Annotated in this window: 435 protein-coding genes, 17 tRNA genes, 1 other RNA gene and 7 pseudogenes (2 of these 460 running past the window's edge); 249 read left to right on the top strand and 211 right to left on the bottom strand. The window is 71.0% G+C overall.

The window, feature by feature from the left end; all coding sequences use genetic code 11:
• Positions 1-801, bottom strand: partial view of a ScbA/BarX family gamma-butyrolactone biosynthesis protein gene (locus A4E84_RS21260; RefSeq protein WP_159029602.1) — the 5' portion only. It extends 150 nt beyond the left edge of the window; only the first 801 of its 951 coding nucleotides appear in the window; it begins with the start codon at positions 799-801; its stop codon lies off the left edge, out of view.
• A 290-nt stretch (positions 802-1,091) separates the two neighbouring features.
• Here A4E84_RS21260 and A4E84_RS21255 point away from each other — a divergent pair, with 290 nt between their 5' ends.
• Entirely contained in the window at positions 1,092-1,745 is a 654-nt protein-coding gene (locus tag A4E84_RS21255) for a ScbR family autoregulator-binding transcription factor (protein WP_062928109.1), read from the top strand.
• 123 nt (positions 1,746-1,868) lie between these two features.
• Here the strand turns inward: A4E84_RS21255 and A4E84_RS21250 are convergent, their stop codons facing one another.
• On the bottom strand, positions 1,869-3,152 hold the full coding sequence (locus A4E84_RS21250) for an MFS transporter (RefSeq protein WP_062928108.1): 1,284 nt from the start codon (positions 3,150-3,152) through the stop codon (positions 1,869-1,871).
• A 97-nt stretch (positions 3,153-3,249) separates the two neighbouring features.
• Here A4E84_RS21250 and A4E84_RS21245 point away from each other — a divergent pair, with 97 nt between their 5' ends.
• The 4 genes from A4E84_RS21245 (at position 3,250) to A4E84_RS21230 (ending at position 6,867) form a co-directional block, all read left to right on the top strand.
• Complete coding sequence (locus A4E84_RS21245) at positions 3,250-3,633, top strand: ArsR/SmtB family transcription factor (protein WP_062928107.1); 384 nt, start codon at positions 3,250-3,252, stop codon at positions 3,631-3,633.
• 82 nt (positions 3,634-3,715) lie between these two features.
• Positions 3,716-4,885 (top strand): sensor histidine kinase, encoded by a 1,170-nt coding sequence (locus A4E84_RS21240; protein ID WP_062928106.1) that lies wholly within the window; start codon positions 3,716-3,718, stop codon positions 4,883-4,885.
• Entirely contained in the window at positions 4,882-5,595 is a 714-nt protein-coding gene (locus A4E84_RS21235) for a response regulator (RefSeq protein ID WP_062928105.1), read from the top strand. Before A4E84_RS21240 ends, A4E84_RS21235 begins: the two co-directional genes overlap by 4 nt.
• A 96-nt stretch (positions 5,596-5,691) precedes the next feature.
• Positions 5,692-6,867 carry a serine hydrolase domain-containing protein gene (locus A4E84_RS21230; RefSeq protein ID WP_062928104.1) on the top strand — a complete coding sequence of 392 codons (1,176 nt, stop codon included), beginning with the start codon at positions 5,692-5,694 and terminating at the stop codon, positions 6,865-6,867.
• Between the two features lie 9 nt (positions 6,868-6,876).
• On the opposite strand, the gene A4E84_RS21225 is transcribed toward A4E84_RS21230, so the two are convergent.
• From A4E84_RS21225 to A4E84_RS21215, 3 genes are all read right to left on the bottom strand, one after another.
• The gene (locus A4E84_RS21225) at positions 6,877-7,554 is read right to left on the bottom strand and encodes a response regulator transcription factor (RefSeq protein ID WP_062928103.1); all 678 of its coding nucleotides are present in this window, start codon (positions 7,552-7,554) and stop codon (positions 6,877-6,879) included.
• Positions 7,551-8,786 (bottom strand): sensor histidine kinase, encoded by a 1,236-nt coding sequence (locus tag A4E84_RS21220; protein WP_062928102.1) that lies wholly within the window; start codon positions 8,784-8,786, stop codon positions 7,551-7,553. The genes A4E84_RS21225 and A4E84_RS21220 overlap by 4 nt, the downstream gene beginning before the upstream one ends.
• Positions 8,787-8,892: 106 nt before the next feature.
• On the bottom strand, positions 8,893-11,100 hold the full coding sequence (locus A4E84_RS21215) for an MMPL family transporter (protein ID WP_062928101.1): 2,208 nt from the start codon (positions 11,098-11,100) through the stop codon (positions 8,893-8,895).
• Between the two features lie 348 nt (positions 11,101-11,448).
• Between A4E84_RS21215 and A4E84_RS21210 the strand changes: the two genes are divergently transcribed.
• Positions 11,449-11,652, top strand: coding sequence for a cold-shock protein (locus A4E84_RS21210; RefSeq protein ID WP_003991681.1), 204 nt, complete (start codon positions 11,449-11,451; stop codon positions 11,650-11,652).
• Positions 11,653-11,804: 152 nt separating this feature from the next.
• Positions 11,805-13,253: a DEAD/DEAH box helicase gene (locus A4E84_RS21205; protein WP_062928100.1), complete on the top strand. Its 1,449-nt coding sequence runs from the start codon at positions 11,805-11,807 to the stop codon at positions 13,251-13,253.
• 149 nt (positions 13,254-13,402) lie between these two features.
• On the opposite strand, the gene A4E84_RS21200 is transcribed toward A4E84_RS21205, so the two are convergent.
• The gene (locus A4E84_RS21200; protein WP_159029601.1) at positions 13,403-13,588 is read right to left on the bottom strand and encodes a hypothetical protein; all 186 of its coding nucleotides are present in this window, start codon (positions 13,586-13,588) and stop codon (positions 13,403-13,405) included.
• Between the two features lie 149 nt (positions 13,589-13,737).
• Positions 13,738-14,733, bottom strand: coding sequence for a LacI family DNA-binding transcriptional regulator (locus tag A4E84_RS21195; RefSeq protein WP_062931542.1), 996 nt, complete (start codon positions 14,731-14,733; stop codon positions 13,738-13,740).
• A 277-nt stretch (positions 14,734-15,010) separates the two neighbouring features.
• Between A4E84_RS21195 and A4E84_RS21190 the strand changes: the two genes are divergently transcribed.
• Positions 15,011-17,065 carry a glycoside hydrolase gene (locus A4E84_RS21190; RefSeq protein ID WP_062928098.1) on the top strand — a complete coding sequence of 685 codons (2,055 nt, stop codon included), beginning with the start codon at positions 15,011-15,013 and terminating at the stop codon, positions 17,063-17,065.
• A gap of 101 nt (positions 17,066-17,166) precedes the next feature.
• Here A4E84_RS21190 and A4E84_RS44640 read toward each other — a convergent pair whose 3' ends face one another.
• Positions 17,167-17,637, bottom strand: coding sequence for a YybH family protein (locus tag A4E84_RS44640; RefSeq protein WP_237304969.1), 471 nt, complete (start codon positions 17,635-17,637; stop codon positions 17,167-17,169).
• Between the two features lie 239 nt (positions 17,638-17,876).
• Between A4E84_RS44640 and A4E84_RS21180 the strand changes: the two genes are divergently transcribed.
• On the top strand, positions 17,877-18,764 hold the full coding sequence (locus A4E84_RS21180; protein ID WP_062928096.1) for a tyrosine-type recombinase/integrase: 888 nt from the start codon (positions 17,877-17,879) through the stop codon (positions 18,762-18,764).
• Positions 18,761-21,226: a site-specific integrase gene (locus A4E84_RS21175; RefSeq protein ID WP_062928095.1), complete on the top strand. Its 2,466-nt coding sequence runs from the start codon at positions 18,761-18,763 to the stop codon at positions 21,224-21,226. The genes A4E84_RS21180 and A4E84_RS21175 overlap by 4 nt, the downstream gene beginning before the upstream one ends.
• Positions 21,227-21,334: 108 nt before the next feature.
• Here A4E84_RS21175 and A4E84_RS21170 read toward each other — a convergent pair whose 3' ends face one another.
• The 3 genes from A4E84_RS21170 to A4E84_RS21160 all read right to left on the bottom strand — a co-directional run bounded on the left by A4E84_RS21170 (position 21,335) and on the right by A4E84_RS21160 (position 23,301).
• Positions 21,335-21,964, bottom strand: coding sequence for a class I SAM-dependent methyltransferase (locus A4E84_RS21170; RefSeq protein WP_062931541.1), 630 nt, complete (start codon positions 21,962-21,964; stop codon positions 21,335-21,337).
• Between the two features lie 450 nt (positions 21,965-22,414).
• A complete protein-coding gene (locus A4E84_RS21165) occupies positions 22,415-22,795 on the bottom strand; it encodes a hypothetical protein (protein WP_159029600.1) in 381 nt (126 codons plus the stop codon).
• A gap of 86 nt (positions 22,796-22,881) precedes the next feature.
• Entirely contained in the window at positions 22,882-23,301 is a 420-nt protein-coding gene (locus A4E84_RS21160; RefSeq protein ID WP_062928093.1) for a hypothetical protein, read from the bottom strand.
• A 223-nt stretch (positions 23,302-23,524) separates the two neighbouring features.
• On the opposite strand from A4E84_RS21160, the gene A4E84_RS21155 reads away from it, so the two are divergent.
• The gene (locus A4E84_RS21155; protein ID WP_062928092.1) at positions 23,525-23,812 is read left to right on the top strand and encodes a hypothetical protein; all 288 of its coding nucleotides are present in this window, start codon (positions 23,525-23,527) and stop codon (positions 23,810-23,812) included.
• A gap of 56 nt (positions 23,813-23,868) precedes the next feature.
• Here the strand turns inward: A4E84_RS21155 and A4E84_RS21150 are convergent, their stop codons facing one another.
• A complete protein-coding gene (locus A4E84_RS21150) occupies positions 23,869-24,837 on the bottom strand; it encodes an NAD(P)-dependent oxidoreductase (protein WP_079129044.1) in 969 nt (322 codons plus the stop codon).
• A gap of 64 nt (positions 24,838-24,901) precedes the next feature.
• Here A4E84_RS21150 and A4E84_RS21145 point away from each other — a divergent pair, with 64 nt between their 5' ends.
• Complete coding sequence (locus A4E84_RS21145) at positions 24,902-25,252, top strand: winged helix-turn-helix transcriptional regulator (protein WP_062928091.1); 351 nt, start codon at positions 24,902-24,904, stop codon at positions 25,250-25,252.
• Between the two features lie 175 nt (positions 25,253-25,427).
• Here A4E84_RS21145 and A4E84_RS21140 read toward each other — a convergent pair whose 3' ends face one another.
• The gene (locus A4E84_RS21140; protein WP_237304968.1) at positions 25,428-25,907 is read right to left on the bottom strand and encodes a MarR family winged helix-turn-helix transcriptional regulator; all 480 of its coding nucleotides are present in this window, start codon (positions 25,905-25,907) and stop codon (positions 25,428-25,430) included.
• A 95-nt stretch (positions 25,908-26,002) separates the two neighbouring features.
• On the opposite strand from A4E84_RS21140, the gene pip reads away from it, so the two are divergent.
• From pip to A4E84_RS21125, 3 genes are all read left to right on the top strand, one after another.
• Positions 26,003-26,962: a prolyl aminopeptidase gene (pip, locus tag A4E84_RS21135; protein WP_062928089.1), complete on the top strand. Its 960-nt coding sequence runs from the start codon at positions 26,003-26,005 to the stop codon at positions 26,960-26,962.
• Between the two features lie 96 nt (positions 26,963-27,058).
• On the top strand, positions 27,059-27,310 hold the full coding sequence (locus A4E84_RS39930) for a hypothetical protein (protein WP_063827508.1): 252 nt from the start codon (positions 27,059-27,061) through the stop codon (positions 27,308-27,310).
• A gap of 96 nt (positions 27,311-27,406) precedes the next feature.
• The gene (locus tag A4E84_RS21125; RefSeq protein ID WP_062928088.1) at positions 27,407-28,294 is read left to right on the top strand and encodes an amidohydrolase family protein; all 888 of its coding nucleotides are present in this window, start codon (positions 27,407-27,409) and stop codon (positions 28,292-28,294) included.
• A gap of 82 nt (positions 28,295-28,376) precedes the next feature.
• Here A4E84_RS21125 and A4E84_RS21120 read toward each other — a convergent pair whose 3' ends face one another.
• The 3 genes from A4E84_RS21120 to A4E84_RS21110 form a co-directional block, all read right to left on the bottom strand.
• Complete coding sequence (locus A4E84_RS21120) at positions 28,377-29,636, bottom strand: vWA domain-containing protein (RefSeq protein ID WP_062928087.1); 1,260 nt, start codon at positions 29,634-29,636, stop codon at positions 28,377-28,379.
• Positions 29,633-30,880 carry an AAA family ATPase gene (locus A4E84_RS21115; RefSeq protein WP_062928086.1) on the bottom strand — a complete coding sequence of 416 codons (1,248 nt, stop codon included), beginning with the start codon at positions 30,878-30,880 and terminating at the stop codon, positions 29,633-29,635. Before A4E84_RS21115 ends, A4E84_RS21120 begins: the two co-directional genes overlap by 4 nt.
• Positions 30,881-30,972: 92 nt before the next feature.
• Positions 30,973-32,307 carry a hypothetical protein gene (locus A4E84_RS21110; protein ID WP_062928085.1) on the bottom strand — a complete coding sequence of 445 codons (1,335 nt, stop codon included), beginning with the start codon at positions 32,305-32,307 and terminating at the stop codon, positions 30,973-30,975.
• A 222-nt stretch (positions 32,308-32,529) separates the two neighbouring features.
• Here A4E84_RS21110 and A4E84_RS21105 point away from each other — a divergent pair, with 222 nt between their 5' ends.
• From A4E84_RS21105 to A4E84_RS21090, 4 genes are read left to right on the top strand one after another with little or no spacing between them, the layout of a single operon-like run.
• Positions 32,530-32,907 carry a hypothetical protein gene (locus A4E84_RS21105; RefSeq protein ID WP_062928084.1) on the top strand — a complete coding sequence of 126 codons (378 nt, stop codon included), beginning with the start codon at positions 32,530-32,532 and terminating at the stop codon, positions 32,905-32,907.
• Positions 32,904-33,515 carry a class F sortase gene (locus A4E84_RS21100; protein WP_062928083.1) on the top strand — a complete coding sequence of 204 codons (612 nt, stop codon included), beginning with the start codon at positions 32,904-32,906 and terminating at the stop codon, positions 33,513-33,515. Before A4E84_RS21105 ends, A4E84_RS21100 begins: the two co-directional genes overlap by 4 nt.
• Positions 33,512-34,003, top strand: a complete 492-nt coding sequence (locus A4E84_RS21095) for an RNA polymerase sigma factor (RefSeq protein WP_031113208.1) — start codon at positions 33,512-33,514, stop codon at positions 34,001-34,003. Before A4E84_RS21100 ends, A4E84_RS21095 begins: the two co-directional genes overlap by 4 nt.
• Positions 33,987-34,514, top strand: coding sequence for a hypothetical protein (locus tag A4E84_RS21090; RefSeq protein WP_062928082.1), 528 nt, complete (start codon positions 33,987-33,989; stop codon positions 34,512-34,514). The genes A4E84_RS21095 and A4E84_RS21090 overlap by 17 nt, the downstream gene beginning before the upstream one ends.
• Positions 34,515-34,524: 10 nt before the next feature.
• Here the strand turns inward: A4E84_RS21090 and A4E84_RS21085 are convergent, their stop codons facing one another.
• A complete protein-coding gene (locus tag A4E84_RS21085) occupies positions 34,525-35,508 on the bottom strand; it encodes a cytochrome c oxidase assembly protein (RefSeq protein WP_107308358.1) in 984 nt (327 codons plus the stop codon).
• Between the two features lie 322 nt (positions 35,509-35,830).
• On the opposite strand from A4E84_RS21085, the gene A4E84_RS21080 reads away from it, so the two are divergent.
• On the top strand, positions 35,831-36,682 hold the full coding sequence (locus A4E84_RS21080) for a putative RNA methyltransferase (protein WP_062928081.1): 852 nt from the start codon (positions 35,831-35,833) through the stop codon (positions 36,680-36,682).
• Here the strand turns inward: A4E84_RS21080 and A4E84_RS21075 are convergent.
• The 7 genes from A4E84_RS21075 to A4E84_RS21045 all read right to left on the bottom strand — a co-directional run bounded on the left by A4E84_RS21075 (position 36,676) and on the right by A4E84_RS21045 (position 44,864).
• Entirely contained in the window at positions 36,676-37,350 is a 675-nt protein-coding gene (locus A4E84_RS21075; RefSeq protein ID WP_062928080.1) for a DUF4328 domain-containing protein, read from the bottom strand. The genes A4E84_RS21080 and A4E84_RS21075 overlap by 7 nt on opposite strands.
• Positions 37,351-37,354: 4 nt before the next feature.
• A complete protein-coding gene (locus tag A4E84_RS21070; protein ID WP_062928079.1) occupies positions 37,355-37,717 on the bottom strand; it encodes a DUF952 domain-containing protein in 363 nt (120 codons plus the stop codon).
• Positions 37,714-38,712, bottom strand: coding sequence for a class A beta-lactamase (bla, locus tag A4E84_RS21065; protein WP_062928078.1), 999 nt, complete (start codon positions 38,710-38,712; stop codon positions 37,714-37,716). Before bla ends, A4E84_RS21070 begins: the two co-directional genes overlap by 4 nt.
• A gap of 259 nt (positions 38,713-38,971) precedes the next feature.
• Positions 38,972-39,523 carry a tellurite resistance TerB family protein gene (locus A4E84_RS21060; RefSeq protein WP_062928077.1) on the bottom strand — a complete coding sequence of 184 codons (552 nt, stop codon included), beginning with the start codon at positions 39,521-39,523 and terminating at the stop codon, positions 38,972-38,974.
• A gap of 154 nt (positions 39,524-39,677) precedes the next feature.
• On the bottom strand, positions 39,678-41,603 hold the full coding sequence (locus A4E84_RS42965) for a glycine-rich domain-containing protein (RefSeq protein ID WP_062928076.1): 1,926 nt from the start codon (positions 41,601-41,603) through the stop codon (positions 39,678-39,680).
• Positions 41,604-41,676: 73 nt separating this feature from the next.
• The gene (locus A4E84_RS21050) at positions 41,677-42,933 is read right to left on the bottom strand and encodes a serine hydrolase domain-containing protein (RefSeq protein WP_079129042.1); all 1,257 of its coding nucleotides are present in this window, start codon (positions 42,931-42,933) and stop codon (positions 41,677-41,679) included.
• A gap of 146 nt (positions 42,934-43,079) precedes the next feature.
• Positions 43,080-44,864 (bottom strand): ABC transporter ATP-binding protein, encoded by a 1,785-nt coding sequence (locus tag A4E84_RS21045; RefSeq protein WP_237304967.1) that lies wholly within the window; start codon positions 44,862-44,864, stop codon positions 43,080-43,082.
• A gap of 75 nt (positions 44,865-44,939) precedes the next feature.
• On the opposite strand from A4E84_RS21045, the gene A4E84_RS21040 reads away from it, so the two are divergent.
• Positions 44,940-45,515 (top strand): TetR/AcrR family transcriptional regulator, encoded by a 576-nt coding sequence (locus tag A4E84_RS21040; RefSeq protein ID WP_062928075.1) that lies wholly within the window; start codon positions 44,940-44,942, stop codon positions 45,513-45,515.
• Between the two features lie 380 nt (positions 45,516-45,895).
• Positions 45,896-46,258, top strand: a complete 363-nt coding sequence (locus A4E84_RS21035; RefSeq protein WP_062928074.1) for a DUF1304 domain-containing protein — start codon at positions 45,896-45,898, stop codon at positions 46,256-46,258.
• Between the two features lies 1 nt (position 46,259).
• Here A4E84_RS21035 and A4E84_RS21030 read toward each other — a convergent pair whose 3' ends face one another.
• Positions 46,260-46,673 (bottom strand): DUF5994 family protein, encoded by a 414-nt coding sequence (locus A4E84_RS21030; RefSeq protein ID WP_062928073.1) that lies wholly within the window; start codon positions 46,671-46,673, stop codon positions 46,260-46,262.
• 166 nt (positions 46,674-46,839) lie between these two features.
• Positions 46,840-47,076 (bottom strand): hypothetical protein, encoded by a 237-nt coding sequence (locus A4E84_RS42960; RefSeq protein WP_159029599.1) that lies wholly within the window; start codon positions 47,074-47,076, stop codon positions 46,840-46,842.
• A 40-nt stretch (positions 47,077-47,116) separates the two neighbouring features.
• Here A4E84_RS42960 and A4E84_RS21025 point away from each other — a divergent pair, with 40 nt between their 5' ends.
• Both A4E84_RS21025 and A4E84_RS21020 read left to right on the top strand, forming a co-directional pair.
• Positions 47,117-47,491 carry a DUF6479 family protein gene (locus tag A4E84_RS21025; RefSeq protein ID WP_062928072.1) on the top strand — a complete coding sequence of 125 codons (375 nt, stop codon included), beginning with the start codon at positions 47,117-47,119 and terminating at the stop codon, positions 47,489-47,491.
• Between the two features lie 42 nt (positions 47,492-47,533).
• Positions 47,534-48,022, top strand: a complete 489-nt coding sequence (locus tag A4E84_RS21020) for a hypothetical protein (RefSeq protein WP_062928071.1) — start codon at positions 47,534-47,536, stop codon at positions 48,020-48,022.
• A 289-nt stretch (positions 48,023-48,311) separates the two neighbouring features.
• On the opposite strand, the gene A4E84_RS21015 is transcribed toward A4E84_RS21020, so the two are convergent.
• On the bottom strand, positions 48,312-49,994 hold the full coding sequence (locus tag A4E84_RS21015) for a glycoside hydrolase family 13 protein (RefSeq protein ID WP_162494373.1): 1,683 nt from the start codon (positions 49,992-49,994) through the stop codon (positions 48,312-48,314).
• Positions 49,995-50,288: 294 nt separating this feature from the next.
• Here A4E84_RS21015 and A4E84_RS21010 point away from each other — a divergent pair, with 294 nt between their 5' ends.
• Positions 50,289-51,236 carry an LAETG motif-containing sortase-dependent surface protein gene (locus A4E84_RS21010; protein WP_062928069.1) on the top strand — a complete coding sequence of 316 codons (948 nt, stop codon included), beginning with the start codon at positions 50,289-50,291 and terminating at the stop codon, positions 51,234-51,236.
• A 129-nt stretch (positions 51,237-51,365) separates the two neighbouring features.
• On the opposite strand, the gene A4E84_RS21005 is transcribed toward A4E84_RS21010, so the two are convergent.
• Positions 51,366-52,340: a nucleoside hydrolase gene (locus tag A4E84_RS21005; protein WP_062928068.1), complete on the bottom strand. Its 975-nt coding sequence runs from the start codon at positions 52,338-52,340 to the stop codon at positions 51,366-51,368.
• Positions 52,341-52,888: 548 nt separating this feature from the next.
• Here A4E84_RS21005 and A4E84_RS21000 point away from each other — a divergent pair.
• On the top strand, positions 52,889-53,434 hold the full coding sequence (locus tag A4E84_RS21000; RefSeq protein ID WP_062928067.1) for a pyridoxamine 5'-phosphate oxidase family protein: 546 nt from the start codon (positions 52,889-52,891) through the stop codon (positions 53,432-53,434).
• A 25-nt stretch (positions 53,435-53,459) separates the two neighbouring features.
• On the opposite strand, the gene thrS is transcribed toward A4E84_RS21000, so the two are convergent.
• Positions 53,460-54,680, bottom strand: a complete 1,221-nt coding sequence (gene thrS / locus A4E84_RS20995; protein WP_062928066.1) for a threonine--tRNA ligase — start codon at positions 54,678-54,680, stop codon at positions 53,460-53,462.
• 346 nt (positions 54,681-55,026) lie between these two features.
• Here thrS and A4E84_RS20990 point away from each other — a divergent pair, with 346 nt between their 5' ends.
• A complete protein-coding gene (locus tag A4E84_RS20990) occupies positions 55,027-55,812 on the top strand; it encodes a hypothetical protein (RefSeq protein ID WP_062928065.1) in 786 nt (261 codons plus the stop codon).
• Positions 55,813-55,830: 18 nt separating this feature from the next.
• Here A4E84_RS20990 and A4E84_RS20985 read toward each other — a convergent pair whose 3' ends face one another.
• The 4 genes from A4E84_RS20985 to A4E84_RS20970 all read right to left on the bottom strand — a co-directional run bounded on the left by A4E84_RS20985 (position 55,831) and on the right by A4E84_RS20970 (position 60,119).
• Positions 55,831-56,622, bottom strand: coding sequence for a GAF and ANTAR domain-containing protein (locus A4E84_RS20985; RefSeq protein ID WP_062928064.1), 792 nt, complete (start codon positions 56,620-56,622; stop codon positions 55,831-55,833).
• Positions 56,623-56,813: 191 nt separating this feature from the next.
• Positions 56,814-57,701 (bottom strand): TIGR03943 family putative permease subunit, encoded by an 888-nt coding sequence (locus tag A4E84_RS44635; RefSeq protein WP_062928063.1) that lies wholly within the window; start codon positions 57,699-57,701, stop codon positions 56,814-56,816.
• Positions 57,698-58,705, bottom strand: coding sequence for a permease (locus A4E84_RS20975; RefSeq protein WP_062931536.1), 1,008 nt, complete (start codon positions 58,703-58,705; stop codon positions 57,698-57,700). Before A4E84_RS20975 ends, A4E84_RS44635 begins: the two co-directional genes overlap by 4 nt.
• 70 nt (positions 58,706-58,775) lie before the next feature.
• Positions 58,776-60,119 (bottom strand): helix-turn-helix domain-containing protein, encoded by a 1,344-nt coding sequence (locus tag A4E84_RS20970; protein ID WP_062928062.1) that lies wholly within the window; start codon positions 60,117-60,119, stop codon positions 58,776-58,778.
• Positions 60,120-60,253: 134 nt separating this feature from the next.
• Here A4E84_RS20970 and A4E84_RS43240 point away from each other — a divergent pair, with 134 nt between their 5' ends.
• The gene (locus tag A4E84_RS43240) at positions 60,254-60,400 is read left to right on the top strand and encodes a hypothetical protein (protein ID WP_162494363.1); all 147 of its coding nucleotides are present in this window, start codon (positions 60,254-60,256) and stop codon (positions 60,398-60,400) included.
• A 97-nt stretch (positions 60,401-60,497) separates the two neighbouring features.
• Here A4E84_RS43240 and A4E84_RS20965 read toward each other — a convergent pair whose 3' ends face one another.
• The 5 genes from A4E84_RS20965 to A4E84_RS20945 all read right to left on the bottom strand — a co-directional run bounded on the left by A4E84_RS20965 (position 60,498) and on the right by A4E84_RS20945 (position 67,247).
• On the bottom strand, positions 60,498-61,901 hold the full coding sequence (locus A4E84_RS20965) for an extracellular solute-binding protein (RefSeq protein ID WP_062928061.1): 1,404 nt from the start codon (positions 61,899-61,901) through the stop codon (positions 60,498-60,500).
• Entirely contained in the window at positions 61,901-64,435 is a 2,535-nt protein-coding gene (locus A4E84_RS20960; RefSeq protein WP_062928060.1) for a substrate-binding domain-containing protein, read from the bottom strand. Before A4E84_RS20960 ends, A4E84_RS20965 begins: the two co-directional genes overlap by 1 nt.
• Before the next feature lie 4 nt (positions 64,436-64,439).
• Positions 64,440-64,775, bottom strand: a complete 336-nt coding sequence (locus tag A4E84_RS20955) for an effector-associated constant component EACC1 (protein ID WP_063827507.1) — start codon at positions 64,773-64,775, stop codon at positions 64,440-64,442.
• A 124-nt stretch (positions 64,776-64,899) separates the two neighbouring features.
• Entirely contained in the window at positions 64,900-65,961 is a 1,062-nt protein-coding gene (locus A4E84_RS20950; protein ID WP_062928058.1) for a hypothetical protein, read from the bottom strand.
• A 65-nt stretch (positions 65,962-66,026) separates the two neighbouring features.
• On the bottom strand, positions 66,027-67,247 hold the full coding sequence (locus tag A4E84_RS20945; RefSeq protein WP_062928057.1) for a PP2C family protein-serine/threonine phosphatase: 1,221 nt from the start codon (positions 67,245-67,247) through the stop codon (positions 66,027-66,029).
• A gap of 121 nt (positions 67,248-67,368) precedes the next feature.
• On the opposite strand from A4E84_RS20945, the gene A4E84_RS20940 reads away from it, so the two are divergent.
• Both A4E84_RS20940 and A4E84_RS20935 read left to right on the top strand, forming a co-directional pair.
• Positions 67,369-67,809: a hypothetical protein gene (locus A4E84_RS20940; RefSeq protein WP_062928056.1), complete on the top strand. Its 441-nt coding sequence runs from the start codon at positions 67,369-67,371 to the stop codon at positions 67,807-67,809.
• 149 nt (positions 67,810-67,958) lie between these two features.
• Positions 67,959-68,927 carry a hypothetical protein gene (locus A4E84_RS20935; RefSeq protein ID WP_062928055.1) on the top strand — a complete coding sequence of 323 codons (969 nt, stop codon included), beginning with the start codon at positions 67,959-67,961 and terminating at the stop codon, positions 68,925-68,927.
• Here A4E84_RS20935 and A4E84_RS20930 read toward each other — a convergent pair.
• Positions 68,824-70,170 (bottom strand): aminotransferase-like domain-containing protein, encoded by a 1,347-nt coding sequence (locus A4E84_RS20930; RefSeq protein ID WP_062928054.1) that lies wholly within the window; start codon positions 70,168-70,170, stop codon positions 68,824-68,826. The genes A4E84_RS20935 and A4E84_RS20930 overlap by 104 nt on opposite strands.
• Positions 70,171-70,249: 79 nt before the next feature.
• On the opposite strand from A4E84_RS20930, the gene A4E84_RS20925 reads away from it, so the two are divergent.
• Complete coding sequence (locus A4E84_RS20925) at positions 70,250-71,059, top strand: alpha/beta fold hydrolase (protein ID WP_062928053.1); 810 nt, start codon at positions 70,250-70,252, stop codon at positions 71,057-71,059.
• Positions 71,060-71,121: 62 nt separating this feature from the next.
• Entirely contained in the window at positions 71,122-72,123 is a 1,002-nt protein-coding gene (locus tag A4E84_RS20920) for an endonuclease/exonuclease/phosphatase family protein (protein WP_062928052.1), read from the top strand.
• 235 nt (positions 72,124-72,358) lie between these two features.
• Here A4E84_RS20920 and A4E84_RS20915 read toward each other — a convergent pair whose 3' ends face one another.
• Complete coding sequence (locus tag A4E84_RS20915) at positions 72,359-74,455, bottom strand: PhoX family protein (RefSeq protein ID WP_062928051.1); 2,097 nt, start codon at positions 74,453-74,455, stop codon at positions 72,359-72,361.
• 701 nt (positions 74,456-75,156) lie between these two features.
• On the opposite strand from A4E84_RS20915, the gene A4E84_RS20910 reads away from it, so the two are divergent.
• The 4 genes from A4E84_RS20910 to A4E84_RS20895 all read left to right on the top strand — a co-directional run bounded on the left by A4E84_RS20910 (position 75,157) and on the right by A4E84_RS20895 (position 79,712).
• Positions 75,157-76,890 carry a VWA domain-containing protein gene (locus tag A4E84_RS20910; RefSeq protein ID WP_470661537.1) on the top strand — a complete coding sequence of 578 codons (1,734 nt, stop codon included), beginning with the start codon at positions 75,157-75,159 and terminating at the stop codon, positions 76,888-76,890.
• Between the two features lie 146 nt (positions 76,891-77,036).
• Positions 77,037-78,755: a methionine--tRNA ligase gene (metG, locus tag A4E84_RS20905; protein ID WP_062928049.1), complete on the top strand. Its 1,719-nt coding sequence runs from the start codon at positions 77,037-77,039 to the stop codon at positions 78,753-78,755.
• Between the two features lie 126 nt (positions 78,756-78,881).
• The gene (locus A4E84_RS20900) at positions 78,882-79,247 is read left to right on the top strand and encodes a PH domain-containing protein (protein ID WP_030846758.1); all 366 of its coding nucleotides are present in this window, start codon (positions 78,882-78,884) and stop codon (positions 79,245-79,247) included.
• Between the two features lie 24 nt (positions 79,248-79,271).
• On the top strand, positions 79,272-79,712 hold the full coding sequence (locus tag A4E84_RS20895; protein WP_062928048.1) for a DUF6086 family protein: 441 nt from the start codon (positions 79,272-79,274) through the stop codon (positions 79,710-79,712).
• Positions 79,713-79,932: 220 nt separating this feature from the next.
• Here the strand turns inward: A4E84_RS20895 and A4E84_RS20890 are convergent, their stop codons facing one another.
• Positions 79,933-80,352, bottom strand: a complete 420-nt coding sequence (locus tag A4E84_RS20890; protein WP_174569446.1) for a hypothetical protein — start codon at positions 80,350-80,352, stop codon at positions 79,933-79,935.
• A gap of 131 nt (positions 80,353-80,483) precedes the next feature.
• Between A4E84_RS20890 and A4E84_RS20885 the strand changes: the two genes are divergently transcribed.
• A complete protein-coding gene (locus A4E84_RS20885) occupies positions 80,484-81,374 on the top strand; it encodes an RpnC/YadD family protein (protein ID WP_062928046.1) in 891 nt (296 codons plus the stop codon).
• 74 nt (positions 81,375-81,448) lie between these two features.
• Here A4E84_RS20885 and A4E84_RS20880 read toward each other — a convergent pair whose 3' ends face one another.
• Positions 81,449-82,795: an MFS transporter gene (locus tag A4E84_RS20880; protein WP_062928045.1), complete on the bottom strand. Its 1,347-nt coding sequence runs from the start codon at positions 82,793-82,795 to the stop codon at positions 81,449-81,451.
• Between the two features lie 558 nt (positions 82,796-83,353).
• On the bottom strand, positions 83,354-85,117 hold the full coding sequence (gene aspS, locus A4E84_RS20875) for an aspartate--tRNA ligase (protein WP_062928044.1): 1,764 nt from the start codon (positions 85,115-85,117) through the stop codon (positions 83,354-83,356).
• A gap of 202 nt (positions 85,118-85,319) precedes the next feature.
• Between aspS and A4E84_RS20870 the strand changes: the two genes are divergently transcribed.
• Positions 85,320-87,458: an ATP-binding SpoIIE family protein phosphatase gene (locus A4E84_RS20870; protein WP_062928043.1), complete on the top strand. Its 2,139-nt coding sequence runs from the start codon at positions 85,320-85,322 to the stop codon at positions 87,456-87,458.
• Positions 87,459-87,470: 12 nt separating this feature from the next.
• Here the strand turns inward: A4E84_RS20870 and A4E84_RS20865 are convergent, their stop codons facing one another.
• The 3 genes from A4E84_RS20865 to A4E84_RS20855 all read right to left on the bottom strand — a co-directional run bounded on the left by A4E84_RS20865 (position 87,471) and on the right by A4E84_RS20855 (position 90,467).
• Positions 87,471-87,731 (bottom strand): hypothetical protein, encoded by a 261-nt coding sequence (locus A4E84_RS20865; RefSeq protein WP_062928042.1) that lies wholly within the window; start codon positions 87,729-87,731, stop codon positions 87,471-87,473.
• Between the two features lie 78 nt (positions 87,732-87,809).
• Positions 87,810-88,787 (bottom strand): pirin family protein, encoded by a 978-nt coding sequence (locus tag A4E84_RS20860; protein WP_062928041.1) that lies wholly within the window; start codon positions 88,785-88,787, stop codon positions 87,810-87,812.
• Positions 88,788-88,967: 180 nt separating this feature from the next.
• Positions 88,968-90,467 carry an MFS transporter gene (locus A4E84_RS20855; protein WP_062928040.1) on the bottom strand — a complete coding sequence of 500 codons (1,500 nt, stop codon included), beginning with the start codon at positions 90,465-90,467 and terminating at the stop codon, positions 88,968-88,970.
• Positions 90,468-90,604: 137 nt separating this feature from the next.
• Here A4E84_RS20855 and A4E84_RS20850 point away from each other — a divergent pair, with 137 nt between their 5' ends.
• On the top strand, positions 90,605-91,336 hold the full coding sequence (locus A4E84_RS20850) for a TetR/AcrR family transcriptional regulator C-terminal domain-containing protein (RefSeq protein WP_062928039.1): 732 nt from the start codon (positions 90,605-90,607) through the stop codon (positions 91,334-91,336).
• A 13-nt stretch (positions 91,337-91,349) separates the two neighbouring features.
• On the opposite strand, the gene A4E84_RS20845 is transcribed toward A4E84_RS20850, so the two are convergent.
• Complete coding sequence (locus tag A4E84_RS20845; protein WP_053670262.1) at positions 91,350-91,817, bottom strand: SseB family protein; 468 nt, start codon at positions 91,815-91,817, stop codon at positions 91,350-91,352.
• A 132-nt stretch (positions 91,818-91,949) separates the two neighbouring features.
• Here A4E84_RS20845 and A4E84_RS20840 point away from each other — a divergent pair, with 132 nt between their 5' ends.
• The 4 genes from A4E84_RS20840 to A4E84_RS20825 all read left to right on the top strand — a co-directional run bounded on the left by A4E84_RS20840 (position 91,950) and on the right by A4E84_RS20825 (position 96,465).
• Positions 91,950-92,768, top strand: a complete 819-nt coding sequence (locus A4E84_RS20840) for an intradiol ring-cleavage dioxygenase (RefSeq protein WP_062928038.1) — start codon at positions 91,950-91,952, stop codon at positions 92,766-92,768.
• A gap of 134 nt (positions 92,769-92,902) precedes the next feature.
• The gene (locus tag A4E84_RS20835) at positions 92,903-94,729 is read left to right on the top strand and encodes an acyl-CoA dehydrogenase (protein ID WP_062928037.1); all 1,827 of its coding nucleotides are present in this window, start codon (positions 92,903-92,905) and stop codon (positions 94,727-94,729) included.
• A 76-nt stretch (positions 94,730-94,805) separates the two neighbouring features.
• Positions 94,806-96,122: a M18 family aminopeptidase gene (locus A4E84_RS20830; RefSeq protein ID WP_062928036.1), complete on the top strand. Its 1,317-nt coding sequence runs from the start codon at positions 94,806-94,808 to the stop codon at positions 96,120-96,122.
• An 88-nt stretch (positions 96,123-96,210) separates the two neighbouring features.
• Positions 96,211-96,465: a DUF6458 family protein gene (locus A4E84_RS20825; RefSeq protein ID WP_062928035.1), complete on the top strand. Its 255-nt coding sequence runs from the start codon at positions 96,211-96,213 to the stop codon at positions 96,463-96,465.
• On the opposite strand, the gene A4E84_RS20820 is transcribed toward A4E84_RS20825, so the two are convergent.
• Complete coding sequence (locus A4E84_RS20820) at positions 96,453-96,848, bottom strand: cupin domain-containing protein (RefSeq protein WP_062928034.1); 396 nt, start codon at positions 96,846-96,848, stop codon at positions 96,453-96,455. The two genes, A4E84_RS20825 and A4E84_RS20820, sit on opposite strands and share 13 nt — an antisense overlap.
• Positions 96,849-96,900: 52 nt before the next feature.
• Between A4E84_RS20820 and A4E84_RS20815 the strand changes: the two genes are divergently transcribed.
• Both A4E84_RS20815 and A4E84_RS20810 read left to right on the top strand, forming a co-directional pair.
• Positions 96,901-97,899 carry a GlxA family transcriptional regulator gene (locus A4E84_RS20815; RefSeq protein WP_062928033.1) on the top strand — a complete coding sequence of 333 codons (999 nt, stop codon included), beginning with the start codon at positions 96,901-96,903 and terminating at the stop codon, positions 97,897-97,899.
• Complete coding sequence (locus A4E84_RS20810; protein ID WP_062928032.1) at positions 97,896-98,387, top strand: LURP-one-related/scramblase family protein; 492 nt, start codon at positions 97,896-97,898, stop codon at positions 98,385-98,387. The genes A4E84_RS20815 and A4E84_RS20810 overlap by 4 nt, the downstream gene beginning before the upstream one ends.
• A gap of 23 nt (positions 98,388-98,410) precedes the next feature.
• Here the strand turns inward: A4E84_RS20810 and A4E84_RS20805 are convergent, their stop codons facing one another.
• Positions 98,411-99,208 carry a carbon-nitrogen family hydrolase gene (locus tag A4E84_RS20805; RefSeq protein WP_062928031.1) on the bottom strand — a complete coding sequence of 266 codons (798 nt, stop codon included), beginning with the start codon at positions 99,206-99,208 and terminating at the stop codon, positions 98,411-98,413.
• Positions 99,209-99,389: 181 nt separating this feature from the next.
• Between A4E84_RS20805 and A4E84_RS20800 the strand changes: the two genes are divergently transcribed.
• Complete coding sequence (locus A4E84_RS20800; protein WP_062928030.1) at positions 99,390-100,214, top strand: maleylpyruvate isomerase family mycothiol-dependent enzyme; 825 nt, start codon at positions 99,390-99,392, stop codon at positions 100,212-100,214.
• A 226-nt stretch (positions 100,215-100,440) separates the two neighbouring features.
• Complete coding sequence (locus A4E84_RS20795; RefSeq protein WP_062928029.1) at positions 100,441-101,175, top strand: class I SAM-dependent methyltransferase; 735 nt, start codon at positions 100,441-100,443, stop codon at positions 101,173-101,175.
• A gap of 6 nt (positions 101,176-101,181) precedes the next feature.
• Here A4E84_RS20795 and A4E84_RS20790 read toward each other — a convergent pair whose 3' ends face one another.
• Positions 101,182-102,477 carry an MFS transporter gene (locus A4E84_RS20790; protein WP_062928028.1) on the bottom strand — a complete coding sequence of 432 codons (1,296 nt, stop codon included), beginning with the start codon at positions 102,475-102,477 and terminating at the stop codon, positions 101,182-101,184.
• Positions 102,474-103,124, bottom strand: coding sequence for a GntR family transcriptional regulator (locus tag A4E84_RS20785; RefSeq protein ID WP_062928027.1), 651 nt, complete (start codon positions 103,122-103,124; stop codon positions 102,474-102,476). Before A4E84_RS20785 ends, A4E84_RS20790 begins: the two co-directional genes overlap by 4 nt.
• Positions 103,125-103,332: 208 nt before the next feature.
• Between A4E84_RS20785 and A4E84_RS20780 the strand changes: the two genes are divergently transcribed.
• A complete protein-coding gene (locus A4E84_RS20780) occupies positions 103,333-104,232 on the top strand; it encodes a D-alanyl-D-alanine carboxypeptidase family protein (protein ID WP_062928026.1) in 900 nt (299 codons plus the stop codon).
• Positions 104,233-104,311: 79 nt separating this feature from the next.
• On the opposite strand, the gene A4E84_RS20775 is transcribed toward A4E84_RS20780, so the two are convergent.
• The 6 genes from A4E84_RS20775 to A4E84_RS20750 all read right to left on the bottom strand — a co-directional run bounded on the left by A4E84_RS20775 (position 104,312) and on the right by A4E84_RS20750 (position 113,173).
• The gene (locus tag A4E84_RS20775) at positions 104,312-105,106 is read right to left on the bottom strand and encodes a twin-arginine translocation signal domain-containing protein (RefSeq protein WP_062931535.1); all 795 of its coding nucleotides are present in this window, start codon (positions 105,104-105,106) and stop codon (positions 104,312-104,314) included.
• 57 nt (positions 105,107-105,163) lie between these two features.
• Positions 105,164-107,398, bottom strand: coding sequence for a glycoside hydrolase domain-containing protein (locus A4E84_RS20770; protein WP_062928025.1), 2,235 nt, complete (start codon positions 107,396-107,398; stop codon positions 105,164-105,166).
• A gap of 153 nt (positions 107,399-107,551) precedes the next feature.
• Positions 107,552-109,012, bottom strand: coding sequence for a dihydrolipoamide acetyltransferase family protein (locus tag A4E84_RS20765; protein WP_062928024.1), 1,461 nt, complete (start codon positions 109,010-109,012; stop codon positions 107,552-107,554).
• Between the two features lie 10 nt (positions 109,013-109,022).
• Positions 109,023-110,000 carry an alpha-ketoacid dehydrogenase subunit beta gene (locus A4E84_RS20760; protein ID WP_062928023.1) on the bottom strand — a complete coding sequence of 326 codons (978 nt, stop codon included), beginning with the start codon at positions 109,998-110,000 and terminating at the stop codon, positions 109,023-109,025.
• A 1-nt stretch (position 110,001) separates the two neighbouring features.
• Positions 110,002-111,192 (bottom strand): pyruvate dehydrogenase (acetyl-transferring) E1 component subunit alpha, encoded by a 1,191-nt coding sequence (pdhA, locus tag A4E84_RS20755; protein WP_062928022.1) that lies wholly within the window; start codon positions 111,190-111,192, stop codon positions 110,002-110,004.
• Positions 111,193-111,577: 385 nt separating this feature from the next.
• A complete protein-coding gene (locus tag A4E84_RS20750) occupies positions 111,578-113,173 on the bottom strand; it encodes a protein kinase domain-containing protein (RefSeq protein ID WP_062928021.1) in 1,596 nt (531 codons plus the stop codon).
• Positions 113,174-113,531: 358 nt separating this feature from the next.
• On the opposite strand from A4E84_RS20750, the gene A4E84_RS20745 reads away from it, so the two are divergent.
• On the top strand, positions 113,532-115,175 hold the full coding sequence (locus A4E84_RS20745; protein ID WP_062928020.1) for a protein kinase domain-containing protein: 1,644 nt from the start codon (positions 113,532-113,534) through the stop codon (positions 115,173-115,175).
• A gap of 72 nt (positions 115,176-115,247) precedes the next feature.
• Here A4E84_RS20745 and A4E84_RS20740 read toward each other — a convergent pair whose 3' ends face one another.
• Positions 115,248-115,790 (bottom strand): bacterial proteasome activator family protein, encoded by a 543-nt coding sequence (locus A4E84_RS20740; RefSeq protein WP_062928019.1) that lies wholly within the window; start codon positions 115,788-115,790, stop codon positions 115,248-115,250.
• Between the two features lie 701 nt (positions 115,791-116,491).
• Here A4E84_RS20740 and A4E84_RS44625 point away from each other — a divergent pair.
• Positions 116,492-116,740: a hypothetical protein gene (locus A4E84_RS44625; protein ID WP_062928018.1), complete on the top strand. Its 249-nt coding sequence runs from the start codon at positions 116,492-116,494 to the stop codon at positions 116,738-116,740.
• A 29-nt stretch (positions 116,741-116,769) separates the two neighbouring features.
• Here A4E84_RS44625 and A4E84_RS20730 read toward each other — a convergent pair whose 3' ends face one another.
• Complete coding sequence (locus A4E84_RS20730) at positions 116,770-117,759, bottom strand: NAD(P)H-quinone oxidoreductase (RefSeq protein WP_062928017.1); 990 nt, start codon at positions 117,757-117,759, stop codon at positions 116,770-116,772.
• A 170-nt stretch (positions 117,760-117,929) separates the two neighbouring features.
• On the opposite strand from A4E84_RS20730, the gene A4E84_RS20725 reads away from it, so the two are divergent.
• Together A4E84_RS20725 and A4E84_RS20720 are read left to right on the top strand one after the other, a co-directional pair.
• On the top strand, positions 117,930-118,949 hold the full coding sequence (locus A4E84_RS20725; protein WP_062928016.1) for an ATP-binding cassette domain-containing protein: 1,020 nt from the start codon (positions 117,930-117,932) through the stop codon (positions 118,947-118,949).
• Positions 118,946-119,794, top strand: a complete 849-nt coding sequence (locus tag A4E84_RS20720) for an ABC transporter permease (RefSeq protein WP_062928015.1) — start codon at positions 118,946-118,948, stop codon at positions 119,792-119,794. Before A4E84_RS20725 ends, A4E84_RS20720 begins: the two co-directional genes overlap by 4 nt.
• A 71-nt stretch (positions 119,795-119,865) precedes the next feature.
• Here the strand turns inward: A4E84_RS20720 and A4E84_RS20715 are convergent, their stop codons facing one another.
• The 6 genes from A4E84_RS20715 to pdhA (A4E84_RS20690) form a co-directional block, all read right to left on the bottom strand.
• The gene (locus tag A4E84_RS20715) at positions 119,866-120,975 is read right to left on the bottom strand and encodes a potassium channel family protein (RefSeq protein ID WP_062928014.1); all 1,110 of its coding nucleotides are present in this window, start codon (positions 120,973-120,975) and stop codon (positions 119,866-119,868) included.
• Entirely contained in the window at positions 120,972-122,360 is a 1,389-nt protein-coding gene (locus A4E84_RS20710) for a molybdopterin molybdotransferase MoeA (protein ID WP_062928013.1), read from the bottom strand. The genes A4E84_RS20715 and A4E84_RS20710 overlap by 4 nt, the downstream gene beginning before the upstream one ends.
• The gene (locus A4E84_RS20705; RefSeq protein ID WP_062928012.1) at positions 122,357-123,340 is read right to left on the bottom strand and encodes an NTP transferase domain-containing protein; all 984 of its coding nucleotides are present in this window, start codon (positions 123,338-123,340) and stop codon (positions 122,357-122,359) included. Before A4E84_RS20705 ends, A4E84_RS20710 begins: the two co-directional genes overlap by 4 nt.
• A gap of 86 nt (positions 123,341-123,426) precedes the next feature.
• Complete coding sequence (locus A4E84_RS20700) at positions 123,427-124,863, bottom strand: dihydrolipoamide acetyltransferase family protein (RefSeq protein WP_062928011.1); 1,437 nt, start codon at positions 124,861-124,863, stop codon at positions 123,427-123,429.
• Positions 124,863-125,867 carry an alpha-ketoacid dehydrogenase subunit beta gene (locus A4E84_RS20695; protein WP_062928010.1) on the bottom strand — a complete coding sequence of 335 codons (1,005 nt, stop codon included), beginning with the start codon at positions 125,865-125,867 and terminating at the stop codon, positions 124,863-124,865. The genes A4E84_RS20700 and A4E84_RS20695 overlap by 1 nt, the downstream gene beginning before the upstream one ends.
• Complete coding sequence (gene pdhA, locus A4E84_RS20690; protein ID WP_062928009.1) at positions 125,864-127,015, bottom strand: pyruvate dehydrogenase (acetyl-transferring) E1 component subunit alpha; 1,152 nt, start codon at positions 127,013-127,015, stop codon at positions 125,864-125,866. Before pdhA (A4E84_RS20690) ends, A4E84_RS20695 begins: the two co-directional genes overlap by 4 nt.
• A gap of 190 nt (positions 127,016-127,205) precedes the next feature.
• Here pdhA (A4E84_RS20690) and A4E84_RS20685 point away from each other — a divergent pair, with 190 nt between their 5' ends.
• Positions 127,206-127,691 carry an Lrp/AsnC family transcriptional regulator gene (locus A4E84_RS20685; protein WP_062928008.1) on the top strand — a complete coding sequence of 162 codons (486 nt, stop codon included), beginning with the start codon at positions 127,206-127,208 and terminating at the stop codon, positions 127,689-127,691.
• Between the two features lie 40 nt (positions 127,692-127,731).
• Here the strand turns inward: A4E84_RS20685 and A4E84_RS20680 are convergent, their stop codons facing one another.
• Both A4E84_RS20680 and A4E84_RS20675 read right to left on the bottom strand, forming a co-directional pair.
• Positions 127,732-128,322, bottom strand: a complete 591-nt coding sequence (locus A4E84_RS20680) for a TetR/AcrR family transcriptional regulator (RefSeq protein WP_062928007.1) — start codon at positions 128,320-128,322, stop codon at positions 127,732-127,734.
• Positions 128,319-129,842 carry a 3-hydroxyacyl-CoA dehydrogenase gene (locus tag A4E84_RS20675; protein WP_062928006.1) on the bottom strand — a complete coding sequence of 508 codons (1,524 nt, stop codon included), beginning with the start codon at positions 129,840-129,842 and terminating at the stop codon, positions 128,319-128,321. Before A4E84_RS20675 ends, A4E84_RS20680 begins: the two co-directional genes overlap by 4 nt.
• A 160-nt stretch (positions 129,843-130,002) precedes the next feature.
• Between A4E84_RS20675 and paaN the strand changes: the two genes are divergently transcribed.
• Positions 130,003-131,694, top strand: a complete 1,692-nt coding sequence (paaN, locus tag A4E84_RS20670) for a phenylacetic acid degradation protein PaaN (protein WP_062928005.1) — start codon at positions 130,003-130,005, stop codon at positions 131,692-131,694.
• Between the two features lie 99 nt (positions 131,695-131,793).
• On the opposite strand, the gene A4E84_RS20665 is transcribed toward paaN, so the two are convergent.
• The 3 genes from A4E84_RS20665 to A4E84_RS20655 are packed head-to-tail and all read right to left on the bottom strand — an operon-like array spanning position 131,794 to position 134,566.
• Positions 131,794-132,561: a TrmH family RNA methyltransferase gene (locus tag A4E84_RS20665; RefSeq protein WP_062928004.1), complete on the bottom strand. Its 768-nt coding sequence runs from the start codon at positions 132,559-132,561 to the stop codon at positions 131,794-131,796.
• Complete coding sequence (locus A4E84_RS20660; RefSeq protein ID WP_062928003.1) at positions 132,558-133,769, bottom strand: HTTM domain-containing protein; 1,212 nt, start codon at positions 133,767-133,769, stop codon at positions 132,558-132,560. The genes A4E84_RS20665 and A4E84_RS20660 overlap by 4 nt, the downstream gene beginning before the upstream one ends.
• Entirely contained in the window at positions 133,766-134,566 is an 801-nt protein-coding gene (locus tag A4E84_RS20655; protein ID WP_062928002.1) for a DUF5819 family protein, read from the bottom strand. The genes A4E84_RS20660 and A4E84_RS20655 overlap by 4 nt, the downstream gene beginning before the upstream one ends.
• Positions 134,567-134,964: 398 nt before the next feature.
• Here A4E84_RS20655 and A4E84_RS20650 point away from each other — a divergent pair, with 398 nt between their 5' ends.
• Positions 134,965-136,098, top strand: a complete 1,134-nt coding sequence (locus A4E84_RS20650; RefSeq protein ID WP_062928001.1) for an acyl-CoA dehydrogenase family protein — start codon at positions 134,965-134,967, stop codon at positions 136,096-136,098.
• 148 nt (positions 136,099-136,246) lie between these two features.
• On the opposite strand, the gene A4E84_RS20645 is transcribed toward A4E84_RS20650, so the two are convergent.
• The 4 genes from A4E84_RS20645 to A4E84_RS20630 all read right to left on the bottom strand — a co-directional run bounded on the left by A4E84_RS20645 (position 136,247) and on the right by A4E84_RS20630 (position 140,093).
• Complete coding sequence (locus A4E84_RS20645) at positions 136,247-136,594, bottom strand: rhodanese-like domain-containing protein (protein ID WP_062928000.1); 348 nt, start codon at positions 136,592-136,594, stop codon at positions 136,247-136,249.
• 47 nt (positions 136,595-136,641) lie between these two features.
• Positions 136,642-137,487, bottom strand: coding sequence for a hypothetical protein (locus tag A4E84_RS20640; protein ID WP_062927999.1), 846 nt, complete (start codon positions 137,485-137,487; stop codon positions 136,642-136,644).
• A 315-nt stretch (positions 137,488-137,802) separates the two neighbouring features.
• On the bottom strand, positions 137,803-139,242 hold the full coding sequence (locus A4E84_RS20635; RefSeq protein ID WP_062927998.1) for a DUF2252 domain-containing protein: 1,440 nt from the start codon (positions 139,240-139,242) through the stop codon (positions 137,803-137,805).
• A 134-nt stretch (positions 139,243-139,376) separates the two neighbouring features.
• Entirely contained in the window at positions 139,377-140,093 is a 717-nt protein-coding gene (locus A4E84_RS20630; RefSeq protein ID WP_062927997.1) for a ScbR family autoregulator-binding transcription factor, read from the bottom strand.
• Between the two features lie 177 nt (positions 140,094-140,270).
• On the opposite strand from A4E84_RS20630, the gene A4E84_RS44620 reads away from it, so the two are divergent.
• Together A4E84_RS44620 and A4E84_RS20620 are read left to right on the top strand one after the other, a co-directional pair.
• Complete coding sequence (locus A4E84_RS44620; protein ID WP_237304966.1) at positions 140,271-141,548, top strand: ScbA/BarX family gamma-butyrolactone biosynthesis protein; 1,278 nt, start codon at positions 140,271-140,273, stop codon at positions 141,546-141,548.
• Complete coding sequence (locus tag A4E84_RS20620) at positions 141,545-142,468, top strand: NAD-dependent epimerase/dehydratase family protein (RefSeq protein ID WP_062927996.1); 924 nt, start codon at positions 141,545-141,547, stop codon at positions 142,466-142,468. The genes A4E84_RS44620 and A4E84_RS20620 overlap by 4 nt, the downstream gene beginning before the upstream one ends.
• Positions 142,469-142,526: 58 nt before the next feature.
• Here the strand turns inward: A4E84_RS20620 and A4E84_RS20615 are convergent, their stop codons facing one another.
• Both A4E84_RS20615 and A4E84_RS20610 read right to left on the bottom strand, forming a co-directional pair.
• On the bottom strand, positions 142,527-143,816 hold the full coding sequence (locus A4E84_RS20615; protein WP_062927995.1) for a cytochrome P450 family protein: 1,290 nt from the start codon (positions 143,814-143,816) through the stop codon (positions 142,527-142,529).
• 119 nt (positions 143,817-143,935) lie between these two features.
• Positions 143,936-144,709: a ScbR family autoregulator-binding transcription factor gene (locus A4E84_RS20610; RefSeq protein WP_079129037.1), complete on the bottom strand. Its 774-nt coding sequence runs from the start codon at positions 144,707-144,709 to the stop codon at positions 143,936-143,938.
• Between the two features lie 525 nt (positions 144,710-145,234).
• On the opposite strand from A4E84_RS20610, the gene A4E84_RS20605 reads away from it, so the two are divergent.
• A complete protein-coding gene (locus A4E84_RS20605) occupies positions 145,235-146,431 on the top strand; it encodes a spore photoproduct lyase family protein (RefSeq protein WP_062927994.1) in 1,197 nt (398 codons plus the stop codon).
• 179 nt (positions 146,432-146,610) lie between these two features.
• Here the strand turns inward: A4E84_RS20605 and A4E84_RS20600 are convergent.
• A tRNA-Leu gene (locus tag A4E84_RS20600) sits at positions 146,611-146,697 on the bottom strand.
• Positions 146,698-147,169: 472 nt separating this feature from the next.
• On the opposite strand from A4E84_RS20600, the gene A4E84_RS20595 reads away from it, so the two are divergent.
• The 7 genes from A4E84_RS20595 (at position 147,170) to A4E84_RS20565 (ending at position 156,631) form a co-directional block, all read left to right on the top strand.
• Positions 147,170-148,039, top strand: coding sequence for an FhaA domain-containing protein (locus tag A4E84_RS20595; protein WP_062927993.1), 870 nt, complete (start codon positions 147,170-147,172; stop codon positions 148,037-148,039).
• A gap of 10 nt (positions 148,040-148,049) precedes the next feature.
• Positions 148,050-148,565, top strand: coding sequence for an FHA domain-containing protein FhaB/FipA (locus A4E84_RS20590; protein WP_062927992.1), 516 nt, complete (start codon positions 148,050-148,052; stop codon positions 148,563-148,565).
• A gap of 140 nt (positions 148,566-148,705) precedes the next feature.
• Positions 148,706-150,262 (top strand): Stp1/IreP family PP2C-type Ser/Thr phosphatase, encoded by a 1,557-nt coding sequence (locus A4E84_RS20585; protein ID WP_174569445.1) that lies wholly within the window; start codon positions 148,706-148,708, stop codon positions 150,260-150,262.
• A gap of 22 nt (positions 150,263-150,284) precedes the next feature.
• Positions 150,285-151,742: an FtsW/RodA/SpoVE family cell cycle protein gene (locus A4E84_RS20580; RefSeq protein ID WP_062927990.1), complete on the top strand. Its 1,458-nt coding sequence runs from the start codon at positions 150,285-150,287 to the stop codon at positions 151,740-151,742.
• Complete coding sequence (locus A4E84_RS20575) at positions 151,739-153,211, top strand: peptidoglycan D,D-transpeptidase FtsI family protein (protein WP_062927989.1); 1,473 nt, start codon at positions 151,739-151,741, stop codon at positions 153,209-153,211. The genes A4E84_RS20580 and A4E84_RS20575 overlap by 4 nt, the downstream gene beginning before the upstream one ends.
• A gap of 169 nt (positions 153,212-153,380) precedes the next feature.
• Entirely contained in the window at positions 153,381-155,408 is a 2,028-nt protein-coding gene (pknB, locus tag A4E84_RS20570; protein WP_062927988.1) for a Stk1 family PASTA domain-containing Ser/Thr kinase, read from the top strand.
• 191 nt (positions 155,409-155,599) lie between these two features.
• A complete protein-coding gene (locus A4E84_RS20565; protein WP_062927987.1) occupies positions 155,600-156,631 on the top strand; it encodes a restriction endonuclease in 1,032 nt (343 codons plus the stop codon).
• A gap of 94 nt (positions 156,632-156,725) precedes the next feature.
• Here the strand turns inward: A4E84_RS20565 and A4E84_RS20560 are convergent, their stop codons facing one another.
• Genes A4E84_RS20560 through A4E84_RS20535 form a run of 6 tightly spaced genes read right to left on the bottom strand, consistent with a single transcriptional unit; the run spans position 156,726 to position 161,000 of the window.
• Complete coding sequence (locus A4E84_RS20560; RefSeq protein WP_062927986.1) at positions 156,726-157,475, bottom strand: class E sortase; 750 nt, start codon at positions 157,473-157,475, stop codon at positions 156,726-156,728.
• Positions 157,476-157,488: 13 nt separating this feature from the next.
• Positions 157,489-158,676 carry a class E sortase gene (locus A4E84_RS20555; protein WP_062927985.1) on the bottom strand — a complete coding sequence of 396 codons (1,188 nt, stop codon included), beginning with the start codon at positions 158,674-158,676 and terminating at the stop codon, positions 157,489-157,491.
• The gene (locus A4E84_RS20550; RefSeq protein ID WP_062927984.1) at positions 158,673-159,311 is read right to left on the bottom strand and encodes an aminodeoxychorismate/anthranilate synthase component II; all 639 of its coding nucleotides are present in this window, start codon (positions 159,309-159,311) and stop codon (positions 158,673-158,675) included. The genes A4E84_RS20555 and A4E84_RS20550 overlap by 4 nt, the downstream gene beginning before the upstream one ends.
• Entirely contained in the window at positions 159,308-159,505 is a 198-nt protein-coding gene (locus A4E84_RS20545) for a hypothetical protein (protein WP_037668147.1), read from the bottom strand. Before A4E84_RS20545 ends, A4E84_RS20550 begins: the two co-directional genes overlap by 4 nt.
• Before the next feature lie 17 nt (positions 159,506-159,522).
• Positions 159,523-160,197, bottom strand: a complete 675-nt coding sequence (locus A4E84_RS20540) for a class E sortase (protein ID WP_062927983.1) — start codon at positions 160,195-160,197, stop codon at positions 159,523-159,525.
• Positions 160,198-160,217: 20 nt separating this feature from the next.
• A complete protein-coding gene (locus A4E84_RS20535) occupies positions 160,218-161,000 on the bottom strand; it encodes a DUF881 domain-containing protein (protein WP_062927982.1) in 783 nt (260 codons plus the stop codon).
• A gap of 139 nt (positions 161,001-161,139) precedes the next feature.
• On the opposite strand from A4E84_RS20535, the gene crgA reads away from it, so the two are divergent.
• Positions 161,140-161,394 carry a cell division protein CrgA gene (gene crgA / locus A4E84_RS20530; RefSeq protein WP_030846986.1) on the top strand — a complete coding sequence of 85 codons (255 nt, stop codon included), beginning with the start codon at positions 161,140-161,142 and terminating at the stop codon, positions 161,392-161,394.
• A gap of 255 nt (positions 161,395-161,649) precedes the next feature.
• Here crgA and A4E84_RS20525 read toward each other — a convergent pair whose 3' ends face one another.
• Together A4E84_RS20525 and A4E84_RS20520 are read right to left on the bottom strand one after the other, a co-directional pair.
• Positions 161,650-162,540, bottom strand: coding sequence for a rhomboid family intramembrane serine protease (locus A4E84_RS20525; protein ID WP_062927981.1), 891 nt, complete (start codon positions 162,538-162,540; stop codon positions 161,650-161,652).
• An 88-nt stretch (positions 162,541-162,628) separates the two neighbouring features.
• A complete protein-coding gene (locus A4E84_RS20520; RefSeq protein WP_062927980.1) occupies positions 162,629-163,156 on the bottom strand; it encodes a peptidylprolyl isomerase in 528 nt (175 codons plus the stop codon).
• 337 nt (positions 163,157-163,493) lie between these two features.
• Here A4E84_RS20520 and A4E84_RS20515 point away from each other — a divergent pair, with 337 nt between their 5' ends.
• Complete coding sequence (locus A4E84_RS20515) at positions 163,494-164,195, top strand: DUF5324 family protein (protein ID WP_062927979.1); 702 nt, start codon at positions 163,494-163,496, stop codon at positions 164,193-164,195.
• A gap of 158 nt (positions 164,196-164,353) precedes the next feature.
• Here A4E84_RS20515 and A4E84_RS20510 read toward each other — a convergent pair.
• A tRNA-Ala gene (locus tag A4E84_RS20510) sits at positions 164,354-164,426 on the bottom strand.
• A gap of 181 nt (positions 164,427-164,607) precedes the next feature.
• Between A4E84_RS20510 and A4E84_RS20505 the strand changes: the two genes are divergently transcribed.
• A complete protein-coding gene (locus A4E84_RS20505; RefSeq protein WP_033309914.1) occupies positions 164,608-165,156 on the top strand; it encodes a helix-turn-helix domain-containing protein in 549 nt (182 codons plus the stop codon).
• A gap of 254 nt (positions 165,157-165,410) precedes the next feature.
• Complete coding sequence (locus A4E84_RS20500; RefSeq protein WP_062927978.1) at positions 165,411-166,889, top strand: serine/threonine-protein kinase; 1,479 nt, start codon at positions 165,411-165,413, stop codon at positions 166,887-166,889.
• A 27-nt stretch (positions 166,890-166,916) separates the two neighbouring features.
• Here A4E84_RS20500 and A4E84_RS20495 read toward each other — a convergent pair whose 3' ends face one another.
• Positions 166,917-168,200: a hypothetical protein gene (locus A4E84_RS20495; protein ID WP_062927977.1), complete on the bottom strand. Its 1,284-nt coding sequence runs from the start codon at positions 168,198-168,200 to the stop codon at positions 166,917-166,919.
• Positions 168,201-168,407: 207 nt separating this feature from the next.
• Positions 168,408-168,536: a DLW-39 family protein gene (locus A4E84_RS43930; protein ID WP_003999697.1), complete on the bottom strand. Its 129-nt coding sequence runs from the start codon at positions 168,534-168,536 to the stop codon at positions 168,408-168,410.
• A gap of 337 nt (positions 168,537-168,873) precedes the next feature.
• Between A4E84_RS43930 and A4E84_RS20490 the strand changes: the two genes are divergently transcribed.
• Positions 168,874-169,236 carry a DUF6344 domain-containing protein gene (locus tag A4E84_RS20490; protein WP_062927976.1) on the top strand — a complete coding sequence of 121 codons (363 nt, stop codon included), beginning with the start codon at positions 168,874-168,876 and terminating at the stop codon, positions 169,234-169,236.
• 63 nt (positions 169,237-169,299) lie between these two features.
• On the opposite strand, the gene A4E84_RS20485 is transcribed toward A4E84_RS20490, so the two are convergent.
• The 4 genes from A4E84_RS20485 to A4E84_RS20470 all read right to left on the bottom strand — a co-directional run bounded on the left by A4E84_RS20485 (position 169,300) and on the right by A4E84_RS20470 (position 172,194).
• Entirely contained in the window at positions 169,300-169,578 is a 279-nt protein-coding gene (locus A4E84_RS20485) for a hypothetical protein (RefSeq protein ID WP_159029598.1), read from the bottom strand.
• A gap of 248 nt (positions 169,579-169,826) precedes the next feature.
• The gene (locus A4E84_RS20480; protein WP_062927974.1) at positions 169,827-171,260 is read right to left on the bottom strand and encodes a tyrosine-type recombinase/integrase; all 1,434 of its coding nucleotides are present in this window, start codon (positions 171,258-171,260) and stop codon (positions 169,827-169,829) included.
• A gap of 15 nt (positions 171,261-171,275) precedes the next feature.
• Positions 171,276-171,509, bottom strand: a complete 234-nt coding sequence (locus tag A4E84_RS20475; protein ID WP_237304965.1) for a hypothetical protein — start codon at positions 171,507-171,509, stop codon at positions 171,276-171,278.
• 238 nt (positions 171,510-171,747) lie between these two features.
• Positions 171,748-172,194: a helix-turn-helix domain-containing protein gene (locus A4E84_RS20470; RefSeq protein WP_237304964.1), complete on the bottom strand. Its 447-nt coding sequence runs from the start codon at positions 172,192-172,194 to the stop codon at positions 171,748-171,750.
• A 229-nt stretch (positions 172,195-172,423) separates the two neighbouring features.
• Here A4E84_RS20470 and A4E84_RS43720 point away from each other — a divergent pair, with 229 nt between their 5' ends.
• The 68 genes from A4E84_RS43720 (at position 172,424) to A4E84_RS20140 (ending at position 219,101) form a co-directional block, all read left to right on the top strand.
• A complete protein-coding gene (locus A4E84_RS43720) occupies positions 172,424-172,927 on the top strand; it encodes a hypothetical protein (protein ID WP_174569444.1) in 504 nt (167 codons plus the stop codon).
• A gap of 78 nt (positions 172,928-173,005) precedes the next feature.
• Entirely contained in the window at positions 173,006-173,602 is a 597-nt protein-coding gene (locus A4E84_RS20460; RefSeq protein ID WP_062927971.1) for an RNA polymerase sigma factor, read from the top strand.
• The gene (locus A4E84_RS20455) at positions 173,599-173,931 is read left to right on the top strand and encodes a hypothetical protein (RefSeq protein WP_062927970.1); all 333 of its coding nucleotides are present in this window, start codon (positions 173,599-173,601) and stop codon (positions 173,929-173,931) included. The genes A4E84_RS20460 and A4E84_RS20455 overlap by 4 nt, the downstream gene beginning before the upstream one ends.
• Positions 173,928-174,674: a BN159_2729 family protein gene (locus A4E84_RS20450; RefSeq protein WP_062927969.1), complete on the top strand. Its 747-nt coding sequence runs from the start codon at positions 173,928-173,930 to the stop codon at positions 174,672-174,674. Before A4E84_RS20455 ends, A4E84_RS20450 begins: the two co-directional genes overlap by 4 nt.
• Positions 174,671-175,189 carry a hypothetical protein gene (locus tag A4E84_RS44615; RefSeq protein WP_237304963.1) on the top strand — a complete coding sequence of 173 codons (519 nt, stop codon included), beginning with the start codon at positions 174,671-174,673 and terminating at the stop codon, positions 175,187-175,189. The genes A4E84_RS20450 and A4E84_RS44615 overlap by 4 nt, the downstream gene beginning before the upstream one ends.
• Positions 175,186-175,569 (top strand): hypothetical protein, encoded by a 384-nt coding sequence (locus A4E84_RS20435; protein ID WP_062927968.1) that lies wholly within the window; start codon positions 175,186-175,188, stop codon positions 175,567-175,569. Before A4E84_RS44615 ends, A4E84_RS20435 begins: the two co-directional genes overlap by 4 nt.
• Positions 175,566-175,865, top strand: coding sequence for a hypothetical protein (locus A4E84_RS42955; protein WP_062927967.1), 300 nt, complete (start codon positions 175,566-175,568; stop codon positions 175,863-175,865). Before A4E84_RS20435 ends, A4E84_RS42955 begins: the two co-directional genes overlap by 4 nt.
• Positions 175,862-177,130, top strand: a complete 1,269-nt coding sequence (locus A4E84_RS20425) for an AAA family ATPase (protein WP_062927966.1) — start codon at positions 175,862-175,864, stop codon at positions 177,128-177,130. The genes A4E84_RS42955 and A4E84_RS20425 overlap by 4 nt, the downstream gene beginning before the upstream one ends.
• Positions 177,131-177,208: 78 nt before the next feature.
• The gene (locus A4E84_RS20420) at positions 177,209-178,684 is read left to right on the top strand and encodes a UvrD-helicase domain-containing protein (protein ID WP_062927965.1); all 1,476 of its coding nucleotides are present in this window, start codon (positions 177,209-177,211) and stop codon (positions 178,682-178,684) included.
• Positions 178,681-179,217 carry a hypothetical protein gene (locus A4E84_RS20415; RefSeq protein WP_062927964.1) on the top strand — a complete coding sequence of 179 codons (537 nt, stop codon included), beginning with the start codon at positions 178,681-178,683 and terminating at the stop codon, positions 179,215-179,217. Before A4E84_RS20420 ends, A4E84_RS20415 begins: the two co-directional genes overlap by 4 nt.
• A 68-nt stretch (positions 179,218-179,285) precedes the next feature.
• A complete protein-coding gene (locus tag A4E84_RS20410; protein ID WP_062927963.1) occupies positions 179,286-179,735 on the top strand; it encodes a WhiB family transcriptional regulator in 450 nt (149 codons plus the stop codon).
• A 69-nt stretch (positions 179,736-179,804) separates the two neighbouring features.
• On the top strand, positions 179,805-180,827 hold the full coding sequence (locus A4E84_RS20405; RefSeq protein ID WP_062927962.1) for a hypothetical protein: 1,023 nt from the start codon (positions 179,805-179,807) through the stop codon (positions 180,825-180,827).
• Positions 180,824-181,519 (top strand): zinc finger domain-containing protein, encoded by a 696-nt coding sequence (locus A4E84_RS20400; protein WP_062927961.1) that lies wholly within the window; start codon positions 180,824-180,826, stop codon positions 181,517-181,519. Before A4E84_RS20405 ends, A4E84_RS20400 begins: the two co-directional genes overlap by 4 nt.
• Positions 181,516-181,800 carry a zinc finger domain-containing protein gene (locus tag A4E84_RS20395; RefSeq protein WP_062927960.1) on the top strand — a complete coding sequence of 95 codons (285 nt, stop codon included), beginning with the start codon at positions 181,516-181,518 and terminating at the stop codon, positions 181,798-181,800. Before A4E84_RS20400 ends, A4E84_RS20395 begins: the two co-directional genes overlap by 4 nt.
• On the top strand, positions 181,797-182,093 hold the full coding sequence (locus A4E84_RS40925) for a hypothetical protein (protein WP_079129036.1): 297 nt from the start codon (positions 181,797-181,799) through the stop codon (positions 182,091-182,093). Before A4E84_RS20395 ends, A4E84_RS40925 begins: the two co-directional genes overlap by 4 nt.
• Complete coding sequence (locus A4E84_RS45790; RefSeq protein ID WP_031137601.1) at positions 182,090-182,299, top strand: DUF6011 domain-containing protein; 210 nt, start codon at positions 182,090-182,092, stop codon at positions 182,297-182,299. The genes A4E84_RS40925 and A4E84_RS45790 overlap by 4 nt, the downstream gene beginning before the upstream one ends.
• 2 nt (positions 182,300-182,301) lie before the next feature.
• The gene (locus A4E84_RS42950) at positions 182,302-182,457 is read left to right on the top strand and encodes a hypothetical protein (protein WP_159029597.1); all 156 of its coding nucleotides are present in this window, start codon (positions 182,302-182,304) and stop codon (positions 182,455-182,457) included.
• A gap of 2 nt (positions 182,458-182,459) precedes the next feature.
• Complete coding sequence (gene ssb, locus A4E84_RS20385) at positions 182,460-182,975, top strand: single-stranded DNA-binding protein (RefSeq protein ID WP_062927959.1); 516 nt, start codon at positions 182,460-182,462, stop codon at positions 182,973-182,975.
• A 122-nt stretch (positions 182,976-183,097) separates the two neighbouring features.
• Positions 183,098-183,283 carry a hypothetical protein gene (locus A4E84_RS20380; RefSeq protein ID WP_062927958.1) on the top strand — a complete coding sequence of 62 codons (186 nt, stop codon included), beginning with the start codon at positions 183,098-183,100 and terminating at the stop codon, positions 183,281-183,283.
• Complete coding sequence (locus A4E84_RS20375) at positions 183,280-183,834, top strand: 3'-5' exoribonuclease domain-containing protein (RefSeq protein WP_062927957.1); 555 nt, start codon at positions 183,280-183,282, stop codon at positions 183,832-183,834. The genes A4E84_RS20380 and A4E84_RS20375 overlap by 4 nt, the downstream gene beginning before the upstream one ends.
• Before the next feature lie 64 nt (positions 183,835-183,898).
• On the top strand, positions 183,899-184,501 hold the full coding sequence (locus A4E84_RS20370; RefSeq protein WP_062927956.1) for a hypothetical protein: 603 nt from the start codon (positions 183,899-183,901) through the stop codon (positions 184,499-184,501).
• Entirely contained in the window at positions 184,494-184,898 is a 405-nt protein-coding gene (locus A4E84_RS44610) for a hypothetical protein (protein ID WP_237304962.1), read from the top strand. The genes A4E84_RS20370 and A4E84_RS44610 overlap by 8 nt, the downstream gene beginning before the upstream one ends.
• 79 nt (positions 184,899-184,977) lie before the next feature.
• Positions 184,978-185,910: a 3'-5' exonuclease family protein gene (locus tag A4E84_RS20360; protein WP_062927955.1), complete on the top strand. Its 933-nt coding sequence runs from the start codon at positions 184,978-184,980 to the stop codon at positions 185,908-185,910.
• Positions 185,903-186,157, top strand: a complete 255-nt coding sequence (locus A4E84_RS20355; protein WP_062927954.1) for a hypothetical protein — start codon at positions 185,903-185,905, stop codon at positions 186,155-186,157. The genes A4E84_RS20360 and A4E84_RS20355 overlap by 8 nt, the downstream gene beginning before the upstream one ends.
• 74 nt (positions 186,158-186,231) lie before the next feature.
• On the top strand, positions 186,232-186,948 hold the full coding sequence (locus A4E84_RS20350) for a hypothetical protein (protein WP_062927953.1): 717 nt from the start codon (positions 186,232-186,234) through the stop codon (positions 186,946-186,948).
• Entirely contained in the window at positions 186,945-187,175 is a 231-nt protein-coding gene (locus A4E84_RS20345) for a hypothetical protein (protein ID WP_062927952.1), read from the top strand. Before A4E84_RS20350 ends, A4E84_RS20345 begins: the two co-directional genes overlap by 4 nt.
• A 112-nt stretch (positions 187,176-187,287) precedes the next feature.
• Positions 187,288-187,491, top strand: coding sequence for a hypothetical protein (locus A4E84_RS20340; protein WP_062927951.1), 204 nt, complete (start codon positions 187,288-187,290; stop codon positions 187,489-187,491).
• On the top strand, positions 187,488-187,763 hold the full coding sequence (locus A4E84_RS20335) for a hypothetical protein (RefSeq protein WP_062927950.1): 276 nt from the start codon (positions 187,488-187,490) through the stop codon (positions 187,761-187,763). The genes A4E84_RS20340 and A4E84_RS20335 overlap by 4 nt, the downstream gene beginning before the upstream one ends.
• 8 nt (positions 187,764-187,771) lie before the next feature.
• Positions 187,772-188,215, top strand: a complete 444-nt coding sequence (locus tag A4E84_RS20330; protein WP_062927949.1) for a DUF6085 family protein — start codon at positions 187,772-187,774, stop codon at positions 188,213-188,215.
• Complete coding sequence (locus A4E84_RS20325) at positions 188,212-188,676, top strand: hypothetical protein (protein WP_062927948.1); 465 nt, start codon at positions 188,212-188,214, stop codon at positions 188,674-188,676. Before A4E84_RS20330 ends, A4E84_RS20325 begins: the two co-directional genes overlap by 4 nt.
• Positions 188,677-188,865: 189 nt before the next feature.
• The gene (locus A4E84_RS20320) at positions 188,866-189,747 is read left to right on the top strand and encodes a hypothetical protein (protein WP_062927947.1); all 882 of its coding nucleotides are present in this window, start codon (positions 188,866-188,868) and stop codon (positions 189,745-189,747) included.
• 285 nt (positions 189,748-190,032) lie between these two features.
• Positions 190,033-190,899, top strand: a complete 867-nt coding sequence (locus tag A4E84_RS42305) for a hypothetical protein (RefSeq protein ID WP_062927946.1) — start codon at positions 190,033-190,035, stop codon at positions 190,897-190,899.
• 7 nt (positions 190,900-190,906) lie between these two features.
• Positions 190,907-191,062, top strand: a complete 156-nt coding sequence (locus A4E84_RS43470) for a hypothetical protein (protein WP_167455413.1) — start codon at positions 190,907-190,909, stop codon at positions 191,060-191,062.
• Positions 191,063-191,072: 10 nt separating this feature from the next.
• Complete coding sequence (locus A4E84_RS20310; RefSeq protein WP_062927945.1) at positions 191,073-191,579, top strand: hypothetical protein; 507 nt, start codon at positions 191,073-191,075, stop codon at positions 191,577-191,579.
• Positions 191,576-192,241 (top strand): hypothetical protein, encoded by a 666-nt coding sequence (locus tag A4E84_RS20305; protein ID WP_062927944.1) that lies wholly within the window; start codon positions 191,576-191,578, stop codon positions 192,239-192,241. Before A4E84_RS20310 ends, A4E84_RS20305 begins: the two co-directional genes overlap by 4 nt.
• 142 nt (positions 192,242-192,383) lie before the next feature.
• On the top strand, positions 192,384-192,599 hold the full coding sequence (locus tag A4E84_RS20300) for a hypothetical protein (RefSeq protein ID WP_062927943.1): 216 nt from the start codon (positions 192,384-192,386) through the stop codon (positions 192,597-192,599).
• Positions 192,600-192,751: 152 nt separating this feature from the next.
• A complete protein-coding gene (locus A4E84_RS20295) occupies positions 192,752-193,120 on the top strand; it encodes a hypothetical protein (protein ID WP_062927942.1) in 369 nt (122 codons plus the stop codon).
• Between the two features lie 151 nt (positions 193,121-193,271).
• Positions 193,272-193,676, top strand: coding sequence for a hypothetical protein (locus A4E84_RS20290; RefSeq protein ID WP_062927941.1), 405 nt, complete (start codon positions 193,272-193,274; stop codon positions 193,674-193,676).
• A 132-nt stretch (positions 193,677-193,808) separates the two neighbouring features.
• Entirely contained in the window at positions 193,809-194,420 is a 612-nt protein-coding gene (locus A4E84_RS20285) for a DUF433 domain-containing protein (protein WP_062927940.1), read from the top strand.
• Entirely contained in the window at positions 194,417-194,836 is a 420-nt protein-coding gene (locus tag A4E84_RS20280; RefSeq protein WP_062927939.1) for a PIN-like domain-containing protein, read from the top strand. Before A4E84_RS20285 ends, A4E84_RS20280 begins: the two co-directional genes overlap by 4 nt.
• 99 nt (positions 194,837-194,935) lie before the next feature.
• Positions 194,936-195,280: a hypothetical protein gene (locus A4E84_RS20275; protein ID WP_062927938.1), complete on the top strand. Its 345-nt coding sequence runs from the start codon at positions 194,936-194,938 to the stop codon at positions 195,278-195,280.
• Between the two features lie 155 nt (positions 195,281-195,435).
• Positions 195,436-195,933, top strand: a complete 498-nt coding sequence (locus A4E84_RS20270) for a helix-turn-helix domain-containing protein (protein ID WP_062931533.1) — start codon at positions 195,436-195,438, stop codon at positions 195,931-195,933.
• Positions 195,920-197,197: a PBSX family phage terminase large subunit gene (locus A4E84_RS20265; protein WP_062927937.1), complete on the top strand. Its 1,278-nt coding sequence runs from the start codon at positions 195,920-195,922 to the stop codon at positions 197,195-197,197. Before A4E84_RS20270 ends, A4E84_RS20265 begins: the two co-directional genes overlap by 14 nt.
• An 81-nt stretch (positions 197,198-197,278) precedes the next feature.
• A complete protein-coding gene (locus tag A4E84_RS20260; RefSeq protein WP_237304961.1) occupies positions 197,279-198,733 on the top strand; it encodes a phage portal protein in 1,455 nt (484 codons plus the stop codon).
• 13 nt (positions 198,734-198,746) lie between these two features.
• Positions 198,747-201,257: a phage minor capsid protein gene (locus tag A4E84_RS44605; RefSeq protein WP_079129033.1), complete on the top strand. Its 2,511-nt coding sequence runs from the start codon at positions 198,747-198,749 to the stop codon at positions 201,255-201,257.
• A 12-nt stretch (positions 201,258-201,269) separates the two neighbouring features.
• Positions 201,270-201,554 (top strand): hypothetical protein, encoded by a 285-nt coding sequence (locus A4E84_RS20250; RefSeq protein ID WP_062927935.1) that lies wholly within the window; start codon positions 201,270-201,272, stop codon positions 201,552-201,554.
• A 149-nt stretch (positions 201,555-201,703) separates the two neighbouring features.
• Positions 201,704-202,501: a hypothetical protein gene (locus A4E84_RS20245; RefSeq protein WP_062927934.1), complete on the top strand. Its 798-nt coding sequence runs from the start codon at positions 201,704-201,706 to the stop codon at positions 202,499-202,501.
• A gap of 13 nt (positions 202,502-202,514) precedes the next feature.
• Positions 202,515-203,465: a major capsid protein gene (locus A4E84_RS20240; RefSeq protein ID WP_062927933.1), complete on the top strand. Its 951-nt coding sequence runs from the start codon at positions 202,515-202,517 to the stop codon at positions 203,463-203,465.
• A gap of 57 nt (positions 203,466-203,522) precedes the next feature.
• Positions 203,523-203,909 carry a hypothetical protein gene (locus tag A4E84_RS20235; RefSeq protein ID WP_062927932.1) on the top strand — a complete coding sequence of 129 codons (387 nt, stop codon included), beginning with the start codon at positions 203,523-203,525 and terminating at the stop codon, positions 203,907-203,909.
• The gene (locus tag A4E84_RS20230; RefSeq protein ID WP_062927931.1) at positions 203,906-204,334 is read left to right on the top strand and encodes a hypothetical protein; all 429 of its coding nucleotides are present in this window, start codon (positions 203,906-203,908) and stop codon (positions 204,332-204,334) included. The genes A4E84_RS20235 and A4E84_RS20230 overlap by 4 nt, the downstream gene beginning before the upstream one ends.
• Positions 204,334-204,846 (top strand): hypothetical protein, encoded by a 513-nt coding sequence (locus A4E84_RS20225; RefSeq protein ID WP_062927930.1) that lies wholly within the window; start codon positions 204,334-204,336, stop codon positions 204,844-204,846. Before A4E84_RS20230 ends, A4E84_RS20225 begins: the two co-directional genes overlap by 1 nt.
• A gap of 72 nt (positions 204,847-204,918) precedes the next feature.
• Complete coding sequence (locus A4E84_RS20220) at positions 204,919-205,368, top strand: hypothetical protein (protein WP_062927929.1); 450 nt, start codon at positions 204,919-204,921, stop codon at positions 205,366-205,368.
• A 14-nt stretch (positions 205,369-205,382) separates the two neighbouring features.
• Positions 205,383-206,231 carry a hypothetical protein gene (locus tag A4E84_RS20215; RefSeq protein WP_062927928.1) on the top strand — a complete coding sequence of 283 codons (849 nt, stop codon included), beginning with the start codon at positions 205,383-205,385 and terminating at the stop codon, positions 206,229-206,231.
• A gap of 2 nt (positions 206,232-206,233) precedes the next feature.
• Positions 206,234-206,908 (top strand): hypothetical protein, encoded by a 675-nt coding sequence (locus tag A4E84_RS20210; protein ID WP_062927927.1) that lies wholly within the window; start codon positions 206,234-206,236, stop codon positions 206,906-206,908.
• Positions 206,902-207,222 carry a hypothetical protein gene (locus A4E84_RS20205; RefSeq protein WP_174569443.1) on the top strand — a complete coding sequence of 107 codons (321 nt, stop codon included), beginning with the start codon at positions 206,902-206,904 and terminating at the stop codon, positions 207,220-207,222. The genes A4E84_RS20210 and A4E84_RS20205 overlap by 7 nt, the downstream gene beginning before the upstream one ends.
• Before the next feature lie 48 nt (positions 207,223-207,270).
• The gene (locus A4E84_RS20200) at positions 207,271-207,582 is read left to right on the top strand and encodes a minor capsid protein (RefSeq protein ID WP_237304960.1); all 312 of its coding nucleotides are present in this window, start codon (positions 207,271-207,273) and stop codon (positions 207,580-207,582) included.
• On the top strand, positions 207,579-208,019 hold the full coding sequence (locus tag A4E84_RS20195; protein ID WP_062927925.1) for a minor capsid protein: 441 nt from the start codon (positions 207,579-207,581) through the stop codon (positions 208,017-208,019). Before A4E84_RS20200 ends, A4E84_RS20195 begins: the two co-directional genes overlap by 4 nt.
• Positions 208,020-208,029: 10 nt before the next feature.
• Entirely contained in the window at positions 208,030-208,503 is a 474-nt protein-coding gene (locus tag A4E84_RS20190) for a phage tail tube protein (RefSeq protein WP_062927924.1), read from the top strand.
• On the top strand, positions 208,503-209,027 hold the full coding sequence (locus tag A4E84_RS20185) for a DUF7426 family protein (RefSeq protein ID WP_062927923.1): 525 nt from the start codon (positions 208,503-208,505) through the stop codon (positions 209,025-209,027). The genes A4E84_RS20190 and A4E84_RS20185 overlap by 1 nt, the downstream gene beginning before the upstream one ends.
• A gap of 214 nt (positions 209,028-209,241) precedes the next feature.
• The gene (locus tag A4E84_RS20180) at positions 209,242-212,295 is read left to right on the top strand and encodes a phage tail tape measure protein (protein WP_062927922.1); all 3,054 of its coding nucleotides are present in this window, start codon (positions 209,242-209,244) and stop codon (positions 212,293-212,295) included.
• Positions 212,295-216,089 (top strand): hypothetical protein, encoded by a 3,795-nt coding sequence (locus A4E84_RS20175; protein ID WP_062927921.1) that lies wholly within the window; start codon positions 212,295-212,297, stop codon positions 216,087-216,089. The genes A4E84_RS20180 and A4E84_RS20175 overlap by 1 nt, the downstream gene beginning before the upstream one ends.
• A 12-nt stretch (positions 216,090-216,101) precedes the next feature.
• The gene (locus A4E84_RS20170) at positions 216,102-216,608 is read left to right on the top strand and encodes a hypothetical protein (protein ID WP_159029596.1); all 507 of its coding nucleotides are present in this window, start codon (positions 216,102-216,104) and stop codon (positions 216,606-216,608) included.
• A gap of 13 nt (positions 216,609-216,621) precedes the next feature.
• A complete protein-coding gene (locus A4E84_RS20165; RefSeq protein ID WP_062927919.1) occupies positions 216,622-216,837 on the top strand; it encodes a hypothetical protein in 216 nt (71 codons plus the stop codon).
• Between the two features lie 67 nt (positions 216,838-216,904).
• Positions 216,905-217,210, top strand: a complete 306-nt coding sequence (locus A4E84_RS20160; protein WP_062927918.1) for a hypothetical protein — start codon at positions 216,905-216,907, stop codon at positions 217,208-217,210.
• Entirely contained in the window at positions 217,210-218,070 is an 861-nt protein-coding gene (locus A4E84_RS20155; protein WP_062927917.1) for a peptidoglycan recognition protein family protein, read from the top strand. The genes A4E84_RS20160 and A4E84_RS20155 overlap by 1 nt, the downstream gene beginning before the upstream one ends.
• A gap of 58 nt (positions 218,071-218,128) precedes the next feature.
• A complete protein-coding gene (locus A4E84_RS20150; RefSeq protein ID WP_062927916.1) occupies positions 218,129-218,395 on the top strand; it encodes a hypothetical protein in 267 nt (88 codons plus the stop codon).
• Complete coding sequence (locus tag A4E84_RS20145; RefSeq protein WP_062927915.1) at positions 218,395-218,829, top strand: hypothetical protein; 435 nt, start codon at positions 218,395-218,397, stop codon at positions 218,827-218,829. Before A4E84_RS20150 ends, A4E84_RS20145 begins: the two co-directional genes overlap by 1 nt.
• Entirely contained in the window at positions 218,829-219,101 is a 273-nt protein-coding gene (locus A4E84_RS20140; protein WP_062927914.1) for a hypothetical protein, read from the top strand. Before A4E84_RS20145 ends, A4E84_RS20140 begins: the two co-directional genes overlap by 1 nt.
• A gap of 41 nt (positions 219,102-219,142) precedes the next feature.
• On the opposite strand, the gene A4E84_RS20135 is transcribed toward A4E84_RS20140, so the two are convergent.
• The gene (locus A4E84_RS20135) at positions 219,143-219,811 is read right to left on the bottom strand and encodes an HAD family hydrolase (protein ID WP_079129032.1); all 669 of its coding nucleotides are present in this window, start codon (positions 219,809-219,811) and stop codon (positions 219,143-219,145) included.
• Between the two features lie 81 nt (positions 219,812-219,892).
• Between A4E84_RS20135 and A4E84_RS20130 the strand changes: the two genes are divergently transcribed.
• From A4E84_RS20130 to tgmC, 5 genes are all read left to right on the top strand, one after another.
• Positions 219,893-221,095, top strand: coding sequence for a helix-turn-helix domain-containing protein (locus A4E84_RS20130; RefSeq protein ID WP_062927913.1), 1,203 nt, complete (start codon positions 219,893-219,895; stop codon positions 221,093-221,095).
• Between the two features lie 110 nt (positions 221,096-221,205).
• Positions 221,206-221,784 (top strand): hypothetical protein, encoded by a 579-nt coding sequence (locus A4E84_RS20125; protein WP_062927912.1) that lies wholly within the window; start codon positions 221,206-221,208, stop codon positions 221,782-221,784.
• 123 nt (positions 221,785-221,907) lie between these two features.
• Complete coding sequence (gene tgmA / locus A4E84_RS20120) at positions 221,908-222,198, top strand: putative ATP-grasp-modified RiPP (protein ID WP_062927911.1); 291 nt, start codon at positions 221,908-221,910, stop codon at positions 222,196-222,198.
• Positions 222,195-223,142 carry an ATP-grasp ribosomal peptide maturase gene (gene tgmB, locus A4E84_RS20115; RefSeq protein ID WP_062927910.1) on the top strand — a complete coding sequence of 316 codons (948 nt, stop codon included), beginning with the start codon at positions 222,195-222,197 and terminating at the stop codon, positions 223,140-223,142. The genes tgmA and tgmB overlap by 4 nt, the downstream gene beginning before the upstream one ends.
• The gene (tgmC, locus tag A4E84_RS20110; RefSeq protein WP_062927909.1) at positions 223,139-224,266 is read left to right on the top strand and encodes an ATP-grasp peptide maturase system methyltransferase; all 1,128 of its coding nucleotides are present in this window, start codon (positions 223,139-223,141) and stop codon (positions 224,264-224,266) included. Before tgmB ends, tgmC begins: the two co-directional genes overlap by 4 nt.
• Here the strand turns inward: tgmC and A4E84_RS20105 are convergent.
• From A4E84_RS20105 to dnaA, 10 genes are all read right to left on the bottom strand, one after another.
• Positions 224,247-224,510: a helix-turn-helix domain-containing protein gene (locus tag A4E84_RS20105; RefSeq protein WP_062927908.1), complete on the bottom strand. Its 264-nt coding sequence runs from the start codon at positions 224,508-224,510 to the stop codon at positions 224,247-224,249. The genes tgmC and A4E84_RS20105 overlap by 20 nt on opposite strands.
• Positions 224,511-225,403: 893 nt before the next feature.
• Positions 225,404-225,477, bottom strand: a tRNA-Ile gene (locus A4E84_RS20100).
• 110 nt (positions 225,478-225,587) lie between these two features.
• Positions 225,588-226,394: a DUF3566 domain-containing protein gene (locus A4E84_RS20095; RefSeq protein ID WP_062927907.1), complete on the bottom strand. Its 807-nt coding sequence runs from the start codon at positions 226,392-226,394 to the stop codon at positions 225,588-225,590.
• A 19-nt stretch (positions 226,395-226,413) separates the two neighbouring features.
• Entirely contained in the window at positions 226,414-229,005 is a 2,592-nt protein-coding gene (gene gyrA / locus A4E84_RS20090) for a DNA gyrase subunit A (protein ID WP_062927906.1), read from the bottom strand.
• 42 nt (positions 229,006-229,047) lie between these two features.
• Positions 229,048-231,108 (bottom strand): DNA topoisomerase (ATP-hydrolyzing) subunit B, encoded by a 2,061-nt coding sequence (gene gyrB, locus A4E84_RS20085; RefSeq protein WP_107308506.1) that lies wholly within the window; start codon positions 231,106-231,108, stop codon positions 229,048-229,050.
• A gap of 432 nt (positions 231,109-231,540) precedes the next feature.
• A complete protein-coding gene (locus A4E84_RS20080) occupies positions 231,541-232,086 on the bottom strand; it encodes a DciA family protein (protein WP_062927904.1) in 546 nt (181 codons plus the stop codon).
• A complete protein-coding gene (gene recF / locus A4E84_RS20075) occupies positions 232,083-233,204 on the bottom strand; it encodes a DNA replication/repair protein RecF (protein ID WP_062927903.1) in 1,122 nt (373 codons plus the stop codon). Before recF ends, A4E84_RS20080 begins: the two co-directional genes overlap by 4 nt.
• Positions 233,205-233,235: 31 nt before the next feature.
• Positions 233,236-234,111 (bottom strand): phosphogluconate dehydrogenase (NAD(+)-dependent, decarboxylating), encoded by an 876-nt coding sequence (gene gnd / locus A4E84_RS20070; RefSeq protein ID WP_062927902.1) that lies wholly within the window; start codon positions 234,109-234,111, stop codon positions 233,236-233,238.
• Positions 234,112-234,308: 197 nt separating this feature from the next.
• The gene (gene dnaN, locus A4E84_RS20065; RefSeq protein ID WP_062927901.1) at positions 234,309-235,439 is read right to left on the bottom strand and encodes a DNA polymerase III subunit beta; all 1,131 of its coding nucleotides are present in this window, start codon (positions 235,437-235,439) and stop codon (positions 234,309-234,311) included.
• Positions 235,440-236,466: 1,027 nt separating this feature from the next.
• Entirely contained in the window at positions 236,467-238,518 is a 2,052-nt protein-coding gene (gene dnaA, locus A4E84_RS20060) for a chromosomal replication initiator protein DnaA (RefSeq protein ID WP_079129030.1), read from the bottom strand.
• A gap of 374 nt (positions 238,519-238,892) precedes the next feature.
• On the opposite strand from dnaA, the gene rpmH reads away from it, so the two are divergent.
• The 9 genes from rpmH to A4E84_RS20030 all read left to right on the top strand — a co-directional run bounded on the left by rpmH (position 238,893) and on the right by A4E84_RS20030 (position 245,938).
• The gene (gene rpmH, locus A4E84_RS40895) at positions 238,893-239,030 is read left to right on the top strand and encodes a 50S ribosomal protein L34 (RefSeq protein ID WP_005482975.1); all 138 of its coding nucleotides are present in this window, start codon (positions 238,893-238,895) and stop codon (positions 239,028-239,030) included.
• Positions 239,031-239,051: 21 nt separating this feature from the next.
• The gene (rnpA, locus tag A4E84_RS40890) at positions 239,052-239,423 is read left to right on the top strand and encodes a ribonuclease P protein component (protein ID WP_079129029.1); all 372 of its coding nucleotides are present in this window, start codon (positions 239,052-239,054) and stop codon (positions 239,421-239,423) included.
• Positions 239,420-239,794 carry a membrane protein insertion efficiency factor YidD gene (yidD, locus tag A4E84_RS40885; RefSeq protein WP_078625382.1) on the top strand — a complete coding sequence of 125 codons (375 nt, stop codon included), beginning with the start codon at positions 239,420-239,422 and terminating at the stop codon, positions 239,792-239,794. Before rnpA ends, yidD begins: the two co-directional genes overlap by 4 nt.
• A gap of 3 nt (positions 239,795-239,797) precedes the next feature.
• Positions 239,798-241,087 carry a membrane protein insertase YidC gene (yidC, locus tag A4E84_RS20055; RefSeq protein ID WP_062927899.1) on the top strand — a complete coding sequence of 430 codons (1,290 nt, stop codon included), beginning with the start codon at positions 239,798-239,800 and terminating at the stop codon, positions 241,085-241,087.
• 15 nt (positions 241,088-241,102) lie between these two features.
• Complete coding sequence (locus A4E84_RS20050) at positions 241,103-241,615, top strand: Jag family protein (RefSeq protein ID WP_062927898.1); 513 nt, start codon at positions 241,103-241,105, stop codon at positions 241,613-241,615.
• A gap of 125 nt (positions 241,616-241,740) precedes the next feature.
• Positions 241,741-242,457: a 16S rRNA (guanine(527)-N(7))-methyltransferase RsmG gene (gene rsmG, locus A4E84_RS20045; RefSeq protein WP_033309899.1), complete on the top strand. Its 717-nt coding sequence runs from the start codon at positions 241,741-241,743 to the stop codon at positions 242,455-242,457.
• Between the two features lie 365 nt (positions 242,458-242,822).
• Positions 242,823-243,899: a ParA family protein gene (locus A4E84_RS20040; protein WP_079129383.1), complete on the top strand. Its 1,077-nt coding sequence runs from the start codon at positions 242,823-242,825 to the stop codon at positions 243,897-243,899.
• Positions 243,896-244,996 carry a ParB/RepB/Spo0J family partition protein gene (locus tag A4E84_RS20035; RefSeq protein WP_062927896.1) on the top strand — a complete coding sequence of 367 codons (1,101 nt, stop codon included), beginning with the start codon at positions 243,896-243,898 and terminating at the stop codon, positions 244,994-244,996. The genes A4E84_RS20040 and A4E84_RS20035 overlap by 4 nt, the downstream gene beginning before the upstream one ends.
• 324 nt (positions 244,997-245,320) lie before the next feature.
• Positions 245,321-245,938 (top strand): GNAT family N-acetyltransferase, encoded by a 618-nt coding sequence (locus A4E84_RS20030; RefSeq protein WP_062927895.1) that lies wholly within the window; start codon positions 245,321-245,323, stop codon positions 245,936-245,938.
• A gap of 89 nt (positions 245,939-246,027) precedes the next feature.
• Here A4E84_RS20030 and trxA read toward each other — a convergent pair whose 3' ends face one another.
• From trxA to A4E84_RS19995, 7 genes are all read right to left on the bottom strand, one after another.
• Positions 246,028-246,360 (bottom strand): thioredoxin, encoded by a 333-nt coding sequence (trxA, locus tag A4E84_RS20025; protein WP_030847066.1) that lies wholly within the window; start codon positions 246,358-246,360, stop codon positions 246,028-246,030.
• A gap of 44 nt (positions 246,361-246,404) precedes the next feature.
• Positions 246,405-247,373 (bottom strand): thioredoxin-disulfide reductase, encoded by a 969-nt coding sequence (trxB, locus tag A4E84_RS20020; protein ID WP_062927894.1) that lies wholly within the window; start codon positions 247,371-247,373, stop codon positions 246,405-246,407.
• Positions 247,374-247,538: 165 nt separating this feature from the next.
• Positions 247,539-248,489 (bottom strand): anti-sigma factor family protein, encoded by a 951-nt coding sequence (locus A4E84_RS20015; RefSeq protein ID WP_062927893.1) that lies wholly within the window; start codon positions 248,487-248,489, stop codon positions 247,539-247,541.
• A complete protein-coding gene (gene sigM / locus A4E84_RS20010) occupies positions 248,486-249,214 on the bottom strand; it encodes an RNA polymerase sigma factor SigM (RefSeq protein WP_062927892.1) in 729 nt (242 codons plus the stop codon). Before sigM ends, A4E84_RS20015 begins: the two co-directional genes overlap by 4 nt.
• 651 nt (positions 249,215-249,865) lie before the next feature.
• Positions 249,866-251,578, bottom strand: a complete 1,713-nt coding sequence (locus A4E84_RS20005; protein WP_062927891.1) for a protein kinase family protein — start codon at positions 251,576-251,578, stop codon at positions 249,866-249,868.
• Between the two features lie 140 nt (positions 251,579-251,718).
• On the bottom strand, positions 251,719-254,016 hold the full coding sequence (gene murJ, locus A4E84_RS20000) for a murein biosynthesis integral membrane protein MurJ (RefSeq protein WP_062927890.1): 2,298 nt from the start codon (positions 254,014-254,016) through the stop codon (positions 251,719-251,721).
• 43 nt (positions 254,017-254,059) lie between these two features.
• Positions 254,060-256,465: a DUF6049 family protein gene (locus A4E84_RS19995; protein ID WP_062927889.1), complete on the bottom strand. Its 2,406-nt coding sequence runs from the start codon at positions 256,463-256,465 to the stop codon at positions 254,060-254,062.
• A gap of 268 nt (positions 256,466-256,733) precedes the next feature.
• Between A4E84_RS19995 and A4E84_RS19990 the strand changes: the two genes are divergently transcribed.
• Positions 256,734-258,179: a CCA tRNA nucleotidyltransferase gene (locus A4E84_RS19990; protein ID WP_062927888.1), complete on the top strand. Its 1,446-nt coding sequence runs from the start codon at positions 256,734-256,736 to the stop codon at positions 258,177-258,179.
• Positions 258,180-258,265: 86 nt separating this feature from the next.
• On the opposite strand, the pseudogene A4E84_RS40880 reads toward A4E84_RS19990, so the two are convergent.
• The 4 genes and pseudogenes from A4E84_RS40880 to A4E84_RS19975 form a co-directional block, all read right to left on the bottom strand.
• Positions 258,266-258,589 (bottom strand): annotated as a pseudogene (locus A4E84_RS40880) (LppU/SCO3897 family protein).
• A 105-nt stretch (positions 258,590-258,694) separates the two neighbouring features.
• Complete coding sequence (locus A4E84_RS19985; protein WP_062927887.1) at positions 258,695-259,957, bottom strand: MFS transporter; 1,263 nt, start codon at positions 259,955-259,957, stop codon at positions 258,695-258,697.
• A gap of 89 nt (positions 259,958-260,046) precedes the next feature.
• Positions 260,047-261,129 carry an inositol-3-phosphate synthase gene (locus A4E84_RS19980; protein ID WP_062927886.1) on the bottom strand — a complete coding sequence of 361 codons (1,083 nt, stop codon included), beginning with the start codon at positions 261,127-261,129 and terminating at the stop codon, positions 260,047-260,049.
• A gap of 44 nt (positions 261,130-261,173) precedes the next feature.
• Entirely contained in the window at positions 261,174-261,857 is a 684-nt protein-coding gene (locus A4E84_RS19975) for a PadR family transcriptional regulator (protein ID WP_062927885.1), read from the bottom strand.
• Positions 261,858-262,643: 786 nt separating this feature from the next.
• Between A4E84_RS19975 and A4E84_RS19970 the strand changes: the two genes are divergently transcribed.
• Both A4E84_RS19970 and A4E84_RS19965 read left to right on the top strand, forming a co-directional pair.
• Positions 262,644-264,914: a transglycosylase domain-containing protein gene (locus tag A4E84_RS19970; RefSeq protein WP_062931530.1), complete on the top strand. Its 2,271-nt coding sequence runs from the start codon at positions 262,644-262,646 to the stop codon at positions 264,912-264,914.
• Positions 264,915-265,041: 127 nt separating this feature from the next.
• Positions 265,042-266,553: a glycosyltransferase family 87 protein gene (locus A4E84_RS19965; protein WP_062927884.1), complete on the top strand. Its 1,512-nt coding sequence runs from the start codon at positions 265,042-265,044 to the stop codon at positions 266,551-266,553.
• 103 nt (positions 266,554-266,656) lie between these two features.
• On the opposite strand, the gene A4E84_RS19960 is transcribed toward A4E84_RS19965, so the two are convergent.
• From A4E84_RS19960 to A4E84_RS19950, 3 genes are all read right to left on the bottom strand, one after another.
• Positions 266,657-267,688 carry an alanine racemase gene (locus A4E84_RS19960; protein WP_062927883.1) on the bottom strand — a complete coding sequence of 344 codons (1,032 nt, stop codon included), beginning with the start codon at positions 267,686-267,688 and terminating at the stop codon, positions 266,657-266,659.
• A gap of 81 nt (positions 267,689-267,769) precedes the next feature.
• Positions 267,770-268,891, bottom strand: coding sequence for a peptidoglycan bridge formation glycyltransferase FemX (gene femX / locus A4E84_RS19955; RefSeq protein WP_031137685.1), 1,122 nt, complete (start codon positions 268,889-268,891; stop codon positions 267,770-267,772).
• Between the two features lie 167 nt (positions 268,892-269,058).
• Positions 269,059-269,364 carry a hypothetical protein gene (locus A4E84_RS19950; protein WP_062927882.1) on the bottom strand — a complete coding sequence of 102 codons (306 nt, stop codon included), beginning with the start codon at positions 269,362-269,364 and terminating at the stop codon, positions 269,059-269,061.
• 265 nt (positions 269,365-269,629) lie between these two features.
• On the opposite strand from A4E84_RS19950, the gene rpsF reads away from it, so the two are divergent.
• From rpsF to rplI, 4 genes are all read left to right on the top strand, one after another.
• Positions 269,630-269,920 (top strand): 30S ribosomal protein S6, encoded by a 291-nt coding sequence (rpsF, locus tag A4E84_RS19945; protein ID WP_030847098.1) that lies wholly within the window; start codon positions 269,630-269,632, stop codon positions 269,918-269,920.
• A gap of 71 nt (positions 269,921-269,991) precedes the next feature.
• The gene (locus A4E84_RS19940; protein WP_062927881.1) at positions 269,992-270,582 is read left to right on the top strand and encodes a single-stranded DNA-binding protein; all 591 of its coding nucleotides are present in this window, start codon (positions 269,992-269,994) and stop codon (positions 270,580-270,582) included.
• Positions 270,583-270,627: 45 nt separating this feature from the next.
• Complete coding sequence (gene rpsR, locus A4E84_RS19935; protein ID WP_003949403.1) at positions 270,628-270,864, top strand: 30S ribosomal protein S18; 237 nt, start codon at positions 270,628-270,630, stop codon at positions 270,862-270,864.
• An 18-nt stretch (positions 270,865-270,882) separates the two neighbouring features.
• Entirely contained in the window at positions 270,883-271,329 is a 447-nt protein-coding gene (gene rplI, locus A4E84_RS19930) for a 50S ribosomal protein L9 (RefSeq protein WP_062927880.1), read from the top strand.
• Positions 271,330-271,496: 167 nt separating this feature from the next.
• Here the strand turns inward: rplI and A4E84_RS19925 are convergent, their stop codons facing one another.
• A complete protein-coding gene (locus A4E84_RS19925) occupies positions 271,497-272,834 on the bottom strand; it encodes an MATE family efflux transporter (protein ID WP_062927879.1) in 1,338 nt (445 codons plus the stop codon).
• Between the two features lie 460 nt (positions 272,835-273,294).
• Here A4E84_RS19925 and dnaB point away from each other — a divergent pair, with 460 nt between their 5' ends.
• On the top strand, positions 273,295-274,776 hold the full coding sequence (gene dnaB / locus A4E84_RS19920) for a replicative DNA helicase (RefSeq protein WP_033309879.1): 1,482 nt from the start codon (positions 273,295-273,297) through the stop codon (positions 274,774-274,776).
• Here the strand turns inward: dnaB and A4E84_RS19915 are convergent.
• Complete coding sequence (locus tag A4E84_RS19915; protein ID WP_174569442.1) at positions 274,747-275,790, bottom strand: RNA-binding protein; 1,044 nt, start codon at positions 275,788-275,790, stop codon at positions 274,747-274,749. The two genes, dnaB and A4E84_RS19915, sit on opposite strands and share 30 nt — an antisense overlap.
• A gap of 143 nt (positions 275,791-275,933) precedes the next feature.
• On the opposite strand from A4E84_RS19915, the gene A4E84_RS19910 reads away from it, so the two are divergent.
• Positions 275,934-277,319: a serine hydrolase domain-containing protein gene (locus tag A4E84_RS19910; protein ID WP_062927878.1), complete on the top strand. Its 1,386-nt coding sequence runs from the start codon at positions 275,934-275,936 to the stop codon at positions 277,317-277,319.
• A 57-nt stretch (positions 277,320-277,376) separates the two neighbouring features.
• Here the strand turns inward: A4E84_RS19910 and A4E84_RS19905 are convergent, their stop codons facing one another.
• Both A4E84_RS19905 and A4E84_RS19900 read right to left on the bottom strand, forming a co-directional pair.
• Positions 277,377-277,829, bottom strand: coding sequence for a GNAT family N-acetyltransferase (locus A4E84_RS19905; RefSeq protein ID WP_062927877.1), 453 nt, complete (start codon positions 277,827-277,829; stop codon positions 277,377-277,379).
• A 66-nt stretch (positions 277,830-277,895) separates the two neighbouring features.
• Complete coding sequence (locus A4E84_RS19900; protein WP_062927876.1) at positions 277,896-278,360, bottom strand: MarR family winged helix-turn-helix transcriptional regulator; 465 nt, start codon at positions 278,358-278,360, stop codon at positions 277,896-277,898.
• A gap of 142 nt (positions 278,361-278,502) precedes the next feature.
• Between A4E84_RS19900 and A4E84_RS19895 the strand changes: the two genes are divergently transcribed.
• Both A4E84_RS19895 and A4E84_RS19890 read left to right on the top strand, forming a co-directional pair.
• On the top strand, positions 278,503-279,711 hold the full coding sequence (locus A4E84_RS19895; protein ID WP_062927875.1) for an MFS transporter: 1,209 nt from the start codon (positions 278,503-278,505) through the stop codon (positions 279,709-279,711).
• Between the two features lie 68 nt (positions 279,712-279,779).
• Positions 279,780-280,202 (top strand): GlcG/HbpS family heme-binding protein, encoded by a 423-nt coding sequence (locus A4E84_RS19890; protein WP_062931529.1) that lies wholly within the window; start codon positions 279,780-279,782, stop codon positions 280,200-280,202.
• A gap of 71 nt (positions 280,203-280,273) precedes the next feature.
• Here A4E84_RS19890 and A4E84_RS19885 read toward each other — a convergent pair whose 3' ends face one another.
• A complete protein-coding gene (locus A4E84_RS19885) occupies positions 280,274-281,137 on the bottom strand; it encodes a GNAT family N-acetyltransferase (RefSeq protein WP_062927874.1) in 864 nt (287 codons plus the stop codon).
• A gap of 568 nt (positions 281,138-281,705) precedes the next feature.
• On the opposite strand from A4E84_RS19885, the gene A4E84_RS19880 reads away from it, so the two are divergent.
• Positions 281,706-283,358, top strand: a complete 1,653-nt coding sequence (locus tag A4E84_RS19880) for a globin domain-containing protein (RefSeq protein WP_079129028.1) — start codon at positions 281,706-281,708, stop codon at positions 283,356-283,358.
• A 9-nt stretch (positions 283,359-283,367) separates the two neighbouring features.
• Here A4E84_RS19880 and A4E84_RS19875 read toward each other — a convergent pair whose 3' ends face one another.
• From A4E84_RS19875 to A4E84_RS19855, 5 genes are all read right to left on the bottom strand, one after another.
• A complete protein-coding gene (locus tag A4E84_RS19875; RefSeq protein WP_062927872.1) occupies positions 283,368-283,850 on the bottom strand; it encodes an NUDIX domain-containing protein in 483 nt (160 codons plus the stop codon).
• Between the two features lie 179 nt (positions 283,851-284,029).
• Complete coding sequence (locus tag A4E84_RS19870) at positions 284,030-284,935, bottom strand: LysR family transcriptional regulator (RefSeq protein WP_062927871.1); 906 nt, start codon at positions 284,933-284,935, stop codon at positions 284,030-284,032.
• Between the two features lie 195 nt (positions 284,936-285,130).
• Complete coding sequence (locus A4E84_RS19865; protein ID WP_418082262.1) at positions 285,131-286,366, bottom strand: cystathionine gamma-lyase; 1,236 nt, start codon at positions 286,364-286,366, stop codon at positions 285,131-285,133.
• A gap of 158 nt (positions 286,367-286,524) precedes the next feature.
• Positions 286,525-287,016 (bottom strand): low molecular weight protein-tyrosine-phosphatase, encoded by a 492-nt coding sequence (locus A4E84_RS19860; RefSeq protein WP_062927870.1) that lies wholly within the window; start codon positions 287,014-287,016, stop codon positions 286,525-286,527.
• A 6-nt stretch (positions 287,017-287,022) separates the two neighbouring features.
• Positions 287,023-287,400, bottom strand: a complete 378-nt coding sequence (locus A4E84_RS19855; RefSeq protein ID WP_062927869.1) for a phage holin family protein — start codon at positions 287,398-287,400, stop codon at positions 287,023-287,025.
• A gap of 60 nt (positions 287,401-287,460) precedes the next feature.
• On the opposite strand from A4E84_RS19855, the gene A4E84_RS19850 reads away from it, so the two are divergent.
• The 4 genes from A4E84_RS19850 to A4E84_RS19835 all read left to right on the top strand — a co-directional run bounded on the left by A4E84_RS19850 (position 287,461) and on the right by A4E84_RS19835 (position 289,743).
• Positions 287,461-287,778, top strand: a complete 318-nt coding sequence (locus A4E84_RS19850; RefSeq protein ID WP_062927868.1) for a cupin domain-containing protein — start codon at positions 287,461-287,463, stop codon at positions 287,776-287,778.
• Positions 287,779-287,942: 164 nt separating this feature from the next.
• Positions 287,943-288,155, top strand: coding sequence for a DUF5326 family protein (locus A4E84_RS19845; protein WP_020271174.1), 213 nt, complete (start codon positions 287,943-287,945; stop codon positions 288,153-288,155).
• Between the two features lie 320 nt (positions 288,156-288,475).
• Positions 288,476-289,210 carry an IclR family transcriptional regulator gene (locus A4E84_RS19840; protein WP_257784369.1) on the top strand — a complete coding sequence of 245 codons (735 nt, stop codon included), beginning with the start codon at positions 288,476-288,478 and terminating at the stop codon, positions 289,208-289,210.
• Positions 289,211-289,308: 98 nt separating this feature from the next.
• Entirely contained in the window at positions 289,309-289,743 is a 435-nt protein-coding gene (locus A4E84_RS19835) for an SsgA family sporulation/cell division regulator (RefSeq protein ID WP_030849994.1), read from the top strand.
• A 357-nt stretch (positions 289,744-290,100) separates the two neighbouring features.
• On the opposite strand, the gene A4E84_RS19830 is transcribed toward A4E84_RS19835, so the two are convergent.
• Positions 290,101-291,888: a YibE/F family protein gene (locus A4E84_RS19830; protein WP_079129027.1), complete on the bottom strand. Its 1,788-nt coding sequence runs from the start codon at positions 291,886-291,888 to the stop codon at positions 290,101-290,103.
• A gap of 254 nt (positions 291,889-292,142) precedes the next feature.
• Here A4E84_RS19830 and thiC point away from each other — a divergent pair, with 254 nt between their 5' ends.
• Entirely contained in the window at positions 292,143-293,927 is a 1,785-nt protein-coding gene (gene thiC / locus A4E84_RS19820; RefSeq protein ID WP_062927865.1) for a phosphomethylpyrimidine synthase ThiC, read from the top strand.
• Between the two features lie 103 nt (positions 293,928-294,030).
• Here thiC and A4E84_RS19815 read toward each other — a convergent pair whose 3' ends face one another.
• The 3 genes from A4E84_RS19815 to A4E84_RS19805 all read right to left on the bottom strand — a co-directional run bounded on the left by A4E84_RS19815 (position 294,031) and on the right by A4E84_RS19805 (position 297,551).
• Positions 294,031-294,885 (bottom strand): hypothetical protein, encoded by an 855-nt coding sequence (locus tag A4E84_RS19815; RefSeq protein WP_062927864.1) that lies wholly within the window; start codon positions 294,883-294,885, stop codon positions 294,031-294,033.
• A gap of 183 nt (positions 294,886-295,068) precedes the next feature.
• Positions 295,069-296,160, bottom strand: coding sequence for a metallophosphoesterase (locus tag A4E84_RS19810; RefSeq protein ID WP_107308354.1), 1,092 nt, complete (start codon positions 296,158-296,160; stop codon positions 295,069-295,071).
• Positions 296,161-296,438: 278 nt separating this feature from the next.
• Complete coding sequence (locus A4E84_RS19805) at positions 296,439-297,551, bottom strand: LacI family DNA-binding transcriptional regulator (protein WP_079129026.1); 1,113 nt, start codon at positions 297,549-297,551, stop codon at positions 296,439-296,441.
• 430 nt (positions 297,552-297,981) lie between these two features.
• Between A4E84_RS19805 and hisC the strand changes: the two genes are divergently transcribed.
• Entirely contained in the window at positions 297,982-299,061 is a 1,080-nt protein-coding gene (gene hisC / locus A4E84_RS19800; RefSeq protein ID WP_062927861.1) for a histidinol-phosphate transaminase, read from the top strand.
• A 21-nt stretch (positions 299,062-299,082) separates the two neighbouring features.
• Here the strand turns inward: hisC and A4E84_RS19795 are convergent, their stop codons facing one another.
• On the bottom strand, positions 299,083-299,475 hold the full coding sequence (locus A4E84_RS19795) for a cyclophilin-like fold protein (protein ID WP_062927860.1): 393 nt from the start codon (positions 299,473-299,475) through the stop codon (positions 299,083-299,085).
• Between the two features lie 149 nt (positions 299,476-299,624).
• On the opposite strand from A4E84_RS19795, the gene A4E84_RS19790 reads away from it, so the two are divergent.
• The 4 genes from A4E84_RS19790 (at position 299,625) to A4E84_RS19775 (ending at position 306,855) form a co-directional block, all read left to right on the top strand.
• Complete coding sequence (locus A4E84_RS19790; RefSeq protein WP_062927859.1) at positions 299,625-301,133, top strand: cytochrome ubiquinol oxidase subunit I; 1,509 nt, start codon at positions 299,625-299,627, stop codon at positions 301,131-301,133.
• A 20-nt stretch (positions 301,134-301,153) separates the two neighbouring features.
• Positions 301,154-302,158 carry a cytochrome d ubiquinol oxidase subunit II gene (cydB, locus tag A4E84_RS19785; protein ID WP_062927858.1) on the top strand — a complete coding sequence of 335 codons (1,005 nt, stop codon included), beginning with the start codon at positions 301,154-301,156 and terminating at the stop codon, positions 302,156-302,158.
• A gap of 12 nt (positions 302,159-302,170) precedes the next feature.
• Complete coding sequence (cydD, locus tag A4E84_RS19780; protein ID WP_062927857.1) at positions 302,171-305,686, top strand: thiol reductant ABC exporter subunit CydD; 3,516 nt, start codon at positions 302,171-302,173, stop codon at positions 305,684-305,686.
• Between the two features lie 101 nt (positions 305,687-305,787).
• The gene (locus A4E84_RS19775) at positions 305,788-306,855 is read left to right on the top strand and encodes a M23 family metallopeptidase (RefSeq protein ID WP_062927856.1); all 1,068 of its coding nucleotides are present in this window, start codon (positions 305,788-305,790) and stop codon (positions 306,853-306,855) included.
• A 20-nt stretch (positions 306,856-306,875) separates the two neighbouring features.
• Here A4E84_RS19775 and A4E84_RS19770 read toward each other — a convergent pair whose 3' ends face one another.
• The 4 genes from A4E84_RS19770 to A4E84_RS19755 form a co-directional block, all read right to left on the bottom strand.
• The gene (locus A4E84_RS19770; protein WP_062927855.1) at positions 306,876-307,745 is read right to left on the bottom strand and encodes an HAD-IIB family hydrolase; all 870 of its coding nucleotides are present in this window, start codon (positions 307,743-307,745) and stop codon (positions 306,876-306,878) included.
• A gap of 111 nt (positions 307,746-307,856) precedes the next feature.
• Positions 307,857-308,759 (bottom strand): LLM class flavin-dependent oxidoreductase, encoded by a 903-nt coding sequence (locus tag A4E84_RS19765; protein ID WP_062927854.1) that lies wholly within the window; start codon positions 308,757-308,759, stop codon positions 307,857-307,859.
• A gap of 82 nt (positions 308,760-308,841) precedes the next feature.
• Positions 308,842-309,390: an RNA 2'-phosphotransferase gene (locus tag A4E84_RS19760; RefSeq protein ID WP_062927853.1), complete on the bottom strand. Its 549-nt coding sequence runs from the start codon at positions 309,388-309,390 to the stop codon at positions 308,842-308,844.
• A 143-nt stretch (positions 309,391-309,533) separates the two neighbouring features.
• Entirely contained in the window at positions 309,534-311,291 is a 1,758-nt protein-coding gene (locus A4E84_RS19755) for an SDR family oxidoreductase (RefSeq protein WP_062927852.1), read from the bottom strand.
• A 168-nt stretch (positions 311,292-311,459) separates the two neighbouring features.
• Between A4E84_RS19755 and A4E84_RS19750 the strand changes: the two genes are divergently transcribed.
• From A4E84_RS19750 to A4E84_RS19725, 6 genes are all read left to right on the top strand, one after another.
• Complete coding sequence (locus tag A4E84_RS19750; protein ID WP_062927851.1) at positions 311,460-312,428, top strand: ABC transporter ATP-binding protein; 969 nt, start codon at positions 311,460-311,462, stop codon at positions 312,426-312,428.
• A complete protein-coding gene (locus A4E84_RS19745) occupies positions 312,418-313,335 on the top strand; it encodes a hypothetical protein (RefSeq protein WP_062927850.1) in 918 nt (305 codons plus the stop codon). Before A4E84_RS19750 ends, A4E84_RS19745 begins: the two co-directional genes overlap by 11 nt.
• A complete protein-coding gene (locus A4E84_RS19740) occupies positions 313,332-314,243 on the top strand; it encodes an ABC transporter ATP-binding protein (protein WP_062927849.1) in 912 nt (303 codons plus the stop codon). Before A4E84_RS19745 ends, A4E84_RS19740 begins: the two co-directional genes overlap by 4 nt.
• Before the next feature lie 9 nt (positions 314,244-314,252).
• On the top strand, positions 314,253-314,972 hold the full coding sequence (locus A4E84_RS19735) for an ABC transporter permease subunit (protein WP_062927848.1): 720 nt from the start codon (positions 314,253-314,255) through the stop codon (positions 314,970-314,972).
• 101 nt (positions 314,973-315,073) lie between these two features.
• Positions 315,074-315,373, top strand: coding sequence for an SGM_3592 family protein (locus tag A4E84_RS40875; RefSeq protein ID WP_079129025.1), 300 nt, complete (start codon positions 315,074-315,076; stop codon positions 315,371-315,373).
• A 283-nt stretch (positions 315,374-315,656) separates the two neighbouring features.
• Positions 315,657-315,745, top strand: a tRNA-Ser gene (locus A4E84_RS19725).
• 60 nt (positions 315,746-315,805) lie between these two features.
• Here A4E84_RS19725 and A4E84_RS19720 read toward each other — a convergent pair.
• The 9 genes from A4E84_RS19720 to A4E84_RS19680 form a co-directional block, all read right to left on the bottom strand.
• Complete coding sequence (locus tag A4E84_RS19720; RefSeq protein WP_062927847.1) at positions 315,806-316,624, bottom strand: HAD family hydrolase; 819 nt, start codon at positions 316,622-316,624, stop codon at positions 315,806-315,808.
• Positions 316,621-317,898 (bottom strand): serine--tRNA ligase, encoded by a 1,278-nt coding sequence (serS, locus tag A4E84_RS19715; RefSeq protein ID WP_062927846.1) that lies wholly within the window; start codon positions 317,896-317,898, stop codon positions 316,621-316,623. The genes A4E84_RS19720 and serS overlap by 4 nt, the downstream gene beginning before the upstream one ends.
• Positions 317,899-318,417: 519 nt before the next feature.
• The gene (gene pheA, locus A4E84_RS19710; RefSeq protein WP_062927845.1) at positions 318,418-319,350 is read right to left on the bottom strand and encodes a prephenate dehydratase; all 933 of its coding nucleotides are present in this window, start codon (positions 319,348-319,350) and stop codon (positions 318,418-318,420) included.
• Between the two features lie 62 nt (positions 319,351-319,412).
• On the bottom strand, positions 319,413-320,702 hold the full coding sequence (efeB, locus tag A4E84_RS19705) for an iron uptake transporter deferrochelatase/peroxidase subunit (protein ID WP_062927844.1): 1,290 nt from the start codon (positions 320,700-320,702) through the stop codon (positions 319,413-319,415).
• 6 nt (positions 320,703-320,708) lie between these two features.
• The gene (locus A4E84_RS19700) at positions 320,709-322,706 is read right to left on the bottom strand and encodes a copper resistance CopC/CopD family protein (protein WP_062927843.1); all 1,998 of its coding nucleotides are present in this window, start codon (positions 322,704-322,706) and stop codon (positions 320,709-320,711) included.
• 13 nt (positions 322,707-322,719) lie between these two features.
• Positions 322,720-323,199, bottom strand: a complete 480-nt coding sequence (locus A4E84_RS19695; RefSeq protein WP_062927842.1) for a copper chaperone PCu(A)C — start codon at positions 323,197-323,199, stop codon at positions 322,720-322,722.
• Positions 323,196-323,849 carry an SCO family protein gene (locus tag A4E84_RS19690; RefSeq protein ID WP_062927841.1) on the bottom strand — a complete coding sequence of 218 codons (654 nt, stop codon included), beginning with the start codon at positions 323,847-323,849 and terminating at the stop codon, positions 323,196-323,198. Before A4E84_RS19690 ends, A4E84_RS19695 begins: the two co-directional genes overlap by 4 nt.
• A 92-nt stretch (positions 323,850-323,941) precedes the next feature.
• Complete coding sequence (locus A4E84_RS19685) at positions 323,942-324,685, bottom strand: YcnI family copper-binding membrane protein (RefSeq protein ID WP_062927840.1); 744 nt, start codon at positions 324,683-324,685, stop codon at positions 323,942-323,944.
• A 117-nt stretch (positions 324,686-324,802) separates the two neighbouring features.
• Positions 324,803-325,621 (bottom strand): hypothetical protein, encoded by an 819-nt coding sequence (locus A4E84_RS19680; protein ID WP_062927839.1) that lies wholly within the window; start codon positions 325,619-325,621, stop codon positions 324,803-324,805.
• A 244-nt stretch (positions 325,622-325,865) separates the two neighbouring features.
• Between A4E84_RS19680 and A4E84_RS19675 the strand changes: the two genes are divergently transcribed.
• Positions 325,866-326,330 carry an ATP-binding protein gene (locus A4E84_RS19675; RefSeq protein WP_062927838.1) on the top strand — a complete coding sequence of 155 codons (465 nt, stop codon included), beginning with the start codon at positions 325,866-325,868 and terminating at the stop codon, positions 326,328-326,330.
• Positions 326,331-326,465: 135 nt separating this feature from the next.
• On the opposite strand, the gene A4E84_RS19670 is transcribed toward A4E84_RS19675, so the two are convergent.
• A complete protein-coding gene (locus tag A4E84_RS19670; protein ID WP_062927837.1) occupies positions 326,466-329,459 on the bottom strand; it encodes a glycine--tRNA ligase in 2,994 nt (997 codons plus the stop codon).
• A gap of 307 nt (positions 329,460-329,766) precedes the next feature.
• Between A4E84_RS19670 and A4E84_RS40870 the strand changes: the two genes are divergently transcribed.
• The gene (locus tag A4E84_RS40870) at positions 329,767-330,087 is read left to right on the top strand and encodes a triphosphoribosyl-dephospho-CoA synthase (protein WP_107308351.1); all 321 of its coding nucleotides are present in this window, start codon (positions 329,767-329,769) and stop codon (positions 330,085-330,087) included.
• Here the strand turns inward: A4E84_RS40870 and A4E84_RS19665 are convergent.
• The gene (locus A4E84_RS19665) at positions 330,077-331,540 is read right to left on the bottom strand and encodes an aminopeptidase P family protein (protein ID WP_062927836.1); all 1,464 of its coding nucleotides are present in this window, start codon (positions 331,538-331,540) and stop codon (positions 330,077-330,079) included. The two genes, A4E84_RS40870 and A4E84_RS19665, sit on opposite strands and share 11 nt — an antisense overlap.
• Positions 331,541-331,616: 76 nt before the next feature.
• Positions 331,617-333,131 carry a PP2C family protein-serine/threonine phosphatase gene (locus A4E84_RS19660; RefSeq protein ID WP_079129024.1) on the bottom strand — a complete coding sequence of 505 codons (1,515 nt, stop codon included), beginning with the start codon at positions 333,129-333,131 and terminating at the stop codon, positions 331,617-331,619.
• A gap of 504 nt (positions 333,132-333,635) precedes the next feature.
• Between A4E84_RS19660 and A4E84_RS19655 the strand changes: the two genes are divergently transcribed.
• Both A4E84_RS19655 and A4E84_RS45785 read left to right on the top strand, forming a co-directional pair.
• Entirely contained in the window at positions 333,636-334,298 is a 663-nt protein-coding gene (locus tag A4E84_RS19655; protein WP_062927834.1) for a bifunctional DNA primase/polymerase, read from the top strand.
• 55 nt (positions 334,299-334,353) lie between these two features.
• Positions 334,354-335,043 (top strand): hypothetical protein, encoded by a 690-nt coding sequence (locus A4E84_RS45785; protein ID WP_062927833.1) that lies wholly within the window; start codon positions 334,354-334,356, stop codon positions 335,041-335,043.
• Between the two features lie 231 nt (positions 335,044-335,274).
• On the opposite strand, the gene A4E84_RS19645 is transcribed toward A4E84_RS45785, so the two are convergent.
• From A4E84_RS19645 to A4E84_RS19635, 3 genes are all read right to left on the bottom strand, one after another.
• On the bottom strand, positions 335,275-336,264 hold the full coding sequence (locus A4E84_RS19645) for a DUF5926 family protein (protein WP_062927832.1): 990 nt from the start codon (positions 336,262-336,264) through the stop codon (positions 335,275-335,277).
• Positions 336,265-336,372: 108 nt separating this feature from the next.
• On the bottom strand, positions 336,373-337,011 hold the full coding sequence (locus tag A4E84_RS19640; protein ID WP_062927831.1) for an ATP-binding protein: 639 nt from the start codon (positions 337,009-337,011) through the stop codon (positions 336,373-336,375).
• 219 nt (positions 337,012-337,230) lie between these two features.
• The gene (locus A4E84_RS19635) at positions 337,231-338,058 is read right to left on the bottom strand and encodes a glycerophosphodiester phosphodiesterase (protein ID WP_062927830.1); all 828 of its coding nucleotides are present in this window, start codon (positions 338,056-338,058) and stop codon (positions 337,231-337,233) included.
• A 288-nt stretch (positions 338,059-338,346) separates the two neighbouring features.
• Between A4E84_RS19635 and A4E84_RS19630 the strand changes: the two genes are divergently transcribed.
• The 3 genes from A4E84_RS19630 (at position 338,347) to A4E84_RS19620 (ending at position 340,649) form a co-directional block, all read left to right on the top strand.
• Positions 338,347-339,774: a S1C family serine protease gene (locus tag A4E84_RS19630; RefSeq protein ID WP_062927829.1), complete on the top strand. Its 1,428-nt coding sequence runs from the start codon at positions 338,347-338,349 to the stop codon at positions 339,772-339,774.
• A gap of 63 nt (positions 339,775-339,837) precedes the next feature.
• Positions 339,838-339,924: transfer RNA gene (locus tag A4E84_RS19625), tRNA-Ser, on the top strand.
• Positions 339,925-340,091: 167 nt separating this feature from the next.
• Positions 340,092-340,649: a GNAT family N-acetyltransferase gene (locus tag A4E84_RS19620; protein ID WP_062927828.1), complete on the top strand. Its 558-nt coding sequence runs from the start codon at positions 340,092-340,094 to the stop codon at positions 340,647-340,649.
• A 500-nt stretch (positions 340,650-341,149) separates the two neighbouring features.
• On the opposite strand, the pseudogene A4E84_RS19615 reads toward A4E84_RS19620, so the two are convergent.
• Positions 341,150-341,908: pseudogene (locus A4E84_RS19615) on the bottom strand (GntR family transcriptional regulator).
• An 11-nt stretch (positions 341,909-341,919) separates the two neighbouring features.
• Here A4E84_RS19615 and A4E84_RS19610 point away from each other — a divergent pair.
• Together A4E84_RS19610 and A4E84_RS19605 are read left to right on the top strand one after the other, a co-directional pair.
• Positions 341,920-342,594, top strand: a pseudogene (locus A4E84_RS19610) (tyrosine-type recombinase/integrase); the annotation flags it as partial.
• 220 nt (positions 342,595-342,814) lie between these two features.
• Positions 342,815-343,195: a hypothetical protein gene (locus A4E84_RS19605; protein ID WP_062927827.1), complete on the top strand. Its 381-nt coding sequence runs from the start codon at positions 342,815-342,817 to the stop codon at positions 343,193-343,195.
• A gap of 9 nt (positions 343,196-343,204) precedes the next feature.
• Here the strand turns inward: A4E84_RS19605 and A4E84_RS19600 are convergent, their stop codons facing one another.
• The 3 genes from A4E84_RS19600 to A4E84_RS19590 form a co-directional block, all read right to left on the bottom strand.
• A complete protein-coding gene (locus A4E84_RS19600) occupies positions 343,205-343,954 on the bottom strand; it encodes a PIG-L deacetylase family protein (protein WP_062927826.1) in 750 nt (249 codons plus the stop codon).
• A gap of 9 nt (positions 343,955-343,963) precedes the next feature.
• Positions 343,964-344,197 carry a ferredoxin gene (locus A4E84_RS19595; RefSeq protein ID WP_062927825.1) on the bottom strand — a complete coding sequence of 78 codons (234 nt, stop codon included), beginning with the start codon at positions 344,195-344,197 and terminating at the stop codon, positions 343,964-343,966.
• Positions 344,198-344,285: 88 nt separating this feature from the next.
• Positions 344,286-344,753 (bottom strand): hypothetical protein, encoded by a 468-nt coding sequence (locus tag A4E84_RS19590; RefSeq protein ID WP_237304958.1) that lies wholly within the window; start codon positions 344,751-344,753, stop codon positions 344,286-344,288.
• Between the two features lie 389 nt (positions 344,754-345,142).
• Here A4E84_RS19590 and A4E84_RS19585 point away from each other — a divergent pair, with 389 nt between their 5' ends.
• On the top strand, positions 345,143-349,486 hold the full coding sequence (locus A4E84_RS19585; RefSeq protein WP_062927823.1) for an nSTAND1 domain-containing NTPase: 4,344 nt from the start codon (positions 345,143-345,145) through the stop codon (positions 349,484-349,486).
• A gap of 165 nt (positions 349,487-349,651) precedes the next feature.
• Here the strand turns inward: A4E84_RS19585 and A4E84_RS19580 are convergent, their stop codons facing one another.
• The 4 genes from A4E84_RS19580 to A4E84_RS19565 all read right to left on the bottom strand — a co-directional run bounded on the left by A4E84_RS19580 (position 349,652) and on the right by A4E84_RS19565 (position 352,493).
• A complete protein-coding gene (locus A4E84_RS19580) occupies positions 349,652-350,224 on the bottom strand; it encodes a GNAT family N-acetyltransferase (RefSeq protein ID WP_062927822.1) in 573 nt (190 codons plus the stop codon).
• A 366-nt stretch (positions 350,225-350,590) separates the two neighbouring features.
• Positions 350,591-351,115, bottom strand: coding sequence for a DinB family protein (locus A4E84_RS19575; protein WP_062927821.1), 525 nt, complete (start codon positions 351,113-351,115; stop codon positions 350,591-350,593).
• A 9-nt stretch (positions 351,116-351,124) separates the two neighbouring features.
• Positions 351,125-351,589: a hypothetical protein gene (locus A4E84_RS19570; RefSeq protein WP_062927820.1), complete on the bottom strand. Its 465-nt coding sequence runs from the start codon at positions 351,587-351,589 to the stop codon at positions 351,125-351,127.
• A 37-nt stretch (positions 351,590-351,626) separates the two neighbouring features.
• Positions 351,627-352,493, bottom strand: coding sequence for a bifunctional DNA primase/polymerase (locus A4E84_RS19565; protein WP_062927819.1), 867 nt, complete (start codon positions 352,491-352,493; stop codon positions 351,627-351,629).
• Between the two features lie 370 nt (positions 352,494-352,863).
• On the opposite strand from A4E84_RS19565, the gene A4E84_RS19560 reads away from it, so the two are divergent.
• The 6 genes from A4E84_RS19560 (at position 352,864) to A4E84_RS19535 (ending at position 358,311) form a co-directional block, all read left to right on the top strand.
• Positions 352,864-353,190, top strand: a complete 327-nt coding sequence (locus A4E84_RS19560) for a hypothetical protein (RefSeq protein WP_062931525.1) — start codon at positions 352,864-352,866, stop codon at positions 353,188-353,190.
• Positions 353,191-353,349: 159 nt separating this feature from the next.
• Complete coding sequence (locus tag A4E84_RS19555) at positions 353,350-354,264, top strand: bifunctional MaoC family dehydratase N-terminal/OB-fold nucleic acid binding domain-containing protein (RefSeq protein ID WP_062927818.1); 915 nt, start codon at positions 353,350-353,352, stop codon at positions 354,262-354,264.
• Positions 354,261-354,644, top strand: a complete 384-nt coding sequence (locus A4E84_RS19550) for a MaoC family dehydratase (protein WP_062927817.1) — start codon at positions 354,261-354,263, stop codon at positions 354,642-354,644. The genes A4E84_RS19555 and A4E84_RS19550 overlap by 4 nt, the downstream gene beginning before the upstream one ends.
• Positions 354,641-355,813: a lipid-transfer protein gene (locus A4E84_RS19545; RefSeq protein ID WP_062927816.1), complete on the top strand. Its 1,173-nt coding sequence runs from the start codon at positions 354,641-354,643 to the stop codon at positions 355,811-355,813. Before A4E84_RS19550 ends, A4E84_RS19545 begins: the two co-directional genes overlap by 4 nt.
• Positions 355,814-355,946: 133 nt before the next feature.
• Positions 355,947-356,507, top strand: a complete 561-nt coding sequence (locus tag A4E84_RS19540) for a SigE family RNA polymerase sigma factor (RefSeq protein ID WP_062927815.1) — start codon at positions 355,947-355,949, stop codon at positions 356,505-356,507.
• A gap of 160 nt (positions 356,508-356,667) precedes the next feature.
• Positions 356,668-358,311 carry a long-chain fatty acid--CoA ligase gene (locus tag A4E84_RS19535; protein WP_062931524.1) on the top strand — a complete coding sequence of 548 codons (1,644 nt, stop codon included), beginning with the start codon at positions 356,668-356,670 and terminating at the stop codon, positions 358,309-358,311.
• A 30-nt stretch (positions 358,312-358,341) separates the two neighbouring features.
• Here A4E84_RS19535 and A4E84_RS19530 read toward each other — a convergent pair whose 3' ends face one another.
• Positions 358,342-359,544: an MFS transporter gene (locus A4E84_RS19530; RefSeq protein WP_062927814.1), complete on the bottom strand. Its 1,203-nt coding sequence runs from the start codon at positions 359,542-359,544 to the stop codon at positions 358,342-358,344.
• A 128-nt stretch (positions 359,545-359,672) separates the two neighbouring features.
• On the opposite strand from A4E84_RS19530, the gene A4E84_RS19525 reads away from it, so the two are divergent.
• Positions 359,673-360,251 (top strand): TetR/AcrR family transcriptional regulator, encoded by a 579-nt coding sequence (locus A4E84_RS19525; protein WP_062927813.1) that lies wholly within the window; start codon positions 359,673-359,675, stop codon positions 360,249-360,251.
• Between the two features lie 122 nt (positions 360,252-360,373).
• Here the strand turns inward: A4E84_RS19525 and A4E84_RS19520 are convergent, their stop codons facing one another.
• Both A4E84_RS19520 and A4E84_RS43835 read right to left on the bottom strand, forming a co-directional pair.
• The gene (locus tag A4E84_RS19520; protein ID WP_079129022.1) at positions 360,374-365,068 is read right to left on the bottom strand and encodes a hybrid sensor histidine kinase/response regulator; all 4,695 of its coding nucleotides are present in this window, start codon (positions 365,066-365,068) and stop codon (positions 360,374-360,376) included.
• A 480-nt stretch (positions 365,069-365,548) separates the two neighbouring features.
• Positions 365,549-366,067, bottom strand: coding sequence for an SSI family serine proteinase inhibitor (locus A4E84_RS43835; RefSeq protein WP_062927812.1), 519 nt, complete (start codon positions 366,065-366,067; stop codon positions 365,549-365,551).
• A gap of 185 nt (positions 366,068-366,252) precedes the next feature.
• On the opposite strand from A4E84_RS43835, the gene A4E84_RS19510 reads away from it, so the two are divergent.
• Both A4E84_RS19510 and A4E84_RS19505 read left to right on the top strand, forming a co-directional pair.
• Positions 366,253-366,343: transfer RNA gene (locus tag A4E84_RS19510), tRNA-Ser, on the top strand.
• Positions 366,344-366,552: 209 nt separating this feature from the next.
• Positions 366,553-366,625: transfer RNA gene (locus A4E84_RS19505), tRNA-Arg, on the top strand.
• Between the two features lie 81 nt (positions 366,626-366,706).
• Here A4E84_RS19505 and A4E84_RS19500 read toward each other — a convergent pair.
• Positions 366,707-367,120, bottom strand: coding sequence for a hypothetical protein (locus A4E84_RS19500; protein ID WP_062927811.1), 414 nt, complete (start codon positions 367,118-367,120; stop codon positions 366,707-366,709).
• 277 nt (positions 367,121-367,397) lie between these two features.
• On the opposite strand from A4E84_RS19500, the gene A4E84_RS19495 reads away from it, so the two are divergent.
• Together A4E84_RS19495 and A4E84_RS19490 are read left to right on the top strand one after the other, a co-directional pair.
• The gene (locus A4E84_RS19495) at positions 367,398-368,336 is read left to right on the top strand and encodes a MerR family transcriptional regulator (RefSeq protein WP_062927810.1); all 939 of its coding nucleotides are present in this window, start codon (positions 367,398-367,400) and stop codon (positions 368,334-368,336) included.
• 145 nt (positions 368,337-368,481) lie between these two features.
• Positions 368,482-368,976, top strand: a complete 495-nt coding sequence (locus A4E84_RS19490) for a GNAT family N-acetyltransferase (protein WP_062931522.1) — start codon at positions 368,482-368,484, stop codon at positions 368,974-368,976.
• A gap of 35 nt (positions 368,977-369,011) precedes the next feature.
• Here A4E84_RS19490 and A4E84_RS40860 read toward each other — a convergent pair.
• Positions 369,012-369,249: pseudogene (locus A4E84_RS40860) on the bottom strand (IS256 family transposase); the annotation flags it as partial.
• A gap of 196 nt (positions 369,250-369,445) precedes the next feature.
• Between A4E84_RS40860 and A4E84_RS19485 the strand changes: the two are divergent.
• A complete protein-coding gene (locus A4E84_RS19485; protein ID WP_159029595.1) occupies positions 369,446-370,690 on the top strand; it encodes a hypothetical protein in 1,245 nt (414 codons plus the stop codon).
• A gap of 295 nt (positions 370,691-370,985) precedes the next feature.
• Here the strand turns inward: A4E84_RS19485 and A4E84_RS19480 are convergent, their stop codons facing one another.
• A complete protein-coding gene (locus A4E84_RS19480; protein ID WP_062927808.1) occupies positions 370,986-371,462 on the bottom strand; it encodes a MarR family winged helix-turn-helix transcriptional regulator in 477 nt (158 codons plus the stop codon).
• Positions 371,463-371,559: 97 nt separating this feature from the next.
• Between A4E84_RS19480 and A4E84_RS19475 the strand changes: the two genes are divergently transcribed.
• The 8 genes from A4E84_RS19475 (at position 371,560) to A4E84_RS19440 (ending at position 381,681) form a co-directional block, all read left to right on the top strand.
• Positions 371,560-371,958, top strand: a complete 399-nt coding sequence (locus A4E84_RS19475; protein ID WP_062927807.1) for an HGxxPAAW family protein — start codon at positions 371,560-371,562, stop codon at positions 371,956-371,958.
• 245 nt (positions 371,959-372,203) lie between these two features.
• Complete coding sequence (locus A4E84_RS19470; RefSeq protein ID WP_079129020.1) at positions 372,204-373,076, top strand: DUF2797 domain-containing protein; 873 nt, start codon at positions 372,204-372,206, stop codon at positions 373,074-373,076.
• Positions 373,077-373,184: 108 nt separating this feature from the next.
• Positions 373,185-373,925 (top strand): response regulator transcription factor, encoded by a 741-nt coding sequence (locus A4E84_RS19465; protein ID WP_062927805.1) that lies wholly within the window; start codon positions 373,185-373,187, stop codon positions 373,923-373,925.
• Positions 373,922-375,529 (top strand): sensor histidine kinase, encoded by a 1,608-nt coding sequence (locus A4E84_RS19460; RefSeq protein ID WP_062927804.1) that lies wholly within the window; start codon positions 373,922-373,924, stop codon positions 375,527-375,529. Before A4E84_RS19465 ends, A4E84_RS19460 begins: the two co-directional genes overlap by 4 nt.
• Before the next feature lie 14 nt (positions 375,530-375,543).
• The gene (locus A4E84_RS19455; RefSeq protein WP_062927803.1) at positions 375,544-376,926 is read left to right on the top strand and encodes a bifunctional glycosyltransferase family 2/GtrA family protein; all 1,383 of its coding nucleotides are present in this window, start codon (positions 375,544-375,546) and stop codon (positions 376,924-376,926) included.
• Positions 376,923-379,154, top strand: coding sequence for a glycosyltransferase family 39 protein (locus tag A4E84_RS19450; protein WP_062927802.1), 2,232 nt, complete (start codon positions 376,923-376,925; stop codon positions 379,152-379,154). The genes A4E84_RS19455 and A4E84_RS19450 overlap by 4 nt, the downstream gene beginning before the upstream one ends.
• 106 nt (positions 379,155-379,260) lie before the next feature.
• Positions 379,261-380,757, top strand: a complete 1,497-nt coding sequence (locus A4E84_RS19445) for an MFS transporter (RefSeq protein WP_062931521.1) — start codon at positions 379,261-379,263, stop codon at positions 380,755-380,757.
• 144 nt (positions 380,758-380,901) lie between these two features.
• A complete protein-coding gene (locus A4E84_RS19440) occupies positions 380,902-381,681 on the top strand; it encodes a TetR/AcrR family transcriptional regulator (protein ID WP_062927801.1) in 780 nt (259 codons plus the stop codon).
• Between the two features lies 1 nt (position 381,682).
• Here A4E84_RS19440 and A4E84_RS19435 read toward each other — a convergent pair whose 3' ends face one another.
• Together A4E84_RS19435 and A4E84_RS19430 are read right to left on the bottom strand one after the other, a co-directional pair.
• Positions 381,683-382,153, bottom strand: a complete 471-nt coding sequence (locus A4E84_RS19435) for a PPOX class F420-dependent oxidoreductase (RefSeq protein ID WP_062927800.1) — start codon at positions 382,151-382,153, stop codon at positions 381,683-381,685.
• A 10-nt stretch (positions 382,154-382,163) separates the two neighbouring features.
• Positions 382,164-382,526, bottom strand: a complete 363-nt coding sequence (locus tag A4E84_RS19430; protein WP_257784343.1) for an STAS domain-containing protein — start codon at positions 382,524-382,526, stop codon at positions 382,164-382,166.
• A 207-nt stretch (positions 382,527-382,733) separates the two neighbouring features.
• Here A4E84_RS19430 and A4E84_RS19425 point away from each other — a divergent pair, with 207 nt between their 5' ends.
• Together A4E84_RS19425 and A4E84_RS19420 are read left to right on the top strand one after the other, a co-directional pair.
• The gene (locus A4E84_RS19425) at positions 382,734-383,456 is read left to right on the top strand and encodes a GAF and ANTAR domain-containing protein (protein WP_062927798.1); all 723 of its coding nucleotides are present in this window, start codon (positions 382,734-382,736) and stop codon (positions 383,454-383,456) included.
• Between the two features lie 57 nt (positions 383,457-383,513).
• Positions 383,514-384,215, top strand: coding sequence for a GAF and ANTAR domain-containing protein (locus tag A4E84_RS19420; protein WP_062927797.1), 702 nt, complete (start codon positions 383,514-383,516; stop codon positions 384,213-384,215).
• Here A4E84_RS19420 and A4E84_RS19415 read toward each other — a convergent pair.
• The 3 genes from A4E84_RS19415 to A4E84_RS19405 all read right to left on the bottom strand — a co-directional run bounded on the left by A4E84_RS19415 (position 384,198) and on the right by A4E84_RS19405 (position 388,142).
• Positions 384,198-385,019, bottom strand: a complete 822-nt coding sequence (locus A4E84_RS19415; protein WP_062927796.1) for a YceI family protein — start codon at positions 385,017-385,019, stop codon at positions 384,198-384,200. The two genes, A4E84_RS19420 and A4E84_RS19415, sit on opposite strands and share 18 nt — an antisense overlap.
• A gap of 89 nt (positions 385,020-385,108) precedes the next feature.
• A complete protein-coding gene (locus A4E84_RS19410; RefSeq protein ID WP_062927795.1) occupies positions 385,109-387,556 on the bottom strand; it encodes an MFS transporter in 2,448 nt (815 codons plus the stop codon).
• Between the two features lie 97 nt (positions 387,557-387,653).
• Entirely contained in the window at positions 387,654-388,142 is a 489-nt protein-coding gene (locus tag A4E84_RS19405; RefSeq protein WP_062927794.1) for a MarR family winged helix-turn-helix transcriptional regulator, read from the bottom strand.
• A 215-nt stretch (positions 388,143-388,357) separates the two neighbouring features.
• On the opposite strand from A4E84_RS19405, the gene A4E84_RS19400 reads away from it, so the two are divergent.
• Positions 388,358-388,555, top strand: coding sequence for a hypothetical protein (locus A4E84_RS19400; protein WP_062927793.1), 198 nt, complete (start codon positions 388,358-388,360; stop codon positions 388,553-388,555).
• 309 nt (positions 388,556-388,864) lie between these two features.
• Here A4E84_RS19400 and A4E84_RS19395 read toward each other — a convergent pair whose 3' ends face one another.
• The 8 genes from A4E84_RS19395 to A4E84_RS19365 form a co-directional block, all read right to left on the bottom strand.
• Positions 388,865-389,767: an RNA polymerase sigma factor SigF gene (locus A4E84_RS19395; RefSeq protein ID WP_062927792.1), complete on the bottom strand. Its 903-nt coding sequence runs from the start codon at positions 389,765-389,767 to the stop codon at positions 388,865-388,867.
• Between the two features lie 268 nt (positions 389,768-390,035).
• A complete protein-coding gene (locus tag A4E84_RS19390; RefSeq protein WP_062931520.1) occupies positions 390,036-390,899 on the bottom strand; it encodes an RNA polymerase sigma factor SigF in 864 nt (287 codons plus the stop codon).
• A 201-nt stretch (positions 390,900-391,100) separates the two neighbouring features.
• Positions 391,101-391,394, bottom strand: coding sequence for a Dabb family protein (locus tag A4E84_RS19385; RefSeq protein WP_062927791.1), 294 nt, complete (start codon positions 391,392-391,394; stop codon positions 391,101-391,103).
• A complete protein-coding gene (locus A4E84_RS43455; protein ID WP_107308349.1) occupies positions 391,394-391,570 on the bottom strand; it encodes a hypothetical protein in 177 nt (58 codons plus the stop codon). The genes A4E84_RS19385 and A4E84_RS43455 overlap by 1 nt, the downstream gene beginning before the upstream one ends.
• Before the next feature lie 116 nt (positions 391,571-391,686).
• Positions 391,687-391,771 (bottom strand) — tRNA-Ser (locus A4E84_RS19380).
• A 45-nt stretch (positions 391,772-391,816) separates the two neighbouring features.
• A complete protein-coding gene (tadA, locus tag A4E84_RS19375) occupies positions 391,817-392,248 on the bottom strand; it encodes a tRNA adenosine(34) deaminase TadA (protein WP_062927790.1) in 432 nt (143 codons plus the stop codon).
• Between the two features lie 56 nt (positions 392,249-392,304).
• Positions 392,305-392,847: a tRNA adenosine deaminase-associated protein gene (locus A4E84_RS19370; RefSeq protein ID WP_062927789.1), complete on the bottom strand. Its 543-nt coding sequence runs from the start codon at positions 392,845-392,847 to the stop codon at positions 392,305-392,307.
• Positions 392,848-393,123: 276 nt separating this feature from the next.
• Positions 393,124-393,357: a hypothetical protein gene (locus A4E84_RS19365; protein ID WP_062931519.1), complete on the bottom strand. Its 234-nt coding sequence runs from the start codon at positions 393,355-393,357 to the stop codon at positions 393,124-393,126.
• Between the two features lie 132 nt (positions 393,358-393,489).
• Between A4E84_RS19365 and upp the strand changes: the two genes are divergently transcribed.
• Entirely contained in the window at positions 393,490-394,125 is a 636-nt protein-coding gene (gene upp / locus A4E84_RS19360; protein ID WP_062927788.1) for a uracil phosphoribosyltransferase, read from the top strand.
• 13 nt (positions 394,126-394,138) lie between these two features.
• Here upp and A4E84_RS19355 read toward each other — a convergent pair whose 3' ends face one another.
• Both A4E84_RS19355 and A4E84_RS19350 read right to left on the bottom strand, forming a co-directional pair.
• Positions 394,139-394,756, bottom strand: a complete 618-nt coding sequence (locus A4E84_RS19355; RefSeq protein WP_062927787.1) for a LytR C-terminal domain-containing protein — start codon at positions 394,754-394,756, stop codon at positions 394,139-394,141.
• Between the two features lie 121 nt (positions 394,757-394,877).
• Positions 394,878-395,174, bottom strand: coding sequence for a type II toxin-antitoxin system VapB family antitoxin (locus A4E84_RS19350; protein WP_003999914.1), 297 nt, complete (start codon positions 395,172-395,174; stop codon positions 394,878-394,880).
• A gap of 107 nt (positions 395,175-395,281) precedes the next feature.
• On the opposite strand from A4E84_RS19350, the pseudogene A4E84_RS19345 reads away from it, so the two are divergent.
• Positions 395,282-395,774, top strand: a pseudogene (locus A4E84_RS19345) (helicase HerA-like domain-containing protein); the annotation flags it as partial.
• A gap of 249 nt (positions 395,775-396,023) precedes the next feature.
• On the opposite strand, the gene A4E84_RS42945 reads toward A4E84_RS19345, so the two are convergent.
• From A4E84_RS42945 to A4E84_RS19330, 4 genes are all read right to left on the bottom strand, one after another.
• Positions 396,024-396,191: a hypothetical protein gene (locus A4E84_RS42945; RefSeq protein WP_159029594.1), complete on the bottom strand. Its 168-nt coding sequence runs from the start codon at positions 396,189-396,191 to the stop codon at positions 396,024-396,026.
• Positions 396,192-396,268: 77 nt separating this feature from the next.
• Positions 396,269-396,601 (bottom strand): hypothetical protein, encoded by a 333-nt coding sequence (locus tag A4E84_RS19340; RefSeq protein ID WP_063827504.1) that lies wholly within the window; start codon positions 396,599-396,601, stop codon positions 396,269-396,271.
• A 799-nt stretch (positions 396,602-397,400) separates the two neighbouring features.
• On the bottom strand, positions 397,401-397,994 hold the full coding sequence (locus tag A4E84_RS19335; RefSeq protein ID WP_062927785.1) for an HhH-GPD-type base excision DNA repair protein: 594 nt from the start codon (positions 397,992-397,994) through the stop codon (positions 397,401-397,403).
• Between the two features lie 36 nt (positions 397,995-398,030).
• The gene (locus A4E84_RS19330) at positions 398,031-398,714 is read right to left on the bottom strand and encodes a siderophore-interacting protein (RefSeq protein WP_062927784.1); all 684 of its coding nucleotides are present in this window, start codon (positions 398,712-398,714) and stop codon (positions 398,031-398,033) included.
• A 152-nt stretch (positions 398,715-398,866) separates the two neighbouring features.
• Here A4E84_RS19330 and A4E84_RS19325 point away from each other — a divergent pair, with 152 nt between their 5' ends.
• From A4E84_RS19325 to A4E84_RS19310, 4 genes are all read left to right on the top strand, one after another.
• Positions 398,867-400,954 (top strand): penicillin acylase family protein, encoded by a 2,088-nt coding sequence (locus A4E84_RS19325; protein WP_062927783.1) that lies wholly within the window; start codon positions 398,867-398,869, stop codon positions 400,952-400,954.
• On the top strand, positions 400,947-401,555 hold the full coding sequence (locus A4E84_RS19320; protein ID WP_062927782.1) for a GNAT family N-acetyltransferase: 609 nt from the start codon (positions 400,947-400,949) through the stop codon (positions 401,553-401,555). The genes A4E84_RS19325 and A4E84_RS19320 overlap by 8 nt, the downstream gene beginning before the upstream one ends.
• Complete coding sequence (locus A4E84_RS19315) at positions 401,552-402,046, top strand: cupin domain-containing protein (RefSeq protein WP_062927781.1); 495 nt, start codon at positions 401,552-401,554, stop codon at positions 402,044-402,046. The genes A4E84_RS19320 and A4E84_RS19315 overlap by 4 nt, the downstream gene beginning before the upstream one ends.
• A 121-nt stretch (positions 402,047-402,167) precedes the next feature.
• A complete protein-coding gene (locus A4E84_RS19310) occupies positions 402,168-404,030 on the top strand; it encodes a copper resistance CopC/CopD family protein (protein ID WP_062927780.1) in 1,863 nt (620 codons plus the stop codon).
• Positions 404,031-404,151: 121 nt separating this feature from the next.
• Here the strand turns inward: A4E84_RS19310 and A4E84_RS19305 are convergent.
• Positions 404,152-405,009 (bottom strand): annotated as a pseudogene (locus A4E84_RS19305) (DUF72 domain-containing protein); the annotation flags it as partial.
• Between the two features lie 153 nt (positions 405,010-405,162).
• On the opposite strand from A4E84_RS19305, the gene A4E84_RS19300 reads away from it, so the two are divergent.
• Genes A4E84_RS19300 through A4E84_RS19290 form a run of 3 tightly spaced genes read left to right on the top strand, consistent with a single transcriptional unit; the run spans position 405,163 to position 408,597 of the window.
• On the top strand, positions 405,163-407,643 hold the full coding sequence (locus A4E84_RS19300; protein ID WP_062927778.1) for a SpoIIE family protein phosphatase: 2,481 nt from the start codon (positions 405,163-405,165) through the stop codon (positions 407,641-407,643).
• A gap of 13 nt (positions 407,644-407,656) precedes the next feature.
• On the top strand, positions 407,657-408,112 hold the full coding sequence (locus A4E84_RS19295; RefSeq protein ID WP_062927777.1) for a DUF4383 domain-containing protein: 456 nt from the start codon (positions 407,657-407,659) through the stop codon (positions 408,110-408,112).
• A gap of 17 nt (positions 408,113-408,129) precedes the next feature.
• Positions 408,130-408,597: an MSMEG_6728 family protein gene (locus tag A4E84_RS19290; RefSeq protein ID WP_062927776.1), complete on the top strand. Its 468-nt coding sequence runs from the start codon at positions 408,130-408,132 to the stop codon at positions 408,595-408,597.
• A gap of 273 nt (positions 408,598-408,870) precedes the next feature.
• Here A4E84_RS19290 and A4E84_RS19280 read toward each other — a convergent pair whose 3' ends face one another.
• On the bottom strand, positions 408,871-409,092 hold the full coding sequence (locus A4E84_RS19280) for a hypothetical protein (RefSeq protein ID WP_062927774.1): 222 nt from the start codon (positions 409,090-409,092) through the stop codon (positions 408,871-408,873).
• A 123-nt stretch (positions 409,093-409,215) separates the two neighbouring features.
• Here A4E84_RS19280 and A4E84_RS19275 point away from each other — a divergent pair, with 123 nt between their 5' ends.
• From A4E84_RS19275 to A4E84_RS19265, 3 genes are all read left to right on the top strand, one after another.
• Entirely contained in the window at positions 409,216-409,449 is a 234-nt protein-coding gene (locus A4E84_RS19275) for a hypothetical protein (protein WP_062927773.1), read from the top strand.
• Between the two features lie 44 nt (positions 409,450-409,493).
• A complete protein-coding gene (locus A4E84_RS19270) occupies positions 409,494-409,718 on the top strand; it encodes a hypothetical protein (protein WP_062927772.1) in 225 nt (74 codons plus the stop codon).
• 63 nt (positions 409,719-409,781) lie between these two features.
• Positions 409,782-410,126 (top strand): amphi-Trp domain-containing protein, encoded by a 345-nt coding sequence (locus tag A4E84_RS19265; RefSeq protein WP_062927771.1) that lies wholly within the window; start codon positions 409,782-409,784, stop codon positions 410,124-410,126.
• A gap of 102 nt (positions 410,127-410,228) precedes the next feature.
• Here the strand turns inward: A4E84_RS19265 and A4E84_RS19260 are convergent, their stop codons facing one another.
• Entirely contained in the window at positions 410,229-410,774 is a 546-nt protein-coding gene (locus A4E84_RS19260; RefSeq protein WP_079129381.1) for a hypothetical protein, read from the bottom strand.
• A gap of 132 nt (positions 410,775-410,906) precedes the next feature.
• Positions 410,907-410,994: transfer RNA gene (locus tag A4E84_RS19255), tRNA-Ser, on the bottom strand.
• Between the two features lie 73 nt (positions 410,995-411,067).
• On the opposite strand from A4E84_RS19255, the gene ffs reads away from it, so the two are divergent.
• The 6 genes from ffs to A4E84_RS19225 all read left to right on the top strand — a co-directional run bounded on the left by ffs (position 411,068) and on the right by A4E84_RS19225 (position 419,985).
• Positions 411,068-411,162: signal recognition particle sRNA small type (gene ffs, locus A4E84_RS19250), an RNA gene on the top strand.
• 113 nt (positions 411,163-411,275) lie between these two features.
• Positions 411,276-413,732 carry a DNA polymerase III subunit gamma and tau gene (locus tag A4E84_RS19245; protein ID WP_062927769.1) on the top strand — a complete coding sequence of 819 codons (2,457 nt, stop codon included), beginning with the start codon at positions 411,276-411,278 and terminating at the stop codon, positions 413,730-413,732.
• 94 nt (positions 413,733-413,826) lie between these two features.
• Positions 413,827-415,077 carry a phosphoribosylamine--glycine ligase gene (purD, locus tag A4E84_RS19240; RefSeq protein ID WP_062927768.1) on the top strand — a complete coding sequence of 417 codons (1,251 nt, stop codon included), beginning with the start codon at positions 413,827-413,829 and terminating at the stop codon, positions 415,075-415,077.
• 394 nt (positions 415,078-415,471) lie between these two features.
• Positions 415,472-417,292 carry a hypothetical protein gene (locus A4E84_RS19235; RefSeq protein WP_174569439.1) on the top strand — a complete coding sequence of 607 codons (1,821 nt, stop codon included), beginning with the start codon at positions 415,472-415,474 and terminating at the stop codon, positions 417,290-417,292.
• Between the two features lie 248 nt (positions 417,293-417,540).
• Entirely contained in the window at positions 417,541-419,016 is a 1,476-nt protein-coding gene (locus A4E84_RS19230) for a N,N-dimethylformamidase beta subunit family domain-containing protein (RefSeq protein WP_062927766.1), read from the top strand.
• A 69-nt stretch (positions 419,017-419,085) separates the two neighbouring features.
• Positions 419,086-419,985 carry a phosphoribosylaminoimidazolesuccinocarboxamide synthase gene (locus A4E84_RS19225; RefSeq protein WP_062927765.1) on the top strand — a complete coding sequence of 300 codons (900 nt, stop codon included), beginning with the start codon at positions 419,086-419,088 and terminating at the stop codon, positions 419,983-419,985.
• Positions 419,986-420,036: 51 nt separating this feature from the next.
• On the opposite strand, the gene A4E84_RS19220 is transcribed toward A4E84_RS19225, so the two are convergent.
• From A4E84_RS19220 to A4E84_RS19185, 8 genes are all read right to left on the bottom strand, one after another.
• Positions 420,037-420,112, bottom strand: a tRNA-Gly gene (locus A4E84_RS19220).
• A gap of 22 nt (positions 420,113-420,134) precedes the next feature.
• Positions 420,135-420,755, bottom strand: coding sequence for a response regulator transcription factor (locus tag A4E84_RS19215; protein ID WP_062927764.1), 621 nt, complete (start codon positions 420,753-420,755; stop codon positions 420,135-420,137).
• Complete coding sequence (locus tag A4E84_RS19210) at positions 420,752-422,035, bottom strand: sensor histidine kinase (RefSeq protein WP_062927763.1); 1,284 nt, start codon at positions 422,033-422,035, stop codon at positions 420,752-420,754. The genes A4E84_RS19215 and A4E84_RS19210 overlap by 4 nt, the downstream gene beginning before the upstream one ends.
• Before the next feature lie 22 nt (positions 422,036-422,057).
• Positions 422,058-422,861, bottom strand: a complete 804-nt coding sequence (locus A4E84_RS19205) for an ABC transporter permease (RefSeq protein WP_062927762.1) — start codon at positions 422,859-422,861, stop codon at positions 422,058-422,060.
• Positions 422,858-423,829, bottom strand: a complete 972-nt coding sequence (locus A4E84_RS19200; protein ID WP_062927761.1) for an ABC transporter ATP-binding protein — start codon at positions 423,827-423,829, stop codon at positions 422,858-422,860. Before A4E84_RS19200 ends, A4E84_RS19205 begins: the two co-directional genes overlap by 4 nt.
• A gap of 132 nt (positions 423,830-423,961) precedes the next feature.
• A tRNA-Gly gene (locus A4E84_RS19195) sits at positions 423,962-424,034 on the bottom strand.
• Positions 424,035-424,115: 81 nt separating this feature from the next.
• Positions 424,116-424,187: transfer RNA gene (locus A4E84_RS19190), tRNA-Gly, on the bottom strand.
• Between the two features lie 134 nt (positions 424,188-424,321).
• Positions 424,322-424,639 (bottom strand): histone-like nucleoid-structuring protein Lsr2, encoded by a 318-nt coding sequence (locus A4E84_RS19185; RefSeq protein ID WP_062931517.1) that lies wholly within the window; start codon positions 424,637-424,639, stop codon positions 424,322-424,324.
• A 267-nt stretch (positions 424,640-424,906) separates the two neighbouring features.
• Between A4E84_RS19185 and purS the strand changes: the two genes are divergently transcribed.
• The 9 genes from purS to purM all read left to right on the top strand — a co-directional run bounded on the left by purS (position 424,907) and on the right by purM (position 433,893).
• On the top strand, positions 424,907-425,170 hold the full coding sequence (gene purS, locus A4E84_RS19180) for a phosphoribosylformylglycinamidine synthase subunit PurS (protein WP_033314267.1): 264 nt from the start codon (positions 424,907-424,909) through the stop codon (positions 425,168-425,170).
• The gene (purQ, locus tag A4E84_RS19175) at positions 425,167-425,847 is read left to right on the top strand and encodes a phosphoribosylformylglycinamidine synthase subunit PurQ (RefSeq protein ID WP_062927760.1); all 681 of its coding nucleotides are present in this window, start codon (positions 425,167-425,169) and stop codon (positions 425,845-425,847) included. Before purS ends, purQ begins: the two co-directional genes overlap by 4 nt.
• On the top strand, positions 425,844-428,102 hold the full coding sequence (purL, locus tag A4E84_RS19170; RefSeq protein ID WP_062927759.1) for a phosphoribosylformylglycinamidine synthase subunit PurL: 2,259 nt from the start codon (positions 425,844-425,846) through the stop codon (positions 428,100-428,102). The genes purQ and purL overlap by 4 nt, the downstream gene beginning before the upstream one ends.
• A 112-nt stretch (positions 428,103-428,214) precedes the next feature.
• Positions 428,215-428,715, top strand: coding sequence for an ArsR/SmtB family transcription factor (locus tag A4E84_RS19165; protein WP_062927758.1), 501 nt, complete (start codon positions 428,215-428,217; stop codon positions 428,713-428,715).
• Between the two features lie 17 nt (positions 428,716-428,732).
• Positions 428,733-429,569: a M23 family metallopeptidase gene (locus A4E84_RS19160; RefSeq protein WP_062927757.1), complete on the top strand. Its 837-nt coding sequence runs from the start codon at positions 428,733-428,735 to the stop codon at positions 429,567-429,569.
• Between the two features lie 10 nt (positions 429,570-429,579).
• Positions 429,580-430,377, top strand: coding sequence for a maleylpyruvate isomerase family mycothiol-dependent enzyme (locus tag A4E84_RS19155; protein WP_062927756.1), 798 nt, complete (start codon positions 429,580-429,582; stop codon positions 430,375-430,377).
• Between the two features lie 37 nt (positions 430,378-430,414).
• Complete coding sequence (locus A4E84_RS19150) at positions 430,415-431,188, top strand: META domain-containing protein (RefSeq protein WP_062927755.1); 774 nt, start codon at positions 430,415-430,417, stop codon at positions 431,186-431,188.
• A gap of 63 nt (positions 431,189-431,251) precedes the next feature.
• Positions 431,252-432,781, top strand: a complete 1,530-nt coding sequence (gene purF, locus A4E84_RS19145; RefSeq protein WP_062927754.1) for an amidophosphoribosyltransferase — start codon at positions 431,252-431,254, stop codon at positions 432,779-432,781.
• Positions 432,782-432,825: 44 nt separating this feature from the next.
• The gene (gene purM, locus A4E84_RS19140; protein WP_033314275.1) at positions 432,826-433,893 is read left to right on the top strand and encodes a phosphoribosylformylglycinamidine cyclo-ligase; all 1,068 of its coding nucleotides are present in this window, start codon (positions 432,826-432,828) and stop codon (positions 433,891-433,893) included.
• An 82-nt stretch (positions 433,894-433,975) separates the two neighbouring features.
• On the opposite strand, the gene A4E84_RS19135 is transcribed toward purM, so the two are convergent.
• Positions 433,976-434,221 (bottom strand): DUF3073 domain-containing protein, encoded by a 246-nt coding sequence (locus tag A4E84_RS19135; RefSeq protein WP_030251636.1) that lies wholly within the window; start codon positions 434,219-434,221, stop codon positions 433,976-433,978.
• A 307-nt stretch (positions 434,222-434,528) separates the two neighbouring features.
• Complete coding sequence (locus tag A4E84_RS19130; protein ID WP_062927753.1) at positions 434,529-435,635, bottom strand: Leu/Phe/Val dehydrogenase; 1,107 nt, start codon at positions 435,633-435,635, stop codon at positions 434,529-434,531.
• A gap of 222 nt (positions 435,636-435,857) precedes the next feature.
• On the opposite strand from A4E84_RS19130, the gene A4E84_RS19125 reads away from it, so the two are divergent.
• Positions 435,858-436,703: a DUF8083 family protein gene (locus tag A4E84_RS19125; RefSeq protein WP_062927752.1), complete on the top strand. Its 846-nt coding sequence runs from the start codon at positions 435,858-435,860 to the stop codon at positions 436,701-436,703.
• 599 nt (positions 436,704-437,302) lie between these two features.
• On the top strand, positions 437,303-437,509 hold the full coding sequence (gene bldC / locus A4E84_RS19120) for a developmental transcriptional regulator BldC (protein ID WP_003949541.1): 207 nt from the start codon (positions 437,303-437,305) through the stop codon (positions 437,507-437,509).
• A gap of 463 nt (positions 437,510-437,972) precedes the next feature.
• Here bldC and A4E84_RS19115 read toward each other — a convergent pair whose 3' ends face one another.
• The 7 genes from A4E84_RS19115 to A4E84_RS19085 form a co-directional block, all read right to left on the bottom strand.
• Entirely contained in the window at positions 437,973-438,164 is a 192-nt protein-coding gene (locus A4E84_RS19115) for a DUF6274 family protein (RefSeq protein ID WP_062927751.1), read from the bottom strand.
• Positions 438,165-438,320: 156 nt separating this feature from the next.
• Positions 438,321-438,395, bottom strand: a tRNA-Asp gene (locus A4E84_RS19110).
• A gap of 93 nt (positions 438,396-438,488) precedes the next feature.
• Positions 438,489-442,433 carry an ATP-dependent RNA helicase HrpA gene (hrpA, locus tag A4E84_RS19105; RefSeq protein ID WP_062927750.1) on the bottom strand — a complete coding sequence of 1,315 codons (3,945 nt, stop codon included), beginning with the start codon at positions 442,431-442,433 and terminating at the stop codon, positions 438,489-438,491.
• A 196-nt stretch (positions 442,434-442,629) separates the two neighbouring features.
• Positions 442,630-442,703: transfer RNA gene (locus A4E84_RS19100), tRNA-Phe, on the bottom strand.
• Between the two features lie 24 nt (positions 442,704-442,727).
• Positions 442,728-442,802, bottom strand: a tRNA-Asp gene (locus A4E84_RS19095).
• Between the two features lie 35 nt (positions 442,803-442,837).
• Positions 442,838-442,910, bottom strand: a tRNA-Glu gene (locus A4E84_RS19090).
• Between the two features lie 80 nt (positions 442,911-442,990).
• Positions 442,991-444,565: a metallophosphoesterase family protein gene (locus tag A4E84_RS19085; RefSeq protein ID WP_062927749.1), complete on the bottom strand. Its 1,575-nt coding sequence runs from the start codon at positions 444,563-444,565 to the stop codon at positions 442,991-442,993.
• A gap of 83 nt (positions 444,566-444,648) precedes the next feature.
• Between A4E84_RS19085 and A4E84_RS19080 the strand changes: the two genes are divergently transcribed.
• From A4E84_RS19080 to A4E84_RS19065, 4 genes are all read left to right on the top strand, one after another.
• Positions 444,649-444,999 carry a metallopeptidase family protein gene (locus A4E84_RS19080; protein WP_031137833.1) on the top strand — a complete coding sequence of 117 codons (351 nt, stop codon included), beginning with the start codon at positions 444,649-444,651 and terminating at the stop codon, positions 444,997-444,999.
• An 87-nt stretch (positions 445,000-445,086) separates the two neighbouring features.
• Positions 445,087-445,617, top strand: a complete 531-nt coding sequence (locus tag A4E84_RS19075; protein ID WP_062927748.1) for a hypothetical protein — start codon at positions 445,087-445,089, stop codon at positions 445,615-445,617.
• A gap of 323 nt (positions 445,618-445,940) precedes the next feature.
• Entirely contained in the window at positions 445,941-448,031 is a 2,091-nt protein-coding gene (locus tag A4E84_RS19070) for a DEAD/DEAH box helicase (protein WP_062927747.1), read from the top strand.
• A gap of 214 nt (positions 448,032-448,245) precedes the next feature.
• Positions 448,246-448,318 (top strand) — tRNA-Lys (locus tag A4E84_RS19065).
• A gap of 218 nt (positions 448,319-448,536) precedes the next feature.
• Here the strand turns inward: A4E84_RS19065 and A4E84_RS45780 are convergent.
• The 4 genes and pseudogenes from A4E84_RS45780 to A4E84_RS19045 all read right to left on the bottom strand — a co-directional run.
• Positions 448,537-448,812, bottom strand: a pseudogene (locus tag A4E84_RS45780) (DUF6907 domain-containing protein); the annotation flags it as partial.
• A gap of 146 nt (positions 448,813-448,958) precedes the next feature.
• On the bottom strand, positions 448,959-449,672 hold the full coding sequence (locus tag A4E84_RS19055; RefSeq protein ID WP_237304957.1) for a hypothetical protein: 714 nt from the start codon (positions 449,670-449,672) through the stop codon (positions 448,959-448,961).
• 45 nt (positions 449,673-449,717) lie between these two features.
• Entirely contained in the window at positions 449,718-450,014 is a 297-nt protein-coding gene (locus A4E84_RS19050; protein ID WP_062931516.1) for a hypothetical protein, read from the bottom strand.
• Positions 450,015-450,158: 144 nt separating this feature from the next.
• Positions 450,159-450,500 carry a hypothetical protein gene (locus tag A4E84_RS19045; protein ID WP_062927744.1) on the bottom strand — a complete coding sequence of 114 codons (342 nt, stop codon included), beginning with the start codon at positions 450,498-450,500 and terminating at the stop codon, positions 450,159-450,161.
• Positions 450,501-450,593: 93 nt separating this feature from the next.
• On the opposite strand from A4E84_RS19045, the gene A4E84_RS44600 reads away from it, so the two are divergent.
• Positions 450,594-451,274 carry a hypothetical protein gene (locus A4E84_RS44600; RefSeq protein ID WP_237304956.1) on the top strand — a complete coding sequence of 227 codons (681 nt, stop codon included), beginning with the start codon at positions 450,594-450,596 and terminating at the stop codon, positions 451,272-451,274.
• The gene (locus tag A4E84_RS19035; RefSeq protein WP_062927742.1) at positions 451,271-453,118 is read left to right on the top strand and encodes a caspase, EACC1-associated type; all 1,848 of its coding nucleotides are present in this window, start codon (positions 451,271-451,273) and stop codon (positions 453,116-453,118) included. Before A4E84_RS44600 ends, A4E84_RS19035 begins: the two co-directional genes overlap by 4 nt.
• A 220-nt stretch (positions 453,119-453,338) precedes the next feature.
• On the opposite strand, the gene A4E84_RS19030 is transcribed toward A4E84_RS19035, so the two are convergent.
• Together A4E84_RS19030 and A4E84_RS19025 are read right to left on the bottom strand one after the other, a co-directional pair.
• Complete coding sequence (locus tag A4E84_RS19030) at positions 453,339-454,199, bottom strand: RNA polymerase sigma factor SigF (RefSeq protein ID WP_062927741.1); 861 nt, start codon at positions 454,197-454,199, stop codon at positions 453,339-453,341.
• A gap of 333 nt (positions 454,200-454,532) precedes the next feature.
• Entirely contained in the window at positions 454,533-455,027 is a 495-nt protein-coding gene (locus A4E84_RS19025; protein ID WP_079129018.1) for a MarR family winged helix-turn-helix transcriptional regulator, read from the bottom strand.
• A 134-nt stretch (positions 455,028-455,161) separates the two neighbouring features.
• Between A4E84_RS19025 and A4E84_RS19020 the strand changes: the two genes are divergently transcribed.
• Positions 455,162-455,557, top strand: the 5' portion of a protein-coding gene (locus A4E84_RS19020; RefSeq protein ID WP_237304955.1) for a PP2C family protein-serine/threonine phosphatase. Its footprint extends 777 nt past the window's final position; 396 of the gene's 1,173 nt are visible here — the first part of the coding sequence; its start codon is at positions 455,162-455,164; its stop codon lies off the right edge, out of view.

Raw genomic sequence — 455,557 nt, 5'->3', positions numbered from 1 at the left:
CTCCAGGGTGATGGCCACCGGCAGGTCCGGTTCGCCGAACGAGTCGTATGCCACGGTGAGTTCACCGATGTCCCGCACCCGGGCCGGGCCGACGGCGCCCTGGGTGGCCGCGACGCCGGCCGCTTGGCGGAAGGCCTCCACGAGAGCCATGCCCGGTATGTGGTCCGACGGGTGGTCGAAGAGGACGGGGTGGCCGGGGTCCAGCCGCAGCCACCACCGGCCGGAGCGCTCCGTGTCGGAGGCGAGGAGGACGTCGCGGTCGCGCCGCAGCCCGACCCTGGCCGGTGGCAGCGAGGCGGCCCCGGCGGCAGCGGCGTGGGCCGGCCCGGACACCACGGGTGGCTGGGCGGCGCCGCGCTTGCGGAGGACCGCGTATCGGCGTGGCTCCATGGCCTCCCAGAGGACTCGCGCCCGGCCGGCTGCCCGGCCCGCCGCCCACACCGTCGCGTCCAGTTCCAGGCAGGCGCGGCGGGGGTTCCCGGCCTTGCGCCGACAGTGCGCCTGAAGCGTCGCGTCGGCCGAGGGCGGCAGCGGCTCGTCGAGTTCGACGGCGACCTCGCCGAGGACGAAGGGGTGCCCGAGGGGGATGTCGTGGAAACGGTGGGACAGGTGGATCGCCGCCTGCCGAGCCGCCTCGGCCAGCAGTACGGGGTCCAGGGCCCCCTCGCCGGGGTGGTCGGCGGTGATGAACTGCTCCCGGGGTAACCGGGCGGCGACCGCGAACCGGTCCTCGCCCAGGTGCCGGGCGTCGGTCAGGAGCACTTCCGTGGAGGCGGACTTGTGCACGGATTCGCGGGCCACGGGGCGGTCGTAGCGGAGCGCGCCGCCGGGAGGTCCCGGGGTGTGGAGGTCCGGCGGCGCGGCGGGGGACGGTACGCAGTGCAAGGTTCTGTTCCCTTTCGGGTCGCGGAAGCAGGGGTGAGCCCGCTATGGTCCCGTCGTTCACGGGAAGCGACGCGAAAAAAGATACCTTCCAGAAGGTATCGAGCCGAGAATCGTTTTTGAGCCAGTACGGCCGGAACGATTCCATCTGCCCCGGCCGAACACGTCCGCCAGCTCCGGCCGAGGCCGCCGAGTCAGAGGAACCGAGCATGTCCGAGCCGCAGCCAGCCATCGCCGCGTTCGCGCCGAGGAAGTTCGTCACCAGGAGGGGGCCCGACCCCAAACAGGAACGGTCCGCGCGCACCAGGTTGCTGGTGCTCACCGCGGCGTCCGAGCTGTTCGCCGAGCAGGGATTCCGGCACACGTCGGTCAAGGACGTGGCCGACCGCATGAAGATGACGAAGGGCGCGGTCTACTTCCACTACCCCTCCAAGGAGGCGCTGGCCGTGGCGGTGGTGGAGGAGCACTACGCCCGGTGGCCGGCGCTCCTGGAAGAGGTCCTGACGGAGGGGTACGGGCCGCTGGAGACGGCGGAGCAGATGCTGGCGCGTGCGGCGGTGTCGTTCCGGGACGACATCGTCGTGCAGGCGGGGGCGCGCCTGCAGATAGAGCGCCCGCACATCGACGCCGAGCTGCCGACGCCGTACGTCGACTGGACCGAGCTCCTCGCCTCGCTGCTGGTCGCGGCGCGGGACGAGGGTCAGGTGCGGGAGGGCGTCTCGCCGGAGGCGGCGGCGAGGTCCCTGGTCTCGGCGTTCTTCGGCGCCCAGCACATCTCGGACGTGCTCAGGGGACGCGCGGACGTGGTGGAGCGCTGGACGGAGACGAGCGAACTGCTCTTCCACGCCATCCGGGCCCACTGACCCGGGGCCTCGGAAGCGGCTCCGGGCGCCGGGGCGCACACGTGCATGGCGGTGCTCCGCGGCCGAAGCCGTGGAGCACCGCCACGCGGGTACGCCCGGGGACCCGGCACCGGCGCCGTCCCGTCACGCCGGCTCGGACACCCGGCGGTGGCCGGAGAGCACGACGAGTCCGCCGACGACGGCGAGGCCCATCAGGACGGTGCCGAAGAGGGTCGCGCCGGTGGGCAGGCCCACCGCGTCCATGAGGTAGCCGGTGGACACCGGCAGGAGGCCGGCGGGGATGTAACCACCCACGTTCAGTGCGGCGTTGGCCTCGGCGAGGCGCTGCGCCGGGACGGTGGAGTTGAGCAGCGACAGACCGCCGAGCTGGCCCATGCCCTGGCCGGCTCCGGCGAGCAGGGCGGAGGCGACGAGCAGCGCGACCGACGAGGCGTGCACGGCGGCGATCAGCGCGGCCATGCTGAGGGTGGTGCTGATCGCACCGGCGGTCAGGATGGTGCGCCGGGGCAGCTTCTGCACGGCGAACTGGACGCCGGTGGCGGCGAGGAACATGACGAAGGCCATGGCTCCGGCGACGATCCGGCTGGTGGTGCCGAGCAGTTCGGTCAGCAGGGTGGGGCCGAGCGACAGCACGAAGGACGTGGCGGTGATGCCGGGGGCGAACACCGCGATGCCCAGAGCGAGATGGATGCCGTTGCCGTGCGGCACGCCGGGCACGCGCACCCAGGGGCCCTTGCCGCGGGCGGCGGGACGGCGTACCGGCATGCGCAGCACGGCGAGGACGGCCGTGAGCAGCAGGACCGCCTCGACGACGAAGACGGTGACGGTGGGAGCCGGGAGCGTCTCGGACAGCAGGCCGGCGAGCAGCGGGCCGAGGCCGGCCCCGAAGACCATCGCGCAGGAGGCCAGCAGCGCGGCCAGCCGCTTCCGCTCCGGGCCTGCCACGTCCGTCACCGCGGCCATACCGGCGGAGACGACCGCGCCGACGGCGATGCCGGTGAACAACCGGGCGACGATCAGTGCGACGACCGTCGTGGCGGTCGCGAAGATCGCGCATGCGGCCAGGGCGAGGGCGAGGGCGGGCAGCAGCACGGGCTTGCGTCCCAGCCGGTCGGAGACGACGCCCGACACGAGCAGCGAGCCGAGCAGTCCGACGATGTAGAACGCGAAGACGACGGTCAGCGTGCCCTTGGAGAACCCGATGTCGCGCTGCCACAGCACGTACAGCGGGGTCGCCGCGTTGGACAGCACGAAGACGGCGGTGACCGGCCAGGCCGCCAGCCACACCCACCAGGTGGGCGTGCGGGCCGCCGCGGCCCGCTCCGGCGGTGCGGGCGTGGCCGGCTCCGGCACTGCGGCCTGCTGTTCGTCCACCGTCTCGGCGGACAGGGTCCGACTCTCCGACATGGGTTGCTCCCTCCGGCAGCTAAGTACGAGTCCATTCGAACTTAGCATGCAGTACGATTGAACTCGTACATAGGATTTCGGTTATAGGGAGTTGCCTATGTCTGCGACGGTTCGACAGGCGCCGGTCATCAAGGTGGTGCCGGAGCCGGAGGACCTGCCGGAACCGCTGCCCGAGCCGGCGGTCGGGGAGCTGCGGCTGGAGACCGTGCTGGGCGCGCTGAGCGACCCGCTGCGGCTGCGGATCGTGCGCAAACTCCTGCTTGAGTCGGAGGCGTTCGACCACTCCTGCGGCTGGTTCGGCCTCGACCGCCCCAAGTCCTCCCTCACCCATCACTTCAAGGCCCTGCGCGAGGCCGGCGTCACCCGCCAGCGCCAGTACGGCCTGGAACGCCGCAGCCACGTCCGCGTGGACGACCTCAACGCCCGGTTCCCCGGGCTGGTGGACCTGGTGGCGGCCTGGACACCGCCCAACGCGCCCTGAACCAGGGCTTGTTCTCCCGGCGCGTGCGGCCACCACCCCGCTACGGTTCCGGGGTCGGGCCGCAACGGGACGGGGGGGCGCCATGGGCATGCGCGGGGAACTGCGCGGGTGGCGGGAGCGGGGCCGGGTGCTCGCGGCGGCCCATCCGCTGCTGGTCGACCTCGGCGTCGCGCTGCTCGTCCAGGGTGCGATGACCATGCCGTTCCTGGTGCCGCGCGCGCCCGGGCTGCCCGCGGCGACCTGGGCCGCGTACGGGCTGAGCACCCTCACCGTCGTGCCCCTGGTATGGCGCAGGCGGGCACCGGTCGCCGTGCTGTTCGCGGTGCTGGCCACCAGCCTGCTGTACCGGCTGGCCGTCGACGGGCCCGGGCAGCCCCTGCCGTACACCGGACTGGTGGTCGTGTACACGATTGCCGCGCTGTCGCCCGCGCGGAAACGGGCCGTCACCGGGCTCGTGCTGCTGATCGCCGTGCCGGTGGGAGTCTGGCTCAACACCCGGTCGGCGCGTGAACTGACTTTCTCCGTCTTCGTGTTCGCCGCCGCCTACGTCTTCGGGCGGCTGACCGACGCCCGGCAGCGGGCTCACCGCATCGAGGCCGAACAGGCCGCCGCTCGCGAACGGGCCCGGATCGCGCGGGAGATGCACGACATCCTCTCCCACGCCGTGAGCCTGATGATCGTGCAGGCCGAGGCCGGACCGGTCGCGGTACGGTCCGCGCCCGAGCGGGCCGAGGCCGCCTTCGACGCCATCTCCGCGACCGGGCGGGACGCCATGGCGCAACTGCGTCACATGCTGGGGGTGCTGCGGGACGGCGGCGACGACAGCGGTGGCTCCCCGCGACAGCCGCAGCCCGGGATCGCCGCGCTGCCCGGCCTTCTCGACCGGGTGCGCGGGAGCGGACTCGACGTCGTGTACCGGACCGCGGGGGACGCCGGGCCGGTCGCCGACGGAGTCGGGGTGACCGTCTACCGGGTGGTCCAGGAGGCCCTGACCAATGTCGTCAGGCACGCGGAGGCGCAGACCGCGACAGTGGAACTGATCCGTAGGGGGAACGAGTTGGAGGTCACGGTGACCGATGACGGGCGAGGGGCGCAGACCGTGTCCCGCCGGGGCGGGCACGGGCTCGCCGGCATCCGCGAGCGGGCTGCCGCCCACGGGGGCGACGCGGTCACCGGGCCGGGAGCGGACGGGCACGGCTTCGAGGTACGGGTGCGGATTCCCCTCTCCGCCGCGGCGGAGGTGAAGACGTGACGATCCGTGTCGTCGTCGCCGACGACCAGGAACTCGTGCGCAGCGGCTTCGCCATGATCCTGGACGCGCAGCCCGACATCGAGGTCGTCGCCGAGGCGGGTGACGGCGGCGGGGCCGTCGACGCGGTACGGCGGCACGCGCCCGACGTCGCGCTGCTCGACATCCGGATGCCCCGCATGGACGGCATCGAGGCCTGCCGGGCGATCAGCGCGGCGAGCGACTGCCGGACGGTGATGCTGACGACCTTCGATTCCGACGAGTACGTGTACGACGCGCTGCACGCGGGTGCGAGCGGCTTCCTGCTCAAGGACGTCCGCCGCGACGACCTCGTGCACGCCGTGCGGGTCGTCGCCCGGGGCGACTCACTGCTCGCCCCCTCCGTCGCCCGGCGGCTGGTCGAGCAGTACACCCGGCCCGCCACCGCCCGGGCCCGCCGGCCCGATCCCCGGCTCGACGTCCTGACCGCCCGGGAGCGCGAGACGCTGCTGCTGCTCGCGCGCGGTCTGTCGAACGCCGAGATCGCCGCCGAGCTGGTGGTCAGCGACCACACCGTCAAGACGCACGTCGGCAACGTCCTCGCGAAGCTGGGCCTCCGGGACCGCATCCAGGCCGTGATCTGCGCCTACGAGACCGGCCTCGTCGCGGCCGGTGATCCCCCGGCCGGGGGAGCGGCCGGGGCCGGGTCCTCCCCCGCGCCGGTGAGGAAGTGACGCCGCGGGACCACCGGCGGGGGCGATCCGCGGGACGGCGTGGCGGCGGAGGATGAAGCGGCCGCACAACACCGCCTCCTCACAAGGAAGTTCGCCATGAAGATGCGTACCGGCCTGCTGACCGCCGCCGTGCTCGTCGCGGGACTCGCCGTGGGGCCGTCCGCGCTCCCGGCCGCCGCCTCCGCCCCCGCCGCGTCGACGGCCGCGCCGACGGCCGCGCCGTCCCCGGGCCCAGCCCTCGAAGCCGCCATCGCGGGCCTTCCCCGCGCCGACGCCACCGCCGCGCTCGTGCGGGTCGGCGGCAAGGAGGGCACCTGGCGCGGCAGTTCGGGCGTGCACGATCTGGAGACCGGACGGCCCGCCGATCCGGCCGCCCGCTTCCGCGCCGGGTCCGTGACCAAGGTCTTCACCGCCGCGGTCGCCCTGCAACTGGCCCAGGAGGGACGGCTGGACCTCGACCGCAGCGCCCGCTCCTACCTGCCGGAACTGATCCCGGCGTCGTACGGGGGCGTCACGGTGCGGCAGCTCCTCGACCACACGCACGGCATCCCGGCCCCCGACTTCCCCGCCACCACCGTCGAGGAGGCGTACGCGAACCGTTTCCAGGTCCACGACCCCGAGGACATGGTCCGCTCGGCGACGTCGAAGAAGCCCGAGTTCGCGCCGGGCGAGCACCAGCACTACCTCAACATCGGCTACACCGTCACCGGTCTGCTCATCGAGCGCGTCACCCACGACTCCTACGAGCGTCAGGTCGCCCGGCGGGTGCTCGAACCGCTCGGGCTGCGGAACACCTGCTTCCCGGGGTCCGGCCCCCGCATCACCGGGCCGCACAACCACGGCTACCAGACCATGCGCCTCGACGACGGCACGACAGGGCTCCGGGACGTGTCCGTGTGGGGTGCGACGGACGCGTGGGCGGCCGGGGACATCATCTCGACCACCGCGGACCTGGAACGCTTCACCGTCGCCCTGTTCAAGGGGCGGATCGTGCGCGGGCCGCTGCTGGAGGAGATGTTCACGCTGCCGGAGGTGACCGGCTTCGGGACGGGGGAACCGGCCGCCTACTCCGTCGGTCTGTCCATGAAGGTGCTGGGCGGGCGCGAGGTCTGGGGCAAGACGGGCGGGCGCTGGGGGTACAACGCCGCCATCGCCTCCACCCGCGACGGCTCCCGCACTCTCGTCTACAGCGTCAACTCCACCGACGCCAAGGGCCAGGGCATGAACAGGACCGCCGAGAACATCATGGTGGCGGCCTACGGCAGGCCGTAGGGCCCCGCGTCACGCCGGCGGCGTCGCCCGTACGAGCCCGGTCTGGTACGCGATGACGACCAGCTGCGCGCGGTCCCGGGCGTGCAGCTTGGTCATGGCCCGGTGGATGTGCGTGCGCACGGTCAGCGGGCTGAGCGTGAGGTCCTCGGCGATCTCCGGGTTGGACCGGCCCTCCGCGGCCAGCGCCATCACCTCCCGTTCCCGGACCGTGAGGTCGGCGAGGCGCTCGGGGGACGCGAGGCCGGTGCCGGGGGCCGGCGCCATGAGGAAGCGGGTGATGAGGGAGCGGGTGGCGACGGGCGAGAGCAGGGCCTCGCCGGAGGCCACCGTGCGCAGGCCCGTCAGGAGGGTGTCGGCGGTGACGTCCTTGCCGAGGAATCCGCTGGCGCCGGCGCGCAGGGCCTGGGCGACGTAGTCCTCGGTCTCGAACGTGGTCAGGATCAGGACGCGGGTGGCGGACAGCTCCGGGTCGGCGCACAGCTCGGAGGTGGCGGTGAGGCCGTCGGTGCCGGGCATGCGGATGTCCATGAGGACGATGTCGGGGCGCAGCTCGCGGGTCAGCTCGACCGCCTCGGCGCCGTCGGAGGCCTCGGCGATCACCTCCAGGTCCGGGCAGGAGTCGATGAGCATGCGGAACGTGGCCCGCAGCAGTGCCTGGTCGTCGGCGAGCAGCACCCTGATGCTCATGCGGTGGTTCCTTCCGCGAGGTGGACGGAGGGCTGCAGGGGCAGCGCGGTGGTGACCTCGAAGCCGCCCTGGGGGCGGGGGCCCGCGCACAGTTCGCCGCCGATGGACAGGGCGCGTTCGCGCATACCCATCACGCCGAAGCCGCGGCCCCGGGCGGCCTCCGGTTTGCTGGGGCCGTCGTTGCTGACCGTGATCAGCAGGCGCGAGCCGGTGTAGGTGAGCAGGACGCGCGCGGCCTCGGCCGTGGCGTGCTTGGTGACGTTGGTGAGGGCCTCCTGCACGATCCGGTACGCGGTCAGGTCGACGCCGGGCGACAGCGGCTGCGCCTCCCCTTCCGTGTCGACGGTGACCTTCAGACCGGCCGACTCGCACGCCGAGACCAGCTCGGGCAGCCGGGACAGGCCCGGGGACGGCTCCAGCGGCCCCGAACCGGGGACCTCGCCGTCCTGGCGGAGCAGGCCGAGGGCGGCCTTCAGCTCCCGCAGCGCGGAGGACGTGGTGCCGGTCAGGTCGTTGAGGATCTTCTGGGTCTGCTCGGGGCGGGTGAGGGCGAGGTGCGCGGCCGTTCCGGCCTGGGCGTTGGCGAGGGCCATGTGGTGGGCCACGACGTCGTGGAGCTCCCGCGCGATACGCATCCGCTCCTCGGTGACGCGCAGCCGGGCCTCCTCCTCCCGGGTGCGCTCGGCGTGTTCGGCCCGGGCCTGCACGGCCTGGAGGTAGGCGCGCCGCAGCCGCGTCATGTTGCCGGCGGCGAGGGGCAGCATCAGCCAGAAGAACGGGCCGATCGTCCTCAGCAGCAGCGAGAGGTGGTCCATGGAGCGGGTGAACACGGCCGCGACGATCACCGCCACCATGGTGAGGATGCCGTAGGCGCGGGTGGTCCTGCGGTCGGTGAGGGTGGCGAGCCAGTACAGCCCCGCCATGATCGGTGCCAGCAGCAGGGGCGTGAGCAGATAGCCCATCACGACCGCCGTGACCGTGCAGCCCGTCGTGATCATGACGACGGTGCGCGGGTTCGCGCGGTGCCTGAGCAGGGCGAGGCAGGCCACGCCCATGAGGACGACGCCCGCCTTGTCCTGGGCCGGCGGCTCGGCGCCGGGCAGGGAGAGGGACGTGCCGAAGGTCGCGCAGCCCATCAGTCCCAGGACCATCGCCAGGTCGACGAGGAAGGGGTGCTGCTCGGCGAATGCCTCCAGGCGGTCCGCGTAGCGGCGCTCCGGGGGGATGCTCATGGGGCTCTCCGGTCGGTGGGGCTGGAACCATCGTGGTCGACGGCGGGCCGCAACACCCGAGGGGCCGCCCGTGTCCTTCGCCACGGGCGGCCCTGGGCGGGATTCCTCAGGTGCGCGCCGGCTCCAGTTCGGGTGCGGTGTCCGGGGCCGCTTCCCGCTCCGGCCGGCTGAGGGCCTCGCCCTCCACGTCGACGCGCGGCAGCGCCCGGTTCAGCCACTTCGGCAGCCACCAGGCCTTGTCGCCGAGCAGGGCGAGGACGGCCGGCACGATCGCCATCCGTACGACGAAGGCGTCGAACAGGACGGCCGAGGCGAGCCCGAAGCCGATCATCTTGATCATGGAGTCGCTCTCGCCGATGAACCCGGCGAACACCGCGATCATGATCAGGGCGGCGGCCACGACCACCCGGGCGCTGTGGTGGAAGCCGGAGGTGATCGCCTGGGAGGACGACTCGCCGTGGACGTACGCCTCGCGCATCCGGGAGACGAGGAACACCTCGTAGTCCATCGCGAGGCCGAAGACGATGCCCACCAGGAAGATCGGCATCAGGCTCATGATCGGGCCGGTCTGCTCCACGCCGAGCAGCTCCGCGCCGTGGCCCTGCTGGAAGACCACGACGACCGCGCCGAGCGAGGCCAGCACCGACAGCAGGAACCCGAGGGCCGCCTTGAGCGGGACGAGCAGCGACCGGAAGACCACCAGCAGCAGCACGATCGCCAGGCCGACCACGACGACCAGGTACGGGATCAGCGCGGCCTGGACCTTCTCGGCGATGTCGATGTTCATCGCGGTGCTGCCGGTGACCTCGTAGCTCGCGCCGGTGCCGGACTCGATGCCGGGGCGCTCGTCCCGGATGGTGGTCACCAGGTTCTTGGTCTTCTCGTCGGTCGGCGCGGTGGAGGGCACGGCCGAGAAGACGGCGGTGTCGCCGGCGTCGTTGAAGCGGGCCGGGGAGACGGACACGATGCCCGCGGTGCCGCCGATCTCCTTGGCAATGGTGCCGGCGGCCGCCTTCGGGTCGGCGGCGCCCTTGGCGTCCACGACGATGGTCAGCGGCCCGTTGAAGCCCGGCCCGAACCCCTCGGCGAGCGCGTCGTAGGCCCGGCGCTCGGTGGTGGAAGTCGGCTTGGCCTCGTCCCCGGGCATGCCCAGCTGGAGGTCGGCGGCGGGCAGGGCGAGGGCGCCGAGGCCGACGACGCCGAGGAGCAGGACGGGTATGGGGCGGCGCAGCACGAACCGCGCCCAGCGGGTGCCGGCGTTGGTCTCGGCGCTCTCCTCGATCCGGCCGCTCCTGCGGGCCCGCCGGGTGAGCACGGCGTTCGGCCAGAAGCCGAGGAGCGCCGGGACGAGGGTGAGGGCGATCAGCACGGCGACGACGACCGCGCCCGCCGCGGCCAGCCCCATCTTCGTGAGCATCGGGATGCCGACCACGGCGAGTCCGGCCAGGGCGATGACGACGGTGAGCCCGGCGAACACGACCGCGGACCCGGCCGTGCCGACGGCCAGCCCGGTGGCCTCCTGCGGCGTGCGGCCCTTGGCACGCTCCTCCCGGTAGCGGGAGACGACGAACAGGGCGTAGTCGATGCCGACGGCGAGGCCCAGCATCATCGCCAGGGTGCCGGTGGTCGTGGACAGGCCCAGGGCGCCGGCCAGGGCGAGGATCGTGGCCATGCTCACGCCGATGCCGATCACGGCCGTCAGCAGCGGCAGCCCGGCGGCGGCCAGCGAACCGAAGGTGATCAGGAGCACGACCGCGGCGATCGCGACGCCGATCACCTCGGCCGTGCCGCCCGGCCCGCCCTCGGCGGCCAGCGCGGTACCGCCCGCCTCGACGGTCAGCCCGGAGTCCCGGGCCTGGTCGATGGTCCGCTCCAGGTGGCTGCGGCTGGCGTCGGTGAGGTCGCCCGCACCGACCTTGTAGGTGACCGTCGCGAAGGCCGTCGTGCCGTCCTTGCTGACGGTCTTCGCCGCGAACGGGTCGACGGCGTTCGCGACCTGCGTGCCGTCGCCGAGCCCGGCCACGGCCTTCTCGACGGACTTCTTGTTCCCGGCGGCCGTGACCTTCTCGCCGCCCGGCGCGATGAAGACGACCCTGGCCGTCGCGCTGTCGGCCGTGGCGCCGGGGAAGCGCTGCTCCATCAGGTCGAACGCCTTCTGGGACTCGATGCCGGGCATCGAGAACTCCTCGTCGACGGCCCCCGGCGCCTTGAGGGCGCCCAGCCCCACGGCGGCCAGGACGGCCGCCCAGACCAGGGCGACGTACCAGCGCCGCCGGAAGGCCAGACGGCCCAGTCGATACAGGAAAGCAGCCACGGCAGGAGGTCTCCACATCTGGTGTCGGACGTGGGGCCAAGCCTGTCCGTGAGCGGGTCGTCCCGTCGTCGTGCGCCTGCCGACAATCTCCGGTACTCGAAACGCAGTACGAACGGGCGGGCCACTCCACCCCGGGTACGAGATTGCCGAGCCATCCGGCCGGGCCTGTGCTACCTTGGCTGGCGTTGCAGTTTTGGTTCCCAGAGACTTCGAGTGCTCTATCGACCTTTTGTCGACGAGCACTCTTTTTTGTTTCCGAGGATTCTCGGATCTCCTTAGGGTGATCAGATCGGCGACTACGGGTCCGCAAGGTGCGGGCCCTGAGTACTGCCCTCAAGGGAGATTCATATGGCTACCGGTACCGTGAAGTGGTTCAACTCGGAAAAGGGCTTCGGCTTCATCGAGCAGGAGGGTGGCGGCCCGGACGTCTTCGCCCACTACTCGAACATCGCCACCTCTGGCTTCCGTGAGCTCCAGGAAGGCCAGAAGGTCACCTTCGACGTCACGCAGGGCCAGAAGGGCCCGCAGGCCGAGAACATCGTTCCCGCCTGACGCGTACGCGAACGCCCTGAACCGGGGCCCGCACCCTCGCGGTGCGGGCCCCGGCTCGTTTTGCTCTTCTCCGGCTCAACTCTTGCGAATCCCGCGGCCCTCCGGTGCCGCCGCGCATTCCTCGACGCGTGCCGCATCGAGGAAGGTTCCGCATGGACCGCACCGCTCGCAAGAACAACGGCTCTCCCCACTCCCGCGGCAACGGGTACCGGCCCCGCAAGTCCGGCGGCGCGGGTAGCGCCGCCCGCCCCGCGGGCGGTGGACGCGGAGGCCGCCGCCCCGCCCCCAGCCAGGAGTTCGCTCCGCCCGCCACCGTCACCCCGGCGCTGCCCGCCGTCGAGGCGTTCGACGGCCTCGACCTGCCCGAGCGGCTGCAGGCCGCGCTGCGCGCCGAGGGCCTGACCGCGCCGTTCCCGATCCAGGCGGCGACCCTGCCCAACTCCCTGGCCGGCCGGGACGTGCTCGGCCGCGGGCGCACCGGCTCGGGCAAGACCCTCGCCTTCGGGCTCGCCCTGCTGGCCCGCGTCGACGGACGGCGGGCCGAGGCCCGCCAGCCCCTGGGCCTCGTCCTCGTCCCCACCCGCGAACTGGCCCAGCAGGTCACCGACGCCCTCACCCCGTTCGCCCGTGCGCTGCGGCTGCGGCTCGCCACGGTGGTCGGCGGCATGCCGATCGGCCGGCAGGCGAACGCGCTGCGCACCGGCGCCGAGGTCGTCGTCGCCACGCCCGGACGGCTCAAGGACCTCATAGACCGAGGCGACTGCCGCCTGGACCACGTCGACATCACCGTCCTCGACGAGGCCGACCAGATGACCGACATGGGCTTCATGCCGCAGGTCACCGCCCTGCTCGACCAGGTGCGGCCCGGCGGTCAGCGGATGCTGTTCTCGGCCACCCTGGACCGCAACGTCGACCGGCTGGTCCGCACCTACCTGCACGACCCGGTGGTCCACTCCGTCGACCCGTCCGCGGGCGCGGTCACCACGATGGAGCACCACCTGCTGCACGTGGAGGACGACGACAAGCACGCCACCACGACCCGGATCGCCGCCCGCGACGGGCGCGTGATCATGTTCCTGGACACCAAGCACGCCGCCGACCGGCTGGCCAAGAAGCTGCTGGCCGTAGGCGTGCGCGCCATGGCCCTGCACGGCGGCAAGTCCCAGTCGCAGCGGACCAGGACTCTGGCCCGTTTCAAGGACGGTCAGGTCACGGTCCTGGTGGCCACCAACGTCGCCGCCCGCGGCATCCACGTCGACAACCTCGACCTCGTCGTCAACGTGGACCCGCCCGGCGACCACAAGGACTACCTGCACCGCGGCGGCCGTACCGCCCGGGCCGGCGAGTCCGGCACCGTCGTCACGCTGGTCCTGCCCCACCAGCGGCGTGAGATGACCCGGCTGATGGCCGACGCCGGGATCACCCCGCAGGTCACCCGGGTCCGCTCGGGCGAAGGCGAACTGAGCCGCATCACCGGGGCGCAGGAGCCCTCGGGCGTGCCCGTCGTCATCACCCCGCCGCCCGCCGAGAAGCCCGCGGCGCGCACGGGTTCCGCCCCGAACGGGCGGCGGGGCAGGCCGCCCCGGGGCCGCCGCCGCTGAACCGGCCCCCCGGACCCTACGGATTCGGCGCCGGCCGCAGCACCGCGCCCTCCCCGTTCGACGACACAGGGCCGGGTCGGGGCTGCGCTCGACGCTCGGAGGGGGAGCCCGACCGCCAGGTCCTCGGCCGACGCAACGCTCGCCCGTGGTCAGCGGCACCGACCACAGCCTGCGGTGCTCGACCTCCCCGTGAACAGGGCCTCGCCGTGCACGGCGAGGCCCTGCCGGGCGCCCGGACCGTCCGACAGGACCACGGGCCCCTCGTCGTCGAGGCGGAGTACCGCGCCGAGCCGGTGGTCGCTGACGTGGCAGCGCCCGTCGGCGTCGAAAGCCACGTCCACGGGGTGGGCCAGGCCTCGGCGAGGACGGTGACCGTGTCGGCCGCGTCGAGGCCGACGACGCGGCCCGCAGCCCCGGCGCCACGCGGCCGTCGGGCCACGCGCCGGGACGGCGCCTGGCCCGCCGCCGAGAACGTGCCGCCGCCTCACCGCCCGGGCCGCGGCGCCGCCGTACTCGCCCGCCGCACCAGCCGCGTCGGCACCAGCGTCGTCGTCCCGTGCTCCACCCCGTCCTGCCGCATCTTGCTGAGCACCCCCTCCACACACAGCCGCCCCACCTCGGCGAAGTCCTGGTGGATGGTGGTGAGCGGCGGGAGGAAGGACGCGGACTCGGGGATGTCGTCGAAGCCGACGACGCTGATGTCGCCGGGGACGCGGCGGCCGCGTTCGTGCAGGGCGCGGAGCAGACCCAGGGCCATCTGGTCGTTGGCCGCGAAGACCGCCGTGCACTCCGGCTCGTCGGCGAGGAGCAGGCCCGCCCGGTAGCCGGATGCGGCCGACCAGTCGCCTCGGACCAGGGGCGGTGGGGTGCGGCCCGCCCCGGTGAGGGTGGTGCGCCAGGCGTTGGCGCGGCGCTGCGCGGCGAAGGAGCCCTCGGGACCGGCCAGGTGCCACACCGTGTCGTGACCGAGCTCCAGCAGGTGCCGTACGGCGTCCCGGGCGCCGCCCGCCTGATCGGTGTCGACGACGGTGTAGCGGTCACCGGCGTCGGAATCGGCCACCACGACCTGCACGCCGGGCGGGAGGGAGACGGTCGCCGCGTCGAGCAGGTGGATCTCCATGATGACGATGACGGCGTCCACGGCGAGCTCGCCCAGCCGGGAGAAGGCGCCGTTCACCTCGTCCTGGGTCGGGACGGCCACCGGCAGCAGGGTGACGGCGTACCCGTGCTCGGCGGCGGAGGTGGCGATGGCCTCCAGGGTGCGGATGTTGCCCATGGTGGAGAGGGAGAAGGTGATCACGCCGAGGGTACGGAACTCGCCCCGGCGCAGCGCCCGGGCCGCGCTGTTGGGGCGGTAGCCCAGCTCCCGCATGGCGGCCAGGACCTGCGCGCGGGTGTCCTCGGTGACGCCGGGGAAGCCGTTCGAGACGCGGGAGACGGTCTGGGAGGAGACCCCGGCGAGCTGGGCGACGTCCGCCATGGACGCGCCCTGGCGGGGCCGGGCCGCACGCCTTCTCGTACGGCTCGTGCCCCCCGGCTGGCTCTCGCCGTCCACGGTGCCCACCTGCCCCTCGTTCCCCTCGCCGCGCACCCGGCGCAATTTTCGGTCCGGAACGAGTCCTTGACCCCTGAGATTCGGACAGTGTAGACATCCGGCCAGTGGATGTTTACGTAAACATTGCCTAGTCGGAATCGTACGAGAAGGCGTCAAACCCCACCAGAAGTCCGCACCGGTCGTATGAGCTGGAGTACTCGAGATGGCACACCGCACCCGTAAGAGAAGGCTCCTCGGGGCCATCGGCGTCACCGCCGTGGCGACCGGAACCCTCCTGGCCACGACGACCCTGCCCGCCGCGCACGCCGAGCCGGCCCGGGCCGCCGCTGCCGGCGTCACCGTCCGGCCCGACCCCTCCTACGCCGGGGACAAGTTCGAGGGCTGGGGCACGAGCCTGGTCTGGTTCGCGAACGCCACCGGCGACTACCCGCCCGCGGTCCGCGAGAAGCTCTACAAGCTCCTCTTCGGCGACGACGGTCTCAACCTGAACATCGCCCGCTACAACATCGGCGGCGGCAACGCCCCCGACGTCAAGGACTACCTGCGGGCCGGCGGCGCCGTCGAGGGCTGGTGGAAGGCCCCGGCGGGCACCACCCGCGAGGACGTCGACTGGTGGGACGCGGACGACCCGGCCGACTGGAACAGGCACGCGGACAAGACGCAGCGCTGGTGGGTCGACCGCATCAAGAAGGACATCACCCACTGGGAGACCTTCAGCAACTCCCCGCCCTGGTTCATGACCGAGAGCGGCTACGTCTCCGGGAACTTCGACGCGGGCAAGGACCAGCTGAAGCCCGAGTCGGTCGAGGACTTCGCCAAGTACCTGGTGGGCGCGACCGAGCGGCTGGAGAAGGCGCACGGCATCAAGGTCGACACGCTCGACCCGTTCAACGAGCCGAACACCAACTACTGGGGCACGAAGCTCGGCCCGGACGGCGAACCGACCGGCGGCCGCCAGGAGGGCGCCCACATCGGCCCCGAGCTCCAGCAGAAGGTGATCCGCGCGCTGGCCCCGGTCCTGGAGAAGTCCCGTTCGGGCGCGGAGATATCCGCGATGGACGAGACCAACCCCGGCATCTTCGCGACGAACTGGAACTCCTACCCCCAGGAGGTCCGCGACCTCGTCGCCCAGATGAACGTCCACACCTACGGCACCGGCCAGCGCACCACCGTCCGCGACCTGGCCAAGGCCGCCGACAAGCCGCTGTGGATGAGCGAGGTCGAGGGCGACTGGGGCGACGGGCAGAGCTTCACGGACATGCGGCCCGGCCTGGGCCTGGCCCAGCGCATGGTGGACGACCTGCGTGAACTGGAGCCCAAGGCCTGGGTGTTCTGGCAGCCCGTCGAGGACTACGACAACATGAAGCCGGGCGGCGAGTCCGCCAAGGGCGGCAACTGGGGCGAGATCCAGCTCCCGTTCAGCTGCACCTCGAAGGACACCCTGAAGTCCTGCCCGATCTACACCAACACCAAGTTCGACACGGCCCGCAACTTCACGCACTTCATCAAGCCCGGAGACCGCCTGATCAAGACGAACGACACGGCCAGCACCGCGGCGGTCTCCCGCAAGGGCGACGCGGCGACCGTCGTCCACGTCAACAGCGCCACCGAGGCACACGACGTCACGCTCGACCTGTCGAAGTTCGGCCGGGTCTCCTCCCGTGCCACCGTCACCCCGGTGGTGACCAGCGCCGACGGCAAGCTGGAGAAGCACAAGCCCGTCCGCGTGACCGGCAAGCAGGCCACCCTCACGGTGCCCGCCCAGTCGGTGACGTCCTTCCTCGTCAAGGGCGTCTCTGGCGTCGCCAAGGACGCGGCCGAGCTGCGCAAGGGCCACACCTACCGCCTGACCGGCGTCCAGAGCGGCAAGGACCTCACCATCGCCGGCAACGGCACGGGCCTGGTCATCAAGACGCCGGACGCGTCCGACCCGAGCGGCCGGCAGTGGCGGGTCGAGCAGATCCGCGGCGAGGACAACCGCAAGCGCTACGTCCTCACCGAGACCGGCGCGGACAAGCGGCTGGCCGTCCGTGACGGCGCTCTGGTCGCCGAGCCCGACGCGGGTCGCCGCGACGCCGCCGCGCAGTGGATCGCGTCCACGACCGGTGACGGCACGTGGACGCTGGTGAACGCGGCGACGGGCCAACTGCCCGACGTCGGGGGGCAGTCCACGAACGACGGCGCCTCCGTGGGCGTCTGGCAGCCGAACTCGGGCTCCAACCAGCGCTGGAGGGTCACCGAGGTGACGGGCGGCTGACGCTTCGCGTCCCGCCCGGCCCTCTCCCCGCGCCCCCGCCCGTCATCGGATGCCGATGACGGGCGGGGGCGTCGTCGTGTCCTGCCCCTGCGGTCCTCGGGTCAACGGGCCGGCGGGGTGAACTCCGGCTGGTCCAGCACCCGCAGCCAGCTTCCGTCCGCCTGCCTGCGGACCACCTGCGCCCGGGCCCCCGCCCCGTCCTTCGGCGGGGTGGAGGTGAGGGCGATGTCGCCGTGGACCAGGGTCGGCAGGGGCTCTTCCGGTTCGAAGCGGGGGCGGTCGGCCAGGACCTTCTCCCAGAGAGTGCGGATCGCTTCGCGGCCCACCGTGCGCCGGCCGGGCGGGTGGGCCAGGACCGCGTCGATGGCCGCGGGCCGGGGCGACCGGGTCGTCGTCCGCGCCATCGACGACGTCGGGACATCGGCGCTGCTCGCCCTGGTCTGGCGGAGCGGGCGGGGCCCCGCGGTGCGGGAGCTCCTCGCGCGGTGCCGGCGGGCGTTCGGCATGCCCGGCAGCCCGGCGTAGCGGTCAGCGTCGTCCGTTATCTCGGGTCCAAATAAAGCGTCAGGCATGTTGACCGAACTAACTCATGAGTCCTCGCAGGTCAGTTGGGGTCTCTGCTAGCTTCCCGGCATGCCCGGTGAACAGCGTCCCGACAGGGATCTGAAGAACTTTGTGCTGCCTGAGTTGGGCAAGCTACTGGAGACGGGAGACCGCTGGGAGCCGCCACTGGCGCCACCGCAGCAAGGACCCCGCCGAGATACCCCAGTCCGCCTCGGCCGGCAGTCCAGCGCCGGGATCTCCGAACCCGGTGACGGGCAAGCCCACCGTCGGCAAGAAGTACGCGCCCACTACCCGGGCGCACTGCGAGACGGTGCTGCGGACCTTCTACGACTTCCACCTGGAGCGCAATACCGGATCGCTGCTAGTAAATCCCTTCCCTCTGGTCCGTAGCCGGCGCTCGGGACGAGCCAACGCCCACCACAACCCTGAGAAGGAACACGAGAAGCAGCGCACCGGCCTCTATCGGCCCAAGGTCCCCAAGCGGATCCCGCGCCGCATCCCCGATGAGAAGTACACCGAGGTCTTCGCAGGTCTCCGCTCGCACCGCGACCGAGCCTTACTGGCCTTCTGGGTCGCCACCGGCGCCCGCGCCGAGGAACTGCTCACCGCAAAGCAGAGCGATGCCGTCGTCGGCCAGCAAACCATCGGCGTGATTCGCAAGGGCACGCGCGCCTACCAGGAACTGCCCGCCACCCCCGACGCGTTCGTCTGGCTGCGGCTCTACCAGGAAGAAGCCTGGAAGAAGGGCGTCCCTCGCCGCCGTGCGCAGCCGCTGTGGTGGACTCTGCGCCGCCCCTGGCGGCCTTTGGAGTACGACGCGGCGCGCATGATGTTCAACCGCGCCAACGAGCTCCTGGGCGCCAACTGGACTCTTCACGACCTACGGCACACGGCGACATTCCTGATGCTCGACGACCCGAACATGCCGCCGGTCTACGTCCAGCACATCCTCGGTCATAAGCATCTGTCCACCTTGGACATCTACAACCGTCCTACCAGAGACGACGTGATCTCGGCAGGTCTCGCACACCATGCCCGCCAGGAGCACAAGCGCAACAACCCGCCTCCGGCCCCGCCCGCGCTGGCCTACAACCGGGACTCCCTTGACGTCCTCTTCGGCGGGAGCCCCGGGTGACAACTACCACCGTCCCGCTCGTCACCCCGCCGGCCCTGACCGCGAAGAGCCTGGCCGGCAGCGAGATCGATGCCCAGCTGCAGAGGTTTCCGCCACGTAGCCCGGGAACCGACTGGCCCACTACCCGGATCTCCCGCGAGGAGGTCCTCCACAGGTTGGAGCGGCCGCCGTTCAAGAACGGCAAGGACTCCACCCACCAGATGCGGATGGTCGGTGCGCGCCTGCTGCTGCGATGGCTGGAGACCTTCGAGGGGAAGACCTGGCAGCAGCGCTGGAACGCCAGCCCGGGCTCCGCCACCTCGGTCGGCTGGACCGAAGCCCCGCTTGCCTGGGGGATCGTTCACGGCAGGAGGCCGCAGAAGGCTGGGCTCGGGTCCGGGCTGCTGGCCCTGGTCTGCGCTGATGTCATCCGTCCCAGCATGCCGTGGCTCGCCAGCAGCCTGTCCCCTCACCTGCGCGAAGCCATCGAAGCCGCCCGCGATCCCAGGGGATTTGCCGAACTTCGTGACGCACGCATGCCCGGACAGCCGGACCCGCGGCGCACATCGAAGGCGCTCAAGGCCGTGGCCCGCATTCTCGCGGCGAAGGGCGGCGGCATCGACGACATCGTGGTCGGCGATGTCCTCGAACTTCTGTTGGCGGCCACGGGGACCTCCACGAGCCACACGCGACTCGCCTACGCCCTGCTTCAGAGCCGCGGCCAGTTTCCCCCTGACGCACCCAAGACCCTGCGGAGCATCGAGATACGTGCCGGACAGGTGAGCCCGGCCCAGCTCGTCGACCGGTTCGACGTGAAGTGCGAGCCGATCCGCGACCTGCTCGTCGGCTACTTGACCGAACGCCAGCCCTCAGTGGACTACGTCACGTTGGTGCAGCTGTCCAGGAATCTGGTCGGCTACTTCTGGGCCGACCTGCAACGGCACCATCCCGGGATCGAGAGCCTTCACCTGGCCCCGGAGGTGCGCGACGCGTGGAAGGCCCGGATCGCGGTCAAGACGGTCAAGTACCGCATGCCGAACGGCACGGTCGCCACGACAACAGAGCCGCGCATCGCAGCCTTGAGTATCAGGACGGCAGTGCGGGGCTTCTACCTGGACATCGCCGAGTGGGCTCTGGACGAGCCGGAGCGCTGGGGACCGTGGGCCGCTCCGGCCCCGGTGGCAGAAGCCGACTGCTCTGCCAAGAAGGTCGAGCAGGAGGTCCGCACCAGATCCGATGCCCGCACCCGAGAGAGGCTGCCGGTCCTGCCCGCGCTGGTACAGGCAGCTGCCCGCCGACTGAACGAGGCCAAGGAGCGGCTGGAGGCATTGGAGGCAGCTGACCTGGGATCTACCATCACGGTGCTCGGCGAGAGCTTCACCCTGCCCCGGTCTACGGAGCGAGCCGGCGGCAAACCTTCAACGGTCGTTGACGCCACAGGAGCGAGGCGCGACTTCCGGACGGAAGAGAAGCTGGCCTTCTACGGCTGGGCGACCGTGGAGATCCTCCGGCACACCGGGATGCGCATCGAAGAGCTCAGGGAACTCGGCCACCACAGCATCATCAGCTACAAGCTGCCGACCACCGGAGAGGTGATCCCGCTCCTGCAGATCGCGCCGTCCAAGACGGACCAAGAGCGCCTCCTGCTGGTCAGCCCTGAGCTCGCCGACGTTCTCAGCGCCGTGATCAGCCGTGTTCGCGGGCATGACGGCAGGGTGCCGAGTGTCCCGTCCTATGACCTGCACGAGAAAGTCTGGAACCCACCCATGCCGCTGCTCTACCAGTGGCCCGTAGGCGGGGAGAACAGGACGATCTCCATCACCACGATCCGCCAGTCACTCAACACGCTGCTGGCAGATACCGGCATCACCGACGCCCACGGACAGCCGTTGACCTTCCAGCCGCACGACTTCCGCAGGATCTTCATCACCGACGCCATCCTCAACGGCTTGCCGCCGCACATCGCCCAGGTTATTGCTGGTCACGGCCACATTGGAACCACGATGGGGTATGCCGCGATCTACCCGGAAGATGCCATCGAGGCTCACCGAGCCTTCATCGCCCGGCGCCGCGGTCTACGACCCGCCGGGGAATACCGGGCGGTGACCGACGAGGAGTGGCAGGAGTTCCTCGGGCACTTCGAGCGGCGCAAGCTGGCCCTGGGGCAGTGCGGCCGAGCATACGGAAGCAGCTGCGTCCACGAGCACGCCTGTGTCCGATGTCCGGTACTGATCGTGGGGCCGGACGAACGGCCCCGCCTGGAAGAGATCCGCGAGAACCTCCACGCCAGGATCGCCGAAGCCGAACGAGAAGGATGGCTGGGCGACGTCGAGCAACTGACCGTCAGCCTCACCGCAACCCACGACAAGATCAGCCAGATTGACGCCACCGAGAGGCGGAAGAGCTCGCCGGTATTCGTCGGCATGCCGACGATCAGTGAACTCGTAGTTCGGGAAGCCGAGAACCGGGATAAGGCGGACTGACTGCGACACAGATGGATAACAACCCAAACCGATCGGCCAGAACGCGGCGCTTCAGACGAGCTTCATCCACACAGATGACCTACCCCACCCCAGGCCACGGGCCACGTTCTACGGGCGGCGGGCCAAGAAGTGTGTGTCGAGGAAGCCGCGCTCGGACGCTGGGTCGTGGAGCAACCGAGCCACCGTGACGAGCCCGGCCTCGGCCAGCGACTCGGCAAACTGCTCCGCTGGCCAGCTATAGGCGGGCGCCACCTTGTGATCGAAGCGGACCGGATCCGGCCCCTCGGTCCCGAAGAAGGACACCAGGAGCAGACCCCCTGGTGCCAGAACACGCACCTGCTCAGCGAGTAGCGCGGGCAGTTCATCAGGTGGGGTATGGATCATCGAGTAGTGGGCCAGCACTCCACCGAGCGCGCCGTCCTCGACCGGCAGGGCCTCCATTCGCGCTTCGTCGAACCGCAGCATCGGCTGGGCCCGCCGAGCGTGGTCGACCATGGCCGGGGAGAGGTCGATCCCGAAGGCGTCTAGCCCCAAGTCGTGGAGCATGGCCGTCAGATGACCGGGTCCGCACCCGACGTCGGCTACCCGCAAGTTCCCTGTATCACGCACGAGCTCGGCGAAGGTGCCGATCATGTTCCGCGCGAACGGCCGCGTCTCCAACCGACTAGTGAACATTGACGCATAGAGCTCGACGACCCCGTTGTAGGCCGCCCTGGTCTCATCCTGGTGTTCTAACACGGGCAGGACGCTAACACCCTTGCCGTTCACCGCCGTTCAGCGCCATTCTCCGGCCCATACCGGCCCTTCCCCTCGGGACTGATCGTCCCGTCACCTGATCACGGGACGCCCCCGGTAGTTCGGAGAAGGCATGTGAGGCACGTGCCCTCTGGCGTACGTGCCTGACGGATATCTACAGGTTGTTCAGGCAAGTTGGTCACGTACGGAACTGCCTGGGCCGTCGACTTCTTGCGAAACCGAAAGAAGTCGAGGACCTCGGTTCGGCCGAACGGAGGTTGAGGCGCAGGCCGTGCGCGGCTGGCGGCCGGCGACGTGTCGTAGCACCCACTCAGCTCGTTCCGTTGCTGCTGGCTCGGTACGTCGCGCCCGAACGGGAGTCCAGGAAGCGTTTCGCCCGAAACACTTCCTGGACAGGCCATCCGTCAGCCATGGTCGAGATTGAGATCCGTATCAGTCCCAGCCTGGCCATCCGTACGGGCCGCCGTGCCGACGGACGTACCGGCGCAGGCTCAGCCGCTTCAGCGGCCCGAGGCGCCGTCTGCGGCCATCATCCGGATGCAGCGCTTCACGGCACGCGGCCGTGAAGCGCTGCACCTTCTCTTCCGCGTGGCCACTGAGCTCAGTGATGATCTTGCGCTGATGATGGGGGCGCCCCAGTTCGAGCCACCAGGCCAGTTCGTCCAGCCATGCACTGAGGCGCTCGGCGGCGCTCATCGCGGCGTCGGCCACCACCTCAGGCCCCTCAACGGCGACCGCGCCCACCGTCGTCCCAACGTCGTCGTGAAGCGCCTGAGCCTGCGCTACCCGCTTCTTCGCCCTGTCCACGTCCAAGTTCGGGTCACCCCGTGTGCCAGTCACCGCGAGAACCAGGGGTCGAGCGCCCCCGTGCGCGGTTGCGGTCTCGATGCCCCCGGGCGTCACCGCGCGCGGGCGGCCCGCGCCTCGCGCTCGTCGGCGATCCGGTCCAGCTCGCGCATGGCCTCGGCGTGGGCGCTCATCCGCCGACTGACGCTGCCGCTGGTGAACAGGACCGCTCCGGCCACGGACACCGGCACGGACAGTCCCAGTACAGCCACGGCCTCCGGCCAGTCGCGCTCGTTCTGGCAGTAGTCGCCTCGGCCCAGACCCTCGTTGGACGTGCCGCGCTCCGTCATCAGCCGCGACTCGCATTCCACGGGGTACCGGTCGTCGGGCTTGCGGTCCACCTCGTACGGGGTCAGGAGCAGCAGGGTGCACCAGCTCCACAGCAGCCCGGCCACGACCAGCAGACCGACGCCCCAGGCTCGGGTCCGGCTGGCCCGGTCACGGAAGTCGAGGTCGTACTCACTTGATCGCACGACGGGTGAATGTATCAACGGCTCCCGCTGCATGCGGCATAGCCCGAGGAAAGGCTGCCCAGCGGGCAGCGAGCAAGCAGCAGAGCAGAAGGCACGCGGGGGCCACCCGCGCCCGCGAGTGCAGGAGGTGTTTCGACCGAAACACCTAACAGGATCAGCGTCCGTTCGGCACTTGCGCGTTGTGATGAACTGGCCACTGATCACCAGTGAAGCAGGGGGAAAGATGACGGCAGACGCAGAGCAGCTCCGCCAGGATGGGCACCTGATCGAGAAGTGGGCGGTCGGGTGGATGCTGCTGTCCCTGGCCCTGTGGGCGTGGTTCGGCTACCGGTTCCTGCTGGACGACGACCGGGGACGCTTCGCACCCGCCGAAGGCGGCCGCGCGCTGGTAGGCATACTCGCGCTCGCCGTCATCCCGACGATCATCACGGCGGCGACCCTCGTGTACGCCCGGGTCCTGTTCCGCCTGGCTAGCCGGACTACGGGGCAGAAGGCGGGCGAGGGATCCTGAGGACGGCCTTGATGCTGCTCCGCGCGGGGTCATGCCTTACATGCCTGAACTACCGATCAGCCCTGCGACCTGGGCGAAGAGGCTCCATCCCCTAGATAATCCCAGATGACCTCCGCGATGCGGAGGAAGCCGTCCTGGCCGTGACCCAGCCCGATGGTGCGGCGGGCCATGCCCTCGGCCGCGCGCATGACACCGGCGTCGATGCCGTGCGACTCGGAGACGTGGACGATGTGGGACATGGACGACGCGGCCGAGGTGAGCGGGTTGCCGTCGCCGGAGTAGGTCCCGGCGTCGGCGTCCGCGGCGGTCTCCCCGAACAGCGGCGGGAGGATGGCGCCGATGCCCTGGGCGAAGGGGGCCAGTTGGGTCGCGGTGACGCCCTCGGCCCGGGCCACCGCCAGGGCGTGCGCGTAGCCCGACATCGCCGTCCAGAAGATGTCGAGCAGGGCGATGTCGTAGGCGGCGGCCCGGCCCGGATCCGTGCCGAGGTGGGTGTGGGCACCGCCCAGTGCCTGCCGTACTGCGGCGACTTCCTCGTAGAGGTCCTCCGGACCGCTGTACAGGAACACCGCGTCGGGTGTGCCGATGGTGGTCGTCGGGGTCATGATCGCGCCGTCGAGGTAGCGGACGCCGTGCTCTGCGGCCCAGTCGGCGGTGTCGCGGGCCCGGGCCGGGGTGTCGGCGGTCAGGTTCACGACCGTACGGCCCTTGAGGGCGGCCGCGACCTCGTCCCGGCGCAGCACGGCGTCGGCGGCGTCGTAGTTCACCACGCAGACGACGGTCACCTCGCTCGCCGCCACCGCCTCCGCCGCGGAGGCCGCGCCCGCCGCACCGCGGTCGAGGAGTTCCCGGTCCCGGCCCGGGGTGCGGTTCCAGACGGTGGTGCGCAGGCCCGCGTCGACGAGCGCGCCGGCCAGGGCACGGCCCATCGGGCCGAGACCGAGGACGGTGACCGTGGTGGCCGGGTGACCGGCGGGCCGCCGGGCGGAATGCGCCGGGGCGGGGGAAGCGCTGTACGAAGTCATCGTGAACTCCTCCGGTGTGCTGGACAGTTGACAGGTATGACAATCCATAAGAAAAGGGGCGGATATGACGCGTCGGCGGCAGGACCCGGACGTCTGCGGGGTGACCGCCGCGATCGCGGTGGTCGACGGCAAGTGGAAGACGGCCCTGCTCTGGCTGCTGGAGTCGGGCCCGCACCGCCCGGCGGAGCTGCGCCGGCAACTGCCGGGCCTTTCCGAGAAGGTGCTGACCGAGGCCTTGCGTGAGATGGCCGCGGACGGGCTGGTGCACCGGGAGGCGTACGACGTGCAGCCGCCGAAGACGGTCTACTCCCTGACCGCGTTCGGCCGTGAACTCTCCGAGGCGCTGGCGCCGTTGTCCGACTGGGGCCACCGGCGCCTGGAGAATCTGGCCGAGGCCGCCCGGTCGGCCTCCTGAGGCGGGTGCCACCTCCGTCCCTTCCGGATCCTGTGCCTCACCGGCCGCCCACCACCAGGTTCGCGCGGCACCGGCGCACTGCCAAGTCCCCACAAAAAGGTGGGTACTCCGGCGGTCGATCACCGTCTGGCCCCTGCCGGCCCCTACTGGTCGCAGCAGGCGGGCCGTGCCCCGGTCAGGCGGTCCGGCGAGCCGCCGCCACCCGCTCCCGGAACGGCCGCCGTCCCACCGCCTGCGCCACCTCGGCCAGCAACTCTCCCAGCGGCATCGACAGTTCCGCGTCCAGCTCCGCCATCGCCGCGGCCGTCGCCTCCCACTCCGCCTCGATCCGCGGCAGCAGCGACCGGGCCTCGGCCGTCAGGGCGACCAGCCGGCGGCGGGCGTCCAGCGGGTCGGGGGTGTGGGTGACCAGGCCCGCGCGGGCCATCTGGGCCGCGGTCTGGCTCGCTGCCGAGTGCGTGACACCGATGGCCTCGGCCAGGTCGCGCACGGAGAGCGGGCCTTGCGCCACGAGCGCGCGGACGACCGGGGAGAAGCGGGGCCGGTACTCGGCCATGCCCTGCTCCTCGTAGACCGCGGCCACGTCGCCGTCGAGCAGCTCCAGGACGTGGCGAAGCAGCGTCCCCACGGCGGCCGGATCCGGTTGATTCCTCACGCTGATAATCTAACAGCACTGTTACATCACGGATTCGTCCGAGGCAGGTCATCCGGGGCGAGCCGTCCGAGGCAGGCCAGGAGAGGACATCGCGCATGCCCGAGCCCTATCCGCCCCGCATCGAGCCGTACGCGCACGGCATGCTCGACGTCGGCGACGGCAACCGCGTGTACTGGGAGGCCTGCGGGAACCCCGCGGGCAAGCCCGCCCTCGTGCTGCACGGCGGGCCGGGGTCCGGGGCGGGGCCCGTATGGCGCCGGCTCTTCGACCCGGCGGCGTACCGCATCGTGCTCCTCGACCAGCGCGGGTGCGGGCGGAGCACGCCCGACGCGGCCGATCCGGGAACCTCGCTCGCCGCCAACACCACGCACCATCTCATCGCCGACATCGAGCGGTTGCGGCAGCACCTCGGCATCGGGGAGTGGCTGGTCCTCGGCGGCTCCTGGGGCGTGACCCTCGCCCTGGCCTACGCCGAGCAGCACCCCGGGTCCGTGTCCGAGCTGGTCCTCTTCAGCGTCACCGGCACCACGCGCCGCGAGGTGGAGTGGGTCACCCGGGACATGGGGCGGATCTTCCCCGAGGAGTGGGCCCGGTTCCGCGACGCCGTGCCGGAGGCCGAGCGCGAGGGGAGCCTGGTGGACGCCTACGCCCGGATGCTCGCCGACCCCGATCCCGCCGTACGGGAGCGGGCCGCGCGGGAGTGGTGCCGGTGGGAGGACGTGCACGTCTCCACCGTGCCGGGGCACCGGCCCGACCCGCGCTACGAGGACCCGCGCTTCCGGATGCGCTTCGCCCGGCTCGTCACGCACTACTGGCGGCACACCGCCTTCCTGGAGGACGGGACGCTGCTGCGCGACGCCGGGAAGCTGTCCGGCATCCCGGGCGTGCTGGTCCACGGCCGGATGGACATCAGCGGGCCTGCGGACATCGCGTGGCACCTGGCACAGGCGTGGCCGGACGCGGAACTCGTGCTGATCGGCGGCGAGGGGCACGGGCTGGGGACCTCCATGACCTCGGCCGTGGTGGCGGCGACGGACCGGTTCCGGGAGACGTGAGGGCTCCGCGGTTCGCTGTCCGGCGGGCGGCGGGTGGCAGGCGCCGTTCGCCGTCCGCCGGGCGGCGGGCGGCGGGCGGCGGGCGGCGGGTGGCGGGTGGCAGGCGCCGGCCGCCGGGCGCCGGGCGCCGGGCGGCGGGCGGCGGGCGCCGGGCGGCGGGCGGCGGGCGCCAGGCGGCGGGTGGCGGGTGACAGGCGCCGTTCGCCGGGCGGTGGGCGGCAGGCGCCGTTCGCCGGGCGGCGGGCGGCGGGCGGCCGCGGCTCCGCCCGGCGGTGGGCCGCGCCCGGGTACAAGTCCGTGCACCTCGTCCACGGGACCACGGAGGACCTGTGCGCCCGCATCGGCTGACGTGAGCGGGGGCCGCAGCAGGCGTGACACATCCCTCACCGATCCCTCGCGCACGGCACTGGCCCCGCCGCCCCGTCCCACCCGATCGTGGGCACCATGAACGATCACGGTGACGAGCCCGATGCCATCCGCCGCTTCTGGGGGCGGCTCGGGCTCCCCGGCCTCGTCGACGTGCACACGCACTTCATGCCCGAGCGGGTCCTGGACAAGGTCTGGGAGTACTTCGACGCGCTCGGGCCGCTCACCGGCGGGCTGGAGTGGCCCATCACCTACCGGGAAGCGGAGGCCGAACGGGCGGAGATACTCCGGGGGTTCGGCGTACGCGCCTTCACCGCGATGCTCTATCCGCACAAGCCCGGCATGGCCCGCTGGCTGAACGGCTGGGCGGCCGACTTCGCACGCCGCACCCCGGACTGTCTGCACACCGCGACCCTGTTCCCCGAGCCGGGCGTCGAGGCGTACGTCCGGGAAGCCGTCGCGGCGGGCGCACGGGTCTTCAAGGCGCATGTGCAGGTGGGGGCCTACGACCCGGCCGACGACCTGTTCCGCCCGGCATGGGGCGTGCTGGCCGAGGCCGGGGTCCCCGTGGTGATCCACTGCGGTTCCGGTCCCGCGCCCGGCAAGCACACCGGCCCCGGGCCGATCGCACGGGTGCTGGCGGAGCACCCGCGGCTCCGGCTGATCGTCGCCCACATGGGGATGCCCGAGTACGAGGAGTTCCTCGACCTCGCCGAGCGGTACAGGGAGGTGCGGCTGGACACGACGATGGCGTTCACCGACTTCGCCGAGCGGCTCGCGCCGTTCCCGCGCCGGGCCCTGCCCCGGCTGGCGGACGCCGGCGACCGCATTCTGCTCGGCTCCGACTTCCCCAACATCCCCTACCCGTACGCCGACCAGCTCCTCGCCCTGGAGCGGCTGGGCCTCGGGGACGCGTGGCTGAGGGCGGTGTGCCACGACAACGCGGCGGAACTCTTCGGCCTCTGACCGCGCCCGCCCCTCCTGAACGGCACCAGGCTGATCCCTCGGCCCGGGGTGGGTGGGGACATCCCGCGAACCCCCGTTCCGTTCAGGAGCCGATGTCCACCACGCGGGCCCACGCCGGGGGTGTGTCCGGGACGTACTCGGGGTCCGACTCGTCGTAGGCGTGACTCCGGTACGGGCGCGGGAACAGGCCGATCACCGTGCGGCAGGGGGGCCGGGTGCCCGGCCAGGGGGTCTGGCCGTCGGTGAGGGCGACGATGACGTCGGGGGCCGGGCGGGTGCGCAGGGCGCGGGTGAAGCCGGCCCGCAGGTCCGTGCCGCCGCCGCCCGTGAGGGGGATGCCCTCGGCGCGGCACAGGCGGCGGGCGAGACCGGCGGAGGCGTCGCAGGGCACGACGGTGACGAGGTCACGACGGCCGCCCACGGCCCGGGCGATGGCGGCCACTTCCAGCAGGGCGCTGCCCAGTTCGGCGTCGCTGACCGAGCCGGAGGTGTCGATGACGACGGAGACGCGGGGCGGGCGGCGGCGCAGGCTCGGCAGGACCGTGCCGGGCAGGGCGGTGGAGCGGCGGGCGGGGCGGCCGTAGGTGTAGTCCTCGCCCGCGCCGGGGGCGGACGCCGCCGAGCGGACCGCCGCGCCCAGCAGCTGCCGCCACGGCTGGGGTGGGTGGAAGGCCTCCTCGGCCCAGCGCCGCCAGCCCTGCGGGGCGCTGCCGGGGCGCCCGGCGATGCCCTGCGCGACCCGGAAGCGGACCGCGTCCCGTTCCTGCTCGCTCAGGCCGTGCGCGCCGTCCGGGCCCAGTTCCCACTCCCGCTCCAGGCCGTCGGCGCCGCTGCCGCAGTCGAGCCAGGCCAGCTCCTGGGAGCGCGGGCCCAGGGTGAACTGCCGCAGGTACTCCTCCATCAACTCGTTCTCGGCCAGGCCGAGACGGCCCGGTTCGACGACTCCCTCCGGGCGGGCCAGGCCGTCGCCGTAGACGTCGTCGTTGATCTCGAAGTCCGCGGCGATGTTCATCCGCAGCCGCTCCCCCGGGCCGTTCAGGCCCCGCTCGCGGGCGACCCGGTCGCTGCGGGCGTGGTGGTCGCGCAGCAGGTGCGACACCTCGTGCACCCACACACCGGCCAGTTCCTCGACGGGCGTGCGGTCCACGAACGCCGGCGACACGTAGCACCGCCAGTAGCGGTCGACACCCATGGTCGGCACCCGCCGCGACTCGACGACGTGCAGGGCGAAGAGGGCCGTGGCGAGGTAGGGGCGGACGCGGGCGGCGTGCAGGCGGGCCGTGAAGAGCTTGTCCCGGTCGAGGGCCCCGGGGGCGGCCCCGGGCGCGTCGGTCGCCGTCACCGGCCCGCCTTCCCGGCGGCAGCGGCGGCGACCGCGGCCGTGGTCCGGTCCGCCCGCCTGGACAGGGAAACCACTCCGGCCAGGCGCTCGATGGACGCCGGGACGTCCCAGTCGTCGCGGCGCAGGGCGGCGAGCGTGGTGGCGGGGACGACCACCACGTCCGGGGGGCCGGTCTCCAGGGCCTTCACCAGGAGCGCCCAGGCCGCGTCCCAGCGCAGCCGCTCCGGGCGGTTGCGTACGGCGGCCACGACGCCGTCCAGCGCGGCCTGCCGCAGATCCCCGCGCTCCGGCAGGACCGCACCGGCCGGGTCGGCCAGCAGCGTCTCGGGGTCCGGGAGGTCCATCCGGTCCAGGCTCGCCAGCAGTTCGAGCCCGGGCCCGTCCCCGACGGTGCCCCTCACCAGCAGGGAGAGCACGTCACGGGAGGAGCCGGCCGCGGTCGCGAAGGCGATCAGGTGCAGCGTCATCTCCCAGCTGCGCGGAGACGGCCACGGCCCGCCCCGGCGGGTCTCCCCGCTGGGCAGCCGGTGGGCGAGCGCGGGGCGGGCGGCGAGCAGCCCGCACACGGCCCGGCGGGCGAAGTCCACGGCCTCCGGGAGCCTTTCCGGGTCGAGCCGGGGCAGGGTCGCCCGGGGCCAGGTCCCGCCGAGGCCGCGGACGACGACATCGGTGTCGTGCGTCCACTGCAGGTGGACGAAGCGGTTGGCGAGGGGCGGGCTCAGTTCCCAGCCGTCCGCGGCCGAGGAACGCGGGTTGGCGGCGGCCACGATCCGCACGCCCGGCGGCAGCCGCAGGGCGCCGATCCGCCGCTCCAGCACGAGCCGGAGCAGGGCGGCCTGCACGGCGGGCGGCGCGGTGGAGAGTTCGTCGAGGAAGAGCAGCCCGCGCCCGGCCCGCACCAGGCGCACGGCCCAGTCCGGCGGTGCCATCGGCACGCCCTGCTCGGCGGGGTCGTCGCCGACGATCGGCAGCCCCGAGAAGTCGGACGGCTCGTGCACACTCGCGATCACCGTGGTCAGGGGCAGGTCCAGGGCGGTGGCGAGCTGGGTCAGGGCCGCGGTCTTGCCGATGCCCGGTTCGCCCCACAGCAGCACGGGCAGGTCGGCGGCGACGGCCAGGGTGAGGGCCTCCAGCTGGGTGTCGGGGCGGGGTTCGGTGGTGGTGTCCCGCAGCAGGGCCAGCAGGTCGCCGGCCACGTCGAGCTGGGTGGCGGTGTCGGACGGGAGCGAGGCGTGAGAGCGCATGAGTGATCACCTGTGTGCCGGTGGTGGGCCGTCTCGGTGGGATGAAGGGCGGGGCGGGGGCAGGGCGTTCGCCCCGGCCGGGTGGGGCCGGGTCACATGTGGCGTGGGTGCGGGCCGTCGTCGCGGGAGCGGCGGCGGTCCCAGGGGCGCAGGCTGCCGGGCGAGGGGCCTTCCAGGCCCGCGCGGTACAGCCCGTGGGCGATGCGGCGTCGGGCGGCCGTCTCCAGCGCGTCCCGCAGCGGGCCGTCGCGCAGCACCGCCTCGGGGCCGAGCAGGCTCTCGACCGCGGCGAGCGCACCGGCGATGTCGCCGTGGTGGAGGCGTTCGCGGACGCCGGGGAGGCAGTCGGGGCGGCGGTGTGCCTGGTCGACGGCCCGCAGACAGGGCAGCGGCGGACCTCCGAAGGCGGCGAGCAGTTCCTCCCGCCGGATCTCGTCCGGGTCGTGGTCGAGGGCGGTCAGTGCGCCGTCGACCAGGCCGATCCGGTGCCGGGCGCCCCGGCACTCCACGACCCGTGGGTCACCGGCCCGTTGCGGCACGCCGGGGCTGCCGGTCCGCTCGGCCCCCAGCGCCGCGGCGACCAGCGGATGCAACCGCCCGGCGTCGATCGCCCCGGCCCGCAGCAGCTCCAGGTCGGGCAGCACCCAGGTCGCCGCGTCGGGCAGGACGGGGAGCGAGGCGTCGGGGGCGCGTGCGTACGACATCGCCGTCCGCGTGCCGCCGTCGGACACCTCCAGGACGACCCGGTGGCGTGCCCCGAGGCGCACGGAGACCTTGCCGTCGGACCGTCGTTCGGCCCGCAGCAGGATCTCCGCCTCGGCCGCCCAGCGGTCGACGGCGCACCGCTGTCCGTGCGGCGGCCCGGCCGGATCCGGGTCCGCGCCGCCCTCGCCGGACCGCGCCCGCAGCTCACCGGCCCGGCGCGCGTCCCACAGGTGGCGGTGCAGGTCGAGCCGGAAGCGCCGGCTGGGGCGCGGGTGCGGATGATGCCGGTGGGCCTCCCGCGCCCGGGAGGCGTCCCACAGGGCGAGGCTGATCCGCTGACCGGCGTCGGCCCAGGCCGGCGGCGTCCGCACCACGAGGTGCAGTGCTCCCGGGCCGGTGGTGCCGTAGCGGGCCAGGGTGATGGTCAGACCCGGCCGCAGCAGCCCGTCGGGGGCGATCCTCGGCATGTGCCAGCGCAGCAGGTCGGGGGCGAGGTGCCGGAGGTCGGCGCGGAGCCGGGCGGCGAACTCCCGGCCGTGGCGCCGGGCCAGGAGACGCGGCTGGAGGTCGACGTCGATGTTCGCGGCGGCGCAGGCACCCGCCCAGTCACCGGCACGGCGGCGCGCGGTCGCGGTCTCGATCATGGAGGGCGGCACGGCGAACTCGCGCACGCGCGGCCAGAAGGAAAGCGGGAAGTCCCCGTTCGCGAGGTCGGTGAGCATCAGCACTCACCTTGCGCGGACGGGTCCCCCAATCTGTTGACAGAGTGAGTCGTCATCGCGACGGATGCTAGCGGCCCCGACTCCCGTGCGCGACAGGTTATTTCGGAGCCCCTGCGGCGGCTTTGCCATCTCTTTACAACCCGCCCCGGTGCCGCCTCGTCTCTCCGCACGATCTGTCATCCCGCCCGACCGTCGGGCGGACCGACGAAGGAGTGCGATTCCATGCGCCGAACTGTCCTCAGTGCCCTGGCCCTCGCGGGCACCGCCGTACTGATGGGCACCGGGCCCGCGTTCGCGGACGGGCCCACGACCCCGAGCCCGGTCCCGGCGTCCGCCGCGCCCACCACCCAGCCGGAGGAGAGCGCCGAACCGACCCGGGCGGCCGAACCGGCACCGGCCCCGGCCAGTGACGAACCGACCCGGGCGCCCGCCGAGGGGCAGGTCTCCCGCGTGCCGAGCGGCGCGCCCGACACCGGTGTGGCGGCGTCCCCGGCCTCCGGGAGCGACGGCACGGCTCTCGGCGCGGGCGCCGCCGCGGTGCTCGCCCTCGGCGGCGGCACGGTCTTCGTCGTACGCCGCCGCCGGGCGACCGGGGCATGAGCTCGTTCTCCAGGCGCGCGTTCACGGCCGGGGCCCTGGCGTCGCTGCTGACGGCGTGCGCGGGCCACGGCACCCCGCCGCGGCCGAAGGCCACCTCTTCGCCGGTCCCGGCCAGGAGGGCACGCCCGCTGGCCCGTTCGGTCCCGGTGCGGCTGCTGATCCCGGCGATCGGCGTCGACACCCCGGTCGTCCGGCTGGGCCTGGCGGCCGACGGCACGGTGCAGGTGCCGCCGGTCACGGCCCACGACCGGGCCGGCTGGTACCGGCACTCGCCGACACCCGGCGAGACCGGCCCGTCCGTGCTCCTCGGCCATGTCACGGTCGGCCCGTACGGCGACGGCGTCTTCCGGCACCTCGCCCGGCTGCGCCGGGGTGAGCGGATCACGGCGCGCCTGGAGAACGGCACGGCGGCGGAGTTCGCCGTCACGGCGGTGCGGACCGCCCCCAAAACCGACTTCCCGGCCGACGACGTCTACGGGAACGTGGACCGCCCGGAGCTGCGGCTGATCACGTGCGGCGGAGCGCGGACCGGCGACGGCTACGCGGACAACGTGATCGTGTTCGCGGCGCTGAGCGATGCGAAGTCCCCCACCCCTGGAGAGCGTTGAAACGGTCCCGCGAGAAGGCAGCGTCCGAGCTGTTCGCCGCCCTCTACCCGCGCCTCGCCGGCTGGTGCCGCCGGCTCGTCGACGACGACGGGACGGCCCACGAGATCGCCTCGGAGGCGTTCACCCGGCTCTGGGCCCGCTGGACGTCCGTGGAGGAGCCGCGCGGGTTCCTCTACGTCACCGCGGCCAACCTGGTCCGGGACCACTGGCGCAAGCTGGAGCGCGAGCGCCGGGCCATGCACCGCGTCACCTCGGAGGCCGCCGTACGCCCCCACCCCGAACAGGCGGACCCGTCGGTGCGGCTGCTCGTGCAGTCGCTGCCGGAACGACTCCGCGTCCCGATCCTCCTCCACTACTACGCTGACATGCCGATCCGGGAGGTGTCCGCACTGACCGGGCGCAAGGAAGGAACCGTCAAGGCCGACCTGCACGCGGCCCGGGAACTGCTCCGCGTCCATCTGAGGAGAAGCCTTGACCACACGCCTTGACGACGACGGCCCGGAGCCGGGCACCGACGACCCGCTCGCGGTGATCCTGCGCCCCTCCTCCTCCCCCGACTACCTGGGCGCGCCCCCGGGCCAGTTCGAGACGATCCGCCGCAGGGCGACCCGCCGCCGCCTGCTGCGCACCGCGGCCGGGGCGGGTCTGTGCTGCGTCGCGGCCGTCCTCATCAGCATTCCCCTGCGCCACACGGCGCCCGAACGCCCCACCGCCCCGACCATCCCGATGGCCCCGCCCGCCACGCGGACGGCGCCGCCCACCCCCTCGGCGTCACCCACCGCGGTACCGTCCCCGTCCGAGTCGTCGCGCCCGTCGTCCCCGGGCACGCGCCGCCCGGCCACCGACGACCCTCGTGCGGGGCGCCCCGGTACCCCGGAGAAGGAGGCGACCGGCCCGGCGGAAGCGTCCCGCGCCCCGTCGGCCACCCCCACCCCGGTACGCCCCGTCCCCTCGGCGGCCCGCCCGAGCCCGGACCGGCCGGCCGCCGGCAGCCGCTGACCGGCCCACGTCAGTCGCCCCGCCCCTGCCGCCGCACCCGCTCCGCCACCTCGCCCTCCTCGGTCTCCCACCAGGGCCGGACCAGTTCGGCGGGCCCCTGCGCGACGGCCGCGGGAGCGAGTTCGCCGTCGAGACGCCGGTCCAGTACGGCCGTCCGGGCCCGCTCGGCCCGCACCCACTGCGCGAGGACCGCCAGCAGGAAGGGGAGCGCGACCAGTTCGGAGATGCCCAGCATGGCGCCGCCGCCGAGCTGCTGGTCGTGGTGGACGTCGGAGGACCAGGGCGGCGCGTGGTGCAGATACCAGGCGCCCGCGATCAGGGTGCCGTGCGTCATGACCACCAGCCCGGGGAGCGCGTCGACGATCCCGTCCAGGAAGACCAGGGCCGCCCGGACCGGGTGGGTGCACCAGGCGGGCAGGGCCTGCTCGCGGGTGAGCACCGGCAGCACGAACAGGCAGCCGGCCGCCAGCAGATGCAGGTACATCAGCTCGTGCAGCCAGCCCACCCGCAGCGCGGTGGCGAAGTACGGCGTGCAATAGACGGCCAGTTCGGTCGCCAGCACCAGGACCGTGCTGACGAGGGGGAACGTCAGCAGCCGGACCGGACGGCCGGTCAGCGCCCGCCGCACCCGGCCCGCGCCGCCCTCCGGCAGCGCCTCCACCGCGAGCCGCAGCGGATCCCCCAGGGCGAGGCCCAGCGGAGCGAGCAGATCCAGCGCGACGTTCTGCACGGCGGCAGGCCAGAACAGCTCATGGTCGTAGACGGCCAGGCCGGACATCGTGGCCACGACGATGGTCCCCAGCCCGAGCAGCACGAAGGCGGCGAGCCGCGCCGGTGGCCAGGACCCGCCCCGCCGGCGCACCCGGACGACACCCCAGCCGTAGAGCCCGCCCAGCGCGGCGACGAGCAGGAGGGCGGGGACGTCCGGCTGCCACGACCCCAGCAGCCGTCCGACGGTCGGTTCCGGCAGGTACACAGCCGACAGTTCACTCACCAGCGGACGATAACCGCCGAAGTTCAGCAGGGCGGAGGCAGGGTGGGCCGGTCGCCGGCCCCGGGCGGACGGCTCGTCGTGACGTAGGAGGGGCGCCCGCTAGCCTGGCCGTATGGCTCTGGCATGCAACGCCCTGCCCCACTGCTTCCTCTGACGCCGCGGTGAGGACGGCGACGTGAATCGCTCACGTCGCCCTCCTCGGCGTTCCCGCCCCCGCTGCCGGTTCGACGGCAGCCGCCGGCGGGCGCCGACACCCCACCGTCCGCCGCCGCACGCGGCGCACCCCGCTGCCCGGCGGTGCGCCGCGTTCCGAGGAGCCCTCATGCCGTCCGACCGACTCCTGTCCGTCCTGACCTGCCCCCAGTGTCCCGCCGGTCTCGAACACACCCGCGGCGCCCTGCGCTGCGCCAACCGCCACACCTTCGACATCGCCCGCCACAGTTACGTCAGCCTGCTGACCGGCCACCGGCGCGCCCCGAGCGCCGACTCCCCCGGCATGGTCCGCTGCCGCGCCTCGTTCCTCGGCGCCGGGCACTACGACCCACTCGCCCGCACCCTCGCGCGACTCGCCGGGGAACTGGCCCCGCCCGACGCCACCGTCCTGGACGCCGGGGCGGGCACCGGCCACTACCTCGCGGCCGTCCTGGAGGCCCTGCCCCGGGCCCTGGGCCTGGGGCTGGACAGCTCCGTGCCCGCCCTGCGCGCGGCGGCCCGCGCGCATGCCCGTGCGGAGGCCGCCGGCTGGGACGTGTGGCAGCCGTGGCCGGTGCGCACCGGCTCCGCCGACCTCGTGCTCAACGTCTTCGCGCCCCGCAACGGGCCCGAGTTCGCCCGCGTCCTCGGCCCGGACGGCGCGCTGCTCGTCGTCACCCCCACCGCCCGGCACCTGCGTGAACTGCACGGTCCGGTCGGGCTGCTGGCGGTCGACCCGAGGAAGGAGGAGCGTCTGCGCCGGGCCTTGGACGCCCGTTTCCGGCTCGATCGCACCGAGCCGCTGGAGTACCCGATGAGGCTCACGGCCGACGACATCGCCGGCCTGGTGGGCATGAGTCCGACCGCTCATCACCTCGCCGGCGCGCAACTGGCCGGCCGTATCGACCGGTTGGGGGCACCGGTGCCGGTGACGGCCTCCTTCGCCGTGTCGGTGCACCGGCCGCGGCGACCCGGTCAGTAGCCCCGGCCGGCGACGTGCTCCTGCTGCGCTGTCGTGAGCGTGTGGACCATGAGGGCGGCGGCCCCGGCCGCGGCGACGATCACCAGGTCGGCGGCGAGCAGGGGCAGGACGCCGCTGTAGGCGCGGGCGATGACCTCGTCCGTGTCGTCCGAGTAGATGATCCCCACGCCGCCGGCCAGACCCGCCAGCCACAGGCCCCACCACCAGTTCACGACGGCCGGCAGCCGCCGCTCGGGGAAGACCGAGCGGTGGACGTCCGCGACGATGCCCCGGGGTATCCACAGGTTCACGACGGGCAGGACCCAGCCCACCCAGAGCCAGGGGTAGCCGTAGCGCGGGTCGGTGCCCGAGAGGGCCTTGGCGTTGTCCCTCATCCGGTCCAGCCAGAGCAGGAACACGATCACGCAGACGGCCGTGACGGCGCTGCCGACGGAGGCGACCAGGTGGTAGGAGTCCTCCAGGGTGTTCAAGGGACGGTGCACGCCGTCGCCCTGGCCGGACGGGCCGGACGCCGGCTGTCCCGCCGCGGCGAGCCGGATGTGCCAGACCGCCCGGGCCACCCAGACGGCCCCGGCGAGGGCGAGGGCCGCGACGGCGCAGCGGGCCGCTCCCCGGACGGGGCGCAGGACGGGGTCGGGGGCGGCCGGTCTGGACTTCTGTTCGATCACCCGGTCATCCTGCCGTACGCAACTCCGTGGCCCGGCCCTCCCCGTCGAACCGCACCTCCAGGACGTGGTCGACGGCGTCCCGGTCGAGAGGGCCGAACACGTGCGGGAACAGGACGTCCCCGGCGACCCCGGGCGGCGGGGCGGGGGCCGCCGCCTCCCACTCCACCCTGGCGGCGAGCCGCGCCTCGTCCAGGGCGAGCACCAGCAGGGGCCGGGGCGCGTCCCGGTAGAAGGCGTTGACGACGGCCAGCGTGGTCGCCTCGTCCGGGGAGCAGTGCACGAAGCCCTCCTCGGCGAGGGAGTCGGGCGCGTAGGACCGGCCGGTGGCGCCGGCCCAGACGGTGCTCGGTACGACGTGATAGATCATGGCCCCGTTATAGACGGCGACGGAATCCCCGGGAGCCGCAGGGCGGCGACGGCCCGCCGGGTGGCCTCGGCGATCAGGGCGTCCGAAGGTTCGGCGTCGCGGCCGGGCCGGTCGGTCATGACGGCCAGGACGAGCGGCTCGGTACGGGGCGGGTGGACGACGGCGATGTCGTTGGCCCTGCCGTAGTCGCCGGTGCCGGTCTTGTCGGCCACCTTCCAGTCCGCGGGGAGTCCGGCCCGGATGCGGCGGGCTCCGACGTCGGTGGCGTTGCGCGAGAGCCAGTCCATGAGGAGCCGGCGTTCCCGGGCGGGCAGGGCGGTCCCGAGGAGGAGCCTGCGGAAGTCGGTGGCGATCGCCTGCGGGGTGGTGGTGTCGGCGGGGTCGCCGGGCGGTACGTCGTGCAGTTCGGGCTCGTAGTGGTCCATGCGGCTGACCTCGTCGCCGAGCCGGCGCAGGTAGGCGGTGAGCTTCGGCGGGCCGCCGATGTCGCGCATCAGCAGGTTGCCCGCCGTGCCGTCGCTGAAGCGGACGGCGGCGTCGCAGAGTTCACGGAGGGTCATCCCGGTCGCGACGTGCCGGCCGGTGACCGGCGTGGTGGAGCGCAGGTCGGCCTCGGTGTAGGTGACGCGCCGGTCCAGGCCGCTCAGGGTGCGGTGGTGCAGGACCGCCGCCGCGGCCAGGGCCTTGAACGTCGAGCAGAACGCGAAGCGTTCGCCGGCCCGGTGGGCGACCGTGGCACCGGTGCCGGTCGCGAGGGCGTAGACGCCGACGCGGGCACCGTACGCACGCTCCAGATCCGTCAGCCGGAGGCGGTGGACCGGGGCTCGTCGCGACGGCGCGCCGGTGGGCGTGGGGGCGCGGTCCGTGCGGCCGGCGGGGCGGTCGTCCGTGCCGCACGCGGCGAGGGGGAGCAGGGCCCCGGCGGCCAGGAGGGCGCGGCGGGACGGGGCGCTGCGGGACGGGGCGCTGCGGTGGTGGGTCCGGTCGGCGGTCATACGGCGGGCTCCTTCACGGCGGACCTGGGCGCAGGTCTCGGGCCTGCCACGCGCGGTGCTGCGCGTGCTGCCTCGGGCGGAGCCGCCCGGGACGGCGGCGAGCAGACCGCGGACCACCGGACGGCGGACGACCGGACGGCGGAGCCGCCGCCCGTGGCGCCCTCCCGGGGACGGCGCGGTCATCGGCACGGTGCCCTCCCGGCCGTGGACGCCCTGCGCGCTCCCCGAGCGGCAGGGCGTCGGTCGCCCGGCTCACCGATCAGAGCTGGAATTCGGCCGGGGACACCCCCAGCGCCGCACAGGCCTCGCGCAGGACCGTCGCCTCGGCCTGGGAGAAGTGGCCGTCGGCACCGGCGATGACCATGCCTGTCTGGATCACGGCCCTGGCCTCGGTGGGCTTCTTGGCGGCCTTGGCGATCTCCTGCATCGCCTCGGTCTTGCCGTACTGGAAGTTGGACGTCAGCTGGTCCACATGCTTGTTGAAACGCGTGCGCAGCTGCTCCGGCGGGAAGTTCTGCAGCACGTCGTTGCTGAGGATCATCGACTCGACCTGCTGGCGCTCGGCCGGATCCACCTGCCCGTCGGCCGCCGCGACCAGGGCGCACATCGCCATGCTCGCGTCCCGGTAGGCACCGCTCTTCAGCTCGTTCTTCAGCGACCCGAGCTGCGTCTTCAGCAGACCGACGAGCTGGGACTTGCTGCCGCCGCCGGGCCTGGCCCCGCCGCTGTGCCCACCGGTCGTCGCACCCCGGCCGCCCTGATTCTGCTGGAGAGCCTTGGCCTGGTCCTTGAGCCGGTCCCACACTGCCATTGAGGTCACCTCGGTACTAGTCGGCATCACCTGGCGCACCCGCTCACGCGCGCACACCCTTCCAACGCCCGGCCCACGAGCAAAGGTTCCGCAAAACGAGACGGAGACTGCCCGCCCCCGCAAGCCGGGGCCGGGCAGTCTCCGTGGCCGGGCGTCAGCCGTCGTCGCGCGACCGGAGCTTCAGGCGCGGGGCGAGGCGGAACGCGGCGAAGCCCACCGCGGCCAGGCCCGCGGCCGCCGCGAGGAGCAGGCCGATGCCGCCCGCGCCGGTGGAGGCGAGGCTGCCGCCGTCGAGGTTCGTCGACGTGCCGCCCGTGGTCGAGGTGCCGTCGCCGCCGGTCGTGCCCGAAGTGCCGTCACTGGTCGACGGGCTCGGCTCGGCGGACGGGCTCGGGTCGGCCGTGGGGCTCGGGGACGGGGAACCGGACTCCTCGCCGGAGCCGGGCTCCTGCGAGCCGTCGCCGGGGACGACCTCGACCGCGAACTGGGTCATGGCGTCACCGACCGAGGCGGCCACGGTGTACGTGCCCGTGCCCTCACCGGCGGTCAGGGCCGGGGCCGTCGCCTCGCCCGACTCGTCGGTCTTCACGCGGACCACCCGGTCCTCGCCCTCGAAGCGGGGAGCGTCCTCGGCGGTGTCCTCGACGCGGAACTCCACCTCGGTGCCGGCCGGTGCGGTCGTGCCCGCCTTGATCACCCGGGCGACCAGCGCGTCGGCGAAGTCCTGCCCCTGCTCGGCCTTCTGCTTGTCGCCGCCGTAGGCGCTCACGACGTACGGGGACTCCTTGACCCGCACGGTGAAGGCCGTCGACGCGCCGAGGGTCTTCGCCCGGACGGTGAACGACCCCTCCTTGCGGCTGCCCAGGCCGATCCACGGGGACGGCGCACGGCCCTGCGCGTCGGTCGCCACGACCGTCTTGTCGTCGTCGGGGCCGCCGGTGAGGTAAAAGAGCGGCTTCAGGCCGTCCGGATCCTCGATGGTGTACGTCACGGACGCGTCCGCGACCGGCTTGCCGTCCTTGCCCTGCGCCACCACGGCCAGCGGTTTGACGTCGGTGCCCGGCTGGGTCGTCACGTCCGTGCCGGTGACCTGGTTCAGACGGTCGACGGGCAGCCCCTGCCACTGCAGGACGATCCGGCCGGGGCCGCCGGGCGCGTTGGCGCCGCCCTCGGCCACACCGGAGTCGACCGGGTTGTCGGAGGGGGCCCAGAACGGGTCGTTCTTCTCCGGTGCCTTGGTGCCGCTGCCGACGACGAGCCGGGCGTTGTCCACCCGGGCCGGTTCGGCGTAGCTGGAGCCGCCGCCACCGCTGCCGGTGGTGGGGTTGTTGCCGGTCGAGGAGCCGGTCTCGGCACCCGTGCCGCCGCCACCGCCCGCGTAGCCGGCCCCGCCGCCGCCACCGCCGTAGCGGCCCGCGCCGCCGGCCCCGCCGGCCCCGCCCTTGGCGTGGTCGGCGCCCGCGGCGCCGTTGCCGGTGCCCGCACCGCCCTGGGCGCCTATGGCACCCTTGCCGCCGCGGTCCTTCTCCGAGGCGTCCTGGCCGGACTCGCCACCGGCGGCGCCCGCCTGGCCGGTGGCGATGTCGCCGCCCCCGCCGCCACCGCCACCGGCGACGACCAGTGCGGAGCCGCCGCTGGTGCGGATGGCGCTGCTGTTGCCGCCGCGGTCGGCGCCGTTGCTGCCGCCCTTGCCGCCGGGGGCGTCACCGGCGTTCAGCCCCGCGACGGCGATGCTCAGCGCCTCTCCGGGGCTGACCTTCAGGGTGCCGGCGACGAAGCCGCCCGCACCGCCGCTCGCCATGGAGTTGCCGCCGCCGCCCTCTCCCCAGGCCCGTACGTCCAGGCCGGTCACGCCGGACGGCACCGTGAACTCCTGCTTCGCCGTCGTCGGATCGAAGAGCCGGCAGCCGGAGAAGCCCTCCGTCGGTGTGCACGCCTTCCCGGCGAGCGCCGCGCTGCCGGCGGCCGTCGCGGCCGGCGCACCCGTCAGGGCGGTGCCGGCGGTCAGCGCCACGAAGGTCAGGGCCGCGGCGCCGCGCCGGAATCCGGCGCGGCGCGGCACGGCGGAACCGTGATGCATCAAGGAAACTCCCCAACTCGTCACAAGCTCCCCCCCAGGGAGCCATGAAGTGCTCGATCAAAATCGAACATGACTAGTGGGACAGCTGATCAAACCTGAGGCTCTCGGTCAACCGAGAACGGTTGATTCCGGACGCGGGAACCTCGGGACAGAGCGCGCGGAGGACATGCGCGGCGATGGCCTCGTCGATCGGGTGCAGCTTCGGACGGCCGTTCTCGTCCAGCTCCTGGTACTTCATCAGGTTCTGGGCCAGGGCGACCTGGCGCTTGCCGTCACGGCTGGACAGCGCGATCGTGCCGGCGCCGAACACCGCGCCGTCGTGGCCCCAGAAGCGGCCGCAGCCGGGCAGTTCGAGGGAGTAGATGCCGAGGCCGTAGTCCAGGCCGGAGACGGGGACCGTGCGTGTCATCTCGTCGAGGGAGGCCTTGCCGACCAGCTTCCCGCCGAGCAGGGAGCGGTAGAAGCGGTTCAGGTCGTCGGTGGTGGAGACGACCGAGCCCGCGGTGGACACCCAGGACATGTCGTAGACGCTGAAGTCGCGGGGCGGGTCGAGCAGGCCGAACCACGACTCGTACATCCGCGGGTGCGGGCCCTTGATGTACGGGGAGCGCGGCAGGTACGTGTGGCGCAGCCCGGCCCGGTCGATGACGTGACGGGTGAGGTAGGCGCCGGCCTTCTGGCCGGTGACCTTCTCCAACAGCAGTCCGGCGATGACGTAGTTGGTGTTGGAGTACGAGCCGGGCACCGAACCGGGGCGTCCGGTCGCGGGGGCCGCGAGGCCCATCCTGACCAGTTCCGCGGGGCGTAGGGAGCGGAAGCGTTCCTCTTCGAGGCTCTCCGCCGAGCCCTGCAGGAGGGAGGGGAAGGCACTCAGGACGTGGTCGCCGATGCCGCTGGTGTGGTTCAGGAGCATGCGGACGGTGATCTCCCGGCCGCGCTCCCCGGGTATCAGCTCCGGGAGGTAGTCGCCGACGGGCGCGTCGAGCCGGATCCGGCCCCGCTCCACCTGCTGCATCACACCCACGGCGGTGAAGGTCTTGCTGATACTGCCCACCCGCTGGCGCATGCCCGGTGTGACGGGCCGTCCGGTGGCCACGTCGGCCACACCCGAGGCGCCGGTCCACCGCTCGCCGCCGTCCCGGACGGACGAGAAGACGCCGTACATGCCCGCCTCGTGGACGGCGTCCAGCGAGTCGCGCAGCGCGGGTCTGTCCAGGGTGGCGGTGTCCCGGACGGCGGCCGTGCCGGCGTGCGCGGGGGCCGTCAGCACGGCGGTGGCCGTCAGCAAGGTGGTGCCCAGAACGGTTCCGAGGAGCCGGGCTATGCGCAACTGCTTGTCCCTTCCGTGGTGTTCGAGTACGTCGCTTTTCGACGGCGTGTGTTCGAACAGGTCGGGATCATCGTCTTGGGCGGCGAACGGCCCTTACATCCTTCCGAGGGATGATCGAAAACCGGCCGTCGTCCGCTGACACACCGTCACGCCGCCTGCGGGTCCGCCGTGATGCGCAGTGCCTCCACCAGCTCTCGGTACAGCGCGTCCGTCGCGAGCAGTTCCGCATGGCCGCCGCGGGCACGGACCCGGCCGGCCTCCATCACCACGATGGTGTCGGCGTCGATCACGGTCGACAGCCGGTGGGCGATGGTGACGACCGCGCCGGCCGCCGCGCGGGCGCGCACGCAGGTCTGCACGGCGGCCTCGGTCAGCCCGTCGAGCTGGGCCGTCGCCTCATCCAGGAGCAGCACGTCCGGAGTGCGCAGCAGGGCCCGGGCCAGGGCGATGCGCTGCCGCTCACCGCCGGAGACCGCCGCGCCGGACAGGGGCGTGTCGAGCCCCTCGTCCAGGGCGTCGACCCTCTCGGCCAGCCGCACCTCGCGCAGAACGCGCCGCAGTTCCTCGTCGGTCGCGCCGGGGCGGGCCAGCAGCAGGTTGTCGCGGATCGTCCCGGGCACGACGGGGGTGTCCTGTTCGACGTACGCCAGGCGCGACCGGATCTCGTCGTGGGAGTGGTCGCGATACGGACGGCCGTCCAGGAGCAGTTCGCCGCCGGTCGGTTCCAGGAAGCGCAGAACCAGGGAGAACAGGGTCGTCTTGCCCGCGCCCGAGGGTCCGACGATCGCCGTGTGCCCGTGCCGGGGGATCACCAGGGAGACGCCGCGCACCGCGGGGTCGGCGCCGGGGCCGTAGGCCGCGCTGACGTCCCGCAGCTCCAGTACGGGGGTGTCCTCGGCGACCGCCGCACGCGTCGGCGCGGGTCCGCGAACGTGGGCCCCGGCCGGTCCCTCCGACTCCAGGGCGTCGGTCTCCCGGATCCGCTCCGCGGCGGCGATCCCCGACTGGAGCGCCGTGATGTTCTGGCTGAGTTCGCTGACCGGGTCCATCAGGCCGAAGGCGTAGAGCAGGAACGCGATGAGGCTGGAGACCTCCAGGGCTCCCTCGGAGACCCGCCAGGCGCCCACGCCCAGCACGAGGATGATCGCGAACTGGATGCCGGCGACCGCGATCGTCCAGGCCAGGGCCTCGCGGCGGACGGCACGGACGCCGTGCTCGGCGGAGATGCGGGCGTCGGCCACGATGCGCTCGGCCGTGCGGTCCTCGGCCCGGCCGGCCTTCACCGTCCGGATCGCGCGCAGCGCCCCCTCCAGGTTGCCGCCGAGCCGTCCGAGGTGGTCCTGGGCGCGCTGCTGCGCGGTCGCGATCCCGGGCATCAGGACGGCGAACAGGACGCCGACCACCGCAACGGCCGCCGCGACCGTCCCCAGCAGCACCAGGTCGAGGACGCCCATGAGGGTCAGCGTCCCGAAGAGCATGACCACGGCGTTGATCAGGCCGACCGGGGCGCCGGTGGCGGCCTGGTGCAGCAGGACCGTGTCGGAGGTGACACGGGTGACCAGCTCGCCGGGCGGGCGCCGGGTGACGGCGGGGACCGTGGCCCGCAGCAAGCGCCGCACCATCGACTCGCGGGCCCCGAGCACCACGCGCTCCCCCAGCGCGCCCAGCAGCGTCCACTGCCAGTACATGACGGCACTGCCGAGGACCAGCAGGACGAGCAGGGCCAGGATCGGCCCGCGCAGGGACCCGGACCCGCCGAGCGCGTCGAGCACGCCCTTGGTGACCATCGGCGTGGCCAGCCCCATTCCGGAGCCCACCAGGGCGAGGACGAGCGCCAGGACCAGCGCGCGCCGGTGTGGCCGGGCGAACGACCAGAGGATCCGCAGCCGCGGGACGGACAGCTTGGGGGACGCACTTTCCGGAACAGTCATGATGCCGATTGGAACATCGCTGTTCCATAAGGGTCAATCGATTTTCATCCTGGAAGGCGCGCTACCGTATGCGGCATGGGTGAGGAGCGGGCCGTGGCGGCCGAGAGCGGAACCCGGGCACGCACGCGTCGCGCCATCGTCGACGCCGCCGTCGCCCTGCTGGCCGGCGACCCGACCGCGTCGCTCGGCGACGTCGCGACGGCGGCGGGTGTGGGGCGTACGACGGTCCACCGCTACTTCCCCGAGCGGTCCGACCTGCTCGCCGCGATCAGCGCGGACGTCCTGGACAAGGTCGAGGCGGCGACCGAGCGCGCCCGGCTCGACGACGGCCCGGCTGCCGAGGCGCTGGAGCGGCTCTGCCAGGAGTACTTCGAACTCGGCGACGGCCTCACGCTGATGTTCGACACGCCGCAGTTGACGAACTGGTCCGACTGGGACGAGGAAACCCCCGCCGACCTGCACTTCCTGCACACGGTCCGACGCGGTCACGCGGAGGGCAGCATCGATGCCGAGCTCCACGAGGAGTGGGTCCGCAACCTGGTCTGGGCCCTGCTGTACACGGCCTGGGAGCACACCCGCACCACCGGCACCCCCAAGCACTCGGCCCTGACCCTGTGCCTGCACACCCTGCGCAAGGCCATCGCGCCCTAGGAGGGTGCTGAAGACCTTGGCCGGATCAGCGAGCGGCGCCCGGTGCGTGCGGCTGCAAGGCGCCGGAGCGTCCTCGTGGCGGAGCCACCAGGGCGTTTCGGCAACGCGTCAGACGTGCGCGTCAGGCGCCGGGAGCCCGGCCAAGACCTTCAGCACCCTCCCAGGCGGGCTACTGGGGGTGGGAAGACCGGGCCCGGCTCCCGAGCGGCACACGCGGGGACGCGACGGCCGGACCCGGCCTTCCTCTGGCCGCAATCTGCCACCCCTGCGACGGTGCCGCCTCCGGGGCGGGCCCGAACGGGGCCGGGCGGGCGGGAACACCCGGACAAGGAGCGGTCGAGTGGGGATGGAGGGGCGGCGGGGTCTGTGATGATGTGCGCATGTCGACGCTTGCCACCATCGCGGTACTGGCCCTCGCCGCGCTCCACGCCTACATCCTGGTGCTGGAGATGTTCCTGTGGACCTCGCCGCGGGCCCGGGCCGCCTTCGGTACCAGTGCCGAGTTCGCCGCCTCGACAAAGGCCCTGGCGGCCAACCAGGGGCTCTACAACGGGTTCCTCGCGGCCGGCCTGGCGTGGGGCGCGGTGGCGTCCGACCCGGTGGGCTTCCAGGTGTCCGTCTTCTTCCTGGTGTGCGTGGCGGTCGCGGGGCTCTACGGCGCCGCGACGGCGAGCAGGAAGATCCTCTTCGTCCAGACCGTCCCGGCGCTGGCCGCCCTGGCCCTGGTACTGCTCGCGCGCTGAGTCAGACGCCCTGCGTGACGGCCCGTTCCATGACCCGGCGGGCCTCCGCCTCGTCGGTGGCGGGCGGCACCACCAGCAGGTCCCAGCGCCCCCGGCCGGGTGCGAGCAGGCACACGGTGTGCGGGGCGGTCGGCGAGTCCGTGCGCCCCACGTGCACCGTCTGGCCCGCGACGACCATCCGCTCCGGGCACTCCGGCCAGGTGTCCCCGTTGACCAGGACACTGCTGATCCGGCCCCAGGCACCCGGCAGTCCGCCGAGCAGCCCGGGCAGTTCGGCGGCCAGGTCGTACGAGCGGGGCCACCACGCCCCGTCGATGCGGCGAGCCATGCGGCCTTGGCGCGCCTGGTCCGCGATCCGTAGCCGGACCTCGGACGGGGCGGGGACGGACGGCGGGGGCGAAGAGGCGGACGTCATCGAGGACTCCTGCTGCGGTGGGGCGGCGAGACCGGTTCGGCCACCGGTTGTGACATACCCGCGGCATATCCACCGTACGCCGTGGGGGCGGTACGGGGGCCGGGGCCGCCTGTCCCGCCCACCGCTCGGTCACCAACCGTAGCGGCTCTTCAGACGGCGCCAGAAGTCACGCAGCCTCCACGTGGCCGCCGCCGTCGAGGACGCCCGCGCAGATGCCGACGGAGTCGTCGGTCCACTGCGGGCCGGAGCGGCTCTTCACCGCCCAGCCGACGATGTCGACCGGGACGTTCGTGTACGGCCAGGCGTTGTGGCCCTTGCCGTTCACCACCATCGCGGACATCCGCGTGCCGAATGCTTCTGCCCCGGCGCGGCCGGGGCTGCCCGCCCATGACCGAGAGGGCATTCCGGGCGCTTTATCACATTCCGTCGGTGATACTTGGGGCATGAATACGGCAACGTATGCAGAACTGGCGGCCTCGTCAGATCACGCGGTCGCCGTGACCATCGCCTTCGTCGGCGGGCTGATCGTGGCCTGCGCGCTGATCTGGGCCGTGCGGGTCGGGATGCAGGTCATGGACAAGGACACCCATCACCCCGCCCCCGAGGAGCAGCCGCACCTGCCGGACACCGGGCCGGTCCGCGAGATGCGGGAGATGCGGGAACCCGACGACGTGCCGGTCGTGACGCGCGACGGTCAGCGGATCATGCCGCACGAGCTCCACCGCGCGAGCACCAGGACCGGAAAGGACCAGAAACCGCGCCGCTGGTCGCCCGGATCCAGTGGATCCTTCGGCGGCGGTGGGCTCGGCCGCACGTGAGGCCGTGGAGCCGGCAGGGCCGGCGGACTCCAGGGAGGCGACATGACTGCCCGCCACCGGACGCGCTGGGCGACGGGAGGGGCGGCCACCGCGCTGGCCCTGTCCGCGGTGCTCGCGGGCTGCAGCGGTGACGACAGCCCCGCGGACGTCGCGAGCAGGGCGGAGTCCGCGGTGGGGTCGATCGCCTCGGAGGCGGGCGAGGCGGTGGAGTCCGCCTCGGCCGAGGCCGGGAAGCGGCTCGACGACATCCAGGACGGCGCCGACGTCAAAGGCGACGTGACGACCGGGACGCCCGTCACCGGCGCCGACGGCCGGGTCCGCACGGACGTCACCGTCCGCAACACCGACGACTCGTCCCGGTCCTTCGCCGTCCAGGTCGACTTCCGGGACGCCGGGGGGCAGTTGGTCGACACGGTCATCGTCACGGTGGACCACGTGCAGGCCGGCCAGTCCGCCACGGCCACCGCCCGCAGCACGCACGACCTGTCCGGTGAGGTCCGGACCGAGGTGGCCCGGGCGGTCCGCTACTGAGCCCCGTCGTCCGGGGCGACCGAGATGTCGACCTGCCCGCTCACCCGCGCCCCGCGCCGCCCCCCTACGCGCCCCCGCCCCCCGTACCTGTTCATGGCGGGCGGGACTCACTGTCCGGACACGGCCGGGAGAACAATCCTCCCGGCCACCCCCACCCCCGGCACGCCCGGCTACGCCCCGCGGGGTCCCCGCGCCCCCAAGGGGCGCGGGGAACCGCGACCAGCCACGCCGGCGCCGCACACGCAGGACACCCCGCCCCCGAACGCCCCCCGGCGGCCCCGCGAAGCGCTCAGCGACCCAGCCACACCGTCGTGTCCGGGCCGACCCGGCCGTCCTCCAGCGGCGCGCTGCTCAGCAGAACCTCCCCGGCCGGCAGCTCGACCGACGCACCGGACAGGTTGGCGACGCAGCGCCACCCCTCACAGCGGTCGAACCGGAGCACACCGTCCGGGGCGTCCGCCGCCCACGTCAGCTCCTCGCCGTCGAGGAGTTTGCGGCGCAGCCGCAGGGCCGTGCGGTAGAGCTCCAGGGTGGATCCCTCCACCCCGTCCTGCGCCTCGACGGCGTACGCGGCGAAGCCGGGCGGCTGCGGGAGCCACGCCCCGCCGGGCCCGAAGCCGTACGACGGCCCGGACGTCGTCCACGGCAGCGGCACCCGGCAGCCGTCGCGGCCCTTGCGGACGTGACCGGTCTGCTCCCAGATCGGGTCCTGGAGCACCTCGGTGGGCAGGTCGGCGACCTCGGGCAGGCCGAGTTCCTCCCCCTGGTAGACGTACGCCGAGCCGGGCAGGGCCAGCATCAGCAGCGTGGCCGCCCGGGCCCGGCGCAGCCCGGCCGCCTCGTCGACGGCCGGGGCGTGGCCGCCGGACAGCAGCCAGGCGTTGAGGTCGGTGCCGGGCGGCAGCGTCAGCCGGGAGGCGTGCCGTACGACGTCGTGGTTGGACAGCACCCAGGTGGCCGACGCGCCCGCAGCCCGGGCGGTGGCGAGCGAGTCGGTGATGACCTGCCGCAGCTCCTCCGCGTCCCAGCCGGCCTCCAGGTACTCGAAGTTGAAGGCCTGGCCGAGCTCGTCCGGGCGGGCGTACAGCGCGCGCCGGGCGCCGGGCACCCACGCCTCGGCGACGGCCATGCGGGGCGGCCGGTAGGCGTCGAGGATCTTGCGCCAGTCGCGGTAGATCTCGTGCACGTCGTCACGGTCGTAGAAGGGGTGGGTGCCGGGCGGCAGCGCGGTGAGCGCCTCCTCGCGGCTCAGCTCGGGCCGGCCGAGGTCGCGCAGGGGTTCACTCAGGTCCTTGACGAGGGCGTGTGCGACGTCGATGCGGAAGCCGTCGACCCCGCGGTCGGACCAGAAGCGCAGGGTGGTGCGGTAGTCGGCGCGGACCTCCTGGTTCTCCCAGTTGAGGTCGGGCTGTTCGGGGGCGAACAGGTGCAGGTACCACTGGCCGTCGGGCACCCGCTTCCAGGCGCTGCCGCCGAAGACGGACTGCCAGTCGGTGGGTGGGAGTTCGCCGTGCTCGCCGCGGCCGTCGCGGAAGACGTAGCGGTCACGGGCCGCCGAGCCGGGGCCCGCGTACAGGGCCTCCTGGAACCACGCGTGCCGGTGCGAGGAGTGGTTGGGCACGATGTCGACGATGACCTTCAGGCCGAGGCGGTGGGCCTCGGCGACCAGGGCGTCGAAGTCGTCGAGGGTGCCCAGGCGCGGGTCGACGCCCCGGGGGTCGGCGACGTCGTAGCCGCCGTCGGCGAGCTCGGAGGGGTAGAAGGGGCTCAGCCACAGGGCGTCCACGCCCAGGGCGGCGAGGTGGGTGAGGCGGCGGGTGATGCCGCGCAGATCACCGAGTCCGTCGCCGTCGGCGTCGGCGAAGCTGCGGGGATAGATCTGGTAGACGACGGCCTGGCGCCACCAGTCGGGGTCCCGGGACGACAGGTCGAGGGTCGAGCGATCGGTCACGCGGTCTCCTTCACAGGGCATACGGGCGACAGCATTGAATCTGTCCAGAATGCCGGAAAAAGGAACCATCACGCTGATCGGAGTGATCCATTCCCGCTGTGATGAAAGCGTGACGGTGGAGCAACTTCCTTTGCATCACCGCAGGTTGACAGCGTGCTGCGACGCCGCCACGATGGGGCCACTGAGGCACATGTGACCAATGAGCCCAGTGTTTCTCCGACCACTCACTCCCCGGTGCGGCCCCGGCAGCCGCGTGCGTCGCGCTGCCCGCATGCCGTCACCCGGGTCCGGCACACGCCAAGAAATGGGATACGCATGTCCATAGCGAGACGTGTCACCGCGCGACGCCTGCTGGGGACGGGCGCCGCGGCCCTCGTCCTCTGCGCCGCCTCCGCCACGACCGCCTTCGCCACCGGAACGCCAGGCGGCGACGGCTGGTCGTCCGGCGGCAGCTACAAGCCGGGCACGGGCGCGGGCACGGAGACCGGGACCGACCGCTGCCAGTTCTCGCTCGACGGCACGAACTTCTACGACTCGGTCAAGGTCGACGACCAGAACCTGAAGCCGACCGAGGACGGCAAGGTCCACATCAAGGTCCGCACCGCCGGCGGCGCGGCCACCTGCACGGCCTCCCTCGCGTCCTACCTCGCGCACGGCGCGACGTTCGCGACCTCCGGCGAGCAGGTGTTCGTCGACTTCGACACGGTGACGGTCAAGCCGGGCGCCACCGAGTCGCTCGACATCGCCATCCCGGACAAGGGCTGCTTCGGGCAGATCGACCTCTACCGGGGCGCGGTGAAGTTCGACGGCGAACTCGACGCGACGGACGGCTTCGAGCACGGCGAGCTGCCCAAGGGCCCGGACCGCCCGGTCATCAAGGACAAGCTGATCGCGGCCTGGAACGGCGGCACGAAGGACTGCACGACCCCGCCGCCGGCGGAGGAGGAGCCGCCCGCCTCGACGCCGCCCGCGAGCCCGTCCGAGCCGGCCGAGGAGACGACGCCCCCCGCGACACCCCCGGCGTCCCCGTCCGAGCCGGCCGAGCCCTCGACGCCGCCGTCCTCCGACACGGACACGCCCACCCCGAGCGCCTCCGAGTCGACGCCCGTCGCCCCCAAGCCGAACGGCGGTGGCGGCGACCTCGCCGAGACGGGCGCCGACAGCAGCACCGGCCCGATCGCCCTCGGCGCGGCCGCCCTGCTGGCGGGCGGAGCGGCCCTCGTCGTCGTGACCCGCCGCCGTGCGGCCCGGCGCGGCGCGTAGGACACCCGAGCCTGACTGAGAACGCCCGGTGTGCTGTCGTCCGGCGGCGACAGCACACCGGGCGTTCTCGCGTCCCGCGGCCGGACCGCCGCGGCGTGACGGTCGCGGCGCGCCGCAGCGCCGCCGGCATCACACCTCGACGGTCGCCAGGTACAGCTTCACGTAGCGCTCCACGTCCACGTCCAGCCCCACGTCGACCAGGGGCTGTTCGCGCGTGCCCTCGTGGATTTCCGCCTCGCCGGGGCGGGGGCGGCGGTCGACGATCGTCATGCCGCGCGTGGGCCCCGGCGCGAGGGAGACGTCCACCGGGAGGCGGTGCGTCGTCAGGCCCTCCGGGTCGACGACCGCGCACACCGCGCCCGCGTCGCCCAGACCGCCGGACGTCTCGGAGGGATCGCCGGGACGGCTGTCCGGGTGGGCCGGGCGGTGGGCGAGCAACTGCCCGGCCAGCCGCGCCCCCGGCTCGCTGCTCTCGCGCAGCCTGCGCACATCCGCCGCGGGGACCACGACCCGTGTGAACACGTCCAGCCCGTACATCGTGATCGGCACCCCGGCCGTGAGCAGGATCGCGGCCGCCTCCGGGTCGTGCCAGACATTGAACTCCGCGACGGGCGTGGCGTTCCCGACGGCCGCCGCGCCGCCCATGAAGACGATCCGCTCGATGTTGCCGACCACCTCCGGGTGGGTGCGCAGCAGCAGCGCGATGTTGGTGAGCGGGGCCATGGGGACGAGGGTGACCGGGCGCGGGGAGGCGAGGATCTCGCGCCGCAGCAGCGTCACGGCGTCGACGTCGGCGGGCTCGCGGGCCGGCCGCGGCAGGCCCAGGTCGCCCATGCCGTCGTGCCCGTGCACGTGCTGGGCCGAGCGGGGCGCCTCGATCAGCGGCCGCTCGGCGCCCCGGGCGACGGGGATGTCGGGGGCGCCCGCCTGCTCCAGCACGGTCAGGGTGTTGCGGACGACGCCGTCCACGTCCGTGTTCCCGGCCACGCAGGTGATCGCCCGCACGTCGAGCGCCGGGTGCCGTACGGCGAACAGCAGGGCGAGGGCGTCGTCGACGCCGGTGTCACAGTCGATGATCACCGGGATGCGCCGGCCGTCCGTCACGGCGGGACTCCTTCCAGTGGTGCGGGAAGCTTCCTGGCAGCGACCCTACGGCCTGCCCGGCGGCCCGCGCCCCGCACACGGCGCCAGGACCGCCGTACCGCCGTGACATCGAGGTCGAGCGCCACCTTCCGGCGGGTGTGGGAGGACCAGGACATCGACGGCCTCACCGGCGTGCTGGCCCCCGGGGCGACCGCGACCGGCGACGGCGGCGGGCTCGTGCCGGCCGCCCTCCAGCCGGTCGAGGGCGCCGAGCGGGTCGCCCGCTTCTTCGCCGAGCGCGCCCGCGCGTACCCGGCATCTCCCTCCTGGAGTGCGCGGTCAACGGCCGGCCCGGCCTGGTGGCCCGCAAGGACGGCGTCACCGTGTCGGTGCCGGCGTCGACATCGCCGGCGACCGGGTCCAGCACGTCCGAGCCGTGCTCAACCCCGACAAGCTCCGGCCCTGGACGGCGGACCGACCGGCGCCGTACGGCGACACGAACGGACGCGGCGATGATTCCGGCCCCGGCGGACGGTCGTTACGGGGAGGAGACGACAAAGGAGTCCGCCATGCCCGCACAGACACCGACGACCGAACTCGACGCCCGCTACAGCTCCGCGCTCAACCCCCGCCCGGGCGCCTCGGAGGTGACGGCCACCGAATGGGCCGAGGCCCGGCGGCGGCTGGAGGCCGCCGAGATCTTCTGGGTGTCCACGGTGCGGCCCGGCGGCCGGCTGCACGTCACGCCCTGCATCGCCGCCTGGCACGACGGGGCGCTGTACTTCTCCACCGGCCGCGGGGAGCAGAAGGCGAAGAACCTCGCCCATGACGCGCACTGCGCCCTGACCACCGGGACGAACTCCCTCACCGGCGGGTTCGACCTCGTGGTCGAGGGCACGGCCGAGGCGGTCGCCGACCGTGCGCTGCTGGAGGAGGTGATCACGGCGTTCGAGACGAAGTACGGGCCGCACATCACCTCCCCCGAGGGCACCTTCCACGGCATCGGGGACGAGTTCCGCAGCGGCGACGCGGTGGTCTTCGCGGTGGCCCCGGACACGGCATACGGCTTCGGCCGGGACAACGGGGTCTACAGCCACACGCGGTGGACGTTCTGAACCGCCCGGTCCGTGGTGATCCGTCCTACGACGGGTCCCACAGTCCGGGACCGCGGGCCGCCACCCGGTCGCCGATCCGGCGCAGCAGCTCGGCGCCGGGCAGGGCGTCCGGCCGGCGGCCGTCGCGCAGGCGCGGTGCCACGAGTCCCGCGGCGGCCTCCCGTCCGCCGATCACCGCCCGGTACGGCACCAGCCGGGCCGCGCGGATCCGGGCGGCGAGGGTGCCCTGGACCGGGCCGGCGACCTCGGCGCGCAGACCGAGCTCCCGGGCGTGTCCGGCCAGGCCCTCCGCCGCCTCGGCCTGCTCCTCCCCGACCGGCAGGACCGCCAGCTGCACCGGCGCCAGCCACGGCGGGAAGGCGCCGCCATGCTCCTCGACGAGGTGCGCGACCGCGCGCTCCACGCTGCCGATGATGCTGCGGTGCACCATGACGGGGCGGTGTTTCGCCCCGTCGGGGCCGATGTAGTGCAGGTCGAAGCGTTCGGGCTGGTGGAAGTCGATCTGCACGGTGGACAGGGTGGCCTCCCGGCCCGCCGGGTCGGTGATCTGCACATCGATCTTGGGGCCGTAGAAGGCCGCCTCGCCCTCGGCCGCCTCGTACGGGAGGCCGGAGCCGTCCAGGACCTCCCGCAGCAGGGCGGTGGCGCGCCCCCACAGCTCCGGGTCGGCCACGTACTTGCCGCCCTCGCCGGGCAGCGACAGCCGGTACCGGGACGCACGGATGCCCAGGTCCGCGTAGGCGCGGCCGATCAGCTCCAGCGCGGCCCGGGCCTCCCGGACGGCCTGATCCAGGGTGCAGAAGATGTGCGCGTCGTTGAGGGTGATGGCCCGCACCCGGGTCAGGCCGCCGAGGACACCGGACAGCTCCGAGCGGTACATGCCGCCCAACTCGGCCATCCGCAGGGGCAGTTCGCGGTAGCTGTGGGAGCGGGAGCGGTAGATCAGGGCGTGGTGGGGGCAGAGGCTGGGGCGCAGCAGGACCTGTTCGGCGCCCACGTCCATCGGCGGGAACATGTCGTCGCCGTAGTGGTCCCAGTGGCCGGAGATCTCGTACAGCTCGCGTTTGCCGAGGACCGGTGAGTACACGTGCCGGTAGCCCGCCCGGCGTTCCGCGTCGCGGATGTACTCCTCCAGGGTGTGCCGCACGATCGCGCCGTCGGGAAGCCAGTACGGCAGCCCGGCGCCCATCAGCGGATCGGTGTCGAACAGGTCCAGTTCACGGCCGAGCCGGCGGTGGTCGTGCATGGTGACTCCTCGCGGTCAGGGGAGGCGAGCACCACGCGACGAAGCCCCGGGGCACTCGCCCCGGGGCTTCGGACATCAGCTGTCAGCGCGCCGGGACACTCTCCGGCGTCGTCGTGGCGGACGGGTACGACTGGGCGCGCTGCATGGGCGTGACCGTAACAACGGGGCCGGGGGCGGGGCGAGGGGTTTTCGGACGGCGGCCGCAGGTGCCCCGGCCGCTCACCCGGACGGCCCGTATCGCTGGTGGGCGGGCGGTCGCGGTGGTGCCGTAAGAGCATCCACCCGATCGTGGAGGGACCGCTCCGCCCGGAGGCGCCTCCACGAGCCCCTCGCAGGAGGCACCCCGATGACCCACCCTCCGGCCGCCCGCGCCCTCCTCGCCTCCGCGCTGTCCGTGACGGCCCTGCTGGCCACGGCCGGCTGTGCCGTCGACGACGAGCCGCGGCCCCGGTGGTTCTCCCCCTCCGCGTCCGCCTCCGGCGCGTCACCCGCCGTCGAGCAGCCCGCCGGTTCCGGCGCCGCCCTCACCGAGGCGCAGGCCAAGGCGGCGCTGGTCACCGAGGCCGACCTGGGCGAGCCGTGGGGGCCGACCCGGGGCGCGCGCACCTGGCGGGACGGGCTGCTCAAGGGCACCACGGAGGACGGGCACTGCCAGCGGCTGCTGGACGCCCTCTACCTGGAAGAGCCCTTCGGCACACCGAAGGGCCCGCAGGCGACGTCCGCGCTCGACGACGGCGACACCGACGCCCAGCTGCGCTACCGGGTCGCCGCGTATCCCCCGGCGGACGTGGACCGCACGCTGGACTGGATGAAGTCGCTGCCGGACCGGTGCGGCCAGTTCACGGTCACGACGACCCGCGGCGTCGTCCAGGGCGTGGAGGTCCGGGACCTGCCGCTGCCGCCGGTGGGGGACGCCCGGCAGGCCCTGCGGGTCACGCTGGCCGGCGAGACGGAGGAGGGGGAGCTGACGTACCTCACCATGGACCTCGCCGCCGTCCGCGTCGGCGAGGACGCGATCACCCTCACCAACGCCGGCCTCGACGAGGTGTACGCAGAGGTCACCCAGCAGGCCGTGCAGCTCGGGGCGCAGCGCCTGGCCGAGATCAGGAAGCAGGGCAGGGCGCAGATCTGACCTCCCGGGCCGCGGAAGTCAGGACCGGTCGAAGCGCGTGCGGTGGGCGATCACGTCCCGCGCCACGTCCAGGGCCGTACGCCCGTGCGCGAAGGCGTCCGCCCGCAGCCGCGCGAGGGCGTCGTCCGCGCCCATGCCGAGCTGCGCCATGATCATGCCGACGGCCCGGTAGACCTCGTCGTGGTCGGTGGCCAGGCCGCTCAGCCAGTCCTCCCCGTCCGGGGTCTCGGGCTCGTCCCCGCGCGGCAGGGCCATCAGGGCCACGGTCATCACCCCGGCCACGATCCGGGCCACGTGCAGCTGGCCCTCGGTGAGCCCGCCCGGGCGGTCGCGGTACAGGTCGAGCGTGCCGACGCACACCGTGCCGCTGCCCAGGGGCACCGCGTACACCGCCCGCACCCCGGCCTCCGTCGCCTGCTGGGCGAAGACCGGCCAGCGTCCCGCGTCCCGGCCCGAGGTCAGATCGCAGGCGAGCACCGGCGCGCCGTCCTCCAGCGCGCTCTGGCAGGGACCGTCGCCCAGGGTCGCCTGGATCTGCGCCAGGTGCGCGGCCTGCGGGCTGCTCGCGCTCAGCTGCACGGGCATGCCCTCGCTGCGCAGGGACACGCTGGCGCCGGTCACCGGCAGCAGTTCCACCGCCACCTCGCACAGCCGTCCCGGGACCTCTCCGGGCTCGGCGCCCCGCACGCCCCGGGCGATCACGTCGGCGGCCCGGGCTCCGTCCGGGTCCGGGTCACCGCCTCCGGTGCGGCCGGGCCCCGGGTCGCCGTCGGGGGCACCTCCGGGATCGTCCCTGGGCCGCACGACCACCGCCTCCTTCGCACCGCGGCTTGCGCCATGACCGTTTCCGGGGCGCCCCGCCGGCAAGTTCGGCCGGCCCTCGTGCGGCCGGCCTCCGCACCCGCCCGGACCGCACCCCCGGGCCCTCCCGGAGGTGGCCCGACTACCCGTGGAGGAAGGGCCGAAACCCCTGGGCGGGGCGCTCACCGGGGGGTGGGGCCTCAGCGTTTCTCGTACGGGCTGTCCGGCTGCGGCACCTGCCGGACGGAGCGGGCGTCGATGACCGGCGGCCAGGTGGCGTCCGAACCGAGCCCGCCCTCGGGATGCCACCTACCGGTGACCGTCACCCACGTGTCGACCGGCGGGGCCTGCGCGCCGCGCACCTCGGCCTTGGCGGCCGTGGCGTCAGCGGCGCAGCAGGAGACGAGGAGGCGGGTGACGTACCAGGCGCCGTCGCCGCCACGGGTGACGAAGCCGGTGAGCCGGACCGTACGGCCCTGGAGGGAGCGGCCGCTGTCGTAGACCGCCCGGGAGCCGAACTCCCCGAGGGTGAGGTCGACCGGGCTCCCGGACGGCAGGGCCGGGAAGGTGCCGACGCCCCGGGCGGCACGCTGCGCCGCCTCGCGCTCCGCGCTGTAGGAGCCGAGGGCGGGCGGCGGGAACAGGAGGAGGGCGAGAGCGGGGAGGGTGAGGAACCAGGCGACCCGGGGCCCGCCGGGGCCGTGCCCGTGCCCCGCGAAGCCGTCACCGCCCCCGTGCCCCGCGAAGCCGTCACCGCCCCCGTGCCCCGCGAAGCCGTCGCCGCCCCCGTGCCCCGCGAAGCCGTCACCGCCCCCGTGCCCCGCGAAGCCGTCACCGCCCCCGTGCCCCGCAGGGCCGTCGTCGTCCCCGTGCCCTGCGTCGCCGTCCCCCTGCCCGTGCTCCTCGTCCGCCCTGTTCGTCACCACCGCCACCGCAACGGCCAGCAGCACCAGCGCCGCCCCGGACACCACCAGGTACGGCCGCAGCCCCGCCTGGACGTAGCGCAGGTACAGCTCGCTGAAGAGCGACACCCGCAGGATCGCCGCGCCCACGAGCGCGAGCAGCACGGCCGGACCGTAGCGCCTCACAGCAACCACCACCCCACCAGGACGCTGCTCGTCACGGCGACCACCCAGGTCGCCGCCGAGAACCGCACCGCGAAGGCCCTGCCGAACATGCCCGTCTGCAGCGCGATCAGCTTCAGGTCGACCATCGGCCCGACCACCATGAACGCCAGCCGCGCGGTCGGGGAGAAGCCGCTCAGCGACGCCGCCACGAACGCGTCGGCCTCGCTGCACACGCACAGCACGACCGCCAGCAGCGCGAGCAACAGCACCGACAGCCAGGCGGAGCCGGTGAACACCTCCAGCAGCGACCGCGGCACGACGATGTCGAAGGTCGCCGCGGCCGCCGCCCCGACCACGAGGAAGCCGCCCGCGTGCAGGAAGTCGTGCTGGAGTCCTGAGACGAAGGCGCGCGGGCCGCCGCCCTGCGGCGGCCCGCCGCTCCGCTTCGGCAGCCGCAGCCACTCCTCCCGCCCGAACCGGGCCCACAGCCAGCCCATCACCACGGCCGTGCCGAGTGAGGCGAGCAGCCGGCCGAGGACCATCTCCGGCTGCCCCGGGAAGGCGATCGAGGTCGCCACCAGGACGACGGGGTTGATCGCGGGCGCCGACAGCAGGAAGGCGAGCGCTGCCGCCGGTGCGACACCCCGCCGCATCAGGCTTCCCGCCACCGGCACGGACGCGCACTCGCAGCCGGGCAGCACCACCCCGGCGGCCCCGGCGACCGGCACCGCGAGCGCCGTGCGGCGGGGCAGGACCCGCTGGAAGACCCGCTCGGGCACGAACGCCCCGATCGCCGCCGACACGAGCGTGCCCAGCAGCAGGAACGGCACGCCCTGGACGGTGATCGCGGTGAACACCGTCCACCACGCCGCGACCGGCGGGGTGGAGAGGTCGAGCGCCAGCAGGGGCCCGAGTACCGACGCCACCGTCGCGATGGCGACCAGCGCGGCACCGCCGAGGACGGCGTACACCAGGGCCCGCAGGCCCAGCCGTATGCCGTCGGCCACCGTCCGTTGGTTCTCCACGCGCCCGCCCCGGTCGTTCACATCCCGGGTGGGAGGCTAACCCGCATGGCTGTGCGAGGGCCCCGCTTTCTCAGAGAGGGGGCTGTGCGGGCGCGGGCCCGAGGGTGGTGGTGCCGGGGGCCGTGCGGTGCCCGAGGCCCGTCCGGTAGGCGTCCAGGGCCGCCTCCACCCGCCCGGCCCGCCGCAGCAGGTCGCCCAGCAGCCGGCACAGGTCGGCCAGGTCACCGGCGGCACCGGCCCGCTCCAGCAGGCTCAGGGCGCGGACGTAGTGCTCCTCGGCCTCCTCCGTGCGACGGGCGTCCTCGGCGATGATGCCGAGCAGCCGGTGCGCCGCGGCGGAGTGGACGGCGCCGCGCTCGGGGGACAGGTGCCCGAGGACGTCGTGCAGCAGGGCCGCCGCCTCGTCGGACCTGCCGCGCCGGTGCAGCACGTCGGCCAGTTCGACGGCGACCTGACTGCTGTAGAGGGCGGCGCGCTTGGCCGACAGCATGCCGAGGGCCTCCCGCAGCTCGGCCTCCGCCCGCTCCAACTGCCCGTCCTGGGCGTAGACGTAGCCGCGCATCCAGTGGCAGTTGGCGAGTTCGGTGCGGATCTGCAGGCCCCGGTACAGCTCGGCGGCCTTGGCCAGGGAGGCGTCGGCCTCGGCGAGACGGCCCTCGGCGACCAGGGTGCGGGCGACGGACCGGTGCATGCGCGCGACCAGGGCGGGGTCGCCGGACTGCGGGGCGAGGGCCAAGGCGAACTCGGCGGCCTGGGCGGCCCGGGCGTGCGCGCCCATGTCCATGTAGGGGCCGATGGCGCTGGCGTAGAGCAGCAGCAGGGCGTCGGGGTCGTGCAGGCCGCCGCGGTTCAGTTCGTCGAGGGCGGTCTCCAGCAGGTAGACGGCGTAGCGGAGTTCACCGGCGAGGTAGTGCGCGACGGCCCGGCCGCGCAGGGCCGGGACACGGGCGGGCAGCGGCGCGCCGGCCAGAGCTTCCTCGGCCCGCTCGAAGTACTGCCGGCCCGCCACGAGCTCGCCCGTCTCCAGGGCGCACTCGCCGAGGCCGAGCAGGGCGGCGGACCGCTCCGCGGCCAGACCGTGCCTCTCCGCCTCGGCGAGCAGCCCGGCGTACTGCCCGGCCGCCGCCTCGGTCTCACCGACGGCGAGGGTCCGCTGGGCCTCGGTCAACCGCAGCCGCAGCTCGGTCACGAGCCGCGCGGAGTGACCGCTGGCGAGCTCGTCGAACGCGACGCCGAGCCGGTCCGCGAGATGCCGCAGGGCGTCGTCGGAGGGGCGTACCCGGCCCGACTCCAGGGTGGAGATGTAGGCCGGTGTGTACACGGGTTCCGCCAACTGGCGCTGAGTCAGCCCGCGTTCCACACGCAACCGCTGCACCCGGCGCCCGATGGTCCCCGGATCGTCACGCTCCCCCACGCCAACTCCCCCTGTGCCTCTTGCCGTTCGACCTGAACTGCCCCTAGGTTAAACGGAGTGTTAAGCCGGATTGTCGGACTCGCTTAACACGCTGCCACCGTAGTCGCCGCCCCAGTTGCGAGGTCGCCGTGCTGATGCGCACACGCACCGCCGAGCGGTACGCCCGAGGCTTCACCGCCGCCCTCGTCGCGGTGGCGACCCTGCTGCTCGCGGCGAACGCGGGCCCGGCGAGGGCCGAGACCCCGGAGCCGGCCCCCCAGGCGGTCGCGGACTCGCGCTGAGCGCACGCCGGCGTCGGCCGGACACGGCGTCCGACGGGACGTCTCGACCGGCTCGACCGGTTCAGCCGGGTCAGCCGGGTCAGTCAGGTCAGTCGGGTCAGCCGGGCAGCACCTTGCTCAACGCCTCGTCGAGGTTCTGCGCCACCTGTGCGTCCCCCGGCGGCGGGCCGGAGCCGTACAGGGCGTCCAGTTCGGTGATGAGGGTCTGAGTGACGGCGCCGTAGAGCGGTGTGCGGGGGCGCTGCACCGCCTCGCTCAGGGCGGGCAGCAGGATGTCGCGGGAGTAGCTGACGCCGTCGGCGAGCTGGTCGGGGGCCTTGACCTCGGCGCTCTCGCCGGTGGGGGACGCCGAGGGGCCTTGGGAGTACGCGGAGGCGTGCCGGCACTCCGGGGTGCCGCCGGAATCGCGGTAGGCGGAGGTGCGGGTCGCGGCGAACCCGGCGCGCAGCAGGCAGCGTTCGCTGTCCGGGTCGGTCAGGAACGCGATCAGCTCGGCGGCCTTGGCGGCCCGCTGCTCGGACGTGTTCGAGGTGACGGCCAGGTTCTGCCCGCCGAGCACGGCCTTGCCGGGCAGCCGGGTCACACCGAGCTCCCCCTTGAACGTCTCGTACAGGGCCGGGTAGACGTACGGCCAGTGCCGCAGGAACGTCGTGCGGCCCTCCGCGAAGGCGCTGAGCGACTCCGCCTCACGGGAGCCGGAGGCCTCGTCGAGCATGTACGTCGGTGACTGTGTGCGCGCCCGCAGTTCGGTCACCCCGGCCGTCAACTGCGCCTCGTCGGCGGTGTACCGGCCGTCCCCGTCGGTGAGCGCGAAGTCCGGGACGGCCGAGGCGAACGCCTCGATCGCGTTGACCGTACGGCCCTCGTAGGCGGCGAGCTGCGTGGTCCACCCCGCCGTGTAGTTCTTGGGCTTCGTGGAGCCGAGGTTGACGGCGTCGATCAGTTCCCGCAGGTCGGCCCAGGTCACTTTGCGGCCCAGTTGGGTCTGGGAGGCTCCGGCGTCCCGCAGGTGGTCCTTGCGGTAGTACAGCAGGCCCACATCGCTGTTGAAGGGGACCGCGTACCGCTCGCCGTCCCAGAACGACGTCCGGTCGACGGCCTCGATGATGTCGTCGGGCGACTTCACCGCCGCGCCGGTCAGCGGGCGGATCAGGCCGGCGGCGGCGAACTCCGGGATCCAGGTCACGTCCAGGTTCACCACGTCGTACTCGGCGCCGCCCGACTGGAGCGCGCCGAGCAGCTGGCTGCGCTGCTGGTCGGCGGAGCCGGGGAGCTCCACCAGGCGGGCGCGATAGCCGTGTTCGCCCTCCCTGGCGTTCCAGGCGTCGATGAGCTGCTGGCGGATGCCGTTCTTGCCGGTGACGTCCTGGCCGCTGGCCACCACGATCCGGGGCGGGTCGGCGGCGCCCTGCGGCTGCTCCGGCGCGTCCTTGCCCGTGCAGGAGGCGAGCGCGAGCAGGGACAGCAGCGACAGTGCGGCGGCCGTCAGGCGGCGGGCCATCATTCCTCCCCCGATCCGATGCGGGCGACCTCGTCGTGCAGGGCGGGCACGAGGTCGTCACCCGCGTCGAGGCAGCGGCCCCGGCCGGCCTCGGCGATGGGCGTCGCGGGGCGGCCCCGGTCGCAGCCCGAGCTGCTCAGGGACACCATGGTCACCGGGACGCCCGCGCTACCGGCCCGGTCGACGACCTCCTTGAGGGCCTTCCGGGTCAGGCGGCCGTCGTCCTCGCCGTCGGTGAGGTACACGATCAGCTGCGGCCGGTCGTCACCGCTGCCCCGCTCCCGCATGAACGCCAGGGCGTCCAGCAGGGCGCCGTGCGGATCGGCCTCCGCGTCCCGCACCTCGGCGACGTCCAGGGCGTCTTCGGCCTCGCGTCGCCCGTGCGTGCCGAATTCCAGCAGCTCGGTGTGCGTACGGTCACCGGTGCCGTGCACCGCCCACACCCCGTACTCGTCCTCCCCGCCGAGTCCGGGCAGGGTCTGCTTGAGGATGCCCGGGCCGCCGCTGGGGCCGTCCCACCGGCCGGCCATGGAGCCGGAGCTGTCGAGGAGGTACAGCACCCGGCCGGGTCCGTGCGCGTCGCCGTAATCCTTCAGCGTCCGGTCCATCGTCGTGGGGTCGGCGGCCCTGGCCGGGCGGACGGACCCGGTGAGGCCTTCGGGCACCTCTGCCGCGTCGAGCAGGCCGCGCTCACCGGTCGGGGACCTGAAGCCGTGCTCGCCGAGCACCTTCCGGCCGTCGTCCCCCGTCAGCCAGGTGTGGAAGCGGTCCACCGCGTCGTCCCGCGCGGCGGCGTCCCGGTCGCCGTCCTCCCAGCGCACCCGCACGAACGCCGGTTCCAGACCGGGCACGTCGTCGGGGTAGGCGGCGATGCGCCGGGCGCGGGTGACCGGGTGGCAGCCGATGCCGCTCTTCAGCAGGAACTCGGGGACCAGCGCCGCGCCGCGGTCGTCCACGGCGTCGCCGCTGCCGGGCAGCGCGCACAGCAGCCGCACGGCCGAGGGCTCGGGCCGCTCGGTCCGGGCCAGGCCCTGCTCGGCACGGCGCGCGTCGGCCTCGTCGCCGTACAGGCCCGTCGTGGCCAGCAGCGCCGCGTCGGTGAACTCCGGGTCCGGACGGTGCACTTCGGCTCTGCTGTCGGCCCGTTCGAGTGCGGTGAGCAGCTGGGACAGCGACTGCCCGGTGGGTTCGAGGCCGGCGCGCAGTACCTCCGGTACGGCCAGCACGACCGGCGAGTACGCGATCGGCTCGGCCTCCGGTTCCAGCCGGGCGAAGATCCGGTCCTGCTTGGCCGCGGCCGCGGTGACCCGGTCGACGTCGGCGCCGGTGGCGGGGATCCACACGTCCGGCTGCGGGCCGATGTCCCGCTGCGGGTTGTCGTCCTCCCGGGGCTGCTGCCAGGCGTCGGTCCGCTCGCCCAGGGCGTTCACCACGGCCGCGGAGCCCGCGCTGTTGACCGTGACGCCGCTGCGCCGGCAGCCCTCGCCGGTGGTGTTGGCGTCCGAGGTGACGTAGTCGTCCGCGGCCGCCCGCACCGCCGGCTCCAGGTCGGGGTCGGCGAGGACGCGCAGTTCCAGGGCCGGTGCGCAGGGGCCGGAGTCGCCGGTCAGGGCCAGGATGCCGTAACCGCCGGCGCCGGTGGCGAGCACGGCGAGCAGAGCCGACAGCGCGGTACGGCCGGACCGGGCGAAGGTCTTCCGGGCGCGGGCGAGCAGGGGCCGGAGCCACGGGAACCAGCCGCCGGGCACCGGCTCGGGCCGCTCCACCACGATCCCCGGCCCCGCCGCGAGCAGTACGTCCGCGTCCTGCTTCCAGGGGGGAGCGAGCGCCTGCGGCCGCTGCGAGTCGTCATCCTCCGCCCGGTAGTTGGCCGCCGCCATCCGCTCCTTCACTCTGGTGTACAGCTCCGAGAGCCACACCTCGCCGCCCTCGTCGAGGACGTGCGCGACTTCGCGGGTGAACGGTGTCGCCTTGTCGGCGTCCCCGCCCAGGATGCAGCGGTTGGGCTGCACGCTCATCAGCAGCAGGATCTTGTGCTTCTTGCGCTTCGGATCGTCGAAGCGGTGCCAGATCCCCGCCGCGTTGCCGGCGTAGCAGCAGTCGAGGATCACCACCACCTGCTCGGCGTTGCTCTCCGCGAGCTCGCCGAGCACCTCGCTGAAGCGCACCGAGCCGGGCAGTCCGTTGCCCGTGAGCACCCGCGCGGTGCGCATCTGGAGGTGCAGTTCGCTGCCGGAGGTGGAGGTGACGGCGTGCCCGGCGAAGTAGAACAGCAGCAGCCCTCTGGCCTCGTGGCAGACGCGGCGCAACTCGCGCGTGAAGTCGTCCGGGGCCGGTGAGGCCAGAGCCCGCACCTCGCCCGCGCCGAACACCCCGCCCCGGCGCAGCGCGTCCTCCAGTCGTGTCCGGTTGTGCCGCACGGCCGGAAGCTGACCGCTCACGCCCTGGGGGTGGTCCGATGCCGTGTGGTCGTACTCGGACACACCGGCCAGCAGCGCCCGGTTCACCTTGCCGCGCGGGTCGAAGCGGCTCACCGGCCTACTCCCCGTCGGGGCCCAGCGAGCGGATCTGCGGCTCGGGATCGCCGCCCTGCAGCCTGCTCCGGTTGTTCCTCCAGGTCTTCACCGCGCGGGCGGTGTACTCGGTCAGGGCCGCGACCGTGACCACATCGCCGAGGATCGTCAGCACGAGTTCCAGATCGGGCCCGAGCCGCCCCGGGGTCCCGTCCGTGCCGGACTGTTCGTCGATGCGCAGCTGACGCCCGGTCAGCAGCGCCTCCAGCGGCTCTTCGCGCTCCAGCCACGTCTTCAGAGCTCTGACGTCATCCGCGGTCGCGTTGCCGCCCAGCCGGACGCGCACGCCTAAGACAGCCACTTGGTCCCCCTCTGTCATACCCGACATCATGACACCGGGTCAGGGCTCGGCGGCAGACCTGTGACGTGACCTGCGAAAGCGGTTGCACGCCCCCTTCACGCCACGCGCACACGGCGCACGCGGCTCAGGCCTGGGTCTGCAACTGCCTCAGCTGACGCTGCACATGGTCCAGCGCGCCTTCGCGCCGCCCGGGCACCCGTCCGCGCAACGCGGCGAGCGCGGCACCCAGTTCGCGGGCGGGGGCGGTGTCGCGGACCTGGCCCCACTGGTGGTGCGCCCGGTCCACGGCGGCCTCGACGGCGGGGGCGTCCGGGGCCTGCCCGGCGTTCAGGCGGGCGGTGGCGATCATCAGCCAGGTGCGGCAGCTGCGGGCGGCGTCCCCGGCGAACATCGCCAGGTCGGCCCGCACCTCGGCCCAGTGCAGGGCCTCTTCGGACGCGGGCCCGTGCGCGGTGACGGCGATCTGCTCGTGCCGGGCGGCGAGCGCGTCGGCTTCGGCGTGCCGGCCGGACTGGACTGCGGCGGTGATGACGGCGTGCGGATCCCCGCCCGCCGGGCCCGGCGTGCTCAGCACCAGGTCTCTGCCCGCGCTGTCCGCCGCGATCCGGGTCAGCGCCTGCTGGTGCAACTGCTCGGCCGGCGGCCGGAACCCGCTGCGCAGGATCGTCGCGACGGCCTTCATGTACGCCGGCTGCGCGACCGTGCGTCTGGACGGCGGTGGCGCGATACGGCCGTGCACGGCGTTGCCGCGCCCCGAGTCCAGCGGGGTGCTCCGCAGCAGCTCCCAGGTCTCGGTGTCGGCGTGCAGGTCGAGCAGGAGGGTCGTGGCGCCGGCGGGCCTGAGCCGCAGCTCCTCCCGGAACCAGTGCCAGGGGAAGGCGGTGTAGCGGGCCGTGGAGGCGGTGGTGCGGGCCAGCGCGAGGTGGGGCAGGCGCTGCCGGCGGTCCAGTTGGAGCTGGCCGGTGACGTACACGGTGAGGGGGCCGGGGGCCGCGGCGGCGGCACGCAGCCGGGTGAGGACGGCCTGCGGCTCCAGCGGGTCGGCGAGTTCGACGACGTTCGCGGTGTCGGTGCCGGACAGCACAGCGGGCGCCACGGCGGCGAGGACGGGGAGCACGGAGGCGGCGTCCACCAGGCGTCCCTTGCCCACCGGCGAGGCCGCCAGCAGCAGCACGGTTCCGGGCATCGCCCCACCCCCTGTGTCGATCACGTACGCCAGCACCGTAACCGCTGCGGCTGCAAAGGGGGGTCTCAGGACCGCAAACGTCCGCCTTCGGGGGCTTCGCCCCCCGGTCTGCGGTGGGCCGGACCTCTGCGGACGGCGAACACGGTCGTGTCGTCGGCGAGGTGCCCGCCGCCGTGCCGCAGTGTGCCGTCCCGTACGAACGCGGCGAGGCGGGCCGGTTCGGCGATGCCCGGGTCCTCGGCGACGGCCCGGGACACCTCGTCGGCGAGGAGGTAGAAGGACCCGGCGCCGTCCCGGGCCTCGGTCACACCGTCCGTCACCAGCAGCACCGTCTCGTCGCCGGAGACCCGCCACCGCCGGGCCCCGGGCGGCCCGGGCGCCAGCTCCCGGCAGCCGAGCGGCAGTCCGGCCCCGGCCGACAGGGTGCGCACCCCGCCGGGCCCGACGGCGAGCGGCGGCTCGTGCCCGAACAGCAGGACGTCGACCGCCTGCTGCTCGTCGTTGGGAAAGGCGAGCAGGACGGCCGTGGCGAACCTGTCTCCGTCCGAGCGGCCCAGGGCGACGGTGTGCCCGCGGTGCCGGATCATCCGCGTCTCCAGCCGCTCGGCGACGGTCGCCAGGTCCGCCTCGTGGTAGGCGGCCTCGCGGAACGTGCCGAGCAGCGCGGCCGCCGCCTCCACCGCCCCCAGGCCCTTGCCCTGCACGTCGCCGACGAGGACACGGGTGCCGTGCGGGCCGGGCTGGATGTCGTAGAAGTCGCCGCCGACGCGGGCGTGGGCGTCGGCGGTGAGGTAGACACCGGCGTGGTCGAGGCCGCCCCAGCCCGGCGGCAGCGGGCGCAGCACGGTACGGCGGATGGTGTCGGTGACGTCCCCCATGTGCAGCGCGCGGCGCTCGTCGCGCACCCGGATCGCGCAGGCGAGGACGGCGAGGATGCCGCCCAGGGCGACGAGGACGAAGTCGCCGCGGCCGGCCCGGTACTCGTGCGGCCAGGCGCTGTCGGCGATGACGTACGTCACCAGGGAGACGACCGCGAACAGGGTCGTGCCCCACACCCCGCAGAGCGCGGCCGCGATGCCCGGCACCAGCACGATCCAGGAGATCATGCGGAACTCGCCGATGGTGTGGTAGTCGGCCACCGCGATGGCGACGAGCAGCAGCAGCGGCGGCACCCAGGCCACGCTGCGGCCCCGCACCCGCAGCAGTTCCTGCCGCCGCACGACGTCCCGGCCCCCGGCCCGGGCGTGCCGGACGAGCGGGCCGTGCCCCGTGCGGTGGCGGCTCACGGCCCCAGCGAAGCACGGGGCCGCACCGGCCGCATCCGGTCCCGGCCGCTCCGCCGACTTGCCACCGGCTGCCCGCCGGTGTGCCCTGGTTCCGGGGGCAGGGACAGAGAGGAGAGCTGTCATGGCTCATGCGGCACCCGCCTCACGCAGGATGATCACGCAACGCCGTAGGCCCGATGTGTTCGGCCCGCGCGTCCACGCCGCCGTCAAGGTCGGCCTGCCCGTGGTGCTCGGACTGGTCTACGGCTTCTGGGCCGCGGCCAACCAGCGGCACGGCGGGCCCATCACCGGCTGGAACCTGCTGTTCGGCTTCGTCACGGCGCTCGTGTTCGCCGTGGTGTTCGCCGCCGTGTGCGCGCTGGCACCGCGGCTGCCCCGCGAGCTGCACGCGCTGTGCTGGTTCGCCTTCTCGGGCTGCGCGGTCGGCTTCCTCTACAGCCAGACCGGCGCCTCCGTGTTCAGCTCCAGCGGCCTCGGGCTGCTGGTGGGGGCGGCCGTCCTCGCGATGGTGTTCTACCGCTACTACACGCACGAGGACGCCGCGGGCCGGCAGATCGGCTGACGGGGATCAGGACACCCGTTCGGGTGAGTCCGCCGAAGGGGCCGTGACGGCCGCTTCTCGCAGGTGGAGTGCGCTGCGGCGCGACCGCTGTGCGACCGGACGGCGTCGCAGCGCTCGCGGGCCGGGCCCAGGGCGCCTTGCCTGGAAGGGTGTCCGAGCGCGACCGGGCGCCCGTGACCGAGCCGGCGCCCCCACGATCGCGGAACGTCCTGTCGGCCGTTCTGCTCACCCTGGCGTGCCTGCTCGTGCCGTTCGGGGCGCTGGCGTCCTGGGCGGCCCACGGACTCACCGACACCGGCCGCTGGGTCCGGACGATGGCACCGCTCGCCGCCGACCCGGACGTGCGGCGCTCGGTCGCGGAGGCCGTCGGGGACGGCGTCCTGCGGGAGGCCGCGCCCGCGGCCGGCTCCGGTCCGCTGCGCGGGGAGATCGGCCCGTTCGTGCACAACGCGGCGCGCTCCTTCACCCGCACCGAGGCCTATCGCACCGCCTGGGACGCGGCGAACGAGGCCGTGCACGACGCGGTGCTGCGCGCCCTGCGCGACGACCGCGCGCGCGGAGCCCCGGTCACCGTCGACGCCGCACCCGTCATCGCCCGGGTCAAACAGCAACTCTCCGACGACCACGTGCCGTTCGCCCACCGCATCCCGGTCACGCACACGCGGATCCCGGTGCTCCCGGCCGAGGACGTGGACCGACTGCGCAAGGGGTACCACGTGCTGGACACCGCCGCCCTCTGGCTGCCGCCGGCCACCGCCGTCCTCGCGGTCGCCGGGATCGCCGTCGCCGCGTGCCGCCGCCGCGCGGTCACCGCCCTCGCCCTGGGCACGGCCCTGGGCGGCGCGCTGCTGGTCCTCGCCGTGGCGATCGGCCGCCGCCTCACCCTCGCCGACCTGCCCGACGCCCTCCACCGCCCGGCCGCGGGCGCTGTCTACGACGCGCTGACGGCCACCTTGCGCACGGTGTCCTGGCTGCTGTGCGTGCTGGGTCTGGCGGTGGCGGCCGGTGCCTGGGTCACGGGCCGGTACGGTCCCCGGATCGCCGCGCGGCGACATGCGCGAGGGTCCGCAGTGCCCGTCGCAGATCCGGTTCCGGAGCCGACGCGAGCCCGAGCCTGACGGCGTCGGGCGTGTGCCCGGGGGCGACGGCGAAGGCGGGGCCGGGCGTGACGGCGATGCCGTGCGCGGCGGCGGCGGCCGTGAAGGTGTCCGCGCGCCACGGGGCGGGCAGCTCCCACCAGGCGAAGTAGGCACCCGGGTCGGACCGCACGGTGAAGCCCGCGAGTTCCTCGGCGAGGATCCGCTGCCGCAGTACCGCGTCCGCCCGCTTGGCCGCCACCAGCCGCGCCACCGTCCCCTCCCCGGTCCACCGCACGGCCGCCTCCAGCGCGAACCGCCCCGCGCTCCACCCGCCCGACCGCACGGCGTCACCCACCGCGGCGACCCGGTGCGGCGGCACGACGAGGAACCCGGCGGTGAGCCCCGGCGCGACCCGCTTGGAGAGCCCGTCGACGACGTGGGTGAGGGCCGGGGCGTGCACGGCGAGCGGATCACCGGGCTCCCGGAGGAAGGACCAGATGCGGTCCTCCACCACGGGCAGGTTCAGGTCGTGGACCAACTGGGCGAGTTGCAGCAGCCGCGGCCCGCTCGTCGTCCGGGACGTCGGGTTGTGCAGCGTCGGCTGCACGTAGAGGGCGGACAGCGGCGCCGAGCGGTGCGCGGCCGCCACGGCCTCCGGCAGCAGCCCGGCCGCGTCCCCGGCCAGCGGCACCAGGATGATGCCGAGCCGCGCGGCGATCTCCTTGACCAGCGGATACGTCAGCTGCTCCACCCCGACCCGGCCGCCCGGCCGGACCAGCGAGGCCAGCACTGCGGCGATGGCCTGCCGGGCGTTGCCCGTGAACAGCAGCCGCTCCGGGGCGGGGCGCCAGCCCGGGGTGGTGAGCAGCGTTGCCGCGGCCTCACGGGCGGCCCCGGTGCCGGTGACGGCGGCCGGTAACAGCGCCTCGGCCAGCACGTCGGGGCGCAGCAGCGGCGCGAGGACGGGGGCGAGCAGCTCCGGCTGGCCGGGCGCGACGGGGTAGTTGAGCTCCAGGTTCACGGGCGCGGGGACCGGGCCGGGCTCGGTGAGCGCCTGCCCCGCCGGGCCGTCCGGTGCGGCCCGTACGAAGGTGCCGCGCCCGACCTCCCCGACGACCAGCCCGCGCCGCACGAGTTCGCCGTAGACCCGCCCGGCCGTGGACGGGGCGATGCCCCGCCGGCGTGCGAACGCCCGCTGCGGCGGCAGCCGTTGGCCGGGCCGCAGCCGGCCGGTGGCGATGTCGTCGGCGATGCGGTCGGCGATGCGCCGGTAGTCACTCATCAGCCGGTCTCCCCCTTGGATTGCACCGAGAGCAAAGATCTTATTGCACCGAGTAGTTGGGCGGCCTAGGGTCGACGTCATGGCACCCTTCCTCGCATACGAGGACAAAGGGCCCGATGCGCATCGGGTCCCCCTGGTCCTCGTCCACGGCCATCCCTTCGACCGCACGATGTGGGCCCCGCAGCTCGCGGGCTTCCCGGGTACCCGCCGCGTCATCGCCCCCGACCTGCGCGGCTACGGCGCCTCCCCCACCACCCCGGCCGTCACTGACTTCTCGGAGTTCGCCCGGGACGTCGAGGCCCTGCTGGACGAGCTGAACGTGGAGTCGTTCGTCCTCGCGGGCCTGTCGATGGGCGGGCAGATCGTCATGGACTGCTACCGCCTGTTCCCGGAGCGCGTCCGCGGCCTGGTCCTCGCGGACACCTTCCCGTCCGCGGAGACCCCCGAGGGTGTGCGCACCCGCGACGCCATGGCGGACCGGCTCCTCGCCGAGGGCATGCGCGGCTACGCCGACGAGGTCCTGGAGCGGATGGTCGCCCCGTACGCGTCCGCCGAGGTCAAGGCACACGTCCACGGCATGATGACCGCCACCGCCCCCGAGGGCGCCGCCGCGGCCCTGCGTGCCCGCGCCCGGCGCCCCGACTACAACGCCCTCCTGCCGCGCGTCTCCGTCCCGGCCCTGGTCGTCGTGGGAGCCGACGACACCTTCACGCCCGTCTCCGACGCCCTGGCCCTGCACGCGGCCCTCCCGGACGCGGAGCTGCACATCATCGAGGGCGCGGCCCACATGCCCAGCCTGGAACGACCGGAGGTGTTCGACGCCGCGCTGGAGGAATTCCTGGCCCGGGTCGACGCCCGGCAACCTTCCTCCGCCCTGCCCCGTCTCTGAGGGAGGATTCGCCCCTGAGGGAGGATTCGGGCATCCCGCACCGCGAACGGAAGGCCGGGCCTTTGGACACCGCCGCTGCCGAGTGGACCGCCAGGGACGACGGGCGGGAGCACCGTCCGCCCGGACGGCGGCTCGGCGCCTGGTGTGCCGGCCTGCTGTTCGCCGGAGTGAGCGTGGTCGTCGGCTTCCGGACCGCCGACAGCGACGGCATCACCCCGGTCCCGCAGTTCCTCGCCTTCCTCCCCTGGCTGCTCGTCCCCACCGCCGTGGCGCTGCTGCTCACGCTGCTGTCCCGCTGGTGGTCCGGGACGGTCTGGGGCGTGGTCCTGCTCGGCCTGCTGGCCTGGTTCATCGAGCCGTACGGCAAGGTCGGCGACCCCGTGGGCCGCCCGGTCGCCGACCTGCGCGTGCTGACCTCCAATGTCGAGTTCGGCCAGGGCACCGCCTCCCTCGTCACCGCCGTCCGCCGCGAGAAACCGGACGTGGTCTTCGTGGAGGAATGCGACTACGAGTGTGACGCGCTGCTGAAGCGGGACCTCTCGGCGGACTACCCGCACCGCCGGGCCGTGGAGGGCGGCGGCTCCGAGGGCTCCGTCATCCTCAGCCGCTTCCCGCTCCGGCCCACCGAGGGCGTATCCGGCACGATGGGCATGCCCGGGGCGGTCGCCGACGTGGACGGGCACGCCGTACGGCTTCAACTCGCCCACCCGATGCCGCCGCTGCCCGGGCAGGTGGACCTCTGGCAGCGGGAACTCGCCGCCCTGCGCGAGGCGGCCACCGCCGACCCGGACATCCCCCTCGTCCTGGCCGGAGACTTCAACGCCTCCCAGGACCACGCGGCCTTCCGCCGCATCCTCGACACGGGCCTGCGCGACGCCTCCCGGCTGGACGGAGCCGACCGCACGGCCACCTGGCCGGCCCAGACGGCACCCACGCTCGGCGTGCAGATCGACCACGTCCTGGTGTCGGAGGACTTCGGCGCGAGCCGCACCCGCATCCTGGACCTGGCCGACACCGACCACCGGGCGGTCGTCACGGACCTCACGCTCCACGAGAGCCGCTGACCAGGGCTCGGTGCGCGGGCACGGATACGGCCGCCCCGCACTGGAGGAGGCGTACGGGGAGGTGGCGCGGCAGGCACCGGCGTACCGGGAGCGGCAGGAGCGGGAACGGCCGGTGCCCGGGGGCCCTCTCAGACCCCCTAGCCCGGCCCTCCCCTGAACCGCTTGCCGTCGGACGGCTGCAGACGAACCACTGCCGCCGGACGGCTGCCGCGCCGGGTCGCTTTCGCCGGACGGCTCAGACGCCGATGTCGCACCCGTCGGCACGCCACACGGCCACGACGGCCGGACGGACGTAGGTCCCGGGCCCGTCGGGCCAGGTGCTGGCGGGCTTCTCCACGGACGCGCCGTCGATCTCGCCCGGGTGCTGCACGGCGACCAGGACACGCCGGTCCTGGATGATCGGGCCGCAGGTCTCGGCGCCCTTCGGCACGGTCAGGAACTGCTTGAGCTCACCGCGCCGCTCACCCCGGGTCGCCACACCGAACAGGCCGTCGTGCGAGCCGAGCTGGGCGCCGTCGGTGGAGATCCACAGGTTGCCGTAGGGGTCGAAGGCCACGTTGTCCGGGCAGGAGATCTGGCTGACGGCGTCCTTGGGGAACCCGGCGAAGTAGGTCGCCGGGTCGTCCGGGTCACCGGCGACCAGGAACAGCGACCAGGCGAACCGGGTGCTCTCGGGCCGGTTCCACCGCTCGGTGAGCTCCAGCACGTGCCCGTGCTTGTTGGCGTTGCGCGGGTTGGCCTCGTCCGCCTTGGCGTTGGAGCCGACGCCCCGGTTGCTGTTGTTGGTGAGGGCGACGTACACCTTGCCGGTCACCGGGTTCGGCTCGATGTCCTCGGGCCGGTCCATCTTGGTCGCGCCCACCTTGTCGCCGGCGAGCCGCGTGAAGACGAACACCTCCTCGGCGCTCATCCCGTCCACGTGCGAGACGGCGCCCTTCGCCGTGGCGGTGGCCAGCGGAATCCACTCGCCGCTCCCGTCGAACTCGCCGTCCTTCGGCAGCTTGCCCGTGCCGTCGATCTCGATGGCGGGGGAGTCACCGGTGAGCTTGGCGACGTACAGCGTGCCCTCGTCGAGGAGGGAGAGGTTGTGCTCGCGCACGGACCTGCTGCTGCCATGCTTCATCCGCTTGCTGCCGACGAACTTGTAGAAGTAGTCGAAACGCTCGTCGTCACCGGAGTACACGACCGGACGGCCGTCGTGCGTGAGCCGCACGGTCGCGGCCTCGTGCTTGAACCGCCCGAGAGCGGTGTGCTTGCGGGGCGTGGAGGTGGGGTCGTACGGATCGAACTCCACGACGTACCCGAACCGGTGTACCTCGTTCGGCTCCCGGGCGACGTCGAACCGCTTGTCGAAGCGCTCCCACTTGCGCTCGGTCGCCCCGGTCCCGATCCCGTACCGCTTGTCGGTCGCCCGGCTGCTGTTGGCGAAGTACTGGTTGAAGTTCTCCTCGCCGTGCAGGGTCGTGCCCCAGGGGGTGACACCGCCGGAGCAGTTGTTGAGGGTGCCGAGCACCTTGGTGCCGGTCGGGTCGGCGGAGGTCTTCACGAGGTCGGACCCGGCGACGGGCCCGGTGAGCCGGAACTCGGTGGTGGCGGTGACGCGCCGGTTCAGCTCGTGCCGGGAGACGGCGGTGAGCTTGCCGCTCTTGCGGTCCCCTTCCACCACGACGGCGGACAGCCCGTGCGCCGCCCAGGCGATCTCGGCCTGCTCGCGGGTCGGGTTGGCGGCGTCGTAACCACGGAACATCAGGATCTCGTCGGTGTACTCGTGGTTGGCGACGAGCAGCTGCCGGTTGCGCTCCCCGGGCAACGGCAGCAGGGCGAGGAAGTCGCAGTTGTACCCGAACTGCCCGGCCTGCGCCTTCGCGGTCTGCTTCTCCGGGTCGAAGGCGGGCGCACCGCGCAGGATGGGCTCGCCCCAGCGGATCACGACGTTCTGCCGGTACCCCTCCGGCACGGTCACCGCGTCGGCGGTGTTCGGCTCGACGGGCGCGAAGCGCAGCCCGCGCGCACCCTTGTGTTTACGCCGGGCGGCCTCGGAGGCGGCAGCGGCGGACGGGGCGCCGGCGGCCGGGGCGGCGGCGGCCCGCGGAGCCTGCGCGATACTGGCGGCACCCGCTCCCGCGGCGGCCACGGTCACCACGGCCGCGGCCCGCATCATCGACCGGCGGCCGATCGCACCGGCGATCACATCGCCGACGTACTCGTTGGAGCTGGTGTTGGGCACCTCGTGGAAGCAGGCGTCACCACACCGGAAACGACAGGTCATGGCGGACCGGCCGCCGGGGTGCGAACCGGACGGCGTTCCGATCAACGGCAGCAGCTTGCGCACTTTGCTCTCTCCTTGGATGCCCTTGGTGTCAGCGTGACGGTAGGGGCACATATGCGCGAGAGCCGGGCGCCCTGGTGAACAACGGGTGAACCCCCGGCCGCTGTACGGGGGTTGCGGCGATTCAGCCCGGCGACACCTGCCCCGGCCGGATGTCTCCTTGACAGGGTGGACCTGGCACAACAGACCCTGCCCAAGATCACACAGGAGGGCCGCTAACCTTACGTGTCCGTCCTGGCCAGGGATTGACGGCTTCAACTCACGCGAAGGGTTGCGCGCACATGGGCATTCTCACTCGGTTGCGGAACGCGTTCGGTCGGTCCCGCAAGTCACGGACCGCCGAGGCGGAGGGTGCGGCGCGGACGACGACCGCCGGTGAGACCAGCGGGACCGAGGCGCAGACCGCCGACGCAACGCTCGCACCTGCCGACCGGACCCCGGCAGCGACCCCCTCCTCGGACCCGAAGGTCCCGTCCCCCTCCCCGGAACCGAACCCCACGCCGAAGGCCGGCGTCCCCGAGCCCCGCACGTCGTCCTCCGACTCCGACGAACACGATCTGGTGTCGGCGGCCTTCGACAACGTGGCGGTCCCGAGGCCGACGCGATCGGCGGAGGGGGAACAGGCGAGTGCTGAGGGACGGGGGTCCGCGCAGGAGCCGGCCGAGAAGGCGGGGCCGGGCGCCACGGAGGAGACGGCGGGTGCCGTGAGGCCGACGGCTGTCGAGAAGCCCGGAGCCTCGCAGGATCCGGCCGAGACGGAGTCGGGCGCTACGGAGGAGACGACGGAGGCGGAGGCGGAGGCCGGGACCGAAGCCAAGGCCAAAGCCGAAGCCAAGGCCGAAGCGGCTTCGACGGAGCCGACGCCGGTGGAGGAGCCGACGCCGGTGGAGGAGACGGTGGAGGCGGAGACGTCCTCCCCGGCCGCTACGACGACGGAGGAGCCGGAGTCGACGACCTCGGAGAAGCCCGAGGACAACCCGGCGGACGAGGCTCAGCCGAAGCCCGCGGCGACGACGGACACGAAGGCAGCAGCCGAGGCCGGCGCACAGCCTGACGCGGACAAGACGGAAGCGGACGCGAAGGCTGCGGCCAAGGCCGACGCACCTGCGGAAGCGGACACGAAGCCGGAGGCCGAGCCCGAGCCGGAGGCAGCGGAACCGGCAGCGGCAGAGGCCCCTGCCCCGGCGACGGCGACGGACTCGAAGCCGGCAGCCGAGGCGACGCCCGAACCGAAGCCCGAGGCCCAGGCCCCGCTCGCGCCCGAGACGACGGCCGCAGCCGAGCCCAAGGCCGACGCAAAGCCGCAGGCCGAGCCCGAGGCGAAGCGAAAGACCACGCCGAAGGCCGGGGCCAAGGCGGAGACACAGCCCGAGACGGCCCCTGAGGCCGAGGCCGCCGCGGCACCCGCCGAAGAGGCGCCCGCCGAGGCGAAGCCGAAGGCTGAAGCCGGGACCGGGACCGGGACCCAGACCAAGGCCGAAACCGAGACCGTGACCGAGGCCGAGCCGAAGGCCAAGGCCAAGGCCACACAGGCAGCCGAGCCGAAGGCCGAGGCCGCTCAGGAGGCCAAGGCCGAGCCCAAGGCCGAGCCCAAGACCACACGGAAGACCAAGGCCAAGCCGAAGGCCGAGGCCGAAGCCGCACCCGAGCCCGCGGCCGCCGACGGCGCCCCGGCCCCTCAGGGGCCACCCGCACCCGGCGACGAAAGCAGCACGGGTGGTGCGGGTGGGAACAACAAGACGGCCGAAGGCGAAGCCGAGGCCGAGGCCGACGACCCCGCCCTCCCCCTCACCCGCGTAAAGACCCTCGCCCCCGGCCTCACCACCGCCTACAAGGCCGCCACAACCACCCTCGACCGAAACAACCTCACCGGCACCCGCGCCAAGGTCTACCTCGTCCTCGACCGCTCCGCCTCCATGCGTCCGTACTACAAGGACGGCTCCGCCCAGGCCCTCGCCGAGCAGACCCTCGCCCTCGCGGCCCACCTCGACCCCGAGGCAACCGTCCCGGTCGTGTTCTTCTCCACCGAACTCGACGGCACCGGCGAGATCACCCTCACCGACCACGAGAACAAGATCGACGACCTGCACGCGAGCCTCGGCCGCATGGGCCGCACCAGCTACCACGCGGCGGTGGAAGCGGTCCTCGCCCAGCACGACAGGACGGAAGCCGCCGGCACTCCCGCCCTGGTGGTCTTCCAGACCGACGGCGCCCCGGACGCGAAGACTCCCGCCACCCAGGCCCTCACCGACGCCGCCAAGACCCACCCGGCCGTCTTCTTCTCCTTCGTCGCCTTCGGAGATCCGGAGAACAAGGCCTTCGACTACCTCCGCAAGCTCAAGACCCCGAACACGTCCCACTTCCTCGCCGGCGAAACCCCCCGCGAGCTCACGGACAAGGAGCTCTACGAGGGCGTACTGGCGAACTGGCGCCCGTAGCCACCCACTGCTCACCACGCCGCCCGCTTCCCACCCCGTAAAAGGGGAGGCGGGCGGCGTGCCCGTGTCGGCTACGATTTCAAGGTTCGTAGACGACCGAGACCACGAGATCGTCACCCCGTGTAGCGACTTGGGAGCAGCCCGCGATGGCTCGACACCTCATCACCAGCGCCCTTCCGTACATCAACGGGATCAAGCACCTGGGCAACATGGTGGGGTCCATGCTCCCGGCCGATGTCTACTCCCGGTACCTCCGCCAGCGGGGCCACGAGGTCCTCTACATCTGCGCGACGGACGAGCACGGCACCCCCGCGGAACTCGCCGCCAAGGAGCAGGGCGTACCCGTGGACGCGTTCTGCACGGAGGCGCACCACCAGCAGAAGGCGATCTACGACGGCTTCAGCCTGGCCTTCGACTACTTCGGCCGCAGCTCCTCCCCGCAGAACCACGAGATCACGCAGGAGATCGCCCGCGAGCTGAAGGCGAACGGCTTCATCGAGGAGCGCGCGATCCGCCAGGTGTACTCGAACGCCGACGGCCGCTTCCTGCCCGACCGCTACATCATCGGCACCTGTCCGCACTGCGGCTACGACAAGGCCCGCGGCGACCAGTGCGAGAACTGCACGCGCGTCCTGGACCCGACGGACCTGATCGACGCCCGCTCCGCGATCAGCGGCAGCAGCGACCTGGAAATCCGCGAGACCAAGCACCTGTTCCTCCTCCAGTCGGCGCTGGCCGGCGAGGTGGAGGCGTGGGTCGACGAGCGCGCCGACAACTGGCCCGTGCTCGCCTCCTCCATCGCCCGCAAGTGGCTCACGGAGGGCCTGCACGACCGGGCGATCACCCGCGACCTGGACTGGGGTGTGCCCGTTCCCGCCGACACCTGGCCGGACCTCGCCGCCGAGGGCAAGGTCTTCTACGTCTGGTTCGACGCCCCGATCGAGTACATCGGCGCGACGAAGGAGTGGGCGGACCAGGACCCGGCCAACCGCGACTGGCGCTCCTGGTGGTGGAAGTCGGACGCGAACGTCCACTACACGCAGTTCATGGGCAAGGACAACGTCCCCTTCCACAGCGTGATGTTCCCGGCGACCCTGCTGGGCACCCGCGCCCCGTGGAAGAAGGTCGACGTCATCAAGGCCTTCAACTGGCTGAACTACTACGGCGGCAAGTTCTCCACGTCCCAGCGCCGGGGCGTCTTCACGCACGACGCCCTCGACATCCTGCCGGCCGACTACTGGCGCTACTTCATGATGGCGAACGCCCCGGAGTCGGACGACTCGTCCTTCACCTGGGAGCACTTCACCGCCACGGTGAACAAGGACCTGGCCGACACCCTCGGCAACTTCGTCAACCGCGTCCTGTCGTTCTCCAGGAAGCGCTTCGGCGAAGAGGTCCCGGCCGGCGCCGAGCCCGGCGAGGCGGAGGCGAAGCTGGGCGAGGAGATCGCCCGTCTGCTCGCGGAGTACGAGTCCCAGATGGAGGCCATCCAGTTCCGCAAGGCGGCGGCCGCGCTGCGCGCCCTGTGGTCGGCGGGCAACTCCTACCTGGAGGAGAAGGCCCCCTGGCTGGAGATCAAGACCAACCCCGAGGGCGCCGCGCTCACCCTGCGGACGGCGATGAACCTGATCCACCTCTACGCCGTGGTCTCCGAGCCGTTCATCCCGACGTCGGCGAAGAAGATGCGCGAGGCGTTCTCCCTGAAGGACGACACCGCGCTCTGGGTCACCGCGGACGAGGCCCGGTCCCTCACCGCCGTCCCGGCCGGCACGCCCTTCACGATCCCCCCGGTCCTGTTCGCCAAGCTCACGGACGAGGACCTGGAGTCGTACAAGGAGCGCTTCGGCGGCGAACCGGCCGCGTAACGGGCGTAACGCGCTCGCTACAGCACGGGGCCCGGGAGAACGAGAACCTTCTCCCGGGCCCCGCGTTTTGCGAGGATCCCCTCAGGACGGCCACGAAGGCCGCTCCGACTCGTCCAGGGGGAACACATGGCACTCTTCGGCAACGCACACACGGTGAACCCGCAGTCGGCCCAGCAGGACTACGCCCGTCTCCTCGGCCACGGTGAGCAGGTCCACGCCGCGTTCCTGCTGATCCGCGACACGATCCTCTTCACCGACCGCCGCCTGATCCTGATCGACAAGCAGGGCATCACCGGCAAGAAGGTCGAGTACCACTCGGTCCCGTACCGCAGCATCACCCACTTCGCGGTGGAGACGGCCGGCACCTTCGACCTCGACGCCGAACTGAAGATCTGGATCTCCGGCACCCCGACCCCCATCGAGAAGACCTTCACCAAGGGTGTCGACATCTACGAGGTCCAGGCGATCCTGACCCAGTTCGTGGCGCGCTGACCATGACGACGGAAGGGGGCCGCGGTGAGTGAGTGCTTCGACCTGGGCGGCGAGACCCTGTGGAACCCCTCCAACGCGGCTTCCCGCCTGTTCCGACGGCAGGTGTCGGTCTTCGAGGAGGAGCTGGAACTCTCATCGGGTATTGGCCCGATGGAGAACGACGAGTGCCAGATCGACCTGGGCACCTTCGAAACCTTCGTCAACGCCCTGCTGGCGGCCCACCGAAGAACGAGCCATGCCATCGTTCTGGCCCTCTCCGACGGCTTCACCGCCACCATGCTGGTCCTCGCGGAGCGCGCCGGCATCGAGGTGCACTGGGCACAACTCGGCGCCGTCCCGGACGGCCCACTCGAAGACGTGCAGGTCTCAGCCCTTACAGGGATGTCCGCCCCGGCGGACGGTGGGGCCTGGGCCGCAGGACTGCGCGAGAAGGCACGGGAGCTGGGCCGGCGAATGCCCCGCTGACCGGCTCAGCCCCACCAGTGCACCACCGTGACCCCGGCACCTCGAAGAGGGGCTCCGGGGCCCTCGTGGAGGGATGCCGGACCGTGTCCCATGGACACCCCCTGCTCAACAGCACCACTGTGCAGAATCCGCCGGCCGGACCACTGGATTGGTTCGTCCACACCATCATCCGACCAGGCACGTCATGACCCGGCGAACGGCTGAGGCGACGAGGTGGCTTCTAAGAGTCCAGCAACGCCGCAAGACGGATAGCGGTCTGCTCACCCGCCCGCTGCCTGATCAAACCCTCTTTGGCGGCAGCACGAAGCCTGACCTGCGAGTCGGAGGCCCCGCCCTTCGTCACCAGTGCGGTGACCACGACAGGGTTCATACCGCCGACACCACCACCGGCTACGACACGGATCATCCGTTGCTCAGTACGGGGTTCGGACAGAAGGTGGACCCTTCGCCCTGCTCGCCCGAGCACATGGGCAACGCGCTCGACGGTGTCTTCGAACGGCAAGGCGACATCCAGGTCGATCTCGTGCACGTTCTTCCTCATGAGCTTGGCCACGAAGCGAGTCAAGCCACCCCAACCCCCGGCAACGGAAGCCAGAGCAGCAAGCTCATCGGCCAGAAGCTCATCCTCACGCTCGTCCACACGCCCCCGTTCTCGGTCACCTTCTCCACTGGCCGTCGAACACACAAGGAGAACGTTTTTGCCGCTCCCGAAAGAGTGAACGCACCTCGTTCACCCGATGCGCCCGCCTCCGGTGGATCTAGCTTGCGCACATGGTCACATCAACCCATGAGACCTCGCACCGGATCTTCCAGGACCATCCGGAGGTTCTCACTCCCGTCTTCCAGGCGCTGGGCCTGCCACCGCCGGTGAAGGCAACCATCGAGGCCCTGACGCCCGACGCCACCGAGGTCAAGCCGCTGGAGCGCCGGGTGGACACGGTGCTCAGGGTCGAGCCGTCCGAAGGCGACGGCTTCCTCATCGCCGTCGAGGCCCAGACCGATCGGGCCCCGGGCAAGGAGGTCAGTTGGGCCTATTACGTGGCGCATCTGCACGCCAAGTACGGCATGCCCGTGCTGCTCGTCGCTGTCTGCAAGAACCGGCGAACCGCGTCCTGGGCGGCGGGGCCCTTCGAGTGCCGCGTCCGGACCTGGACGACGCAGATGACCCGTCCCTTCGTGCTGGGCCCCGACAATGTTCCGGAAATCACCGACGAGTCCGTCGTAGCCCGGCACCCGGCGCTGGCCACCTTCTCGGCCATCGTCCATAGCGAAAGCGCGAACGCCGCCGCCATACTGGAATTGCTGGCCCACGGGATGCGGTCGTTCGACAAGGCCACAGCGAAGTACTGGTGCGAGTGGCTCGAAGTCGGACTGGAGAACACTCCGGTCCGGGAGACATGGAGAGAGCTGGAGAAGATGGTCGCCACATACTTCCCGGGCAGGGGAACCCTCTTCGAGGAGACGTACCTGGAGGGTAAAGCCGAAGGCATCGTCGAGGGCAAGGTCGAGTCCATCCTGAGCGTGCTGGAGAAGCGGGGGATCGGCCTGTCCCAAGACATCCGCGACCGCATCACCTCCTGCACCGACCTCGACACCCTCACCCTCTGGTTCGACCGCTCCCTGACGGCCACCACCGCCGAGGACCTGTTCGTCGAGGAGTGACCGGCACCATCCGAAGGCCCGGGGCCCGCCCCATCCAAGGAGCGGGCCCAAGGCCTGGGTCGGGCCGGCTCAGGTCAGCGCGCCTCCCCCGCGACCGGCTCCCCCGCCACCGTCACCGCACCGCCGGGCCCAGTCCGCTCCCCCTTGTTGGTGTGCCGTACGAACGCCACGCCCAGCACCGCCAGAACCGACGCCGCCGACAGCGTGTACAGGCCCCCGTTCGTGCTCCCCGTCGTGTCCTCCAGGTAGCCGAAGAGCGTGGGGGAGACGAACCCGCCCAGATTTCCCAGGGAGTTGACCAGCGCCAGACCAGGTGCCGCGATCTTCAGGTCGAGGCCCGACTGGGCCATCGGCCAGAACAGGGTGGCCGCGCACTTGCCGCCGACCGCGGCCAGGGTCAGGGCGGCCAGGCCGAACCAGGGGGAGCCGAGCGTGGCCAGGAACGTGCCGGTGGCGGACAGGACCAGGGCGATCGCCAGGTAGGGGCGGCGGTCCGGGGCCCGGTCCGTGAAGTGGCTCATCGTGTACATCGCGATCACCGCACAGATCCAGGGGATCGCCGACAGCAGGCCGATCTGGAACGGCGACAGCCCGCCGATCTCCTCCACCAGGCTCGGCAGCCAGAACGTGATCGCGTAGCCGGTGAGCGCCATCGCGAAGAAGACCGCGGTCAGGACCGCCACCTGGGGGTGGAGGATCAGCTTCATACGGGACACCGACGGCGCCCGGTCCCGCGCCTGCTTGTCCCGCGCCACCGCCTCGCTCAGCGCGTCCTTCTCCTCCGGCGTGAGCCACTTCGCGTCCTGGATGCGGGAGACCAGGAAGAACCCGGCGATGAAACCGACCAGGATGGAGAAGGCGCCCTCCAGGGCGAACATCCAGCGCCAGCCGGCGATGCCACCCGCGCCGTGCAGCTCCAGCAGCGCGCCCGTGATCGGGCCCGTCACGATGTACGCCGTCGCCGAGCCGCCCAGGAAGATCGCGCTTGCCCGGCCGCGGCTGGAGTCCGGCAGCCACTGGGTGAAGTACAGCAGCACGCCGGGGAAGAAACCGGCCTCCGCGACACCGAGCAGGAACCGCAGCCCGTAGAACATCCACACGTTGTGGATGAAGCACATCGCCACGATCACCGCACCCCAGGTGATCATGATGCGGGTCAGCCAGACCCGGGCGCCGAACCGCTCCAGCCACATGTTGCTCGGGACTTCGAACAGCGCGTAGCCGATGAAGAACAGGCCCGCGCCGAGCCCGTAGGCCGTGGCGCTGACTCCGACGTCGGCCCGCAGTTCGTCCTGGACGAAGCCCACGTTCGTCCGGTCCATCTGGTTGACCAGCAGCATCAGGACCAGGATCGGCAGCATGCGGCGCAGGAACTTGCTTACCGCACGCTGCTCGGCCTCCGGTATCGCGGCTTCTGACATCGTTGTCTCCCTTTGATGTGCACATACGTGAACAGCAATCACGTACGCGTTCTCGAAGGGACCTTATGGAGGCACAAGTTCCGGGTCAACGGGTTGAGCAGAAGTCCATGCATGTGAACATGAGGCGGACGGTCGGGTTCTTCCCGCACACGTCCGCCTCACATGTCCGCGTCAGCCCCCGCCCGTGCCTGTCCTGCGTCGCCTCGGGACCGGCGCCCATGGCGAGCATCGCGACGACGCCCGCCCTCGCAGCCCGCGTCGGTCCAGCGTCCCGGCCGTCTTCGCTCCGGCGGCCGGCGTCTCCTCGCCGGCGAACGCGCCCGCCGCGAACGTACCGCCGACACCCGCCGCCACCACCGCACCGGTGCCCGCGACGATGACCTTGCGGCGTGTCAGATCCCGTTGGTGCTGAGGTCCTTGGGCCTTCTCGTGTCCCGTCATGGAAAGGGAAGCCAGGGAGCGCGACTGTCAGGAGCCCGGGTGCGAGCTGGGTAAGCGCCCTGGACGCGAGAATGGCCCGGAACCGGCGACGGTTCCGGGCCACTCACGGGAGATCGCCTACTTCGGCTGCGGCTTGCGCACCGACAAGTGCAGCTCCTTCAGCCGCGCTTCCTCCAGCTCCGTCGGCGCGCCCATCATCAGGTCCTGGGCGTTGCCGTTGAGCGGGAAGGCGATGGTCTCGCGGATGTTGGGCTCGTCGGCGAGCAGCATGACGATGCGGTCGACGCCCGGGGCGATGCCGCCGTGCGGCGGGGCGCCGAAGCGGAAGGCGCGCAGCATGCCGGCGAACTTCTCCTCGACGGTCTCGCGGTCGTACCCGGCGATCTCGAAGGCCTTGAGCATGATCTCCGGCTCGTGGTTCCGGATCGCGCCGGAGGACAGCTCGACGCCGTTGCAGACGATGTCGTACTGCCAGCCGAGGATGTCCAGCGGGTCCTGGGTCTCCAGGGCCTCCAGGCCGCCCTGCGGCATGGAGAACGGGTTGTGCGAGAAGTCGATCGCGCCGGTCTCCTCGTCCTTCTCGTACATCGGGAAGTCGACGATCCAGCAGAACCGGAAGACGCCCTCCTCGAAGTGCCCGGCACGCTTGGCGGCCTCGACCCGCACCGCGCCCATGATCTTCGAGACCTCGTCGAACTCGCCCGCGCCGAAGAAGACCGCGTGGCCGGCCGCCAGCGACAGGCGCTTGGTCAGCTCGGCGACGTTCTCCTCGGTGAGGAACTTCGCGATCGGGCCGGTCAGGGAGCCGTCCTCGGCGACACGGACCCAGGCCAGGCCCTTGGCGCCCTGCGAGACGGCGTAGTCGCCGAGCTGGTCGAAGAACTTGCGGGGCTGGCCGGAGACGTCCGGCACCGGCAGGGCACGGACGTGCTTGCCGGCGAACGCCTTGAACTCCGAGCCCTCGAAGATGTCGGTGATGTCGACGAGTTCGAGCTGGGCGCGCAGGTCGGGCTTGTCGGAGCCGTACTTCAGCATCGCCTCGCGGAACGGGATCCGCGGGAACGGCGAGGTGACGTGGCGGCCGCCGCCGAACTCCTCGAACAGCTCCGTCATGAGCTTCTCGACGGGCTGGAAGACGTCCTCCTGCTCGACGAAGCTCATCTCGATGTCGAGCTGGTAGAACTCGCCCGGCGAGCGGTCGGCGCGCGCGTCCTCGTCACGGAAGCAGGGCGCGATCTGGAAGTAGCGGTCGAAGCCGGAGATCATCAGCAGCTGCTTGAACTGCTGGGGCGCCTGGGGCAGGGCGTAGAACTTGCCCGGGTTCAGGCGGGAGGGGACGACGAAGTCGCGGGCGCCCTCGGGGGAGGTCGCGGACAGGATCGGCGTCGCCATCTCGTTGAAGCCCAGGGCCGTCATCTTGTGGCGGATCGCCGAGATGACCGAGGTGCGCAACAGGATGTTCTTGTGCATGCGCTCGCGGCGCAGGTCCAGGAAGCGGTACTCCAGGCGCCGCTCCTCGTTCACCCCGTCCTCGGTGTTGATCGTGAACGGCAGCGGGGCGGCCGCGCCCAGCAGCTCGACCTCGCCGACCTCGACCTCGACCTCACCGGTGGGCAGCTCGGGGTTGATGTTCTCGGTGCCCCGGGAGACGACCTTGCCGTCGACGCGGACCGTCGACTCCTTGGACAGCTTGTCGAGGGCCTCGTAGGCCGGCGTGCCGGGACGGGCCACCAGCTGCGTGATGCCGTAGTGATCGCGCAGATCGATGAAGAGGATGCCGCCCAGGTCGCGCCGATTGTGCAGCCAGCCACTCAGCCGGACGTCGCTGCCGACGTCAGAGGAGCGGAGCTCGCCGCAGGTGTGGGACCTGTACCGATGCATCGTCGTTCATCCAGTCTTCGCTGATCGGGGTCTGTGTTTCACGTGAAACGCCTCCCCAGCGTACCGGGCACGCGAAGATCGGCTCTCCTCAGTTATCGATCGAGCACACGGCAGCTGTTGATCGAGCTACGCTCGCGCCGTCGTTCGGGCACATGTCCGCTATCGGTGGCAGCGTTCGAGCGCGTCTTCTTAAAGTAGGGCAATGCGCACTGGCGAGCCTCTGCCCGCCGTGGGGGAGGCTCTCGCCGCCCTCGCGACCGGCCTGTGGCACTGGGACACCGCCACCGGACTGGTCACGGTCGATGCCGAGGCAGCCCGGTTGCTCGGGCTGCCCGCCGAGCAGGTCAGCCTCACGGAGGCCCAGGCCCGGGCCCGGCTGCACCCGGTCGACTGGAACGAGATCACCGGCGTGATCCAACTGGCCGTGGCCGAGGGCACCCTCGCCGAGGTCCGGATCCGGATCATGGACGAGCAGGGCCGGGTCGTCCGGGTCGTCCGCAGCCGCTCCAAGCCGTCCTTCGACCGGGCCCGCAAGGCGTACCGGCTGATCGGCACCCTCCAGGAGGTCACCGAGCCTGCGCCGGGCACCCCGGCCGGGCGCAGCGCGGTCACCGGGGACTGGCGGCGCTCGCGGGAGGCGTTCCTGCTGGACGCGGGCCGGGCCCTGGCCGAGGCGCGCTCCACCCAGGAGGTCCTGCGGGTCACGGCGAACCTGTCGATGCCCGGGTTCTCGCCGGACGGGCTGGCGGTGTTCGGCGTCTCGGGCGACCGCCTGACGATCATCGGCCACCACGGGCAGCAGCGGGGCACCGAGAGCCCCTTCTCGGACATGCCGCTGGACACGGACTACCCGGCCGCCGAGGTGGTGCGGACCGGCCGGGCCGTGTACCTGTCCTCCGCCGAGCACTACAAGGCCCGCTATCCGCTGACCTGGCCGCTCGCCGAGCGCTTCGGCCGCCGTTCCTGGGCGTTCCTGCCGCTGACCGTGGCCGGGCGGACGATGGGCGCGTGGATGGCGGCGTTCACCTACCCGGTCGCGTTCACCCCGGACGAGCGGTCCGTGCTGGCGACGGTGGCACGGATGCTGGCGCAGGCCCTGACCCGGGCGGGCGTGGCCGAGAGCGAGCGGGCCCTGACCGACGGGCTCCAGCGCACGATGCTGCCGAGGCTCGGGCCGCAGCGCATCCCTGGCATGAGCGTCGCGGCCCGCTACGTCCCCACCGGCGGCGGGCTCCAGGTCGGCGGCGACTGGTACGACGTGATCCCGCTGCCCAGCGGGCGGTTCGCGCTGGTCATCGGTGACGTCCAGGGCCATGACGTACGGGCGGCGGGTCTGATGGGCCAGCTCCGCATCGCCCTGCGGGCCTATGCCTCCGAGGGCCACCGCCCCGACGCCGTCCTCTCCCGTGCCTCCCGCTTCCTGCACGGCATCAGCGACGAGGACCCGGCCGACCCGCGCTTCGCGACCTGCGTCTACGTCGAGGTCGACCCGGCGACGGGGGTGCTGGACATCGCCCGTGCCGGACATCCGGACCCGGCGATCCGGATGGCCGACGGCACGGTGCTGACGCGGCCGACATCGGGCGGTCTGCCCCTGGGCATCGACCCGGACGCCGACTACCCCACGACCCGGCTCACGCTGGAACCCGGCGAGACCATGCTGATCTGCACGGACGGCCTGCTGGAGACCGGCGGTCACGACCTGGACAGCGGCTGGCGGCGGCTGCGCGTGATCCTGGAGGACCACAAGGGCGATCTGGAGGAACTCGCCGACACCCTGGTGCAGGCCGTGCACGGGCCGTCCTCGCACCACACCACCGGCCCCCTGGCGGACCGCCGCGAGGACGACATCGCGATGCTGCTGCTGAGCCGGGAGGGCGGCGGCTGCGGCTGCGGCGACGCGATGACCGTACGGCCACCGGCGCGGCGCTCGGTGCTGACCGTCGCGCAGGCCGAGCCCGAGCGGGTCGCGGCCGCCCGGCAGCAGCTGCGCGAGCTGCTGCACGACTGGGCCTCGCCCGACCAGGTCGACTCGGCGGTGCTGCTGCTGTCCGAGATGCTCACGAACGTCCTCGTGCACACCGACTCCGACGCGCTGCTGGTCGCCGAGATGACCGGCGAGGTGGGCGGACGGCGGCTGCGGATCGAGGTCACGGACGGCGGCGACGACCTGCCGCACAAGCGCAGACCCGGAGAGCTGGCGTCCTCCGGCCGCGGCCTGGTCCTGATCGAACTGCTCGCGCACGCCTGGGGGGTGGAGCCACGCGGCGAGGGCAAGAGCATCTGGTTCGAGCTCTACGAGTCCGTGAACGGCTCGGGCGACGGGTCCCGGACCTCGTAGCCGTCGCGACTGCTACGACGACGGCCCGGGCTGCGACGGCTCCTGGTCGCCGTACCGGATGCGCAGCTCCTGCACGGCCCCGAAGGCCGGCCCGAGCAAGGCCGTGCCCAGCAGTGCGAGCAGCACGGGCACCACGGCCGTCCGGAACTCCACGACCAGCCGGACCCCGACGTAGAAGACCCCGGCGGCGAGCAGGAGCAGCGCCCACCGGGCGGCGAGGCGCCGGGCGGGGCCGGAGGAGCGGGGCCTGCTGGGTGTCCTGCACCCCTCCACCCGATCACGCGCCCGGCGGGCCGTCCCGTCAGGGAGGCCCGCCAGGGTGACGGGGCGTCAGCCGCCCCGGTGCCCGCGTCAGTCCTGCGGGCCGCCCGCGGTCATTCCGTGCACCGCCGGCACCGTGCCCAGGCGGCCCTTCTGGAAGTCCTCGAAGGCCTGCATGAGCTCGTCCTTGGTGTTCATGACGAACGGGCCGTAGTGGGCCATGGGCTCGCGGATCGGCTGTCCGCCGAGCAGGACGACCTCCAGGTCGGGGGTGTTGGAGTCCTGCTTCTCGTCGGCGCGGACGGTCAGCGAGGAGCCCGCGCCGAAGACGGCCGTCTGGCCCATGTGGACCGGGCGGCGGCCGGGGCCGACGCTGCCGCGGCCGGCCAGGACGTAGGCCAGCCCGTTGAAGTCCTCGCGCCACGGCAGCGTGAGCTCCGCACCCGGGGCGACGGTCGCGTGGACCATCGTGATCGGGGTGTGGGTGATGCCGGGGCCCGCGTGCCCGTCCAGCTCACCGGCGATGACCCGCAGCAGCGCGCCGCCGTCGGGGGTGGTGAGCAGCTGGACCGAGCCGCCGCGGATGTCCTGGTAGCGCGGGGCCATCATCTTGTCCTTGGCCGGGAGGTTCACCCACAGCTGGAGGCCGTGGAAAAGCCCGCCGGAGACGACGAGGTGCTCGGGTGGGGCCTCGATGTGAAGCAGGCCCGAGCCCGCGGTCATCCACTGGGTGTCGCCGTTGGTGATGGTGCCGCCACCGCCCTGGCTGTCCTGGTGGTCGAAGATGCCGTCGATGATGTAGGTGACGGTCTCGAAGCCGCGGTGCGGGTGCCATGGCGTGCCCTTGGGCTCGCCCGGCGCGTACTCCACCTCGCCCATCTGGTCCATCATGATGAACGGGTCGAGGTGGCGGTAGTTGATCCCCGCGAACGCCCGGCGCACCGGGAAGCCCTCGCCCTCGAAACCGCTCGGAGCGGTCGTGACGGCGAGCACGGGACGTGCCACGGCCTCGGCAGGCGCGGTCACGCGGGGCAGCGTCAACGGGTTCTCGACGGTCACTGCAGGCATGTCGGTTCCTCCTCGTGTACGCCCAGTTTAGTTGAGCGTTGAACTTCTTGCCACCCGGAACGGAGAAAACCGGGAGGACATTCCCGCCCCGGGGGGACGGCGCAGCGAACCACGGGGGACCGGCATGGCGAAAGGCCGTCACCCGCAGCGGGGTGACGGCCCTCGGGCGCCCGGGACAGGTCAGGCGACCAGCTCGCGCTCCTCGCTCTCCACCCGGGCGGGCCCGGACTTGCGGTCCCGCATCACCAGCGCGGCCACCACCGCCGCCGCCAGGACACCGACCGCGCTGATCGTGAAGGTCGTCGACATCGAGTCGGCGAAGGCCTCCCGGGCCGCCCGCACCAGCCCCGCGTCACCGCCGGCCACGGCCAGGGCCCCGCCGATGGACTCCCGGGCCTGCTCGGGGGCGCCGGCCGGCATCGCGTCCGCATAGCCGGAGGTGAGCAGGGAGCCGAGGATCGCGATGCCGAGGGCGGTGCCGGACTGCTGGATGGTGTCGTTGAGGGCCGAGCCGACGCCCGCCTTGTCCTCCGGGATGGTGCCCATCAGCGCGGCCACCGCGGCCGGCATGGCCAGACCCGCCCCCAGCCCCAGGATCCCCAGCGCCACGGCCGGGACCGTGAACCCGCTGTCGACGCCGAGCGTGGTCAGCAGCCCGAAGGAGGCGGCCATCAGCAGCATTCCGCCGAGGATGACGAACCGGTTGCCGATCCGCACGGCGAGCTGCGCCCCGGCCGCGTTGCCGGCCAGCGCGGCCACCGCCAGCGGCAGGAAGGCCAAGCCCGCCTCGACCGCGGACCAGCCGAGGACGAACTGGAGGTACTGGGTCAGTACCAGCAGCAGACCGGCGTTGCCGATCTGGACGAGCGCCAGGGAGAGCGAGCCGCCGCTGAAGTTGCGGTGCTTGAAGAGGGCCAGCGGGACCATCGGCGACGGGGTCACGTTCTGCCAGGTCACGAAGCCGGCCAGGGCGATCACCGCGACGGCCAGGACGAGCAGGGAGCGGCCTTCGAACGCGCCGTGCTGCGGAATCTCGATGATCCACCACACCAGGGCCGTCATGCCCACCGCGGACAGCACCGCGCCCAGCGGGTCCGGCTTCTGCCACGGCGCCTTCGACTCCGGCATCAGCAGGACACCGGCCAGCAGCGCGAGCCCGACGATCGGGACGTTGATCAGGAAGATGGCCTGCCAGGCGAAGTGGTCGATCAGCACCCCGCCGAGGACGGGGCTGCCGACCAGCCCCAGCATCGACACCGAGCCCCACGCGGCCATCGCCCTGGGCCGCTCGTCCTCATCGAAGACGGTGATCAGGATCGACAGCGTCGAGGGCATGATCAGCGCCCCACCGACGCCCATCGCGATCCGCAGCGCGATCAGCTCGCCCGGGGTGGAGCAGAACACCGCCCCCAGTGAGGCCGCCCCGAACAGCAGCAGCCCGATCAGCATCACCCTGCGGCGCCCGAACCGGTCCCCGAGGCTTCCCGAGGTCAGCAGCAGCCCGGCGAAGACCAGGGTGTAGGAGTCGAGGATCCACTGCATGTCCTGGGCGCTCGCGCCGAGGTCCTCGGTCAGCGCGGGCACCGCGACCGTCAGTGCCATGTTGTCCACGACGAGCATCAGCGTGCTCAGGCACAGCACGATCAGGATCCACCAGCGGCGTGGATTGCGAGCGTCCATTTCCGTTCCCCTCCCGCGAACACCGTTCCTTCGATGCGCACACTGTACGCATCGCGGAACAGTGTGCGCAATACTTGAGTTCTGTACGCTGGTTGCGCACACTGTTCGCACGGAGAGGTTTCACCAGGAGGACCCCGATGAGCAGGACGAAGGACAAGAACCCCATCCCGTCCGTCTGGACCCGCGAGCAGCGCCGCACCGACCAGCCCGCGCTCAGCCGGGACGCGATCGTCCGCGAGGCGATCGCCATGCTCGACGCCGAGGGCATCGAGGCGCTCAGTATGCGCAAGCTCGGCGCCCGGCTGAACGCCGGCGCGACCTCGCTGTACCGGCATGTCGCCACGAAGGACGAGCTGATGGAGCTCGCGGTGGACGAGGTCGCCGCCGAGATCCACGTCCCGCCGGCCGACAGCCCCGACTGGCGCGCGGCGGTGACCGAGGCGGCCGGATCCTTCCGCACGACGGCGCTACGGCACCCCTGGCTGACCCTCGTCCTGGGGCAGGCCGGGCTCGCCTACCTGGGGCCGAACTACATGAGCTTCTCGGAGCGGCTGGCGGCCCTGTTCACCGCTGCGGGATTCCCGGAGCCGAGCCGGGCGATCGACGCCGTCTTCTCGTACGTCATCGGCATGAGCACGACCGAGGCCGCATGGCTCACCACGGTGGCGCGCTCCGGCGAGAGCGAGTCGGAGTTCGTCGCCCGGCTGCTGCCCGCCGCCCAGCAGGTCTCGGCCGGCTACGACCACCTGGCGGCCGCCGGGCCCGAGACCTCCGCGCAGGCCTCCGACCCCGCGAAACTGCGCGACGACAAGTTCGCCTACGGCCTCGATGTCGTCCTGGACGGCCTGTCGCTGCGCCTGCCGAAGTGACTACTACCGGGTCTCAGCCGCCGTACATCCGGCGCATCGCGAACTCGACCATCTGCTCCACGGCCTTCGCATCGAACACCATGCGGTGCTCGCCCTCCATGTCGAGGACGAAGCCGTAGCCGGTCGGCAGCAGGTCCAGCACCTCGGCGCCGGTGATCACGAAGTACTTGGACTCCTTGCCCGCGTACCGGCGCAGCTCCTTGAGCGTGCTGAACATCGGGATCACCGGCTGCTGGGTGTTGTGCAGGGCGAGGAAGCCGGGGTTGTCGCCGCGCGGGCAGTAGACCTTCGACGTCGCGAAGACCTGCTGGAAGTCCTCGGCGGCCATCTGCCCGGTGGTGAAGGCGCGCACCGCGTCCGTGAGGGAGGGCGGGGACGGCTCGGGGTACAGCGGCGGCTGCTGTCCGTACCCGCCGGACATCGGCTGCTGCGGAGGGGCGTACTGCCCTTGCGGGCCCGCTGTCTGGTCGTAGCCGTACATGGGCGCAAGCGTACCGAGAGCGACCGGCCGGGCGGTGCGGTACGGCAGCGATGGCGAATCGACAGCGACTCGACAGCGACCTGACAGTCGCCGCTATGGATCGGCACAGCCACGGCTCATAGCGTCGGAGCCATGAACGAACGCCATGACGAGGGCCCGCACGAGCACGACAGAGGCCTCTCCTACGACCTTCCCGTCCTCGCCCGCCGCCGGATGATCCGGCTGATGGCCGGCGCGAGCCTGATCCCGCTGATGGGCTGCACGACAGAGGAGAAGACGCCGACGTCCTCGGCGTCCTCGGCGTCCTCGTCGTCCGCCGCGTGCGCGGAGATCCCCGAGGAGACGGCCGGACCCTTCCCCGGTGACGGCTCCAACGGCGTGAACGTCCTGAAGGAGAGCGGTGTCGTCCGCAGCGACATCACCAAGAGCTTCGGCGACTCCGCGGGCGGCACCGCCGAGGGCGTGCCCCTGACGATCACGCTGACGGTGGTCGACGCCGCCTCCGGCTGCGGCACGCCGAAGAAGGGCGCCGCCGTCTACGTGTGGCACTGCGACCGGGAGGGCGCCTACTCCCTGTACTCCGACGGCGTCACCGAGGAGAACTACCTGCGGGGCGTCCAGGAGACGGACGAGAAGGGCCAGGTCACGTTCACGAGCGTCTTCCCCGGCTGCTACCCGGGCCGCTGGCCGCACGTCCACTTCGAGGTCTACGGCTCTCTGGCCGACGCCACCGCCGCCACGTCGATCACGAACACCTCGCAGCTCGCCTTCCCGAAGGACGTCTGCGACACGGTGTACGCCACGGACGGCTACGACGCCAGCGTGCGGAACCTGAGCAGTCTCTCCCTGGAGGACGACGGCATCTTCAGCGACGGCCACGAGCGGCAGCTGGCGGCGATGAAGGGCAGTGCGGGCGACGGCTACACCGCGACCTTGACCGTTCCGGTGTGACCTGTCACAGATGACCGGATGGGGTTGCGCCTTATTACTGACGGGTAGCATCATCGTAGCTACTTGTTGGTACGTGAACTAGCGCGAGGATCCAGTGCCTCGCCGATCTCTCTACGGAGCCGGGAGCCGTCGCCATGGGGCACTACAAGTCGAATCTCCGCGACATCGAGTTCAACCTCTTCGAGGTACTCGGGCGCGACAAGGTGTACGGCACCGGTCCGTTCGAGGAGATGGACGTCGAGACCGCGAAGAGCATCCTGGAGGAGATGACCCGCCTCTCGGAGAACGATCTGGCGGCATCCTTCATCGACGCCGACCGCAACCCGCCGGTCTTCGACCCGGAGACCAACACCGCGCCGGTCCCCGCGTCCTTCAAGAAGAGCTACCAGGCCTTCATGGACTCCGAGTACTGGCGCCTGGGCCTCCCCGAGGAGATCGGCGGCACCACCTCGCCCCGCTCCCTGATCTGGGCCTACGCCGAGCTGATCCTGGGCGCCAACCCGGCCGTGTGGATGTACTCCTCGGGCCCGGCGTTCGCCGGCATCCTCTTCGAGGAGGGCAACGAGGTCCAGAAGCACATAGCCAAGGTCGCCACGGAGAAGCAGTGGGGCTCCACCATGGTGCTCACCGAGCCCGACGCGGGCTCCGACGTGGGCGCCGGCCGCACCAAGGCCGTGCAGCAGGAGGACGGCTCCTGGCACATCGAGGGCGTGAAGCGCTTCATCACGTCCGGTGAGCACGACATGTCGGAGAACATCCTCCACTACGTGCTGGCCCGCCCCGAGGGCGCCGGCCCCGGCACCAAGGGTCTGTCCCTCTTCCTCGTCCCGAAGTACCTCTTCGACTTCGAGACCGGCGAGCTGGGCGAGCGCAACGGCGTCTACGCCACGAACGTCGAGCACAAGATGGGCCTGAAGGCCTCCAACACCTGCGAGATGACCTTCGGCGACCAGCACCCCGCCAAGGGCTGGCTGATCGGCGACAAGCACGACGGCATCCGCCAGATGTTCCGCATCATCGAGTTCGCCCGCATGATGGTCGGCACGAAGGCGATCTCCACGCTGTCCACGGGCTACCTGAACGCGCTGGAGTACGCCAAGGAGCGCGTCCAGGGCCCCGACCTGGCGAACTTCATGGACAAGACCGCGCCCAAGGTCACCGTCACCCACCACCCCGACGTGCGCCGCTCGCTGATGACGCAGAAGGCGTACGCGGAGGGCATGCGCGCCCTGGTGCTCTACACGGCCTCCGTCCAGGACGAGATCCAGATCAAGGAAGCCGCGGGCGAGGACGTCTCCGCCCTGGAGGCCCTGAACGACCTGCTCCTGCCCATCGTCAAGGGCTACGGCTCCGAGAAGGGCTACGAGCAGCTCGCCCAGTCGCTCCAGACCTTCGGCGGCTCCGGCTTCCTGCAGGAGTACCCGATCGAGCAGTACATCCGGGACTCCAAGATCGACACCCTCTACGAGGGCACCACGGCGATCCAGGGCCAGGACTTCTTCTTCCGGAAGATCGTCCGCAACCAGGGCGCCGCGCTGAACTCCCTCGCCGAGGACATCAAGAAGTTCCTGGCGCTCGGTGAGGGCGGCGAGGAGCTCGGTGCGGCCCGTGAGCACCTCGCCAAGGCCGCGGTCGAGCTGGAGGCCATCGTCGGCCTGATGCTCACCGACCTCGCCGCCACCGAGCAGGACGTCAAGAACATCTACAAGGTGGGCCTGAACACCACCCGCCTGCTGATGGCCTCCGGTGACGTCGTCGTCGGATACCTGCTGCTCAAGGGCGCCGCGGTCGCCGCCGAGAAGCTTCAGACCGCGTCTGCCAAGGATGTGGCCTTCTACACCGGCAAGATCGCCGCCGCGAAGTTCTTCGCCGCCAACGTCCTGCCGGGCGTCACCCTGGCCCGTAAGGTCGCCGAGGGTGTCGAGCTGGACCTGATGGAGCTGGACGAGGCCGCGTTCTAGATCTCTCACGTCCGCTGTCCGAGGGCCTGTTCCCCTACGCCGGGAACGGGCCCTCGCCCGTCGTTAAGGTGTCTCCATGACCGAACCAGCCCGCTTCGACCGCGGCCACACCGACGACCTCATGACCTTCCTGGCGGCGAGCCCCACGCCGTACCACGCCGTGGCCACGGCCGCCGAGCGACTGGAGAAGGCCGGCTTCAGGCAGGTCGCCGAGACGGACGCCTGGGACGCGGTGGCATCAGCGGCTTCCGCCGCTGGGAGCGGTGGCAGGTACGTGCTGCGCGGTGGTGCGATCGTCGCCTGGTACGTGCCGGAGGGCGCGGCGCCCCACACGCCGTTCCGGATCGTCGGCGCCCACACCGACTCCCCCAACCTGCGCGTCAAGCCGCTCCCCGACAGCGGGGCGCACGGCTGGCGCCAGGTGGCCGTGGAGATCTACGGCGGTCCGCTGCTCAACTCCTGGCTCGACCGCGACCTGGGCATCGCGGGCCGGCTGACCCTGCGCGACGGCTCGACGCGTCTGGTCAACGTGGACCGGCCGCTGCTGCGCGTGCCCCAGCTCGCCATCCACCTGGACCGGTCGGTCACGGCCGACGGCCTCAAGCTCGACAAGCAGCGGCACATGCAGCCGGTCTGGGGCCTCGGTCGCGACGTGCGCGACGGCGACCTGATCGCCTTCCTCGAGGAGACGGCCGGCATCCCCGCGGGCGAGGTCACCGGCTGGGACCTGATGACACACTCCGTGGAACCGCCCGCCTACCTGGGCCGCGACCACGAACTGCTGGCCGGCCCGCGCATGGACAACCTGCTCTCGGTGCACGCCGGCACGGCGGCCCTGATGGCCGCGGCCTCCGGAAACCCGGCGTCCATCCCGGTCCTGGCCGCCTTCGACCACGAGGAGAACGGCTCCCAGTCGGACACCGGCGCGGACGGGCCGCTCCTCGGCACCGTGCTGGAACGCTCGGTCTTCGCCCGCGGCGGCTCCTACGAGGACCGGGCCCGCGCCTTCGCCGGCACGGTCTGCCTGTCCTCCGACACCGGCCACGCCGTGCACCCCAACTACGCGGAGCGGCACGACCCGACGCACCACCCGCGCGTCAACGGCGGCCCGATCCTCAAGGTCAACGTCAACAACCGCTACGCCACGGACGGTTCGGGCCGCGCGGAGTTCACGGCGGCCTGCGAGGCCGCCGACGTGCCTTTCCAGTCGTTCGTCTCCAACAACTCCATGCCCTGCGGCACCACGATCGGCCCGATCACCGCCGCGCGGCACGGCATCAAGACGGTCGACATCGGGGTGGCCATCCTGTCGATGCACAGCGTGCGCGAACTGTGCGGCGCCGACGACCCGTTCCTCCTCGCGGGCGCCCTGACGGCGTTCCTGGAGAGGTAGAACCAGCCGTCACCGCATGGGTGTTCGCCCCGGGGGTACCCGGTGTTCCGGGACCGGAACGACCGGACCGTACAGGGAGGCGACACACATGGGCCTCGGCGGATGCATCATCCTCATCGCCGTGGGAGCCATCCTCACGTTCGCGACCGACTGGGACATGCAGGGGGTCAACCTCGACCTGGTCGGCATCATTCTGATGATCGTCGGACTGATCGGCGTCACCACGTTCAGCAGCATCGCCAGGCGCCGACGCGTGGTGGTGCCCCCCACGACACAGGTGGTCGAGGACCCGGCGGTGCACCACCACCGTCGCGACGGCTACAGCGACGGCTACGGGGTGTAGGACCGTCCCGTGGTGACGTCCACATGCTCCGGGACGTCATCGTGGCGGTCGCCGACCGTCACCGTACCGGTGGGTTCGAACATGAGGATCGCCGTGGGGACGGAGGCGGACGGCTTGTGTTCCGTGCCGCGCGGCACCGTGAAGACGCTGCCGCGCGGCAGGACCACCGTCCGTTCGCCGTCCGGCTCGCGCAGGGCGATGTGGAGTTCCCCGTCGAGGACGAGGAAGAACTCGTCGGTGTGGTCGTGGACGTGCCAGACGTGTTCGCCCTCCACCTTGGCGATGCGCACGTCGTAGTCGTTGACGGCGGTGACGATGCGGGGACTCCAGCAGTCGGTGAAGGAAGCCAGGGCCTGGGCGAGGGAGACGGGTTCCTGGGTCATGAGGGGATCATGCGGGGTGCCGTGGACGTCGTGCGAGTGCTAGGAATCGCACATGCCGCAAGGATCCTCGCAGCGCCCGCACCGGGTCGCCGTGATCGTCGACGAGGGCACCAACCCCTTCGAGGTCGGGGTGGCCACCGAGCTGTTCGGGCTGCCGCGGCCCGAACTGGACCTGCCGGGGCCGCTGTACGAGGTGACGCTGTGCGCGCCCGCGCCGGAGATCCGGATGAACCACGGCTTCTTCACGCTCACCGGCATCCGGGGCCTGGACGCCGTGGCGGAGGCGGACACGCTGGTCGTGCCGGGCCGGCCCGACAACGTCGTACCGCGCGGCCCCGACGTCCTCGACGCCATCCGGCGCACACACGCGCGCGGCGCGCGGGTCATGAGCTTCTGCACCGGCACCTTCGCCCTCGCCGAGGCCGGGCTGCTGGACGGGCGGCGGGCCGCGACCCACTGGCGCTGGGCGGACTCCTTCCGACGGCTGCACCCGAAGGTGCTGCTGGAGCCGGACGTGCTGTTCGTCGACGAGGGCGGCCTCCTCACCGCCGCCGGCAGCGCGGCCGCGCTCGACCTCGGGCTGTACATCTGGCGGCGTGACCACGGTGCCGAGATCGCCAACCACGTCTCCCGCCGGCTCGTGTTCGCCGCGCACCGCGACGGCGGGCAGCGGCAGTTCGTGGAGCGGCCGGTCCCCAAGGTGCGGGACGAGTCGCTGGCCCCGCTGCTGGCGTGGGCGCAGGAGCGGCTGGGTGAGCCCCTGTCGGTGGCGGATCTGGCCGCACGCGCCCGTGTCAGCCCCGCCACGCTGCACCGCCGCTTCCGCACCCAGCTGGGAACGACGCCGCTGGCCTGGCTGACCTCGGAGCGCGTGACGCTGGCCTGTCGGCTCATCGAGCGGGGCGAGGAGCGGCTGGACGTGGTGGCCGCAAGGAGCGGGCTCGGTACCGCCGCCAACCTGCGGGCGCGGCTGCGGCAGGCGACCGGGCTCAGCCCGTCGGCCTACAGGCGGCGTTTCGGAAGCGGCGGCGGGGAAGCCCTGGTGTCATGAGATTCCTCGTGTACGACCGGCTCCTCGGCTTCGGTGACGACTACTGGATCGAGGACGACCACGGCGGCAAGGTCTTCCTCGTCGACGGCAAGGCCCTGCGGCTGCGGGACACCTGGGAGCTGAAGGACACCCAGGGGCGCGTCCTCGTCGACATCCACCAGAAGATGCTCGCCCTGCGCGACACCATGGTGCTCCAGCGGAGCGGGGAGCCGCTGGCCACGATCCGCAGGAAACGGCTGTCCCTGCTGCGCAACCACTACCGGGTGTCCCTCGCCGACGGCAACGAGCTGGACGTCAGCGGCAAGATCCTCGACCGGGAGTTCGCCGTCGAGTACGACGGTGAGCTGCTGGCGGTGATCTCCCGGCGCCGGCTGACCGTACGGGACACCTACGGCGTGGACGTCGTCCGCGAGGACGCGGATCCGGCGCTGCTGATCGCGGTGGCCGTGTGCGTGATCCACCTGGCGGAGAAGGAGCGGGAGGACTGAGCCGTCCGAGCCGCCGCCCGTTCTCAGGGCCGGCGAGGGGGCTGGAGGCCCAGCATCCGGTCCTTCAGGGCCGGGAACTGCTCCCGGGTCGCCGCGACCTTCCCCGGGTCGAACTCCACCGTGAGGACCTCCTCGCCGGCACCGGCCTGCGCCAGCACCTCACCCCACGGGTCGACCACGATCGAGTGACCGGCCTGGGGGACTCCGGCGTGCGTCCCGGCCGTTGCGCAGGCGAGGACGAACGACTGGTTCTCCACGGCCCGTGCCTGGGCCAGCAGTGTCCAGTGGGAGCGGCGGCGCTCCGGCCAGCCCGCCGACACCACGAGCGTCTCGGCACCGGCGTCGACGAGACCGCGGTAGAGCTCGGGGAAACGCAGGTCGTAGCACGTGGACAGGCCCAGGGTCGTCGCGGGCAGACGCACCGTCACCAGCTCCGCGCCCGCACCCATCAGCACGGCCTCGCCCTTGTCGAAGCCGAAGCGGTGGATCTTGCGGTAGGCGGCGGCCAGATCACCGGAGGGGGAGAAGACGAGAGAGGTGTTGTAGAGCGGCCCGTCGGGGTCCCGCTCCGGGATGGAACCCGCGTGCAGCCACACACCCGCGTCGCTCGCGGCCTTCGCCATCGCCTCGTAGGTCGGCCCTTCGAGCGGCTCGGCCTCGCGCCCGAACTCCTCGTAGGCGAAGGCGCCCGTGGTCCACAGCTCCGGCAGGACGACGAGGTCGGCCCCGGCCTGCTCCCGGACCGTCGCCGCCACGCGTCGGCGGCGCGCTTCGACCGATTCGTCCTCGTTCACGGCGATCTGGATCACAGAGGCGCGCACACTACCACCGTCCTGGCATTCGAGCCGTCCACACGGGCCTACGATCGTCACACGAAAGCACTGCCGGGGTGCCTCACAGCAGCGTAACTTAGCTCGCAAGACGCCCGCCGACAGCCGCCACCTCCCACTGGCAACGCCGCCACCACCTGCCCGTGACCGAACCGCCGAGGGGTCCCGTTCCGTGAGTCTGCATCCCACCCTCCAGCCCTACGCCGACGCCTGGACCCACTCCATCGAAGCGATATCCGAGCTGCTCCAGCCGCTCGCGGAGGCCGAATGGAACCGGCGGACGCCGTGCCCCGGGTGGTCGGTGCGGGACGTGGTCTCCCATGTCATCGGTCTGGACTGCGAGATGCTCGGCGACCCGCGCCCCATCCACAGCCTGCCGCGCGACCTCTTCCACGTCACCAACGAGCACCAGCGCTACATGGAGATGCAGGTCGACGTCCGCCGCCACCACACGGCGCCGGAGATGACCTCCGAGCTGGAGTACGTGATCATCCGCCGCAACCGGCAGCTGCGCAACGAGTCGCGTGACCCGGGCACGAAGGTGCGCGGGCCGCTCGGCAGCGAGCTCACCCTGGAAGAGTCGATGCGGCGGCACGCGTTCGACGTGTGGGTGCACGAGCAGGACCTGCGCACGGCCCTCGGCCGGCCCGGCAACCTCGACTCCCCCGGCGCGCTGGTCGCCCGGGACGTGCTGCTCGGCGAACTCCCGCGCGTGGTGGCCGAGGACGCGCAGGCGCCGCGCAGCTCGGCGGTCGTCTTCGACGTGCACGGGCCCGTCGAGTTCCTGCGCACGATCCGCGTCGACATCCAGGGCCGCGGCACGCTGGAGACGGCCCCGGCCCTCGGCCCCGCCGCGACCCTCACCCTCGACTGGGAGACGTACGTCCGTCTGGCCTGCGGCCGCGTGACCCCGGAGTCGGTGTCCGACAGGCTCAAGACAGAGGGCGACCCGGAACTGACAGCGGCGATCCTGAACAACTTCAAGGTGACGCAGTAGCCCGCATGCGTGCAGCCGCCCCCGCTGTGGGCGCGCGCAGCCCTCAGCTGCGGGCATGCGTGCCGCTGGGGGCGGCACGGGTGGGCGCTGGGGGTACCCCCTGCTCGAAGAGCTTGGGGGAGGCGCCCCGCTCCGCCGGGTTGCGGACCCACCCGGCCCGGGTATCGACGCCGAGCGCCGAAAAACCCCGTGCCGCAGCCCCACAACCTCCGTAGCGTCCCCCGGCATGACCCCACCCCACCGCACCCGCCTCACCTTCCACGGCCCCCTGTCCGAGACCCGGGCGGACGCCCTCGTCCGACGCCTCACCCGCCACCACCCCACCACGGTCCTGGACATCGGCTGCGGCTCGGGCGAACTGATGCTCCGTATCCTGGCCGCCGCTCCGGAAGCCACCGGCACCGGCATCGACCTGGACGCCGACGACCTGGCCCGGGGCCGGAAGGCCGCCGAGGACCGCGGGCTGGCCTCCCGGGCCCGTTTCGTGGAGGAGTCCGCCACCGGTACCACCCGCGGCCCCGCCGACCTCGTCCTGTGCGTGGGGTCGAGCCAGGCCCTCGGCGGCCGGCTCCCCGACGCGCTCAAGGAACTCCGCCGCCTGGTCACCGACCGCGGCCGCGTCCTGCTCGGCGAGGGCTTCTGGCAGCGCACCCCCACCCCCGACGAGCTGTCCCGGATGTGGCCCGACGCCGCCGTGACGGACCACCCCGACCTCGCGACGCTCATCAGCACGGCGATCGACGCGGGGTTCCGGCCGGAGTGGACGGAGACCGCGAGCCTCGACGAGTGGGAGGAGTTCGAGTCGGGCTACCTCGCGGACACCGAGGTGTGGCTCGCCGAGCACCCCCGTCACCCCCTGGCGGAAGAGACACGGCAGCGCGTCGACCGGCACCGCGCCCGGTGGCTCACCTACCGCGGCGTCCTCGGCCTCGCGTACCTCACCCTCGTACCGACCGCCTGACGGACGTCACACGGGCACGTGCACCGTCTCCACCCGGCTGGCCACCAGCCGCTCCCGCTCACGCCGGGCCGCACGCCTGCGCAGCCGCAGGATCTGGGAGACCCCGACCGCCTGGAGGACGAACACCACCGAGAAGGCCAGGGAGTAGTCGTCGCCGGTCGCGTCGAGGAGCACACCGATCGCGAACAGCGTGGTCATGGAGGCCACGAAGCCGCCCATGTTGGTGATGCCGGAGGCGGTGCCCTGCCGTTCGGGGGGGTTGGCCGGGCGGGCGAAGTCGAAACCGATCATCGACGCGGGTCCGCACGCCCCGAGCACCGTGCACAGCACGATCAGCAGCCACATCGGGGCGTGCGGCGCCGGGTAGGCAAGCGTCGCCGCCCAGAGGGCCGCCGTCGTGCCGACCGTGCCGAGCGCGAGCGGCAGCCGCGCCCCGTGGTGCCGGGCGACGATCTGGCCGTAGACCAGGCCGACCACCATGTTCGACAGGACGACGAGGGTGAGGAGTTCGCCGGCCACCGCCCGGGAGAGCCCCTGTGCCTCGACGAGGAACGGCAGGCCCCACAGCAGCAGGAACACCATCGCCGGGAACTGGGTGGTGAAGTGCACCCACAGGCCGAGCCGGGTCCCGGGCTCGCGCCAGGAGGCGGCGATCTGGCGCCGTACGTAGGCCGCGCCCTGGTGCGGGAGCGGCTCGGGCTCGTGGCCCTCCGGGTGGTCCTTGAGGAACAGCAGCACCAGGACGAGCACCACGGCACCGGCCGCCGCGCTGCCCGCGAACGCCGCCGTCCAGCCGATGCCGTGCAGCAGCCGGGCCAGGAGGAGCGTGGAGACCAGGTTGCCCGCCATGCCGACGAGTCCGGCGAATTGGGCGACCATCGGCCCGCGGCGGGCCGGGAACCAGCGGCTGCCCAGGCGCAGCACGCTGATGAACGTCAGCGCGTCACCGCAGCCGAGCAGGGCGCGGGAGGCGAGCGCCATGCCGTAGGTGGGGGAGAAGGCGAAGCCCAGCTGTCCGGCCGTGAACAGCACCGCGCCGAGCGCCAGCACCTTCTTGGTGCCGAGCCGGTCGACCAGCAGGCCGACGGGGATCTGCATGCCCGCGTAGACCAGCAGTTGAAGGATGGAGAAGGTGGAGAGGGCGGAGGCGTTCACGTGGAAGCGGTCGGCGGCGTCGAGGCCGGCCACGCCCAGGGACGTGCGGAAGATGACCGCGACGAAGTAGACCGAGACGCCCGCGCCCCAGACGGCCAGGGCGCGGCGGCCGCCGGGTGGGTCGCCGGGTATCGCGACGGCGCTCATCGGACCTCCCCCCGGGCCAGGTGCGAGAACCAGCCGATGTGCCGGTGGACGAGGCCGACGGCCGTCTCCGCGTCGTTGGAGCGCAGCGCTTCGAGGATCTCCTCGTGCTCGGCGAGGGTCTTGGCGATGCGGTCCGGGTGGGAGTGCATGACGGCGACGCCCATCCGCAACTGGCGGTCGCGCAGCTGGTCGTAGAGGCGGGAGAGGATCTCGTTGCCGCCGCTGCGGACGATCTCGGCGTGGAAGCAGCGGTCGGTGACGGCGGCCCCGGCGAGGTCCCCGGCGGCGGCCTGCTTCTTCTGCCGGGCCAGCAGCTCCTCCAGGCGCTCGATGAGCCCGGCGGGCGCGGGTACGGCCTTGCGCGCCGCGTGCTCCTCGACGAGCAGCCGTGTCTCGACGACGTCGGCGATCTCCTGCGCGGAGACGGGCAGGACGAGGGCGCCCTTCTTCGGGTAGAGCCGGATCAGCCCCTCGGCCTCCAGCCGGAGCAGCGCCTCGCGGACCGGTGTGCGGGAGACTCCCACGGCTTCGGCGAGCTCGCCCTCGGTGAGGAGGGTGCCGCCCTCGTAGCGGCGCTCCAGGACGCCCTGCTTGACATGGGCGTAGACGCGGTCGGCGGCGGGCGGTTGCTTCACGGCCAAGGTCATGCCGACAGCATAGATACAACAGGGACGCATGAAGGGATACGTCCAGTATGCGGACTTGTATGTCACACATCTGTGGCAAAGCAGGGGTCCCCCTCGGCAACAGCACAACCACGTGTGCTAGTTACAAGTCAGACACGTGCGGCCCCTTTCCCCTCGTCCTCAACTCGGCCGCATCGTTGGGGCACTCGACGTATTCGGGGTACTTCACTTGATAACCGGCATTCAGGGCACCCGCCTCCGCAGAGCAGCGGCCGTCGCCGTGACCACCGGCGCCATGCTCGCGACCGGTGCCCTCACCGTCGCGCCGGCGCAGGCCGCCTCGGCGCCCTCCATCGCCGCCAAGGGCGGCTACGTGATGAACAACGCGACCGGCAAGTCGCTCTACACCAAGGCGGCCGACACCCGCCGCTCGACCGGCTCGACCACCAAGATCATGACGGCGCTGGTGGTGCTGAAGCAGTCGAACCTCAACATGGACAGCAAGGTCACGATCCAGAAGGCGTACAGCGAGTACATCGTCGACAACAACTACGCGTCCAACGCGAAGCTGATCGTCGGCGACAAGGTCACCGTCCGCCAGCTGCTGTACGGGCTGATGCTGCCGTCCGGCTGTGACGCCGCGTACGCGCTCGCCGACAAGTTCGGCTCGGGCTCGACGCGCGCGGCGCGCGTGAAGTCGTTCATCGGCAAGATGAACACCACCGCCAAGAACCTGGGTCTGAAGAACACCCACTTCGACTCGTTCGACGGCATCGGCCACGGCGCCAACTACTCCACGCCGCGCGACCTGACCAAGCTCGCCAGCGCAGCGATGAAGAACTCCACGTTCCGCACGGTCGTCAAGACGAAGAAGTACACGGCGAAGACGACCACCAAGACCGGCGGCACGCGGACGATGGCCCCGTGGGAGAACACCAACCCGCTGCTCAGCAGCTACAGCGGCGCGATCGGCGTGAAGACCGGCTCCGGCCCGGAGGCCAAGTACTGCCTGGTCTTCGCCGCCACCCGCAACGGCAAGACGGTCATCGGCACGGTCCTCGCCTCGACCGGCCCGGACGCTCGCAAGGCGGACGCGACGAAGCTGCTCAACTACGGCTTCACCAGGTAGGACGCACGCAGGACGACCGAGGGGGCTCCGCCGCACACCGCGGTGAAGCCCCCTTCGTCATGCGGCTCTCACCCGGCCGTCAGACCAGGCTGCGCTGACGGCGCTCCAGCGCCCGGGCCGCCTTGCGCCGGCCGCCCGACAGCACGTTCACCGCGGAGCCCGCACCGGCGCCCGGCTCCAGCTGCCAGCCGCGGATCCGCGCCGCGACCCGGACCAGCCTCTTGTCACCGGGCCGTACGTCCACGCTGAACAGCGACTCGTCGGGCGTACGGTCGTCACCGCCCCAGCGGACCACGCCGTCGAGCTCGGCGAGGATGTCGCGGATCACGACCTCCTGCTGCGGGAAGAAGCCGCCCCGGACACCGCGCGGGTAGAAGCCGGGCCGGATCCGCACGGCCGTGCCGGACGCCAGATTGGACTCGGGCCCGCTCCTGGCGAGAGCGGCGGGGTCGTGCCAGCCCACGACGTCGCCCCGGCGCAGCGGGTCGACCTCGTAGTGGAACCGGCGCACCAGGTGGACGAGGACGGTCTCCACATCGCCCATGCGCACGGCGACCCCCTTCAGCGGGGTGCCGGGGACGGGGCGGGTGTAGACGGTGCCGCCGTCGTCGGCGACGGTCTCCATCTCCCAGCCGTTGTGGGAGCGCGAGCCCGCCAGCACGCGCCGGGTCCGGTCCTGCGCGCTGCGCAGGGCGTCCCGTACGCGGGCCGGTATGGGGTTGTTCGCGTCGGCGTACGCCTGGGACAGGAAATGGGACAGGGGCAGGGCGGCCACGCCCACGGCACCGCCGACGGCGGCGACCCGGCCGAGCAGCGCCCGGCGGGACAGGACGCGGCGGTGCCCGGCGCCGGGCGCCGGTGATGTGCGGGACATGCGGGGGAGGTTGAGCTTCAATGGAGTCTCTTCCTGAAGTTCTCGGCGCACACGCGCTCAGGCGTTGCGGGCGATGCTGTTGTACTTCTCGAAGATCTGGTAGACGGCCAGGCTCTGGTGCGTCTGGGCCTCCACGTCGGGGTCCCAGGCCCGGTAGCGGCGCAGGAGTTCGGTGATCTCGAACTCGGCGAGGTCGAGGCGCATGGACCGCGGGGTCGTGACGCGGTCGCCCGGGGGCAGTTGACCGCCGGGCCTGCCCCGGGTGCCCCACAGATGGATCAGGGCCGCGGTGCGCACACTGAACGCGTTGTCCTTGTTCAGCCGCTGCCACACCGTCCACAGGTCGGTGTCCTCGGCCGGGTCGCGGTGGTCGCCGGTGGCGAAGCCCCAGCCGATGCAGTGGTTCCAGGCCCGGATGGCGTCGCCGGCGCTGATCTCGCCGATGCCGGTGTGCGAGTCCCGCACGGAGCCGGAGCCCGAGAGGTGGTGGTCGGCGACCTGCTGGTCGGTGGCCTGATCGGCGAGGCCGTAGTCGCGCATGGACCAGTACACGACCGTCTGGATCAGCGCCTTGCGCATCGTGTACGTCTTCGACAGCTCGGTGATCAGCCCGTCCTGCTCCTGGATCGCCGCGACCGCCTGCGCGTTGGTGTAAAGCCGCGCGTCGCTGCCGATGCCGCCCGCGTCCGGGCGCCCGATCGACCGCATGTAGCGCGAGAGGTCGGCCCGCAGCGCCGGCACCTGGCGCGCGTCGAAGGCGACGTCCGGGACGGCGGGCCGCGGCGGATCGAACGAGCCCTGCCCGGTGTCCCGCCCCGAGGCGATGTCGGCGTCGATCTCCAGCTGCCCGTCACCGGAGCCGAGGGTGCGGATGACGAACTGGTCGTAGGCCCAGTCCTTCGGCAGCGGGTGCCCGGCGTTGCCCTCGAAGCCCGGAGACATGTCGGCGACGAAACTCGCGGTCGAGTATCCGGCCGCGCCGACCTGCGCGCACACGTTGCGGGAGCCGTAGACGCCGATCTCGTACGGGTGGCCGGAGTCCGCCATCGCCTCCTTGACGCCCTTGAAGTGGGGCAGGACGCTCGCGGTGATCTCGGCGTCGATCGCGTCGAAGTCGACGGCGAAGAAGATCCGGGTCCCGCGCCGGAAGCCGTGGTCGCGGGCGGCGTTGACCGCCGCGTACCCGGCGGTCCGCCCGGCGACGTAGTCGAAGTCCGAGGCGTCGTTGTTGACGGTCTGGTAGATCGGGAAGCAGCGCAGACCCTGCTGGGCGATGGTGGCGAGCTCACCCGGCTGGATGGCCTTCTCCGGCAGGGAGGTGGCACTCGGGTTGGTGAGGTAGCGGCCGACGTACGTGATCCCGGCCGCCTTGAGCGACGCGGCCCGGGCCGGGGTGATCTTCGTGATGGTGTCGCAGGCCCTGGCCGGGCGGGACTGGTCGCCGAAGGACGCCAGCAGGGAGGCGAAGGTGGCGAAGTCGCCCTCGCCCGTGGCCGGGAGCGCGGCGAAGGTCTGGAAGGCCCGGACGGCGGCAGCGAGGGAGGAGTCGAATGTGTCGGTGAGGGCCGCGGGCCGCCGGTTGACAACCATCCCGGCGGAGAACAGCTGGACGAACACGCCCTTGTCGCCCTGGGTCACGGGGTGCGACTTCAGGCCCGACTGGGTACCGGGTCCGAAGTTGCCGTTGGCGGTGCCGTCCGCCATGCCCAGCTCGTACTGCACGCCGAGAAGCAGCGCCTTGAGCGTGCTCTTGGACACGAGCCCGTCGCAGGCGATGACGTAGAAGTCCTGCCGCTTCAGGTAGCGGCCGTTGAGCCACTGCTGGACGGCCCTGACCTGTCCGCTGCCCGAGGCGCCGGGGACGTAGGAGTCCATCGTCAGCAGGGCCTTGAAGACCTTGGGCGTCAAGGCGCCTCCGGGGAAGGCCTGTTCGATGCCCATGTCGGTCTTGAGCCGGGTGACGGCCGCCTGGATCCGGGTGCCGTAGGTGCCGTCGAGGTCGCCGCCGTCGTAGCCCTTGCAGGCGAGGCCGGCCTGGATGATGCGGCAGAAGTCCGGCGAGGGGACGGTGTCCACGTCGAGCTCGGGGTACTTCGCCGTCAGGGTGCTGAGCGTCGTGGGGCCGAAGCTGTCGGAGAGGGCGGTGATGCCCAGCTCGTACTGCAGGGCACGGGTCAGGGCGTACATCGTCGCCCAGTCGGCCTCGCCGGTCTCCTCCACGGTCGTGCCGGTACGGCTGCCGTACACGGAGTTGACGAACTTCTGGGCCCTGAGAACCATCGGGTCGCGCATGAAAGTTGATCGTATGTCCGGCTAAACCGCTTACTGTGGGGTACTTGGGCGGGTCTGGCGGGCTTCTTGTGCTCCGCTGCGCACGCCCGGTTAACCTTTCCAAAAGCGCCGGCGGCCCCCCGCCCGGGTGGGCAGGGGGCCGCCGCGGCCGGCTCATGCCCAGGTGATGAGGCGTTTCGGCTGCTCCAGGATCGCCGCCACGTCGGCCAGGACCTTCGAACCCAGCTCGCCGTCGACCAGACGGTGGTCGAACGACAGCGCCAGGGTGGTGACCTGACGGGGCTTCACCTTGCCCTTGTGGACCCACGGCTGCGGCTTGATCGCGCCGACCGCGAGGATCGCGGACTCGCCCGGGTTCAGGATCGGCGTGCCCGTGTCGACGCCGAAGACGCCGACGTTGGTGATCGTCACCGTGCCGCCCTGCATGGCCGCCGGGGACGTCTTGCCGTCCCGGGCCGTCGCCACCAGCTCGCCCAGCGACTCGGCCAGCTGCGGCAGCGTCTTGGTGTGGGCGTCCTTGATGTTCGGCACGATCAGGCCGCGCGGGGTCGCGGCCGCGATGCCCAGGTTCACGTAGTGCTTGACCACGATCTCCTGGGCGGCCTCGTCCCAGGACGCGTTGACGTCCGGGTTGCGCCGGATCGCGACGAGCAGCGCCTTCGCGATCAGCAGCAGGGGGTTCACGCGCAGGCCCGTGAACTCCTTGTCCGCCTTCAGCTCCTCGACCAGCTTCATCGTGCGCGTCACGTCGACCGTCACGAACTCCGTGACGTGCGGCGCCGTGAACGCCGAGCCGACCATCGCCGCCGCCGTCGCCTTGCGGACACCCTTGACCGGGATGCGGGTCTCGCGCGCGGTGTCGTAGGACGCCGGAGCCTGGACGGCTGCCGGGGCGGGCGCGACCTGCGGCTCGGTGGCCACCGGTACGGCAGCGGCGACCGCCGCGTGCACGTCCTCACGCGTGATGATGCCGTCCGGGCCGGTCGGGACGACCGTCGTCAGGTCGACGCCCAGGTCCTTGGCCAGCTTGCGCACGGGAGGCTTGGCCAGCGGGCGTTCCGGGCCGGCCGGCGCCGCCGGGGCGGCAGCGGCGGGCGCGGCCGGGGCGGCAGCGGCGGGCGCGGCCGGGGCTGCGGGCGCGTGGCCGTTCAGCTCCGTCTGGATCGCCGCTGAGACATGCTGGACCGGGACCTCCGGGCCCTTGCGGGGGCGGCGGCGGGTGGACGAGGTCGCCACCCCGTAGCCCACCAGCACCGGCTGGCGTCCCGAGCCCGCCGCCTTCGGCTCCTCGGCGGGTGCGGCCGCCGCGGGCTGCTCGGCGGCGGGCTGCTCCGCGGCCGGTGCGGCGCCGCCGCCGCCCACGTCCACCGCGATGATCGCCGTGCCCACGTCGACCGTGGTGCCCTCGGGGAAGTGCAGGTCCCGGACCACGCCGTCGTACGGGATGGGCAGCTCGACGGCCGCCTTCGCCGTCTCGACCTCGCAGACCACCTGGCCGTCGGTGACCGTGTCGCCGGGCTTCACGTACCACTTGAGGATCTCGGCCTCGGTGAGTCCCTCGCCCACGTCGGGCATCTTGAACTCGCGCACGGACGCTTCCGTCATCGTCGTCACGACCCTCTCCTCAGTACGCCAGCGAGCGGTCGACGGCGTCCAGTACCCGGTCCAGGTTCGGCAGGTACTCCTCCTCCAGGCGGGCCGGCGGGTACGGGGCGTGGTAGCCGCCGACCCGGAGCACCGGGGCCTCCAGGTGGTAGAAGCAGCGCTCCGTGATCCGGGCGGCGATCTCCGCGCCGGAGCCGAAGAACACCGGGGCCTCGTGGACGACGACCAGGCGCCGCGTCTTCTCCACCGACGCCTGGATCGAGTCGAAGTCGAGCGGGGAGACCGAGCGCAGGTCCAGGACCTCCAGGTTCTTGCCCTCCTCGGCGGCCGCGTCCGCGACCTCCTGGCAGAGCTTCACCATCGGGCCGTAGGCGGCCAGGGTGAGGTCGGTGCCCTCGCGGACCACCTGGGCCTTGTGCAGCGGGCCCGGGATCGCCTCCGCGTTGACCTCGCCCTTGTCCCAGTAGCGGCGCTTGGGCTCGAAGAAGATCACCGGGTCGTCGCTCTGGATGGCCTGCTGCATCATCCAGTACGCGTCCGACGCGTTCGAGGGGCTGACGATCTTCAGGCCCGCCACGTGCGCGAAGAGCGCCTCGGGCGACTCGGAGTGGTGCTCCACCGCGCCGATGCCGCCGCCGTAGGGGATGCGCACCACGACCGGGAGCTTGACCTTGCCCAGCGAGCGGGCGTGCATCTTCGCGAGCTGCGTGACGATCTGGTCGTAGGCCGGGAAGACGAAGCCGTCGAACTGGATCTCCACCACCGGCCGGTAGCCACGCAGGGCCAGGCCGATCGCCGTGCCGACGATGCCCGACTCGGCGAGCGGGGTGTCGATGACGCGGCTCTCGCCGAAGTCCTTCTGCAGGCCGTCCGTCACCCGGAAGACGCCGCCGAGCTTGCCGACGTCCTCGCCCATGATCAGGACCTTGGGGTCGGATTCCAGGGCGCGGCGCAGCGATTCGTTGATCGCCTTGGCCAGTGCCATCTTGTCGGCCATCTCAGTTACCCCCCTCGTCGGCGAACGACGCCTGGTACGCGGCGAACTGGGCGCGCTCCTCGTCGACGAGCGTGTGTCCGTCCGCATAGGCGTTCTCGAAGATCGCGAAGTGGTCCGGGTCCGGCATGGCACGGACCGCCTCGCGCACTCGTTTGCCCAACGCCTCGGACTCGGCCTCCAGTTCCTGGAAGAATCCCTCGTCCGCGTGGTTTGAGGCCTCCAGGTACCGGCGCAGGCGCAGGATCGGGTCCTTGGCCTCCCAGGCCTGGCGCTCCTCGTCGCCCCGGTAGCGGGTCGGGTCGTCGGAGGTGGTGTGGGCGCCCATGCGGTAGGTGAACGCCTCGACGAGGGTCGGGCCCTCGCCGCCGCGGGCCCGCTCCAGGGCCCACCGGGTGACCGCGAGGACGCCGAGCACGTCGTTGCCGTCCACCCGGACGCCCGGGAAGCCGAAGCCCTGGGCGCGCTGGTAGATCGGCACGCGGGACTGCTTCTCGGTCGGCTCGGAGATGGCCCACTGGTTGTTCTGGCAGAAGAACACGACCGGGGCGTTGTAGACCGCGGAGAAGGTGAACGACTCGGCCACGTCGCCCTGGCTGGAGGCGCCGTCGCCGAAGTACGCGATCACCGCGCTGTCGGCGCCGTCCTTGGCGACGCCCATCGCGTAGCCGGTGGCGTGCAGCGTCTGGGAGCCGATGACGATCGTGTACAGCTGGAAGTTGTTGCTGTTGGGGTCCCAGCCGCCGTTGTTCACACCGCGGAACATCCCGAGCAGGTTGGCCGGGTCGACGCCGCGGCACCAGGCCACGCCGTGCTCGCGGTAGGTCGGGAAGACGTAGTCGTCCTCCCGGGTGGCCCGGCCGGACCCGATCTGGGCGGCCTCCTGGCCGAGCAGCGACGCCCAGAGGCCCAGCTCGCCCTGGCGCTGCAGGGAGGTGGCCTCGGCGTCGAAGCGGCGGGTGAGCACCATGTCGCGGTAGAGGCCGCGGAGCTCTTCCGGCGTGATGCCGGCGACGTACTTGTCGTACTCGGCGTTCTTGACGCGCTTGCCCTCGGGCGTCAGCAGCTGCACGAGCTGGGGCTCGGTGCCGGCGTCCTTCTTGGCGGTCGTGCGGGTGCGCTTGGTGCCGGTGGTGCCGGCCTTGCTTCCGGCGCTGCGTCGCGGTGTGCGCGCGGCAGTGCTCTCCACGGTCACGTGTGCTCCTCCGTCGGTCCGGCCCCCGGGGTTGCCGGTAGGCCAGTGCGGCTCACCTGTTCTCGGCCCACGGGACACGGGGTGGGTGCCACTCGGCCGGGAACAGGCGTGACAGGTGCCCCGGCGAGCGCCCTGCAAAAAGCACGTTACCCAGTGCGCCACATTTCTGTGAAACCCCATCTGACCTGCGATTTTGCTTGGATATCCAAGTAAATCGGGAAGGCGGCGAAGGGGCCCTGGTCACAGCCTTGCAGGAGGCCGGAGCAACCGCACGTTAACCCGGTGACCCAGGTCACGGGAAGAGTTTCCTTGTCGGCGTGCCGAAACGGCACGCGCGCGTGGGCCCGTTTCCGGGCCCCACGCGCGCGTGGATCATGCGTTCCTGTCAGTTGCCGCCTTCGCCACCCGAGCCGCCGACGATTCCGGTCGCGCCGCCCGCGCCGGCACCGCCCGTGTCGTCCGGCGGTGTCTGCGGGTCCGAGGGCTCGGGGTCCGTGGGCTCGTCGGTCGGCTCCTCGGTCGTCGGCTGGTCGCTCGGTTCACCGGTGGGTGACTCCGGAGCGCTCGGCGACGGCGTGTAGGAGGGCGCGTACGACGGCGTCCAGTTGCCGTTGCCCGAGCCGGTACCGGTGCCGTCGTCCGTGCTCGTGTCGGTCGGCGCGCCGGTGTCCTCTTCGCTGGGGGTCTCGCTGGGCGTCTTGTTCTCGGTCGTCTGCGAGGTGGTCGGCGACTGCTTCTTGCTCGGGCTGTCCCCGTCGTTGCCCGTGGTCTTCAGTGCCAGCGCGACACCCACCGCGACGGCGATCACCGCGAGCACGGCGAGGATCCAGAGCTTGCCGCGGCCGCTGCCCTTGTTGCCGTGGCCCTCGAAGCCGCCGTCGTCCCCGCCGCCGTAGCCGCCGGGCAGGATCGGCGAGGGGATCTGCGTGGTGCCGGAGGCGTCCCCGGCGTGGCCCATCACGGCCGTCGCGCCGGCGAAGCCGCCCGACGGGGTGTGCCGGCCCTCGTGCATGTCGACCGGCCCGGTGTTCCAGGTGCCGGTGTGGCCGCCCTGGTCGTAGAGCATCTGGAGCGCGTACTGGACCAGCCCGCGCATCTCCTCGGCCGTCTGGAAGCGGTCGTCGGGCTCCTTGGCGAGGGAGCGCATGACCAGGCCGTCCAGCTCCGGCGGGCAGGCGTCGGAGGCCTCGGACGGCGGGGTCGGGATGTCCTGGACGTGCTGGTAGACCACCGACAGCGGGGTCTCGCCGGTGAAGGGCGGGCGCAGCGAGAGGAGTTCGTAGAGCAGGCAGCCCGTCGCGTACAGGTCGGAGCGGTGGTCGACGGCCTTGCCGAGCGCCTGCTCGGGGGAGAGGTACTGCGGGGTGCCCATGACCATGCCGGTCTGCGTCATCGTCGTGGACGCGCCGTGCAGGGCCCGGGCGATGCCGAAGTCCATCACCTTCACGGCGCCGTTGTGCGTGATGATGACGTTGGCCGGCTTGATGTCGCGGTGCACGATGCCGTGCTGGTGCGAGTAGGCGAGCGCCTCCAGGACGCCCGAGACGATGATCAGCGCCTGCTCGGGGCCGGGTGCCTCCGCGTTCAGCAGCAGGTCGCGGATGGTGCGGCCCTCGACGATCTCCATGACGATGTACGGCACGGACTGGCCGCCGACGAAGTCCTCGCCGGAGTCGTACACGGCGACGATCGAGTGGTGGTTGAGACCGGCCACCGACTGGGCCTCGCGCGTGAAGCGCGCCTTGGACACCGGGTCCTCGGCGAGGTCGGAGCGGAGCAGCTTGACGGCGACGGTGCGTCCGAGGCGGACGTCCTCGGCTGCGAACACCTCGGCCATGCCGCCCCGGCCGAGTCTGCGGGTCAGCCGGTACCGGCCGTCCCCGACCAACCCGCCGTTACCCCAGAGCTCAGGCGCGTCCGACATGCCGCCGCCAGACGCCTCGGGGTCGGACGGGCCCTGAGCGGCCTGCTGCTGTGCCATCAGTCCTCGCCGTCGTTTCTGCCCGCGGTGCGCGCGGTGTTGTTACGGTCTCCGTCGGCCACGCTACAGCCTCCGCGCAAGCCTCCGGCCCGAGAAGGGGTGCCGGGACCGGCACGAGACGGACCGGCCATGAAACCTTCACTCCGTACTCTCGTGCAAATTCTGTGTCCCGCCCGTACGCCCCCTGTAACGCTTACGCGACTCTTCTTTCGCGTACGGTCACGGAACGGGCACCGAGCTTGACGTGTCGGTGCCCTGGGGCAGACTTGGCCGGGAATGGCGGTTTGGATCAACGACGGATCGACGACGGATCAGCGGCAGTCGGCGGCGTCCGCAGGGGCTACGGGGGACGGGGAACATGAGCCAGGACGGCGCACAGGGCGGGCACACGGGGCGGGCGCTCGCCGGCGGCCGCTATCAGCTGCGTGACCTCCTCGGCCAGGGCGGCATGGCCTCGGTGCACCTCGCGTACGACAGCGTGCTCGACCGGCAGGTCGCGATCAAGACACTTCACACGGATCTCGGTCGGGAACAAGCCTTCCGCGAACGGTTCCGCCGCGAGGCCCAGTCCGTGGCCAAGCTCACGCACACCAACATCGTCTCGGTCTTCGACACCGGCGAGGACATCCTCGACGGCATGACGACGCCGTACATCGTCATGGAGTACGTCGAGGGCCGCCCGCTCGGCTCGGTCCTCGACGAGGACGTGCGGCAGCAGGGCGCGATGCCCGCCGACAAGGCGCTGAAGATCACCGCGGACGTGCTGGCCGCGCTGGAGATCAGCCACGAGATGGGCCTGGTCCACCGCGACATCAAGCCGGGCAACGTGATGATGACCAAGCGCGCCGTGGTCAAGGTCATGGACTTCGGCATCGCCCGTGCCATGCAGTCCGGCGTGACGTCGATGACGCAGACCGGCATGGTCGTCGGAACCCCGCAGTACCTCTCGCCGGAGCAGGCCCTCGGCCGCGGCGTGGACGCCCGCTCCGACCTGTACTCGGTCGGCATCATGCTGTTCCAGCTGGTGACCGGGCGGCTGCCGTTCGAGGCGGACTCGCCGCTGGCCATCGCGTACGCGCACGTGCAGGAGGAGCCGCCGGTTCCGTCCTCGATCAACCGCACGCTGCCCCCGGCCGTGGACGCGCTGATCGCCCGGGCGCTGAAGAAGAACCCGAACGAGCGTTTCCCCAGCGCCGAGGCCATGCGCGACGAGTGCCTGCGCGTGGCGGCGTCCTTCCAGGCCGCGCCGCCGAGCATCGTCCCGGGCACGCAGGCCCCGAGCGGCGCGGGTGTCGGCTCGGCCGTGTTCCCGCCGGTCGACCAGGCGGCCCCGGCGCCCTCGGGCCAGGTGCAGACGCCGTACCAGCCGACCCCGCCGCCGAACCCGTACGGCACGCCCGCACCGACGGGGCCGTCCCCGGCGTACGGCTATCCGCAGCAGGGTGGCTACCAGACGCCGTCCCCGGCGGCGTACTCCCCGCAGCCCGGCCCGTCGACGCCGCCGCCGTACAACCTGTCGCCCCAGACCGCGGCGGTCCCCTCCGGCGGTGGCCGGAACAACAAGCCGGTGATCATCGGCTCGGTCATCGTGTCCGTCGTCGCGGTCGGCGGCCTCGTCACGGCGCTGCTGCTGAACGGCGGCAGCGAGGACGACAAGGGCGGCGGCGGCAGCGCGAGTGCGTCGGCCTCGGCGGAGAAGAAGCCCGGCTACCGCGGGCCGGACACCGCGAAGACGATCGACACCGAGGAGTGCACGGAGCCGCGGGAGTCGTACAACGACCCCGACAAGATCCAGATCCCGGACTTCAAGTTCAAGAACATCAAGTCGGTCAAGGCCTGTCTCCAGGCGGCCGGCTGGGAAGTGAACGAGAAGGAGATCGACGAGAACACCTACGGCGACGGCACGGTCATGAACCAGTTCCCGTCCGCCGACACCGACGTCGACCCGAAGGACATGCCCGAGATCGAGCTCAGCGTCTCCACGGGCAACCCGCCCTCCTGACGGTCCGCCGACGCGAAAGGGGCCCGGCAGCTTCGGCTGCCGGGCCCTCTGGTCTGTACGGCCTGCCGCCGTCTACAGGTAGGGGCCGCCGGACCGGCCGCCGCCCGGGTGCTGCTCGTCGAGGCCGTCCCCGACACCCGGCGGAAGGGCGCGGCGCATCTGCTCCAGCTGGGCGCGGGCCGCCATCTGCTGGGCGAACAGCGTCGTCTGGATCCCGTGGAAGAGCCCCTCCAGCCAGCCGACCAGCTGGGCCTGCGCGATGCGCAGCTCCGAGTCGCTGGGGGTCGCCTCGTCCGTGAAGGGCAGCGAGAGGCGCTCCAGCTCCTCGACCAGCTCGGGCGCCAGACCGTCCTCCAGCTCCTTCACCGAGCTGGCGTGGATGTCCTTGAGCCGGACGCGGCTGGCCTCGTCCAGGGGAGCCGCCCGCACTTCTTCCAGCAGCTGCTTGATCATGCTGCCGATGCGCATGACCTTCGCGGGCTGCTCCACCTGTTCCGTGACCGGGGTCTCGCGGGAGTCCTCGTCTGCGCTGCCGCCACCGAGCGCCATGCCGTCCTGGCCCACGACCAGGATCTGCGGGTTCTCCGGCGACCTTTCGTTCCTCGGCATCTCCATGTCGCCATTCTGTCGCACGCCTGCACCTCACCTCCGTGGTGCCCCCGCGGGAGGCTGATCCACCGTGCTTGAGGAGACGAACCGGCCGGGCTCCGGGTTGCTCCAGCGGGGGCGGTTCCTCCTCGCGGGTGAAACAGGGCGGGCGGGCCCCGGAGCCACTCTGCGGCGGGTGGCGATTCCGTCCGTCGGCCGAACCCGGCGTGCCGGGGGTCCGGGACGGTGTGAGGCTGATTGCCTCGATATGACCGAACTTGCCGTTTATGCCCTACCGGGCACGGCGGGAGGGGGTCACCCACGTGACTCCATGGCTACGCGCACTGCGGGCGGCGGGACTGGTGCTCGCCCTGGGGGCGGGCGCGGTCGTCTCACCCTACGGATCCGTCCCGTCCTACGGGGCTGTCCCGTCCTACGGAGCTGTCCCGTTCTACGGAGCTGTCCCGTTCTACAAGGCTGTCCCGTCCTCCGGATCCGTCCCGTCCTCCGGGGCTTCTGTAACGCAGGAGGAGGCCGCGGAAGCGGCGGCGCGGGAAGCGGCGAGGGAGGCAGGGCCCGGAACCCGGGCCGCCCCATTGCCCCGGGCGGCCCCGTCGCCCCTGTCCGCCCCGTCCGCCCGGGCGGCTTCGACGGGCCCTTCGGCCCTGGCGGCTCCTTCCGCCTCCGGCGAACCCTCGCGGGCCGGGAGCCGGGCGGGAGAGGGCCGGGTGCGGCCGGGACGGCCGGAGGACGCCGGGGACGGGCCGGGCGTCGCGGACGCCACGGCCGTCCCCGAGGAGCCGCGGGAGACCGCCCCGGCGCCCTCCGAACCGGCGGAGCAACCCGTGCGCGAGGCCGCGACCGCCGAACGCCCCGTCGGCCAGGTCCTGCGGATCCTGCCCCTGGGCAGCGGCCTGGTCCTGATCGGACTGGGGCTGGGCCTGGCGTTCTTCGCGCTGCGGCTGCGGAGGGTCTAGGGGCGTCCGACGGATCTCCGCTGCGGGTGTCAGACGCCCTGCGGGGTGATCAGCAGGACCTTGCCGACGTGGCTGCTCTCCTCCACCACCCGGTGCGCGGCGGCGGCGTCCCGCATCGGGAGCTCACGGTCGACGACCGGTCGCAGGTGGCCGTCCGCGAACAGCGGCCAGACGTGTTCGCGGACGGCCGCGACGATGGCCGTCTTCTCCTCCTTGGGCCGGGCACGCAGGGACGTCGCGCTGATCGCGGCGCGCTTGGCCAGCAGGGCGCCGATGTTCAGCTCGCCCTTGACGCCGCCCTGCATGCCGATGATCGCGAGGCGGCCGTTGACGGCCAGGGCCTTGACGTTGCGCTCCAGGTACTTGGCGCCCATGTTGTCGAGGATGACATCGGCACCGGCGCCGTCCGTCGCCGTCCTGACCTCCTCGACGAAGTCCTGCTCGCGGTAGTTGACCAGGATGTCGGCGCCCAGCTCGGCACACGCCCGGAGCTTCTCCTTCGTACCGGCCGTCACGGCCACCCGCGCGCCTACGGCCTTGGCCAGCTGGATGGCCATCGTGCCGATGCCGCTGGACCCGCCGTGCACGAGGAGTGTCTCGCCGGGCCGCAGGTGGGCGACCATGAAGACGTTCGACCAGACGGTGCAGGCCACCTCGGGCAGCGCCGCCGCCTCGGTCAGACCGACCCCCTCGGGCACGGGCAGCAGCTGCCCCGCCGGGACGGCCACCTTCTCGGCGTAGCCGCCGCCGGAGAGCAGCGCGCACACCTCGTCGCCGACGTTCCACCCGGAGACGCCGGTGCCGATCCCGGCGATCCGCCCGGAGCATTCCAGACCGGGGTAGGGGGACGCGCCGGGCGGCGGTTCGTAGAAGCCCTGCCGCTGCAGGATGTCGGCCCGGTTGACGGCGCCGGCCGCCACCTCGACCAGGACCTCGCCCTCGCCGGGCACGGGATCGGGGACCTCGTCCCAGACCAGCGCCTCGGGCCCACCAGGTTCGGGAATCGTGATCGCATGCATGCAAGGGACCGTACCCCTCGGTCCCCGGACCGAGTCCGCTCCGTCCCCGGGTCCGCTGCGGCTACGCCTTTGGTCCGGTCCCGGCGAAAACCCGGGTGCGGGACCGATGAGTTTGCGCGACCGTAAAGGTCTTTCCATGCGTAGCCCAAGCACGCGGAAGGACCTGAAGCATGAGCACCCAGACGTCCGGCCTGGCGATCGAGACCGCGGGCCTGGTGAAAACGTTCGGCGAGACGAAGGCCGTGGACGGAGTCGACCTGGCCGTGCCCGCGGGCACGGTCTACGGCGTCCTCGGCCCGAACGGCGCCGGCAAGACCACCACCGTGAAGATGCTCGCCACACTCCTGCGGCCGGACGGCGGCGAGGCGCACGTCTTCGGCCACGACGTCGTCCGCGAGGCGGACGAGGTACGCGGCCGGGTGAGCCTCACCGGCCAGTACGCGTCGGTGGACGAAGACCTCACCGGCACCGAGAACCTGGTCCTGCTCGGCCGGCTCCTCGGACACCACAAGAAGTCCGCCCGCGAACGCGCCGGCCTGCTCCTGGAGGCCTTCGGACTCTCGGAGGCGGCCGCCAAGCAGGTCAAGCACTACTCCGGCGGCATGCGGCGCCGCATCGACATCGCCGCGTCCATCCTCAACACCCCCGACCTGCTCTTCCTCGACGAGCCGACGACCGGTCTGGACCCGCGCAGCCGCAACCAGGTCTGGGACATCGTGCGGGCCGTGGTCGCCCAGGGCACCACGGTGCTGCTGACCACGCAGTATCTGGACGAGGCCGACCAGCTGGCGTCCCGGATCGCCGTCATCGACCGCGGCAGAGTGATCGCCGAGGGCACCAAGGGCGAGCTGAAGTCGTCCGTCGGCGCCGGATCCGTCCATCTGCGCCTACGAGATCCCGCACAGCGTGATCTCGCGGCCGGCCTGCTGCGCCGCGCCCTCGACGCACAGGTGCAGCCGGAGCCCGACCCGGTGGCCCTCACCGCCCGCCTCGCCACGGCGGCCGGCGACGACTCCGCCGCCGAGCAGGCCTCCCGCGCCCTGGGGGAGCTGGCCCGCGCCGGGATCACCGTCGACAACTTCTCGCTGGGCCAGCCCAGCCTCGACGAGGTGTTCCTCGCTCTCACCGGGCACGACACGCACGACTCCACCGACCGCTCCGACGACCCGAAGGACGAGGTGGCGGCATGAGCGCCGCGGCGACCACCGAGAGCAAAGAGCTCGCCCCGGTCAGCGCCGAGTCCCTCGCCGCGCTGCTCGTCTCCAAGGAACGGCCGCCGCGGCCCAGCGCGTGGTCGGCCTCGATGACCTTCGGCTGGCGGGCGATCCTCAAGATCAAGCACGTGCCGGAGCAGCTCTTCGACGTCACTGCGTTCCCGATCATGATGGTGCTGATGTACACGTACCTGTTCGGCGGGGCGCTGGCCGGCTCGCCGAAGGAGTACATCCAGTTCCTGCTGCCGGGCATCCTCGTGATGTCGGTCGTGATGATCACGATGTACACGGGTGTCTCCGTGAACACCGACATCGAGAAGGGCGTGTTCGACCGGTTCCGCAGCCTGCCGATCTGGCGGCCGTCGACGATGGTCGGCTATCTGCTCGGTGACGCCCTGCGGTACACGATCGCGTCGGTCGTGATGCTCACCGTCGGCATGATCCTCGGCTACCGGCCGGACGGCGGCATCGCGGGTGTGCTCGCCGGGATCGCCCTGCTGGTGGCCTTCTCGTTCGCCTTCTCGTGGATCTGGACGATGTTCGGGCTGATGCTGCGCACCGAGAAGTCGGTGATGGGCGTCAGCATGATGGTGATCTTCCCGCTCACCTTCCTGTCCAACGTGTTCGTGGACCCGAAGACGATGCCGGGCTGGCTCCAGGCGTTCGTGAACAACAGCCCCATCACCCACCTGGCGTCGGCGGTGCGCGGTCTGATGGGCGGCGACTGGCCGGCCGACGAGGTCGCCTGGTCGCTGGGCTGGGCCGGGCTGTTCGTGGCGGTCTTCGGGCCGGTCACGATGCGGCTGTACAACCGGAAGTAGCGGATCTCCGGGCTTCGCCGGCCGTCCCGCACCGGGTGGTGCGCGGCGGCCGGCGTGCTTCCGCCCTGTTCTCAGGTGTTGCGGGGCATCGGGGGCATCGGCCGGATGTCGGGCGCGACCTGGGTGCCCGGGGTCTTGCGCACGATCGTGATGAGCCGGTCGGTCAGCTCCAGTCTCCCGACGGCCGGATCGTCGTAGCCGAGGACCCGGTGACCGCGTATGACGCTCACGACCAGGTCGGCGAGCTCCCGCGGCGTCTTGCCCACCTCGGCCTTGACGACCGGCCGTTCGACGAGGTCGAGCCCGGTGCCCTGCTGGATGAGGTCCTCCAGCACCATGCCCGCGGAGGGGCTCAGCACGGAGAGGCCGAGCAGCCGGCCGGCGGCGCTGGCGCTGGTGATGACCGCGTCGGCCCCGGACTGCTTGAGCAACGGCGCGTTCTCCTCCTCCCGCACCGCCGCCACGATCTTCGCCCCGCGGTTGAGCTGCCGGGCCGTCAGCGTCACCAGGACCGCTGTGTCGTCGCGCTGTGTCGCGATGATGATCTGGCGGGCCTTGTGCACCTCGGCCCGCTTCAGCACCTCGCTGCGGGTCGCGTCCCCGACGATGCCCGCGTAGCCCTCGGCGGTCGCGGCGTCGACCACCTTGGAACTGGGGTCGACCACGACGACCTGCTCCTTCTTCAGGCCCGTCGCGCAGACGGTCCGGATCGCCGATCTGCCCTTCGTGCCGAAGCCGATGACAACGGTGTGATCGCGCAACGTGGACCTCCAGCGGGTCAGTCGCCACTCCTCCCGGGTGCGTTCGGTGAGGGCTTCGAGGGTGGTGCCGACCAGGATGATCAGGAACAGCACGCGCAGGGGCGTGATGACGAGGATGTTGGTGAGCCGAGCGGCGTCGCTGGCCGGCGCGATGTCACCGTAGCCGGTGGTGGAGAGGGTGACGGTCGCGTAGTAGAAGGCGTCGAGAAGGTCGACGCCATCGCCCGCGTTGTCGTTGTAGCCGTCCCGGTCGGCGTAGACGATCAGCGCGGTCGCGACGAGCACCAGCAGGGCGATGGAGAGCCGCTTGGCGACCTGGCGGAACGGGTGCTCCACCACCTTCCTCGGGAGTTTCACCCGATGGGTCACCAGATGCTCGTCGGCCTGTCGGGCGATCGCGTCCTGGCCCGGAAGTTTCACGTGAAACACACCCCGATTCCTCCGGACGCCCAGGGCAGGTCGAGCAGTTCCGCCTCCTGCCCCGAACGTGCGCCGCCCGGCGGTACGACGGCCAGCGCGTCGGCCGCCGCGATGCCGCGCAGCATGGCGGGGCCGTTGTAGTGCAGCGGCACGGCCTCGTCACCGCGCAGGACGACGGGGACCAGCCGGGTGTCGTGCGGATGCCCGTGCACGGCGTCCCGGAGCGGCAGCGTGTACGGCTCCGGGGCCGGGCGGGCCGCGAGGATCCGCAGCAGCGGCTCGGCGAGCGTCAGCAGGCCGGAGACGGCGGCGAGCGGATTGCCCGGCAGGCCGACGAGGTGCTGGGTCTCCTTGGTGCGGGCCAGCAGCATGGGGTGGCCCGGGCGCACCGCGACGCCGTCGACGAGGAGTTCGGCGCCGATCCTGCGCAGGGTGGGGTGGACGTGGTCGACAGGGCCGGCCGCGGTGCCACCGGTGGTGAGGAGGACGTCGGCGTCGCAGGTGGTGACGGCTTCGTGCAGGGCGTCGGCGTCGTCGCGGATGCGCCGGACGGCGGTGACCTCGGCGCCGAGCGCCCGCAGCCACGGCGGCAGCATGGGGCCGAGCGCGTCCCGGATCAGGCCGTCGTGCGGCAGGCCCTGGGTGAGCAACTCGTCGCCGAGGACGAGGACCTCGACGCGGGCCCGGGGGACCGCGGTGACGGTGTCGTAGCCGGCCGCCGCCGCCAGCCCGAGAACGGCCGGGGTGACGAGGGTGCCGGCGGCGAGGAGCTGATCGCCGGTGCGGCACTCCTGGCCGCGCGGGCGGATGTCCTGGCCGGGGACGACGTCCCTGGTCGCGGACAGGCGGCCCTTGTCGTCGGTGCGGCCGTGTTCGCTGCGCAGGACGGCGGTGGTGTCCGGGGGGATGCGCGCGCCGGTGGCGATCCGCACGGCCTCACCGTCGGTGAGGGATACAGGGGCGGCGGGCCCGGCGAGGACGCCCTCGTCCCGTACGTGCCAGGGAGCGGGGCCGCAGACCGCCCAGCCGTCCATCGCCGAGGTGTCGAAGGAGGGAAGGTCGGTGAGGGCGTCGAGCGGGGCGGCGAGGGTCATGCCGAGGGCGGTGTCGAGGGGTACGGAGACGGGGGCCCGGCGGGCGGCCCGGGTGGCGTGGCGGCCGGCGCGTTCCGCGAGGGCCCGGGCCTCGGGCCAGCCGGTGGCGCGGTGGCGGGTGTCGGGCCGGGCGGACGGGTCCGGCCCGTGGGCGGGGCGGGCGCTGTCCGTCCCGCCTCGTGCTGCCGGGTCGGGCAGGTGACTGCCGTTGCTGTTCCTCACGAGGGCGAGCACCTCCTCGACGTCGAGGTCCTCGGCGTCCTCACCGGCACGGGCGCCGTGCGGCGTCATCCGGCGTCCGGGCGGGTGTCGGGGGTGGCGTCGGGGGCGACATCGCCCTGCGCGGGCTGCTGCCCCTCGCCGGAGGGCCGGTCCTCGGCGGTGCTCTCCCGGGCCCAGCGGGCGGCGAGGGCCTCGGCCTTGCGGGCGGCCTCGGCGACGGCCTCGGGGCCGCCGCCGGCCTGCGCGGCCGCGTAGCCGACGAGGAAGGTGGTCAGCGGCGCCGCGGGCCGGTCCACCCCGTGGGCGGCGACGCGGGCGAGGTCGAGCAGGCCCCGGGTGTCGACAGCGAGGTCGATCCCCAGTTCGTCCTTGACGGCGGAAATCCATTCATCCAACACGTGCCCATGCTCCCTGATACGTGCCCTGGCGGTGGCGATGTCGTCCCAGGTGTCGCAGTCGAAGGACGCGACGGGGTCGGAGATGCGGGTGAGATCCAGCTCGGCGGTGAGCCGCCGCAGGGGCAGACCGGCGAGGGCGCCGTGCCGGCCGGAGAGGAGCGCGAGTTCCTCACGCAGCCGCGGCGCCCGGTAGGCGGCCACGAGGGGCTGGTCACGGCCGCTCGGGTCGGTCAGCAGCACGCCGTCGCAGCCGCTCGCCCGCAGCGTGCTCAGCATGCGGTCCACGGTCGGCTCGTGCAGGAACGGCAGGTCGGCGGAGAGCACCACGACGTGTTCGGCGGTGGTGTGGCGGAGCCCGGCGTCCAGGGCGGCGAGCGGCCCGCCGCCGGGCGGGTCCTCGCGGGCCCAGGTCACGGGCCGTGCGGTCGGGCGGGGCGCGGCGACCACGACGGTGGTGCGGGCGGTGGCGCAGGCCGCGAGTACCCGGTCGAGCAGGGGGCGCCCGCCCACCCGCACGCCGGGCTTGTCCGTGCCGCCCAGGCGCCGGGCGGCACCGCCGGCGAGCACGACGGCGTCGTACCGGGCGGGGCCAGCCCCGTGCGCGGGGCCGGTCTCGGCGCCTGGTTCGCCGGGGTGCTGGTACGCGGTCACCCCCCGAGTATGCGTGCCCCCGCGATCACACGGAACGCGGGGGAAGCGACGCGATCACGAACGCCGGCTCGGACGAGGAACAGGAATCACAGCGTCCGCAGCAGCACCGCCGGCTGTTCCACGCAGTCCGCGACGTACCGCAGGAAACCGCCCGCCACGCCGCCGTCGCACACCCGGTGGTCGAAGGTGAGCGACAGCTGGACGACCTGCCGTACCGCCAGCTCGCCCTCGTGCACCCACGGCTTGGGGACGATGCGGCCGACGCCGAGCATCGCGGCCTCGGGGTGGTTGATGATCGGAGTGGAGCCGTCGACGCCGAAGACGCCGTAGTTGTTCAACGTGAACGTCCCGCCGGTGAGTTCGCCCGGCGTGAGCGTCCCCGTCCGGCCCGCCTCGGTCAGCCGGGCGAACTCGGCGGTCAGCGACTCGGCGTCGCGTGCGTGTGCGTCCCGTACGACCGGGACGACCAGGCCCCGGTCGGTCTGCGCCGCGAAGCCCAGGTGCACGTGGCCGAACCGGACGACCTCCCTGGCCTCGGCGTCCACCGTGGAGTTGAGCTCGGGGAAGCGGGCGAGGGCCGCGGTGCAGATCCGGGCCAGCAGGGCGAGGAGGGAGATCTTCGGTCCGCCGGCCGCGTTCATGGCCGTGCGCGCCCGCATCAGCTCTGTGGCGTCGGCGTCCACCCAGCAGGTGGCGTCCGGGATCTCGCGGCGACTGCGCGCCAGTTTGTCGGCGACGGCGCCCCGGATGCCCTTGAGCGGGGTACGGATCTCGGCGGGGGCCGCTGTCGCCGGGGACGCCGACGCGGGGGCCGGGCTCGGTGTCTGCGGCACGGGCGGGTGCGGTTCGGCCGCCGGCGCCGCCGTGGCGCCCCGGCCGGCGGCGCGCAGGGCGTACTCCACGTCCGCCCGCAGGATCAGCCCGTCGGGGCCGGAGCCGGTCAGCTCCCGCAGGTCCAGGCCGTTCTGCCGGGCCAGCCGGCGCACCAGGGGCGAGATCACGGGGACGGGCCCGTCCTGCGTGGCCAGGCCGCCCGCCTGCCCGTTGGCCGCCGCCGCGGCGCCCGCGGCCTGCGCGTTCACCGGGGCAGCGGTGGCTTCGGCCCGTCCGTTCGCCGCCCCGGCGGCACCGGCCTGCCCGGCTGTCGCGGACGCGCCGGACACCGGCCGCTCCTGCCGGACCCGGCGGCGCCGCGCGGGTGCCTCGGAGGTGCCGTACCCGACCAGGACGTTGCCCGAGCCCCCGGTGCCGGTGTCGCCGGTGCCGGCGGCGGGCTTCTCCCCCACCGCCACCGTGATCAGCGGTGCCCCGACGGGCAGTTCCGTGCCCTCCTCGCCGAAGCGGGCCGTGACCACGCCGCCGTAGGGGCACGGCACCTCGACCATCGCCTTGGCCGTCTCGACCTCGACGACCGGCTGGTCGATCGCGACCACGTCGCCGACCTCGACCAGCCAGCGCACGATCTCCGCCTCGGTGAGCCCCTCCCCGAGGTCGGGCAGCTTGAACTCCAACACCTGTGCCATCAGCTCTCGGCCTCCCACTGCAGGCGCCCCACGGCGTCCAGGATCCGGTCCACGCCGGGCAGGTGGTGGCGCTCCAGCATCGGTGGCGGGTACGGGATGTCGAACCCGGCCACGCGCAGCACCGGCGCTTCCAGGTGGTGGAAGCAGCGCTCCGTGATCCGGGCCGCGATCTCACCGCCCGGACCCGCGAAGGAGCCCGACTCGTGGACGACGACCGCGCGCCCCGTCCGCCGTACCGAGGCGCACACCGTCTCGTCGTCGAACGGCACCAGGGAGCGCAGGTCGACGACTTCGAGGTCCCAGCCCTCGGCCCGGGCCGCCTCGGCCGCCTCCATGCAGACGGGTACGGACGGCCCGTACGTGATGAGCGTGGCGCTCCGGCCCGGGCGCCGCACCACCGCGCGGCCGATGGGTTCAACGGGCGCGGGCTCCTCGGGGTTCCAGGAGTCCTTCGACCAGTACAGCCGCTTCGGCTCCAGGACGACGACCGGGTCGTCGGAGGCGATGGCGGCGCGCAGCAGCCCGTAGGCGTCGGCGACGGTGGCGGGCGTGACGACGTGGAGCCCCGGAGTCGCCATGTAGTACGCCTCGGAGGAGTCGCTGTGGTGCTCGACGCCGCCGATGCCGCCGCCGTAGGGGACGCGGATGGTGATCGGCAGGGGCATCTTGCCGCGGGTGCGGTTGCGCGTGCGGGCCACGTGCGAGATGAGCTGCTCGAACGCCGGGTAGGCGAACGCGTCGAACTGCATCTCCACGACCGGTCGCAGGCCGTACATGGCCATGCCGACGGCGGTGCCGAGGATGCCCGCCTCGGCGAGCGGGGTGTCCGTGCACCGGTCCTCGCCGAACTCCTTGGCGAGTCCGTCGGTGACGCGGAAGACGCCGCCGAGGGTGCCGACGTCCTCGCCCATGACGTGCACGGCGGGGTCGGCGGCCATGGCGTCGCGCAGCGCGCGCGTGAGGGCCTGCGCCATGGTGGCCGGCTTGACGGCGACGGTGGTCATCGGTGCGTGCCGCCTTCCGGCTCGGTGTCGGCCTCGGCCGCCAGCTCGGCCCGCAGCTGGTCCTGCTGCTCGCGCAGGTGCGGGGTGGGCTCGGCGTAGACGTGGGCGAAGAGGTCCATGGGGTCCAGGGCCGGGTCCTGGTTCATGTGCTCGCGCAGGGCCGCGGCCATGGTCTCGGCGTCCTGGCGGGCGGCCTCGATGCCGGCCTCGTCGAGCAGGCCCCGCCCGGTCAGCTCGCGCTCCAGCAGCTGGATGGGGTCGTGTTCGCGCCAGGTCTCGACCTCGGCGTCGCCGCGGTAGCGGGTCGCGTCGTCGGCGTTGGTGTGGGCGTCGACGCGGTAGGTGATCGCCTCGACGAGGGTGGGGCCGCCGCCCGCGCGGGCGTGGCGTACGGCGTCGGCGAGCACCTCGTGCACCGCGGCGGCGTCGTTGCCGTCGACCAGGCGGCCGGGCATGCCGTAGCCGACGGCCTTGTGGGCCAGCGACGGGGCCGCGGTCTGCTTGGCGAGCGGGACGGAGATCGCGAAGCCGTTGTTCTGCACGAGGAAGACGACCGGCGCCTGCCAGACGGCGGCGAAGTTCAGCGCCTCGTGGAAGTCGCCCTCGCTGGTGCCGCCGTCGCCGACCATGGCCAGCGCGACCACGTCGTCGCCCTTGAGGCGGGCGGCGTGGGCGAGGCCCACGGCGTGCGGCAGCTGGGTGGCGAGGGGGGTGCACAGGGGTGCGACCCGGTGCTCGTAGGGGTCGTAGCCGGTGTGCCAGTCGCCGCGCAGCAGCGTGAGCGCCTCCACCGGGTCCACGCCGCGGGCGACCACGGCGAGGGTGTCGCGGTAGCTGGGGAAGAGCCAGTCCTGCTCCTTCAGCACCAGCGCGGCGGCGACCTCGCAGGCCTCCTGGCCGGTGGTGGAGGGGTAGACCGCGAGACGGCCCTGCTTGGTGAGGGCGGTGGCCTGCGTGTTGTAGCGGCGGCCCTTCACCAGCTGCGCGTACAGCGTCCTCAGCAGCTCGGGGTCGGCCTTCGCGGCCGCCTCGGTGCCGAGGACGCGGTACGGCTCGGCGTCGGGCAGCAGCGGCGCGGGATCCGTCCGGGGCTGCCAGGCGGGCGGCGGGGTCGGCTTGTACGCGCCCCGCTGCTCCATGACCGTCATGACGGCACCTCCTCGTGGGAGCGGCTCGAAGAGGCGCGTCGGCTGTGACCCGCCTCACCTACCGATTGTTCGGTCGACGGCACAATTTGGCTATGGGTGGCCTCAGGCTGTGGACAAACGGTTCTCCACAGCCTGAGATGGACGCAGTACGTCCATGGTAGGGAGGTCGGCGCAGGTGGCATCTGAACAAATGGCCGAGCGGCAGGACGACGGCGGCGTGCTGCCGCCGCCGCGCCCTCTGGACGCCATAGATCAGGACATCCTGCGCATGCTCCAGGCGGACGGCCGCGCCTCGATACGGTCGGTCGCCGAGCGGGTCCACGTCTCGCGCGCCAACGCCTACGCCCGCATCAACCGGCTCGTCGAGGACGGCGTGATCCGCGGCTTCGGCGCCCGCGTCAACCACGAACGGGCGGGTCAGGGCACGTCCGCGTACATCACGCTGAAGATCGTGCAGAACTCCTGGCGCACGGTGCGCGAGGAGCTCAGACAGCTGCCCGGCGCCTCCCACATCGCTCTGGTCGGCGGCGACTTCGACGTGCTGCTGCTGGTGCACGTGTCCGACAACCGGGCGCTGCGCGAGCTGGTGCTGACCCGGCTCCAGGCGATCCCGCAGGTGCTCAGCACGCGCACGCTGCTGGTGTTCGAGGAGGAGGACCTGGAGCCCCAGGGGTGAGGCCCGCTCCGCGCGTCAGGCGGCCTGGCGCAGGGCCGCGTCAGACGGCCTGGCGCAGGCCCGAGAAGGCCACCTGCACCACCGCGTCGGCCACCTCGCGCTCGTTCATGCCGCGGCCGTCCGGCCGGTACCACTCGACGATCGAGTTGATCATGCCGAAGACCAGCCGGGTCACCAGCCGGACCTCTATGTCGGCCCGCACGTCCCCGTCCGCGGCGGCGGCCTTGAGCAGGTCGGCGACGCGGTGGTCGAAGTCGCGGCGCCGCTCCAGGGCCCACCGCTCGGCGTCGGTGTTGCCCCGCACGCGCAGCAGCAGGGTCACGTAGGGCAGTTCGGCGATGAGCACCTCGACCATGCGCCGCACGACGTACTCCAGGCGGTCGGCGGCACGCCCCACGCGCGCGTGCTCCTCGTCGAGGATCCCGAAGAGCCCGTCCAGGGCCCGGCTCACGGCCCGGCGCAGCAGCTCCTCCTTGCCGGCCACGTGGTGGTAGATCGACGACTTGGAGATGCCGGCCGCCTTGGAGAGGTGCTCCATGGAGGTGCCGTCGTAGCCACGCTCGTTGAACACCTGGACGGCGACGGACAGCAGCGTGTCCGGGGTGTAGGTGTCGCGTTTGGCGGTGGTCATGAGGCAGTGCCTTCCCGCGGGTCGGGGGCGTGGGCGTGGCGGTACAGCGCCAGGGACGGCGCGTAGCGGCCCGAGGGGTCGCGCCGGTGCAGGTCGTCCAGGAGCACGTAGGCCCAGGTGCGGCCGAGGCGGCGGTTCCACTCGAAGGGGCCCAGGGGGTAGTTGACGCCGAGGCGCATCGCGGTGTCGATGTCCTCCTCGGTGGCCACGCCCTTGGCGACGGCGTCGTACGCCAGGTCGATGATCCGCGCGACCGTGCGGGCGACGATCATGCCGGGCATGTCGCCGATGAGGCTGACCCGCTTGCCGAGCGCCTGGAAGAGGCCGGTGGCCTCGGCGAGGGTCTGCGCGGAGGTGTCCTGGGAGGCGGACAGGGCGATCCGGGTCGCCTTGCGGTAGTCCAGGGCGAGGTCGAAGTAGACGAGGTCCCGGAACTCCACGGCGGTCTGCCCGTCGGCGAGGACGAGCCGGCCGCCGCTCGGCAGCAGCAGACACGCCCCCTGGTCCTCGTCGTCGCTCTCGTCACGGACCGGGATGCCCGCCTCGCGGATCAGCGGGAGCAGCTCGGCGGCCGGCCCCAGGCCGCCCTCGGCGACGACGTACGCGGGCGGCTGCCGCCGCTCGGCGGTGTCCGGCTCGGGGCGCTCGGCGCCGTCGCGGTGGTCGTACCAGCCGTGGCCGGTCTTGCGGCCCAGCCGGCCGGACTCGACCAGGCGGCGCTGAGCGAGGGACGGCGTGAAGCGAACGTCGTGGAAGAAGGACTGCCAGACGGACTGCGTGACGGACTCGTTGACGTCCTGGCCGATCAGGTCGGTCAGCTCGAACGCGCCCATCCGGAAGCCGCCCGACTCGCGCAGCACGGCGTCGATGGTGGCCGGGTCGGCGCCCTGCGCCTCGTAGACCGCGAAGGCCTCGGCGTAGAAGGGCCGGGCGATGCGGTTGACGATGAAGCCGGGGGTGTCCGCGCAGGCCACCGGCGTCTTGCCCCAGGCCCGGGCGGTCTCGTACGCGCGCGTGGCGTGGGTGACGTCGGTGGCGAACCCGGAGACGACCTCGACCAGCGGCAGCAGCGGAGCGGGGTTGAAGAAGTGCAGGCCGACGAAGCGGCCGGGGGCGCGCAGGGCGCCGCCGATGGCGGTGACGGACAGCGACGAGGTGTTGGTGGCGAGCAGACAGTCGTCGGAGACGATGCCCTCCAGGTCGCGGAACAGCTCCTGTTTGACGTCCAGCCGCTCCAGGACCGCCTCGACGACCAGGGCGCAGTCGGCGAGCTCGGCGAGGCTCTCGGCGGGCAGCAGCCGGGCGCGGGCGGCGTCCCGGTCGGGGCCGGTGAGCCGGTCCTTCTCGACGAGCCGGTCCAGCCGGGCACCGATCGCCTGGGCCGCCGTCCGGGCCCGCCCTGGGACGGTGTCGTACAGCCGTACGGGATGGCCCGCGACCAGCGCGACCTGGGCGATTCCCTGGCCCATGGTGCCGGTGCCGACGACGGCCACGGGGCTGCTGAGGTCGAGTGCTGTCATGTGCGCGATCCTCCCGCACGGGGTTTTCCACAGATGCGGCGGACCCCCTTGAACCGACCGATCGTTCGGTTACTCTAGCTCTGTCCGAGTGTTCCTGCCCAGGTTTCTGCCCAGGTCATGAACTCGACGAGGAGTTCTTGAGACGAGGAGTTGGTCACCCATGACCGCCGCACTCTCGGCGCACGAGCTGATCGCCCGGCACCGGTCCACCCTCGACCAGGCGCTGGAAGCGATCCGCACGCGCGCGTACTGGTCCCCGCACCCCGAGCACCCGAAGGCCTACGGGGAGAACGGCAGCCTGGACGCGGCGGCGGGCAAGGCCGCCTTCGACGCCCTGCTCGGCTCCCGCCTCGACCTCGGCCAGCCGGGCACGGACGACTGGGTGGGCGGCGAGACGTCCCCCTACGGCGTCGACCTCGGCGTGACGTACCCGCACGCGGACCTCGACGTGCTGCTGCCCGCCATGAAGGCCGGACAGCGGGCCTGGCGGGACGCGGGAGCGGAGCAGCGCGCGGTGGTCTGCCTGGAGATCCTCAAGCGCATCAGCAACCGGACGCACGAGTTCGCACACGCGGTCATGCACACCTCCGGCCAGGCGTTCATGATGGCGTTCCAGGCGGGCGGGCCGCACGCTCAGGACCGCGGCCTGGAAGCCGTGGCCTACGCGTACGTGGAGCAGGTACGCACGCCCGACAACGCCGAGTGGTCCAAGCCCCAGGGCAAGCGCGACCCGCTGGCCATGAACAAGCAGTTCACGCCGGTCCCGCGCGGCATCGCCCTGATGATCGGCTGCAACACCTTCCCCACGTGGAACGGCTACCCCGGCCTGTTCGCCTCCCTCGCCACCGGCAACGCCGTCCTGGTCAAGCCCCACCCGCGCGCGGTGCTGCCGCTCGCGCTCACCGTGCAGGTCGCGCGCGAGGTGCTCACCGAGGCCGGCTTCGACCCGAACCTCGTCGCCCTGGCCGCCGAACGCCCCGGCGAGGGCATCGCCAAGACGCTCGCGCTGCGCCCCGAGATCCGCATCATCGACTACACGGGCTCGACCGACTTCGGCGACTGGCTGGAGGCCAACGCCCGCCAGGCGCAGGTCTACACGGAGAAGGCCGGCGTCAACACGGTCGTCGTCCACTCCACGTCCGACTACAAGGGCATGCTCTCCAACCTGGCGTTCTCGCTGTCCCTGTACAGCGGCCAGATGTGCACCACCCCGCAGAACCTGCTGGTCCCCCGCGAGGGCATCTCCACGGACCAGGGTCCCAAGTCCTACGACGAGGTCGTCGCGGATCTCGCCAAGTCCGTGGACGGCCTGCTGGGCGACGACGCCCGGGCGAACGCGCTGCTCGGCGCGATCGTCAACCCGGACGTGAAGGCCCGCCTGGAGGCCGCCGCTGGGCTGGGCGAAGTCGCCCTGGCCTCACGTGAGATCACCAACCCGGACTTCCCGGGGGCCGTCGTCCGCACGCCGGTGATCGTCAAGCTGGACGGCGCCAAGCCGGACGACGAGGCCGCTTACATGAGCGAGTGCTTCGGGCCGGTGTCCTTCGCCGTGGCGGTCGACTCGGCCGCCGACGCGGTGGAGCTGCTGCGGCGGACCGTCCGGGAGAAGGGCGCGATGACCGTCGGGGCGTACACGACCGACGCGGAGGTCGAGCGGGACGTGCAGGAAGCCTGCCTGGAGGAGGCGGCGCAGCTGTCGCTGAACCTCACGGGCGGGGTGTACGTCAACCAGACGGCCGCGTTCTCCGACTTCCACGGGTCGGGTGGCAACCCGGCGGCGAGTGCGGCGCTGTGTGACGGGGCGTTCGTCGCCAACCGGTTCCGGGTGGTCGAGGTGCGCAGGGACGCCTAGGAGCTCGGGAGTGCGGTCGCCTGCGCGGGTGCCTGGAGTGCGGTCGCCTGCGCGGGTGCCTGGAGTGCGGTCGCCTGCGCGGGTGCCGGTGCGTTGTGGTTACTCGCGCAGTGCCCCGCGCCCCTGGAGGGGCGCGCCGCAGCTCCAGTGGTACAGCGTCATCGCCACGCTCGTCGCCAGGTTGTAGCTGCTGACCTGGGGGCGCATCGGGAGGGACAGAAGATGGTCGGCCCGGGCACGCAGCTCGGCCGACAGACCCGTGCGCTCGGAGCCGAACGCGAGGACGGCGTCGTCCGGGAGTTTGACGCCCCGGATGTCGTCGCCCTCCGGGTCCAGGGCGAACAGCGGGCCGGGCGGCAGCTCGTCGGCTGTCAGCCGCTCCACCGTCGTCGCGAAGTGCAGACCCGCCCCGCCTCGCACGACCGTCGGGTGCCAGGGGTCGACCGTCCCGGTGGTCACCACACCGGTCGCCCCGAATCCGGCGGCCAGGCGGATCACCGCCCCCGCGTTGCCCAGGTTGCGCGGGTTGTCGAGGACCACGACCGGGGCCGTGCGGGGCGTGTGGGACAGCTTGGCGAGGCTGGTCTCGCGCGAGGGCCGTACCGCCAGCGCGGCCACCGCCGTCGGGTGCGGGCGCGGCACGAGCGACGTGTACGTCCCGTACGGCACCTCCGTCAGCAGCCCGGCCAGCGCGTCCCCTACGTCCGGGGCCAGCTCCTCGGCGAGGGCGAGTGCGGCGGCCCGGTCCGCGGTGACCGCCACCGGCACCTCGGCACCGAAGCGCAGCGCGTGCTTGAGGGCGTGGAACCCGTCGAGCAGGACGGTGTCGCCGGCGAGCCGGTGCCAGCGGGTCACGGGGTCGGTCATGTCCCGGAGCCTACGTGCTCGGCCTCGGGGTTCTCCCGGGCACGCTGCCCGGGCAGGGACACCCGCCCGCCCCGGCACGCGAGCCGGTCACGCCCGCGTGCCGCCCGGCCGCCCAGGCGGCGCAGGAAGCCCGTCGGCAGGAACACCGCGTCCGCCGCGATCATCGCCAGCGAGAAGAACGGCAGACCGAGGACCACGGCGATCACGGCGTGCTCGGTCATCATCACCGCCAGCAGGACGTTCTTCACCCGCCGGTTGAACAGGGTGAACGGGAAGGCGACCTGCACGAGGACCGTCCCGTAGGTCACCAGCATCACCATCGTGCCGCTGGCGGACAGCAGATCGGCGAGCGCCGGCCAGGGCGAGAAGTACTCCAGGTGGAGCGGGTAGTAGACAGCGGTGCCGTCCTGCCAGCGGGAGCCCTGGACCTTGTACCAGCCGGCCGTCGCGTAGATCAGGCACGCCTCGGCCATGATCACGAGCAGGGCGCCGTTGTGCACGACGTTGCCGATCACGTCCAGCAGGATCCGCGGCTCCCCGGTCCCGGCCCGCCGCCCGACCAGCCACCACAGGGCCTGCCCCACCCACACCGTCCACAGCAGCGCCGGTATCAGCCAGTCGCCCTGTATCCGGCCGACCAGGGTGACCGCGATCAGCACGGCCCCGAGCACGCCCCACAGGGCCGGGCCGGTCCGGTCCGTGACCCGCTCGCCCCGCGCCCGGGCCGCCCTCTCCCGCACGGCCCGCCGGGCGTCCAGCGACCACACCTGGGCGCACCGCGTGAAGACCAGGTAGATCGACATCAGGTGCAGCACGTTGTCGCCGCCGTCACCCATGAAGACGCTGCGGTTCTGCAGCGACAGCACCCCGGCCATGAACAGCACCGACATGGTGCGGGTGCGCCAGCCCAGCATCAGCAGGGCGCTGGAGAGGACCGCGAGCGCGTAGACGATCTCGAACCAGACCCGGCCGTCCGACCACATCAGCGCGGTGAACGAGCCGTTGGACGCGATCAGCTGCTGGGCCAGATCCCAGCTCCAGGGGCCGTCGGGACCGTACAGCTCGTGGCGGTGGGGGAGCTCGCGGAGCAGGAACAGCAGCCAGGTGGCGCTGAAGCCGATGCGGATGACGGCCGTCTGGTAAGGGCCCAGGGCGGCCTCGGTGACACGCGCGATACCGCCCGAGACCGCCAGCGAGAAGCGGTTCACCGCACCCCTCCCGCGGCCTCGTCATGCGGGAGCTCCCACCATGGCAGCTCCCGGTAGGACGGTGTCGTGGAGACCTTCTCCCGGCTCCACTCGGGCGGCGGCACGTTGCTGGTGCGGGAGCGGACCTGCACCCGCTCGATGACACCGGAGCCCCCGGTCGCGGCCCGAACGGCATCGTCACGGCCGAGGCGCAGCACCATGATCCGGCGCAGATACGACTCCGAGAGCGATCCGCGCAGGCCCACCGGGCGGTTCTCGCCGTCGTGGGTCGCGACGTAGAAGTCCCAGGCGCGGCGCAGTTCGTTCTGCTGGGTGTGGCTGGGCAGCAGGTTGCCGTCGATGGCGAGGCCGTCCTCGGCGGACAGGTCGTACCAGCCGGTGGTCGACGTCACGCCGTCCGGCCCCCGGATCCCGGCGCGGACCTGGATCGAGATGTTCTGCTGGAGCGGGTTCGGCGCGAAGAGCTTCCAGTTCTGCTCGAACTCCGGGTAGATCCAGTCGTCCACGGCCTTGCCGTGCGCCTTGGTGACCGTGTTCGCCGGCGCGACGTGCAGGAACGTCATCCCCAGATGCACACACACCCCGACGGCGACGACCGCGAGCGCCAGGGCGACCGCGATCCGGTAGCGGAGGGAGAGCGCGGCGACCTCGGTACGGGGCTCGCCGAGCGGGTAAGACCCGGAGGGCTCGATCGGCTCGGCGGACTCCGCCGGCGCGCCCCGCTCCTCGGGCGGGACCGGCCGGCTCGGCGCGTCCGGGCCATGCCGGGCGTCCGGGCCCTCGTCGTACGCGTCCATTCCGCCCCGTTCCACGATCCCGGTCCGTCGTTCCGTCCGCCCGGCCACCCGGCCACCCGGCCACCCGGCCGCGAGGGCGTCGTACCGCGCGCGGCACTGCGCGGCGTCGGCACGGGCACGGTACTCAGGACGCCCACCCGGGCACAGCCCCTGTCCGCCGGTCCCGCCGTGGCCGTCACCACACCGCGGAGGCCGACCGTACGGCGAGCTCGACCGGTCGAAACCGCGGTCCCCCTGGTCCACAGGGGACCCCCGCAGGTTATCCACAGGGCGCCCCGCCCGGTCGTCCGTGAGAGTGACACCCTACGGCGCCCGCCCGTACACCCATTCCCTTCTTCTAGAACCTGTTCTATCTTGACGCCCCGTCAGCTCACCGGGATCGCGGAAGGACAGGCACTGTGGACTTCACCTTCACCGAGGAGCAGCAGGCGGCGGCCGAGGCGGCGAGGGGCGTGTTCGCCGGGGTCGCGCCCGACGCCGTGCCCAGCCCGGCCCTCACCCCCGGCGCCGTCGCCGAGACGTACGACCGGGCCCTGTGGGCCACACTCGCCGACGCGGACCTGCTGAGCCTGCTGCTCGACCCCCGGTACGGCGGGGCCGGCCTGGACGCCATCGCGTTGTGCCTGGTGCTTCGGGAGTCAGCGCGGGTCCTGGCCAGGGTGCCCCTGCTGGAGAGCAGCGCGGCAGCGGCGGCCGTCCAGGCCTACGGCGGCGAAGAGGCGAAGAGGGGCCTGCTCGCCCGGGCCGGCAGGGGCGAGACCGTGCTGACCGTCGCCGCGCACGGCCGCACCGGCCACGACCCGGCCGAGCAGGCCGTGACCGCCCGGCAGGACGGCGGCACCTGGGTGCTCGACGGGGTCCAGACCGCGGTGCCGTGGGCCCACGACGCGGACGTCACGCTCGTCCCCGCGCACACCGGGACCGGACGGACCGTGCTGGCCCTGGTGCCGCGCGGCCACGAGGGAACCGCCCTCGCCGAGCAGTTCTCCACCAGCGGCGAGCGGCTCGGCGAACTGCGGCTGGAGTCGGCACGGCTCGCCGCCCGGGACGTCATCGACACCGACGGGGCGTGGGAGTGGCTGCGGGACCTGCTGGCCACCGGGACGTGTGCGCTGGCGCTCGGCCTCGGGGAGCGTGTGCTGCGGATGACCGGGGACTACACAGGCAAGCGTGAGCAGTTCGGTTTCCCCATCGCGACCTTCCAGGCCGTCGCCGTGCAGGCCGCCGACCGCTATATCGACCTGCGCGCCATGGAGGCCACGCTGTGGCAGGCCGCGTGGCGGATCTCCTCCGGGGCCCCGGGCCCGCTGCCCGCCGCCGGAGACGTGGCCGTCGCCAAGATCTGGGCGGCGGAGGGCGTACGCCGGGTCGTGCAGACCGCGCAGCACCTGCACGGCGGCTTTGGCGCCGACGTCGACTACCCCCTGCACCGCTACCACGCCTGGGCCAAGCACCTGGAACTGTCACTCGGCCCGGCCTCGGCCCACGAAGAGGCCCTGGGCGACCTCCTGGCGACCCACCTACTGGCCTGACGAGAACGGGCGGCCCCGGCGGCCTGGGCGGTCCAGGCAGTCCAACGGCCCGGGCGACCTAGTCGGTCAGGTGGCCCATGCGGCCCATGCAGAGCCCATGCGGCCCACGGGCCCACGCGGCCCACGCGGCCCACGCGGCCCACGCGGTCTAGAGGACGAACCCTTCCTGCCCGTCGTCCGTCACGACGGGACGGCCCGCCGCCTCCCACACCTGCATACCGCCGTCGACGTTCACGGCGTCGACGCCCTGCTGGGCCAGATACATCGTGACCTGGGCGGACCGGCCTCCGGAGCGGCAGATCACATGGACCCGGCCGTCCTGCGGGGCGGCCTCGGTCAGCTCGCCGTAGCGGGCGACGAACTCGCTGATGGGGATGTGCAGCGCCCCTTCGGCGTGACCGGCCTTCCACTCGTCGTCCTCCCGGACGTCCAGCAGGAAGTCACCGTCCTTGAGGTCCGCGACCGCGACCGTGGGTACACCAGCTCCAAAACTCATGCGTCCGACGCTACCGGAACCGGCCCGGACCCCGGCCGGGGCACGGCTCAGACCTGGCTCTCGCCCCGGCCCTGGCCTTCTCCTTCGCCGAGCAGCGCGGCCAGCTCCATCTCGCGCTCGGTGACCTGGGCGAGGAGCCCTTGCCCGATCTCGTCCAGGAGCCGGTCCGGGTCGTCCGGGGCCAGCTGGAGCATGTGGCCGATGGCGCTGTCCTCCAGCTCCCTGGCGAGCAGGCCGAGCAGCTCCTTGCGCTGGGCGAGCCATTCGAGCCGGGCGTAGAGCTCCTCGGCACGGCTCGGGCCCCGCTTCAGCTCGGGTCCCTTGGCCCATTCCGCGGCGAGTTCCCGCAGCTCGGCCTCGTCGCCCCGGGCGTAGGCGGCGTTGACCCGCGTGATGAACTCCTCGCGCCGCGCGCGTTCCTTCTCCTCCTGCGCCAGGTCCGGGTGGGCCTTGCGGGCAAGGTCGCGGTACAGCTTGCGGGCCTCCTCGCTGGGGCGGACCCGCTGCGGTGGCCGGACCGGCTGGTCCGTGAGCATCGCGGAGGCCTCTGGGAACAGACCGCTGCCGTCCATCCAGCCGTGCAGCAGATCCTCGACGCCGGGAATTGGGGCGAGCCGCGCCCTGGCCTCCTCCGCCCGCTGCCGGTCCGCGGGGTCGCCGCTGCGGGCGGCTCTGGCTTCCAGGATCCGGGCGTCCAGCTCCTCGAGCCGGGCGTAGATCGGGCCGAGCTTCTGTTCGTGCAGCCGGGAGAAATTCTCGACCTCGACGCGGAAGGTCTCCACCGCGATCTCGTACTCGATCAACGCCTGCTCGGCGGCCCGCACGGCCCGCTCCAGCCGCGCCTCGGGCCGGGCGGCGTCGCCACCATCCTGCTCAGCTTCCGGGGTCGTCACCCGACCAGCCTAGGTGACGGCCCGACCCCGTCCACGCCCCGGAGGGCAGCCCCGGTCGGACGGACCCGGCGGACGGCGCCCCATCCGACGCCCCATCCGACGCCCCATCCGACGTCCCACGAGCCACAGCCATCAGCCCCATCCGGCGATCCCGCAGCCACAGCCCACAACCCGCAGTCTCACAGAACCCGCAACGCGCCACCCGCAGCCGCAGCCGCAGCCGCAGCCGCACGCACCCTCAGCCCTCAGCGCGCACCCGGCACCCGGCACCCGGCACCCCGCATCCCGCGCCACGCACCCGAAAACACGCAGCCTCTACACCCCCACCTCTGCCGCGACCTTCCCCGCCCGTACCCCGGCCACCAGCTCCGCGTGATCCGCCTCCGTCCGGTCCGCGTAGGCCACGGCGAAGTCCGCCATCGCCTCGTCCAGTTCCTCGTTCTTCCCGCAGTACCCGGCGATGAGCCGCGGATCGGCGCTGTGCGCGTGTGCGCGGGCCAGGAGCGCACCGGTCATGCGGCCGTAGTCGTCCATCTGGTCGGCGGCCAGCGCGGCCGGGTCGACGCTGCCCTTGCGGTTGCGGAACTGGCGGACCTGGAAGGGGAAACCGTCGACCGTCGTCCAGCCCAGCAGGTTGTCGCTCACGACCTGCATCCGCTTCTGGCCCATCACGACCCGCCGCCCTTCGTGACCGGCCTCCGGCGCCTCGAAACCGGCCTTCACCAGATGCGGCACCAGCGCCGACGCCCGTGCCTCCTTCACCTGGAGAACCAGCGGCTCGCCCCGGTGGTCGAGGAGCAGCACGACGTAGGACCGGGTGCCGACACTGCCCGTGCCGACGACCCGGAAGGCCACGTCGTGCACCGCGTACCGGGCGAGGAGCGGCAGGCGGTCCTCCTGCAGGGTGCCGGCGTACTCCTCCAGGGACGCCGCCACCGCCGCGGCCTCGGCGTCCGGGACCCGTCGCAGCACCGGCGGGGCGTCGACGAAGCGGCGCCCGCCGTCTTCGGTGGTCTCGGTCGACTTGGCCGCGAAGCGGCCGCTGGTGTTGTGACGGGCCTTCTCGGAGACCCGCTCCAGCGTGCCGAGCAGATCATGGGCGTCCGCGTGGGAGACGAGTTCCTCGTCCGCGATGGCGTTCCACGCGTCCAGCACCGGGAGCCGGGCCAGGAGCCGCATGGTCCTGCGGTAGGCGCCCGCCGCGTCGTACGCCGCCTTGCGGCACTCGTCCTCGTCGGCGCCCGCCACTCGGCCCGCGAGCACCAGGGAGGTCGCGAGACGCTTGAGGTCCCACTCCCAGGGGCCGGACACCGTTTCGTCGAAGTCGTTCAGGTCGATGACCAGGCCGCCGCGCGCGTCGCCGTACAGGCCGAAATTGGCCGCGTGGGCGTCGCCGCAGATCTGGGCCCGGATGCCGGTCATGGGCGTGCGCGCCAGGTCGTACGCCATGAGGCCCGCCGCGCCGCGCAGGAACGCGAACGGGGTGGCGGTCATGCGGCCGACCCGGATCGGGGCCAGCTCAGGCAGCCGCCCGCGGCCGGACTCCTCGACGGCGCTCACCGCGTCGGGCCGGGACGCGTCCAGGTCGAGCATGGCGTGCGCGCTGCGCGGGATCCGCTTGCGCAGGGCCTTGCCCTCGTCCTTGGGCGAGCCCGCGGCCGGCCATTCGGCGAAGCCACGCACCTCGGGCAGCCGGCGTGGCGCCCCTTCCCTCGCCTTGGCCCCGCCCTCGTCCTGAGCTCCAGCCCTGGTCATCCCGACCGCCTCCCCCGCACGCGCACGAACATCAACTCGTGCCGACCGTACAACCGGCGGCCGAAACGCGTCAGACCCTGTGGACAACTCCACAGCTGTGGACAATCCGTGCCGGGCGGTACGGCGGCGGTGCGCTAGGCCCCCGAGGGCACCGAAGGCGCTGAAGGCACTGAAGGCACTGAAGGCACCGGAGCCTCCACGGTCACGGCCGCTTCCTCCGGCGTCCGCACCTGCGCCAGCAACCGCTCGGCCCGGTCCACCGAGATGTCGAGCCTGGCCAGCACCGCGGGCACGGTGATACTGGGCAGGAAGTGCTCGAACAGCACGACGACGCGGCGCTCCAGATCCTGCCGCTGGCAACGCAGCTGGGACAGCAGCTGCACCCCGGAGAAGCTGCCGACGAGCAGCTCCGCCGTCTCCGCCACGTCGACGTGCTGCAGCAGCTCGCCGCGCGCCTTCGCCTCGGTCAGCAACTGTGTGTTCTGGTCGATCCACATCCGGAAGGCCGGGGTGCGGTCGAGGTCCATGGCCCCCTGGTCGAGGGCGAGCCCCACACTGGCCCGCACCAGCGGTTCGGACCGCAGCCGGCGGGCCATCACCAGGCCGGAGTCGACGAGTTCCTGGAGCTTGCTGGACTGCGGCGGGAGCGCGATCGCGAGCTGCTCCTCGAACACCCCCACCGCCAGCTCCTCCTTGGAGCCGAAGTGGAAGTACAGCGCGCCCTTGGTGACGCCTGCCCGGTCCAGGATCTCGCCGATGGTCGCCGAGGTGTAGCCGCGTTCGTCGAAGACGGCCGCGGCCGCCTCCAGGATGGTCCGCCGGGTGCGGATCGCGCGCTCCTGTCGCGCCATCGGGTGCCTCCTGAGCTTGGTCGATCCCTGTGAAGTCGCTGTGTGGCGAGGGCGCGAGGGCCTGTCCCAGCGGCTTGGCTCACCCTTTGAAAAAAACCGGCTCGTCCGTATCTTAGTCAAGCGTCGATCGCGGCCAGGCAGCCGATCCTGGGGGTTCTCATGCCACAGACAGGACCTTTGAGCGCACTCACGGAGGATCAGACCGGACGCGGGGGCCGTCCCGCAAACGGAACCGCTACGACCGTCGAGAACCCGCCACACCCCGCCGTCCCCCGGCAGACGGCACCGCCGAGTCCCGCAACCGCGGAACCCGCACCCCCGACGACCGCCTCCAAGGAACCCGCGTCCTCGGCCACCGTCTTCGAAGACCCCGCCCCCTCGACAACCGCCCCCGAGAAACCCGCATCCTCGGCCACCACCTCCGAAGACCCCGCTTCCTCGACAACCGCCCCCGAGAAACCCGCATCCTTAGCCACCGCCTCCGAAGAACCCGCGCCGCCGTCTCCCGCCACCGACCAGCCCGCCCCCCACTCGCCCGTCACCGCCGTCACCGCCGTCACCGCCGTCACCACGGAACTCGCCCACCGCACCACCGAGACGGACGTCTTCCCCACCCGGTGGACCCGAATCTCCGACACCCGCTTCCGGTTCACCGCGCACTGGCCGGCCACCCACCCCTTCTTCGGCCCCGTCGACGACCGGCACCAGGACCCGATGATCGTGGGCGAAACGTTGCGGCAGGCTTCGATGGTGCTGGCGCACGCCGAGTTCGGCGCCCCGGCCGACACCCACTTCGTCATGTGGGACCTGACGGTCAGCGTCGACCCGACCGCACTGCTGCTGGCGGACGCCGCCGAGCCGGTCGAGTTCGACGTCGTCTGCTCCGAGATCCGCCGCCGCGGCCACGGACTGCGCAGCATGCGGACGACGATGGAGTTCCGCCGCGCGGGTCGGTTCGTCGCCCGCGGCACCGGAAGCACCGGCTGCACCTCACCGCGCGCCTACCGCCGCCTGCGCGCTGGCCGGTTGGATTCCCTGAACACACCGGTTCCGCTCCTGGCGGGCATAGCGCCGCAGGCCGCGGGACGGTCCCGTGCCGAGGACGTCGTCCTCGCCCCCGCCGACCGTCCCGGCGTCTGGAACCTGCGCGTCGACACCGGCCACCCGGTCCTCTTCCCACGGCCCAACGACCACGTCCCCGGCATGGTCCTGTTCGAGGCGGCCCGCCAGGCCGCGACCGCCGCGTCCGGCCTGCGCCCCTTCCTGCCGGGCACGCTGACGGCCGAGTTCGCCCACTACGCAGAGCTGCACAGCCCGTGCCGGATCGAGACCGAGGTCTTCGACGAGCGCCCCGGGGAGGTGACCGTACGGGTCTCGGGGCGGCAGGACGGCGCGTCCGTCTTCACCGCGAGCCTGACCTCCGCCCGGCCGGCGCGGGTACGGTCCCTGTCGTGACGGTCAAGGTTCTGATCACGGGCGCGAGCGGCTTCGTCGGCAGCCGGGTCGCCGACACGGCAAAGCGGCAACCGGACGTCCACGTACGCCTGCTGTCCCGGCCTGCGCCGCACGGCCCCGAGTACGTCCACGGCGACCTCTGCGCCCCGCCCTCCCTGCGCGGGGTCTGCGCCGACACCGACGTCCTGGTGCACTGCGCCACGCGGGTCGGCGGCGACGCCGAAACCGTCCAGGCGGTCAACGACCACGGCACCCGTGCCCTGGTCGAGGAGGCCGTGCGCGCCGGGGTGCGCCGGATCGTGTACGTCAGTACGGCCGCCGTCCACGGCCGGGGCCCCTTCCGCGGCGTACGCCCCGGGGAGGTGCCGATCGCTCCGGCGTCACCCACCAGCCGCACCCGGGCCGCCGCCGAACGGTACGTCCTCGACGCCGGCGGCCTCGTGCTGCGCCCGCACCTCGTGTACGGCGAGGGCGACCGCTGGGTGATCCCCGGCCTGGTGTGGCTGATGAAGGAACTGTCGGCCACCCTGACCGGCTGCGAGGCGCTCCAGTCGATGATCGACGTCGACACCCTGGGCCGTGCGGTGGTGGCCGCCGCGCTCTCCCCCGCGCCCGGCGGCGGTGTGCACCACGTCAACCACCCCGAGCCGGTGGCGGTCGCGGACCTGCTGGCCGCCGTGTCCCGGGAGATGGGGGAGCCCGGCGGCGGTGCGGCCGTGGACGTCGCCACCGCCCTCGACCGGGTCGCCGGGTCACCGCCCGCCCTCCATCACCTCGGCATGCTCACCGTCGACCACTGGTTCGTGGACGACGCGTTCTGGAAGGACCTCGACTGCCCGCCCGGTGAGGGGTTCGCGGCCGCGTTCACCCGCGCGGCGCCCTGGTACCGCGCGTTCCTCGACGGCCGGAGGGCCCCCTGACCGCCCCCGCCTCCGCCGGCATCTCCGCCTACGCCGGCATCTCGGCCGCCGCCTCCGCCTACGCCTGCGCCGGCATCTCGGCCTCCTCCGGGCGCGGGCCCGCCGGGCCCCGGCCGTGCAGCAGCACCGGCAGTTCCTCGTGGCCGGTGGAGATGATGGACCGCAGCCGCTTCGGCGGATGCGCCGGATCGGCCAGTGCCAGCCGCGGGAAGCGCGTGAACAGCGACGTCAGAGCCACGGTCGCCTCGGCCATCGCGAGGGGCCGGCCCAGGCAGTGGTGCACGCCGTGGCCGAAGGACACGTGGTCACGGCTGGTTGTGCGCGTCACGTCGAACCGTTCGGCGTCCGGCCCGTGCCGCTCGGGGTCGCGCCCGGCGCCGGCGAAGGAGACCACGAGCGGGTCACCCTTGGGGATGGTCAGACCCGGCTCGATCTCGATGTCCTCGACGGCGTAGCGCAGGCCCGACATGGCGCCCGGCGCCTCGAAGCGCAACGACTCCTCCAGTGCGTCCTCCCAGCTGACCTGCCCGGTGCGGACGAGGTCGAGCTGGCCGGGGTGGGCGAGCAGGCTGTGCACGGTGTTGTCGATGAGGTTGACGGTCGTCTCGAAACCGGCGGTGAGCAGCAGGATCAGGTTGTCCATCAACTCCTGTTCGCTGAGGCCGCCTTCGTCGCGCGCGGCGATGAGCGCCGTCGTCAGGTCGTCGGCGGGGTGCTCCCGCTTGTGCTGGAGGAACGCGGTCAGCGTGCCGTAGAGATCGACGGCGTTGGCCTGGGCGTCCTCCAGGGAGATCGCCGTGTCGAAGAAGCGGCTGATGATGCGGTAGAGGGCGGCGCGCGGGCCGTCCTCGCCGGCCGGTACGCCGAAGAGCTCGCACACCACCTCGTGCGGGATCGGCGCCGCGAACGCCGCCCTCAGGTCCACGACTTCGCCCTCCGGGATCCGCTCCAGGGCGTCGAGCGCCCGGTCGACGATCTCCTGGACACGCGGCAGCAGCGCGTCGACGCGGCGCTTGGTGAAGGCGGCGGCCATGGGCTTGCGCAGCCGGGTGTGGTCGGAGCCGTAGGCGGTGACCATGTTGCGCACCGAGACCCAGATGGCGAGCGGCCAGGTGCGGGAGATGTCCCCGTTGATCCAGGCCGGCCAGTGCTGGAAGGCGTCCTTGCTCGTCTCCGGTCCGGCCAGGAGCCGCTTGTTCAGCTCCAGGCCGGTGATCCACCACGCCCGGACGCCGCCGGGGAGTTCGACCTCCACGGCCGGGCCCTGGGCGCGGATGCGGGATATCTCGCCATAGAGATCCTGGCCGGACGGGTCGATCGACAGGAAGGGGCAGGCCTGCTGTGCCATGACTCATCGCTCCTTGGTCCAGAGGCTGGGGGACCATCGTGCGATCCGCGGACGGAAAAAACTTGGCATCCGGTTTGTTTTGGCCACAGCTTCACCCACTGTCGGCCGAAGGGGGGCGGCTACCGCAGCGCGAGCCCCGCCCTGCCCGCCTCCGCCTGCCCGTCCCGGGCGACCGGTCCGCGCCCCGCCGGATCACTCACCGCCGGATCACTCCCCACCGGTTGACTCCCCACCGGTTGACTCCCCACCGGTTCGGCCCCCGCAGGGCCGCTCCCCGTCGGATCACTCCCCGCCGGATCCACCGCCCCGGCCAGCCGAGGCGCCGCCAGGCTCGGCAGGAGCAACTGCCACAGGTCGGTCAGCGACGGCCGGGCGAGCCACTCCTGGTCCTCCCGCGCCAGCACCTCGATGCCGGTCGTGGCGGCGAGGACGACGGCGCCGGTGCGCTGCGGCGTCACACCGGCGGCGAGTTCCCCCCTGCGCTCCGCCTCGGCCAGCAGCCCCTGCACGCACTCCCGCCACTCCCGGCGCAGGTCCCGCACCCGCCCGGCCGCACCTTCCACGTTCAGCCGCAGCCCCGCACGCACCACGACATCGGCGCACAGGAGCCGGGCGACGTGATGCGTGACGTCCACGAGACGTTGCAGGGCGCAGCCGTCACCACCGTGACCACGGACCGCGGCCTCGCGCAGGGCTCGGGCGGCAGCGTCCTCGACGGCCTCCGCGACGGCGGCCTTGTCGGCGAAGTGGAAGTGCAGCGCACCGGAGCTGACGCCGGCTCCCGCGCTGATCCGCGCCAGGCCGGCCCTTACGTACCCATGGGCCTCGAACTGTGCGGCCGCCGACCGGATCAGCGCGAGACGGGTCCGGACGGCCCGGTCCTGTTTGGTCACCCGTGGCTCCCCTGCAGGGCTCTGATGGCGACGCAATGAAACCAACTCGCTGGTTTTTATACAACGCGTCGAGACTCAACAGCGGCCCTTGCCCTGCTGCCCGCCCCGGCCACTCCCCTTCCAGGCCCAGGGCACGCCCACAGACGCCCACGCCGCTCGCGCCGCCCACGCCGCCCACGCCGCTCGCGCCGCCCACGCCGCCCACGCCGCCCTCGCCGCCCCGGCTCCACCAGCGGAGCGCCGGTAGACTGGACGCCAGGCCCGCCCGCACACCGGTGGCCACCGCCGCCAGGCGGAACCCGAGGCGGCCACCGAGACGGACGATCACGCTGATCGCCCCGCGATGACCACCAGATGCCGGCCCCGTGCCACGAGCGCCTCAGCTCCGTGGCGATCGGCGGCACCACCCGTCGGAACAAGCGCCCAACCCACCCACCGGCCCCTCCCGGGTGACGGGCGGACCTTCCCGCGTCGCCCCCCCCACCTCGCACCCCCCACCTCGCACGCATCCGTACGGGAGCACTCATGCACCACCCGTCCGGCACCCCGGGCGACGACTCCGACGGCACACTGTTCGGGCTCGACGCCCTCGCCCCCGGCCCCGCCGCCCCTGGCTCCACCACCGCTCCCGGCACGGACTCGTCCTTCCGGACCTCCGCCACGGCCCGTCGGCTGCTGTCCGTGCGGGAGATCTACGCCGAGCCCGCGGCCGCCGCGTCCCCGCGAGGGCGGCAGATCAGCGCCCGGTTCCCCGACGCGCGGGTGATCATGGTCGACTCCCACTGGCGCATCCCCGGGCTGCACGGCAACGAGGGCAACGTCGAGCGCTGGGTGCGCATCAAGGGAGAGACGCTGGTCCTGGGCGAGAAGAAGACCCTCACCACCCGCCCCAACGGCCGGTCGGCGGACTGGATCGCTCCCGGCACCTCCAACGGCTGCGCGATGGCCTGCGCCTACTGCTACGTGCCCCGGCGCAAGGGATACGCCAACCCCATCACCGTCTTCACCAACATCGACCGGATCATCGCCCACCTCGCGAGGCACATCGCTCGACAGGGGCCCAAGCCCGAGCCGAACCAGTGCGACCCCGAGGCGTGGGTGTACGACATCGGCGAGAACGGCGACTGCTCGGTGGACGCCCTGATCTGCCACAACACCGCTGACCTGGTGCACGCCTTCCGGCAGTGGCCCACCGCCAAGGCGTCCTTCGCCACCAAGTTCGTCAACCCCGACCTGCTGGCCCTCGACCCACGCGGTCGCACCCGCGTCCGGTTCTCGCTGATGCCACCGGACGACGCCCGGCTACTCGATGTGCGCACCTCACCCGTCGCCGAGCGCATCGCCGCCGCGGCGGACTTCCTGGACGCGGGATACGAGGTGCACTTCAACCTCTCACCCGTGGTCGTCCGCCCCGGCTGGCAGGATGCCTGGGCCGAGCTGCTCGTCCACCTCGACGACGTCCTGCCCCCGCGGGTGAAACAGCAGGCCGCCGCGGAGGTGATCATGCTCACCCACAACCGGGAGCTGCACGAGGTCAACCTCGGCTGGCATCCCCGCGCCGAGGAGACGCTGTGGCGCCCTGAGCTCCAGCAGGCCAAGCGCTCCGAGAACGGCGCCCTGAACATCCGCTACCGCAACGGGGTCAAGGCGGAGGCCGTGCACACCCTGCGCGCCCTGATCGACCACCACGCGCCCTGGCTACGCGTGCGCTACGCCTTCTGAACCCCAGGAGCTGCGCCGCGCCGACCTCACCGAAGACGGCAGGCCCCGCCCGTGAGTTAGCTCACGCGCCGGGGCCTGCCGTGGGACCTGGCCGGGCTGTGTGATGTTTCACAAAGGCCCAGGAAACGAGAAACGGGCCCCTGCGGTGACTTCCGTCACCTGCAGAGACCCGTGTCTCATGGTGCGCGAGGGGGGAGTTGAACCCCCACGCCCTTGCGGGCACTGGAACCTGAATCCAGCGCGTCTGCCTATTCCGCCACCCGCGCATTGGGTGTGTCCTGGGCGTCTGCCCCTTGCGGGTCGGCGCCTTCCGACACCCAGAACATTAGCACGCTGGAAGGGGTGGGTTCACATCCCTTATCCCCGCAGGCAGGGACCTCACCGAACCTTCGATGTCCCTGCCACGTATCAAGCCGTACCGGTTCACGTATCAACCTCGTACCGGTACCGGCCGTCTCCGCAGGAGGGGGTCGGGGTCCACAGTCAGGTGCGGGACACTGGTCTTCCACCGCCTCTACGATCCTTGTCAGGCATACACGAGGCGGTTACGCGCAGCAGTACCACCGGAGGAGTTCGAAGGGGAGCTCCACAGGGAACTTCGTCATGCGTCGACACCGTCGGCAGTGCTGACAGGGGGAACCAGCCGATCGAGCGGCGCGTGGATACGATCAGTAAGCAGTACCAGGCAAGCGGCCCGCAGAGCAGTGCACAGGACGGCAGCGACGGAGGAGGTGCCCCATGGGAGTCCTGAAGAAGTTCGAGCAGCGTCTCGAAGGTCTGGTCAACGGCACCTTCGCCAAGGTGTTCAAGTCCGAGGTCCAGCCCGTGGAGATCGCGGGAGCGCTCCAGCGCGAGTGCGACAACAACGCCACCATCTGGAACCGCGACCGCACGGTCGTGCCCAACGACTTCATCGTCGAACTGAGCACACCGGACTTCGAGCGGCTCAGCCCCTACTCCGGCCAGCTCGGCGACGAGCTCGCCGGCATGGTGCGCGACTACGCCAAGCAGCAGCGCTACACCTTCATGGGCCCGATCAAGGTGCACCTGGAGAAGGCGGACGACCTCGACACCGGCCTGTACCGGGTGCGCAGCCGTACGCTCGCCTCCTCCAGCAGCCAGCAGGGCGGCCCGGGAGGCGGTGCCGCCGCGCCCGCCGCCCCGCAGGGCGGACGCCCCGGCGGCTACGGCTACCCGCCGGCCGCCGCACCCTCCGGCGCCCCGCCCATGCCGGCCTCGCCGCCGCCCGGCGGCCGTCCCGGCGGCTACGGCTACCCGCCCGCCGCGAGCGGCCAGCGGCCCCCGGCCGCCCCCGCCTCCGGCGGACGCACGCGCCACTGGATCGAGATCAACGGCACCCGCCATCAGATCTCCCGCGCAACACTCGTACTGGGCCGCAGCACCGACGCCGACGTGCGGATCGACGACCCCGGCGTCTCCCGCCGGCACTGCGAGATCCGGACCGGAACGCCCTCGACGATCCAGGATCTCGGATCCACCAACGGCATCGTGGTGGACGGGCAGCACACCACCCGCGCTACGCTCCGCGACGGCTCGCGGATCGTCGTGGGCAGCACCACCATCATTTACCGGCAAGCCGAAGGGTGAAGCGGGGGCAATGTCAGAGCTGACCCTCACGGTCATGCGGCTGGGTTTCCTGGCCGTACTGTGGCTGTTCGTGATCGTGGCCGTGCAGGTCATCCGCAGCGACCTCTTCGGTACGCGCGTCACCCAGCGCGGCTCGCGCCGCGAGGCGGGCCGACAGCAGCAGGCCGCCGCCGCCCGCCAGGCGCCGCCGCCGCAGCGCCAGCAGGCCGCCGGCGGCCGACGCGGCCGTAACGCCCCCACCAAGCTGGTCGTCACCGAGGGCACCCTCACCGGCACCACGGTCGCGCTCCAGGGCCAGACCATCACCCTGGGCCGCGCGCACGACTCGACGATCGTGCTGGACGACGACTACGCATCCAGCCGCCATGCCAGGATCTACCCGGACCGCGACGGCCAGTGGATCGTCGAGGACCTCGGCTCCACCAACGGCACGTACCTGGACCGGTCCCGGCTGACGACTCCCACACCGATTGCGCTGGGCGCGCCGATCCGCATCGGCAAGACCGTCATCGAGCTGCGGAAGTAGTGCTACATCATGGATAGGCGCGAGCGGAGCGAGCACGCAGTGGCGGGCCCCACCCCGGCCCCCCGCGCGCTCCCGACCGGAGGGTGGGCAGTGTGGCTCGACACGACCGGCTGTACCCGGAGCCGACAGGCGAGGTGCGCATGAGTCTGTCACTGCGCTTCGCGGCCGGATCGCACAAGGGCATGATCCGGGAGGGCAACGAGGACTCCGGATACGCCGGCCCGCGCCTGCTCGCCATCGCCGACGGCATGGGCGGCGCCGCGGCCGGTGAGGTCGCCTCCTCCGAGGCCATCTCCACCATCGTCGCGCTCGACGACGACGTCCCCGGCTCCGACCTCCTCACCTCGCTCGGCACGGCGGTGCAGCGCGCCAACGACCAGTTGCGCTCGATGGTCGAGGACGACCCCCAGCTGGAGGGCATGGGGACCACCCTCACCGCCCTGCTGTGGACGGGCCAGCGCCTCGGCCTGGTCCACGTCGGCGACTCGCGCGCCTACCTGCTCCGCGACGGCGTCCTCACCCAGATCACCCAGGACCACACCTGGGTGCAGCGCCTGGTCGACGAGGGCCGCATCACCGAGGAGGAGGCCACCACGCACCCGCAGCGCTCGCTGCTGATGCGCGCCCTCGGATCCGGCGACCACGTCGAGCCCGACCTGTCCATCCGCGAGGTCCGCGCCGGCGACCGCTACCTCATCTGCTCCGACGGCCTGTCCGGCGTGGTGTCCCACCAGACCCTGGAGGACACCCTCGCCAGCTACCAGGGCCCCCAGGAGACCGTCCAGAACCTGATCGAGCTGGCCCTGCGCGGCGGCGGCCCGGACAACATCACCGTCATCATCGCCGACGTCCTCGACCTCGACACCGGCGACACCCTCGCGGGCCAGCTGTCCGACACCCCCGTCGTCGTCGGCGCCGTCGCCGAGAACCAGCACCAGCTGCACGACAACGGCATCATGCAGACCCCCGCCGGCCGCGCCTCCGGGCTCGGCCGCCACGGACACGGCCAGGGCGGCGGAGGCGGCGAATTCGGCCCGCCCGGCTCCGGAGACACCACCGGCTACATCCCCGCCTCCGGCTTCGATTACGGCGACGACGACTTCGCCAAGCCCCGCAAGAAGGGCCGCTGGCTGAAGAGATCCTTCTACGGCGTCCTCGCACTGGCCCTCATCGGCGGCGGCCTGTACGGCGGTTACCGCTGGACGCAGACGCAGTACTACGTCGGCGCCGAGGACGAGCACGTCGCGCTGTACCGCGGCATCAGCCAGGACCTGGCCTGGGTCTCGCTCTCGAAGGTCGAGAAGGACCACCCCGAGATCGAACTCAAGTACCTGCCGCCCTACCAGCAGAAGCAGGTCGAGGCAACCATCCCCGAGGGCGGTCTGAAGAACGCCCAGGCGAAGATCCAGGAACTGTCGGTGCAGGCCTCCGCGTGCAAGAAGGAAGCGCAGCGGCGCGAAGCCGAGAGCCAGAACAACTCCAAGACCGGCGAAGGCGAGGCCGGGGGCACCACGGGAACCACTCCCGCCTCCTTCACGTCCAAGGCCACACCGACGCCGAACCCGTCCAGCCCGTCGGGTTCACCGTCGGCACCGGAGAAGTCCACGCCCCCGACCACGACCGCACCCACTCCCAGCCCCGGCCCCAGCCTCTCGGAGGAAGAGCAGAAGGTCGTCTCGCTGTGCGGTAAGCAGTAGCCGTGAGAGGCCCTGTCACACGATGAGCGGTACGAATACGTCGCACTCGCCGACGCACCACACGTCCACGATCGGCGCCATCGGCGCGCCGAGCCGACGCAACACCGAGCTCGCGCTCCTGGTGTTCGCCGTCGTCATCCCGGTGTTCGCCTACGCCAACGTCGGCCTGGCCCTGAACGACTCGGTGCCTCCGGGCCTGCTGAGCTACGGACTCGGGCTCGGCCTGCTCGCGGGCGTCGGTCATCTCGTCGTACGGAAGTTCGCACCGTACGCCGACCCGCTGATGCTGCCGCTGGCCACCCTGCTCAACGGGCTCGGTCTGGTGGTCATCTGGCGGCTGGACCAGTCGGAGAAGCTGCAAGCGAGCAGGACCTTCGTCGAGGCGGCACCGCGCCAGCTGCTGTACTCGGCGATGGGCGTCGCCCTGCTGGTGGTCGTGCTGATCTTCCTGAAGGACCACCGGGTCCTCCAGCGGTACACCTACATTTCCATGGCCGCGGCCCTGCTCCTGCTCGTGATGCCGCTGATCCCCGGCCTCAGCGCCCCGACCTACGGCGCCAAGATCTGGATCAAGATCCCCGGCCTCGGCACGCTCCAGCCCGGTGAGTTCGCGAAGATCGCCCTCGCGGTGTTCTTCGCCGGCTACCTCATGGTCAAGAGGGACGCCCTGGCCCTGGCCAGCCGCCGCTTCATGGGCCTGTACCTGCCGCGCGGCCGCGACCTCGGCCCGATCCTCGTCGTCTGGGTGATGTCGATCCTCATCCTGGTCTTCGAGACCGACCTCGGTACATCCCTGCTGTTCTTCGGGATGTTCGTCATCATGCTGTACGTCGCCACTGAGCGAACCAGCTGGATCGTCTTCGGTCTGCTGATGTCCGCGGTCGGCGCCGTCGGCGTGGCGAGTTTCGAGCCGCACATCCAGACGCGCGTGCAGGCCTGGCTCGACCCGATGCGCGAGTTCGAACTCTCCCGCGCCGCCGTCCAGGACGGCATCGTCCACTCCGAGCAGGCCATGCAGGCCCTGTGGGCCTTCGGTTCCGGAGGCACGCTCGGCACCGGTCTCGGGCAGGGCAACTCCGACCTCATCGGCTTCGCCGCCAACTCCGACTTCATCCTCGCCACCTTCGGCGAGGAACTGGGCCTGGCGGGCGTCATGGCGATCCTGCTGCTCTACGGCCTGATCGTCGAACGGGGTGTGCGCACCGCCCTCGCGGCCCGCGACCCGTTCGGCAAGCTGCTGGCGATCGGCCTGTCCGGCGCCTTCGCCCTCCAGGTCTTCGTCGTGGCCGGCGGTGTCATGGGTCTCATCCCGCTGACCGGTATGACGCTGCCCTTCGTGGCCTACGGCGGTTCCTCCGTGATCGCCAACTGGGCCCTCATCGGCATCCTGCTGAGAATCAGCGACACGGCCCGCCGCCCGGCCCCCGCCCCCGCCGCCAACCCCGACGCCGAGATGACCCAGGTGGTCCGCCCGTCATGAACAAGCCCCTGCGCCGGATCGCGATCTTCTGCGGCCTGCTCGTTCTGGCACTGCTGATCCGCGACAACTGGATCCAGTACGTCCAGGCCGACGAGCTCCGGACCGACAAGAACAACCGCCGCGTCACCATCGAGCGCTACGCCTCCCCCCGCGGCAACATCATCGTCGGCGGGGAGCCGATCACCGGCTCCGCCGAATCGTCGGGCAGCGACTACAGGTTCAAGCGCACCTACAAGGACGGCCCCATGTGGGCGCCGGTCACCGGCTACGCCTCGCAGGCCTTCGGCGCCACTCAGCTGGAGAACCTCGAGGACGGCATCCTCACCGGCAACGACGACAGGCTGTTCTTCCGCAACACCCTCGACATGCTCACGGGCGAGAAGCAGCAGGGCGGCAACGTCGTCACCACCCTGAACGCCGCCGCCCAGAAGGCCGCCTACAACGGCCTCAAGAAGCAGGGCGGCAAGGGCGCCGTCGTCGCCCTGGAGCCGTCCACGGGCAAGATCCTGGCCCTGGCCTCCTACCCGTCGTACGACCCGTCGTCCTTCGCCGGCAACTCCACGACGACGGACACCCCGGCCTGGCAGAAGCTGCAGAAGAAGAACAACCCGAACGACCCGATGCTCAACCGCGCGCTGCGCGAGACCTACCCGCCGGGCTCCACCTTCAAGGTCGTCACCGCGGCCGCCGCCCTCGAGGACGGCATCTACACGGACCCGGACGGCAAGACCGACTCGCCCGACCCGTGGATCATGAAGGGCACCACCACCAAGCTGCCCAACGAGGGCAACATCCCCTGCAAGAACGCGACGCTGCGGGTGGCCCTCCAGTACTCCTGCAACACCGTCTTCGGCAAGATCGGCTCCGACCTCGGCAACGACAAGATGCTGGACATGGCCAAGAAGTTCGGCTTCGACGAGGAGCAGTTCACGCCGGTCCGCGCCAACGCCTCGGTCTTCTCCGACAACATGAACCCGTCTCAGACCGCGCTGTCCTCCATCGGCCAGTTCAACACCGCCGCGACGCCACTGCAGATGGCCATGGTCGCCTCCGCCGTCGCCAACGACGGCAAGCTGATGAAGCCGTACATGGTCGACGAGCTCCAGTCGCCCGGCCTCGACCCGATCCAGAAGACCGACCCCGAAGAGCTGAGCCAGCCCCTGTCGGCGGAGAACGCCCAGAAACTCCAGTCCATGATGGAGACGGTCGTCGACAAGGGCACCGGCTCCAGGGCCAAGATCGACGGCGTCAAGGTGGGCGGCAAGACCGGCACCGCCCAGCACGGCGTCGACAACAGCGAGAACCCCTACGCGTGGTTCATCTCCTACGCCAAGGGCGAGGACGGCAGCGCGCCGGTCGCCGTGGCGGTCGTCGTCGAGGACGACAACGCCGTCCGTGACGACATCTCCGGCGGCGGCCTCGCGGCACCGATCGCGAGGAACGTGATGGAGGCGGTCATCAAGAAGTGACCCCGCTCACGCCTGCTTCACATCGGTGCACGTTGCGATACCGGTCCTGTATCGGCTGACGGGCTTGGCCAGGTCACACAAAGCGAGCCGGGTACGGTAGGCCCGGACGGCAGCCTCCGACCGTACAAGCATGCCGGTCGGGACCGACGGAGAGGGCTGGTAGGTAGCTATGGAAGAGCCGCGTCGCCTCGGCGGCCGGTACGAACTGGGCCAGGTGCTCGGGCGTGGTGGCATGGCGGAGGTCTACCTCGCGCATGACACCCGCCTCGGCCGCACCGTGGCGGTGAAGACGCTGCGCGCGGATCTCGCGCGTGACCCTTCCTTCCAGGCCCGGTTCCGCCGGGAGGCCCAGTCGGCCGCCTCGCTCAACCATCCCGCGATCGTCGCGGTCTACGACACGGGCGAGGACTACATCGACAACGTGTCGATCCCGTACATCGTCATGGAGTACGTGGACGGCTCGACCCTGCGTGAACTGCTGCACTCCGGCCGCAAGCTGCTGCCGGAGCGGTCCATGGAGATGACCATCGGCATCCTCCAGGCCCTGGAGTACTCCCACCGCGCCGGCATCGTCCACCGCGACATCAAGCCGGCGAACGTCATGCTGACGCGCAACGGCCAGGTCAAGGTCATGGACTTCGGCATCGCCCGCGCCATGGGCGACTCCGGCATGACGATGACGCAGACCTCCGCGGTCATCGGCACCGCCCAGTACCTCTCCCCGGAGCAGGCCAAGGGCGAACAGGTCGACGCCCGGTCCGACCTTTACTCCACCGGCTGTCTGCTCTACGAGCTGCTGACCGTGCGTCCGCCGTTCGTCGGCGACTCCCCCGTGGCCGTGGCCTACCAGCACGTGCGCGAGGAGCCGCAGGCGCCGAGCGTCTTCGACCCCGAGATCACGCCCGAGATGGACGCGATCGTGCTGAAGGCGCTCGTCAAGGACCCGGACTACCGCTACCAGTCGGCCGACGAGATGCGCGCCGACATCGAGGCCTGTCTCGACGGCCAGCCCGTCGCCGCCACGGCCGCGATGGGCGCGGTGGGTTACGGCGGCTACCCCGACGACCAGCCGACGACGGCCCTGCGCGCCGATTCCGGCGCCGGCGCCACGTCCATGCTGCCCCCCATGAACCCGGACGACGGCGGCTACGGCTACGACGACCGCCCCGACCGGCGCCGCGGCCAGCAGCGCAAGTCCAACACCTCCACGATCCTGCTGGTGGTGGCGGGCATCCTCGTCCTGGTCGGGGCGATCCTGATCGGCCGATGGGCGGTCAGCGGCGACGGAGGCGTGGGCAACGACGAGGTCGCGGCGCCCAACTTCATCGGTGAGACGAAGAACAGCGCCCAACAACTGGCCACGAACTCCGACCTCAAACTGGAGTTCTCCAACAAGCCCTGCGACAACCAGGCCAAGGGCAAGATCTGCTCTCAGGACCCCGTGCCCGAGACGCAGGTCAACAAGGGCGACACCATCTCCCTGGTCGTGTCGACGGGAGCGCCGAAGGTGACGGTGCCCAGCGTCACCGGCCTGAGTGTCGACGAGGCCAAGGACAAGCTGGCGGGCGACAAGTACGAGTTCAAGATCGAGACGAAGACCCGCACGTCCCCCGAGAAACCGGGCACTGTCCTGGAGCAGAACCCCACCACGGGTGAAGAGGTGGAGAAGGGCTCCACCATCACCCTCACCGTCGCCAAGGAAGCCGAGAAGTCCACCGTCCCGGATGTGCTCGGCCAGAGCTGCGACGCGGCCAAGCAGCAGATGCAGGCCAGCGACCTGGTCGGCAACTGCACCGAGGTGGAGACCGACGACGACAACCAGGTCGGCAAGGTCATCCAGACCACGCCGCAGGCCGGCACGTCCGTCGACCCGAACTCGTCGGTGAACATCCAGATCGGCAAGAAGAAGCAGCAGCAGAAGGTCAAGGTCCCGCAGGTCGTCGGCCAGACGGTCGGCCAGGCCAAGCAGATCCTCGCGCAGGCCGGCTTCACGACCATCCAGTTCGCGGGCGGCAGCGACCAGAGCGACAACGCCCTCGTCGTCGGCCAGAACCCCGGCCCCAACCAGGAGGTCGACGACCCGGCAGGGACGACGATCGCCCTCCAGACGGTCGGCGGCGGAGGCGGAAACAACAACGGCGGCAATGGCAACGGCGGCATCTTCGGCGGCCTCAACGGCAGCAACGAGGACGACTGACCCCGCCGACCACACCGTCACACCACAGAGCCCCCCGGCCCCCAGAGGCCGGGGGGCTCTGCCTTTCACGACCGAGGACATCCCCGAAAAAGCGTGCGTCCATCGATCGTGTCTTCATATGTCCCGACTCGTTCACCGGGTGGGGTGGGGCATCGGAATCCACCCCGGCCATACGAGCCGAAGGGCAGAACGTGATCAACGAAACGGCCTTGCTGGAATCACAGACCCTGCGCGGCAGCGTGCTCGACCGCACAGACGTGCTCGACCGGGTCAAGGCACTGTCGCTGCTGCCTGACGGGATGCACGTGACGACCGCGATGGTGGCGTCCTACTTCTCAGTGACGGTGGAAGTCATCCGTGCCCTTGTGCACGACCACCGTGCGGAACTCGAAGCGAGCGGATACCGAGTTCTGACCGGGACGGAACTGAGTGACTTCAAGCAACTCAGTGGAATCCAGTCACGCACCCGATCCCTCGCACTCTTCCCCCGGCGCGCCGTCCTCAACATCGCCATGCTGCTCCGGGACAGCGACGTCGCACGTCAGGTGCGTGTGTACCTCCTCGACATGGAGTACCTGGCGCGCACACAGCCTGTGGAAAACTTCGTCCCGGCCGACGCCGCCTCCCTGGACGCCCGCATCGACCAGCGCATCACCCACATCCTGGGGAGGACCGTCGTCCCCCTGTTCAACGCCCTGATCGAAACCTCGGGCGAGCACCGGCGGGAGCTCACCGCCCTCCGGGCAGGCGTCCAGCGCATCGAGAAGCGGCTCCAGCAGCACCACACCCGGCTGCAGCGGCTGGAAGCCCCCCGGGAGGGCCGCCCCCTCGCCGGAGTCATGGCCGCCATGGACGCCATGAACGGACGCGAGTTCGAAGAACACGTCGCCGAGCTGCTGCGCCGCGACGGCTGCACCAACGTCGTCGTGCAAGGCGGCGGAAGGGACCGGGGCATCGACATCACCGCGCTCACAGCCGACGGACGGCGCATCGTCGTCCAGTGCAAGAGGTTCGCACCCCACCTCTCCATCACCAGCCCCGAGATCCAGAAGTTCCTCGGGGCAGCCAAGGTCCTGCACGACTCCGAGGTGGCCCTGTTCGTGGCGACCTGCCCCTACACCCGCGACGCCCTCAACATCGCAGCCGAGAGCGGCATCACCGCCGTACATCGCGGGCTTCTGGAGGAATGGAGCGCCGGGGCGGCCCTGACCGTCCTGGAATGACGGCCCTACCGTGACAAAGGCCCGAAGCCGCAAGAGAAAGTTGCGGCTTCGGGCCTCCGTCATGCTAGCGGGCGGCCTCCCCCAAGGAGCGCAGTCAGCCCAGTTCCTTCGGCGGTGTCCGGTCCGCGTCCACCTTCTCCACCCGCTCCAGCTCACCCCACACGATGTACCGGTACGTGCTCGTGTACAGCGGCGTGCAGGTCGTCAGCGTGATGTAGCGGCCGGGCTTCTTCCTGCCGGATTCCATCGGCACCGGCGAGAGGACCTTGACGTTGTACTTCGAGGTCTCGGGAAGGATGGCGTAGGTCTTGTAGACGTACCACTTGTCCTTCGTCTCGAAGACGATCGGATCGCCCTTCTCGATCTTGTCGATGTTGTGGAACGCGGCGCCGTGGCCGTCCCGGTGGGCGGCGAGGGAGAAGTTGCCGTCCTTGCCCGACATCGGCAGGGTCGCCTTGACGGGGTCGGTGTAGTAGCCGGCGACACCATCGTTGAGGATCTTGTTCGACGTACCCTTCTCGACCAGGACCTCGCCGTTCCTCATCGCCGGCACGTGCAGGAAGCCGATGCCGTTCCTGGTGTCCAGCGCACCCGGCCCACCCCGGCCATGAGCCCAGTCCTCACGGACCTTGTCCGCCTGCTTGCCCGCCGCACGGTCGGCGACCACGTTCGTCCACCACAACGAGTAGACGACGAACAGCCCGAGGACCAGGCCCGCGGTGATGAGGAGTTCCCCGAAGAAGCTGACCGCCATCGCGAACGGGCCGGGCCTGCGACGTGCCGCAGGCGGCCGCGACGCCGCGCCGGTGTGCTTCTCGTGATCCGTGTCGGTGGTCGCTGCCACTGGTCATCTGCCCTTAACTGACGAGCGCATCCGGCTTGCCCTTGCTGCGCGGCCGTTCCTCGACCATCTTGCCCCAGACGATCATCCGGTACTTGCTGGTGAACTCCGGCGTGCACGTGGTCAGCGTGATGTAACGGCCGGGCTTGGTGAAACCGGACCCCGTGGGCACCGGATTCAGGACGCTCGTGTTGCTCGGCGGCGTAACCGGCAGGATCGACGCCATCTTGTAGACGAAGTACTCGTCCTGCGTCTCCACGACGATCGGATCGCCCGGAGCGAGCTTGTTGATGTACCGGAACGGTTCTCCATGGGTGTTGCGGTGGCCCGCCAGCCCGAAGTTCCCGGTCTTGTCGCCTGGCATCGCCGTCTTCAGCGCACCCTCCGCGTAGTGGCCGACCATGCCGCGGTCGAGCACGCCCTTGCTGTTGGTGCCCTCGGCGATCGGGACCACCACGTCCAGCTTCGGGATGTGCAGGATGGCGAAGCCCTGCCCCGGCTCGAACGCCCCCGGGTTGCGCTTGCCGCTCGCCCAGTCGTTCTGCAGGCTGCTGGCCTCCTTGCCGGCCTGGGCATGCGCCCGCACGTTCGTCCACCACAACTGGTAAGTGACGAACAACAGCATGAGCACGCCGGTGGTGATGAACACCTCGCCTATCGCCCGGCTCGCGACGACCGCCGGACCGGGCTTGCGCGCCCGCGCCTGCCGCCGCGCCTCGACCCGCGACAACGGCGCCCGCGAACGGCCCCCGTCGTCGGCCTGGGCAGCCGAAGAGGGGTCCGGCGCACCGCCATGGCGCCCATGACGGCCTTTGGCGGCCTTCCTGCGGGCCGCACGGCCGCCCTGGGCGGATCCGTCCCGCCGCGAGCCCGAAGACGCCGCAGAGCCCGCCACGGAGTCCCCCGACTCCGTCGGTGGCTCCGGTATCCGCAACGCCACCGTCTCTTCGTCGACGGGCGGCAGATACGGCTCCTCCGGGACGGGCTCGTAGGACGCGTACTGCCCCGGATGCCGCGGACCGGACTGCGGCTGCGGCCCCGGCCCCGGCCCCGGTCCTGGACCCGGCCCCGGCGGGTACGGCTCCCCCTGCGGGGACGCACCGTACCCCCCTGCGCCCGACCAGTCCTCGAACGCACCCGACACCCCGTACGACTGCTGCCCGTACGAGGTGTCGGACTCGCGCTCGGGGCGCAGCGCAGTCACGCCGAGGCCCTGCCCACCACCGGGGCGAGCCCGGCCGACCTCGTCACCGCACCCTGGTCCCCGCACTCCACCAGCCAGTTGGCCAGCATCCGGTGCCCGTGCTCGGTCAGCACCGACTCAGGGTGGAACTGCACACCCTCGACCGGCAGTTCGCGGTGCCTCAAGCCCATCACGATGCCGTCGTGCGTACGGGCCGTGACCTCCAGCACCGCCGGAACCGTGGCCGGCTCGGCGGCCAGCGAGTGGTAGCGCGTCGCCGTGAAGGGGGAGGGCAGGCCGGCGAAGACGCCGCCGCCACCGTGCTCGACCAGCGAGGTCTTGCCGTGCAGCAGCTCCGGCGCACGATCCACCACACCGCCGTACGCCACCTGCATCGACTGCATGCCCAGGCAGACACCGAAGACCGGAACACCCGTGTCGGCGCAGTGCCGGACCATGTCCACGCAGACACCCGCCTGCTCCGGCGTGCCGGGTCCCGGAGAGAGCAGAACCCCGTCGAAACCGTCCTGGGCATGCGCCGTCGACACCTCGTCGTTGCGCAGGACCTCACACTCGGCGCCCAGCTGATACAGGTACTGGACCAGGTTGAAGACGAAGCTGTCGTAGTTGTCGACGACGAGAATGCGCGCACTCACTGGTTGTCCACCGTCACATCGTTGAAGGGCAGCAGCGGCTCCGCCCACGGGAAGACGTACTGGAAGAGGACGTAGACCACGGCCACGACCAGGACGAGTGAGATCACTGCCTTCGCCCACGTGTTCCCCGGCAGATGCCGCCAGATCCAGCCGTACATGCCGTCCCTTCCGTCGTACCACGGCACCAGACCCACGCCGTACAGCCACCAGACTAACGGCGCAGCGCCTCCGGTTTCCCGGCCTCCACAGGCTGGGTCGAGTCCAGGTGCGCCCAGACGATCAGCCGATGACTGTGCCCCCACTCCGGTTCGCACGTGGTCAGCGTCAGATACCGGCCCGAACGCGTGTACCCGGATGTACGTGGGACAGGGTCGATCACCTCGATGTCCGAGGGCACTGTTTTGTACGGGCCTTTGTCGATCCGATACGTGAACCAGGTCGTACCGTCGGTCAGCACCACGGCGTCACCCCGTCTGAGCTCGGGAAAGTCCTTGAAGGGGTCGCCGTGGGTACGGCGGTGACCGGCGACCGCGAAATTGCCCCTCTGCCCGAGCTGGGCGGTCTCCGCGTAGTGGCCGAGGCCCTTCTTCAGCGTGCCGGTGGCGGTGCCTTCGAGCACGGGCTTGTTCCACGTGAAACCAAGCCGCGGGACGTACATGATCGCGAAAGGCCTGCCCTTGGCGTAGGGCGCGGGCTTCCCAGGACTCGCGGGTCCGCCGGCCGGCGGACGGGGCTTCGACCACTCCTTACGGAGCAGGTCGATCTGGTCGTCCATGACGCCGTCGGCCTTCACGCCGGTCCAGAAGAGCACGTAGACGACGAACAGCACGATCAGGCTGCCGACGGTGATGCACAGTTCGCTGACGGTCCTGACGATCACGCGCACCGGCAGCTCCCCCGGTCCGGCTACTGCTCCACAGGCTTCGCGTAACGCAGATCCACTGTGCCCGAGTAGCCCGGCAGAGTCACCGGGCCGTTCTCCTCGACTTTCCATCCGAGCCCGTAGACATTGACGTAGACCATGTAGTTCTGGATCGCCGGCGAGGCCGCGAGCGCCTTCTGCAGCTTGCCCGGGTCCCCGACCGCCGTGATCTTGTACGGCGGCGAGTAGACACGCCCCTGCAGGATCAGGGTGTTCCCCACGCAGCGCACCGCGCTGGTGGAGATCAGCCGCTGGTCCATCACCTTGATGCCCTTGGCCCCGCCCTGCCACAGCGCGTTCACCACGGCCTGGAGGTCCTGCTGGTGGATGACCAGGTAGTCGGGCTGCGGCTCCGGATAGCCGGGCAACTTGGCCGTGGCGTCCGGCGGGGCGTCATTGAGCGTGACCGTGAGCGAATCACCCTTGAGCTTCTGCGTGCCCGCGCGCTTCTCCAGCGCCGAGAGCTTGTCGTCCTCCGCCTTGGTACTGCCGTCGTCCCGCTCGGCGAGGGCCTCTATGTCCTTGCGCAGGGCCCCGTTGGTCTCGTCCAGCGCGCCGTTCTCCTGGCTGCGCTCGTGGATGAGGTCGGACAGCTTCAGCAAGGAGGCGTCCGTGCGAATGTTGGTGCCCTTGGCGGTGTTGAAGCTGGTGAAGAAGATGAGACCCGCGAGAGCGAACACGGCCGCCGTGAGGACGCGCACAGGCCGGAAACGCCGCGCGCGCTCAGGGGTGGATCCCGTCCCGGGGGAGTCGGCAGAATTGCTCAACGTACCCTTATCTCCTTCGGCGCGGCGGAAGCACTACGCTAACGGACGCCCGGGGGAGCAATCGGAGTCCCCTTACGCTGCCCCGAGACCGACCCAGTTACCTGCGCGGCCACGCAGCGCATCGACAGGAGAGACCCTCGTGCCGAAGTCACGTATCCGCAAGAAGGCCGACTACACGCCGCCGCCTGCCAAGCAGACGACCGCCATCAAGCTGAGCAACCGTGCCTGGGTCGCGCCGGTCATGCTGGCCATGTTCCTCATCGGCCTGGCCTGGATCGTCGTCTTCTACGTCACCGACGGCTCACTGCCCATCGACTCGCTGGGCAACTGGAACATCGTGGTGGGCTTCGGCTTCATCGCCGCCGGATTCGGTGTCTCGACCCAGTGGAAGTAGCGGTCATCGCACGGTGAACGCAGCTCTGCCCAGGGGTGTTCGCTGAGTTATCCACAGCAGTTATCCACATGGGGATAATGAAGACGATCTGTGGATAACCCGCTGGGCGTTGACGCCGGTATGACGGAAGTACCGGCACTCGAAAACTTGTTCGCCCCCCCGCCTGGCCTGCAGAAACGCGGGTCAGTGACGGGGGGCACATGTGTTCCCGCACCGTATGCACAAGATCCGACACCCGCTGTGGATAACGCCTGCTCAGGTGAGCTGCGCCGTCCTCAGTACGGTCAGCAGCACGACCGCTCCCAGGACCAGGGCGCAGGTGCCGTACTGGACCAGTGCCCGGCGTTCGCGGGGGGCGTGGACCATGGCGTACCCGACGACGACTCCGGCGACCAGGCCGCCGATGTGGGCCTGCCAGGAGATGTTGAAGCCCGGGCTGAAGGTGAAGATCAGGTTGATCGCCAGCAGCGCGATGATCGGCCGCATGTCGTAGTTGAGCCGGCGCATCAGGACGGCCGTCGCGCCGAAGAGGCCGAAGATCGCGCCGGAGGCACCGAGGGTCGCCGTGTTGGGGGAGGCCAGCAGGTAGGCCAGCGCGCTGCCCGCGAGTCCGGAGATGAAGTAGAGCGCGAGGTAGCGGGCGCGGCCCAGTGCCGCTTCGAGCGGGCCTCCGAGCCACCACAGGCTGAGCATGTTGAACGCGATGTGCCAGATCTCCTGGTGGGTGAACATCGAGGTCACCATGCGGTACCACTCGCCTCCCGCCACGCCTTGTGTGGGCGTGAAGGGCGCGGGTGGCCAGGCGCCGAGGAGGACGATGTCGTTGAGCAGCGACTCGTGGACCTGGACGGCGATGAAGACGGCCAGGTTGATCCCGATGAGGATCTTGGTCAGCAGCCGGGGGTCGGCGGCGATGGAGCCGCCGGCGATCGTCCGGGGCATGGCGGCCGTGGGCGAGTGGCCTGTGCCGGAGCCGGTTCGGACGCACTCGGGGCATTGGAAGCCGACGGAGGCGTTGACCATGCATTCCGGGCAGATGGGGCGCTCGCAGCGCGTGCAGCGGATGCCTGTCTCGCGGTCCGGGTGGCGGTAGCACATGGGGACGCTGTGGGCGTCCTGCGGGCTGCCCGCAGCCTGGTCGTCCATGGTCTCCCCTAGGTCGTGTGAGAAAAGCCCGCCCCGCTCATCCTTACGGATGGGCGGGGCGATTGGTTCCCTGCGGGAGCCTTCGCGCTCAGCGGGTCTCGATGACGACCGACTCGATGACCACGTCGTTCAGCGGGCGGTCGGTGCGCGGGTTGGTCTGGGTGGTGGCGATGGTGTCGATGACCTTCTGGCTGGCCGCGTCGGTGACCTCGCCGAAGATGGTGTGCTTGCGGTTCAGCCATGCCGTCGGGGAGACGGTGATGAAGAACTGCGAGCCGTTGGTGCCCGGGCCGGCGTTGGCCATCGCCAGCAGGTAGGGCTTGTCGAAGCGCAGATCCGGGTGGAACTCGTCCTCGAACTGGTAGCCGGGACCGCCGGTGCCGTTGCCCAGCGGGTCACCGCCCTGGATCATGAAGCCACTGATCACCCGGTGGAAGACCGTGCCGTCGTAGAGCTTGTCCGTGGACTTCTGGCCCGTCTCGGGGTGGGTCCACTCCCGCTCGCCCTGGGCGAGCTCGACGAAGTTCTTGACCGTCTTGGGCGCGTGGTTCGGCAGAAGCCGGACTTCGATGTCGCCGTGATTGGTCTTCAGGGTGGCGTAGAGCTGCTCAGCCACGATCTGCCTTCCGTTGTCTTTCCGTGACTCCCTGATCCTCGCACGGACGGGCCTTCGCGTCGTCCGACCTCGGTGCGGCTGGGGGAAACCCTCGGCGGTGTCGCGGAAATCCAGTCGAGTAGGCCCGGGGCGGGGGCGCTCGGCGGCGATCCGTGGCATTGTCGACGACAAGCTCCTGTTGCCCCTTATTCATCCGCTATCGCACGTGATCGGCTGTTGGATGCCGACTCTCGTGACCCGGATGCCCTTCCGCGCATGCCTGGTCGTGCGCCGGGAGGCATGATCCGTAAAAGGGTGGAAAGTCGAAATACCGTACGCCACCGAGGAGGAGGAACCCGTGACCCGCATCGACAGCGTGCGCGCCGCGACTGGTTCGGCGAAGGACAGCGTGCTGCACGCCGCGGAAGTGGTGGCGCCCTACGCCGACACGGCCAAGGACAGGGCCGCGCACTACGCACACGAGGCACGCGTACGGCTAGCGCCCAAGGTGACGCAGGCCGCAGGGCAGGCGCGTGTCCAGTACGGCGCTCATGTGCAGCCGTATCTGGAGCAGGCCCGCACGCATGTGCCGCCGAAGGTCGACCAGGCCGCCCAGGAAGCCGCCGAGCGCACGCGTAAGGCTGCCCGTCAGGCGGCGGAGTACTCCAGGCCGAGGATCGAGCAGGCGGTGGCCGCGGCCGTGCCTGTCACGACCGAGGCAACGGCCCGCAGTGTGGCCGCCATGGCCGCGCTGCGCGGTCAGGTCTCGTCCAAGGAGATCCAGAAGCTGGTCCGTAAGCATGAGCGGCGCGCCAAGGCCGGTAAGGCCGTGAAGTCGCTGCTGCTTCTGGGCGCTCTTGCGGGCGGGGCTTTCGCCGCGTGGAAGTGGTGGGACAAGCAGGCCAACCCGGACTGGCTGGTGGAGCCGCCGGCCGCGACGGAGGTCCCCGAGTCGGGGCGCCTGTCGTCCGTGGACGGCACGGGTCCGTCGGTCCTGGACCCGGAGGTCGAGGCCAAGCAGGCTGAGGACGAGGCCGCTCGGCGCGACGATCGTTCCTGAGGGCGCACCGGATTCAACAGCACGGCGGGGCGGGAGACTTGAGTGTCTCCCGCCCCGCCGTGCTGTTTCACGTGAAACACTCGCCGCCGGTATGCGCCCGGGGGCGCAAGAATGCCCTCCGAGACTGCGTTTTCGCAGTTCGGAGGGCATTTTCGGTGTGGAGCCTAGGGGAGTCGAACCCCTGACATCTGCCATGCAAAGACAGCGCTCTACCAACTGAGCTAAGGCCCCGTGGGGGGACGTCCGACCGGAAAGATCGCGTCCCGGCGGGCGTCGGAGACCAGAGTACCGGGTCCCCCCCGTGGTTCCGCAAAAAGATTGGGGGTCCCCGTCGACGACCACTCTCCGTAAGATGCTCGGCGTGGTTCGCTACCGCGAACCGCCGTACATGGGGAAGCGATGGGGAGACGCAATGGACGCCGCACAGCAGGAAGCGACCGCAAGAGCGCGGGAACTGCAGCGGAACTGGTACGGGGAGCCGCTGGGGGCGCTCTTCCGTAGGCTTATCGACGATCTTGGTCTCAACCAGGCTCGTCTCGCGGGGGTTCTGGGACTGTCCGCGCCGATGCTGTCGCAGCTGATGAGCGGTCAGCGGGCGAAGATCGGCAACCCGGCTGTGGTGCAGCGGGTGCAGTTGCTGCAGGACCTGGCGGGGCAGGTCGCGGACGGCAGTGTGAGCGCGGCCGAGGCCACCGAGCGCATGGAGGAGATCAAGAAGTCACAAGGGGGGTCGGTGCTCAGCAACACCACGCAGACGACGAGCAGTTCGGGGGCGCCCACGGTCAAGCGTGTTGTGCGCGAGATCCAGTCGCTGCTGCGGTCGGTGGCGGCGGCGGGCGACATCATCGATGCCGCCGACACTCTCGCCCCGACCCACCCGGAGCTGGCAGAGTTCCTCCGGGTCTACGGCGCCGGCCGCACCTCGGACGCGGTCTCGCACTACCAGTCCCACCAGAACTGATCCCGCCGCCGGTCGCCGAAGGGGGTTCGGCAGCGGGCGGCGGGTGAGGTGACGGGGGATGCGTCACGGTACGGACGGGCACGTGGGGGCGTGTTCCGTACGGGGGACCGTTCGACGCGAGGGGGATGTATCGCTCATCGGGGGGTCGGGGGGCGTGGGGGGCTCGGGGGAGCTGTTTCGTCCGTCGGGGAGTCGTAGCGCTCGCCGGGGGGAAGCAAGGGGGGAAGCCGCAGGGGGAGGAGCGACGTACAGCCATGGGTGAGGTCTTCGCCGGCCGGTACGAACTGGTCGACCCGATCGGGCGCGGAGGGGTCGGCGCCGTGTGGCGCGCCTGGGACCATCGCCGGCGTCGCTACGTGGCGGCCAAGGTTCTGCTCCAGAGCGACGCGCACTCGCTGCTGCGCTTCGTGAGGGAGCAGGCGCTGCGGATCGACCATCCTCATGTGCTCGCCCCCACCAGCTGGGCCGCAGACGACGACAAGGTCCTGTTCACCATGGACCTGGTCGCGGGCGGATCACTCGTCCACCTCGTCGGGGACTACGGTCCCCTGCCGCCGGCTTTCGTGTGCACTCTGCTGGACCAGCTGCTGGCGGGTCTGGCCGCGGTGCACGCGGAGGGTGTGGTGCACCGTGACGTGAAACCCGCCAACGTGCTGCTGGAGGCCACCGGCACGGGCCGGCCGCGGCTGCGACTGTCCGACTTCGGCATCGCGATGCGGCTGGGCGAGCCCCGCCTGACGGAGACCAACCTCGTGGTGGGGACGCCCGGTTATCTCGCGCCCGAGCAGATGATGGGCGCCGAACCGGACTTCACCGCCGATCTGTTCGCCGTGGGGCTGGTCGCGCTGTACTTGCTGGAGGGCGCCAAGCCGGACAGCAAGGCGCTCATCCAGTACTTCGCCGAGCAGGGGACGCCTGGTGCGCCCCAGGGCATTCCGGAGCCGCTGTGGCAGGTGGTGGCCACGCTGCTGCAGCCGGATCCGGAGGCGCGGTTCCGTACGGCCACGGGGGCGCGCAAGGCGCTGGCGGCCGCTGCGGAGCTCCTGCCGGAGCCGGGGCCGGACGACGAACTGATCGAGATTTTCGACCAACTCGGCCCGCTGCCAAGGGGGTTTGCCGCCGAAGGGCCACTGGAGCGGGCGAAGGGGCTGGGCCTGGGAGAGGAGCGGTCCGACTCCGCGGGGAGAGGCGAGGAGGGGTCACGGCAGGGAGAGGACGAGGGTGCGCTGTCGGTGTCCGGCGCGGGGTCCGCCGAGGCCTACCGGCGCCACGCACGGGAGACAAGCAGCGATCCGCGTCGTGCCGCCGACCCGTCAGGCGGCTCCGCCCAGCCGCCTTCCATGTCGGACACCGGCAGCTTCCATCTGCCGCCTCCGCAGGCCACCGTGACCTCCTCCCCTGCCCCCGGGCAGCAGGCGGCGGCACCGCACCAGCAGCCGCCCGTCTCCCCCTACGACCCCACGCACCGGCTGTCACCCGCACAGCCGCTGCCACCGGTGTACTCCGGCCCGCCCCTGCCTCCTGCGGAGCAGTACCGCACGGACGCCTCGACAGCCTCGTACACCGCCCGGTCCCCGCAGGCCCCGCAGTCGCGGCCGAGCGGCCAGACGCCGTCACGGCACCGGGCCCGACGGCCTTCCCGCCCCGGCCCTCCGGCCAGGGTGGCGATCCCGGTCCTGCTCCTCGCGCTGGCCTGTTACGCCGTGGGGTTCTGGGCACTGACCCGGATCTGAGGCCGTTGGAGGGGCCCGGCGCCCGCCCTACGCGGCAGTTCCGCGCCGGGCGAGCACGGTCCACACGCCGAGTCCCACCAGCAGTGCGCTCCCGGTGCCGATGCCGCCCACGGCGAGCGCCCTCATGGCGGTTTCATCGCCCGCGGCGACGCCCTCCGCGGCTGCCTCCCGGTCCTGGTCCGAGACCTCGAAGACGCCCGTCGGCTCGGACTCCCCCGCGTACTCGGGGCCGCTCTGCGGCTGCCCGCTCACCCGGACGCGCAGGGTCATCGGGAACGGCCCGTCCCCGTAGGTGCCGGCGACGCCTTCCGAGAGGTGGGCGACGAGGTAGTGGGAGCCGGCGAAGCGCAGCGTGCTCACCTGTGCGGTGGCGGCGTAGCGGTTGGCGTGGTCGACCGGTGGCAGGGGAGGCAGGCTTCCGGAGTTCTGGCCGCCGTTGTAGCCCACGCCGACGTCGGCGACGTCCGCGCGCGCGGGGTTGTAGAGGGTCAGGTCCAGGGCGTCGGGGGTGTAGCCGGTGCTGCCGGAGTCGGTGCTGCCGAGTTCCGCGGTGACGGAGATCTGCTGTCCCCAGTCGACCGGCACCGTGTAGAAGAGTGTCTGTCCGGGTCGGATGTCGTCCTGCCAGACGCCCTGGTCGATGGGTGTGGCACCGGTGAATCCCGCGCCGCCCTTGCGGCGCTCGGCTTCTCCCTGGAGCGGCTGGGGGGTGGCGGAGTTCCATACCTCGGGCGCGCTGGTCGGCCCGGTCTTCGCCGTCCGCGGTTCCGTCATGGCGACGAGTTCCAGATCCCAGGCGTCCGGTGAGGAGCCCTCGCCGTCGGGGTCGACGCGCTCGACGGACACGTAGTAGGCGCCGGCCTTCCGGCAGAGCGCTCTGCTGGGCGAGATCTCGCGCATGCCCCACGCCGCGACGGGATGGGGGCTGCGGGCGATTCCGAAGCTCGTGTTGTCCACGGAGCAGGTGTTCCCCTCGGCGTCCTGGACGGTCACTTTGACTCCGTCGATGACGGAGACGGTGCTGTCGGGGGAGGGGACGGCGGTGACGGAGACGTAGGCGTTCGACACGGCGTCGAGGTCGAGGCGGTAGCTGACCTTGCCGCTGCTCGGCAGGGAGCTCTTGTAGGTCCCGCCGGGCTTCAGGAGGGCGGCGTTGCCTGTGCTTCTCGCTCCCTCGATGCTCTGTGCGCCGTCGGCGAAGGCGTACGGGCTCGGCGTTGCGGAGGCCGGTCCGGCAGCAGCGGCCGGTACCGGCCCCGCGGCGGTTGTCGCCCCGAGGACCACGGCCAGGGCTCCCAGGCGCACGGCCACCGTCGGACGGTGGCGCCACGCCCCCGCGCGCCGTCCCCACGCCGTACGGCACCGTCCTCTCACGCGCCACCCCTCACCGTCGCCGGACCCCAGAGCCGTGAAGCCGTGGCCCATCCTGCCGCGCCGGCCTGGTTCACGACCGGCTCTCGGCACACAAAACCCCGACCGCGAGGCGGCCGGGGTGTGCTCGGTATGAGTTGTCGTGACTCACGAACCCGTGGGCACGGAGTCAGTCGCCTCCGTCCACAGATCCTGCTCGGCGCGATCCGCCTGGATCTGGCGGTACACGAGGAGCCCGCCGATGGCGGCCAGTGCGACCAGGAGAAGCTTCTTCACCGCGCGACCTCGTCTTTCGTTGACGTAGGGGACCTCTGGCGCCCGACTATACACACCGACCGATACCGATCGGTGACCTGAGTCGGCCCTCAACTCCCGTCCCGAGAACCGGGATAGAAGCGGAGTCCACCGCTCCGATCGGAGGGTGATCACACCTCGACGGGCGGCTGCTTTGACCTCCCTTCACCCCTATCCTCACCTTTTCTCCGCTCTTGCGTCCATCCGGGTGGTGTTCATCAGAACATCGACGCGCCACGGGCGGAGATCCACCACTTCTCGACCCCCATACACATCATGAGGAAAGTACGCAAATCGCCCAACCCGAAAGTGAGGGGCCATGGCCCGGAACAAGGTCATGAAGCTGTGGACCACCATCGTCACCGCCTTCCTCGCGCTGTGCACGGCGCTCGGACTCGTCACCACGACCGCCGCCGCGGCCGTACCGCAGACCGAGCAGAAGAGCAACAGCAACGGCGCGAGCATCCCGCAGCAGCGGACGGCGGCACCGGCGACGTTCCCCTGGTCCTCACCCAGGGCCCTGCCCCCCACGATGAAGCAGCGCATCCGCGCCGAGGCGCACGGCAAGACCCCCCGCTGCCGGCACCGCTCGCCCGCGGACACGACGGTCTCCCCCGCCACGGACTCCACCGACGAGGACCCCGACGCGGAAGCGGACCATCTCACGCCCCTCCAGCGCTGACCCCCCGAACAACACCCGGCGATCCTGCGTACAAAGCCCGGCAGCTCGGCAGAGCAGCCGGGCTTACGCATGTCCCGACCCGTCCGCGCCCTCCTGACCTGCACATCCGGCGCGACGTGTCCGCCGGGCCCAGCGGACCCTGTACCAGACGGCCCAGCCCACCAGGAGGGTGGAGAAGGCGAGGGCGCCCAGCATGCGCGGGTCCCCGTCCAGGGCCTTGGCCCAAGCATCCCGCCCCAAGTAGACCTGAGAGGCGATGAAGACCAGCCATCCCCACCTGCCCCGGCCCAGCCACCGCCGCAGCATTCCGCCGGTCGCTCGGGCGACTGCTCGCACGGTCACGCAGACCTCCCTGAACGACGAAAACCCCCAACCATGACTGGTTGGGGGTTTCATGCTGGTGGGGCTAACAGGATTTGAACCTGTGGCCTCATCCTTATCAGGAAACAGCTCTCTCCGGATGATCTCCGCAGGTCACCTGACCTGCGGTGCTTATCCACATCTACGCCCGTCTACCTTGTGGATAACCACCCGACCCCTGTGGAACGTACCCGTCTCCCGGGGTAGTTCCGGGGTACTCCCGGGGTGGCTCACGCCGCCGACACCACCCGCAGCCGGCGCTTCGGCGCCCGGGCCACCGCACCCGGCTTGCCATCCTCCAGCGCCGCCAGGACCTGGCCCGCGTAGTCCGCCGCCGCGTGCGTGTAGATCCACGTCACCTCGCCCGCGCGCTCGTGCCCGAGGATCTCCTGCGTGATCACCTCCGGCACACCGCGGTCGTGCAACCGGGACGCAAACGCATGCCGCACGTCATGGAAGTCCGGCCACCAGTCGGTCCGCTCCAGCTCGACCACCCGCGCCCGGCCCGTCTGCTCGTCGACCCGCTGCACCTTGACCGTCTTCACGGTCGTGCGAACGACGCCGGCCTTCGTGATGGCGTCGATCCAGAGCCGCCGGAACGCCGACCGCCGCAGCGGTGCCCGGTACGGCTCGCCCGCACCGCCGTTCACCTTCGAGCCGCGGCGCACCTTGTTTCGGCCGTGGAAGACCAGCTCGTCCTCGCACAGCCCGTCCTTCAACTCGGACACAGCCCGGCTGGGGGTGCCCTCCTCGCTCTCCTCGGCCCACACCTCGCGCAACACCCTGGCGGCCAGACCGGTCATGGGCACCGTGCGCAGACCAGCGTCACTCTTCGGATACGCCTTCCGCTTGATCTTGCCGCGCGGCTCGACCAGGACCTCGCGCACGTGAATGCGGCGGCCCTCGAAGTCGACGTTGCTCCAGCGCAGGCCGGCCAGCTCCTGGAAGCGAAGGCCGGTCTCCTGTGCGACGATCAGCAGGTTGTGGAAGTGCTCGGGCAGCTTCTGCCTGATCAGCCACAGCTGAGCGTAGGAGGGCGGCCGCCGGTCCTCGGGGTGCTTCTTCTTGATCGTCGGGAGCTTCACGCCCTCCGCCGGGTTGAAGGGGAGACGACGATCCCGCTTCGCGTCCTCCATCATCCGGTCCAGGACCTGGAAGCACTTCGTGACCGAGCTGGCGGCCAGCGGCCCGCCGTTCTCATCGTGCAGCGCGTTCACCCAGAGCTGGATCTCTCGCCAGGCCAGCTCGAACAGCCGGACGCTGCCGAAGGTGGGCTCGATGTGGTTCCGCCACATGCCCTCGTCGCGCAGCTGGGACTGGGACCAATCCTCGATCCGGGTGCAGCCCTTTGTCTGGGTCGGCCACCACAGCTTCCACCAGGCGGCGAGGGTGACCTCCCCGCGGGCCGGGTCGATCCACGTGCGTTGCCGCATCTCGGTGCGGGTCTGCTCCAGGAACTCGACGGCAGCCGTGAAGGTCGGCTTCGTCTTGCTTCGTTCCCTGCCGGACGGATCGGTGTACCGCGCTTCCCAGCTGCCGGTGTGCTCGTCGGTGGGTGGCCGGTCGCCTGGGAACTTTTTCAGGCAGGGCGGGCAGCCGCACTTCATGCTCGGGTTGGGGCGTGGGTTGTTGCTGGCCCGGGCCTGGGCCCTCTTGCGCACCATCGGGCGTGCTCCTGATCAGAGAATCGAGGCGCCAGCGGGCAGTGCGGTGACCGTGAACTCGCTCGGGAGCTCGACGCGTGTACCGCAGAAGCAGAAGAGGCCGGCGCCGGGAATGGCTGGTGCGCCAAGGTCGACCGCGAGGATCGCGTGCAGTTCTCTGATCAGGTCGTGGGGGTGGGTGCCCCTGTTGACGAGGATGGTGACCTCGTCCGGGTCCCAATGGGCGATCGTCGGGAGATCGTCGACCACGGCGATGCGGATGCACACAGGTGTCCCCCAAGGATGTGCGTGCGGGCACGGAATGTTCCGCTCCGGGAGGACAGCGGGTGACTGATCGTACCTGTGTGTGAAGGCTCTAGGGAGACCGATAGGAAGATCAATCAACGGTTTGTTTTAAGGGCGAGCTATTCCTGATAGGTATCCTCATTTCGGACATTCTGGGTCACTTAAAACAGACCGAGCGAGTTAAGGCAACCCTTACTAACTGCTATGAAACGCGACTGACTTGGACAGCTGCCGCAGCGTCTCGGAGCATGGCTTCGGCGAACTTGATCAAATCGCGTTGCTTGTTCTCCGGCAACTGTCGGTACAAGGTCAGCAGCCGGCCCTCGCGCTCCTCGTCGGTCCGCCCGGGCACCGGTCTTCCGGCGGCCTCGAACATCTCCTTGGGTGTGACCCCCACCCCCCAATGACGGAAGGCGTCCACGAGGGCGCGCAACGTCTCTGGGGCGACACGGGAGGTCCCTCTGGTCCTGTTCATCCAGGCGTTGAGGGTCGGGTAGGAGATGCCTGCCGCACCGGCCAGGTCTTTCTGCGTCCTGTCGGGCGCCTCCGCGAGTAGGCGCTCCAGGAGTGCCGCCAGGTCCTCGCCGCGGTGGGCTCGGTCCTCGGCGGGGTGGTCGGTCTCGCCGGGGTCGTTCTGGGGGCTCGTCACGCTCTGAGGATCGGGCATCGGCATCTACATACGCAAGTAGATCGCAGATCCATGACCCGTTCTTAACGGTGCCCCGGCGCAACTACACCACCCCTGTGCGCCCCTATGGCGCGTAGCCACGCCCCTGTGCGTACCCCTTGACTCGATATGCGTCTACACGTAGATTGTAGATACCGCAGGTCAGCAGGACTCGCGGACCCCTAATTCGGCCATGCGCCGGAGGTTCACCATGCGACGACTGGACGAAGGTGCCCCACTGCGGGCCGCCATGAAGGCGGCCGGGTTGGACATCCCGCGCCTCGCCGCCAAGACAAAGGACGTTGATCCCACGGGCGAGGGCCTCTCGCGGGCGATGGTCGGCTTCATCGTCGGCAGCGGCAAGACGGCCCGGGAAGAGTGCAGCGACCGGGCTGCCGAGCTCATCGCCTCGGCGCTTGACCGGGAGCTGGGCACGCTCTTCGCGTCGACCGTTTTCACGCTCGGAGAATCTACATCTACACGTAGATCGAAGACCGAGGAACGGCGGAAGCCGGAGTTGCCCGAGCAGCTGATGGACCAGAAGGAGCTCGCTCGGTTCCTGCGGAAGTCCCCCAGCTGGATCGACAAGCAGATCCAGGACTGGGCGCGGGACCACGAGGACGACTGGCCTGGCCTGATCTACGTCGGCCGCAGCAGGCGCTTCGACCCGCACGCCGTCCTCGCCGGCCTTCAGCGGCAGCGCACCGCCGCCTGACACGGAAGGGCCGCCCCGGATGCGACCCGGAACGGCCCTCACACACCCGAAAACCCCTACGTCAAAGGAGAACAGGTCGTGCCTCACAAGGTTAACGGCAAGGTCAGGGCGGGAGGTGCGGAGCTCGTCGCGCAGGCCTGCGCTGGCGACCGCACCGCATTCGCCGCCCTCTACGCCCAGCACTACGACGACGTGTTCGGCTTCCTCTACAACCGGACCCGCGGTGACCGGACTCTGGCGGAGGACCTCACGCAGGACGTGTTCCTGCGGGCCCTGCGCCGCCTGGAGACCTTCAACTCCCCCCGATCCAGCGGCTTCGCTGGGTGGCTGATGGTCATCGCCCGGAACATCTACCTGGACCACGTGAAGCTGGCCCGCACGCGGCTGGAGACCCCTGTCAGTGAGATGGCCGACGGCGACCGCCGCGACCGCTCCGCCGAGGCGTCTGCCCTGCGGGAGCTGGACATCGCCGAGGCAGCCGAGTCCGTCGAGGCCGCCCTGGCCGCGCTCAACCCGTACCAGCGGGAGTGCGTGCGGCTGCGGTTCCTGGAGGGCCTGTCGGTGCCGGAGACGGCCGCCCGGCTGGGCAAGGGCATCGGCGCCACGAAAACCGTCCAGTTCCGCGCGCTCCAGCAGATGCGGAACGCCCTCGCCCCCGAGGCGGTGGCGGCATGACGGAGCAGATCGACTTCGCCGCTTCCCTCAGCGACCAGGGCCGGGCGCTCAAGCTCGCCGCTGAACTGGCCGCCAAGAACCCGCCGCTGCCCCCGGCGTACATCACGTGCAGTGGGATCACGCCGTACCAGCTGACCGTGCTCGTGGACCACCCGGGCGAGTTCGAAGCGTGGCGCGAGGCGTTGAACGTCGCCCCGGAGGACGTGATCCCGGGCGTGCTCACCGGCAAGGCGAAGCTCAGCTTCGACGTCTCCGTGGCCCGCGTGAGCCTGCACGTCTGGGTCACCTTCCCCCTGGCCGAGGTCGAGACAGAAGAGGCCGCAGCGTGAACAAGAACCTTCCTCATGCCGTCCGTGTGATCCGTGCGGCTCTGGCCTCCACCGGCAGCGACCCGGCAGCCGCCATCGCCCACGCTCTCAACGACAGCCGACTCCTGGTCGACCCCGAGAAGTCGTTCGGCGCGGTGCTGCGTCGGACGCCCGCCGGCAGTTGGACGAGCGAGCAGCAGCCGCAGCCGACGGAGCTGGAGCAGCAGGCCCTCGCCTGGGACAAGTCCTGCGAGCGCGCCCGGCAGGTCGCGGTCGGCATCAAGGCGCAGATCGGCCAGCACCCCGAGTTCCAGAACGTGCAGGTCGACAAGGACCGGATCCTGGTCGCGCTGCACATCACCGACCAGGCCCAGTGGGTGCAGTGGCGCGCATGGTTCGGCATCACCCACGACAAGGAGCAGCCGCTCCCGTACGCAGTGGCCGGGGACGGCTACCGGGATGGCATCCGGGTGTCGGTCGTGGCCTACGACCTTCCTCAGGCGCAGGCCCGGGCGGTGCAGTCCGCGAAGCGGCCGTTCCAGCTCGACGGGATCGTGTACGACCTGGCGGTGCCGCTGCGGGACGCCCAGGGCGACGTCTGGTTCTTCCAGGGTCAGCGGTCCGACGACGGCATGCCGATGCTGTCGATCGACGGCCGTCCGGAGCGGTGCTCCCTGGCGAACATCGTGACCCATGTCGGCCCGCTGACGCCCGTCACGGACGTCGCGACGCCCGTCAGCGCGCAGGGCGGTGAGGGCGCATGAGGAAGCTGGTCGATCACGTCGCTGTCGCCGCGCGCTGCCGGGCCAACCCCGGCCAGTGGCAGAACGTCGGCGAGTACAACTCCACGGAGTCCGCCGACGGCCTGGTGCGACGCATCCGGACCGCTTACGTCCCTCTGTCCCGAGCACGGGGAGCGCGGACGGTGTCGCCGTACTCCCCGGCCGGAGCGTTCGAGGCCGCCCGCGTGCTGACCGAGTTCGGCGCCCGCGTGGAGGCCCGCTACGTGGGCGCCGTCGACAACACCGTGACCACGCTGACGGCCACGCCGCAGACCCGCCGCGCCTACCTCCTCGACCGACTGCGGGAGTACGGCCGCCCCGTCACCACCCAGCTCGCCGAGGAGCTCATGGCCAACTCGCCTTGGCCCACGGCCGGCCGGAACACCCTCCGCAAGACCCTGCGGGGCCTGGCCAAGCAGGGCGACCTCGTCCCGGTCGACACCGACCAGGGCCGCATCTACCACCTCACGGCCTTCGCAGAGAGGACCGCCCGATGATCTCGAAGCTCGCCATGCTGGCGAAGAAGACGATCGAGGCCGCCTGGCTGAACGGGTCGTCGTACGACCTGGCGACGCAGGCCGCCGAGGCGCTGGAGTCTGCGCAGTTGCTCCAGTCGCCCGACTCCGAGGTGATCATCTACCGGGCGTCGTGGGACTCGGTCCCCCTCGGCTGGTACACGACGCCCAACGAGGCCCGCAAGCACTGCAAGGCGCACGCCCGCCGCGACCTTCCCACCGTGGATTTCGACTGGATCGAGGACGAGGAAGACGGCGTCGCCGAGTTGGTCGCTGCTGTCGGGGAGGAAGAGCGCTCCACCGGCTACACCGTCACCGCCCTGGAAGTCGCCTCCAAGTACGACGCGGAGGCGGACGAGTGAGCGCCTACAGCCGCGCCTACCGGGCGCTCACCAGCGGCCGCACCCTCCGGCCCGACGAGGCCGCGCAGCTGCTCGCCCAGCTCCGCAAGGAGCTCGGCGAGGACATCGCGAAGACCGTCGCGGCGGAACTCGACGGCCAGTTCCGCCGCGCCGCCGCCGACACCGACGCCGAGTTCCGGCGCAAGCGGCGCAAGTACGGCGCCGCCATGCGCACCGTGAACCGCTTCCGCGAGCTCGCTGCCAGCCCCTTCCGAGCCACCATCCCGCCCCAGAGCAACAACCGGAGCACGTCATGACGACCTTCACCTTCGCCCCGGCGACCCGCGAGACCGCCAAGGCCCGCATCGCCCTTCAGGGCCCCGGCGGTAGCGGCAAGACCAAGACCGCCCTCCGCATGGCCGAGCGTCTCGCGGACGGCGGCGACATCGGCGTCATCGACACCGAGCGTGGCTCCGCGAAGAAGTACGCCGTCGTCCCCGGCCGACCCGACCTCGGCGGGCACCAGTTCGGGCACATGCCCATGGCGTTCTGCTCGCCCGAGAACCTCATCGCCGCAGTCAAGGCCGCCGAGGAGGCCCGGCTCACCGTCCTCATCGTCGACAGCTGGTCCCACTTCTGGGCAGGAAAGGGCGGACTTCTCGCCCGCGTCGAGGAGGAGTCCCAGAAGTCCTCGAACAGGGGCGGGAAGTTCACCGCGTGGGCGCCGGTCAACGACCTCGAACAGGACATGCTTGACGCCCTGCTCAACTTCCCGGGCCACGTCATCGTCACCATGCGGACGAAGAACGACTACGAGATGGAGGGGAAGAAGGTCACGAAGGTCGGCGTGAAGACCGTGCAGCGCGAGGGCGCTGAGTACGAGTTCGACGTCGTGATCGACATGATCGCGGGCACCGGCACCGTCACGAAGACCCGCTACGAGCCGCTCTACAACGCCAGCGTGCACCACCCCGGCGAGGACTTCGCCGAGGTGATCCTGGAGCAGCTCGGCCAAGGCGTCGACCCCGTCCAGGTCATCGTGGACGAACTGGTCGCCGACGGCCTCACGTATGACCGAGCGCTGGAGCTGCACAGCCAGGCCAAGGCCCGGAACCTGCTCGGCTCCGACCTGCTGCACCCGAAGTCGGGGGAGCCCGCGAAGCTCGGGGACGTGATCCGGGAGTACGGGCAGGCCGTCAAGCCCGTCGCGACGGGCGTCACAAGCGCCCCGTCGACCCCGTCGGTGCCGCCCGCTGGACAGGACCAGGGCGCCCCGCCGGCCGGACCGTCCGGCACCGAGCAGGACCAGGGCCCGACGCCCGTCACGGCCCCGCAGATGCGGATGATGCACGCCTGCTTCACGAAGGTCGGCCTCGGTCACAAGGACTCGCGCGCAGAGCGGCTCCGCGCGACCTCGCTGATCATCGGCCGCGAGATCGGCTCGGCGAACGAGCTGACGAAGGACGAGGCCCAGATCCTCCTGGACACGCTCACGAACTACGGCGAGCGCGGGGACACCGCGGCCGCCGACTTCGCCGAGATGGTCCAGGGCCTGGAGAACGAAGCCCTCACGTCCGCCTGATTCACCACTGACCGCGGGTCCGCCCCGACTTCCCCCATGCGGGGCGGGCCCGCACCCCCAGAAAGGAGGTGCACCACAGTGGTGAACCCCACCCACGAGCAGGCCGAAGCGGTCGACGCGTACGGCGACGGGCTGGACCTGGTCCTCCAGGCCGGCGCGGGCTGCGGCAAGTCCTCGACGCTCAAGATGATCGCCCGGTCCGACCGGCGCCGCCGGATGACGTACGTCGCCTACAACGCGTCCATCGCGGCCGATGCACGCCGCAGCTTCCCGTCCAACTGCATGGCCAAGACCGGTCACGGCCTCGCCTTCGACCCGAAGTACGGCGCCCGCCTCAAGCGGCCCCGCCAGACGGCGCACCAGGCCGCGCAGGCCCTCGACGTCCGCTCGATCCTCGGCATCATCGGCGCCACACCGTCGATCCGCACGGACCTCGGCCACCCGAAGGCCATGACGTCCAAGATCATCATGCGGATGGCGCTGGACACCGTCACCCGCTTCTGCCACAGCGCCGACGACGAAATCACCGCCCGGCACATCCCGCACTACGACGGCCTGACCAAGAAGCAGGCCCGCGCCGAGCTGGAGCAGCTCGTCGAGCCGGTCGCCCGGGCCGCCTGGGAGGACCTCAAGCACAACGAGTCGGTCCTGAACCTCAACCACGACCACTACCTGAAGATGTGGGCCCTCTCCCGGCCGACCATCCCGACGGACGTGGTCCTGCTCGACGAGGCACAGGACACCAATGACGTCCTCTCCGCCGTCCTCCTGGCCCAAGAGCACGCGCAGCGCATCGCCGTCGGCGACTCCGCCCAGCAGATCTACAGCTGGCGCGGCGCCAACGACGCCCTGCAGAAGTTCCTCCGCGAGCTCGGCTGCCCCGAGCTCACCCTGTCGCAGTCGTTCCGGTTCGGTCCGGCCATCGCCGCCCGGGCCAACATCTGGCTCCGCCTTATCGACGCCCCGCTCCGCCTCACCGGCTGGGAGGCCGCCGAGTCCTCCGTCGGCCTGCTCGACTCCCCGGACGCCGTCCTGTGCCGCACGAACGCAGGCGCCATGGGCATCGTCATGGAGGGCCTGGCCGCCGGCCGGAAGGTCGCCCTCGTCGGCGGCGGCGGGGACATCAAGAGTCTCGCCTGGGCCGCCGAGTCGCTCCAGGGCGGACGGCCCACCGACCACCCCGAGCTGTGCGGCTTCGCCTCCTGGGACGACGTGCGCCAGTACGCAGCCGAGGAGGACGGCTCCCTTGAGGTCCTGGTGAAGCTCATCGATGAGCACGGCCCGGACCGGATCGTCGCGGCCGCCGACGGGCTGTGCTCGGAGGCACAGGCCGAGCTGGTGGTGTCGACCGCTCACCGGTCGAAGGGCCGCGAGTGGCCGGCCGTCCGCATTCACGCGGACTTCCGGGCGCCCAAGCCGGATCAGGACACCGGCTTGGTGATCCTGCCGCGCGAGGAGGCCCGCCTGGCCTACGTCGCGGTGACCCGGGCGCGCGAGCAGCTCGACGACACCGCCCTGGCCTGGGTTCGCGACGTGACGGCGGTGAGCGAATGAGGCACACCGACACCGTTGTCCCCGGCACCCACGCCGGCCGGGCCCGGGAGTGGATTTCGGTGACCACGGTCGCCGTCCCCACGGTGTGGCTGGCGACCGCCGACGGCCTGGTCCTGCTCGACCTCCTCGCCATCGAGCTGACGGTCAACGGCTGCCGCACGGACGACTGGAAGCTCACCGGGCCCGAGGCCGCCTACGCAGCGGACGTCCTGCTCAGGCTCGGCACGGACCGTATGCGGATCGCGCAGCTGATCGGACGCGACTACCGGACTCTCCGCAACTGGTTCCCTACGGACGAGACGCCCCTGGCCGAGGCCCTTCCGCGGATCGGGAAGCGGTCCGCGCTCCAGGTTGCGGCTGAGTCGGCCCGGCCGGCCGCGCGCTGCGGCTCGTACTACGGAGCCCAGCGGCACAAGCGCCGCAAGGAGCCGCTGTGCGGGCCGTGTCGGTGGGCCAAGAACGCGGCGAACCGGCACTACCGGCAGCACGGCACCTACGTAGGCGCCCCGGAGTACATCGGGGCGGCCTCGTGACGCCCGTCAGCGACGCCCGTCGCGCGTCCGCCACCACCACTTCTTCCCCTGCGTCTGGAGGCCGAGTCATGGATCGAGAGTGGGAGCTCAAGGCCGCCTGCAAGGGCGTCGACCCGGACGTCTTCTTCAAGTCGCAGACGATCGGCCTGGCCCGGCAGACCTGCGACGGGTGCCCGGTCCGGATGGAGTGCCTGGAAGCGACCCTCGTCCGTGAGGCCGGGGTGGCGAAGGAGTTCCGTACGGGCCTGGTCGCCGGTCTGACGGGCAAGCAGCGCTGGAAGATCACCCAGCAGCGGAAGGCCGCCGCCAGGGCCACCGAGAAGCCGCCGGCGAAGAAGAAGCCTCAGCCGAAGAAGAGCACGCGCCGGTGGAACGTCGCGCCGTGCGGGACCCGGGCCGCGTATCAGCGGCACGTGCGCAAGAAGGAACCCATCGACGCGGCCTGCCGGGAGGCCAACGCCGTGGGCAAGCGCGAGCACGCCCGAACGGGCTCCACGCAGGTCCCGGCATCCGGATGAGCACCGGTGGCCCGGCGGATGAGCACGGCCGCCGGGCCACCGGCCAACACCACCCCTAGGAGACAGCACGTGGGCAGCCGCCTGTACGTCGAGGTGCTCGACTACGCACCGACGACGCTGACGCACCGCGAGAAGCTCGCGCTCTCGGTGCTGGCGGACGATGCCCGGGACTCGACAAGGGTCACCTGGTCCTCAGTGGAATCGGAGAAGATCCTCCGCCGCGCACAGGTGTCGCGCCCTCAGATCTACGAAGTGCTCAAGGCGCTGGTGAAGAAGGGCGTCCTGGAGAAGGTCGCGGCCGGCCAGAAGAACGGCACGGCGAAGTACCGGATCCTGCCGCTTCAGTGTCCGGAACTTCCGGACACTGACGACGACACCCAGAGTCCGGATTCTGCGGACGCTGATGACTCTCAGGGTCCGGGAACACCGGACCCTGGAGCAGAACCTGAGGGTCCGGAAATCACGGACACTGACCCGGCTCAGCATCCGGAATCTCCAGACATTGACGCTGAAGCCCAGTGTCCGGAAAACGCGGACACTGACGAGTCTCAGTGTCCGGAAACACCGGACGTCAGTGTCCGGGAATCCCGGACACCTACTCTCTCTCCTCTCTCTACAAGACCTCTCTCCTCTGGCGAGCACCCGTCGTCGACCGAAGGTCACGACGACGCACCAGACGAGGTCCTCGAAGGAGAGCCCGTCGACGACGCTGAGGTCGCCGACTCCGACGCCCCCGTCACCGCCCAGACGATCGTGGGCGAGTGGCTGGAGCGCTGCACCACCCGCCCGCCGTCCCGCGTCATCGGGCAGCTCTCCAAGGAGATCCGGATCCTCCTCGATGAGGACCGCATCCAGCCCGACCACATCCGCCGCGGAATCGCGCACTGGATGCAGCGAGGCCTCCACCCCTCGACGCTCGCCAGCGTCGTGAACGAGGTCATGAACTCCCAGGCGGTCCCGGCCGGTGCGACCACGCCCCGCCAGCAGCCCGCCAACTCCCTCTACGACCAGGCGACCGGCACCACCGTGTTCGACCGCGCACGTGCCCGCCTCGCCGCCCGCACCGCCGCCCAGGAAGGACAGGGCCAGTGACCCAGGACGAAGCCATCCTGCTGCTGGAGTACGTCTCCGCCGCCTGCCCCGCCCAGCGCATCGGCGAGTTCACCCCCGACGTCTGGGGCGAACTGTTCGCCCCGTACAGCCTCGACGAAGCCCGCACCGCCGTGCTCGTCGTCGCCCGCCAGCAGCCGTTCATCGCCCCGGCCGACGTCATCGCCGAGATCAAGGCCCGCCGTGCCGAGCGCATCGAGCTGGCGAACATCGTCTACGACGGCAACCCCGAGGAGACTGGCGCCGAATCGGCCGTCGCCCTCCGCGAGATCATCCGAGCGGCTGGAGACGGCCTCACGGGCCCCAGCAGCATCCGGGCCTCCCTCGGGGCTGCAGAACGCCCCGCACTGCCTCCAGGCGATGATCACGGCCCGTACAGCGGGCGTGCAGCCGCAGTGCGAGCCGCCATCGGCAAGATGCCCGCCGACCGCGACCCCACCGTCGACCCCCGCGGCCGCGCCTGCCGCCGCTGCGGAGCCGCCCCCGGCAGCAGCTGCACCACCGGCGACCGCCGCCGCCGAGACGTCCACCCCATCCGCCTCGAAGACACCCAGCGCGCCGCCGCCGGCCTGCCGCTCCTCGACCAGGACGCCTCCGAGTCCCGCATCAAGGCCGCATCCGCTGCCGCCCTGGCCCGCGGCGACAACCAGGAGCAGGAGGCCGAGGCGTCATGAGCCATTCGCCCCGCCGACGGCCGCCCTACCGGTTCCCGCAGCTGGCCGTGCAGTGCCGCTGGTGCCGTGCCCATGTCGGCGAGCTGTGCACAAACCACCGCGGCACCAAGGCCCGCCGCGCGGACACGCACGACACCCGCCTCACCGACTGGGACAGGGTCATGTCAACCCGGTGCCCTGAGCGGATCTGCCAAGCCGCCGCCGACCAGCCCTGCACCCTCACCCCCGACGTCCACACCGCCCGCATCACCGCGGCCCTCACCCCCACCACCACGCCATGAAGCAACTCGCCCCATGCCGAGACTGCCGCCGCCCCGTCCTCTGGACCACCACCGAAGCCGGGAAACGCCTCGCCGTCGACCCCGAACCCGACCCCGCCGGGAACGCAGCCGTCTGGCGCGACGGAACCGGCGCCGTACGGTCCCGCCGGCCCTCGGCCGAGCTCCCCCTCAACGGCTGGGAGCGCCTGTACATGCCGCACGTCGCCACCTGCCCCGCCCGCACCCAACAGCTCGCCCTCCCCGTCGGCGTGACCAGCCTCGCCGCCCATCGTCGAAAGAGACGACCCCGATGAAGTGCCGCTACTGCCCCCGCACCCTCCGGACGAAGGAGTCCCGCGCCCGCGGATACGGCCTGGTGTGCGGCCGGAAGCTCGGCCTTATCCCCCCGCCGGCACCACGCCGCCGCCAGCCGCCCGCGCCCGTGACGGCCGTCACGACGCCCGGCATCCACCCCGACCAGACCAGCCTCCCCATCCAGCCGACCCTCCCTCAGGAGTGACCGTGCACTACGGCGGCCACCACACCGCCCCCAGGAACACCGGCAAACGGAGCGCCGCCCTCGAAGCCGCCCAGCGCCTGGTCGCGCTCGGCCACCACGTCCACTACGTCGCCAGCAACGAAAACCGCTGCATCAGCGGCCACTGCAAGGAGAACTGACCGTGTCCCTGCCCACCATGACCGGCGTCGGCCGACTCACCGGCGACCCCGAACTCCGCTTCACCCAGGCCGGGAAGGCCGTCGCCTCCATCCCTCTCGCGTTCAACAGCCGGCGCCTCAACCAGCAGACCCAGCAGTGGGAAGACGGCGACGTCTTCTATATCCGCGGCACCGTCTGGGAGCGCCTGGCCGAGAACGCCTCCGAGACCCTCTCGAAGGGCATGGAGGTCCTCGTCTCCGGTGACCTGCGCACCGAGCGGTGGGAGAAGGACGGCCAGAAGCACGAGCGGCCGGCACTCCTCATCCGCTCCATCGCGCCCAACCTCGCGTACGCCGTCGCCCAGGTCTCCAAGGACGCCCAGAGCCAGCAGCAGAACGGCCAGGGCGGACAGCAGCGGCCCCCGCAGAACCAGCAGCGCGCCCAGGGCCAGACCCAGCGCCGGTCCGCACCCGCCCCGCAGGACGACCCCTGGGCCGTCGACCAGGCCACCGGCTACAGCGACGAACCCCCGTTCTAATGCGCACCCTCGCCGTCGCCCTCCTCGCCACAGCACTCCTCACCGGCTGCAGCGATACCCAGCGCGAACCGACCCCGACGCCACAAGCAGCCCCCACCCCACCGGACGAAGGGAGCTGACCAATGGCCGCCCTCCTCAAACTCCCCGGAGGCACCCGAGACGCCTCCGAACTCGTCGAAGCGCTCCTCGTCGCCGCAGCAGCACGCGACGACACCGCACCCGCACTCGCCGCCCGCTGGCGGAAACTCGCCGACGACATCGGCGACGGACTCGACGAACTCCCACCACCACGACAGGAAGCCGAATGAGGATCTTCTACGACACCGAGTTCATCGACGACGGCCGCACCATCGACCTCATCAGCATCGGCATGGTGGCCGAGGACGGACGCGAGCTCTACGCCGTCAGTGGCGAGTTCAACGTCCAGAAGCTCAAGGCCAACCCCTGGCTCGTCGAGAACGTCTGGTCTTCCCTCCCCACCCGACGGCACGAGGGCACGCGGTGCGCCGACTGCCGCCCGTCCGGCCCCGGACACCTCGACCTCAACCACCCCGACGTCCGGTCCCGCGCCCAGATCGCCCGGCTCGTCGCCGACTTCATCCTCACCACCCCCGACCCTCAGCTCTGGGCCTACTACTCCGCGTACGACCACGTCGCCCTCGCACAGCTCTGGGGACCCATGATCAACCTCCCGGCCGGCATCCCCATGCAGTCCGACGACATCGTCACCGCCGCCAAGCTCGCCGGACTCACCCCCCGCAACATGCCCAAGCAGGCCGACGGACACCACAACGCCCTCGCCGACGCCCGTCACAACCGCGTCATGGCCGAGTACATCGACAGCGTCACCAGTCGCTGACCTACCCGCAGAGGACAGGGGCCCACGAAGGGACCCGCCCCGGACACCACACCGGAGCATGTCCATGCCATTCAAACTCCTCCGCAGGAACCAGGAACCGGAACCGGTTCGCCCCTGGTTCGCGCGCCTGTACCCGGGCCGCCCGACGGCCGCGATGCACCCCTCCGCCGGCCGCGCGGTCGCCGAGGGATTCGCCGCCGGCATCCGCCAGACCGAAGAGCTCCGCCTCGCCCGTGAAGAGGCGGCCCGCTGGCGGCGCCACGCCGACTCCTACGACCAGGAGCGCGCCCGGGCTGTCGAGGCCCTCGCCGACGCACACCGCAACACCTACGCCGCGCACGCCGAGTCGGCGCACCTGCTCGCCTGGCTCGCCGCGCTGCACCCCGCCTCGGCCGTCATGACGCCAGCCTCCGACGAGGACCCGGGCGGCCCCCAGGTCCTGTACCTGGTGGCGGGCGGCTGGCAGATGTCCTGGACGGTCGGCCGGGAGCTGGTGCCGCTCTTCGGCCATGTGCCGGTCGTCGACCGGACCGATTCGCGGGCGCAGTGGGACGGTCACGGCACGGAGCAGAAGTACCAGCGGATCCGGCAGCACGTCCGGCTCCTGGCCCTCGCCGACGCCCCGGTGACGGGCGTCATGACGGAGCTGGAGGCGCACAGTGCCTGAGCCCCGCCTCTTCCACCTCCAGCGCGACCACGACGTGTCCGGCGTGTCCGGCACCGGCCGCGTAGCCGACGGCGTGCTCTGGCCCGACGGCACCGTGGCCATCCGCTGGCGTGGCGACCGGCCGTCGACCGTGCACTGGGACCGCCTGGTCGACGCCGAGCACGTCCACGGCCACCAGGGCGCCACCCGCATCGTCTGGGCCGACGAACGGCCCACGCCCGATCACGACGCTGTCCTCGTCGACAACCACGGCCAGCTCTGGGGCGAGTACCAGACCAGTCCGCCCTCCCACGGCGACGCGATCCTCCGCCTCGTCTGGGAGGTCGCCGAGTGCAGCTCCAAGCGGGAGCTCGAAGCCCGGGGCGTCGAGTTCCGCCACATCGGCTGGAGCCAGTAGCCGCAGTGGCCGGCCGCCCGCGCCCGAATCGCGGGCGGCCGCTTCCCCGATCACACCACACCACCGGGAGCAGAAACCCGTGACCAACATCGCCTTCGTGGACTGCGAGACCACCCACCTCGACGCCGAGATCGGCGAGGCCTGGGAGGTCGCCGTCATCCTCCGCCAGCCCAACGGCACCCGCTTCAGCGACACAGAGCACGTCTGGCAGTTCGCCATCGACCGCTCCACCGCCGACCCCGAGGCCCTGCGCATCGGCCGCTTCCACGAACGCCACCTCGTCGACCCCACATGGGGCGCCGCCTACACCGGCCCTGGCCCGGTGAGCCCGTGCAGCCGCGCCGACGCGGTCACCGCCATCGTCAGCGTGCTGTCCGGCGCTGTCCTCGTTGGCTCCAACCCTGGCTTCGATGACCGGTTCCTCCGCAAGCTCCTCGGCCCCGGCTCTGCCCAGTGGCACTACCGGCCGTACGACATCGTGCAGCTCGCCGCCGCGAAGATCGGCGCGCAGGCCGCTGGCCCGCTCCCGTGGCGACCGCACGTGCTGTCCCGCGCGGTCGGAGTCGAGCCGCCGGCCAAGGAGGCGGCGCACACCGCGCTCGGAGACGCCCGCTGGGCCCGCGACGTGTACGACGCCGCGATGGTCCAGGAGAAGTTCCCGCTGTCCTGGGAAGGCCGCGCGCGGCACGCCATCGGCCTGTACACCCAGACCGCCATCGAGCTGGAGGACACCCAGCGCGACCTCGCCGAGATGCGCCGCAGCTACGAGAGCGCGTGCGTGACCATCGCCGCCATGCACGAGGCGGCCGTCGGCGAAGTCCGCGGACCGATCCGAGGCGTCGTGGAGGACGTGGCCGACGTACGGGGCGCCGTGGAACGGGCGCGGAAGCTGGCCACCCAGTGGGCAGTCCTCCGCACCTACGGCGGCGCCGCCACGGAGCTGCGCCGCGCTCTTGACGGCCCGTCACAACCTGTCAGCGCACGCGACGACAGCGATCCAGCCGATGGCTGACCTCACCGACGCCGAACTCGACCAGCTGATCGACGCGATCGGCCTCAAGCGCCCCCGCGGTGGGAGCAAGTACAAGCCCATCGCACACGGCACCTACCGAGGTGCCCGCCAGCACCGCTACCGCAAAGAGCCGCTCTGCGATCCATGTCGGCTGGCGGAGAACGCCTACCAGGCCGGGATGAAGCAGAAGGCGCGGGAGCGCAAGCGTGCCCGAGAGCAGGCCCGAGCGGCATCGAGCACGTCGTGACCCGGTCCGGCCGCCCGCGCTCGAACCGCGGGCGGCCGCGCCCCCGACCTTCCCACACCCACCAGGAGCAGCACATGAGCCACCGGCCGACCGGGCCCGCATGCGGCAACAACCCGAACCACCCACTGACGGACGGCGACCGCCAGGCCGTCGCCGATTTCAAGGCGTACCTCGCCGAGCGGGCCGCGCTCCGTGACCGCATCGCCGAGGCGCTGCGCGAGACCGACGCCTACGCCCAGCTCGAAAGCCGAGACGACCGCGAGCGGTTCGCCGACGCGGTGCTGGCCGTGCTGCCGCCGCCCGCCGACCGGGCGGCCGTCCTATCCGAGGCCGAGGCCGAGGCGGAACGTCAACTGGCGACGGTCCAGCGTGTTCGCCACGTCCTGGAAACGGAGCCCGTCCTGAACCGCACCGCCCTGGAGTACCGCGGGCTGATCGTCTCCGCCCTCATGGCCGACGAGGCGCAGCCCACCCCACCGGAAACAGCACCGCCCGCACCCGCGACGGAGCTCTGGAGGGGTGCCACCGAGCTGGCGACCGATCGCGAGATCGCTGCACGCGCAGCGACCGGGCTGGTCGGCTACCGGCAGGGCCGAGGCACCCTGCTGCACTGCCTCGCCCACAAACCCGCCCCGGCCAGCAGGTGGGCCGACTTCCACGAGGTCACGGCGGACGACCTGGACGACGGCGGGATCTGCGTGCACCCGCGCTGCGGGCGGGACCTGCTCGCCCCCTGGGCCACCGCCGAGGCGCAGCAGAACGGGGCGCAGCAGAACGGGGCGCAGCAGTGATCGCCGAGGCCTTCGACACCCTCATCACCCTCGGCTGGGGACTCGCCGCCTGGATCGTGCTCCTCGCCCTGGCCGCGACCCTCGCCCTGTACGCCGTGCTCGCCAGCGTCTGGTGGAGCCTGCGTGCCCTGTGGCGAGGCCTCGGCCGGCCGACCTGGTCCCGCAACCGGCTCCGCGCACGCCTGTACGCCCGCCGCACCCGGCACGACTACGAGGAAGCCGCGTGATCGGCCACATCCTCGGCGGCGCCATCGCCGGCGCCTGTCTCATCTCCGCTGCCCTGCTCGGCCTCGGCCGGGCAGGGCGCGCCCTCCGCAACCTCACCCGAAGGAACAGCCAGTGACACACCGATCCGACGCCGAAGGCAGCATCCACTCGGCCCGCGACACGCTCGCCGAGCTCGATGGCCGACGCACGCCCACGGACCTGGCCATCGCCAACGCCGCCCGGGCGCAGGCCATCGCGACCGCAGCCGTGGCGCAGGCGCTCCTCGCGATCAACGACACCCTCGCCTCCGCACAAGCCGACGGCAGCCCGTCATGACCGCCGACGCATACGCCCCCGCCCTCCTCGCCCTCACCTTCGGCATCGCCATCGGCTGGTGCTGGGGCCACGCCACCGCCCGCATCCGTCACGTCCCCGTCGGCGCCACCGAGGACCAGGACGACGCCGTGCTGTGGGCCCACGACCGGGCCCGGGCCGAGGACCTCCTGGCCCAGCTCGGCCATCCCGACGTCGACAGCGACGACGCCGAGTCCCCCTTCGGCTGGCGCGACCTGCCCAAGCCCAACCACACGGTCCAGAACAAGGAGTGACCCATCCCATGATCCGCGTAGCCGGCCGGTGCCCTGGCTGCCACGGCACCAGCCTCTTCCTCGGCGAGGGCGCTCACGTCACCTGCTCTCGCCTCGAATGCCCCAACCCGACGGCCGTCGACGAACTCCTGCACGGTGAAGCGCAGGATTCGACGTCGGCTGGAGGAGCCGAGCCCGACAGCTACGACGACGGACGCCCCGAGCCTCCGTCCGACGAGGAGCTCAACTCGCCCCTGCCCGTCCGGCCCGACCCGCGACAGCCCGCCTACGACGCGGTCTACGAGTACATCCGTGGTCTCGGCGACTATCTGCCCCCGGACCGTGTGCACCGCAACGCTGTCATCTGGCGCGCGGTCCAGGGGGCGCTGGACGCCGCCCATGTCGGGCGCTGCGTGTCCTCGCATTGCGTCGAGGGCGACCACATGGTGTTCGTAGAGGAGCAGCAGCTGTGAAGGCGACCCGCCTGGAGATCCTCGGCGACGACGGCGAGTGGCACGAGGTGCCCGGCATCGCCTCCATCGAGCTGCACGAGGAACAACCCGAACCCACCTCAGCCGAACTCCACGCCCGGCTCGCCGCCCGCGAGATCCTCACCCGCCGCCTCGTCGAGCGACACGGCCTGACCCGCCTCACCGCCCGCCGGGCCGTCCTCGCGGTCGAGCAGGGCCAGGACACTCCGCACGCCGCGCTCGTCCGCGCCGAAGCGCGCGAGGTCATGCGGCCCGTTCACGAAGCCTTCGAGCGGTTGCGGGAGCAGCTGCGCCCCACCTTCGAGGCCTACGGCCGGATGCTGCGCGCGTTCACCGAGAACCTCAGCCGGTCGGCGCTGAGCGAGCACCAGGAGCGCCGCCCCGTCCGTCGGCCGGACCGGCCCGCCTGGCAGTCCCCGTACGGACCGCCGAGGAGGCGCTGACGATGAGCGACAACACCGTGGCCGCAATCGTCGTCATCTGCGTCACCGCGATCATCATCGCCCGCATCTGGGCCTCCACGAAACGCAAGTACCCACGCTGAGCATGCGGAAGGGGCGCGCTTCACGTCTCGCCAGACCAGCGCGCCCCCCGGCAGTGATCACCGTAACCCAGCCACCCCAGGAGTCACGATGACCACCGCCACCACCCCGCCGCCCGTCTGCGGCGCCTGCAACCACCACCGCGACAACCACGACACCCGCAAAGCCCACTGCACCACCTGCGCGGCCGACTGCGCGTACCGGCCGCCCCGCGCCCTCCCCTGCGGCCACTGCTACGAAGAGCGCGGCCAGCAAATCCACCCCCCCCCCGAGTGCCCCGTCGGCCACCTGGAGACCGTCATCGACCGCTGGCCCGCCCTCCAGGAACGCGCCGGCACCCGACCCGCCACCAGCTGGCCCCCGGCCATGGGCATCAGCCGACTCATTTCCGACGAGGAGCGCCAGGAGCTCGCCGAGGAGCGAGCCGACACCAACCCCGACGCGCCCGGGCCACGGCCGGCACCCGTCGACGTCGACGTCCTGGACGTCATGACGACCGTCGAGACGGGACTCGTCACGGCCGCGGACTGGCTCGCCTCCCGCATCCAGCGCGAGCCCGTCACGGCCCCGGCCGGGAAGGGCTGGGGCGACGAGGCACACAAGGCCGCCGTCCTCCTGGCCGCCAAGGACACCGCGGACCCGGCCCGCTGGCGATTCACCGGGCAACGCACCACTCCGGTGGCCGCGGCCTGGCTCGCCGCCCGGCTCGCCCACCGGCCCGGCCCGTGCCGGACGCTCGACGACGGCGAGCGCGGAGCCATCGTCGAAGTCGCCCGCATGGCCAGCGAACTCGTGCGGCGCGCCCTCGGTGACGCCCGCCGGGTCGAGGACGTACCGCACCCGTGCCCTCAGCCGTGCGGCGGCCAGCTGGTCGTCGAAGGCGGAGACGGGACACCCCCGGTCGTGCGCTGCACGAGCCCGGGCTGCGGCCGCACATGGACGGAGTCGGAGGCGCCGAGTGACGCCGCATGACGGGACCTCACAGCAACAGCGGTGCGACGTCCCCTTGCCCGACCACTCTTCGGGCAACGCGCGTCTGTACCCCTGCGGCTGGCGCTGCGACACGCACGCGCCACGCCCTCGTGACGCCCGTCAGCCCGGCCCGTCGTTGAACCCGTAGCACCACCCGCGCACCACGCGGTACCGTCATGGACGGCAGATGCCCCCCGTAGGGCGTCACCCTCCAGAAACAGTGCGAGCCCCGGCAAGGAGACTGCAACTCCCGCCGAGGCTCTGACCACAGGAGAGTGACCTCCTATGGCTGAGCTGCACCCTAGTGCGCCCATCGCCACCTACGACACCCCGACCCCCCGATGGGTCTCCCTCCTCACCGACTTCGGCCGACCCGTCGTCGCCGCCTGGGTCATGATCATGTGCGCCCCCGGTGAGCACCACCTCGGCAAGCTCGCCGGATGGAACGACACCCTCGCTTGGGGCATGGCCGGAGTCCTCGCCGCCTACGCCGGCATCGCGGCCGCCGTCGCCACCAAGCGCCCCAAGGGAGCACCCGGCAAGTTCTCCGCCGTCGCCGGCGCCTGGCTCTCCCTCGCCGCGGCCATGTCCGCGCAGCCCGTCAGCCACATGTTCGTGACCGGGCACTGGACCGCTGAACCGCGCCCGCCCGTGTGGCTGGTCGTCACCGTCTCGTGCATCCCGCCGCTGGTGCTGGGACACCTGCTGCACCTCGCCGCCACGCCCGTGCGTGGGAAGGCCGTGACGCCCGTCGTCACCCAGGAGCAGCAGGAGACGGCCCCCGTCACGCCGCCGCCCGCGACCGCCGAGCAGCCCGCGAAGGCGACACCTCCCGCGGCCGCGCCCCGGCACCCGGTCGTGCCCGCAGGCGCGCGACTCCTGCCGATCACCACCCGGCCCATCGCCCAGACCTCACCCCCGCCGCACACCAGCGCGCCGATCACGTACGACGATCCCCGGTGCGAAGCCATCCGCCCGCTGTACGACACCGGCCTCCGCCCAGGCACCAAGGCCATGCGCGCCGCGATCATCGACGCGGGGTTCACCGACTGCTCCGACGGCATCATCCGCGGCACCCTCCGCGCCGAGATCGAGCGGCACGAACCGCACCTGGCGCAACTGCCGCCGGCCCCCGTCGCCTTCAGCGCCTGACCGCACCATGCTCGCCGTCCTGTTCGGCGCGTTCTGTGCTGCGTGCGCGCTGCTCGCGTTCGTCGGTCTGGCCCTGGTGGTCCCTCGCGACGTCCCCAAGATCAGCGGGACGTGCGCCTTCATCTGCACCCTCGCCGCGCTCGCCGTGGCCATCGTCCGCTGAAGGACACCCCATGCCGTACATGACCATCAACCTCGGTGGCGTCGCCGTCGGTGTCGCCGTCATCCTGTGGTTCCTCGTTCGCTGGTGGTTCGCCGAGGAGCACCGCTGGACAGCCCTCGTCCCCTTCGTTCTCGCCCTGCTGTACGGCATGGTCGCCGCCCTGGCCGCCTACGGCTCCGCCTCCGCGCTCGGCTGGGCGGTCTGGCTCAACCTCTGGGCCGCCAACGTCGGCGGCTACGCAGGGCTCGTCTGGGGCGTCGGCGGCACCGCGCCCGACGTCACACGCGCGGGGCAGCTCGCCCTCACCCCCGGCGGGTACGTCATCGTCCTGCTGCTGACCGTGGTCCTGGTCGCCCTGTGCAAATTCGCCAAGCGCATCCCCACCGGGAAGATCGCTGCTGGGGCCTTCGCAGGAATCGCGGTCGCCTTGTCCGGGAACGTGGCCGGCGTCGCCTCAATCCCCCTCGGCTCGGCCGTCAACTTCCTCGGAAGCGGCTTCAACGGGGCGTTCGGATGAGCACCGCACAGCCCGAGCCGCAGGCCTCGGAGGCGGGGGAGCAGCCCACGAAGGAGGCCGTCGAGCCGGGGGAGCGGGCCGAGAGGATCGCGCGCCTGGTGTTGACGCTCGTGGCCGGCCTCGCGCTGTGGGGTGTGCTCGCCGCCTTCCCGTACGTGGCATACGTCGTGGTCGGCGTCCTCGCCACCCTTGGATGGCAGCGGTCCCGAGCAGCGCTCCGAGGGCGGCGCAGCAGCGAGGGGGAGACGGCCGAGGATGCTCCGCCGCCGGACGTCGGGGCAGCACTGCGCCGCCTCGTCGGCGACGACAACGGCGTCCTCCTCACCCGCCTGCGCGACGACCTGAAGCTCCCCGACACGAGAGCCGTTAAGGCACTCCTGAAGGCCGAGGGAATCCCGTGGAAGGCCGGTCGCACGCGAGAGGGGAACGGGCCGTCCGTACGCCGGGAGGCCATCCCGCCCGCGCCCTCTCCCCCTGCTGCCGCACCCCATGGTGACGGTTGTTGTTGCAGGTCAGGCGACAACGCCAACAGCAACAACGCGCCGGAGGGCGAGCCCCGAGAGGGGTTCCGTGTAGTGCGCATCGGCACCGATGGGCGGATCGTCTACGACCTCTCCGACACTCACCTGCACCACCCCGTCGACGGACGAGGGAGGGGGTGATCGCGATGATCCGACGCCTCCTCAGCGCCGTGCTCGGCTACGACTTTCCGCCGCTGGACTACTGCCCCCGCCACGGTGGCCACTACCCGCCGAGTCACTTCCCCTGCGACTGACCACCCCACCCCGAGAGAGGATGAACACCATGAGCGAGCGTGTGAAGGTCAAGGTGCTGCTGTTGTTCGGCGACGACGCCGAGATCGTGGCCGATGTGCCGGCGGATGAGCGTGATGAGCCTGCCCGCTACCCGGCGGCGGACATCGCTGCGGCTGTCGGTCTGACCCTGGAGCAGTTGCCCGGGAAGTCCCTGACGGCCGTTGTTGGTCCGGATGATCGCCTGTCGGGTTGGCGTCTGGCCTAGCGCCTGGTCACGGCCTCGGTCTGCGTGCTGGATCGGGGCCATTTCCCGCCCCAGAAGTGTTGCCTTTCAGTGCACCACTGTGCCACAATAGACACGTAAGCGGGAACGGGCCGCCAACCCGGACCCACCACCCACAGGTCGAAAGGACCGAAATGGCCGACGAACACGACAAGAGCATCGAGCAGCTGGCGATGGATCTCGCCGTCAGCTACGCCGAGATCGCCACCGCCCTGGGCCACCTGCCCATCCCGATCAGGCTCCCCGAAGGCCTGGTCCAGCCCAAGGAGGCTGTCGAGGGCATGATCCGCGCGCTGGAACTCATGGACTCCGAGCCGGTCCCCGAGGGCGTGCGGCTCGACTTCCAGGTGGCTTGCACCTCCTGGCTCAACACGGAGGACCTCTTCCGCCTGGAGGTCGTCAAGCCCCGGCCCTACCGGATCGCCGGAGCGGTGCTCTGCCTCCTGACCGCCTCCGAGGCGATCATCCAGGCGATGGAGTGGCTGGTCGAGAACCAGGAGTAACCGAACACAACGCCCCCGGCAGCCAGCCGGGGGCGACCCCATTACAAGATCCGAAATGACGTGACCGGCAGGCCCGAGCCGAAGCCCAGACACCCCGAAGGGTGCTCGCCAAAACCTGCCGGTCCCACCCAGCCGAAAGGCCGGTAACACCATGGTAAAACCCCCCGCCGAGGGCGAGACCCTCCGCGAGATCGCCGCCCGCCACGGCCGCGCCTACAACACCCTCCGCAACCAATGGTCCCGACACCCCGCCTGGCCCGACCCACTCCCCGAGAAGCGCGGCCGCTCGTACGTCTACGACCCCACCGCCGTCGACCGCGTCATCGCCCAGCACTTCGCCCGCGACGCCGCCGAGCTGGAGCCCCGCCGCCTCTACACCGCCCGCGAGATCGAGACCCTGACGGGCGTCACGGCGGGCACGATCCGCGCCGACGTCACCCGGGGCCGCTGGCCGACCCCCGACGACACGGCCCAGCGCGCGAACCGCTGGTACGGCGAGACCGTCACGACGGCCCTGACGGCCCGTCGCGGATACCGGCGCAGCGCGGAAGGATGACTCAGCTGCCCGACCGGCTGCAGTTCCTCGGCCGCTCAGATGTACGAGGACGCAGAGTCCCCTCCGGCGCCGATGCGGACTCGACGGGATCAAGGAAAATCTGGCAAAGTCAACTTAGAAGGAGGTGACACCATGGGATTCCCTGTGGACCTGACGGCTGCGCTGACCGGCGCGTCGGTCTGGCAGCTAGCCAGTTGGCGCAAGGACCTTTTGCAGCCTGAAGTGCAGAGCAACCCCGTGTTGTACTCCTTCCGCGATCTCGTCGCGCTGCGAATGTTCGTCCGTCTGCGCGCCGAGGTCCCCCTACAGCGCATCAGGAAAGCCGTGAACACGATGCGGGACTGGGACCTCACACAGCACCCCTCCCGCTACACGCTTCTCACTGACGGCGACACAGTGTTCCTCAAGGAACACGACCGCGCGATCGACCTCGTCCGACGCCCAGGCCAGGAAGTCCTTCTCAGCATCGAGGACGCCTTCGCCGCCTTCACCAACCTGCAGGGGCGAGGGGTCGTCGACTTCCGTCGCCCTCGGCCGAACGTAGAGGTTGAGCAGCAGCGGCTTGGCGGCTGGCCAACCGTCGCCGGCACCCGAGTCGCCTATGACACCATCGCCAAGCTCGTCGAGGGCGGCATCCCTCCCGGCGACATCGAACGCTTCTACCCAACCGTCACCCAGGCAGCAGCCGCAGACGCGGCAGACTTCCACGCGGAAGTGATTCAGCTCCGCAGGACGGCAGCGTGAAGTTCTTCCTGGACGAGAACGAATCCCCAGCAGTCCTAGCGCCCCTGCGCACAGTCTTCTACCGTCACGAGTTCACGTCGGCGCACGATGAAGGACTCCGAGGCACGCTCGATCCCGACCTCATCCGGGAAGTCAAAGACCGCGGCTTCGACGCCATCATGACGCAGGACCGCAACCAACTCTCCAACCGCGACGAACGAGCGGCATACATAGAGACTGGTCTTCACTGGATCGGCCATCGTGAGCCTGACGCCGCTGGGCTGCAACTCATCGCGGCCACAGCCTCCGCGTACCTAGCTGCGATGCCTCACATCCTTGACGCGCTATCCGAAGTGACCGGCGCCCACTCTTTCCGCGTGGTGAACTTCCCCCAGCAGGTCGGGCAGCGAGTGAAGATCAACCCGTTGAGCCTGTAGGCCTGCCCAGCGGACGCCTCCTGCGCCCTTTACAGTTCTCGCACGAAGCCCCAGCGAACTGCGGCATGATGCCGCCTCAGCAACCGTTCTGGGGGGACCATGCGCATCCTTCACACTGTCGTCGCGGTAGCCGCGCTCGCTTGCGCGCTCACCGCCTGCTCCAGCAGCGGCACCAGCGACGAGCCCGCCGACCCCACCAAGCTCGACGACGCCGCCTCACTCGCATGCGACGACTTCGCCACCGGGTACAAGGGCGCCCAGACGCAGTCCGCCCGCATCGACCTGGCGAACAAGGTCAACAAGTGGGCGCAGTCCTCGATCACCAACGGGATCGCCGACAACGCCAAGGCGCTCGCCCGGGGCTCCGAAGCATCCGCCGGCGCCTGGCAGCTGGGCGCCGACAGCTTCGCCCAGGCCTGCCTCGACGCCGGATGGAAGGCATGACCGTGACGTAGTTGCATCCCGGGACCGCATGATCCATCCTGGGGCCAAGTCCGGCGTGCCCGGACACAAACACAGACTCATAGATCGCGCCGCCGAGCGCACACGAAAGGCCCGCCACAGTGCGGGCCTTCGCCATGTCCAGGGGGGTGACCGCCATGGGCAAGGCCCGACCGGTCACCGACGAAGACCGCCAGCGCGTCCGCGAACTCCACGCGGAGGGCAAGGGCCGCAACGAGATCGCCACCGAGCTGGGCCGCTCCGGCCGCACGATCAGCGAGATCGCCAAAGGCCTCGGCATCAGCTTCGCCCGGGCCGCCGAGGTGCGCACCGCGACCGAGGTCCGTCAGGCCGACCTCGCCGCCCGCCGCGCCGCCTTCGCCATCAAGCTCCAGGACATCGCCGAGCGCGAGGCCGCGAAGATCAACCAGCCACACGAGTACTGGGACTGGGGCGGCAAGGAACACGACTTCGACACCCATACCGCGCCCGAGCCGACCCCCGGCGACAAGCGCGCGTACATGGGACTGGTCGCCACCGCCGTCGACCGGTCGCTGAAGCTCGCCCCACCCAAGGAGGAGGGCGGCGCAGACGAGGTCGGTTCGCTCCTCGTAGGCCTCTTCGACAAGCTCCGAGCCAAGCATGGCGACCACTGAGCTGGGGCTGTCCGACAAGCAGGAACGGAGCATCGCCCACTCGACAGCCTGGCTGAACGTCTGGGAAGGATCGGTCCGGTCCGGCAAGACCATCGCCTCGCTGCTGCGCTGGTTGATGTACGTCTGGACAGCACCCGCCGGCGGGGACCTGGTCGTCGTCGGCAAGACCTACGACACCGTGGCCCGCAACGTGTTCGGCCCCCTGCAGGACCCGAACATCGTCGGCGTCGACACCGCCAAGCTGGTCAGCTACACCCGCGGCTCCAGCGTCGCGTGGATCCTCGGCAAGAAGATCGAGGTCGTTACCGCCAACGACGCCAAGGCCGAAGCCAGGCTCCGCGGCCTCACCGGCGCGGGCGCATACGTCGACGAACTGACCCTGTTGCCGAAGGAGTTCTTCAAGCGTCTCGTCGACCGCATGTCCGTACCCGGCGCACTGATCTTTGCGACGACCAACCCGGACAATCCGGGCCACTGGGCGCGCAAGGAGTGGCTGAACCGTGCCGATGAGCTGGGCATCCGCACCTGGCACTTCGTCATGGACGACAACCCGGGCCTCTCGGAGGACTACAAGGCCCGGATGAAGCGGAACTTCACCGGCCTCTGGTACCGCCGCTACATCCTCGGCCACTGGGTCCAGTCCGAGGGCGCGATCTACGAGCAGTTCGACGTCAAGAAGCACGTCGTCTCGACGCTCCCCAGGATCGACCGCTGGCTGTGCGACGGGATCGACTACGGCACCGTCAACCCCTACGCCGACGTCCTCATCGGCCTCGGCGCAGACCGGAAGCTGTACGTCGTCAGCGAGTACCGGTACGACTCCCGCCGCGAGCGGAAGCAGATGACCGACGCCGAATACTCCCGGGCCCGCCGACAGTGGCTCGCAAAGGTTACGCAGCCCGGAACCAACGTCGTCGGCGTCGCCCCAGAGTGGACCGTCGTCGACCCGTCCGCCGCCTCGTACATCGAGCAGCTGCACCGCGACCAGGTCCCGGGCGTCACCCAGGCCGACAACGCCGTCCTGGACGGCATCCGCACCGTGTCCTCCCTGCTGTCGACGGAGGGCCTGTACATCCACGAGTCCGCCGAGGGCCTCATCGACGAGATGCCCGGCTACTCCTGGGACGACGAGGCGGCGGAGCGCGGCGAGGACAAGCCGATCAAGGAGAACGACCACTCGTGTGACGCCCTGCGATACGGGCTGCGCACGACGGAGTCCCTGTGGCGGCCCTACCTACCGACCCGACTGGATGTCGCCGCATGACCGAAGAGGAGGTGCCCGATGCCGCTGCCCACGCGGAATGTGCCGTGGCCCCCGCCGCACCTCAAGCCTGCCCTCGACGCAATGAACGTCTGGGACACCTGGTGGAGCGGCGACCCGGACCGTCTCGAAGACCTCTACGGCGGTGGCAACGGAGGCTTCGGGATCAGCCCGAAACCAGCCCAGTTCTCGACTGGCGTCGTCGGCAAGATCGCCCGCTGGTGGTGGGGCACCCCCACCGCCCCCGGCGAGCGGCGCACCAAGCTCCACGTTCCCATCGCGGGCGACATCTGTGGCGGCTCCGCGGACCTGCTGTTCTCCGAACCGCCGAAGCTCACCGTCGAGGGCGACCCCACGCAGAAGCGCCTCGACATGCTCACCGATGACGGCATGCTCGCCACCCTGCAGACCGCTGCCGAGGTCGGCGCCGCCCTGGGCGGGATCTACATGCGGCCGGTGTACGACAAGACGGTGGCCGATCGTCCGTGGCTCCACGCCACCCACGCCGACCGCGCCATCCCGGAGTTCACCTGGAACCGGCTCAGCGCCGTCACCTTCTGGCGCGTCGTCCACGAGGAGGACGGGCAGGTCTGGCGGCACCTGGAGCGCCACGAACCCGAGCGCATCCTGCACGGCCTCTACCAGGGCACGAAGGGCAAGCTCGGCCGCCCGGTGCCCCTGGAGGACCACCCGGCGACCGCCGGGTACGCCGCCACCGTGAACGACGAGGGAGCGCTCGCCACCGGCTACAAGGGACTGGACGTCTCGTACATCCCCAACCAGAACAGCCGCCGCTGGCGCTGCAACGCCGACCTGGCCGACCTCGGCCGCTCCGACCTCGACGGCATCGAGCCGCTCATGGACAGCCTCGACGAGACCTACGCCAGCTGGATGCGGGACATCCGCCTCGGCAAGGGCCGCATCGTCGTCCCGGACGCCTACCTTCAGTCCAACGGGCCCGGGCGCGGCAGCTCGTGGAACCCAGATCAGGAGGCCTTCGCGGGCATCAACGCGCTCGCACGTGGCGACCAGGGCGTGCAGCTCACCGTCGCCCAGTTCGCCATCCGCGTGCAGGAGCACCGCGAGACCGCGGAGGACCTGGTTAACCAGATCCTCCGATCCGCCGGCTACAGCGGGCAGACCTTCGGCCTCGGAGGCGACGCTGCGGTGACCGCGACGGAGGTCAAGTCCCGTGAGCGCAGGTCGATGACGACGCGTGGCCGGAAGATCCTCCGCTGGAGGGCCGGCCTCGCAGACGCGGTGCACGCGCTGCTCGCCGTCGATCAGGAGGTGTTCCGCTCCGGGGTCACGCCGCAGCCGCCGACGATCGAGTTCGAGGACTCGGTCCAGGAGGACCCGCTGTCCCTGGCGAACACCGCCGACGTACTCCGGCGGGCCCAGGCCGCGTCCACGGACACGCTGGTCCGCATGCAGCACCCGGAGTGGAACGACACTCAGGTCAAGGCCGAGGTCGCCCAGATCCAGCAGGAGGCCGGCACCGCGGTGCCCGACCCGATGCAGACCGGGGCGCTGCCGTAGGGGAGGTGGGTCGGTGCCCGTCTCGCCGGCCACGGCCGAGGATCTCGCCGCCACTGTCTCCGCTCTGTACGAGCAGGTCGAGACCGTCCTCATCCGACGGATCCGCCAGGCCGCGGCCGAGGGAATCGACGCCCCGACCTGGGTGGAGCAGAAACTCGCCTCACTTGGCAACCTTCAGGCAGGGATCCGCTCCGTCGTGGACGCCCTGGCCCAGGACTCCTCGGGGGCTGTGCACCAGGCTGTCGCCGAGGCGTACCGGCGGGGCCAGCAGGCCGCGGTGGCGGAGCTCGGCGCGCTGCCAGCCGGCGTGACGCAGGTGGTCGCAAACGACATCCCCAACGCAGCGACCATTGACCGACTGGCGGCTGCGCTCGTCAACGACACGCGCGCCACTCACCTTCGGATCCTGCGGCAGTCCGAGGACACGTACCGCGACGTCATCGCCCGTGCCTCCGCCGCTCCCCTCGTCGGCGCGCAGACGCGCAGGCAGGCAGCGCAGGCAGCGCTGGACGACTTCGCGAACCGGGGCGTCACGGGCTTTGTCGACAGGTCCGGCCGCGGCTGGAGCCTGCCTTCGTACATCGAAATGGCAACCCGCTCCGCAGTAGGCCGGGCCGCGGTCGACGCCCATACTGACCGGCTGGGTGAGGCCGGCGTCGACCTGGTGATTGTGTCTCGGGCGCCGGAGGAGTGCCCGCTGTGCCGCCGATGGGAGAGCAAGGTCCTCGTACGGTCAGGCGCAGCAGGGGCGCGCACCATCGAGGTGGAGCACGCCACCGAAGACGGCCGCATGGTCAAGGTGAAGGTCGCTGGCTCGTTGGAGGAGGCTCGGGCCGCGGGCCTGATGCACCCGAACTGCCGCCACACCGTCAGCGCGTACCTGCCCGGGCTGACCCGAGAACCCGCTCCGGTCCCGGCGCGCGGCACGTACGAGCAGTCGCAGCAGCAGCGCTACCTGGAGCGGCAGGTCCGTAAGTGGAAGCGGCTCAGCGAGGCCGCCCTCGACGAGGCCACCCGGAAAGCAGCGAACGCGCGGGTGCGCGGGTACCAGAGCAGGATCCGCGACCTGGTGGACGAGTCCGGCATGCCCCGCAAGCCGCACCGCGAGAAGCTCGCCGAGCCCTCGCCGCAGCAGCACGCTGAGCTCGCCGAACAGCAGCCCGCGAAGCCGCCCGAGCCGGAGGCCAAGCCGGAGCCGGTCGCGCCGCCTGAGCCGCAGGCGAGCGTGTCGCATGCGACCCGGGATCGTATCGAGCAGGTGCGGCGCGTGCTGCCGAAGGACCGCGAGGCGTGGGAGAACGCGCGGCGTGTGCAGGTGGCTCCCGAGCAGCTCGGCTACGACATCCGCATCGCCGAGTTCCGGGAAGAGCTGAAGAAGGAGGAGGCTGAGCGGGAGCAGATCGTCGCTGAGACGGAAGCCGAGTTCAAGCGCAAGAGGACGCCCAAGTGGAAGCGCCCTCAGATGCTGGAAGACGCTACCCGGAGCATCGACAGCAACATCCGGATGACCCAGAACAGCATCCGCTCCATGTCGGAGGAGAGGGACGCATTCCTCCGCGGCGATCCTGGCAACTACAGCTCGTGGCTGAGCCGGACAGAACCGCCTCGCTACGAGTACACGTACCAGAAGGACCCGTCCGGGGCACTGCTCCCGCCGGAGGCGTACGAGCAGCATCTGAACCGCGTGTTGGAAGTTGGAGAGGCTCTGCAGGACGACCTGCACGACGCGTTCCTCCAGGACTCGGTACTCAACGAGCTGCGCGAGGAGGTACGGCGAATCTCTCGCAACAAGCCGCCGGACGCCGACGCGTTGCGCAGCGCTCAGATCGCGGTGGCGGCACGCGAAGCGGAGACGATCCGCATGCTCCTGGCTGACGTACGCAAGCTGGGCGGGAAGGTGAAGGCCGAGGCTGCCGGCCCGGACGTCATCGCAGCACGTGGCCCGTCCGCGTCCGCGGTGCGTGAGGACTGGCAGGAACTGCTCGGTGAAGCACTCGACCACTTCCCCAAGCAGTGGCTGGACCGCATGCGGGACTCGCCGATGTCGCTGGTGGGGTCGGACCGGGCCTACTACGGGGCTCGCCAGGGCCCGAACGGCACTGACCTCTTCGCGCTCGATATGGCCGCTCCTGCCTGGTACAACGGCGCTTTCAGCTCGTACGCGGCGGAGGTCGCCACGCACGAGCTGGGGCACCGCATGGAGCAGTACGTGCCGGGCCTGCGCGAGCTGGAGTACACCTTGGTACGCAGACGTGCCACCAAGGATGGTGTGCTGGAGCTCCCCAGGCAGTTGGCTGCGATCTATCCGGGAGCGTCGTATCGGCAGGGTGAGCTGACGTACGAAGATCAGTGGGCGGACGCTTACACGGGCAAGACCTATGAGCGGGGTGCGCCCGAGGATCCAGCATCGGTGTCCTCGGAGGCATTCCAGGTGGGCCTGCAGGACTTGTTCGGCAGGTCCGGCAGGAACTTCGGTGGCTTGGAGCTGCGGCAATTCGTCCTTGGCTGCCTGGCCCTGCTGTGACAGGCTGAGGGCATGGCCTGGAGAGTGGAGTCGCGCACCGAAGCGGGCCGCTGGGTTGCTCACGATGGGCGCCAGTGGACTGCCGATGACACGACCCGCATCGACATGATCGCCCTGGCGGATGGGGCGCAGCCGCTGACGCCGACCGGCCCGTACTACACACCGACAGGCCCGGACGACGAGGTCGCTGCATACCTGACCGCGGTGCGTCTGGTGCCTGCTCCGCAGGTGACTGGGGAGCCGCCGCGGGTACCGACGCCGTCGGCCAGCAGCGACGAGCAGGGCGTCGTCTACTAGACCGCTCACTCCTTGCAGGGCCCGCCTCGTGCGGGCCCTTTTTCATGCCCGGATTCGGGCTCTGAGACGTCCGGGTCGCCAGGTGCGCCCGGCAGATGTACGGCCCCGCCGGGTGCGGGGCTCCTCTACGCGCACCGGGAGTGCACGACATGCAGCAGCGAACCCTTCCCCGCCGCGCCCTGGCAGGCGCTGGCTGGGTCCACCCCTACGCCACCGGCCCTTTCGACCCGTGGCTGTACGCCGACGGCGGGGACGGAGGCGACTCCGAATCCGGCAGCGACGACAGCGATGACGGCGACACCGGTACCGACGAGGACGACCAGGACGACGACGCCGAGAGCGGCGACGACGACCAGGACGGCGCCGACGAAGCCAAGGACGACAGCGACGCCAAGCCGAAGCCCAAGCCGCCCGCGAAGAAGGCCGCCGCCGGCACCCCGTCCCGCAGGGACAAGGAACTGGAGAAAGCCCGCGACCAGGCCGCGAAGGCTCGCGTCGGGGCCAAGGAGGCAGCCGAAAGGGCCAAGAAGGAACTGGTCCAGGACATCGGCAAAGCGCTCGGCCTGGTGCAGGACGAGAAGGACGAGGCGCCGGACCCGGCGAAGCTCCAGGCGGAGATCGAGCGGCGCACGACCGCGCACCGCGAGACCGCGATCGAGCTGGCCGTGTACCGGGGTGCGTCGAAGTACGGCGCCGACCCGGACGCGCTCACCGACTCGCGAGGGTTCCTGAACTCGATCAAGGGCCTCGACCCCGAGGACGAGGGATTCGCGAAGGCCGTCAGCGCCGCCATCAAGAAGGCGGTCGACGACAACCCCAAGCTCAAGGCCGCGGCGCCGCCGCCGGACCGTACGAGCAGCGACTTCAACGGCGGGGCCGGGAGCTCCTCCGAACCGGAAGACATCGACGAAATCCGCGCCGCGCGCCGCAAGCGCCGAGCCGGATAGGAGGTAACACCCCATGGCCAACACCTTCCTGACCGCGCAGGTCATCGCGCGACAGGCCCTCGCGAACCTGTACGAGACCACCGTCGCGGCGAGCCTCGTGCACCGCGACTACGAGGCGGAGTTCAACCGCAAGCAGGGCGACGCGATCACCATCCGCAAGCCCGCCATGTTCACGGCGAACGAGTACAACCGCGCCGCGGGCATCACGGTGCAGGAGGCACAGGAGACCAGCGTCAACATGACGCTGAACCACTTCGCCGACGTCTCCTTCGCGGTCACCACCGAGGACATGACGCTGAAGATCCAGGACTTCGACGAGCAGCTCCTCACCCCGGCCATGGAGGCCATCGCCCAGAAGATCGATCGCGACATCCTCGCCCTGCGCGACGACATCGTGCAGGAGGTCGGCGACGCCACCCCGAACGCCGCGGGCGAGGACTACGCCGGCTACAACGGCGACTACCCCTGGTCGGACTCCCGCGTCCTCATCCAGGCCGGCAACGTCCTCGACCTGAAGAACGTCCCGGCGGCGCAGCGCTCGGTCATCGCTGGCCCGACCACGAAGGCCCGCTGGGTGGCGGAGAAGACGTGGCGGCAGGCCGACAAGCGCGGCAGCACCGAGGGCCTGCTGGAGGCGTCCATGGGTGGCCGCGTCAGCGGCTTCGACCCGTACTGGACGCAGAACATCGGCCAGCCCGCCGGGTCGCCCGCCTCCGGGCAGCCGACCACCGAGGTCAACGTCGCCTTCCACCGGACCGCGTTCGCCCTGGCGTTCCGCCCGCTGGAGCTCCCCCAGGGTGCCCTCGACGCGGCGATCATGAACTACAAGGGGTTCGCGCTGCGCATCATCCGCGACTACGACATCGACAAGAAGCAGATGGTCGTGTCGATCGACTGCCTGTACGGCACGAAGACCCTCGACGCCAACCGTGCCGTCCTCATCAAGGGCGCCGACGCGGCCTGATCCCCGCGCCCGCCCCCGCGCGGGCGGGCCTCCTCTCCCCACAGGAAGGACAGCCCCATGGGCTACAAGGTCCACACCGTGGACGGGCGCGCCGGCGAGGTCGACACCTCCACTGCGCGCACCTACAGCAAGGAAGTCCGCGTCGCCTCCGGCACCGCGGGCACCTACCAGCTCTTCAAGGTCCCGGCCGCCGCCAGCATCATCGCCGTACGCGCGTACCGCACCGGCGGCACCGGCGGCACGGTGCAGGTGAAGAAGGGCGCCTCCGACGTCCTCGCCTCCCCGATGGCCACCAGCACCGACGCATGGGCCGGGAACACCACCGTGCAGAACGCGTCCTGCGCGGCCGGAGACAACCTCTCGGTGGTCCCCGCCTCCCCGGCCGGATCGCCGACCGAGATCCTCGTTCAGGTCGACCTCAGGACGGCGGTGCCCGCGTCATGACCACGTACTTCAACCAGCGGACCGGAGACCGGGTGAAGATTGACGGGCGCTCGGCCCGACTCGATTCCCTCGACAACTGGAAGATCCTTGGCGAGGGCGAGGAGGGAGAGATCGTCAACGACGGTGTCCTGTCCCGGCCGACGCTCACCGCGCCCGGCGTGCACGACCCGTCGGCGGACGTGCCGAAGACCAACGAGGAACTCCGGGAGGAGAACCCCTCGCTGGAGGGGCCAGCTGTCGGCCAGAAGCTGACCCCCGTTGAGGACGGCGAGTCGGCCCCGGTTCTCAAGGTGCCGGCCAGGGGTGCTTCGAAGGCGGAGTGGCAGGAGTACGCCCGCAAGGTGGAGGACGACCCGGAGCGGCAGTCCGACATCGAGGGCATGACCAAGGAGCAGCTCGTCGAGCGGTACGGGGGCGGTAGCTGATGCCACTCTCCGGAACGCTGCTCGCCGTCAGCGCCTTCGCAGAGCTGACGACGGCACTGGACCTGGGCACCGCCAGGGCCCCGCACAGCCTCAGCCGGAAGCTGTCGCTCGGCTCGGGCACCGGCGCAGGCAAGGCCGACCGCGTCTTCTCCGACCGGCGCACCCTGGCCGCTTCGGCGACCGAGGACCTCGACCTGGCGGGCTCGCTCGTCGACGCGTTCGGCGCGACGATCACCTTTGCCCGGATCAAGGGGATCATCGTCGCCGCGGCCGACGCGAACGCCAACAACGTCGTGGTCGGCAACGCCACCTCGAACGCGTGGGCCACCCTGCTCGGCGCGACCAGCACCCTCACCCTGCGCCCGGGCGCGTTCGTCGCGGTCGGCACCGGGGTGGCGGACGCGACCGGCTACGCAGTGACGGCCGGCACGGGCGACCTGCTGAAGATCGCCAACTCGGGCGCCGGTACGTCAGTGACGTACGACGTCCACATCATCGGCGCGTCCGCGTAGCCGATCCGCACCGTGACGAGGGAGGCCCGGGCGGCGGGCCTCCCTCGCGCGCTCACACCGAGGAGGAGCGCCGTGGCCGATGTGGTCGCCAACATCGCCAAGGGCCGGATCCTGCACTACGCCGGACTCCCGGCCGCCAGCGACGGGCTCGTGGCCATCCCGCTGGAAGCGGCCGGGCTGCCGACCGATGACGTCCTCCAGGACTACGACACCGTGGCCGAGCTACTCGCGGGCCCGGCCAACGAGCAGACCAGCATGGGCCGGGTAGCGCTGACCGGCGTGGTGGTGTCGGTCAACGACACCGCGAACACGGCCAGCTTCGACGCGAACGACCTGAGCTGGTCGCTCGCCACCGGCACACCGACCGGAAAGTTGGTCATCGCCTACGACCCCGACACCACCGCGGGCACGGACGCAGCGCTGATCCCGCTGACCTACCACGACTTCGCGGTCACCCCGGACGGCACGGACATCGTCGCCCGCGTCCACACCGACGGCATCAGCGTCGACTCCAACGCCTGACCGGGGAGGCCACGGTGCCGCTGCTGGAGACCCTCGAAGACTCCTTCACCGGGACCCTGGACCTCACGAAGTGGCCCAACTCCTACGGTGACCCGACAGCTACCGGCGGCCGCGGCCGGATCCCCTGCACTGTGGGAGGCTTCGCCGGGCTCCGCTCCGCGACCGCCTACACCCTGGCCGATTCGCACTTCCTGCTGCGGGCCTACCCGCCGCCTGCGCTCGGCGCGGTGTCAACGGCCGCCCTGTCGGTCCTGGTGCTCACCGGCACGGGCGGCACCGACGCCGGGTTCATCATCGACACCGCCCAAGGCGCGATGGGCCTGTACCTCCGTGAGGGGTACGCCGACGGCGGCGCCCTCTTCCCGCCGTACGATCCCGTCGCACACGCCTGGCTCAGGCTGCAAGACGCAGGTGGAACGCTGCTGTGGGAGGCCTCCCCGGACAGCTCCAACTGGACCGTGCTGCGCAGCGCCCCGACCCCGGCATGGGCGGCGGACACGAACCTGTCGTTGCTGCTGGAGTCGACCCGCACGGACGGCTCCAACAACGTCGCCGAGATCGACAACGTCAACCTCCCCACCAGCCTGGTCCTGCTGGGCGCCGCGCGTACGGCGGCCGCGGCCCGGCCGGTCACCGGGCAGAAGAGCGTCCCGCTCGGCGCCACCCGCTCCACCAGCCTGGCTCGGCCGCTGACTGCCGCGCACATCGTCCAGCTCGGCACCGCACGTACCCGCGGCCGAGCAGGCACCATCACGCGCCTGCCCCGCCCCGCACGCACCCTCGCGCCCAGCGCGTCCGGACCCGCGCTCACCCCCTCCACGACCGGCCCGCAGCTGGCTGCGACATCGACGACAGGAGGCTGACTATGCCCGACGTGGGAGACACCGTCACCGCGTCCCTGACCGTCGACCCGTACGACGCCACCACGGTCGCCACGCTGGCCGTCACCGCGCCGAACGGGACGGTTTCCTCGCCCTCGACCGGCACCGCCGACAACGGTCGGACGTGGACAGCCGCGCTCACCTACACGGTGGCCGGCCTGTGGAAGCTGTCGTGGGCGGTGACCGGAACCGGCGCCAGCGTGCAGCACGAGGTCGTATCCGTCGCTCCGGCGCCGCCGACGATGGCCGACGTCCGGTCGTACGCAACCACCACCCAGTTGGCGAACGTCCTGCACAAGGCGCCGCCGCTGGACGCCGTGGAGCTGCTGGAGCGCGCGACGCGTCTCCTGGACAGCGACTTCCTGAAGGCCGCGGTGTACGACGTCGACGACGTCGGCATGCCGACCGACCCTGTGGTCCAAGCCGCGTTCGCCGAGGCCGTGTGCCGACAGGTTGAGTTCTGGGGCGAGGCGGGGGTGGAGACCGACGTCTCTGGCCCGTTGCAGGGCGTCAGCATCGGCAATGTGCAGTTGCAGTTCGGTGCGGGTGAGAACCGGTCCGGCCCGGACTACTACGCGCCCGGGCTGATCCGCGCGCTTGAGAGCATCCCCGCCGAAAAGCTCCGGTGGGGAGTCTCCACGGGCGGCTTCGCATGGTGACGCGCATCCCTCGTCGCTACCTGATCCACGAGATCACGGTGGAGCCGTACGGCGGGGAGTCCAGCACCGGCACCCTGTACGGCCCGCCGGCCCCGGTGCGGTGCCTCCTCGACGAGCAGACCCGTGCGGTGCGCACCCCGGGCGGCGAGCAAGTCACGTCCACGTCGACCGCCTACGCCGACCTCGACACCGAGGCGCCGGCTCTGTCCCGGGTGACGCTCCCCGGCGGCCGGACCACCACGGTCATCCAGACCAAGCGGCGCGACGGCCGAGGACTCGGCACCCCCAATCACCTAGAAATTCAGCTCGAATGAGGTGACGTCGTGCCGCAGTCCTACCGCCTTCGATTCGATACCTCGGGCGTGCAGAGGGAGCTGCGGCAGGCTGCAGCCCGCGGTCTCTTTCTCGGCGCCGAGCACGTCCTCGGCACCAGCAACGACAAGGTGCCGCTCGACGAGGGCACCCTGCAGCACTCCGGTACGGCCAGCGTCGACGAGGCCGACCTGACCGCAATGGTCAGCTACGACACCCCGTACGCCGCCAGGCAGCACGAGGAACTCGATTACGAGCACGCGCCCGGGCGCGAGGCGAAATTCCTGGAGAACGCCCTCAACGCCGAGCGAGGCGTAGTTCTCGCGCTGGTCGCCGCGGAGATGCGGCGGGCGCTGCGGTGAGCGCCGAGACACACGACGTCGACCTGCTCCAGGGCGTCGCCGAGCTCCTGGCCGCCGCCGAGGTCGGCGTCTACGACCCCTCGGGTGCGCTGCCCGCGGGCGCCACGGGGATCGTGCTCGGTCGCATGCCGGACGGCCCGGATCGAGCGATTGCCCTGAACCCCTACCCCGTGGCCGACGACGACTCCACTGACTCGGTCACCGGCGTCCAGGCGCGCATGCGCGCGGGCACGAACGTGCTCGACCTGGTCCAGCTCGCCAACGACGTGTTCTCCGTCCTGCACAACCGCGACACCTGGCAGGCCCGCGGTGTGCGGGTGGAGATCTCCTGGCGCAACTCCCAGGCCTGGATCGGCCAGGACACCCGCGGCCGCATGGAGCTGGTCGCGAACTACTACTTCCGGACGGTCAGGTCCGGGATCCGTCTGAACGACTGAGGAGGACCCTGTGTCGACCCCCACGGAGGAGACCGAGCTCGCACGCGAGTGGCGGCTTGAGATCAACATGGGCACGGACGAGACGCCGGACTGGCAGCTCTGCCCGGGCGTCCGCGAGTTCCAGCCCGCGAGCGAGCCGAACATCGAGGATTCCAGCGACTACGACAGCGAGGGCTGGAACGGCAACGAGAAGACCGCCCAGTCCTGGGAACTGTCGGTCACGATCCGCCGCAAGGCCAACAAGGCCGTCAAGGTCTACCACCCGGTCCACGAGAAGATCCGCCTCGCGCACTTCGCCTACGGCGACGCCAACAAGATCCGCCTGCGGTACATGAACCGCGATGGGCTCCCGGAGGCGTACCAGGGCAAGGCCATCCCGAACTGGCAGCCCGCCGGCGGCGAGCACACCGCGCTCGGCGAGGTGGAGATCACCTTCACGGGCGACGGTCCGCTCACCCCGATCACGAACCCGCTGGCGCCCTGATGGGCGGCACCTTCGAGGCACTCGACGACTTCCTTGAGGAGGGCCTCGACCTGCCGGTGAAGCGCAAGGACGGCGAGGTCAGGACGTACCACATCGCCGACCCGTCCGCCGAGGCTGGCGTCAAGATCGAGCGCATCACGTCGTACGCCGCGCGGCTGGCCGCCGGCGGCACGAGGCCGGGGACCAAGGTCCTCGACGACGACGAGGAGATCGACCTCTACCGCCTGTGTCTGGGGGATGCCTACGAGCCGCTCCTGGCCGACGTCTCCTGGTCCATGTTCAAGCACGTCGCGCTCACGACGATGTTCTGGGTCACCACGGACCGCGACACGGCCCTGGAGTACTGGCGTACCCGGCAGCACCCGGGAAAAGCGCCGAGGAATCGGGCGGAGCGACGGCAGGGGAGGCCCGGTACCTCGGAGTCGGCCGAGGCGAGTACGACCCGGTCACCGGCCTCTACGAGTGGTACGAGGGCGGGCTCCCGACGCCGAAGCGGGCGCGGTCGGGGGCGCTCAGGAACCTGACGTGGGAGCGGCTGCTGGAGCAGTGGCCGCTGATCGAGGCGGACCTGCACGACGTCTACGGCATCGACGTCGAGGACGGCATCCTCCGCCGACGGACCTGGCGGTGGCTTCAGGTCCGCATCTTCGGCCTGCTGTCAGCCGAGACCCGCCTGTACCGGCATTTCGCACCACCTCCTGAGGACCCCCAGCACGCCCCCCGCCGAAGGAGGTAGCCGTGGCGCTGACCGTCGGCGAGCTCAACGCCATCCTGTCCGTCGACGACCGGGCGATGGACCCCGCCCTGCGCCGCGCCGAGAACGCCATCCGCTCCTCCGGGCAACGCATGGGAGACGAGGCAGAACGCGCCGGGCAGGACGCGGGCGAGGAACTCGGCGACGGCATCGTCCGCGGAGTTGATGGCCGCCTGCGCAACGCCCGCGGACAGTTCGTCGCCGCCGGCCGCCGCGGGGGTGACGCTGTCGGCGAGGGCCTGACCGACGGCGCGGCCGACGGCGCCGACCAGGCCGTCGAGCAGACCACGTCCCGCATGGACCGGCTGAAGTTGGCCGCAGCGGGCGTCGGCCTGGCCGCCGGTGCGCTGCTGATGGACTCCTTCGCGCAGGCGATGGAACAGACGCAGATCACCGGCCGTCTCGCCGCCCAGCTCGGGGCGACGCCGGCGGAGGCGCAGCGGTACGGCAAGCTCGCGGGCGAGCTGTACGCGGACGCGGTCACGGCCGACTTCCAAAGCGCCGCGGACACGATCAGCGCGGTCATGCGTGCGGGCATCGCCCCGCCGGACGCGACGGAGGCGCAGCTCAAGCGGATCTCCACGCAGGTCTCCGACCTGGCGACCACGTTCGACCTGGACTTGGGACAAGCCGCCAACGCTGTGGGCCAGACCTTGAAGACGGGGCTGGCGAAGAACGGCACTGAGGCCGTGGACGCCCTCACCGCAGGCCTCCAGCGGATGGGCCCGCGCGCGGATGACATCGCCGACACGTTCAACGAGTACAGCACCATCTTCCGCAACCTCGGCTTGGACGTCACAACGACCACCGGTCTGCTCACCCAGGGCATGGCCGCGGGCGCCAGGGACACGGACGTGGTCGCCGACGCCCTGAAGGAGCTGACCCTGATCACTCAGGGCGGCGGCAAGGCCGTGGACGAGGCGTTCGGCAAAATCGGCCTGTCCGGGAAGAAGATGCAGTCCGCGTTCTCGGAGGGCGGCCCAGCTGCACGCAAGGCGCTGGACGAGATCTTCGACCGGCTCCGCAAGGTGAAGGACCCCGCCGACCGGGCGAGCCTGGCGGTCGCCCTGTTCGGGACGAAAGCCGAGGACACCCAGAAAGCCCTCTTCAGCCTCGACCCGTCGAAGGCAGCCGACGCGCTCGGCAAAGTCGGCGGCAAGGCCGACGAGATGGGCAACAAGCTGCGCGACAACTCCGGCGCCAAGCTGGAGGCCTTCAAGCGGGGCATGCAGCAGAACCTGATCGAGTTCCTCGGTGGGGAGGTCGTCCCCCGGCTGCAGGGCCTGTTCTCGTTCATGGGCGACAACAAGGGCCTCGTCATCGGCCTGGCCGGGGCGATCATCGCTCTGGGCTCCGCCTTCGCGATCGCCTCGATCGGCGTGTGGGCCATGAACTCCGCGATGCTCGCCAACCCCATGTTCTGGATCATCGCCGGAATCGTGGCGGGACTCGCGGGCCTGGTCCTGCTGGTCGTCACCTACTGGGACGACATCACTTCAGCCACGGGCACGGCCTGGGACTGGGTGGTTGGCAAGGTCACCGGGGCGAAGAACCTCATCCTCGCCGCGATCGCTTACCTCGGCACGATCCCCGGCAAGGTGTCGAACTGGTTCGGCCAGATGAAGGACTGGGCGATCAAGAAACTGCTCGCCCTGGTCGCGTGGATCACGGGCCTGCCGGGCCGGGTGTCGTCCGCGGTCTCCAGCATGGCGTCGAAGCTGGCCGAGCGGGCAGCGGCTGCTTGGCAGGCCTTCCAGGTCGCCACGGCGAAGAAAGTCGTCTCGTTCATCAGCTACGTCCGTGGCCTCCCGGGCAAGATCTCTGCCGGGATCGGCTCCCTGAACCGGCTGCTCGTCTCCAAGGGCGTCGCCGTGGTTCAGGGCCTGTGGTCCGGTATCCAGTCGATGGGCGGCTGGATCAAGTCCAAGATCCTCGGCTGGGCGCGCTCGACCATCCCGGGCCCGATCGCCAAAGCGCTCGGGATTGCGTCGCCGTCGAAGGTCACGAAAGCGCAGGGCCGCTGGATCGCCCGCGGTCTCATCGACGGCCTCACCGGCTCGTCGAAGCAGGTCAAGGCCGCCTCCACGAAGCTCGCCGACATCGTCCGCGACAGCATGAAGCCGGGCAAGAAGCGCTCCAAGGCGCTCGGCATCATCTCCGCAGGCACGAAGCGGCTGCTGCAACTGGCCGGGCAGGAGGCCAAGCTCGCCGCCCGGATGAAGGCAGCGACGAAGAAGGTCGCCGACCAGATCAAGGCCCGCGACAAGCTCGCGGCGGACGTGAAGAAGGGCGTACTGGAGGGCGCCGACGTCACCAAGCAGGACACCGGCGGCTGGCCGCAGACCGCCGAGACGATCCTCGCCGGCCTGAAGTTGGACCGGGCGGCGGCCGAGACGTTCGCGAAGAACTTGGCGACGCTGCGGAAGAAGGGCGTGTCCGCGGACCTGATCGCGCAGATCGCCCAGGCCGGGGTGGAGCAGGGCTCGTCGGCCGCTGCCGCTCTGGCCAACGCCAACAGCAGCCAGATCAAACAGATCAACCAGGAGCAGAAGCTCCTTGTGTCGGCTGCGGGCTCGGCCGGTTCGGCCGCGGGCAACGCCATGTACGGGGCCGGAATCGCCGCCGGGCAAGGCCTCGTGAAGGGCCTGCAAATGCAACAGAAGGCGATCGAGAAGCAGATGCTCATCATCGCCAAGGGCATGTCCAAGAGCATCCGCAAGGCCCTGGGGATCAAGAGCCCGTCGCGGGTGATGGCGCTGGTCGGCCAGTACACCGCGCAGGGCCTCATCCGTGGCGTGGAGGGACAGCGCTCGGCCGTCAACCGCAGCATGGCCAGCCTGGTGGAGACGCCGGCGCCGGGCTCGTGGGACATGGCCGGCAGCCGTGCCCGCGCGGCCGCGTCGCAGCGAGTCGTGCTGGAACTCCGCTCGTCGGGCCGGGCGGAGGACGACTACCTGATGGAGCGGATGCGGCGCGGCATCCGGAAGAAGGGCGGCGGCGACGTCGGCCTGGTACTGGCGGGACGGAGGTCTGGCTGATGGCGTTCCCTGAGGACCCGTTGGGCACGATGGTGGAGTTCGCCATCGGCGGGGTGTGGACGGACGTCACGCAGCACGCGCAGCTGTCAGACATCATCACCCACAAGCGCGGCCGCTCGGGCGAGGGGCAGGCGGTCGACCCGGCCTCCTGCTCCCTCGTCCTGCGCAGCCCGGACGGCTTGTACTCGTGGCGCAACCCCCGCTCGCCGTACTACGGGAAGCTGGGTCCGAACACGCCGATGCGCGTGTCCGTACACGCCAGCGACCGGTACCTGTGGCTGCCGGACACCGCGGGCAACGGGGCCTCCACGCCGGACGTCGCCGCCCTCGACATCGTGGGCGACCTCGACATCCGCATCGACTGCACCCTCGACCGCTGGATCTCGACCGGCACGCTGCGCGAGCTGTGCAGCAAGTACCTCGTCACTGGGAACCAGCGGTCCTGGGCGATCTTCACCTCGACCGCCGGGAAAATCACTTTCCGGTGGACGACCGACGGTTCCATGATCCAGCAGTACGACTCGACCGCGCCGCTCCCGGTCCTTCCCTCGGGGCGGCTCGCCCTTCGCGTCACGCTCGACGTGGACAACGGGGCCGGTGGCCACACGATCACCTACTACACCGCTCCGACCATCGCGGGTCCGTGGACACAGCTGGGCACACCGGTGGTCAACTCGGGGGCCACGTCGGTGTTCTCGTCGAGCGCTCCCGTCCTCGTCGGTGACACCGTCGAGCTCGGCTTCGAGCGGCCCGCCGGCCGGATCCATGCCTTCGAGCTGCGGTCCGGCATCAACGGAACGATCGTCGCTGCTCCGGACTTCTCCCTGCCTGCGGCTGGCGCCGCCTCGTTCGTGGACGCGGCGGGCCGCACGTGGACGCCCGCGGGCGGGGCGGAGATCACCAACCGGCAGGTGAGGTTCAGCGGCGAGTACTCCGACTGGCCCGCCCGCTGGAGCAGGGGCGGGCACCTCATCCGCGTTGAGGGTGAGGGCGCGGGCATCCTCCGCCGCCTCAACCAGGGCAAGAAGTTGCTGCAGAGCACCCTGAGGCGGCGTATCCCGTCGGATTCCACCCTGCTCGCCTACTGGCCGATGGAGGACGACTCGGCGGCCACCCAGGCCTACAGCCCGGTGCCCGGCGTCGCTCCCATGAAGTTGACAGGGTTCGACATGGGGGCGGACGACTCGCTAGGCGGCTCGTCGGCGCTGCCTGTCCTCCAGCCCGGGGGTTCCCTCTCGGCGAGCGTGCCGCCGCCCGCCTCTGGCACGGGCCCGTGGCACGTCGAGCTGGTGAACTTCATCCCGGCCGCTCCGGTCGCCCAGGCCGTGCTGTACGAGATCGTGTGCTCCGGCACGGGCAACCGCTACCGGGTCCGCGTGCAGACCAACAACGTGCAGCTCCAGGTCCTCGACGCCGACGACAACCAGCTGCTCCTCACCAGCACCGGCGCAGGATCCGGCCCGTCCTTCTTCGGCAACTGGAATAGGGTAAGGATCTTCGCCCGCCAGAACGGCGGCAACGTCGACGTGGACCTCGGCTGGCTGAACGCCGCGAACAGCAGCGGCGGCCACTTCCACACCGGCAGCTTCGCCGGCACGGTCGGCCGGGTCACCTCGATCCGGTCGTCGTTCGGCGCCGGCCTGGAGGGCACAGCGATCGGCCATGTTGGCGTCTTCCAGGCCAACAACACGGCCATCTACAACGACGCCGACAACGGGTTCGGCGGCGAGCTGGCCGCAGCGCGGCTGACCCGCCTCGCTGCCGAGGAGTCTCTGTCGCTCATCATCACCGGTGACCCTGCCGAGACGGCCGCCATGGGCGCCCAGCGTCCGGCGACCCTGCTGGAGCAGCTGGAGCAGTGCGAGCAGGCCGACGGCGGGACCCTCGTCGAGGACCGGTCCCGGCTGGGGCTGCGCTACCGGACCCGCGCCTCGCAGTACAACCAGACGCCGAAGCTCACGCTGTCCTACGAGTCGAAAGGCTTGGGCGCGCTGGAGCCGGTCGACGACGACTCCAACCTGCGCAACGACGTCACGGTGGAGCGGATCGGCGGGAGCTCCGGCAGGGCGGAGCTCACCAGCGGCCGCCTGTCGGTGCTGGACCCGCCCGACGGCGTCGGACGGTACGACGACAGCGTCACCATCAACCTCTTTACTGACAGCCAGACCGAGCCGATGGCGCACTGGATGATGCACCTGGGCACGGTCGACGAGGCCCGCTACCCAGTGGTCACCGTGCGGCTGCACAGGGCCCCGTCGCTGATCTCGACCGTCCTCGACATGATCGAGGGTGACCTGATCCGCATCACGGACCTGCCGGACTTCCTGCCCCCAGGGCCGGCGGACTTGATCGTGCAAGGCCTGACCGAGCGCATCGGGGTGCGCACGTGGGAGATCGATTTCGTGTGCGCTCCGGGCTCACCGTGGCGTGTCGGTGTCGTTGAGGATCCGGTGCTGGGCCGGGTCGACACCGACGGCAGCCAGCTGGTCGTCGCGGTCGACGAGGACGACACCACGCTGACCGTGCGGGCCATCGACGGCATCCCGTGGGTCACCGCCCTGCCACCCCTCACCGCGAACCCGTATCTGGAGACGGACCTGGCCGGGTGGTTCGGCAACGGCGGCACCCTCGACCGCGTGGCCGCGCCGTTGCCCGCGCCGTTCGAGGGCGCGTGGGCGATGCGCCTGGTCCCGGACGGGGTGGCGCAGTTCCCCAACGCTGGTTCCTCCACGGTGCCGGTGACGGTCGGCCAGCAGTACGTCATCTCCGGCTGGCTCCGCTGCGCCACAGCCCGGACCGTGAACCTCAACCTCAACTGGTTCACCACCGGAGGCGCGTACCAGTCGACCAGCGCCTCCGGGCTCGCGGTCCTGGCCAACACCTGGACCTGGTTCGAGCTGACCGCGACAGCCCCGGTCGGGGCGCTCACGGCAAACGCGGCCCCGACCGTGGCGAACTTCCCTCCCGCGGCGGACGTGCTGTGGGTCCACGGCGTGACCATCCGCCCGGCCGGGGGCAAGCCCGCCGAGTTCCCCTTCGACGTCCAGCTCGGCGGGGAGCACGTCACCGTCGACGCCATCGCGGACTCGGTCCGGGATGCCTTCGGCCGGACCGTGGCCGCCGGCAGTTGGGGGCAGGCGGACTCAGGCCAGGCCTGGACCGTGACCCCGAGCGCGGACCACAGCGTCGGAGCCGGGTACGGGGTGGCGGCGCAGCCGAGCACAGGCATTGCGCACCTGGCCCTGGTGCCGGCGCCGAGTGCGGACGTGGATCTGTATGCGGATGTTGCGGTGTCGGCTCTGGCGACGGGTGCGTCGGTTTTCACTGGTCCCGTCACGCGCGCGGTGGACAACAACTCCCTGTATCAGGCGAGGGTGGAGATCACGACCTCTGCGGGCCTCCTGCTGACCGTGCGCAAGCGGGTCGGCGGAACGGAGACCCAGCTCGCCACGTACACCAGCACCCTGACGCACACGGCAGCGACGTTCTACCGCGTCCGCTTCCAGGCGATCGGGACCGCGCTGAAGGCGAAGATCTGGCTCGCTACCGACCGGGAGCCGGATCTGTGGCAGATCGAGGTGTCCGACACCTCGCTGACGGCGGCCGCCAGCATCGGCGTGCGCTCGTTCCGGAACACCGGCAACACCAACGCCGGGCTGGAGACGCGCTTCGACAACGTCCGCATCGCCAACCCGCAGGTGTGGACGGTGCGCCGCAGCCGCAACGGCGTCGTGAAGGCGCAGACCGCGGGCACGGACGTCCGGCTTGCCACTCCCACCGTCGTCGCCCTGTGAAGGAGGAGCATCGTGCCGTACGAGCCGTGGCAGCCAGGTATGCGACTGACCGCGGGGCGACTGCGGTCGATCTCGCCGACCTGGAGCGACTGGGTGCCGGTGTGGACCACGAGCACGGGGGTGAACACCCCGAGTTTCGGCAACGCGGCGGTCATCGCTCGCTTCGCTCAGTCTGCCCTGACCGTGTATTGGCGTATGGAGATCACCTTCGGGGCCACCACGAACTTCGGCGGTGGCGGCGCCAGCGACAACTGGCGCTTCAGCCTGCCGGTCAACGCCGCGGCGACCTCGCTCATCGCGGGGTACGGAGAGATCTCCGACTCCAGTGCTGGGCTCGGCTCCCGCATGGGTGTCCGGTCCAGGCTGACGACGGCCACCACGATGGAGATCGAGATGGCGGCAGGCCGCATCGACTCGGCCGCAGCGGCAGGTGTCGGTCTGATCGACGCGGCCTCGCCGTGGGCGTGGGCGAGCGGAGACACGATCCGTGTCTTCGGCGAGTACGAGGCTGCGGCCTGATCGGAGGAACCCCGTGCAGTTGCAGTATCCCTACGTTGAGATCGGCGCTTCAGACGTCCTTCAGCCAGAGGCCGCCTGCACTGTTCTGCTCCAGTTCAGCACCGAGGGCTCCGGCATCGCCGGAGTGTCGGAGCAGGACATCGTGGACGCGGTGAAGGCGCATCTGGCGCAGCTGCCCAACATCACGGTGAACGCCCATCGGTATGAGGTGACGGCCTCTCCCGCCTGAGCGCACCCCCCTCTTTCAGAGCCCCGAGCCGCCCGGCCGGGGCTTTTCTCATGCCCTGGAGGGCCACGTGAAGCCATCGATCGGACGCATCGTCCACTACACCCTCAGCCAGGCGGACGCCGACCAGATCAACCAGCGCCGCAAGGACTTCCACGAGAGCCGCAGCGCCTCCAACCGCACCGGCTTCGTCGGCCACACCGGCAACTGGGCGGCCGAGGGTGACGTCTTCCCGGCGATGCTCGTGCGCGTCTGGAAGGAAGCTCAGATCACGGTAAACGCCCAGGTGTTCCTGGACGGCAACGACATCTTCTGGGCCACCTCACGCGCCGAGGGCAACAAGCCGGGCACCTGGGCCTGGCCGGAGCGTGTGTGATGGCCTGGTACACGGAAGCGGTCCGGCTGGAGCTCCAGCCGGAGGCCCGCGAGCAGCCCAAGATCAGACCGACACAGGTCATCTTCCACAGCATCGTCGCCCCGTGGGACGAGCACCGCCTGTACGCCTACTGGAAGAACAGCACGTCACTGGAGAGCCACTTCGGTGTCGACTTCGACGGGTCGATCGGCCAGTACCTGTCCACCACCACCCGCGCCGACGCCAACTACCAGGCCAACCTGCGCGCGGATGGCTCCGGCGCGATCAGCGTCGAGACCGCCTCCAACACGAAGGCCAGCGACCCGTGGACGGATGAGCAGCTCGACGCCCTGGCCGACCTCGGCGTATGGGGCCACCGCACCCACGGCATCCAGCTGCGGGCCTGCCGCAGCGGCTCGGACTCCGGCTACGGCATCCACCGCATGTTCCCGCAGTGGTCGCCTTCCGGGACCGCCTGCCCGGGCGAGAAGCGCGCCGCGCAGTTCCGCGCCGAGCTGCTGCCCGAGATCCTCAAGCGGGCCGGGAAGCCTGCCGCCCCCGCGCCGGGTGGCACGAAGAATCCGTCCGTCTCGCTGCGGCACATTCAGGCCGCGCAGCGCCGCGACCCGGGCCTGCCCCAGGGCGGCACCACCTACAAGGCGGAGGGCCTGGTCGTCGAGACCGCGCTGTACCGCGAGGGCCTGCTGGCGAAGCGCTGGATCGACGGCTCCCTCGGCTCCCGGACCCGGCCGGCCGTCAGTGAGTGGCAGGAGAAGTGCGGTTACCGCGGCCGGCGGCCCGGCGAGCCCGCGGACGGGCACTTCGGCAGGGACTCCCTGACGCGCCTCGGCCAGAAGCACGGCTTCCGCGTAACGGCCTGATCAACCTCACCGTCATCGGCTGCGCCAGCTGGCGCAGCCCGTCTGAATAGAGGACCACATGTCCCAGCTCAACCTTCCTGGCGCCGAGACCGTCGTGAAGACGGCGAAGACCTACGCCAGAGACCTCGCCGAGCGCACCCTGGCCACGGCCGTGGTCGCAGCGGGCGGCGTCGCCATCGCGGCGGGCCCCGGCGACATGTTCCACGCCAGCTTCTGGGAGACCATGGCCGCCGCGGGCATCGCCGCGGGCGGCACCCTCATCAAGGGCATGCTCGCCAGAGCGTTCGGCACGAGGAACTCCGCTAGCCTCGCCAAGGGCGTCTGATGTGGGGCGCGGCGGTGGCGCGGCGGTTCTCCCACCGCCGCGCCTTCCTCGTCGTCCTCGGCCTCGGCTGGGCTGGATACGGCGGACTGGGCATCATCGGCCAGCCCCGCTACGGGACCGCCCGCGGCCTGGCCGACCTCACCCGGTACGTGCCCGGCGGCCTCGACACCCTCGGCTGGATGTGGGTGGTGTGCGGAGCCGTCGCCACGTTGGCCGGCCTGCTCGCCGGGTGCCCGCGCGCACAGGCCGCCGGGTACGTAGCGCTCGCGGTTCCCGGCGGCCTGTGGGCCGGGGTGTTCTCAGCCGCAGCAGCGAGCACGTACCCGCCGGCCGTGGGCAGCGCATGCGGGTGGGGGGCGTTCACCATCGGCGTGGTGCTGGTGTCCGGCATGGACGATCCGCCCCCGCTGCACCTGAGAAAGGCGAGACGCTGATGGATGTGGGGGCACTGGTCGGCGGCGCCGTCGCCCTGGTGGTGGGGCTGCTGTCGTGGACGCAGAGCCGGGCGACGAACCGGCGCTCGGACTTCATGGCGATCACCGACCGGCTCGACCGCGAGGTCAAGGAGGAACGGACGCAGCGCAAGCTGCTGACCCGCGCCTACCTCGACCTGCACCGCTGGGCGCGACGCGTCGGCCCGGACACCTCGGCAGGGCCCGCACCCGAACCGCCAGCTGACCTCGACCTCACCCCCTGGCACCTGTGACTGCGCCCCCTCTCGCCCTTCGGGCGGGAGGGGGCATTTCGTCATGCCCGGAGAGCAGCGAGGGCCCTGCCCGTATCGGCCAGGTCGTCCAGCACCACTTCCGCGCCGACGTCCCACAACTCGCTCGCCGAGGTCTTCCCCGTGGCGACAGCAACCACTCGTACGCCGGCCTCCAGGCCCCCTGCCACGTCGGCCGGGGTGTCTCCGACGAACACAGCGGCGGCCGGGGCCACATCCGACCGCTTGAGTGCGGCGTGCAGCAGCTCGGGGCGGCCTTCCCCATCCTCGCCGTACGCCCCGTTATCGAGTCGCAGGTAGGTGTCGAGGCCGAAGACGGCGAGCTTCACTTCCGCGGCCTGGTGCACGTTGCCGGTCACGACAGACTGATGCACGCCCCGTTCCGCGAGGGCCGCGAGCACCGCGGCGGCGCCGGGCAACGCGTGGCCGCGCTCTCGCAATTCCGCTGCACGTCGAACGTGCACCGCGCCAAGGGCGTCAGCGAACCGCGCGAACAGGTCGTCGCTGTATGGGAGGTCGTGCAGGCGTGCGGTTTCACGCAGGATCACCCTCTCCGTCGATCCGGTCACGGATGCCTGCTCCCGCAACGGCACCCCCGTTACCTGCTCGAACGCCTCGCCCCACAGCTCGCCGCCGAGTCCCCGAGTCGCCATCAACGTGTGGTCGATGTCCCACAACACCAGTTCTGGCACCAGCGTCTCCCGTCTTCACGAACTCCCGGTCCCCACGCAGCGGGCACCCTACGCTCAGAACAAGGAGCGAGGAGTGGGCGCATGGTTGCAGCAGACCTCCCCATCGGGGACCGGATCCGGCACTACCGCGGCGGCCGCCGGCAGGATGCCGTGGCCGGGCTGGTGGGCATCTCACCCGACTACCTGTCGCAGATCGAGCGCGGCCTCAAGGTGCCTTCGTTGCCCATCCTGTACGCCCTCGCACAAGAGCTGGGAGTGCCCACGGCCGCCCTGCTGTCGGAGCAGCCGCCGGCCGAGGCGGAGACGACAGACACCGCCGAGGCCGCGGTCGGGCGGGCACTCCTCGGCTACGGCCCGGCCCTAAGCGCCCCGCCCGTATCGGCAGCCGCGCTGAGGGACCGGGTGGAGGCTGCGTGGCAGAGCTGGCAGACCGCGGGCGACCGTTTCACCAGAGCCGCCGAGACGCTGCCCGGCCTGGTCGCCGATACTGAGCACGCCGTACGGGCCGCCCGGGCGGGTGCGGACCAGGCGGAGCGCCGCGCCGTACTCCGAGCGGCCGCAGACCTGTACTGCCTGCTCCGCTCGTATCTGCGCCGCACCGGCCGCGTAGATCTGGCCACGCTCGCCGCCGACAGGGCCATGCGCGCGGCTGAGGACGCCGACGACCCGCTGCGGATCGCCGCCGCCCAGTGGAACCTCGGGCATGTGCTGCTCGCCGCAGGCCAGCCCGGCGAGGCTGAGGCATTGGCGTTGCGGGCCGCTGAGCAGGTATCCGCCGCGCGAGTAGCGGAGGCTGACCGAAAGGCGATGGGCGGTGCTCTGCAACTCGTCGCGGTGGTCGCCGCCGCCCGCCGACGCCGGTGGTGGGAGGCTCGGGAACGGCTGAGGGAACACGCGGCGCCCGCGGCGCGCGCCGTGTCCGACAGCAGCAACGTCGCCTGGACCGTGTTCGGGCCTACAAACGTGGCGCTGCACGCCGTGTCCATCGAGATGGAGGCGGGCGAGACCGGAGAGGCGCTGCACACTGCGGACGCCATCGACACCAGTGGGCTGCCCTCGCTGGAACGGGAGTTCACCTTCGGCCTGGAGGTCGCGGCCTGCCACAGCCAGCGACGGGATGACGCCGCGGCGCTGCTGTCCCTCCTGGGACTGGAGGCGATGGCCCCGGAGGACCTGGCCCGGACGCCGCTCGCACGGCAGCTGGTTCTGACGGTGATCCGCAGGGCCCGGGCAATGCACGCCCGGCAGGCCGAGCAGCTGGCGCTACGCATCGGGCTCGTGTAGAGCCCGGCGAGCCTGTGGCTCACCCGAACTGTCAGCTCGGGTCAGCACGACTGCTTCTCCCTACGGTCGCGTGTGTGAGGCGGACCACATGCGACAGGGGAGGCGCGAGCATGACCAGCGACCACAGCCAGCAGGCCTTACGGCCCGTCCATGCCGCGCCCGGCGTGCTGGTCCACCCTGCCGCGGACCGCCGTCTTGCCACCGAGCACTGGCTTCTGTCGACCCTGCCGGCACACGGCCGCGCCCGGGCTCGGCTGGAGTGGGAACAGCACGACGTGGCGATGCTGCCGTTGGGCACCCTGTTCTCCGCTGTGCGCATCCCGGGGCGACTGGTGGTCGCCCTCACCGCCAGCACCGAAGCCGCCCAGCTGGACGCGTTCCTGGGCGAGGCACTCGACGGCGGCCCGGTCATCTGCGACCCCCACCACGAGCGGTACTACGCGGTGGTCCCCGCCAGCATGCCGACGACGTGGCACGTAGCCGTCGACGAGTGGCGTACCTCGGACGTGGACTGCCTCGGCCGCGGCAGCTACCTGGGCGTTCCGCGACCCGACGTTGCCGGAGCCCCCCGCCGGACCACCTACTGGTCGGTGCCGATGGATTCGGCCGCGGCGCTGTGCAGGCCGCTGGCGGTAGCCCGGCTGATCGCCGCTGGACGGCACTGCCTGGCCGCCGAGCCGGAAGCATGAGTGGCGCTGGCCGCGTGGCGACTTGAGCTCGCCCTAAGACTCCCGCCCCGGTCCCCAACCCTGGACAGGTCTAGCGCCGGGGCGGGTCTCGCACGCACCACCACGACGACACAGAGGAGAGGCATGTTCGTTCACTCCGACCGTCTGCCCACCAGCCCCGCCATCCCGCAGGGCCTCGTCACCGCCCGCCCCTGGGGGCTCGGCCGCATGGCGCCCTACCCCACCATGGCGCCCGCCTACGCCCGCGCCGAGCTGGACCCAGCCACGCAGACCGCCCGCTTCTACGACGGCGCCAGCCAGGTGCTGGAGATGGGCAAGCACGGCACGTCCACCGGTACGAGCCCGTCGACCGGCACCAGCCCGGACGGCCAGGGCGGCGGCGACACCGACACGAGCAGCGACAGCGACCAGTGAGCGTTCCGCGTCCGGTGCTGGTCGTCACCAGCCTGCACGACCCCACCGCCGACGTGGTGATCGGCGAGCTGCACGGCCGGGGTGTCCCGGTCGTGCGGCTCGACTCGGGGGACTTCCCCGCATCACTGTCGGTGGAGGCCGAGATCACCGAGCACGGCCTCCGCGGCCGTCTCCTCACTCCCTCCCGCACCGCGGACCTGGCGGGCATCCGCTCCCTGTACTACCGGCGCCCGTCCGGCTTCGCGTTCCCGCACCTCGACGAGCAGGACGCCCGGTTCGCCATCACCCAGGCCCGATACGGGCTCGGCGGAGTCCTGGCCTCACTGCCCGGCTGCTTGTACGTGAACCACCCGCACCGCATCGGGGACGCGGAGTTCAAACCGGCCGGGCTGGCCACGGCAGCAAAGGCCGGGTTCCTGGTACCGCCCACGCTCGTGACCTCCAGCCCCGACGCAGCGCGAACCTTCATCAAGGCGCACAGCCCGGTCATCTACAAACCGCTGTACAACCCGGTCCATCTCATCGACGGTGTCTCGTCCGTGGTCAAGGTCGCCGAGGTGGCTGAGGCGGACATCGACGACGCCGTCGCGGGCACCGCGCACCTCTTCCAGCAGCGCGTCCCCAAGGTCGCCGACGTGCGGGTGACCGTCATCGGCGCCGAAGTGTTCTGCGTCCGCATCGACTCCGACCTCCTCGACTGGCGCACCGACTACAGCCGACTCACCTACACCCCCGTCGAAGCGCCGCCCGGAATCCGGCCGGCGCTCCACCGCTACATGAACCGCTTCCGCCTCGTCTTCGGCGCTTTCGACTTCGCCATCGGCGAGGACGGCCGATGGTGGTTCCTGGAGTGCAACCCCTCCGGCCAGTGGCACTGGCTGGAGGACGAGACCGGCCTGCCCATGTGCGCAGCCCTCGCAGACCTCTTGGAGAGGACACCGTGACCGACCATGAACAGCTGCACCAGCAGCTCATCGACAGGATGGTGATCGGCGGCAGCCTGCGCACCGAGCCGTGGAGGCGCGCCGCCGCGGCCGTCCCCCGGCACGAGTTCCTGCGCGGCGGGTACTTCCGGCGCGTGGCCGGGCCGCAGTTCCACTCGGCGTGGGAACCGGTGCAGGCAGGCGACGCGGACTGGCTCGAAGGATGCTACGCAGACGAGAGCCTGGTGACTCAGATCGCGGGCACGATCGTCCCGGAAGACATCCGCGGCCCGATCACGCGCGAGCCCACGAGCTCCAGCACCCTGCCGTCCCTCGTGCTGCGCATGTTGGAGGACCTCCAGGTCGAGGACGGGCACAAGGTGCTGGAGATCGGGACCGGCACCGGCTACTCGACCGCCGTGCTCTGCGCGCGGCTCGGCGCCGGCAACGTCACCTCAGTCGAGTACGACGAGCGCGTCGCTTCGCGGGCCCGGGCGGCCCTCGGCCGCCTCGGCACGTACCCGACACTCGTCACCGGCGACGGGCTCCTCGGCCACGGCGCGGGCGCACCCTACGACAGGGTCATCGCCACCTGCGGCGTGCGCACCGTGCCTCATGCGTGGATCGAGCAGACCCGCCCGGGCGGCCTGATCCTGGCGACCGTTTGCGGATGGCTCGGCTCCTCGGAGCTCGCGCGCCTGACGGTCCATGAGGACGGCACTGCGTCCGGCCGGCTGCTGGGCGGCGCCGTGTCCTTCATGCTCGCGCGCCCGCACACGCCGCCGCCGCTCGGCCTGCTCCCCGACCTCGACGACGGCAAGGAACGCGAGACCGCCATTGGCACCGAGGTGCTGGAGAACTGGAGCTCCCGGTTCGTCGTGCAGCTCGCCGTGCCGGACGCCCAGCGGCTGACGATGCAGCGGGACGGACGGACTGAGGACGTCCTGGTCGATGTCGCCACCGGCTCCTGGGCCGCGGTGTATTCAGAGGGCGGACGCTGGCTCGTCCGGCAGGGCGGCCCGGAGCCGCTGTGGGACACCGTGGAGGAGCAGTTCGGCAGCTGGTGCGCGGCCGGCGCCCCGACTGTGGAGGAGTTCACCGTCACCGTTGCTCCGGAGGGCCAGGTTATTCGCTGGCGGCCCTGAAGCCCTGTCGGGCTACCAGCTCCGCAAGGTCTACGCCGATCGCGTCGGCGATCCGGATGAGCGTGTCCAGCTTCGGCGAGGCGTGCCCCTGCTCGATACGGCTGTAGGTCGCGACGTCGATGCCTGACCGGCTGCAGACCGCCTGCTGGGTCAGGTTGTGGTGCTCGCGGACGTGACGGATCTGCTCGCCCACAGCGCGCCGGCGGGCGAGGACGCGAGCGTCGGGCGGTGTGGGACGTGGCACACGTCCACGCTCCCGATCCCATGATCAGTAGTGATTAGGGTTAACCCTAATTTGCGTGATCTTGCAGTACACGGGCACTTGATCGAATCGCTGCCTTAAAGGCGAAGAGACCCCCGGGGCGCCCGTCGCCCCGGGCGGCGGGACAGTGTGATGTGCGTCCGCTGCTCCCGCAAGGCGCTGGCCAAATATGGCTGAGCGCAACCGCCCCGCCCTCCGTGCTGGAGGGCGGGGCGGTCTAGTCTTTTCAGGGCGCCCCCTGCCGAGCTATGCGGCAGGGGGCGCCCCTTTCCGGTCGGAGGCCTCCCGAGCTCTCCGACCGGGCTTGTTCTGGGGCTGTGCGTCAGGTGGACGGGTGGGGGTCACGTCCGCCTCCCCAACAGGCACTTTACCCACGCGTGGCCGGTTTTTGCAGGCAGTGGGAAGCGGTTACACATTGCCCACACAGGCAGTTCGACCACTCTTGTGCATTTATGCACCCGCTACTACCGAGTAGTTCAAGACAAAAAATCCGACCGGTCGCCCGCTTTTGTGGGGGCCGTGTTGACAGCGCGCTATCACGATGTCGCCGCCTGCATATTCGGATGGGCGTTCGATTACACTGCCAGGCAGGCTCCGGTCGGGCTCGGGAGGTTCCGGCCGGATGGCGGACACCCCCTGCCGCGTGAATCGGCAGGGGGTGTGCTGCAAGCGTAGACCGAAGGGCCGACATCCCCCTTGGGCACAGAGATCCGCCTGTCGGCACGATTCGCGGGTCGCCGTCAGCTACAGGCGGCCGCTTTCGTGCTCAACTCGGCGGCGTTACGGGGTAGTAGCGGGGTAACAAGATCAACACATGTAGAAGCCCGGTAGATCCTGAGGACCTACCGGGCTTCTCACCTGGCGCTTTGCCGCTGTGGGGCTAACAGGATTTGAACCTGTGGCCTCATCCTTATCAGGGATGCGCTCTAACCAACTGAGCTATAGCCCCGCCGCGCTTTGCGGTGTGTCCCGCGCGCTGACTCCTGAAGATTAGCGCACGACATGGGCAGTCCCAAAATCGGTTGTCGGGGCCCCGTCAGGCCAGCGGCGGAGGTTGCGTCACTCGTCCTCGGCGAGCGTCAGCTCGACACCGCCCACGAAGCCCGCGGACAGGTTGTAGATGAACGCGCCGAGGGTCGCGAGGGCCGTCGCCAGGACGACGTCGATGACCGCGATGACCGACGTGAACATCAGGACGTTGGGCAGCGACAGGAAGGCCTGCAGGTCGAAGCCGTTGGACTCGTTCGAGCCGGTGGCCTCGGAGATCGTGCCGCCGACCGTCGCGAAGACGCCCATGGCGTCCATGACCATCCACAGCACGGCGGCCGCGACGATCGTGCAGATGCCCAGGGCGATGGAGAGCAGGAAGCTGACCTTCATCACCGACCACGGGTCGGCCTTCGCCACCCGCAGCCGCGCCTTACGGACCCGCGGCGTGGTGCTCGCCCCCGTGCGGGGACGCCGGACGGCACTCGTAGCGGCGCCCGCTCCCGCTCCGGCCGCCGCCGGCTGCGCCGGGTAGGCCTGCGGCGGGTGGTACGGCCCGGCCTGCTGCTGCGCCTGCCGTTCCCCGGGCAGCGGCGAGGCCGCGCCCGGCTCCTGCGCGGCCGGCTGTGGCTGCGCGCCGGAGGCGGACGGGCCCGTGCCGGCCTTGGGCTGCTTGGTTTTCGGACCTCGGGTGTCCGTCACAGTTCCCCCCTGTGATGCATGCGAGTCAGGCGAGGGCGTGTCCTTGGTCGGGGACTTGATCGCCTTCAGGTTGGTCGTGTGCGGGTCCGCCGCACGCGCGGCGGAGCCACGGCCGCCGTCGTCCGCTTCCGTTCCCCTTGGGGTTCCGGCCGGTCCGGCGCCCGTGGCTCCGCTCACGCTGACTCACTCCTCGTGCCTACTCGGCCGAGGGCGCCTCACCCTCGTCCGTGCCGCTCGCGGCGCCCTCGGCGGTATCGTCGACGACCACGTCGCCGTCGACCTCCTCCGCCTCGCGTCCCGCCTCGGCGTTGCGAGCGATGCCCACGACGGCATCGCGCTTGCCCAGATTGATCAGTTGGACGCCCATGGTGTCACGGCCGGTTTCCCTGATCTCGTTGACTCGCGTACGAATCACACCGCCCGACAGCGTGATGGCGAGGATCTCGTCGGTTTCCTCGACCACCAGCGCGCCGACGAGGGACCCACGGTCCTCGACGATCTTGGCAGCCTTGATGCCGAGGCCGCCGCGACCCTGGACGCGGTACTCGTCGACGTTGGTCCGCTTCGCGTACCCGCCGTCTGTGGCAGTGAACACGAACGTACCGGGTCGAACAACATTCATCGAGAGCAGCTCGTCGCCCTCGCGGAAGCTCATGCCCTTGACACCCGAGGTGGCACGGCCCATGGGCCGCAGGGTGTCGTCCGAGGCGGTGAACCTGATCGACTGCGCCTTCTTGCTGATCAGAAGCAGATCGTCGTCTGCCGAGACCAGTTCGGCTCCGATCAGCTCGTCGTCCGAACCGTCCTCCATCGACCGGAGGTTGATCGCGATCACGCCGCCGGAACGGGGTGAATCGTAATCCTTCAGAGGCGTCTTCTTCACAAGTCCGGCCTTGGTGGCGAGCACGAGGTAGGGAACCGCCTCGTAGTCGCGGATCGCCAGGATCTCGGCGATCGCCTCGTCCGGCTGGAAGGCGAGCAGGTTCGCGACGTGCTGACCGCGCGCGTCCCGGCCGGCGTCCGGCAGCTCGTAGCCCTTGACGCGGTAGACGCGGCCCTTGTTGGTGAAGAACAGCAGCCAGTGGTGCGTGGTGGACACGAAGAAGTGGTCGACGATGTCGTCTTCCTTGAGCTTCGTGCCGCGCACGCCCTTGCCGCCGCGCTTCTGGGCGCGGTAGTCGTCGGTCTTGGTGCGCTTGATGTAGCCGCCCCGGGTGACCGTGACGACGATGTCCTCCTCGGCGATCAGGTCCTCGATGGACATGTCGCCCTCGTAGGGGATCAGCGTCGTCTTGCGGTCGTCGCCGAACTTCTCGACGATCGCGGCCAGTTCGGCGCTGACGATGCCGCGCTGGCGGACCGGGGAGGCCAGGATCTCGTTGTACTCGTTGATCTTCGCCTGGAGTTCGTCGTGCTCCTGGACGATCTTCTGGCGCTCCAGGGCGGCCAGTCGGCGCAGCTGCATCTCGAGGATGGCGTTGGCCTGGATCTCGTCGATCTCCAGCAGGCTCATCAGGCCGCCGCGGGCGATCTCCACGGTGTCACTGCGCCGGATCAGCGCGATGACCTCGTCGATGGCGTCCAGGGCCTTCAGCAGGCCGCGCAGGATGTGCGCCCGCTCCTCGGCCTTGCGCAGCCGGAAGCGCGTACGGCGGACGATGACCTCGATCTGGTGGGTCACCCAGTGGCGGATGAACGCGTCGAGCGAGAGCGTGCGCGGCACGCCGTCCACCAGCGCCAGCATGTTGGCGCCGAAGTTGGTCTGCAGGTCGGTGTGCTTGTACAGGTTGTTCAGCACGACCTTGGCGACCGCGTCCCGCTTCAGCACGATGACCAGGCGCTGGCCGGTACGCGAGGAGGTCTCGTCACGGACGTCCGCGATGCCGCCGATCTTGCCGTCCTTGACCAGGTCGGCGATCTTCTGGGCAAGGTTGTCCGGGTTGACCTGGTAAGGGAGTTCGGTGACCACCAGGCACTGGCGGTTCTGGATCTCCTCGACCTCGACGACCGCGCGCATGGTGATGGAGCCGCGGCCGGTGCGGTACGCCTCCTCGATGCCCCGGCGGCCGACGACGAGCGCGCCGGTCGGGAAGTCCGGGCCCTTGATGCGCTCGATGAGCGCGTCCAGCAGCTCCTCGTGCGAGGCCTCGGGATTCTCCAGGTACCACTGGGCACCGGAGGCGACCTCGCGCAGGTTGTGCGGCGGGATGTTGGTCGCCATGCCGACCGCGATACCGGCCGAACCGTTGATCAGCAGGTTCGGGAAGCGCGCCGGCAGGACGGTCGGCTCCTGGGAGCGGCCGTCGTAGTTGTCCGTGAAGTCGACGGTCTCCTCGTCGATGTCACGGACCATCTCCATCGACAGCGGCGCCATCTTGCACTCGGTGTACCGCATGGCCGCGGCGGGGTCGTTGCCCGGGGAACCGAAGTTGCCGTTGGAGTCGACCAGCGGCATCCGCATCGACCACGACTGGGCCAGGCGCACCAGCGCGTCGTAGATGGAGGAGTCGCCGTGCGGGTGGTAGTTGCCCATGACGTCGCCGACGACGCGGGCGCACTTGTAGAAGCCGCGCTCGGGGCGGTAGCCGCCGTCGTACATGGCGTACAGCACACGGCGGTGAACGGGCTTGAGGCCGTCACGGACGTCCGGCAGCGCACGCGAGACGATGACGGACATCGCGTAGTCGAGATACGAGCGCTGCATCTCCGTCTCGAGCCCGACGGGCTCGACGCGCATGGCCAGGGCGTCACCCTCGGGCGTCGTCACAGGAGTGTTCTCGTCGGTCATTGCTGGTGAAGATCCTTCCTGATGCGGTCAGCTGAGACCGACTCAGATGTCGAGGAAGCGGACGTCCTTGGCGTTGCGCTGGATGAACGCGCGGCGGGCCTCGACGTCCTCGCCCATGAGGACCGAGAACAGGTCGTCGGCCTGGGCGGCATCGTCGAGGGTGACCTGGCCGAGGACGCGGTGCTCCTGGTCCATGGTCGTGATGCGCAGTTCCTCGGCGTTCATCTCGCCGAGACCCTTGAAGCGCTGCACGGAGTCGTCCTTGATGCGCTTGCCGGCGTTGCGGCCCATCTCGATCAGGGCGTCGCGCTCGCGGTCGGAGTAGGCGTACTCGAAGTCGTCCTTGCCCCACTTGATCTTGTAGAGCGGCGGGCGGGAGAGGTACACGTGACCGGCCTCGACCAGGGGCCGCATGAAGCGGAACAGGAACGTCAGCAGCAGGGTGTTGATGTGCTGGCCGTCGACGTCGGCGTCCGCCATCAGAATGATCTTGTGATAGCGCAGCTTCTCGATGTCGAAGTCCTCGTGGACTCCGGTGCCGAAGGCCGAGATCAGCGCCTGGATCTCCTGGTTCTGCAGGATCTTGTCGATCCGCGCCTTCTCGACGTTCAAGATCTTGCCGCGGATCGGGAGGATCGCCTGGTACTGCGGGTTGCGGCCGGACTTGGCCGAGCCGCCTGCGGAGTCACCCTCGACGATGAAGATCTCGCACTTGGTGGGGTCGTTCGACTGGCAGTCGGAGAGCTTGCCCGGCAGGGACGCCGTCTCCAGCAGGCCCTTGCGGCGGGTCAGGTCACGCGCCTTGCGGGCCGCCACGCGCGCGGTGGCCGCCTGGATGCCCTTGCGGATGATGTCCGCGGCCTCGTTCGGATTGCGGTCCAGCCAGTCCGCGAGGTGCTCGTAGACGACCTTCTGGACGAAGGTCTTGGCCTCGGTGTTGCCCAGCTTGGTCTTCGTCTGACCCTCGAACTGCGGCTCGCTCAGCTTGACCGAGATGATCGCCGTCAGACCCTCGCGGATGTCGTCGCCCGTGAGGTTGTCGTCCTTCTCGCGCAGCAGCCTCTTGTCGCGCGCGTACTTGTTGATCAGCGAGGTCAGCGCGGCCCGGAAGCCCTCTTCGTGCGTACCGCCCTCGTGGGTGTGGATGATGTTCGCGAAGGAGTACACGCCCTCGGTGTAACCGCCGTTCCACTGCATGGCGATCTCGAGGGACAGCTGCCTGTCCTTGTCCTCGGCCTCCAGGTCGATGACGGTCGGGTGGACCGCCTCGCCCTTACGGGAGTTGAGGTACTTCACGAAGTCGACGATGCCGCCCTCGTAGTGGTACGTGACGGTCTTGACCTCGGCCTTCTCGTCCGCACCGGCCTCGTCGGCACCGGTCACGGCCTTCGCCGACTCGCGCTCGTCAGTGAGTTTGATCGTCAAACCCTTGTTGAGGAACGCCATCTCCTGGAAGCGCCGCGAGAGCGTCTCGAAGGAGTAGTCGGTGGTCTCGAAGATGTCGCCGTCGGCCCAGAAGGTGACCGAGGTGCCGGTCTCGTCCGTGGCCTCGTGCTGGGCGAGCGGGGCCGTCGGGACGCCCATCTTGTAGTCCTGCGTCCAGCGGTGGCCGTCGGTCTTCACCTCGACGGAGACCTTGCCGGACAGGGCGTTCACGACCGAGACACCGACGCCGTGCAGACCACCGGAGACCGCGTAGCCGCCGCCGCCGAACTTGCCGCCCGCGTGCAGCACGGTCAGCACGACCTCGAGAGCCGGCTTGCCCTCGGACGGCACGATGCCCACCGGGATGCCACGGCCGTTGTCGACGACGCGGACGCCGCCGTCGGCGAGGATCGTCACCTGGATCGTGTCCGCGTGCCCGGCCAGTGCCTCGTCGACGGAGTTGTCGACGACCTCGTACACGAGGTGGTGCAGGCCACGCTCACCGGTCGAGCCGATGTACATGCCGGGTCGCTTGCGGACCGCGTCCAGACCCTCGAGGACGGTGATGGCACTGGCGTCGTACGAGGCGGTGACCTCGCTGTTGGAGGTGATCGCCTCGCTGCTCACGCCTTCGTCGGTGGACGGGATGTTCTCGTTGGGGTTGCCGGAATCGGCCACGAAGCGCCCTTTCTGGCACAGCACGAGCCAGGCTCGTCGGCGGGTTGCCGGAGCGGCTGCGGCATGTTGCGTTGGTAAGCCTTGATCAGCGTTGCTCAGCTTTTCCCGGACGGTCCCCAGCGAGTGGGGCGGGATTGCTTCCAGTCTACCGGTAGCACTGACACTGATGGGGGTTTGCCGGTACCTGAGTCCGCATGTGCCGCCCTCGATGGGTCTCGTCCGACTCCCGATATACGGATGGGGGCCCCAAGAGGCTCACGGAGGCACTCAGCGCTTCCGGCCGTCAACCCTTGGCTACTTCGGAGTCAGGTCGCGATTCGCAACCGTGTGCGGGCACACGCCGAGAGCACGGCCGGCTCTCCGGAGGGGTGGGCGGAAGCCCTCGATGTGAAGTCACTCACGTGCTGTCGACGGGTGGGAAACCGGTGCCGATCAGCCGTACGTATCGCCCGGACCGGTGCTGCCGGGGGCGCGCAGCGGCCCGTAGCGGCGGGCGGGGCCGCCCGGGCCCTGCACCTTGATCAACTGCACCGTGCCGTGGCCCAGGTCCTCGTTGAGGCGCGCGACCAGCGTGGGCGCGAGCAGCCGGAGGTTCGTCGCCCAGGCCGTCGAGTCGCAGCGCACGGTCAGGACCCGCTCGTCCTCGTCGTACCTCTCCGGCACGCAGTGCTTGGCCACGTCCTCGCCGACGATCTGCGGCCAGCGGCCCATCACACCGCCCACCGCGGCCGGTGCCTCCCAGCCGCGTTCGGTGATCAGCCGGTTGATCGCGGAGCCGAGCGCCATCGGATCACGGCCGTCAGCGCGCGCGCCGGAGCGCAGACCCCCGCGGCGCGCCTGCTTCTTCTGCTGCGCCGCGTCCCCACGCGCGCGTGCGGCATCCTTCGCGGCGCGCAACGCCACGCGCGCGAGGTCGACGCCGGAGGGCTCAGGAGTTCTGGGGGGCTTGGGGGCGTCGTCGGATGTGTTCTCCGTCATACGCGCTCGACCGTCCCCTCGGACACGGCGAACCGAGTGCCGGACAGCACATGGGGTACGTCGTCGTCGACCGCCGCCGTCACCAGGACCTGCTCGCCGGGGGCCACCAGTTCGGCGAGGCGCTCACGGCGTCGGGTGTCCAGCTCGGCGAAGACGTCGTCGAGCACCAGCACCGGCTCGTTGCCCTCCGCCCGGAGCAGGTCGTACGACGCCAGCCGCAGCGCCAGCGCGTAGGACCAGGACTCGCCGTGGGAGGCGTAGCCCTTGGCGGGGAGCTGGCCGAGTTTGAGCTGAAGGTCGTCCCGGTGCGGGCCGACCAGGGTCACCCCGCGCTCGATCTCCTGCTTGCGGGCCTCCGCGAGCGCCGCCATCAGCTGTTCGAAGAGGTCCTCGCGGGTGTGCGCCTCGCCCGGCGCGGACGGCTTGTACTCCAGCGCGACCGGGCCGCCGCCGGGCGCGAGTTGCTCGTACGCCTTGTCGGCCAGCGGCTGGATCGTGGCGATCAAATCCAGACGCTGAGCGAGCAACTCCGCCCCGACGCGCGCGAGATGCTGGTCCCACACGTCCAGGGTGGACATGTCCATGGTGCGACCACCGTGCCGACGGGCCAGCGCCGCGGACTTCAGCAGGGTGTTGCGCTGCTTGAGGACCCGGTCGTAGTCGGAGCGGACCCCCGCCATGCGCGGGGAACGCGCGGTGATCAGCTCGTCGAGGAACCGCCGCCGCTCACCGGGGTCGCCCTTGACCAGCGCGAGATCCTCCGGCGCGAACAGCACCGTCCGCACGATCCCCAGCACGTCACGCGGCCTGACCTGCGAGGACCTGTTGATCCGGGCCCGATTGGCACGCCCCGGGTTCAGCTCCAGCTCGACCAGCTGCTGCCGCTCACCCTGCCGGACCTGCGCCCGGATGATCGCGCGCTCGGCGCCCATGCGGACCAGGGGGGCGTCGGAGGAGACCCGGTGGCTGCCGAGGGTCGCGAGATAGCCGACGGCCTCGACGAGGTTGGTCTTGCCCTGCCCGTTCGGCCCGACGAAGGCCGTCACCCCGGGGTCGAGCGGGACCTCGACCCGGGGGTACGAGCGGAAGTCGGCCAGCGACAGATGCGTGACGTGCATGGTCGTTCCGCCGACCTCCCTCGGTGCTCGGTTACTTCTTCTCGACCGCGTGGCCGCCGAACTGGTTCCGCAGCGCCGCGATCATCTTCATCTGGGGCGAGTCCTCCTGGCGGGAGGCGAACCGCGCGAACAGCGACGCGGTGATCGCCGGCAGCGGCACCGCGTTGTCGATGGCGGCCTCCACCGTCCAGCGTCCCTCCCCGGAGTCCTGTGCATAACCCCGGAGCTCGTCCAGGTGCTCGTCCTCGTCGAGCGCGTTGACCGCGAGGTCCAGCAGCCAGGAGCGGATGACCGTGCCCTCCTGCCAGGAGCGGAAGACCTCCCGGACGTCCGTCACGGAGTCGACCTTCTCCAGGAGCTCCCAGCCCTCGGCGTAGGCCTGCATCATCGCGTACTCGATGCCGTTGTGGACCATCTTCGCGAAGTGGCCCGCGCCGACCTTGCCGGCGTGCACCGAGCCGGAGTCTCCCTCCGGCTTGAGCGCGTCGAAGACCGGCTGCACCTTGGCGACGTGCTCCTTGTCGCCGCCGTACATCAGCGCGTAGCCGTTCTCCAGGCCCCAGACGCCGCCGGAGACACCGCAGTCGACGAAGCCGATGCCCTTGGCCGCCAGCTCCTCGGCGTGCTTCACGTCGTCGGTCCAGCGGGAGTTGCCGCCGTCCACGACGACGTCGCCGGGCTCCAGCAGTTCGGCGAGCCGGTCGATCGTGGTCTGCGTGGCCTCACCGGCCGGGACCATCACCCAGATCACGCGAGGCCCGCTGAGCTTGCCCACAAGCTCTTCCAGGCTGTGGACATCGGCGAGGTCCGGGTTGCGGTCGTATCCGAGGACGGTGTGACCTGCGCGGCGGATCCGCTCGCGCATGTTGCCGCCCATCTTGCCGAGGCCGACGAGACCGAGCTCCATCAGTTGTTTTCCTTAGGTTCTGCGACGTGGCGTGGCGGCACATGCGTACCGCGCGGCACTTTCGTACCCGCGTCCGAGCCTAAACCCGGACGCTCGCGCACATCTGTGGGCATACGCGCTCAGTCGTACGCCCTCACCTGCAACTTTGTCCTCAGCCTGTGGACAACCGCGGACGATCCTCGGCGCCTCGGACAAGCTCAGCCGCTGAGGCGCACCGGCATGATCAGGTACTTGTAGGCGTCGTCCGCCTCGGCGTCCAGCGCGGGCTTGCCGCTGAGCAGAGCGGGCTTGGTGGACGTCGTGAACGACAGCTGGGCCACCGGGGAGTCGATGGCGCTCAGGCCGTCCAGCAGGAACGTCGGGTTGAAGGCGATCGAGACGTCGTCGCCCTCCAGCTGGGCGTCGACCCTTTCCACAGCCTGTGCGTCGTCGCTGGAACCGGCCTCCAGGATGAGCACGCCCTGCTCGAAGCTGAGCCGCACAGGGGTGTTGCGCTCGGCGACCAGGGCCACGCGCTTGACGGCCTCCACGAAGGGGGCCGTCTCGATCACGGCGACGCTGTTGAACTCCGTCGGGAACAGCGAGCGGTACTTCGGGAGATCACCCTCCAGCAGGCGGGTCGTCGTACGGCGGCCCGCGCCCTCGAAGCCGATCAGGCCCTCGCCCGAGCCCCCGCCGGACAGCGCCAGGATCACCTGGTCGCCGCTGGTCAGTGCCTTGGCGGTGTCCAGGAGCGTCTTGGCGGGCACCAGGGCGACCGCGGAAGCGTCCGGGTTCTCCGGCTTCCACAGGAACTCGCGGACCGCGAAGCGGTAGCGGTCGGTGGACGCCAGCGTGACGGTGTCGCCCTCGATCTCGATGCGTACACCCGTGAGGACCGGCAGCGTGTCGTCACGGCCGGCCGCGATGGCGACCTGGGAGGCGGCGGAGGCGAAGACCTCGCCGGGGACCGTGCCCGTCGCGTTCGGCATCTGCGGCAGGGCCGGGTACTCCTCCACAGGCAGGGTGTGGAGTGTGAACCGGGACGAGCCGCAGACCACGGTCGCCCGTACACCGTCTGTGGAAATCTCCACCGGCCGGTTGGGAAGCGCGCGGCAGATGTCCGCGAGCAGGCGGCCGGAGACCAGGACCGTGCCCTCCTCGTCGACCTCGGCCTCCACCGACACCCGCGCGGAGACCTCGTAGTCGAAGCTGGACAGGCTCAGCTGGCCTTCCTCGGCCTTCAGCAGCAGGCCGGCGAGGACAGGCGCCGGCGGACGGGCCGGGAGGCTGCGTGCCGCCCAGGCCACTGCCTCCGCGAGTACGTCGCGTTCCACCCGGATCTTCACTGTTGCCGCCTCCTGCTGTTGCCGGCGCTTCTCGCTCTGCCTGGCCCTCGTCGTCTGTCTCGGTGTCGACGGTCCCTGTGACGGGGAGGACACCGGGGACCAGTCTGACGCACCGCACTGACAGTAGGTGCCTCTCGGGGTCAAGTCGTGACGAGGGGCAGCCGGGCACCGAAGAGCGAGTTGTGCACAGGGCCCCCTTCGAAACGGATTCCCAGCTCTCTCTAGTCGGGAGTAGTAGTAGGGGCTGTGGATACCGTGGATAACCTCGTTTGCCCAGCTCAGGGCGGGAATTTTGTCCACGGGTCCTGTGGGTGGAGGCGGTGGACAACCGGGCGCATCTGTGGAGAACAGAAAGTTCTGCACACGCCGTGCACAGGGTGAGGCGAGTTCTCCCCAGCGCCGTCCCCAGCTTTACCCACCTTTCCCACAGCCCAACCCGGCACCTTTGTGTGACGCCTTTCACTCGACCCGGTGAGGAGGCGCGTCGTGTTGCCGAACAGTGGACAGGCATGTGGAGAAGCGAGTGTTTGCTGGGGACAACTCTCCCCAGCCTGTGGGTGGCCGGTGGACAACTCGGTGCACAGCCTGTGGATCATCTCGTCGTCCACAGGCTGTGGAGATCCTTCGTCCACGAATCCACAAGCACCTGAGCTGGTCTGATGGTCTATCAACAGTGGCTGCTGTGGACACGGTCTGGACAACTTCCCGGTCCCCAGGATGTGGACGGCAGAAAGTCCACGAATCTGTGGAGGGAGGCCGTAACCCGGCGGCTATTCGAACAGTGGGTTGCGATCAGGTGCCGGGTGCGGAGGCCGGGGATCCGCACCAGCGGGGCTCGGAGAGGCTCGGAATGCCTCGGTGGGGGCATCGGGAGTCCTCGGAGATCGGCGTTCTCGGAGGTCGGGAGTCCTCGGAGAGGGGTGTCGCTGCGGCCCACCCGTGTCGTCGTGGCGCCCAGGGCTCCTGTGCATGAAGAAGGGCGCCCCAGAGCCTCTGGGGCGCCCTCAGCGGTGTACCGCTGTCGCCGTCAGCCGTTCTTGATGCGGTTGGTCAGCTCGGTGACCTGGTTGTAGATGGAGCGGCGCTCGGCCATCAGATTGCGGATCTTGCGGTCCGCGTGCATCACCGTGGTGTGGTCGCGGCCGCCGAACAGCGCGCCGATCTTCGGCAGCGACAGGTCCGTCAGCTCACGGCACAGGTACATGGCGATCTGACGGGCGGTGACGAGGGCGCGGCCGCGCGAGGTGCCGCACAGGTCCTCGACGGTCAGCCCGAAGTAGTCCGCCGTCGCGCCCATGATGGCAGTCGAGGTGATCTCGGGCGCGGAATCGTCGCCGCCGGGGATGAGGTCCTTGAGGACGATCTCCGTCAGGCCCAGGTCCACCGGCTGCCGGTTGAGCGAGGCGAACGCCGTGACCCGGATCAGGGCGCCTTCCAGCTCGCGGATGTTGCGCGAGATCCGGGATGCGATGAACTCCAGCACCTCTGGCGGCGCGTTCAGCTGCTCCTGCACTGCCTTCTTGCGGAGGATCGCGATCCGCGTCTCCAGCTCGGGCGGCTGGACGTCCGTGATCAGCCCCCACTCGAAACGGTTCCGCAGCCGGTCCTCCAGTGTCACCAGCTGCTTCGGCGGCCGGTCGGAGGACAGCACGATCTGCTTGTTGGCGTTGTGGAGCGTGTTGAAGGTGTGGAAGAACTCCTCCTGCGTCGACTCCTTGTCCGCCAGGAACTGGATGTCGTCGACGAGCAGGATGTCCATCTCGCGGTACCGCTTGCGGAAGCTGTCGCCCTTGCCGTCGCGGATGGAGTTGATGAACTCGTTGGTGAACTCCTCCGAGCTCACGTACCGCACCCGCGTGCCCGGGTAGAGGCTGCGCGCGTAGTGCCCGATCGCGTGCAGCAGGTGCGTCTTGCCGAGCCCGGACTCCCCGTAGATGAACAAGGGGTTGTACGCCTTCGCCGGTGCCTCTGCCACAGCGACCGCGGCCGCGTGGGCGAAGCGGTTGGAGGCGCCGATCACGAACGTGTCGAAGAGGTACTTCGGGTTCAGACGCGCGGTGGGCTCACCGGGGCCGGTCGCCGGCGCGGGCTGCGCGGCCAGTGGGCCGGGCGCGCCTGTCGTCGGCAGGTTCGGGCCGACCGGGCCGCCCCGGTGCACGTGCCCGGAGCCGGCCGGCGGCTCGGGCAGCTCCCGGCGCACCGGGTCGCGCTGATCGTAATCGGGGCGTGGCGCGTCGTAGTCGGAGCGGGGCTGCTCGTAGGAGGGGCGCTCCATGGGTTGGGGACGGTAGTCCTGCGAGGAGGAGCCGTAGGAGTCCTGGGAGCCGTACGCGTCCTGCCCGCGTGACGCGTACGGGTCACGCTCGGGGAAGCCGAGGCGCTGCTGCTGCCAGCCGTACTCGTCTTGTTGCGACGGCCGGGGCCAGGAGCCCGGCTCGGGCCGCTGGTACTCGGACGGGTACGCGGGACGGGCCGTGGGAAGTTGATCTGCGCGCGTAGGCGGAAGCTGGTCACCGGCCGGTCCGGGCAGCTGGTCGGCGCGGTGGCGGCCGTACCCCTCGTATCCGTCGCGGTCCTGACGGTCCTGACGGTCCTGGCGGTCCTGGCGGTCATAGGCGTCACGGTCGGGGCGGTCGTATCCGTCACGTTCCGGCCGGTCGTAGCCGTCGCGGTCCTTGCGGTCATAGGCGTCGCGCTCGGGGCGGTCGTATCCGTCGCGGTCCTGGCGTGCGGCCGGGAGCTCGGGCTCCTCGTAGCGCTGCTGGGGGCGGGACGGGGGTGCCGGCGTGGCGGGGGGCTCGCCGGCGGAGTCGTCGACGGTGATCGCGATCCGGATGGGGCGGCCGCACTCGCGGCTCAGTGTCTCGCTGACGATCGGCGCCAGCCGGCCCTCCAGTACGCCCTTGGCGAATTCGTTCGGTACGGCGAGCAGGGCGGTGTCTGCGACCAGTGCGAGGGGCTGGCAGCGCCGGATCCAGTGCTCGTCCTTCCCTTCGACCCCTTGGCTGCGGCCCTCCCCGAGGAGCTGCTCCAATACGCGTGGCCACACTGCGGCAAGATCGGCAGGTACGTCAGCCACAGGGCACGCTCTCTCACAGGTCCCACGAACGTGTGGTTCTGGGACGGCTCGGGATGTAAATCGGGTGGGGCAGGGATAAGGGAACGAATCGGAGTTCCGTCACGGTAGTCAGGGCGGCCGGTAGGGTTCAAGTTGTTGTCCCCAGCCTGTGGACAAGTGTCTCCCGGCGACTCCTGGTTTGACCGGATGGCGTAGCCGCGCGTACCGTAACCAGGTCGAGTTGTCGATGGCTGCTGCCGCCTGCCTCCGATGGGCACAGATCATTTGGGTGATCGGTCAGCGGTGCACTCGGGCGTAACTGCGAGCTACTCGTGGGCGCACGGTGACAGCCAGGACGGCACCCCGCAACCACCGATTTCTTCTGGAGCCCCCGAGTGAGCAAGCGCACCTTCCAGCCGAACAACCGTCGTCGCGCGAAGACCCACGGCTTCCGCCTGCGGATGCGTACCCGTGCCGGTCGCGCGATTCTCGCGAACCGTCGCAGCAAGGGTCGCGCCAGCCTGTCCGCCTGATTCTGATCAGGTCATGACGTCGTGCTGCCTACCGAGCATCGGCTGAGGCGGCGCGAGGACTTCGCGACCGCGGTACGACGAGGACGCCGGGCCGGACGCCCGTTCCTCGTCGTCCACCTACGGAGCGGTTCCACGGACCCGCACGCGCCTGGGGAGAGCGCTCCCCCGACGCGTGCGGGTTTCGTCGTGAGCAAGGCAGTGGGTGGCGCGGTCGTGCGGAACAAAGTGAAGCGCAGGCTTCGCCACCTGATGCGCGAGCGAGTTGCCCAGCTGCCCCCCGGTAGCCTGGTAGTCGTACGAGCGCTGCCCGGATCGGGCGACGCCGACCATGCACAGCTGGCCCGAGACCTGGATGCCGCTCTCCAGCGGTTGCTGGGAGGGGGCGCGCGATGAAGTACCCGCTGCTGGCTCTGATCAAGCTCTACCAGTGGACGATCAGTCCGCTGCTCGGGCCGGTCTGCAAGTACTACCCCTCGTGCTCCCACTACGGCTACACGGCCATCGACCGGCATGGTGCCATCAAGGGAACGGCACTCACGGCATGGCGCATCCTGCGGTGCAATCCGTGGTCGCTGGGCGGTGTGGACCATGTCCCGCCGCGCAAGCGCCCGCGGTGGCACGAAATGCTGCGTAACGCGTGGCGCGCACGCAAGGGCGGGCCCTCCGCCGCCGGACCGGCCACCGAGGGACAGACTTCTCCCACAAGTCCGTCGAGTCCTTCGAGCCCGGCCGCAGAGACACCGTCCCATGCCCAAGGAGCATGATTAGTGGACACGATTGCCAGCCTCTTCAGCTTCATCACCACACCCGTCTCCTGGGTCATCGTCCAGTTCCACACGGTGTACGGCGCCATCTTCGGCCCTGACACCGGGTGGGCCTGGGGCCTGTCGATCGTGTCCCTGGTGATCCTGATCCGTATCTGCCTGATCCCGCTCTTCGTGAAGCAGATCAAGGCCACCCGGGCGATGCAGACGCTCCAGCCCGAGATGAAGAAGATCCAGGAGCGCTACAAGAACGACAAGCAGCGTCAGTCCGAAGAGATGATGAAGCTGTACAAGGAGACGGGCACCAACCCGCTCTCCTCGTGCCTTCCCATCCTGGCGCAGTCCCCGTTCTTCTTCGCCCTGTACCACGTGCTCAACAGCATCGCGTCGAACGACACCATCGGTGTGATCAACGAGAACCTGCTGCAGAGCGCGCAGAAGGCGCACATCGTCGGCGCGCCCCTGGCGGTGAAGTTCACCGACAGCTCGTCGAAGGTGGAAGCGCTCGGCGCCTCGCTCACCGATGTGCGCGTGGTCACCGCCGTCATGATCGTCCTGATGTCGGCGTCGCAGTTCTTCACCCAGCGCCAGCTGATGACGAAGAACGTCGACACCACGGTGAAGACGCCGTTCATGCAGCAGCAGAAGATGCTGATGTACGTCTTCCCCGTCATGTTCGCCGTCTTCGGCATCAACTTCCCGGTCGGTGTCCTCGTCTACTGGCTGACCACCAACGTGTGGACCATGGGTCAGCAGATGTACGTCATCCGCAACAACCCGACCCCGGGTTCCAAGGCCCAGGCCGAGTACCTGGAGCGCCTGACCAAGCACGTCACGCAGCACGACAAGGTCGGCAAGCGTCGCGACCGGGCCATCGTCAAGGCCATCGTCGCCAAGGGCCGCGATCGCAACGAGTTCGAGCGCAAGTTCATCAACGGCCTGAGCAAGGCCAACCTCGCCGCCCAGGCCGACGGCACCGTGATCAAGAGCGACACCGCGGCAGTGGCCGAGGCCGAGGACGGCACGCCGATCACCGCCACCGGTGCTGCCAAGCGCCAGCAGCCGAAGCGGCAGAGCAAGTCGCAGCGTCAGCACGGCGGAACCGCCGGTGCCAAGGCGGCGGGTGAGAACGAGCCGAAGACGTCGCTGACGAAGTCCGACGAGCCCGAGGACGCCAAGCCCGCCGCCGCTGCCAAGAAGGGCGGCGCGAAGCCCGCCGGCGGCACCCGCAGCAAGGCCCAGTCCGGACAGCGCAAGGGTCCGCAGCGGCCCAAGTCCCCGTCCAAGAAGTAAGAAGGAGTCCATCCCGTGACGGAAGGCACCACCTCCGCCGCTGCCGAGGGTGCAGACACCCTGACTCGCCTGGAGCAGGAAGGCGAGATCGCGGCGGACTACCTGGAGGGTCTGCTCGACATCGCCGACCTCGACGGCGATATCGACATGGACGTCGAGGCCGACCGCGCCTCCGTCTCGATCATCAGCGACGCGGGCGGCCGTGATCTGCAGAAGCTGGTCGGCCGTGACGGCGAGGTGCTGGAGGCGCTCCAGGAGCTCACTCGTCTGGCCGTGCACCGGGAGACCGGTGACCGCAGCCGCCTGATGCTGGACATCGCCGGCTACCGGGCGCAGAAGCGCTCGGAGCTGTCCGAGCTGGGCGCCAAGGCCGCCGCGGAGGCCAAGAGCAGCGGTGAGGCCGTCAAGCTGGAGCCGATGACGCCCTTCGAGCGCAAGGTCGTGCACGACGCGGTCAAGGCCGCGGGTCTGCGCAGCGAGTCCGAGGGCGAGGAGCCGCAGCGCTTCGTCGTCGTGCTGCCCGCCTGATCGGCCCCTACGTTTTCCGGCCCCGTCTGTTGCGCAGGCGGGGCCGAACTTTGTCAGCCTGATAGTTCTGGTGGTTCTGGTGTCGGCGCCGGGTGCGCTGACGCGGTACGGAAGGACGGTCCCCCGTGACGGAGGCAGCGGAGCTTCCCCCCGCGCCCGAGCAGGCGCGTGAGGTGTTCGGTGATCGCTTCGCGGATGCGGTGCGGTACGCCGAGCTGCTTGCCGAGGCGGGCGTGAAGCGCGGTCTCATCGGCCCGCGGGAGGTGCCCCGCCTGTGGGAGCGGCACCTGCTGAACTGCGCGGTGCTTTCGGAGGTCGTGCCCGATGGCGTGACGGTGTGCGATGTCGGCTCTGGCGCCGGTCTTCCCGGCATTCCGCTGGCGCTGGTCCGCACCGACCTGAAGATCACGCTCCTGGAGCCGCTGCTGCGGCGCACCAACTTCCTCACTGAGGTCGTGGAGCTGCTGGGCCTGGACCATGTGACCGTCATGCGCGGCCGGGCCGAAGAGGTCATGGGGAAGATCCAGCCGGTCCACGTGGTGACGGCCCGGGCCGTCGCGCCGCTCGACCGGCTCGCGACCTGGGGTATCCCGCTGCTGAGGCCGTACGGGGAGATGCTCGCGCTCAAGGGAGACACCGCCGAAGAGGAGCTGAAGAGCGCCTCGACGGCGCTCAGCAAGCTGGGCGCGGTGGAGACCTCCATCCTGCATGTGGGTGAGGGCGTGGTGGATCCGATGTCCACCGTCGTACGGGTCGAGGTCGGGGAGAGCCCCGGCGGCGTGCGCTTCGCCGCGAAGCGCGCCAAGGCGGCTCGCACGGGGCGGACGCGCCGCCGACGTTGAGTCGATCCGGAGTCCGTGGCGGTTATTCGGTCTTCCTGAACTGATCCCGTTTCCTCTGTCGAGCAGGCCTTCCGGTACTGATCCGACCTGAGGGCGCTGATCCGTCCTGACGACGAGACGTACTCCACACAAGCTGCCAAACCGATGCAAGCCGGAGTGTCGCGGCAGTCCGGCCTCGGCTGCTGTGCATCGTGTTTCACGTGAAACGTCGCTCACTGCTGCACGGCATCATCAGTCGTGGCCGCGCCGCGGCCGAACCCCGCGACCGGAAGCCTCTAGGGTCACTCGATGAGGGCCCTGAGGTATCCACAGAGGTGGATTTCTCCACAGAACGACAGGCCTCACTGGTTCACGACCCCGAAGACATGGGAGGCTCTGTTCATTGCGAGCCTGAAGTCGAGGAGAGTGAATCCTTGCGGTCCGACGCCAACATCGCGGGACCGATGACCGATCCGGTCCCCGGTCCCCGTACCGAGTCGATGGGGGCGGATGTTTCACGTGAAACACCGCCTCCGATGGACGACACTCCCATCGGTCGTGCTGCCCAACTGGCGGTGGAGGCTCTGGGTCGTGCCGGCGAGGGCCTGCCACGGCCCGAGCAGACCCGAATCATCGTGGTCGCCAACCAGAAGGGTGGCGTGGGCAAGACGACGACGACCGTCAACCTTGCCGCTTCCCTGGCGCTGCACGGTGGCCGGGTCCTGGTGGTCGACCTCGACCCACAGGGCAATGCGTCCACGGCGCTGGGTATCGACCACCACGCTGAAGTTCCTTCCATCTACGACGTGTTGGTCGACAGCAGGCCGCTCTCCGAGGTGGTCCAGCCGGTCCCCGACGTCGAGGGCCTCTTCTGCGCTCCCGCCACGATCGATCTCGCCGGTGCGGAGATCGAGCTGGTGTCCCTGGTGGCACGGGAAAGCAGGCTGCAGCGTGCGATCCAGGCGTACGAGCAGCCGTTGGACTACATCCTCATCGACTGCCCGCCCTCCCTCGGTCTCCTGACGGTCAATGCGCTGGTGGCGGGCCAGGAAGTTCTGATCCCCATCCAGTGCGAGTACTACGCGCTGGAAGGCCTCGGGCAGCTGCTACGCAACGTCGACCTGGTGCGGGGGCACCTCAACCCCGCCCTTCATGTGTCGACCATTCTGCTCACCATGTACGACGGCCGGACGCGGCTCGCGTCACAGGTCGCGGAAGAGGTGCGCACTCACTTCGGTGAAGAGGTGCTGCGGACGAGCATCCCGCGCTCCGTCCGTATCTCGGAGGCGCCGAGTTATGGGCAGACGGTACTGACTTACGATCCTGGATCGAGTGGTGCCCTCTCCTACCTTGAGGCGGCACGAGAGATCGCGCTGAAGGGCGTCGGCATCAGCTATGACGCGACGCACGCCCATATCGGCGTACAGCAGAACGACCCGAGCATGGTGGAGGGCATTCAGTGAGCGAGCGACGAAGGGGGCTGGGCCGTGGTCTCGGCGCACTGATCCCTGCTGCGCCGACGGAGAAGTCGGTGGCTCAGGCTGCGGCGGGGAACGCTGCTTCCACATCCCCTGCGGCAGTACCTGTCCTGCCGAACGATCGTGGGGTGGCCGCGGCGAAGGTAGCGACTCTGCCGACTGTTTCACGTGAAACAGAGGAGCCGGTGCAGCCGACCGCTCCCACCGCGCCTGCGGCGCCCATCGGTGCGCACTTCGCCGAGATCCCGCTCGACTCCATCACGCCGAACCCACGCCAGCCGCGTGAGGTATTCGACGAGGACGCGCTGCACGAGCTCATCACCTCCATCAAGGAAGTGGGTCTCCTCCAGCCGGTCGTCGTGCGGCAGGTGGGTCCTGCCCGCTACGAGCTCATCATGGGTGAGCGTCGGTGGCGCGCCTGCCGTGAGGCGGGGCTGGAGGCGATCCCGGCGATCGTGCGGGCCACAGAGGACGAGAAGCTCCTTCTGGACGCTCTTCTGGAGAACCTGCACCGTGCTCAGCTGAACCCCCTGGAAGAGGCAGCCGCCTACGACCAACTGCTGAGGGACTTCAGCTGCACGCATGACCAGCTGGCGGACCGTATTGGCCGGTCCCGGCCGCAGGTCTCCAACACCCTGCGTCTGCTGAAGCTCTCGCCGGCCGTGCAGCGTCGGGTCGCCGCCGGGGTGCTCTCCGCGGGCCACGCCCGGGCACTGATCTCCGTCGAGGATTCGGAGGAGCAGGACCGGCTGGCCCACCGCATCGTGGCCGAGGGCCTCTCGGTGCGAGCCGTCGAAGAGATCGTGACCCTGATGGGATCGCGACCCCAGAAGGCCCAGAAGCCCAAGGGCCCCCGTGCCGGTGCCCGGGTCTCTCCTGCGCTGTCCGACCTCGCCACGCGACTGTCCGACCGCTTCGAGACCCGCGTGAAGGTCGACCTGGGGCAGAAGAAGGGCAAGATCACCGTCGAGTTCGCCTCGATGGAGGACCTTGAGCGGATCCTCGGCTCACTCGCTCCTGGCGAAGGGCGGGTCCTGCAGAAGAGTCTTCTGGAGGGCGACTCCGGGGAGAGCGAGTCCTGAGCCTCCGGTAAGGAGCATGTGCTGTGCAGGAGACGGAGCGGGCCGTGTCCGGTGTGTACCGGAACGTGGCCCGCTCTTTCCTTTCTGTCGGTATCGATGGAATCGCATCGTCGATACGATGCGTTCGGGTACGGCGCAGCCACTTGGCAGCACCTCTGAGAGGGAGGCAGGGGCCATGCGAACCATGAGCCGCACCGGACTGGTGAGCACCGGTTTGGGGCTCGGAGCGGTCGGTGGGTTCATCGGCAGTCTCCTCAGGGAACGGAGTGCTCTGACAGCCGCCCGCGATGCGGCGGCGGGCGAAGGAAGCGAGGATCAGCCTTCATGGGCCGCCGGCTCGTACCGCTCACGCTGGACAACCTCCAGGACCTGCCCAAGCGTTGTCGCTCGTGTGTCTTCTGGGAACTCGACCCAGTCAGCGGTGAGGCCGCGGTAAAGGCGGGCACAGCGGCTCCAGAGAAGGAAGCCTGGATCTCGGCGGTTCTGCTGGACTGGGGATCCTGCGGGCGGGTCGTCTACGTCGACGACGTGCCGGTGGGCTTCGTGCTCTACGCCCCGCCTGCCTATGTCCCTCGCTCCACGGCGTTTCCCACGAGTCCCGTCTCGCCTGATGCGGTGCAGCTGATCACCGCGTTCATCGTGCCGGGCTACCAAGGGCAGGGACTGGGCCGGGTCATGGTGCAGACGGTTGCCAAGGATCTGCTGCGGCGCGGGTTCAAGGCGATCGAGGCCTTTGGAGATGCGCGCTGGAAGGAACCCGCCTGTGTGCTGCCCGCTGATCATCTTCTGGCGGTCGGCTTCAAGACGGTCCGCCAGCACCCCGCCCATCCTCGGCTGAGGCTGGAACTGAGGTCGACGCTCTCCTGGAAGGAAGATGTCGAGCTGGCGCTGGACCGGCTTCTGGGTGCAGTGCAGAAGGAGCCGGCCTTGCGGCCGCTGTAGAGGAACCAAACGAATGGGCCAACCCGGCAGGGTTGGCCCATTCGTGTTTCACGTGAAACATGCACCGTCGGTGCGACGGTGCAGCCGATTCACTCGGCGATGAACTCCTCGAGGTCGCGAACGATCGCGGCCTTCGGCTTCGCGCCCACGATGGTCTTGGCGACCTCGCCACCCTGGTAGACGTTCAGGGTCGGGATGGACATGACGCCGTACTTGGCGGCCGTACCCGGGTTCTCGTCGATGTTCAGCTTGACGATCTCGATCTTGTCGCCGTACTCGGAGGCGATGGCCTCAAGGGACGGCGCGATCTGGCGGCAAGGACCGCACCAGGCGGCCCAGAAGTCCACCAGAACAGGCTTGTCGCTCTTCAGGACGTCCTGCTCGAAGGAGTCGTCGGTCACGTTCTTCAGGGTGCCGGCCACGGAGGGCTCCTAACTGGTTGGTGCGTGGGGCGGGTAGAGAGAGGTCAGACAGAGGTCTTCTCGGGCTCGGGCTGCTCCTCGTCCGCCAGGGCGGCGAGATAGCGCTCGGCGTCGAGAGCTGCGGAGCAGCCGGTCCCGGCCGCGGTGATCGCCTGACGGTAGGTGTGGTCGACCACGTCGCCGGCACCGAAGACGCCGGTCAGGTTCGTGCGCGTCGACGGCGCTTCCACCTTCAGGTAGCCCTCTTCGTCCAGGTCGAGCTGGCCCTTGAAGAGCTCGGTGCGCGGGTCGTGGCCGATGGCGATGAACAGCCCGGTCACCGGCAGGTCCGAGATTTCACCGGTCTTGAGGTTGCGCAGCTTCAGGCCCGAGAGCTTCGGGTCGCCCTGGATCTCGGCGACCTCGCTGTCCCACACGAAGTTGATCTTCGGATCGGCGAAGGCGCGCTCCTGCATGGCCTTGGATGCGCGCAGGGTGCCGCGGCGGTGGACGACGGTCACGGACTTGGCGAACCGCGAGAGGAAGGTGGCCTCCTCCATCGCGGTGTCGCCACCACCGATCACGGCGATGTCCTGGTCCTTGAAGAAGAACCCGTCACAGGTGGCGCACCACGACACGCCACGGCCGGAGAGAGCGTCCTCGTTCGGCAGGCCCAGCTTGCGGTGTTGCGAGCCGGTGGTGACGATGACGGCCTTGGCCTGGTGAACGGTGCCGGCGGTGTCCGTGACGGTCTTGACCTCACCGCTCAGATCGACGGCCACGATGTCGTCCGGGACGAGTTCGGCTCCGAAGCGCTCCGCCTGGGCGCGCATGTTGTCCATGAGGTCAGGGCCCATGATGCCGTCCCGGAAGCCCGGGAAGTTCTCGACGTCCGTGGTGTTCATGAGTGCGCCACCTGCGGTGACGGCGCCCTCGAACACCAGCGGCTTCAGCGACGCGCGCGCGGTGTAGAGCGCCGCCGTGTAGCCGGCGGGCCCGGAGCCGATGATGATCACGTTACGGACGTCGCTCACGGCTTGATTCCTCGTCTCTGGACTGCGTCGGTCGAGCGGTGGGAGTTCTCTATGACCTCTCACCCCACCCAACGGATCCTAAGGGGCGCGCATTCCCGCTGTGTCCGGGCACACGGAGATGCGTCGCGCTGCGGCGAGCCCGCAGGGTGAGGACGAGGCGTTCGCTCAGGCAGCCGGGTAGGTGCGCTTCAGGAGTACCTTGCCGGCGGCCGTGGGTGCCTCGTGATCCACACAGGTCGCGTCAACGATGTAGGCCGTGACCCGAGTGGTGTCGGCGTCGTCGGGAAGCAGCACGAGCATGGCCTTCTTCCCTTGATAGGTGCCGTCCTCGGTGGCCAGGGCCGCGTCGTGGCGTCCGATGCCGTCGCGGACGCAGCCGGGAATCACGGCTTCCTTGAAAACCCTGGGCTGGTCGGTGCCAGGGGCTGTGGCTGCGCCGAAGGGGGTGCGGGAGCCGCCGCCCTTGGTCTTGTTCTCGGACAGGAGATCGGTGACCTGCTTCTGCAGCTTTCCTTCGGAGAAGGTGTCCGCGGCAGTGGTCTGCCGTTCCCCTGCCGTGTCATGAGGAGGCTTGTTGTCCCCGAGCGATGACAGCAGGACGGAGCCCAGCCCCAGGGCGGCCACCGTGAAAACGGTCCCCAGGACGGCAATCCTGCGGCGCCCGGTGCGCGTGCGGTCCTTGCGGCCAGGACCGGTGGTCGAGGATCGGGGACGGCCAGCGGGTCGATCGGCAGGACGGTCGGCGGGTGTCGATGTTTCACGTGAAACATCGACACCGCTGTCGTCCCTGGCCGGGGCACGGGCAGCGCCGGAACCGGCAACACTCTCCGGCTCCGGGCTCTCCTCGGAGTCCGGTCCACTGGCGTTCAGCAGAGCCTCGGCGGCGAGAGCGGCATCGATGCGGCCCGCGACATCGGCGGGCATCCGCGGCGGTCCCGGTAGCGTGCCGAGCAGCCCGCGGATCTCCTCCAGGGAGGCGTACACATCCGCGCAGAGCTCGCACTCGTCCAGATGACGGCGCAGGTCGGTGGTCCGGGCCGGTGGGAGGAGTCCCTCGGTGAGGTCGGAGATCTCCGCGACGTCCGGGTGCCCGGCCATGTCTGTCGTCGACGTCACGCTCGTCCACCTCCGCCCTTCACTGCCGCTGAGTCGCTCGGTCCTGCGTCCGGGGATCCCGCTCGGGACGGGCCCGCTGCGGGTGGGACGGCCGGGCCCTGCGTCCGGTTCCGTTCTCCGCCCGGGTTCTTGCCCTCACCGCTGCCGTCCTGCCGTAGATGGGTGAGCAGCGGCAGGAGCCTGGCTCTGCCTCGCGCACATCTGCTCTTGACCGTGCCGGTGGGCACGTCGAGGATGCGGGCCGCCTCCGCGACCGGGTAGCCCTGCATGTCCACCAGGACGAGCGCGGCACGCTGATCGGCCGGTAGGGTTCCCAGGGCTTCGATGAGCTGCCGGTGGAGATCGTTTCGCTCGGCTGGGGCCGAGGCCGACTCGTGCGGCTCCAGCAGCTGCTCCAGGCGCTCGGTGTCGTCGACGGGAGAGGTCTTCCGGGAGGCCGCCTTGCGGGCGCGGTCCAGGCATGCGTTCACCGTGATCCTGTGCAGCCACGTCGTAACGGCCGACTGGCCCCGGAAGGTGTGGGCGGCCCGGTAGGCGGACACGAGGGCGTCCTGCACGGCGTCAGCGGCTTCCTCGCGGTCGCCGAGCGTCCGCAGCGCGACGGCCCAGAGCCGGTCGCGATGACGGCGTACCAACTCGGCGAAGGCTTCCGGGTCGCCTCCTACATGAAGGCGGATCAGTTGGGCATCGGTCGCCGGTGAGCTGTTCTGGTGCTCTACCTGCACGTCCCCTCCCCGTTCCGCTCTGAGTGGTCCATTGAATCCTGAGGGCCGGTGGGATGTAAACGTGCCTCAGCGAGCCCGAGGCGGGTCTCGGAACGCGATGACAGACACAGCACCTCCCATTGGCTTGATCATGATCATTAGCTCTCTGCTGGTCATTGATGCGTCATGTTGGCCACACAGCTGGCAACAGGAGAAGCTGGTGAAGAAGTTGAGTGGGCGTCGAGCTGCCGCTATGGGGACGGTCGTGTCGACCATCGCGGGAGCGGTCATTTTTGCGGGATCCGGAACGGCTCAGGCTGCGACCACGTGCCCGGGAAGTCGAATTGACCGGCTTTCCTTTGACGCAGGGGGTGGATCTCTACTACAGCAAGGGCACCAACTGTGTGATCACCACATCACGGTCCCCTGGAGTCAAGTTGCGGATGATAGCTGAGCTTGAGGTGCTCGGCGGGACCAAGAAGACGGACTCTGGGTATTACTCCTACCACGCCGGCCCGGTGAGCCTGTATGCCAATGGGGCGTGCGTGCGGTTCCGCGGCCAGGTGGGGACCACAGGTGACATATCCGGCTGGGGTCACTGGGCTGATCATTGCGTCCGGTTCGGAGCCTGAACTTCGAACCGGACGCGCTTTCGGTGCAGCTGGATCGTTCTCAGCCGCGCACTTGAATTTCTGAGATACCTCCTCGGAAGCGGTCCGCGGAGCCGTCGACCGGAAGTTTCGTGATGTGGATGAGGATGTAACGCGTCTTGACCGGCTTCTTCAGCGTGACCTTGAGATCGGAACCCACGGTCGACAATTCGGTCAGTTCGTGGGGGAAATCACTTAGAGATGACGGATCGGAAGTATCGGCATCGGCGGCGAGAATCTGTGCTGTCTGCCCGCTTCGGTACATGGAAATATCGAGACGGGACACGTCTGTGCTTTTGCCGAGGTCCAGGATCAGCCCGCTGCCGTCCTTGCGCTGCGGCAGATTTCCGAAGTTGGGGTACCCCCGGTACTCCGGCGTGATCCAGGCGGTGTCCGCCTGGCCGTCGACGGCTAGCTGGACCTCGTCCTCCTGTATGCCGGAACCGCCCGGGGTGAACTCCCGTACGCTGTCGATCGGGATCTGCTTCAGCGGTGCGACCGGCTTGTTGCCGCCGTCCCCGTCGTTCGTCTGCGTCTGGCCCGGGTCCTCGTTCTTGCCGCCCTGGTCCATCAGCGCGTCCGCGAGCTGCCAGCTGCCGAGACCCAGAGCGGCGATCAGAAGTGCGGAGACGGCCCACTTCAGGGCCTTGCCCGTGCGGCTCTGGAGCGGGGGCGGCGGGGTCGTGATCGGCTGGGTGACGCCGGGGCGCGGGCCCTGACGGCCGTAGGTGCCCTGCTGATACGTCGTGCGCTGGTACTCGGGCGGGGCGGTGAACGCCGGCTCCGGCGGGCGGATGCGGGGCATCTCGCCGATCGCCTTCACCAACTCCTCAGGCGTGGTGCACGGCGACTCGTGCCGGGAGGCGGTGGCACCGTCGTTGGCGAGCGCGCGCATCGAGAGCTCGGACAGACCGCGGTGCACCCCGGCCCGCACCTGGTCGGGCGCGATCAGGCCGATGTCCTTCGGCAGGCCCGACAGGCCGTATGCGTCGCTCTCGTACGGCCAGCGCTGCGTGAGCGCCGCGTACAGCAAGGCACCGATGGCCTCGGTGTCGGTGCGCTGCGGGGTGTCGGACGCGACGCCTCGCAGGGCGGCGTTCACGGCGAGGCCGCGGATGCGCCACTGACCGGTCGAGGCGCGCAGTACGGCGTTGGGGTTCAGCCGCAGATGGGCGAGGCCCTCACGATGGGCTGCGGCCATGGCGGAGGAGACCTGACTGACCATCTGGTAGGCGTCGTAGGGCTCCAGGGGCCCGGAGGCGAGGAGTGTGGTCAGTTCCGTCGCGTCGGGCAGCCACTCGTGGACGACGTAGACGACTTCGTTCTCCTCCACCGCGTCCAGCACCTGGACGAAGCGAGGGTCACCCAGGAGGGCGGAGGAGCGGGCGGCCGCCAGGACGGAGCGGGCTCGCGAGTGGTCGGCGGGCAGGATGTGCACGCCGACGGCACGGCGGAGCTTCTCGTCCACGGCACGCCAACTGCTGAAACCGTCCAGACGGGTGACGCACTCCTCGAGGCGGTAGCGTCTGGCGAGTTTGTGACCACTGTGCAGTTCGGGCGGCGAGGTCGTTCCGGCACCGTCGGTCCGGGTGCTCTCCTGTACCTCGTCGCTGTCCGTGTCCCGCTCCCGGTTCTTGGCCACCCCGTCGGCCGTGGACTGGTCCGCCTGTGCGGTCAGCGACGTGTCGTCGCTGTTGTCTGCCACGTCGACGGCAGCCGTACTCCGTTCCGCCACCGTCGTTCCTGCCTCCCCATCCATTGCGCGCCGGCCGGCATCCATTGCGCGCCGTCCGAAGCCGAAACCAATTGTGCCCACAGTCCGCCGCTATGCACGACACGCGGTGGCTGACGATGGTTGTGCGCCTACCCCCCGACTCAACGTCCCAGGCGTCCGCGGACCATGCCGACCAGCGAGTTGAGTTCCTCGATGCGCATGCGGCGGGCAGCGACGAAGAAGATTCCGAGCAGTACGACGCCGCCTGCCAGGACCGCGGCGAGCGAACCCGCGGGACCTTGGCCGAGCGAATGTCCGATGCCGTAACAGGCCGCGCCGCTGAGCAGGGCGGCCGGGACCGACGCGATGCACAGCCGGGCGTAAGTCCGCAGGACGCGGGCGCCGTCGAGGTCCCCGCCGAGGCGCTTGCGCAGCCGGCGCCATGCGACGCCGACGCCGATCGCGTAGGCCAGGCCGTACGAGGCGGCCATGCCGACCACGGCCCAGCGGGACGGGATGACGAAGTAGCAGGTCGCCGAGGCGCCCGCGTTGACCGCGGCCACGATGACCGTGTTGTAGAAGGGAGTTCGGGTGTCCTCATAGGCGTAGAAGGCACGCAGGACCACGTACTGCACCGAGTACGGGATCAGGCCGAGTCCGAACGCCATCAGCATGAAGCCCATGTTGGTGGCCTCGCTGGTGCCGGAGGAGCCGAACATCAGCGTGCACATCGGGATGCCGAGGGAGAGGAACCCGAACGCGATCGGCACGATCGCGACCGCCGTGGTGCGCAGGCCCTGGGAGATGTCGTCGCGGACGGCTCCCCCGTCGCCCTCGGCCGCCGAGCGTGACAGGCGCGGCAGCAGGGCGGCCATGAGGGAAACCGTGATGATGGCCTGCGGCAGGCCCCAGATCAGTTGCGCGTTGGCGTAGGCGGCGAAGCCGGTGCCGTCGACCGGAGAGGCTTTGCCCGCGGCGGTGGACAGCTGGATGACGATCATGGCGCCCGCCTGGTTGGCGAGGACGAACAGGACCGTCCACTTGGCCAGCGTGACGGCCTTGCCGAGGCCCTGGCCCTTCCAGTCGAAGCGCAGCCGCAGCCGGAAACCGGTCTCGCGCAGGTAGGGGATCATCGCCAGCGCCTGGACCACGAGGCCGAGCAGGACGCCGATGCCGAGCAGGCGCTGGCCCTCCGGCGGGATGGTCGTGGCCTTCATCCCGGAGCTGGCCGCGGTGCCGTAGACGTAGATGAACATGCCCAGCGTCACGATGATGACGATGTTGTTCAGGACCGGGGTCCACATCATCGCGCCGAACTTGCCACGGGCGTTGAGGATCTGGCCCATCACCACGTGGATGCCCATGAAGAAGATCGTGGGCAGGAAGTACTGGGCGAAGGTGACGGCGACCTGGTTCGCGGCCGGGTCGCTGGCCACCGGGGCGGACAGCATGCGGATCAGGAGCGGCGCGCCGAGGACCGAGAGAGCGGTGAGTGCGCCGAGCGTCACGATGACCAGGGTGAGCAGGCGGTTGGCGTAGGCCTCGCCGCCGTCGTCGTCCTCCTTCATGGCGCGCACGAGCTGCGGCACGAAGACGGAGTTGAGACCACCGCCGACGGTGAGGATGTAGATCATCGTCGGCAGCTGGTAGGCGACCTGGAAGGTGTCGCCGAGGAGGCCGACACCCAGCGCCGACACGATCAGCGCGGAGCGGATGAAGCCGGTGAGGCGGGAGACCATCGTGCCCGCCGCCATCACGGCGCTGGACTTCATCAGGCCCGCGGCGCGTCCGCCCTTCTTAGGAGCGGACGAGGCGGCGGGCTCAGGGGCCGGCGTCCCGTCCACGAGGGGCGGCACTGTCGCCGCGGCCCGGCCGGGCGTCGTGTACTGGTCCTGCGGTGTGTACGGGCCCTGTGCCGTCTGCCCCGGGGCCGGGGAGGGGCCGGGGACCGACGTCGACTCGTAGGACGGGTGGCCGCTGCTCTGCTGCTGGTCCCGGAAGAGATGTGCGAACGCGTCCGGCTCCTGGCGCGGCTCACCCGCCTGGGAGACGAGGTCGTCCACTCCCACGAACTGGGTGGTGCGGGGGTCGTCGCCGTACGGCAGATGCCGCGTGGCGCCCTCCGGCTCCGGTGCGGGCGTCTGCGCCCACACCTGCGGGTCGGGCGCGTACGGCGACTGCGGCGGCTGGCCGTACAGCTGCTGCTGCGGCTGGTACGTGCCGGGAGCGGGCGGCGGGTGCGCGGCGCGGTCGTACAGCGCCTCGCCGACGGGGTCTTGGGCGGAGAGGTCCTGGGCCTGGTAGGGGTCCTGGCCGTAGACGTCCTGGAGGTACATGTCCGCGGGCGGCTGCGGCGGCACCTGGCCGTGCTCGGGCGGTGAACCCTCGGACCCGCCCGCATCGGGGTGGCCCGGGCTGCCCGCGGCATGGCCGCGGTCACCGTCGTACGGCGCGTTCATGGTTACCCCACCTCATCGTCCCGGGCCCACCGGCCACGATTTCTCAACGGTCCACTCTCTCACCCGTGCCGGACGGGTCGGCGCTTTCCGCTGCGGTGTCCGGGGCCGGGTCACTCGGCTGCTCCGGGCCGTCCGCCCGGGAGCCGGCCACGGTCTCCTGCTCAGGACGTGCGCCGGAGGTCTCCGGGTTCTGCGCTTCGTCGACCTGGCTCTGCGGGCCGTCGGTCTCGTCGCCCGCCTCGGCCGTGTCGTCCTCGGCGGCTTCACGGGCGGCGGCGCGCTTGCGCTGCGTGTACATCCGGAAGCCCGCGAGGACCAGGAGCAGGACGCCACCGCCGATGACCAGCATCACCGTGGGGGTGACCTCGGTGACCCTCACGTCGAAGTCGACCGGGGCGCCGTACTTCTGGCCGTCCTCCGTGTACAGCTGGGCGACGACTTTCGCCTGGCCGTTGGCGTTGGCCGACGTGGTGAACTTCACCGACTGGGCGTGGCCGCCGTTGACGGTGACGGGCTGCTCCTCGTAGCGGTCTCCGCCGATCTTGAGTCGCGTGGGATTCGTCGATGTGAGCCGCAAGGTCAGGTTCTCGACGCCTTGGACGAGGTTGTTCTGGACGGTCACGGGGATCATGGCGCTGCGGCCGGAGAGCTTGGTCTCGGACTTCTGGATCAGCTTGACGCCGTCGATGAGCCCGTTGAGGTACGACTCGATGCCATCGCGGTATCCGACCGCAGCGACGCCCTGGCCGCGCCACGACGTGGACATCTCGCGGTTCATGGCCCGCCCGAAGGGGGTCACCACCCGGGATTGGCGGGTGAGGATCACCTTGAACTTGTCGAGCTTGCTCTGGGTCCTGGCGATCTGCTCGAAGGCCGCCCGAGGAAGCTCCTGCTTGCGCAGCGAGGAGGGATACGCGGCGGCCGGCGGCACCTTCGTGTTGGCAGCAGGGTCCGGCTTGGCTTTGGCGGCGGCCGTGAGGTCCTGCGACTCGGACCAGTTACCGCCCTGGAGGGCCGCCAGCGCCTCGGCCATGGCCTGCGCCTGGCTCACGGACGGCATGCGCTGCGGGGCCACGACGACGCTGCGCTGCTTGCCGGTCTGCAGGCCGAGCGTGAGGCTCTGAGCCAGGAAACGCTGCACGGCGAGTGTGTAGGCGGAGGCCTTGGTGAGGTCGCCCCGGAACGCCGTGGACATCCGGGAGTCCGCGACGACCGCCGTGGTGCCGCCGCCGATGGGCCGGGCCGCGGAGGGCGTGTACGACAGGTTGTCCTGGAGGCTGTCGCTGCGGGTGATGACCTTGTCGGCGCCCGCGGATGTGGCGACCTTCACGATCGAGGGGTCGACGGCGCCGTCCACCGGCCAGACGAAGTCCGTGGACGGTTTCACGTGGAGGATCGTGTCCACCGTCTCGTCGGCGGCGTCGGTGGCCTCCTTGAGGTGGTTCAGCGAGCCGGTGACGCTCGTGCCGTTGTGGGCGAGGGAGGCCAGGTCGGGGTCGCCGAAAGGCAGGGCGGCCACCTCTTCGCCCGTGACAGCCTGCTGGAGCTCGGCCAGCCAGTGCTTGGCGACCTCCTGGTTCTTGCCGGGGGTGGTGCTGCCGTCCGCGCTGCGGACCTGGTAGCTCCCCGTCATCGCGTCGACCGACGCCAGCAGATCCGGGTCGACCACCCACGTGACATCGAGGCCCTTGCCCAGCGACACCATCTGGTCGAGACGGCCGCCGGGGGCGATCTCCTCGGCGAGCTCGTCGTCACGGAAGACCGGCGTCTGCTGCTCGTTCGACCCCGTCTCGGCCGCCATGTGGGCGCTGGAGATCAGCGGCCACAGGAAGGTGGTCTTCGTCCTGGTGCTCGCCTCCTCCGGCTGCCACGGCAGGAACGTGCGCTGGATGCCGAGAACCTGCTCCCAGGGCTGCGTGGAGGTCTTCCCGGAGAGCGCGACGGCCAGCTGATAGACGCCGTTGTCTCCGAGGTCGAGCTTGTCGGCCGGCACCGAGATGCTGAAGGGTTCGGCGACGCCGGGGGTGAGCGCAGGGAACTTCTCGGTGTACTTGCCGCCGACCTTTTCGCCGACGGGTCCCTGAAGGTCGTCGCTCCTCTTGGCGAGGGTGTCGATCGCCGAGCGGGTTTCGAGAGGGGGCCCCACCTGTAGGTCGACGTGGGCGCCGGTGACCGTCTGCTTCCCGTTGTTGGTCACCGTGCCCGACACGGTGACCGTGTCCCCCTCGGAGGGGGCGCTGGGGCTGAGCGAGTCGACCGCGACCGACACCGAGCCCGCGCTGGAAGCAACCTGCGAGGACTCCTCCCCGGCGGCGTCCGCCGGGGTCGCGGCGGGCAACTGGAGGAGACCGGCCAGCAGGGGCGCGCCGGCGAGCAGAGCCCCGGTGCGCCGCAGCCAGCGGCGGGCAGGTGAGGCACTGGTCCCCTGGAAGTCTGCCGCCTCGGCCACGCGCTCGTCCGTCCCTCGTCGTCGTCAGTGGTCGTCGGAATGTGCGTCCACGCATGGTAACGATGTGCGCCGAGGGGAAGTGCCGCGGTCCGCTCCACAAGATCGCGGGGGCCGACACCGCGCTGTCCGGTATGCACCCCTGTGGAGGGGTTGGGTTCGTTACAGCCCTGGAGCTTGGCTTGTGAGCCTATAACGGACGTATCCCCATGCTGGTGCATGCGGAATAGGAGGAGCCCGCGTTGGCCCGAGCCACGTACCCTCTTCTGTTGTGCCGAACGCCAACGAAGAAACGTCCAGTGCCCTGAGCCAGGTGCAGCACCGCGCCGTGAGTGAACTGCTGCGGGTCGCTCCTGTCGCCGACGACCTCGCCCGCCGCTTTCAGGAGGCCGGGTTCTCACTCGCCCTCGTCGGCGGCTCGGTACGGGACGCGCTGCTGGGCCGGCTCGGCAATGACCTGGACTTCACGACGGATGCCCGTCCCGAGGACGTCCTCAGGATCGTGCGTCCGTGGGCGGACTCCGTCTGGGAGGTAGGAATCGCGTTCGGCACGGTGGGGGCCCACAAGGGCGGCTACCAGATTGAGGTGACCACCTACCGCTCGGAGGCCTACGACCGCACCTCGCGCAAGCCCGAGGTGTCGTACGGCGACTCCATCGAGGAGGACCTCGTCCGCCGTGACTTCACGGTGAACGCCATGGCGGTGGCGCTGCCGGAGAAGGAGTTCGTCGACCCGCACGGCGGGCTCGAGGATCTCGCGGCCCGTGTGCTGCGTACACCCGGCACCCCGGAGGAATCGTTCTCCGACGACCCGCTGCGGATGATGAGGGCCGCGCGCTTCGCGGCTCAGCTCGACTTCGAGGTCGCCCCCGAGGTCATCACGGCGATGACGGAGATGGCCGGACGTATCGAGATCGTCTCGGCCGAGCGGGTGCGGGACGAGCTGAACAAGCTGATCCTCTCCCAGCGGCCACGCAAGGGGCTGACGCTGCTCGTCGAGACAGGCCTCGCCGAACGCGTGATGCCCGAGCTGCCGGCCCTGCGTCTGGAGCGTGACGAGCACCACCGTCACAAGGACGTCTACGACCACTCGCTGATCGTTCTGGAGCAGGCGATGGCGCTGGAGGAGGAGGGTCCCGACCTCACCCTCCGCCTGGCTGCCCTCCTGCACGACATCGGCAAGCCGCGCACGCGCCGCTTTGAGAAGGACGGTCGGGTCTCGTTCCACCACCATGAGGTGGTCGGGGCGAAGATGACCAAGAAGCGCATGACGGCCCTGAAGTACTCCAACGAGTTGGTGAAGGACGTCTCACGGCTGGTCGAACTCCACCTGCGCTTCCACGGCTATGGCACGGGTGAGTGGACGGACTCGGCGGTCCGTCGTTACGTCCGTGATGCCGGCCCGCTCCTCGACCGCCTCCACAAGCTCACCCGCTCGGACTGCACCACCCGTAACAAGCGCAAGGCGGCGGCTCTGTCGCGTGCGTACGACGGGCTGGAGGAGCGGATCGCCAAGCTGGAGGAGCAAGAGGAGCTGGACTCGATCCGCCCGGACCTCGACGGCAACCAGATCATGGAGACCCTCGGTGTCGGCCCCGGCCCGGTCATCGGCCGTGCCTACCAGCACATGCTGGAGCTGCGCCTGGAGAACGGGCCGATGGAGCAGGACGCTGCGGTGGCCGCGCTCAAGGAGTGGTGGGCCGGGCAGGAGAGCTGAGGCTGTGCAACGGGGTCATGTTTCACGTGAAACATGACCCCGCTGGAGACAGGCGCTCCGCTGGAGACAGACCTGAGGGCGGTGTTTCACGTGAAACACCGCCCCTCGTCGTGTGTGCCTACTTCTTGTAGGTACGAGCCCTCGATCTTGGCCAGCACCTTGAACTGGGCCTTGGCATCGTCGCACTTGACGACTTCGAGGTCCGGGGTGTTGTCGCTGGTGCTGCCGCGGTGCATGCAGTCGCCGACAGCGGCCGTGTTGGCGTATACGGACCGGCCCCCCTGGGGCGGGAAGCCGGGCTGCCCGGGCTGCTGGGGGTAACCGCCCTGGGGCAGGAACGGAGCCTGGGGCGCAGCCGCTGGCTAGCCCTGCGCGAATGGATTGCCCTGGGCGCTCCGGTTCCCCCGCAGCCGTCCGGCCGCAAGCTCAGCTTCAAGACGATCAAGAACATCGTCATCGTCATCGCCGTGGCGGGGCATGGCCATCGGCGGCTGCCTCGCCAGCCGGGACGACACCTACTGGCGGCCAAACCGGGCCATAGTCACAGCTACTGCCGCGTAGATAACGGCGATCGTGATCACGAGCGGTGCGGATCGGCCGTCCGGCGGCAGCATCAGGGCGGCCACGGCGGCCGCGCCGACGAAGGAAACGTTGAAGAGAACGTCGTAGACCGAGAAGATCCGGCCACGGAAGCCGTCCTCGACCGAGGACTGGACGATGGTGTCCGTGGCGATCTTCGCGCCCTGAGTGGTCAGCCCCAGGACGAAGGCCGCGGCCAGCAGCGGAGCGGTGGCGAACGGCAGCCCGAGAGCGGGTTCCAGCAGCGCCGCGGCCCCGGCGCACGCGACGATCCAACGGCCGGGCCCGAGCCGGCCCGCGGTCCAGGGCGTCACCACGGCCGCCGCGAAGAACCCGGCGCCGGAGAAGCCCAATGCCAGGCCCAGCAGGGTGAGTCCGTCGTCCGTGGTCGAGGTGAGGGCGTACCGGCACAGCATCAGCAGCATGACCAGCAGGGCGCCGTAGCAGAACCGCATCAGCGACATCGCTACGAGGGCCCAGGCGGCCTCCCGGCGCTGCGGGGCGGCCAGATGGCGTACGCCCGCCGCCAGGTCGCGGGCCGTGTCCGTGAGAGCCGTCCCGATCCGCTCGCGCGCCAAGGGCCGGTCGGGGCCGAGGAGTTCTCGCGCCATGCTCAGCGATGCCAGGGCGGCGCACAGATACAGCCCCGCTCCCACGAGCACGACGGCGGCGTCCGAGTCCGCCACCACCAGGCGCACGGCGAAGGCGAGGCCGCCGCCGGCGGTCGCCGCCAGTGTTCCGGCGGTCGGGGAGAGGGAGTTGGCGATGACCAGGCGATCGGCGTCGACCACGCGCGGCAGGGCGGCGGACAGGCCCGACAGGACGAAGCGGTTGACCGCGGTGACGCACAGAGCCGAGACGTAGAAGAGCCAGTCCGGAGCCGGGCTGAGGATCAGCAGGGCCGTCGCGGAGGCCAGGAGGGCGCGGACCAGGCTGCCGAACAGCAGGACCTGGCGGCGCCGCCAGCGGTCCAGCAGGACACCGGCGAAGGGGCCGACGAGGGAGTACGGGAGCAGCAGCACCGCCATCGCGGAGGCGACCGCGGCCGCCGAGGTCTGTTTCTCCGGCGAGAAGACCACGTACGCGGCGAGCGCGACCTGGTAGACACCGTCGGCACCCTGGGATAGCAGACGCACGGCGAGCAGGCGTCGGAAGCCCTGGAAGCGCAGGAGGACGCGCAGGTCACGGACGACGGCCATGCGGCACAGCCTCACATACGGGGAGGGTCCCCGGGTCGTACGACCCGGGGACCCTCACAGCCCTGGCAGGAGCGACTGGTTGCGGCGCGTCAGCGCTCGACCTCACCCTTGATGAACTTCTCGACGTTCTCGCGGGCCTCGTCGTCGAAGTACTGCACGGGCGGGGACTTCATGAAGTAGCTCGACGCCGAGAGGATCGGACCGCCGATGCCGCGGTCCTTGGCGATCTTCGCGGCGCGCAGGGCGTCGATGATGACGCCGGCGGAGTTCGGGGAGTCCCAGACCTCGAGCTTGTACTCCAGGTTCAGCGGGACGTCACCGAACGCACGGCCCTCGAGGCGGACGTAGGCCCACTTGCGGTCGTCCAGCCAGGCGACGTAGTCGGACGGGCCGATGTGGACGTTGCCCTCGCCCAGCTCGCGGTCGCGGATCTGGGAGGTGACGGCCTGCGTCTTGGAGATCTTCTTCGACTCGAGGCGGTCGCGCTCGAGCATGTTCTTGAAGTCCATGTTGCCGCCGACGTTCAGCTGCATGGTGCGGTCCAGGACGACGCCCCGGTCCTCGAACAGCTTCGCCATCACGCGGTGCGTGATGGTGGCGCCCACCTGGGACTTGATGTCGTCGCCGACGATCGGGACGCCGGCCTCGGTGAACTTGTCCGCCCACTCCTTGGTGCCGGCGATGAAGACCGGAAGGGCGTTGACGAAGGCGACCTTGGCGTCGATGGCGCACTGGGCGTAGAACTTCGCCGCGTCCTCGGAGCCGACGGGCAGGTAGCAGACGAGGACGTCGACCTGCTGGTCCTTGAGGACCTGGACGACGTCGACCGGCTCCTCGGCGGACTCCTCGATGGTCTCGCGGTAGTACTTGCCGAGGCCGTCGAGGGTGTGGCCGCGTTGGACCGTCACACCGGTGCTGGGTACGTCGCAGATCTTGATGGTGTTGTTCTCGGAGGCGCCGATGGCGTCCGCCAGGTCGAGGCCGACCTTCTTGGCGTCCACGTCGAACGCGGCGACGAACTCGACGTCGCTGACGTGGTAGTCGCCGAACTGGACGTGCATCAGGCCCGGCACCTTGGACGCCGGGTCGGCGTCCTTGTAGTACTCGACTCCCTGTACCAGCGATGCGGCGCAGTTGCCCACACCGACGATGGCTACGCGAACCGAACCCATTCCGGTTGCTCCCTGTGTGTACGAGTGAGGCCCTGAGTGGGCTCTCACGTGGCGGTGTCGTCGGGCGAATCCGGCCGGGGGGCGTCCCCCGGCCGGGGCAGGTCGCCCGACGCTCCAGATGTGGTGTCACGCGAAGCGGGCTCCCCGGTGGCCGGACCCTTGAGGTCCCGCCCCGCCCGCTCGCTCTCGATGAGCTCGTTCAGCCAGCGCACCTCGCGCTCCACGGACTCCATCCCGTGGCGCTGGAGCTCGAGCGTGTAGTCGTCGAGGCGCTCCCGGGTGCGGGCCAGGGAAGCGCTCATCTTCTCGAGCCGCTCCTCCAGCCGGCTGCGGCGGCCCTCCAGCACGCGCATGCGGACATCGCGTGAGGTTTGCCCGAAGAAGGCGAAACGGGCTGCGAAGGTTTCGTCCTCGTACGCGTCGGGCCCGGTCTGCGAGAGCAGCTGCTCGAAGTGCTCCTTGCCCTCCGCCGTCAATCGGTAGACGATCTTGGCGCGGCGCCCGGCGAGGGGGGCGGCGAGGGCGTCCTCGGTGGTGTTCCCCGTTTCCTCGATCAACCAGCCGTTGGCGACCAGCGTCTTGAGGCAGGGGTAGAGCGTCCCGTAGCTGAACGCACGGAACACGCCCAGTGATGTGTTGAGCCGTTTGCGCAGCTCATAGCCGTGCATCGGAGATTCGCGGAGCAGGCCGAGGACGGCGAACTCGAGGATCCCGGAACGCCGGCTCATCGTCGCCTCCTCTCGCCGTGGTGCGCATGTATCAGTCCGATGTGTCGGACCGATGTGTCGAGCTGATGTATCGGCTCGATACATCACGACGATAGAACGGCCTTCCGGATGCGACAAGAGGGGGTCGGGTGAACGGGGTCACATCACCGATTCGTCGGATGCGAGTTGCCTGATTTGAGGTGAACTTCAGGGCTCGGCAGGTTTTGGCGGTGCGTAGTCTGTGCGCCATGCACATCACCGGGAACCGAGTGACGCCTGAGAGCGTCGTCGTCTGCGGTGTAGTACGGGTGCATACGGGACCGATGAATGCGGAGCCGACCGCATCCGTACTTCGGGGGGACCGGAAACCAGCCGCCGTTTCCAGGCGCGCAAGGGTGCGCCTGCCCGAGGAGTAGTCGTTCGATGAGCGAGCACCGTCGCAAACCGCCGCAGCCGCAGGGAGGCGGACGTGCCGCGGCCCGACGCGGCCAGTCCGGCTCGGCCTCCGGCCGCCGTGCGGCACCGCGAGGCGCCACCGGGTCTCCGTCCGACTCCTATGGGTCGGACCCCTACGACTCGGGGGGTGAGGAGCGTCAGTACGGCGGCCGTGCCGAGGCCCGGCGTGCGGCGCAGAGAAGTACGGGTGGAGGCCGCCGGAGAGCGGCCGAACCGACCCGAGGTGGCAGGCGTGCCGGCCCTGGCGGCCCGAACGGGCCCGGCCGGGGCAGAGGACGCGTGGCCGCCGTTCCCGACAAGAAGCGGCTGATCGACTATCCGCGCGCCGGCAAGTACGGCTGGCAGCGCTGGATGCCGTCCTGGAAGCTCGTCTCCGGGCTGTGCATCGGCTTCTTCGGCAGCCTGGTGGCTGTGGCGGGCATCGGCTACGCCATGGTGGGCGTCCCGAACGAGGAGAACGCGGCGGCCCTGTCGCAGAACAACGTCTACTACTGGTCCGACGGCACCCAGATGGTCGCGGCGGGCAGCGGGCAGAACCGGCAGAACGTCACGATCGACCGGATCCCCAAGGCCATGCAGTGGGCGGTGATCTCGGCCGAGAACAAGACCTTCTACAAGGACTCCGGTGTCGACCCCATGGGTATCGCCCGCGCCCTGGCGAACATGGCCCGCGGTGGTGACACGCAGGGCGGCTCGACGATCACCCAGCAGTTCGTCAAGAACACCTACCTGACCCAGGAGCAGTCGGTCTCCCGCAAGTTCAAGGAGATGTTCATCTCCATCAAGGTGGGCACCAAGGTCTCCAAGCCGGTGATCCTCCAGGGCTACCTCAACACCTCGTACTACGGCCGTGGCGCCTACGGCATCCAGGCTGCAGCCCAGACCTACTTCGGCAAGGAAGCGAAGGACCTCGAGCCGAACGAGTGCGCCTTCCTCGCCGCTCTGCTCAAGGGCCCGACCTACTACGACCCGGCGGGCAACGCGGGTATCGACACCTCGGCGACCAGGAAAGCCAACACCAAGCGCGCCAAGGCCCGTTGGAGCTGGATCCTCGAGCAGATGCACAACGACAAGAGGATCACGGACCAGCAGTACCAGGACGCGATCAAGAACTTCCCCAAGCTCCAGGGCCGCAAGGCGTCCAAGGGCATGACCGGCCAGATCGGGTACCTGGCGGACACGGCCAAGAAGTACGTCCTGAGCCACTCGAACATCTCCGAGAAGCAGTTCGACCAGGGCGGCTACCAGATCAAGACGACCTTCAAGAAGGCCAACGTCGAAGCGCTGGCGAAGGCCGTCAAAAAGATCGAGAAGGAGAAGCTCGACCCGAAGAACCGTGAGCTGGACAAGCACGTCCAGTTCGGTGCGGCGTCGGTGAAGCCCAACGACGGCGCGATCGTCGCGCTCTACGGCGGCGCCGGGTACGAGAACGGCCACTTCAACAACAACGCGGACACCTCGGGTGTCCCCGTCGGTTCGACGTGGAAGCCGTTCGTGCTCGCGGCGGCGATGGAGCACGGCACTTACAAGAGCGACGGAGTCGGGGTCTCGCCGCTGAGCAAGTACAACGGCAACGACCATCTCAAGGTCAGGAAGAACGACGGAAGCTACGTCCTGAAGAAGGACAACACGCCGTTCTTCCAGGAGAACGAGAGTGACTACCCCTGGGGCTACATCTCCTTGCGCAAGGCGATGGAGCAGTCCGTGAACACGCCGTTCGTGCAGCTCGGCATGGACGTGGGGATGAAGAACGTGGCCGACGTGGCCGAGAAGGCCGGCATCCTGGAAGGCAGCTTCGCCGAGCTCAACGCGTCGTTCGCGCTCGGTACGTCGACTCCCAGTGCGATCCGTATGGCCGACGCTTACGCGACGTTCGCGGCAGCGGGCAAGCAGGCCGCCCCGTACTCGGTGACCAGCGTCAAGTTCAACGGTCAGGAAATCGACGGCTTCAAGAAGCCGAGGGTCACGCGGGCGATGCCCGAGAACGTGGCCAACAACGTCACGGACACTCTCGAGAACGTCATCCAGAACGGTACAGGCACGAAGGCGCTCCCCCTGGGCCGTACGGCGGCCGGCAAGACCGGTACCACCGACGAGAACAAGTCGGCCTGGTTCGTCGGCTACACCCAGCAGCTGTCGACCTCGGTCGCGATGTTCCGCGAGGACCCCAAGAGCGCCAAGCTGCTCTCCATGAACGGCACGGCCGGTGAGAAGTCCATCCACGGTGGTGACGTCCCCACGCTGGTGTGGACCGAGTACATGAAGGCCGCGCTGAAGGGCAAGCCGGACCTCGGCTTCCCAGAACCCGAGAAGATCGGCGAGATCCAGGACGGGGTGGGCGCCCCGTCACCGACTCCGACGCCCAGCGTGGAGCCCAGCGAGACCGTGACCGAGTCGCCGAGCCCCACGCCCACGGAGAGCTCGACCCCCTCGCCGTCGCCGAGTGACACCTGCGGGTTCTTCGGTTGTGAGGACGACGGTGGCGCGCAGAACGGCGGCACAGGCAACGGAGGCACAGACGGAGGGACTTCCCCCGAGCCCACGCCAACCGATACGAACCTGGATGGCGGCAACACCAGAGGCAACGGCAACGGAGGCATCTTCGGAGGCCCCGAGGGATAGCCGCCGTCGACAGATCGCCCGGCTTGGGTGTTTCACGTGAAACGCGAGGGTGTTTCACGTGAAACAAGGGCCGCCGTCCCACTTGGGCACGGCGGCCCTCGGTGTTTTCCTAGGCACGTACGGCAGGATGTGCGGCATGCCCAGTGCAGAATCGACGCAAGCGAGCGTCCATGAGCCGGACCCGGTGCGGCCGACCAAGGAGGACGAGGTCGCCGCGGCCGGCAGCGAGCTGATCGGCGGCCCGCTCGGGCGGCGAGCCCTGCTCGGGGCGTCCTGGTGGACTCCCGTGCGGGTGATCGCGTTGGTGGCGATCGGCATGTTCGCCCTCGGCCTGGTCCAGAAGGCGCCCTGCTACAACGGCGCCTGGTTCTTCGGCGCCAGCTCCCAGTACACGCACGCCTGCTACTCGGACATCCCGCACCTCTACCAGGGGCGCGGCTTCGCCGACGGGCTCGTGCCGTACTTCGACAGGCTCCCCGGCGACATGCAGTACCTGGAGTACCCGGTGCTCACCGGTGTCTTCATGGAGGTCGCCTCCTGGCTCACGCCCGGCAGCGGCACCATCCAGTACCAGGAGCAGTGGTACTGGATGGTCAACGCCGGAATGCTCATGGTGTGCGCGTCGGTCATCGCCGTCTGCGTGACCCGTACCCACGCCCGGCGCCCCTGGGACGGCCTGCTGGTTGCCCTGGCGCCCGCCGCCGCGCTGACGGCGACCATCAACTGGGACCTGCTCGCGGTCGCTCTGACGGCCGCGGCGATGCTGATGTGGTCACGTGGCCGCTCCCTCGCCTTCGGCGTGCTGCTGGGGCTCGCCACGGCCGCCAAGCTCTACCCGTTCCTGCTCCTCGGGCCGCTGATGGTGCTGTGCTGGCGCGCGGGCAGGTGGCGCGCGTTCGGGACGGCCTTGGGCGGCGCGGCCGCCGCCTGGGTTGTCGTGAACGGGCCGGTGATGCTCTTCGCGTTCGAGGGCTGGTCGAAGTTCTATACGTTCAGCCAGGAACGGGGCGTCGACTTCGGCTCCTTCTGGCTGATCATGGCCCAGAACTCGGACGACCCGCTCAGCACCGACACTGTCAACACACTGGCCACCCTGCTGATGCTGGCATGCTGTGCGGCTGTCGCGGCGCTCGCACTGACCGCCCCACGCCGCCCGCGGTTCGCCCAGCTCGCGTTCCTGATCGTCGCGGCGTTCATCCTCACCAACAAGGTCTACTCGCCGCAGTACGTCCTGTGGCTGGTCCCGCTGGCCGCCCTCGCCCGGCCGAAGTGGCGGGACTACCTGATCTGGCAGGCGTGCGAGGTGGCGTACTTCCTGGGGATCTGGCTGTACCTCGCGTACACGACCAGCGGAGACGCGCACAAGGGACTGCCCACCGACGGATACCACTGGGCCATCGCCCTGCATCTGTTGGGGACGCTGTACCTGTGCGTCACGGTCGTGCGTGACATCTTCATGCCGGAGCGGGACCCGGTGCGGCGGTCCGGTGACGACGATCCTTCGGGCGGGGTGCTCGACGGCGCCGAGGACGTCTTCGTCCTCGGCCCGGCGGCTCGCCCCCGACGGCATGTGGCCGCCCAGTTCGACGGGCCGCCGGTCGACTGGGGCAGGCCGGGCCCTACAGGAGGTTCGCTCTGAGCGAACGCCGCGAGACGCCGTAGCCGGGACACGTCGAAGGCCGTACACGGGAAGCCGTGTACGGCCTTCTTGCTGCGCTGCGAGGGTCGGTGCCCCAGGAGGGTCAGCGGTCCATGAGCCGGTCGAACTGCGTGGTGGTGTGCCGCAGATGGGCCACCAGCTCATCGCCGACCTTCGGCTCGGGCGCGTCCGCCGGCACGAACAGGATCGACACCTGCATGTGCGGAGGCTCCGCGAACCAGCGCTGCTTGCCGCCCCAGACGAACGGCGAAAGGTTCCGGTTCACCGTCGCGAGGCCGGCACGGGCGACACCCTTGGCGCGCGGCATGACGCCGTGCAGCGCCTTCGGGGCCTCCAGGCCCACTCCATGCGACGTACCGCCCGCCACGACCACCAGGAAGCCGTCGGAGGCCGCCTTCTGCTGCCGGTAGCCGAAACGGTCGCCCTTGGCCACGCGCGTGACATCCAGGACCGCTCCGCGGTACTCCGTGGCGTCATGGTCCCCCAGCCACAGCCGCGTGCCGATGCGAGCCCGGAAGCGGGTCTGCGGGAACTGCTGCTGCAGCCGGGCGAGTTCCTCGGCCTTGAGGTGGCTGACGAACATGGTGTGCAGGGGCAGCCGGGCGGCACGCAGCCGGTCCATCCAGCCGATGACCTCCTCGACGGCGTCCGAGCCGTCGGTGCGGTCCAGTGGCAGGTGGATGGCGAAGCCTTCCAGACGGACGTTCTCGATGGCGGCGTGCAGCTGGGCCAGGTCCTGCTCGCTGATGCCGTGCCGCTTCATCGAGGACATCACCTCGATCACCACACGGGCGCCGACCAGGCCGTACACACCGTCTATCGACGAGACGGAGCGGATGACCCGGTCCGGCAGCGGTACCGGCTCCTCGCCGCGCCGGTACGGCGTCAGCACCAGCAGGTCCCCGCCGAACCAGTCCTTGATCCGGGCGGCCTCGTACGTCGTGCCGACGGCGAGGACGTCCGAGCCCAGCCGCGTGGCCTCCTCCGCCAGCCGCTCGTGCCCGAAGCCGTAGCCGTTGCCCTTGCAGACCGGCACGAGGCCCGGGAACTGCTCCTGCACGTGCTTGTGGTGCGCACGCCAGCGCGCGGTGTCGACGTAGAGCGTGAGCGCCATGGCCGGACCTGGAACCTTTCTCGCGGTGCCGTGTATCGGCAGTTGCCGTGTATCAGGGGTAGAGAAGCACTGAAAGGGACATCAACGGCGCGACATGTAGATGTCGAGCGCCTTGTGCAGCAGCTTGTTCAGGGGGAAGTCCCACTCGCCGAGGTATTCGGCCGCCTGGCCGCCGGTACCCACCTTGAACTGGATCAGGCCGAAGAGGTGGTCGGTCTCGTCCAGCGAGTCGGAGATGCCGCGCAGGTCGTAGACGGTGGCGCCGAGCGCGTAGGCGTCGCGCAGCATCCGCCACTGCATCGCGTTCGAGGGCCGGACCTCGCGGCCGATGTTGTCGGAGGCGCCGTAGGAGTACCAGACGTGCCCGCCGACGATCAGCATCGTGGCGGCCGACAGGTTCACGCCGTTGTGCCGGGCGAAGTACAGCCGCATGCGGTTGGGGTCCTCGGTGTTGAGGGCCGTCCACATGCGCTGGAAGTACGACAGCGGGCGCGGCCGGAAGTGGTCGCGCACGGCCGTGATCTCGTACAGCCGCTGCCATTCCTCAAGGTCCTGGTAGCCGCCCTGGACGACCTCGACGCCGGCCTTCTCGGCCTTCTTGATGTTGCGGCGCCACAGCTGGTTGAAGTTTTTGTGGACCTCTTCCAGGGAGCGGTTCGCCAGCGGCACCTGGTACACGTAGCGGGGCTGGACGTCTCCGAAGCCGGCGCCGCCGTCCTCGCCCTGCTGCCAGCCCATGCGGCGCAGCTTGTCGGCGACCTCGAAGGCGCGCGGCTCGATGTGGTCGGCCTCGATGTCACGCAGGCGCTTGACGTCCGGGTTCTGGATGCCCTGCTTGATGGAGGGGGCCTCCCAGCGCCGGATGATCACCGGCGGGCCCATCTTCACGGAGAAGGCGCCCTGCTGCTTGAGGTGCGCCAGCATCGGTTCGAGCCATTCCTGCAGATTCGGCGCGAACCAGTTGATGACCGGGCCCTCGGGCAGGTAGGCGAGGTAGCGCTTGATCTTGGGAAGCTGCCGGTAGAGGACCAGGCCGGCACCGACCATCTCGCCGGTGCGGTCGTCGAACCAGCCGAGGTTCTCGGAGCGCCACTCCGCCTTGACGTCAGCCCAGGCCGGGACCTGCATGTGGCTCGCCGACGGCAGGCTCTGGATGTAGGCCAGATGCTGCTCGCGACTGATGGTCCTCAGGGTCAGGCTCATTTCGGGGCGCTCCTCGGGCTGGTGTGTCCCCATGGGTACAGGGGCTCCGGCTCTCGCGCGAAGCCTACTGCGCCTTGGGAGCGCGCCGGTTGGGCGTACGGGACCTTCGCCCCGGCCGAGGCCGGCCGGGGCGTGATCCGGTGTTCAGGTGAGGAGGTGTCCTGGCGTCAGCCGATGAGGCCGCCGTGCGCCATGCCCAGGAAGAACCCGACCCCCGATGCGCCCAGGCCCAGGATCAGGCCGAAGCGCTCCCGGGTCGTCTCCGAGATCCACTGGCCGTACGCACCCGTGAGGATGCCCGCCAGGCCGGCCCAGGAGCTGAGCAGATGCAGGTCTTCGTCGATGATCGCCGTGAGGAACGACAAGAGGCCCAGGACCAGGGTCACCGCGAGCAGGGCGTCCTGGAGGGGGTGGGGTCTGCCGTCCGTGGCGAGGAGACCGCCGGCGGTGTTGGGTCGCAATGCCTGTGCCATAGGGCACCTCCTGCGAAAGGCGGCGCATCGTAGCGCCATACACACCCGATGTGTACAGATTGGCTGCCCCGGCGGCCGGATTTCAACCGCAAGCCGCTGTGCGGGTACTCTGTACCGTCCGCACCGGTGTCTGCCCATGTCACGGCAGGGGCTTCTCGCCAGAACCCCCTGACTGTCAGTGGTGGCCGATACCGTTGCCTACGCATCACAACCCTCCTGCCACGGAACGACCGTGGCCGCTGAGTCCAAAGGAGGTGGGTTCCACATGCGTCACTACGAGGTGATGGTCATCCTCGACCCCGAGGTCGAGGAGCGCGCTGTCTCTCCGTTGATCGAGAACTTCCTTTCTGTCGTCCGTGACGGCGGCGGAAAGGTCGAGAAGGTCGACACCTGGGGCCGTCGTCGTCTCGCGTACGAGATCAAGAAGAAGCCCGAGGGCATCTACTCGGTCATCGACCTGCAGGCCGAGCCTGCGGTCGTCAAGGAGCTCGACCGCCAGATGAACCTGAACGAGTCGGTCCTCCGGACCAAGGTCCTCCGCCCCGAGACCCACTGAGCTTCCCAGCTCAGCTGATCCCGGGATTCGAGTAGCAAGCAGCCAGAGCAAACCCGCCGAGAGGTTCCCCCATGGCAGGCGAGACCGTCATCACGGTCGTCGGCAATCTTGTCGACGACCCCGAGCTGCGCTTCACCCCCTCCGGTGCGGCGGTCGCGAAGTTCCGTGTCGCGTCCACCCCCCGCACCTTCGACCGCCAGACGAACGAGTGGAAGGACGGCGAGAGCCTCTTCCTGACCTGCTCGGTCTGGCGTCAGGCGGCGGAGAACGTCGCTGAGTCGCTCCAGCGAGGCATGCGCGTCATCGTGCAGGGCCGGCTGAAGCAGCGGTCCTACGAGGACCGTGAGGGTGTCAAGCGCACGGTCTACGAGCTGGACGTCGAGGAAGTCGGCGCCAGCCTGCGCAACGCCACGGCCAAGGTCACCAAGACCACCGGCCGCGGTGGCCAGGGCGGCTACGGCGGCGGTGGCGGCGGCGCCCAGGGTGGCGGCAGCTGGGGCGGCGGCCCCGGCGGTGGCCAGCAGGGCGGCGGCGCTCCCGCCGACGACCCGTGGGCGACCGGCGCTCCCGCCGGTGGCAACCAGGGCGGTGGCGGCGGCTGGGGTGGAAACTCCGGCGGCAGCGGCAGTGGCGGCGGCTACTCGGACGAGCCCCCCTTCTAGGGGCGGGTTCGCACTCACACTTCTTGATCACACAGGAGAAACACCATGGCTAAGCCGCCTGTGCGCAAGCCGAAGAAGAAGGTCTGCGCATTCTGCAAGGACAAGGTCACGTACGTGGACTACAAGGACACGAACATGCTGCGGAAGTTCATTTCCGACCGCGGCAAGATCCGTGCCCGCCGCGTGACCGGCAACTGCACGCAGCACCAGCGTGACGTCGCCACGGCCGTGAAGAACAGCCGTGAGATGGCGCTGCTGCCCTACACCTCCACCGCGCGATAAGGGAAGGGTGACCGACTCATGAAGATCATCCTCACCCACGAGGTCTCCGGCCTCGGTGCCGCGGGCGACGTCGTCGACGTCAAGGACGGTTACGCTCGCAACTACCTGATCCCGCGGAAGTTCGCTATCCGCTGGACGAAGGGTGGCGAGAAGGACGTCGAGCAGATTCGTCGGGCTCGCAAGATCCACGAGATCCAGACCATCGAGCAGGCCAACTCTGTGAAGGCCCAGCTCGAGGGTGTCAAGGTCCGTCTGGCCGTTCGCTCCGGCGACGCCGGTCGTCTCTTCGGTTCCGTCACCCCGGCCGACATCGCTTCCGCGATCAAGGCCTCCGGTGGTCCCGAGGTCGACAAGCGCCGCATCGAGCTCGGCTCGCCGATCAAGACGCTGGGCGCTCACGAGACGTCCGTGCGTCTGCACCCCGAGGTTGCCGCGAAGGTGAACATCGAGGTCGTCGCGGCCTGAGTGCCGCGCGTGCTGAAGCAGTAAGCGATGGGGCCGCACCCTGCGGGGTGCGGCCCCATTCGTGTCTCTTGCTCTCCGAGCGGCGTGCGCGTGTTTCACGTGAAACACCGCGTTCTGTGGAGCACGCCGTGTTTCACGTGAAACAGGCAGCGTTTCACGTGAAACGGTCAGCGGGTCGCGCCCGTCACGATCCAACGGCCCGAGCGAGTGCGAAGCCACAAGGTCAGCATTCGCACAGTCATCATCAGCGTCATCGTGGCCCAGAGGGCGGTGAGCCCGCCGCCCAGTACCGGGACCAGCAGAGCGACCGGAGTGAAGACCGCCAGGGTGATCAGCATCGCCCAGGCCAGGTAAGGGCCGTCGCCGGCACCCATCAGGACTCCGTCCAGGACGAAGACGATGCCGGAGATGGGCTGGGAGAGCGCGACGATGATCAGAGCGGGCAGCGCCACATCCTTGACTGCAGGGTCGCTGGTGAACAGGGGCAAGAACGCCGGTCGGGCGATGACCACCAGAATGCCGAAAACGATCCCGACAGCGATACCCCACTCGACCATGCGACGGCAGGCGTCCCGGGCGCCCTGGGTGTCCCCGGCTCCGAGGTAGCGACCGATGATGGCCTGCCCCGCGATGGCGATGGCGTCGAGGGCGAAGGCCAGCAGGCTCCACAGGGAGAGGATGATCTGGTGGGCGGCGATGTCGGCATCCCCGAGACGAGCGGCGACCGCCGTAGCGATCATCAAGATCGCCCGCAGCGAGAGGGTGCGCACCAGCAGGGGCACACCGGCTTGAGCGGAGGCCCTGATACCGGCGGCATCCGGGAGCAGCGAAGCGCCATGCTTGCGTGCTCCTCGCAGAACCACCACGAGATAGACCGCGGCCATGCCGCACTGGGCGATGACGGTGCCCCACGCGGAACCGGCGATCCCCAGATCGGCGCCGTAGACGAGCCCAGCGTTGAGTGCGCCGTTGGCGACGAAGCCGGCGATGGCGACGTAGAGCGGGGTCCTGGTGTCCTGCAGGCCGCGCAGAACACCTGTGGCGGCGAGGACCACGAGCATGGCCGGGATGCCGAGCACGGAGATGCGCAGATAGGTGATCGCGTAGGGGGCTGCCGCGTCCGAGGCGCCGAAGACGTCCACGAGTTGGGGTGCGGTCGGCAGTGCGACGGCGACGACGGCAGCGCCGAGGAGCAGTGCCAGCCAGATACCGTCCATGCCTTGCCGGATTGCGGCCTGGAGGTCTCCCGCTCCGACGCGACGCGCAACCGCGGCCGTCGTGGCGTAGGCGAGGAAGACGAAGACGCTTACGGCGGTCATGAGCAGGGCCGACGCGATGCCGAGACCGGCGAGCTGGGCGGTGCCCAGGTGGCCCACGATGGCGGTGTCGGCCATGAGGAAGAGGGGCTCGGCGACGAGGGCGCCGAAGGCCGGCACGGCCAGCGCGACGATCTCTCGGTCGTGCTGTCTCCGGCCGGTTCGGCGGCGCGCGGGGGCCTGTGTCATGCGCACCAATCTAATCGTCCACAGGTAAGAGATGCAAAGCTTTTGTGACCCTTACTTTCCGTCCTGGGGTGCGCACTGCTGCGCACTGTTCGAGGCGATCTTGGGCCGGTTGGGAAAGTTTTTCTTCTGCACAGCCAGTGGACGACAAAGGTGCAGGTCAGGATGGTCCCTCTCGCGGGGGTCGCTGCTTGTTCACAGGCCTGTCCACCGGGTCGTGCACAGGTTTCGCGGAGTTCTCCACAGCATCTGGGCCGTCGTCCACATGGCCTGTGGATAACCAGATTGGCTGACGGTGCCGACAGGCCTACGGTGGTCCGGCGCCCGCTCCGTCCGCCGGTTTTCAAAACGCCACAAAACCGGCGCGTGCCAACCGGAGTTGGGCCTCTTATTTGTCAGTGCCGTGCCGTAGAACAGAGGGGCACGGCTAGGTCTGCTTCGGCGGACGGGAGGAGGTGGCTCGGTGAGCATTTCCGAGCCCTTGGACGATCCGTGGGCCGACAGCGGTCCCAGTGATCGTCTGCCCGCCTCCCGCCGCCGTGGTGACGGAGCCCGCGGCCGCGACGAACAGCACGAGCGCGGCCGGGACAACGGGGCATGGGACGGCGGATCGGCCCCGTCCTTCGAGCGGGTACCGCCACAGGACATCGACGCCGAGCAGTCCGTCCTCGGCGGCATGCTCCTGTCCAAGGACGCCATCGCCGACGTCGTCGAGATCCTGAAGGGCCACGACTTCTACAAACCGGCTCACGAGACGATCTACCAGGCGGTCCTCGACGTCTACGCCAAGGGCGAGCCGGCGGACCCCATCACGATCGCGGCCGAGCTCACCAAACGCGGCGAGATCAACAAGGTCGGCGGGGCCTCATATCTGCACACCCTCGTCCAGACGGTCCCCACGGCGGCCAACGCGGCGTACTACGCGGAGATCGTCCACGAGCGGGCCGTCCTGCGCCGGCTGGTCGAGGCCGGTACCCGCATCACACAGATGGGATACGCGGCCGACGACGACGTCGACGAGATCGTCAACCGCGCCCAGGCAGAGGTCTACGCGGTCACCGAGCAGCGCACCAGCGAGGACTATCTGCCGCTCGGCGACATCATGGAGGGCGCGCTCGACGAGATCGAGGCGATCGGCTCGCGCAGCGGCGAAATGACGGGCGTACCCACCGGGTTCACCGACCTCGACTCCCTCACCAACGGTCTGCACCCGGGGCAGATGATCGTCATCGCGGCCCGTCCCGCCATGGGTAAGTCGACGCTCGCCCTGGACTTCGCCCGGGCCGCGTCGATCAAGCACAACCTGCCTAGCGTCATCTTCTCCCTGGAGATGGGGCGCAACGAGATCGCGATGCGTCTGCTGTCCGCAGAGGCGCGCGTGGCCCTGCACCACATGCGGTCCGGCACCATGACGGACGACGACTGGACGCGCCTGGCGCGCCGGATGCCCGAGGTGTCGTCCGCACCGCTCTACATCGACGACTCCCCGAACCTGTCGATGATGGAGATTCGCGCGAAGTGCCGTCGGCTGAAGCAGCGCAACGACATCAAGCTCGTGATCATCGACTATCTGCAGCTGATGCAGGCCGGTGGTTCCAAGCGTTCCGAGAGCCGGCAGCAGGAGGTCTCGGACATGTCCCGGAACCTCAAGCTCCTGGCGAAGGAGCTGGAGGTTCCCGTGATCGCGCTCTCCCAGCTCAACCGTGGTCCCGAGCAGCGTACGGACAAGAAACCGATGGTGTCCGACCTGCGTGAGTCGGGTTCCATCGAGCAAGACGCCGACATGGTGATTCTCCTGCACCGCGAGGACGCGTACGAGAAGGAGTCGCCGCGCGCGGGCGAGGCGGACATCATCGTGGGCAAGCACCGTAACGGCCCGACGGCGACGATCACGGTCGCTTTCCAGGGTCACTACTCACGGTTCGTGGACATGGCGCAGACCTGATCCGCCTCCTTTCTGACTGGCGGAGTGCCCATCGCGGTCATTCGGCGTCGGCTCGGTCCGCCAGCGGGCCCGCAGGACTCCGTCGTCGTCGGTCATGACTGCGGTGCACAGGGGCACACGTTCACCTGCATATACGGACAGGATTGTGGCAGCACGGGCACGGGACATCCGGGCCGTCAGCTCCGGGAACGCGTCCTCGTCGGCTATGGCGCTGCAGATGAGGCCCTCGTCGTCCTGCCACACCCCTTCGACGAGGCCGTCAGCGGGAAGGGTTCCGAGGACGGCGGCGATGTCGGAGGACAAGGGTGGCCAGACCGCGATCCGGGCCCGGGGGGCCAGCCCGGCGCGGACCGGGCCGAGGGTGTCGCCGGTGAGATGGTGCCACCGTGAGGCACCTTCGAGGTACGTCTCTTCCAGGATTCCTGCCTGGCCGGCGACGACTGCCCGGTGCAGGTCGGCCCAGAAGTCATCATCTGCCGACCGCTGGATGTACTGCTGCTCTGCCTCCTCGGCTTCGAAGGCATAGGGGGAGGCGTCCAGGCGTTCTGGGAACAGCCCGAGCTCGCGGGTGACGGCCAGCGCTTCCTCGCACGGCCGGCTGCTGCTGATGTAGAGATACTGGTCCCACCCCACGTGGACCGCGAACCTGCCCTCCGCCTCCAGTCGGCACCAAGCGCCGTTGTCGCGCAGCATGACCCGGACCAGCTCCAGCGCGCTGTCGAGGGGCACCTGTGCCCCGTCGTGGAAACCGGCCAGGCCGGACGGGAAGAGGTCTTCCAGCCCGGAACCGGCCACCGCAGGCTCGACCCCGAAGTGCGCGAGGGAGGGAACCTGCGGCTCACGTACGGCCAGGTGATCGATGCCGGTGTCCGCGGCGAATGCGGCGACCGCCTGGAGATAGGCCGTCTCGACCTCGCCGTGGTCGCTGACCGTGCCCTCAGGACCGGAGTAGCGGCCCTGCTCGTCGCGGTCAGCGTGGTCGTACTTGGTGATGCAGTACACGTAGGTCAGCACGGCCTCGTCCCTCCGCACAGGCCCGAAGGCGCCTGGTCAGCGCGATGCCCTGGGCCACCGGTCGCGAGACCCTACACCCATCTCACAGGCCCCGGCCCTGAATGTGCTCGACGAGGGGATGCCCGGCCGGGTGGACTGGGCTCATGACGACATCTCAGGGAGAACTGCTTCCCGGAACCCGTCGCGCTCTGTTGCACCGGATCGCCGTCGCGCAGGCCGAAGGGCGAGCCCCGTCGCTCGTCGCGGCCGTCGTGCGGGACGGGACAACGGTGTGGACGGGTGCCCGGACTTCAGTGGAAGGGCACGCGCCGGACGAGAACGTGCAGTACCGGATCGGCTCGATCACCAAGACCTTCACGGCCGTCCTCGTGCTGCGGCTTCGCGACGCGGGTGCCCTGGATCTTGGGGATCCGCTCGAGAAGCATCTGCCGGGCACTGGCGTGGGGGAGGCGACCGTCGCCGAACTCCTGGCGCACACAGGCGGGCTGGCGGCCGAGACGCCCGGGCCGTGGTGGGAGCGGAGCCCTGGATCCCTGCGGCCCGAACTCGCCGACGTTCTGGGTGAGCGGCCCCTGCTGGCTCCGCCCGGCCGCCGGTTCCACTACTCGAACCCGGGATACGCACTGCTCGGCGCACTCATCGAGAAGCTCTGCGGGGCCCCTTGGGAGGAGGTCCTTCGGCGTGAAGTGCTCGAACCTCTGGGGCTGCATCGCACGAGTGTGTTGCCTCAGGCGCCTCATGCGGGCGGCTGGGCCGTACACCCCTGGGCCGATGCAATGCTTCCCGAGCCCATCGAGGATCTGGGGCGCATGGCGCCGGCCGGTCAGCTCTGGTCGACGACCGGTGATTTGGCGCGGTTCGCGGTCTTCCTGGTCCAGGGCGACGAGCGGGTGCTGAGCGCCGCGTCCCTGCGGGAGATGAGGACACCGGCCGCGCCCCACGAGGCGGCGGACGTGGCGAGCGGTTACGCCTACTGTCTGGGCATGGAGATCCGGCGACGGAACGGCCGGTCCCTCGTCGGTCACACCGGCTCGCTGCCCGGGTTTCTCGCGTGCCTCATGATCAGCGTCGACGACGACGTGGCGGCGGTCGCCATGGCCAACTCCACTTCCGGGCCGCTGCTGTTCCCGGTCGCCGCCGACCTGGTTCGCATCGTCGCCGAGGCAGAGCCGCGCATCCCGGCACCGTGGAAGCCGCTGGCTGATCTCGACCCGTCGCTGCTGGAGCTGACGGGGCAGTGGTACTGGGGGACGCACGCCTTCGCTCTGCGACTGACGGCCGACGGACTGGTCTCACTGGGGCCGCTGTCCGGTGCCGGGCGCCGCTCACGGTTCCGCTCGAACGGCGACGGCACTTGGACGGGGCTGGAGGGCTACTACGCCGGTGAGGTCCTGAAGGCCGTACGGCTGCCGGACGGGTCCGTGAGTCACCTGGACCTCGGCTCGTTCGTGTTTACGCGTCAGCCGTACGACGAGGGGGTTCCTGTGCCGGGCGGGATTGATCCCGGGGGATGGCGCGGTATCGGCTAGGCGGTGACATGACGGGGCGCTGTGTTTCACGTGAAACACAGCGCCCCGTCATGTCGGTCACAGCTGGAGCTTGAAGCCTGTATGGGAGGCCGTGAACCCGAGCCGCTCGTAGAAGCGGTGGGCGTCGGTGCGGGTCCTGTCGGAGGTCAGCTGGGCCAACTGGCATCCCTGGTCCCGGGACGCTTGGATCGCCCACTCGATGAGCTGTGTTCCCAGGCCGCTGCCGCGCTCGTCCGCGTGGATGCGCACCCCTTCGATGATCGACCTGGTGGCACCGCGGCGGGAGAGCCCGGGAATGATCGTGAGCTGGAGCGTGCCGACGACCCGGCCCTGCCGTACCGCCACGACCACACGCTGGTTCGGGTCGGCGCTGAGCCGCTCCAGCGCGGCCAGGTAAGGGGCGAGGTCGTCCGGCGACTCGCGCTGTGCGCCCAGCGGGTCGTCCGCGAGCATGGCGACGATCGCCGGGACGTCGTCGGCGATGGCGGCACGTATCTCAAGATCTCCCATGGACGCACCCTACGCAGAGCCGGCCGGTGCGGAGACGCCGCACGCGGTATGTCCTGCGCGGGTGTGCTAGGCGGGTACCGGGGCCTTGAGGGTCTCCACGACCCGGACCAGCGGGGCCAGTTCGGGGTTCTTCGCCGCCTCGTCGAGGGCTGCGCGCAGGGCGGCGTCATTGGTCGGCCGCGCCGCTTCCAGCAGTTCGAGGCCCGCTTCGGTGACGTTCGTGTAGATGCCCCGGCGGTCCGTGGGGCACAGGTAACGCTCCAGGAGCCCGCGGTCTTCCAGCCGGGTGACCAGGCGTGTGGTGGCGCTCTGGCTGAGGACGACCGCGTCGGCGACCTGCTTCATCTGCAGATGTCCGCCGTCCCCGTCGTGCTGTCGGCTGAGCACGTCCAGCAGGGAGTACTCGCGCGCGCTGAGGTTGTGCCCGGCCTGCAGGGCGCGCTCGATGTGGGCCTCGATCCTCCCGTGGAGCAGGGAGAGGGCGCACCAGCTCTGGGCGAGAGCGGTGAGCGCGGGGTCCGTCGCTGTCATTGGCGTTTCCTCCGTCCCGGAGCGGCTGCCACCCAGGATAGAGCAGGTCCGCAATAGACGGCGGTTGCATATAGCCCGCGTATGCAACTATTGTGAACGCACGCAAAGCGCTCCTGCAATCATCTGGGAAGGTAACCCCTCCATGCCTCTCGCGCTTCTGGCCCTCGCGATCGGGGCCTTCGGGATCGGAACGACGGAATTCGTGATCATGGGCTTGCTGCCCGAGGTCGCGGGCGACTACGGGGTCTCCATCCCCACCGCCGGGTACCTGGTGACCGGCTACGCGCTCGGCGTCATGTTCGGCGCCCCGTTGATGACCGTGCTCGGCACCAAGATCTCCCGCAAGCGAATGCTGATGCTGCTCATGGGCCTGTTCATCGTCGGCAACCTGCTCTCGGCACTCGCCCCGGCCTTCTCCGTCATGCTGATCGGCCGGATCATCGCCTCGCTGGCCCACGGCGCCTTCTTCGGCATCGGGTCGGTCGTCGCGGCCGACCTCGTCGCCCCGGACAAGAAGGCCGGAGCCATCGCGATGATGTTCACCGGTCTGACCGTCGCCAACGTGGTCGGCGTCCCGCTGGGCACGCTCGTCGGTCAGTCCGTCGGCTGGCGGGTGACCTTCGGCATCGTCGCCGCTCTCGGGGTCGTCGGTCTGGCCGGCATCGCCCGGCTCGTCCCCGACATGCCCAAGGCGGAGGGCGTGCGCCTGCGCCACGAGCTGGCCGCCTTCAAGAACGTGCAGGTGCTGCTCGCGATGGCCATGACCGTCCTCGGCTTCGGCGGTGTCTTCGCGGCCATCACCTACATCGTGCCGATGATGACCCACGTCGCAGGCTTCGCCGACGGCTCCGTCACCTGGCTGCTGGTCCTCTTCGGCCTCGGCATGGTCGGCGGCAACCTCGTCGGCGGCAAGTTCGCCGACCGCGCCCTGATGCCCATGCTGTACGTCTCCCTGGGGGCCCTGGCCGTCGTCCTGGCGCTGTTCACCCTCACCGCCCACGACAAGCTGCTGTCGGCCATCACCATCGCGCTGATCGGTGCCCTGGGCTTCGCCACCGTGCCGCCGCTCCAGAAGCGGGTCCTGGACCAGGCGCACGGCGCCCCGACCCTGGCTTCCGCCGTGAACATCGGCGCCTTCAACCTCGGCAACGCGTTGTCCGCCTGGCTCGGCGGCCTCGTGATCGCAGCAGGCCTCGGCTACACCGCCCCCAACTGGGTCGGTGCCGCTCTGGCAACCGGAGCCCTGGTCCTGGCCCTTCTCTCGGCCGCCCTGGATCGCCGTGCCGGTGAGCGCAGCACCGTCATCACGGGCGGCGCACCGGCCGAGCAACGGACCGCCATCCACCACTGAGCAGCCGGACCACTCCGACCGACCACATGACCCAGCACCACCAGCACGCCGTCCAGGAGAACTCCCTCATGAACACCACCACCGCTGTCGCCCCGCTCACCACCCAGGACGCCGACGCGCTCGTCGCCGCGGCCCAGCGTGCCGCCCAGGCCGCAGGCGTCACCATCAGCGTCACCGTCCTGGATGCGGGCGGCCACTTGCTCGCCTTCCGGCGGGACGACCGCGCCGTGCTGATCTCCGGGGAGACCAGCACCCGCAAGGCCTTCACGGCTCTCCAGCTGAACGCGCCCACCGCCGACCTGGTCGACGCGGTGCAGCCCGGGGGGCTCTTCCACACGCTGCCGACCGCGCTCGACCGGCCGCTGCTGTTCATCGCCGGCGGCGTTCCGGTGCACCGCGACGGCCGTCTGATCGGCGCGATCGGCGTCGGCGGCGGCGCACCGGAGCAGGACCACGGTTTCGCCACGGCCGCTCTGGAGGCCCTTGCCTGACCGGGCCCCTTCAGTACAACGATGCGGGCTCGCCGACTTCCGGGGAGCCCACATCGTCGTATCGAGGCTCTTCAGCCCGCCGCGACTGTGACCGGCGCGAACCGCCGGCTCCAGTCTCCGGGCAACTCGGTGATCCCGTACGACATCACCGAGTTGAAGGCGATGGATTCCAGGCCGCGCTCCTTCACCCACGCGAGGAGCTCTTCATGCCGCACATCGATGTCCGTGCGCAACGGACGGTCGGTGCGAACGGCAAGAGAGGCGATGAGCGCCTGCGCCACCGACGTGTCGCGTGCGATGAGCGGCCCCACCACGTGCGTGTCCATGTTGGGCCAGGCACCCGCGTACCCGATGATCCGCCCGCCCTCCTCGGCCACGCGCAACTGGTCGGCGAAGGCGGGAAGGCGGGTGACGATGTGAGTGCGGTCGGTCCCGAACACCTGCTCGTCGAGCCGGAGGATCGCGGTGAGGTCCTCGGCGGTCGCGGCTCGCGTGGCGACTCTCGGCTCCGGCCCGCCGGGAGTGAAGTGTCCGCGGACCATCTCGGCCCGCCCGGTGACCTTGAAGCCGAGTTCCTCATAGAGAGGGCGGCCGTACGGCGTGGCATGCAGGGTGAGGGGGGTGGCGCCCATCGCCGAGATGACGTGGTGCATCAGCCGGCGTCCCACACCCTGCCGAGCATGCCGTCCGGCGACCAGGACCATGCCGATCGCGGCGAGAGCGGGGTTCTGCGGTCCGTACTCGGTGACGACGCAGGCGCTGACCAGGCCGCCGTCGGGGTCGTCGATGCCGTAACCCTTCCCGGCCGTGAGGAGGAAGCCCCACTTGTGCTCCTCCCGTGGCCACCCCCGGTCCTCGGACAAGTCGGCGCACGCGGCTTGATCGCGGAGCGTCAGACGACGGATGGGCAGGGAGGCAAGGGAAGGAGTCGGCACGCAGGTCAGGCTGTCCGACGCGGGCCCCTGGCGTCCACCTCTTTCGGTGGAGACATACGAGCTTTTGGCCAGTTGTCGCCACCCGTACACGGCGTGGGCCGGTGCTGGATGTTTCACGTGAAACACGTAAGAACACCGCGTGTCCGATCGGTGCTGGGAACGGAGCGCCATCGCACCGTAGTTGACCGACTGGATGATTCGCGGGGTGGCCGCATTCGTGGTGAGGGAAGGGGGGACTTGTGTGCACGGCGGTGGCCGGTAGGGTCGACTCCGGTTCGCATCCGGGACGGGACGCCCCCGTGAGGGCCGAGTGCAGGGCAATGCAGCCTAACGGGACGGAGAGATCGAAGACCCGCGTTTCCGGTTATGCGACGGAAGCGTCCAGGCGGGTGAGAAGCTCGATGAGAGTTACTGCGGCCAATGTCACACTCTCGCCTTACTTGTCCGTACGGGGCCGGAATACGGGTTGAATGTGGCCGCATTGGCCGCGACAAGGATGGGAACGCAGACCGTCCACGGGGGAAAGCAGGCACCTTCCGACTGGGGAAGTGCGCAGACCGACCGAAAGATGCTCGAGGCGAGGCACACCATGGACGCTCCGACCACCACGTCGGCCGACAACGGCACTTCTGGCGGCGGGGGCGGCTGGTTCACACCCCGCAAGGACCCGGCGACGGCGCCGGACAGCGACGCCAGGACGTCCGACAGGACGGCAGAAGGGCGCCGCCCGGCCGCGATACGCCCGGTGGGCAGGCCCGGACCCGTCCCGGCAGCGTCGGCAGACGGCACATCCGCGCCGCCCGACTCCTCGTCCGGCAGTGTGAGCGCTGGTGGGCCGGAGCAAGGGGGTGAGGCCCCGGATCCGATATCGACGCCCGCCCCTCACGCGCCCGCCTCCCACGCCGCGCAGCACGCGTCTTCCCCTGGAGCCTCCAGCCTCGCCGGCGCCTCATCGCCGGGTCCCGCACCGACCGCGCTGACCCCCGCGCCCTTCGCCTCCACGCTGGCTGCGCCCCCACCCGCCGCTGCCGAGCAGCATGTCCCCGCCCAGCGGCACGCTCCGATGCCGTCCCCGGAAGAGGCAGCCACCGCCCCGGTCGAAGAGGGCTCCCCGGACGCCCTGCTCATCCGCCGCGCCATGGCCGAGGTAGCCCCGGTCGCCGACAAGGTCACGTCGTACTTCTACGCCCTGCTCTTCGTCCGCCACCCCGACCTGCGGTCACTGTTCCCGGCCGCGATGGACACCCAGCGGGACCGGCTGCTCAGAGCGCTGCTCACGGCCGCCGAGCACATCGACAACAAGGAAGTCCTCGTCGACTACTTGCAGAATCTCGGCCGGGGGCACCGGAAGTACGGAACACGGGCCGAGCACTACCCGGCCGTCGGCGAGTGCCTCATCGGTGCGCTCAGCAAATACGCCGCCGGGGTCTGGAACGCGGAGATGGAGGCGGCCTGGGTCAGGGCCTACACCACGATCTCCCAGGTCATGATCGACGCGGCGGCCGCGGACGAACTGCGCGCCCCGGCCTGGTGGTACGCGGAGATCGTCACGCATGACCTGAGAACCCCGGACGTCGCGGTCGTCACCGTCCGGCCCGACCAGCCGTACCCCTTCCTCGCCGGGCAGTACACGAGCGTGGAGACGCCCTGGTGGCCCCGGATATGGCGGCACTACTCCTTCGCCTCGGCGCCCCGCTCCGACGGTCTTCTGTCGTTCCATGTGAAGGCCGTTCCGGCGGGCTGGGTCTCCAATGCCCTGGTGCACCGCGCACGCCCCGGCGACATCATCCGGCTCGGCCCGCCCGCCGGTTCCATGACCGTGGACCACACCACCGACAGCGGTCTGCTCTGCCTGGGTGGCGGCACGGGCATAGCGCCCATCAAGGCCCTGGTCGAGGATGTCGCCGAGCACGGGGACCGTCGGCCGGTCGAGGTCTTCTACGGCGCCCGCACGGACCACGACCTGTACGACATCGACACCATGCTCCGCCTCCAGCAGAGCCACCCCTGGCTCTCGGTCCGGGCGATCATCGACCAGCAGGCGAACCAGCAGCTGCCGGACGCGATACGCGCCTACGGGCCGTGGAACGAGTTCGACGCCTACCTCTCGGGGCCGCCCGGGATGATCCGCAGCGGTATGAACGCCCTGAGGGACATCGGCATCCCGTCGGACCGCATACGGCACGACTCCGTCGAGGAACTGGTCGCGGCCGGAAGCTGACCAGGTGTCTCAGCCCAGGTCGGGCGCGTGCATGGCGAGCACTCCCTCGATGTTGCCGTCGAGGTAGTGGCGCAGCGACAGCGGCACGAGATGGACCGAGGCGATACCGACACGGGTGAAGGGCACGCGCACGATCTCGTACTCGCCGACCGGCTCGTCCACCTCCGGGCCATGGCGCAGGGAGGGGTCCATGGACTCCAGGCGGCATACGAAGAAGTGCTGCACCTTCACACCGGTAGCGCCGCCGTCCTCCCCGATGTGCTCCATGGTGTCCACGAAGCAGGGCACCACATCACTGATCTTGGCGCCGAGTTCCTCGTACACCTCGCGGTGCAGGGCGTCGACGACGGTCGAGTCGCTGGGCTCGACCCCGCCACCGGGAGTGAGCCAGTAGGGATCCACACCCGGCTTGGTGCGCTTGATCAAGATCAGGTCAGCACCGTCCAGCAGAACGGCGCGGGCGGTGCGCTTGACCACGGGTCGGACGGTCATGAGTGAAATGTGGCCCGGCTGGTTCCACGTGAAACATCGCGAAACGTCACCGGCCGAGCCCCCAGAGTGAGGCACGGTCCCGAGCGCCCCGATACCTGCGTCAAGGCGCCCCGGGTGCCCACGCCAGGGCGCACTCGAAACCCACGTCACGCAGCTCCCAAAGGCCGGCCGGAAGGGGCTCAGCACCAGTCGGCCGAAGCCCGCTGCAACCACTCGTGGGCCCGGGCGATGTGGGGCATCGCCAGCGTCCCGGTACGGACCACCAGAAAGTACGTCCGCAGTGGCGGCACCGTCGGCTCATGCAGGGCGACGACATCGCCCCGCTCCAGCGCCGGCGCACACAGATAGCGGGGCAGCACCGCCAGGCCGGCGCCGGCGGCCGCGCAGGCCAGGACCGCACGCAGGTCGGGGACGATCACGGTGCCCGGGGCGGCCGGGTGCGAGTCGAAGACGGAGGCCCAGTAGCGGGAGACGAAGGGCAGCGACTCGTGCACCTCCACCACGGGCACCTTCTCCAGGGCCGGTTCCGGCCTGCGGTCCGGTTGGCCGGTCCCGATCTCCTCGGCCCAGCGCGGGGCGGCGACCAGGACGTGCTCCTCGTCGCAGAGCGCAGTCGCCGTGAGCAGGGGGCCCCGCGGCTGGGCCGTGCTGATGGCCAGATCGTGATGCCCGGCGGAAAGCCCTTCCAGTGTTTCCTCGGCCGTCCCGAAGGAAGCGCGCAAGGCGAAGCCCTGACCGTCCTCACCGGTCAGCTCTGTGAGGGCGGGCAGGGCTCGTTCGGCGGTGAACTCCGGAGGACCTGCGAGGTGCAGCGTCCGTAAGGAGGAGTCGTCGTCGAGGCCGGTCTCGGTGATCTCCACCAAGGCGTCGAGATGGGGCGCGGCCTTGTGTGCGAGTTCGTCGCCGATGCTCGTCGGGGTCACGCCGCGGGCCTGCCGGAGGAACAGGGGGCGGCCCAGCTGCCGCTCCAGCGTGCGTATCTGCGAGGTGACGGCGGGCTGGGAGAGACCGAGCAGAGCGGCGGCGCGGGTGAAGGAGCCGGCCCGGTGCACGGTCACGAAGGTCCGCAGCAAGGCCAGATCCACCGCACACTCCCCTCGTCGGCCTCCGCTACCCGCCCACGGCCGTGCTCAACTATAAATAAGTCGATAGGTCTCTGTCGCTACCGTGATTGGACACTGACAGAGAGTCAACTAGCCTTGGTCGCGCGGTTCTTGCGCGCGGAACCGGGGGACGGTCCGAGCCACGAGGGGGGAGGCTCGGACCGTCCGTGGGGAGGGTCAGGCAGCCGACGCGTCCAGCGCACGCAGCACGTCCGCCACCAGGTCCTCCGGGTCCTCGGCACCGACCGACAGGCGGATGAAGCCCTCAGGCACCGCGTCCCCACCCCAGCGCCCCCGCCGTTCGGCTGTGGACCGCACCCCGCCGAAGCTCGTCGCGTCGTCCACGAGCCGCAGCGCGTCGAGAAAGCGGTCGGCACGCGCGCGCGTGGGGAGGGTGAACGACACCACGCAGCCGAAGCGCCGCATCTGCCGCGCGGCGATCTCGTGCGAGGGATCGTCAGGGAGACCCGGGTAGCGCAGCCCGGCCACCTCGGGCCGTTCGTGCAGCGCCTCGGCGATGGCCAGGGCCGTCGCGCTCTGCCGGTCGACCCGCATCTGGAGCGTCGCGATCGAACGGTGCGCCAGCCAGGCCTCCATGGGCCCTGGAATGGCCCCGACGATCTTGCGCCAGCGGCGCACGGCGGCCATGGCCTCGGCGTCCCGGCCGACGACATAGCCCAGGAGGACGTCACCGTGGCCGGTGAGTTGCTTGGTGCCGCTGGCCACCGCGAAGTCGGCACCGAGCTCCAGCGGACGCTGACCGAGCGGCGTCGCGAGGGTGTTGTCGACGGCCACCAGGGAACCACGCGCGTGTGCCGCCTCGGCGAGCCGCCTGATGTCGCACACGTCGAGCCCGGGGTTCGACGGCGTCTCGATCCACAACAGCCTCGCGCCGTCGAGGACGTCGAGCTGGGCGTCGCCGCCCGTCGGCGCGGTGCGCACCTCGATGCCGTACGCCTCCAGCTGGGCGCGGACCAGCGGCAGCGCCTGGTAGCCGTCGTCGGGCAGGACGCACACGTCGCCGGTGCGCAGCTGGGAGAAGAGCACCGCCGAGATCGCGGCCATGCCCGACGCGAAGACGAGCGTCTCGGCATCGCCCCGGCCGGGTGCCTCCAGCTCGCCGACAGCGCGCTCCAGCAGCGTCCAGGTCGGATTCTCGTCCCGGCCGTAGGTGTAGGGGCCGGTCGGGTCACCCGGCAGGTGGAAGTGGGCGGCGAACACCGGGCCGGGCAGGGTGGGCTCGTACTTGACCGGCTCGGGCAGCCCGGCCCGCACCGCGCGTGTGCCGTCACCGGCCCCCGCGGTGGCCCGTCCCGCAGTGCCCGTCACCTCGTCGACGCCGCCCGTCGCCTTGTCCCCGGCGCCCGTAACCTCGTCGAAGGACCCTGTCGCCTCGTTCGCGGCACTCGCCATCGTGTCGGCGGTCCCCGGCACCTCGTCCACGGCGTCCGTCACCCGGCCCGCCGCACTGGTCACCCGGCTCGCGGCGTCCTTCGTCTCCTCCGTCGCGGCCGCCGCCCGGGCCGAGTCGCCCTTCGCCCCGCCCGCGTCATCCGTCGTCGCGGAATCGCTCATGCCGCCCGTCCCTCCACGTCCTTGCGCACGGCGGCGAGCAGACCGGTGCTCGCCGCCTCCACCATCTCAAGGCACTCCTCGAAGCCGTCCATGCCCCCGTAATAGGGGTCCGGTACGTCGAGGTCGTCGCCGGCGGCAGGATCGTACGAGCGGAGCAGCCGTACCTTCTGGGCGTCCTGCTCCGTCGGCGCGAGGCGGCGCAGCGCCCCGAGGTGGCCGGAGTCGAGGGCGATCACCAGGTCGAGGCGGGAGAACCAGGACGGCTGGAACTGCCGGGCCGTGTGGCCGCCGGCGTAGCCGTTGTCCTCCAGGACGGCCACCGTGCGCGGGTCGGCGCCGTCGCCCTCGTGCCAGCCGCCCGTGCCGGCGCTGTCGACCTCCACCAGCCCGTCGAGACCGGCCTCCGCCACGCGTGCGCGGAAGACGATCTCGGCCATCGGGGACCGGCAGATGTTGCCCGTGCAGACGAAGCAGACGCGGTACGTCATGTCTGCTCAGTCCCCGTCGGGCAGGACGACGTGCAGCGCCCAGGAGACGACCGAGATGATCAGGCCGCCCAGGACGGCCGTCCAGAATCCCTCCACATGGAAGCTCAGGTCGAGCTTGTCCGCCAGCCACGAGGTGAGAAGCAGCATCAGCGCGTTGACGACCAGCGTGAACAGGCCGAGCGTCAGTATCAAAAGCGGCAGGCTGAGGAGCTTGACCAGCGGCTTGACCAGGAAGTTCACCAGGCCGAAGAGCAGCGCGACGATGATCAGAGTGCCGATCTCCTTGCCCGTGCTGTCACCGGTCAGAGTGATCTTGTCGAGCAGCCAGACGGCGACCGCAAGGGCACCCGCGTTGGCGATCGTCTTGACTAGGAAATTCATCATGTGTCTGATCGTGGCAGACCTGATCGGACACGGGCACAAGAGGCAGGGGCGGATAAGGCGATGAAAGCATTCCGGCTGGATGAACTGGAGGCGGAGCGCGCCGCCAACGAGGGCGCCTACCTGCAGTTTCTGCGGGAGCAGAACATGTCGGTCGGTCTGTACGCCCTGGACGCGGGCGAACAGGATCCACAGAAGCCGCACAATCAGGACGAGGTCTACTTCGTTGTGAGCGGCCGTGCCGCGATCACCGTCGGCCTGGAGACGACCCAGGTGGCGCGCGGCAGCGTGATCTACGTGCCGGCGGGTGTCGCCCACAAGTTCCACCACATCACCGAGGACCTGAGGGTGCTGGTGGTCTTCTCTCCGCCCGAGAGGTGACGGACCGCCTCAGGGTTCCCTAGGGGATCGGTCAGGGGAGGACAAGGGGTGCGAGGCCCCCGTTCGACCCCGCCCGGACCTAGCATCGAGTGCAGGACATCAGAGATCCAGAAGGACCGACAGGGCCCGGCACTCGAACGGGTGGGAAGGTAAGGACGAGGGCGATGCGAGAGATCTTCACGGGACTGCCGTGGTGGGTGAAGTGGATCGCGGTGCCGGTCATCGCCCTGGTCGTGTTCGGCGGGCTGATCGCCAGTGTGGTCGGCTTCGTCATCGGACTGCTCTTCAAGGTGCTGGTCTTCGTGGCCCTGGTCGGTGGACTGATCTACGTCGTACGGAAGTTCACTTCGAGCTCCTCGTCGCGCAGCGACTGGTGAGACCGGTGGGAAACCGGTGGGGGTAGCGGGAAACACCTGGAATCACCCGTTCCCTCGGGCGAGGGAAGTTTCCCGTCCGGACCGTCTGCATGCGGTGGCAGACGAATAGAGTCCGGAACTCGACGCGGGGACTTCCCCCGCGAGCGGCATTCACCCCACCCGTGTTCCTCCGCACGGTCTGCCCCCTCGCGCTTCGGGAGAGACCCTTGGTCCCGGCTGACACCGCACCCGTCCAGCTCCACACCGTCCCCGCGCAACCGCGCTCGGCGGCGCCACCCGGGCCACCGCCCCCCTCCGCGCAGGCGCCTCCGCCGACCCTCATCGGCTCCGTGCAGCGCGCGATGCGCCTGCTGGAGACCGTCGCCGTACACGAGTACGGGGCCCCAGCCAAACAACTGGCCCGTGAGACCGGGTTGGCGCTGCCCACGACGTACCACCTGCTGCGCACGCTCGTGCACGAGGGCTATCTGCGCCGGGACAAGGGCCTGTTCTTCCTCGGCGAGGCGGCCGAGCGGCTGAGCAGCAGCGGGGCGCGGCAGAAACGTCGCAGCACGGTCGTCGACGCGCTCGCGCACTGGCGGGACGTCCTGGGTGTGCCCGTGTACTACGCGGTGTACCGCGAGGGCGAGATCGAGGTCATGTGCGTCTCCGACACCCCGGGCAACCCGGCGGTCGAGGAGTGGGCAGACTTCCGTGAGACCGGGCACGCGCACGCCATCGGGCAGTGCCTGCTGTCCCAACTGGACGAGGAAGCACGCCGGGACCACCTCGACCGCTACCCGGTGCAGCCCCTCACGCCGAACACGGTGCGCGACAACCACAGTCTGCTCCGGCGTCTGGAACGGATCAGGCGGATGGAACCCGTGACCGAGCGTCAGGAGTACGCCCTGGGTGCGGTGTGCGCCGCCATCCCGCTCACCCTCGGCACCACGGCCGCGACGATGGCCATCTCACTGCCCGCACACCAGGCCGACCGACTGCTCCCCGCAGCCCGTCAGTTGCAGACCGAGATCGGGCGGGCGCTCGGCTCGCTCGCGCTCTCTATCAGTATGTGAAAACTCACTCCTTGTGATCTGCTGTGTACGTTCAGCAAGATTCCACCAAGTGTCAGAGGTTCGTTCCCGGCCAGTCACGGCGAATGACGGGGTTATCGATGCGCGAGTCCGTACAAGCAGAGGTCATGATGAGCTTTCTCGTGTCCGAGGAGCTCTCCTTCCGCATTCCGGTGGAGCTGCGCTATGAGTCCAGTGATCCCTATGCCGTCCGGCTGACTTTTCACTTGCCCGGTGATGCCCCGGTGACATGGGCTTTCGGGCGGGAGTTGCTGATCGACGGGGTCGGCCGACCGTGCGGGGAGGGCGATGTGCGGGTCACGCCCGTCGACCCCGACGCGCTGGGCGAGGTGTTGATCCGGCTTCAGGTGGGCAGCGACCAGGCGTTGTTCCGGTCGTCGACGGCACCGCTCGTCGCTTTCCTGGACCGTACGGACAAGCTGGTGCCGCTGGGCCAGGAGGGCTCGCTCGCCGACTTCGACGCGCACCTCGACGAGGCCCTGGACCGCATCCTCGCCGAGCAGGGCGCTGGTTGAGACATGGGCCCGGCGGCACGGTGGAGTAACGCTTCACCGGGTGCCGCCGAGCTGTGCAGGAACGCTTCTTCCTGCGATCTTCGTATGACCGGGCGATCTTCACGCGGTCCGAGGTGGTCGATCCGAGACGCTTCGAGGGGGCGACGGGCCGGACGCCGGGGCGCCACGTCAAGGACCGGGGCGCCACGCCGAGGGGGCGCCACGCCGAGGACTCGGGGCGCCACGTCGAGGAACAGGACGCTGCGCCGAGGGCCGGGGCGCCGGCCGGGAGTCCGGCCCGCACCAGACGCCGGGGGCCCAGGCCCGCACCAGACGCCGGAGGCCCGCACCTTCGCAGGCGTCCGCAGCGCAGTGGCGTCAGCGCTTGCGGCGCCGGCCCCTTCCCCCGCGCGCCGAGACCGCGGAGGCCTCCAAGGCGGGCTCCGTGCCGGGCCGGTCGGCCGAGACCACCAGCGCCGCCAAGGCCGTGGTGACCGGCACCGAGGCGACCAGGCCGATCGAACCGACCAGCGTTCGCACGATCTCCTCCGCGACCAACTCGCTGTTGGCAACCGTCCCGACACTGCTCTGCGCGATCGAGAACAGCAGCAGCAGCGGCAGCGCGGCACCCGCGTAGGCGAGGACGAGCGTGTTGACGACCGAGGCGATGTGGTCGCGGCCGATCCGGATGCCCGCGCGGTAGAGCCCGCGCCACCCCATCGACGGATTGGCCTCGTGCAGCTCCCAGACCGCCGAGGTCTGGGTGACCGTCACGTCGTCGAGCACACCCAGCGAGCCGATGATGATGCCGGCGAGCAGCAGACCGCTCATGTCGATCGTCGGGTAGAGACCGTGGATCAGGCCGGTGTTGTCGTCGGTGTTGCCGGTGAGCGCGGCCCAGTCGATGAACACCGAGCCGAGAATGCCGATCAGCAGCAATGAGATGAGGGTGCCCAGCACCGCCACGGATGTTCGGGCGGACGGACCATGACAGAGGTACAGGGCGATGAGCATGATGGCGCTCGCGCCCACCACTGCCACGACCAGCGGGTTCGAACCCTGCAGGATCGCGGGGAGGATGAAGAAGTTCAGCACCATGAAGCTTATGGCCAGCGCGACCAGTGCCATGACACCCCGCAGCCGCCCGACGACCACGACGGCGACGGCGAAGATGCCGGCGAGCAGAGCCATGGGCAGCCGACGGTTGACGTCGGTGACCGAGTACTGCAGGTCCTTCGGCGCCGACGGCTCGTAGGCGACGACGACCTTCTGGCCCTCGTGCAGTTGCCGGGACTGGTCGGGCTGGACGATCTCGGTGAACGTACGGCCCTTGTCGTCGCCGCTGTCGACCCGGATCGTCGCCCGCTTGCAGGTGCCCTCCTCCTGCTGCACCGCGGAGGAACCCTCAGCGGTGGAGGTGTCGCCGGTCGGCGGAACGCCCGAAGCGCCGGCCTCCTTGCAGCTCACCTCGACCACCTTGGTGACCGTGGCGTCCTGCGTCTGCCGGTCGAAGCCGACGCCGGTGCGCTCGTGAGCCGGGGCGCCGCCCGGCCACAGCACGACGAGACCGACCAGCACCGCCGCGGCGAACGGGATCAGGACCGCCGCGATGACCTTGCGCAGATGCATGGAGACGGGCGTGGCCGGACCGTGGCTGTGCGAATGCCCGTGGCCGCCGCCCGGGGCGGAACCGGGCCCGTGCCCGCGCCCGCCATCTCCGCCACGGCCGTTCCCGTCAGCGCCACCGCGCCCGTGCCCGCCACCTCCGCCATGACTATTCCCGTCACCGCGACCGCGCCCGTCACCTCCACCTTGGCCATGGCCATTGCCGTCACCGGCACCGTGGCCATGTCCGTCGCCGCCACGGGGCCCACCACCGGGGCCGTGGCCGGGGCCCTGACCGCCGGGGGGAGCACCGTGACCACCGGGAGAACCGGCACCTGGGCCGCCACCGAAGCCCGGTCCGTACTCACCGCCGTCCGAGGGGCCGAATCGACGGTCACGTCCGTCACGCCCATATCCGGGCCCGGGGCCCTGCGGCCCGGCCTGCATCGGCCCGCTTCCGGCGGCGAAATCATGGCCGTCACCACGGCCGTCGCCGTTTCCGGCGCCGGATCCGCGGGGCGGCTCGGGCGGTGGGTAGGGGGGACGCTGCGTCGTGGTCACCGACCGATCATCGCAAGAACGAGGGGGGCCCTCTGTTCACCGCGCCAGAATTGCCGCTAGCGTGGAGGCACCTTTTGTACACGCGGGAGCTCGGAGCACCGGGCTGAGAGGGCGCTGACCTCCGTCCCAGCGATGTTTCACATGAAACATCGCCGGATTCGAGTGATGTTTCACACGAAACGTCGCCGGACGGAAACCGCTGCGTCGACCGCCGAACCTGTTACCGGGTAATGCCGGCGTAGGGAGTAGGTCTGATGACCAACAAGGACGCACGCACGCCTGCCTCCGTTCAGGACGAGAAGTCCGAGGAGGCCGGGAAGTCCATCGGCTGGCACAAGGCGTATATCGAGGGCACCCGCCCCGACCTGCGCGTGCCGGTCCGTCAGGTGCACCTCACCAACGGCCAGTCGGTCACGCTGTACGACACGTCGGGCCCGTACACCGATCCACTCGTCGACACCGACGTCCGCAGGGGCCTGTCGCCGCTGCGCGAGAACTGGATCATCACCCGCGGCGACACCGAGGAGTACGCGGGCCGACCCGTCCGTCCCGAGGACGACGGCATCAAGCACACCTCGCCCCGCGGCGGCCTCCGCAACCTGGACGCCGTCTTCCCCGGCCGGCCGCGCCAGCCGCGCCGTGGCAGGGAGGGGCAGGCGGTCACGCAGCTCGCGTACGCCCGCCGGGGAGAGATCACGCCCGAGATGGAGTACGTCGCCATCAGGGAGAACGTGGCGCCCGAGGTCGTGCGCGACGAGATCGCCGCAGGCCGGGCCGTGCTGCCGGCCAACGTCAACCACCCGGAGATCGAGCCGATGATCATCGGTAAGCGATTCCTGGTGAAGGTCAACGCCAACATCGGCAACTCGGCTGTGACGTCCTCCATCGAGGAGGAGGTCGAGAAGATGACCTGGGCGACCCGCTGGGGCGCCGACACGGTCATGGACCTGTCCACCGGCCGCAACATCCACACGACGCGGGAGTGGGTCCTGCGCAACTCCCCCGTCCCCATCGGCACGGTGCCGCTTTACCAGGCGTTGGAGAAGGTCGACGGCCGGGCCGAGGAGCTGACCTGGGAGATCTACAAGGACACGGTCATCGAGCAGGCCGAGCAGGGCGTGGACTACATGACGGTCCACGCGGGCGTGCGCCTGGCGTACGTGCCGCTGACCGCGAACCGCAAGACCGGCATCGTCTCCCGCGGCGGCTCGATCATGGCCGCCTGGTGCCTCGCGCACCACAAGGAGTCGTTCCTGTACGAGAACTTCGAGGAGCTCAGCGAGATCCTCGCCGCGTACGACGTCACGTACTCGCTCGGGGACGGCCTCAGGCCCGGATCGATCGCGGACGCCAACGACGAAGCGCAGTTCGCGGAGCTGCGCACGCTCGGGGAACTCAACCGGATCGCGAAGCGTTTCAACGTACAGACCATGATCGAGGGCCCGGGCCACGTCCCGATGCACAAGATCAAGGAGAACATCGACCTTCAGCAGGAGATCTGCGATGAAGCTCCGTTCTATACGCTCGGCCCGCTGACCACTGACGTCGCGCCGGCGTACGACCACATCACCTCCGGCATCGGTGCCGCGATGATCGCCTGGTGGGGCACGGCGATGCTCTGCTACGTCACGCCCAAGGAGCACCTGGGCCTGCCGAACCGTGACGACGTGAAGACCGGCGTCATCACCTACAAGATCGCCGCCCACGCAGCCGACCTCGCCAAGGGACACCCGGGTGCGCAGGAGTGGGACGACGCGCTGTCCGACGCCCGTTTCGAGTTCCGGTGGGAGGACCAGTTCAACCTGGCCCTCGACCCGGACACGGCACGGGAGTTCCACGACGAGACCCTGCCCGCCGAGCCCGCCAAGACGGCTCACTTCTGCTCGATGTGCGGTCCCAAGTTCTGCAGCATGAAGATCTCGCAGGACATCCGCCGTGAACACGGCGGCACACGGACCGAGATCGAGGAGGGCATGGCCCTGAAGTCGAAGGAGTTCGCGGCGAGCGGGAACCGCGTGTACCTGCCCATCGCGGACTGACCCGGCCGCGCACAGGCCCGGGGGTCGATGGTCCCCCGGCCTGTGGTCCGTCCGCTCGGGTCCGCCCCCTCGGATCCGCCGCTCGGACGGGCTCCGATGGGTGCTACTCCGGCTGGTGCTCCGGCCCTCCGAAGTCCGGGCTGGTGTAGTCCGGGCTGCTGAAGCTGGGGCGCGAGCCGCGGTCGCCGTCGTCCGGGCTGCTGAACCCCGGCCGTCCGTAGCCGAGGTGCGGCATGCGGCTGACCGGCGTGGACGAGGGCGTGTGGTGCAGCGCTGCCGCCGCGCCGGGGTCGACGAGGGCCTCCCGCAGGAAGGGCAGGATGCCGCGTTCCAGCAGAGCCTCGTGCCAGGCCTCCTTGGCCTGGGCCACCTCGCCCTGCATTTCGCCGTACGGTCCGCCTTCGGCCGTGGGCTTGTTCCGCAGGGCCGTGAGCAGCAGCCCCACGGCGGCGACGAGGATCGCCGCCGCGGTCACGGCGCCGAAGACCCAGCCCGTGGTGAGCATGGTCCGGGCGAATCCCTGCTCCGGGTCGAGCATCCGCAGGATGTAGCCGACGAGCAGGAAGATCGCAGCGGCCGTTCCGGCGAGGACAGGTGCGAGGACGGCGACGACGGCGACGGCGCCCGCGCCGGCGGTCTCGGCGACCCCGCCCATGGTGGCGGCGAGCCCCGACGCGCCCGTACCGGGCTCGGCGGAACCGGACTCGCGCACGGCCGACGCCGGCTGTCGCAGTTCGTCGCGGACCTTGACGTAGTGCTGGTACTCGGCCGACGCGGCCGCCGTGATGAGTGCGGTCGCGTTCAGCGCCATGGTGCGCAGTTGTTCGGAGTTGAGTCGCTGACCGACAGCGGCCAGTTCGGGACGGTGTGGTGCGGAGCGCAGCGCCTCATCGAGGATCCGCTCGTATTCCTGGCGGTCCTCACTCAACAGGTGCTGCGGAACGCTGTTCATGTGCATCCCCCGATGCTCCGTAGGGCTTGTGGCTCGGCATGCTGACGAGCCGTCGGGCAGAAACGGAGGGGAGCCTGCTACGGATAAGCCGATGGTAGAGCGGTGACGGTATGCGGTGACAGGGGGTTTACCGAAATTGACCCCTCACCGGCCCAGTCCTCCGAAGGGGAATGCCTGCCCGGTGAACGTTCACGTATCCAGCGGCAGTTGCTGGACCAGTAGCTTTCCGGCCATGGTCACGCCACCGTCCATCGCGATGGCGAGTCCGTCGGCGTAGACGTGCGGGCCCTCGATCACGGGGTCGCGGTTGTCCTCGTCGTCCTCGGAGCCGACCTCGCCCAGCAGATACGGAATCGGGCTGTGCCCGTGAACGATGCGGGTGCCCCCGTACGTATCGAGCAGGGAACGCACGGCGTCCGCGCCGCCCTCGTCGCGGAAGGAGAACCGCTTGGTGAACTTGCGGAACAGGTCCCAGACCTCGTCCGCGTCGTTGCGGGTGATCGTCTCGCGGACGGTGTCGTTGACCTCCTCGATGGAACGGCCGTAGTCGAGGTAGGCGGTGGTGTCCGAGTGGACGAGCAGGTGGCCGTCGACCTCCTCGATGGCGTCAAGGCGCGACATCCACTGCAGGTGGTGGTCCTGGAGACGGTCCATGTCGGTCTTCTGGCCGCCGTTGAGGAGCCACGCCGCCTGGAAGGTGGCGGTGCCCGCGCCGGAGTTGACGGGGGTGTCGCCGAACCGCTTGGCGCCGAGCAGCAGCAGCTCGTGGTTGCCCATGAGTGCCTTGCAGTAGCCGCCGGCCGCGGCGGCCTCGGCGGACAGCCGCATCACGAGGTCGATGACGCCGATGCCGTCCGGCCCGCGGTCGGTGAAGTCGCCGAGGAACCACAACCGGGCGGTGCCCGCGCACCAGTTTCCGGCGGCGTCGAGCAGGCCCTTCTCCTGGAGGGCCGACACCAGCTGGTCGAGGTAGCCGTGCACGTCACCCACGACGTACAGCGGGCCCTGCCCGGTGATGGCCTGCGGGGCGGCGGCGGTCTCGGGGTCCACGGTCACCTGGACAGTGTCACCCCGGTTGATGACGGGAAGGTCGCGCTCGGTCGGCGTGTACCCCTCGGGGTAGGCCTCCTCGGGCGGCGGGGCGACGTCACCGGGGTGGACGCTGTGGACGTACGGACCGGTCTCGTGGACGTACGCGGGCACCCGGAAGTCGCGCAACGTCGCCGTTCGCTCCACCTCGGGTCCCTGACCGGCCCCCTGAGTCATCGACCCCTCCACCATCGCGCCGCATTGCACCGCATCGGACTGCCTGGTCGTAGCGGCCCGCGGGTGTCGTGGGCCCATCATAGGAATGCGGATCGCGCCATGTGATGACCCAGGGGTGGTGAATCAGAGCAAGAGTCCAGTTCACCGCGGCTTTCGCCCCGATTGGGCCGGGCTTTGACCACCGTGTGACCGTCCTCGCTCTTCTGCTCTTCGCGAGAACGATCCCTTCTCTCCGGGGGACCGGCCCTGTTTCTCCCCAGGAGTACGACCATCCCTTTACCCGCGTGCGGGACCTACGTCTCCTCGGGTGATCGCGGGGGGCTGACCGTCGTACGCGGCGAGCGTCGCTGGGACGAGGTGCGCACGATCAGCTCCGTCGGTATCACCTGCTCCACCGGCCGGTCGGATTCCGCTCCCTCGATGGCGTCGATGAGGAGCTGCACCACCGCCGTGCCGATGCGGCGCGGCTTCAGGGAGAGCGTGGTGATCGGCGGCTCGGTGTTGGCGTACACGGTGGACTCGCTGCAGCAGACCAGCAGCAGGTCGTCCGGGACGCGCAGGCCGTAGCGGCGGGCCGCAGCGAGCAGGTCGGTGCCGTTCGGGTCGAACAGTCCGTAGACCGCGTCGGGCCGGTCGGGCCGGGCGAGCAGCCGGTCGGCGGCCACGGCTCCCGCGCACGGATCGTGCGCCGGGTAGGCCTCGTACACCGGATCCTGGCCCACCCGCTCGCACCAGCGCAGGTAGGCCGTGGTCGACAGGTGGGTGTACGTGTCCGTCGACGTGCCGGTCAGCAGGCCGATGCGGCGGGCGCCGGCGTCGGCCAGGTGATCGAGGATGCCGAGGACGGCGGCCTCGTGGTCGTTGTCGACCCAGGCCGTGACCGGAAGCGCGCCGGCCGGGCGGCCGTCGGAGACGACCGGCAGACCCTGTCGGACGAGTTCGCTGACGACCGGGTCCTGGTCGGAGGGGTCGATGACGACGGTGCCGTCCAGGGCGACGTTCGACCACACGTCGTGGCGGGAGGTCGCGGGCAGGATGACGAGGGCGTAGCCGCGGGCGAGCGCGGCGGAGGTGGCGGCCCGCGCCATCTCCGCGAAGTACGCGAACTCCGTGAAGGTGAAAGGTTCATCCCCGTACGTGGTCACGGTCAGGCCGATGAGTCCCGACTTGCCGGTACGGAGGGTCCGGGCGGCGGCCGAGGGGCGATAGCCCAGCCGGTCGGCGACCTCGCGGACATGGCGCCGGGTGGCGTCCGGGAGCCGGCCCTTGCCGTTGAGGGCGTCGGAGACGGTCGTGATGGAGACTCCGGCTGCGGCGGCCACGTCTCTGATGCCCGCCCGACCCGGCCTGCTGCCTCGCCGTGAGGTTTCCGCGCGGCTCACCTGGTGCTTCCCTGCTGCTGTCATGGCGAGCCGATAGTAGGGCTCATGCGGTGGGGTAGGGCGGACGCATATGCACGCATTGACAGGCACGTTTCTGCATGATCATTTACCAGCAATTGCTTTGGAAACCAAGGGCGTTGAGCGCTCTCATGGCAGTACGTGCCTTGTCGGCGCGCACGGGCCTGCCAAGTGGGCGATGTTGCGAAGAGGTCTCAACTCACCTGCACGAGGGATGCGCGCCACGGCGTGCACCACCGGCGCGTAGGTATATGCGAGGCGCGCCCCTGGATTCGTACGCCTTGGTGCGGCGATGCCCCTGATGCCGGTGGGACGGGGAGGCCGGGGCCGGCTGCTCGGTCGTTGCTCTACGCAGCGGCGCCGAATCCTCATAAGGTGAGGAGTATTGGATGTCGGCGGCGGTCATGGGCCGCCGGTCTTCACGAGGAGGACTGCGGTGAGCGAGACGAGCCCCAAGCTGCGCGCCGAGCTGGAGGGGATCCCCACCTACAAGCCGGGCAAGCCCGCTGCGGCGGGTGGTCCGGTGGCCTACAAGCTGTCCTCCAATGAGAACCCGTATCCGCCGCTGCCGGGCGTGATGGAGACCGTGACGGCGGCGGCCTGCAACTTCAACCGCTATCCGGACATGGCCTGTACGGCGCTGATGAACGAGCTGTCCGAGCGGTTCGGCGTGCCTCTTTCCCACTTGGCCACCGGTACCGGTTCGGTCGGTGTCGCCCAGCAGCTGATCCAGGCCACCTCCGGCCCGGGCGACGAGGTGATCTACGCCTGGCGGTCGTTCGAGGCGTACCCGATCATCACGCAGATCAGTGGCGCGACGTCGGTCCAGGTGCCGCTGACCCCCGGGGATGTGCACGACCTCAACGCGATGGCCGACGCGATCACCGACCGGACACGGCTGATCTTCGTCTGCAACCCCAACAACCCCACCGGCACGGTGGTGCGGCGGGCGGAGCTGGAGCGCTTCCTGGACCGGGTCCCGAGCGATGTGCTGGTGGTCCTCGACGAGGCCTACCGCGAGTTCATCCGCGACCCCGAGGTGCCGGACGGCGTCGAGCTCTACCGCGACCGGCCCAACGTGTGTGTGCTGCGGACCTTCTCGAAGGCGTACGGCCTCGCCGGCCTGCGTGTCGGTTTCGCCATCGCCCACGAACCGGTGGCCGCGGCGCTGCGCAAGACGGCGGTGCCGTTCGGCGTGAGCCAGCTCGCGCAGGAGGCGGCGATCGCCTCGATGCGGGCCGAGGACGAACTGTTCGGCCGGGTCGGCTCGCTGGTGTGCGAGCGCACGCGCGTGGTCGACGGGCTGCGCTCGCAGGGATGGACGGTGCCCGAGACCCAGGCCAACTTCGTGTGGCTGCGGCTGGGGGAGCGCACGGTCGCGTTCGCTCAGGCGTGTGAGCAGGCTGGTGTGGTGATCCGGCCGTTCCCGGGTGAGGGTGTGCGGGTCACGGTCGGGGAGGCCGAGGCGAACGACATCTTCCTGAAGGTGTCGGAAGGATTCCGCAAGGAGCTGTAGCCCTCGCCTCCGGGAGTCGGATCAGGCTTCCAGGAGTTCCACGCGTACGGGGTCGCCGTCCCGCACTGTCGCGAGCAGGCCAGGGTCGCCGTCGAGATGGCCCAGGAGGTTGCACGGACTTGCGAGGCGGCACTCGTCGCCCTGTGAGATCGGCGTGGGCCCGTAGGGGAGGGCGAGGGCGTCGCCGTCGGTCCAGAAGGCGACGGTGCCCGGCTCGACGACCTCGCGGGCGCCTGTTTCACGTGAAACCGACACTCCTGTATCGAAGTACACCTCCTCGCCCCAGGTGCGCGCTGTCGAGACGAGGGGCAGCGCTGTGGCGAGGGCCTGACTGGTCGGGGTGTCGTCGAGCGACGCCGTGAGATGGCCCGCGGGCCAGGAGATCCGTATCCGAAGCGGCGTCGGTGGCTGCATGCCGTCGATTCAACAATATGTTGAAGTCCGGGCCAAGAGGTCTGTTGTGACCGGCGCGACAGGGGACCCCCTCCAGGACTCGAAAGCACGTGCTGCATAATGGCTTGTGAATGTGAACGCTTTCACAAGCGTAGGTAAGGAGCGGCGACGTGGACCTGGCTTTGGCGCCGGAGACCCTGGCGCGATGGCAGTTCGGCATCACCACCGTCTACCACTTTCTGTTCGTCCCCCTGACGATCTCGCTGGCCGCGCTCACGGCCGGTCTGCAGACGGCGTGGGTACGGACGGAGAAGGAGAAGTACCTCCGGGCGACGAAGTTCTGGGGCAAGCTCTTCCTGATCAACATCGCGATGGGCGTGGTCACCGGCATCGTGCAGGAGTTCCAGTTCGGCATGAACTGGTCGGACTACTCGCGCTTCGTCGGTGACGTGTTCGGTGCGCCGCTGGCCTTCGAGGCCCTGATCGCCTTCTTCTTCGAGTCGACCTTCATCGGTCTGTGGATCTTCGGCTGGGACAAGCTGCCGAAGAAGATCCACCTGGCCTGCATATGGATGGTCTCGATCGGCACGATCCTGTCGGCCTACTTCATTCTCGCTGCCAACTCCTGGATGCAGCACCCGGTGGGCTACCGGATCAACGAGGCGAAGGGCCGGGCCGAGCTCACCGACTTCTGGCTGGTTCTGACCCAGAACACCGCACTCGCCCAGGTCTTCCACACGCTCACCGCGGCCTTCCTGACCGGTGGCGCCTTCATGGTCGGCATCGCCGCCTTCCACCTGGTCCGCAAGAAGCACGTGCCGGTGATGAAGACCTCGCTGCGGCTGGGTCTCGTCACCGTCGTCATCGGCGGCCTCCTCACCGCGATCAGCGGCGACGTGCTCGGAAAGATCATGTACCAGCAGCAGCCGATGAAGATGGCCGCGGCAGAGGCGCTGTGGGACGGCGAGAAGCCGGCTCCCTTCTCGGTCTTCGCCGTCGGTGACGTCGACAAGGGCCACAACAAGGTCGCCATCGAGATCCCGGGCCTGCTGTCCTTCCTCGCGAAGGACGACTTCTCCTCGTACGTGCCCGGCATCAACGACGTCAACAAGGCCGAGCAGGAGAAGTACGGGCCCGGTGACTACCGGCCCAACATCCCCGTCGCCTACTGGGGCTTCCGGTGGATGATCGGTTTCGGCATGACGTCGTTCGCCATCGGCCTGGCCGGGTTGTGGCTGACCCGCAAGAAGTTCATGCTGCCGCAGCACCTGAGGGTGGGCCACGACGAGGTGCCGCATCTCGTGCTGCTGCCGAAGAAGGCGCTCGGCCCGACCCTCACCAAGTGGTACTGGCGCATCGCGATCCTCACCCTGGGCTTCCCGCTGATCGCCAGCTCCTGGGGCTGGATCTTCACCGAGATGGGCCGCCAGCCGTGGGTCGTCTACGGCCTGTTCCAGACGCGTGACGCGGTCTCCCCCGGTGTCTCCCAGGCCGAGGTCATCACCTCGATGGTCGTCTTCACCACGCTGTACGCCATCCTCGCCGTCGTCGAGGTCAAGCTGCTGGTCAAGTACGTCAAGGCGGGCCCGCCGGAGCTCACCGAGGCCGACCTCAACCCGCCCACGAAGATCGGCGGCGACTCCCGAGACGCCGACAAGCCGATGGCCTTCTCGTACTAGGCCGAGGGAGCTGCACAGTCATGGAACTGCACGACGTCTGGTTCGTCCTGATCGCCGTCCTGTGGACCGGCTACTTCTTCCTGGAGGGCTTCGACTTCGGGGTCGGCGTGCTCACGAAGCTGCTCGCCCGCAACCGGCCCGAGAAGCGGGTGCTGATCAACACCATCGGACCCGTCTGGGACGGCAACGAGGTGTGGCTGCTCTCCGCCGCCGGCGCGACCTTCGCCGCCTTCCCCGAGTGGTACGCCACGCTCTTCTCCGGCTTCTACCTGCCCCTGCTGCTCATCCTGGTCTGCCTGATCGTCCGGGGTGTCGCCTTCGAGTACCGCGTGAAGCGGCCCGAGGAGAACTGGCAGCGCAACTGGGAGACGGCGATCTTCTGGACCTCGCTGCTGCCCGCGTTCCTGTGGGGCGTGGCCTTCGCGAACATCGTCCGGGGCGTGAAGATCGACCAGGACTTCAACTACGCCGGCGGCGTCCTGGACCTGCTCACCCCGTACGCGCTGCTGGGCGGGCTGGTCACGCTGTCGCTGTTCACCTTCCACGGGACGGTGTTCGTCGGGCTCAAGACGGTCGGGGAGATCCGGGAGCGGGCGCGGAAGCTGGCGCTGCGCGCCGGACTGGTGACCGCCCTGCTGGCCCTCGCCTTCCTGCTATGGACGCAGACCGACCGGGGTGACGGCTCGTCGCTGGTGGCGATGATCACGGCGGTGGCGTCGCTCCTCGTGGCCCTGGCCGCGGCACGGGCCGGGCGGGAGGGCTGGGCGTTCGCCCTGTCGGGAGTCACCATCGTGGCCACGGTGGCGATGCTCTTCCTGACGCTCTTCCCGAACGTCATGCCGTCGACGCTGAACCCGGACTGGAGCCTGACGGTCACCAACGCCTCGTCCAGCCCGTACACACTGAAGATCATGACCTGGTGTGCCGGGATCGCCACTCCGGTCGTCCTGCTCTACCAGGGCTGGACGTACTGGGTGTTCCGCAAGCGGATCGGTACGCAGCACATCGCCGAGACCGTGCACTGAGGTGTGTTTCACGTGAAACCAATCGATCCGCGTCTGCTCCGGTACGCCCGTGCCACCCGGTTCTTCCTCGCGGCGGTCGTGGCTCTGGGCGCCGTCGGGGCGGTGCTGGTCATCGCACAGGCGATGCTCATCGCCGAGGTGGTGGTCGGTGCGTTCCAGTACCGCATGACGGTGTCCGAACTCGGCACCCCCCTGCTGCTGTTGGCCGCCGTCGCGGTCGGCCGGGCGTTGGTCGGCTGGCTCACCGAGCTCGCCGCGCACCGTGCGAGCGCGGAGGTGAAGTCCGAGCTGCGGGGGCGGCTGCTGGAGCGTTCCGCCGAGTTGGGGCCGGGGTGGCTGAGCGGGCAGCGGACCGGTTCGCTGGTCGCCCTGGCCACCCGGGGGGTGGACGCCCTCGACGACTACTTCTCGCGGTATCTGCCGCAGTTGGGTCTCGCGGTGGTCGTGCCGGTGGCGGTGCTGGCGCGAATCGTCACCGAGGACTGGGTCTCCGCGGCCATCATCGTGGGCACCCTTCCGCTCATCCCGGTCTTCATGGTGCTCATCGGATGGGCGACCCAGTCCCGGATGGACCGTCAGTGGCAGCTGCTGTCGCGGCTGTCCGGGCACTTCCTGGACGTCGTCGCGGGGCTGCCGACGCTGAAGGTCTTCGGCCGGGCCAAGGCGCAGGCCGATTCGATCCGGCGGATCACCGGCGAGTACCGGCGGGCGACCATGCGAACGCTGCGGATCGCCTTCATCTCCTCCTTCGCCCTGGAACTGCTCGCGACGATCTCGGTGGCGCTGGTCGCCGTGACGATCGGCATGCGGCTGGTGCACGGAGAGATGGACCTGTACATCGGCCTCGTCATCCTGATCCTCGCGCCCGAGGCGTATCTGCCGTTGCGGCAGGTGGGAGCGCAGTACCACGCGGCGGCCGAGGGGCTCGCCGCCGCCGAGGAGATCTTCGAGGTTTTGGAGACGCCCGTCCCGGCGTCGGGTTCCGCGGCCGTGCCGGAGGGTCCGCTGTCCTTCGAGGGCGTGACCGTCCGGTATCCGGGGCGGTCGGCGGACGCCGTCTCGGACGTGACCTTCAGCATCGAGCCCGGGGAGAGGGTCGCCCTGGTGGGGCCGAGCGGTGCCGGCAAGTCGACGCTGCTGAGTGTCCTGCTGGGGTTCGTGCGACCGGACGAGGGCCGGGTGCGGGCCGGGGGAGTCGATCTCGCCGGTGCCGACCTGGAGGCGTGGCGTTCCCGGATCGCGTGGGTACCGCAGCGGCCGCATCTGTACGCCGGGACCATCGCCGAGAACGTCCGGCTGGCCCGGTCCGACGCCGGCGACGACGCCGTACGGCAGGCGCTGCGGGACGCCGGGGCGCTGGAGTTCGTCGACGCGTTGCCCGAGGGCGTGGGCACCGCGCTCGGTGAGGACGGCGTCGGGCTGTCCGCCGGGCAGCGACAGCGGCTCGCGCTGGCCAGGGCGTTCCTCGCGGACCGGCCCGTGCTGCTGCTCGACGAGCCGACGGCGGCGCTGGACGGGGCCACCGAGGCCGAGGTCGTCGCGGCGGTGCGGCGCCTCGCTGCCGGCCGGACGGTGCTGCTGGTGGTGCACCGGCCGGCGCTGCTGGAGGTCGCGGACCGGGTCGTGCGGCTGGTGGAGCCAAAGACCTCCGCCGCGTTGACCGTGGCGCCCGCCGTGGCCCGGGGTGCCGGAACGCGGCCCGTCGAGGTCGAGCCGCCCACCCCGGCCGAGGCCGTCGAGCCGCCTACCCCGGCCGTGGCCGTCGGGCAATCGGTATCGGGCGGCGTCCTCGCCCGAGTACGCGCCATATCCGGTGCCCGGCGGGGACGGCTTGGACTCGCGCTGCTGCTCGGGAGCCTCGCGCTGGGGAGTGCCGTGGGGCTCATGGCCACCTCCGGCTGGCTGATCTCGCGGGCTTCGCAGCAGCCGCCCGTGCTCTATCTGATGATGGCCGTCACCGCGACACGGGCGTTCGGGATCGGGCGGGCCGTGTTCCGGTACGCCGAGCGGCTGGTGTCCCACGACGCCGTGCTGCGGATGCTGGCGGACACCCGGGTCGCGGTGTTCCGCAGGCTGGAGCGGCTGGCGCCGGCCGGGCTGCGCCGGGTCCGCCGGGGCGATCTGCTCTCCCGGCTGGTCGCCGACGTGGACGCGCTGCAGGACTACTGGCTGCGGTGGCTGCTGCCGGCCGGGGCGGCCGTCGTCGTGTCGGCCGCGTCGGTCGGATTCACTGCATGGCTGCTGCCCGAGGCCGGTGCGGTGCTCGCGGCCGGGCTCCTGGCGGCGGGTGCCGGCGTGTCGCTGATCACCGGCGCGGTGGCCCGGCGGTCCGAGCACCGGCTGGCGCCCGCCCGCGGGGTGCTCGCGACGCGGGTGGCCGATCTGCTCACCGGCACCGCGGAGCTGACCGTCGCCGGTGCCCTGCCCACGCGGACCGCTAAGGCCCGCGAGGCCGACCGGGTGCTCACCCGTATCGCCTCACGCGCCGCCACCGCCACGGCCCTCGGCGACGGCCTCACCGCACTGATCTCCGGTCTGACCGTCACGGCCGCCGCCCTGGCCGGTGCGCAGGCGGTCGCCGCAGGGCGGCTGGACGGCGTGACCATGGCCGTCGTCGTCCTGACCCCCCTCGCCGCTTTCGAGGCCGTGCTCGGGCTGCCGCTGGCCGTGCAGTACCGGCAGCGCGTGCGCCGGAGCGCGGAGCGGGTCTACGAGGTGCTGGACGCCCCGGAGCCCGTGACGGAGCCGGAGCGGCCCCGGCAGGCGCCCGCTTCTCCGTTCCCGGTCGTGCTCAGAGGGCTGACCGCCCGCTACGCCGGTCAGGAGCGGGACGCGCTCGCCGGGCTCGACCTGACCCTCGAGGAGGGCCGCCGGATCGCCGTGGTCGGGCCCTCCGGCTCCGGCAAGACCACGCTGGCGCAGGTGCTGCTGCGGTTCCTCGACGCGAAGGCCGGTTCGTACGTGCTGGCGGGCGTGGACGCCTACGCGCTGCACAGTGACGACGTACGGGGGCTCGTCGGGCTGTGTGCACAGGACGCGCATCTCTTCGACAGCTCGCTGCGCGAGAACCTGCTGCTCGCCAGGAAGGACGCCACCGAGGACCACCTGCGCGCCGCGCTGCGCCGTGCCCGGCTGCTGGACTGGGCCGACAGTCTGCCCGACGGCCTCGACACGCTCGTGGGCGAGCACGGGGCACGTCTGTCGGGAGGCCAGCGGCAGCGTCTGGCGCTGGCCCGGGCGCTCCTGGCCGACTTCCCCGTCCTGGTGCTGGACGAGCCCGCGGAGCACCTCGATCTGCCGACCGCCGACGAGCTCACCGCTGATCTGCTGGCCGTGACCGAGGGCCGGACGACCCTGCTCATCACGCACCGGCTGGCGGGCCTCGAAGCGGTCGACGAGGTGATCGTGCTGGACCGGGGACAGGTGGTCCAGCGCGGTCCCTACGCGGAGCTGCTGGCGATGGACGGGCCGTTGCGGGAGATGGCCGAGCGGGAGGCGGCGGCGGAGTCGCCGGCGGGGGCGCGGTAGCGGCCGGGGCCGGTGCGCACTGGGCCGTTCGGCGCAGCCGGTCCCCCAGCCGTACGACGTGAACAGGACCGGGGCCGCAGCGCTGGGCGAGGATCACTGACATGCGCTCATATCGCCGCCATCGGCTAGTGGTTCCGGTCCTGCTGTGTGCGCTGACCGTGCTCGCGGCCCGGCCGACGGCGGCACCCGAGGAACCCGGGAGCGGCACCGGGACCGGCGCGGAGGCGGGCCTCAGCGCCGAGGTGGCGCGGCTGTACGAGGAGGCCGCGGTGGCGACACAGCAGTACGAGGCCGGCCGCGAGGAGGCCGAGAGGCAGCGTGCGGAAGCGCAGCGGGCGGAGGAACTCCTGGACGCGCAGCGGCAACACATCGCCGCCCTGCACGAGGACCTGGGCCGGATCGCCCGGGCCCAGTACCGCACCAGCGGGGGCCTGCCGGTGGCCGCGCACATGATCCTCGCCGACAGTCCCGACGGTCTGATGCGAGGTCAGCACGCCTTCTCGCAGGCGCATCTCGCCGTCGACAACGCGATCTCCAAGAACCAGCGTGCCGAGGCACGGCTCGCGGCGGACGAGGCCAGGGCCGCGGACCGGTGGCAGGCGCTGGAGAAGCGCAACCTCCAACTCGCCGGGCTGAAGGCGGACATCGAGCAGAAGCTGGAGACGGCCCGTTCGCGGCTCCAAGGGGAGGCGGACGCCGCGGTCGCGGCCGGGGCGTGCCGCGGAGCCGTCCGGCTCGACCAGCCGGAAACGGGGTTCACCGACGGCGAGTGGGTCGCGCCGGTCGAGACGTACGAACTGTCCGCGTCCTACGGCAGCGGTGGTGCGCGGTGGTCCAGTCGGCACACCGGGCAGGACTTCGCGGTGCCGATCGGCACGCCGGTGCGGGCCGTGGGCGCGGGCCGGGTGGTGAGGGTGTCCTGCGGCGGTGCCTTCGGCATGGAGATCGTGCTCAAGCACGCCGATGGCTACTACACGCAGTACGCCCACCTTGCTTCCCTCGCGGTCGACCAGGGGGAGCACGTCAGCCCGGGCCAGTGGATCGGCCAGTCGGGCACCACGGGCAACTCCACCGGGCCGCACCTGCACTTCGAGGCCCGGGTCACGCCCGAGACGGGCTCGGCGGTGAACCCGGTGTCATGGCTTGCGGCGCGCGGGGTTTCCCTCTGAGACACCCCGGGCCCCGGTGGCTACGGCAGTTCCGCCAGCAACTGCTCGATCACGACCGCCACACCGTCCTCGTTGTTCGCGACCGTCCGGCCCGAGGCGGCGGCGATCACGTCCGGGTGGGCGTTGCCCATCGCGTACGACCGGCCCGCCCAGGTCAGCATCTCGACGTCGTTCGGCATGTCGCCGAAGGCGACGACCTGCTCGTGCGAGATGTTGCGCTCGGCGCAGCACAGGGCGAGGGTGCTGGCCTTGGACACTCCCGGGCCGCTGATCTCGAGCAGGGCGCTGGGGCTGGAGCGGGTGACGTTGGCACGGTCGCCGATGGCGAGGCGGGCCAGGGTCAGGAAGGCGTCGGGGTCGATCTGGGGGTGGTAGGCGAGGATCTTCAGCACCGGCTCCGCGGCGGCCGGGTGGTCCGGGCCCAGCAGCTCCTCGGCCGGGGCCAGGCTGTCCGGTATCTCCATGTGCAGCTTCGGGTAGGCCGGCTCCTGGTAGAAGCCGTACGTCTGCTCCACCGCGTACACGGTGCCCGGCGCCGCGTCGCGCAGCAGCCGTACGGCGTCCAGGGCGTTCTCCCTGGCCAGCTCCCGCACCTTCACGAACCGGTGGGCGCCCGCACCGCCGTGCAGGTCGACCACGGCGGCGCCGTTGCCGCAGATGGCCAGGCCGTGGCCGTGCACGTGGTCGCTGACGACGTCCATCCAGCGGGCCGGGCGGCCCGTGACGAAGAAGACCTCGATGCCCGCCTCTTCTGCGGCGGCCAGCGCGGCGACCGTACGCGGGGACACCGACTTGTCGTCGCGCAGCAGGGTGCCGTCGAGGTCGGTGGCGATCAGCCGCGGCGGGAGGGTCTTGGCCGCGGTCTCGGGCTGTCGGGTCGCTGAGGTCACCCGGCCATTGTCCCGCACATGCCTGCACGGGCGTGCGGGGCTCCGCACAGGTGAGTGGATACCGCCCTGATACCGCTCTGACCAGAGGCTCCCCGACCCGTCCGGCGACGCTCAGCGCAGCTGTGCCGGCGCCTCCATCGCGATCTGCTCGAAGACCTTCTCCTCCGCCGCGAACGGCGAGTCGGCGATCGGCCAGTGGATCACGATCTCCGTGAAGCCCAGCTCCGCATGCCGTCCGGCGAAGTCCACGAACGCGTTCAGGGACTCCAGCGGGCCGTTGCGGTCCGGTGTGAAGCCGGTGAGCAGGACCCGGTCGAGGCCGGTCATGTCCCGGCCGACCTCGGCGCAGATGTCGTCGAGCCTCTCCGCCTGTCCGCGAATGGCCTGAATCGACTGTTCGGGCGTGCCGTTCTCGAACAGTTTCGGGTCACCGGTGGTCACCCACGCCTGGCCGAACCGGGCGGCGAGCCGCATCCCCCGCGGACCGGTCGCGGCCACCGCGAACGGCAGCCGGGGCCGCTGCACACAGCCGGGGATGTTCCGGGCCTCGTGGGCGGAGTAGAAGTCACCCTCGTACGACACGGCGTTCTCGCTGAGCAGCCGGTCGAGCAGCGGGACGAACTCGGCGAAGCGGTCGGCGCGCTCACGCGGTGTCCACGGCTCCTGGCCGAGCGCGGTGGCGTCGAAGCCCGAACCGCCCGCGCCGATGCCCAGCGTGACCCGCCCTCCGGAGATGTCGTCGAGGGAGATCAGTTCCTTGGCGAGCGTCACGGGGTGCCGGAAGTTCGGGGAGGTCACCAGGGTGCCCAGCCGCAGCCGGTCGGTGACGCTCGCGGCGGCCGTGAGGGTCGGCACGGCGCCGAACCACGGGCCGTCCCGGAAGGTGCGCCAGGACAGGTGGTCGTAGATGTAGGCGGTGTGGAAGCCGAGCTGCTCCGCGCGCGTCCAGGCCGCGCGGCCGCCTTCGTGCCATCGGCGGTACGGGAGGATCACGGTGCTCAGGCGCAGACTCATGAGACCGAGCCTAAGGGAGCCCGGCAGGCCGCCCGTGTTTCACGTGAAACCGTCACCCTGAGTGTCTGGCCACACCACCGGGTCAGTGCGGTCCGGGAAAGCGCAGGTAGCGCGGCGGTACGGCCTGGGTGAGCCACACCCCGTTGGCGCTGACGTGGAAGACGTGGCCGTCGGCGTGCATGGCGGACGCGTCCACCCCGAGCACGACCGGCTGCCCTCGGCGGGCTCCGACACGGGTCGCCGTATCCCGGTCGGGCGAGAGATGCACGGCGTGCCGGTTCATCGGACGGAGTCCCTCGGTCCGGATCGCATCCAGGGTGCGGGCGACGGTGCCGTGGTAGAGGCGCGCGGGCGGGGTGGCCGACGCCAGCCCGAGGTCGACGTCAACGCTGTGGCCCTGGCTGGCGCGGATGCGGGTGCCCTCGACGGCGAAACGCCGCTTGTCGTTGGTGGCGACGACATGGTCCAGTTCGTCGCGGGTGAACCGGAAGCCGTGCGTGGCGGCTGCGGCGATCAACGTGTCGATCTCGACCCAGCCGGCCTCGTCGAGCGTGAGCCCGATGCGTTCGGGCTGGTGGCGCAGATACTTCGACAGGTACTTCGACACCTTCACGGTGCGTCTTTCGTCCATCCCCCCAGCGTGCGCGAGAGATGCGAATCACGCGATCGAGTTTCCCCTCGGAGGTTTGATCCACAGCCAAGTATGGTTATCCACAGGAGAATTGGCGGTTCTGTGGACAACTTCCCTTCGCTTTAGGCGTTTTGGGCTTCGCTTCACACCGGCGGCTTCAGTCGCGCGATGCCCCGCAGTGCTCCCGGCGCCCACCGTGACAGCCAGCGCGCACCCCGCGCCTCCGGTGTCACCGGCACCACCGCCTCGTTGCGCGTCACAGCTCGCAAGATCGCACGGGCGACCTTCTCCGGAGGGTAGTTGCGCAGTCCGTACAGACGGGCGGCGCGCTTCTGCAGCCGCTGCTCCTCCCCGGCGTCGACTCCGGCGAAGTGCGCCGTCGAGGTGATGGCCGTGTTGACGAACCCGGGGCACACCGCCGTCACGCCGATCTCCTGGCCTGCCAGCTCCGCCCGCAGGCATTCACTGAGCATCAGCACGGCAGCCTTGGAGGTGCTGTAGGCGGGCAGCGCCCGGGACGGCTGGTACGCCGCGGCCGAGGCCACGTTGACGATGTGGCCGCCCTGCCCGCGCTCGGCCATCCGCCGGCCGAAGAGCCGGCAGCCGTGGATGACGCCCCACAGGTTGACGTCGAGGACCTTCTTCCAGTCCTCCGGCGTGGTGTCGAAGAAGGAACCGGACAGTCCGATCCCGGCGTTGTTCACGAGGACGTCCACCACTCCGTACTCGGTGGTGACCTTCTCGGCGAGTTTCTCCATGGCCTGCTCGTCGGAGACGTCGACCGTCTCCGCCCAGGCCTCGGGGGCGCCCAGCAGGCGGGACTTCTCGGCGGTGCGGACCGCCGCCCCGGCGTTCCGGTCAACGGCCACCACACGCGCTCCGGCCTGGGCGAACGCGAGCGCCGTTGCCTGCCCGATGCCGCTGCCCGCCCCGGTGACCAGCACGAGCTGCCCGCCGAACCGCTCGGCGTGCTCGCCGCTCGCCGTCAGCGGGGACCGGCCGCTCCCGACGGACGTCACGAACTCCTCGATCCAGGAGGCCAGCTGGTCCGGGCGAGTGCGCGGGATCCAGTGCCCCGCCTGGATCGTCCTGCGGGTCAGCTGCGGAACCCACTGCTCCAGTTCATCGTGGAGCCGCGACGAGAGGAACCGGTCCTCCAGGGGCGTGATGACCTGCACGGGCGCGTGGGCGTGCGCGTCCGGGCGTGGCGCGCGCAGCCGGGGCCGGACGTTGTCCCGGTACAGCCAGGCGCCGTGGGCCGCGTCCGACGGCAGGGACGCGGTGGGGTAGCCGCCCCGGGGCACCTTCTCGGCGCGCTCCAGCATCCGTGGCCAGCGCATGCCGAGCGGGCCGCGCCAGGCCAGCTCGGGCAGCACGGGCGTGTGCAGCAGGTACGCGTACCAGGACCGGGCCCCCTGCCCGAGGAGCTGGCCGGCCCGGCGCGGGGTGGGCCGCTTCACGCGCCGGGCGATCCAGTGGCCGAGGTGGTCGAGGGACGGCCCGGACATCGAGGTGAAGGAGGCGATGCGCCCCTCGGTGCGCTGCACGGTGGTGAACTCCCAGGCCTGCACCGAGCCCCAGTCGTGCCCCACCAGGTGCACCGGCGCGTGCGGACTCACCGCGTCCACGACGGCCAGGAAGTCGTCCGTCAGCTTCTCCAGGGTGAAACCTCCCCGCAGCGGACGCGGCGCCGTCGACCGGCCGTGGCCGCGGACGTCGTACGCCACCACGTGGAAGCGTCCGGCGAGCCGCCCGGCGACCTCGGACCACACCTCCTTGCTGTCGGGATAGCCGTGCACCAGGACGACCGTCGGCCGCCCCGGATCACCCAGCTCGGCCACGCACAGCTCGACTCCGCCGGTCCGCACCCAGCGCTCCCGCGCGCCCGTCAGCAACGTCATCCGGCGAATCTGACAGTTGTTAGAGAGTTCGTCAATAGGAGATTCCCGGTCGTGGTAACCCTCGAGAACCAGCTCCCCTAGGGGCCCGTAATACCTGGGGCTGATCCGAAGACAGCTCTGCGGAGTGACGACCGCCACGCACACGACCTCTACCTTCTAAGGGTGACTGTGATCGCGACCGAAAGCCTGAGCAAGCGGTTCCCCCGGGTGACCGCGCTTGACCGGCTCTCCGTGGACGTCGGACCCGGTGTGACCGGACTCGTCGGGGCCAACGGAGCCGGCAAGTCCACACTGATCAAGATCCTGCTGGGTCTGTCCCCCGCCACCGAGGGCCGCGCCGAAGTGCTCGGTCTCGACGTCGCCACCAAAGGCGCCGCCATCCGCGAGCGGGTCGGCTACATGCCCGAGCACGACTGCCTGCCGCCGGACGTCTCGGCCACCGAGTTCGTCGTCCACATGGCGCGCATGTCCGGCCTGCCGCCCACCGCCGCGCGTGAACGCACCGCCGACACCCTGCGCCACGTCGGTCTGTACGAGGAGCGCTACCGCCCCATCGGCGGCTACTCGACCGGCATGAAACAGCGCGTCAAACTCGCGCAGGCCCTCGTCCACGACCCGCAGCTGGTCTTCCTGGACGAGCCGACCAACGGCCTCGACCCGGTCGGCCGTGACGAGATGCTCGGCCTGATCCGCCGCATCCACACCGACTTCGGCATCTCGGTCCTGGTCACCTCCCACCTCCTCGGCGAACTGGAGCGCACCTGCGACCACGTCGTGGTCGTCGACGGCGGCAAGCTTCTGCGCTCCAGCTCCACCACGGACTTCACGCAGACCACCACGACCCTCGCGATCGAGGTCACCGACTCCGACGAGCACCCGGACGGCACCCGCGCGGTCCGTGAGGCGCTGCACGCACGCGGAGTGACCGTCGAGGACGGCAGCGGCCTGCCGGGCGCCGGCCACGTCCTGCTGCTCACCGCGCAGGGCGAGGAGACATACGACCTGGTCCGGGACGTGATCGCGGACCTCGGACTCGGCCTGGTGCGCATGGAGCAGCGCCGGCACCACATCTCCGAGGTCTTCACCAGCAGCGACGAACGCGAGCAGCGGAAGGAGGCGGTCGGCCATGGCGGTTGAGCACTCCACGGGGACATCCGCCCCGGCCCCGGGCGACCAGACCCGCATCCACAACATCGGCTACCGCAGCTACGACGGCCCGCGCCTCGGCCGCGCCTACGCCCGCCGCTCGCTGTACTCGCAGTCCCTGCGCGGCTCCTACGGCCTCGGCCGTTCGGTGAAGTCCAAGGTGCTGCCGATGCTGCTCTTCGTGGTGATGTGCGTGCCCGCGGCCATCATGGTCGCCGTCGCGGTCGCCACCAAGGCCAACGCCCTGCCCGTGGACTACACGCGGTACGCCGTCATCATGCAGGCGGTCATCAGCCTGTACGTCGCCTCGCAGGCACCCCAGTCCGTCTCGCGCGACCTGCGCTTCAAGACCGTTCCGCTGTACTTCTCGCGGCCCATCGAGACCGCCGACTACGTCCGCGCCAAGTTCGCCGCGCTGGCCTCGGCGCTGTTCGTCCTCACGGCCGCTCCCCTGCTCGTGCTCTACGTGGGCGCGCTGCTGGCCAAGCTGGACTTCGCCGACCAGACCAAGGGATTCGCACAGGGACTGGTCTCCGTGGCACTGCTCTCACTGCTCTTCGCCGGAATCGGCCTGGTCATCGCGTCCTTCACGCCGCGCCGCGGATTCGGCATCGCGGCCGTGATCGCCGTGCTGACCATCACCTATGGCGCGGTCTCCACACTCCAGGCCATCGCCGACGCCCAGGGCAGCGGCGATGCCGTGCCGTGGATCGGGCTGTTCTCGCCGATCACGATCGTCGACGGTGTGCAGTCCGCGTTCCTGGGCGCGACATCCGCCTCCCCCAGCGGGGTGGGCCCGAGCACCGGCGAGGGCGTCGTCTACGTCGTCGTCGCCCTGGGCCTCATCGCGGCGAGCTACGGCCTCCTGATGCGCCGCTACAAGAAGGTGGGACTGTGACCACGCTCAACATCGACCACGTCTCCCGCTGGTTCGGCAACGTGGTCGCCGTCAACGACATCACCATGACCATCGGCCCCGGCGTCACCGGCCTGCTCGGCCCCAACGGCGCCGGAAAGTCCACCCTCATCAACATGATGGGCGGCTTCCTGGCCCCCTCCACCGGCACCGTCACCCTCGACGGCCAGGCCGTGTGGCGCAACGAGCAGATCTACAAGCACATCGGTGTCGTCCCCGAGCGGGAGGCGATGTACGACTTCCTCACCGGCAAGGAGTTCGTCCTGGCCAACGCCGAGCTGCACGGCCTCGGCGCCAGGGCGGCCCAGAAGGCGCTCGCCACGGTCGAGATGGAGTACGCCCAAGACCGCAAGATCCAGACGTACTCCAAGGGCATGCGCCAGCGCGTGAAGATGGCCAGCGCCCTCGTCCACGACCCCTCACTGCTCCTGCTGGACGAACCGTTCAACGGCATGGACCCGCGCCAGCGCATGCAGCTGATGGACCTGCTGCGCCGCATGGGTGACGAGGGCCGCACGGTGTTGTTCTCGTCCCACATCCTCGAAGAGGTCGAGCAACTCGCCTGGCACATCGAGGTCGTCGTCGCCGGCCGGCACGCCGCCAGCGGGGACTTCCGCAAGATCCGCCGCCTGATGACCGACCGGCCGCACCGCTACCTGGTGCGCTCCAGCGACGACCGTGCCCTCGCGGCCGCGCTGATCGCCGACCCGTCGACGGCCGGCATCGAGGTCGACGTCGCCGAGGGCGCGCTGCGCATCCAGGCCGTCGACTTCGGCCGCTTCACGGCCCTTCTGCCGAAGGTCGCCAGGGACCACGGCATCCGGCTGATCACGGTCTCGCCGTCCGACGAGTCCCTCGAGTCCGTGTTCTCGTACCTGGTCGCGGCGTAGGAGGCCCTGATGTACGACCCCACAGTCGCCCGGCTCACTTACCGGGCCCTGCTCGGCCGGCGCCGGGCCCTCATCCTGGGCGCTCTGCCCCTGCTGCTGATCGTGATCGCCGTGGCGGTGCGCGGCCTGGCCGGGGCGGACGACCAGACGGCGTCCGACCTGCTGGGCGGGCTCGCCCTCGCCACGATGGTGCCGATCATCGGCGTCATCGCCGGAACAGGCGCGATCGGCCCGGAGATCGACGACGGCTCGGTGGTGTACCTGCTGTCCAAGCCGATCAAGCGGCCGACCATCATCTTCACCAAGCTGATCGTCGCGATCGCGGTGACCATGGTGTTCTCCGCGGTGCCGACACTCATCGCCGGATTCATCCTGAACGGCAACGGCCAGCAGGTCGCCGTCGCCTACACGGTAGCGGCCCTGGTCGCCTCCATCGCCTACGCGGCCCTGTTCCTGCTGCTCGGCACGGTCTCCCGGCACGCGGTGGTGTTCGGGCTGGTCTACGCCCTGGTCTGGGAGGCCCTGTTCGGCTCCCTGGTGCCGGGTGCGCGCACGCTGAGCGTCCAGCAGTGGTCGCTGGCGGTGGCTCAGAAGGTGTCCGGTGGGGACCTGGTCTCCTCGGACGTGGGGCTGACCACGGCGACGGTGCTGCTGGTGGCCGTCACGGTGCTGGCCACCTGGTTCGCCGGACAGAAGCTGCGCTCCCTGACGCTCGCCGGCGAGGAGTGACGTGCCCCGGCCTTGACGGGGGTTTCACCTCTGTCCGGGCACACTGGGCGAACGGGATGTAGGGGCAGGGCCACGGGAGTTGGACGGCTAGGAGGACGGGGATGGCGGGCGAGAGGGCTCAGTACGACGACGGTGGGCAGTCCACCGGCGAGCCGGGGAGCGGGGCCCGTTCCCCGGCCGGGTCCGGGTCCCGGGGCGAAGCCCCGGACGACCTGGACGGCGTCGTACTGGACGAGGACTTCATACGCTCCGCCGGGGCCTCCGAGCCGTCCGCCCGTGCCCGGATGCTCGCCGCCAAGTGGCGGCGCGAGGAACCGGAGCCGCAGCCCTGGCGCTCCGACGAGCCGCCCGCGGGCTGGTTCTTCAGCAAGGCCCGGCGGCGCAGATGGCGCAGGAAGTAGCCGGACCACTACCACGGATCGACCGCCGATTTAATCGGTGGCGCCCCATTCGCCCGGCGGGCAGAGTGGACGTCGTCACGGCCGGGCGGGAAGCCCGGCGCCACGTTCTGGGAGAGGAGCGGGACGATGTCCATGCACGGCAGCACGTCCAGCTCCCTTCAGGGCAGCCCGCGGCGGGATCCGGAGTAGTCGCTACCCCTCCGTAGAACCCGCCCCACACGGGGAGCTGCCCGGGGCGGCCGCTTCGAGCACGCGAATCACACATCGCGTGGGCCGCCCACCCGGAGGATTGGCCGAGTGGTAAGGCACCGGTTTGCTAAACCGTGGTCGGGTCCGAAAAGGCCCGCGCACGTTCGATCCGTGCATCCTCCGCAGAGCACCGTCGAGTCCTGAGCATCGAGCCCTCACCACCCGGCCCGGAGGGCCCGAGGCTCAGCCCAGCAGTCGCTCCAGCACCACCGCGATGCCGTCCTCGTCGTGGGAGGACGTCACCTCGTCGGCCACCGCCTTCAGTTCCTCATGGGCGTCCGCCATGGCGACGCCGTAGGAGGCCCAGGCGAACATCGGTATGTCGTTGGGCATGTCGCCGAAGGCGATCGTGTCGGCCGCCTTGATCCCGAGCCGGCGGGCCGCCAGGGACAGGCCCGTCGCCTTGGACAGACCCAGAGGGAGGAGTTCGACGATGCCCGCGCCGGCCATCGTCACGGTGACGAAACCGCCGGCGGTGCGCGTCGCCGCCTCGCAGAGCTCGTCGTCCGTCAGCGTCGGGTGCTGGATGTACAGCTTGTTCAGCGGCGCGGTCCACAGGTCGGACGCGTCCGTGAAGGGCGTGGCGGGCAGGGTGCCCTGGACCGCGTAGCCCGGACCCACCAGCACCTCGCCATCCAGGCCGTCGCGGCTCGCCGCCAGGTGGAGCGGGCCGACCTCCGCCTCGATCTTGGCCAGCGCGACCCCGGCCAGCTGCCGGTCCAGCGTCACCGACGTCAGCAGGCGGTGCGCGCCGGCGTCGTAGACCTGTGCGCCCTGGCCGCAGACGGCCAGGCCCTGGTAGCCGAGGTCGTCGAGGATGTGCCGGGTCCACGGGACGGCGCGGCCGGTGACGACGATGTGCGCGGCGCCCGCCGCCGTGGCGGCGACGAGCGCGTCACGGGTGCGTGGCGACACCGTGTCGTCGGAGCGCAGCAGCGTCCCGTCGAGATCGGTGGCGACGAGCCGGTACGGGAAGGCGCCCGGGGAAGCCGTGTCGCTCACTTGGCCACCGGCTCCAGGACCTCCCGGCCACCCAGGTACGGACGCAGCACCTCGGGCACCCGCACCGAACCGTCGGCCTGCTGGTGGTTCTCCAGGATCGCCACGATCGTGCGCGGGACGGCGCACAGCGTGCCGTTGAGCGTGGCCAGCGGCTTGACCTGCTTGCCGTCACGGACACGGATCGACAGGCGGCGGGACTGGAACTCGGTGCAGTCCGAGGTCGAGGTCAGCTCACGGTACTTGCCCTGGGTCGGGATCCACGCCTCGCAGTCGAACTTGCGGGAGGCCGAGGCACCGAGGTCGGCGCTCGCCACGTCGATCACGCGGTACGGCAGCTCCAGCGAGGTCAGCCACTGCTTCTCCCACTCCAGCAGGCGCTGGTGCTCGGCCTGCGAGTCCTCGGGAGCGACGTAGGAGAACATCTCGACCTTGTCGAACTGGTGCACGCGGAAGATGCCCCGGGTGTCCTTGCCGTGCGAGCCGGCCTCGCGGCGGAAGCAGGGCGAGAAGCCCGCGTAGCGCAGGGGGAGGCGTTCGGCGTCGAGGATCTCGTCCATGTGGTACGCCGCGAGCGGCACCTCGGACGTGCCGACCAGGTAGAGGTCGTCGTCGGCGAGGTGATAGACGTCCTGCGCGGCCTGGCCGAGGAAGCCCGTGCCCGCCATGGACTGGGGACGCACCAGCGCCGGGGTCAGCATCGGGGTGAAGCCAGCCGCGGTGGCCTGCGCCATCGCCGCGTTCACCAGGGCCAGCTCCAGGAGTGCGCCCACGCCCGTCAGGAAGTAGAAGCGTGAGCCGGAGACCTTGGCGCCCCGCTCGACGTCGATCGCGCCGAGGATCTGGCCGAGCGCCAGGTGGTCCCTGGGCTCGAAGCCCTCGGCGGTGAAGTCGCGGATCGTGCCGTGCGTCTCGAGCGTGACGAAGTCCTCCTCGCCGCCCACGGGCACGTCCGGGTGGACGAGGTTGCCGAGCCTCTGGAGCAGCTCCTGGGTCTCGGTCGCGGCCGCGTCGCGGTCCGCGTCGGCCGCCTTGACGTCGGAGGCGAGCCGGCCCGCCGTCTTCAGCAGCTCGGCCTTCTCGTCGCCGGCCGCCTTGGGGATGAGCTTGCCGAGTGCCTTCTGCTCGGCGCGCAGCTCGTCGAAGCGGACGCCGGACGACCTGCGCCGCTCGTCGGCAGACAGGAGGGCGTCGACGAGGGCGACGTCCTCTCCACGGGCGCGCTGCGAAGCGCGCACACGGTCGGGGTCCTCACGGAGCAGGCGAAGGTCAATCACGCGCCCAAGGCTACCGGTGTGGGGTCACCGCCCACGACTCACTATGACCGGCGCGGCATACATACCGTTATAGGCGAATTGCGTGCGGTGTCAATAAAACAGCCCACCGTCCCTGGCGCGAGGCATCCGCAGGGCATCGTGTTGACGTGAATCCCTTGTGCGGAGCGGGATTTGGGCTTGAGTTGTCCACAGGGATCCACACCCCTCGCAAAGTTATCCACAGGCTGTGTGGAAGATCTGTGGACTTCGGAATTGATCACTCCGGAAGGCCCGGTCACCCCTCAGAATTCCCCTCGCAAACCCGCTCTACCCTCACTTTCGAGTGGAAATGGGTCACCCCTAAGAGTTACGCAAGGGGAAACGGTGGACGAAGGGTGACCTGCCCGACGATGCGCCCATCAAGGGCCTGTAGGGCGATTTATCGACTGACTCATGCTTCGTTGTCGACTTGTCCCCAGGTCGAGAAGCGGACCTGTGGAAAACTTCTGTGGATAACGACAATCGGCAGGTACGACCGGCCTAGAAGCGGCCGTCCTGGCACCGTGCGACCCAGTCCGCCGCCGCCATGAACTCGTCGTCGGAGGTCCCCAGGCGCGGCCGCTGCACATCCCCCGGACGCACGTCCGCGCGCGGGTAGGAGCCGAGGTAGCGCACCTGGAGGCAGATCCGCTTCAGGCCCATCAAGGCGTCGGCCACCCGGCGGTCGGAGATGTGGCCCTCGGCGTCGATGCAGAAGCAGTAGTTGCCGATGCCCGCGCCGGTGGGCCGGGACTGGAGCAGCATCAGGTTGATGCCGCGGGTGGCGAACTCGCCCAGCAGGTCGCGCAGGCCGCCGGGGTGGTCGTCGCGCTGCCACAGCACGATCGAGGTCTTGTCCGCGCCGGTCGGCGCCGCAGGCCGGGCGGGCCGGCCGACCAGCACGAACCGCGTCTGGGCGTTCTCCGCGTCGTGGATCCCGGTCTCCAGGGCCTCCAGGCCGTAGCGGGCGGCGGCGAACTCACCCGCGAAGGCGGCGTCGTACTGGCCCTCCTGGACCAGGCGGGCGGCGTCCGCGTTCGAGGCGGCCGACTCCCAGTGCGCGTCCGGCAGGTGCTTCTTCAGCCAGTTGCGGACCTGCGGCTGCGCGGCCGGGTGGGCGGAGACGGTCTTGATGTCCGACAGCTTCGTGCCGGGTCTGACCAGCAGCGCGAAGGTGATCGACAGCAGCACCTCGCGATAGATCATCAGCGGGGCGCCGGCGACCAGCTCGTCCAGGGTGGTGGTGATGCCGCCCTCGACGGAGTTCTCGATCGGCACGAACGCGGCCTCGGCCTCGCCGGCACGTACCGCGTCGAGCGCGGACTGGACGGACACGTACGGGACGAGTTCCCGAGTGGCGGCCTCGGGAAGCGTGCGCAGGGCGACTTCGGTGAAGGTGCCCTCGGGACCGAGATACGCATAGCTCGCTGGCATGACCTCACCCTAATGGGCTTGCGGAAGCGCTATCCCCCACAAGCCCGTACAGAGCGCGACTCTCACCCCTCCAGCAACTTCTGTCCCACGTACTCGCCCTCCGCGGCCCCGCCCGGCACGGCGAACAGCCCGCTCGACTCGTGCCGGATGAACGTGGACAGGGCGTCGCCACGGTCGAGTTTGCGCTGCACCGGCACGAAGCCGCGCAGCGGATCGGCCTGCCAGCAGATGAAGAGCAGGCCCGCGTCGGGGACCCCGTCGGTGTCGATGCCGTCATGGAAGGAGAACGGCCGGCGGAGCATCGCCGCGCCGCCGTTCTGGTCGGGCCGGGTGATGCGGGCGTGGGCGTTGATCGGGACGACCAGGTTGCCCTTGGCGTCCGTTTTCTCCAGGTCCATCGCGGTCGTCTCGGTGCCCCCGGACAGTGCCGCCCCGTCGGACTTGCGGCGCCCGATCACGTCCTCCTGCGCCCTGACAGAGAGCTTCTCCCAGTCGTCGAGGAGCATGCGGATCCGGCGTACGACGGCGTAGGAGCCGTTCGCCATCCAGGCCGGTTCGCCCTTCTCGGGGACGAAGATGCGCTGGTCGAAGTCGGCCTCGCTCGGCTTGGGGTTGCGGGTGCCGTCGATCTGGCCCATCAGGTTGCGGGCCGTCATGGGATGGGAGGTGGCGCCCGGTGAGCGGTTGAAGCCGTTCATCTGCCAGCGCACCTTGGCGGCCCGGCCCGCGTCCTTCTGGACCGCGCGCAGGGCATGGAAGGCGACCAGAGCGTCATTGGCGCCGATCTGCACCCAGAGATCGCCGTTGCTGCGGTTCTTGTCGAGGTGGTCCGAGGAGAACTCGGGCAGCGGGTCCAGGGCGGTGGGGCGCTGCTTCTCCAGGCCCGTCCGGGCGAAGAAGCTGTGGCCGAATCCGAAGGTGATCGTCAAGGACGAGGGCCCGGCGTCGCGGGCCACGTCGGTGTCGTCGTGAGCGCTCGGCTCGCCGGCCATCAGCCGCCGGGCCGTCTCCGACCAGCGGCGGAGCAGGGCGGCGGCCTCCTTGCGCCCGGCGCCCGCCGCCAGGTCGAAGGCGAGGACGTGGCCGCGGGCCTGGAGGCCGTCGGTGATGCCGGGCTGATGTTTCCCGTGAAACATCGACCGGTCCGCGCCGAGCGAGGTGAGCGGAGCCGCGGCTTCGGAGGGAGCGGCGGCGTAACCCACGGCGGCGCCCGCCGTGCCGAGGACGAGCCCGGTGGCACCGGCGGTGCCGAGCAGCCGTCGCCGTGAGATGCCCTCGTGGGCGAGGGCCGCTTCCTTCTCCCCCGGGGTGACCTCGGGGGTGCGGGCCTTCGGAAGGGACTGTTCAGGCATGGTCGTTCAGCCGATCTGCGCGTTCTTGGAGACGGTCACCTCGTCGATGTCGGAGGTCCGCACGGTCACGTCGACCTGCCAGTCGCCGGCCATGGGGATCTGCACTCCGTTCGCCGACCAGTGTCCGGTAGCGATGTGGTCGGGGACGACAGGCAGGGGCCCGATGTCCTTGGCTTTGAGGGTGAATGCGACCTTCACCTCGGGGATGTCGAATGCCCGGCCGTTGGGCCGCTCCACGAAGACGTGCATCTCGTTGTCGCCGACGCGGGCGGGGTCGAGGTCGATGGTGACGATGCCCTTGCCGTCCTCGCCGCCGGTGTCGAACGGCATGTTCAGGGTCAGCGCCCCGGACGCGCCCGTGTCGGACGAGGCGGACGCGGAGGACGAGGAGGCCGCCTTGGCCTCCTGCTCGGTGCGTCCCGGCTCGGTCTGCGTCAGCACGGTGGTGACGGCGAGGAGCACGACCGCGATGCCGGCCTCGGCCAGTACGGAGCGCCGCAGTCCGAAGCGGTTCGGGTCCGCGTCCCGCATCCGCTTCTGCCGTGCGGCGTCCCGGGCGGCCTGCTGCCGGGCGAGCTGCGCGGCACGTTCAGTGCCGGGATGCCCGCCGGAGCCGGAGCCGGAGCCGGAGCCGGAGTCGAGGTCGAGGTCGCTCGCGCCTGCGGCAGGGGCGTCTCCGTCACCGGTGGCAGTGGTGTCCACGGCACCGGCGGGCTCTGTGCCCGCGCCGACCCGCTCCTTCTCGCGTACCGCCGCTTCCTCCACCGGCGCCGTCTCCGCCAGCCGGCCCGTCCACCGGCGCGAGATCCACGCGACGCCGACCATGATGACGACGAGGCCGATCTTGGCCAGCAGGAGCTGGCCGTAGCGGGTGTCGGTGAAGGCCGACCAGGAGCCGAGCTGGCGCCAGGACTGATACGTGCCGGTCGCGATCAGGGTGAGGACGCTACCGAAGGCGATCCGGGAGAAGCGGTGTACGGCGGGCCGGTCGACCGAGGTGTCGGCGGGAGCGCGGTACAGGGCGACCAGGAGCGCGCCCAGTCCGCCGAGCCAGGCGGCGACGGCCAGCAGATGGAGCACGTCGACCGGCATGGCGATGCCCGCCTGGAGGCCGACCGAGGCGTGCTCGGACATCGCCCAGCTCGCCGCGAGTCCGGCCGCCACGACGACGCCGCCGATCGAGAGCCCGAAGGTGAGGTCCCGCTTCTCCTGGGCGTCTTCACGCTTGTCGTACGCGCCGAACAGCACGGCGATGAACAGGGCAGCCGCGGCGAGCAGCAGCAGCCGGGACACCAGGGCCGCGCCGGTCTTGGTCTGGAGTACCTGCCCGAGCAGGGACAGGTCGAAGACGTCGGCGACCTTCCCGGAGCCTGTGAAGGAGCCGCGCAGCAGCAGCAGGGCGAGGGTCGCCGCGGTGAGCGCGACCCACCCGGAGACGACGAACCGCTGCACCGGCCGCACCCCGGAACCGCGCCGCCAGCAGGCGAGCACGAAGGCGGCGCCGCCGGCCATCACGATGAACCCGGCGTACGACACATAGCGGCCGAAGCCGTACAGCCAGCCCACGACTCCGTCGTCGGCCGACTGCCCGGAGACCGAGACGGACGTCTTGGAGGGGGCGCCGATGGAGAAGGTGTAGGCGCCGGCGACGGGATGGCTGTCCGCCGAGACGACCTGGTAGGCCACGGTGTAGGTGCCGTCGGGCAGGCCCGAGTGCAGCGGCACGGCGTACGTCGTGCCGCTGACGTTGGAGGGTTTGCCGGTGTCGACGCGCTTGCCCTCGGGGTCGAGCACGCGCAGCGAGTCGTCGGACATCGCGACCTGCTCGGAGAAGGTGAGCGAGATCCGGGCCGGGGCCTTGTCGACCACCGCCCCCTGGCCGGGGTCGCTGCCGGTCACCGCGGCGTGCGCGGAGGCCGGGCCGGCTCCGGCGAGGAGTGCGCAGGCCGCGGCCAGGAGCAGCAACACCAGTGTCCGGACGCGGGGGGCGATGGTCAGCGTCACAGTGGTCCCTCCCTCAGTGTCCGGTCTTCGGGGTGTAGGTCGCCGGCTTCACCGGCATCTCGACCTTCACGGGGTCGGAGTGGGCGAAGTGCAGCTCGACGGAGACCGTCTGGCCTTCCTTCGGCTTGCGCTTGAGCTGCTCGAACATCAGGTGGTCGCCGCCGCTCTTCAGCTCCAGCCGCCCGCCCGCGGGGATCTTCAGGCTCTTGACCTCCTGCATGGCCCCGTCGACGGTCTCGTGCACGGTGACCTGCCCGGCGATGTCGCTGGTGACCGAGGTCAGGTCGTCGGCGGCACCGCCCTTGTTGGTGACGGTGAGGAAGCCCGCCGCCATGTCGTCGGACACCGGCTGCGGCATGTACGCGGAGCCGACGGAGAGTTCCGCCTTCCCGGAGCCGCTGCCGCCGGAGCCGCCCGTGTCCGAGCCGCCGCACCCCGCCAGGGCCAGAGCCCCGGCTATGACGAGGGCGGCCGGACCGAACCTGAGCCTCACGGGTTCTCCCCCTTGGCGATCTTGGGGAGGTCCTTGGTGTAGTCGTCGACGGTGGCGTCCTCGCCGTAGAGCACGTAGCCGCCGTCGGTCTTCGGGGAGAACGCGATGACCTGGGTGCCGTGCTCGGAGACGAGCTTGCCGTTCTTGTCCTTCTTGGTCGGCTCGATGGAGATGCCGAGGGTGCGGGCGCCGGCCTGGATGGTCGCGAAGTCGCCGGTGAGGCCGACGAAGCTGGGGTCGATGCCCTTGAGCCACTTGCCGAGTTCGGCCGAGGTGTCGCGCTTGGGGTCGGTGGTGACGAACACCACGCGCAGCTCGTCCTGCTCGGCCTTGGGCAGCTGCTTCTTGGCGACGGCGATGTTGTTCATCGTCAGCGGGCAGACGTCCGGGCAGTGGGTGTAACCGAAGTAGATCAGCGTGGGCTTGCCCGCGGTCTCCTTGCGGAGGTCGTACTTCTTGCCCTGCGTGTCGGTGAGGACCAGGTCCGGCTTCTCGAACGGCTTGTCGAGGACGGTGGCGGCCTTGTCGGTACCGGCCTCCTCCGACACCACGGCGACGGGCTTGTTGCTGTCGTCGCCGCTGCCGCAGGCGGTCAGGGTCAGGGAGGCGGCGGCGAGCAGTGCGGCCGCGGCGAAGGTCTTGGTGCGCATAGAAAAATGTCCCAGATGTCGGTGACCCGGCGCGCACCGGGGGTGTCCCGCCCGGAGGCGGGATCCGGCGCGCGCCGTCAACGGAAGCAGCCTCAGGCGGTGGTGCGCCGGCGCCCGGCGAGCACGCCGTAGGCGACACCGGCCGCGCCGACCACGATGCCGACGATGCCCAGGACTCGGGCGGTGGTATCGGTGCCGTCGGAGGAGGCGGAGTCGGAGGCGGCGGTGTGGGCGGAGGCCTTCTCGGCCGACTCGGCATCGGAGTCCTCGTCGGCCGCCGAGCCGTGGTGCCCGTCCTCGGAGGCCGCGGCCAGCTCCAGCACCGGGGCCGGGTTGTCGGGCTCCTCCTGGCCCTTCTGCGGCACCTCGATCCAGCGGACGACCTCCTTGTTGGAGTACGTCTGCAGGGCCTTGAAGACCAGCTGGTCGGTGTCCTCGGGCAGGGTGCCGATGGAGACCGGGAACTTCTGGAAGAAGCCGGCCTTGATGCCCTCACCGTCGGCGGTCCAGGTGACCTTGGTGACGGCCTCGGAAATCTTCTTGCCGTGCATCTCCAGCGGCTTGTCCAGCGTGGACTTGGTGACCTTGATGTCCCAGCCGGGCACCGGCTCCGGCATCACCGAGGCCAGCGGGTGGTCGGTGGGGAAGTTGACCTCCAGCTTGGTGGTCGAGGCGTTGTCACGCTCGTTGGGGACCTTGAAGTCCACGACCGCGTAGCCGCCCTTGGCGGCCGTGCCCTCGGGCTGCACGGTGACGTGCGCGAAGGCGGGCGCGGACAGGGCGAGGACGGTGATACCGGCGGCGGCACCGGCCGCGGCGATACGGGAAGCCTTCATGGAAGGAGCACTCCGCTGTGATTCGGTGTGGGTGTGGAAGGAGGGGTGCGCGCACGCGCGTGCCGCACGACGGCGGCCCCTCCTCCGCAGGAGCGGAGTGGTGGTGGTCGCGTCGCGTCAGGCGGCGAGGGCGAATGCGGCTGCGGAAGCCGTGGCGGCCGGCGGGCCGCGCCGGATCACCGAGTGCTGGAGTGCCAGGGTGCGAGACATCGAGGGCGCGGGCCGCGCGGCGCGCGCCGGGTGCGGGCGGGCCTCCGGGGCTCCCGGGAGCCCGGCGCGCAGGGCGCGGACCAGCGCGAGGGCAGCCCGCAGGGAGCGCATGAGCGCCCCCTCGGCGACTCCCTGCGCCGACAGTTCGGTGAGCCGCAGCAGGGCCAGATCGCCGTGGCGCAGCAGCCAGCCGGCGGCGAGCGCCGCGAGCACGTGACCGAGCAGCATCGGCAGGGACGGCCACAGTGAGGCCGACTCGGACAGGGTGTCCGCGGGCAGATGCGTGTGCGCCCCCGGAGACGGCTGGATCCGGGCTTCCGTGAGGATCCTGTGGGCCTGCGCCGGGCTGATCGCCGCCGCCGTCGTGCCGCACACGAACCGCGCGGCCTGCTGGACCAGCGCGGCGTCGCTTCCGCCCGCCGGCACCGAGGGCGTGACGGCGGTCGTACCGTGCTGGCCGAGGCCGAACAGCGTGTGCAGCACCGTCTGACCGACCGCGAGCATCACGGTGATCCCCGCCAGCGAGCGCACGCGCCCGGCGAGCGGAGCCGCCACCGCGACCACCCCGAGGAATCCGGCGCCCAGCGTCCACAGCGGAATGCCGTCGCAGGAGGCGAGCGCGTGACCTGCCCCGGCCAGCACGACGCAGACCGCGGCGAACACCGCGGCCCGCAGGATCCGGAACGTGTGTCCGGAGCGCGCCGCGCGCGCGTGGGGGGCAGTCATGGCGGGCTCATCATCGCACTGGCCCCGCAGGCCCCGTGCGGCAGGTCCACAAGATGCCCTACGACCGGAACGTCATGCTCTGGCCCTGCACGCCCCCAGATGCGCCGATGTCTGCCCCCACATACACCGATCAGGACCAGCGCGCATCCGCCGTATGGGCGGCGTCACGTCAACTTCACGCTTACACACGGCCACTGAGGGCAATACGTAACGGTATGTCGAGCCGCAGCCAGGAGGCTGGAGCATGAGCATCTGGTGGTCACTCCATCTGCGGCGCGAAGCTGCGAGCGTGCCGCTCGCCCGCCGCCTGCTGATCGGCACGATGGAGACCGCGGGCGTCGACCCCGACATCTCCTACGACCTCTCCGTCGCCCTCAGCGAGGCGTGCGCGAACGCCGTGGAGCACGGCGGGGACACGGGGCGTGGCCCCGGTTCGGAGGCGTACCGGGTCACCGCGTACCTCGACGGCGAGAAGTGCCGGATCGAGGTCGCCGACGCGGGTCCGGGGTTCCCCGCGGCATCCGCCGGGCGGTCCCGTCCGCAGATCCGCCCTGCGCACTCCGACGCGGAGAACGGCAGGGGGCTGGGTCTCATCGAGGAGCTCGCCGATCACGTCCACATCGGCAACAAGCCGGGCCGGGGCGGAGCCGTGGTGAGCTTCGACAAGGTCCTGAAGTGGCGTTCCGACGCACCGCTGATGGCGGTCTGACCTTCCCGGCGGGGCGGTGTTTCACGTGAAACACCGCCTGTCACCGGCTGCGTGAGGCACTGCCCGTGACCGGCTGCGTGAGACACCGCCCGTGACCGGCCGTGTGGATCACCGCCCGTGACCGGGTGGGCGTCCTTACAGCGCGCCCCAGTCCAGCGTCGTACGCGCCAGCCCCGCCACCTCCGACAGCAGCGCCAGCCGCGCCGCCCGGACCGCGGGGTCGGGGTCCATCACCAGCACCTCGTCGAAGAAGACGCCGATCGCGTCGACCAGCGGGGCGGAGACCTCGATCAGCGCACCGAGATCGTCCTCCCGCCCCTGAAGCGCCTGCCGTACGGCCTGTGCGCTCTCGGCGAGACGCAGTTCCGCGGGCGCGGTCAGCAGGGACACGTCCGCCGCCTCGACACCGCCCTCGGGCAGGATGCGCACCACCCTCTGGAACGCGGCGGCGAGTGCCTCGAACGCCTCGCTTCCGATGTGCCGTTCCAGGGTGGCCAGCGTGCGATCGCCGTGGGCGGGCCGGTCGGCCCACACCAGTACGGCCTGGACGAGCCGGTGCTCGTGCCCGGCGTCGGTGAGCTGCTGCTCATAGCGCCGGGTGATGAGCTCGGCGGCCTCGGCGACCCGCTCGGCGGGCACCTCGACGCCCTGCGCGGCGTACCGCACGGCCGCCGCGCGCAGCCCCTCACTCACCCGCACCCCGGCCACGGCGGGCAGGCTCCGCAACACGTTGAGCAGCCCGATCGCGGCCCGGCGCACACCGTACGGGTCGGAGCTCCCGGTCGGTGCGGCGCCGATCAGGAACATGCCCGTCACCAGGTCGAACCGGTCGGCGAGGGACAGCACGGCACCCGCGTCCCCGGTCGGCAGGGCGCCGCCGGCGGAGCGTGGCAGCTCCATCTCGGCCAGCGCCCGGGCGACCTCAGCGGACTCGCCGGCCCGGCGGGCGTACTCCTCCGCCATGACCCCGGCCAGCCCGGAGAACTCGATCACCATCTGCGAGGCCAGGTCGAACTTGGCCAGGGCACCGGCCCGCCGCACGACCTCCACCGACTCCTCCGGGAGCCCGGCCCGTCCGGCCAGGTCCTGGGCGAGGGAGGCGAGCCTGACCGCGCGGTCGGCGACCGTGCCGAGGCGGTCCTCGAAGGTCAGCTTGTCCAGCCGCCGCCGGAACTCCTCCGGTGCCACCTTCAGGTCCGCCCGCCAGAAGAACGCGGCGTCCTCGTAACGGGCCCGCAGCACCGCTTCGTTGCCCGCCCGCACCACGTCGTCGTCGCACAGGGCGTTGGCGAAGGTCACGAAGTGCGGCATGAGCCGCTCGCCGTCCAGCACCGGCAGGTAGCGCTGGTGCTTGCGCATCACGGTGGTCAGGACGCTCGCGGGCAGTTCGAGGTAGCGCTCGTCGAACGAGCCCCGCACGGCGTAGGGGAACTCCAGGATGTCGGTGATCTCGTCGATCAGCCCGGCCTGGCCCTCCACGTCGATGCGCCCGCCCACCTCGGCGGCGGCCTCCAGGGCCCCGCGCACGACCGCGCCGCGCCGGGCGTCCCGGTCGAGCAGGATGCCGTGCATGTGCAGGAAGTGCGGATAGCCCTCGGCGGAGGTCACCCGGACCTCCGGGTAGGGGGCCTGCCGCTGCACCCGGGTCGTGTCGCTCGCGGAGAGGGAGGAGACCACCACGGGCAGGGGAGTACGGCCCAGCAGCGCGAGCAGCCAGCGCACGGGACGCGAGAACGACAGCCCGGGATCACTCCAGCGCATGTTGCGCCCGGCCCGCAGCCCGGAGACGACCTCGGCCAGCAGGCCGCTGAGCACCTCGACGGCCGGCCGGCCCTCCTCGTGCCGGGTCAGGGCCACGTACTCGATCCCGTTGACGTCGACGATCCGCACGTCCGTCGGTTCGGCGCCCTGGCTGCGGGCGAAGCCCAGCAACGCGGGGGTGGGGGCGCCGTCCTTGAAGGCGGCGGCGACCTTGGGACCACGCACGGTCCGCATGGTGTCCCGCTCGCGCGGCTGCACCCCGTCGACCGTGATCACGATCCGGCGAGGCGTGGCCATCACGGTGATCGCGCCGTGCCCCAGCCGGGTAGCGGCGAGCTTGGCGGTGACCGACTCGCGCACCGCTTCCGTGGTGGCGGGGACGTCGGCGTAGGGCAGTTCCTCCACGCCGATCTCGAACAGCAGCGTCTCGGTGCCGGGCACCTTGGGGAGCATGGTCCGCTCGGCCGGAGCCGGCGCCGCCGCCCGCCCGAGCGGATGCTCCAGCGCGGCCCGCCGCCGCTCCCACAGCTTGGCCGTCTCGTGCGTCAGGCCGCGCATCAGCGAGAACGCCTTGGCGCGCTCGGTGGTGCTGATCGCGCCGCGCGCGTCGAGCACGTTGAAGGTGTGGCTGCACTTCAGCACGTAGGTGTACGCGGGGACGGGCAGTTCCAGGTCCAGCAGGCGCCGGGCCTCGGCGGCGTACGACTCGAACAGCCGGTGGTTGGTGTCGATGTCGGCGTCGTCGAGGTAGTAGCGGCTCATCTCGTACTCGTTCTGTCCGAACACCTCTCCGTAGGTGATGCCCGGCGCGTACGCGATGTCCTTGAAGTGGGACACGCCCTGAAGGTTCATCAGGATGCGTTCGAGGCCGTACGTGATCTCCACCGACACCGGGTCCAGGGCGACGCCGCCGACCTGCTGGAAGTAGGTGAACTGGGTGATCTCCATGCCGTCCAGCCAGACCTCCCAGCCCAGCCCCCAGGCGCCGAGGGCGGGCGAGGCCCAGTTGTCCTCGACGAACCGCACGTCGTGGGCGTTCAGGTCGACACCCAGGGCGCGGAGGCTGCCCAGGTAGAGCTCCTGCGGGTTGCCCGGGTCGGGCTTGAGGATCACCTGGAACTGGGTGTGGGTCTGGAGCCGGTTGGGGTTCTCGCCGTAGCGCGAGTCGTCCGGCCGCACGCTCGGCTCCACGTATGCGACGCTCCACGGCTCGGGACCGAGCACCCGCAGTGCCGTGGCCGGGTTGGCCGTACCGGCTCCGACCTCGGTGTTCAGCGGCTGCGTGATCATGCAGCCGTTGTCGCTCCAGTACTTCTGCAGGGTGAGGATGGCGTCCTGCATGGTCAGCGCCGTCTGAACGTTCTTCATGGTGATCGCGCCCGTTCCCCGATTCGGCCCGGCAAGGTCGGCCATGATCTCATACGTCAACTACCGCTGACCTGCTGTTTCTTGACCGACCGGTCGGACGTGCCCGCCGGGCTCCTTCACGGGGGACTCACAGCCGGGCCTCATGCCCCTGAGGGGTCGTGCCCCTACGTTCCGGATGCCATGACGGGAACACAGCACGGCAACGACCCCGAGGACGAGGCGCTGCCCCGGGCCGCCGTCGACGCCCTGATCGGCGACCCGGGCGCGATCGGCCAAGCAGCGGGCCGCCCACCCGGACCGCCGCGCCCTGACCGCCCTCACCACGGTCCGCAGCCAGGTCGCCACCGAACCCCAGGCCAGGCTGGACGCCCTGCTCACGGTGATGTCCACGCTCCAGGACACGGAACTGCTGTACACAGCGGGGGCCCGTGGGGCTGCGCCGCGTCCAGGCGGGAGCGCGCGGGGTCCTGGAAGCGGGCGGTACGGCGACGGAGGCCGGCGCGGCGGCACGGAGCGCCCCCTGGACACCGGCCTCACGGAACGCACCTGGACCCCGAGGGGCAGCGGGGCCCTGCTGGCAGGGGCATTGTTCCTGGACGCACGTCCAGGGGCGGAACTCAGCCCTTGAGCGACGCCATCCACGCCTCGACCTCGTCGGACCGCCGAGGCAGCGCGGCGCTCAGGTTCCGGTTGCCGTCCTCGGTGACGAGGATGTCGTCCTCGATCCGCACGCCGATGCCCCGGTACTCCTCCGGCACGGTCAGGTCATCGGCCTGGAAGTACAGTCCGGGCTCCACGGTCAGGCACATCCCCGGCTCCAGGACACCGTCGACGTACGCCTCGACCCGCGCGGCAGCGCAGTCGTGCACGTCCATGCCGAGCATGTGCCCGGTCCCGTGCAGGGTCCAGCGCCGCTGCAGCCCGAGCTCCAGCACCCGCTCCACCGGCCCCTCGACGAGCCCCCACTCGACGAGCTTCTCGGCCAGCACCCGCTGGGCGGCGTCGTGGAAGTCGCGGTACTTCGCGCCCGGCTTCACCGCCGCGATCCCGGCTTCCTGGGCCTCGTACACGGCGTCGTAGATCTTGCGCTGGATCTCGTCGAACCGCCCGTTGACCGGCAGCGTGCGCGTGACGTCGGCCGTGTAGTACGTGTGCGTCTCCACACCGGCGTCGAGCAGCAGCAGCTCACCCGAGCGCACGGCCCCGTCGTTGCGCACCCAGTGCAGCGTGCAGGCGTGTGGCCCGGCGGCGGCGATCGTGCCGTAGCCGACGTCGTTGCCCTCCACGCGCGCGCGGAGGAAGAACGTGCCCTCGATGTACCGCTCGGAGGTCGCCTCGGCCTTGTCGAGGACCTTCACCACATCCTCGAAGCCGCGCACGGTCGAGTCGACCGCCTTCTGCAACTCGCCGATCTCGAACTCGTCCTTGACCAGGCGCGCCTCGGAGAGGAAGACCCGCAGCTCCTCGTCGCGCTCGGCGGTGACCTTGTCGGTCAGGGCTGCCTCGACGCCGGCGTCGTAGCCGCGCACGACCCGCACCGGCCCGGTGGCCTCGCGCAGGGCGTCGGCCAGCTCGCGCACGTCGGAGGCGGGGATGCCGTACAGCGTCCCGGCCTCGGTGAGGGAGTGCCGGCGTCCGACCCACAGCTCGCCCTGGCCGTCCAGCCAGAACTCGCCGTTCTCCCGGTCGGAGCGCGGCAGGAGGTAGATCGTCGCCTCGTGGCCCTCGCCCTTGGGTTCCAGGACCAGGACGCCGTCCTCGGTCTGGTTACCGGTGAGGTACGCGTACTCGACGGAGGCGCGGAAGGCGTACTCGGTGTCGTTCGAGCGGGTCTTCAGGTTGCCCGCGGGGATCACCAGACGCTCGCCCGGGAAGCGGGCGGAGAGCGCGGCCCGGCGGGCGGCGGTCTCGGCGGCCTGGGCGATGGGCTGCAGGTCGCGCAGCTCGGTGTCGGCCCAGCCGCTCTTCATGTTCTCGGCCAGCTCGTCGGACACGCCCGGGTACAGTCCGTTCTTCCGCTGCTTGATCGGCTCTTCGCTCTCGTCCGGGGTCTCCGGGATGAGCTCCTCGGCCACGGTCATCCTCCTCGATACGGCACTGGACCGTCCTCCACTGTACGGCGGCGCGGAAGCGGCCTCAGGGCGATGACGAGGAGCGTTACTCGAAACGGACCGCCAGCAGGACGACGTCCTCCGCACCTTCCGCGGCGTCCAGCCCGTCCGGCAGCACGCTCCGCAGGACGTGGTCGGCGATCGCGCCGGGGTCGCCGCGCAGGGCCCGGGGCACTCCGGCCGCGGCCGCGTGCAGCCGGGCGAAGGCGCGGTCCGTGGCCTCGCCCATGCGGTGCAGCAGACCGTCGGTGTAGAGCAGAACCGTCTCTCCGGGTTCGGCGAGGATCTCTACGCTGGGCGCCTCCCAGCAGGCGAGCATGCCGAGCGGGGCGGAGACGGACGTCTCCACGAACTCGGTACGGCGCTGTCCGATCAGCAGCGGCGGGCTGTGCCCGGCCCCGGCCAGCGTGATCTTGCGCGCGGCCGGTTCGCAGTAGCCGAACAGGGCCGTTGCCGAGCGAGCCGGTTCGGTCAGGCGCAGCAGCAGCTCCAGGTCCGACAGGACGGCGACCGGGTCCTCCCCCTCCATCACGGCGTAGGCGCGCAGCGACGCCCGCAGCCGCCCCATCGCCGCGACGGCGCTCGGGCCCGACCCGGTGACGGAACCGACGGCGAGGCCGAGGGCCGCGTCGGGCAGCGGCAGCGCGTCGTACCAGTCGCCGCCTCCGCGCGGGCCGGTGCGGTGCCGGGCGGCGAGCTGGACGCCGGCGACCCGGGGCAGCCTGGCGGGCAGCAGCTCGTCCGACATCGTCGCCATGGACGTGCGGGTGCGTTCCAGTTCGAGAAGGCGGGCCAGGTGCTCGGCGGCGTACCGCGCGTAGAGGCCGGCGAGATGGCGCTGCCGCTCGCCCGGTTCGGCGGGCTCGTCGTAGAGCCACACGGCGACGCCGAGGCGGCCCGCGGTGTCGGTGGTCAGGGGGAGTGCGTAGCTGGCGGCGTAGCCGAGGCGGGCCGCGACCTCGCGGTGCCGGGGGTCGAGCCCCTCCACGGCGAACAGGTCCGGTTCGGCGATGCCTCCCTCGCCGCCGGTCAGCCCGTCGAGGATCCGGCCGTAGGACAGGGCGCTGCGCGGCACCGTCTCGATGTGGCCGAGGTCGGCGCGGGCGAGGCCGAGGCCGATGGTGGTGTCCGGGCCGAGTCCGTCGCCCGGTTCCAGGACGAGGAGGCCGCGCCGGGCGCCCACCAGAGCGGCGCCGGCCCGCAGCAGCTCTTGGAGCGCCTCGTCGAGCGCGGCCGTGCGGGCCAGGCGCTCGGTGAGTTCGTGCAGGGTGGTGAGGTCGGAGACCCAGCCGGCGAGGCGGTCCTGGAGCACCGCGCCGGGAGGGGTCGGGGGGTTCGCGGGAGCGGCCGGGGACGCACCCGCCGCGACGGGCGCGACAGTGTGTGCGGGTGCCGGAACCGTTGAATCGATTCCAGCCACTTTCGGAGGGTGCGGAGCGTTCATGGCGTCCGGCCTTCCAACCGGTACGTACTGCTCAAAAGCATCGCAAACCCCCATGTCATTCTGCGTCGCTAGCAGTGTCTCCACATGTACACGCACTCGTGAGGAGATGTCCAGCATTGTCCTGCCGGGATTCCTGGTGTCCGTGAGGACCGAGAGAACAACTCCCCTTCCTCTTGCGGAAATGCAAAGTTGGCTTAAAACTGCCTCAGGGGACGGCTTATTGCGGTCGACTGGGCTTGCTCGACGGAGCGTCACAGCGGTCGTGATGGGTACGTACTCGGTGAAGGCCAGGGGTGGTTGGGAATCACCCGGAACCTGGTGACGGAACCGGGCGTCCTATCCACCGACGACCGTGCCCCATCCTCCCGTGGCGGAGGCGGAGAGAAATACGCGCGACGGCAAACGCCATACTTCGCCACCCCTACGCCACGCCCGTGCTTTCGGTAGACGCAGTATGGGCGGGACGGCCGCGGAGGCAGCCCGAAGCTCGACCCACAGGGGTTCCCCTTGCTTTCAGCAGGGGTGTGATGCGCCAACAGGTACGCACAGTGAAGCGATCGACACATGATGTGATGTGGACCACGGTGTTGCCAGGCGTGCAACGGAAAGGAACGAGCGCTCATGCGCGAGATCCTCGGAAGGCGACGCAGGCTCCTGTCCCAGCGCAGCGACAGGCCTGAGCTGATCGGCGCGGCCCTGACCTACGCGACGGAATGGCAGTGGCCCGTACTCCCGGGCGTGGCGGCGGACCCGCAGGGGCACTCCCGCTGCAGCTGCCCCGACCCCGACTGCACGGTGCCCGGCGCCCACCCCTTCGACCCCGGCCTCCTCGCGGCCACCACCGACGAACGCATGGTGCGCTGGTGGTGGGGCAACCGGCCGACGGCGCCGATCGTCCTGGCCACCGGCGGCCACGCGCCCTGCGCGGTATCGCTGCCGGCCCTCCCGGCCGCCCGCGCCCTCAAGGCGCTCGACGAGATGGGCATGCGGCTCGGCCCGGTCGTCGCCTCCCCCGCCCGCTGGGCGATCCTCGTCAAGCCGTACTCCATGGAGCAGCTCGGCGAACTGCTCTACGCCAAGGACTTCGTGCCCGGTTCCCTCCGCTTCCACAGCGAGGGCGGCTACCTGGCCCTGCCACCGTCCGAGACGGGCCAGGGCGAGATCAGCTGGGAGCGCGCGCCGCTGCCCGGCTCCGCCTCGCCGTGGGTGCCCGATGTCGAGGCCGTGGTGGACGCCGTGGTCGAAGCTCTCACTCGTACGGGTGTGAGCGCGCCCGAGTTGTAGGGCTGTCGGGCGCGCCGAGCCCGGCGCCCGCCCCGGCGCGTTAAGTTCCGGAACCATGCGGCGTCATGCCCGGGGCCGCTCCCGGGATCCCCGAAAGACCAGACTGTTCGCCCTCGCGGGTGTCGTGGCGGCGTGCGCGGCCGCACTGCCCTTGGCGGTGGCGTCCGCGGGATCCGTGGGGTCCACGGGGTCCACGGGCACTGTGGGCTCCGCGGGTTCCAAGGCTTCTGTGGGTTCCAAGAGCTCTGTCTGGGCCACGGGTTCCAAGGGCACTGTGGAGTCGGTGGGCGCCGATGGCCGTGCGTCCGAATCCGGTGCCGTGCGTCCCTCCCCGCGCACCGTCGGCAAGGCACCCGGGGCGTCCGTCCCCGGCCGCCCCCTGCTCGGCCAAGGGCTGTCGACCGCCGTGCGCTGCGGCCCCGGACTCTCCTCGCCCGACGGCATCGAGGCCCAGACCTGTGTGGTGACGCAGGGTGCCGAGACCTGGGCGCGGACCTACTACCGCAACGCGACGGGCGAGCCGCTGGACGCCGTACTGAGCCTGATGGGTCCTGAGGACCGGAGCGTGCGGATGACGTGCGCCGTGAGGGCGGAGGACGAGCCGGGGACCTGTGAGACGCCCCGGGAGCCGACGCACGGGAATCCGGCGGCGTACACGGCTGTCGCGGAGTTCGCCGAGCGGGGCGGGCGGGGCCCGCTGCTGCTGCGCTCGGGAAGTAACTCGCCCGGGGGAAAGGGAAGTTGAAGAGCGGCTGCGTTCCGTGAAGGGAAGCGGACACGAAAAGACCCGGTTGCTGGCGACGGGGGATGCACCAGCAACCGGGCTACAGGAACGGTAACAAGAGATCGGCGGTTCGCAAATTCGAACTCGCCTTTCCGGTCACCGACTGGCTTGTCCGCGCCGGGAGTTGTGGTCCTCCCGGACGCGACGACCCGGCCCGCCGGCGGACCGGGCGGCCGGGCGCCGGAGCGGGTGTCAGCTGAGCGTGACCTGCCGGTTGGTGAGACCGCCGCGGGCCCGGCGCTCCTCCGCGGTGAGCGGCGCGTCCGTCGCCAGGGCGGCGGCGAGGCGCTCGGCGAACTCCGCCGCGGGCTTCTCCACATCCTCGGCCGTGACCCCGCTCGGCAGGTCCCAGACCGGCACCGTGAGCCCGTGAGCGCGGAAGGAGCCCACCAGGCGGGTGCCCTCGCCGAGGCTGGAGCGGCCCGCGGCGTGCAGCCGCGCGAGGGCGTCCAGGAGCAGCTCCTCGGCGTGCGGCATGACCCACCGCAGGTGGTTCTTCTCCGGCGTCTCGCACCAGTACGCGGCGTCCACGCCCTGGAGCTTGACGGTCGGGATGGCCGCGGCGTTGGCCCGCTCCAGGGAGGCGGCCACGTCGGGCGTGGCGTTCTCCGGGTCCGGGACCCAGAACTCGAAGCCGCTGTGCACTTCTGGCTCGAACGCGCCCTCGGGGTCGAGCAGATCCTGCAGCCGCGGACTGTCGGCCGGGGCGCGGCGGCCCTGGACGGGCGTGCCGGGCTGGGCTTCCAGGGCGCGCTGGAGCGTGTCGGCGAGGTCGCGGCTGATGTCGCCGGAGGAGGTGTCGTTCTGCAGGCCGATGAGGACCGAGCCGTCGTCGCGGCGCAGGGCGGGCCAGGCCATCGGCAGGACCGTGGCGAGCGTGACCGCGGGGACGCCCTCGGGCAGGCCGTCCTTGAGGGTCAGCTCGACCGTGGCCGCCGGGACCAGTTCGCGCAGGGCCACCCAGTCGCACTCGCCGGGCAGGCCCTCGAAGGGGCGGTGCACCAGCTCGGTCGCGGCGTGGGAGGCGGCCCGGCCGTGACAGGCCTTGTAGCGGCGGCCGCTGCCGCAGGGGCAGGGTTCGCGGGCGCCGACGACCGGAACGTCTCCATCAGCACCTGCGGTGCGGGCCCCGCCCGTGGTCTGCGGGCGCTTGGCCTTCGTCTGGGGTCGCTTCTTGGCCATCGATGGGTCTCCCGGTTACGGCTCGTCTCGTACGGTCGCGAGCCTAGCCGTTCGTGCCCCGCGTCACCGGGCCCTGTGGACAACGCCCTCTCCAGCGCGGCGTACGCGTCAGTCCATGTCGTCGAAGACGTCTGCGAAGTCAAGCCCGGGTATCCGGGAGACCGCGGGGGCGGCGACTCGCGTCGCGAAGTCGTCGCGGCGGTGGCTCGCGTCCGGGTCGTGGACGTCATCGTGGACGATGACCCACACGGTGACCTCGCCGCGGATGTCGTCGCGTACGCCCCAGTCGTCGGCGAGCGCGGTGATGATGTTCAGTCCGCGGCCGCCGTGCGCCGTGACCGACGGGGTCGCGGGGGCGGGGCGGGTCGGGCCGCCGCCGTCCGTGACCTCGACGATGAGCCGGCCGGCCGGGTCCACGCGCCAGGCGGCACGGACGTCACCGTCACCGGACAGCGCGTCGCCCAGGGGTCTGCCGTGCTTGCACGCGTTGCTCAAGAGTTCGGAAAGGATCAGTACGGCGTCGTCGATGACCGACTCCGCGACTCCACCTCCGCGCAACTGCGTACGCATCCGGTGTCGCGCTTCCCCCACGCCCGCAGGGCCATGGGGTACGGCCATGCTCGACGACGTGGGCACCTCCTGTGCCACCACCAACGCCACCCCCGAGACCTCCTTCGCCCCACGCCACGGTGTGGATGCCCCATTGGCCTGTACCGGAAACCGGCCAATCCACGTCCCATGACGCATTCACCACGGCCGACTACGGATCGAACGCGCCGGAGCACTCCCTGTCATCGGCTGGCCGGAAACCGTCGGTGTGGCCGAGATCGGAGGATCCCGTCCGCTGGGGCATGAGGTCAAGAGGTGTGCGTGGGTCTGGTGTGACTTGAGAGGTTGGCGACACCGAAGAGACGCCGACACCGAAGAGACGCCGACGCCGATGCCGGGGCCGGTCGACGCCGGGCGTCAGCGGCCGAGCTGGTCCAGCACCGCGCGCGGGCGGTTGGTGATGATGGCGTCGACGCCCAGCCCGACGCAGTGATCCACGTCCGAGGGCTCGTTCACGGTCCACACGTGCACCCGGTGCCCGGACTGCTTCAGGCGCTCGACGTACGTGGGGTGATTGCGCACGATCCGGATGGAGGGGCCCGCGATCCGCACGCCCGGGGGCAGCCGCCCGTCGCGCAGCCGGGGTGAGAGGAACTGCGTCAGGTAGACCGTCGGAAGCGTCGGCGAGGCGGCATGCACGCGGTGCAGCGAACGGGCCGAGAAGCTCATGACCCGCACCTGGGACTCCTCCGCGGAGGCCGGGGCGTCGAGGCCGAACCGCTTCAGCAGGACCAGTAGCCGGTCCTCGACCTGGCCCGCCCAGCGCGTGGGGTGCTTGGTCTCGATGGCCAGTTCCACGCGGCGCCCCGCGTCGGCGACGAGTTCCAGCAGCCGCTCCAGGGTGAGGACCGAGGTCGCCTCGCGGTCCTCCGGGCGGTGCTCCCAGTCGGGTTCCTCGTCGCGTCCCTTCCAGGCCTCGCCTGTCTTCCACGAGCCGAAGTCCAGGGCGGCGAGGTCGGCGAGCTCCAGCGCGGAGACCGCTCCGCGGCCGTTGGACGTACGGTTGATCCGGCGGTCGTGTACGCACACCAGGTGGCCGTCGGCGGTGAGGCGCACATCGCATTCGAGGGCGTCCGCGCCGTCCTCGATCGCCTTGGTGTACGCGGCCAGGGTGTGCTCCGGGGCGTCCTCGGAGGCTCCGCGGTGGGCGACGACTTGAATCACGTGCTGTCGTGCGTGGGTCACCGCGTCATGGTGCCACCGAGTGCGGGTACGCGTCCGGTCGGACGGACTCGACGTATGCGCAGGTCCGGACGGAGGCATTGGGATTGCATCCTTTTCGCCAGTAATGACCTATATAAAGGATGGCCCCGGACGCACAGCCGCCGCTTATGGTGCTCTGACGGCCGGTGGGAAAAGCTGACGGCATACAAAGGGACAAGCACAGCTCCATCGCGCCGGACCCGTCGGCCGGCGTGAAAAAGCGTGACCGAGTGCGACCCGGACAACAGCCGTGGATCTAGGAGAGAAGCTGTGAGCACCGAGAACGAGGGCACCGCGGTACCCCCCGCCCCGTCCGCACCCCCCGTGCCGGTGGACGCTCCCGCTGCTCCGGCGTCCCAGGCACCGGCCCCCCAGGGGCCGTACGGGCAGGACGCCCAGGGGCAGGCCCCCCAGGGGCAGGGCGCCTCCGGCGACGCCGGCCACCCCGGCGCCTCCTCTTCCGCCCCCGACCCGTCCTGGCCCCCGCCCCCGCCGCCGACCGCCCCCTACGGCGACGGCGGTTCCGGGTCCGGTCCGGGCGGCTGGGGTTCGTCGTACCAGCAGCCGGCGCCGAAGTCCGGCCGCGGACGCGGCGGCCTGGTCGCAGCGGTCCTGGTGGCCGCGCTGGTCGCGGGCGGCATGGGCGGCGGGCTCGGCTACGTGCTGGCGAAGGACAACGACGAGAGCACCGGCTCCACGACGGTCTCGGCCTCCGCGAACGGCGGCGACGTCAAGCGCGACCCGGGCACGACCGCGGCCATCGCCGCCAAGGCGCTGCCGAGCACGGTCACGATCGAGGCCGAGAGCACCAGCGGCGAGGGCGGCACCGGCACGGGCTTCGTCTTCGACAAGCAGGGCCACATCGTCACCAACAACCACGTGGTGGCGGACGCGGTGGACGGCGGCAAGCTCACGGCGACCTTCCCGACCGGCAAGAAGTACGACGCCGAGGTGGTCGGTCACGCGCAGGGCTACGACGTGGCGGTCATCAAGCTCAAGGACGCCCCCTCCGACCTGAAGCCGCTCACCCTCGGCGACTCGGACAAGGTGGCCGTCGGCGACTCGACCATCGCGATCGGCGCCCCCTTCGGCCTGTCCGACACGGTGACGACGGGCATCATCAGCGCCAAGAACCGCCCGGTGGCCTCCAGCGACGGCAGCGGCAGCCAGGCGTCGTACATGAGCGCCCTGCAGACCGACGCCTCGATCAACCCGGGCAACTCCGGCGGTCCGCTGCTGGACGCGCGGGGCAACGTCATCGGCATCAACTCCGCGATCCAGTCGACCGGCAACGGCGGCTTCGGCACCGGCCAGTCGGGCTCGATCGGCCTGGGCTTCGCCATCCCGATCAACCAGGCCAAGTACGTCGCCCAGGAGCTGATCAAGAACGGCAAGCCGGTCTACGCGAAGATCGGCGCGTCCGTCTCCCTGGACGACAGCTCCGACGGCGCGCAGATCACCAGCCAGGGCGCGGGCGGTGCGGCACCGGTCGAGCCGGGCGGCCCGGCCGCCAAGGCGGGCCTCAAGCCGGGCGACGTCATCATCAAGCTCGACGACCGGGTCATCGACTCCGGCCCCACCCTGATCGGCGAGATCTGGACCCACCAGCCCGGTGACAAGGTCACGATCACCTACGAGCGCGGCGGCAAGCAGCGTACGGCCGAGGTCACCCTGGGATCTCGCGTCGGCGACAACTGACCCCCACCCGCCCGCACCGACCCGTTACCCTTGTCCCCGCGCCGCCGATCACGGCCGGCGCGGGGAGGCGTGCCCGAGCGGCCGAAGGGAACGGTCTTGAAAACCGTCGTGGCAGCGATGTCACCGTGGGTTCAAATCCCACCGCCTCCGCGCTGAGAGCAATGAGAACGGCCCCTGACCTGGGTGTTTGTCGGGGGTCGTTCTCATGTCCGGCTACTGTGACTGCCCGCCGTTCCCCGTGAGTTCCCGCTCTATCGGGCACGGATGGGGCATGTTTTCAACCCACGCGTATATCGATCTTCGGGCATACTCCAACGGTGGATCTGACCGCGGACCTGGACCTTGACGGCCGACGGCTGCGTACGCTGACGCCGGAAGATGCCCCCCTCTTGGTCGAAGCGACGGCCGCTGAGACCAGCCGCGCCCTGTGGGGTCCGTATCCGGCGGGACCGTACTCGCCGGCTCAGGCACAAGGCGCTTTGCGTGATTGGGATCTTGTTGGCAAGCGGCAGGTGTCTTACGGCGTCGTCGATGACGGGCGTCTCCTGGCGGCGCTCGGGCTCATGATGGATGAGGAGCAGGGTGTCGAGTTGGCATACTGGGTCCGGCCCGAGCATCGTCGGCGTGGGATCGCGTTGAGCGCTGTGCGGCTTCTGACGGAGTGGGCACACCGGGACGTCGGCGTGCCGCGGCTGTGGCTGGAGATCGATCCGGACAACATCGGCTCGCAGAGGCTCGCGTCGAAGGCTGGCTACCGCCTGGAGAAGCGGCTGCCCCGTCACTGCCGTTCGTGGGTGCACGACGACCCGGAGGACGACATGTGGCACGACTGCCTTATCTGGGGTCATGTCGGGCCCGCCGCCACCAGCAGCTGATCGCGATACCTGTGGTGCCAGAAGTAGCCTCGCGGGCGATTCACCCACCGCAACCCGCCACCCACCCCAGCTCCCATCCCGTCTGCCGTCGACCCACACACCGTGGAGCGGGCGTGGTTCCTGGCGTCCAGGTAGAGCGCGCCACTGTACGAACGACCTGGACGCCAGGGGCCGCGTCTGCTCGGCTCTGCCTGGGTCGATGGCAGGCGGGATGGGAGCTCCCCGCGCACGCCACTACTCGGCCGGCACTCGCAGACGGCGCCCCCGCCATCTCGGAGCCTGAGCGCCCCCGCCGGAGGCATGCTTTGAGCGTTGCCGCGCTCCGCGGTTCTCGACTCATGACCCGGCCTGTTTCACATGTGGGCGCGCGTCGGCGCAGCCCGGGCGGAGCGGGCCGAAGGCAGGAGCGGCGCCCGGAGCGGAGCCGGGAAGCGCGCCCGGCGGAGCGGAGCGCAGCCGGGGCTTGATGAGGTAGAGAAACCTGTAACAGCCGCGCGGCGTCACGCGTCGAAGTCGTACTCCAGGATGTACGAGGCGGCGTCAAGCGTCATCTCGTTGTTTTCGACGGGGCGGCCTTCGTCCGCGAATGCGGTGCGGCAGATGAGGATCACGGGCGTGCCTGCGGAGATGCTCAACTGCGCCGCCTCGTCCCTCGTGGGCATGCGTGAGCGGATTTCTTCGCGGAAGTGCACTGGCTTGTAGCCGAGTTCGGCAAGGCGTGCATAGGTTCCGCCTGGCCCGGTGTCCTCCTGCGTGATAGCTGAACCAGCCACCACTGATGTGGGGAGATAACTCGTAGCGAGCAGAACGGCCTTCCCGTCCAGGACGAACCGCCGACTCCGCACGCACACGGTCTCCCCCTCAGCCAGGTCCAGGACCTGACTGACGCCTTCCGGGGCGGCCTCCTCGGACACCGTCACCTGGTCGACCACGAGCGTGCGGTTCTCGATGTCGGCGGACCAGATGGATCGACCGCTGCCTCATTGCTCCTGGGCAAGCCGCTGGATGCCTCGCCGCCGCAGAGGGCGGAAGGAGCGCACGAACACGCCAGCACCCTTGCGGGACTCGGCGACGCCTTCGTCCTTGAGCACGCTCAAGGCCTGGCGGGCAGTCATGCGTGCTACGCCGTGCGCGGCCATCAGCTCGTTCTCCCCCGGAAGCCGATCACCGGGGCCGTACTCGCCGGACCGGATCGCCTCACGTAGGGAGTCCGCGATTCGCTGGTACTTCGGCCGACGGTCGTCGTCGGTGTTGGTCATTCCGGAGCCTCCTTATGCCGCAGACGGAGCCGCACATCCTCACCCCGCTCGAAGCCTCCCGGATCGTGCGGCGTGCCGCCCAGCCGCATGACCTGCTGATCGCGCTTCTCGCGTACGCGGGCCTGCGGGTCGGTGAGGCGTTCGCCCTCCGGCGCGTGGACATCGACGTGTCCGGCGGCTTCGTCCTGGTCGACGAGAACCTGGCTGAAGCCAACGGTGCCTTGGTCTTCGACACCCCGAAGTCGCATCAGAAGCGGCTCCTTCGCGTTGGCCCGTCGCTCGCGAAGAAGCTTGGCCGGCATCTTGAGTCCCTGCCCGGAGGGGATGACGCGCTCCTGTTCACGACGCCCGCGGGGAAGCCGCCCCGCTATAACCAGTGGCGCAAGGCCTACTTCGGCCCCGCCGTGTCGGCGGCCGGGTTGACCGACGTGACCCCGCATGACCTTCGGGCCTCGCATGGGACTTGGGTCGCCGACCGGTACGGCGTGATGACCGCCGCTCACCGGCTCGGCCACTCGAACGCGAGCGTCACGACCCGCCACTACGCCCGGCCGGTCGCCGGTCGCGATGACCAGGTGGCCGAAGCTGCGGACTCCTGGCTCAGAGGGCACGACCACGAGCATGGGGCACGTAGCGGGCACGACGACGATGACGACGGATCGGCCGGAGTGCCCATACCCGTCTGACCTGCGGCGGAGTAGCATCCTGGCCGTGAGGCCGAGAGATCTTGAAAACCGTCGTGGCAGCGATGTCACCATGGGTTCGAATCCCACCGCCTCCGCGCAGGTCATAGCTGTGCAGGCCGGAAGGGGTGTCCCTCGTCGAGGGGCGCCCCTTCCGCATGGGGCAACGGCAAGCGGCTCCGTGCCGTCTTCAGCCTTGAGACCCCCACGACGCAGGAGTGTCATGACGAACACCAAGGCGCGAACGGCCGCCCTCATCACCCCCGTCGGGCGGGAAGCCCAGGACGAGGCGAGGGCGCTGGCCGCGGGCGGTCGTACGGGCAAGGCCGTGCGGCGGTTGCGCAGGGGCTCCTGGCTCAAGCGGGGCCCGGCCCGGGAGGCCGTGGAACTGCTGGCCGCCGGGCACGCGTTGCCCACGGACAACGCCGAGGGGCTGGCCGCCCTGCGCCGGCTCGACGCCGAACTGGTCGCGGAGCTGACCGCTCTGCTCGACGACGACCAGCAGATCGCCGCGGTCAAGTTGCTGCGCGAGCGGACCGGTGTCGACCTGGCCGGCGGCTATCACCTCGTCCTGGAGCTGGGCGGCCGGCCGGCCGCGGACTGAGGGCGGCGCTCAGCCTGGCACGGGCGCCGTCGGCGTCAGGTCGTGGCAGGTGTACCACTCCGTGCCGAGCAGCCGTTCCCGCTCCGGCGTGGAGAGCGCGGCGATCAGGCCCGGCGCGGCTCCCCGTGCCACCTCCGTGCGGTGGGCCAGGACCGCGGCGATCTTCCGGTCCAGCCAGGGGGTGACGTCGACGGTGGCGGAGACGCGTTCGCCGGGGACCGTGCGCATCGCCTTGCCCGTGGGGGCCCAGTGCCCGCCCCACGCCCGGAGGGCCGAGTGCGGGTGGGTGGCCAGGTACAGGGCGCTCGGCTGCCAGGGCTCTCCGGTGTCCGGGAAGAGGCGTTCCAGACCGGCGGCGTGGACCGCGAGCGTGGTCACCCGGTGGGTGTGCACGTGGTCCTCGTGGCCGGTCAGGCCGCCGTAGGCGTCGTGGGTGACGACGATCTCCGGACGGACGTCGCGGAGGTGCGCGACCAGGTCCCCCACCGCCTCGTCCAGCGGGGCGTCGCACCAGCGCGGTCTGCCCGGGGCCGAGCGCGGGACGCGGGAGTCGGCGTAGCCCAGCATGCGGGGCGGGCCGGCGCCCAGGATGCGGAGCGCCTCGGCCAGTTCGGCGGCGCGCGGGGTGTCCGCCGACCAGGTCGGCGTGACGACGGCCGTGCGCGCGCCCGCGGAGGCGTGGCGGGCGAGGATGCCCCCCGCCGACAGGGACTCGTCATCGGGGTGGGCGAAGACCGCGAGGAGGCTCGGCGCCGGCATCGGCCCTCCCTACGGCAGGTCCGGCCGGCCCGGCGTCGCGTGCGGTGACCGCGGTACCCCGGTGATGCTGATCGCCTGGCTCGGACACTTCTCCACCGCCTCCAGGATCTCCGGGTCCTCGCCCGTCTGCTCGCGGCCCGGGCGGACGACCCCGAAGCCGTCGACGAAGTCGAAGACGGCCGGAGCCCGGTGGGCGCACTCGGCGGAGCCGTAACAGAGATCGCGGTCGACAGAGACCTTCATACCGCTTTGTCCCCCTTCTGACGGCATCGGGAGCCGGTGGCCGTCGGGAGTCTGCCTGCCCAGCAGGCCGTCGGCCGAACCGGCCCGGCTACCGCGTGCCCCCTGCGGCCGTCAGCCAGTGGGCGACCCGGCGTACGGCGTCCTCGTCGAGCCGTTCGGCCAGGGCCTGGACGGTCGTGTCGTCCTCGGCGGAGAGGTCGTAGAGGCCCGCGTTGGTCAGGCCGGCCATGAGGACCTGGTGGCGGCGGCCGGTCATCCGTTCCGCCAGGGTGGCCGGTTCGCCGGGGGAGGGCTCAGGATCCGGCCGGTACACGGCGGTCTGCCGCGGCGGGGCGTCATACCGGTGCCACGCGCCGTCCTTCGGCCCCCACAGGGCCACCGTCATCTCGTCGCCCCGGGCCCGTACGGCCCGGGTCATCTCGCCGAGGGCGTACAGCACGGGCGAGCGGTGGGGCGACTGTGCTGCCGTACGCCAGGAGCCCGCGGCCGGCCGGTAGAACATCGCGACCCAGCGCGGAGCACCCTGCGGCTGTGGGCTCTCGGGACGTGACTCCACTGCGCTCACCCCTGTACGTCGCTCCGAAGCGGTACGGCAGGGCGACCATAACTGACGGATCGTCAGTTATCCAGGGTCCGGGAGCGCGGTCGGCCAGGGGCGAACCGGGCGGTCCGCCGGGGTTGCGGAGGGGCTCGCCGGGGAGGATCACCACGTCGTCCGGCACCGGTCCCTCCCCTCGTGGGGACCGGTACCGAACGGTGGGGCTGTCGTCGTCCGGCTCGGACGGCAGCTGACCGGATGAGCCCGCTGGTGCGTCCGGATCCTGCCATTTTCGGCCACCGAGGAGGAGGTTCCGGCGTCCAGCGGAAGGCATTACCGCAGGTCAGCCATATAAAGTGAGCTTTCCGGTCCGGACGTCCAGGCGTGGGAAATAAGGAGCTGAGACCTTGAGTTCCGACTCGGGGGCACGCACCGCCTTCGCGGAACGCCTCGCACTGCTGTACAAGGAAGCCGGCAACCCTCCTCTCAAACGGGTGTCCGAAGCGGTCGTCCGGCTCCAGCGGGTCGACGAACGCGGGCGGCCCGTGCGGGTGTCCGCCCAGCGCATCAGCGACTGGCGTCGGGCCCGGAACGTACCGGCCCAGTTCCCCGCTCTCGCGGCCGTGCTCCAGGTGCTGATCCCCGAGGCGCGGCGCTCGCGGCCCACGCCGGTCTCCCCCGGCCTGTACGACCTCGGCCAGTGGCAGCGGCTCTGGGAACGCGCGGTGGCCGACCCGGTCGGCGAGCGCCCCGCCGCGTCCGCGGGCGAGGAACGGCCCGCTGACGGGGCTGCGTCCGCGCCCGGCGGAGTGTGCCCGTACCGCGGGCTGGCCTCCTACCGCCGGGAGGACGCCCGGTGGTTCTTCGGCCGGGAGCGGAGCACGGACGCGCTCGTCACCCAGCTCGGGGCCGCCGCGGACACGGGCGGCCTGGTCATGCTCGTGGGTGCGTCGGGGGCGGGGAAGTCCTCGCTGCTGAACGCCGGTCTGGTGCCTGCCCTGCGGGGCGGTGCGCCGGGCGGGGACGACGGCGGCAGCGGCCGGGCCGGTGCGCCGGGCGGGGACAACGGCGGCAGCGGCCGGGCGCGGCACGTCGTGCAGCTCGTACCGGGGGGTGATCCGCTCGCGGAGCTGAGCCGCTGCATCCCCGAGCTGGCGTCCGTAGTGCCGATCACGACCCCGACCACGACCCCGTCCGGGGAAGCCTCGCCCCGGCGGCTGGAGCCGGCCGGATCCGACGCGTCTCCGCAGGGAGCCCCGGGGTCCTCTCCCGGAGGAGTCGCCGGTTCCCGTCCCGAAGATGGCCCCGCCCCATCCCCCGCAGAGAAATCCGTCCCTCAGAACCCCGCCCCCCAGAACCCCCCCCCTCAGAACCTCGCCCCTCAGAACCCCCCTCAGAAGTCCGCTCCTCCGAACCCCGCCGCCCGAGCGGCCCCGAAACCCGACCACCGACCGGCCCAGGAGCCAGCTGCCCGAGCGGCCCCGAAACCCGACCACCGACCGGCCCCGGGCCCCGACACCGCTCGCGCCGCCGTCGCCGCCTGGGCCCGGCGCGTGGCTCCCTCCGGGGCCCGCCCGGTCGTGATCGTGGACCAGTTCGAGGAAACGTTCACGCTCTGCCCCGACGAGGCGGACCGGCGCGCCTTCATCGAGGTTCTGCACGCAGCCTGCTCGCCCGCCGGCCCCGGGGAACCGGCCCCGGCGGTCGTGGTGCTGGGCATCCGCGCCGACTTCTACTACCGCTGCCTGAGGTACCCCGAGCTGGCCGACGCGCTTCAGCACCGGCACATGGTGCTCGGGCCGCTGACCACCGCGGAGCTGCGCGAGGCGGTGACCGGCCCGGCCAAGGCCGTCGGCCTGGAGCTGGAACCGGGCCTCGCGGAGCTGATCGTCCGGGAGGTCAGTGCCGACGGCCTGCGCCCGGCGCACGATGCCGGTGTGCTGCCGCTCCTCTCGCACGCCCTGCTCGCCACCTGGCAGCGCCGGAAGGGCGTCCGGCTCACGCTGGCGGGCTACCGCGCGGCCGGCGGCATCCAGGGCGCGGTCGCGGCGACCGCCGAACGGGCCTGGGCCGGCCTCGACCCGGCCGCGCGCACGGCGGCCCGGCTGCTCCTGCTCCGCCTGGTCCGCCTCGGCGAGGACACCCAGGCCACGCGCCGCCGCGGAACCCGGCGGCAGCTGGCGCAGGAGTCGGCCGACCCGGGCAAGACCGAGGAGTCCCTCGAAGCGCTGGTCCGCGCCCGGCTGGTGACGCTCGACGCGGAGACCGTGGAGATCACCCACGAGGCGCTGCTGCACGCCTGGCCGCGGCTGCGCGACTGGATCGACGAGGACCGGCAGGGCAATCTGCTGCGCCAGCGCCTGGAGGAGGACGGCCGGGCCTGGGAGGAGTCGAACCGCGACACCTCACTGCTCTACCGGGGCTCCCGGCTGGAGCAGGCCCACGGCTGGGCGAGGTCCGCCGGGGACACGTTCCTGACCCGCAGCGCGGTGGAATTCCTGGCCGCGTCCGTCCGGCTGCGCAGGCGGATCACCTGGATCAGCCGGGGTGCGGTGGCGGCGCTGGTAGTGCTGGCGGTGCTGGCCGGCGGGTCGGCCGTCGTGGCCTGGAAGCAGCGGGACGCAGCCGTCTTCGAGCAGGTGCTCGCCCAGTCCGACCGCGTCCAGCACGCCGATCCGTCGCTGTCCGCGCAGCTCGACCTCGTGGCGCACGGGCTGCGACCCGACGACAAGGGTGCGAACAGCCGTCTGATCTCCATCGTGAACGCCCCGCTCTCCACCCCCCTCACCGGCCACACGGGGGCCGTCTACCTCACGACGTTCAGCCCGGACGGACGGGTCCTGGCCACCGCCAGCTACGACCGGACCGTACGGCTGTGGAACGTCGCCGACCCCAAGCGGCCGAAGGCCCTGGGCGGGCCCCTCACCGGTCACACGAGCTGGGTCAGCAGTGCGGTCTTCAGCCCGGACGGCCGGACGCTGGCCAGCGCGTCCGACGACGGCACGATCCGGCTGTGGGACGTGACCGACCCCGAGCACCCGAAGCCGCTCGGCGAGCCCCTGACCGGCCACGACGGCACGATCTACCTGATCTCCTTCAGCCCGGACGGGCGCACGCTGGCCTCCGCGGGCGACGATCGCACCGTCCGGCTGTGGAACGTGGCCGACACGAGCCGGCCGCGGGCCCGGGGCGCGCCCCTGACCGGGCACACGGCAGCCGTGCGGTCGGTGGCGTTCGGCCCGGACGGCCGGACGCTGGCCGCGGGGGGCGACGACGGCACGATCCGGCTGTGGGACGTGTCCGGCCCGGGGCGCCCGGAGCCGGCCGGGGCGCCGCTGACCGGCCACACCGCCACCGTGCACTCCGTGGCCTTCAGCCCCGACGGGCGCACGCTCGCCGGCGGCAGCGCGGACGGCACCGTACAGCTGTGGAACATGGCCGGTCCGGGCCGTCCGGCCGAGGTCGGCGCGCCGCTCACCGGCCACACCGGGCCGGTCTGGTCCGTGGCCTTCAGCCCGGACGGGAACATGCTCGCCGCGGCCAGCGCGGACAGCACCGCGAGCCTGTGGAAGGTCAGCGATCCGGAGCACGCGTCGCAGGTCGGAGGGCCCCTCGCGGGCAGCAGCGGCGAGATGTACGCGCTCGGCTTCAGCCCCGACGGGCGCACACTCGCCACCGGGGCGGGCGACAACAAGGTCCGCCTGTGGTCCCTGCCCACGTCGGACATGACCGGCCGGACCGGAGTGTTCCGACCGGACGGGCGGCTGCTCGCGACGGCGGCCCGGGACGGGCGGATCCGGCTGTGGGACGTGCGGACGCCCGGCAGGCCGATCCGGACAGGAGAACCGTTTCGCCCGGGCAAGGGCGACGTGCGCTCCCTGGAGTTCTCCCCGGACGGCCGCACCCTCGCGGTGGCGACGGGCGACCGGGTGGTGGAGCTGTGGAACCTCGGCGACCCCGAACGCCCGGTCCGCCACGGCTCTCCCGCCCCCCTGCGTATCCGGTACGCCGACCCGCTGGCCTTCAGCCCCGACGGGCAGATCCTGGCCACCGCCTACGACGACCGCACCATCCAGCTGTGGAACATCGGCGACCCGGCCCGGCCGCGCCCGCTCGGCGCGCCTCTCACCGGCCACAAGGGCTACATCAACCACCTCGCTTTCAGCCCGGACGGCCGAACGCTCGCCAGCGGCAGTGCGGACGGCACGATCCGGCTGTGGAACGCGACCGACCCCGGCCGGGTGAGGCTGATCGGGGCGCCTCTGCGCGGTCACCTCGGAGCGGTCAACGCGCTCGCCCACAGCCGCGACGGCCGGATCCTGGCCAGCGCCGGTGACGACAACTCGGTCCGCCTCTGGGACGTCACGGACCCGGCCGGGGCCTCCGAGCAGACGCGCCTCACGGGCCACACGGAGGCGGTCGTGTCGCTGACGTTCAGCCGGGACGGCCGCACCCTGGCCAGCGGCGGCAACGACAGCACCGTCCGGCTGTGGAACGTCTCCGACCCCGCGCACGCCACCGCGATCGGCCCGTCGATGAGCCCCCACGCCAAGACCGGCACCTTCCTGGCGTTCAGCCCGAACAGCGACATGCTCGGGGTGTCGAGCGGCGCGGACACCATCCGGCTCTGGGACCTCGACGTCGACACGGCCGTCCGCCGCATCTGCTCGATGACCCGGGGCGTGCTGACGCCGGACACCTGGCGGGAGTACCTGCCCCGGCTCTCCTACGATCCGCCGTGCGACGACTGACGAGGCCGTCGCGCCCAACGGGCCCGGGAATCACGGCAGTTCAGTGATACCAGTCACAACCGGAGGTTTCCTGACGGTCAGTCGGCTCGCGGTGGACAAGCGCTTGTTACCCTTGGCCATGGCTCGACCGCTGGTGCATCCCCCGTCGCCAGCGGTCGAGCCTTTTCAGCGCAGGTCCAGGCGCATCAGAATGCGGGGATGACCGGCCAGGACCGAGGTCGTGTCCGCCGCGTGGGCGAAGCCGGCGCGCTCGAAGTTCTTCCGCAGACCCGCGTACGCCATCGTCAGATCGACCTTGGCGTCGCCGTTGTCCAAGGGGTACGCCTCGATCGCCGGTGCGCCCCGGCCGCGGGCGAACTCCACCGCGCCGGCGATGAGGGCGTGCGAGATTCCCTGCTTGCGGTGGCCGGGGCGGACCCGGACGCACCAGAGCGACCACACCGGCAGGTCGTCGAGGTGCGGGATCTTGCGGTTGCGGGCGAAGGAGGTGTCCGCGCGCGGGGCGACGGCGGCCCAGCCGACCGGTTGGTCACCGTCGTAGGCGAGGACGCCCGGGGGCGGCTCCGCGCGGCACAACTCGGCGACGTACGTGCCGCGGGCCGGGCCGCGCAGTTCGTTGTTGAGCCGGGAGGGGATCCGGTAGCTCAGGCACCAGCAGACGTTCGCCCCGGGCGACTTCGGCCCGAGCACAGCACGGACGTCATCGAAGTCCGTGGCCGGGCGAACGTCGATGCTCATGCCCCCACGATGTCACGCCCCCGGGTGGCCGCGCCCCGGGAGCCGGGGACACGGCCTGGCTGAACGCGTCGTAGAACGGGGAGGGCCGGGTGACCTGGGCCATCCCGGCGAGCACCGAGGCGCCCTGTGCGAACGGGGTGATCGGATCGATGCCCCGTCCGGCCGCCGCCTCCTCCGTCTCCTCCGCCACCGCCGCCATCAGCGGCCGGCGCGGACGATGCGCCCTGCGAAACGACGAGCGCGACGAGCGGAGCAGCGGCACGAGAGAGCCGACGGAATCGCGTGCATGCTTCAGCGAACCGCATCGCGGCAGGTCACAGGCCTGCCGTTGGTGATGTGGACGTACCGGTACGCCTCGGGCACGGTTCAGACGGACGCAGCCCGCAGCAGCCGCAGTTGGCCGATCTCACTCACGTTCTTCATCAGCTCCGCGTTGACCCAGGCCACCATGTGCTCGACGGTGTGCCCGGGATCGTTCGGCCAGGGGAACGGGGCCGTGGCGTCCAGGTCCTCGTCGGTGAGGTCGTCCAGGACCTTCAGCCACTGGGTGCGCAGGCCCCGCAGCCATTCGACGGTCGGGGCGCCCTCACCGGGCCAGACGACGTCCGCCCGGTCGCGGGGCGGGCGGCCCTGCGCGTGGTCGAGGGTGACGCTCCACCACCAACCGATGTGCCAGCTCACCCACCCCAGGGTCGGTACGGGGACCGGGTCGGGCTCGGTGTCCGCCCAGTCCGGGATCCAGGTGCCGTCGGGGCCCCGGCGCATCGTCCAGCAGTGCTCCGCGGGCTCCCAGAGGAAGTCGCCGGGCTCCAGCCGCTCCAGGTGGTACTCGAACAGTGACCAGGTGAACTCGAACTGCCAGCGGGGCAGTTCCGTACGGGAGGCGCTCATCGGGCGACCCTAGGGGGGCGCCGGGGCGTCCCGGGCGAGCACTGTCCAGTCGAGGTCCCGCAGCGCGGGATCGGCATCGCAGTCCGAGGGCAGGCGGGGCGTGGTCTGGAACCAGACGACCGTCAGGCGCGAGCGGTAGGCGACCGGATCGCGGGCCGGGTCCAGGGCCGCCGAGTGGAACGTGCCGAGGCAGGCCACGGCGGGCAGCACCTCGACCGGCCCGAGGCCGCCCGCGTACTGGTCGGGGTACTCGCGCCGGGGCGGGACGAGGTGCACCGGTGTGCCCGGACGGGACCGCTCGGCGGCGTGCAGGAGGCTGCGGATGCGCAGGTCGTTCAGCGGCTTGCAGGGGTAGCCGTCCTGCAGGTCGCCGTACGTCGACGAGAACCGCAGCTCGGCGAGGTCCACCGGGCGGCCGGAGGCCAGGACGAGGCGGGCGAGCGCCAGGGCCGGCCTTTTCGCGTGGAGTTGCATCGAGGTCTTTCGGTGGTGGTCATGGGCGGAACCGGGTTCACGGCCGGTGCCCGGTCATCCGTGCCGCCGAGGCGATCGTCGCCCGGGCCTCCCTTTCGGACAGGCCGGTGGCCCGGGCGGCGTCGGCCAGCGGATCCACGAGTGCCGGGCCGATGCCGTCCTCGTAGGCCCGGCAGGCCGCCCAGAACAGGCGGGTGTTGCGCTGGCCCTCGTGGGCGGCCAGGACGAACTGGACCAGGCCCTGGCCGTGCCCGCCGGCCGAGGCGGGCAGCGGATGGTGGGCGCGGGGTGGCGGGAGGAGCAGCCGCAGGAGGGAACGCGGGCAGGGGGCGGGGGCCAGGTGTGCGGTGCCCGGGGCGGCGGCGTACACACCCTGGGCCGTGCGGGAGCCGGGGCCGACCAGGTAGCCGCCCGCGCCCCGGATGTCGATGCCGGGGGCGAGCCGGCCCGCCGAGTTGGGGACGACCACCTCGGGCGGTCCGCTCAGCCACAGGTGCCGCCCGCCGGACGGCGTCACGACGACCACGGTCGGCGGGATCGTGAAGAGGTGCCGCAGCGCCAGCTCGCGCAGGGCGGCCGAGGAGTCCGTGCCGGTCTTCACGTCCAGGTCGAGGCCGATCAGATGGTGCGGGGGCAGCCCGCAGGCGATGCCGTAGCCGGTCGCCCGGGGAGCGGCGGCGAACAGCTCGCGGATGCGGTCCGGGTCGCTGGAGGCGTCGTAGACCCCGTGCCCGAGGCGGCCGCACGCGCCGTGGCAGGGGGAGGGCGCGGGGTCGTCGTGGTGCGGGGAGCGCAGTGCCGGGAGCTTGGAGCGGGACAGGGGGAGGACGGCCAGTCCGCGTTCGGCGGCTGACAGGGCGTGTGCGAGGGCCAGCGTCGTGGCCTGCCGGTCGGTGGTGGCCATGCCTCTAGTTTCGTACGTACGTTCGAAAAAGGAAAGAGGGGACGGGGGTGACGCGCCGGGGCCGGGTGCCGGCCGGGAAAGCTGCTGGAACGTTTCATCCCTTGCGGCACCCGGGTTCGAACGCCCCCTTTCGCTCCCATCCGGTACGGAAGTGACGCATAGGGGTTTATCGACTTGTCCTCACGCTTGCGTGCGAATAGCGGCTTCCGGTGTGGTTCGCCGGGGATTCGGTGGGCAACTCTGGATTCGCGACGTCGAGCACCGCACCGGGGCGGCCGGCCAACTTCCCCGGTGACAGCAGTGGTTCACGCACGAGACGGCCATGAGCCGGTGCGTCCTCGGTTCCGAAAAGTCCTGGAGGGACAAGAACATGGCAAGCATCCGTACCGCCCGCGTCATCGCAGCCGCCTCCGCCCTTCCGCTCGCCGCCGCCCTCTTCACCGGCGTCGCGACGGCGGACAACGGCGCCTTCGCGGACAACGGATCCATCGCGTCCGTCACGGAGGCCGAGCAGGGCATCCTCGGCAGCGGCGTCGGCGGCGACAACTTCGGCAACGCGGCCACCACCCAGCAGCAGGCCGTCGGTGACGGCGCCTCGAATCAGAGCAATACCGCGCAGGTCAACGGCTCGGAGTTCACGGCCGTCAACCAGGGCAACGCCAACACCGCCATCAGCTTCGCCCCGCTGTGGTGGTGAACTGAGCGGGCCGGTGCGGCGGCACCGGCCCGGGTGCCGTGGGGGTGTGCTTCATGGGGTCACAACGTCTGAGCGGCGGTACTCCGGTACCGCCGCGCAGGCGTTCTCGCGTCTGCGAGGCCTTGACGGCGTATCGAATCTGACGGACAGTCAGAAACCGTGAGTGGTGAGCCGGAGGTCCACGTGGAGTTCGAGGCGCGCCTGAAGGCCTACGAGGGCCTCCCGGCCGCCGCCACCGGGGTCGGCCGCGACCTCGTCAACGAGCCGATGATCAGGCACTGGTGCGAGGCCATGGGCGACACCAGCCCCGCGTACACGGGACCGGACGCCATCGCCCCGCCCACCATGCTCCAGGCATGGACCATGGCCGGGCTGACCCGCCGCCCGGAGCGCACGGCCGCCTACGACGAACTCCTCACGCTGCTCGACGCCTCGGGCCACGACGCGGTCGTCGCCACCGACTGCGAACAGGAGTACCTGCGCCCGCTGCGCCCGGGCGACCGGGTCACCTTCGACTCCGTGATCGAGTCGGTGTCCGGCCGAAAGACCACGAAACTCGGCACCGGCTACTTCGTCACCACCCGCACGGACGTCCGGGCCGGGGGCGAACTCGCCGGCACCCACCGCTTCCGCATCCTCAAGTACGCCCCCGCACACCGGCCTTCGAAACCGGTGGAACGCCGCCCCCGCCCGGTCGTCAACCGCGACAACGCCGGCTTCTGGGAGGGCGTCGCCCGCCACGAACTGCTCATCCAGCGCTGCGCCGCCTGCCGCATCCTGCGCTTCCCCTGGCTGCCGGGGTGCAACGCGTGCGGCTCCCCGGACTGGGACACCGTGGCGGCGACCGGCGAGGGCACGGTCTACTCGTACGTCGTCATGCACCACCCGCCCTTCCCGGCCTTCGAACCGCCCTACGCGGTCGGCCTCATCGAACTCGCGGAGGGCGTGCGGATCGTCAGCAACGTGGTCGGAGTGCCGTACGACGAGGTGCGGATCGGCATGCCGGTGCGGCTGGAGTTCCGGCGGTACGACGAGGAGCTGGAACTGCCGGTGTTCCAGGGGGTGGGCCCGTGAAGGCCGGAGACCGCCTCCCGCCCCTGGAGATCCCCGTGACCCGGACCCTGATCGTCGCCGGGGCGATCGCCTCCCGGGACTACCAGGACGTCCACCACGACCCGGAGCTCGCCCGGCGCAAGGGCTCCCCGGACATCTTCATGAACATCCTGACGACCAACGGCCTGGTCGGCCGCTACATCACCGACCACTTCGGCCCGCGTGCGGAGCTGCGCCGGGTCGCCATCCGGCTGGGCGCGCCCAACCACCCCGGCGACACGATGGTGCTCACGGGCACGGTCGAGGAGGTCGACGGCGACACGGTGACCGTCCGGGTCGTCGGCGCGAACGGCATCGGCAAGCACGTCACGGGCACGGTGACGGTGAGGATCCCGGCATGAGTCCGCGAGGGCGGGACGGTCTCGGCGGGCGCGCGGCCGTCGTCGGTGTGGGGGCCACCGCCTTCACCAAGGACTCGGGCCGCAGCGAACTGCGCCTCGCCGTGGAGGCGGTGCGGGCGGCCCTGGCGGACGCCGGGCTGACCCCGGCCGACGTCGACGGGATGGTCACCTTCACGATGGACACCAGCCCCGAGATCACCGTCGCCCAGGCGGCGGGCGTCGGGGAGCTGTCCTTCTTCTCCCGCGTCCACTACGGCGGCGGCGCGGCCTGCGCCACCGTCCAGCAGGCCGCCCTGGCGATCGCCGCGGGTGTGGCGGACGTGGTCGTCTGCTACCGCGCCTTCAACGAGCGCTCGGGCCGCCGCTTCGGCTCCGGGGTGCGGCACCGGGAGCCGACGGCGGAGGGCGCGGCCCTCGGCTGGTCCCTGCCGTTCGGCCTGCTCACCCCGGCCTCGTGGGTGGCGATGGCGGCCCGGCGCTATCTCCACACCTACGGGCTGACCCCGGAGGCGTTCGGGCACGTGGCGGTCGTCGGGCGGAAGTACGCGGCGACCAACCCGGCGGCCCACTTCCACGGCCGGCCCATCACCCTGGCCGATCACGCCGCCTCGCGCTGGATCGTCGAACCGCTGCGGCTGCTCGACTGCTGCCAGGAGACGGACGGCGGCCAGGCCCTGGTCATCACGTCCGTCGAACGGGCCCGCGACCTGCCCCACCCGCCCGCCGTGATCGCCGCCGCAGCCCAGGGCGCCGGACGCGCCCAGGAGCAGATGACCGGCTTCTACCGCGGCGACCTGACCGGTCTGCCCGAGGCCGCGGTGGTCGCCCGGCAGCTGTGGCGCGCCTCGGGGCTCGCGCCCGCCGACATCGACGTGGGGATCCTCTACGACCACTTCACGCCGTTCGTGCTGACACAGCTGGAGGAGTTCGGCTTCTGCGGCCCCGGAGAGGCGGCGGACTTCGTGGCCGGGGAGCACCTGCCGCTCAACACGCACGGCGGGCAGCTGGGGGAGGCGTACCTGCACGGCATGAACGGCATCGCGGAGGCCGTCCGGCAGATCAGGGGCACGGCGGTGAACCAGGTGCCCGGGGCACAGCGGGTCCTGGTGACGGCGGGGACGGGCGTGCCCACGTCGGGACTCGTACTGACCGCCGCCCCCCAGGGGTGAACCCGCAGTACCCCGGGCCCGCCGCTCCACCTACAGGAGGTGCAGCGGGCCCTGCCCCTACAACCTGAGGGGGACCCCGCTTCGGGACCTGCGGCCGATCCGCTCGACGGGCCCTCGCTCATAGCGTTGAGCCATGACCACACTCGTCTGCACGAGCGCTTCGAAGGCGGCCGGACCAGCGGCGCAGACCCTTCCGTACCCGTCGTTCTCGTCGTACGTCAGGGCCCGCCAGCCGGTGCTGCTGCGTACCGCCCGCTCGCTCACCGGCAACCCGAGTGACGCGGAGGACCTGCTGCAGACCGCCCTCGCCAAGACGTACGTCGCCTGGGAGCGCATCGAGGACCACCGCGCCCTCGACGGCTATGTGCGCCGGGCGCTGCTGAACACCCGCACCTCGCAGTGGCGCAAGCGCAAGGTCGACGAGTTCGCCTGCGACGAGCTGCCCGAGCCGGACCCGGTGCCCGGCGGTGACGACCCGGCCGAGCAGCAGGCGCTGCGCGACGCGATGTGGCGGGCGATCATGCGGCTGCCCTCCCGGCAGCGGGCGATGCTGGTCCTCAGGTACTACGAGGACCTCAGTGAGGTCCAGACGGCCGAGGTGCTCGGTGTTTCGGTGGGCACGGTGAAGTCGGCCGTCTCCCGGGCGCTCGGCAAGCTCCGCGAGGACGCTGAGCTGGGACTTGTCCGCCAGTGAGGCGGTGCCCCGCCCGCTTGTGAGCTGCCCCTCCGGCATGGCGTGATCTGATCGATCACCCGGCTCTAGTGACATACCACGCGGTATGTGCGCAGAATCAGCGCAACCTTTACCACCGCGTAGGCAAAGTCGCCCCCGGGAGGACGCCGTGCTGAGCACCATGCAGGACGTACCGCTGCTGATCTCAAGGATCCTGACCCACGGGTCGACGATCCACGGGACATCACAGGTGATCACCTGGACCGGAGAGGACGAGCCGCACCGCCGCTCCTTCGCGGAGATCGGCGCCCGCGCGGCCCAGCTGGCGCACGCCCTGAAGGACGACCTCGGCGTCACCGGCGACGAGCGCGTCGCGACCCTCGCCTGGAACAACGCGGAACACGTCGAGGCCTACTTCGCGATCCCGTCCATGGGCGCGGTCCTCCACACGCTGAACCTCCGCCTCCCGCCCGAGCAGCTGGCCTGGATCGTCAACCACGCCGCCGACCGCGTGATCATCGCCAACGGTTCGCTGCTCCCCCTGCTCGCCCCGCTGCTGCCGCACCTGAAGCCGGTCGAGCACGTGGTCGTCACGGGCCCCGGAGACCGCTCCCTCCTCGACGGCGCGTCCGTCCGCGTCCACGAGTACGAGGACCTGATCGCCGGCAAGCCGACCTCGTACGACTGGCCCGAGCTGGACGAACGCCAGGCCGCCGCCATGTGCTACACCTCCGGCACCACCGGCGACCCCAAGGGCGTGGTCTACAGCCACCGCTCCGTCTACCTGCACTCCATGCAGGTCAACATGGCCCAGTCGATGGGCCTGACCGACGAGGACACCTCCCTGGTCGTGGTGCCCCAGTTCCACGTGAACGCCTGGGGCCTGCCGCACGCGACCTTCATGACCGGCGTGAACATGCTGATGCCGGACCGTTTCCTCCAGCCGGCTCCGCTCGCCGCGATGATCGAGAGCGAGAAGCCGACCCACGCCGCCGCCGTCCCCACCATCTGGCAGGGCCTGCTCGCCGAGCTGACCGCGAACCCCCGGGACGTCTCCTCGCTCGGCCAGGTCACCATCGGCGGCTCCGCCTGTCCGCCCTCGCTGATGGAGGCCTTCGACAAGCTGGGCATGCGGGTCTGCCACGCCTGGGGCATGACGGAGACATCCCCGCTGGGCACGATCGCCCGTCCGCCGGCCGGAGTGGTCGGCACGGAGGAGGAGTTCGCCTACCGCCTCACCCAGGGCCGCTTCCCGGCCGGCGTCGAGGGCCGCCTGACCGGCCCCGGGGGCGAACGTCTCCCCTGGGACGGGGAGTCGGCCGGTGAGCTGGAGGTACGCGGCCCCTGGATCGCCGGTGCCTACTACAACGGGCCCGACGGCGAACCCCTGCGCCCCGCCGACAAGTTCAGCGAGGACGGCTGGCTCAAGACCGGCGACGTCGGCACGATCTCCGCCGACGGCTACCTCACCCTCACCGACCGGGCCAAGGACGTCATCAAGTCCGGCGGCGAGTGGATCTCCTCGGTGGAGCTGGAGAACGCGCTGATGTCCCACCCGGACGTCGCCGAGGCGGCCGTCGTGGCCGTCCCCGACGACAAGTGGGGCGAGCGCCCCCTGGCCACGGTCGTCCTCAAGGAGGGCTCCACCGCCACCTTCGAGACCCTGCGCGCCTTCCTCGCCGACGAGGGCAAGATCGCCAAGTGGCAGCTCCCCGAGCGCTGGACGGTCATCGAGGCGGTCCCGAAGACGAGCGTGGGCAAGTTCGACAAGAAGGTGCTCCGCAGGCAGTACGCGGAGGGGGAGCTGGACGTCACCAGCCTCTGACCCGCCCCCGGACCGCCGTACGGCAGCACCTCACCGTCGTACGGCGGTCACGCCCCACCCGAGCACCAGCCACACCCCCGCGACGACGCACACCCCGCCCCACCCGAAGTGGCTGAAGGCAACCGCCGCGAGAGCCGATGCGGTGGCGCCGCCCGCGAAACCGGCGACCACATAGGCGGTGTTGGCCGTGGCGGGGGCGGAGGTCGCGGTCAGGGCCAGGGTCTGGTTGGCGACGTGGGAGGCGACCAGCGCCGCGTGCACGGCGACCGCGGCGGCGAACAGTGCCCACAGCACCTGCCCGCCCAGCCAGAACAGCGGCACCGCAATGGCGGCGATGAGATACGCGGAGCGCACGACCCGCGCCGCCCCGAACCGGTCCACCAGCCCGCCCGCCAGGGGCGCCACGGCACTCGCGGTCAGCCCGAAGAGCCCGAACAGCCCGGCGGTCGCGGTGGACAGCCCGTATTCCGGCCCGGTCAGCAGCAGGGCCAGTGAGGTCCACAGCGCGCTCCACGCTCCGAACATCCCGGCCTGCCGCACGCACGCCCGCCACAGCTCCGGCGAGCTCCGCAGCACCGACGGCAGCGCGACGAGCCCCGCGAACAGCGGGCCCTCCCGGCGCCGCCCCGACGGCAGGACCACCGCGGTCGCAAGCCCCAGGGCGAGCGTGAGAACGGCCGCACCCGCGAACACCCACCGCCAGCCGAACGCCTGCCCGGCCAGCCCGCCCAGGACCCGGGCCGCGACGATGCCGGTGAACAGGCCCGCGATGACCGCCGCGACATGCCTGGCCCGCCGCTCGGCCGGGGCCCGCTCGGCGACCAGCGGGACGAGCAGTTGGGGGATCACGGTCGCCGCCGAGGCGACGAACATCGCGACCGCGAGCGCGGCGGCACCCGGGGCGGCCGCACTGGCACCCAGCGCGAGCGCGGTGACGAGCGTGAGCCCGGCGACCAGCCGGCGCCGGTTCGCACGGTCGCCGAGCGGGGCGAAGAACAGCAGCCCGACCGCGTAGCCGAGCTGGGCGACCGAGGCGATCCAGGCGATGGCCGAGGGCGCCGAGCCGAAGTCGCGGGCCATGAGCGGGAGCAGCGGCGCGGCGAGGTAGATGTTGGCGGCGGTGACCGCACTGCACACGGCGAGCAGCGTGAGGAAGAGGCCGGGGGCGGGGGTGCGGGCCTGCCGCGCGGGGGCGGCGGTGCCACGGGCTGTGGTGGTGGTCGCAGACGGCATGGGAGGGGACTCCTTGGAGTCGGCTCTAACAACTAACTGGTTGGTTGGCTGAGGGGAGAACAGTCTGAGCCGCCCCGCCCTGCCCTGTCAACCAAACAGTTGGTTACCCGGCGCGCTACCCTCTCCCCATGGCAGCAAGGGACCCCGAGGCCACCAAGGCCCGCATCTTCGAAGCGGCGGTCGCCGAGTTCGCCCGGCACGGCATCGCGGGCGCCCGCATCGACCGCATCGCCGGCGCGGCGAAGGCCAACAAGCAGCTCATCTACGCCTACTTCGGCAACAAGGCCGAGCTGTTCGCGATCGTCCTCGAGAAGAAGATGCTCCATCTCGCCGAGGCCGTCCCCGTCGACCCGGACGACATCGAGAGCTGGGTCGACCGCCTGATGGACTACCACGCCGCCCACCCGGAGCTGCTGCGCCTGCTCTTCTGGGAGGGCCTGGAGTACGGCAGCACCGAGCTGCCTCACGAGTCCGACCGCCAGGAGCACTACGCCCGCAAGGTCGCAGCCCTCCGGGAGGGCCAGGCCCGGGGAGCCGTCACCGACGCGATCCCGGCGGCCGACCTGCTGTTCCTGTTGACCGCCCTGGCCAACTGGACCGCCGTCGTCCCCCAGATGCGGCGCATCCTGGTCGGCGACGGCGAGTCCGAACGGGACCGCCTGCGGGCCTCGGTGAAGGAGGCCGCACGCCGGCTGACGGCCCGGTAGGACTACGGCTCGGTGCTCAGCTGACGGCCCCGGTTGGACTACGGCTCGGTGCTCAGCTGACGGCCCGGTAGGGCTACGGCTCGGTGCTCAGCTGACGGCCCGGTTGGACTACGGCCCGAGGCTCAGTTGTTCCCGATCCGGCTGAGCAGCTCGACGATCCTGGACTGCACCTCGGAGCTGGTGGACCGCTCCGCGAGGAACAGCACCGTTTCTCCCGAGGCCAGCCGCGGCAGGTCCGCCTGGTCGACGGCGGCGGTGTACACCACGAGCGGGGTGCGGTTGAGCTGCCCGTTCGCCCGCAGCCAGTCGATGATCCCGGCGTATCCCTCCTGCCGCCGGTGCACCTGCAGCAGGTCCATCACGACCAGATTCGGCCGGAACTGCCCCGCCAGCGTCACCGCGTCCGCGTCACTCGCGGCCCGCGCGACCTGCATGCCGCGCCGCTCCAGCGTCGCCGTCAGCGCCAGCGCGATCTCCGCGTGCTCCTCGATCAGCAGGACCCGCGGCGGGTGCTGCTCACTGTCGCGCGGCGCCAGCGCCTTCAGCAGCACGGCCGGATCGGCGCCGTACGCCGCGTCCCGCGAAGCCTGCCCGAGCCCGGCCGTGACGAGCACGGGCACCTCCGCGGCCACGGCGGCCTGCCGCAGCGACTGCAGTGCCGTCCGCGTGATCGGCCCGGTCAGCGGGTCGACGAACAGCGCCGCGGGGAAGGCCGCGATCTGCGCGTCGACCTCCTCGCGCGAGTTCACGATCACCGGCCGGTAGCCGCGGTCGCTCAGCGCCTGCTGGGTGCTGATGTCGGGCGCCGGCCACACCAGCAGCCGCCGCGGGTTGTCCAGCGGCTCGGGCGGCAGTTCGTCGTCCATCGGCTGCGGCCGCGGCGGATCGGCCACCTCGACGGCCCCGCCGGGTCCGTCCAGCGGCTCCGGTCCTTCGGCGGCGTTCTCGTCAGGTGCGCCTATGGCGTACGACCGTCCGCCGCCCTCGGTCATCTGCGCCAGGCGCGACTGACCGGCGAGGGACGGCTGCGCCGGCACGGGGGCGGCGGCCGGGGCGGGGACCTGCGCGGCGACCGGCGGCGGCGTGTGCTCGGCCGTCGGATGCGGCCGCGCGGCCTGCTCCGGACGGGGTGCCTGCTGCTCCGGACGCGGCTGCCCCTGCTCCGGGCGTGCCGCCTGGTCCGTACGCGTCGCCGGGTCGGGCGGCGTGCCGAGCTTGCGGCGCCGTCCCGATCCGCCCGGCTGGTGCGGGGGAGGCGTCGCCGTCTGCTGCGGGTGCGGGGCGGACTGCGGGGCGGTTACGGCCGAAGGCTGCTGGACCTGGACCGCCTGCCGGTTGAACGGCACGCCCTGGCCCAGCGTCCGCACGCTGATCGCCCGCCCTTGCGTCGAGTTCGGGTCGACCGGCGCGGCGGTCTCGGCGGGCAACGGCTGAGCCGCCCGCGGCGAACCCTCCGGCGGCAGCGGGGTGCCCGGGGCGGGCGTGTGCTGCTGCGCGGCCCGGGGCGGCGTGCCGTTCGGGGGCAGGGGCGCGGAGTGTGCGGCACCGGCCCCCGACGTGTGGTCGGCGGGCCAGGACTGGGCACCGGGCTGCTGGGCACCGGGCTGCCGGGCCGCCGTTGCCTGGGCGGGCATGCCCTCGGGCGGGGTGCCCTGCCCGGGAGCGGCCTCTGCGGGGAGCGGCCCGGCGGACGGCTGCTGACCCGGTGCGGCGGCGACTCCCTGCTGCGACAACGGCTGGGCCGGTGCGGGGAGCTGCACGGCCTGCCCCGGCAGGGCCGCCTGCACGCTCTGCCCGAGTCCGCCCTGGGCGGGGACGGACACGCCCTGCGGCTGGGTGCCGTGCGGGGCGTTCACGTGGGGGACATCCCCCTGCGCGGGAACCGGCACGCCCTGCGGCGGCACGGCCGTACCCGGCGCGACGGGGGAAGCGGTGACGCCGGCCTGGACGGGAGCGCCCTGGCCAGGCCCGGCGGGTACGGATGCGGCAGGTACGGGACCTGTAGGCACGGGGCCTGTGGCTGTGGAACCGGCAGGTACGGGACCTGTAGGCACGGGGCTTGTAGCTGTGGAACCCGCAGGCACCGGTCCCGCAGGCACCGGACCCGCCTGGCCGGCACTCACCGGCGCCTGTGCTCCGGCCCCCTCGGCCGACTGCGGCGCGGCGACGGCCCGTCGCCGGCGGCCGGTCGGAGCGCTGGTGGGATGCGGCTGCGGCGGAGTGTGATCGGCGGACTGGTCGTGCGGGACGGCGTCGTGCCGACCCTCCTCAACCGCCCCGTCACCGGCGGCGGCCACACCGGGGGCCGCCCCGGCACCCTGCTCCGGAACCGGCACCTGGCCCTGAGCGGGCACGACACCCGGAGCTCCCGTGGACCCGTCGGCGGCCGGCTGCCCCGCTTCGGCCGGAACCTCCAGCTGGGCGGGCGCGGGGGCCGGGGCCGGGGCCTGATCGGCCTCGGCCGGCGGCAGCGCGAACACCGGACGCGGCCCGGCCGCCTCCTGAGCTGCCGCCGCCCGCTCGTTGGCGGCGGCCAGCGCGCGCCGCCGACGCCCGGTCGGCTGCTGGGCCTGCCCCTGAGCCGCGTCGGACGGACCGGCGGCCTCGCCACCGGACGGCGGCGCGGGCAGCGCCGGCGGCAGCGCGGCCTGCTCACCGGGTTCATGCCGACCCCGCCGCCCGGACGGCCCGGGCACACCCTGCGGCGGCACGGTCCCGCCCAGCCCCGTGTTCGAGGCGGCGGCGCCCGCCGCATGCTCGGCGGCCGTCATCACGGCCCCCTCGGCGACACCCTGGACGGCACTGCCGACGGCACCCGCACCGGCGTCCTCCGCCGCGCGCCGCCGTCGCCCGGTGCCGCCCGACGCGCCGCCCTCACCGGACGCCTGCGCCGGAAGGGCCGCCTGCTCCCCGGCGGCCCGGCGCCTGCGCCGCCCGGTGGGCGCGGCCCCGTCGGCTCCGGGACCACCGGCCGCCTCGCCCTCGCCACCCGGCACGTCTCCGTCCAGGAACGCGTCGGTGGTGGCCCGCCGCGCCCGGCGCCGCCCCCCACCGGACGTCTGCCCGGCCGGGTCGACGGCAGCGGGGTCGACGGCAGCGGGATCGACCAGAGCGAGCGCTGCGGACTCGTCCACCGGCTGGACGGCAACCGCCCCGGCCCCGCCCCCGATCGGCACCTCCAGGACGTACGCGCTCCCGCTCATCCCCGGCACGTCGTGCGTCTGCAGCACACCGCCGTGGGCCCGGACGATCCCGCGCACGATCGGCTCGTGCACGGTGTCGCCACCGGCGTACGGCCCGCGCACCTCGATGCGGACGACCTCGCCGCGCTGCGCCGCCGCCACCACGACGGTGTTGTCCAGGTAACCGCCCGCCGACACGGGCGTGTTGCCGGTCGCGTCGACCCCCGCCACGTCCGCGACGAGATGCGCGAGGGCGGTCGCGAGCAACCGGGGATCGACCTCGGCCTCGATGGGCGGCGCGTGAACGGCGAACTGCACCCGCCCGGGCCCGATGAGCTCGACGGCTCCGTCGACCCCCGCGGCGACGACGGCGTCCAGCATCACCTTCGTACGGGCGACGTCCTCGCTACCGGCGTCGAGCCGCTGGTACCCGAGGACGTTGTCGATCAGTGTCGTGATGCGCGCGTAGCCGGCCGAGAGGTGATGCAGCACCTGGTTGGCCTCGGGCCACAGCTGCCCCGCGTCGTCGGCGGCCAGCGCGGCCAGCTCGCGGCGCAGCTCGTCCAGCGGGCCGCGCAGCGACCGGCCGAGCAGGGTCAGCAACTGCTCGTGCCGGGCGGCGAGCGCCTCGAACCGGTCCTTCTCCCGCTCCCCGAGGGCGGCGTACCGCTCCTCGTTCGCGGCGAGCTCCTCGGCGTGCCGCTCGGTGAGCTCCTCCACTTCGGTGACGTGCTGCTGGCGCAGGGCGGTGAGCTCGGAGGCGTGCTCCTCGGCGACCCGCTCCAGTTCCTCGGCGTGCCGCTTCTCCGCCGCCTCCTTCTCCTCGACCACGGCGTCGTAGGGCCGCCGGTCGGTGAAGGTCATCACGGCGCCGACGAGCTGGTCGCCGTCGCGCACGGGCGCGGTCGTCAGGTCGACCGGCACCTTGCCACCGTCCTTGGCATACAGCACCTGGCTGCGTACCCGGTGTTTGCGCCCGGAGCGCAGGGTGTCGGCGAGCGGCGAGTCCTCGTACGGGAAGGGCGAGCCGTCGGCGCGCGAGTGCAGCACGAGGTCGTGCAGTTCGCGCCCGCCGAGATCGCTGGCGCGGAATCCCAGTATCTGGGCGGCGGCCGGATTGACGAGCACGATCCGCCCGTCGGTGTCGGTCCCGACGACCCCCTCGGCCGCGGCCCGCAGGATCATCTCGGTCTGCCGCTGCGACCGCGCGAGTTCGGCCTCGGTGTCCACGGTCCCGGTCAGGTCCCTCACGACGAGCATGAGCAGCTCGTCACCGCTGTACCCGTAACCGTCGTAGGCCTGCTGCCCGTTCTCCAGATTCGCACTGGTGACCTCGACGGGGAACTCGGTCCCGTCGGTCCGGCGCGCGATCATCCGGGTCGGCTTGGTCCGGGCGTGCGGATCGAGGTGCTCCGGCCGCCGCATGGAGCCGGGGATGAGCTTGGAGTCGAACTGCGGCAGCAGATCGAGCAGCCCGCGCCCCACCAGAGCGGTCCCCGGAGTCTCGAAGGCCTCCAAGGCGATGGTGTTGGCGTTGACGACCGTCCCATTGGCGTTGACCAGCACCAACGCGTCGGGAAGCGCGTCCAGTATGGCTGCGAGGCGAGCAGCGCCTCGGGATGGCCTGCTGCTCACGAGACGCTTCCTCCCTGTTACCGCACCTTGCCGACCGCTCGGGCCATCTTGCCAACCGTCCCGCGGCGTGTCACGCGAGGGAGTCTAAGGGCTGCGGTTGCGCTCGCGACGCCGGATGAGAGCGAGGTCGCACGAGGAAGTGACCCCGAACTGACGACCGAGTAACCGTCAAACCCCCGCCCTCCTGCGACGACGTCGCGGGACCTTCGCGGGACCTTTACGACGACGGTGCTTCTGTACCTTTTGGCCAGAGTGGCGTGATGAGGGCGGAGAGTGGCGCAGAAGGAGGCGCCGGGACGCCCCGCCCTCTCTGCCGCACGGGAGCCGGCGGGGCCTGCCGCACCGGCACCGGCGGAGTCTGCCGCACCGGCACCGGCGGGGCCTGCCGCACCGGAACCGGCGGGGCCTGCCGCACCGGAACCGGCGGGGCCTGCCCCACCGGAACCGGCGGAGTCTGCCGCACCGGAGCCGGCGGACGGCTCAGGCCCTGGCGGCCCGGTTGCCCCCCACGCCCGGCAGAAGCGGCACGAGCCGGTCCCAGCGGGAGATCTGGCAGCCGTCACGGCGGTCGTACGTGGCGTCGACGGGCCGTCCGGCCCAGGTGCCGGTGACGTGCGCGGTGGCGGGGCCGCCGTACTGCATGGTGCAGAAGCCGCCCTCCGGCGCGGGGGCGAAGACGTCCTGCCCCCACCGCGTGTCCCGCTCCAGGGCGTCACAGGCGCCGCGCGGGTCGGGGTGGCTGCCGCCGTCGGGGCCGCAGTACAGCTCGAACGTTCCGTCGGCCCCGCCGCCGGCGTTCCGCACGGTGACGGTGAGGTGATCGCGGTCCGGGCCGCCGCCGGGACCGGCCGGGGACAGTAGTCCGGTCCCTGCGGCCTGGGCATACGCGGCCGGGGGCGCCGCGGTCAGCGACCCGGCGGCGGCGACGGAGGCGGCGGCACCGATGAGGAGGCGCCGCAGGACGGGGCGGGCGGTGGCCCGGGGGGTGGCACGCAACATGCCCTGCCTAACGCGGCACGGCCCCGGATGTTGCGCGCGGCCCCACGGGCGGAGGCCCGCACGGGCCTGACAAGGCCTTTGCCCCACGCCCTTCCCGCCTAGTACCGTGGGGGTCGATTGGTGACAGCACGCTCGACTGTGTCATCATCGGCACGCACCGCTCGCGCTCGCGCGGGAGTGATGCTGGAGGCGTCGCCTAGTCCGGTCTATGGCGCCGCACTGCTAATGCGGTTTGGGCCTTAAAGCCCATCGAGGGTTCAAATCCCTCCGCCTCCGCACTCGATCACGAAGCCCCGGTCACCTGACCGGGGCTTCGCTGTCGTTGCCCTCCGCAAGAGCGGGCGGGAGAGCCGCCGGAAGTGCCGTTTCCGCAGCTCACAAGGGGTGCGGCTAACGGATTTCACATGGCGGCGGCAGTCATGTAATGTTCTTCCTGTCGCCGCGAGCGAGCCGGAAGGCCCGAGAGCGGCGAAAAAACAGAACAAGCACTCGTAGCTTAACGGATAGAGCATCTGACTACGGATCAGAAGGTTGCAGGTTCGAATCCTGCCGAGTGCACAGCAGACCAGAGGCCCTGTGGAGAGATCCACAGGGCCTCTGGCTTTTGTCTTGACGGCATGGCAGTGCATGAACCGATCTCTAAGAGGGCGATTTGCCCCGGCCAGGCGTCTCAAGACGGTTGAAGCCGGCGAGGCGGGGCGAGATGGCGAAGGGGAAGGATTCGCCGTCGGGGGTCTCGAGGGCCGTCACGATGTCGTGGTCCGGTGCACCGAATATCTCGAAGTGCTGCACGGTGCAGTGCTCCATCACCTCGCGGATGTACGGATCCGACAGCCGCCAGTGGGCGCGGATGGCATCGGAGTCGCGGTAGAGCTGGAAGCTGTGCGCCAGCATCCGCTCCTCGTCGATGAAGACCTCCACCATGAGCTGGGGGCCGTGCTCTTGAGTGAATGCCACCGCCTGCGCGATGGCGTGCCGGAAGCCATCGAGGTGGCCGTCGGTGATGCGCATGGTGTTGCGGAAGAGAATGGTGCTGCTGTTTGCGTTCTTCATGCACCGAGTGTTGTACCTAAACCAAGGTTGAGGTCAAAGGTGCAGCTCAGTCGGGGATGTCGGCGACGATGCCGAGTCGTCGATGAAGCGCTGGTGGGCCCCTTCGCCCTCTTCTCCCGCGTGGAGGACCGAACAGCACCTTTTGCGTCACTCTGACGAGATGTGTCACTGAGGCCCCCGCTCCCAACTGGAGAAAGACTTGTGGGTGAGGAGTGGCTGGCTGCTGGCAGGCGAAGGGGCTTGAGTCTCCAGTAGGGGGAGACGCGAAGGTGGGGGCATGGACGGCGACGCGCTCTACTCGATCGGCGAGCTCGCTCGGCGGACCGGACTCACGGTCAAGACCATTCGGTTCTACTCCGATCGCGGAATCGTGGCGCCGACGGACCGCAGCCCGGCCGGCTACCGCCTTTACAGCATCGACGCCATCGCACGCCTGGACCTCGTGCGGACCCTGCGCGAGCTGGGACTGGACCTTCCCACGATCCGCAAGGTCGTGGACCGCGAGCTCTCGCTTCCCGAGGTCGCCGCGGCGCACGCCGAAGCACTGGCCGTGCAGATCCGCGTCCTGCGCCTGCGGCGCGCGGTGCTGACGGCGGTGGCCGAGCGCGGGTCCACACCTGAGGAGACGGAACTCATGCACCGGCTGGCCCAGCTCTCCGAGGACGAACGCCGACGTCTGATCGGCGACTTCCTCGACGCTGTCTTCGGCGGTCTCGACGCTGCCCCCGCATTCGCGGGGGTCATGCGCTCGATGACCCCCGAGCTACCTGACAACCCGGAGGCGGAGCAGGTCCAGGCGTGGGTGGAGTTGGCCGAAATGTCCCTGGATCCGGATTTCCGTGCCGCCGTGCGGCGGATGGCCGAGGACCAGGCAGTCGAGCAGGCCCGAAGCGGCAAGATGGGCCCGCGCCGCGACATCACCGCAGCCGTCCGTGACCAGGCCGGCCCCGCCCTGACCGCCGGCATCGACCCGGCCTCCCCCCAGGCCGATCCGATCGTCGCGGCGTTCACGGCGCACTACGCGCACCTCCTCGGCCGCCCCGACGACGTCGAGCTTCGCCGCCGGCTGGCGACTCGGCTGGAGAGCGTGAACGACCCCCGCAGAGAGCGGTACCTCCAGTTGCTCGCAGTGGTCAACGGCTGGCCGGCCCCGGAGAGTCTGGCTCCAGTGTTCGACTGGTCTCTCCAGGCTCTGCGCGTCCGGACACAGCAATGACGGTGCGGTCGCAAGGCGGCATGGGCCGGACGCGGCTGGCGTCGGGTGAAACGCCCCCGCACATGATGGGTTTATGAATGCCCCCGTCGTACTTCAGGTGGCCGCGACGTCGGCCTCTCCCGCTCTCGTTCTTCGCCCCTGGCGCATGGAGGACGTTGCCGCATTGGTCGAGGTGAGCCGGGATCCCGCATTGCGTCAGTGGGCGAGCTCGGCGGTGGACAACGATGCTGACGGGGCACGGTGGGTGCAGGCCCAGCAGCTGGGCTGGGCAGCGGGAGACCGGTTCGGCTTCGCCGTCCTTGAGGCACAACCCGGTTCAGTTCGCGAACAGTTGTTGGGCAACGTGGTCCTCAAGGAAGTCGCCTACGGCAAACCGGCGGCCGAGGTGGGCTACTGGACCGCGGCGCACGCTCGCGGGCTGGGAGTGGCTCCCCGCGCTCTGGAGGCACTCACCAGCTGGGCCTTCGACACCTTCGAAGCCGACGGGCTGGAGCGTCTCGAACTCCTGCACCAGGTGGACAACCTGGCATCGTGCCGGGTTGCGCAGAAGAGCCGGTACGACTTTGACAGCGTCCTGCCCGCGGCGCCGCCTTCCTTCCCTCGCGATGGCCACCTGCACATACGGCGCACGAGTGCCTGAGACCCTCCCGGCTTCTGCGGATCGGCTGAGGCTGCTCACGCCGCGAGGGGCTCGGGGCATTCGGCGAGGTGGCCGCGTTCGAAGAGGGCCCCGGCACGGACCGGAGCGACGAGGTGGGGTGCGTTCACGGCCCGCCAGCGGGCCCTGGGCGGGCTCGACCAGCTTGAAGACCATGGCCGGCCCGGCGGCCCGGCTGCCGGAACCCTTGGTCACCTTGGTCCGCAGCCGCACGGTGGCGAAGGTCGACTCGATGGGATTCGTGCTTCGCAGGTTCGAAGGCCCCCTGGGATCATCCCAGGGCAGTCCATCCGGTCGGCGGCGGCCCCGAGCGTCGTGTGGCCGACAACTCCACCGCGACTCGCGCCAGTTCGCATTACGATCACGTGGCCGCTGCAGGGCAGGACATCGCGAGGGGGACACGGGCGTGGGGAGAATCGAGGGCCACGGAGGCCGCCGGCGGGGCGGGGGCATGGCTGCGTTGGCTGTCGCCACGGTGCTGCTTCCGCTCGTCGCGGGGTGTGGCGGGGGCGATGACGGCGCCGACCCCACTGCCAAGGGCACTCAGGCGCCTGCCGGACAGCAGGGCGGGAGCAAGAGCGCAGGCCAGGGGAGCGGGGACTTTCCGGACAGGGGTGTGATCGTCACCGCCTCGTGTTCCGTGCCCGCGAGCAACCCGGCCAGAGTGACGGTCACGGGCTGGGATCCGACCACGTGGGAACGGACCGTCTCCCGGACCTTCACCGTCCCGGCCGAGGCCGTGGTCGCGGAGGCCGACGACGTCGCCTCCCCGCTCGTGGAGCTGTGCGCTGACAACTTCCCCGTCGCCGGTGCGTCCGAGGACGGGCCGCGCGCCGTCGCGGCCACCCGGCTGCGGCAACTCTTCGACAAGGACTTCTCCCGGATGGCCGTCGTTCTCATCGATCGAGAGACCGAGGCGACAGGGGTGGGATACGTCGACACCAGCGGCAAGCTGACCAAGCTGTCCGGTGGACAGACCGAGGACTTCGGTGACGCGCCCGGAGAGGAGAACGCCGTCTTCGCCCAGGACGGCAGTGCTGTCTGGTTCACCGAGACCGACTCCTCGGATCATGTGCGGATCGCCAGCCGCTCCGTCGCGGGAGACCACGAGGTGACCGAACAGGCGGGCGGTGATGGCAGTTACATGGACGGGGCCGCCCTTGCGCTCGCGGGGGACCCGGTGCGCGGGCTCTTCGGCAAGGAGGTCCGCGTCAGTCACGACGGGCGCAAGGCGACGACCTTCATCACTGGGCAGGGCTTCACCGTGGCCGACGTGCCACAGCGCAGTGCGCTGTTCAAGACCGACGGTGTGAAGACGACCGGCATTCCCTACGAGGGCGACTGCTACCCCTACGGCTGGGTCGACGACGAGACCGTGCTGTGCGGCCCCCGACTCGGCGAGGCCAAAGACCCGGAGCGGAAGAACTCCTTCTGGACGCTGGACACTTCTCGGCTCGACGGCACGGCGGACCTCCCGAAGGCTGCCCTGGGTGATCCGATCATCCCGGCGACGGATCGGAAGAACACCGTGCGGGCCATTTCGCCGGACGGAAAGCAGCTGATCTTCGCCTCGCTCCAGGGCACCCGGCTCGAGTTCTTCATCTCCGCCATCGCCCCCGGCGCAACCCCGAAGAAGATCGCTGCACCGGGCGCGGACAAGGCGCTGAGCGTGGGGGACGTCCTGGAGTGGCGGTAGAGGCCGTCAGCCTCTGAAGCCGGCAGACCGGTCGGGGCGGACGCCGGTTCAGCCCTTGTCGCTTGCTCGGGAGTATCCGGCGCCCGCCCCTACGCGATCAGCCCCGTGCCGTGGCCGTCCCGTCGAGGTGCCGGAGGAGGAAGCGGACCGCGCTGTCGAACTCGAACCGTGGGAGTTCCTTGTGCCTGCCCGTGTTGGCGTGACCGTGTCACGGTGCTCCGCAAGCTACCGCCCCGGCCGTCTGCGGCCCAACTGCTTTTCCGCGGCTTCCACGGCCGGACCGACGCTGCCGCGCTCAGTCCGGGCGGCAGTGCTCCTCCAGGTAGTTCGCCGCCAGCGTGCTGGCGCGGGTGAACCAGTCGTGCAGGACCGCGATCTCGTCCGGGGAGTAGTCCGCGAAGAGGTGCGTGAGACGGGCGTAGTACGGCTCGTAGACCTCTCGGACGCGGGCGACCGCGTCGGGCTGGGCCGCCACGCGGATGCGGCGGCGGTCGGTGGGGTCGGGGCGGCGGGTGATGTAGCCGGCGCGCTCCAGGCGGTTGAGGATGCCGGTGACCGCGCCGGTGGTGACGTGGACGCGGGCCGCCAGATCCCCGGCCGTGGGGAGGTTCTCGCCGGCCTCGATCACATAGGCGAAGCAGGTGAGGTCGGTCACACTCAGGCCCACCTGCTGGGCGATCTCGTGCTGTCCGACCAGGTGAGTCGCGATGAGCTGGTCCATCGCCGAGAGCGCCTGCTCGGGTGTGGCGGCCGGACGCGGCTTCGCTGGCATTCCCAGATCCCTTAGTTCGTGAGATGTTTGGGCTGTAAAAGTCTTAGCAGATGAAGGGTTCGGCGGACAGGAGCCCTTGGGCGCGAGGGAGTGACACGTGAGTGCACATCAGTATGACCACGGGCACACGGTCGCGGGATGGGTCGGAACCGGCATCGCCAGCGTCGGGGCCGCCGTGGCGGGGCTCGGGGTCATCACGGTCTCGGGCGTGCTGATCGCCGGAGGTCTGGCGATCGGGGTCGTGAGCCTGCTCGTCACCTGGGCCCTGCATCTCGCCGGGTGGGGGAAGGGGCCCGGCCTGCGGCCCCGGGCGGAATGGGGATGGCGGGTGCGGGACTCGGCGGCGCCGGGCGGGCACGCGGAGTGCCTGGCGTGCCGGCTGGCCGGGCGGGGGCGTGGCGCGCGTGCGGTGGTGCCGGTCATGCCGGCACAGCGCGAGAGCGAGCCGGAGACCGTCGCCGCCGGTGTCGAATCCGTGCGCCGAGACCGCTCCTGACCGGTGCTCGCCACCGGCCGTGCGCCGAGGCCGCTCCTGACCGGCACTCGCCACCGGTGCTCCTGACCGGTGCTCCCGACCGGCGCTCCCGGCCGGCACTCGCCACCGGCGCGCTCCCGACCGGCACTCGCCACCGGCGCTCCCGGCCGGCACTCCAGGCGGGCGACCAGGAGATCCCGCTACGACCTGTCGGAGCCCTCACAGCCCGCCCCCGTTGTCAGTGGCGCCCCCTACTCTCGGCAGTGATGACACAGGCATGGAAGTGCTCGGGGCTGCGGTGGTCGGCGGACGGTCCCGTGCTGGTGTGGGACGGCGGCCGGCCCAGTGCGCTGACCCGGGGGAGACGCGTGGCCTTCGGGGTCGCGGAGGGGGGTGTGCGCACCTGCGTGGGGGCGCGGGGGCACACGTGCCCGGTCGGTGCGGCCGTGCCGGGGCGCAGTACAGGGGCGCGGTGCGAGGACTGTGCGCGGCTGGACCGGGCGCACTCCGTGGCGGCGGACACCATCGCCGACGATCCCCGGCCGTACCACGTCTATCTGGCGTGGTTCGGACCCGGCATGGTCAAGGTCGGGATCACGGCCCAGGCGCGGGGTTCCGCACGGCTCCTGGAGCAGGGGGCCGTCTGTTTCAGCTGGCTCGGACTGGGACCGCTCATGGCCGCGCGGCGTACGGAGGAGCTGCTGCGGGCCGCCCTGCGGGTGCCCGACCGGATTCCCTACGCCGAGAAGCGGGCGGTCCGGGCCGCGCTGCCGGAGACCGCCGCCGACCGGGCCCGTGAGGTGACCGAGCTGTACGAGCGGGCGGTCACGCTCCCCGCGTGGCCGGAGTCCCTCGTGCGGGAGCCGCTGCGGGTCGTCGATCACGTGGGGGTGTTCGGGCTCGGGGGGCTGCCCGTCGCCGTCGGGCAGGTGAGCGAGCTCGTCGCCGGGGGTGCGGTCGGCGGGGAGCTGGCCGCGGCCGCCGGGCCCGATCTGCATCTGGCCACCGGGGGCGGGGTGGTGGTGCTGGACACACGGTTGATGACGGGGTGGGGGCTGGTGCCCGCCGCGGCGGGTGAACTGACCGTGCCGACCCGGCAGTTCAAGGAGGCGGCCGGCGTGCAGGACGGGTTGTTCTGATCCGCCCGGCGCTTTCCCAGGCATTGCCTGAGAAGCGCCTGTGTGTTTCTCAGAGAAATCACAGGTTGCCGAAAGCGTGTTCTCAGAGCTCCCCGACATCGTGTTCACATGACCACGACCTCGCCCCAGGGGCGCACCGAACTGCTCAGGCCGGACGGGAGCCCCGTCCGCGTGCTGGTGGTCGACGACGAGATGTCGATCAGCGAGCTGCTGTCCATGGCACTGCGCTACGAGGGATGGCAGATCAGGAGTGCCGGTGACGGCACGGGCGCGCTACAGGCCGCCCGCGACTTCCGGCCCGACGCCGTCGTCCTCGACATGATGCTGCCCGACATGGACGGGCTGGCCGTGCTCGGGCGGTTGCGCCGGGAGCTGCCGGACGTGCCGGTGCTCTTCCTTACCGCGAAGGACGCCCTCGAGGACCGGATCGCCGGGCTGACGGCGGGCGGTGACGACTACGTCACCAAGCCGTTCAGCCTGGAGGAGGTCGTCGCGCGGCTGCGCGGGCTGATACGCCGCTCCGGTGCCGCCGACCGGCGCTCGGAATCCGTGCTGGTCGTCGGCGACCTCACCCTCGACGAGGACAGCCACGAGGTGACCCGGGCCGGGGACGGCATCCACCTGACCGCGACCGAGTTCGAGCTGCTGCGGTTCCTGATGCGCAATCCGCGGCGCGTGCTCAGCAAGGCGCAGATCCTCGACCGCGTGTGGTCGTACGACTTCGGCGGCCAGGCCAATGTCGTCGAGCTCTACATCTCCTATCTGAGGCGGAAGATCGACGCCGGGCGCGAGCCGATGATCCACACGCGGCGCGGCGCCGGATACCTGATCAAGCCCGCGGCGTCATGAGCGGCCGACGGCGGCCGGGTACGCAGCAGCGGGAGGGCAGGCGGTGGGCAGGCAAGCCGCGCACGCTGCGGACACGGCTCGTCGTCGCGTCCGTGGTGCTGATCGCGGTGGTGTGTGCGGTGATCGGGACCGTGACGACACTCGCTCTGAAGTCCCACCTCTACGAGCAGCTGGACGGGCAGCTCGGCGCGGCCGCGTCCAGGGCCGCGCAGAGCCCGCCCAGGGAACCGGGCACGGACGGGGACGCCGGGCCCGCCGGGCGGAAGAAGGAGAGCCTCACCGACTTCGTCACGCGGGGGCCCCAGCCGGGCGGTACGGTCGTCGCCAAGGTCGAGGGCGGCCGGATCACGGACTCCGCGTACGGCGTGACCGACGACAACTACCAGGTGAGCCCCCGGACGCTGAACTCCGCCCAGACCGCCGCGCTCGCCTCGCTGCCGCAGTCCCCCGGAGATCCGAGAACCGTCGGCATCCCGGGCCTCGGCGAGTACCGGGTCATGTTCAAGAGCGGCGACAAGGGCAGCTACTACGTCGCCATCCCGACCGCCGACGTCGACAACACCATCAGCACCCTCATCCTCGTGGAGCTCAGCGTCACGGGTGCCGGTCTCGCCGCCGCCGGTCTCGCCGGTCACGTACTGGTCGGCGTGGCCACCCGCCCCCTGCGCCGCGTCGCCGCCACCGCCGCCCGCGTCTCCGAACTGCCCCTGCACACCGGCGAGGTGAACCTCAGCGAGCGGGTCCCCGACTCCGAGACCGACCCGCACACCGAGGTCGGCCGGGTCGGCGCCGCCCTCAACCGGATGCTGGACCACGTCCACGGGGCGCTGCACGCACGGCAGCAGAGCGAGACGCGCGTCAGGCAGTTCGTCGCCGACGCCAGTCACGAACTCAGAACACCTCTTGCCTCCATCCGCGGCTACGCCGAACTCACCCGACGCGGCAGGGAGCAGGTCGGGCCCGACACCCGGCACGCGCTGGGCCGGATCGAGTCCGAGGCCGGCCGGATGACCCTCCTCGTGGAGGATCTGCTGCTGCTCGCCCGGCTCGACGCGGGACGGCCGCTCCAGTTCGGGCAGACCGACCTCGTCCCGCTCGTCGTGGACACCATCAGCGACGCCCGGGCGGCCGGCCAGGACCACAACTGGCGTCTCGACCTGCCCGACGACCCCGCGCTCGTGTCGGCGGACGCGGCCCGGCTGCAACAGGTGCTGATCAACCTGCTCGGCAACGCCCGCACCCACACACCGCCCGGCACGACCGTCACCGCCCGCGTCCAGCGGCGCGGGACCTGGCTGTGTGTGGACGTCGAGGACAACGGGCAGGGGATCCCGGCCGCGTTGCTCCCGCACGTCTTCGAGCGGTTCGCGCGGGGTGACTCCGCCCGCTCCCGGGCCACCGGCTCGACCGGTCTGGGCCTCGCCATCGTGCGGGCCGTCACGAGCGCGCACGGCGGTGCCGTGACCGTCGACAGCGTGCCCGGGCGGACCGTGTTCACGGTGCGCCTGCCCGCGCTGCCCCTCCAGCCGCAGCCGGACATGAGCCGGCAGCAGCACTCACAGGCACGCCACAGCGTCACCACATCGGCACAACAGGGCGCCTGACGAAAGTCGGTTCCATGCGAACCGACTCTTCTCCCGGCACCCTGCCGGCGCGGGAGCACCTCCCGGCCGCACCAGCCGGTACGCCTGTCCTGGACGTAGTGGTCCCCGTCTACAACGAGGAGAAGGACCTCCAGCCGTGCGTCCGCAGACTGCACGAGCACCTCGACCGGACGTTCCCGTACGCGTTCCGCATCACGATCGCGGACAACGCCTCCACGGACACCACCCCGCAGGTGGCGCGGCAACTGGCGGCGCAGATTCCCGAGGTGACCACCTTCCGCCTGGAGCAGAAGGGGCGCGGCCGGGCCCTGCGGGCCGTCTGGTCGGCCTCGGACGCCCCGGTCCTCGCCTACATGGACGTGGACCTGTCCACCGACCTCAACGCCCTGCTCCCGCTGGTGGCGCCGCTGATCTCCGGCCACTCGGACCTCGCGATCGGCTCCCGGCTGGCCCGCAGTTCGCGGGTGGTGCGCGGACCCAAGCGGGAGTTCATCAGCCGGGCCTACAACCTCATCCTGCGCGGCTCGCTCCAGGCGCGGTTCTCGGACGCCCAGTGCGGCTTCAAGGCGATCCGCCGGGACGTGGCGCGGATACTGCTGCCGCTCGTCGAGGACACCGGCTGGTTCTTCGACACCGAGATGCTGGTGCTCGCCGAGCGCGCGGGGCTGCGGATCCACGAGGTGCCGGTCGACTGGGTCGACGACCCCGACTCGACCGTGCACATCGTCAAGACAGCGACCGACGACCTCAAGGGCGTGTGGCGGGTCGGCAGGGCTCTGGCCACCGGCTCGCTGCCGCTGGACCGGCTCGCCCGGCCGTTCGGCGACGACCCGCGTGACCGGGACATCGAGGACGTGCCGACGGGACTCGCCCGCCAGCTCGTCGGGTTCTGCGTGGTCGGTGTCCTGTCCACCCTCTTCTATCTGCTGCTCTACAGCGGCTTCCGGGTGTTCACCGGCTCCCAGACCGCCAACGCCCTCGCCCTGCTGGTCTCGGCGGTCGCCAACACCGCGGCCAACCGGCGGCTCACCTTCGGGGTGCGCGGGCGGGGCGGGGCCGTACGGCACCAGGCGCAGGGTCTGGTGGTCTTCGGCATCGGACTCGCCCTGACCAGCGGCTCGCTCGCGGCACTGAACGCGGCGACCTCCGAGCCCGCCCACTCCACCGAACTGGCCGTCCTCGTCGCGGCCAACCTCGCGGCCACCGTGCTGCGCTTTCTTCTCTTCCGGGCTTGGGTGTTCCCGGACCGGCGCGAGGACGCCCCGGCTCCTGCCGCCGCGCCCTCGTGCGACACCACCCCCTGCCGCGCCGGTGACGTCGCGGACTCCTGGCGGGACGCCACCGTGCAGCTGCTGCCGGTACGCCCGCACGACACCGATGCGAGGGACTTGCGATGACCGTCCACCACGACCAGGAGACCACCGGCAGAGGCACGAGCCCCGGCACGTGGACGCGGCCCCCGGACGCCGAGCCGTCTCTGGATGCCGCGCCGGCTCCGCGCGCCGGTGACCCCGGCCGGACCTTCCCGCAGCGGCTGTGGCGCGGCCGGCCCGAGGACCCCCGCTGGGCCCGCCCGGCCTTCCTCGCCCTGCTGCTGGCGACGGCCGTCCTCTACCTGTGCAACCTGAGCGCCTCCGGCTACGCCAACTCCTTCTATTCCGCGGCCGTTCAGGCGGGCAGCCAGTCCTGGAAGGCGTTCTTCTTCGGCTCGCTGGACGCGGCGAACGCCATCACCGTCGACAAGCCCCCGGCCGCGCTGTGGCCGATGGCCCTCTCCGTGCGGCTCTTCGGCCTCAGTTCCTGGGCGATCCTCGCGCCCGAGGTCCTCATGGGGGTCGGCACGGTGGCCGTCGTGTACGCGGCCGTGCGCCGCCGGTTCAGCCCCGCGGCCGGTCTGATCGCGGGCGCCGTGCTGGCGCTCACCCCCGTCGCGGCGCTGATGTTCCGCTTCAACAACCCCGACGCGATGCTGGCGCTGCTGATGGCGGCGGCCTGCTGGTTCGTCATCCGCGCCCTGGAGGACGGCCGTACGAAGTGGTTGGTGTGGGCCGGTGCCGCGATCGGCTTCGCCTTCCTCGCCAAGACCCTCCAGGCCTTCCTGGTCCTGCCGTCGCTCGCTCTGGTGTACGGCGTCTGCGCCCCCGTGCCGGTGAAGAAGCGGATCGGCCAGCTCGCCGCGGGGCTCGCCGCGATCGTCGTCTCCGGCGGCTGGTGGGTCGCGATCGTCGAACTCTGGCCCGCGTCATCCCGCCCGTACGTCGGCGGCTCGCAGAACAACAGCTTCCTCGAACTGACCTTCGGGTACAACGGCCTGGGCCGCCTCAACGGCGACGAGACCGGCAGTGTCGGAGGCGGTGGTGGCGGCGGGAACGGCGGCGGCAACTGGGGCGAGACCGGCTGGGACCGGATGTTCAGCTCCGCCATCGGCGGCCAGATCTCCTGGCTGATCCCGGCCGCGCTGATCCTGCTCGTCGCGGGCCTGGTCGCTACGCTCCCCCACTCTCGACTTCGCTGGAGCGGGGGGGCCCCCATGGCCCGCCGGACCTCGGCGACCCGCGGCGCGTTCCTGGTGTGGGGCGGCGCGCTGCTCACGACCATGCTCGTCTTCAGCTACATGCAGGGCATCTTCCACGAGTACTACACGGTCGCCCTCGCCCCCTACATCGCCCCGCTGATCGGTATGGGCGCGGCCCTGCTCTGGGAGAAGCGGGACAAGGCGTGGGCGTCGCTGACCCTGGCCGCCGCGATGACGGCGACCGCAGCTTGGGGATACGTCCTGCTCAACCGCTCCTCCGACTACCTGCCCTGGCTCAAGTGGCTCGTCCTGGTCGGCGGTCTGACGGCGGCCCTCGGCCTGGTCTTCGCCGGCCGGCTGGGACGCCGGCCGGCCCTGGGAGCGGCCGGGCTCGGCCTCGTCGCCGCGCTGGCCGGTCCGGCGGCGTACACCCTCACCACGGTGAACGAGGGGCACACCGGCTCGATCGTCACGGCGGGCCCGGCGGTCGCGGGCGGCCGCGGCGGACCGGGCGGTGGCGGCGGCCCCGGCGGAGGCGGCTTCCCGGGCGGAGGCGGCCAGAACCAGCAGAACGGCAACGGCAACGCCCGGGGCGGGCAGGGCAACGGATTCCCCGGCGGGGACGGCTTCCCGGGCGGAGTCGGCCAGAACCAGCAGGGGCAGGGCCAGGGCCAGAACCAGGAAAACGGCGACGGCGGTCGTACGGGCGGCATGGGCGGAGGCGGCGGCGTCGGCGGCCTGCTCAACGGCGCCGACGTCAGCGCCGAGGCCAAGAAGCTGCTGGAGACCGACGCCGGCCGGTACACCTGGGCCGCGGCGGCCATCGGTGCCCAGAACGCGGCGAGTTACCAGCTGTCCACCGGCGACCCGGTGATGGCGATCGGCGGCTTCAACGGCACGGACCCGTCCCCGACCCTGGCCCAGTTCAAGAAGTACGTGGCGGACGGAAAGATCCACTACTTCATCGCCTCGGGCGGCACGGGCGGCGGCATGGGCGGCAGCAGCGACGGCACCTCTTCCCGGATCACCTCCTGGGTCGAGGCCACCTTCAAGAAGGTCACGGTCGGTTCGGCCACGTTCTACGACCTCACCCAGAAGGCGAGCGGCTGACACGTCCCTGACCGGAGGAAGGGCGGTGGCCGAAAGGCACCGCCCTTCGCCGTCCCCGCCGAAACGCTGTTGTACGCCGTATAGGAACTGTTCTACGGTGTACAGCATGACGACGTCCCCCCAGGAAACGGCCCCGCCGCAGACGGCCCACGGAAGCCACCCGCAACGCTGGCTGATCCTCGGTGTCGTCTGCCTCGCGCAGCTCACCGTGCTGCTCGACAACACGATCCTGAACGTGGCCATCCCCTCGCTCACCCGCGAGATGGACGCGACGACCGCCGACGTCCAGTGGATGATGAACGCCTACGCACTGGTGCAGTCGGGCCTGCTGCTCACCGCGGGCAACGCCGCCGACCGCTACGGCCGCAAGCTGCTGCTGATGTCGGGCCTGGCGGTCTTCGGCCTGGGCTCGCTGGCGGCCGGGCTCTCCCAGAGTCCGGGCCAGCTGATCGCGGCCCGCGCGGGCATGGGCATCGGCGGCGCGCTGCTGATGACCACGATCCTCGCCGTCGTCGTACAGATCTTCGACGACCAGGAGCGGGTGAAGGCCATCGCGCTGTGGTCGACGGTCAGTTCGCTCGGCTTCGCGGCCGGACCGCTGATCGGCGGCGTGATGCTGAACCACTTCTGGTGGGGCGCGATCTTCCTGATCAACATCCCGGTCGCGCTGCTCGGCCTGGTCGCGGTCGCCGCGCTGGTGCCGGAGTCCAAGCACAAGGCCGGTGACCGGCCCGACCTGCTCGGCGCGGTGCTCTCGACCATCGGCATGACGGCCGTGGTGTACGCGATCATCACCGGGCCCGAGCACGGCTGGACCTCCGCGCAGGTGCTGGTCTCGGCGCTGATCGGCGTGGTCGTGCTCGGCCTGTTCGTGCTGTGGGAGCTGCGCACCGAGCACCCGATGCTCGACATGCACTTCTTCCGCAACCAGAAATTCGTGGGCGCGGTCGCGGGCGCGATCCTCGTGGCGTTCGGCATGACGGGGTCACTGTTCCTGCTCACCCAGCACCTGCAGTTCGTCCTCGGCTACGAGCCGCTGGACGCGGGGCTGCGGACGGCGCCGCTGGCGCTGACCGTCGTCGCGCTCAACTTCACGGGGGCCGGGGCGAAGCTGGTCCTCAAGGCGGGCACCCCGGCGGCGATCGCGCTCGGCATGACCCTGGTGTCCGCCGGGCTCGCGGCGATCGCGCTGCTCGGAGGGCACGGGTACGAGGGCATGCTGCTCGGACTGGTCGTGATGGGGGCGGGTGTGGCGCTGTCCATGCCGGCGATGGCCAACGCGATCATGGGCGCGATACCGCCCGAGAAGGCGGGGGTCGGAGCGGGGATCAACGGGACGCTCGCGGAGTTCGGCAACGGACTGGGCGTCGCCGTCCTCGGCGCCGTGCTCAACTCCCGGTTCGCCTCGCTGGTCGCCGTGTCCGCCGCATCGTTGCCGGCGGCGCTGACCGCGGCCGACTCGGCCGAGGAGAAGGCCAGGATCTCCGACGCGTTCGCCTCAGGGCTGGAGACCAGTCAGCTGGTGGGTGCGGTTGCCGTGCTGGCGGGCGGGCTGGTCGCGGCGGCGTTGCTTCGGCGTGCTGAGCGGGCAGAGTCCGCCTAGGAGCTCGGGGTGTGCGGTCATCGCGCGGGTGCGGGGCCGTTGCGGCGGAGCGCGCCCACGCGGCGGAGCCGTACATCGGCACAGCCCCGCGCCCTTCCGGGGCGCCTGGCATGATCGGCGTTCGAAAGCAGAGGTAGGTGCGCCATGACGAAAGCCGCCCGGCAGGATCAGCCGCGGTCCAGCGTCTGGCTGGAGGGCACGGCGCACCGGCGGCGCGGTGGCGGGCAGCCCTCGGGACTGGACCGGGCGCGCATCATCGAGGTCACCGTGCGGCTGCTGGACGCCGAAGGACTGGCCAAATTCTCGATGCGGCGGCTGGCCGGTGAGCTGAACGTCACCGCGATGTCCGTCTACTGGTACGTCGACACCAAGGACGACCTGCTCGAACTGGCCCTGGACGAGGTCATGGGCGGGATGCGGCTGCCCGATCCGGACGCCGGCGAGGACTGGCGGGACCAGGTGCGGGCGCTCGCCCGGGAGTACCGGACGCTGCTCGTGCGGCACCCCTGGGTGTCCGCGCTGGTCGGGGTCTTCCTCAACATCGGCCCCAACAGCCTGGCGTTCTCCCGGGTGGTCCAGCGCGTCGTCCGCAGGACCGGCCTGCCCGCGAAACGCATGACGAGCACGATCTCGGCCGTCTTCCAGTTCGTCTACGGCTACGGCACCCTGGAGGGCCACCTCGCCTCCCGGGCCACGGCCGGCGGCATGAGCGTCGACGAGTACTTCCAGCAGACGCTGAACGCCGTGACCGCCGCCCCGCAGGCCGCCGACGTCCTGAAGGAGTCGCGGGAGATCATGGCGGCCCGCGGCGGCGACACGGTCGCCGAGATGCTGGAGCGCGACTTCGAATTCGCGCTGGAACTGCTGATCGCGGGCATCGAGGCGATGGTCACCCGCGAGCGGGAAGCCGCCGCGGAGCGCTGACCTACTCCCCTTCGACCAGCCGCGCCGGGAACCCCCCGGTCGCCACCGGCCCCCACCGCTCCGGCGTGATCCGGATGATCGACTTGCCCTGCTTGAGCATGGCCGCGCGGTACTCGTCCCAGTCCGGGTGCTCCCCGGCGATGTTCCGGTAGTACTCGACAAGCGGTTCGACGGAGTCGGGGGAGTCGACGACCTCGGCCGTGCCGTCGATCTGCACCCAGGGGCCGTTCCAGTCGTCGCTGAGCACGAGCAGGCTCACGCGGGGGTCCCGCTTGGCGTTGCGGGTCTTGGCGCGCTCCGGGTAGGTGGAGACCACGATCCGGCCGGAGTCGTCGACACCGCAGGTCAGCGGGGAGCCCTGGGGGCCACCGTCGGTCCTGCGGGTCAGCAGGATCGCGTGGTGCCGGGGGCGCACGAAGTCGAGCAACTCGTCCAGGGAGACGCGGGTGTTCGTCGCGATGTTCGGTGCCATGTGCGGCAGCCTACGACGCCAGGGCTTCGGCGAGGTCGTCGTACACGGGGACGTCCCGGCGCAGGCCGGTCAGCTCCAGGACGCGGGCGGTGATCCCCTCGGGCCGGGCCACCAGACGCAGCACGGCCCCGGGAGGCAGCCGGCGCCGCACGTCGTTGACGAGGCGGACGCCCTGGGAGTCCATGAAGGAGGTCGTGCTCAGGTCGAGGACGAGGACCTCCAGCCGGTCACGCCGGGCCCCGGCCGCGGACAGGACGAGCGGCAGCAGCTCCGCCGCGTTGCAGAAGTCGATCTCGGCGGGCATCGTGAGGTGGACGCGACCGGGGAGGTCGCGCGGTTCTGTGGGATTCGTGAAGAAGGTCACGGCACTCACCTGGCAGACGTTCGTCCGGTTTCCGGTAAGGCCGCTTCCTGACCCGTGGCGCCATTCCACCATGCGGGGGGCGGGTGGTGGAAGCGCCCCGCAGCGGCGTCGGCCGGGCGTCACTTGGAGGCAACCGAACAGTTAGAGTGCTGTCCGTCCTGTGCTCGCAGTCGGGAATGTGCTGCGGAGCTCTCCTGCGCACGGCCATGGCCGTGCATGCCGAAGAGGTTCGTGGTGGCTGCGTCCGAGTTTCCTGATTTGCCCCGTTTTCCGGCTGGCGCCGAGCTGGCCGAAGCCCTCACGGTGGCTTCTCAGCAGCTGCACGAAACCCTCACGCCGCACAGCGCCCTGCGCACGGCGGTCCGGCTGGCGGTCCATCTCATGCCGGGCGCCGAGCACGCCGGCATCTCCGTGATCGAGCGCGGCGACAAGCTCCGCACGCTCGCCTGGACCGACGAGGTCGTGCGCTCCGCCGAGTCCCGGCACACCGGCCGCGAACAGCACGGCCTGTGGGACCAGTTGTGGAACAGCCCGGTGGCGCGCATAACGGACAGCGAGGCGGACGACGGCTGGGACGTGCTCGCGGCGCTGGGGCTGCGCTCCGCGCTGTCGCTGCGGTTGCGCGCCGACCGTCGCCGGCTCACCGTCCTCACGGCGTACGCGCGCAAGCCGGGCGTCTTCGACGAGGAGGCCACGCGCGTCGGCCGGCTGTTCAGCGCGCACGTCAGCATCGCCCTGGACTCGGCGACCGTGCGCGAGCAGCTCACCGAGGCCATGCACACCAGGGACCTGATCGGCCAGGCCACCGGCATCCTCATGGAACGCCAGGGCATCGACGCGTCCGCGGCCTTCGAGAGCCTGGTGCGGGCCTCCCAGCGGGAGAACGTGAAACTGCGCGACCTCGCCCGCCGGATCGTCGGTGCGCACAACACCCCCTGAGGTGAGCTGAATTACGTCGGGGGCGTGTCCGGCCGGTGACGGGATACCCGTACGGTCATGAGCTCCGAAGCGTCCGACACGCTGGACCAGGCGATGGTGCGCAGCAGCGGTCTCGACACCCTGCTGCGCGATCTGACCGACCGCGCGGTGCAGGAGGTGCCCGGCGCGGAGGCGTGCAGCATCACCGTGCGCCGCGGGGGCCGGCTGCTCACCCTGGCCGGCAGTGACGGCATGCCCAGCGGCCTGGACCTGCGCCAGTACGAGAACGGCTCGGGGCCCTGCGTGGACGCGGCCGAGACCGGCGAGGAGCAGTACGCCCCGGATCTCGCCGAGGAGTCCCGCTGGCCGTCGTACACGCAGTACGCGCTCTCCACGGGCGTCCGCTGTGTGCTGGCGGTGCCGGTCGCCGTCGAGGGCGAGAGCGGCGCCGCGCTCAACTACTACGGGGTGCGGGCCGGGGCGCTGGACACGGGCCAGGACGCGGCCCGTGCCTTCGCGGCCCGGGCCGGGGACGCGATCGACGTGGCGCTGCGTATCGAACGCCGGCGCCAGTCGGCGGCCGATGTGCGCACCGCGCTGCTTTCCCGCAGTGTCATCGACCAGGCGGTCGGCATCCTGATGGCCCGGGAGCGGATCGACGCACGGATCGCGCTGGAGCGGCTGCGCCGGGTCTCGCAGGACCGGAACGTCAAGCTCCGGGACCTGTGCGGCCAGTTGGTGGCGCGGGTGTCCGCCCCGGACTCACACCGCCGGAAGTGACTCGCCCTGCACGGCCTGGATGTCCAGCTCCACCTTCAGCGTCGTGCCGACGGCGGCGATACCGGCCTGCAGCACCTGGTTGTAGTTCATCGCGAAGTCCTCGCGGTGCAGTTCCGTCGTCGCGCGGAACGCCGCCCGGGTGCCGCCCCACGGGTCCGGGCCCGTGCCGAGGTAGGCCAGATCCAGGTCCACGGGCCGGACGACCCCGCGCATGCCCAGCTCGCCGTGGACGGTCCACCGGTCGGACCCGGCCGCCGTCAGCCCCGTCGACCGGAAGGTGATCTCCGGGAACCGCTCGACGTCCAGGAAGTCCGGCGACTTCAGGTGCCCGTCGCGCATGCCGTTGCCGGTGTCGATCGACGCCGCCCGGATCACCGCCTGCACGCGCGACTCGGTGACGTCGTCCGGGGCGATCTCGATCGAGCCGGAGAACTCCGTGAACCGGCCGTGCACGCTGGAGATGCCCAGGTGCTGCGCCATGGCGGCCACGCTGGAGTGCACCGGGTCGACGGTCCACGGGCCGGGCGGCGGCAGCTCGGTGCCGCCTTGGCGCGCCAGCGTCACGGTGCCGGCCTCGGCCCGCCCGCTCGCGGTCACGATCACGCTGGAGGCCGCGGGCGCATAGCCCACCGCCGTGACGATGACCGTGTACGCCCCCGGCTCCATCGGCGTCGCGTCCCGCACGAAGCCCTCCGCGTCGGCCTCGGCCCGCAGCACCTGCGCACCGGTCGTGTCCGCCACCGTGACGACCGCGTGTGACACGGCCCATCCGTCCCGGGTGCGGATCCTCGCGGTCAGTCCCATCTCAACTGCTCCTCAGAAAGAAACCGGCCCGCGACAGGGGGCGCACCTCCGCTCAGAGCGCGCCCACCTGTCACGGGCCGGGGTCCGTACTACTCGCCGGGGTGGGCGAGTTCGATGTCGTGGGCGTCGGTGCCGACGCCCGTGACCGTCAGGGCGGTGGCCACCGGCGGGTAGCCCGTGGCGATGACGGTGTACTCGCCGCCGTCCAGGTCGGTGAAGGCGTACGCCCCGTCCGTCCCGGTCGTGGCCGAGCCGACGACGTTGCCCGCCTGGTCGACCAGCGTCACCCGGGCGTCGGCCAGCGGGCCGTGCGGGGCGCGGACGACACCCTGGACGCGGGCGCCCGGGTCCAGGTCGATCTCTACCCGGGTGACCCCGGTGCCGCCCACCTCGACGGGCAGGGCGCGCGGCCGGTACCCGGCGGCGTTCACCGCGACGGTCACCGCCCCGGGCACCAGCTCGGCGAAGGAGAACTCGCCCTGTTCACCCGTGGTCCCGTTGGCCAGCAGGTCCCCGCGCACATCCGTCACGATGACCATGGCGTCCTTGACCGGCTCCCCGCTCCCGGCGGCCCGCACCAGGCCGGTCAGCCCGCTGGTGCCGCTGAGCAGGATGTCGTAGGCGACCGGCTCGCCGTTCACCACGACCGTGGACGCCTGCGGCTGGAAGCCGTCGGCGGAGGCGATCAGGACGTACGAACCGGAGCCCGGGGCGTCCACCGCGTACGAGCCGTCGGCCTGTGCCACGGACCTGCCCAGCTGACGCCCGGCCAGTGAGATCAGCGTGACGGCGGCCTGCGGCACGGGCGCGGACTCGTTCCCGCGGACGAAACCGCGGACCGGGACACCACCGGAGGCCTCCTCGGCACGCACCGCCGTGGCGACGGCGGCGAGCCGCTGCGTCCCCTCGGGCCCGGTCCCGCCGGCGGCCTCGGTCTCGGCCCAGCTCGGCGCGGCCTTCTCCGCCTCGGCGGCCTCGACGGCGACTTCGGCCGGAACCACAGCCGGCGTCTCCGTGTCGGCGGCCTGCGCCAGCCCGCCCTTCGTCTTCAACGGGACCTCCTTGATGAACAGCGACACCAGCAGCGCGAGCAGCGCCAGCGGGGCCGAGTAGAGGAACACGTCCGCGACACCGTGGCCGTAGGCGCTCTCCACGACGGTGCGGATCGGCGCGGGCATCGTGCTCAGGTCGGGGATGCCTCCGCCGCCCGTGCCGGCGTGACCGAGGGCCGCGCCCTTGGGGCCGAGGTCGGCGAGGCCGTCCTTGACGTAGTCGGTGATCCGGGTGCCCAGGACCGCGCCCAGGGCGGAGACGCCCACCGCACCGCCGAGGGACCGGAAGAAGGTCACCGTGGAGCTGGCGGCACCCAGGTCGCCCGGCTCCACCTGGTTCTGCGTGCACAGCACCAGGTTCTGCATCATCATGCCGATGCCGAGACCCAGCAGCGCCATGAAGATCGCTATGTGCCAGTACTCGGTGTCGTACCGGATCGTGCCCAGCAGGCCCAGGCCCGCGGTCACCAGCACACCGCCGCCGACCAGCCAGCCCTTCCAGCGCCCGGTCCGGGTGATGACCTGGCCGGAGACGGTGGAGGAGATGAACAGACCCGCGATCATCGGGATCGTCATGACGCCGGACATCGTGGGCGACTTGTCGCGGGCCAGCTGGAAGTACTGGCTGAAGAAGACGGTCCCCGCGAACATCGCGACACCGACGAACAGCGAGGCCAGCGAAGCCAGCGCGATGGTGCGGTTGCGGAACAGCCGCAGCGGGATGATCGGCTCGCTCGCCTTCGCCTCGACGAGGACGAACAGCGCCAGCAGCACCAGCGAGCCGCCGACCATCGCGTACGTCTGCCAGGACACCCAGTCGTACTTGTCACCCGCGAAGGTGACCCAGACCAGCAGCAGGCAGACGGCCGCCGTGATGAAGAAGGCGCCGGCCCAGTCGACCTTGACCTTCCGCTTGACCACGGGCAGGTGCAGGGTCTTCTGCAGCACGATCAGGGCGATCACGGCGAAGGGCACGCCGACGTAGAAGCACCAGCGCCAGCCGAGCCAGTCGGTGTCGGTGATGACACCGCCGACCAGCGGACCGCCGACCATGGCGGTGGCGAAGGTGGCGCCGAGGTAGCCGTTGTAGCGGCCGCGCTCACGCGGCGAGATCATCGCCGCCATGATGATCTGGGCCAGCGCGGACAGACCGCCCATGCCGATGCCCTGGACCGCGCGGAAGGTGATGAGCATGCCCGGGTTCTGGGACATGCCGGCCGCCGCCGAACCCAGCACGAAGACGACCAGCGCGAACTGGATCAGCAGCTTCTTGGAGAACAGGTCGGCGAGCTTGCCCCACAGCGGGGTGGACGCGGTCATCGTCAGCAGGGACGCGGTCACGACCCAGGTGTAGGCGCTCTGGCCGCCGCCGAGGTCGCTGATGATCCGGGGCAGGGCGTTGGAGACGATCGTCGACGACAGGATCGCGACGAACATGCCGAGCAGGAGGCCGGTGAGGGCCTCCATGATCTGCCGGTGCGTCATCGGAGCGCCGTCGCCGGAGGAGCCGTGGGAGCCTCCCCCGTGCTTGGCATGAGCCCGCACACCGGCTGGTGTGGTCGTTGCCATGGGCTTCCTTCTCTTACGTGCTTGCGGGTGTACGGGTGGTCTGGTCGAAAGCGGCCGGTGCGGCCCTGGTCCCGGGTCGGCAGTCGAAGCTCTCCCTCAGCCGCGCCATGAGGCTGGTGAGCCGGCCGACGTCCTCGTCGGACCAGTCGCTCAGGCGCTCGGCGAGGACCTCGGTGGTCCGCCGGGACAGCTCGTCGAGCTGTGTGTGGCCCGCGGGAGTGAGGCGCAGGATGCGTGAGCGTTTGTCCGCTGGGTCGGGGGAGCGCTCGATCCAGCCCCGGTCCACGACGTGCGCGACATGGCGACTGGTGACCGACATGTCCACCGCCAGCAGCTCGGCGAGCTTGCTCATGCGCATGTCCCCGTGGCGTCCCAGCAGCGTCAGGACGGCCGCCGACCCGCCGGGGCATTCGGCGGGCATGATCCGGCCGAGCTCCCGCTTCACGGCGCCGAAGGCGCTGAACTGGCGGACCAGCTCTTCGTACTGCGCCTGTTCGGCCATGACACCTCCCGCTTTCGTTGCTTAGGGCAACCGTAGGAGCTGTTGGTTGCTGAAGGCAAATAAAAAGGGAGGCGTGGAAACAAAAAGTTGGCAAAGGCAAGTGTTGCGGAAGTAAATGTGCTGGTGGCGAGCCTGGCGGTAGGGGTCGGTCGGGGTCAAACGGAACCCCAACCCCCACTTGGGGAGTCCCGGCGTTTTCGCTAGGGTCTCGGGCCATGGCTAACAACCAGGCCCCGCAGGGCAATCACGACCCCGCCGGCAGCACCCAGATGTTCCGCGCGTTCGTCGACGAGGCCCCGCAGGGCCGTCAGGCGGCGGCCCCGTCCAGCAGCGGTCCGCGCATCGGTCTCATCCTCGGCGTAGTCGTCGCCGTGGCGGTCATCGCGGCGGTGGCCTGGCTGGCACTGGCCTGACTCTCACCCACCTGGGCGTCGCTGCCGTGGCCGGGTGTGCCCGCAGCCGAGCGGAGACGCACCCGCACCCGCCGGACGACGCAAGGGGACGTGTCGGGGTGTCCGCCCGCAGCGGTTGGCGCGTCAACGCCAGTCAGCCGGTAGGACACCCCATTGCGCCGTTCCGAGGACGGACACCCCCGGCGCGGCCCCGACCCACCCCCGGCGTCAGGCGCAGACGACGCGCACCCACCCGAAGCAGCCGCAGGCATACGGCGCGGCCCCAACAGCCGCGCCCCAGCCTTCGGTCTGCCTTCGGCGGGCCCTCGGTCAGTCCGAGATCAGGCCTTCCCGGAGCTGCGCCAGCGTCCGGGTCAGCAGCCGGGAGACGTGCATCTGCGAGATGCCGACCTCCTCGCCGATCTGCGACTGCGTCATGTTCGCGAAGAACCGCAGCATGATGATCCGCCGCTCACGGGGCGGCAGCTTCGCCAGCAGCGGCTTCAGGGACTCCCGGTACTCCACACCCTCCAGCGCGGTGTCCTCGTACCCCAGCCGGTCCGCCAGCGATCCCTCGCCACCGTCGTCCTCCGGCGCCGGCGAGTCCAGCGAGGACGCCGTGTAGGCGTTCCCCACCGCCAGCCCGTCGACGACGTCCTCCTCGGACACGCCCAGCACGGAGGCGAGTTCGGTGACCGTCGGCGACCGGTCCAGCTTCTGCGAGAGCTCGTCACTGGCCTTGGTCAGAGCGAGCCGCAGCTCCTGCAGTCTGCGCGGCACCCGCACCGACCACGACGTGTCGCGGAAGAACCGCTTGATCTCGCCCACGACGGTTGGCATCGCGAACGTGGGGAACTCGACGCCCCGTTCGCAGTCGAACCGGTCGATCGCCTTGATCAGCCCGATCGTGCCGACCTGGACGATGTCCTCCATCGGCTCGTTCCGGGACCGGAACCGCGCGGCGGCGTACCGCACGAGCGGGAGGTTGAGCTCGATGAGCGTGTCACGGACGTACGCACGCTCGGGGCTGTCCTCGTCGAGCGCGGCCAGCCGCAGGAACAGGGAGCGGGACAGGGTGCGGGTGTCGATGGCGCCCGCAGCCGGAAGGACCGGGACGGGCTCGGCCGGAACGGCCGGTACGTCATCGATGGGGCCGAGTGAGTCGAGAGCATGGGGAGCTGTCTCGCTCTCCGCGAGCGTGAGCACCTTCGAGCTGCCCTGTTCTGCGGACATGCCACCCCCTTTGGGTCGCGGGACGGTCGTGGCGAACGCCCCCGCTTGAGGAACGCAGCCTTCACCTGAATACCGGAACCGGAGCTCCGGCAAACGCGCTTCCCGCAGAATGTCACATGTCGGCAACACGCTGTAGTGACATGTCGACATCTGAGACGCGAATACGCCCTGCAAACAAGGGGTCTGACGGTGTTTCGGCCCTCAACTGTCGGCAACCGCCCTGATGAGGGATTCCCTCCTCGCGGTGACCTCTCGCTCGCGTTTGCGGTTACGCGTCGATGCGGTTCGCAGACCGCAACCTCTGGAAGCTACGCGCGAGTAGCCGCGACACGTGCATCTGCGAGACGCCGAGCTCCGCGGAGATCTGGGACTGCGTGAGATTGCTGTAGTACCTCAGCAGCAGGATCCGCTGCTCCCGCTCGGGCAGCTGAACGAGCAGGTGCCGTACGAGATCCCGGTGCTCCACGCCGTCCAGCGCGGGATCCTCGTAACCGAGCCGGTCCAGCAGCCCCGGCAGCCCGTCGCCCTCCTGCGCGGCCTCCAGGGAGGTCGCGTGGTACGACCGCCCGGCCTCGATGCAGGACAGCACCTCGCCCTCGGTGATGCGCAGCCGCGCGGCGATCTCCGAGGTCGTCGGGGTGCGCCCGAAGGAGGTCGTCAGGTCCTCCGTCGCGCTGTTGACCTGCACCCACAGCTCGTGCAGCCGCCGCGGCACATGGACCGTGCGGACGTTGTCGCGGAAGTACCGCTTGATCTCGCCGACGACCGTCGGCATCGCGAACGTCGGGAACTGCACGCCCCGGTCCGGGTCGAAGCGGTCGATGGCGTTGATGAGCCCGATGGTGCCGACCTGGACGACGTCCTCCATCGGCTCGTTGCGGGAGCGGAACCGGGCGGCCGCGTAGCGCACGAGCGGGAGATTGGCCTCGATGAGCGCCCCGCGTACGCGGTCGTGCTCCGGGGTGCCCGGCTGGAGCTCCTTGAGCTGCGCGAAGAGGACCTGGGTGAGAGCGCGGGTGTCGGCCCCACGGCTCCGCTGGGGAGCGGGTGGAGCGGGTGGAGCGGTTTCCGGGGCTTCCGGGGCTTCCGGGGTTTCCGAGGTGGGTGCCTGAGGTGCGGTACTGGCCAGCACGGTCAATTCCACCTCGTCATCGTCAACTCATCGTTCAACTCTTCCATCAAAAGCGGTCATAGCATCACAAGACATGTGCACTGTGTGCAAGCACCCCATAAGTACGTGTTGAGGGATGAATGGCGCATAAATGAACTCAGGTCACACAGAAGCCCCCTGTCGCACTGACAGGGGGCTCGAAGCGACCGGGCCGGCCGGGGGTCAGAACTCGTAGTCCGCGATCACCCACGTGGCGAACTCCCGCCACAGCGCGACACCCGCCTGGTGGTCCGGGTGCTCCACGTACCGGCGCAGCGCGTCCGCGTCGTCGAAGGCGGAGTTGATGGCGAAGTCGTACGCGATGGGGCGGTCGCTGACGTTCCAGCCGAGCTCCCAGAAGTGGATCTCGGGGATCGAGCCCTCCAGGGCGCGGAAGGCCTCGACGCCCTTCACGACCCGGGCGTCGTCGCGCTCGACGCCCTCGTTGAGCCTGAAGAGAACCAGGTGGCGGATCATCACTTTCCTCCCTTGGCGACCCACGTGGCGAAGTCGCCGAGGGCCCCGGCGGCATCCGAGATGCCCTGGAATCCTATGAGGACGTAGTCGGCCGCCGTCTCGGGGTCCGTGATGATCACGTACAGCGCGAAGACCACGAGGGCGTAGACGGCGACCTTCTTCGCGTTCACCGCCATCGCGGCCTCCCCTGTCACTCGCGTCCCATGCAGCGCACATGATCGCACGAAGGGCCGAGCACACGAAGAGGCTGATCGCACGAAGGGCCCCGTCTGTCGACGGGGCCCTTCTCAAGCGGTAGCGGAGGGATTTGAACCCTCGGTGACTTGCGCCACACTCGCTTTCGAGGCGAGCTCCTTCGGCCGCTCGGACACGCTACCGAGGGAGACCTTACAGCAAGGAGCCGCATGCTTTGAAATCGGTATTCAGCGGTCCCGGAAGAACGCCGTGAGCAGCCCGGCGCACTCCTCGGCGAGCACGCCCTCGATCACCTCGGGCCGGTGATTGAGCCGCCGGTCGCGGACCAGATCCCAGAGGGAACCGGCCGCGCCGGCCTTCTCGTCGCGGGCGCCGTAGACGAGCCGGTCGACGCGGGACTGCTGGATCGCGCCCGCGCACATCGTGCAGGGCTCCAGCGTGACCACGAGGGTGCAGCCGGCGAGCCGCCACGCGCCGAGGGCGGCCGCGGCCCGCCGCAGGGCGAGGAGCTCCGCGTGAGCCGTCGGATCGCCGCCGGCCTCGCGTTCGTTGTGCCCGGCCGCGAGCACGGTCGCGCCGTCCGGGGCCAGGACGACGGCGCCGACGGGGACGTCCCCGCCCCGGACGGCCCCGGCGGCCTCGTCCAGGGCGAGTCGCATCGCGGGCCGCCAGGGGTCGCGGACCGGATCCGGCGGCCCCGCGGTGGTACGACCGGTCAGCGGACGGTCTCCAGGGTCTCCGAGGCGCCCAGGGACTCGGCGATCTCGGTGACGGCGTCCGTCGACATCAGGCGCAGTTCCTTCTCGCTCACGCCGAGGTCGTCCAGGATCAGGGCGTCGCCGACCGGGCCGTGCGGCACGGACTCGGCGGAGCCGGCGGTCCCGGCGCCGTCCTCGGCGTCATCGTCGTCCTCGGCGGCTTCACCGTCCTCGGTGCCGTCGAGGTCGAGGGCGTCGAGGACGTCCCCGTCGTCCGGATCGCGGCCCAGCAGCTCGTCGGTGAGCAGGATCTCGCCGTAGCTGCTGCGGGCAGCGGCGGCGGCGTCCGAGACGTAGATGCGAGGGTCCTCCTCGCCGTCCACGCGGAAGACGCCGAACCAGGCGTCCTCCTGCTCGATGAGCACGAGCACCGTGTCCTCGTCGGGGGAGGCTGCACGGGCCAGGTCGGCCAGATCCGACAGGGTCTCCACATCGTCGAGCTCTGTGTCGCTCGCTTCCCACCCGTCTTCGGTGCGCGCGAGCAGTGCGGCGAAGTACACCGTGACTCTCCCACTGGTCTTAGGCGTGCCGGTTGGGGGTCCCCCCGGCGGAGGTTACGGGCGGGGAGTGCTCGTCCGAGCCCCACCCACTCGGAATCGTGGCAGAAACAAGGCGTTCAGGGGACGTCTTCGGCTCCCTGTGTTGGGCAGTTCTCTTCGCACGCCCGTTGCCGCCACCTGCGGATCGTACGCGGATTTGCCCCGCTCCACGCACGGTCAGCCGCGACAACCGCCGCGCGGTTCGTGATCTTTGCCGGGGGTTATCCCGCCCGTTTCCTACCAGCGGAAGGTGCGCATGCGCATGGCGTGCCGCAGCCGGGCCGTCTTGGCACGGCGCGGCTGGACGCGGTCGCGCAGCTCCCGGGCCTCTGCCAGATCGCGCAGGAAGCGGGCGCGACGCCGGCGGCGTTCGGCGTCGGACTCGTCGGTCCCGTTCGTCAGGTCGGGCTCCGGGCCCGTCCCCGGCCGCGTGCGCGGCGACGGATCGTCTCGGAATTTCCGGTCGGGCATCAGGTTCACCACCCCCAGTCCGTCCCTTCCGCCTTCCCCCGGACGGGCCGTTTGACGCCGGTGACCGGGTGACGGCCGGACGGCGGGCTTGCCGTGCGGTCCGGGGTACCCCGCCCGGTTAATGTTGTGGACATGCGCCTCCACGTCGTCGACCACCCTCTGGTCGCACACAAGCTCACCACGCTGCGCGACCAGCGCACCGACTCCGCGACCTTCCGCCGTCTCGCCGACGAGCTGGTCACCCTGCTCGCCTACGAGGCCACGCGTGACGTGCGCACCGAACAGGTCGACATCCAGACGCCGGTCGCGCGGACCACGGGCGTCAAGCTGTCCCACCCGCGGCCACTGGTGGTGCCGATCCTGCGGGCCGGGCTCGGCATGCTGGACGGCATGGTCCGGCTGCTGCCGACCGCCGAGGTGGGCTTCCTCGGCATGATCCGCAACGAGGAGACGCTGCAGGCCTCCACGTACGCGACGCGGATGCCGGAGGACCTGTCGGGGCGTCAGGTGTACGTGCTCGACCCGATGCTCGCCACCGGCGGCACGCTGGTCGCGGCGATCCAGGAGCTGATCCGGCGCGGCGCCGACGACGTGACCGCCGTGGTGCTGCTGGCCGCCCCGGAGGGCGTCGAGATCATGGAGCGCGAGCTCGCGGGCACGCCGGTGACGGTCGTGACCGCCTCGGTCGACGAGCACCTGAACGAGCACGGCTACATCGTCCCGGGCCTCGGAGACGCGGGCGACCGCATGTACGGGGCGGCCGAGTAGGCCGGAGGGCCTCTCAGCAGCCCTTCTTCGTCGTGGGCGCCGGCTCGGGTGTGGCCAGCTTGGTCAGCGCCCGGTCGGCGTCCGGCTTTTTCGCCAGCTCCTTGAAGCCGTCCCCGATGACGAGGTCGACGGCGGCGCCCTTGCGGGACGCCTCGGTGCGCCGTTCGGCGCCCGGGAGCTGGGTGCCGAGCACGGGCAGTGAGGTGTCGAGCGCGGCGGCGGGGCCGAGCAGCAGACCGGTGCCCTTGACCTTCTTGTCGTACTGCTTGGTCGCGTTGCCCACGTCGCCGATCTTGAAGCCGCGCTTCTTGAGCTCGTCGGCGGTCTTCTTCGCCAAACCCGCGCGGGTGGTGGCGTTGAGCACGTTGACGGTGATCGTGCGCGGCTGGGGCAGGGGCTCGGCGCTGGGCGAGGGGCTCGCCTTGGTCGTGGTGCCGCAGTCCGTCCCGTCACCGGCCGCCGAAGCCTTTCTTCCGCCGCCGGTGAAGACGTCGATGAGCTGCAGCGTGCCCCAGCCGCCCACGCCGAGGACGACGACGGACGCGACGGTCAGGACGACGAGCCTGCCGCGCCGCCGGGGCCGGCGCATCCGGGGGTACTTGTTGCCCTTGATGCGGTACTTGCCGCCCATGCCGGGGGGAGTCAGCATGCTCATGAGCGCAGCGTAGTGCGCCCGGGCGACGATGCCTACTAGATGATCATTCGACGTCGCCCAGCGGAACCCGAAAGGGCCAACCCGCGACCGGCGGGGATCAGTCCAGTTCGAGCACGCGTGCGTGCAGCACCTGGCGCTGCTGGAGTGCCGCCCGCACCGCGCGGTGCAGCCCGTCCTCCAGGTACAGGTCGCCCTGCCACTTCACGACGTGCGCGAAGAGGTCGCCGTAGAACGTCGAGTCCTCGGCGAGCAGTGTTTCCAGATCGAGCTGACCCTTGGTCGTCACGAGCTGATCGAGGCGGACCGGGCGCGGCGCGACGTCCGCCCACTGCCGGGTGCTTTCCCGGCCGTGGTCGGGGTACGGCCGGCCGTTTCCGATGCGCTTGAAGATCACACGGAAAGCCTACCGGTCAAGACCTTCCGGGCGCAGCCATGGCGAGCGAGTACGACGCTGAAAAAATCCACGCAAGGTGGTGTGAACGGGGAAACAGGTGCGTGAATATGCCGGACCGCGAGACCATGCCGTCGGCCTCCGCCCCGGAGGTGTCCGCGCGTGCCGCCGCCCTCCCCAGGAGGCTCTGCGGATCGCTGACCCGGCCCGGCGGACGCCTCCGGCTACGCCTTCTCGGGTCCGGCCCTCCATCTGGGCGCTCTGCTGTGGGGCGGGCAGTGTCTGCCGGACGCGCAGGTCCGGGTGCCGCTGGCGATGCTCAACCGCCACGGGCTGGTCGCCGGCGCCACCGGCACCGGCAAGACCAAGACGCTCCAGCTGATCGCCGAACAGCTGTCCGCCCAGGGCGTGCCCGTCTTCCTCGCGGACATGAAAGGCGACCTGTCCGGGATCGCCGCGCCGGGCCACCCGGACGGGCGGGTCGAGGGCCGGGCCGCGGACGTCCACCAGCGCTGGACGGCGACCGGTTTCCCGGCGGAGTACTACGCCCTGGGCGGCGTCGGGTGCGGCATCCCCGTCCGGGCGACCCGATCGCCGTTCGGCACGGCACGGCGTTCGGGGCGGCGCAGGCGGTAGGCCCGCGGCGCAGGCGATGGGGACGGCGTAGACGGCAGGCCACGCGGCGCAGGCGATGGGGGCGGCGTAGACGGCAGGCCACGCGGCGCAGACGATGGGGACGGCGTAGACGGCAGGCCACGCGGCGCAGGCGATGGGGACGGCCGAGGCGGTCGGCCATGCGACGCAGGTGATGGGGACGGCGGAGGCGTGGGCGCCTCCGCCGTGCGGGTTGCGTCAGCCGCGATCTCTTCCCTGCCCCTGCCCTTGTCCCTGCCCCTCCGGGGGCTGCGGCGGCTTCCGGGTGTCCGGCTGGGAGTGGGGGCGGGGGCGGGGCTTGGGGGTGCTGCGGGCGGCTTCCGCGCGCAGGAGGGCGCGCATGACGGCGTACGGGTCTTGGAGCATGGCTGGGTTCCTCGTCGTTGCTCGTCGTTCTGGTTCCGTGCGGGACGGACGGACAGACCGGGTCCGGGACGGACCTGTCAGCAGCGCAGGACCTCGGAACGCAGGGGACGAGGGTCGTACGGCGGGTCCGCGGGGACGGGCAGGGGGAGCCGTGCGGTGTGGGCAGGCTCGGGGAGCGGGGCCGGGGCCGGCGGAGCGGCGGTGCGGCGGACGCCCCGGGCCGGTGGGCGCAGGGCCGTGTCGAAGAGGTCGCACTCGACGGTGGTGCTCTCCCCGGAGACGGTCGCCGTCGGCCCCGTCAGCGCCTCGGCGTGGGCGCCCGGCACGAGCAGGGCGAGCAGCAGGACGAGCACGCGCAGCCAGATGAGGCGGCGGAGGCCGCGGGGTTCCGGCTGCGGTTCGGGGCTCACGGGACGTCATTCCCCCCGCCGTCCGCGCGGCTCATCCCGCAGGTCGCGAGATCCGCTCGCTCGGCCCAAGCCGGCGAGGGGCCCGGGGAGGTCGCGACAGCGGGACCTCACGCCTCCCGCATCCCCGCGGCGGGGGGCCGGGGATGCGGGGCGTCGTATGTCGGAGGCGTCGTGCTCCGGGTCCCAGGGGGAGCCGTCGGGTGGCTCGCTCATGGTTCATGCTGGGATCGCACCGCAGGCAGCCGCCACCTGAGCCGGGCCGGCCGAATGACGCCGAGGTGTCGGGCGCACGCTGCTCACCGGCGGCCCTGGGCGAGTCTGCGGGCCGGTGCCCGTGCCCGGGGTGCTTGCTGCTCGGGGGTGCCCCTGCGGGCCAGGAGCTCGCTGCCCGCACGTCGGCCGCGCCCCGGGTTCTGGCGGCGGGCCGGTGTCGGTGTCTCGTGTGCTCGCTGCTTGCCGGTGGCCTTGGGCCGGTCTGTGGCCTGACGTCCGTGCGGCTTGGCCGGAGCCTGGTCGCGGGTGGTCCGTGCGGCGTGGTGTTCGATGTCCTGCCGTCGGGTGCGCCGTGGGTTTTGGTGGCGGGCCGGTGTCGGTGTCTGGCGTGCTCGATGCTTGCCGGTGGATTTGGGGGAGCCTGCGGACGGCGCTCGTGGCCGGAGGTTCGGCGTCTGAGGGCCGGCGCAGGTGCGGCCGCGTGCTCGCCGCCTGACCGGGCGGCCGGCGGCACCCCGCGGCCGGCCGGCCCCCCGGGTCGACTGACCGGTGCCCGCGTCCACCCGCCGGAGGCGTGCGGCGGCGGCTACTTTCCGGTGGCCTTCGACGCCTTGGCCGCTGCCTTCATCTCCTGCTTGTGGGCCCGTACCTTGACCAGTGACTCGGGGCCGGTGATGTCGGCGACCGAGCGGAACGAGTCCGGCTCGCCGTAGGAGCCCGCGGCCTCTCGCCAGCCCGTGGGCCGCACCCCGAGCTGCTTGCCGAGGAGGGCGAGGAAGATCTGGGCCTTCTGTTTGCCGAAGCCGGGCAGTTCCGCGAGCCGCTTCAGCAGGTCCTTGCCGGTGCCGGCGTCCTTCCAGACGGCCTCGGCGTCACCGTCGTAGTGCTCGACGAGGTACGCGCACAGCTGCTGGATCCGCTTGGCCATGGAGCCCGGGTAGCGGTGCACCGCCGGCTTCTGGGAGAGCAGCGCGGCGAAGGCCTCCGGCTCGTGCGCGGCGATCTCGTGCGCGTCCAGGTCGTCGCCGCCCAGCCGCTGGGCGATCGTCGCCGGGCCCTTGAACGCCCACTCCATAGGAACCTGCTGGTCCAGCAGCATGCCGACCAGCGCGGCGAGCGGACTGCGGCCGAGCAGCGCGTCGGCCTCGGGATCCTGGGCGAGGTGAAGTGTGACGTCCATGCCCCGATCATCCCCCGGCGCGGGCCCGGCCGCCGCTCAGGTCGCCCGCCAGTACCCCAGCGCGTGCACCCGCTGCTTGGGCAGGCCCAGTTCCTTGCGGACGTACGCCCCGAGGGCCCGGGTCGTCGCCGTGTCGCAGGCGATCCAGACGTACGGGTCGGGCGTCTCCCGGAGCAGGCCGGGCAGGTCCGCCCTCACCCGGTCGACGAGGTGCGCGCCGGAATCCTGGCGCGGCACCTTGCGCAGCTCGTGCCGGTCCGGGTCGGTGCGGAACGGCAGGTCGTCGTCGCCGCCCTCGAACCAGACGGTGGCCGGGGCGGAGCCCAGGGCGTCCAGGAGGGAGTTGATGGCCGGGAGCGAGGCCGGGTCGCCGACGGCGAAGAGGTGCGAGGGCGCGGGGTCCGGGTGCTCGAAGCCGGTGCCCTGGACGGTCGCCTCGATGGTGTCGCCCGGCTTCGCCGCCCTCGCCCAGTCGCTGGCACAGCCCTCGTGCAGGGCGAACTCCAGCTGGAAGGTGCCGGTCTCGGCGTCCGGGTCGACGAGGGTGTAGGCCCGCTGGTGCGGCTTGCCCGCGTTGTCGAACCACAGCCGTACCCACATGGTGGGGTGCACTCCGGTGGCGGCCAGCAGACCGCCGTCGGTGAAGCTCAGCCGCCGGTACTCCGGGGTGACGTCCTCGACGTCCGTCACCGTGAACTCGAAGTCCTTGCCGCGCAGCAGTTTGAGGACCGCGCCCTCCCAACCCCGCCCCCGCCCCCTCGCTTTTCCGCCCCTTCGCGTACGATTCCGGCCACAGCTGTGACTTAGGCAAGCCTAACCTAAAGAAATTCAGCCAAGAGAAGATTCAACCCAAAGGACAGAGGAGACCCGGCGTGGCCACCGAGATCTACCGTGATGCCTGGGGCATTCCGCATCTGCGCGCGGGCAGCGCGGCCGAACTCGCCCACGCCCAGGGCCTCGTCACCGCCCGCGACCGGGCCTGGCAGCTGGAGATCGAGCGGCACCGGGCGCAGGGCACCTCGGCGTCCTTCCTCGGCGGGAGCGCCCTGGCCTGGGACCGGTTCGCCAGACGGGCCCGGCTCGACGACACCGCCAGACGCTGCTTCGCGGATCTGGAGAGACGGGAGCCCGGGACGGCGCGGTGGGTGCGCGCGTACGTCGACGGGGTCAACGAGGGTCTGGCCGGCAGCACCTCCCCCGAGTTCGCCCGCACCGGTCTCACCCCCGGCGGCTGGGAGCCCTGGACCCCGCTCGGCGTCTGGCTCGCCACCCACATCCTCTTCGCCGGATTCCCCGCCAAGCTCTGGCGCGAGCAGGTCGCCGCCCACCTGGGTGCGGACGCCATCGGCCTCTTCGCCGCCGACGGCCCCGGCACCTCCGGCAGCAACGGCTGGCTGGTCGGCGGCGAGCGGACCGTCACCGGGCAGGCGGTCATCGCCGGTGACCCGCACCGCTGGATCGAGGACCCGGGCGTCTACCAGCAGATCCACCTGTCCTGCCCGGAGTTCGACGTCGTGGGCCTGGCCGTCCCCGGGGTCCCCGGCATCGCCCACTTCGGGCACACCGGCACGGTCGCCTGGGCCATCACCAACGCCATGTCCGACTACCAGGACCTCTACCGCGAGCGGCTGCGGCGCACCGGCGCCGGGGTGGAGGCCCTCGACCCGGACGGGGTCTGGCGGCGGGCGGCCCGGCACACGGAGACCGTCGAGGTGGCGGGCGAGGACCCGGTCGAGGCCGAGGTGATCGAGACCGGCCGCGGCCCGGTGATCATCGGCGGGCCCGAGGGCCTGGACGGCGACCCGGCCGACCCCTCCGGCCTGCCCGTGGCGATCAGCCTGCGCTACCCGCCCCGCGTCACCGGCGACCTCGGCTTCGCCGCCCTGCTGCCGCTGCTGCGGGCCCGGCGGGTCGCCGACGTGGACCGGGCCTTCGACCACTGGGCCGAGCCGGTCAACGTCGTTCAGGCCGCCGACACCGAGGGCGGCGTCCTGCACCGCGTCGCCGGGCGGGTGCCGCTGCGCGCCGAGACCAACTCCCTGCGGGTGGTGCCCGCGTGGGAGCCCGGCCACGAGTGGCGGGGCTGGCACGCGACCCCGCGCGCCGGGCTCACCGACGGCGTCGCCGTCATGGCCAACCAGCGCGGCCCGGCCGCACCCCTCGGCGTCGAGTTCGCCCCGCCGCACCGCGCCGACCGCATCGCCGCGCTGCTCGCGGGCAAGGAGCGCTGGTCCGCCGCCGCCATGCCCGCGATCCACACGGACACCCATCTGGCGTCGGCGGCCCCCCTCCTGGAGCGTCTCGCCGCCCTCGACGACCTCACATCCGAGGCCGCCGCCCTCCGGGACCGCCTCCTCGGCTGGGACCGCCGCATGGACGCCGGCAGCGCCGACGCGGCCCTGTACGCGGCCGTGCGCGGAGCGGTCGTACGGCGCCTCGCGGCGCACCCGGCGTTCGCCGCGCTCACCACACCACCGGTGTACCCGGAGGTGTTCCAGCCCTGGCTGGCCCTCGTCCCCCGGGTCGGCTTCGCCCTCGAACACCTGCTGCGGGCCGGGGAGCTGTTCGGCGTCGACCGCCCGGCGGCCGTCCGCGCGGCGATCGAGGAAGTGGCCCTGCGCCCGCCGGCCGGCGTCTGGGGCGACACCCACCGCCTCGCCCCCTGGCGTGCGCTGGAGCCGGAGCAGCCGTACGACGAACCGGGACTGTCCGGCGACCACGACTGCGTGCTGTGCACCTCGGGCGTGCCGGGCCTCACCGAACGTGCCGCCCGGGGCCCGGCCGCCCGGTACGTCTGGGACCTGGCCCGGCGCGAGGACAGCCGCTGGGTGGTCCCGCTCGGCGCCTCGGGCGTCCCCGGCTCGCCCCACCACCGCGACCAGCTCCCCCTGTGGCTCGCCGGAGACCTCGTCCCGGTCGTCACCGACTGGACCACGATGCAGAAGGAATGCGATGTCTGACCCCTACGCCTCCCGCACGCCCGTCCACGAGCAGGTGGTCGACGGCTTCGGCACCGTCCGTGTCCTGCCGCTCGACCCCGACGCCGACGCCGCCGTGATCCACCGCTGGGTCGGCGAGGAACGGGCCGCCTTCTGGGGCATGACCGAGCTGACCGAACAACAGGTCGCCGCGGTCTACGCCCACATGGCCACGCTCGACACCCACCACGCCCACCTCGTCGTCCGGGACGGCGAGCCGGTCGCGCTCCTGCAGACCTACGAGCCGGAGGCCGACCGCGTCAGCGCGTGCTACGACGTCCGCCCCGGCGACATCGGCGTCCACCTGCTGCTCGCCCCCGCGGGACCGGGCGGCGGACAACCCGGCTGGACCGCCCGGCTGGTGGTGGCCATCACCGCGTACGTCCTGCTCGGCCTGGACCGCAGGCGGGTCGTGGTCGACCCGGACGTGCGCAACGAGAAGGCGGTCGCCCGCTTCCTCGGACTCGGCTTCGCTCCGGGCCCGGTGGTGGTCCTCCCGGAGATCGACCTGCCGGACGTGTACCTGCCGGAGAAAAAGGCCCAGCTCGCCTTCCTCGACCGGGAGCTAATGTTCCCCGGGTGACCCCCGAGGACCTCATCGCCCACTACGGCCTGGAGCCGATCCCCAGCGAGGGCGGCCTCTTCCGTCAGACCTGGGCCGGGCCCGACCGCCCCGACGGCAGGCCGGAGGGCACGGCGATCGTCGCGCTCCTGACGGCGGACGACTTCTCCGCCCTCCACCGCCTGCCGACCGACGAGATCTGGCACTTCTACCGGGGCGACCCTTTGGAGCTCCTCCTGCTCGCCCCGGACGGCACCACGCGGACGGTGGTGCTCGGACCGGACGTCCTGCGGGGCCAGCACGCCCAGTTCACGGTCCCGGCGGGCACGTGGATGGGCGGCAGGGTGGCAGCGGGCGGCTCCTGGACCCTGTTCGGCTGCACGATGGCCCCGGGCTTCACCTTCGCGGGCTACGAACACGGAGACGCGGCGGAGCTGACCGCACGCTACCCGGCGGAGGCGGCCGGGATCGCGAGCCTGTCCCGGCCGGCCTCTCGGCCCCCATCCCGTTGAGCGCTACACCGATCCCGTCCGTACATAACCGGAGCCGTCCAGCCCGACCCCGGAGAACCACGTGGACCAACGGCGGAACGAGGATCGCGATGCCGGACGCCCCCGGCGATTCCAAGCCCTGGTGCTGCTGGGCACCGTACTGGTCCTGCTCCTCGCCGGAGCAGCCCCCGCCTCCGCCCATGCCGCCCTCCGCAGCACCGACCCCGACGACGGATCCGTCGTCCGGCAGGCCCCCCGCCACGTCACCCTGACCTTCACCGAGTCCGTGGGCCTGCTCGACGACTCCTTCCGGGTGTTCGGCCCCGACCAGCGCCGGGTCCACACCGGCGAGGCCACGCACGCGGACGGCCGCTCCGACACGGCCCGGATCGGCCTGCCCGGCAAGCTCGCCGAGGGCACGTACACCGTGGCCTGGCGGGTCGTCTCCGCCGACAGCCACCCCGTCTCCGGCGCCTTCAGCTTCTCCGTGGGGAAACGGTCCGCAACCACCGGCCAGATCGACACCGGCCCGGCCGAGGACCCCCTCACCCGCGGCCTCTACGACGCCGCCCGCTACCTCGCCTACCTCGCCGCCGCACTGCTCGTCGGCACGGCGGCGTTCGCGCTGCTGTGCCGGCCCGCGCACACCTCCCCGCTGCGCCGGCCGCTGGTGGCGGCCTGGTGGACGCTACTGGGCTCGACGGCCGTCCTGCTCCTGCTGCGCGCCCCCTACGAGGCGGGCACGGGCCCCGCCGCAGCCTTCGACGCCTCCGCCCTCGGCCGCACCCTGACCGGCCGCCCCGGCCTGGCCCTGCTCGCCCGGCTGCTCGTCCTCCTGCTGACCGCCGCCTTCCTGGTCCGGCTGTCCAGGCACCGTGACACCGCGAAGCGGCCCGTCGCCCTGGCGATCGGCACGGCCCTGGCCGTGGCCCTGGCCCTGACGTGGGCGGCGGCCGAGCACGCCTCCGCCGGGATCCAGGTGCCGGCGGCGATGACGTCGTCCGTGGCGCACCTGCTGGCGACCGGCGTCTGGCTGGGCGGCCTCGTGGCGCTGCTGCTGACCCTGCGCCGCTCGTCCGGCGACGACCTGGTGGAGGTCGTGCCCCGCTTCTCCCGGATCGCCTTCACCTCGGTGACCGTCCTGGCCGTCACGGGCCTCTACCAGTCCTGGCGCGGCCTCGGCTCCCTCTCCGCGCTGTCCGGTACGTCGTACGGCCGGCTGCTGCTCGCCAAACTGACCGGGGTGGCCGTGCTGTTGCTGGTGGCCGGGTACTCGCGGCGCTGGACGGCGCGGATCGCGGCACCGGCGGTTGCGGCCCGGGCGGCCGTACCGGCACCGGTCCCGCAGCCGGTCGGCGCGCCCGCGGAAGGCGGCGAAGGCGCCGCGGGACCCGGGACGGGCGAACCGGGGACGCCCCAAGAGCCGGAGTCGCACGGGGAGCCGAAGCCGCACGGGGAGCCAAAGTCGCCCGACGGCCCGGCGGGGCCGGGGGCCGGATCCGGGGACCCCGGCATCCGGCGGCGCCTGCGCCGCTCCGTCCTGGTCGAAGTGGCCGTCGCAGCCGTGGTGCTGATGATCACGACCGTGCTCACCGGAACCCTTCCGAGCCGGGCCCAGGCCGAGGCGGCCCAGCAGGCACCGCTGGGGGCGCTGCCGCCCACGACCGAGATCACGATGCCCTTCGACACGGGCACGGATTCCGTGACCGGGAGCGGAAAGGTGCAGGTCACCCTGGACCCGGCCCGCGTCGGCGAGAACGGCGTACAGGCCGTCGTCTACGGCTCCGACACGGGCCTGGTGGTGATCCCCGAGGTCCGCATCACCTTCACCCTGCCCTCCCGCAAGGTCGGCCCGATCGACGCCGAACTCACCGACCGGGGCGGTTACTGGAGCACCAACTCCGTCAACCTGCCGCTCGCCGGGAAGTGGACGATGAAGACGACCGTGCGGGTGTCGGACGTCGACCAGGTGTCGGTGGAACGCCAGGTGCGGGTCGAGCCCTAGGCAACCGTGCCGCCGTCGACGGGGAATCGTCCGCCGTCGACGGGGAATCGTCCGCCGGTGGCACATCGTCCGCCGGTGGCACATCGTTCGTCGCTGGCACGTCGTCCGTCGGCGGGATGTCGCCCGTCGGCCGGGCGTCGTCGAGGAGCCGGGTCATGGCCTCGGCGGCGCTGACGGCGGCGTCGCCGCAGCAGTTGTTGAACAGGACGTGGACCTGCTCGGTCCGCTCGGCCAGCCGGCGCACCCGGGGCAGCCACTCGGCGAGTTCGTCCTCGCCGTACGCGTGGCGGAACCGGTCCTCCTTGCTGCCGGTGCCCCAGGCGGTGCTGCGGCCGTGGAAGCGGACGACGGACAGCCGGGGCGAGGTCACGGGTGTGACCGGCGGGACTGACGAGGCGAGCCTCTGCGTCATGTCGACGGCCACCGCGGCCATGCCGTGCCGGGCGAGCAGCGCGCCCGTCGCCTCGGCCTGCCCCGGTTCCCACCAGGAGGGGTGCCGGAACTCGACGGCCAGCGGCCAGCCTTCGGTCCGCTCGGCGCATTCCCGCAGGAACGCCTCCGCCCGCTGCCCGGGCCGGAACCAGGGCGGGAACTGGAACAGCACGCTCCCGAGCCGCCCGGCCTCCCGCAGCGGCTCGATCCCGGCCGCGAACCGGTCCCACACCTGATCGAGTACCGCCGGGTCCCGGTGCTCGGCCCGCAGCCCGTCCGGCATCACCGCCTCACGGGTGGGATGCCCGGTGAGCAGCGAGAACGCCTTCACGTCGAACACGAAGCCGTCCGGTGTCCGCTCGGCCCACAGCCGGCTGTTCTGTTCGCCCGGCAGGGCGTAGTACGAGGCGTCGACCTCGACGACAGCGAACCGCTCGGCGTAGTGCCGTAACCGCCCCTCGGCGTCCCGCCGGCCCGGGGGATACCAGCCGCTGCCGACCAGTGCCCGGTCGGTCCAGGAACACGTGCCCACCAGGATCTGACCCATGGGGGAGCGGTTACCCGGGCCGGGCGGCGGCAGGCTCCGATTCTCGTTTCGTGGACCTCACGGTGAGAGAGCCGACTTAATCGGGGTAAACCGGGTGATAGCTGTGCATATCCGGGATCATGGCTGATTCCCCCGAGAGTGAGATGACCGATCATGGAACAGCCCGCCGCCGTCGGCCGGGCCAGCCGGCCGTCCGGAGAAGAACCCGAAGCTCTCGAAGCCCTCGTCGGTGCAGCCCTCACGGCCCGTGTCGCCCTCGACGAACACGGCATCGTGACCGGCTGGAACGCGGGCGCCGAGCGGCTCCTCGGGTACTCGGCCGGGCAGCTGACCGGCCGCCGTGCCGCGGATCTGCTGGCCGAGCCGATCCCGGTGCGGGGCGGTCTGCCCACGCTCGCCGGGCTGCCCCGCTGGAACGGCGACGTCGCCCTCCGGCACCGCGACGGCCGGCAGCTGACGGTCAGGATCCTCGCCCACCACAGACCACCCGGCGCCGACGTCCCCGCCTGGCTCATCGTCTCCGCCCTGACCGGCCGGCAGCCACCCGCCGGTCTCGACGAATCCCTGGTGAGCTGGAGTTTCGCCCAGTCTCCGTGCTGCGCCCAGGCAATCTACGACACCCGGCTCCGGCTGCGCCGGGCCAACGCCGACATGGAGCGCGCCACGGCGCTCACCGAGGAGGAGATGCGCGGCCTGCGCGTGTCCGAGATCGTCGTCGACGACGCCGGCCTGCGGGCGGAACGCGCCATGGCCCGGGTCCTGCGCACCGGCGAGCCGGAGTACGAGGAGAACTACCTTCGCGCACCCGGCGAAGACCATGAGCACGCCTGGTCGGTCTTCATGTCCGCGCTGCGCGACCACGAGGGCACCATCCAGGGCGTCTGCCTGTCCGCACACGACATGACGGAGCAGTTCTGGGCCCGCAAGCGGCTCCAGCTGATCGCCGAGGCCGGCCGGCGCATCGGCAGCACGCTCGACGTGACGCGCACGGCCCAGGAGCTGGCGGACGTGACCGTCCCGGTCCTGGCCGACTTCGCCGGCGTCGATCTGCTGACCGAGCTGGACGACGCACCCGAGCCGCCCCCGCAGGCGGTTCCGGCGGACGGGCCGCTGCTGCTGCGCCGGGCCGCGCTGCAGTCGGTGACGCCGGGCGCACCGGAGGCGGTCGTGGCGGCCGGCGCGGTGGGCTCCTACCCGGCGGGTTCGATGCCCTTCGAGAGCCTGCGCACCGGACGGCCCACCCTGCACGAGGTGACCGACACCGCGTTCACCGCCTGGCTGGCCCGCGACCCGGCCCGCGCCGCCCGGGTCCGGGCGTTCGGCATCCACTCCGTGATGGCCGTGCCGCTGGTCGCCCGCGGCAGCACCCTGGGCGTCGCCTTCTTCGTCCGGCACCGCAACCAGGAGACCTTCCAGCAGGACGACCTGGTGCTGGCCGGGGAACTGGCCGCCCGGGCCGCGGTCAGCATCGACAACGCCCGCCGCTACACCCGCGAGCGCGCCACGGCGGTCACGCTCCAGCGCAGCCTGCTGCCGCAGCGACTGCCCCGGCAGGCGGCCGTCGAGGTCGCCTCCCGCTACCTCCCGGCGGGCGGGCAGGCCGGTGTCGGCGGGGACTGGTTCGACGTCATCCCCCTCTCGGGGGCACGGGTGGCGCTGGTCGTCGGGGACGTGGTCGGCCACGGGCTGGTCGCGTCGGCGACCATGGGGCGGCTGCGTACGGCGGTCCGCACGCTGGCCGACATCGACCTGCCGTGCGACGAACTGCTGACCCACCTCGACGACATGGTCGCCCGTCTCAACACGGAGGAGGAGAGTGACGGCGAGCGGGCGTCGGCGGGCTCCGCCGGGGCCTCGGGCGACGTCGGGGCCACCTGCCTGTACGCCGTGTACGACCCGGTGACACGGCGCTGCTGCTTCGCCGGGGCCGGGCATCCCGTGCCGGCCGTCGTCGGCCCCGGGGGCAGCGTCGACCTCGTCGGGCTCCCGGCGACGCCCCCGCTCGGCCTGGGCGGCCTGCCGTACGAGTCCACCGAGGTCGTCCTCCCCGAGGGCAGCCTGCTCGCCCTCTACACCAACGGCCTGATCGAGACCCCCGAGCGGGACCTCGACACCGGCGTCCACCGGCTGCGGGAGGCACTGGCCCGCCCGGCGGGCTCGCTGGACGCCCTGTGCGACACGGTCCTCGCAGACCTGCTGCCGCAACGCCCGGCCGACGACGTGGCCCTGCTCATCGCCCGTACCCGCGCGCTCGACGCGCGGCAGGTCGCCACCTGGTCGGTGCCGTCCGACCCGTCCGCGGTCGCGCAGACCCGCAAGGACGTGGTGGCGCAACTGGAGCGGTGGGGGCTCTCCGACGCCGTGTTCGTCACGGAGCTGGTCGTCAGCGAGCTCGTCACCAACGCCATCCGGCACGCCCAGCCGCCGGTCCAGCTCCGCCTGATCCACGACACGACCCTGATCTGCGAGGTGTCCGACGGCGGCAGCACCGCTCCCCACCTGCGGCGCGCCCGCACCTATGACGAGGGCGGCCGAGGCCTGCTCCTCGTCGCCCAGCTGACCGAGCGCTGGGGCACCCGCCAGAGCGCCACGGGCAAGACCATCTGGGCGGAACAGACCCTGTCACTCGCGTGAGGAGCCACAGGCCATGACCACACCGACGTCCCACCGGGCCGCCCGCACCCCCGTCCAGCAGGCCGCCCTGCTGCTCGGCCTCGTCTTCCTCGTGGTCGGCGTGCTGGGCTTCATCCCGGGCATCACCACCGACTACGGCTCGCTGGAGTTCGCCTCCCACGAGTCGGGCGCCGAACTGTTCGGCCTGTTCCAGGTCTCGATCCTGCACAACCTGGTGCACGTGGCGTACGGCCTCGCCGGTCTGACGCTCGCCGGCACGGCCGCCGGTGCGTACTCGTACTTGCTGGTCGGCGGCGCCGTCTACCTGGTGCTGTGGGTGTACGGCCTGTCCGTCGGCCACGACAGTGACGCCAACTTCGTCCCGCTGAACACCGCGGACGACTGGCTCCACTTCGTCCTGGGCATCGTCATGATCGGCCTGGCCCTCGCCCTCGGTCGGCGGCGCGGCACGCGCACCGACGCACGGTGAGGAGCACCGGCGACCGCATGCAGACCTTTCTGCCCTACCCGGACTTCCGCACGACGGCCCTGTCCCTCGACCGCCGCCGGCTCGGCAAACAACGCGTCGAGGCCCTTCAGGTCCTGCGCGGCCTGGTCGTCCCCGGCTACGGCTGGCGCCGCCACCCGGCCGTGAAGATGTGGCTCGGCTACGAGGAGGCGCTGGTCCGCTACGGCCTGGAGATCTGCCGCGTCTGGCGCGAACAGGGCCACCAGGACACGTGCGCGGCGACGCTCGTGGCCGACCTGTCGGCGACCCGCCCCCACGCCCCGATCCGCGACCAGCCGCAACTGGCCGCCGAAGACGAGCTCCCGCCCTGGCTGGGCGACGACCCCTTCCACGAGAGCCACCGCTCGGCCCTGGTCCGCAAGGACCCCACGACGTACGCGTCCCTCTTCCCGGGGGTCCCGGACGACCTGCCGTACGTCTGGCCGGCGTCGGACCGCGAGATCTGACCGGACCGCAGAGTGGGGCTAGGCGGCCCTGCGGCGCGCCGGACGCCTGGTCGCGACGGGCTCCTCCGGCATGTCCTCGACGAGAGGGAAGGCTTCGGCCTCCCCGAAGTCGGGGGCCTGGAAGGGGTTGGTCGCCGGAGGCGGCGACGCCGCACTGGAAAGGCTCGGCTGCCCCTCCACGGCGGAGAACAGCGAAGTCGGTTCGATGAGAGGTCTCTTTTCGGTTGCTGGCCCAAGGCAGGGCCAGGAGTGCCCCGACCGGGCACGGAGGTCCTACAGCTTGGTCATCTTGGCGTAGGGGCTCAGGATCCGCATCTGCGCCGAACCGAAGTCGACGAGCGCGGCGATCCCGTCCTCGATGCCGATGACCCGGCCGAGCCCGTACATGTCGTGCGTGACCTGGTCACCGACGGCGAAGTACTTGGGAGCGGGTGCGACCGGCGCCTTGAAGGGGCTGGTAGGCAAGTGACGCTTGGAAGCAGCAGGCTTTGTCATTGGCCTCAGTATGCGCCTACTCGGGCCTCTCGCGCTGCGGCTGTCCGCGTCCGGTGCCCGAACCGAGACGTAACAGAAGCCTTGCGCTGGCTCGAAAAATCGAACACATGATTGAATTCGGCCATGCGAACGTTTCCCGACGATCTCGTCCGGGCGCAACGGGAGTGGAGTGCCACGCACCGGCAGCTCGCCGATCGGCCCGGCCGCACCGAGCTGCGCCGGCGTCTGTACCGGCTGTCGGCCCGGGCGTTCTTCCACCCCTACTGGCAGCAGCGACGGCCGAGTCCCGCGGCGTGGTGGGAGCTGCGGGAGCTGGGGCGGACGGCCGCGGGCGTGCGCGAGCGGCTCCCTCGATGACGCGCCGGCCTGCGGGACCGTACGTCCCGGACGATCCTGAAGACATGTCCGGACCGATTCGTGTGATCGTGCATCCGCCGTCGCCCTCGGGCGGCCGACGCGTCCGCGTGGACGGCGAGATCCTCGGGCTCGCCCACGACGTCGTCGATGTCGCGGAGTTCCTCCGCCGCGCCGGACTGGAGATCGATCCGGCGGACGTGGCGGAGGTGCCGTGGATCGACTGGCGCGGAGTGGGACCCGAGCACTGGGGTCCGGAGGCGGGTGGCTGACCCACGAGTCCGCACATCCCGCCAAGATGGCTTCATCCACCCTTTTGCCACAGGGAGGGCCCCATGAAGGACCTCACGTTCGAGCAGAAGCGCTCGCTGTCCCGCCACGAGGCCGCTGACCAGCTCACGGCACTCGCAGACGCCCTGAGGGAAGGCGGGGACGCCGAGCTGGACCTCGGCCCCGGGACGCTGGGCCTCCGGATCCCCGAGGACCTCCACAGCGAGCTGGAGGTCGAGATCGGCGGCGGTGAGATCGAGCTGGAGATCGAACTGAAGTGGAAGACCGCCCCTGTGCAGGCGACGCCCTCACGGACCGAGCCCCACGCGGAAAAGCCCAAGCGGAAGAACACGCGCACCCCTGCGGGACGAAGCAGGAGCGCAAAAAAGTCCACCGCGAAAACGGCATGAGCGGTCGGTCGTGAGAGCGGCTATCGGCTTCCGTCCCGGCTGAGTCCACTCCGCGGATGACGGCATGGGTGCCCGCTGCACAGCCGACTTCAAACCGTCCTCTCAGGTGCCCGCGCCGTTGCCGGTCGGCAGGAGTGCGGCCAATTCGGCGTCGTCCGGGCGGTGGGCCGCCTCGGCGGCCTTACGCAGAACGGCGCGGTCGACCTTGTCCACATCAGCGATCAGATGAATCACCACGCCGTCGTCGGGCACCGCGTACTCGTGGCTGCCACCGGCCTTGCGGTACCAGGCGTCGCCGGCATGCTCACAGGTGACCCGCTTCTCCGACACCTCGCCCAGCGGCTGCTCGGGGCAGCTCTCCGCCGTCATCGTGCCGCGCCCTACGAAGAGGCCGAACTTGCCGACACCCTTCTCGGACCCGTACGCGGCAGCGAACTCGTTGTTGTACTCGCCAACCGACTCCCGGAGCACTGTGTAGCCGGAGACCTTGGTGACATACACGAGTTCCGGCGCGACGCCCCAGTCGCCCGCGGCGGCGTCAAGGTCAGCGCTGTCGGCGGCCGTACCGCTGCTCTTGCCCGCGCCGCAACCTGTAAGGAGAACTGGCACCAGGAGAAGGGGGAGCAGCGCACGCGCGGGTCGCATCATGCGCACATCCTTGTGCATGGGCATGCCACAAGCACAAGCGATTTCTCATTCCCTCCTGGAAGTGGCTCCAGCAAGGCCGAAGGGCCCCACCGCGAACGGTGGGGCCCTTCGACATCGTGCCCGGTGAGGCACTGGCGGAGGATACGAGATTCGAACTCGTGAGGGGTTGCCCCCAACACGCTTTCCAAGCGTGCGCCCTAGGCCTCTAGGCGAATCCTCCGCCAGGAACATTACATGACCGAGAGGAGTGCTCGCGAACTCGTTCCCCGCCCCAGACATCAGGTAGCCTTGGCGCAGCCCCTCACGCGGCGCTATCTGACTGAACTCCCCCAGGGCCGGAAGGCAGCAAGGGTAGGTCGGCTCTGGCGGGTGCGTGGGGGGCGTCTGCGTTCCCGGACCGGATCTCCCGGTCCGGATCTCCCGGTCCGGATCTCCCGACCGGATCTCCCGACCGGGTCCGGGCCGGGCCCGATGTCGGTGGGCGCCTATAACCTCGTATGCGTGTCGTCTCTCGCTCTGTACCGCCGCTACCGCCCCGAGACCTTCGCCGAGGTCATCGGGCAGGAGCATGTCACCGACCCGCTGCAGCAGGCGCTGCGGAACAACCGGGTCAACCACGCGTACCTGTTCAGCGGGCCGCGCGGCTGCGGCAAGACGACCAGCGCCCGCATCCTGGCCCGCTGCCTGAACTGCGAGCAGGGGCCCACGCCGACGCCCTGCGGGGAGTGCCAGTCCTGCCAGGACCTCGCACGCAACGGGCCCGGCTCCATCGACGTCATCGAGATCGACGCCGCTTCCCACGGTGGCGTCGACGACGCCCGTGACCTGCGTGAGAAGGCCTTCTTCGGGCCCGCCCGCAGCCGGTACAAGATCTACATCATCGACGAGGCCCACATGGTCACGTCGGCCGGCTTCAACGCGCTGCTGAAGGTCGTCGAGGAGCCCCCGGAGCACCTCAAGTTCATCTTCGCGACCACCGAGCCCGAGAAGGTCATCGGGACGATCCGGTCCCGGACCCACCACTACCCCTTCCGGCTCGTCCCCCCCAGCACCCTCCGGGAGTACCTCGGACAGGTGTGCCAGAAGGAGACCATCCCGGTCGAGGACGGCGTGCTCCCCCTCGTGGTGCGGGCCGGCGGCGGGTCCGTGCGTGACTCGATGTCCGTCATGGACCAGCTCCTCGCGGGCGCCGCGGCGGACGGTGTGACCTACGCCATGGCCACCTCCCTGCTCGGATACACCGACGGTTCCCTCCTCGACTCCGTCGTCGAGGCCTTCGCCACCGGCGACGGAGCCGCTGCCTTCGAGGTCGTCGACCACGTGATCGAGGGCGGCAACGACCCCCGCCGCTTCGTCGCCGACCTCCTGGAGCGGCTGCGCGACCTGGTGATCCTCGCCGCCGTCCCGGACGCCGCGGAGAAGGGGCTCATCGACGCCCCCGCCGATGTGATCGAGCGCATGCAGGCCCAGGCCGGCACCTTCGGCCCCGCCGAGCTGAGCCGTGCCGCCGACCTCGTCAACGAAGGCCTGACCGAGATGCGCGGCGCCCACTCGCCCCGTCTCCAGCTTGAGCTGATCTGCGCCCGTGTCCTGCTTCCCGCCGCCTACGGCGACGAGCGCTCCGTGATGGCCCGCCTCGACCGGATCGAGCGCGGAGTGAACTACTCCGCGGGCGGCCCCTCCGGCATTCCCGCCATGGGATACGTGCCCGGCCCGGAGGGCCATGGGGGAGCGGCTCCCGCTCCGGCCCAGGCGGGTGGCGGCGGTCCGGTGGCGGCGGGCGCCGGCGGTCCGGTGCCGGCAGGCAGTGGCCCGGCGGCGGCCCGGGCGGCGGTCCGCGCGACCGGAGCACCGGGCAGCAGCGGCGCGGGGACCGGCAGCGTCGGCGGTCCTACGACGGCCGCACCGGGCTCCGCTCCTCCGGCGGCGGGTCACGGTGTGCCCCAGTCGCCGCCGGCCCAGAGCGCGCCGCCGTCGGCACCGGCCACCCCGCCCCCGGGACACGCCACCCCCGAAGCCACCGGCGCCCCCGGCCCCGGCCAGGAGCCCCGGCCCGCCGCGGCCCGGTCCGCCCCTACCCAGCCCGCCCCGACCCAGCCCGCCCCCGGCGCCTGGCCCACCGCGGCCTCCGCCGGCAGCGGCGGCCGTCGCCCCGGCGGCTGGCCCACGGCCGCCCCGGGCGCGCCCGCCTCGAACACCCCACCGGCGAACACCCCGCCGACGAGCACCCCCGCCCCCCGCGCCCCTCCGGCGGCCCAGCCTCCGGCGACGTCGGCGCCTGCCCCCGCCTCCGCCCCTGCCCCCGTCCCCGCCGCCGCTCCCACCGGCGGCGGCCAGCTCGACCCCCGCATGCTCTGGCCGAACATCCTGGACGCGGTCAAGAACCGCCGGCGCTTCACCTGGATCCTGCTCAGCCAGAACGCCCAGGTGACCGGCTTCGACGGCACGACCCTCCAGCTCGGCTTCGTCAACGCCGGAGCCCGGGACAACTTCCTGAGCAGCGGCAGCGAGGACGTGCTGCGGCAGGCGCTGGGCGAGCAGTTCAACGTCCAGTGGAAGATCGAGGCGATCGTCGACCCCTCGGGCGGCTCCGCGCCCCCGGCGCCCGGCAGCGGCCCCTCCGGTTTCGGCGGCTCTGGCGGCTACAACACGGGCGGTGGAGGCGGTTACCACGCCGGCGGCGGTACGGCGACGGCCCAGCGCCCCGCCCCCGCCCAGCCGGCTCCCCCGGCCGGCCCCGCCCAGCAGTCGAGCGGCCCCGCGCCCGCCGCCACGTCCGCCCCGGCCCCGGCCGCCTCCGTCCCCCAGCCCTCCGCCCCACAGCCGCGCCACGTCTCCGCCGAGGAGGACATCCCCGAGGACGACGACCCCGACCTCGACGAGTCGGCCTTGTCCGGCCAGGAGCTGATCGTGAGGGAGCTGGGAGCGACGGTGGTCGAGGAGTTCACGAACGAATAGCCCGACTCCTTGGAGGAACCTCCAGCTCAAGATCCCCCCTCCCCTCGGCGGCCCGCACAAAGGGAACCCGGCGCCTCCCGTTAGGCTGACCCCTGTGAAGGTCCTCGTCATCGGCAGCGGCGCCCGCGAACACGCCCTGTGCCACTCCCTGTCCCACGACCCCGACGTCACCGCGCTGCACTGCGCCCCCGGCAACGCCGGCATCGCCGAGGTCGCCGAGCTGCACCAGGTCGACGCCCTGGACGGCGCCGCCGTGACCGCGCTGGCCACTCGCCTCGGAGCGGAGCTGGTGGTCGTCGGCCCGGAGGCCCCGCTCGTCGCCGGTGTCGCCGACGCCGTGCGCGAGGCGGGCATCCCCGTCTTCGGTCCGTCCGGCCGGGCCGCGCAGCTGGAGGGCTCCAAGGCCTTCGCGAAGGACGTCATGGCGGTGGCCGAGGTGCCCACGGCCCGGTCGTACGTCTGCACCACCCCGGAAGAGGCCGACGCGGCCCTCGACGCCTTCGGGCCCCCCTACGTCGTCAAGGACGACGGGCTCGCCGCGGGCAAGGGTGTCGTCGTCACCGACGACCTCGAAGCGGCCCGGGCCCACGCGGCGGCCTGCGAGCGCGTGGTCATCGAGGAGTACCTCGACGGCCCGGAGGTCTCCCTGTTCGCCGTCACCGACGGTGAGACGGTCGTCCCGCTCCAGCCCGCCCAGGACTTCAAGCGCGCGCTGGACGGCGACGAGGGCCCCAACACCGGCGGCATGGGCGCGTACTCCCCGCTGCCGTGGGCCGACCCGAAGCTGGTCGACGAGGTGCTGCAGACCGTGCTGCAGCCGACCGTGGACGAAATGCAGCGGCGCGGCACACCGTTCTCCGGCCTGCTCTACGCCGGTCTCGCGATCACCTCCCGCGGTGTCCGCGTGATCGAGTTCAACGCCCGCTTCGGCGACCCGGAGACCCAGGTCGTCCTGGCCCGGCTCAAGACGCCGCTGGCCGGGCTGCTGATGGCCGCCGCCACCGGGAACCTCGCCCACCTGGAGCCGCTGCGCTGGAGCGACGATGCGGCCGTGACCGTCGTCGTCGCCTCGCACAACTACCCCGGCACCCCGCGCACCGGTGACCCCATCACCGGTCTCGACGAGGTCGCAGCCCAGGACGCCCCGCACGCGTACGTGCTGCACGCCGGGACCCGGCAGGAGGGGGACGCCGTCGTCAGCGCGGGCGGCCGCGTCCTGTCCGTGACGGCCACCGGCAAGGACCTCACCGAGGCCCGCGACCGTGCCTACGCGGCCGTCGGCCGCATCGGCCTCGACGGCTCCCAGCACCGCACGGACATCGCCGCGAAGGCGGCGGGCGCGTAACCGGTCCACGCGAGGCAGGGAAACCACCCCGCCGCCGATGAACCCCGCAGGCCCCGGATCCGTCTCAGGATCCGGGGCCTGACGTATGCGAGGGGCGTGGTCTGACGTATGCGAGGGGCGTGGTCTGACGTATGCGAGGAGCGGGGCCGGAAGTATGCGAGAGGTGGGGGTCTGATGCTCGCTTCCCGTCATCCACCTCTCCCCAAAGCCATTCCATCGAGTGACCGATGCCCTATCCGGCTGACGAGGGCCGGAGCCCCAACTAGGGTGCGGCGCAAGCGTTCCGGCACTTGGCCCACCGGCATTGCGATGTCAGTGGCGGGTGCCACAGTGGGGGAGTGAGCAAGGGCAGCATCAGGTCGACGGGGAGGGGGTGAGGTCGGTAGTGACCGGAATGGGTGTGGAAGCAGGCGCGCAGGCCGCGCGGGCACGGGCACTGGCCGTGCTGCGCATCCGCAGCCGTGCCCTGGCCGTCGCCCTGCTGCCGGCCGCCGTCGCCGTGATCCTGCTCGCGGGCGCCGCCGGCGACCGCCTGGAGGGCCCTGGCTGGGACACGGCCCGCTGGGTGCTGACGCCGTTCGCGGTCCTCGTGCTGCTCGCCGCCGCGGGGATCGCCCTGGTCGTCGCCCGGGCCCGGCCCGCCATGAGCCCGACGGTCCCGGTCACCGAGGAGGCGGCTCCCGACCTGTACCGGATGGTGCGCGATCTCGCCGACCGCCTCGACGTCCCCGCGCCCTCGGCGATAGCGCTCACCCCGGACTGCGACAGCTGGCTGGAGGACCGCACGCACCCGGCCCACGGCCCGCCCCCGGCCGAGGAGCACCACGACATAGCGGGAGTCGGCAAGCAGGCGCACCGCCGGCACCCCGTCGCGCCGGTCCTCGTCATCGGCTCCCCGTTCCTGTGGTGGATGCGGGTCGGCGAGCTGCGGGCGGTCCTCGCCCCGGTCATCGCCGGTACGGGCCCCTCGGCCCACCCGGACATAGCCGCCGCCCGGCGCTTCGTCCGGGGCCTGGACGCCGCGGTGGCCGTGGCCTCGGCACCCCGCCGCGAGCCGGTCTCGCGGGCGGTGCTCGCCGGGGTCGGCTGGGTCGCCCGGCTTCTGCTGCGCAGTTGCCGCGGTCATGCCGCCGAGATGGAGCGGGGCGTGGCGGCCGCGGCCGCTGAGCGTGCACAGGCTGTGGATTACGGGCTGCGGATCGTCGCCCAGGAGCAGGTGGGCCTGGCGTACGCGGGCTGGGACCGGCTGCTGACCCGGGTGGCGCTGCCCGCCTGGCGGATGGGCCGCTGGCCGTCCCGGCTGGACGCCGGTGTGGTCGCGGCGCTCACGGAACTGTCCCGGCGCGACCGTCTGGCGGAGGGTTTCGCGTCCCGGCTCGGCGAGCGGCCCGCCTGCGATCTCCTGGAGGAGCCGGGCACGGTCGACGAGGCCGCCTCCCTCCTCGCCGCCCGCCTCTTCCACGGCGGCCCCGCCGGGTCGGGGCCCGACTGGTCGCCGGTGGCCTGGAGCGAGTATCCGGACGAGGTCGTCGACCGCAAGTGGCGCCTCGACGCGGCCCGCCTGCACCGCGTCCTGGACACCATGGGCGTCCGCCCCGCCTCCGCCCCCGCTGCCCCCGCGACCGGCGCCCCCACACTGTCCCGGGTCCTCGACCACCTGGCGGACCCGGGCACCGCACGGACAGCTGGGACCGCCCCGGCCGGCAGCACCGCAGGAGGGCCGGCCGTCTCCGCGCCGGACCCCGCCCCGCCCCAGGCCCTCGGCGCAGAAGACCCCCTCGACGACGAGGACCTCTCCGGTACGACGGCCCCCAGCGCCACCCTCGCCGCCCGGCTCAGCGCCGAACTGGCCCGTGAGGAGGCCGCCCCCCCCCCGGCGACCCCGTCGCCCGCCTCGCCGTCGCCCGCCTCCGACGCCGCGGCGCTCTGGGACGACCGGGCCCTGCCCCTCTTCCCCCTCCAGCCCCCGCGCACCGCCAGGGAACTGCTCGCCGATCACCTCACCGCGATGGTCTGCTGCGCCGCGATGGACACCGCCGGCGCGACTCCCGGCCTGGACTGGCTGGACGGCCCCACCCTCCTGATCGACGGTGAGCGTACGGCCGATCTGGCGCCCAAGGTCCTCACCCTCATCGAGGACGGCGACGCCACCCCCCTGCGGGTCTGGCTCTCCCAGCTCGGCATACGCCCGGAGAAGCCCGTCCGCCTCGGCTGACCACCGGAGCACCCACTTCCGGTTCTGGCCAATTCGAAACGAACAGTGACGAAGCGCGCGCGTTATGTGATGTGCTGGGACCGTTCGCGCGCAGGGCAAGGGCTTGCGACATACGACAAGCACATAGGCACGAAGGCATCGCACCCACCGCAGAACACCGCACACACCACACCGGCACCGCACAGAGCACACCGGCACACAGCACACCGGCAGACACCACCACGGGGGCAAGGGGAGGGGAAGCAACCATGGGTTCGGAGCAGATCCGCCGCTGGGAGTCGGGAGCGCTCGCGCACGCCGTGACGGATCCCTTCGGCCAGGGCCCCGTCCCGTGGCTGCGCGGCAACGTGACGTATTTCGACGACTCGGGCCAGGTCGTCCCCTGGTACGCGGACCAGGACGCCCCCCACCCGTCGAAGAAGGGCAGCCGCTCGGGCGGCCCCCGCGCGGCCGACGACGTCCACCGTCAGATCAAGGGCTTCACCTCCACCGGCGCGGTCGCGCCCGGTGAGGCCATCGACTTCCACATCACCGTCGACCCGCCACAGCAGTTCGCCGTCGACATCTACCGCATCGGCCACTACGGCGGTGACGGCGCCGCGAAGATCACCACCAGCCCGCGCCTGTCCGGCATCGTCCAGCCCGCGCCGCTGACCGCGGACCGCACGGTCTCCTGCCACCACTGGTGGCTGTCCTGGCGGCTCCAGGTCCCGTCGTACTGGAACGTCGGCGCGTACGTCGCCGTCCTCACCACCGCCGACGGCTACCGCTCCCACGTCCCCTTCACCGTCCGCCACGACCAGCCCGCCGACCTGCTGCTCGTGCTGCCCGACGTCACCTGGCAGGCCTACAACCTCTACCCGGAGGACGGCCGCACCGGCGCCAGCCTCTACCACGCCTGGGACGAGAAGGGCCGGCTGCTCGGCGAGTCCGAGGCCGCCACGACGGTCTCCTTCGACCGCCCGTACGCGGGCGCCGGCCTCCCCCTCCACGTCGGTCACGCCTACGACTTCATCCGCTGGGCCGAGCGCTACGGCTACGACGTCGCCTACGCCGGCGCCGTCGACCTGCACGCGGGCCGCGTCGACCCGGCCCGCTACCGGGGACTGGTCTTCCCGGGCCACGACGAGTACTGGTCGGCGGACATGCGCCGGACCGTGGAGCGCGCCCGCGACGCCGGCACCTCGCTGGTCTTCCTCTCCGCCAACTCCATGTACTGGCAGGTGGAGCTCGGCCCCTCCCCGTCCGGCGTCCCCGACCGGCTGCTGACCTGCCGCAAGCGCAGGGGCCCGGGCAAACCGGTGCTGTGGCGGGAGATCGACCGGGCGGAGCAGCAACTCCTGGGCATCCAGTACGCCGGGCCCGTCCCCGAGCCGCACCCGCTGATCGTGCGCAACGCCGGGCACTGGCTGTGGGAGGCGACCGGGGCGCACGAGGGCGACGAGATCGAGAACCTGGTGGCGGGCGAGGCGGACCGCTACTTCCCGCGCACCCCGCTGCCCGAGCACGAGGAGCGCATGCTGCTCGCCCACTCCCCGTACGCCGACAAGGAGGGCGTCCTCCGCCACCAGGAGACATCGCTGTACCGCGCCCCCTCCGGTGCCTGGGTCTTCGCAGCAGGAACGTTCGCCTGGTCCCCGGCTCTGGACCGCCCCGGCCATGTCGACCCGCGTATCCAGCGCGCCACCGCCAATCTCCTGGACCGCATCTGCAAACGCGACTGACCCACTGTCCGTGATCGAGCCCGGATACGGGAGAATCGAGCCACTTGGACAGAATTACGGGGAGGAACCGTGTCCGGATTCGTCGAAAAGCCCGAGCCGATCCAGGTTCCGGGCCTGGTGCATCTGCACACCGGCAAGGTGCGCGAGCTGTACCGCAACGAGGCGGGCGACCTCGTGATGGTCGCCAGCGACCGCATGTCCGCCTACGACTGGGTGCTGCCGACCGAGATCCCCGACAAGGGCCGGATCCTCACCCAGCTCTCCCTGTGGTGGTTCGATCGGCTCGCCGACCTGGTCCCGAACCACGTCCTGAGCACGGAACTGCCCGCTGGCGCTCCCGCCGACTGGGCGGGCCGCACCCTGATCTGCAAGTCGCTGCAGATGGTGCCCGTGGAGTGCGTGGCCCGCGGCTACCTCACCGGCTCGGGCCTCGCCGAGTACAACGAGACCCGCACGGTCTGCGGCCTCGCCCTGCCGGAGGGCCTCACCGACGGCAGCGAACTGCCCGCCCCGATCTTCACCCCGGCCACCAAGGCCGCCGTCGGCGAGCACGACGAGAACGTCTCCTACGAGGAGGTCGCCCGCCAGGTCGGCGCGGACACCGCGGCCCGGCTGCGCCAGGCGACCCTCGCCGTCTACTCCCGGGGCCGGGGCATCGCCCGGGAGCGGGGCATCATCCTCGCGGACACCAAGTTCGAGTTCGGCTTCGAGGGCGACGACCTGGTCCTCGCGGACGAGGTCCTCACCGCGGACTCCTCCCGCTTCTGGCCGGCCGACCAGTGGCAGCCGGGCCGTGCGCAGCCGTCGTACGACAAGCAGTTCGTCCGCGACTGGCTGACCTCGCCGGAGTCCGGCTGGGACCGGGGGAGCGAGCAGCCGCCGCCCGCCCTGCCCCAGCAGGTCGTCGACGCCACCCGCGCCAAGTACGTCGAGGCCTACGAGCGCCTGACCGGTACGAGCTGGTCGTAAGCCGTCAAGGAAATGGAGAAGCCCCCCGGCCGGAACCGGGGGGCTTCTCGATGGAGCGAACGACGAGGTTCGAACTCGCGACCTCAACCTTGGCAAGGTTGCGCTCTACCAACTGAGCTACGTTCGCATGCGCCGTGGCGCGAGAACCACTATACCCAACCTCGCTCCCGCGCGAGCCGTACCGCCGCATGCCGGTTCTCCGCCCCCAGCTTCGACACGGCCGACGACAGATAGTTCCGCACGGTCCCCTGCGACAGCGCGGCCCGCTCGGCGATCTCCGCGACGGGAGCCCCGTCGGCGGCCAGTTCCAGGACCTCGGCCTCTCGCGCGGTCAGCGGCGAGTCCCCGGCGGCGATCGCGTCGGCGGCCAACTCCGGGTCGACGTAACGGTTCCCTGCGTGCACCGTACGGATGAGCTCAGCGAGCCGCTGTGCGCTCACGGTCTTGGGCACGAACCCCCGCACCCCCGCCTCCAGCGCCCGCTTCAGATGCCCGGGCCGCCCGTGACTGGTGACGATGAGGACCCGGCAGCCGGGCAGTTCGGCCCGCAGCGATGTGGCGACCTTCACACCGTCGGCGCCGGGCATCTGGAGGTCCAGCACGGCGACATCCGGCTTGTGCGCCCGGGCCATCGCCATCGCCTCGGGGCCGGTGGCCGCCTCGGCGACGACGACGAGGTCGTCCTCCAGCGACAGCAGCGCGGCGAGCGCCCCCCGGATGAGGTGCTCGTCATCGGCGAGCAGCAGCCGGATGGGTTCCACGGCCGTCACGAGGTGACCTCACTCACAGGGCGCGCCGCGATGACGGCCGGGGCGGCGCCGGGAGGGGCGGACGGCGACGGCAGCGGGATCTCCGCCGTCAGCCGGAACAGCCCTCGCCCCACGGGGCCGGCCTCCAGCGTCCCCTCGATCTCCGCGAGGCGTTCCCGCAGCCCGGCGAGCCCCGAACCGGACGGTTGGGCCCCGGACTCCTTCCCCGCCTCGCTCACCCCGTCGTTCTCCACGGACAACACCACGCGCCCCTCCAGCACCCGCAGCCGCACCGCACACCGCCGTGCGTCCCCATGCCGCAGGACGTTCGTCGCGGCCTCCCGAACCACCCACCCCAGGGCGGACTGCACCGTTGCCGGCAGCCCGGCCACCGGTGCCCCGCCGACCGTGCACTCGATGCCGGCCGCCGCCAGCACCCCTTGCGCACCGGCGAGTTCCGAGCCGAGGTCGGCTTCCCGGTAGCCGCGCACGACCTCCCGCACCTCCCGCTGTGACTCCCGCGCGAGCCGCTGCACCTCGACCATCTGCGTCACGGCCTCCGGCCGCCCCCGCTGGGCCAGCTGCACGGCCAGCTCGCTCTTGAGGGCGATCACGGCCAGGTTGCGCCCCATGACGTCGTGCAGATCCCGCCCGAACCTCAGCCGCTCCTCGGCGACGGCGAGCCGGCTCCGGGTCTCACGGGCCTCGTCGAGTCGGTAGACGGCGTTCAGCAGCCAGATGGAGAAGACGGCCGTGAAGGCGATGAACACGCCGCCGATCAGCACGATCAGTGCCGTGACAAGCGCCGTGAGCGCGGAGGCCCCGAGCGCGAACGCCACGGTCCAGGTGCCTGCCGCGAAGCCCCCCGCGATGGCGAACGCGCGTCGCCGGTCGCGGACGCCGAGCGCGATGATGCCGGGACCGAAGATCAGGATCACCCCGAAGACGCCACCGGCGGCGGTGTCGACGTCCTCGCCCTGGGGTCCGTGCTCGGCGATGCCGATCGCGGCGGCGGCGATCACGGCGGTGACGGCGGCCAGTGTCCACAGCAGCCCGGTGGGCTGGGGCCTGCGGCCACGCGTCCAGTCGATCGCCCGGGACACGGTCACGAAGCAGAGGCCGGCGTGCACGGCCACCACCGCCATGACGGCACTGCCCAGCCGTGCCCCGAGCGGGGCCACGGACGTGAGCCCGACGGAGAAGAACTCCATCACCGCGAAGAAGTGGAACGACCACCGCGTGTACGTCTCGACCTTCTCCGGCGTGCTCTTGTGCCGCCACCACCTGCCCGGCGTGCGCATCGGCCCGTCACTCCCCCTTCGGTCAGCGCCGCGGTTCCCAGCGGAACCACCGCCGTACAGCAAACACCGCGATGAGGATCCAGGCCATGGCGGTCGCGAGAGCGCCCAGCGCCTCGTACCCGGAGAGGTTCCCGGCCCAGCCGCCGCGCACCAGCGTGACGACGGGCGTCAGCGGCAGCAGCTCGCATACGGAGGCCACCTTGTCCGGCAGCAGCTCCAGCGGTACGAACATGCCGGAGCCGATCATCGATATCAGCAGCAGCGGCATGGGCGTGGCCTGGGCGCTCTCGCCGGTCCGGGTGAAACTCGCGGTGGCCGCGGCGAGGGCCGAGCACATCACGAGCCCCAACAGCAGGCCGATGACGACCAGATGGGGCGCCGACGGTGCGGTCAGGTCCAGCAGGGCGACACAGCCCACCGTCAGCAGCAGGCACTGGGCCAGCCCGGTGAGGGCGGCCGGCAGCGCGGAGCCGGCCAGGATCTCGGCGTCCCGCAGCTCACCGGTGCGCAGCCGCTTGAGGACGAGCTCCTCACGCCGGACGACGAACACGCCGACGAGCACCGAGTAGACGGCGAACAGCAGGGAGAAGCCGACCGCGGCGGGCAGCACCAGCGTGCCGGTGCTCAGCCCCGCCCCGGCGAGGTCCATCTCCTCCGCCGCCGAGCGCACGCTGACCGGCATCACCAGCGGCACGAACAGCGCGGCGGCGAGCGCGCCCTTGGTCCGCCCCAGCAGGGTCAGTTCGGCGCGGGCGAGCGCGGTCATCCGGCTCAGCGGGGTCGTCGCCGCCGTGGCCTGCCGGGGCGTCGTCTGCGTGGCGCTCATGCCGCGTACTCCTTCGTCGTCGTTCCCGGGGCCCGCTCCGCCGAGACGTTCTTGGCGATCCCGAGGAACGCCTCCTCCAGGGAGGCCGAGCGCACGTCCAGGCGGCGCAGCTCCACTCCGGCCTGCGCGGCCCACACCAGCAGCTCCGTGGCCGTCCGCTGCAGTTCGCGGGTGCGGAGCCGGACGATCCGGCCGTCGGTCTCGTGCCCGGACACGCCCAGCTCGGCGAGCGGCGGGAGGTCGCCGAGGAAGTAGCCGTCGGGCAGCTCGAAGGAGATCCGGGAGGGTTCCGCGGCGGTCACCTCGGCCGGTGTCCCGGTGGTGGCGATGTGGCCGTCGTGCATGATCGCGAGCCGGTCGGCGAGGTTCTCGGCCTCCTCCAGGTAGTGCGTGGTCAGCAGCACTGTCGTCCCGCCGTCGCGCAGCGCGCTCACCAACTCCCAGGTGGCCCGGCGGCCTTCGGCGTCCAGCCCGGTGGACGGCTCGTCGAGGAAGAGCACCTCGGGATCGCCGAGCAGGGCGAGCGCCAGGTCGAGACGGCGCCGCTGGCCGCCGGACAGCTGCTTGACCCGGGTGCCGGCCTTCGTCTCCAGGCCGACCAGGGCCAGCACCTCCGCGGGCGGCCGTGCCCCGCTCACACATCCCGCCCACATCCGCGCGGTCTCCGCGACGGTGAGCTCGGAGGGGAAGCCGCCTTCCTGGAGCATCACGCCGGTGCGGGGCCGTACGGCGGCCCGCTCGGTGTACGGGTCGTGCCCGAGGACCCGCACCCGTCCGCCGGCCGGCTCGGCGAGGCCCTCCAGGAGTTCGACGGTGGAGGTCTTGCCCGCGCCGTTGGTGCCGAGCAGCGCGAAGATCTCCCCACGTCGGACGGAAAAGCTGATTCCGCGTACCGCCTCGAACCCGCCCCCGTACACACGTCGCAGGTCAGTGACCTCAATCACGTGTTCGTGTCCGTTGGTTTCCATGCTTCAAGCGTCCCGGCCGTGCGGGCCCGGAAGCAGTGCGCGCTGTCATCATTCGGCATGACAAATGTCAGGGCGGCCGCTCGGGAGCACGAAGAAGACCCCGGTCCTGATGGACCGGGGTCTTCATTCCCGAGCGGACGACGAGGTTCGAACTCGCGACCTCAACCTTGGCAAGGTTGCGCTCTACCAACTGAGCTACGTCCGCATGTGCTCCCGATCGGCTTTCACCGACCGGTGCAGGCACCAGCCTACCTGATCCACGACAGTGGCCGGTACGGCGATGCAGAGCGGGTGACAGGAATCGCACACTGCGCCTTCCCCCTGGAAGGGGGATGTTCTACTACTGAACTACACCCGCATGTTTCCGTGAGCCGGGCCTTTCGGCCTCGCCCCTCGGCGTGCTCCAGACTCTAGCTGATCAGCCCGGGTGCTGCGCAAGTCGGTTGCCGCGAGGGGCGGGTGGCCGGCCGTGGGGCCGGGCTCGACGGGCCGTCACTGGGCGGCGGTGAACGCCTCGTAGACCCTCTTGGGGATGCGCCCGCGCGCGGGGACCTCCATCTTGTTGGCCTGGGCCCAGGCGCGCACGGCCGACGGGTCGGGGGCGACCTCCGTCTGCCGGTAGGCCTTGCCCGAGCGGGACCGCTTGCGGCCGGCCTCCACGTAGGGCGCGAGCGCCTGCCGCAGTTCCCCGGCGTTGACTTCGCTCAGGTCGATCTCGTACGACTTGCCGTCCAGTCCGAAGGCGATCGTTTCCGTCGCTTCCGAGCCGTCGATGTCGTCAAAGAGAGTGACCACGACCTTCTGCGCCACGAATATCGGTCCCTTCATGCGGCACTTTGCCAATTCATTTGTACAGTGCCTGGCAATACATTGTGAAGCCCGACTAAATCCTTCCGCGTGTCAGAAGGCAATGGGTGCCGGGTGTCGATCCGGAATCTTTCCCGAAAATTCAGCGTGTGGGTCCGTCGATGCCGGATCGTGATGACGGTCACGTAGTTTCCTACAAGTCAACGCGCGTAGAAATTTTGTGCGGGTAGTCTGAAGGAACCTGCTCAGCACCACACACCGGGAGTGCCAGTGGCACGCGTCGTAGTCGACGTCATGCTCAAGCCGGAGATCCTCGACCCCCAGGGCCAGGCGGTGCAGCGCGCACTGCCGCGGCTGGGTTTCGACGGGATCTCGGACGTCCGCCAGGGAAAGCGTTTCGAACTGGAAGTTGACGGGCCGGTCGACGAGGCCGCCCTCGCCCGCATTCATGATCTTGCGGAGTCCTTCCTCGCGAACACCGTGATCGAGGACTTCACGATCCGCGTCGAGGAAGTCGCGGAGGCCGTGAAGTGACCGCTCGTATTGGCGTCGTCACTTTTCCCGGCAGTCTGGACGACCGTGACACACAGCGCGCGATCCGGGTCGCCGGCGCCGAACCGGTCGCCCTGTGGCACAAGGACAAAGACCTCAAGCAGGTCGACGCCGTGGTGTTGTGCGGTGGTTTCTCCTACGGCGACTATCTGCGCGCCGGGGCCATCGCCCGTTTCTCGCCGGTGATGGAGCCCCTGCTGGAGCAGGCGAAGGCCGGTCTGCCGGTGCTCGGCATCTGCAACGGCTTCCAGATCCTCACCGAGGCCCATCTGCTGCCGGGCACGATGCTGCGCAACGACCACCTGCACTTCATCTGCCGCGACCAGAAGCTGCGCGTGGAGAACGCCGAGACCTCCTGGACCACCGACTACTCGGCCGGCCAGGAGATCCACATCCCGCTGAAGAACAACGACGGGCAGTACGTCGCCGACGCGTACACGCTCGACAAGCTGGAGGCCGAGGGCCGTGTCGCCTTCCGGTACCTCGACTTCAACCCGAACGGCTCGCAGCGGGACATCGCCGGCGTCAGCAACGAGGCCGGCAACGTGGTCGGCCTCATGCCGCACCCCGAGCACGCCGTCGAGCCGCTGATCGGTACGGGTCGTACCGACGGCCTGCCGTTCTTCACCTCGATCCTCAAGAAGCTGGTCAACGTATGAGCCGGACGCCTCTGGACACGGTCGAGCACGCGGCCGCGACCCCCGACGTCGAGCTGCCCTGGGCCGAGCTGGGCCTGAAGAAGGACGAGTACGAGCGGGTCGTGGAGATCCTCGGCCGCCGGCCCACCGGGGCCGAACTCGCCATGTACTCGGTGATGTGGTCGGAGCACTGCTCGTACAAGAGCAGCAAGGTGCACCTGCGCCAGTTCGGCGAGAAGGCCCCCGAGTCCGACGCGATGCTCGTCGGCATCGGCGAGAACGCCGGTGTGGTCGACGTCGGCCAGGGCTACGCGGTCACCTTCAAGGTGGAGTCGCACAACCACCCCTCTTACGTCGAGCCCTACCAGGGCGCGGCCACCGGCGTCGGCGGCATCGTCCGCGACATCATCGCCATGGGCGCCCGCCCGGTCGCGGTGGTCGACCCGCTGCGCTTCGGCGCGGCCGACCACCCCGACACCAAGCGCGTCCTGCCGGGCGTCGTCGCGGGCATCGGCGGCTACGGCAACTGCCTGGGTCTGCCGAACATCGGCGGCGAGGTCGTCTTCGATGCCTGCTACCAGGGCAACCCGCTGGTCAACGCCGGTGCCATCGGCGTCATGCGGCACGAGGACATCCACCTCGCGAAGGCTTCCGGCGCCGGCAACAAGGTCATCCTGTACGGGGCCCGGACCGGCGGCGACGGCATCGGCGGCGCGTCCATCCTGGCCTCGGAGACCTTCGACGACGCCAAGCCGAGCAAGCGCCCTGCCGTGCAGGTCGGCGACCCCTTCCAGGAGAAGCTCCTCATCGAGTGCACCCTGGAGGCCTTCGCCGAGAAGCTCGTCGTCGGCATCCAGGACCTCGGCGCGGCCGGTCTGTCCTGCGCCACCTCCGAGCTCGCCTCGAACGGCTCGGGCGGCATGCGCGTCACCCTGGACGACGTCCCGCTGCGCGACTCCACGCTCTCGCCCGAGGAGATCCTCATGAGCGAGTCGCAGGAACGCATGTGCGCGGTCGTCGAGCCGGAGAAGGTCGACCGCTTCCTGGAGATCTGCGAGAAGTGGGACGTCATCGCCACCGTCATCGGTGAGGTGACCGACGGCGACCGCCTGGAGATCTACTGGCACGGCGGCAAGATCGTCGACGTCGACCCGCGCACGGTCGCCCACGAGGGCCCGGTCTACGAGCGCCCCTACGCCCGCCCGTCCTGGCAGGACGAGCTGCAGGCGGACGACGCGAACAAGCTGCCGCGGCCGGAGACGTCCGAGGAGCTGAAGGACCAGGTCCTGAAGCTGGTCGGCTCTCCGAACCAGGCCTCCAAGTCCTGGATCACCAGCCAGTACGACCACTTCGTGCAGGGCAACACCGTCCTCGCCCAGCCCGAGGACTCCGGCATGATCCGGATCGACGAGGAGACCGGCCTCGGCGTGGCCATCGCCACGGACGGCAACGGCCGGTACGCCAAGCTCGACCCGTACCACGGCGCCCAGCTGGCCCTGGCGGAGGCGTACCGCAACGTCGCCACCACGGGCGCCAAGCCGCTCGCCGTCTCCGACTGCCTGAACTTCGGCTCGCCCGAGGACCCGGCGGTGATGTGGCAGTTCGCGGAGGCCGTGCGCGGTCTCGCCGACGCCTGCCGGCAGCTTGGCACCCCGGTGACCGGCGGCAACGTCTCCCTCTACAACCAGACGGGCGAGGCGGCCATCCACCCGACCCCGGTCGTCGCGGTCCTCGGCGTCATCGACGACGTGGCCCGCCGCACGCCCGTCGCCTTCCAGGAGGAGGGCCAGCTGCTCTACCTCCTCGGCGACACGCGTGAGGAGTTCGGCGGCTCGGCCTGGTCGCAGGTGATCCACGACCACCTCGGCGGCCTGCCTCCGAAGGTCGACCTGGAGCGCGAGCGGCTGCTGGCCGAGATCCTGATCTCCGCCTCCCGCGACGGGATGATCGACTCCGCGCACGACCTGTCCGACGGCGGTCTGATCCAGGCGGTCGTCGAGTCGGCGCTGCTGGGGGAGAAGGGCGCCCGCCTGATCGTCCCGGACGGTCTGGACGCCTTCACCTTCCTCTTCTCCGAGTCGGCCGGCCGCGCGGTCGTGGCCGTGCCGCGTTCGGAGGAGGTCCGCTTCAACGACATGTGCGGTGCGCGGGGTCTGCCCGTCACCCGCATCGGTGTCGTCGACGGCGACACCGTGGACGTCCAGGGCGAGTTCGCGCTCCCCCTGTCCGAGCTGCGCGAGACGCACGAGGGCACGATCCCGGCCCTGCTGAAGTAGGCAACCGTCCCGAAGCCCCCGCCCGGTCCGCCGGGCGGGGGCTTCGCCATGCTCGGACGGATACGCGCGCCCGACTCTTGCGCGTAATTACGTAGTTCCGTAAAATCGAAGAATGGAGCTGGAGCAACGCGTCACAGACCTTGAACGCCGTCTGATGGCCCTGGAGGGCGCCCGGCACACCGGCCCCCGGATCGACGGGGGCGACTTCTGGGCTCTGGACGGGCTGAGGGAGCAGCTGTCCGAGGCGGGGGTGGCCGACGGCGGTGTCCTCTACACGGGCTCCGTGGGCCTGCCGACGGGTGAGGAGTACTCCTGGCAGATGACCGTCCTCACGGAGGACCTGCTGGAGGGCGACGGGACGACGGCCGCAGAGTCGTTCGCGGCGCTCGGCCACCCGGTCCGGATCCGTCTGCTCCGCGAGATCCTCGGCGGCCGGCGCACCGCCACCGAACTCGCCGAGCTGGACGAGGTCGGCACGACCGGCCAGATCTACCACCACCTGAGCCGGCTCACCGCCACGGGCTGGCTCCACACGACCGGCCGGGGCCGCCACGAGGTGCCACCGGGGCGGGTCGTACCCCTCCTGGTGGCACTGGCGACGACCCGCCCGTAGCGAACCGGGGGAACCGCATGTCCGCTCGAAAACTCGGCATGGTGACCTACCGCGTTCTGTGGCTGGTCTTCCTCGGCCTCATAGCCGCCGACCTGGGTTTCGGCCTGTCGGCGGGCCCCTGGTGGTGGAACTTCGCGCCGGTGCTCCTGGCGTACGCCGTCGTCGTCCTGGTGAACCGGTGGGGCGGTGCCCCGGACCGGCCGCGCGCGGCCCGTGCGCCCGTCGAGGTCGCCCCGCCCGTCACCGGCCGCTGGTCCGCGCTGAACAGCCCGGCCGACCGCACCCCCAGCCACGGCGTGCACAGCTACGGCCAGACCTTCGCCATCGACATCCTGGCCGAGCCCGAGCCGGGTGCCCGCCCGGCCTTCGGGTGGCTGTGGCCGCTCGCCCGCCGCCCCCAGGACTTCCCGGCCTACGGCGCCCCCGTCCTGGCGGTCGCCGGCGCAACGGTCGTACGAGCGCAAGGCCGGCAGCGCGACCACCTCAGCCGCACCTCCCTGCCAGGGCTGCTGTACCTGATGCTTCCCGAGGGGATGGTGCGCGAGGTCGCGGGCGTCAGCCGCATCCTCGGCAACCACCTCGTCCTCGACCTCGGCGACGGCACCTTCGCCGCCTACGCCCACCTCCAGCGCGGCTCCCTCACCGTCCGCGAGGGCGACCGCGTCCGCGCCGGACAGGTGATCGCCCGCTGCGGCAACTCCGGCAACTCCTCCGAACCACACCTGCACTTCCAGCTGATGGACGACCCGGACCCGGACGCGGCCCGGGGCGTGCCCTTCACCTGGCAGGGCATCGGCGTGCCCCGCAACGGGGAGACCTTCGAGGCGCCCCCCACCGTCACAGCCCGCACTTAGGCTGACCCCTATGCCACCCGCCAGGAAGCGCACCCGCAGCCACGACCCCGCCAAGATCCGCGCAGCCGTGCTCGCCCAGTTCGGGAACGTACGGCAGGCCGTCCTGGATCTCACCCCCGAGCAGCTGGCCCTGCCCACCCGGCTCGGCGACTGGACGGTGCGGGAGCTGGCCGCGCACGTGACCATGGCCGTGGAGACCGTCAGCCGCAACCTCGACCGCGAGGAACCGGCCAAGGCGGACCTGGCCCTGCTCGACTGGCCCTTCGCCACCGCCGCCCGCGCCCCCGGCATCGCCGACGACACCCGGCGGCTCGCCGAGGCCAACCCCGACCTCGACGCCCTCTACGCGAGCACCGCGCAGCGCCTCACCAAGGGCTTGGCCGACGCTCCCGGCACCCGCCTGCTCCCCACCCGCACCGGCGCCCTGCCCCTCGCGGACTACCTCGTCACCCGAACCGTCGAACTCGTCGTCCACACCGACGACCTCAACGCCGCCGTCCCCGGCCTGGACATCCCCTACGACCGTCAGGCCCTGGCCGCCTGCACGCGGCTGCTCGCGGACGCGCTGGCCGCGAAGGCGCCCGGCGGTTCGACGGAGGTGCGGGTGCCGCCGTACGCGGTGGTGCAGTGCGTGGAGGGGCCGCGGCACACCCGGGGCACCCCGCCCAACGTCGTCGAGACGGACCCGCTGACCTGGATCCGGCTGGCGACCGGGCGGGTGGGATGGGCGCAGGCTGTCCAGGACGCCAAGGTCAGCGCGAGCGGAGAGCGGGCGGACCTGTCGGCCCACCTGCCCCTGATGAAATAAGGGGAACCGATCCCCCCGGGTCGTCCGTCGAAGTGGCATGGACAGGCAGAAGCAGCGCATGACCCTGACGGCGGCCGCCATGCTCGTCCCGCTCATGGCGGCCTGTGGCAGCGAGAAGGCGGACAGCGGCAGCGGCTCGGTCGGTGCCGAGCGGCCGATCACCGGTGTGCGGTGGAGCGTGGACAGCGTCACCGCGGACGGCCGGACGCAGCAGGCCCCCGCAGGGGCCCACGTGACCATCGACAAGGGCCGGGCCGAGGGCAGCTTCGGCTGCAACAACTTCAGCGCCGAGGCCACCGTCGACGGCGACCGCGTCCGGCTCGGCAGGACCATGGCCACCGAGATGGCCTGCGAGAACAAGCCCATGGCGTTCGAGAAGACCCTCGCGCGGGCCTTCTCCGACCAGGAGCTGAAGGCGAAGGTGGACGACGACCGTCTCACCCTCACCACCGGCCGGGGCGACACCGTCCGGCTGACCGAGGCGAAGGACGCCCCGCTGGCCGGCACCAAGTGGACCGTCACGACACCGAAGGCCGACGGCCGTGCCCACCTCACCTTCGACGAGAAGAAGGGCACCGTCTCCGGCCGCCTCGGCTGCAACAAGGTGAACGCCAAGGCCACGGTCAGCGACGGCCATATCACCCTCGGCCCCCCGGCCACGACCCGAATGATGTGCGAAGACTCACTCATGGCCGCCGAGAAGACCCTGCTGCGACTTTTCGACGGGAAGCCGAAGTACCGAGTCGATCACCAAACCCTCACGCTGACCAGCGAAAACGGGACGAGTGTGCGAGCGGTCGCCGAGCGGTGATCCACCGGAAAGTCCGGTATCCCCAATTCGGACCAGTGGTCGACCTCGCCTACACTCGGTGGCGTGCCACGTGGTGACGGACGACTCAACCACGACCTGCTCCCCGGAGAGAAGGGCCCCCAGGACGCTTGTGGCGTCTTCGGTGTCTGGGCTCCGGGCGAAGAGGTCGCCAAGCTCACGTACTTCGGGCTCTACGCCCTCCAGCATCGAGGCCAGGAATCCGCGGGAATCGCGGTCAGCAACGGCTCACAGATCCTCGTCTTCAAGGACATGGGCCTGGTCTCCCAGGTATTCGACGAGACCTCCCTCGGTTCGCTCCAGGGTCACATCGCGGTCGGACACGCCCGCTACTCGACCACCGGTGCCTCCGTCTGGGAGAACGCCCAGCCGACCTTCCGCGCGACCGGACACGGATCCATCGCGCTCGGCCACAACGGCAATCTCGTCAACACCGCCCAGCTCGCCGAGATGGTCGCCGACCTGCCCAAGCAGGAAGGCGGCCGCACCCCGCGCGTCGCGGCGACCAACGACACCGACCTGCTCACCGCGCTCCTGGCGGCCCAGGTCGACGAGGACGGCAAGCCCATGACCATCGAGGAGGCCGCCCACGCGGTCCTCCCACAGGTCAAGGGAGCCTTCTCGCTCGTCTTCATGGACGAGCACACCCTGTACGCGGCCCGCGACCCGCAGGGCATCCGCCCGCTGGTCCTCGGCCGCCTGGAGCGCGGCTGGGTGGTCGCCTCCGAGTCCGCCGCCCTCGACATCTGCGGCGCCAGCTACGTCCGCGAGATCGAGCCGGGCGAGTTCGTCGCCATCGACGAGAACGGCCTGCGCACCTCCCGCTTCGCGGAAGCGAAGCCCAAGGGCTGCGTCTTCGAGTACGTGTACCTGGCCCGACCGGACACCGACATCGCCGGCCGGAACGTGTACCTCTCCCGCGTGGAGATGGGCCGCAAGCTCGCCAAGGAAGCCCCGGTCGAGGCCGACCTGGTGATAGCGACCCCGGAGTCCGGCACACCCGCGGCGATCGGATACGCGGAAGCCTCCGGCATCCCGTTCGGCGCCGGCCTGGTGAAGAACGCCTACGTCGGCCGGACGTTCATCCAGCCCTCGCAGACCATCCGCCAGCTGGGCATCCGCCTGAAGCTGAACCCGCTGAAGGAAGTCATCAAGGGCAAGCGCCTGGTCGTCGTCGACGACTCGATCGTGCGCGGCAACACCCAGCGGGCCCTGGTCCGCATGCTCCGCGAGGCGGGAGCGGCCGAGGTCCACATCCGGATCTCCTCGCCGCCCGTGAAGTGGCCCTGCTTCTTCGGCATCGACTTCGCCACCCGCGCCGAGCTCATCGCCAACGGCATGACGATCGACGAGATCGGCACCTCCCTGGGCGCCGACTCCCTGGCCTACATCTCCATCGACGGCATGATCGAGGCGACCACCATCGCCAAGCCGAACCTGTGCCGCGCCTGCTTCGACGGCGAGTACCCGATGGAGCTCCCGGACCCCGAGCTGCTCGGCAAGCAGCTGCTGGAGACGGAGCTGGCCGCCGGCCCGGCCGCCACGGCCGCCGCCGACGCGATCCGCCGCCCGTAGACGGCCCGTAACACCTGCCGTACGACACAAAGGTTCTTATCGTCATGCCTGACACAACTGGTGCCAGCTACGCAGCCGCGGGCGTCGACATCGAAGCGGGCGACCGCGCCGTCGAACTGATGAAGGAGTGGGTGAAGAAGGCCCAGCGCCCCGAGGTCCTCGGCGGCCTCGGCGGCTTCGCCGGCCTCTTCGACGCCTCCGCCCTGAAGAAGTACGAGCGGCCGCTGCTCGCCTCCGCCACGGACGGCGTCGGCACCAAGGTCGACATCGCCCGCCAGCTGGGCGTCTACGACAGCATCGGCCACGACCTGGTCGCCATGGTCATGGACGACATCGTGGTCTGCGGCGCCGAGCCGCTGTTCATGACCGACTACATCTGCGTCGGCAAGGTCCACCCCGAGCGGGTCGCCGCCATCGTCAAGGGCATCGCCGAGGGCTGTGTGCTCGCCGGCTGCGCCCTGGTCGGCGGCGAGACGGCCGAACACCCGGGCCTGCTCGGCGAGGACGACTTCGACGTCGCCGGCGCCGGAACCGGCGTCGTGGAGGCCGACCGGCTGCTCGGCGCGGATCGCATCCGTACGGGTGACGCGGTGATCGCCATGGCGTCCTCCGGGCTTCACTCGAACGGGTACTCCCTCGTCCGCCACGTCCTGCTGAACCAGGCGGGCCTGGCGCTGGACGCGCACATCGAGGAGCTCGGCCGCACCCTCGGCGAGGAGCTGCTGGAGCCGACGAAGATCTATTCGCTGGACTGCCTGGCCCTGATGCGCACCACCGAGGTGCACGCCTTCAGCCACGTCACCGGCGGCGGGCTCGCGGCCAACCTGGCGCGGGTCGTCCCGGACGACCTGCACGCGATCGTGGACCGCTCCACCTGGACGCCGGCCCCGATCTTCGACCTCGTCGGCCGGACGGGCAGCGTCGAGCGCCTGGAGCTCGAGAAGACCCTGAACATGGGCGTCGGCATGATCGCGATCGTGCCCCAGGAGTCCGTGGACGTCGCCCTGGCGACCCTCACCGACCGCGGCGTGGACGCCTGGGTGGCCGGAGAGATCACGGACCGGGGCGAGCACCCCACCGGTGCCGCCCTGATCGGTGACTACGCGAGCTGAGGCACGGGGTCGTGACCCTGCACGCAGCACAGAACCCGGTCGGTGACCGAAGTCACCGACCGGGTGAGTGCTCAGTGCAGGGTCAAGCGCCGCGACGATGCTGCGAGGACTGGTCGTCCTCGTCGTCGTCGTCCTCGTAGAGGTCGGCGTACCTTGCGTACAGGTCGTCGTCCTCATCGTCTTCGAACGGCTCGCCGTTAGGCGGCTGCGGATTCGAAGGCGATGCACCCAGCTCCTCGGCCAGGCGTGAGAGGTCAGTCCCACCGCTGTTGTACTTCAGCTGGCGGGCGACCTTCGTCTGCTTGGCCTTGGCCCGGCCGCGCCCCATGGCTCGACCCCCTCAACGACGGGGCTCGACGGCCCCAGAGTCTTGACACGCGTTCATGGTCCGGCACGGCCTCTCCGCGGAGAGACCGGTCCGTAGGGCTTCCACGGTACCTGAGCCCGCGCCCATACGGTACGTCGCCCGCATGACGTGCCCGCGCCCAGGACCTTCGAGGCGCCCCGTCCTCGCTGGTCAACCGCGATTTTAACCACTTATCGGCGGTCGACCCGCCGGTAGAAGTGAGAGTTCTCTCTAACTGCCCACCGGCGGGTACCGGCCAAACGTACGAGGCGCCCCGGATGGCCCGGAGTCAGCGCGCTCGGCGGGCCAGGGCCGCGTCGTGCATCCGCTGCTCGGCGATCCGGTCGGCCGCCGCGGCCGGCGGAATGCCATCTTCCTTCGCACGTGCGAATATGGCCAGCGTGGTGTCGAAGATCTTCGACGCCTTCGCCTTGCACCGGTCGAAGTCGAAGCCGTGCAGCTCGTCGGCGACCTGGATGACCCCGCCGGCGTTCACCACGTAGTCCGGCGCGTAGAGGATCCCGCGGTCCGCGAGGTCCTTCTCCACGCCCGGGTGGGCGAGCTGGTTGTTGGCGGCGCCGCAGACCACCTTGGCGGTCAGCGCGGGCACCGTGTCGTCGTTCAGGGCGCCGCCGAGCGCGCAGGGGGCGTAGATGTCGAGGCCCTCGGCGCGGATCAGGGTCGCGGTGTCGGCGACGGCCGTCACCCCCGTCGGGTGCGCGGCGAGGATCCGGCCCACGGCCTCCTCGCGCACGTCCGTGATGACGACCTCGGCGCCCTCCGCCCGCAGGTGCTCCACCAGGTGGTGGCCGACCTTGCCGACGCCCGCGATGCCGACCCGCTTGCCGCGCAGCGAGGGGTCGCCCCACAGGTGCTGGGCGGAGGCCCGCATGCCCTGGTAGACGCCGTAGGCGGTGAGGACGGAGGAGTCCCCGGCGCCGCCGTTCTCGGGAGAGCGGCCGGTCGTCCAGCGGCACTCGCGTGCCACGACGTCCATGTCGGCGACGTACGTACCGACGTCGCAGGCCGTGACGTAGCGCCCGCCCAGGGAGGCGACGAACCGGCCGTAGGCGAGGAGGAGCTCCTCGGTCTTGATCTTCTCCGGGTCGCCGATGATCACGGCCTTGCCGCCGCCGTGGTCGAGACCGGCCATGGCGTTCTTGTACGACATGCCGCGGGCGAGGTTCAGCGCGTCGGCGACGGCCTCGGCCTCGTTCGCGTACGGGTAGAAGCGCGTACCGCCGAGCCCGGGGCCCAGAGCGGTGGAGTGGAGGGCGATGACGGCCTTGAGGCCGCTCGCGCGGTCCTGGCAGAGCACGACTTGCTCATGTCCGCCCTGGTCCGAGTGGAACAGGGTGTGCAGTACATCAGCAGGTGCGCCGGTTACGTCGGTCACTGTGGTGACTCCTGAGTAGGTGCGGCGGGTGGAGACCAGCCCTCGTGCGGGTGGCGGGGACTGTTGAGCATGAGATTAGAGCCTGGTGGCCCCGCCGGCCGCACAGCGCACAGGATCACCTCCGACCGGAGTACAGCCGTGGGACGATTTGCATAGATTTCCCGCGCGATCGTGAGTGGGTTCCGCAGGTTTTCGCGGCGGTGCGCGGGGGAGGGAGCAGGCGTGCCCAAGGTGACCTCGGTGATCGTCCCCTACGCGACCTACCTGCGCGTGTACGAACCGCTGGCCGCCTTCCCCGAGCCGGAGCGCAGCCACTGGGCCCGCTACGCCCGCCGCACGGACCGGCCTTCGTACCAGGACGAACTCCGGCGCGCCCTGGCCGACTTGGCTCCCACCCCGCCGGTGGCGGTGCCGGTGCACGAGAGCCAGGACGCCTTGGTGCTCGACGTCGACGGCGTGGTGTGCGTCTGCCCCTGGCGCACCCGGCTGCGCGGCTGGCTGGCCCTGGACGAGCTCAGCGAGGAGCTGCCCCCGCCGGTCATGGACGCGGTCCTTCCGCCCGTCCTGCGGCGCCAGGCCTCCCAGGACTACGAGCGCTGGCTGGCGATCAACCCGGACGCCCGGCCGTGGATCCGTACGGCCACTTGGCAGGTGCCGATCAACTGGTTCGTGCTGGTCTCCGACGAGGAGCGCGAGTACGACAAGGGCGCCTCCGTCGACAGCCCGCCCGTGCTGCGCTACCGCACCCCCATGGTCCAGGCCCGGCGGCGGGTGGCCCGGGGCCTGCGCGCCCTGAAGGAGGCCATGGACGAGGGGCCGCTGATCGACGGCCTGGTGGACGTCGGGCGCTGGCTGGAGGAGTTCCACCCGCGCTCGCTCGTGGAGCTGGACTACGGCGGCCTGGTGCACGCGGTGCCGGCCGGGGCACTGGAGGCGGACCACTCCGCGGCGGACGTGGCCGAGGGCATCGCCGCGCTGCGCAGGGGCGACGGGGCCGCCGCGGGGAAGGCGTACGCCCGGCTCGTGGAGCGCTGGCGTTCCGTGCGGGATCTGCGGTCGGCCAACTGACCCCTGACCTTGATGTCCGTACAGACCGCTCGCATTCGGTCACGAACTGACGTTTGACGAACCGCCCGATTTGGGGTTTCGTCCTCGCACCGAGTTCCTGAAGCGGGCTGTGCGTCTCCTGAGGCTTCGTCAACAAGGGACGTAGGGCCCGATCCGGGCAGACCTCTCAAGTAGGCCAAGCGTGACGGACTACACGTACGAGGCTCTTGCGTCCCTTGCCCCCCCTCATGCCAAAATAGGACAAGGAGTCCGGGGAGGGCTCCTTCCGTCCCATGGTCTTGCACTTTGGGCGGAATCTCAGCATTGCACGCTTTGGGGGGTCTCGTGACTTCCTGATCACCCTGTGACTGATCGTCACAGCGGTGTGACTGTCCGCTATGGCATGGTCCATCGGCTTCCGTCGCTGATGAACACCTGGAGGGGCAATTCCATCGGTTTGGCCGACGCGGCTGGACAGATGGTGTAGTTGTAGTGCCGAGGACAAGCCGTTCGTCCTATAACCGACTCGACTCGCGTCCGCCATTTCGGGCAACGCGGGTCAAGGTGCAGAATTTAGAGGAAAGAACCGAGAAGGTTCGGTTCTCCCGAGGAGGCCGCTCATGACCGCTCGCACCCCTGATGCCGAGCCGCTGCTGACCCCGGCTGAGGTCGCCACCATGTTCCGCGTGGACCCGAAGACGGTCACGCGGTGGGCGAAGGCCGGCAAGCTCACGTCGATCCGCACGCTCGGCGGGCATCGGCGCTACCGCGAGGCCGAGGTCCGCGCTCTGCTCGCGGGCATCCCGCAGCAGCGCAGCGAGGCCTGAACAACTGAATAACCGGGCAAACCGGCTGGTTCCCCCAACTGGCCGCGACGTCCGGACCACAGCTCCACACGACGCGGGGTCCTGCCCCAACAGGCCCCTCGCCCCAGCCGTTCAAGGCTTTCCAGGCATACAACAGGGTGCGTCGTCGATCGCGCTGGACTCCGCCGGGTCCAGCGCGATCTTTTTTGTGCGCCCGCGATGGGTCTGCCGATCCGGCTGTGAGCAGCCTTGTAGGAGCCTGGGGAAGGGTGTCGGATCAGCTGTGCGCGGCACCTCGGTCAGGGTGCAATTGCACATATTAAATTGACCCTTTGTAGGCGAGGTGTAAGTACCGCACTTTCCAAAACTCATGCGGTGACACCCGTCACATACCAAGCGGCTTGTTAGCTCTGCCGCAGGTGCTGTAGAGGAGCCGCCGCCTCCAGCAGCCCGTCCCTGCACGGGCGTTGAGGCTGCTCGTGGATCATGCGGGCGCCGGGCTCTCGTCCTCCTGGGCCCGGCCCGTGCCCTGAGCGGCACGCGGCGCGGACTCCAACGCCAGCCGCAGCAGGCGATGGCAGATCGGGCAGTGCCGGGTGAGATGCCGGTACGACGACGCGGCCGACAGGTGCGCGCGCAGCAGAGCCCGCGTCTCATGCCTCGCCCCTGCCGCCATGTGCCACCTCCAGGAGGCCGCACGGACGACGGCCCTGGTTCTGGGGTACCTACGGATTGAGGGGCCGTCAAGACGGCGTGTGGCGGCCCGAAGGGCTCACGGCGAGGTCAGCGCACACAAAAGAGCCCGGATCCGAAGATCCGGGCTCTTTCACTGCGGTCCTGACGGGATTTGAACCCGCGGCCTCCACCTTGACAGGGTGGCGAGCACTCCAAACTGCTCCACAGGACCAGGTTTCGCGGCGCCATTCGTGCGTTGCGCTGCGAGAAGAGACTGTACAGGAGGGTGAGGCCCGGGTCGAACTCACCCTGCGTACAGGTCCCGTCACGGCGCCGCCGCGTCGATCGCCTTCACGATCCGCTTGTCGGAGACGGGGTACGCCGTGCCCAGCGCGTGGGCGAAGTAGCTGACCCGGAGCTCCTCGATCATCCAGCGGATGTCCAGGACCGACGACGGGACCGGCCGGCCCCGCGGCAGCTGCTCCAGCAGCCAGGCGTACTCGTCCTGCATCTCATGGACCTTCTGCATGCGCGTGGTGTCCCGCTGCACGTTCGTCGGCATCTGCTGCAGGCGCCGGTCGGCCGCCACCAGATAGCGCATCAGGTCCGGCATCCGCCGCAGCCCCGCCTCCGTCACGAAGCCGGGCTTCACGAGCGCGTCCAGCTGCCCCCGCACGTCCTGGAGGTTCGCCAGCAGCGCGGGGCTGCGTACGGCCTTCAGACGGCGCTCACAGGCCTGCCAGGCGGCCAGGACCTGCTGTACCTGCCCCACCGTGCGGACGGTCGTGTCGACGATCTCGGCGCGCACCTTCTCGTACAGCTTCCGGTACGACTCCTCGTCCCACGCCGGCCCGCCGAAGTCCCCGATCAGCTTGTCCGCGGCGGCCATCGCGCAGTCGTCGAACAGCCCCTGGACCGAGCCGTGCGGATTCGCGGACAGTGCCAGCTTCTGCGCGTTCGTCAGGCGATCGCTCGCGAATTTCGCCGGGTTCACCGGGATGTTGCGCAGGATCAGCCGACGCATGCCCTTCCACATCGCCTGCGCCTGCTCCGCCTCCGTGTCGAAGAGGCGCACGGAGACCGTGTCGCCGTCGTCGACCAGCGCCGGATACGCCTTGACCGGCTGACCGGCCCGCCGCGTCTCGAAGACGCGGGTGAGGGTGCCGATCGTCCAGTCGGTCAGTCCCGAGCGCTCCAGGGACTCTCCGCCCGAACGCTCGGCCGTCGCCGCGGCCGCCTGCGAGAGCGCCTTGCGGGCCTTCGGCCGCAGCTGGAGCTTCAGCGCCTCCAGGTCCTTGTCCTCGGCCAGTTTGCGGCGCCGCTCGTCGACGATCCGGAACGTGACCTTCAAGTGGTCGGGGACCTTGGACAGGTCGAAGTCGTCCGCCTCGAAGGGCACCCCGACCATGAGCCGCAGCTCGCGGGTCATCGTCGTGGTGAGGGGTTCCTGGAGAGGGACGGCCCGGTCCAGGAAGGTCTTCGCGAAGTTCGGCGCGGGGACGTAGTTCCGGCGGATCGGCTTGGGCAGGGACCGGATCAGCTCCGTCACCAGTTCCTCGCGCAGACCCGGGATCTGCCAGTCGAAACCCTCGTCCGTGACCTGGTTGAGGACCTGGAGCGGGATGTGGACGGTCACACCGTCCGCGTCCGCGCCCGGCTCGAACTGGTACGTCACCCGGAACTTGAGATTCCCCTGGCGCCACGAGTCCGGGTAGTCGGCCTTGCTGACCTCGCCCGCCTTCTCGTTGATGAGCATCTCGCGCTCGAAATCGAGGAAGTCGGGCTGTTCGTGCCGCTTGTGCTTCCACCACGAGTCGAAGTGGGCGCCGGAGACGACGTGTTCGGGGATCCGCTGGTCGTAGAAGTCGTACAGCGTCTCGTCGTCCACCAGGATGTCCCGGCGCCGGGCGCGATGCTCCAGCTCCTCGACCTCCGTCAGCAGCCGGCGGTTGTCCGAGAAGAACTTGTGGTGCGTGCGCCAGTCGCCCTCGACCAGGGCGTTCCGGATGAACAGCTCACGGCTGATCTCCGGGTCGATCCGCCCGTAGTTGACCTTCCGCTGCGCCACGATCGGCACGCCGTACAGCGTGACCTTCTCGTACGCCATCACCGCGGCCTGGTCCTTCTCCCAGTGCGGTTCGCTGTACGTGCGCTTGACGAGATGCGCCGCGAGCGGTTCGACCCACTCGGGTTCGATCTTCGCGTTGACGCGGGCCCACAGGCGGGACGTCTCGACGAGCTCGGCGGACATCACGAAACGCGGCGGCTTCTTGAACAGGGCCGAACCCGGGAAGACCGCGAACTTCGCGTTGCGCGCCCCCAGATACTCGTTCTTGGCGCCTTCCTTGACGTCCTTCATGCCGACGTGCGACAGCAGGCCGGCCAGCAGGGAGACATGGACGCGGTCGTCCGGGGCGTCGTCCTCGTTGAGGTGGATGCCCATCTGCTTCGCGACCGTGCGCAACTGCGTGTAGATGTCCTGCCATTCGCGGATGCGAAGGAAGTTCAGGTACTCCTGCTTGCACATCCGGCGGAACGAGGACGACCCCCGCTCCTTCTGCTGCTCACGCACGTAGCGCCAGAGGTTGAGGTAGGCCAGGAAGTCGCTGGACTCGTCCTTGAAACGGGCGTGCTGCTGATCGGCCTGGGCCTGCTTGTCGGCGGGGCGCTCGCGCGGGTCCTGGATGGACAGCGCGGCGGCTATGACCATGACCTCGCGCACACAGCCGTTCTTGTCCGCCTCCAGGACCATCCGGGCCAGCCGGGGGTCGACGGGCAGCTGCGCCAGCTTGCGGCCGGTCTCCGTGAGCCGCTTGCGCGGGTCCTTCTGCGCCGGGTCCAGGGCGTTCAGCTCCTGGAGCAGCTGCACGCCGTCGCGGATGTTGCGGTGGTCCGGCGGGTCGATGAAGGGGAACTTCTCGATGTCGCCGAGGCCTGCCGCGGTCATCTGCAGGATCACGGAGGCGAGATTCGTCCGGAGGATCTCCGCGTCCGTGAACTCCGGGCGGGCCTCGAAGTCGTCCTCGCTGTACAGGCGGATGCAGATGCCGTCCGAGGTACGGCCGCAGCGGCCCTTGCGCTGATTGGCGCTGGCCTGCGAGACCGGCTCGATGGGCAGCCGCTGGACCTTGGTGCGATGGCTGTAGCGGGAGATCCGCGCGAAGCCCGGGTCGATGACGTACTTGATGCCCGGAACCGTCAGCGACGTCTCGGCGACGTTCGTGGCCAGAACGATCCTGCGGCCCGTGTGCGGCTGGAAGACGCGATGCTGCTCCGCGTGGGAGAGCCGGGCGTAGAGCGGCAGGATCTCCGTGAACCGGTAGTTCTTCTTGGTGAGGGCGTCCGCCGTGTCCCTGATCTCCCGCTCACCCGAGAGGAAGACGAGGATGTCGCCCTTGCCCTCCTTCTGGAGCTCCTCCACGGCATCGGTGATCGCGGTGATCTGGTCCCGGTCGGCGTCGTCGCCGTCCTCCTCCAGCAGCGGCCGGTAGCGGACCTCCACGGGATACGTACGGCCGCTGACCTCGACGATCGGGGCGTCGCCGAAATGCCGCGAGAACCGCTCCGGGTCGATCGTGGCCGAGGTGATGACGACCTTCAGGTCCGGGCGCTTCGGCAGCAGCTGGGCGAGGTACCCCAGCAGGAAGTCGATGTTGAGGGACCGCTCGTGGGCCTCGTCGATGATGATCGTGTCGTAGGCGCGCAGCTCGCGGTCGGTCTGGATCTCTGCCAGCAGGATGCCGTCCGTCATGAGCTTGACGAAGGTGGCGTCCGGGTCGACTTGGTCGGTGAAACGGACCTTCCAGCCGACGGCGCCGCCGAGCGGGGTGTCCAGCTCCTCGGCGACCCGCTCGGCGACCGTGCGCGCGGCGATCCTGCGCGGCTGCGTGTGCCCGATCATGCCGCGTACGCCACGTCCGAGCTCCAGGCAGATCTTGGGGATCTGCGTCGTCTTGCCGGACCCCGTCTCACCGGCGACGATCACGACCTGGTGGTCGCGGATGGCGTCGGCGATCGCGTCCTTCTTCTGGCTGACCGGCAGCTGCTCGGGGTACGAGACCTCGGGCACGAGGGCACGCCGCCCGGCCATCCGTTCCTCGGCCTTGCCGACCTCCGCCTCGATCTCGGCGAGCACGGCGGCCCGCGCCTCCGGCTTACGGATCTTGCGCGCGCCTTCGAGCCTGCGCCCGAGCCGGTGCGCATCGCGCAGGGACAGCTCGGTCAGACGGGGGGCGAGGGCGCCGAGGGCGGGGGCGGGGTGCGTAGACATACGGGATCCAGGATCTCATCCCGCCGAATTTGATGGCTAACGCTTTTGTCGTGACGCGTACCGGCCCTGATCGGCTCCCCCGACTCTGATCCTTCGAGATCACTGGTCCGGGCGTTGGTTGCCGGTTGGCGGCGACACGAAAGAGCCCCTCCCCGAATGCATCGGGGAGGGGCTCAAGCCCTGGCGAGGGCTGCTGTGGCTGGGGCCGGGGTCGAACCGGCGACCTATCGCTTTTCAGGCGATCGCTCGTACCAACTGAGCTACCCAGCCACGAGGTTTCACGTGAAACCTCAGCGGTCCTGACGGGATTTGAACCCGCGGCCTCCACCTTGACAGGGTGGCGAGCACTCCAAACTGCTCCACAGGACCAAGCTTCGTACGACAGTGTCGCACAGGGTGGTGCGTGCCCCCAACGGGATTCGAACCCGTGCTACCGCCTTGAAAGGGCGGCGTCCTAGGCCGCTAGACGATGAGGGCTATCGGCCCGCCTGGGCGCTTCTCAGCGCGTCGGGGACGTGAGAAGCATATGGGATGGCGGGAGCTATCGCCAAAACGGTTTAGGGGGAGGGTGACGGGGTGGCCGCCGTGGGGGTGCTCGGGGAGGGTGTCGCGCCGGGCTGGTTCTCCTTCGGGAGGTGGCGGCTGACCTCGGCCGTCGTGAGGCCGAGGCCGCCGAGTTCGATCTCGTCCCAGGCCTGGAGGTGACGGGTGTCCCGGTCGAAGTAGAGGATCGACGCCTCGATGGGGTCGGGGTGCTTGCCCTCGATGGCGCGCAGGCCGCTGCCGCCCGTGGAGCCCTCGATGCGGAGCCGGGTGCCGTACTTCAGGATCTCCATCTCGTCGTGGTGGAGGTGGCCGGCCAGGACGAGGGGGACCTCGCCGTCGACCCCGCGGGCGGCGGCCGGCTCGTGGGCGATGGCGACGTCCACCGGGGTGCCGGCCGCGTCCTGGTCGCGCAGGGCGGTGGCCAGGCGGGCGCCGGCCAGTTCCTGGGACTGCCGGGCGCCGATCTGCCGGGAGCGGTCGGGGGTGAACTGCGGGTCGCCGATGCCGGCGAAGCGCAGGCCCTTGATTGTTTTGGCCTTGCCTTCGTCGAGGACGTGGACGTTCTTCAGGCCCTGCATGTAGCGCTGGGTGATCATGGAGTCGTGGTTGCCGCGGACCCAGACGTAGGGGGCCCCGAGGTCCTCGATGGGGTCCAGGAAGCCGTTCTCGGCGGCCGTGCCGTGGTCCATCGTGTCGCCCGAGTCGACGATCACGTCCACCTTGTACTGCTTCACGAGCGAGGCGATGATCTTCCAGCTCGCCGGGTTGAGATGGATGTCGGAGACGTGCAGGACCCGGATGGTGGAGGGGTCGGGCGCGTAGGCGGGGAGCGTCGAGGTGGCGTCGTAGAGCTTGGTCACGTTGGTGACCAGGCGGGCCAACTCCTTCTGGTAGACGTCGAATTCCGTGACGATGCTGCGTGCGTTGCCGACCAGGGAGGGGGCCGAGGTGAGCAGGCCGGAGAACTTGGGTTCCAGGACGGAGTCGGGGCGCCAGGTGGCGTACGCGGTGCCGCCCGAGGCGGCGAGCAGGGTGAGGGCCAGGCCGCCGGCGGCCATCGCGCGTCGGGGGCGGCGGTAGACCGCGAGGCCCAGGGCGGTGGCGCCGACGACGACCGCGACGCCGGAGCGCGCGGCCAGGTCGAGGGCGCCGCGGCCGACGTCCTCGGTGACCTCGTCCTGGAGGCCGGAGAGGCGTTCGGGGTGGTCGACGAGGGCCTGGGAGCGGTCGGGGTCGAGCTGGTCGACGTTGACGTCCAGGCGGAAGGGGGCGATGTGGCTGTTGAGTTCCAGGGCGCCCAGCGGTGAGATGTTGATCTTCGTGCCGCCGGTGAAGGACGGGCGCAGGGTCATGGTGGTGTTCATGGGGCCGACCGGGGCCCGGACGTTGCCCACGACCAGCAGGCCCAGCCAGGCGCCGAGGAGGACGACGACGACGAGTCCCACCGCGCGGGTCCACGGGTGCGGCTGCGTCACGAGCTCGATCGTGGTGGGCGCCTGGCGGGAGCGGTAGCGGCGGGCCAGGGCGCCCGGGGCGTTGCGGATGGGTTTCAGGACACTCAGGACTGCGGCGGGGACGCGGGCCATTGGTCCCGTATGCCCAAGTGCGCGGCCGGATATGCGGCGCCGGGAGGCTCTCGTACGGCGGGGGTGTGGCCGACAATGGGCCTGTGCTGGAGATGACGCGTGAGGAGTTCGAGGAACTGGTCGCCGAGGCGCTCGACCGGATCCCGCCGGAGTTGACCCGATTGATGGACAACGTCGCGGTGTTCGTCGAGGACGAGCCGCCGGCGGACGATCCGGAGTTGCTCGGACTGTACGAGGGGACTCCGCTGACCGACCGGGGTGAGTGGTACGCCGGTGTGCTGCCGGACCGGATCACCGTCTACCGGAATCCGACGCTGCGGATGTGCGAGTCGCGGGAGGACGTCGTCGCGGAGACGGAGATCACGGTGGTGCACGAGATCGCGCACCACTTCGGCATCGACGACGAGCGTCTTCACGCCTTGGGCTACGGCTGACCGGGTTGTGAATACGGGGCGCGTGTCCTCTTGTGGGCGGCGGGAGTTGGAGGTGTTGACTCCATCACCCTTTCCGGAGGTGGCCCCGTGCGCCCCTTGTACGTACCCGTCCGACTGGCCGCCACGGTCGTGGCGGTCGCCGCTGCCGCCGGCTGCATGAGCGTCGGCGACGACGCGGGTGGGAGCGTCAAGCCGTCGCACTCCGCCGGGCAGCGGGGCGGCGAGGCGCCCGACGGCGGGCCGGCGGTGTCGGGCGGTGGCGCGGGGTTCGGCGCGGCCGGTGCCGAGGGGGAGCGGAGGCGCGGCAAGGGCGAGAAGGACAAGAAGGGCAAGGGGGGCGGGGCGGGGGCGTCGGCGTCCCCCGAGGCGTCGCCGAGCGCTGACGCGAGCCCGACGGTGTCGGGGCATGACAAGCCGGGGAAGCCTCCGCGGCCCACGGTGAAGCCGCCGGCTCCACCGACGCCCACCCGGACGGCCGAACCGGAGCCCACGCCGACGCAGCAGGAGCCGACCACGTCTCCGGAGCCGACGCCGGAGCCGTCGTCGTCGGCGCACGAGCCGCCGGGGCCGCAGCTCGCCCAGCGGGAGCCGGCGCCGGAAGCGGGGGCACCGGCGTGAGGGGGCGGGGGTGTGCCGGAAGTTTTCCTCCTGGGGCGGGAACAATCCCGGCCGGAGGGTGGTTGGAGCCCTCGGGAGGCTGTCCGGTCGTCGGACGGCTGCCCACTGCCGTCTGCACAGTCCGGTTTGCCTTGAGGGGCCCGGAGTGCGTATGGTGGCAGATCGTTTGATCCCATCTTGCCCGGCGCCACCGCAGAGCGCGCCGTGTGGCGCGTACTCTCCCTTGCCGTGGTGGACCGCATTGAGGCGGTCGTATTGCGAATCGCGAATCACGGAGTTGACGGGCGCGTGCCGACTGAGACTCCGGAAGGTTTCGCATTCGCATGTCCATCGCCAGTACTGATCACGTCGTCGTGCCCGAGAACGAGGCAACCGAGGACGCCCCCGAGGCCACTTTCGCGGACCTCGGTCTTCCCGAAGGCGTCGTGCGCAAGCTCGCGCAGAACGGCGTGACCACCCCCTTCCCGATCCAGGCCGCGACCATCCCGGACGCCCTGGCCGGCAAGGACATCCTCGGCCGTGGCCGCACCGGCTCCGGCAAGACCCTGTCGTTCGGTCTGCCGACCCTGGCGCGTCTCGCCGGCGGCCGCACCGAGAAGCACAAGCCGCGCGCGGTCATCCTCACCCCGACCCGTGAGCTCGCGATGCAGGTCGCGGACGCCCTCCAGCCGTACGGCGACGTCGTCGGCCTGAAGATGAAGGTCGTCTGCGGCGGTACGTCGATGGGCAACCAGATCTACGCCCTGGAGCGCGGCGTCGACGTCCTCGTCGCCACCCCGGGCCGGCTGCGCGACATCATCAACCGTGGCGCCTGCTCCCTGGAGAACGTCGAGGTCGCCGTCCTCGACGAGGCCGACCAGATGTCCGACCTGGGCTTCCTTCCCGAGGTCACCGAACTGCTCGACCAGGTTCCGGCCGGTGGCCAGCGCATGCTGTTCTCGGCCACGATGGAGAACGAGATCTCCACCCTGGTCAAGCGTTACCTGAGCAACCCGGTCACGCACGAGGTCGACAGCGCCCAGGGCAACGTCACGACCATGTCGCACCACATCCTCATCGTGAAGCCCAAGGACAAGGCGCCGGTCACCGCCGCGATCGCTTCCCGCAAGGGCCGCACGATCATCTTCGTCCGCACCCAGCTGGGCGCCGACCGTATCGCCGAGCAGCTGTGCGACTCCGGTGTGAAGGCCGACGCGCTGCACGGCGGTATGACGCAGGGTGCGCGGACGCGGGTGCTGGAGGACTTCAAGAAGGGTTACGTCAACGCGCTGGTCGCGACCGACGTCGCCGCCCGCGGTATCCACGTCGACGGCATCGACCTGGTGCTGAACGTGGACCCGGCCGGGGACCACAAGGACTACCTGCACCGGTCCGGCCGTACCGCGCGTGCGGGCCGTTCCGGCACGGTCGTGTCGCTGTCCCTGCCGCACCAGCGGCGTCAGATCTTCCGGCTGATGGAGGACGCGGGCGTCGACGCCTCGCGCCACATCATCCAGGGCGCCGGCACCTTCGACCCGGAGGTCGCCGAGATCACCGGCGCCCGGTCGATGACCGAGGTGCAGGCCGAGTCCGTGGGCAACGCCGCGCAGCAGGCCGAGCGTGAGGTCGCCCAGCTCACCAAGGAGCTGGAGCGTGCGCAGCGGCGTGCGAACGAGCTGCGCGAGGAGGCCGACCGCCTGATCGCCCGGATCGCCCGCGAGCAGGGTGAGGACCCCGAGGCCGCGGTGGCCGAGGCCCAGGCGGCGGTGGTGGCCGCGGCGGCCGAGGTGTCCGTGCCCGAGCAGCCGGCGGCGCAGGACGTCGACCGGGGGGACCGTGACGACCGTGGTGGTCGTGGCTTCGAGCGTCGTGACGACAACCGTGGTGGCGGTTTCCGCCGGGACGAGCGTCGTGATGACCGTGGGGGCCGTTCGTTCGAGCGTCGTGACGACCGTGGTGGTCGTGGCTTCGAGCGTCGTGACGACAACCGTGGTGGCGGTTTCCGCCGGGACGAGCGTCGTGATGACCGTGGGGGCCGTTCGTTCGAGCGTCGTGACGACCGTGGTGGTCGTGGCTTCGAGCGTCGTGACGACAACCGTGGTGGCGGCTTCCGCCGGGACGAGCGTCGTGATGACCGTGGGGGCCGTTCGTTCGAGCGTCGTGACGACCGTGGTGGTCGTGGCTTCGAGCGTCGTGACGACAACCGTGGTGGCGGTTTCCGCCGGGACGACCGTCCGGGCCGCTCCTTCGAGCGCCGGGACGAGCGCGGTGGGCACCGTGGCAGCGACCGCCCCTTCAACCGTGACCGTCAGGGCGACCGCCCCGGCTTCCGCTCCTCCGGTCACGACCGTCCGTCCGGCCGTCGTGACGACCACCGCGGTGGCGGTTCGTTCCAGCGCCGCGAGGACAAGCCGCGCTGGAAGCGCAACGGCTGACATCAGCGCATGAGGAGCGCCGTGCTCCGCCCAACGGGCGGGCCACGGCGCTCCGTCGTTGCGGCGCGGGCTGTGCGGGGGCGCGGGGACACGCCCGGACGGGCCGGTTCTTGCCCCTCATCGGCCCAGTTCGTCCCTCCGGCAGGGCCGGGACCCCGATACCCGATCGGAGTCTCGGCGTCGTCCGGCTATGCTCGTGGGGGCGACATCGCCTGGGCCCTTAGCTCAATTGGCAGAGCAGTGGACTTTTAATCCATTGGTTGTGGGTTCGAGTCCCACAGGGCCTACCGAGGCCAGGGCCGCTCTGCGGTTCTGACCAGCGGTTTCGTGGCCCCGACCAGTCCTCCTGGCCGGGGCCACGCCATGTGTGGAGTCCGTCTGCGTGAGCGGGTGTGCCGGCGGGCAGCGTGGCTTGTTCAGCCGCCGCCTCCTTTCTCAGGGTTCGCCGCCGCAGGCGTGCCCCCTTTGTGGCATCGAAGGCGTTGGTGAGACCGTCGAGGCGGTCGGCAAGTTCCCGGAGCCGATCCGCGTGTGCCGTGAGGGTGTCCGAGAGGCGGCGCAAGTCGTCGGAACTATGCGGATGCCAGTCGCCATCCATCTCGACGTTCACGAAGGGGACATGACCGGGTGGGCGCTCGGTGAAGGGGCGCTGTTCGAAGCACGCGCGCAGAACCACCGGCGTGCCGCGGCTCGTTGAGACTGTGAATTCGTAGTCAGGGCTCGCGTGCGTGATGTCGACGCGGTAGCCGCCGGGCTGATGCTCTTGCTCGCTTCCGCACACCAGTCGGGTTCCCAGACGGTGACGGGCCCGTGGTCGCACGTGGGGACAGTCACTGTCCGGGACGAGTTGTCATGACCCGGCATGAGCGCGTTCCTTGTTTCCGGTAGTCATCGGCCCTGCGGCGGCGTTGGGGTGGGGATCCCGGCTCATTCCTCGTTCAGGAGTTCAGCCGCGGCCTTCGGATCCATGAGGGTCGACCAGGCTTGCTCGGCGGGAAGAAGGGGGCGGCTGGGGAGGGCGTACTCGGGGTACCAGACGGTGGGATCGCAGCCGGGGACATGGCGCAGGATGACCGCGATGAGATCGTCGGGTACGGAGCCGGTGATGCGCATCGCAACATAGGTCTCATGGCCGTCGTCGGCGCGTACGAGGATGCCGAGGCGAAAACTGGGAAGGTCGGCGGCGTGTTCATGCCCGTCGTGCAGTGATCCACGAGCCAGCTCCCGGACAGTGGCAGCGAGATGGCGGACAAGCCGGGCACCGGCTTCGAGTTGGTAGCGATCACGGTCGTTCTGGTCAGGGAGGAGATGCCCGACGTACGTTGTGGTGCTCAGGGGCTGGCGGTTGTCGGCGTTGTAGCGGGCTCGTGCAGCCCTCGCGGTCGTCTCCAGGGCTGAGTAGAAGTCGTCTGATGACCCGTCCTCGCGTTGCCCGGCAGCGATAAGCCAGGGCAGATCCTCGTCGGTCCAGACCGCTCCGCGCCAGCGTCGGACCTTGACTTTGAAGAGCACCTCATCATCGACTGAGCGGATCCGCTCATGTCCTGCCTCGTCGTCGGCGAAGTGTTCCCGGGCTTTGGCCAGGATCGGATGATCCAGTTCATCGAGCGGTTCCCGGGCTGACGGAAGCGGTAGTTTCAAGTCCTCGCGGAGTGCGCGGAGGGTGGGTCGAGCGGGCCGCACGGATCAGTCGTCCTCGCCTACTCCGCCGAGTTCCTTGATCCGCTCCGGTGACAGTCCGGTGAGCAGCGAGACGCTCGATTCCACGGATCCGTCAAGCTTGCGCATCTTCTCCAGCATGTTGGCCCGAACCTCCTCACGGCGGATCTCCAAGTAGGTTCGGACGGCCTCCGCGACCAGGTCCTTCTTCGTCATCCCCAGAAAGTGGGCGCCGTCCGCGATCAGCTCGTCTATGGCCGCATCGACTTTCAACGGTGCTGTCGTCCGGTTTGTCCGACTGGGGGCTTCCTCTGTGATCCTCATGCTCACACCCTCTCTGGTACCAAAAGATACTCCTATTCTTCTCTACTCACGAGTGAGTGGACAGCGAAGCGCCTGCTCGACCTGCTTGTCGGTCCCGATGGACACGGCGCTCGTCCCGCTGGCGTGCCGGTTGGTGGAGTCGCGTCAGTGCTCGAAGGTGCGCTTTGCCGCCCATGGCGCGGCCAGCGAGTGCACGATGGACTGCGTCGGCCGGATGGCCGCCTGCGCGTTCGACTCCGGCCGTCGCGCCATCCGGGTGGCGCCGCGGCCCCAGGCCATGCGGCCTCCAGGCATGAGAAAGGCCCCAGCCGGGCGACGCGAGGCGAAGAGGCGGGCAGCAGCTACGCGGTGGGCACGTTCCACGTGGGAGTAGGTGCGGGTCGCGATGGTCACCTGGAAGTCCGGGGAGACATCGACGAGGTCGACGAACTTCTGGACGATGCGGGCCATGTCGTCCGTGCCCGGGGTGGCGGTGGACACCGTCACGTCGAAGGTGACTCTGTCGCCGCCGGCAGGGTCGTACTGTTCGCGGTGACCTTCCCCTGGCTCCGTTCCGGGCCCTGCGGGGTGCCGAGAGGCATGCCGGTGCTCCTGTCAGTTCTCGCTGATCCAGGCTGCGGTGATGCGGATGGTGATCCCGTTGGTGATGTTGGCCGTGGCGGTGCGGAGCGTGACGGCGCCGACCGTGCCGTCGACGTCCTCGACTCATCAACGGCCAAGACGGTAGGCGGCCAGCGCGAAGCCATGCGTAGAGGGGCGATTCGCTGGAGAACCCACCGCTGCACGGTCACTGCCAGTAAGGTGCTCTGGACACAAAGCAGAGATCACGGGGCGTGGGAAATGAGTAAGACCGTACGGCTGGAGTTGATAGGGCTTTCAGACACCGATGACGACGAACTCCTCAGCTTGAGCAGCCAACTGCGTCGCTCTCTCCTCGAACTGGACGTGACAGACGTACAGTTGGCGCGTTGCCCCAGTGATGTCGGGGCAGGGGCGAAGAGTGGTGAACTGATCGCTGCCGGAGCGGTTGTTGTCACCGCCGCCCCTTTCGTCCTGCGTCAGGTCCTCAAGCTTGCCGAGATTTGGCTGCAGAACCGTCCAGTTCGTGGCATCAAGGTGGAACTGGACGGCCGCACGATCGAATTGAGTGACTCTTCGGATGTTGAGCGGGAACGGCTGATCGACGCTTTCCTGGCCCGTGGCGGGGCGCCCGACGAAGATGAGACGGGCACTGTGCAACCGCAGCCCTCGACCTCGTGACCGCCCAGGCATTGGGCGAAGGCTACCGCAGGGCCCTGCTCATCGGCACGGGAACTTACGACCACCCGGAACTCTCCAAGCTGCTGTCTCCGGAGGCGGACTGCGCTGGATTGACCGAGGTCCTGCGCGATCCAGAGATTGGCCAGTTCGAGGTCCAACAACTGGTCGACGTCGACCGGCCCATGCTGGAGCGATCGATCGAGGAGTTCTTTCTCACCGCGCGACGGGATGACGTCTGTCTGCTGTACTTCTCGTGCCACGGGGTCAGGAATCGCAGCGACAAGCTTTACTTCGCCGTTCGGAACACCGATCCGGAGCGCCCCGCGCACTCGGCGATCTCCGCGAGTTTCGTCCACGACATGATGGATGAGTGCCGTGCCCGCAGCGTTGTTGTTGTGGTGGATTGCTGTTACAGCGGATTGTTCATTCCTGGCGCCAAGGGGAGCGAATCGGCAGGCTTCGAGGAGGTACTGGCTGGCCACGGCCGTGTCATCGTCACTGCTGGCACCCGGCTGCAGCGAGCCTGGGAAGGGGATCACTCCGACGCGGAGGCGCCTGCACTCTCGCGCTTCACCTCAGCGATCGTCGAAGGCTTGCGCAGCGGTGACGCCGATCTCAATGGCGATGGTCTTGTCACCCTTCAGGAATTGTTCAAGTACACCTCTGAGCGGCTCCACCTGGAGGGGGTCGAACAGACGCCGCGGATGGGTGGCGAGATGCAGTACGACATAGCGCTGGCCAGGGTGAAGAAGAAGCGTCGGCAGCGGTCTTCGCGTACCACCAAGAAGACGCAGAGCCGTCGGACTGCCGGCCCGTCCCCGACCCGTCGAGCTGAAGTGCCCTGGCGGGTCTCGGCCGCTTCCGGCTCCGCTCGTCAGCCGGTCCTATCCGACGGCATCTTGGTAGTGCACGAAAAGTACAGCCTGCACGTGTTCGACGCCGAGTCCCGCCGCCGGTACCCGCTGATTCAGACGAACTACCCCGGCAGCGCCGTCTTCCACAGTGGCACTGCCTACTTCCCGGGCCCGGGCAGCTTGCTGCGGAGCGTCGATCTGCGAACGGGGAAACCTCGTCGGTCTGCCCGGCTGCAAGTCTGTGACGGCCTTCTAAGCGTCTCCGTAGACACTCTGTACGCAACGAGCCCGGACGGCTCCCTGCACTCGATCGATGTCCGGTCCGATGGCGTTCGCTGGTCACAAAAGTTGGGGCAACCAGCCGTCGGCTGTCCTCCTGAAGTGGCCGCAGGCAGTGTGATCGTCATGACTGAGGAGTCCCGGCCTCTGGGTGACACTACGGACCCTGCGGAGAAGCGCGTCCAGGCAGTCCTGGAAGTCACAGGCCAACCAAACTGGTCTTACCGGCCCGAAAGGCCGCTTTCCGGAGAATGGACTGTCACCGACTCCGGCATCTACTTGGTCCAACAGGTCGATCTCTCTCGCCAGAGGATTGTGGCCGTCGACCCGACCAACGGTGAACCGCTGTGGCGGTTCGATGCAGCAGCCAACCTCGCTGTCGCTCCGGCTGCGGTGAGCGGATTGGTGGTGTTCGGTGACGTGGACAACCGGCTTGTCGCCCTCGATGCAAAGAGTGGTGCCCAGCTATGGGAACGGAAGACCAAAGGGCGTGTTCTCACCCGGCCGTTTGCGGTAGGCGACACTCTCTTCACTGCTGATCGTGCGGCGACGTTGACAGCTTGGAAACTCCCCGTCGGCCGAAAGCTCCGCTCTTACGAGGTGCTTCTGAGCGCTGACCGCCAAGGGGCCCCAGCCTGTACCAATGACTGGCTATATCTGACGGACTCCCAAGGGGATATGCACGCCTTGCCCACGAAGCTTCGTGCGTGAGCGGATGGAGTGGCACGAGCCGATGCGGCGCGGACCGAGTGTCACGTGAGTGTGCTCTGACCTTGATGGTTCCGGACTCCGAAGGGGCAGTCGGACTCGCCCCCATATCCCGACCAGGACTTTTAATCCATTGGTTGTGGGTTCGAGTCCCACAGGGCCTACAGAAGAGCCCCGGTCCGGATCGTTCCGGACCGGGGCTCTCGCCGTTTCTGGGGGCGTGTCAGCTCGTGGTCAGCATTCCCGACCGCAGACGTGCCACCGTGCGCGAGATCAGGCGGGAGACGTGCATCTGGGAGATGCCGAGCCGGGCGCCGATCTCCGCCTGGGTCAGCTCCTCCACGAAGCGCAGGTGGAGGATGAGGCGCTGGCGTTCGTCGAGTTCGGCGACGAGGGGGGCCAGGGCGTGGAAGTCCTCGACGAGTTCGAGGGCCGGGTCCTCCTCGCCGATGAACTCCGAGAGTGTCGTGTCGCTCTCGTCCGGGTCGCCGGTGACCGTGGCGTCGAGGGAGGAGGACAGGTAGCCGTTGGCGGCGATCTGGGCCTCGACGACCTCCTCCTCCGACAGGTTCATCAGGGCGGCCAGTTCGGCCACCTTCGGGGCGCGGCCGAGGCGGGAGGCCAGTTCCTCGGTGGCCTTGGCGAGTTCCGTGCGGGCCTCCTGCAGGCGGCGCGGCACGTGCACGGCCCAGGACGTGTCGCGGAAGAACCGCTTGATCTCGCCGATGATGTACGGCACCGCGAAGCTGGTGAACTGCACCTCGCGGGAGACCTCGAAGCGGTCGATGGCCTTGATCAGCCCGATGACGCCGACCTGGACGATGTCCTCCATCGACTGCCCGCTGGTGCGGAAGCGGCGGGCCGCGAAGCGCACCAGCGACATGTTCATCTCGATGAGCGTGTTGCGGGCGTACTGGTATTCGGGCGTGCCCTCTTCAAGGACGGCGAGCCGGTCGAGGAACTGTCCGGTCAGCCCGCGTGCGTCCTGCGGGGCGAGCTTCTGGGGTTCGGCGATCTGCGGCAGTTCCTCACCGGTGCAGATGGCGGAATCCGTCGTCGTGCCGATGCGCATGGTCGCCGTCACGGGCCCTCCCTCTCGTTCCGGCCCGCTCCGATCCCCCGACAGGCCACCTCCAGCGCCGTTACCCGCGCTCGCCCCGGTCATGCCCCGCATATGCCCCGGCGAGATGTAGACCACAGTCGGCGCAGGTCGAGGCGGTGTCGGGGTACTCGGACCGGTACTGCGACGGTACGAGCGGGGAGGGCGGGCGGTGGAGTGCGGGAGAGAAGGCCGAGGGGTTCGCGGAGCGGACAGTTGTCGTTTGACAACTATAGGTGGAGGGCAACAGCCTAGGCGTGCCGAACGTGCTCGGGGAAGAGACCAGAAGGAAAGACTCCGTGCGGGGCGGCGCGTAATTCAGGCAGTCCGGGTGCCGGACGAGCGGGAGTCTTCGGAGTCGTCGTGTATCTGGGCCGCCGCTGCGTCGCAGAACGCCTCCAGCCCCTGCAGCAGCGCGACCCGCTTCGCCGCGGGCATCTGGTCGAGCACCGCGCGCAGCGCGTCCTCCCGGCGCGTGCGCAGGTCGGCCAGGAAGGCGCGGCCCGGGCCGCTGAGGTGCAGGCGGACCTCGCGCCGGTCGGCCGGACTCACCTCCCGCTCGACGAACCCGGCCGCCTGCAGCCGGTCGCACAGCCGGCTGGTCGAGGGCGGTGTGGAGGCGAGGGAGTCGGCGAGCGTCCGCAGGTTGATGCCCTCATGGTGTTCGAGCATCAGCAGCACCCGCAGCTGGGACGCGGAGGCCGGCGCGGTCGAGGCCCGGCCCCAGAGGACCTCCAGCAACTCCGCAGCCGTGGAGGTCACACGGGCGACCTCAGCGGGCTCAGGGCGGGGTCGGAGGGAAGTCACAGTCACACTCTCGCAGGCACCGGGATGGCCGTCAGCGTACTAGGCGTGTCGTGAACCGCCCGGGACCCGCTTCCCGCCCGTAGACAAGGACCGTTTCCGAGGACGCGTCGGCGTCCCACCGAGGATGGTGAAAGACCACCGTGACCACGATCACGAACAGATTCGTGGCCGCCGAGCGCGCCCTGCGCACGGCGGCGCCCCATCACCTGCTGGACGCGGTCCGTCGTGTACTGACCGATCAGTACGCGGCGGACTCCGTCGAGCTTTTCCTGGCCGACTACGGACTGACGGTGCTTCAGCCGGTGTCCGTGCTGCCGCAGACCCTCCAACCGGTGTCCGTGCACAACAGCCCGGCGGGCCGGGCCTTCGGCGCCCAGGAGCCGTATGTGGAGATCCCCTCGGGTGATCACGTACGAGCGCATCTGCCCGTCACCGTGCGGGGCGACCGGCTCGGCGTGCTGACCGTCACCCTGCCGAGCGCGGAGCACGCCGAGGGCTGCCTGGGCGAGCTGGCCGAGATCGCCGAGGTGCTGGGG

It is taken from the genome of Streptomyces qaidamensis, assembly GCF_001611795.1.
GTDB classification, from domain to species: domain Bacteria; phylum Actinomycetota; class Actinomycetes; order Streptomycetales; family Streptomycetaceae; genus Streptomyces; species Streptomyces qaidamensis.
The sequence above is the reverse complement of the archived record's forward strand: the minus strand, read 5'-3'. Positions and strand labels throughout refer to the sequence as shown.

Coding starts and splice junctions, on each gene's coding strand:
- A4E84_RS21255 (WP_062928109.1), top strand. CDS start 1,092: ATGTCCGAGCCGCAGCCAGCCATCGCCGCGTTCGCGCCGAGGAAGTTC.
- A4E84_RS21250 (WP_062928108.1), bottom strand. CDS start 3,152: ATGTCGGAGAGTCGGACCCTGTCCGCCGAGACGGTGGACGAACAGCAG.
- A4E84_RS21245 (WP_062928107.1), top strand. CDS start 3,250: ATGTCTGCGACGGTTCGACAGGCGCCGGTCATCAAGGTGGTGCCGGAG.
- A4E84_RS21240 (WP_062928106.1), top strand. CDS start 3,716: ATGGGCATGCGCGGGGAACTGCGCGGGTGGCGGGAGCGGGGCCGGGTG.
- A4E84_RS21230 (WP_062928104.1), top strand. CDS start 5,692: ATGAAGATGCGTACCGGCCTGCTGACCGCCGCCGTGCTCGTCGCGGGA.
- A4E84_RS21225 (WP_062928103.1), bottom strand. CDS start 7,554: ATGAGCATCAGGGTGCTGCTCGCCGACGACCAGGCACTGCTGCGGGCC.
- A4E84_RS21220 (WP_062928102.1), bottom strand. CDS start 8,786: ATGAGCATCCCCCCGGAGCGCCGCTACGCGGACCGCCTGGAGGCATTC.
- A4E84_RS21210 (WP_003991681.1), top strand. CDS start 11,449: ATGGCTACCGGTACCGTGAAGTGGTTCAACTCGGAAAAGGGCTTCGGC.
- A4E84_RS21205 (WP_062928100.1), top strand. CDS start 11,805: ATGGACCGCACCGCTCGCAAGAACAACGGCTCTCCCCACTCCCGCGGC.
- A4E84_RS21195 (WP_062931542.1), bottom strand. CDS start 14,733: ATGGCGGACGTCGCCCAGCTCGCCGGGGTCTCCTCCCAGACCGTCTCC.
- A4E84_RS21190 (WP_062928098.1), top strand. CDS start 15,011: ATGGCACACCGCACCCGTAAGAGAAGGCTCCTCGGGGCCATCGGCGTC.
- A4E84_RS44640 (WP_237304969.1), bottom strand. CDS start 17,637: ATGCCTGACGCTTTATTTGGACCCGAGATAACGGACGACGCTGACCGC.
- A4E84_RS21155 (WP_062928092.1), top strand. CDS start 23,525: ATGACGGCAGACGCAGAGCAGCTCCGCCAGGATGGGCACCTGATCGAG.
- A4E84_RS21150 (WP_079129044.1), bottom strand. CDS start 24,837: ATGACTTCGTACAGCGCTTCCCCCGCCCCGGCGCATTCCGCCCGGCGG.
- A4E84_RS21145 (WP_062928091.1), top strand. CDS start 24,902: ATGACGCGTCGGCGGCAGGACCCGGACGTCTGCGGGGTGACCGCCGCG.
- pip (WP_062928089.1), top strand. CDS start 26,003: ATGCCCGAGCCCTATCCGCCCCGCATCGAGCCGTACGCGCACGGCATG.
- A4E84_RS21125 (WP_062928088.1), top strand. CDS start 27,407: ATGAACGATCACGGTGACGAGCCCGATGCCATCCGCCGCTTCTGGGGG.
- A4E84_RS21115 (WP_062928086.1), bottom strand. CDS start 30,880: ATGCGCTCTCACGCCTCGCTCCCGTCCGACACCGCCACCCAGCTCGAC.
- A4E84_RS21110 (WP_062928085.1), bottom strand. CDS start 32,307: ATGCTCACCGACCTCGCGAACGGGGACTTCCCGCTTTCCTTCTGGCCG.
- A4E84_RS21105 (WP_062928084.1), top strand. CDS start 32,530: ATGCGCCGAACTGTCCTCAGTGCCCTGGCCCTCGCGGGCACCGCCGTA.
- A4E84_RS21100 (WP_062928083.1), top strand. CDS start 32,904: ATGAGCTCGTTCTCCAGGCGCGCGTTCACGGCCGGGGCCCTGGCGTCG.
- A4E84_RS21080 (WP_062928081.1), top strand. CDS start 35,831: ATGCCGTCCGACCGACTCCTGTCCGTCCTGACCTGCCCCCAGTGTCCC.
- A4E84_RS21070 (WP_062928079.1), bottom strand. CDS start 37,717: ATGATCTATCACGTCGTACCGAGCACCGTCTGGGCCGGCGCCACCGGC.
- bla (WP_062928078.1), bottom strand. CDS start 38,712: ATGACCGCCGACCGGACCCACCACCGCAGCGCCCCGTCCCGCAGCGCC.
- A4E84_RS21060 (WP_062928077.1), bottom strand. CDS start 39,523: ATGGCAGTGTGGGACCGGCTCAAGGACCAGGCCAAGGCTCTCCAGCAG.
- A4E84_RS42965 (WP_062928076.1), bottom strand. CDS start 41,603: ATGCATCACGGTTCCGCCGTGCCGCGCCGCGCCGGATTCCGGCGCGGC.
- A4E84_RS21045 (WP_237304967.1), bottom strand. CDS start 44,864: ATGACTGTTCCGGAAAGTGCGTCCCCCAAGCTGTCCGTCCCGCGGCTG.
- A4E84_RS21040 (WP_062928075.1), top strand. CDS start 44,940: ATGGGTGAGGAGCGGGCCGTGGCGGCCGAGAGCGGAACCCGGGCACGC.
- A4E84_RS21035 (WP_062928074.1), top strand. CDS start 45,896: ATGTCGACGCTTGCCACCATCGCGGTACTGGCCCTCGCCGCGCTCCAC.
- A4E84_RS21030 (WP_062928073.1), bottom strand. CDS start 46,673: ATGACGTCCGCCTCTTCGCCCCCGCCGTCCGTCCCCGCCCCGTCCGAG.
- A4E84_RS42960 (WP_159029599.1), bottom strand. CDS start 47,076: ATGCCCTCTCGGTCATGGGCGGGCAGCCCCGGCCGCGCCGGGGCAGAA.
- A4E84_RS21025 (WP_062928072.1), top strand. CDS start 47,117: ATGAATACGGCAACGTATGCAGAACTGGCGGCCTCGTCAGATCACGCG.
- A4E84_RS21020 (WP_062928071.1), top strand. CDS start 47,534: ATGACTGCCCGCCACCGGACGCGCTGGGCGACGGGAGGGGCGGCCACC.
- A4E84_RS21015 (WP_162494373.1), bottom strand. CDS start 49,994: ATGCCCTGTGAAGGAGACCGCGTGACCGATCGCTCGACCCTCGACCTG.
- A4E84_RS21010 (WP_062928069.1), top strand. CDS start 50,289: ATGTCCATAGCGAGACGTGTCACCGCGCGACGCCTGCTGGGGACGGGC.
- A4E84_RS21000 (WP_062928067.1), top strand. CDS start 52,889: ATGCCCGCACAGACACCGACGACCGAACTCGACGCCCGCTACAGCTCC.
- thrS (WP_062928066.1), bottom strand. CDS start 54,680: ATGCACGACCACCGCCGGCTCGGCCGTGAACTGGACCTGTTCGACACC.
- A4E84_RS20990 (WP_062928065.1), top strand. CDS start 55,027: ATGACCCACCCTCCGGCCGCCCGCGCCCTCCTCGCCTCCGCGCTGTCC.
- A4E84_RS43240 (WP_162494363.1), top strand. CDS start 60,254: ATGCGCACACGCACCGCCGAGCGGTACGCCCGAGGCTTCACCGCCGCC.
- A4E84_RS20965 (WP_062928061.1), bottom strand. CDS start 61,901: ATGGCCCGCCGCCTGACGGCCGCCGCACTGTCGCTGCTGTCCCTGCTC.
- A4E84_RS20950 (WP_062928058.1), bottom strand. CDS start 65,961: ATGCCCGGAACCGTGCTGCTGCTGGCGGCCTCGCCGGTGGGCAAGGGA.
- A4E84_RS20940 (WP_062928056.1), top strand. CDS start 67,369: ATGGCTCATGCGGCACCCGCCTCACGCAGGATGATCACGCAACGCCGT.
- A4E84_RS20930 (WP_062928054.1), bottom strand. CDS start 70,170: ATGAGTGACTACCGGCGCATCGCCGACCGCATCGCCGACGACATCGCC.
- A4E84_RS20925 (WP_062928053.1), top strand. CDS start 70,250: ATGGCACCCTTCCTCGCATACGAGGACAAAGGGCCCGATGCGCATCGG.
- metG (WP_062928049.1), top strand. CDS start 77,037: ATGGCTCGACACCTCATCACCAGCGCCCTTCCGTACATCAACGGGATC.
- A4E84_RS20900 (WP_030846758.1), top strand. CDS start 78,882: ATGGCACTCTTCGGCAACGCACACACGGTGAACCCGCAGTCGGCCCAG.
- A4E84_RS20885 (WP_062928046.1), top strand. CDS start 80,484: ATGGTCACATCAACCCATGAGACCTCGCACCGGATCTTCCAGGACCAT.
- A4E84_RS20880 (WP_062928045.1), bottom strand. CDS start 82,795: ATGTCAGAAGCCGCGATACCGGAGGCCGAGCAGCGTGCGGTAAGCAAG.
- aspS (WP_062928044.1), bottom strand. CDS start 85,117: ATGCATCGGTACAGGTCCCACACCTGCGGCGAGCTCCGCTCCTCTGAC.
- A4E84_RS20870 (WP_062928043.1), top strand. CDS start 85,320: ATGCGCACTGGCGAGCCTCTGCCCGCCGTGGGGGAGGCTCTCGCCGCC.
- A4E84_RS20860 (WP_062928041.1), bottom strand. CDS start 88,787: ATGCCTGCAGTGACCGTCGAGAACCCGTTGACGCTGCCCCGCGTGACC.
- A4E84_RS20855 (WP_062928040.1), bottom strand. CDS start 90,467: ATGGACGCTCGCAATCCACGCCGCTGGTGGATCCTGATCGTGCTGTGC.
- A4E84_RS20850 (WP_062928039.1), top strand. CDS start 90,605: ATGAGCAGGACGAAGGACAAGAACCCCATCCCGTCCGTCTGGACCCGC.
- A4E84_RS20845 (WP_053670262.1), bottom strand. CDS start 91,817: ATGTACGGCTACGACCAGACAGCGGGCCCGCAAGGGCAGTACGCCCCT.
- A4E84_RS20840 (WP_062928038.1), top strand. CDS start 91,950: ATGAACGAACGCCATGACGAGGGCCCGCACGAGCACGACAGAGGCCTC.
- A4E84_RS20835 (WP_062928037.1), top strand. CDS start 92,903: ATGGGGCACTACAAGTCGAATCTCCGCGACATCGAGTTCAACCTCTTC.
- A4E84_RS20830 (WP_062928036.1), top strand. CDS start 94,806: ATGACCGAACCAGCCCGCTTCGACCGCGGCCACACCGACGACCTCATG.
- A4E84_RS20825 (WP_062928035.1), top strand. CDS start 96,211: ATGGGCCTCGGCGGATGCATCATCCTCATCGCCGTGGGAGCCATCCTC.
- A4E84_RS20820 (WP_062928034.1), bottom strand. CDS start 96,848: ATGACCCAGGAACCCGTCTCCCTCGCCCAGGCCCTGGCTTCCTTCACC.
- A4E84_RS20815 (WP_062928033.1), top strand. CDS start 96,901: ATGCCGCAAGGATCCTCGCAGCGCCCGCACCGGGTCGCCGTGATCGTC.
- A4E84_RS20810 (WP_062928032.1), top strand. CDS start 97,896: ATGAGATTCCTCGTGTACGACCGGCTCCTCGGCTTCGGTGACGACTAC.
- A4E84_RS20795 (WP_062928029.1), top strand. CDS start 100,441: ATGACCCCACCCCACCGCACCCGCCTCACCTTCCACGGCCCCCTGTCC.
- A4E84_RS20790 (WP_062928028.1), bottom strand. CDS start 102,477: ATGAGCGCCGTCGCGATACCCGGCGACCCACCCGGCGGCCGCCGCGCC.
- A4E84_RS20785 (WP_062928027.1), bottom strand. CDS start 103,124: ATGACCTTGGCCGTGAAGCAACCGCCCGCCGCCGACCGCGTCTACGCC.
- A4E84_RS20775 (WP_062931535.1), bottom strand. CDS start 105,106: ATGTCCCGCACATCACCGGCGCCCGGCGCCGGGCACCGCCGCGTCCTG.
- A4E84_RS20770 (WP_062928025.1), bottom strand. CDS start 107,398: ATGCGCGACCCGATGGTTCTCAGGGCCCAGAAGTTCGTCAACTCCGTG.
- A4E84_RS20760 (WP_062928023.1), bottom strand. CDS start 110,000: ATGGCCGACAAGATGGCACTGGCCAAGGCGATCAACGAATCGCTGCGC.
- A4E84_RS20750 (WP_062928021.1), bottom strand. CDS start 113,173: ATGGCACAGCAGCAGGCCGCTCAGGGCCCGTCCGACCCCGAGGCGTCT.
- A4E84_RS20745 (WP_062928020.1), top strand. CDS start 113,532: ATGAGCCAGGACGGCGCACAGGGCGGGCACACGGGGCGGGCGCTCGCC.
- A4E84_RS20740 (WP_062928019.1), bottom strand. CDS start 115,790: ATGGAGATGCCGAGGAACGAAAGGTCGCCGGAGAACCCGCAGATCCTG.
- A4E84_RS20730 (WP_062928017.1), bottom strand. CDS start 117,759: ATGCATGCGATCACGATTCCCGAACCTGGTGGGCCCGAGGCGCTGGTC.
- A4E84_RS20725 (WP_062928016.1), top strand. CDS start 117,930: ATGAGCACCCAGACGTCCGGCCTGGCGATCGAGACCGCGGGCCTGGTG.
- A4E84_RS20720 (WP_062928015.1), top strand. CDS start 118,946: ATGAGCGCCGCGGCGACCACCGAGAGCAAAGAGCTCGCCCCGGTCAGC.
- A4E84_RS20710 (WP_062928013.1), bottom strand. CDS start 122,360: ATGACGCCGCACGGCGCCCGTGCCGGTGAGGACGCCGAGGACCTCGAC.
- A4E84_RS20700 (WP_062928011.1), bottom strand. CDS start 124,863: ATGGCACAGGTGTTGGAGTTCAAGCTGCCCGACCTCGGGGAGGGGCTC.
- A4E84_RS20695 (WP_062928010.1), bottom strand. CDS start 125,867: ATGACCACCGTCGCCGTCAAGCCGGCCACCATGGCGCAGGCCCTCACG.
- pdhA (WP_062928009.1), bottom strand. CDS start 127,015: ATGACGGTCATGGAGCAGCGGGGCGCGTACAAGCCGACCCCGCCGCCC.
- A4E84_RS20685 (WP_062928008.1), top strand. CDS start 127,206: ATGGCCGAGCGGCAGGACGACGGCGGCGTGCTGCCGCCGCCGCGCCCT.
- A4E84_RS20680 (WP_062928007.1), bottom strand. CDS start 128,322: ATGACCACCGCCAAACGCGACACCTACACCCCGGACACGCTGCTGTCC.
- A4E84_RS20675 (WP_062928006.1), bottom strand. CDS start 129,842: ATGACAGCACTCGACCTCAGCAGCCCCGTGGCCGTCGTCGGCACCGGC.
- paaN (WP_062928005.1), top strand. CDS start 130,003: ATGACCGCCGCACTCTCGGCGCACGAGCTGATCGCCCGGCACCGGTCC.
- A4E84_RS20665 (WP_062928004.1), bottom strand. CDS start 132,561: ATGACCGACCCCGTGACCCGCTGGCACCGGCTCGCCGGCGACACCGTC.
- A4E84_RS20655 (WP_062928002.1), bottom strand. CDS start 134,566: ATGGACGCGTACGACGAGGGCCCGGACGCCCGGCATGGCCCGGACGCG.
- A4E84_RS20645 (WP_062928000.1), bottom strand. CDS start 136,594: ATGAGTTTTGGAGCTGGTGTACCCACGGTCGCGGTCGCGGACCTCAAG.
- A4E84_RS20635 (WP_062927998.1), bottom strand. CDS start 139,242: ATGACCAGGGCTGGAGCTCAGGACGAGGGCGGGGCCAAGGCGAGGGAA.
- A4E84_RS20630 (WP_062927997.1), bottom strand. CDS start 140,093: ATGGCGCGACAGGAGCGCGCGATCCGCACCCGGCGGACCATCCTGGAG.
- A4E84_RS20615 (WP_062927995.1), bottom strand. CDS start 143,816: ATGGCACAGCAGGCCTGCCCCTTCCTGTCGATCGACCCGTCCGGCCAG.
- A4E84_RS20605 (WP_062927994.1), top strand. CDS start 145,235: ATGCACCACCCGTCCGGCACCCCGGGCGACGACTCCGACGGCACACTG.
- A4E84_RS20595 (WP_062927993.1), top strand. CDS start 147,170: ATGGGAGTCCTGAAGAAGTTCGAGCAGCGTCTCGAAGGTCTGGTCAAC.
- A4E84_RS20590 (WP_062927992.1), top strand. CDS start 148,050: ATGTCAGAGCTGACCCTCACGGTCATGCGGCTGGGTTTCCTGGCCGTA.
- A4E84_RS20585 (WP_174569445.1), top strand. CDS start 148,706: ATGAGTCTGTCACTGCGCTTCGCGGCCGGATCGCACAAGGGCATGATC.
- A4E84_RS20580 (WP_062927990.1), top strand. CDS start 150,285: ATGAGCGGTACGAATACGTCGCACTCGCCGACGCACCACACGTCCACG.
- A4E84_RS20575 (WP_062927989.1), top strand. CDS start 151,739: ATGAACAAGCCCCTGCGCCGGATCGCGATCTTCTGCGGCCTGCTCGTT.
- pknB (WP_062927988.1), top strand. CDS start 153,381: ATGGAAGAGCCGCGTCGCCTCGGCGGCCGGTACGAACTGGGCCAGGTG.
- A4E84_RS20525 (WP_062927981.1), bottom strand. CDS start 162,540: ATGGACGACCAGGCTGCGGGCAGCCCGCAGGACGCCCACAGCGTCCCC.
- A4E84_RS20505 (WP_033309914.1), top strand. CDS start 164,608: ATGGACGCCGCACAGCAGGAAGCGACCGCAAGAGCGCGGGAACTGCAG.
- A4E84_RS20500 (WP_062927978.1), top strand. CDS start 165,411: ATGGGTGAGGTCTTCGCCGGCCGGTACGAACTGGTCGACCCGATCGGG.
- A4E84_RS20490 (WP_062927976.1), top strand. CDS start 168,874: ATGGCCCGGAACAAGGTCATGAAGCTGTGGACCACCATCGTCACCGCC.
- A4E84_RS20480 (WP_062927974.1), bottom strand. CDS start 171,260: ATGGTGCGCAAGAGGGCCCAGGCCCGGGCCAGCAACAACCCACGCCCC.
- A4E84_RS43720 (WP_174569444.1), top strand. CDS start 172,424: ATGCGACGACTGGACGAAGGTGCCCCACTGCGGGCCGCCATGAAGGCG.
- A4E84_RS20455 (WP_062927970.1), top strand. CDS start 173,599: ATGACGGAGCAGATCGACTTCGCCGCTTCCCTCAGCGACCAGGGCCGG.
- A4E84_RS44615 (WP_237304963.1), top strand. CDS start 174,671: ATGAGGAAGCTGGTCGATCACGTCGCTGTCGCCGCGCGCTGCCGGGCC.
- A4E84_RS20435 (WP_062927968.1), top strand. CDS start 175,186: ATGATCTCGAAGCTCGCCATGCTGGCGAAGAAGACGATCGAGGCCGCC.
- A4E84_RS20425 (WP_062927966.1), top strand. CDS start 175,862: ATGACGACCTTCACCTTCGCCCCGGCGACCCGCGAGACCGCCAAGGCC.
- A4E84_RS20415 (WP_062927964.1), top strand. CDS start 178,681: ATGAGGCACACCGACACCGTTGTCCCCGGCACCCACGCCGGCCGGGCC.
- A4E84_RS20410 (WP_062927963.1), top strand. CDS start 179,286: ATGGATCGAGAGTGGGAGCTCAAGGCCGCCTGCAAGGGCGTCGACCCG.
- A4E84_RS20395 (WP_062927960.1), top strand. CDS start 181,516: ATGAGCCATTCGCCCCGCCGACGGCCGCCCTACCGGTTCCCGCAGCTG.
- A4E84_RS40925 (WP_079129036.1), top strand. CDS start 181,797: ATGAAGCAACTCGCCCCATGCCGAGACTGCCGCCGCCCCGTCCTCTGG.
- A4E84_RS45790 (WP_031137601.1), top strand. CDS start 182,090: ATGAAGTGCCGCTACTGCCCCCGCACCCTCCGGACGAAGGAGTCCCGC.
- A4E84_RS20380 (WP_062927958.1), top strand. CDS start 183,098: ATGGCCGCCCTCCTCAAACTCCCCGGAGGCACCCGAGACGCCTCCGAA.
- A4E84_RS20375 (WP_062927957.1), top strand. CDS start 183,280: ATGAGGATCTTCTACGACACCGAGTTCATCGACGACGGCCGCACCATC.
- A4E84_RS20370 (WP_062927956.1), top strand. CDS start 183,899: ATGCCATTCAAACTCCTCCGCAGGAACCAGGAACCGGAACCGGTTCGC.
- A4E84_RS20355 (WP_062927954.1), top strand. CDS start 185,903: ATGGCTGACCTCACCGACGCCGAACTCGACCAGCTGATCGACGCGATC.
- A4E84_RS20350 (WP_062927953.1), top strand. CDS start 186,232: ATGAGCCACCGGCCGACCGGGCCCGCATGCGGCAACAACCCGAACCAC.
- A4E84_RS20335 (WP_062927950.1), top strand. CDS start 187,488: ATGACCGCCGACGCATACGCCCCCGCCCTCCTCGCCCTCACCTTCGGC.
- A4E84_RS20330 (WP_062927949.1), top strand. CDS start 187,772: ATGATCCGCGTAGCCGGCCGGTGCCCTGGCTGCCACGGCACCAGCCTC.
- A4E84_RS20320 (WP_062927947.1), top strand. CDS start 188,866: ATGACCACCGCCACCACCCCGCCGCCCGTCTGCGGCGCCTGCAACCAC.
- A4E84_RS42305 (WP_062927946.1), top strand. CDS start 190,033: ATGGCTGAGCTGCACCCTAGTGCGCCCATCGCCACCTACGACACCCCG.
- A4E84_RS43470 (WP_167455413.1), top strand. CDS start 190,907: ATGCTCGCCGTCCTGTTCGGCGCGTTCTGTGCTGCGTGCGCGCTGCTC.
- A4E84_RS20310 (WP_062927945.1), top strand. CDS start 191,073: ATGCCGTACATGACCATCAACCTCGGTGGCGTCGCCGTCGGTGTCGCC.
- A4E84_RS20305 (WP_062927944.1), top strand. CDS start 191,576: ATGAGCACCGCACAGCCCGAGCCGCAGGCCTCGGAGGCGGGGGAGCAG.
- A4E84_RS20300 (WP_062927943.1), top strand. CDS start 192,384: ATGAGCGAGCGTGTGAAGGTCAAGGTGCTGCTGTTGTTCGGCGACGAC.
- A4E84_RS20295 (WP_062927942.1), top strand. CDS start 192,752: ATGGCCGACGAACACGACAAGAGCATCGAGCAGCTGGCGATGGATCTC.
- A4E84_RS20290 (WP_062927941.1), top strand. CDS start 193,272: ATGGTAAAACCCCCCGCCGAGGGCGAGACCCTCCGCGAGATCGCCGCC.
- A4E84_RS20285 (WP_062927940.1), top strand. CDS start 193,809: ATGGGATTCCCTGTGGACCTGACGGCTGCGCTGACCGGCGCGTCGGTC.
- A4E84_RS20275 (WP_062927938.1), top strand. CDS start 194,936: ATGCGCATCCTTCACACTGTCGTCGCGGTAGCCGCGCTCGCTTGCGCG.
- A4E84_RS20270 (WP_062931533.1), top strand. CDS start 195,436: ATGGGCAAGGCCCGACCGGTCACCGACGAAGACCGCCAGCGCGTCCGC.
- A4E84_RS20265 (WP_062927937.1), top strand. CDS start 195,920: ATGGCGACCACTGAGCTGGGGCTGTCCGACAAGCAGGAACGGAGCATC.
- A4E84_RS20260 (WP_237304961.1), top strand. CDS start 197,279: ATGAACGTCTGGGACACCTGGTGGAGCGGCGACCCGGACCGTCTCGAA.
- A4E84_RS20250 (WP_062927935.1), top strand. CDS start 201,270: ATGGCCTGGAGAGTGGAGTCGCGCACCGAAGCGGGCCGCTGGGTTGCT.
- A4E84_RS20245 (WP_062927934.1), top strand. CDS start 201,704: ATGCAGCAGCGAACCCTTCCCCGCCGCGCCCTGGCAGGCGCTGGCTGG.
- A4E84_RS20240 (WP_062927933.1), top strand. CDS start 202,515: ATGGCCAACACCTTCCTGACCGCGCAGGTCATCGCGCGACAGGCCCTC.
- A4E84_RS20235 (WP_062927932.1), top strand. CDS start 203,523: ATGGGCTACAAGGTCCACACCGTGGACGGGCGCGCCGGCGAGGTCGAC.
- A4E84_RS20230 (WP_062927931.1), top strand. CDS start 203,906: ATGACCACGTACTTCAACCAGCGGACCGGAGACCGGGTGAAGATTGAC.
- A4E84_RS20225 (WP_062927930.1), top strand. CDS start 204,334: ATGCCACTCTCCGGAACGCTGCTCGCCGTCAGCGCCTTCGCAGAGCTG.
- A4E84_RS20210 (WP_062927927.1), top strand. CDS start 206,234: ATGCCCGACGTGGGAGACACCGTCACCGCGTCCCTGACCGTCGACCCG.
- A4E84_RS20205 (WP_174569443.1), top strand. CDS start 206,902: ATGGTGACGCGCATCCCTCGTCGCTACCTGATCCACGAGATCACGGTG.
- A4E84_RS20185 (WP_062927923.1), top strand. CDS start 208,503: ATGGGCGGCACCTTCGAGGCACTCGACGACTTCCTTGAGGAGGGCCTC.
- A4E84_RS20175 (WP_062927921.1), top strand. CDS start 212,295: ATGGCGTTCCCTGAGGACCCGTTGGGCACGATGGTGGAGTTCGCCATC.
- A4E84_RS20155 (WP_062927917.1), top strand. CDS start 217,210: ATGGCCTGGTACACGGAAGCGGTCCGGCTGGAGCTCCAGCCGGAGGCC.
- A4E84_RS20150 (WP_062927916.1), top strand. CDS start 218,129: ATGTCCCAGCTCAACCTTCCTGGCGCCGAGACCGTCGTGAAGACGGCG.
- A4E84_RS20145 (WP_062927915.1), top strand. CDS start 218,395: ATGTGGGGCGCGGCGGTGGCGCGGCGGTTCTCCCACCGCCGCGCCTTC.
- A4E84_RS20140 (WP_062927914.1), top strand. CDS start 218,829: ATGGATGTGGGGGCACTGGTCGGCGGCGCCGTCGCCCTGGTGGTGGGG.
- A4E84_RS20130 (WP_062927913.1), top strand. CDS start 219,893: ATGGTTGCAGCAGACCTCCCCATCGGGGACCGGATCCGGCACTACCGC.
- A4E84_RS20125 (WP_062927912.1), top strand. CDS start 221,206: ATGACCAGCGACCACAGCCAGCAGGCCTTACGGCCCGTCCATGCCGCG.
- tgmA (WP_062927911.1), top strand. CDS start 221,908: ATGTTCGTTCACTCCGACCGTCTGCCCACCAGCCCCGCCATCCCGCAG.
- gyrA (WP_062927906.1), bottom strand. CDS start 229,005: ATGACCGACGAGAACACTCCTGTGACGACGCCCGAGGGTGACGCCCTG.
- A4E84_RS20080 (WP_062927904.1), bottom strand. CDS start 232,086: ATGACGGAGAACACATCCGACGACGCCCCCAAGCCCCCCAGAACTCCT.
- recF (WP_062927903.1), bottom strand. CDS start 233,204: ATGCACGTCACGCATCTGTCGCTGGCCGACTTCCGCTCGTACCCCCGG.
- gnd (WP_062927902.1), bottom strand. CDS start 234,111: ATGGAGCTCGGTCTCGTCGGCCTCGGCAAGATGGGCGGCAACATGCGC.
- yidD (WP_078625382.1), top strand. CDS start 239,420: ATGAAGTACCCGCTGCTGGCTCTGATCAAGCTCTACCAGTGGACGATC.
- A4E84_RS20040 (WP_079129383.1), top strand. CDS start 242,823: ATGGGAGGCTCTGTTCATTGCGAGCCTGAAGTCGAGGAGAGTGAATCC.
- A4E84_RS20030 (WP_062927895.1), top strand. CDS start 245,321: ATGGGCCGCCGGCTCGTACCGCTCACGCTGGACAACCTCCAGGACCTG.
- murJ (WP_062927890.1), bottom strand. CDS start 254,016: ATGAACGCGCCGTACGACGGTGACCGCGGCCATGCCGCGGGCAGCCCG.
- A4E84_RS19985 (WP_062927887.1), bottom strand. CDS start 259,957: ATGGCCGTCGTCCGTGACCTGCGCGTCCTCCTGCGCTTCCAGGGCTTC.
- A4E84_RS19980 (WP_062927886.1), bottom strand. CDS start 261,129: ATGGGTTCGGTTCGCGTAGCCATCGTCGGTGTGGGCAACTGCGCCGCA.
- A4E84_RS19975 (WP_062927885.1), bottom strand. CDS start 261,857: ATGAGCCGGCGTTCCGGGATCCTCGAGTTCGCCGTCCTCGGCCTGCTC.
- A4E84_RS19970 (WP_062931530.1), top strand. CDS start 262,644: ATGCCGTCCTGGAAGCTCGTCTCCGGGCTGTGCATCGGCTTCTTCGGC.
- A4E84_RS19965 (WP_062927884.1), top strand. CDS start 265,042: ATGTGCGGCATGCCCAGTGCAGAATCGACGCAAGCGAGCGTCCATGAG.
- A4E84_RS19960 (WP_062927883.1), bottom strand. CDS start 267,688: ATGGCGCTCACGCTCTACGTCGACACCGCGCGCTGGCGTGCGCACCAC.
- femX (WP_031137685.1), bottom strand. CDS start 268,891: ATGAGCCTGACCCTGAGGACCATCAGTCGCGAGCAGCATCTGGCCTAC.
- A4E84_RS19950 (WP_062927882.1), bottom strand. CDS start 269,364: ATGGCACAGGCATTGCGACCCAACACCGCCGGCGGTCTCCTCGCCACG.
- rpsF (WP_030847098.1), top strand. CDS start 269,630: ATGCGTCACTACGAGGTGATGGTCATCCTCGACCCCGAGGTCGAGGAG.
- A4E84_RS19940 (WP_062927881.1), top strand. CDS start 269,992: ATGGCAGGCGAGACCGTCATCACGGTCGTCGGCAATCTTGTCGACGAC.
- rpsR (WP_003949403.1), top strand. CDS start 270,628: ATGGCTAAGCCGCCTGTGCGCAAGCCGAAGAAGAAGGTCTGCGCATTC.
- rplI (WP_062927880.1), top strand. CDS start 270,883: ATGAAGATCATCCTCACCCACGAGGTCTCCGGCCTCGGTGCCGCGGGC.
- A4E84_RS19925 (WP_062927879.1), bottom strand. CDS start 272,834: ATGACACAGGCCCCCGCGCGCCGCCGAACCGGCCGGAGACAGCACGAC.
- A4E84_RS19910 (WP_062927878.1), top strand. CDS start 275,934: ATGACGACATCTCAGGGAGAACTGCTTCCCGGAACCCGTCGCGCTCTG.
- A4E84_RS19905 (WP_062927877.1), bottom strand. CDS start 277,829: ATGGGAGATCTTGAGATACGTGCCGCCATCGCCGACGACGTCCCGGCG.
- A4E84_RS19900 (WP_062927876.1), bottom strand. CDS start 278,360: ATGACAGCGACGGACCCCGCGCTCACCGCTCTCGCCCAGAGCTGGTGC.
- A4E84_RS19895 (WP_062927875.1), top strand. CDS start 278,503: ATGCCTCTCGCGCTTCTGGCCCTCGCGATCGGGGCCTTCGGGATCGGA.
- A4E84_RS19890 (WP_062931529.1), top strand. CDS start 279,780: ATGAACACCACCACCGCTGTCGCCCCGCTCACCACCCAGGACGCCGAC.
- A4E84_RS19880 (WP_079129028.1), top strand. CDS start 281,706: ATGCTCGAGGCGAGGCACACCATGGACGCTCCGACCACCACGTCGGCC.
- A4E84_RS19875 (WP_062927872.1), bottom strand. CDS start 283,850: ATGACCGTCCGACCCGTGGTCAAGCGCACCGCCCGCGCCGTTCTGCTG.
- A4E84_RS19865 (WP_418082262.1), bottom strand. CDS start 286,366: ATGGCGAGTGCCGCGAACGAGGCGACAGGGTCCTTCGACGAGGTTACG.
- A4E84_RS19860 (WP_062927870.1), bottom strand. CDS start 287,016: ATGACGTACCGCGTCTGCTTCGTCTGCACGGGCAACATCTGCCGGTCC.
- A4E84_RS19855 (WP_062927869.1), bottom strand. CDS start 287,400: ATGATGAATTTCCTAGTCAAGACGATCGCCAACGCGGGTGCCCTTGCG.
- A4E84_RS19850 (WP_062927868.1), top strand. CDS start 287,461: ATGAAAGCATTCCGGCTGGATGAACTGGAGGCGGAGCGCGCCGCCAAC.
- A4E84_RS19845 (WP_020271174.1), top strand. CDS start 287,943: ATGCGAGAGATCTTCACGGGACTGCCGTGGTGGGTGAAGTGGATCGCG.
- A4E84_RS19835 (WP_030849994.1), top strand. CDS start 289,309: ATGCGCGAGTCCGTACAAGCAGAGGTCATGATGAGCTTTCTCGTGTCC.
- thiC (WP_062927865.1), top strand. CDS start 292,143: ATGACCAACAAGGACGCACGCACGCCTGCCTCCGTTCAGGACGAGAAG.
- A4E84_RS19815 (WP_062927864.1), bottom strand. CDS start 294,885: ATGCACATGAACAGCGTTCCGCAGCACCTGTTGAGTGAGGACCGCCAG.
- A4E84_RS19810 (WP_107308354.1), bottom strand. CDS start 296,160: ATGGTGGAGGGGTCGATGACTCAGGGGGCCGGTCAGGGACCCGAGGTG.
- A4E84_RS19805 (WP_079129026.1), bottom strand. CDS start 297,551: ATGACAGCAGCAGGGAAGCACCAGGTGAGCCGCGCGGAAACCTCACGG.
- A4E84_RS19795 (WP_062927860.1), bottom strand. CDS start 299,475: ATGCAGCCACCGACGCCGCTTCGGATACGGATCTCCTGGCCCGCGGGC.
- cydB (WP_062927858.1), top strand. CDS start 301,154: ATGGAACTGCACGACGTCTGGTTCGTCCTGATCGCCGTCCTGTGGACC.
- A4E84_RS19775 (WP_062927856.1), top strand. CDS start 305,788: ATGCGCTCATATCGCCGCCATCGGCTAGTGGTTCCGGTCCTGCTGTGT.
- A4E84_RS19765 (WP_062927854.1), bottom strand. CDS start 308,759: ATGAGTCTGCGCCTGAGCACCGTGATCCTCCCGTACCGCCGATGGCAC.
- A4E84_RS19760 (WP_062927853.1), bottom strand. CDS start 309,390: ATGGACGAAAGACGCACCGTGAAGGTGTCGAAGTACCTGTCGAAGTAT.
- A4E84_RS19755 (WP_062927852.1), bottom strand. CDS start 311,291: ATGACGTTGCTGACGGGCGCGCGGGAGCGCTGGGTGCGGACCGGCGGA.
- A4E84_RS19745 (WP_062927850.1), top strand. CDS start 312,418: ATGGCGGTTGAGCACTCCACGGGGACATCCGCCCCGGCCCCGGGCGAC.
- A4E84_RS19735 (WP_062927848.1), top strand. CDS start 314,253: ATGTACGACCCCACAGTCGCCCGGCTCACTTACCGGGCCCTGCTCGGC.
- A4E84_RS40875 (WP_079129025.1), top strand. CDS start 315,074: ATGGCGGGCGAGAGGGCTCAGTACGACGACGGTGGGCAGTCCACCGGC.
- pheA (WP_062927845.1), bottom strand. CDS start 319,350: ATGCCAGCGAGCTATGCGTATCTCGGTCCCGAGGGCACCTTCACCGAA.
- efeB (WP_062927844.1), bottom strand. CDS start 320,702: ATGCCTGAACAGTCCCTTCCGAAGGCCCGCACCCCCGAGGTCACCCCG.
- A4E84_RS19690 (WP_062927841.1), bottom strand. CDS start 323,849: ATGCGCACCAAGACCTTCGCCGCGGCCGCACTGCTCGCCGCCGCCTCC.
- A4E84_RS19685 (WP_062927840.1), bottom strand. CDS start 324,685: ATGAAGGCTTCCCGTATCGCCGCGGCCGGTGCCGCCGCCGGTATCACC.
- A4E84_RS19680 (WP_062927839.1), bottom strand. CDS start 325,621: ATGACTGCCCCCCACGCGCGCGCGGCGCGCTCCGGACACACGTTCCGG.
- A4E84_RS19675 (WP_062927838.1), top strand. CDS start 325,866: ATGAGCATCTGGTGGTCACTCCATCTGCGGCGCGAAGCTGCGAGCGTG.
- A4E84_RS19670 (WP_062927837.1), bottom strand. CDS start 329,459: ATGAAGAACGTTCAGACGGCGCTGACCATGCAGGACGCCATCCTCACC.
- A4E84_RS19665 (WP_062927836.1), bottom strand. CDS start 331,540: ATGACCGTGGCCGAGGAGCTCATCCCGGAGACCCCGGACGAGAGCGAA.
- A4E84_RS19660 (WP_079129024.1), bottom strand. CDS start 333,131: ATGCTGGACATCTCCTCACGAGTGCGTGTACATGTGGAGACACTGCTA.
- A4E84_RS19655 (WP_062927834.1), top strand. CDS start 333,636: ATGCGCGAGATCCTCGGAAGGCGACGCAGGCTCCTGTCCCAGCGCAGC.
- A4E84_RS45785 (WP_062927833.1), top strand. CDS start 334,354: ATGCGGCGTCATGCCCGGGGCCGCTCCCGGGATCCCCGAAAGACCAGA.
- A4E84_RS19645 (WP_062927832.1), bottom strand. CDS start 336,264: ATGGCCAAGAAGCGACCCCAGACGAAGGCCAAGCGCCCGCAGACCACG.
- A4E84_RS19640 (WP_062927831.1), bottom strand. CDS start 337,011: ATGCGTCATGGGACGTGGATTGGCCGGTTTCCGGTACAGGCCAATGGG.
- A4E84_RS19605 (WP_062927827.1), top strand. CDS start 342,815: ATGACGAACACCAAGGCGCGAACGGCCGCCCTCATCACCCCCGTCGGG.
- A4E84_RS19600 (WP_062927826.1), bottom strand. CDS start 343,954: ATGCCGGCGCCGAGCCTCCTCGCGGTCTTCGCCCACCCCGATGACGAG.
- A4E84_RS19595 (WP_062927825.1), bottom strand. CDS start 344,197: ATGAAGGTCTCTGTCGACCGCGATCTCTGTTACGGCTCCGCCGAGTGC.
- A4E84_RS19580 (WP_062927822.1), bottom strand. CDS start 350,224: ATGAGCATCGACGTTCGCCCGGCCACGGACTTCGATGACGTCCGTGCT.
- A4E84_RS19575 (WP_062927821.1), bottom strand. CDS start 351,115: ATGAGCGCCTCCCGTACGGAACTGCCCCGCTGGCAGTTCGAGTTCACC.
- A4E84_RS19570 (WP_062927820.1), bottom strand. CDS start 351,589: ATGCAACTCCACGCGAAAAGGCCGGCCCTGGCGCTCGCCCGCCTCGTC.
- A4E84_RS19565 (WP_062927819.1), bottom strand. CDS start 352,493: ATGGCCACCACCGACCGGCAGGCCACGACGCTGGCCCTCGCACACGCC.
- A4E84_RS19560 (WP_062931525.1), top strand. CDS start 352,864: ATGGCAAGCATCCGTACCGCCCGCGTCATCGCAGCCGCCTCCGCCCTT.
- A4E84_RS19545 (WP_062927816.1), top strand. CDS start 354,641: ATGAGTCCGCGAGGGCGGGACGGTCTCGGCGGGCGCGCGGCCGTCGTC.
- A4E84_RS19540 (WP_062927815.1), top strand. CDS start 355,947: ATGACCACACTCGTCTGCACGAGCGCTTCGAAGGCGGCCGGACCAGCG.
- A4E84_RS19535 (WP_062931524.1), top strand. CDS start 356,668: ATGCAGGACGTACCGCTGCTGATCTCAAGGATCCTGACCCACGGGTCG.
- A4E84_RS19530 (WP_062927814.1), bottom strand. CDS start 359,544: ATGCCGTCTGCGACCACCACCACAGCCCGTGGCACCGCCGCCCCCGCG.
- A4E84_RS19525 (WP_062927813.1), top strand. CDS start 359,673: ATGGCAGCAAGGGACCCCGAGGCCACCAAGGCCCGCATCTTCGAAGCG.
- A4E84_RS43835 (WP_062927812.1), bottom strand. CDS start 366,067: ATGTTGCGTGCCACCCCCCGGGCCACCGCCCGCCCCGTCCTGCGGCGC.
- A4E84_RS19500 (WP_062927811.1), bottom strand. CDS start 367,120: ATGAAGAACGCAAACAGCAGCACCATTCTCTTCCGCAACACCATGCGC.
- A4E84_RS19495 (WP_062927810.1), top strand. CDS start 367,398: ATGGACGGCGACGCGCTCTACTCGATCGGCGAGCTCGCTCGGCGGACC.
- A4E84_RS19490 (WP_062931522.1), top strand. CDS start 368,482: ATGGAGGACGTTGCCGCATTGGTCGAGGTGAGCCGGGATCCCGCATTG.
- A4E84_RS19485 (WP_159029595.1), top strand. CDS start 369,446: ATGGCTGCGTTGGCTGTCGCCACGGTGCTGCTTCCGCTCGTCGCGGGG.
- A4E84_RS19480 (WP_062927808.1), bottom strand. CDS start 371,462: ATGCCAGCGAAGCCGCGTCCGGCCGCCACACCCGAGCAGGCGCTCTCG.
- A4E84_RS19470 (WP_079129020.1), top strand. CDS start 372,204: ATGACACAGGCATGGAAGTGCTCGGGGCTGCGGTGGTCGGCGGACGGT.
- A4E84_RS19465 (WP_062927805.1), top strand. CDS start 373,185: ATGACCACGACCTCGCCCCAGGGGCGCACCGAACTGCTCAGGCCGGAC.
- A4E84_RS19460 (WP_062927804.1), top strand. CDS start 373,922: ATGAGCGGCCGACGGCGGCCGGGTACGCAGCAGCGGGAGGGCAGGCGG.
- A4E84_RS19455 (WP_062927803.1), top strand. CDS start 375,544: ATGCGAACCGACTCTTCTCCCGGCACCCTGCCGGCGCGGGAGCACCTC.
- A4E84_RS19450 (WP_062927802.1), top strand. CDS start 376,923: ATGACCGTCCACCACGACCAGGAGACCACCGGCAGAGGCACGAGCCCC.
- A4E84_RS19445 (WP_062931521.1), top strand. CDS start 379,261: ATGACGACGTCCCCCCAGGAAACGGCCCCGCCGCAGACGGCCCACGGA.
- A4E84_RS19440 (WP_062927801.1), top strand. CDS start 380,902: ATGACGAAAGCCGCCCGGCAGGATCAGCCGCGGTCCAGCGTCTGGCTG.
- A4E84_RS19435 (WP_062927800.1), bottom strand. CDS start 382,153: ATGGCACCGAACATCGCGACGAACACCCGCGTCTCCCTGGACGAGTTG.
- A4E84_RS19425 (WP_062927798.1), top strand. CDS start 382,734: ATGCCGAAGAGGTTCGTGGTGGCTGCGTCCGAGTTTCCTGATTTGCCC.
- A4E84_RS19420 (WP_062927797.1), top strand. CDS start 383,514: ATGAGCTCCGAAGCGTCCGACACGCTGGACCAGGCGATGGTGCGCAGC.
- A4E84_RS19415 (WP_062927796.1), bottom strand. CDS start 385,019: ATGGGACTGACCGCGAGGATCCGCACCCGGGACGGATGGGCCGTGTCA.
- A4E84_RS19410 (WP_062927795.1), bottom strand. CDS start 387,556: ATGACGCACCGGCAGATCATGGAGGCCCTCACCGGCCTCCTGCTCGGC.
- A4E84_RS19405 (WP_062927794.1), bottom strand. CDS start 388,142: ATGGCCGAACAGGCGCAGTACGAAGAGCTGGTCCGCCAGTTCAGCGCC.
- A4E84_RS19400 (WP_062927793.1), top strand. CDS start 388,358: ATGGCTAACAACCAGGCCCCGCAGGGCAATCACGACCCCGCCGGCAGC.
- A4E84_RS19395 (WP_062927792.1), bottom strand. CDS start 389,767: ATGTCCGCAGAACAGGGCAGCTCGAAGGTGCTCACGCTCGCGGAGAGC.
- A4E84_RS19385 (WP_062927791.1), bottom strand. CDS start 391,394: ATGATCCGCCACCTGGTTCTCTTCAGGCTCAACGAGGGCGTCGAGCGC.
- A4E84_RS43455 (WP_107308349.1), bottom strand. CDS start 391,570: ATGGCGGTGAACGCGAAGAAGGTCGCCGTCTACGCCCTCGTGGTCTTC.
- tadA (WP_062927790.1), bottom strand. CDS start 392,248: ATGCGACTCGCCCTGGACGAGGCCGCCGGGGCCGTCCGGGGCGGGGAC.
- A4E84_RS19365 (WP_062931519.1), bottom strand. CDS start 393,357: ATGCCCGACCGGAAATTCCGAGACGATCCGTCGCCGCGCACGCGGCCG.
- upp (WP_062927788.1), top strand. CDS start 393,490: ATGCGCCTCCACGTCGTCGACCACCCTCTGGTCGCACACAAGCTCACC.
- A4E84_RS19355 (WP_062927787.1), bottom strand. CDS start 394,756: ATGGGCGGCAAGTACCGCATCAAGGGCAACAAGTACCCCCGGATGCGC.
- A4E84_RS42945 (WP_159029594.1), bottom strand. CDS start 396,191: ATGCTCCAAGACCCGTACGCCGTCATGCGCGCCCTCCTGCGCGCGGAA.
- A4E84_RS19335 (WP_062927785.1), bottom strand. CDS start 397,994: ATGGACGTCACACTTCACCTCGCCCAGGATCCCGAGGCCGACGCGCTG.
- A4E84_RS19320 (WP_062927782.1), top strand. CDS start 400,947: ATGTCTGACCCCTACGCCTCCCGCACGCCCGTCCACGAGCAGGTGGTC.
- A4E84_RS19300 (WP_062927778.1), top strand. CDS start 405,163: ATGGAACAGCCCGCCGCCGTCGGCCGGGCCAGCCGGCCGTCCGGAGAA.
- A4E84_RS19295 (WP_062927777.1), top strand. CDS start 407,657: ATGACCACACCGACGTCCCACCGGGCCGCCCGCACCCCCGTCCAGCAG.
- A4E84_RS19290 (WP_062927776.1), top strand. CDS start 408,130: ATGCAGACCTTTCTGCCCTACCCGGACTTCCGCACGACGGCCCTGTCC.
- A4E84_RS19280 (WP_062927774.1), bottom strand. CDS start 409,092: ATGACAAAGCCTGCTGCTTCCAAGCGTCACTTGCCTACCAGCCCCTTC.
- A4E84_RS19275 (WP_062927773.1), top strand. CDS start 409,216: ATGCGAACGTTTCCCGACGATCTCGTCCGGGCGCAACGGGAGTGGAGT.
- A4E84_RS19270 (WP_062927772.1), top strand. CDS start 409,494: ATGTCCGGACCGATTCGTGTGATCGTGCATCCGCCGTCGCCCTCGGGC.
- A4E84_RS19265 (WP_062927771.1), top strand. CDS start 409,782: ATGAAGGACCTCACGTTCGAGCAGAAGCGCTCGCTGTCCCGCCACGAG.
- A4E84_RS19260 (WP_079129381.1), bottom strand. CDS start 410,774: ATGATGCGACCCGCGCGTGCGCTGCTCCCCCTTCTCCTGGTGCCAGTT.
- A4E84_RS19235 (WP_174569439.1), top strand. CDS start 415,472: ATGGGTGTGGAAGCAGGCGCGCAGGCCGCGCGGGCACGGGCACTGGCC.
- A4E84_RS19230 (WP_062927766.1), top strand. CDS start 417,541: ATGGGTTCGGAGCAGATCCGCCGCTGGGAGTCGGGAGCGCTCGCGCAC.
- A4E84_RS19210 (WP_062927763.1), bottom strand. CDS start 422,035: ATGCGCACGCCGGGCAGGTGGTGGCGGCACAAGAGCACGCCGGAGAAG.
- A4E84_RS19205 (WP_062927762.1), bottom strand. CDS start 422,861: ATGAGCGCCACGCAGACGACGCCCCGGCAGGCCACGGCGGCGACGACC.
- A4E84_RS19200 (WP_062927761.1), bottom strand. CDS start 423,829: ATGGAAACCAACGGACACGAACACGTGATTGAGGTCACTGACCTGCGA.
- purL (WP_062927759.1), top strand. CDS start 425,844: ATGAGCCGGACGCCTCTGGACACGGTCGAGCACGCGGCCGCGACCCCC.
- A4E84_RS19165 (WP_062927758.1), top strand. CDS start 428,215: ATGGAGCTGGAGCAACGCGTCACAGACCTTGAACGCCGTCTGATGGCC.
- A4E84_RS19160 (WP_062927757.1), top strand. CDS start 428,733: ATGTCCGCTCGAAAACTCGGCATGGTGACCTACCGCGTTCTGTGGCTG.
- A4E84_RS19155 (WP_062927756.1), top strand. CDS start 429,580: ATGCCACCCGCCAGGAAGCGCACCCGCAGCCACGACCCCGCCAAGATC.
- A4E84_RS19150 (WP_062927755.1), top strand. CDS start 430,415: ATGGACAGGCAGAAGCAGCGCATGACCCTGACGGCGGCCGCCATGCTC.
- purM (WP_033314275.1), top strand. CDS start 432,826: ATGCCTGACACAACTGGTGCCAGCTACGCAGCCGCGGGCGTCGACATC.
- A4E84_RS19135 (WP_030251636.1), bottom strand. CDS start 434,221: ATGGGGCGCGGCCGGGCCAAGGCCAAGCAGACGAAGGTCGCCCGCCAG.
- bldC (WP_003949541.1), top strand. CDS start 437,303: ATGACCGCTCGCACCCCTGATGCCGAGCCGCTGCTGACCCCGGCTGAG.
- A4E84_RS19115 (WP_062927751.1), bottom strand. CDS start 438,164: ATGGCGGCAGGGGCGAGGCATGAGACGCGGGCTCTGCTGCGCGCGCAC.
- hrpA (WP_062927750.1), bottom strand. CDS start 442,433: ATGTCTACGCACCCCGCCCCCGCCCTCGGCGCCCTCGCCCCCCGTCTG.
- A4E84_RS19085 (WP_062927749.1), bottom strand. CDS start 444,565: ATGGCCCGCGTCCCCGCCGCAGTCCTGAGTGTCCTGAAACCCATCCGC.
- A4E84_RS19070 (WP_062927747.1), top strand. CDS start 445,941: ATGTCCATCGCCAGTACTGATCACGTCGTCGTGCCCGAGAACGAGGCA.
- A4E84_RS19050 (WP_062931516.1), bottom strand. CDS start 450,014: ATGAGGATCACAGAGGAAGCCCCCAGTCGGACAAACCGGACGACAGCA.
- A4E84_RS44600 (WP_237304956.1), top strand. CDS start 450,594: ATGCCGGTGCTCCTGTCAGTTCTCGCTGATCCAGGCTGCGGTGATGCG.